Below are 454,066 nucleotides of genomic sequence, written 5' to 3'. Positions count from 1 at the left end.
TACTCGTGCATGACCGATAGCGAACAAGTACCGTGAGGGAAAGGTGAAAAGCACCCCGACAAGGGGAGTGAAATAGAACCTGAAACCGGTTGCCTACAAGCAGTTGGAGGGCGCAAGCCTGACAGCGTACCTTTTGTATAATGGGTCAACGACTTAGTGTAACTAGCAAGCTTAAGCCGGTAGGTGTAGGCGCAGCGAAAGCGAGTGTTAATAGCGCGATCATAGTTAGTTGCATTAGACCCGAAACCGAGTGATCTAGCCATGAGCAGGTTGAAGGTTGGGTAACACCAACTGGAGGACCGAACCCGCATCTGTTGCAATAGATTGGGATGACTTGTGGCTAGGGGTGAAAGGCCAATCAAACTCGGAGATAGCTGGTTCTCCGCGAAATCTATTTAGGTAGAGCGTCGACCGAATACCTCAGGGGGTAGAGCACTGGATGGGCTATGGGGACTCACCGTCTTACTGATCCTAACCAAACTCCGAATACCTGAGAGTACTAGTCGGCAGACACACGGCGGGTGCTAACGTCCGTCGTGAAAAGGGCAACAACCCTGACCTCCAGCTAAGGTCCCCAAGTCATGGCTAAGTGGGAAAGGATGTGAGGATCCCAAAACAACCAGGATGTTGGCTTAGAAGCAGCCATCATTTAAAGAAAGCGTAACAGCTCACTGGTCTAAATAAGGGTCTTTGCGCCGAAAATGTAACGGGGCTAAAGCCATGCACCGAAGCTGAGGATGTATCGCAAGATACGTGGTAGCGGAGCGTTCCGTAAGCCTGCGAAGGAGGACCCGTGAGGGCCTCTGGAGGTATCGGAAGTGCGAATGTTGACATGAGTAACGATAAAGAGGGTGAGAGACCCTCTCGCCGAAAGACCAAGGGTTCCTGCTTAAAGTTAATCTGAGCAGGGTTAGCCGGCCCCTAAGACGAGGCGGACACGCGTAGTCGATGGGAACCACGTTAATATTCGTGGGCCTGGTGGTAGTGACGGATTGCGTAACTTGTTCAGACTTATTGGATTGTCTGGGCGGGGAAGCGGTTCCAGGAAATAGCTCCACCGTATAGACCGTACCCGAAACCGACACAGGTGGTCAGGTAGAGCATACCAAGGCGCTTGAGAGAACTCTGCTGAAGGAACTCGGCAAATTGCACGCGTAACTTCGGAAGAAGCGTGACCCCAAGGTACGCAAGTATTTTGGGGTGGCACAGACCAGGGGGTAGCGACTGTTTATCAAAAACACAGGGCTCTGCGAAGTCGCAAGACGACGTATAGGGTCTGACGCCTGCCCGGTGCTGGAAGGTTAAGAGGAGAGGTGCAAGCTTTGAATCGAAGCCCCAGTAAACGGCGGCCGTAACTATAACGGTCCTAAGGTAGCGAAATTCCTTGTCGGGTAAGTTCCGACCTGCACGAATGGCGTAACGACTTCCCCGCTGTCTCCAGCAGAGACTCAGTGAAATTGAATTCCCCGTGAAGATGCGGGGTTCCTGCGGTTAGACGGAAAGACCCCGTGCACCTTTACTATAGCTTTACACTGGCATTCGTGTCGGCATGTGTAGGATAGGTGGTAGGCTTTGAAGCGCGGACGCCAGTTTGCGTGGAGCCATCCTTGAAATACCACCCTTATCGTCATGGATGTCTAACCGCGGCCCGTCATCCGGGTCCGGGACAGTGTATGGTGGGTAGTTTGACTGGGGCGGTCGCCTCCGAAAGAGTAACGGAGGCGCGCGATGGTGGGCTCAGACCGGTCGGAAATCGGTCGTCGAGTGCAATGGCATAAGCCCGCCTGACTGCGAGACTGACAAGTCGAGCAGAGACGAAAGTCGGTCATAGTGATCCGGTGGTCCCGCGTGGAAGGGCCATCGCTCAACGGATAAAAGGTACGCCGGGGATAACAGGCTGATGACCCCCAAGAGTCCATATCGACGGGGTTGTTTGGCACCTCGATGTCGGCTCATCGCATCCTGGGGCTGGAGCAGGTCCCAAGGGTTTGGCTGTTCGCCAATTAAAGCGGTACGTGAGCTGGGTTCAGAACGTCGTGAGACAGTTCGGTCCCTATCTGCCGTGGGTGTAGGAATATTGACAGGATCTGTCCCTAGTACGAGAGGACCGGGATGGACATATCTCTGGTGGACCTGTTGTCCTGCCAAGGGCATAGCAGGGTAGCTATATATGGAATGGATAACCGCTGAAGGCATCTAAGCGGGAAACCAACCTGAAAACGAGTATTCCCTTGAGAGCCGTGGAAGACGACCACGTTGATAGGCCGGGTGTGGAAGCGCAGCAATGTGTGAAGCTTACCGGTACTAATAGCTCGATTGGCTTGATCGTTCTCATTGTTCATGCTCATCGAATAAATTCGATGAGCCATCTCTTCTGTCCTGACGCACGCAGTGCTCCGGACGGGCCGCGCCATACGGTATTTTGCTTTGCAAAAACCGGGGCGCGACGGCCTCTGGCCTTGCGGAGCGACGCTCCGTTGCCCACAGAAGAAAAAGACGTGTTCACAAAATAAGACAAACAGGCGAAAGCCTACCAGCTTCTCATCACATTGCCCTTAGCCGACCTGGTGGTCATGGCGGGGTGGCCGCACCCGTTCCCATTCCGAACACGGCCGTGAAACGCCCCAGCGCCAATGGTACTTCGTCTTAAGACGCGGGAGAGTAGGTCGCTGCCAGGTCTGCTAAGTGCAATGTGAGCAGGTTTTGTCGAAAGACAAATACCGACAGGTTTTTACCGCAAGGTAAAATACCGACAACGATCTTCTCGACACACATTCGGCCCTGCCGAAACCAAAGGGCCGCTTCAAGCGGCCTTTGTGCGTTCCAAACCTCGGTGCGAGGCCACAGAAATACAACGGTGTTTTGCCTCCGGCAAAAACCGGACCGGGAAAAGCGTTCAGGACGAGACAATCGTCGCGGTATTTTGCCTCCGGCAAAACCGGGTAACGCGGGGTGGAGCAGCCCGGTAGCTCGTCAGGCTCATAACCTGAAGGCCGCAGGTTCAAATCCTGCCCCCGCAACCATCTTTACTTGCGATCCACCCCGCCCACCGGCGGGGTTTTTCGTTTGCGTGGAAATCTCAAGGATTCCAGCAAGATCGCCTTGAACGTCGATCTCCACCTTGCCCTCAACAGGCGTCAGCACGATCTGATCCACCAACGAGCGAATTGTGTCGGCTGCCTCTACCCGCTTGCCCTCTTCTTCATCCTGAAGCGACTCGTAGAGCTGCTGGATGCGCCTGCGATATTGCAGCGCCATGCTCGGGTGGAGCAGGGGCGGCGGCTCCTCCGCTTCGGCGAGGAAGTGCTTCAGTTCCGCCTTACGGGCTTCAAGCTGCTTCATGTCTTCCACGATCGCTTCAATCGGCCCGCCGGATTTAATTGCAGTCAGCAGCTTCGTCAGTTCCCGATCAATCTTCGCGATCTCGGCTTCGGCTGAGGCAATACCGGCGCGGCCTTCCATCCGCAGGCGGTTCATCTCTTGCGTGAATACCTCGCAGAAATGGGTAAACAGCTCAGGGTCAACGAGTCGGGTGCGCAGCGCATTCAGCACGCGCGATTCCAACTCGTCGCGGCGGATATTGACCCGGTTGTCGCAGGTGCCTTTGTTGCGAGCTGTCGAGCATCCGATCAGCGTTGCCGAGATCGCGGAGTACCCGCCACCACAGCATGAACATTTGGTTAGGCCCGAGAAGAGGTATTTGGGACGCCGCCGGTGATTGACGGTGCGGACATCTGTGTTGCCGTTATCGTCGCGGGTGAGCTTGTTCTTCTCCTGCCGTGCCTTCACAGCATTCCAGAGATCGTCGTCGAGGATCCGGAGCTCTGGCGTCTCCTGGATGACCCATTCCGATTCCGGGTTGGGGCGCGCCTGCCGCTTTCCGGTGTTCGGGTCCTTTACGAAGCGCTGGCGGTTCCAGACGATCTTGCCGACATACATCTCATTATTGAGGATGCCGTTGCCACGCTTCGGGTTGCCGTTGATCGTGCTGAAACCCCAGTCGCCGCCCGAAGGGGCCGGAATGCCGTCCTTGTTCAGTGCAAAAGCGATGGTCTTTGCCGACTTACCGGCGGCGTAGTCGCGGAAGATGCGGAGAACGACGGCGGCCTGGTCTTCGTTGATGGTGCGGTCGCCGCGAATGGGTTCGCCATTGGCGTCCAGCTTCTTGACCACATCGTAGCCATAGGAATTGCCGCCACCCGATTTGCCAGCCTCGACACGGCCGCGCTGGCCGCGGCGGGTCTTGTCAGCAAGATCTTTAAGGAAGAGGGCATTCATCGTGCCCTTCAGACCGACATGCAGATGGCTGACCTCGCCTTCAGACAAGGTGAACATCTTCACATCCGCATAGGACATACGTTTGAAGATGCCGGCGATGTCTTCCTGATCACGCGAGAGGCGATCCATCGCCTCAGAGAGGATCACGTCGAACCGGCCGCTCATGGCGTCGGTCATCAGGGCCTGGATGCCCGGACGGATCAGGGATGCTCCTGAAATCGCGTGGTCCGTATATTCTTCGATGACGTGCCAGCCCTGCTTTTCGGCATGGAGGCGGCACATGCGAAGCTGGTCGGCGATGGAAGCGTCGCGTTGATTGTCAGAAGAATAACGGGCGTAGATCGCGACTTTCAAAACATTGCTCCCATCCGCATCAGGAGGTGCGCTTCCTCCTGTGCCTGGACAACTTCACTTCCTCTGCAAAGCATTCCCGTGCCGCCTGCTTTGCCAGGATGCCGACCAGACGCAGAAGGCGAGGGTCGGGACTGCCGCACGGCGTAAACGTCAACTCCGGCGCGTCCAGCAGCAAAGATTCGAGCAGCGCTTCGCGCTCGGCTACTGTCATCTTTGCTGTGTTTTGTGGGGCTCGCAAGGTCATAACTGACAGCATTCGTCCCATGCCCGGCATTAGCAACGAAATTTGCGGGCGAACATTTGGCGGCGTTCAGTGTGCCAATGCGCGTTATGGCGTGCGGCGGCGTAACATGGCGTGCCATGGCAGAGTAAAATGACCTGTCGGAATCGCTCGATGTCGCCGTCATCTTTTGCCTCGTTGCTGGTCCCTCGGAAGCTGTTGCTTGCAAATGAGGCTTTATCGTATTGTAATTAGAGATACAAGGCGCTATCTTCCGACTAAGGAGACTCGCCATGGGCAACACTGCCGAACGCAAGGAATATCCGATCTCGATGCGTCTGCCCGAAGCGGATGTTGCCATGATCGATCGCGCCGCCAGCCTGCGCGGCCGCTCGCGCACCGATTTCGTGCGAGATGCCGCTGTGCGCGCGGCCGAGGAGGTCGTCATGGAGCAGGGCCTGATCCGGATGAGCCCGGAAGGCTTTGCTCAGTTCATGGATGTGCTGTCGCGCCCGGCCGCTCCTGTTCCGGAGATGGTTGAAGTGCTGAAGCGGCCTGCGCCGTGGGAGCCCGGCCACGCGGCGAAGCGGTAATCCCTTGCTGCTTTCAGGACCCGAGCTGCTTTCCGCCGCCCACGATGTTTCCCAGTTTTCCTGTGGCAAGCCGACGCTCGACCACTGGCTGAAGACCCGCGCGCTCTCCAATCAGCAGAAGGGCTTTACCGCCGTTCTCGTCGTGCATGAGGCAGGGCGTGTGGTGGGATATTACGGCCTTGCACCAACAGCCGTTGTGCCATCGGTGCTACCGCGCTCCATTCGGACGGGGCAGCCGCCTAATCCAATTCCCTGCATGCTGCTTGGCCAGCTCGCGACCGATATCGGCTCGGCCAGGTTGGGCATCGGAACTGGCCTTGTGAAGCACGCCCTCCAACGCTGCGTTCAGGCCGCATCGCTGATCGGTGGGCGGGCATTGATGGTCAACGCCGTCGACGGGGAGGCTGCCGAATTCTGGCAGCGCCGAGGATTTGAGCCTGCCAGAGATGATGGGCTGGTCCTGTTTCGCTCGATCAGCGATATTGCTGCGTCGCTCCGTGAGGCTGGAAGGTGAATGGCCCGATGTTTCGTGGACGTCTTCCTTGCTAAATTTGAGGCAAGGACCTGCGCCGGACATTCAAGACGGTCGCTGGCAAGGCGAGGATCCCGAAGGAAATCCGCTTCCGCCTCCAGAACCACGCGTTGCAGGATGCCAACTGCAAGAACCATGACCGCTAAGCACCACATAGTGGAAAAGCGTGCCAACATGACGAAACGGGACAGGTTCGTCTGCGCCACGCTTGCCAAGAAGTGTCGGCAAGCGCCGGAGGGCATGCAATAGCCCGGCCTTCGACGGTACTCAGATCCGGTCTGAAAACCGATCATAGGCATCGATCCGCCGAACCGGGGGATCGACCTCATACCGATAGATTTCCGTTCTCAAGAACCGTAGTTCGGCCTCGCACTGAGCCTCGGGAACGTCAATGTACCAGGCGCGCGGCTGCGGGCCGGGATCGCCGTTCCAGCGGTACCCCCGCGCTTTAAGGACATCCTTGAGGTCAAAGGGCGCGTTCTCCGCCCAGATTCGCCAAGAAACGGTACGAGCGCCGTCCAGGAGACGGCTGAGACCTGTAGCGCCAGATCGGGGCAGCCACATCGCCAACAACTCGACCGTAGCAAGACAGTCGTGCATCGCGCGGTGGCGGTCGTAGAAGAAGCCGGCGGCCTGAGCGAGATAGGCGAGTTTCGTGCCCTCGAACCCCTCTGCTGCCCAATCGATCTGGCTGAGCGAGCATGCCCACGGCTTCGTCGAGAATACGTCGTTGAATCGTTCGAGGAAGCGGCGGTCGAACGCCGCATTGTGCGCGATGACGAGCGAAGCCGGCGCTGCGAATGAGGCTACCGCTGCGGGATCAACAATCTGGCCGGCCACCATCTCGTTGGTGATGCCCGTGATCGCGGTGATTTCCGGGGCGATAGGCTTGCTCGGCTGACGCAGCCCTTGGAAGCTGTCGCCCACGCTGAAAATGGTGCCATCCAAGCCATAGTTGAATGGTGTCATGGCGAGTTCGATGATCTCGTCGCGCTGATGGTCGAGCCCCGTGGTCTCCACATCGACCACCAGGCCAAGGCGCAGCGGCGTGCCTGGCGGAGGAACGATGCGAGGGCGCGGCTTGAGACGCCGGACGACCCGGTAGTCTCCCGTGGCCTCCAGCGTCTCCGCCAGGGTCTCCAGATTGTCAGAAGATGTCATCGTCTGACGCTTCGTTTACTGCCATCGGCTCCCCTCCAGCGGTATCGGCCGGAGAGAATCGAATGTCGGCGGCTCGACCTTCTTCGTGGAACCACAAATCGACCACCGCGGTATCGTCGCTGCGCGGCCGCGGTGATGCCTCCCGCACCTTGAATGTCGTCGGGAGATTGACCGATGTTCCGAACACCAGCGCGTGCTGCCGAGGCAATGACGGCAACCGCTTCAAGACCGAATCCGAGATGAACGGCGTCATCTGCCGAATCTGAGAAAGATCGTCGGGGTTCTGGATGCGGTGAACCAGGAAATTGGAGCACTGGCTGAGAACCGTCTTGGACAGTTCACTCGGGCGTTGCGATGCCAAGAGCACGAACATGCCGTACTTGCGCCCTTCCTTGGCGATGCGCTCGAAAATCTTGGTTGCGTCGATGGAAAACCGGGAGGGCGTTGAGGCAATGTACCTGTGAGCCTCTTCGAGGAGCAGATGTATCGGGAAACGGTTTCTTGGTTCCGCATGGCGAAGGAACCGAAAAAGCATGCGTGCGATGACCGCACTGACCAACTCAACGATTTCATCTTCGACGGAGTTCAGATCAATGATAATGACTTGATTGCGTTTGGTGAACGCTTCGCCAACAACCCTTCCCAGACCGACGATGTTGGTCAAGAATTCCAGATCGCTTACAGCCGCACCAACGTCAGCTCCTTCGTGACGTAAAAAGGCATATTCGGTCCTCTCCTGGAGAGATCTGAGCCGCGTGACCATGGAAGAGCAGTAATCTCGGATTTGGCGGTTGCCGTGAGCCTCCTCATAAAGGATCGCGAAATCCAGACATTCGTGCAGCTCATCGAAAGAGAACGGCGTCCGATTGTAGGCTGGTAAGGGAGCATCCTCCCGGAGCTTCTTCCTTACTTCATCCAGAAATGCCGATTGGTTGTTGCCAGAAAAATTTCCGTATTGAAAATTCGGATTGAAGCGGTTCAACAACGCCATATTCAGATCGTTCGTCGGATACTTCTGAAGAAGAGAAACGACGCGCTGAAACTTCGACACTGGGGAGTCGCCATCCGCACCTCGAAAGCACTCGATGATGCAAGTGGCGACAAAGTGCTCGCGCAGAGCCAGAGCGTCTGGCGTGTTGGCATGAAAGAGACTTGTCAGACCTAACGCCGTCCGAAGGACCGGCAGTTGCGTTCGCTCGCTCGCCTGTAAAAGCAGTTCCCACTCTGCCATTTCCAGGAACCAATGCGGCATCCGAAAGCCAGCGGTCGTCCCATCAAGGATTACGCGATGGACGCCGATGCCGCCGTCTTTTGCCAAAGGAGAAAGCGCCTCGTGATACTCGCCATTCACGTCGAAGACGATAAACGTCGCTCCGCGAGCGTGATGTTCGTCCGGTTTGCTGAAAAGGGACTGCAAGACCGAGGCGACCGTGCAGGATTTACCGCTGCCGGTATTGCCCAGGACCGCGACATGACCGCCGAAGAACTCGTTCAGACGAACTTTGACGTCGTAGTCCTCGAACACTACCGACTTGCCGATCGGCAGAACCCGATAGCGCGTGGCCCCTTCGGGTTGGCAGGCGCCGCCATCCGGGCCGACTGACGGCTCAACGGTGGCCTCGGTCTCAAAGATGCGATCGAGCTCGCCATCCAGCGCATAGAGTGCGTCCGCATACAGAGACGGGAAAACCGACACACCGAAGCGAAACGCGCCGCCGCGCATCGGCAACATGCCGACGGGCACCACGTCCAGATATTTCGAGGAGCCGGCCCGGTCGAAATCGCCCCGCTCGGAAGGCGTGCTCGCATCGCGCTCACGCAGGCCGACAACCTCGACCACGACATATTCCGACTGCGACGGAATCATCAGGAATGATCCCAGTCGCGCCACATAATGCACGTCGTCGAAGCCGACGACCGTGAAGTTGTCGGTGCCGACGTGCATCTCGACGACAAAGCGGTCGGCCGCAACCGAGACCACCTTGCCGATCGCCCGCTTGCGATCGTCGTGGCTCATGCTTCGCCATCCTTCGTCTCGTCGTCCCTTTTCGGTGCCAGCTCCGACAACACCTTGCGGACGGCATCATCAATCCTGTCGCTGGGGCGCTGGGGCATGAAATGCTCGACGATCATGTCGAAGTAGTGCGCCCTCGTCCCGTCGGCAGGGCCATTGCCTCCAATGATCCAAATGCGCGGATCGCGCAGCGCCCGCAGCTTGGCGATCTCTCCCTCCGTGTCGGGCGCCGCAAAGATCACCAAGCGGAAGGTCGGGATCGTCAGAGCTTGATAGATGATGTTGTTTAGGTGCTCGTCGCCGAAGGCGTAGCCGGCCGTGATGAGAACGCTCTGCTCGCGCACGATCCGGGACTGAAATTCCCGGAACAGGTCTGCGTAGGGCGAGCCGAGCGAAGAGTTCTGCTTCGCCGGCGTCGGATAGATCAGCATCTGGTTCGTGGATTCCGGTGGCCAGACTTCCTTGATCGGGAAGAGGCCATGATCGTCCTCGGTCCAAGTGACCGAACCATGCAATTTGCAGAGATAGACGAAGGCGTCGACGGCGGTCCATTTGCGACTGGCGACGTCGAGCTGCTCGGCCAGAGCATAGCGGAAGATCGCCGGGTTGAAGCGACGTTCTACGACGCCGGAAAAGCCGTTGGCATAGGGAATACCCAGCCGATCCATCGCCAATTCGCTGAAATGATCGTAGTTGGTCGTGAACACCCAGGGCCGGGGCAAGGACCGATCGCGTAGGACCAGTTTCTTGTAGAAACGCTCGTAGAGGTCGCGCACGGTCGTGTCGCCCTCCTTGGCGAAGGCCCCCTGGGTGACACGGGTCCATAGGAAGTCTTGGACCTTCTTGATGATGCCGTCGAGAACAGCGCGATAGGGGTGAAGATCGGGATTCTCGCTCTGGCGCAGCACGAACCGTTGCGCGAACAGCACCTCCATCAAGCGTTCCAGGTTACGGCTGTAATCCTTCGCCAGGTCGACCCCGAGCGCGTCGAGATAGTCGAGTTCGTCTTTGGTCAGCCGCCACGGTGCCGGTACAGCGCCGGCTGTTGGCGGATCGCTGTAGAATCCCGCCGCGCGTGCCTCGATGGTTTCGCCGCAAAACTCCTTGGCCAGCGGCGCCATGGTCGCAATGCCGAGTTCCTTTTTGTCCTTCATCAGGGAAGAACATCCGGCGCCGAGCAGAAATGCGATGTTCTTGGCGTTCATGGCCTCGGAAATCGCCTTGCGGGCGCTCTCGATCCCCTTGTTCCAGTCCAGTTCAGATGGCTCGGCATCGCCGTCCCGCAGAAACTGGAATTTTCGCTCTTCTTCGACTTCGCTCATATACCCCCGGTCCTCCCAGTTTCTTACTTGGCTGCTCTGTTCGCGCGCGCGGCTATATCAGCGCACTGCGCCATGAGCGCTTCGAACGGCTCCTCGTCGTCGAAGAGCAGTCCATCCTCAACCATGCGGGCATAGTCATCCTCCAACGCCTTCGCGCCATCGCCGACCGGCACGAGTTGCAAGCCGCCGCTGACAGCCGCTGCATAGTCGATCGGCGTGCGGTCGGCGGCCTTCTCTGCGAAGAACATCGACTTGTGCCGAGCGACAGCGTTGGCCAGGTCGCGATCGGCAAAAGCGGCTTCCGCGAAGCCGGCTTCGTCCAGTCGGACAACATCGTGCCAATGTCGCGCGAAGCGGTCGCCGCGCAGCCGCTCCTGGAGGCAGAAGACGTGGATGGCGGTCGCCTTCTCCCAGAACGTCCGCTCCGCGTGCATGACGCGCGGCCGCGCCGTCGGGAAGAGCAGCCCCTCGATCAGGCCGGCCGCGTCGCAGACGACGTCGCGCAAGCTCGCGGGTTCGCCCGTGGAGCGGGCGCCGAACTCCAGCATGACGCTTGGAGCCACATAGCCGGACCCGGCTGCGGTCGCCTCATAGTCGATGAAGAGCTTCTCATCCTCGACGCGGACGGCCGCCGCCAGACCTTCGACGGCCAGTGCGGTCTCGATCACAGGCTGCACGGTTTCCGCGACCCATGCCGGTAACCGCCGACGGACCTCGCTGGACCAGCGCTTTTCCTCGCTTCGTGTCTTCGGCAGACCCTCGCCATTGTCCCCAACCAGATCGGGCGCGATCGCCCGAATGTCGTAGGTCAGATCCACATCCTCCGAAAAACGGCGAATGACCTGATAGGCCTTCGACAATGACGTGCCGCCCTTGAACACCAGATGCTCGCCGAGCGGCACCGCGTAGAGCGTCGCCAGCGCCCACACCACCCACACATCCTTTTCGAGAAGATGGGTGGGACGACCCGAACGGTCGGCGACGACACCCAACGCGTCACGCCGATCCTCGGCCGAAAGCTGGAGAAAGACGTCAGCCATAGGCCGCCTTTCCGACGCTCTGTGCGAGCCATGTCGGAAACTGCGGCGCGGCGGCGACCAGTTCGCCGAACACGCCGGGCGGCATCTTCCGTTTCAATGTCGTGAGCGCGGCCTCCGCCCTTTCGGGGCCGAGCCAGGCCAGCGCCCGCACGGCCTCCCCCGCCGGGCGGTTGGCCAGGGCCAGTTGCCAGCGCGGCGCGTGCCGCAATTCGACGACCTGCTTGCCGAGGTGCATCTTTCGGCTGCGCCCGGAGGTCAGATAGACCGAGCGGACGGGCACCTGCGTCGTCAAGCCAAGCGCGTTGGCTGCGGCGGCGCCGTTCGAGACGATGATCTCCCCTTTTTGGGTCGCGAGGGCCTCGACAGCCTGCTCGACCGAAGGTGCGCGCGTGCCAAACCGACTGGCGATGGGGCGCAGATAGACGCCACGACCGGCGCGGATGAGCTGCCCGCGCTCGGACAGACGCGACAATGCCTGATCCACGGCCGCCCGGTTTCCGAGGTGGAGCAGGCCCTTGGCGGACACGGGCATCCCTTCGGGAAGTCCCGTCGCATGGGCCAGAATCTGTTCGGTCAGCCGTGTCATCGCCGTTCTCCTGTTGGAAATATACGCAAGTTTCTGACAGTTTTCAAGGAAGTCCGGATAGGGGAAAGCCTTCCCCTGCGGCCGAGCCTTAGTCTCTGCCTACCCCGTCTGCGGGGAGACCCCGCAACGCCCCCTTCAGAGTGAGAGTGCGGACAGGTTTTCCGTGACGGGTTGAGGGCTGGAGAAGAGGTCTCTGGCGCCCGTCGCGGAGATCATCCCGATGGCCAGACATGATCGCCGCCCCGCTGACAGTGGCGCGCGCAGCAACCTTTATGACGACATCACCAACAAGATCATCGCCGAGCTGGAGCAAGGACGGCTACCCTGGGTCCAGCCCTGGGGCGCGTCGCCCGACACTGCCCCGCTGGGCCTGCCGAGAAATGCTTCAACCGGCCGGTCCTATTCAGGCATCAATATTCTCATCCTCTGGGGGGCTGTCATCCAGCATGGTTTCCCCGGTCAGGCGTGGCTGACCTTTCGCCAGGCCCTTTCGCTTGGCGGCAATGTCAGGAAGGGTGAGCATGGCACAACTGTCGTTTATGCCGACCGTTTCACCCCCGAGGACGAAAAGCGCCGTGCCCGCGAGACGGGTGAGGACGCGCATGCCATTCCATTCCTGAAGCGGTTTACCGTCTTCAACGCCGCGCAATGCGATGGCCTGCCCGATGAGATCACGGCAGTCGCGCCGCCACCGCCGCCGGGGTTGATCGAGCCTCGGGTCGAGGCGCTGATCCGGGCCACCGGCATCGACTTCCGTATCGGGGGCAATCGCGCCTTCTATATGCCGTCCCTCGACTATGTGCAGGTGCCGCCTCCGCAAGCCTATTTCGAGCCGATCAACTGGCACCGGACAGCCCTGCATGAGCTGGGTCACGCCAGCGGCCATCAAAGCCGTCTCAACCGCGATCTGACCGGCTCGTTCGGGTCGAAGAAATACGCTTTCGAGGAGATGATTGCGGAACAGACCGCGGCCTTCAGTTGCGCCGCGCTCGGGATCGTACCGACCGTGCGTCATGCCGATTACATCGGGTCGTGGCTGGAGGTCATGCGCGAGGGTTCCCGCGCCATTGTCCGCGCGGCCTCGCAGGCCAGCAAGGCGGCGGACTGGCTGCTGTCGCATATGCTTGCCGAAGACACCGGGGAGCCGGATGCGAGCGAAACCGACCGGAGGGCGGCGGCATGATCCTCCTGACCGGCGCACAGCGAGACCGCCTGCTGGCGAATGGCCGCCAGCGCGATCAGGATCACATCCCGGTCGTGAAGTTCTTCAATCCCATCGGTGAAGGCGTCTGGCTCGCTACCGAACTGGATGAGGATGACGACATCATGTTCGGCCTGGCGGATCTCGGCCATCCCGAACTGGGTTCGTGGAGCCTTGGCGAGATGCAGTCAGTACGGCTGCCCTTCGGCATGGGCATCGAGCGCGATCTGCTGTTCACCGGCGATTTCCCGATCTCGGTCTGGGCCGAGGCCGCCCGTGAGACCGGCAGCATCCGCGCCGCCGAGCGTTTGCTCTACGGCGTCGGCGCGAGCTTTTCCCGTACATCCGCCGATACAGAAAACCGGAGTGCCTGATTTCCGGGTTTCAGGTTCTGCGGCTGGCGTCGCTCTCTTCAGAGGAAGAGGGCGGCGCTTCGCTTCGTGACGGGTTGATAGCCGGAGAGAGAGGCTCACCGGCGTCCGTCATGGAGTAACTGACATGGCCACTGCCGTTCAGAAGATCACCCTGTCGTCCTCGCGCGACATTCCCTTCAACAAGCTGGTGCTCAGCCAGTCCAACGTCCGGCGCGTCAAGGCCGGGATCTCGGTCGAGGAGCTGGCCGAGTCCATCGCCCGTCGCGGCCTGATCCAGTCCCTGCATGTCCGCCCGGTGGTGGATGCCGAGGACAAGGAAACCGGCATGTTCGAGGTGCCCGCCGGCGGTCGCCGCTTCCGGGCACTGGAACTGCTGGTCAAGCAGAAGCGCCTCGCCAAAATCGCGCCGGTCCCCTGCGTCGTGTCGGAGGCCAGCGCCGATGTGCTGATCGATGAGGTATCGCTCGCCGAGAACATCGAGCGCGCACCGCTGCATCCGCTTGACCAGTTCCGCGCCTTTCAGGCCATGCGCGAAAAGGGCATGACCGAGGAAACCATCGCCGCCGCCTTCTTCGTGGATGCCAAGGTGGTCAAGCAGCGCCTGCGTCTGGTTTCCGTCTCACCGGCATTGCTCGACGTCTATGCCGAGGACGGCATGACGCTGGAACAGCTCATGGCTTTCAGCGTCAGTTCTGACCATGGCCGTCAGGAGCAGGTCTGGGACGCGATCAAGGATGGCTGGCAAAAGGAACCTTACCACATCCGGCGCTTGCTGACCGAAGCCACGGTCCGCGCCGCCGACAAGCGAGCGGTGTTCGTTGGCATCGATGCCTATGAAGAGGCTGGTGGCTGCGTGCTGCGTGATCTCTTCCAGCAGGACGATGGTGGGTGGCTGCAAGATCCTGTGCTGCTCGACAGGCTGGTGGGCGAAAAACTGAAGGCCGAGGCCGAAGCCATCGCCGCCGAGGGCTGGAAATGGATCGAGGTCGCCATCACCTTTCCCTACGGTCACGACCATGGCTTGCGCCAGATTGTCGGCACCACGGTCGATCTGACCGAAGATGAACGCGCCACCCGCGAGGCATTGCGCGACGAATATGAGCGGCTTGAAGCGGAATATGGCGAGGCCGACGAACTGCCGGACGAGATCGACGCCCGCCTCAGTGAGATCGAACAGGCGCTGGAAACCTTCGAGCGCCGTCCGATGACCTTCGAGTCGGACCAGATCGGCATGGCGGGTGTCTTCATCAGCATCGACGCCGATGGCGCATTGCTGATCGAGCGCGGCTATGTTCGCGCCGAGGATGAAACGCCTGCGAAACCGGAAGCTGAAATCGTTGACCCGAAAACCGGCGAGGTGATCCAGCGGGCAGAACCGGAGGTAAGCCGCATGGGTGCAGTTGTCACGCTGGGCGGCCAGGCGGTCGAAACTGAGGAGGAAGACGAGGCCGACACCATCAAGCCGCTGCCCGATCGCCTGGTCAGCGAGCTGACCGCGCATCGGACGCTGGCGCTGCGGGATGCGGTGGCAGTAAACCCGCATGTCGCCATGACGGCACTGCTGCACAGGCTGGTCATGGATTGCTTCATGCCGCATTCCAGCCGCGGTTGCCTCGAAGCACAGGTCCGCGAGGTGCATCTGCCCGCGCAGGCCGAGGATCTGCGCGACAGCGCTTCGGCCAAGGCGATCCAGGACCGGCACGAACGCTGGGGCGATCATATCCCGGCAGATGATGCCGCCCTCTGGGATTGGCTGACCGATCTGGACGATGGTTCGCGCATGGATCTGCTCGCCCATTGCGTCAGCTTCGGTGTCAACGCGCTATATGAAAAGCCCAACCCTTACAGCGGCGTGGGCGTCAGCCAGCACGGGCTGGACATCCGCCTGTCGCAGGCTGACCGGCTCGCCCGTTCGACCGGCCTCGACATGGTGGCCGTGGGTTGGCGACCGACTGTTGGCAACTATCTCGGCCGCGTGACCAAGCCGCGTATCCTTGAAGCCGTGCGCGAAGGGGCCGGTGACCGGGCCGCCGATCTGATCGGACACCTCAAGAAGGGCGACATGGCCAAGGAGGCCGAACGCCTGCTTGCCGATTCCGGTTGGTTGCCTGAGCCGCTGCGCATGGTGGACGATGGTATCGAAGTCGATCCGGCATCGGGCGCTGCGGCGGAAGCCGACGATCTGCCCGATTTCCTTTCCGGCGATGGCGAGGACGACCCGGCTGACGACGAGGAAGAACAGCATATGGTCGCTGCTGAATAGCACTCATGCGGGGCGGCTTCGGTCGCCTCGTTCCAACCGCTCCGTTTCCGTAACTCGCCCGGTCCTCGTGATCGGGCTTTTTCTTTGGAGAGCCGCCATGCCGATCAGTATCGACATCGATCAGATTTTTCTGGACGACCGCGAACATCCCCCTTCGGATCGAACCTTACCGTGGACCGAAACCCGCGATGGCATCACTGTTGTCGTGGAGCCAAAGCCTCACTGGTCCGAAGACATGCGGGTGTTCCGGCTCGATGCCCGTGAGTATTGCCGCTACGCCGAGTGGGCAGCTCATGGTGCTCGTGCCCGTTTCTTCGGTCATATCGATACCTCGGGCGATGATCTGATAATGAAGGCGCGCGCGATGATCGCCCGAGAAATTGCCGATGGGCTTTGGAGCTGAAGACCCGATCGCAGGGTGTCTGCCCGTGAGGATGGGAGGTCAGCGCCGGACGGATCCAATCCGGCTTCACCATGCAATCTGCCATTTCTATCAGGACAAGCGGCAGCCATCTCTGGCCTGAAGGGAACACGATCCCGATGCCAGCATGGTGGCAAGGCTGGCGCGGCAGAGCATCTGCGGGCGGGTATCTGGCATCCTGTCAGATGCGAAAACCACCCCCGCTTCCATTCGCAAACCTTGGTCCGATCCGTCTCTTTGACATTCAACCCGTGATATGTGGAACGGCCCGCGGTGCAAGGATGCATTTTCAGTCGATTTCACCACATGAGGACGGTGCGGTCATATGTCCGGCCTACTGGTGCGGTCATGACCGCTGGCCTCGATGAAGTCCGCGAAGCAGGTGGCTGGATCAAGGGGGCGCGCTTTGTGCGCGTCACGGGTTTCGGCCTGTCCTGTTTCGGGATTTCGTCCCGTGGTTCATCGTCTGTTTTGCACCTCACCTGCCGGCGGTCGCCGGGCACTTCGTCTCGGCGGTCCCACGCCTATGCCGCGACAAGTCCTGCCTCAAGTCCTGTTGGTTCGCGGTAGATTCCACCTCGGGTCAGCAATGCCCAGATCATCCGGGCAATCTTATTGGCAAGCGCCACCGCCACTACCTTGAAGGGTCGCCGCGTGAGCATGTTCTTCAGCCACGGCCAAACTCGGTCGCGATACTGCACATGACGTAGCACCGATGCCGCCCCCGTCGTAAGCAGTGATCGCAGCACGGGATTGCCCATCTTCGATATTCGCCCTAACCGTTCTTTGCCGCCGCTGGAATGCGCTTTCGGGGTTAACCCGATCCAGGCTGCAAAGTGGCGAGCGGATTTGAACCCGGCGGGATCGGGAACGAATGCCTTCACTGCCATGGCGATAATAGCGCCAACGCCAGGGATGGTCGCGAGGCGCCGCATCTCATCATCCTGCTTGGCTTGGATGACGATCTCGCGCTCGAGCTTGTCGATCTGTGTGGCTAGCATCCCGATCTGATTGATGATTTCGGTCAGGGCAAACCGCGCAGCCGGAGGCAGTCGGGTGTCTTCCTCATCCCGGATGATTGGCGCCAATGCCTTGACGTTGGCGATGCCGGTCGGAGCGATGATACCCAGCTCTCCCATATGGGCGCGCAATGCATTGATCGCCTGTGTCCTCTGACGCACCAGTAAAGCCCGCGTTTTGAGCACCATCACCGCAGCCTGCTGCTCAGCGGTCTTAATCGGGACGAACCGCATCGTCTTTCGCGTCACCGCCTCAGCGATGGCTTCTGCGTCGGCGGCGTCGGTCTTGCCGCGCTTGACTAATCACGAGGTCGTCGTAATGCGGAGGAGCGCGGCCTGATCGGCGGATTTTCGCCGTTCTTGTCGATGTTCCTCCGCATTATTTCAGAGTGTGTCGAGCCAGGCGAGCACGCTGGCATCGCGCTTCCAGGATGGCTGGCTGCCGGGTGTGGCTGGAACGGCGACCTTTTCCAGGGCTTTCCGCTTCGTTTCCAGATTGGCCCTGGCATAGTGGTTGGTCGTGTCGAGGCTGACATGACCGAGCCAGCTTCGGATGACCGTAATGTCGACGCCGGCCGAGATGAGGTGCACGGCGGTGGCGTGCCGGAAGGCGTGTGGCGTTACGTGCTTGGCACGCAGCGTTGGCATGGTTTCGGCCGCCGCCTTCACGTAGGCGGCGAGCTTGAACCGGACCCCGGAGGCGCTGAGCGGCTCGCCATAGCGGTTGACGAACAGCCGCTGGTCGGGCGCCCGTGGTTGCCGTTCAAGCAGTTTCCGCAGCAACATCACGGTTTCTGGCCAGAGCGGACAGATACGTTCCTTCCGTCCCTTACCGGTCAAACGCACGCAACTCGGGCTTTCGAACCGGATTGCTTCTGGGCAAAGGTCGAGCGCTTCCTGTATTCGTGCGCCGCTGTTGTAGAGGAACGAGAGCAGCGCATGATCCCGCATGCCCTCAATGGTCGAACGATCTGGCTGAGCGAGGATCGCCGTCACTTCCGCCGGATCCAGATAGCTCGGTTCCGACACCGGAGCGCGCTTGATCGGTATGTTGAGGATTTCCACGCATTGCGCGATCGATCCAGGATCCCTTGTGGCCACGAAGTGGAAGAAGCTGCGGATCGCCGCAAGCCGGCAGTTGCGCGTGCCGATCGTACCGCCACGGTCATGTTCGGCGTGACTGAGGAACGCGGCGACCTCGCTGGCGGCCAGATCGGCCAGCGTGATCATAGCCACCTTCTTCCCAGTACGCTGGGCGACGAACCGGAGCAACAACCGCCAGGTATCGCGGTATGATCGGACTGTATGGATGGATGCGTTGCGCTGCTCGACCAGCCATTCGTAGAAGAACGCGCGCAGCAGGGCCGGGAACCGGTCAACCTTGCTCATGGCCGCATCTCCTGCCCCATGCTGAGGCACGGTGCGCCAACTGCCCGGAACCGCTCATTCGCGTAATGCAGCAGCTCCTGCGTGACGGTGATGTAGACCAATGTAGAGTTGATATCCCTATGGCCGAGATAGGTCGCGAGGAACGGCAGGCGATCCTGCGGGTTGACACCCGTCCGGTACCATTCCAGGATTCTGTTCACGACCATCGAGTGGCGCAGGTCATGAACGCGAGGGCCCGCTTTTCCTCGCAATGGCTTCAACCCAGCGCGACGTATGACGTCAGAGAGCAACCACGTGATCATTTCCGGCGTGTAGTGACCGTCGCCTCGCTCGTGCCAGAACAAGCCGGAGCGCGCGTCCTGTGATCCACCGGCACGACGCCGTGCATCGACGTAGGCGCGAAGCTCGACTACAACGCTGTCGGGAAGCGGCAGTATCCGAGTCTTGAAGAACTTGGTCTGCCGGACGGTTACCGTACCGTCCCGCAGGTCAACGTCACCAAGATCGAGCCGGGCAAGCTCGCCGCGCCGCAAGCCTGCGCAATAGGCCAGCAGCAGCATTGTGTACATGCTCAGCGGCCGAAGCGGCACCCGTGGAGACGGATAGGTGCGGGCAACCTCGAGCATCCGCCGCACGTCGGCAGGCGAGTAGATATGAGCCTTTCGCCATTGCCTGGCCGCCTCCTTCCTCGGTCTCGGGTCCGGTCGCCGCACAGGTATCGACGGGTCGCGGTGACGAAGGATTTTCGCAAAGACGCGTTTGAGCTTTTCGCATTCCTCCACTTGGTGACGCGTGACATTCGTTGCCGCCCATCGATCAACCATGGCGCTCAGCGGTTCGGCCTCCGGTCCCGGATGCAGCTGCAGGAACCGGTCGAACCGCAAGAGCAACAGGGGCTGCGAAGTGTATTTGTATCCTCTGCGCCGCATCATCGCGACATGCTCAGCCATCATTTCGCCCAGCACGCTGCCGAACGGCCTGGGCTGGCGCAGTTCGGCGAGAGCCTGTTCCGGATCCCGCGACGCCAATGCCCGCCAGATGGGCATGCACTGCTTGATATTGCACGCATCTCGCAGAGCGGTGACGGGATTGCGTTCGATCGCGCCGATTTCCACCAGGCGTTCGAGGAACCGGTCAATGATGCGGGTGCGGTGTAGCCGCGTCGTCGCTGCCCAGCATTCGGCCGATTTACGCAGCCACGCAATCAGCACTTCCTGACCGAGTGCATCGTAACGTTCGGCCACATCCTGGAAGCCATGCAGGACCTGCCGATAACAGGCTCGGCTTTTCATGCTGTGCAGATCAAGGATCGCGACATGGCGGTCAATGATCGCGCGGTCGGGATCGGGCCAGCGGGCGGTCATGCCAGCACCTCCATTCCCGGCACGTCAAGCGCAATGGCCCTGAGGTCCTCGGTGGCGAGCTTGAGGTAGGGAGCCGTCGATCCCGTCGAACGGTGCCCCAGCACGTCGCCGATGACCTTTTGAGGCACCGCGACCCGCAACATCTCAACAGCGCGCGCATGGCGGAAGATATGGGGTCCACACTTACCAGGCGGTTGGACACCAGCGTCACGGAGCCACCGGCGAACCACGCTGTAAAGCTTGTCGAGCTTGCGATAGGGCGCGCGCGTGCGGAGGAAGATTTCCCTGGCGTCCGTCACGGGCCGCCCGGAACGCAGATAAGCAAGCAACGCTTCACCGACCGGCTCCATCAGGGGCAGCGATGTGCTGGCCCGCGTCTTGTGGTGGCGAACATGGATGGCTTCCGTCCGCCAGTCGATGTCCTCGATCCGCAGATTGCGGATCTCTCCAGACCGTAGCCCATATGTTGCAAGGAGTTGCAGGATTGCATGGTCCCGCAGCCCCGCTGGCGTCTTGTCCGCCCTCGCGGTTTCCAGCACCGCGGCGATCTGGTCTCGCTCCAGGATTGAGGGCACTCCTTCATATGCATAAAGCGTCGGAGCTATCACATGCCCTGACAGGTCCGTTGTGACGCGACCCGTGATGTGGAGATATCGCAGCAGCGAGCGAAGCCGCTCTGCGACAGACTTCAGCGAGCAGCGCGTCAGTTTCGGCGCGCGCAGATCCATGTAACGGTCTACGTCAACGACGCTCAGCCCCGCCAAGCCGCCGCTTCCGTAATCGATCTGCCAGGCAAGAAAGTTCCGGGCTTCCCACATCAGCGCTGCGACGCTGGAGCGAGCCAACCCGCGTTCCTCACGCAGCCAGATTTCGTATTCGTCACAAACTGCAAATCGGGCCACATCGGCCGCGCAGATAGGCTCGATTGCTGGCGGCCATTGACCGTGAGCAAGTCGCAACAGCGCATGAATTCCGGAGCGCGGAACCTCGTGCCAGCGTGCGCCGGGACGTCGACCACGCTCCTTTTCGAACTTTACGATCGCGTGCCGCAGGTATTGCTCTACCTGCACGTCGATCACGTCTGCGACCAGGATGCCCCGCTGTCCCAGATAATCGAGAAATCCAGATGCGTAGGTGCAGTAATTCCTCACCACGACCGGGCTGTATCGCTGACTGATAAGGGAGGAATTGAGTGCGGCAATTAGTTCGTGACGGATATAGGGCATTGGCGAGTCCTCTGTTGGTCGATTGACCCGCAGAGGTTCGGCACCGAATAATGCAAAGCAAGCCGATCGGAAAACAGCGAAAATCCGCCGATCAGGCCGCGCTCCTCCGCATTACGACGACCTCGTGATTAGTGAAGTTATGGCGAGGTGAGCATAACTTTACGAACGGCTTCACGTATTGGGGCGGCAGCAATCTGACGTCATGCCCGCAGGCCGATATCTCCCGCGCCCAGTAGTGCGCACTCGCACATGCTTCCATACCCACCAGGCACGGCGGACGTCTTTCAAAGAAGCGCAATACCTCGGCACGTCGTAGCTTCCGGTTGAATAGCGGAGTGCCCTCGGCGTCCGCGCCAAAAACTTGGAAAACGTGCTTCGCCAAGTCCAGTCCAATAGTGGTAACATCTTTCACGGAACGGTCCCTCCTTGTGGCGTTTGCAACAACGACCACGTTTTAGCACTTCGATGCTGTCGGAGCGGGCCGTTCCACCTCATCAAGGGTCGGCTTGACGCTTCGCGTGCCGCCCTCGGGGATTCGGAAAAAGTCCGAACGCCCTCGGGTGATTGCAGATCCGGTCAGACACTTCGGGCGCCTGTCGCGCGGGGGATGGTCCCCCGCCTCCAAAGACAGGAGCCGGAACCCATGTCCTATGCAGATGCCACCGCCTTCGCCGCCAGCCTCGCCACCACGCTGATGGTTTCGATCGTTGTGTTCCAGGCCGGAGACGGCACCCACGCCGCTTGCCCCGCCGCCGAGTTCGACGGCGACGACGACATGGTGAAGCTGGAGCTGGACCCGTGGGAGTAAGGCGCGAAAGCGCCTCATCCCCGACGGCCCGAGCGCGGAGACCCGCGCTTCGGGCCTTCAGCCTTGCGATGATCCCCATCGCCGGCAGCGGAACCGGGACCAAGCCCGGTCAGAGAGGAAGAGTGCAGGCCGTTCGGCCGTGACGGGTTGAGGGTCGGAGAGAGAGGCTCACCGGCGCCCGTCATGGAGTGATCCCGATGACCTTTGCCCGTTCAGAAACCTTCCGTTCCATCGGTCAGATTCTGGGTTCTGATGTTCTGCCCACGCTTTATCGGTCGCAAAAGCTGCCGCTGCGCATCTCGTGCCTCGGTGTGGCCAGCTATGACGCCAGTGACGCGGCGAACAGCTTTGACCGTATGATCCCGCTTGGGGAATGCCCATCACCGGAAGAGGCTATTCAGTTCGCGGCAGTGCGCCTGTCGCGCGGTGATATTTGCACGGGGCCGGACAGCTTCCCGTATTTTCAGCCGCGCATCATGCTCATTCAGGACCACGATCAGCGTCTGGTCCTCGCCGGAGAAATCCGCGCCGGCATTATCCTCTGGCAACAGCCAGTCGCCTCCGATGCCGAGGCACGCAGGATCGTGACCGAGGCCAGCGGCCTGCGCGGTATGGCATTCCGAGCCTTGGACGCCGGTGATGCGAGACGGCTGCGTTACCGAGCCGCTGCGCTGGAAGCCCGGCTGGTCGATCCCTTCTGGCGCGATGCCGCGGCTGATCTGCTCCGGCTGCCAAAGGCGGCCTGAGCTTCATCATTTTCACCCATTCGGCCCGGTCGCGCATCGGGCCATGTCCTCTCAGGAGACCATCATGGCCGATTATTTCACGCACTTTTCCTGCCTGCTTGACGTGGGCACCCCCGAAAACGCCGCCCGCGCGCTTGATCTCTACAACGCTCTGGCGGATGACAATGCTTCCGAAGATCCGCCATCGGACGGCTTCCTGCTCTCCATCCAGCCAGAACATGGCGGCACTCAGCTCTGGATGCGTGATGACGTCACCGGCGATCCCGCGCATGTCATCCAGTTCGTCAAACGCTGCGCCACCGAATTCGGTCTGACGGGTCTATGGGGCCTTCAATACGCAAACAGCTGTTCTCGGCCGAGAATCGACGGCTTCGGCGGCGGTGCCCATGTCCTCGATCTCGCCACCGGCGAGACGGTGGACTGGATCTATACCGATGGCTGGCTTTCCTCGGTTCTCGAAGGGAGAGATCCCTATGCCTGAGATCATCGAAACCACCGTCTATCGCCTGGGCGAATTGTCCGATGCGGCCAAGGACAAGGCTCGCGCCTGGTATCGTGAGGGCGGCTTCGACTATGACTGGTACGATGCCGTCTATGAGGATTTCCAGCGCATCGCCGAAATCCTCGGGCTGAACCTCAAGACCCGTACCGTCCGGTTGATGGGCGGCGGCACACGGCAGGACCCCTGCATCTGGTTCCGGGGCTTTTCCTCGCAGGGGGACGGCGCGTGCTTTGAAACCTGGTATTCCTACCGGAAACATGCGCCACGCCTGATCCGGGAATACGCCCCACAGGATACCGAACTGCATCGCATTGCCGATGGCCTTCAGGCGATCCAGCGCCGCAACTTCTATCAGCTTCGTGCCGATGCCAGCCATCGGGGCCATTATTATCACGAATACTGCATGTCGATCGTGGTCGAGCGCGACAGCCCGACCTGGCAGGACATGACCGCTGATGCCGAGGAGGTGATTATCGAGGCGCTGCGCGATCTGGCTCGATGGCTCTACCGCCAGCTTGAACGCGAATATGATTATCTGTCCTCGGACGAGGCTGTCGATGAAACCATCGCCGCCAATGAATACACATTCACCGAAGCCGGTCGCCGCTTCGGATGATCCTGAGAAGACACTGCCAAGCGCCCCGCCGTCCGGTCGGGGCGCTTTTTTTATGCTGCGTTTTGAGAGTCAGAGGCGGGCCGGGAGGAGTCAGGTCCGGGTGGTCGAAAGAGAGCGCCGTTCGGGCTTGTCCTTCCCGCTCTCCTGAGGTTCCCGACATGAACATGGTTTTCCCCGTGGCCGATCCGGTCACGCCGCTGGCGGCTGCGCCCGCGATCCTGGCTGCGGCCAATCTCCTGCTCCCCCATCTCGAACGCGGTCAGCGCGTCGATGCCGCTACCTTGCGCGGTGCGATGGAAACGGCCTTCGGTGCGTCCGATGCTACCGGCACCTGGGACTGGAAGCTGGCCTATGAGGCGTGTGAGGTCTCTACCGTTCTCTTCCTGCGCAAATACGGAAAGGCGCTTTTCCGTAAAGCCGCTTCTCCGGCTGCACGGATTTCCGTGCTGGCAAAGATCGCGGGGCTGTTGCCCACGCAGACCCGGCGCTCCGAGGAAAGCCAGAACTTCCAGCAGTTTTCGACGCCGATCCCGCTCGGACTTGCAGCTCTGACGGCCGCCGCGATCATGCCTGATGACAGGGTTCTGGAACCCTCGGCTGGCACCGGCCTTCTGGCGATCCTGGCGCAGACCATAGGCGGCTCGCTGATCCTCAACGAACTCGCTGATACCCGAGCCGATTTACTGTCCTCGCTCTTTCCGGCCTTCGCCGTCACCCGGTTCGACGCCGCCCAGATCGACGATCATCTGGCCGCAGATGCCGTCCCGTCCGTGGTGCTGATGAACCCGCCATTCTCGGTCATGGCCAATGTCAGCGGACGTGTCGCAGATGCGGCCTACCGCCATGTTGCCTCGGCGCTGGCCCGTCTTGCTCCGGGCGGTCGGCTGGTGACGATCACCGGCGCTGGCTTTGGCCCCGAAGCTCCGGCCTGGCGGGAGGCTTTCATCCGCTTGCAGGCGCGTGGCCGTGTGGTGTTCACCGCCGCCGTCGATGGTGCGGTCTATGCAAAGCACGGCACCACGATCGACACGCGGCTGACCGTGATCGACAAGCTGCCCGCCGACGACCCGACCAGTTTTCCGGCCTCACCGGGGATCGCGCCAGATGTTGCCACGCTGATCGGATGGGTCGAGGCGCATGTTCCTCAGCGTTCGCCGGTGTCGTTGCCGAAGGTCGTGGTGCCCGCTTCGACCACTGCGCCGAAGACCGTGCGGGGCTATCTGGCCCGCGCGACAGCTGCGCGGCCTGCCGCTGCTCCCGCTAACGATCCCGAGTGCGTCGAACTCGCCTATAAGACCGTGGACTGGACGCCACCGGAAGGCGCTCGCCTGTCCGACGCGATCTATGAGGAATATGCGCTGCAATCGCTACGCATTGCTGGCGCACAGCCGCATCCGACCAAGCTGGTGCAATCTGCTGCCATGGCCTCGGTCGCACCGCCGAAGCCGTCCTACCGGCCCATGCTGCCCGCCGACATCTGCGCGCGTCTGTCGGACGCCCAGCTTGAAACCGTGATCTATGCCGGGGAAGCCCATGCCGATCATCTCGCCGGCGCATGGACCGTGGATGAGCATTTCGACAATGTGAGCGCCGCGCCCGAGGATGCTGCCGGATCGATCCGCTTCCGCCGCGGCTTCATGCTCGGTGACGGAACCGGCGCTGGCAAGGGCCGCCAGTCCGCCGCCATCATTCTCGACAACTGGCTGCGCGGACGCCGCAAGGCGATCTGGATTTCCAAATCCGACAAGCTGATCGAGGACGCGCAGCGCGACTGGTCGGCGCTTGGCATGGAACGGTTGCTTGTCACGCCTCTGTCACGCTTTCCGCAGGGCGCAAAGATCACGCTGTCGGAAGGCATCCTTTTTACCACCTATGCCACGCTACGCTCCGACGACCGGGGCGAGAAGGTTTCCCGCGTCAAGCAGATCGTCGAATGGTTGGGGTCCGATTTCGATGGAGCCATTATATTCGACGAGAGCCATTCCATGCAGAATGCCGGTGGCGGAAAAGGCGAACGCGGCGATGTCGCCGCCTCGCAGCAGGGACGTGCGGGCCTGCGGCTCCAGCACGCGCTGCCCGATGCCCGCGTGGTTTATGTCTCGGCAACCGGGGCCACCACAGTACACAACCTTGCTTATGCACAGCGCCTCGGTCTCTGGGGCGGTGAGGATTTTCCGTTCCAGACCCGCGGCGAGTTCGTCGAGGCGATTGAGGCCGGTGGCGTCGCGGCGATGGAGGTGCTGGCCCGCGATCTGCGATCTCTCGGCCTCTATACCGCCCGCTCACTCTCCTATGATGGCGTCGAATATGAACTGATCGAGCATCAGCTCACGGACGAACAGCGGCACATCTACGACTCATATGCTGCCGCCTTCGCCGTGATTCACGGGAACCTGGACGCGGCGATGGAAGCCGCCAATATCACCGGCAGCGAGGGCACGCTGAACCGGCAGGCGAAATCCGCCGCCCGTTCGGCCTTTGAAAGCACCAAGCAGCGCTTCTTCGGCCATCTGCTGACCTCCATGAAAACCCCGACCCTGATCCGGTCCATCGAGGCCGATCTGGAAGCGGGCCATGCCGCCGTCATCCAGATCGTCTCGACCGGCGAAGCCCTGATGGAACGGCGGCTGTCCGAAATCCCGACCGAGGAATGGAACGATATTTCCGTCGATGTCACGCCGAGGGAGTATGTCGGCTCGTATTTGCAGCATTCCTTCCCGGTGCAGCTCTATGAGCCGTTTACCGATGGCGAGGGCAACCTGTCGTCACGCCCTGTCTTTCGCGATGGTCAGCCGGTGGAGTGCCGCGAAGCCGTGGCGCGGCGCGACGAGATGCTGGAGCAACTCGGTTCGCTTCCACCCGTGCCGGGGGCGCTCGACCAGATCGTCCAGCGCTTCGGCACGGATATGGTGGCGGAAGTCACAGGCCGTTCGCGCCGGATCGTGCGCAAGGGTGACGGAGCATCGGCACGTCTTGCGGTCGAGAACCGAGCGCCTTCTGCCAATCTTGCCGAGACTTCGGCCTTCATGGATGACCAGAAGCGCATTCTGGTTTTCTCTGATGCCGGTGGCACCGGACGCAGCTATCACGCCGAACTCTCGGCAAAAAACCAGCGGCTGCGCGTGCATTACCTGCTGGAGCCGGGCTGGAAGGCCGATGCCGCCATTCAGGGGCTGGGCCGCACCAACCGGACCAATCAGGCGCAGCCGCCGCTGTTCCGGCCCATCGCCACGGATGTCAAAGCCGAGAAGCGCTTCCTTTCAACTATCGCCCGCCGCCTCGACACGCTGGGCGCGATCACCCGCGGCCAGCGCCAGACCGGCGGTCAGGGGCTGTTCCGTCCCGAGGACAATTTGGAATCCGCCTATGCCCGCGATGCGTTGCGCCAGCTCTATCTGCTGATCGTGCGCGGCAAGGTCGACGGCTGCTCGCTCGAACGGTTTGAATCCGCCACCGGCCTGAAGCTGATGGACAGCAACGGTGTGAAGGATGAACTGCCGCCGATCACCACCTTCCTCAACCGCCTGCTGGCGCTGACCATCGAGTTGCAGGGCATCCTGTTCTCCGCCTTCGAGCAGCTTCTGCAGGCGCGGATCGATGGGGCCATTGCATCGGGCACCTATGACATGGGGCTGGAAACGCTGAAGGCCGAAAGCTTCATCGTCACAGACCGGCAGGTGATCCACACCCATCCGGGCACCGGGGCAGAAACCCGGCTCCTGACCCTCAACGAGCGCAAGCGAAATCAGCCGGTCTCGCTCGATGCAGCCCTGGCGGAACTGGATGATCTGCGTGCAAGATTGCTCATCAACGAGCGATCCGGTCGTGCCGCCGTGCAGATCCCGACCACCAGCGTCATGCTGGATGATGGCGAGATCGAACGGCGCGTGCGGCTGATCCGGCCCATGGAGGCGATGAACATTCCGGTTCGGGCGATGGGCGAAACCCACTGGATCGAGGCCGACCGTTCCGCCTTCACCGTGGCCTGGAAGGCGGAACTGGCCGAGGTGCCGGAGTTCACCGACAGCATCCTGCATATGGTGACGGGGCTACTTCTGCCAATCTGGAAGCGCCTGCCGCAGGACTCCTCCCGCGTCTATCGTCTCCAGACCGACGAGGGCGAACGCATCATCGGTCGCCGGGTATCGCCGGCATGGGCTGCCAATGCTTCGACCAGTGGCGTCACCAGCAGCCTGACACCGGATGCCGCCTATGGCGCGCTGATCGAAGGTCGCACGATCCTCGATCTCGCCGAGGGGCTGCAACTGCGCCGCGTCCGGGTCATGGGCGCCAACCGGATCGAACTGACCGGCTTTACTGACGCGATGCGCGACCGGCTGCGAGCCTATGGCCTCTTCAGCGAGATCATCTCGTGGAAACTGCGCTTCTTCGTGCCTGTCGATGCAACGGGGCCGGCGATCACAGGCAAACTGCTTGACCGCTTCCCGGTTGAACACATCGGTGAGCGGGAGGCCGCATAATGGCGCGTCTCAACGCTTCCGAACTGGCGCAGCGTCTCGGCCGACAGGCCGAGGCGGTGTGCCGTCACTATCTTTCGAATGGTCGCAAACAGGGCAACTACTGGCAGGTTGGCGATGTCCGGAACACGGCTGGCCGTTCCATGTTCGTCCGGCTGCACGACAGCGTGAAAGGCATTGCCGGTAAATGGCAGGACTCGGCCACGGGTGAATATGGCGATCTGCTGGACGTGATCCGGGACTCGCTCGGTCTGATCGACTTCGCAGACGTTGCCGAAGAAGCCCGGCGTTTCCTCAGCCTGCCGCATCCTGAACCGCAGCCGCCATCCCGTCCGTCCCGAACGCCAGCACCATCGGGATCATCCGAGGCCGCACGCCGCCTTTGGCGCATGACACAGCCGCTGATCGGCAGTATCGCAGAAGCGTATTTACGCGGACGCGGCATTGCGGATTTACGCCAGACCGCAAATCTGCGCTTCCATCCCAATTGCTACTGGCGGCCCGAGGACGATGGCCCGACCGAAACATGGCCCGCCATGATCGCTGCCGTCACCGACCTCGATGGCAGGATCACCGGCGCACACCGCACATGGCTGGCCCCGGACGGTTCCGGCAAGGCACCTGTCTATCCGCCGAGGAAGGCAATGGGCGACCTGCTCGGACATGCGGCTCGTTTCGGTGATGCGCAGGAGGTCATGGCAGCAGGGGAAGGTATCGAAACCATCCTGTCGCTGCGTCAGGCTCTGCCCACCATGCCGATGGTTTCCGCGCTCTCGGCCGGACACCTCGCTGCCATCCTGTTCCCGCCGCACCTGCGCAGGCTCTATATCGTCCGCGACAACGATCCGGCAGGTGACAGCGCCCGCGATAGCCTGGTGGACCGGGCGCACGAGGTCGGGATCGAGGCCATCACGCTCTCGCCCATGATGGGGGACTTCAACGAAGATCTCGCAACTTACGGGCTGGATGCCGTTCGGGCAGCGATCCGGGTGCAAATCACTCCCGAGGATGTCAGCCGCTTCATGGCTTCAATCGCATAGCCGGTACGGGGCCGTGATCGGGCCATTCCGATCCTGTCATGCGCATAGGCTGCATCCTGTCATCAGCAGAGGACCGCGCCTTGGCCTTCTAAGAGGGCGATCGGCCCACAAACGCTCCGGTCAGGCAATGGCGGCGCCCGACTGATTTCCGTCGGCGGGCAAGCCCGCCTTTACAGCGCGAAACAAATCAGCCGGGCTTTGCCATCAAGGCCCTCGCCAGAGGCTCGCGCTGCCAGACCGGAGCGCCCGTGAGCTTTCGTCGCCATGCAGGCCGCGACGGTCGCGGTCCAACTGACGGAAGCATCCCATGTACGCGCACGACGATTTCGAACCCGATCACAGCACGTCCCCGACCGGTCACGCCATCGAAGAACTCGAACTCTACGGCTACCGCCCCTCCGAAGACGAGGCCGACCCCCGGATCACACCCGAAGATCACGTCATCCAGGGCGCAGTCTCCGACATCTTCGACGCCCTGATTTCCACCATGGCCGACACCAGCCTCGATTTCGACCTCGACGAGATCCTGTGGTCCACCGTCAACACCTTCCACCGCGCTGTCGAGCGGATCGAGACCAAACTCGACGATAACGAGCAGGCACAGAAGCGCCTTCAGCGTGAACAGGACGGCAGCGAGGTCAAATCCGTCCAACTCGAAACCCTGATCGGCGCGGGCCAAAGCCTGATCGAGCGCCGCGACAGCATGGAAACCTTCCGCGATACCGCCGCCGACATCTATCTGCGCACCACCGGAATGCCCTGGTCGCAACGCTCCGGTTCACGCGTCAACCATCGCCAGATGACCTCGGCCATGATCGACAGCCGCGACTTCATCGCCGCAAAACGCCGGGCCGACAACGAAGTGCTACTACCCGCCGGACCAAAGATCGCCTTCTCGGGCGGTGACACCACCGATCACCGGACAATCTGGGCCAAGCTCGATCAGGTCCACGCCAAGCACCCGGACATGGTGCTGATGCACGGCGGATCGCCCAAGGGCGCGGAACGCATCGCGGCCACCTGGGCCAATAACCGCAAGGTCGCACAGGTCGCCTTCAAACCCGACTGGGCAAAGCACGCCAAGGCAGCACCCTTCAAGCGCAACGACCAGATGCTCGGCATCATGCCGATCGGGGTCATCATCTTCCCCGGCACGGGCATTCAGGACAACCTGGCCGATAAGGCCCGCAAGATGGGCATCCCGGTCTATCGCTTCGAGGCCGGCAGCGCGTGAGCGCTGCCGGCTCGGCATAATGCCATTGCGCACTACTGCAAGAGCGCCAGGTCCTCCCAGCGAATGCGGAGATAGCGGCCTGAGCGCTTTGGCAATTGCTTGCGGCTGACCATTCGCCCGGAGACCTGGAACTCCGCATTTATTTTGACCACGAGCAACTTGCTGAAATGCCTGGATGTATCCACCATCACCACATCCTTACTCTTGAAAGGCGTGATGGTTTTGATCTCGACGTGATCGTTTTCGAGCCTGCCATCCGAGCCCTGCGCGTAGGTCTTGTTCAACTTGATGCCGTAGGTAATGGCACCGAACAATTCACCGATGTCGCCATACACGGACAAATGCAGGCCAGTCTCCAGATGGTAGCTCTCAGCGAGTGAGATCAGGTCCTCAAAATACGGGATCATTGATCGGATGGCGTTTGGATACTTCGCTCCCCACTCCTTGTGACGAAGCTGCTCATCGATGTCTGACCAGCTTACCCATTCGCCATCGTCGTAAAATGCTCGATCTGACCAATCGATTTCTGCCATAGACTTTAACCCGCAGCCTTCCACCCAACAATATAGCCACCGTAGAGGTAGAGCCGATACTGGTCTACCAGACGCATCAGCTTTCTTGTTCAAGCGGCGAGTTTACAGAGAGGCTTGACCTTACAAACTATCTCATCTCGCCCGGTGAGAGAAACGCTGCTATTCTGTGGCTGCGCCGTGGTGGTGGTGGAAGGCGCAACCGTCCAACCTTTTGCACGGAGGCACCACCATGATCGTTCTCGGAATCCTCGTTTCCATCGCAGCCATCGGCACCATGTGCTGGCTGCTGTTCAATCTCGCCGTATTCGCTTTGCCGTTCTTTATTGGCCTGAATGCAGGCGCCTGGGCCTATGATACTGGGGCTGGCTGGCTCGGCGGCATCGTCGTTGGTCTTCTCGCCGCCGGTCTGACGCTGGCTGTTGGTCAGGGCCTGCTCATGCTGATCCGCCCGATCTGGGCGCGTCTGCTGATTGCTCTGGCCTTCGTCGCTCCGGCGGGAATGGCCGGGTTTTACGCCACGCTCGGTATTGTCAAGCACATGATGCCCTCGGAGACATGGCAACTCATCTTCTCGGTGAGCGGAGCGGTTGCGGTGGGCGTGACGGCGTTCCTGCGCGTTGCGGGCATGGCGGCAACCGACCACGCGGACGGCGGCTTTGCACGAACCTGAACCGCAATGATCCGTTGATGGGGACCAGAAGCGGATGCGGATCGTCTTCCGTCTTCGTCAGGAAAATGGTGACAGACAGCGGCCAATCACCGGATCAACCTGGGGCACAGACGCGGCCCATAGGAGCGCAGGACGGTCGGCACCAGCGCGTGCAAACTGACGGGAACCCGCGTGTGGTGGCATGCCGGTGGAACAGGCCGGAAGCAGAGATGCGCATGATCTGAGACGCAGGGTGACAGGAAAGGCCGGTGTTGCCGGTCAGGTCATCCTGATGGAGCCTCAAGGTTGCCACGTCTCCGTTCAGCCCCCGTGTCTCGACCGCTCCAAACGGCCTCTTCAATGGCCTGATCTGGCCGAAGAGCAGCGCGATGCGCTTCGACCGCTTTAGCGCAACAGCGTCGTCACAACTTTCTTCCCCTGCCGGCAAAGCCGACATTCCGCGCGGAACAAGAAAGTTTCTCCTGTGCTGTCCAGCCCCTTTGGGGTGCGCCAGCGTTCGTCTCCGGCCGGTCGATCGCCATAGAGGCCGCAATGGTGCGGGCTCGGAAACGGAAAACGGAGACTTAAAATGGCAACCATCGGCACCTTCAAGAAGACCGGATCGAACGAATTCACCGGCGACATTGTCACCCTCAGCGTCCAGGCCAAGGGCGTGCGCATCATCCCCGACCTGCGCGCCACCGGCGAGAACGCCCCCAGCCACCGGGTCCTGGTCGGCCGCGCCGAAATCGGCGCCGCCTGGTCCAAGCGCTCCAACGAGGGCCGCGACTATCTGGGCCTCAAGCTGGACGATCCGAGCTTCAACGCCCCGATCTACGCCAACCTCTTCGATGACGAAGAAGGCGAAACCTTCTCCCTCATCTGGTCCCGCCCCAACGGTCGCCGCGGCGACTGAGGCGCGGAACAAAGGCTCCGACCGCTAGGTCGGGGCCTTTCCCGTGCCCGCGGGAAAGCCGCCAGGCCCGGTGACCTGTCCGGGCTGGAACTGCTCAGCCGGTCAGGATCGGGATCATGGTTTTCACATGGGCGTCGATCCGTTCCAGCACGAGCGGGGGGACCGCCTCGCGTTCCGGCAGTGTCCACCATTTCGCATCAATCCGCCGCACCGTCTCGACAACGGCCTTGAGCACGGCTGGCTCGGGAAGCCTTGCCCGATTGGCAAACGTCTTCCAGCGGGCCGGAGCCAGGCCCTTGAAGGCTCGCTCGCCGCCCAGAGACAGCGCCAGCCCATCTGCCGGAATATAGGGAACGGTCGAAAGCATGTCGTAGATCGGTGCAAGAGCGGGCGTGTCGCCGTCGCCCGGATAGATCAGTGACCAGTTCTTGAGGTGCATGTCGCCATTGCCCATGACCACCGAGAAGGTCAGCCGCCGGACAAACTCCAGCGCGGTGAACGGCGAGATCGCAACATTCAGCACAGAGGCGATGTCGTGGGAGGCGGCGCCATCATATTTGCGCGCCGGGTACAGGCCGAAAACCTGCGCGAAATCCTCGATATGGATGCGCTGCCCGTCTGCCCCGCGATCAAAACGCCGCACGAGCAGGACCAGCCCCTCGGCAAGTGTTTCGAACTCTTCGGGAATCCCCTCGAACTGGTCCCGGCTGACCAGTTCGCGCTCGGGCACGTCCATGCCGATTGCTTCGGCAAGCGCGAGGTTCGCGAACTCGTTTTCCGAAACGCCCGGAAAGGCGGTCGATGGGAATTTCGCAATATACTGGCCCTCGTCATCCCCAAGCGGCAAGGTCAGTCCACCGCCCTTGCCCGTGTTCTTCATCACCGAGAGCTTCATCTGCACGCCTGCCAGCGAGAAGCGGGCCTTGGGCCGCCCTTGGGATGGCACCGCCCCGATGCCGGGTTGACCGTCACTGGGCAGCACCCGAACGGCACCCGGCAGATCCGCGCCCAGAGCTGCCAGGAGATCGAAATCATTCCCCGGCCGCACATTGCCCGCATGGTGCTTTTCCATCGCCTCGCGTAGCCGGTCTTCGGGCAGCAGGTTGGCAAAGAAGGGCGGCAGGCTACCTGCGACAGGTCGCGGATCCTTGCGCAGGCCCCCTGATGCCGCGCGCAGGGACAGGCTCAGAACCGGAATACCGCCGGTCGCGCGATAAGCCGGATCAAGGCTGAAGGCGTTGAAATCCCCCGGCGTCCTGACGATCGTGCCAACCTTCGCACTGTTTAGGAACACGTCCAGCGAGGTAATCGTCTCAGCGGTACGGGCGGCTGTCATCGTCGCTCTCCGGTTGTGGGCTGAAGGCGGGATGATCGTCCTCGGCATCGGGGCGCAAAAGCGCTTCGATGGCCGGCACCATTGCCTGCGGGACCAGCATCATTTCCAGCCCAAGCGCTCTGGCAATGTTGATCAATGTCGTGGTGCGCGCAGCCGCTGCTCCCGTCTCGATGTCGCGGTAGCGCGGGCGCGAAATGCCGGCAAGATCGGCCACTTGCTCCTGGGTCAGCCCCGCTGCAAGACGCGCGCGGCGAAAATGGTCGCCGATCAGCCCCAGTGTTTCTGCTTCCGCCTTCATGTGATGCCTTTACGGATCATTCCTGATGTATTGATCTGGATAGGTATCACACTCAGTATAGAATGCAACGAAAATGATCTCCAAACGTATCACAATCATTTCCCATGGAGCGTTTGGAGATCATCTTATGCTGGTCGGCACTACGGCCAGCATAAGTGCTGCAATTGCGGCATGCAGGCGAATCAGTCGGGCTGTATGCTCAGCCGTGCAAATAACGCCCTGGCCAGATTCGACGATTTCGTATGGCGTATCGGGCGAAGGCGACTAAAATAGCCGTAGTTCTGGAATGCGCGCCGGTCGCGATGGGAGGTGATCATGCATGATCACCGCTCGACAGTCGCGGGCCGCACGCGCGTTGCTGGGTTGGACGCAGGAGACGCTCGCTGACAAGGCCCGAATATCGCTGACTGCCCTGAAACGCCTTGAGTCCGAGAACCGGCTCGAGGTGTATGAGACAACGCGGGATCAGGTGCGCCGGGCGCTTGAAGCAGCAGGGATTGTTCTCCTGTCCACGGATCGCGGGCAAGGAGTATTGCTGGTTGATGGGGAAGACGAGAAGAGACACCGACAGATCCATGACGCCTGACCGGCGCGGGCAGCATCATCAATCCGCTGCGGCGGCCTGTGCTCTGTGGCGACCCGCGACATGACATCTCCGCTTCCCCCCTTCGACGATATTGCACCTGTTAGCGGCGAGCTGACCGAATATGATCGCGCACATATCAAGCTCTATATGCGGTTGCTCGATGCCGCCGATGATGGGGCGGAATGGGCCGAAGCCGTCAATGTGCTGTTCGGAATTGACCCTGTTCGGGAACCTGAACGCGCCCGGCAGGTCCATGACAGCCATCTGGCACGGGCGCGCTGGATGACACAGAGCGGCTATCGTCAACTGCTGCGTCATCCGACAGATCGGACCTGACCTCGCCGCCGTCGCACCAGTGATGCCCTGAGAGCATCACCCCATGTCTTCGTTCCGGCTTCCATCTCGGTAGAGGCGCCGCAATTCTTTCACGCTCCACCTGTGCAGTTTCAACCAGGAGCGGAGCAATGAAGCCGGATACATCCCGCTGGCGAGACCAAGACCAGTATGAATTCTTCGATGCGCTGCCCGTTGAGGGTGTCGCCTGGGAATGCCTGCGCCGTAACGCCTCCTATCAGGCCAGTTTCGATGATCTTGTAGCGCAAGGCGCCGGGCATCTTCCCTTTGCGGATGACGTCCAAAATCGCTGGGGGTTGCGATTTCCCGGCAGACCCCGGCTTTTCCGCGCTCGACCAACCGGTCATCTGGTCGCCTGTTGCCAATCCGGACATGCTGATGCTCGGGGCAGCGCCCGATTTTCTTCCGCCTTCTCCGTCCGCCTTATCGGTCGATTTTGCTGATGCCATCTGCGGACCAGAGGGGACATATGGTGTCTGTGATGCCAGAGACGGCGTTCAATATCTGATCCTCGCCGACACCGATGCCAATTCGCAGCCGGCGATCATCCTGCCACTTGACGAAAATCTGCCGGATCGGCTCGAAGCCATTCTCAGGCTCTGGCACATCTTGGCCGGGAAACCCGCGCGCCGCGACCCCAGGATGACGCCGTATCAGCGCCGACGGTTCCGCCTGATGATGCAAGCCGCCGACGGAAACGCCAACCACGCGACCTATCGTGAGATTGCCATCGCCATCTACGGAGAGGCGCGCGTTCGGGCCGAACCGTGGAAGACATCGGCTTTGCGCGCCTCTGTCATCGCCCTTGTCCGATCTGCTGCCGCGCTGATCGACGGCGGTTATCAGGATCTTTTGCGCCATCGTCGCAAACCCTGACACTGACGTCTGATCGAGGGTGAGGATTTTATCCCTTCGATCTTCCTCATCCCCCATGCCGCCGCGCCTTCGCCACCGTGCGCATGTCATGCCGTTGATCGTCAGCGGCATCCTGCACAACCACGGAGGCCACCCCATGCGACCTGATCTCGCCGCCTTGCCGCCACGCTACCTGCGCACCAAGGAAGCCGCCGATTTCCTCAGTCTGTCCGCGCGCACGCTGGAAAAGCACAGAACCTACGGAACGGGACCTGCCTATCACAAGCTCGGCGGCCGCGTTGTCTATTCGGTCGAGGATCTCGCAGCCTGGGTTGCGCGCGGATCGGTCACCTCCACGTCGGACCCGCGTGGACAGGTTCTCCCGGCGAAACCTCTGCCGCCGACAGCGTTCACCTCACCCAAGCGCATCACGCGCTGAACGTGGCTGTCAGCCCCTGATGGCACCCCCGCATCCATCCGCCTCGGAACGCGGACAACTCGATCTGTTTCGGGCACTTCCCGGTGAATTCGCTCCACGAGACGCGCAGGATCTCATGGCCTATCCTTTCTTTTCCCTTTCCAAATCGCACCGTATCCGCCCGATTGACTTTGCCCTGGGTGACGTCTCGATCCGTGTCGAAGCTGTTCCCGATCACGGTATGGCGACGATCTGGGATGCCGATATTCTGATCTGGGCGGCCAGTCAGATTGTTGAAGCGCGGGACGCCGGTCTGCGCACTTCGCGCCTGATGGCGGCAACGCCCTATGAGATCCTGACGTTCACGGGGCGCGGAACCTCCCTGAGGGACTATCAGCGTCTGAAAGCGGCGCTGGACCGCTTGCAATCGACCACGGTTGCGACCTCGATCCGCCAGCGCGCGAACGGACGGCGGCATCGCTTTTCGTGGATCAACGAATGGCATGAGCGGACCGATGCCAATGGCCGCCCGGACGGCATCGAGATGATCGTGCCCGACTGGTTCTACAGTGCGGTTCTGGATGACGCCCTGATCCTCACCATCGACCGGGCCTATTTCAATCTGACCGGCGGGCTGGATCGCTGGCTCTATCGCCTGGTGCGCAAGCATGGTGGGCGGCAGAAAAACGGTTGGCGGTTCGACTTCCGTCACCTGCACCAGAAATCGGGAAGTCTGTCGCCGTTCAAGCGCTTCGCCTTCGAGCTGCGCGACATTATCCGCCGCCAGCCACTGCCCGGCTACACCCTGTTCGTCGAGGTCGAAACCGGCGGCCGGATGCTGCTCGCTTTCGAGCCTGTTTCGGCCTGTGGAAAACCTGTGGATAGCCTCGTGCTATCGGGAACCCCGACTATCGTGCCATCAGGAACCGGCGGCTCGTGCTATCGGGAACCCAAACACCGCTTATCCTTCGGTAACAAAAGCGAAAATCGCGCCCTTAACTTAGAGTCTAACACAGAATCTAACTTTGAAGAGCGGCGGCGCGATGTGGAAAAGCTCATCGCGAAGGCTGGCGCGACGCTGAAATCGGGTGTCCGCAAAGGCAAGCTGACACACGCAAACCCAGGAACGATCGCGCCAGCGAACACGCCTGAACTTCCTCGTGGCAAGCCTGGGGGGCGGCGATGATCGTCGCGCTCCTCAATCAGAAAGGCGGCGTGGGCAAGAGCACGCTGGCGCTGCATCTCGCCGGAGTCTGGGCTGCGCAAGGCAAGCGCGTCATCCTGATCGATGCCGATCCGCAAGGCTCCGCACTCGACTGGTCGCAGCGGCGCAGCCATGAGGGGCTGCCGAGGCTATTCACCGTTATTGGCCTTGCCCGCGATACGCTGCACAGGGAAGCGCCGGAGCTGGCGCGTGACGCCGATCATGTTGTCATCGATGGTCCGCCCCGTGTCGCCGGTCTGATGCGCTCTGCGCTGCTGGCAGCCGATCTGGTGCTGATCCCGGTGCAGCCATCGCCCTTCGACGGCTGGGCCTCGGCCGAGATGCTGGCGCTTCTGAACGAAGCACGCATCTATCGTCCCGAGCTTGCCGCCCGCTTTCTGCTGAACCGATGTGGGGCGCGCACCGTGATCGCTCGCGAAACGGCCGAGACACTGGCTGACCATGATCCGCCCTTGCTGGCCACGACGATCGGCCAGCGTGTCGCCTTCGCCGAAACCGCACAGACCGGACGGCTGGTATCGGAGACCGATGGCGGCGATCGGGCCGCACGGGAAGTCACAGCGCTGGTGGCCGAGATCGATGGCCTGGGTATCGGGAGGATCGTGCCATGACCCGTCCGCCCGTCAAATCCGGCTTCGCATCGCGTCCGGGCAATCCCGATAGCTGGGTCAGAGCTGCCGATGCGCCGACAACCGGCAAGTCGGCGACGGAGGCGTTCACCGCCCGCCTGACCATCGACATTACGCCCGAACTGCGCGGGCGCATCAAGGTTGCCGCTTTCCGGCGCGGTGTCACCGTCGCCGTGATGCTGCGCGAGCTGCTGGTCCGCGAGTTTCCACCCATCGAAGGAGATCAGCCATGACCGGCAAAACCGTGCGCGCTGCGCATGAACATCCGCAGGCGGACGGGCCTGCACCGTTCACCACATTGGTCGAACTGACCTTCCAGAAGAAGAAGGTCGAGCGCTGGATACGCTTTGGCCGCAAGAGCTTTGAGCAGCTCATCGACCGCCGCCGCAGTCTGATCGGTTTTGCGCCCGAAAGCATCTTCGCCTTCGTCCGTTGGGCCTCCAACGATTACGGCACCATCGTTTCGCGGCTCGACATCCTGCGCGCTGTCGGGCGTGGCGAACCGTACCAGACCGTGCCCTTCGTTCGTCCTGGCGGCGAGATCCTGCTGCGTATCGACGGCTGGCGACAAGTCCAGCGGGTGCTGGCCCTGATTGATGCCGTGGACGCACTTGGCGTCGATCCGGCGGATGTTGCGCCGGATCATTGGCGGCACGTCCACAACCGTTTGAGTGCCGGCCAGGAACCCAACCCCTACACCCCGGAGCGCCATGCCGCATGGGTCAGCCGCCGGAGGATTGCACCATGAGCCGCCGTCTTATCCTCGCCGTGACAATGATAGCCGTTGGCACGCTTGTCGTCACGACTGTCGCCGATCTGCCAACCCGGCTGATCTGGAATGCGACCGCCAGCGCGCCCATCGGCCTCTACACGGTTGCTCCCGCCGATGCGCTCGAAATTCCCGAACTCGTCGCCATCATGCCGCCTGAACCGCTGGAGCGGTTCATGGTTGAGCGCGGCTATATCGGGCGCGGCGTGCCGCTGCTGAAGCGTGTCCTCGGCCTGCCGGGACAGCGCGTCTGCCGCCACGGTGCGACCATTGCCGTCGATAATGTCGAGATGGGGGACGCGCTGGAGCGCGACCGCATGGGCCGCGATCTGCCGGTCTGGCAGGGCTGCCGCATCATCGGCGACGGTGAACTCTTCCTCATGAATTGGGACATCCGGGACAGCCTCGACGGCCGTTACTTCGGACCTGTTCCCGCCAGTTCCGTCATCGGCCGGGCGCTTCCGCTCTGGACCGATGAGGAAGGCGATGGCCGCTACGAATGGCGGGCGGTCACGCATTGAACTCACGCCAAATCCACCAACACAGGAGACATACCATGCCACAGATCGGTCAATTCGCGCGTGACGCATCCGGCTTCGCCGGTCAGCTCGTCACGCTCACCATGAAGCGCGATCTCGTCATCGTGCCCGCCGAACATTCCGATGCGGAGAATGCGCCGGACTATCGCGTCCATTTCATTGAACATGACGGGCCGGAGGTCGGTGCTGCATGGAAACGCACCGGCGAAAAGGCTGGCGAATATCTCTCGGTACTGCTTGACGATCCCGCCTTGTCGCAGCCGATCCGCGCCAACCTGTTCCGCGATGACGACACCGGCTCGTCATGGTCACTGCACTGGAGCCGCCCGCGACCCCGCGAAGATCGGGACTGAGATCATGCGATCCCGCGCCCTGCTTCTCTTCACGGCCCTTCTGTCGGCTGGCAGCGGCTCGATGCCGGCCATGGCGCAGGTCACGCCGCAACCCGCGCCTGTTACCGCGCATCCCCATGCTGCTTTCATTGCAGAGGCGTCACAGCGTTTCAGCATTCCAGAGCACTGGATTCGGGCCGTGCTGCGTGTGGAAAGCGCGGGCGATGTGCGCGCAATTTCATCGGCGGGCGCGATGGGACTGATGCAGGTCATGCCCGATACCTGGGCGGGCCTGCGCCGCCGCCATGGTCTCGGGCGCGACCCTTACGATCCGCGCGATAACATCCTCGCAGGCACGGCGTATCTGCGCGAGATGTGGAACCGCTACGGAAATGTTGCGGCCATGCTTGCCGCCTACAATGCCGGTCCCGGTCGCTATGACGAGCATCTGGCGACGGGCCGCGTTTTGCCCGCAGAAACGCGCGCCTATGTCGCCACGCTCGCGCCGCTTCTTGGGCATGCGACTGCGCCCGATGTGCCGACAATCGTGCCGCCACCACCACCGGATTGGCGCGAAGCCCCGCTCTTCGTTGCGCAATCCGGCGGCATTTCAGCGGCGGCAAATCAGCCGTCGGGCGACATCCACGCAACCGTTTCTCTGCGCGATCCCGCCGTTCAGGAACCGCAGGACAGCGGCATATTCGTGGCCCTTGCGGGCGATGGCGACAAGCCATGAGCATGGCGTTTTCGCGCTCGTTCGGTCCATTTCCGGTGTGCAGTCAGGCTTGGGGGCGCCTGGCAGCATTCCCGGCGGGAAGGGCAAAAAGGGAAGGAAAGGCGGAGGGCAAGATAAAGGAAACCGGCACCCTGTCGGGGCGGTTTCTGGGCAAGCCCTTGTCTGCACACTGTTTTGGGACGCGGCGCACGGCACCATGCTTTTGGGTTTCGCGTGCCGCGATTTGGCGCAAAGCCTTGGCTTCGCTGGGTTTTGACCGGCACTATAGCCGAATATATGTCGTTTGCGTGCCTACACGGCATGGGATGCGCTCATGAGCGCCGACGACGAGAACCGCTTTCGCCCGAAGCCTGGCCGCATCAGGTCGGACGTGCCGAAGGCGGGCAAGGCGAAGAGCTTTCTGACGCAGGCGAAGAAGCTGGCGCGTCAGCATAGCAACAGCCCCGGCAGATCATCTTCATTCGCATCACGGACATCCTCGTCGTCTTCATCTGGTTCTGCCGGAAAGAGCGGGAAGGCGTCGCAGGCTGGCAAAGGTCCGGGCGTCAAGCGTGGTCGTGGTGCGGCCTTTGTCCGCGCCCGAACCCTGTCGGGCGGCTGGCGTCACAGTACGGCCGGAGCGCGCCGCGTCGTCGTCAAAACCCGTTATGTCCAAGGCGCGGGAAAGAATGGCAAAGGGGCTGCCCATCTGCGCTATATCCAGCGAGACGGGACATCGCGTGATGGCGAGCGCGGCCAGCTTTATTCGGCGAACGAGGACCGCGCCGATGGAGATGCGTTTCTTGACCGCGGCAAGGATGATCGCCACCAGTTCCGCTTCATCGTCTCGCCGGAAGATGCCACCGATCTTTCCGATCTCACCGAGCACACCCGCGATCTGATGAGCCGCATTGAGGGCGATCTTGGCACGAAGCTCGATTGGGTGGCGGTCAATCACCACAATACCGGCCATCCCCATGCCCATATCATCGTTCGGGGCAAGGACGATCTGGGCGAGAACCTGGTCATCAATGGCGACTATCTCGCAAATGGTACTCGTGAGCGGGCCAGCGAACTGGTCACGCTGGAACTTGGACCCGCCACCGAGATCGAGCAGAGCCGCAAGTTGACTGCCGAAATCGACCAGGACCGCTTCACCCGGATCGACCGGGCAATGACCGAAGAGGCCGATGAACGGATCCTCGATCTGCGCCATGAGCCCGACGACACGCGCCGCCAGTTCAACCGCACGCTTCGCCTGCGCCGTCTCGCCAAACTGGAAAAGATGGGGCTGGCAACGGAACATGCACCCGGCGTCTGGGAGCTTGGCGCGAAGATGGAACCAGCGCTGCGTGAACTCGGTGAGCGCGGTGACATCATCCGCAACATGCAAGAGGCGCTGAAGGCCGATGGGCAGGAACGTGATCCGATGACCTTCCAGCTTCACGATGCCGCACCCGCGGCACCCATCACCGGCCGCGTCGTCGACAAATATCTGACCGATGAGATGGGTGAAAAGCTGACCCTCGTGGTCGACGGGATCGACGGGCGCACGCACCATCTTCCCGGCATCGATCCGGCCCGTGTCGAAGACGCCCGGATTGGCAGCATCATCGAGGTCGGTCCCGCCGATACAGCACAGCGCCCATCCGATCGCACCATCGCTGCGATCTCGGAGAATGGCATTTATCGCCCGAGCCGCCACCTCGAACAGGCGAAGTTCGAGGGGCGTGTGCCGGGTGGTGACTATGAGGGCTATGTCGATGCCCATGTCCGGCGATTGGAGTCGCTACGCCGGGCCGGGATTGCCGAGCGGATCGACGCCGACCAGTGGCGCATCCCCGAAGACTTCGAGAGCCGCGCCACCGCCTATGATGCCGGTCGCAACCGGCAGGCCAGCATTCGTGTCGTCTCGACCTTCGACCTGGAAAAGCAGATCGGCGCCGATGGTGCGACCTGGCTGGACCGGCGACTGGTTACGTCGGACGCCTCGGATATTACGCCGGCAGGGTTCGGGCAACAGGTGCGAGAGGCGATGGACCAGCGCCGTGAGCATCATATCGCACAGGGCGACGCAACGCGGCAGCAGAATGGACGCATTCTCTATCGGCGCAACCTGCTCGCCCATCTGCGGGAACGGGAAGTGGCCCGCGTCGGTGCGGAAATGGCCGGGAGCAAGGGATTGCCGTTCCGAGCGGCTGCCGATGGCGAAAATGTCAGCGGCAAGTTTAGCGGAACCGTGCAGCTCACGAGCGGCAAGTTCGCCATTATCGAAAAGAGTCACGAGTTCACCCTTGTACCATGGCGGCCGGTCATCGACCGCCAGCTCGGCCGTGAGGTGATGGGCGTCGTGCAGGGTGGATCGGTATCCTGGCAGTTAGGACGGACACGAGGGCTGGGGATCTGAGCCTTCGCTGCTCTGGTGCCGCGTGAATTGTTCTGGAAATGTCGACATCTGGACGACTCTTGCGCGAACCTGTCCGATGTGCCGCCGATGATATCCGGCAGCGCTGCGGCTCGGCCTTTCCTGTTGCGACTTTCGAAAACGCCTATTCTCTGATCGGCTCCGACTCTTTTGTCGATTGGAGCTTATATGCGTGGAGGCCGAATACTCTGGGGCCAGATCATTGTCGTGTTCACCATTGTCCTGGTGATGGTCTGGACTTCGACACAATGGGTGGCCTTTCGCCTTGGCTTTCAGCCCCAGCTCGGGACTCCATGGTTCGATGTCGCGGGATGGCCGATCTATTATCCTCCGGCCTTCTTCTGGTGGTGGTTTTCCTTCGACGCCTATGCGCCTGGTATTTTCACCGAGGGCGCGTTCATCGCCACGTCCGGGGCGTTGTTCGCTATCGCCGCCGCCTTCTTCATGTCCATCATCCGGGCGCGCGAGGCGCGCAACGTCGCCACCTATGGTTCGGCCCGATGGGCCGAGGACAAGGAAATCCATGCTGCCGGATTGCTCGGCCCCGATGGCGTGGTCCTGGGAAGACACAGCAAGGACTATCTACGACATGACGGACCTGAGCATGTCCTTTGCTTCGCGCCCACCCGATCGGGCAAGGGGGTCGGTCTCGTGGTGCCGACGCTGCTGACCTGGCCGGGAAGCTCCATCGTCCATGACATCAAGGGGGAGAACTGGAATCTGACGGCAGGCTTCCGGTCCTGCCATGGCCGCGTCCTGCTGTTCGATCCGACCAATGTGCATTCCGCAGCTTACAACCCGCTGCTGGAAGTCCGTCAGGGGGAATGGGAAGTCCGCGATGTGCAGAACATCGCGGACATTCTGGTCGATCCCGAAGGCAGCCTCGACAAGCGTAACCATTGGGAAAAGACCAGCCATTCGCTACTGGTCGGCGCCATCCTGCATGTCCTCTATGCCGAGAAGGACAAGACGCTGGCCGGCGTCGCGAGTTTTCTGTCCGATCCCCGCCGACCGGTCGAGGCAACCTTGCGCGCCATGATGGACACGCCGCATCTGGGTGAAGCCGGTGTGCATCCCGTCATCGCCTCGTCGGCACGCGAGCTGCTGAACAAGTCTGAGAACGAACGCTCCGGCGTGCTGTCCACGGCGATGTCCTTTCTCGGCCTCTACCGGGATCCGGTCGTGGCCCGCGTGACGGCCCGCTGCGACTGGCGCATTGCTGACCTGGTCGGAGCAAAAGAACCTGTCAGCCTCTACCTCGTCGTACCGCCCTCGGACATCAATCGCACAAAACCGCTGATCCGCCTTATCCTCAATCAGGTCGGGCGGCGGCTGACCGAGGAACTGGAAACCTCCGGCAAGCGCCATCGCCTGCTGTTGATGCTGGACGAGTTTCCCGCGCTCGGACGGCTTGATTTCTTTGAATCGGCACTGGCCTTCATGGCCGGCTACGGCCTGAAAGCATTCCTGATTGCGCAGTCGCTCAACCAGATCGAACGGGCCTATGGGCAGAACAACGCCATTCTCGACAACTGCCATGTGCGTGTCGCCTTTGCTGCCAATGATGAACGCACCGCCAAGCGGATCAGCGACGCGCTCGGCACGGCGACAGAAATGCGCGATTCCACCAACTATGCCGGTCATCGCCTCGCGCCCTGGCTCGGGCATCTCATGGTTTCACGGCAGGAAACGGCGCGGCCGCTCCTGACACCGGGCGAGATCATGCAGCTTCCGCCAACCGACGAGATCGTCATGGTAGCGGGTGTGCCGCCCATCCGCGCCGCCAAGGCGCGCTACTATGCCGATGCCCGGTTTCAGGAACGGGTGTTGCCGCCGCCCGATCTAAAAAAGCAGTCGGTGAAAATGCCAACATCGGCACCAGACGACTGGGCGAGCCGTGTTGTTGCGCCCGCGGCTGGCCACGAACCCGCGTCGAACACGTCCGACGACGATCCTGCCAATGCTGGTATCCGGCGTGAGCCGGAGCTTCCCGAGCATGAGGAAATCATCCCGCCACCACCGCCGCCATCGCAGGAGTTCGACTTTCTCGATGATGAGCCCGACGTCGATGCCGCCAAGGCCCGTGCCATGCGTCAGCGGATGCGCATGGTCGCGCGGCAGGCGTCACTCGACCCAAATGACGGTATCGACCTTTGAGAAGGAAGACAGGCATGACGAGTCGCACCCGCATGAATGTCTACTTCTCCCCGGATCTGCTGAAGCAGGTCGAGGGTCTGGCGCTGCGTCGCAATGTTTCAAAATCCGCAGTGATCGAGGCTGCGGTAGCATCCTTCCTGTCCGGTGACACGACCGAACGGCTGGAAGCCGCAATGTCGCGACGCCTGGATAAGCTTGGCCGCCAGTTCGATATGCTGGACGAAGATATCGCCATCCTCGGCGAGACGCTTTCGCTGTTCGTACAATTCTGGCTCACCATGACGCCGCCGCTGTCAGATAGCGCGAAACAATCGGCGCGCATCAAGGGCAACGAGCGCTTCGAAGGCTTCATGCAGACGCTGGGCAAGCGCCTGGCTTCCGGCGACAGATTCCTGAAAGAGTTGTCGCGGGATATGGATCCGCTTCACGATCTTTCGTCACAAGGCCAGTCCGAAGCGGATGGAAACCAGCTCTGAACTTTCGATCCATCCGATTTGCCGCCGTCAGCCGCCGATCCCCGCACGCGCGTAAACATCTGTTGAAACAGCCCTAAATCAGGTTCTTTTAATCGACCCCAATCCGGGGTCCGTCTTTTGCGCGTCCCGCCATGAACGGGGCCGCCATGACCGCATCACATCAGAAACCCGAGACGATTGCGCGTGGTGCGCGGATGCTGCGCACCGCACTCGGGGCATCGATTGCCCGCTTTCTGGAAGATCCAGCTGTGGTCGAGGTGATGCTGAATCCCGATGGCCGCATCTGGGTGGATCGGCTCTCCGAAGGTCTGGCCGATACGGGGGAGAGGCTGTCGGCGGCTGATGGCGAGCGGATCGTCAGGCTGGTTGCCCATCATGTTGGCGTCGAAGTTCATACCCGAAGTCCGCGGGTCTCGGCCGAACTGCCTGAGACTGGAGAGCGCTTCGAGGGCCTGCTGCCGCCTGTTGTCACGGCGCCGACCTTTGCCATCCGCAAGCCCGCCGTCGCGGTGTTTACGCTCGACGACTATGTAAACGCCGGGATCATGACCAGCCCTCAGGCCGAGGTGCTGCGCCTGAACGTCGCCACGCGCGCCAATATCCTCGTCGCGGGTGGCACCTCGACTGGCAAGACCACGCTGACCAACGCGCTGCTGGCAGAAGTCGCCAAGACTTCGGACCGCGTTGTGATCATTGAAGACACGCGCGAACTGCAATGCGCCGCGCCCAATCTGGTCGCGATGCGCACCAAGGATGGCGTGGCGACGCTCTCCGACCTGGTCCGTTCGTCGCTACGCCTGCGCCCGGATCGCATCCCGGTCGGCGAGGTGCGCGGCTCCGAAGCCCTCGATCTCCTTAAAGCATGGGGCACAGGCCATCCGGGCGGGATCGGCACCATCCATGCCGGTTCCGGTATTGGCGCGCTGCGACGCCTCGAACAGCTCATCCAGGAAGCCGTCATCACCGTCCCGCGCGCCCTGATCGCCGAAACCATCGACCTTGTCGCCGTTCTTGCCGGACGTGGATCGTCCCGCCGCCTGGTCGAACTCGCCCGCGTCGATGGGCTGGGTCCGGACGGTGACTACGCCATCACGCATCCCATCACTTTGGCCACCACCTCGAAAAGGAACCCTTCATGATCCGCACGATTTCACGTGGCTGCCGCATCATGGCAACCGCCGCTGCCACTGTTTCCATCAGTCTGATGCTGGCGCCTGCCGCACACGCCTCCGGCTCCTCCATGCCCTGGGAGGCACCGCTTCAGTCGATCCTCCAGTCGATAGAAGGTCCTGTCGCCAAGATCATCGCCGTCATCGTCATCATCGCCACCGGCCTGGCGCTGGCCTTTGGCGATACCTCCGGCGGCTTCCGCCGCCTGATCCAGATCGTCTTCGGCCTGTCCATCGCCTTCGCTGCGTCGAGCTTCTTCCTGTCGTTCTTCTCGTTCGGCGGCGGGGCGCTCATCTGATGGCGGGCGGGTTTGAACAGCTCGATGCGGTGCCGGGCTTCTCCATCCCGGTTCACCGGGCGCTGACCGAGCATATCCTGCTCGGCGGCGCACCGCGTTCGATTGCCATCGTCAACGGCACGCTGGCCGGCGCCGTCGGCCTCGGCCTTCGTCTCTGGCTGGTTGGCATCGCCATCTGGGCGGTCGGACATTTCCTCGCGGTATGGGCTGCCAAACGCGATCCGCTTTTTGTCGAGGTGGGCCGCAGGCATCTGCGCATACCCGGTCATCTGTCGGTGTGAGGGCGCGCCCATGATGAACCTCACCGAATATCGCCGTACCGCCACCCGCCTCGCGGATTTCCTGCCCTGGGCCGCGCTGGTCGGCTCGGGCGTCATGCTCAACAAGGATGGCAGCTTCCAGAGGACTGCGAAGTTTCGCGGGCCGGATCTGGATTCCGCTGTTGCCGCCGAACTGGTCGCGGTCGCCGGACGCATCAACAACGCCGTGCGCCGCCTCGGCTCCGGCTGGTCGATCTTTGTTGAGGCACAACGAAGCGAAGCCGCGACCTATCCCGGCAGTCAATTTCCTGATCCGGCCTCCGCTCTGGTCGATGCCGAGCGTAAGGCTGCCTTCGAGGAAGCGGGCACGCATTTCGTGTCAGGTTACTTCCTGACCTTCCTCTGGCTGCCACCCGCCGAAGATGCGGCTCGCGCCGAGACCTGGCTCTACGAGGGCCGTGAGCAATCCGGCGTCAATCCATGGGAGCTGATGCGCGGCTTCATCGACCGCACCGACCGCGTGCTGGCGCTGCTCGACGGCTTCATGCCCGAATGCCACTGGATCGATGACGCGGGCACGCTGACCTATCTCCATTCCACGATTTCCACGAACCGCCATCGTGTCCGCGTGCCCGAAGTGCCCATGCACCTCGATGCGCTGCTGGCCGATCAGCCGCTGACTGGCGGTCTGGAACCGCGCCTTGGTGACAAGCATCTGCGCGTCCTGACCATTATCGGCTTTCCGACAGCGACCACGCCCGGCCTGCTCGACGAGATGAACCGGCTCGCGTTCCCGTATCGCTGGTCCACCCGCGCCATCCTGATGGACAAGACGGACGCGACGAAACTCCTCACCAAAATCCGCCGTCAATGGTTCGCCAAGAGAAAATCCATCGCCGCGATCCTCAAGGAGGTAATGACCAACGAGCAATCGGCGCTGGTGGACACCGATGCGTCCAACAAGGCGCTCGATGCCGACATGGCCTTGCAGGAACTGGGCGCTGACGTCGCCGACATGGCCTATGTCACAGCAACCGTCACCGTCTGGGACGCCGACCCCCGTATCGCCGACGAGAAGCTGCGTCTGGTCGAGAAGATCATTCAGGGCCGTGACTTCACGGCCATGCCGGAAACCGTCAATGCCGTCGATGCCTGGCTAGGCTCGATCCCCGGACATGCCTACGCCAATGTCCGGCAGCCGCCGATCTCGACGCTCAACCTCGCCCACATGATCCCTCTATCGGCCGTGTGGGCGGGGCCGGAACGGAACGAACATCTCGGAGCGCCCCCCTTGCTGTACGGCAAGACCGAAGGTTCGACTCCGTTCCGGCTTTCCCTTCATGTCGGCGACGTGGGCCATACCCTCGTCGTCGGCCCGACCGGCGCGGGCAAGTCCGTGCTGCTGGCGCTGATGGCGTTGCAATTTCGCCGCTATGATCGCAGCCAGATTTTCGCTTTCGATTTCGGGGGATCGATCCGGGCATCCGCGCTCGCCATGGGTGGCGACTGGCATGATCTCGGCGGTGGGTTGACCGAGGGATCGGAGGTTTCCGTTTCCCTGCAACCGCTGGCGCAGATCGATGATGCCTATGAGCGGTCATGGGCCGCTGACTGGATCGCCGCGATCCTGATGCGTGAAGGCATGACCATCACGCCGGAGGTGAAGGAGCACATCTGGACGGCACTGACATCGCTGGCATCCGCCCCGGCGGGGGAACGGACCATCACCGGCCTTGCCGTGCTGCTGCAATCCAACGATCTGAAACAGGCGTTGCGCCCATACTGCATTGGCGGCGCCTATGGCCGGTTGCTCGACGCCGAGGCCGAACATCTCGGATCAGCCGATGTACAGGCCTTCGAGATCGAGGGGCTGGTCGGCACTGGGGCTGCGTCTGCCGTCCTGTCCTATCTGTTTCATCGGATCGGCGACCGGCTCGACGGTCGGCCAACCCTGCTCATCATCGACGAAGGCTGGCTGGCGCTCGATGATGAGGGGTTCGCCAATCAGCTTCGCGAATGGCTGAAGACACTCAGGAAGAAGAACGCTTCCGTCATCTTCGCCACGCAGTCGCTCTCGGACATTGACGGCAGCAATATCGCGCCCGCCATCATCGAAAGCTGCCCGACGCGGCTGCTTCTCCCGAATGAACGCGCCATCGAGCCGCAGATCACGGCAATCTACCGCCGCTTCGGCCTCAATGACCGGCAAATCGAGATCCTCGCGCGGGCCATGCCCAAGCGGGACTATTACTGCCAATCGCGGCGCGGCAATCGCCTGTTCGAGCTTGGCCTCAGCGAAGTCGGTCTCGCGCTCTGCGCCGCATCATCCAAATCCGATCAGACCCGTATCGCCGAACTCGTCGCCGAGCATGGGCAGGACGGTTTTCTCGCGGCCTGGCTGCGCGATCGCGGCGTCGAATGGGCCGTCGATCTGATCCCGAACCTCACCAATCTTGTCGAACGGACAGAGCCCGCTCGGTCGGTCGCGCCAGATCAAATCCATCCAGATGACAGCCAAGAAAAGGAGACCCTGCCATGATCCGTATCCCCGTTTCCCGATATGTCAGCGCATCCGTGCTGGCGCTGACGCTCGCCATGCCTGTTGCACTGTCGCCCATGCTGGCAAGCCCCGCTCACGCTTTTGGCTTCGGCCGCATCGTCTATGATCCGACCAACTATGCGCAGAACCTTCTGACCGCCGCACGCACGCTGGAGCAGATCAACCACCAGATCACCTCGCTTCAGAATGAAGCGCAGATGCTCATCAATCAGGCGAAGAATCTCGCCAGTCTGCCATATTCCTCGCTCCAGACTTTGCAGCAGAACGTGAGCCGCACGCAGCAGCTTCTGGCCCAGGCGCAGAACATTGCCTTCGACGTGCAGAACGTCGATCAGATGTTCCAACAGAAATACGGCAAGGTTTCGCTGTCCGCGACCGACGCCCAGCTCGTCGCCGATGCGCGGTCCCGCTGGCAGAATACGGTCGGCGGCTTGCAGGACGCCATGCGCGTGCAGGCTGGTGTCGTCGGAAATATCGACACCAACCGCGCCGAGATGTCCGCTCTGGTCGGGCAGAGCCAGAACGCGACCGGCGCGTTGCAGGCGACGCAGGCGGGCAATCAGCTTCTCGCGCTCCAGTCGCAGCAGCTTTCCGACCTGATCGCGCTGATGTCCGCCAATGGTCGCTCCGAAGCCCTGATCGAAGCCGAACGCGCCACCGCCGCCGAACAGGGCCGCATCCAGCGCGAGCGCTTTCTGACGCCGGGATCGGGCTACCAGCCCGGCAATGCCCGGATGTTCGGCAACGGCAACAACTGACCGGACAGGAGGGGCGCGACATGGACGGCAAGATGCTGGCCCGGCTGGGCGCGATCATATTCGTGGCCACCGCCATCACCGCGACGGTGATCGAAATGACACGCGAGGACGAACCAGCGCAGCCCCGTCCGGCCCCGGCGCTTCAGGCGCCTGGCGATCCGCTGCGCCAGAGCCTGCGCCACTGCCAGCAGTTAGGCGAGGCCGCCGTGAACGATCCCGGCTGCCTCGCCACCTGGGCCGAGAACCGCGACCGGTTCCTCGGCCGGACGCCGGTGCCCGCCGCTCCGCATCAGAACGGGGGACAGTGAACCATGGGCGGCACCGGCGTCATCGACAACTTTCTGGGTGTTTTCACCAGTTACATCGATAGCGGCTTCGGCCTGCTCAGTGGCGAGGTCGCCTTCATCGCCACCACCCTGATCGTCATCGACGTGACGCTCGCGGCACTGTTCTGGTCCTGGGGTGCGGATGACGACATCATCGCCCGGCTGGTCAAGAAGACGCTCTTCGTCGGTGTCTTCGCATACCTGATCGGCAACTGGAACAATCTCGCCCAGATCATCTTCGACAGCTTCGCAGGTCTTGGCCTGAAAGGTTCGGGCACCAGCTTTTCCGCCGCCGATCTGCTGCGGCCCGGCAAGGTGGCGCAGACCGGCCTCGATGCCGGTCGCCCGCTGCTCGAATCCATCTCGGACATGATGGGCTATTGGTCGTTCTTCGAGAACTTCATCCAGATCGCCTGCCTGATGTTCGCCTGGGCGCTGGTACTGCTCGCCTTCTTCATTCTCGCCGTGCAGCTCTTCGTCACGCTGATCGAGTTCAAGCTGACTACGCTGGCAGGCTTTGTCCTCATTCCCTTCGGCCTCTTCGGCAAGACCGCCTTCATGGCCGAGCGCGTTCTTGGCAATGTCGTTTCCTCCGGCATCAAGGTGCTGGTGCTCGCCGTCATCATCGGCATCGGCTCGACATTGTTCTCGCAGTTTACGGCCGGTTTCGGCGGCGTAACGCCGACCATCGACGACGCCATGGCGATCGTGCTGGCAGCCCTTTCCCTTCTCGGCCTCGGCATCTTCGGTCCTGGCATCGCTTCCGGTCTGGTTTCTGGCGGCCCGCAGCTTGGCGCAGGTGCAGCAGTTGGAACCGGCCTTGCAGCTGGCGGCATGATGCTTGCCGGCGGCGCTGCCGCAGGCATGGCCGCGAAGGGAGGGGCAGCGGCGCTGTCGGGTGGAGCTGCGGCTGTCCGTGGCGGTGCTGCTGCCGCAGGTGCGGCGAGCGCCGCCTATAGTGTCGGATCGCTCGGCCAGTCAGGCGCTGCCGGTGTTGCCTCCGGCCTCGGCGGTGTTGCCCGCGCGGCAGGCTCCGCCGCCGCATCGCCTCTGAAACGGACGGCCTCGAAAGCAGCGGAAAGCGTCAAATCCAGCTTCTCCGATGGCGCGCGCGCCGGGCTCGGCGTCACCGGTGGATCGTCCTCGCAGGGAACCATTGGCGGTGCGAGCGTGGCCGACGCTGCCGGACCCGCCTCCGCGGGGGGCCCGCCTGCATGGGCGCAGCAGATGCACCGCCGCCAGGCGCTCAATCACGGCACGACCATGGCCGCCCATGCCGTCCGCTCCGGTGACAGCCACGGCGGCGGCTCTTCCGTCAACATCTCCGAAAGTGACCGCTCATGAACATCTTCAGACGTCCAGCGACCCATTACGGCAAATCGCCCGAACCCGAGACGCCTTACCAGAAAGCCGCACAAGTCTGGGACGAGCGCATCGGCTCGGCTCGCGTGCAGGCCAAGAACTGGCGCTATATGGCCTTCGGCTCGCTGATCCTCTCGGCGGGCTTCGCTGCCGCGCTCGTTCTGCAATCGGCGCGAGGGACCGTCGTGCCCTGGGTGGTGCAGGTCGATAATCTCGGCCAAGCCCAGACCGTCGCCGCAGCCACCGCCGATTACCGTCCGACCGATCCGCAGATCGCCTTCCATCTTGGCCGTTTCATCGAGCAGACGCGCTCGATCCCGGCGGATGCCATCATCGTGCGCCAGAACTGGCTGCGCGCCTATGAGTTCACCACGGATAGGGGAGCGGCCGCGCTCAACGGCTATGCCCGCGCCAATGATCCGTTCACCCGTGTCGGCCGCCAGCAGATCGCAGTCGAGGTTTCCAGCGTCATCCGCGCCTCGAACGACAGCTTCCGAGTCGCCTGGACCGAGCGCCACTACGAGAACGGGCAGCTTTCCACGACCGAGCGCTGGACCGCGATCCTGACCATCGTGATCCAGACGCCGCGCGATGCCGAGCGTCTGCGCGCCAATCCGCTCGGCATCTACGTCAATGCAATTTCATGGTCGCGGGAGATGAGCCAATGACCATCGCGTCTTCCCGCAATTCCGCCTTGCCGGTTTTCCGTAAACCCGCCTTTGCAGCTTTGTTGCTTTCGGTCACCATGCTGGCAGGCTGCGCCACCAACAAGACGCCGCAGTTCAGCTATGATGCCGATGTGCCGGCGTTGCCCGTCGTGCCGACCGCTGTCACCGATGACCGGCCTCGGCCGCTTCACACGCCGCCGGCCTGGACGGTCGCACGCGGCGGAACCGCTGCCGGAACACCGGCAGGCCGGGTTGAGAACGCCAATGCCGCCGCCCGCGTCGAGCCGCGCCGCGAGGGTTACTATAACGCCATCCAGATCTATCCCTGGTCGGAAGGCGCGCTCTATCAGGTTTATGCCGCACCGGGCCAGATCACCAATATTGCGCTGGAGCCGGGCGAAAGCCTGACCGGCGCGGGACCGATCGCGGCAGGAGACACCGCCCGCTGGATCATTGGCGATACCGAGAGCGGGAGCGGTACGTCGCGCCGGGTCCATATTCTCGTCAAACCATCTCGATCCGACATCTCAACCAATCTCGTAGTGACGACCGATCGGCGCACCTACATGATCGAGTTGCGCGCCCGTGAGGCGCTCTACATGCCGTCCGTATCCTGGTCTTATCCGGCGCTGCCTGCCGGTCAGCGCCAGACGGTTCCCGCAGCACCCATCATCCCGGTCGAGGCGGCACGCAACTATCGTTACGGGCTGACCGGAGATACGCCGCCATGGCGACCGATTTCCGTCTTCGACGATGGCCGCCGTGTCTATGTCGTTTTCCCGCGCGGCATCGTGCAGGGAGAGATGCCACCGATTTTCGTCATCGGTTCCGAGGGCGAGACCCAGATCGTCAATTCCCGTGTTCACCAGAACATCTTGATCGTCGATCGGCTGTTCGGAGCGGCTGAGCTGCGTCTTGGTAGCGGCAAGCAGCAGCAGACGGTCAGGATCGTTCGCATCGAGCAAAGGCAAGCTGCCCAGCCCGCTAAAGCCGGAGAGCAACCGTCATGAGTGAAGAGGCTACCACCAACCCAACGCCGATGCGTCTGCGTGCCGAGCCGCCGCGCGTCACGCGCCTGTCGCGCAAGATGCTGGCCGGTGCCGGGGCTGTTGCGCTCCTCGGCATCGGCGGGGCGCTGATCTATGCGCTCCAGACCCGCGACATGAGCGGAAACGGTGAAGAACTCTATTCGACCGAGAATCGCGCCACGGCAGATGGACTGGCGGGTCTGCCGAAGGATTATACCGGGCCGGTCCTGGGGCCGGCATTGCCGGGCGATCTCGGTGGCCCGATCCTGGATGCCCAGAACCGGGGTCAGCCCGTCACGCCGCCCGCCATGGCGACGCCTGCCCGCGATCCTGCCGAAGAGCGCCGGCTTGCCGAAGAAGAAGCTGCGCGTCTCAGTACAGTGTTCTTCCAGTCCGGGCCAAGAGTGGCGACGACGCCTGGCTCCAATATGCCGGGCCTTGCTGGCCTTGACCTTGGTGGCCAGCCCGCAACACAGGACCGCCACACGGCATTTCTGAATGGGCCGGTGGAACGGCAGACCGTTGCCATGGATCGGATCATGGCGCCAGCCTCGCCCTACATCCTTCAGGCAGGGGCCGTAATCCCGGCGGCGATGATTACCGGCATCCGCTCGGACCTTCCCGGCCAGATCACCGCGCAGGTCACGGAAAATGTCTATGACAGCCCGACCGGCAGCCTGCTCCTAATCCCGCAGGGAACGCGCATCATCGGTCAGTATGACGCCGGTGTGCAGTTCGGTCAGCGCCGCGTGCTGCTGGTCTGGAACCGCCTGATCCTGCCCAATGGCCGCTCCATCGTGCTGGAGCGTCAGCCCGGTGCGGACGCTTCCGGCTATGCCGGGTTGGAAGATGGCGTTGATTACCACTGGTGGGATCTGATGAAGGCGGCGGGGCTGTCCACGGTGCTCGGCATCGGCACGGAACTGGCGACCGACGACGAGGATCGTCTGATCCGCGCCATCCGCGACGGAGCGCAGGATACCATCAATCAGGCCGGGCAACAGATCGTCCAGCGCCAGTTGCAGGTCGCGCCGACCCTGACGATCCGGCCGGGCTACCCGGTCAGGGTCATCGTTACCCGCGATCTCGTACTCGAACCTTATAGGAACTGACCATGACGAAGCTGAAGCTCGGGCCTCTCATCGAAGACAAACCCGTGAAGGTGGCGGTGGAACTGCCGGGGCCGCTGCACCGCGATCTTGCCGCCTATGCCGAAGTGCTGGCTCGCGAAACCGGCCAGCCCGCTGCCGATCCTGTCAGGCTGATTGTGCCGATGCTGGAGCGGTTCATTGCGACAGATCGGGGCTTTGCCAGCGCCCGAAGATCTCGCTCATGAGGTGCCGCGCGTGCCATTGTGCGTCGCGGCGATGATTTCCATCAACGTATCGACGGCCTCTCGTGTCGCGTCCCATTTGGCGGGCTGATCCATTTCCCGGTTCTGAAGGGTGAGGCTTACCGCACCATGTACCGTTGACCAGAACATGAAGCTGTAGCGACTCAGATCCATGCCGCGCAAAAAACCTTCCTCCTGAGAGCAGCGAAGCCCCGTCAGAAACAGATTGAATATCTGGCTCCCGGTTTCGCTCGACCACGGGTCATCGCTGACCCCGAGCCTCGGCGGCGGTGTGAACATCAGCCGATATAGCGTGGGGTTTTCCAGGGCAAAGCGGACATAGGCATAGCTCCCGTCACGCAAATAGCCGAATGGGTTGCCGCGCATCTGTTCGAAGATGGCCAGCTTTTCCCTGTATAGCCGGTTGAACCCTTCTTCCCGAACGGCGCGCAGCAAGGCGCTTTTGTTCCGGAAATGGCCGTAAAGCGCTGGTGCTGTGCAACCGATGGCATGCGCGACCGCAGTCAACGGTACGTCGAGGTCGCCACGCTCTGACAGCAGCCGGATCGTTTCGTCGATCGCACGACGAGCAATATCAAGTTCTTGCTCTTTCCGGGGACGGGCCATTCCGATGCCTGTTGCAACTTGTCGTGAAAACTAAACGACATTTACTTTTTTCGTTGACGGGACGGAAGTCAAGAAGCAGCATTCGGTAACTGAACGTCGTTTAGTTTGAGGATGTGCGGAGAGCTGATGAACGCACACAGATCGATTTTCGCGTTGATGATGGCGGGGTGCCCGTCAGAAGCCGAACGCTGTTTCGGATGATGCACCATGGCTGTGATCGGGAACAATCAGACCTCGCCTGATGATAGCCTCACAAAGGTCGTTGAGGGGAAACCCGGTACATCTGCGGTCCGGCTGAACCAGTTGCGATATTTTGTTGCCGCCGTCGACTATGGGAGTTTTCGCAAGGCTGCTGCCGCGCTTTCTGTGCAGGAATCCTCCATCAGCCGACGAATCCGTGATCTCGAAGATGAACTCGGGGCGTCGCTTTTCATGCGTCATGCTGGCGGGGTGCGGTTGACCGTTGCCGGGCGGGAATTCCTGCGCAACGCTCGCCATGCTCTTCGCCAGATCGACATTGGGGTGACCAAGGTGGCGGCGGTTGGCCGGGCGGAGCAAGGGCTGATCAAGGTCGGGATATTTTCGTCCCTTGCGTCAGGATTTCTGTTCGATCTGTTGCGTGCCTTCGGCACGCGCCACCCGAACGTGCAGGTCGACCTTATTGAAGGCAATCCGCCCGAGCACATCGCGGCTGTCCGGAAACTTTGTCTGGACGTCGCATTCATCACGGGAACCGCGGCATGGGATGGCTGTGAGGCGGAGCATTTATGGTGCGAGAAGGTTTTCGTGGTGCTGCCCGATAACCACCCTTTGACGGGCAAACCGGAACTTGGATGGGGCGATTTGGTCTCCGAGCGGTTCATTGTGAGTGACGTTGCGCCGGGTCAGGAGATCCACGACTATTTGGTTGCTCACCTTGCCAGTCTCGGCCGCCACCTCGATATTCAGTCTCAGCAGGTCGGCCGCGACAATATCCTATCGCTGGTCGCTCTCGGTCGCGGCCTCACTCTGACGAGCGAAGCAACAACCGTGGCCCAGTTTCCAGGGATCACCTACCGGGAACTTGCGGATGAGGTGCTGCCGTTCAGCATGGTCTGGTCCGCGCAAAACGACAATCCGGCGTCTCGGCGGTTGTTGAGCCTGGCACGATCGCTGACAGGGCTGGCCTGGCGAAAATAGGGTTTGACGGCACTGTACGATCACGCCGTAGCATTGGCTGCAATCGACATCGACCGTGTCGGCATCGAAGATGTCGTGGCCCTGCCCACGTCCAGGCTGACCGACTTCGATAGCGCTTTTGCCCCGCCGTGTTTGTGCACGGTGACACGGTGCGCATCCGGCCTTCCTCGGGCTTGACAGTTTGAGGTTTGTTAGAATATAAAATACACGGACATCGCAAGGTGTCCCATATACTTTTTATCCTTTCAAGTGCGGCGGGACGAGCAATGCTGAAATGGGGTGTCGAGAGGCGGTTGGAGTTCATCGAATTCCGCCTGTTCTGGGAGGGGGGTGTCAATCGCTCTGACCTGATCGATACGTTTGGCGTCTCCGTTCCGCAGGCGTCAAAGGACTTGACCCATTATCAGGAGCGTGCGCCGCAGAATGCGGTCTATGACAAAAGCGCTCGCCGCTACGTAGCCGGCCCGGAATTTCAGCCGGTGTTTCTAGACCCGGACCCGGACGCCTATCTCATGCGGCTCCGATCGATGGCGGAAGGTTTCGCCGACGCGGGGGCGAACTGGCTCGCTGCCCCGCCTGACATGGATATCGCTCTGACTTTGCGCCGCAAGGTCGATACTGAAGTTCTGCGTTCAGTTCTGGCGGCAGTGCGGGAGGAAAGATCGCTGGATCTTCACTACCAATCCATGAACCGCGATCGGCCCGATCCGGCATGGCGGCGGATTACCCCGCATGCCTTCGGCTTTGATGGCCTGCGCTGGCATGTGCGGGCCTGGTGCCATGAGACGGAGCGCTTCAAGGATTTCCTGCTCTCGCGTGTCCTTGGATTCGGCGAGTTCGGCGAGCCAGGTGCTGCTGCGGCACAGGACCGGCTGTGGCAGGAAACCTTCGATATCACCCTTGTGCCGCATCCTGATCTGTCGGTCGGTCAGCAGGCGGTGGTCGCAAAGGATTACAACATGGCGGACGGGCGCGCTGTGCTGACAGTTCGCTACGCCATGCTGTTCTATGTGCTCAAGCGGCTAGGACTCCTTGATGGGGCTAGGCTGCGTGATCCCCGGACCCAGCATATCGTTGCCGCTGACGAAGACGAGGTTGCCGCCGCCCTTGAGCGTGCGCAGCATGAGTTCGATGAGGCTGACACAGCAAACGGGGCGGTACCTAAATGATGGTGGCCGCAGCGAAATATCGGATGTCCTTTGACGTGGGCGGGCTGATGCTCAATGAGAGCATCGTGATTGCTCAAGCTTATCAACCCGGTGAGAACTGGGCATCTGCTCGTGAGCGTTTGCTGGCCCAGGGCGCGTCATCCTTACCCAAACTGGCCTCGCAAACCCGCGCGCTTCGTGAAGTGTACGACCGGATAGGCCATCTCTCCGATGCCGAACGTCATTACCTGTCGGTAGAGGCTGACCGCGCCGAGCAGCAGGCGATGATGTGGCTGGCGGTCTGCCGGACCTATCGTTTTGTCCACGAATTCGCAGTCGAGGTGATCAGCGAACGCTACCAATCATGGCGGCTCGACCTGGGCCATGAGGTTTTTGACCGCTTTCTCGCGGAGAAGGCTGAAAGCGATCCCGGCCTCGCCGCTCTTTCAGCTTCAACCTGCGCGAAATTGCGTCAGGTCTTGTTTCGGATACTACGTGAAGTTGGTTTGATAAGCGTCGAGGGTAGAATTCAGCCGATTTGGTTATCGGGGCGCATGAAGCGGCTGATTGAGGAGAGTAATCCGGCGGACTTGCAGGTCTTTCCCGGAAATGGGGGGTAATGGTGGGCACGAAAACTGATCGGCGCGCCCGCGCCGAGCACCTATTCAGGGTAGTTTCCAGCGATCGGTTCTTGCAAAAGCAAGGGCTGGGAAACGAGGTTCCCTTTTTTATCTGCGCTTTTGATGCCGAAGACGGACTGAGCCTGGGCGAGGATCGCGAGGATCTGATCGCCCGGCTGAGCCACGCCGGTGTGCGCGTACTTGATATCGATCTCTATGACCTTTCGATCAGGATGAATAGATGGAGTGGTTGCCGCTCTACCCACCTGATGCATCCTGCTGGATGATGATCGGGTTAAATCCAATAGGTGGAGGATGGCGGCATGACAGACAATACAATGATCGGGGTCGATCTGGCGAAAAGCGTTTTCCAGGTGCATGGAGCTTTGCTGTCTGGAGAAGTCCAGTTCCGGCGGAGGCTCTCCAGGCAGCATTTTCGCAAATTCATGGCCGAGCAGGGTCCTTCGATCGTGGTGATGGAGGCTTGCGGCAGTGCTCACTACTGGGCGCGTGAGATGACCAAGCTGGGCCATCAAGTAAGGCTGATCGCACCACAGTACGTGCGCCCATTCGTCAAGTTATGGCGAGGTGAGCATAACTTTACTAATCACGAGGTCGTCGTAATGCGGAGGAGCGCGGCCTGATCGGCGGATTTTCGCCGTTCTTGTCGATGTTCCTCCGCATTATTTCAGAGTGTGTCGAGCCAGGCGAGCACGCTGGCATCGCGCTTCCAGGATGGCTGGCTGCCGGGTGTGGCTGGAACGGCGACCTTTTCCAGGGCTTTCCGCTTCGTTTCCAGATTGGCCCTGGCATAGTGGTTGGTCGTGTCGAGGCTGACATGACCGAGCCAGCTTCGGATGACCGTAATGTCGACGCCGGCCGAGATGAGGTGCACGGCGGTGGCGTGCCGGAAGGCGTGTGGCGTTACGTGCTTGGCACGCAGCGTTGGCATGGTTTCGGCCGCCGCCTTCACGTAGGCGGCGAGCTTGAACCGGACCCCGGAGGCGCTGAGCGGCTCGCCATAGCGGTTGACGAACAGCCGCTGGTCGGGCGCCCGTGGTTGCCGTTCAAGCAGTTTCCGCAGCAACATCACGGTTTCTGGCCAGAGCGGACAGATACGTTCCTTCCGTCCCTTACCGGTCAAACGCACGCAACTCGGGCTTTCGAACCGGATTGCTTCTGGGCAAAGGTCGAGCGCTTCCTGTATTCGTGCGCCGCTGTTGTAGAGGAACGAGAGCAGCGCATGATCCCGCATGCCCTCAATGGTCGAACGATCTGGCTGAGCGAGGATCGCCGTCACTTCCGCCGGATCCAGATAGCTCGGTTCCGACACCGGAGCGCGCTTGATCGGTATGTTGAGGATTTCCACGCATTGCGCGATCGATCCAGGATCCCTTGTGGCCACGAAGTGGAAGAAGCTGCGGATCGCCGCAAGCCGGCAGTTGCGCGTGCCGATCGTACCGCCACGGTCATGTTCGGCGTGACTGAGGAACGCGGCGACCTCGCTGGCGGCCAGATCGGCCAGCGTGATCATAGCCACCTTCTTCCCAGTACGCTGGGCGACGAACCGGAGCAACAACCGCCAGGTATCGCGGTATGATCGGACTGTATGGATGGATGCGTTGCGCTGCTCGACCAGCCATTCGTAGAAGAACGCGCGCAGCAGGGCCGGGAACCGGTCAACCTTGCTCATGGCCGCATCTCCTGCCCCATGCTGAGGCACGGTGCGCCAACTGCCCGGAACCGCTCATTCGCGTAATGCAGCAGCTCCTGCGTGACGGTGATGTAGACCAATGTAGAGTTGATATCCCTATGGCCGAGATAGGTCGCGAGGAACGGCAGGCGATCCTGCGGGTTGACACCCGTCCGGTACCATTCCAGGATTCTGTTCACGACCATCGAGTGGCGCAGGTCATGAACGCGAGGGCCCGCTTTTCCTCGCAATGGCTTCAACCCAGCGCGACGTATGACGTCAGAGAGCAACCACGTGATCATTTCCGGCGTGTAGTGACCGTCGCCTCGCTCGTGCCAGAACAAGCCGGAGCGCGCGTCCTGTGATCCACCGGCACGACGCCGTGCATCGACGTAGGCGCGAAGCTCGACTACAACGCTGTCGGGAAGCGGCAGTATCCGAGTCTTGAAGAACTTGGTCTGCCGGACGGTTACCGTACCGTCCCGCAGGTCAACGTCACCAAGATCGAGCCGGGCAAGCTCGCCGCGCCGCAAGCCTGCGCAATAGGCCAGCAGCAGCATTGTGTACATGCTCAGCGGCCGAAGCGGCACCCGTGGAGACGGATAGGTGCGGGCAACCTCGAGCATCCGCCGCACGTCGGCAGGCGAGTAGATATGAGCCTTTCGCCATTGCCTGGCCGCCTCCTTCCTCGGTCTCGGGTCCGGTCGCCGCACAGGTATCGACGGGTCGCGGTGACGAAGGATTTTCGCAAAGACGCGTTTGAGCTTTTCGCATTCCTCCACTTGGTGACGCGTGACATTCGTTGCCGCCCATCGATCAACCATGGCGCTCAGCGGTTCGGCCTCCGGTCCCGGATGCAGCTGCAGGAACCGGTCGAACCGCAAGAGCAACAGGGGCTGCGAAGTGTATTTGTATCCTCTGCGCCGCATCATCGCGACATGCTCAGCCATCATTTCGCCCAGCACGCTGCCGAACGGCCTGGGCTGGCGCAGTTCGGCGAGAGCCTGTTCCGGATCCCGCGACGCCAATGCCCGCCAGATGGGCATGCACTGCTTGATATTGCACGCATCTCGCAGAGCGGTGACGGGATTGCGTTCGATCGCGCCGATTTCCACCAGGCGTTCGAGGAACCGGTCAATGATGCGGGTGCGGTGTAGCCGCGTCGTCGCTGCCCAGCATTCGGCCGATTTACGCAGCCACGCAATCAGCACTTCCTGACCGAGTGCATCGTAACGTTCGGCCACATCCTGGAAGCCATGCAGGACCTGCCGATAACAGGCTCGGCTTTTCATGCTGTGCAGATCAAGGATCGCGACATGGCGGTCAATGATCGCGCGGTCGGGATCGGGCCAGCGGGCGGTCATGCCAGCACCTCCATTCCCGGCACGTCAAGCGCAATGGCCCTGAGGTCCTCGGTGGCGAGCTTGAGGTAGGGAGCCGTCGATCCCGTCGAACGGTGCCCCAGCACGTCGCCGATGACCTTTTGAGGCACCGCGACCCGCAACATCTCAACAGCGCGCGCATGGCGGAAGATATGGGGTCCACACTTACCAGGCGGTTGGACACCAGCGTCACGGAGCCACCGGCGAACCACGCTGTAAAGCTTGTCGAGCTTGCGATAGGGCGCGCGCGTGCGGAGGAAGATTTCCCTGGCGTCCGTCACGGGCCGCCCGGAACGCAGATAAGCAAGCAACGCTTCACCGACCGGCTCCATCAGGGGCAGCGATGTGCTGGCCCGCGTCTTGTGGTGGCGAACATGGATGGCTTCCGTCCGCCAGTCGATGTCCTCGATCCGCAGATTGCGGATCTCTCCAGACCGTAGCCCATATGTTGCAAGGAGTTGCAGGATTGCATGGTCCCGCAGCCCCGCTGGCGTCTTGTCCGCCCTCGCGGTTTCCAGCACCGCGGCGATCTGGTCTCGCTCCAGGATTGAGGGCACTCCTTCATATGCATAAAGCGTCGGAGCTATCACATGCCCTGACAGGTCCGTTGTGACGCGACCCGTGATGTGGAGATATCGCAGCAGCGAGCGAAGCCGCTCTGCGACAGACTTCAGCGAGCAGCGCGTCAGTTTCGGCGCGCGCAGATCCATGTAACGGTCTACGTCAACGACGCTCAGCCCCGCCAAGCCGCCGCTTCCGTAATCGATCTGCCAGGCAAGAAAGTTCCGGGCTTCCCACATCAGCGCTGCGACGCTGGAGCGAGCCAACCCGCGTTCCTCACGCAGCCAGATTTCGTATTCGTCACAAACTGCAAATCGGGCCACATCGGCCGCGCAGATAGGCTCGATTGCTGGCGGCCATTGACCGTGAGCAAGTCGCAACAGCGCATGAATTCCGGAGCGCGGAACCTCGTGCCAGCGTGCGCCGGGACGTCGACCACGCTCCTTTTCGAACTTTACGATCGCGTGCCGCAGGTATTGCTCTACCTGCACGTCGATCACGTCTGCGACCAGGATGCCCCGCTGTCCCAGATAATCGAGAAATCCAGATGCGTAGGTGCAGTAATTCCTCACCACGACCGGGCTGTATCGCTGACTGATAAGGGAGGAATTGAGTGCGGCAATTAGTTCGTGACGGATATAGGGCATTGGCGAGTCCTCTGTTGGTCGATTGACCCGCAGAGGTTCGGCACCGAATAATGCAAAGCAAGCCGATCGGAAAACAGCGAAAATCCGCCGATCAGGCCGCGCTCCTCCGCATTACGACGACCTCGTGATTAGTGAAGCGCCAGAAGAACGACGCGGCGGATGCCGAAGCGATTGTCATCGCCGCGCAGCGACCCGAGATGCGCTTCATCACGCCGAAGCTGGAGGAGCAGCAGGCACAGGCGCTTCTCTTCCGCGGAAGAGAACGACTTGTACGTCAGCGTACTGAGCTGGTGAACGCATTGCGATCAGCCCTCTACGAGTTTGGGCATCCAATTCCTCCGGGCATTGGGCACCTAAAGCGGATTGAGGCGATGGTTGAGGCTGAGAACAGCGATCTGCCAGAACTGGTTCGCGACGAGTGCCGCGATCTTCTGCTGCAGATCGCCGAGAAGACACAACGGATCGAGGGGAAGGCAAAACAGATCGGCGCGCTGGCATCACTGACTGACACAGCGCGCCGTTTGCAAACGATGCCGGGCGTTGGACCAATGAGCGCGTTGGCCGTTGAAGCGTTTGCTCCACCCATGGAGAGCTTTCGGCGTGGACGAGACTTCGCGGCTTGGTTAGGCCTGGTGCCGCGGCAGCATTCGTCGGGAGGAAAAGAGCGGCTCGGACGCATATCAAAGGCTGGGCAAGCCGACATACGCCGGCTCTTGATCATGGGAGCGATGTCGCGCTTGAACTGGCTCGGGCGGAGGACGATACCGGAAGGAGCGTGGCTATCGCGGATGTTGGCGAGGAAGCCGCGAATTCTTGTAGCCATCGCGTTGGCCAACAAAATGGCGCGAGCGATTTGGGCTATGCTGACAACAGGCAAGGACTACGAGAATCCGGCACGGACTGCTGCTGCATGACAGAGGTGCAGCGCAAGGCAGTTTGGCGCTGGTGACGGAGGTGTGAGAAAGTCGACGACCCGTATGGGCGCAATGATCGAACAGATCTGGATCAGGAAAACCAGTTAGGGGCATAGAGCCATTCAGCTCGCTGAATAGATTTGGACCTGATCCGCTGATCACCATATCGGCCCGCGGCTTCCAAAGTGCCGCATTTGAAGGCCTGACAGAAGACCGCACTCGATCACGCCCAATGGTTCAGAAACTCCTTGCATTATGAGCGGCAACCACAGAAGATTTGGACCTGATCCGCTGATCACCATATCGGCCCGCGGCTTCCAAAGTGCCGCATTTGAAGGCCTGACAGAAGACCGCACTCGATCACGCCCAATGGTTCAGAAACTCCTTGCATTATGAGCGGCAACCACAGAAGATTTGGACCTGATCCGCTGATCACCATATCGGCCCGCGGCTTCCAAAGTGCCGCATTTGAAGGCCTGACAGAAGACCGCACTCGATCACGCCCAATGGTTCAGAAACTCCTTGCATTATGAGCGGCAACCACAGAAGATTTGGACCTGATCCGCTGATCACCATATCGGCCCGCGGCTTCCAAAGTGCCGCATTTGAAGGCCTGACAGAAGACCGCACTCGATCACGCCCAATGGTTCAGAAACTCCTTGCATTATGAGCGGCAACCACAGAAGATTTGGACCTGATCCGCTGATCACCATATCGGCCCGCGGCTTCCAAAGTGCCGCATTTGAAGGCCTGACAGAAGACCGCACTCGATCACGCCCAATGGTTCAGAAACTCCTTGCATTATGAGCGGCAACCACAGAAGATTTGGACCTGATCCGCTGATCACCATATCGGCCCGCGGCTTCCAAAGTGCCGCATTTGAAGGCCTGACAGAAGACCGCACTCGATCACGCCCAATGGTTCAGAAACTCCTTGCATTATGAGCGGCAACCACAGAAGATTTGGACCTGATCCGCTGATCACCATATCGGCCCGCGGCTTCCAAAGTGCCGCATTTGAAGGCCTGACAGAAGACCGCACTCGATCACGCCCAATGGTTCAGAAACTCCTTGCATTATGAGCGGCAACCACAGAAGCCCCTAGATTTGTAGACGCCTTCTTCCCTAAAACTGAGGCAAGGAGGCCTACATGGTCAAAGGCAATTTCACGGAAGAGTTCAAGCGCGACGCGGTGCGCCAGATCACCGAGCGGGGCTATCCGGTTGCGGAGGTTTCACAGCGGCTCGGGGTCAGCCAGCATTCGCTCTATGAGTGGAAGAAGAAGTTTTCGGCTTCGAACGCCAAGGGCAGCGACGAGGCCGAGGAGATCAGGCGGCTCAAGCGAGAATTGGCTCGCGTCACCGAGGAGCGCGACATCCTAAAAAAAGCGGCCGCGTACTTCGCCAGGGATGCAAAGTGAAGTACGCGTTCATTGCGTTGCATCGCCTGAAGTTCTCGGTGAGGACGATGTGTCGGCTTCTCCATGTTCACCCGAGCGGATTCTACGCCTGGCTGAAGAACCCGTCGAGCAAACGGGCCAGCGAGGACAAACGACAGACCGATCTCCTGTTTCAGGCTTGGCAGGAGAGCGGCAAGGTCTATGGCTATCGCAAGCTTCATGACGACCTTCTCGACCGGGGAGAGATGTGCTGCCCGAACCGCGTCGCACGTCTGACACGGCTTGCCGGGATCAAGGCTGAGATCGGTTACAAGCGCCGTCCCGGCAAATATGGCGGCCGCCCCTCCGTCGTTGTCGACAATACGCTCGACCGGCAGTTCGACGTCGAGGCTGCGGACAAGGCCTGGGTCACGGACATCACCTACATCCGGACCTGCGAGGGGTTTGCCTACCTTGCCGTCGTCATCGATCTCTATTCCCGCCGCGTCATCGGCTGGGCGATGCAGAGCCGTCAAACCACGGATGTCGTGCTGCAGGCTCTGCTCATGGCGGTGTGGCGACGCAAGCCGAAGGATCAGGTTCTGGTCCATTCGGATCAGGGCTCCCAGTTCACCAGTATGGACTGGGCTTCGTTCCTCAAGCACCACAATCTGGTTCACTCGATGAGCCGCCGTGGAAACTGCCACGACAACGCGGTCGCCGAAAGCTTCTTCAATCTTCTGAAACGCGAGCGCATACGCCGCAGGGTCTATCGCTCACGCGACGAAGCCCGCCAGGACGTGTTCGATTACATCGAAATGTTCTACAACCCGAAACGCAAGCATGTCAGAAACGGAATGCTGTCGCCGGTCGAGTTTGAGCGCCTGCAGAAAACGTAACCCGAGGGTGTCTACGAAACTCGGGGCTGTTCACTATTCAGATCGATACTTCCTTCATAGCCAAATCCTCCTGATCCTGCCTGGATCACAGTGGCACAAGTGCCGTCAGGAGGGGCTACCCAACCCATCATCAGAGCTCATCGGCCCAGAAACGGCGCGGTTCAATCTGGAACCACAGACGTCGTCTGCTCAAAAACCCCAAACTCCCTGACGAACTTCATCAGATCCTTCCCTGCAGTTAGGATGTGGTCTCGTACCGCACTTTCAACGAATGCCCCGTCCCCACCCTGCATTGCATCTATCAGTGTCATGTGTTCCGCGCTTTTCATCTCCAGTCGCGCATAGGCTGTGTAATATAAGCGCAAGTACGGCTGAACCCGTAAGTGCAATCGCTCAATTTCGGAGAGAAGTTCAGGATAGTTGGCACGTTCGCACAGGATGCCGTGGAAGTCCGCGTGCAATTGCAACCAAGCGTCTGGTTGACGCTCGGCAAGTTTCATGCGCTGCAATATGAACCGCAGGTTCTCGAGGACCCGACTGTCCATGACACCGGCAGCCCGGCGCGCAGCGAGGCCCTCAAGAACAGCCCGTATTTCGAACAATTCTTCGATTTTCTCTGGACTTAGAACGGTAACAATGATCCGTCGATTTGGAAGCGCTACAAGATAACCCTCTGAAATAAGGCGAAAAAGCGCCTCTCGCACCGGAATGCGGCTTATCCCGAGATGCTTCCCGATTACTAGTGGATCGATCAGCTCTCCCGATTTGAGACGTCCCCCACTGATTTCATTTTTCAAGAACTGGTAGGCACGTTCCTGGGCAGTGTATGTCGGGGCACCGTCCATCCAATGCATATGCTTATCTTCCTCGCGATCCATGCTTTTTAAACCATGCCAAACGACCTTTAGAAAGGCACCAGCAGTGCCAGGTTGTGGGTCGAGTTTTTCTGGTTTACCGGTCTCGCCTGTTGGGAGGCCGATCAATCTCTTCTATTCGGCCTTTACCTTGTTTGAAAGCCTGCCTAGGCCCTCCATCGCGATCTCGATTGTGTCGCCGGCTTTCATCCACCGCGGCGGCTTGCGCGCCATGCCCACTCCAGCAGGGGTTCCGGTGATGATGACATCGCCCGGCTCCAGCGTGACCGCGGCGGAAATCTGTTCGATCGCGGTGGAAACATCGAAGATGAGGTCATCGGTGGTGCCATCCTGCACAACCTCGCCGTTGAGGGTCGCGGTCAATCGCAGACCCTGGCAACCGGCCGGAAGCTCGTCAGCCGTTACCAAGCAGGGTCCGAAGGCCCCTGTCGCATCGAAGTTTTTCCCCAAGACCCACTGCGACGTGCGCAATTGCACGTCGCGCACCGACACATCGTTGAACAGGGAATAACCCGCAACATGACCCAGTGCATGCGCCGCCGAAATGCGCCGACCGCCTTTGCCAATGATCACGGCGAACTCGGCCTCGTAGTCAAACTGTTCGGACTCCTTTGGCAGAATGACCGGCTGCCCTGCCCCCACGAGGCTGGTTGCAAAGCGCGCAAAGACGTTGACATGCGTAGGGATCGACATGTTTGCCTCATATGCATGCTGCCGATAGTTCAGACCGATACAAAGGATCTTGTTGGGCTTGGGTATCGGGGGAAGATAGGTAATATCCGCCTCCGCGAGTTCCTTGCCATGACGTTCGAGAGAGGCCGCCGCCGCAGCGAGCGAGTCGCCACCCTGAGTCAGAAGCGTGTGCAGATCGCCTGGGAAGTGTTCGTCTTCTTGCCAGAAACCCAGTAACTTGTTGTTTTGCGATACAAGTCCAAGCCCACTACCCCGCGTGTCTCTGAACGTAAAGAATTTCATATTGGATGTCCTGACTTGTTCGTGAAGCGGCTCCGCAATGCGGAGCCGCAAGATATGATGGGCGAATTGTGAAGGTTACTGGAGGGCTTTCAGGTTCCAATCATGCGGCGGGATATCGAAGAGATCCGCTGGATGCTGGGCAATCGTGCCCTTCGAGAAGATCTCAGCGGGCACGATATATACTGGATAGCCAAATCCAGCCAGATCGCCGAGATTCGGCAATTCCAGCCCTTCGTTCTGCCGGATCGCGTATTGCACCAACAGGCGACCGATCAGAATCCCCGGTTCGCTCGTAGCTGCTATGAGCGTTTCACCGTTCCGGATCTCGTCAACAACTCGCTCATCAAGGGCGCTGGTCACGACCTTGGCGTTGGAACCGGATGTCGCCACAGCTTGCGCGGCGCCGAGGCCAAGCGATGTCTCAATAGTGAAGACATAGGCCGCGTCAGGATGGGTCTGCAGCATGTCCGAGGTCTGCGCCATCCCGTAGGCAAGGCTGATTTCCTTTCCCACCGGCCCGATAACCAGTTCGAGGCCGGGGCAGTCCCTGGCAGATTCCTGAATGGCATCGACCCGAAGACGCGCCCATTCGGAACCCGCAGGCCCCTGGATAACGAGCGCTTTGGACTCGGTGGCGCCCTTGTGCTGGCACACGGCCTCGACAAGAGCCGTGCCGATGTCGGAGTCGTTTTGCACGATCCCGAAATCAACTGCGCTACTATTGACCGGAACGCCCGCAGCAATGACGTTGATACCCGCGCTCTTGACCTCGTTCAGGACCGTATCAAAACCATCATAAGCTGCAGGAGCGACGATCAACGTATTAACCCCCTTGGAAACCAAGGTGTTGATCTGGCCAAACTGCTGCGCCACATTGCCGTAGCCGCCCGCGACGTCGATCTGTTCGACCTTCACGCCTGACAGGCGGGCCTCGTCTGAAATTCCGTAGGCCATACCCTTCCAGTAATCGTCCTGAAGATGCACGAGCGTCGCGCCAATCGTCAGCGGCTTGTTGGCCTGAATGGGTTCTATTAGCCCCATGAGTCGGTCGGCCTTCTCGGCGTTCGCAGGCGCGGCAAGTGCCAACCCCAGCAGCGCCGACGCGAAAAACATTGACATTTTATGCTTGAAGGCCAAGCCATCTGTGAATGCGTGCATTGGTTTTCTCCTTGTTTTCCGTTTAGTTAGTATGAACTGGTGGTTGATAACTCCACGAAGAGAAACCGTCACGGCTTCCGATATCCGGGCGGCACCACAAAGCCGCCGCGGGTGATCCCTTCGCGGAACCAGCGGCTTCCCGAAAGCATTCGCAGCGCGTCGCCGCGTAGCGAGATCAGGTTCTCGGGCCAGTGGCTCACGACCATCCCATAGACATAAGACCAGGCCTGGACGTGGTCCGCCAACGGCCGTTGCTGGCTTTCCCATCGAGTCAACACCTCGGGAATGTCGTCGGGATCGCTGTTCTCCTCAAGCAGGGCCACCATCGCCATGGCATTGACAAAAGCGGTCATGGCCTGCTGGCCAAGGTTCGGCGGGAGGCCATGCGCCGCGTCACCGATTATCGCCGTGCGCCCCTGCACCCATTGCGAGCAACGCACCGCGCCGATCCGGTCCCAGCGCCCGTCAACCTCGAAACGGCGGGCGTAACTGGCTACCGCCGGAAACAATTCCGCCCAGTAATCGCGATCGATCGGCAGATTGCTAGCCCGTTCGTCGTTTAGCGGGGCGCCGAGGAAAATATAGTTCTTCGTATCACTGCAGGGATTGTAAAGAAGACGATAAGGTCCATTCCAGTATTCGGTCACAACGTCGGTCGGATCTTCGGGGCGCTGGTCGATCAGTAACCGAATGCCGGCTTCCAGCCCGAAATCTCGAATACGTGTCGCGCCCACGCTTTCACGCAGCTTGGAATTGGCGCCATCGGCGGCGATCACCAAGTCGGCTTTGCGCTCTTCGCCATTTGCCATGACCAGCGTTCCATCCGACCGCATCGCCACCGCCTCGGACGAGGTGCGGATATCCACTCCGTGGTGCCGACAGCGCGCGATGAGTGCATCATACAAATCCTCTCTAAGGGGCAGGAAGAGCCTCTCATCTTCATTGAATGGGATTCTTGCGAGAACGCCGCCCCTCTCATCCGCCACCCGCCATTCCCGAATCACGCGCGAGCGCCGCGTGGAATGCTCGAGGGCCCCAAGCATTTCGAGAACCTTCAGCCCGCTCTCCCAGACCCAGATTCCCGCGCCGAACATGCGCAATTCAGAGCTGCGCTCATGCAGCACCACCTTCCAGCCGTTTTGCGCAAGGCCCGCAGCCATCGCCAGGCCGGCAAGCCCTGCACCTCCGATTTCACACGTTCTTTGTTTCACCACGCTTAACTCCTCCCGTTTTAGCGTTTGCCCCGTTTAGCCCCGGCGCACCCTCAATCAGGAACACCGTCCACCGCCCTCCCTTCGCGCGGCCATAACATAACTATATATTTCGCAGCATCGCGTGTCCACAACGGAAAACGACATATTCGACGCCCCGCATCCTGGCGGTCGGCGGCGAGATGTCCGCGCCGTGAGGCGCTGTTAATCCTAGCCCGCCCGCCCGACATGATCGTCAAAGAATCCCGTCATATTGTTGTTTTAACGTATTTTTATTCAACAAACACGCCGATCTCGGTGGCGGCGGCGTGGTGGGAGCCAAAAGCCTCGACGCTGAATGGTCACTGTTCAGGGGCGGGTTGCAGCGCGTTGTTCCCGCAAGATCAGCGCTTGACGAGCTTATCTTTTGTTGTATACAGATTATTGACCACGCATGCAGATCGCTGCACAAAAGGAGAAACATGTCATGCGAACCGAGATAGCTGTCCCTGGTCTTGGCCCTGCGCTTAGCCATTACACCGACGCGGTCAGGTTCGGCGACTTGCTCTTCATCTCGGGAATAGTTGCCCTGGATGCCGATGGAGGCATCTTGCACAAGGGAGATGTCGTCGGCCAGGCGGAGTGCATCTTTCAGTCGATCAGCAAGATTCTCGACGCGGCGGGTGCAAGTTTCTCGGACATCCTCAAGGTTACGGTGTTTCTGACGGATGTCGCCGACCGAGCCAAGATCAACGATATCCGCAAGAAATATTTTGGGGATGCAAAGCCGGCAAGCACGCTGATCGGCATCAAAGAGCTCGCGCTGCCGGATCTGATGGTGGAAGTCGAAGCCGTCGTAGGCTTGCGAACATAGGGGGTGGCCGATGTTTGAAAGCAGCTTCGAGTTTACCGTCCGCGGAGCCAAGGCTGTCTGCCACAGGGCTGGGAATGGGCGCCCGTTGGTGCTCTTGCACGGCTCGGGGCCGGGGGCTTCTGCCGAGGGGACGTGGCGCTTTGTTCTCGAGCGTCTTGCACGCAACTTTTCGATCTACGCGCCTGACCTGATCGGCTTCGGTCAATCGGTCGATCCATCCGTTTCGTGCGCTTTCGATGCCGATATTTGGCTTGATCAGGCGCTGGCCCTGATCGACATGATCTCGGGTAATACGGTTCCGGTGTTTGGTCATTCGATCTCGGGTTTCACGGCGCTTCGCCTGCCTAGCCGCTCGTCTCGCGTGAGCAAAGTACTGACTACCGGCGCAATGGGCGCGAAATATCCGCAAAGCGCCAACACAGGTCTCACCTGGAACCTGCCGCCCGACAGGGATGGTCTGCGTCGCGCGCTCGAAATTCTGGTCCATGACAAGTCGATCATCACTGATGCCTTCGTCGAAGCGCGGTACGACATCCTGTTCAACAAGGGTGCAGCGCGTGACTTCGAAGCGATTTTCCCCGGCGACAAGCAGAAATATATCGACGCCTGCGCGCTGACGGATCAGGAGATCAGGGGCATCCAGTGCCCGGTGCTTCTGGTGCACGGGAAGTGCGATGTTGTCATCCGGCCCGAAGACACCACGCTGAAGCTTGCCGGACTCATTCCGCAGTCCGACGTCTACTTGATGTCTAACTGCGGCCATCTGCCGGCGACGGAACGGCCCGACACCATCGCGGCCCTAACGGAAATTTTCTTCACGTCTGACTGAACCGGTCCCGCCCAGTGTCATTTAAAAGGAGGAAAAATGTCTGAGATCGTAATGGCAGCAAGTCTATCCCACGCCCCAGGGGTCTTGGGGTGGCCTGACGCACCGAACCAAGAGGTTCAGAAAGAGATCGCAGCCGCGCATGCAGCTGTGGCCGAGGCGATTGATCGGACCCGCCCCGATGTTTTCATCGCCTTTCTCGATGATCACTTCGAAAACCAGTTTCGCGACATGTCGCCCCCGTTTGCGATTGGCGTCGCGCCGGAAAATGTCGGCCCTGCAAAGCATTGGCTCGAGGCGCTGAAGATCGACCGGCAGATCACAGTTCCCAACAACGAAAAGCTGGCAAATTACCTGCTCGATGGTCTGCTGAAATCGAATTTCGATATCACCCGCATGGGCGAGCTCGATTACGGGAACAACCTTTTCGTTCCGATGCAGATGGTTCGCCCACAGTTCGATATCCCCTTCGTCCCGGTTTACTCGAACGTTTTCAACCCGCCACTGCCGACAATGTCGCGAGCCTATGACCTCGGGCGGGCGATCCGGAAGCTGATCGAGGCCTATCCTGAGCCGCTGAAGGTCGGCTTGATTGCATCGGGAGGAATTTCGCATTGGCCACCCTTCTGGACGATCGAAGCGGACGAATCCGACGAGTTCATCGCACGGATGAAGCGCTTTCAGCATGAGGGCCCGGAATATCTCAAGACCGACCCGGGCCTGTTCTCGGATCTCGCGCTCTATGAACAGGAGATGTCTAACAAGGCAAAATGGCCATTCAACGGCGGCTTCCGGTTGATCAATGAGGAGTGGGACCGCGAGGTCCTGAAAGCCTTCGAAGAGGGCAACGTGGACTATCTGCGCAACCTCACTTACAACGACATCGAGCGCGACGGTGGCCATGGCGGCCATGAGATGCTCAACTGGATGGCGCTTATGGGGGCGATGAATGGTGCTGGCGGCAAGCTTCTGTGCTACGCGCCCGTCATGGAGTGGATGTGCGGCATGGGATATATGTTGTACGAGGCCAAAGCCTGACCGCAACTGAGGCTGACAAGGCTCGGTGCTGTCCCGCTTTCAAGTTGAGTGGGGCAGCAAGATCAAGTCTCTGGCCCACCCCCAATTTTCGGATGCGGCCCACAAATTGGTAAACGATATCATGAAACGGCCTCACACACCTGACCTCTCCGGGACGGAAACCCTCATTCGCGTGCGGGGCCTGTCGAAACGTTTCGGGGCCACGATAGCGCTGAACGACGTGTCGATCGATCTGATGCCGGGCGAAGTTCTCTGCCTTCTTGGTGAAAACGGTGCCGGCAAATCCACTCTGGGAAAGATCCTTGCCGGGCTCTTTTCCGCCGACAATGGCGAAATTGCCCTGCGGGGAAGGCCTGTGGTATTCTCGTCCATTTCGGATGCCCGCGCGCACGGGGTGGCGATGGTTTTTCAGGAGCTGTCACTCGCGCCGCATCTCACGGTTCTTGAAAACATCCTTCTGGGGACAGAGAAAAAGGGGGCGTTCGACCTGATCCGCTCAAAACGAGAGCGGGAGCAGGTCGCCGCCGTGTTCGAAAAATATGGCGTCTCGATTCCGCTTAATTCACCTGTGGGCGAGCTGCCAGTGGCACAACAGCAACTGGTCGAAACGCTCAAGGCCCTTGCGCAAGACCCCGCCGTGCTTGTTCTCGACGAACCCACCGCCATGCTTGGTATCCACGAAAAGGAATCCCTGTTCAGGATTGTGCGGCAGGCCCGGCAGGACGGCATTGCAATCGTTTTCGTAACCCATCACATCGATGAGGTTGTCGAACTTGGGGATCGTATTTCGCTGCTCAAGGATGGGAAACTCCTTGAAACCTTTTCCTCGCACGATCTTTTGGATTCGGACCAGATCGTTGCGAAGCTCTCGGGAGGCAATCTGGAAACTCAAGCAAAGCGGGAGGTGGCGCGCACCGAGCCCGTGCTCGCACTCTCGGGCCTGCGTGATGTGAACAACGCGTCTTTCGAGATTACAATCCATCGTGGCGAAGTCGTAGGCCTTTACGGCGTTGTGGGGTGCGGGCGCGAAGATATCGCCGAAGCCATTATCGGCTTGAAGCGTACAGGTACATTGCGCATGACCCTCGAAGGCCGGCCCTACCGTCCGACCAGCCCGGCTGCAGCCCTCAAGCGCGGCGTGGCCTATCTGCCCTCTGGACGGGCGGCCAACCTCATCTTGCCGACCCGATCAATCCGCGAAAACCTGACGATATCCGGCCTCAGAAGATTCGTGTCTCGCGGGGTGCTTTCCCTGCGGCGGGAAGTGTCTTGGGCCGTCGAACAATTGCGGGAATTCGCGACAAAGTTCCACCATCATGGCCACGAAATTCTCTCGCTGAGTGGTGGCAACCAGCAAAAGGTGATGTTGGCGCGGGTTCTGTCAAACGATGTGCATCTCGCCGTGCTCGAAGACCCGACCGCGGGGGTGGACATCGAGACCAAGTACCAGATCCACAAGATCCTGAGCGAACGATCCGAGCGCGACGGGCTGAGCATCCTTCTGGTGTCAAGCGACCTGCTCGAGACGATATCGCTGTGCGATACGATTTATGCAGTTTACGGAGGCAGGGTTGCCGGCCGTTGGCAACAACCGACGCGCGCCAACGAGGGCGCGATCGTGAAAGCCATTCTCGGCAGCGGCAGTGGCGAAACCGCCATCGCAGATGCGCCTACTGCCGCGATTTCGTGAAGATTGGGCAAGAGCACCGAGTAGCGGTTTTGCCGCACGAATGGGAAGGAACCTATCGATGAACAAGGTCAACACGAGAATGATCGGTAATGAAATCGCCATGCCGTTCTTTCTTGTCATCTTCGTCGGCGTCGTGAGCTTGATCGAGCCACGGTTTGTCAGTGCTGCGAATCTCCGCAACCTGGCCGCTCAAATCGCGCCCCTGATGATAATAGCGATTGGGCAGGCGTTCACCGTTATCGCCGGCGGGTTGGACTTGTCGATTGCCGCGATCATGGCCTTTTCTGCAGTGATTGGCATCCTTGCCGTGCCGGAATTTGGCCTGGTCGGTGGGCTGGCGTGCATGATGCTTGTTGGCGGTCTTGTCGGGTTGGTCAACGGGGTGATCATCAGCCGACTGAATGCCTCGCCGCTGATCGTGACCTTAGGGATTGCTTCGATCGCCGAAGCCCTCGCCCTGATCCTATCCAACGGTGTGCCGCTTTACGCCGTGCCGAAGGATCTGGTCGCGACCATCGGTTTCGGACGCACGTTCGGCTTCAACAACAGCTTCCTGCTGGCTCTCGCGATGTTGGTCCTGGGAGCGTTCCTGCTGCGCCGAACGGTGTTTGGGCGCTATGTTTACGCGATGGGTTCGAACCGGAGCGCGGCGATGAAATCCGGCATCAACGTTCTGATGGTCACAACGCTGGTTTATACCCTCGCCGGCGTCATGGCCGGTGTGGCCGCAATCGTGATGACGGCATGGATCAGCGCCGCAACGCCGGTGGCGCCTCCTGGTCTTACGCTTCAGTCGATTGCCGCTGTCGTTTTGGGAGGCGTTCTGCTGACCGGCGGCGCGGGCGGCATGCACCACGTGCTGTATGGAGTTCTGGTTCTCGGCACTCTGACGAATGCGCTGAACATGTTAGGGATTTCCTCTTACTTTCAGACGTTGGCGATCGGTGTTGTCATCATCGCGGCCGTAAGTCTCGACGTATTCCGCAAGAAAGGACACAGCTGACCACCGTGGCTCAAATGCGCGCCACTGTGCTCTCGGCGGCATGATCAAGCCCATCTAAAATATCAGCGGGCCTGCTGCAGCTTCTGGACGAGATCGGTGGTGCGGGTGAACATCACCCTGTAGCCGTTCTCGATGAGGTCCAGCCCGATCGCCGAGGCGAGATGGCTCTTGCCCGTGCCGGGCGGATTGGGCTCATAATGCCCGTTATCAGGATGGCGGGGCAAAGAAGTTGGTCCGCTACGCCTTTCATCCGCGTGCGGGCGCGGAGATTTTCGTCACGGGTCGCCAGCGTTATTGCGGCGAGCCGGCTTATGTGGGGCGACAACCGGATGGCAGCCTGGCGCTGATTCCGATCTGGATGACAGAAGAGATCGCCCTGACGATGGCGGTTCGCGAGGCGCCCCGTTTTCCTCTTTCATGCCTGCGCGACCTGCGCCACGAGATCGATGCATGTCTACGCTTCCTGCAGAGCGACTCACGCCAGCCAGGAGACGACCATGCAGCGCAGGCAATGCCGAACCGACCAGCCAGACCTGTTTGCCACGAAGGCTCCGCCATCGAATCTTCCAGGCGAAGTCCGGGGACGCACCCTCCCGCTGATCGAGACCTTGCTGAGGGAAGCGGTGGTGAGCCAGAGGGGACGGGAGGCAGATCATGAAGATCACCGCTGAACATCTCGCGCGTGGCGCCTATGTCTATGTCCGGCAGTCGACGGCCGATCAACTCGTCAACAATCCCGAGAGCTGGCGACGCCAATATGGCCTTGCCGAGCGAGCGCGGTCCCTTGGCTGGAAAGACGCCATCGTCATCGATGAAGATCTCGGTCGTTCAGGGTCTGGCATCAGCCGTCCGGGCTTTGAGAAGCTTCTGGCGGCGATCTGCGAAGGTCGGGTTGGTGCGGTCCTCGCCATTGAAGCCTCCCGGCTGGCCCGCAACGGCCGTGACTGGCATACACTCATCGAGTTTTGCGGCCTTGTCGGAACGCTCATCATCGATGAGGACGGCATCTACGAACCGCGTCATCCCAACGACAGGTTGCTGCTCGGCATGAAGGGCACGATGAGCGAACTGGAACTTTCGATCCTGCGGGCCCGCTCGATCGAAGCCCTGAAGCAGAAGGCACGACGGGGCGAACTTTTCCTGACGGTGGCGATCGGCTACGTCAAGTCGGGCCGGAACCGGATCGAGAAAGACCCGGACCTGCGGATCCGCGAGGCGATCGATCTTGTATTCCGGCGTTTCGACGAACTGCAGAGCATCCGGCAGGTACATCTGTGGCTGCGCAGCGAGGGCATTATGCTCCCTGCCGTAAATTACACGCGCGCGGCGGACAGGGCGATCGTCTGGAAGCTGCCCGTCTACAATACGGTGCACCACATTCTCACCAACCCGATCTACGCCGGCGCCTATGCGTTCGGGCGAACCTGCAGCAAAGTCACCACGGCGCTCAAGCGCAAGATCAATCCGACCCGGGTACCTATCGAGCAGAAGGAGAGCATGCGCTGGCTCGACAATCTGCGCCTGTCCACCGAACTGACGGGCGCGCCGGAGCGCTGCGTGCATGTCGGCGACCGCGAGAGCGACATCTACGAACTCTACTGCCTGGCCGAGGAACTCGGAACCAACTTTCTGGTCCGGAGTTGTGTTGACCGCCTGGCGGAGGATGGCGGCACGACCATCGCCAAGGTCATGGCGCAGGTGCAGTCCAGCGGCACCCACGAGGTGCGGTTCCGGGATTCGCAGGGCAAGGACCATTGCGCCGTGCTGTCGGTCCGGAATGCTACAATGACGGTCCGCCCGCCGATCGGAAAGCAGCGGAAATACCGGCATCAGGAGCTTCAGATCATCCATGCCGAGGAACTCGACCCGCCGGAGGACAGGACGCCTATTCTCTGGAAGCTGATCACAAACCTGCCGGTGGCGACCCACGCAGACGCTGTACACAAGCTCGAATGGTACGCCCTGCGCTGGAAGATTGAGACCTTCTTCCGAACCCTCAAAACCGGGTGTCGGATCGAGGAGTTGCGCTTGGCCACGGCTGATCGCCTGGCCAACTGCATCGCGTTGTGCTGCGTCGTGTCATGGCGCGTGTCATGGCTGGCAATGCTCAGCCGCGATGCACCGGCGGCGGACCCTGCCGCCGTTTTCACGGAGGATGAGCGCCATCTGCTCGACCAGGCGACGCCAGACAGGAAGCGCCAGGCTCCGCGCAACCTCCAATTCTATGTCAGGGCGGTCGCGCGTCTCGGCGGCTATCTCGACCGCGCTTCCGACGCACCGCCGGGGACGACGGTTATATGGCGGGGATTCTCCCGACTCGCCGACCTCGTTGAAGGAGCCCGTCTCGCAAAGCCCCGAGCGGACACTTGTGGGTAACTGCAAGCCGGTGAAGGCCGTCTGCGCCGATTGTGCAAATGGTCGTAAGGCAGTGCCGATCGTGGCCAACTGGAGGCTTTCGTCTATTCCTCGTGCAATCAGCCGTGACGATGTAACTCGGTTGCTCGCCAGCATTGATCGCCAGACATCCATGACGCCGCGACTATGCCATGATCCTCATGCTGGCTCGGCTGTAAGCGGCAAGGGAACCCCGTGGGTTAGAGCGGGTTGCGACTAACCCGATTCAGGATTCCGCCGGAGCGTGATGTATGCTTCCCTACCTGCGTAGCAGATATGGGGGTTTTGTATGGGCAGGCCACATCCCATGGCGCTTCGCGAGCGGGTTGTTGCCTGCGTCGAGGAGGGATACTCGCACCGGGCGACGGCGGCGCGGTTCCAGGTTTCGGTGAAGTTCGTCAATGACATGATCATTCTGAAGCGTGAGACTGGTGGGCTTGCGCCCCGAGCGCAGGGCAACGGTGGCGGCCACGGCAAGCTCGAGGTCGTGAAAGCCGCCATCGGCAAGCGGATGATCGAGAAACCCGACCTTACCCTGAACGACTTGGTTACAGAACTGGCGGAACGCCACGGCATCACCATCCATCGCGTCTCGGTCTGGCGGCTGCTGCGCGGCCTTGGCCTGACACACAAAAAAAGATCTTCAAGCCGTCGAGCAGAAGCGGCCCGAGGTTCGCGAGGCGCGCCGGATATGGGTAACGCGGCGCCAGCCCTTCATGCGTAACCTGTTGCCGCGCTTGGGGTTTATTGACGAAACCGCGCTGAAAACCAACATGGCCAAGACCACCGGCTGGGCGCCGAAGGGGGCACGGCTGATTGACCACGCCCCCTTCGGCCACTGGAACACCCAGACCTTCATCGCCGCCCTGCGCCATGATCGGCTGGATGCGCCTTGGGTGATCGACGGGGCGATGAACCGCGAGATGTTCGATCTCTACGTAAAGACCCAGTTGGTACCGACCCTACAACCTGGTGACGTGATCATCCTCGACAATCTGTCTTCGCACAAAAGCCCAAAGGCGGCCGAGACGATGCGAGAGGTGGGCGCATGGTTCCTGTTCTTGCCCCCATATTCACCCGACCTGAACCCGATTGAAATGGCCTTTGCAAAGCTCAAAGCCTTGATCCGCCGAGCCGCCGCACGGACATACGACGCGCTATGGCAAGCCGTCGGGCATGTCTGCGAACTCTTCTCCGAAGAAGAATGTTACAACTTCTTCAAGGCAGCAGGGTATGAAACCGATTAAGCGCAACCCGCTCTAAAGGCGCTTGGGACCTGGGGTAGGTCTTGGTCATTGAACAGATGACCGGGGTTTCATGTCTACGACTGGTTCTACGCCTATGCCTGCGACTGGTAGCTTGCAGTTGGTCGAGGCGGTGGTCGAGCGTTTTGAGGGTGCGCAATGTCGCCAGTGCCAAGGCTCGCCGGAGACGGCCAACGAAGGTAGTCGGCCTGAGCGGCTTGATCCTGCGCTCGGGGTCGCCGTGAAGCGCCAGATCGAGCATCGCACGCACAGGTTCACCAAACTCAACCCCCAGCGCCTCACGAAACCTCTGCCGCAAGCCAGGTGGCGACATCGCAAACTTCTTCTCGGCCTCCGTAACGGCCCAGTCCCAAGAGAGTCCCGAGATGTCATGCTGCCGCTCTGAAAAGCGCATTGAGTCTTGAAGACAATCGCTTCCGCATCGCTGCATCGCGATCCTGCAAGCTATGATCGACGCCGACACTTGCAACCATCTTTACTTGCTCGAGGCGCAAGTTGTGATCAGATCCTGCCCCCGCAACCAAATTCCCATAAGACTTTCAAGACTTTAATCGGCCTCCTTCGGGAGGCCGTAGTCGTTTTTACACCTAGCACAACGCTAGCACAGAACCGGCCCCCCAGTTTGACGCGTCCTTTCGCGCGTGATTCCCTGTTCCTACATCGAACGCGAAAACAAGTTGGAGGGAGCTTATGGCGAGCCATGAAATCCTCGGGGGAAAGGTCAATGTCTACCGGCGCGGGGGCCTCACTTGGCATTGCTCCGCGTCCGTAAAAGGCCGCCAGTATCGTGCCAGCACCAAGGAAACGGGACTTGAGCAGGCCAAGGCGTTTGCCGAGGACTGGTATCTTGGGCTTCGCGGCAAGTCGGCGGCGGGGATTTTGAAGAACGAGACCATCTTTGCGGAAGCCGCCAAGAGATTCGAGCGGGAATATGCTGCCATCACCGTGGGGGAGCGCAGTCCGAAGTGGGTAGAGGGTCATAGCATTCGCCTACGGCTTCATCTCGTGCCGTTCTTTGGCAAGATGGGGGTATCGGAAATCAATGCCGGTACGGTTCAGGATTACCGCGTGCATCGCATCGCCACATCCACCACGGGACGGGCTCCGGCGCGCAGCACGCTTCACGATGAAGTCGGCACGTTGCGGCAGGTCTTGAAAACGGCCATCCGGCACAAGTGGCTCCAGCATCTTCCCGACCTCTCGCCGCCGTACAAGACGCAGGGGAAGATTGTTCACCGGCCTTGGTTCAGCCCTGCCGAATACAAGCAGCTTTATGAGGCCACGCGTCAGAATGCGAAGGAGCCGAAGAACCCGCACTTCCGTTGGGAAGCGGAGCAGTTGCATGACTTCGTGCTGTTCATGGCGAATACCGGCCTGCGGCCCGACGAGGCCAAGCAGTTGCAGCATCGGGACGTGTCGATCGTCGTGGACGCCGACACGCGCGAGCGCATTCTTGAGATTGAGGTATGGGGTAAGCGGGGTATCGGCTGGTGCAAGTCAATGGTCGGTGCGGTGAAGCCTTATGAACGGCTGCGTGACCGACTGAGGCCGGTTCGTGGTGATAAGGACAAGGAAGGGGAGGGCGTGAAGCCCAAACCCACAGACCCTGTGTTCCCGTCCAGCTATCTCAAGATGTTCAACAACCTGCTGGACGACCAGAACCTCAAGCTGGATCGGGACGGGAAGCCTCGCACAGCATACAGCCTACGTCATACCTATATCTGCTTGCGGCTCATGGAGGGGGCGGACGTTTATGCCATTGCCAAGAACTGCCGCACCAGCGTCGAAATGATTGAGAAGTTTTATGCCGCGCACATCAAGACGACCCTTGATGCGTCGGCCATCAATTCCCGCAAGCCGAAAATGGCCAGTCGCGGGCGAAGGGTTCCGAAGGGGGCGGGAGCGCCGTCTTATCGTGAACATCGAGGCCCTACGGCCCGATAAGACGCCCGAAGGGGCGTCAGCACGAACCGCTTGCCGGTTCGCAAGCACCCGCTTGGCGGGTGCTCAAGAAGGGTTTAGCCCTTCTCTATCCGGCTACGGGGTTCGCCCCGTTGCCGGAGTTCATTGACCAACAGAAAGTCCCCGCTCATGGAGCGAACCTTGACGAACCAGAGTGGTTCACCCATAATTATAGTGAACCAAGGAAAGTTAGACCTTATGGCCGCATTCACCGTGCGCGTTTCGGAAGAGACCGCAAATAAGCTGGAGCAGATTGCTGAAAAGCTCGACCGCTCCCGTTCCTACATGGCCGCACAGGCCATCGAGGACTTCGTTGAGCAGCAGGAGTGGCAGCTTGCCGAAATCGAAGCGGGATTGGCCGAGGCTGACCGTGGCGAGTTCGCCAGCGACGAGGACGTTGCCAAGGTTGTCGGCAAATACGTCAAGTCCGCCCGCCAGTCATGAGCCGCAAGCGCATTCGCTGGACGCTTCGGGCGCTGCGGCGGCTCGACGATATCGGCGCGTATATCGAGCAGGATAATCCCGATGCGGCGGCGCGCGTCGTTGCGCGCATCGTAACTGCCGTGGACATGCTCGCAGAGCTGCCGGCGACGGGGCGTGCAGGCCGTATCAAAGGCACCCGTGAAGTGGTGTTGGCGGATATCCCTTACATCATTCCGTACCGCGTTGGGCGCGACATCGAAATCATTACCGTTATGCATGCCCACCAGAAATGGCCGAAGGCCCTATAACCGCGCGAAGCGCGGTTCGCGGCGATTTTTTTAAAGCGGTATCGTGATCCGGGCGCGGCTCTCGATCGTGATGCTGAACTCGCGGCACGCGTTCATGGCAGGCTGGAAGCGGCACTCGACCGGGCCGCCGCGATCCTCAGGAGGCGCAGGCCGGCCTTCTATGCCCTCGCCAAGGCGCTGTTCGATGCACAGGCGATGGATGAAAAGGCGGTGATGCATATACTGAAAGACGATGATCTGCCGCCCTGAAGCTGATAGTCATGCGGCCGATGAGGAGAAGCCGAGTGCAGGATGAGTGTCGCAGTCGTAGCTCATCGCGATTGGAGCATGGACCACAAGAAGCGCAGGATGACCGTCGCCGACACTGATAGCGTATTCAGTCTCCAGTGGGTCGGACGTGCAATCCATAAAGAAGTTCACCCATAAGAGATGTCGGTGCAGGCGATCATACCGTTCACGCACGAGCGACCATCGGCGATTGACGGCTGGAGTAGAGTTTGGTTCTCCAACGCTGCTCGAGACTTTGCCATTGACGAAGAGACACGCCTCGCCAGGGCCATTTATCGCGTTTGCCCACGCGATGCTGAACACGATGTCGAAACCAACGTGGGCGGCGCGCGAGCCTCTTCACCTGTCAAGCAGCGCGCTAAGTGGCTCTGGCAGCGTTGCTACCGGCGCTGACACGCTCCTTGATATCGCTATCGGGATTCAACGGCTAGAACCCACCCAAAAGCTGGAAATTCGACTGCCCCGGAGGGTCCAATACGGATGCACCGGGGCAATGATTTGCTCTTTATACCGCGACCGCTAAGCGCTTGACGTCGCGTCACGCAGCCTGTTTTGCCTTGAGCGTACCGGCCTCGACCACGGCCGAGACGAGGACGCCGGCGACCAGGGCCCAGAAAGGCGCGCTGATACCGAGAAGCGAAACGTTTGACATTGCGACTGCAAGCGCCACGAAAGCGCCGGTCTGATTGCCGAGCGACTTGCCGAAAGCGTTCTGGAAGGCGGACAGGAGCACGCCGATCATCGCAAGGCCGGCGACGGTTCCGATGAGGGCCGACGGTAGGCTGAGCACGATCGGAACAGCGGCGCCGGCGAGGAGGCCGAAGGCGGCGAAGAGTACGCCGTTGACGACCGTTGCGACATAGCGCCCCTCCTTGTTCTCGCCGGCCTGTTCGGACGAGCATATGGCTGTCATCGGGCCGGCGATATTGGCATTGTGGCCGCCGAGGAAGCCGGCCGCAACGCCGCCGATGCCGGAAATGATCGTCATCGCATTGACTGGCGGCCGGTAGCCCTCGGCCATGAGCACACCGGTCGCCTGCGCGTTTTCGGCGCCGATCACGAGAAGGGCGAGCGGGATGGCGATCGCGAAGAAGGCATCGATGGAGAACACCGGCATCGTGAATTCAGGCGCGGCGAAGGCGATGTTTGCTGCTCCGCCTCCGACCGCACCGGTCGCGAGCGCCGCGACAAGACCGGCGACGAGAGCGGCCAGCACTGGCGGGATGGTCCTCGTCAGCCGCATAGAGACGAAGAAGGCGAGGATCGCGGCGCCGGCGATCAGAGGTGCCGTGCCGAGCGCAGTCACAGCGCCTGTCGCAAACCGGATCAAGGCGCCGGCGATCATAGCCATGACAATCGGCATCGGCAGCCAACGCATCACCTTGCCGATGAGCCCGGTGACGCCAAGCAGCAGGACAAGCAGGCCCGCCAGGATGAATGCGCCGACGGCTTCGTTGAACGGAATGGTCGCAAGCGAGCCGGCGACGAGGGCAGCACCCGGGATCGAATAGGCGCCGTTGATCGGCTGCTTGTAGTAGAGCGCAAGCAGCAGGCTGATGAGCCCGCCGAGCACGTAGATCGCAAAGAGCCAGGCCACAGTCTGCCCGTTGGTCAGATGGCCCGCCTCGGCCGCGCCGATAACGATGAGAGCCGGGCCGGAGCAGCCGAAGATAGCGGCGACGAGACCGGCGCTCATCGTCTTGATGCCGAGGTGTTTCGGCAGGTCGCGCAGACCCGACGCAAGGCCGGGTCCCCGTTCGACAAGGCGTTTTTGCTGTGTCGTCTGCTGTATGGTGTCCATTCTCTATCCTCCCAAAGCGAATCCGAGGCCGCTCCCTCCTCGTGGAAAATGAAGCCGGGTTCCCGCCCGACCGATGGTTTAGCGTCCGACGAAGGCCGGCGGGCGCTTTTCGTGGAAAGCGAGCACACCTTCGCGGAAATCCTCCGATGTCCGAAGCCGGCTGTAGCAGTGGCCCTCGAGTTCGATAGCCGTCGAAAGCAGCGCGTCCTCCGTGTCGTTCAGGAGCTTCTTCGCAGTGCGCTGGGCAAGCGGCGAAAGGCCGATCAGTTCCTCGACGAGCGCATCGACGGCCTTTTCAAGATCGGCATCCCCGACGATCTCTGAGGCGATGCCCCAGTTGTAGGCCTCCTGGCCGGTGATCCGCTTCGAACGCATCACGATGTTCTTGGTGCGGGTGACGCCCACCATCTTCTGCAGGCGGGCCGATCCGCCGGAGCCGGGGATCTGGCCGAGTTTCTGCTCGGGCAGCGCGTAGCGCGTTGTATCCGTCGCGATGCGGAAGTCGCAGGCGAGCGACAGTTCGAAGCCGACGCCGAAGCAATAGCCGCGGTTGGCAGCGATCACCGGCTTGGAGCAACGGGCCGGTGCGGCGATGTTCCAGGCGAGGTGCGAGACGTGCTCCGGGCTCGCCTCCAGGAAGCCCTTGATGTTGCCGCCGGACGAGAAGTGCTCGCCCTTGCCGGCAACGACGATGATGCGCACGCGATCGTCCTCGTCGAGGGCCTCGAAGACGAGGCGCAACTGGTCGCGCGCCAGCATGGAGACGACGTTGTAGGGCGGACGATCGAGCGTAATGTCGGCGCGCTGGCAGGTCGTATCGATCGTGACGGTGAATCCGTCGAGTTCGACGAGGCGCGGGTCCTGGAATGCGGCTTGTTCGGTCATGGATTTTCCTTTCGTTGGTCTGGCGGCGTTCTGGCCGCTCACTGATGTTCGGGAATGCGTTCTTCGGTGTACTCACCGGCCACCAGAAGGCGGCGCAGCAGCTTGCCGACAGGAGATTTCGGGATAGCCTCGACGAAGACGAAGCGGCGCGGCCGGCGGAAATTGGCAAGGCCGGAATCGCGGCAATGGTGGTCGAGCTCCTCAGCCGTAACAGTGCCGCGCCGCTTGACGAAGGCGACGACGATCTTGCCCCAACGCTCGTCTGGCAGGCCGACGACGGCGACTTCGGCGACGCCCTCATGCAGCGACAGACAGCTTTCGACCTCGACCGGCGAAACGTTCTCGCCGCCGGTGATGATCATGTCGTCAGCCCGCCCGGTGACGAAGAGATCGCCATCCTGGTCGACGAAGCCGGTGTCGCCGGTGAAGTACCAGCCGCGGTGCAGCGCCTTGGCATCCGCGTCGGGCCGGTTCCAGTAGCCCTCGAAGGCCTCGTCGCTCTTCATCAGCGCGATGATCTCGCCTTCCTCGCCGACGGCCGCTCCCTCGCCCGGGTTGCGGCTGCCCAGTTTGACGACACGGATCATCTGGTTGATGCCGGCGCGGCCGGCGGAGCCGGGCTTGCCCGCCGCCTTCTGCTCGATCGTGAAGGTGTAGATTTCCGACGAGCCGTAATGATTGACGAAGAGTTCGGGCTCGAAAGTCTGATCAAGTCTTTTCAGCAGCCCGTCGGTCATCGAAGCGCCGGCATAACCGAGCTTGCGGACGGAAGCGACGCGCTCGGGCGAAAAGGCCTCGTGATGCACGAGATCGTGGTAGAGCGTCGGCACCAGATAGAGGTTGGTGATCTTCTCGCGCTCGATGAGATCGAGCGCCTTTGCCACTTCGAAGCGCGGCAGGCAGACGAAGGTCCCGCCGATCAGCGCGGAAGCGATCAGCGAACGCACGCCCATCGTGTGATACAGAGGCATGACGCCAAGTGTGCGCTCGCCATGCCGGTAGAGGTTCTGCGCGACGTGGGCCAGGGCGCCGGCGCGCTCGGCCCGATGCCGTCGAGGTACGCCCTTCGGCTTCGACGTCGTGCCAGATGTATAGAGCATCAGCGACCAGTCCGCAGCGTCCGCCAGGGGCACCGCATCGCGGGCGCTGCTATCCATTATGCCGGCGAGCGCATCGGCGGAGAATTGCGGCAGGTCGCGCGCGAGGCGCGACAGGCGCACGGTCTCTTCCGTTGCGACCTCGTAGAACACGGCCCTTGCGCCGGCATCCGCGATGCCGAAGTCGATTTCGTCGGTCTTGGCCCGCCAGTTGAGCGGCGTGACGATCAGGCCGAGGAATTGGCAGGCCCAATGCAGCGACGCGTTCTCCCAGCGGTTCTGCATGGCGGTGAGCACATGGTCGCCCCGCTTCAGGCCGGTCTCGTCGAGAGCTGCGGCAAGCGCCGAAACCTTGCCGTACCAGTCGCGATAGCTCAATCGCACCTCCCCGTCGACGATCGCGAGCCGGTCCGGGTCGCGCTCGACGCTTGCGAGGAAACTCGTTCCAAGATCAAACATTCGGTTTCTCCTCCTTCCGTTGTTCCTCAGCGGCGGCGAGCGCCGCCTCGACGATGGTCGCGTAGCCCGTGCACCGGCAGAGATGGCCGGAGAGCTGCTCGCGAATCTCTTCCCGGCCCGCGTCGGGACGCTCACGCAAAAGGACGTCGAGCGACATCAGGATGCCGGGCGTGCAGAAGCCGCATTGCAGGCCGTGGTGGCGGCGAAAGGCCGCCTGAAGCGGGGAGAGCTCGGCCGGGTCGGGCGAAAGCGCTTCCACGGTCCTCACATCGCTGCCGCGCACCTGCTGGGCGAGTGTCAGGCAGGCGCGGGCCGGCTTTCCGTCGATCTGCACGGTACAGGCCCCGCAGACGCCGTGCTCGCAGCCGACATGGGTCCCGGTCAGTCCGATCTCGTGGCGAAGCAGGTCCGAGAGCAGCATGCGATTTTCGGCCTCTGCGCGGACCGTTCGGCCATTGAGGGTGAAGTCGACCGGGTGCTTCCGGGCAGCATTCATGCGCGGCATCGGCTTGCCTCCTTCAGGGTCTCGCGGCCAAGGCTGCGGACCAGTTCGCGCCGGTAGCGCGCGCTTGCGTGAATGTCGTCGCGGGCGTTAAGCGACCAGGCGATGTCGTTGATGGCATCGTCGAACTGGTCGTCGTCGAGCGCCGGCAGCGGGAAGACGCGGGGCCGGTCGTCGACGCCGGCAATGCCGAGGCGCAAGCCCCTGTCATCGGCGACGGCGGCGCAGGCGACGATGGCGAAATCGCCATGCCGGCGGCCGACCTCTCGAAAGGCATAACCGCTGCCGTGCCGGGCCTTCGGGAAATGCACGGCTTCGATCATCTCGCCCTCGGTGAGGTCGGTGGCCATCATGCCGATGAAGAAGTCGTCTGCCTTGACCACACGCTTCTGCTTGCGGCTGCGCAGGCTGACCGCGCTGCCGAGCGTCACCAGGGACAGCGGCAGCTCCGCGCTCGGGTCAGCATGGGCGATCGAGCCGCAGACTGTGCCGCGAGCCCGCGTCTGCACATGCCCGAGCCACGGGAAGGCGGCGGCCAGAAGCGGCAGGTCGCGCAAAAGGCTGGGCCAAGCTTCCAATTCCGCCTGCCGCACGCCCGCCCCGACGACGATTTCGTCGCCGGATGTCTCGATCCGGCGCAGCGCTTCAAGCCGCATGATGTCGACGAGCAGGGCAGGGCGGGCGAGCCGCATGTTCAGCATCGGTACCAGCGACTGTCCGCCGGCGATCACGCGCGCTTCGCCGCCGCCCTCGGCGAGCGCGGCCAGCGCTTCCTCGATCGTTTCCGGACAGAGGAAATCGAAGGATGCGGGTTTCATCGGCGCCCCCCGAAGAGTTTGAAAAGCCGCTGGATGAAGCCGGTGGCGGCGCTGGGAGGCGCGCCGCCGCCGGCATGACGGGCGAGCGCCTGGAAGAACTGGCCGATCACCACGCGCGCCGCGCCGTCGAGTAGGCGTCCGCCGACCGAGGCGACCTTGCCGCCGATCGCCGCCTCGTAGCGATAGTCGATGCGGGTGCCGGTGGCGGTTTCGGTCAGCGTGACGCGGCCCGTGCCGCGGCCGGAGCCGAGTGCGCCTTCCGTGCCGCCGGAGAGCGTAACGGCCTCCGGCTCGACCATGTCGGACAGACGGATGTCGGCGCGGTAGCGGCCCTTGACCGGCCCGATGCCGAGTGTGACCTCGGCGCGGAAATGCGTGTCGGAGACCTTCCGGACCTCGTGCGCACCGGGGATGATCGCCTTCAGCGTGTTCGGGTCGAGCAGCATCGCCCACACCGAAGCGCGGGTGGCGGTGACCTCAGCCGAGCCTGAACCGGTCAGCATCCGCTCACCCGAGGCCCCGGTGGCGACCGGGGTCGGATCTCGCGGCTTCGACGGCGGTCGCTCCTCGCCATAGAGCCATTCGCTGACCCGGCTTGGCGACAGTGGCAGCCGGATGTCCTCGACGCCGAGCGCATCGGCGACGGCGTTGGCGATACAGACGGGCGTCGACATGCAATTGCCCTCGCCGACGCCCTTGGCGCCGAGCGGTGTGAAAGGGGACGGCGTCTCGTGATGGAGGATCAGCGGCTCCGGTGTCTCCATGACGGTCGGGATCAGGTAGTCGGCGAGCGTTCCAGTCAGGAAGCTACCGTCGCCGCCATAGGCATACTCCTCGTAAAGCGTAGCGCCGACTGCCTGGGCGAAGCCGCCGCGCACCTGGCCATCGACCATGCCGGGATGCAGGATGCGGCCGCAGTCGTGCATCGTCACGTAGCGGTCGATACGCACCTGGCCGGTCTTCCGGTCAATTTCCACGCCGCAGAAGTCAAAGATGAAGCCGTGACAGAGTGACGAGTTGATGCCGTCCGCCGCTGTCGGCGCCTGCAGCTCGTCCGGCGTCCAGAAGACCGTCTCGCGGATCGTCTGGCCTGTACCCTCCGGCAGGGTGCCTGGTGCCCAGTGGCTTGCCGCCGCGACGCGCCCGAAGGAGACGGCATTGTCTGGATTGTCGCGATCGAGGAGCTTGCCGGCCCTGAAGTCCACGCGGTCAGGCGTGATGTTGAGCTGGCGAGCGGCGATCGTTGCAAGTCGGGCCCGGATGCGGTCGGTCGCAAGTGCTGCAGCGCCCGCGACGGCGGGAGCGAAGCGGCTTGCATAATTGCCGGACGCGATCGACCAGGCGTCGCGCGCCGTGTCGAGTTCCGTGTTGACGCGCACCGTCTCCATGGCAAGCCCGAGCCGCTCGGCAACCACCTGTGCCAGGACGGTGCGGTGACCCTGGCCCTGTGGCACGGAAGCCACCTTTACGCTGACGGAACCGAGCGGATCGATGGCCACCGTCGCGACGGCCTGGGCGCCGTTCTTCGGCCCCGCCTTTGCCCGCTCCTCCGGCGTCAGCACGGTCGTGATGTAACCCATGTTGGACACGCTCGGCTCGACCACCGCCGCATAGCCGATGCCGTAGAGCCGGCCTTCGGCGCGGGCTGCGTCCCGTTGCCGCAGCAGCGCCTTAAGGCCGCCTTCCGTTACGGCGCGATCAAGCGCGGTCCTGTAGTCGCCGGAATCGAGCAGCCCACCGGTCGCCGTACGGTAGGGAAAGGCGTCCACCGGTACGAGGTTGCGGCGAATGACGTCGAGCGGGTCAAGAAGTAGTTCGTCGGCGATCTTGTGCACTAGCCGTTCAAGCGCGAAATAGATCTGCGGTCCGCCGAAGCCACGGTTCAGCCCGGTCGGCGTCTTGTTGGTGAGCACGACACGGTTTCGAATGGCGACGTTTTCGATCGCATAGGCGCCGGTCATGTTGCCGTGCATTCGGTAGAGTGTCGCCGGCTCCGGAGCGCGCAGATGGGCGCCGCAGTCTTCCAGTTGATCCCAGCAAAGCGCGGTGATGCGGCCGTCGGCGGCAACGGCGGCTTCCAGCGTCGTGACGCGGTTGGTCGCCGAGACGGATGCCGTCAGGTGTTCGAGCCGGTCCTCGATCCATTTTACCGGCCGTGCGGAGACGCGGGCGGCGACGGCGGCGAGAATGACATAGGGAAACACGCCCTGCTTGATGCCGAAGGAGCCGCCGGAATCGGGCGGCGTGCGCAGCCGCATACGGTTGCCGGGCACGTTCAGGGCGCGGGAAATCACCGCATGGATCGAGAACGGACCCTGAAAATTTGCCGTGACGTCATAGGCGTCCTCGCCTGGATCGTATTCCGCGATGACGCCGTAGGTTTCGATCGGCGTGCAGGAATTGCGCGGATAGGCGATGCGGATGGAAACGCGGTGGGCGGCCGCCGCGAGCGCTGCTTCCGGGTCGCCATAGCGAAAACCGCGCTCGTTGATAAGGTTGGTGCCGAGCGACGGATGCAGCACTGGTGCGTCCGCCGCTACTGCCTTCTCAGGATCGACGACGGCGGCCAGCGTCTCATAGTCGACCTCGATCAGGTCGAGCGCGTCTTCGGCGACATAGCGGTTTTCGGCGACGACAAGCGCAACGGGCTCCCCGACATAGCGCACCCGATCGCGGGCAATCGGCCAGCATTCGACATTGGCCTTTACTCCCACCGTCATGCTGCGGGTGAGCCTCGCCACGTCCGCGCCGGTCATGACGGCAAAGACGCCGGGCAGCGCGCGGGCGGCATTCGTATCGATCGCCCTGATCTCGGCATGGCCATGCGGCGAGCGCAGGATCGCCAGATGCGCGGTGTCGCGCCGGACGGGCAGGTCGTCGATGTAGCGGCCGCGGCCGGTCAAAAGTCCGGCATCCTCGACACGTTCGACGGTCCGGCCGATCAGGCCTCCCGTCGTTTCCAATCTCGTCATTCGCTCCTCCCGCACCCGTTGGTGAAGGGTGCCGTGGAACCAAGAGTGGAGAAGGGGTCGCGATCGGGCGATACCGATGCGTATCAGACCTTACCGAGGAGTCTCAAAATCTTGATCCGAGAGCCGAGTGACGCTGCGAAAGATACTCGGCGACGACCCGGCATGATCGTGGAAGAAGCGTGAAAAATGCGCCGGCACGGAAAAGCCGAGTTGGTCGCCGATCGCGGCGAAGCTCTCCGTCCCGTCGGCGACGGCCGCAACCGCCCGTTCGAGCCGCTGCACGTTGAGGAAGACGCGCGGCGTCACCCCCATCGAGGTTTCGAATAGCCGGAAGAAATGTGCCCTTGAGAGGCCGACATCGATCGCCAGCCGGTTGAGGTCGGAGATCTCGCCCGGTGCCGCCTTCATGCGCTCGACGGCCTTGCGGATGCGGAAGTCGAGCATGGGGCGCGATGTGAGGTCGCGAATTGAATTCGGCACCGCGCGCCAGTCGGCGAAACGCTCGATGACGGCAATCATCAGTTCGCCGAGAAGCACCTCGTGGACTTCGGTGCTGTTCGGCTCCTGCACCATGGCCTCCGCAAGCGTGCGCGTGCGCGAACGGATGTCGGGGGTGATCGAGCCCACATTGCAGGCGAAGAAGTCGGGCGCGTGGCTCGTCGCCCAGTTCGGCCGGAAATGACCGAGCCATTGCGGTTCGATATAGAGCGCGAGGATCACCGTCTTCGGACGCGTCTGGTCGTGCGCATAGGCATGCGGTTCCCACGTGTTGATGAGAACGGCGCTTTCGTCGGTGAGGGGCACCAGCCGATCGCGCACCGAAAACTGCGTATCGGCCCCCTCGACCTTCAGCAGGACATGGCAATGCGGGTGCGCGTGCCGCACCAGGGGCCGATCCATATCCAGCAGCGCCACCCTCCCAAAGCGGCCACGTGCGATGCGCAGAGCATTCGACATCGCTTAAATATTGTCCATTTCGTAGAAACCGCAAGCCCGGCAGTGTTTAAGCCCTCAGGGCAGATGCCGGTCCGATCTCTTCAGGCCGACGAGGCTGAGCTTGCGCAGAACTTCATGTGGCGCAGGCATGCGCCACACGGTTTGAAAGCACTCCACGACATTGCGTGCCGTCACGGCAAGGCCTGGAAGGGCGACCCAGGCCGGGGCGAGGCGACCGAGCAGGGCGGTGACGGTGATGGAAGCTGCGGTTTCGCCCTGGCGGAACGGCTGTTGGGCCGCAATTGCCATAAGCGGTTCGTTGGCCGCAAGGCCGATTGCGGCCTCCTGGCCAAGATCCACCGTCGTCATCGGAATCTTGCGTCCCATTGTTGCGAGAACCCGCGCGGCGGTCATTGCCGGCGTGTCCCAGACGACAAAGAGGCCGGCTAGTTCGGGATGGGCTTCGGCAAGCGTCCGCGTGGTTGCTGCGACCGCCGACAGCGCCGGAAAACGCTGTACGCGGAGCGAAACGTCCGGGCGGTTGACCTGCATCCATTTCACGAACGCGATCTCGCGTTCATTGGTCGCGAAGAAATCGGCGTCATAGCCGAGCACGCCGACCTCGGCACCCTCGCGCAGATGCGGCGACAATCCTTCGGCCGCGATCTTTCCGAGCCCGAAATTGTCCGCTGAGACAAGCGAGATATAGTCCTTGCCCGGAAGCAGGCCGGTCGGCACGTTGTCGAGCAGGACGAGCTTGATGCCGGCCGCTGAAACGCGCGCATGCGGTGCTGCGACTTTCGAGTTGGCGACGGGCAGCGATATGATCGCATCCGGCGCCTCGAGAGTCAGGCGCTCCAGTGCTTCGATCTGCGCCTCCGGGTTGAAGGCGCAATCGACCACATCGATGACCGCGACCCCGCAATTGCCAAGCGTGCCGACGATGCCCGAAAGCTGCTGCTTGGCCCAGTCGCTCTCAAGCGTGTGCAGCACGATCGCGACGCGGAAGCCGCTTGCCCGCGCCCGCTCCATGTCCTCGGGCAGCAGCAGAACCCGTTCGGGAGCCGACGCGCGCTCGCCGTGAGGGCCAAGACCAGTAATCGCCATTCAATCCTCCTCACATGTCCGGTGGCCGGACAATGTCTCCCTCGATGACTTTCCGCTGGGCGATCTCGTTTTGCATCTGCTGGAAAAGAGGATGCGCCTGGGGCTGGCCCGACATGATCCAGTCTCGCAGCATGGGTGCTGCGAACAGACCTTCGGTCGCGACGATGGCGGCCCCGACAAGCCCCGACGAACTGCCCATCTGGGAGCGGATGATCTGCAGATCGCGGCTGACGAGCGGATGGCAGGCGCCGTAAATTGCCTCCCGCGCGGAGGCGAGAAGAATGTCATTGGTTTGGGCGATCGAGCCGCACAGGACGATGAGCGCCGGGTTCAGCATGTTGGCGAGCGTCGCGACCACCTGGCCGATCAGCCGGCCACTCTGCGACAGGATCTCGATTGCCGCCGCATCGCCCATCTGGGCGGCCTGGGCGACTTCCAGCGCCGTGATGTCGCCGCCGCGCCGCACAAGCTCGGCGAGGACAGGGCTCGCTCCGTTCTCCGCCGCAAGCCTGCCGTCCTGGGCGATGTGGTCCGATCCCGCCATCGCTTCGAGCGTGCCGGTCCTGTCGCCCATCGTCACCGGTACGGAACCGATGAGGCCGACGGTACCCTGCGCGCCGCGAAACAGCGTCCCGTCGCTTGCCAGCCCGGCACCGATGCGTTTGCCGACCTTGACCAGCAGCATCGTACGTTGATTGCGTCCGGCGCCGGCGTGGAGTTCACCCATCGTCATCGTTTCGACGCTGGAGCGAAGCCAGACCGGAGCATTGAAGGTGGCCACCAGTGTCTCGACCAGCGGAAAGCTCTCCCAGCCCGGGAGGACAGCCGGTGTGGCGCGCTGGAAAAGCGCCTCGCCGCCGTCGGACACGGCGCCAGGTACGGAAATAGAAATGCCGTAGAGTTGAGGATTTGACTGCCGCTCGAGAATCCAGCGGAAGAGCGTCACCAGCCGTTCGGCAAGGGCGGAGACCGGCTGGGTGAGTTCGGTCGCCTCGTGATGTTCCATGAGCAGCGAGCCGGCAAGATCGGCAACGCCGACGCCAAGTGCAGTCTGATCGAGCGTGGCGACGAGAATGCGTCCGCGATCCGCCGAAAACCGCACGAGGCGCGGCGCCCGGCCACCGGTGGCGGTGCCGAGCTCACTTTCATCGACGAGGCCGAGTTCGCAGAGCGTCCCGAGCCGATCAGCGACGACGGCGCGCCCAAGCTCGCTGTGCCGCTCGATTTCCTGGCGGGTGGTGGCCTGTTCGGTGCGGACAAGGTTGAGGATATCGACGAGGCTGGGTGCAGCGGTTTCGGAGACGCGGGGGCGGCCTTTGCGGCGCGGATGCCCATCAGTTTGCACGCTCGCCGTCGTCGGCATGGTTCTTCCTTTCTGGCAGCTTCGCCTTCCTTCCCTTGATAAGGCCGCTTGTTTCGACTGGCAACACCATACTTTTGTATTAAATAAGCAAAAGATCGAAATGATATGCGTTTAAATATTTGACATCGATTTTTCTTCGGCGTAAGACTCGCTAGAGATTACGACGGTCACTGGGAGGAGGCGCCGATGTCGAATTTCAAGCTCGCTTATCATGCGAATTGCTGGGGCAGCCTTGGCGGGGATGCGGTCGGCGTCACGTCGATCACCAATCTCGCCTATCGGACGTTTGGCGACATGCGCCGCGCCTTTGCCGACATTGCGGCGGCGGGATACGAGGGGGTCGAGCTTTTCGACGGCAACCTTCTCGATTTCAGCATCGAGGACATGCGTTCCCTGCTCGCCGACAACGGCCTTGCGCTCGTTGCGACCTATGCCGGCGGCAATTTCATCTTCGACGATATCCTGCCGGAGGAGCTTGCCCGGGTCGTCCGTGCTGCCGATCGCGCCGCCGAACTCGGCGCGCCGCATCTCGTCGTCGGTGGCGGTGCGAAGCGCTTCGATGGCATCCGCGAGGCGGATTATCACAAGCTCGCGGCAGCGCTTGACCGGGTGAAGGAGATCGCCGAAGCGCGGGGCCTTACCGCCCACTACCACCCGCATCTTTCGACGATTGTCGAGGGACCGGCGGAAGTGCGCAAGATTTTTGCACTCACCGGTATCGATTTCTGCCCGGACACGGCCCATCTCGCGGCTGCCGGCGGCGATCCGGCTGCGCTTGTCCGCGAGCATGCGGCGCGCATCTCCTATGTGCATCTGAAGGGTTTCCAGAAGGAGCCCTTCGCATTCACGCCGATCGACCGTGGTGACGTGCCAACGGACGGGATCATCGCGGCCCTTCGGGAGACCGGCTTTGCCGGCTGGGTCTGTACTGAACTCGATTCCTGGCCTGATCCGCTTGAGGGAGCAAAGGCGAGCATGGCCTATCTTAAATCGGCCTGACGGCCGCGACCGGGGCGGGAGCCCCACTTTCGGGAGGAGAAAGTGATGATGAAAAGACGAACTCTGTTGGGCACCGCCGCCGTTTTGGCGCTCGCTCTTGGTTATGCCGCGCCGGCCTCGGCCGATCCGGACACCGCGCTGGCGGAGCTTCAGAAGACGGTTCTTTCCAAGGGGCCTTCAGGCGAGGATCCGTCGCCGGCCGCTGATGTGACGCTGACCGATGAGGAACTGGCGAAGATCAAGGCGATGAACGCGACGGCGGCGATCGTCATGCATTACGGCGGCAACGACTGGTCGCGCGCCCAGATCAACGGCCTGCAAACACAGTTCGCCGCCATGGGCATCAAGGTCCTTGCTGTGACCGACGCCGGATTCAAGCCGGAAAAGCAGGTCTCCGACATCGAGACGATCATGGCGCAGAAGCCGAGCATAATCGTTTCGATCCCGACCGACCCGACAGCGACCGCCGGGGCCTACAGGGCGGCGGCGGAGGCTGGCACCAAGCTCGTCTTCATGGATAACGTGCCGACCGGTTTTGTTTCCGGCAAGGACTACGTGTCAGTCGTGTCGGCAGACAACTATGGTAACGGCGTCGCCGCGGCACATCTAATGGCGAAGGCGCTGAACGGGGAGGGCGATATAGGACTGGTCTTCCATGCTGCCGACTTCTTCGTCACCAAGCAGCGCTACGATGGCTTCAAGGCAACGATCGCGTCCGACTATCCCAATATCAAGATCGTGGCCGAGCAGGGCATCGGCGGACCGGACTTCTCGGGTGACGCGGAAAAGGCGGCGTCTGCGATCCTCACCTCCAACCCGAACATCAAGGGCATCTGGGCGGTATGGGATGTTCCGGCCGAAGGCGTGATCTCGGCAGCGCGCGTTGCCGGCCGCGACAATCTCGCCATCACCACGATCGACCTCGGCGAGAACGTAGCGATATCGATGGCCCAGGGCGGTTTCGTCAAGGGGCTCGGCGCGCAGCGGCCCTACGACGCCGGTGTGGTCGAAGCCAAGCTTGCCGGTTATGCGCTGCTCGGTAAGCAAGCGCCCGCCTTCGTCGCGCTGCCGGCTCTACCGGTGACGCGGGAGACGCTGCTCGACGGCTGGAAGGCGGTTTACTCGACCGAGGCGACGGACAACATCAAGTCAAGCCTCGGACAGTGACCGACCAGGCACGGGGCGACCACCGTGCCCCGTGCCGAATGACATGATCCGGCTTCGGCCGGCAGATGGAACGCGGCTCGCTGCAGCCGACCTCTTTCAGGAGAAAACTGATGACCAAAGTGATGAACGTCGCCATGATCGGCGGCGGCTTCATGGGCAAGGCGCATGCCATGGCCTATGCCTCCATGCCGATGTTCTTCTGGCCCGCACCGGCCATTCCCCATCGTAAGGTCGTCGTCGACGTGACAGACGGTATGGCGGAGGAAGCGCGCCGGCGTTACGGCTTCGAGGAGGCGTCCTCGGACTGGCGGGCCGTCGTCAATCGGCCGGATATCGATGTCGTCGATATCTGCACGCCGAACAACGTGCATGCCGAGATCGCCATCGAGGCGGCGAAGGCTGGAAAGCACATCATCTGCGAGAAGCCGCTCGCCCGCACCGTCGAGGAGGCGAAGGCGATGCTCGACGCGGTGAAGGCCGCGGGCGTCATCCACATGGTCGCCTTCAACTATCGCCGCACGCCGGCCGTGGCGCTTGCCAAGAAATATATCGAGGAGGGCCGCATCGGCCGCATCCTGAACTTCCGCGGCACCTATCTGCAGGATTGGTCGGCTGACCCGGATTCGCCGCTTTCCTGGCGCTTCCAGAAGAAGATTGCCGGCTCCGGCTCGGTCGGTGATATCGCCACCCATGTCGTCGACCTCGCCCACTATCTCGTCGGCCCGATCGCCGAGGTCAATGCGATCACCACCACCTACAACAAGACGCGACCGCTGCAACAGGGCGGCGTCGACAAGCTCGGCGCGGCGGAGAAGGCGGCGGACGCCGAACGCGGCGTGGTGGATGTCGATGACGAGGTCGTCTCGATGTTGAAATTCGAGGGTGGTGCGATCGGCAGTCTCGAAGCGACCCGTAACGCCTATGGCCGCAACAACTTCATCACGCTGGAAATTCACGGCACCAAAGGCTCGATCCACTTCAACTACGAGCGCCGCGACGAGCTTCAGGTGATGTTTGCCGACGACCCGGCGGATGCGCGCGGCTTCCGCACCGTCTATAGCGGCCCGGCGCACCCCTATGGCAACGGTCTCTGGCCGATCCCCGGTCTCGGCATTGGCTATTCGGAAACGAAGATCGTCGAGTGCTACGATTTCTTCTCGGCCATTGCGAAGAACCGGCAACCCAGCCCGAACTTCGAGGACGGTCTCAAGACGGAACTCGTCGCCGACGCCCTCATCCGTTCCGGCGAAACCGGCCTGTGGGAGAAGGTGGGATGAGTGCGACCGCCGCTGCCGTCCGCATGACCGGCATATCCAAGACCTTCGGAGGGGTACATGCGCTGGATGACGTGTCCTTCGAGGTCATGCCCGGCGAGGTCCATGCGCTGCTGGGCGGCAACGGCGCGGGCAAGTCGACGATCCTCAAGGTGCTGAATGGGGTGCATCGCCCCGACAAGGGCGCAATCGAAGTCGGCGGCGTGCCCCTGACGACACATACGCCGGAGGCGTCTCGCGCCGCCGGCATCGCCATGAATTACCAGGAAATGAGCCTGGTCCCGACGTTGACGGTCGCGCAGAACATCTTCCTGACACGCGAATGGCGCGACGGCACGGGGTTTATCGACGACCGGGAAGCCGAGCGGCGCGCGGCGGACATTTTCGCGCTGCTCGATGTCTTCGTCGATCCGAAGGCCGTGGTCGGCGATCTCGGCGCCGGCCAGAAACAGTTGACGGAAATCGCCAAGGCAATCTCGCAGGATGCCAGGGTGCTGGTGCTGGACGAGCCGTCGACGGCGCTCGCCGTTTCCGATGTCGAGCGGCTCTTCGTCTTTCTGCGTAAGCTGAAGGCAAAGGGGGTGGCGATCATCTATGTCAGCCACCGCATGGACGAAATCGCCCGCATTGCCGACCGGGCAACGATCCTGCGCGACGGCCGTCACGTCATCACCGCGCCGCTCAGCGAATTGCCGATCGATACGATGATCGAGCATATCGTCGGCCGGCGCTCGAAAGGGCTGTCGGACGTCGAGCGCGGCGCGGCCGTAAAGGGCGAACGTCTGCTGGAGCTTCAGAACGTCAGCGGCCGCCACAAGCCGGAAGACGTTTCCCTGACGCTGCATTGTGGTGAAGTGCTGGGGCTCGCTGGCCTTCTCGGTTCCGGCCGCTCGTCGCTCGCGCGGGTGATCGCCGGCATCGACCCGGTCCTCAAGGGCGAAATCCGCATCAAGGGCCGCGCGGTCGCGATCAGCAAGCCGGGGGACGCGATCGGCGCGGGTGTCGCACTGGTTCCGGAAGCACGCGCGACCCAGGGCATCATCCCCGCCCATTCGGTTGCCTCCAACATGATCCTCGCCGTCATCGACCGGCTTTCCGCGGGCGGTCTCGTCGATACGAAGGCGGCGAACGACCTGACCGACGCGCAAATCGAGCGCCTGCGCGTAAAGACGGCGAGCCGCGATCATGCCGTCTCGACGCTTTCGGGCGGCAACCAGCAGAAGGTGGTCATCGGCAAATGGCTCGCCACCAATCCGGACATCCTCATCCTCGACGAGCCGACGGCAGGCATCGATATCGGTTCGAAGTCCGAGATCATCCGTCTGGTTCGCGAGCTTGCCGCCGCCGGCAAGGGCATCATCATGATCTCGTCCGAACTCTCCGAGCTTTTGACCGCCTGCGATCGCATTCTCGTCATGTCCGAGGGACGCGTGCACCAGGATCTGGCGCGCGAGGCGCTGGAAGACCCGTCGGTGCCCGCTGATGACCTTGCCCACCGTCTCCAGGCGGCCGAACAGCGGCTGCAAATCGAAATCCAGAAAGCCCTTGCGGTTCAAGAGGTATCCAATGGCTAACGCCTTCTTCGCCAACTGGCGCCAGAACATCATCTATATCGGCTTCGTCGCAGTCTTCCTCGTCTTCGCAGTCACTTTGGCCGACAAGGGGTTTCTCAATCCCAACAACCTGCTCAACATCGTGCGGCAGACGGCGATGATCGCCGTCATGGCGATCGCCATGACCTTCGTGCTGTCGGCGGGTGAGATCGACCTTTCGGTCGGCGCGGTCGCGGGCCTTTCGACCGTCACCGTGGCCATGGCAATCGCGGCAGGCGGGCCGATCGTCGGCGTCGGGGCCGGCATCGCCACGGGCCTTGCGGTCGGCATGTTCAACGGATGGCTGACCACCCGCATTGGCATTCCCTCGTTCCTCACCACGCTTGCCATGATGGGTATCGCCAAGGGCGTCGCCATGTGGATATCCGCGACGGCGGCGGTACCGATCCTGTCGCCCGGCTATTCCTGGCTCTTCGGCGGTGGCAATCTCGGGCCGGTGCCGGTGCTGCTTCTCTGGATGGCGGTGCTCGGCGGCATCGGCCATATCGCGCTGCGGCGCTCGGGCTTCGGCCGGCGGGTGCTGGCGACCGGCGGCGGCGAGACGGCGGCGCACTATTCCGGCATCGACACGAAGGCGATCAAGTTCAAGGTGCTGGTCATCTCTTCGCTCGCGGCAGCGCTCGCCGGCATGCTCTATGCGGGGCGTCTGCAATCTGGCCGCTTCCAGCTTGGCGAGGGCGACGAACTCTCCGTCATCGCGGCTGCGGTGCTCGGCGGGACGAGCCTCTTCGGCGGCAAGGGAACGGTGATCGGCACCATCGTCGGCGCCCTGATGATCGGCCTCATCAACAACGGTCTCATTCTGATGGGGCTCGAATTCAGCCAGCAACTGATCGCCCGCGGCGGCATCATCATTCTTGCCGTCGCGCTCAGCCAGAAGCGGAGCTGATGCCATGATCGTTTCGCTCATTGCAACGCTGACAGCCCGACCGGAAACGCGAGAAGAGCTTTTCCGCCTTCTCGTCGATCAGGTCGAGCCAACCCGGGCCGAAAATGGCTGCATTGACTACAACCTTCACGTCGATGCCATGGATCCCCACGTCTTCATGTTCTACGAGAATTGGAAGAGCCAGGCGGATTTCGACGCGCACATGGAAATGCAGCACCTGAAGCCGCTGCTAAGCCAGATCGACCGCCTGCTGGCAAGACCGATCGACATATGGCGGCTGCGGCCGGCGGAGCCCACGGGCAACGGGTGATCGGCCTGCGCCTGACAAGGGCGGCTATCAGCGTTGCCGGCGAAACGGCTTGGTCGGTCCCCATTCGACTAATCTCCGACAAAGGCGCTCATCGATTGTCTTGCGATGCGTCGATAGCCCTCCGCAAGGTCTCCGCAAGCTGTCGTCGGCTATAGGGTTTTGCAAGCGGCCGGAATCGCGACGTGGTGCCGATGCGTTCGACATCCGCGTAGCCGGTGGTCAGGACAACCGGGACGTTCGGATACAGCGTCATGATCTTGGCTGCCATAGCGTCGCCGTCAATTGGGCCGGGCATGACCACATCGGAGAAAACTAAATCGAACGGTCCGTCTGTCTTGAGTAGCTGCAATGCTTCCGTTGCGTCGTCCGCGCATGTGACGGAATAGCCAAGCGAAACGAGTGTGCCCGCGGCGAATTCACGGACCATTGGATCATCCTCCACGACGAGAATGCGCTCACTGCCACCTTCCAGCACTCCGTTCGAGATGGGCTCCGCGGTTATTTCCGTAGACGCCAGTCGAGGAAAGGACAGGAAAATGGTTGTTCCCTTGCCCGGTTCTGATTCAATTTCGATCCGGCCCCCTGATTGCCGCACGAACCCATACACCATGCTGAGACCCAATCCGCTGCCTTTGCCGAAGGGCTTCGTCGTGAAGAACGGCTCGAAGGCCTTTGCCCGCGTCTCCGCTTCCATTCCGAAGCCGTTGTCGGAGATTCGGATCACCGCGTCGTCATCGCTTAGCGTCGTCGAGACTGTCACCCTGCCGCCATCCGGCATTGCATCGCGTGCGTTGATGCAGAGGTTCATTATGGACGCTTCCAGTTGTGCAGCATCCGCTCTGACGTGACCTGCCACCGGATCAAGTGCGAGGTGCAGGATGATGGTTTCGCCGAGAGCCGTAGACAGCAATCCCTCCATGGCCCGGATTGTCCTGTTGATGTTCAGGGACGCCGGCTCTAGGGGTTGCCGTCCCGCGAAGGTGAGTAGCTGGCGTGTGAGGGCGGCGCCTTGCCGCGAGGCCTTGTGGTTCAACTGTGCGATTGCAGAAAGTCGCGGATCGGCAACTTCGTCGGCCAGCGTCTCGGCTGTCCCGATGATGACCGTCAACAGGTTGTTGAAGTCATGGGCGACGCCGCCCGTCAGTTGGCCTATGGCTTCAAGCCGCTGTGCCTGCAGCCGTTTTGCCTCGTTCAGCCGTGTCTCAGTGACATCGCGGACACCACCGACCATGCGGGTTGCCATGCCTGCGGCGTTGCGGATGATGTGCCCCTGATCGAGAACCTCGGCATAGGTCCCCGTTCCCCGACGGAAGCGGTATTCTTCCAGCCACGTGTCGACCTCATCTTCGATCGCGGCAAGCACGGTGGACACGACACGTTCGCGGTCGTCCGGGTGGATCTTGGATGCCCATTCCCGAAAACCATCCTCGATCGGTACGTCGTCGTGCCCGAAGACGGATTTGATGTTACTGTTCCATTGCACACGGCCGGTCGCAATGTCCCAGTCCCAGACCGCGTCCGTCGTCATCATGGCAACAATTGCGAAGCGTTCCTCGCTTTCCGTCAGCCGTTCCGCCGCTCGCTTTTTTTCGGTGATGTCGCGACCGGTTGCGACGAAATGGCTCGCGCGTCCATCGGAACCGACAATGGGTGCGATGCTCATGTCCACCCAGTATTCGCGGCCGTCCTTGGCGTAGTTCAGAAGTTCGGCCCGAATCGCCCTTGACCGCGTGATCGCGCGGTCAATCGCTTCAATGGTGGCGAGTTCGGTGCCGTGACCCTGCAGAAAGCCGGGAGATCGGCCGAGTGCGTCAGGCCGTGAATAGCCGGTGATCCTGATGAAGGCGTCGTTGACGTAGACGATCGTTTGCCTGCCTCCGGGCTGCGATGCTGCCTTTGTGACTATGACGAAGTCGTCGATTCTCGAGATCGCCATTTCCAGCAGATGCAAGTGCTGGTCGGCAGCATGCCGCTTCGTCACATCCCGGAAATAGACGGTCAGCCCTCCCGGCCCCGGATAGGCGGTGACCGAGAACCATGCGTTCAGGGACTCGTAAAATACTTCGAAATCGGCTGTCTCGCTTTCGCGGACGGCACGCTCGTAGTGCTGCCGGATGATCCCCGAGGATGCCTCCGGGAACTCCTGCCAGATCAGGCGGCCCATAAGCGCCGATCGCGGGCGCGCGAGCAGACGTTCGGCCTGACGGTTGAGGTAGGTGAAGCGCCAATCGGTATTAAGCTGGAAAAACGCATCGCTTATGTTCTCCATCGATTCGGCCAAGCGCCGCTCAAGATCCCTGGCGGTATTCTCCAGCCGCTTGCGCTCATCGATATCCTGGAGGGCGCCCTGTATTCGGAAGATTTGGCCCATGTCGTCGCGGATCGCCACGCCGATTGCGCGAACCCATTTCCGCCGACCTGTGCCATCAATGATCTTCACCTCGATATCGTAGGGCAGACCGGTGGCAACGCAGGCTTCGAAATGCCGAGTGATCGCATCTCGCCACTCCGGCGCAAAATAGCCGATCCCCTCCTCGAAGGCGATTGTCTTGCCCCTTGGTCTCTCGTGGATCGACCAGGTTTCATCCGCCAATTCGATTCTCCGATCGGGCAGGTGCACCACCCATCCACCGAGCTTCGCGGCCTTGCCGGCGATCTCGATAAGAGCCTGGTTTCCATAGAGATCTTGCGACTGTCGGCGAGCGTCGCGAGGTACGACCCGATCTTGATGGAGTCGCCAAGCGATGATCAGCGTTGCGCCGACGACCCAGAGCCATGCAGTTGTCGGGAGCCAGGCGACGATGAAAGCGGAGATGCCGCCGACCAGAACCCCAGCGGAAAACCGATCCGTCGCACATTGCCTGAGACCGGTCCCCAGGATGCGAAAGCCATTGCCAGCATTTGCGTTTTCCCGTCGCATGATTTGCGTCGTCCTCAGCCGCCGTTGATTTCAACCTCGATAGTCTCAAGCGATGCCGCAATCCATGAGAGATCGCTTAATTTTACCTTATTTAAATTTGGCGCCGCGGTCGCTTAACGGTGCGCCGGTTTAATCGATGCATCCAACTGCCGCGTTCCTGCCCTACCGATGGGGTGGGACCTCGGCAAGCATCGAGGTCAACCTGTGAAAACCACAAAGAGAACGACCTATCTGAGCCGTGTCGAATCCGACTACTTCAGCCGTCAATGGTGCCGCCGAAGCGTCACGCTTTTCTGCAATCTGCTCTTCACCGGGAAATGGATGCGCAAGACGCAGATCGTACGCTGTCTCGTTGTGGAGATCAGCGAAGGTGAGGCGACCGTGCGCATAGGAAAGTCGTTGATTCCAGATCACGCTTACCTTGTTTTCGGTAAGTTTGACGTCGTGGTCGGCAGCATCGTCGTTCAGCGCGATCCGGGGCACCTGCATCTTTGCTTTGTAAAACCGTTGAGACCGGACTTCGTCAATCGGCTGGCACACATGAGCTCCCCGTTTGCCACCTTGGAAAGTCTCAATCCGAGAACCATATAAGTTGGCGAAAATGTGCAGCCAATGCTGCGCCCAATGCCATCCCCGCTCTATGGCGCGCAGGAAAGGGGCTTGGGCCACCGCACCAAACAATCGAAGAGACTATGAACATAATGATCATCGAAGATCAGCGCGACGTCGTTGATATGTTGCGGCTGAACTGGTCGGATTCTCGGGACCGGCTGGATTGCCTTGCATCCGTGAGGCAAGCGAACCGCTTCATTCATTCAAACGAGCTCGCTGCCTATGACTGCATCCTCATCGACATCAACCTGACAGACGGTAGCGGGCTGGAAGTGCTTCGTGAGGCGCGCTCACGCTCCGACGTCCCTATCATCATGATCTCGGGTGCTGGAGACGCCGATAGCCGGGCGGACGCCATCAGTGTCGGTGCAGACGACTATGTGATGAAGCCGTTCAGCGTGAAGGAACTGCGCGCCCGGGTCCATCGCCTGCACGAGGCGCGGATGGGCCGCAACGCCTTGCGGCAGAGCGTCGCTTTCAAGATTGGCAATATCGATTGCGACATCGGACGCCTGTCGATGGATTTCGACGGCACCAGTCAGCCACTGACCGCACTCGAAGGAAGGATACTGCAGGTCCTTTTCAACAGTGTGGGAGAAGACTGCCCAAAGTCGTGCATTGCACGCCAGGCGCTCTTTCGTGAACACGACCCGCGCGACAAGACGATCGACGTCTACATCAACAGGCTGCGCGGCAAACTTGCGGAACTGGATGCTGCGAGCGGTGACGTCATTAAGACGATCCGCGGCGTGGGCTATCGCCTGAGCGAAATCCAACAACGGTCAGAGTAGAAGAGCCCTATGCTTGAGTGTGTTGATCGTCATGTGCTCTCCGCGGAAGCGGTTGGTCCCGAAGGAACTCCGCCAGACGAAGCGGCTCGCCTCAAACGTCTGAGAGAACTGTCCAGTGTGTCCTCCGGCCCGGATCCGGTGCTCGATGCACTGGTCGATGCCGCCTGCCTTGCGGCCGATACGCCGATCGGCCTCATCACCTTGCTTGATGGCGAACGCCAATGGTTCAAGTCGAAGCGGGGCATCGAAGGGGACGGGTCCTGCAGAGCCGACGCCTTCTGCGACCACACAATCCGGTCGTCGAGGCCCTTCGTGGTGCCGGATGCCGTTCGCGATGTCCGCTTTGCCGACAACCCTTTCGTTACCGGTAGCGACAGGATCCGTTTCTATGCCGGCGTGCCGCTGGAGATCGAGCCGGGGCTTCGGCTCGGCTCGCTCAGCGTGCTCGACCGGGTGCCGCGACGTCTAGGCGCCGACGTGCGCGGTTTGCTGGATCGGCTGGCGCGTTGCGCCGTGGAACGTCTCCTGCAATCCGAAGACCGCTATTTGTTGTCTCGGATCGACTCTGGCCGGCTGGGTCGCGCAAATGCCGACAAGGCGGCGCTGGTGCTTGCCGAAGAAGCGCTCCTGCATGGTTCTTTTCTGCTCCACTACCAGCCGAAGATAGCGCTCGATACGGGAAGGCGCATTGGTTTTGAGGCTCTGTTGCGGCTCAAGAAGCCTGATGGATCAGTAATCGGTCCTATGGCGTTTTCCGCGGCTTTCGACGAGCCGATATTATCCAGACGTATTGGCAGCCACGTTCTGCGGTGCGCCGTCGCTCAAGCCAAGGCGTGGGCGACGGCCGGTGTCGATTTCGGGCACATTGCGATCAACGTTTCGTCGTCACAGTTTATCGGGTTGCCCGGCAGCCCTTGCCTTGTGGATGAAATCCTTGGCGCAACCCGCTCAGCAGGGCTGTCACCTCGTCATATCCAGGTCGAGGTCACGGAAGGGGTCATGCTGTCGGAGCAGGGTGGCGATATTGGCGCACAGCTTGAGGCGCTGCGTACGGCCGGCTTTATCGTGGCTTTCGACGATTTCGGTACCGGCTTTGCTTCACTCGTGCATCTGAAGGACTTTGCCTATGACCAGATCAAGATCGACGGTTCCTTCGTACGTGCGATGACCGGCTCGAGCGCCGATCATGCCATTGTGAAGGCCATCATCGATATGGCGAAGGCACTGGGAAAGCAGGTCGTCGCCGAGGGGGTTGAAACGGTGACTGAACTCCACGCACTACGAGAGCTTGGCTGTAACTTTGGCCAAGGGTTCCTTTTCGGCCGACCCGCCAGCGCATCTGATTTACGAGTTTTGCCCGACTAACGGACAGGAACAAGGGTCGCCTCACCACGCATTTTTGATGCGAGGTGCGGATGTTCATCTATGCATAGCCGGCGTCGTGTTCGTCGGATAGCCACTCGATATCGGCTTGTTCGTCTGCTGTTGCGTAACCGGTCCTGTCTGATTCCGTCGTCAGGATCTCGTGATGAAGAAGCAGCGCTCCAAGCTTCGGCTTATGTTGCCCGCCGGCTTCGTCAGCATGTGGCCCGAAGGCAGCGATAACGGGCATTCTTCGAAACCGCCGCGCGGCTCAAACGAAGATCCCAGACGCCGCGCGCCGGCCCGAACCTCAACGAAAATAGACGACGACCCGCTGCGTAACTCTCCACAATAACCACCCCGGCAGACCTCACATAGCAGGAAAGCCTCACATTGCGTGTGTGTTACTCCGCCACATCAGGCAATGCGGCGTTCATGTGGTAGACTTTGCCGACGCCCGCCCGTTCCGCCGAGGCATACGATGACCGACCACCTGCTGGTTCAAAGTCTGTCTATGATAATGGTTTCGGCCGTTGCTGTCGGACTTCTCGCCGCGCTGCGAATGCCTGCCGCCATGGGCTACCTCCTGGCGGGACTTGCGATTGGTCCTTATGGTCTGAATCTCGTGGCACTCGGTGACGATACGCTCTTCCTCGCCGAACTCGGCCTGATCTTCCTGATGTTCATGGTCGGGCTGGAGTTCTCGCTGAGCACCCTGCTTGCAGCGCGCACCGACGTCCTCTTGGCAGGCAGCCTGCAGGTGGGCGGGACGCTTACGACGATTGCCGCCGCGCTCTGGTTGCTCGGGCTTGATCCTCGCATCGCCATTCTGCTTGGTGGCGCTGTGGCGATGTCATCGACCGCCGTTGCCATGAAACAACTCGCCGAACAGGGCGAGATTTCGAGCCAGCATGGACGCTTTGCCCTCGGCATCCTATTGTTTCAGGATATCGCGACGATCCCCCTTCTCGTCGCCGTGGATAGCTGGTCGAGGCAGGCATCTGTCGATCCGTTCGATCTCGTGGGGCGTCTCGGGCTTGCGGCGATTGCACTCATCGCGGTCTCCATCATCGCGCGCCCGCTCGTCCGTACTGTTTTTGCCGGTGCTTCCAGGTCCCGCTCGAACGACCTGTTTCTCCTGGCGGCGCTTTTCGTTGCTCTCGGGGCCGCCTATCTCGCTCATCTCGCTGATCTGGCTTTGCCGATTGGCGCCTTCATTGCCGGCATGGTGATCGGCGGGAGCGACTTTCAGCACCGCGTCGAGGACGATGTACGACCATTCCGCGACGTCCTTGTCGGCCTGTTCTTCGTCACAGTGGGCATGCAGATAGATCTCCGGCTGATGGTGGTATTTCCATACGCGATCCTTGCGTGGTGTGTGGTCTTTCTGTTCGGCAAAGCGCTCGTTACCTTCGTTGTCGGGCTCATGCTGCGCAGGTCCGCCGCGATCGCCCTTCACGTCGCAGTCATCCTTGCCCACGGCGGAGAATTCGGCCTGCTATTGTTGACCATGGCCATGAACAGCGGTCTGCTGCCCTCCGAGGTCGGTCAACCGGTCCTCATTGCCCTTGCACTCACCATGGGCCTGGCCCCAGTGCTGATTCAGCAAACCGCGTTTGTCGAGCATCTCGTTGGGAACCGGCGGACCCGCGTGGCCGCAACCGAGAATGCGATTCGCGCAACATGCGCGTCGCTCGACCGACATGTTGTGCTGTGTGGATGCGGACGTGTCGGACGCCTCGTTGCGACTGCGTTTGAGGCGGCGAAGATACCGCACATCGCCATTGAGTCCGATCTCGCGCGCTTTAAGGAAGCCCAACGAGAGAGCCACATGATCGTCCACGGCGATGCCGCGCTTCGTAACTGCCGATTGGGGCGGGGTGGTCGAGAACAGCAAGGCGTTCCAAGAAATCCAATGCTACGTGAAATCGATCGTCAAAGAAGGGCTTAGGGAGAGCCACTCTCGCGATATGAGCCTTCAGCTAGCTCGATTGAAGAAGGAGCTGGACGCTAGGCTGAAAGACCTCCCAGAACACCGCCGACGCTACGCTGAGGAAGCCCTCCACCGGATCCTGCAGCGATTCTATCGGGAAAGCGAAGACCGCATTGCGACGATAGCAGAGGTCGCGCTCGACGCCATGGAGCATGACGCCTACTGGGCCGTCTTCGAGCGGATAAATGCCACCGACCGCACAGATGTCAGTTCCTTTGCAGCGGCGCTCGAAAATTTTGGTATGGTTGAGCTCTCTGGGATCGCTGCTCAAGCGACCAGACGGATGAGATTTCTGGACTACCTCCAGGAGCTTATCGACAACGAAGCGACTCTCGAAAAAGACGTCCATAAGGCCTTCGAGACGAATTTGTGGCTTCTTGGCCGCCAATACGCTCTGATGTCATCGAACATCACACTGAAACGGGTCATCGCGAACTATAGTGATAAGAAATTTACGGGCGAGCGGGCCTCGAAACGGCCTGATCTTCTGTTGTCGCAGGATCTTGCTGACAGCTATCTGCTCATTGAGTTTAAGCGCCCCAACCATCCGATTTCTCGGGAAGACATCGCTCAAGCTCAGCAATATCGTGATGACTTGTCAGGGACCATCACTTCAAGCAGCCCGTTGAGGATCTTGATGATCGGCAAGGGTTCCGCAGCCTCTATGGACAAAAGATATGGGACTGACATGACGACCGTCAATTCCTACGCGAGCCTACTCTCGTCCGCTCGCACGGAACTTGACTGGCTGGTTTCATCGCTAACCCGTCCGTAGATCGCCCGTTCGTTGAAGGTTTGGACGGTCATCGGGCCCATTTCCGCGAATTCTGCTTCGCCCGAAGCAGCTTCGCATTAGAACATACAAGTCTCGGTGTGCTCAGGCTTCCGCAGCCAAATCTAAAAGCCTTCCCAGCGGGGAGGGCTTTCTGCGTTTGACGCCGCCAAAACAAACCGCCTTTTCCACGCCGCCAGCCACATCCGTAGAATGCCAACGAAATCGGTAACGGAGACGGAAACCCAGTGACCTGCCACTGAATCTCATCCAGCTGCGACTAGAGCCTCGGCGATTCTGATCAATTCTGACTACGCCAAGTGGCACGGCGGGAGCAACCGACGGAAACGCGAAGCTTTCATCTTGCGCAGCGTTGGAGCCGGTTGCGGCGATGGACCCGGCATAGTCTGCCGGGGCCTGGTATCCGAGCGATGAGTGTGGCCGGAAATGGTGGACGTCATCTGCCCACTCGGCCATGGCACTGCTGGCATGATCGAGGCCGAAGAACAGGCTCTCGTTCAGCAGTTCGTCGCGCATCCGGCCATTGAAACTCTCTCTATATAGCCGTTCTGCATGGGCTTTCCTGGCGCGACGCAATGCCACTGGACTTTGTGATTGATGATCACGCCGGTGGTTTGACGATATGCCGTAGGGGCAAGGCGAAAAACGTGGTAAGCGCCACCTAAATTACAAACAGGAGTGTCTCTGTGAGCGAACCGACCGTAGCTGAAGCAAGAAACCGCATTTATGAATCGATCCAAGCGGACAATGCGGATATTGATGCGCATATCGCGATTCTCAAGTCAGCGTTGGCGCGGGAAGGTCTAAAAGAGGCGATATTTGACCCGGCCAGGCTCGCGCACAGCAACCGTTCCGGTAGAAAGCTGATGCAAGCTTACTTTCGGCAGCGCGGCGTGACGGTAAAATTCTCGGATTCGTGAAGCCTCTGACGAATCTCCCAGGAGGGCAGGGGTTACGCTAGCTCTCCTATGTCTATCTACGGACATTGGGATTATCCGCCATTCAAGACCCATCGATATCGATATGGGAAGTCCGCAGATGTGCTGACCGGCATCCGGGGGCAGCCTCCTGTGCCGCCCCCCCGGAACAGGAGCAACCCGACGTGCCGGCCATCGGGTGCCCTCCCGCTCAGTGGCCGATCATCCACTTCTTGCGGGTCGGCGTCGGCTTGTTGCCGATCTTGCACAAGGCACAACCGCAACCGGCGAGATGTGCCTTCTTCACCACCTTCGGCTCGCTGCCGCTTGCTTCCGAACGTGTAAGGGCACCGCGCAGTTTGCCGTTCATCAGGCTGAGGCGTGGTGCAGCCATGTCCCGGTTGCTCTGTTCTTCGCATTGCGGGCATGCGCAGGCTTTGAGCGCATCCTGCATCGACACCCATTCTTCAAACGGTCCACAATCGTTGCAAACGTAGTTGTAGAGCGGCATTGCCAGTCTCCCCAAAAGTCATGAATCTAGAAAATGGGCGGGCACGCCAGTCCTTGCCGCCCGTCCGCGATCAATCGTGTTGCCGCGCGGTGCGCCGACCCGGCATCACAGCTTGCCGTCCAGCAGCAGGAAACCTGGTAACCAGCCGGTGACGATGCCGGCCAGCAGCGTGACGATCGCTGTCAGGCGCAGGATCGGCCGCTGCATTGCGAGCAACAGGAAATACAGGAACCACAGGATCCCCCAGATCACCCAGTTGGACGCCAGCCAGAAATCGGTCGATGTCTGGGCGGAGGAAAGCCCCTGCACAGACACCGGAATGGTGGTGATGGCGACAAACAGGCTGAACCAGCCGAGGCCGCGTCCGTCCACCTTCACCACCCTGTTGTAGGCCACCCAGAAATAGGTTGCCGAAAACAGGATCGTCAGCGCGGCACCCTTGATGGAGGCCGCGTCGGCATTGGGACCGAACGCCCAGGCCAGCGACGCGGACAGCGTCACGAAACCGGAGACGACATTGATGACGATGATTTCTCGGTCCTCGATTTTTCCGAGAAGCCAAAGCCCGTTGAGAAACAGGACTGCGCCGACATAAAGCAAGGCAAATCCGAGCAGCATGAAACCCCCTCCCAGGAGAGCAACGGCCAGGGCGGGGCCTGACCGTCGCTTCATTGTTGTTGTGCGGTCCAATCAACTCGTCTTGGCGACGTCTGCCTTGAAGTTCTGCTTCTTCGGCCCGAGCGCATTGGGGTTTATGTCGAAGTCGAAGATCGCCGTCGGTATGGCCAGCGTGGCGCAGACGTTGGGGATGTCGACGATGCCGGCAATGCGCCCCTCCACCGGCGCCGTTCCCAGGATCATGTAGGCCTGCTCGCCGGAATAGCCGAATTTCTTGAGATACTCGATCGCGTTGAGGCAGGCCCGGCGATAGGCGACATGGGCGTCGAGGTAATATTGTTCGCCGGTGTGCTCATCGACCGAGATGCCTTCGAAGATGAGATAGTCATCGAAATGCGGGTCGATCGGACTCGGTTTGAAGATCGGGTTGATGACACCGTATTTCGCCATGCCGCCCTTGATGACATCGACGCTGATGTCGACCCAGCCGGCCATCTCAATGGCGCCGCAGAAGGTGATCTCGCCATCGCCCTGCGAGAAATGGATGTCGCCCATCGAGAGGCCGCCACCCTTCACATAAACAGGGAAATAGACTTTCGAGCCGCGCGACAGGTTCTTGATGTCGCAGTTGCCGCCATGTTCGCGCGGCGGAACCGTGCGCCATGCCTCGGCGGCGGCCTTCTTGGCAGCGTCGCCCTTCAGTTGCCCCATCAATGCGGTGTCGGCATAGGGCAGTGCTGCCAGTGGCGGAACGCGGCCGGGATCGGTCGCCACCAGTTCGGCTTCGCGCCGGTTGGCTTCGGCGAGCAGCTTGTGGTCCGGCAGGCAGCCGATCAGGCCGGGATGGATGATGCCGGGATAACGCACGCCCGGAATGTGGCGCGACGTCGTGTAGATCCCGTGAAAATCCCAGCAGGACTTGCTGGCTTCGGGGTAATGCTCGGTCAGGAAGCCGCCGCCGTTTTCCTTGGCGAACAGGCCGTTGAAGCCCCATTCCGAGTCGGGTTTCGCACCGAGGTCGAGAATGTCGACGACCAGCAGGTCGCCGGGTTCCGCGCCATCGACGCCGAACGGGCCGCTGAGATAGTGGACGCGGGTCAGATCGACGTCGCGGACATCGTTGGCGCTGTCGTTGTTGCCAATCTGGCCTCCCGTCCAGTCATGGCACTCCACCCGGTAGGTATGTCCGGGCTTGAGGTGATCGACCATCGGAATATCCGGATGCCACCGATTGTGTGTCTTGATGGCATGATCTTCGGGCGCTTTGTTCAGATCGACTGAGAATACTGTCTGTGGCATGCGGCTGTTCCTCCTCAATGCCGGTGTGCAAGAGGTGGCGTACGCCTCCCTCGTTCTTGCGCTGGGCAGTGCCGCCCGGCATCACCGTGCGTGACCACGATAGGAACCGCATGTAATCGCCATGCATCGGAATGCAGGCTGCTTTGTAATTTTTTGTAACCAGAATGGGTGCGGGCAGTGCGCGCTGCGTGCTGCGATCGTCTCGTTTTAGATAGTATTTTCAATTGATTATGAAATCCCTCCCGTATTTGGAAGGTGCAGGTCCGCCTTCGCCTGTTCTTGCGCGATGCAGGTCGCGACCAAATGCCATCTTCCCTTCTCGACCGCGCCCCCGAATTGCGACTATCGTAGCGGCATGTCCGTTGCCGAACTGAGATCACGCATCCTTATTGTCGACGACGATCGCCGGCTGTGCAGCTTTCTGGAAAAATTCCTGACGAGCGAAAGCTATGCGACTGTCAGCGCCCATGACGGGCGCTCGATGCGGCGTGCATTAGCCGATGAGGCGTTCGATCTCGTTATCCTCGATCTCGGCTTTCCGGTCGGGGAGGATGGGGTAACGCTCGCGCGCAGCATGCGCTCGCAATATGATCTGCCGCTTATCATGCTATCGGGCAAGAACAGCACGATTGACAAGGTCGTCTGTCTCGAACTGGGTGCCGACGACTATATCACCAAACCCTTCGAACCGCGCGAGCTTCTGGCGCGTGTCCGCACGGTGATGCGGCGCTTTGCCAAGCGGATCGTCCTTCCCGAGGCGATGGAGGCCGATCCCTCGGAGGCCGTTTGTTTCGATGGATGGCGGCTCGATCCGGCGCGTTACAAACTGGCGTCGCCGAACGGCGAGAATGTTCGGCTCACCAGCCAGGAGTTCCAGATACTCTCGGCGCTTGTCGAGCGGCGCGGCCGCATTCTGTCGCGTGAACAGATCCTCGATATCGTCGCCAACCGCAACTGGTCTCCCTATGACCGCAGCATCGACGTGCTGATCGGCAAGATACGTCGCAAGCTCAGAGACAATCCGCGCGATCCGCAGCTCATCAAGACCATTCGCGGCGTTGGCTACATGTTTACCCCTCAGGTGAGGGACTGAGGCGCGCGAGGCAGGTAGAGATTGATCCGGGTCCCCTCGTCGGGCTTGCTGGAAATGCCGAGGCGCCCACCGGACTGGCGGGCGAAGCCATCCACCATCGACAGGCCGAGGCCGCTGCCCTTTCCAGCAGGCTTGGTACTGAAGAGCGGTTCGAGCGCCCGGCGTTGCACCGCCGCGGGCATCCCGTGCCCGGTGTCGATGACCGAAATGACCACATATTGACCAGGCGGCAGGCCTGACGCCACGCGGGCATCGTCTGGCCGGAGGGCAAGATTGCAGGCCTCGAACCGAAGCGTGCCGCCGTCCGGCATCGCATCGCGCGCGTTGAGCGCCAGGTTGAGCAAGCTGGTTTCGAGCTGCGCCGGATGAACCTCGACAGCGTGCAGGCCATCAGCCAGTTGGAGCGACAAATCGATCTTGCCATCCAGCGTACGGCGCAACACGCGCATCAGGTCCGGCAGCGCTTCATCTAGGCGAATGCAGACGGTATCGCCTCCTTCACGGCGGCCGAAATTGAGCAGCCGGGAGGTCAGGTCCGTCCCGGCCTTCACGGCCTCGAGCGCGTCGTCGACCATCTCGGCTAGGTGGGGCTCAGCCTGCACATGCTCCTGCAGCCAGCGCAAATTGGCCAGCAGGACGGCCAGGATGTTGTTGAAGTCATGTGCGATACCACCGGTCAGCTGGCCCATCGCCTCGATGCGCTGCATCTGGCCGAGCCGCTCGGCGGCCAGGCGCCTTTCCTCCATCAGCCGGGTCCGCTCGAAACAGCGCTCGAGGGTCGCCAGCAGGTCGGCGCTGTGGAATGGCTTGCACAAGTAGTCGTAGGCGCCGGCCTGCAACGCCTCAACTGCCGTCTCGACCGAGGCATAGGCCGTCACCATCAGGCAGATAAGGTCGGGGCTCTGCTGCCGGAACGCCCGGACCAGCTCGACACCGTTGCCGATACCCAACCGCACATCGACCAGGGCAACGGCCGGCCGGCACGAGGCCAGAGCGCTTTGGGCGGTCGGTGGATCGTGGGCCGTGATCGTCTGGTAACCCTCGAGTTCGAGCAATCCGGCGAGGCTTGCGGCGAAGTCCTCGTCGTCGTCGACGATGAGGACACGCTTCCTTTCCGCCGGGTCCGTCCCATGCGGGATGACATCGTCGCCAACAAGATCGCTCTGCAGGTCGGTCAGGTCCGTCATGATGAGGCCGCACCCGCCCGCGGGAGAACGATCGATACGCGCGTGCCCGCGCCCTGTTCGCTTTCAATCAGCACCGAGCCGCCATGCTGCTCGACGATACGCTTGACCAGGGGCATGCCCAGCCCCACGCCAAATGCCTTGGTGCTGAACAGCGGCTCGAACACCCGTGCCGCCGTTTCGCGCGACATGCCGGCGCCGTTGTCGGCGACGCAGATGATAGCGCTGTCGGCCTCGCAGCGGGTCGAAACGGTGATCACCGCGTTATCCGCGTTCCCCTCGCAAGCCTGGACGGCATTGGCCAGGACATTGCAAAAGGCCTGCCGCAGCCGCTCGCCATCGGCGGATATCCTGCATCCGGCGGCAAGTTCCAGCTGGATCGGCCGCGCATTATCCTGCTCGGCGACCTGCTGGGCGACCCACCGGTCGATCAGGATTGGTGTCAGCGTCAGTGCGTGCCGGCGCGAGAAGTCGAGCAGGTCTTCGATGATTCGGACACAGCGCCAGGCGTTTCGTTGCAGACGCTGCAATTCGGAGAGCACAGGTTCGTCGGCACTCTTCAACGAGCGGCGCAAGACATCGGCTGACGTCACCAAGGTGCCCAGGGGGTTGCGCAGTTCGTGGCTGACGGTTGCGGTGATCTGGCCGATGGCTGCGAGGCGTTCGTTGCTCGCAAGGTCCCTCTGTGTCTGGCGCAGCTTTTCCAGGGAGGCGACGAGATCGCGTTCGGCGAGCTCACGGCTCTCCTGCGACAGGACGATCCACCAGGCGCCGATACCGAGCAGCGGCAACAGCGCGAGAAAGACCCTGAGAAGCAGTTGGCCGTTTGCCAGATGCGGCTGTTCCGACCCCGGCTCGATCAACCGGTAGGTCAGCAGGAACACGCCGCCGGCAATCACCGCCAGGGCAAACAGCACGCCTGCCACCTTGAGCAGACGCTGCCCCATGCGGGGCGCGATCTTGTCGCGCATGTGCGGCAGCGTCTGGCCGAAATAGCGCGAACTTTCGAGGCCGCCGCCTGGCGACTTGCAGACGTCATGGCAATGCGAATCCAGGCTGCAGCACAGCGAGCATATCGGCTGCTCGTAGAAGGTGCAGTGTACCATGTCGGAGCGTTCGTATGTGACGCCGCAGATGGCGCAGAGATTGGCATCCAACTTCGCCGCCGGTAGATCGACGGGCGGGCGTGCGAGATAGTAGCGCCCCTTGGTGGCGGTGCCGATCGCCACGGCGCTGACAAGGGCCGTCGCAAAAGCGATCGGCGCGGCATAGGCCTGCATCATGACGCCGAGAACGCCGGAAAAACAGACAAGCGCAACGAACGATGCCAGCGCCATCGAGCCGCAGCCGACAGGATTGAAGTTGTAGAGATAGGCGCGCCGGAACTCCGGGTATGCCGGGCTGATCCCCAGCGGCTTCAGGATGGCGAGATCAGCGAAGATCGAGCCGATCCACGCTGCCGCAATGATCGAATAGACTGCCAGCACCAATTCCAGCGTCTGGAAGATACCGAGCAGCATCAACAGCAGCGAGATCAGGATGTTGAACACCAGCCAGACGACCCGGCCCGGGTGGTAGTGGGTGACGCGCGAGAAGAAATTGGACCATGCCAGCGAGCCGGCATAGGCGTTGGTGACGTTGATCTTCACCTGCGAGATCAGCACGAAAACTGCGGCAAGGGCGAGCACGATGCGCGGGTCCGTGCTCACATACTGGTAGGCGATGATGTACATGTGGATGGGTTCAAGCGCTGTCGACCGCGACAGGCCGGCCTGGATCGCGAGCACCGCCAGCAGGCTGCCGCACAGGATCTTGAAGCCGCCGACGACAATCCAGCCCGGACCTGCGGCGACCACCGCCGCCCACCAGCGAAAACGGTTCTCGCGTGTCTTGTCGGGCAGGAAGCGCAAGTAGTCGACCTGTTCGCCGATCTGGATGGACAGGGCGCACAGAACGCCGATGGCCGAGCCGAAAGCAAGGAAATTGAACCCTTCGCTGCCCATGTCGCTGCCGACGAAGGCGGCCCATTCGTCGAGCGTGTCGGGATGCGCGAGCAGGATGTAGGCAAACGGCGTCAAATGCAGGGCGATCCAGATCGGCTGCGACAGAAGCTGCAGTTTGCTGATCAGCGTCACGCCCATGAAGGTGATCGGGATGATGACGACCGAGGAGATGACATAGCCCAGAACGAGCGGCACATCGGCGAACAGATTGAGCGCCTGCGCCATGATCACGCCTTCGAGCGCGAAGAATATGAAGGTGAAGGTTGCGTAGATCAGCGAGGTGATCGTGGACCCGATGTAGCCAAAGCCCGCGCCGCGCGTCAACAGATCCATATCGATGTTGTAGCGGCTGGAATAGTAGGCGATCGGCAGGCTTGTCACGAAAACGAACAGGCAGGTTACCAGGATTGCCGGAAAGGCGTTGGCGAAGCCGTAGCTGAGCGTGATCGCACCGCCGATAGCCTCAAGGGCGAGGAACGAAATACCGCCGAGCGCGGTGTTGGCGATGACAAATGGCGACCAGCGGCGAAACGACGTGGCCGCGTATCGGAGAGAATAGTCTTCCAGTGTCTCGTTCGCGATCCAGGAATGGTATGATCGCAAGGCTGGCAGCTGTGGCGTTTCCATCAAGCGCCACACAGATGCGTCGTGGCCCGACCCTGTAATCGGCACATGAAACGGCTCCTCCCAAAGCGTGTTCCTGCGGTGTGGCCGCGCTCAGCCGAGAACGATCTATCATCTCTCATGGGGGTCCATCAAACGGAAGAGAGAACATACCTGGATTTTGGGGGCGGGTTGCCGGGCGCGATTCCGGCCGGCCCTTTCTCGTCATCACGGGCATTGCCATGAACGGTCATATCTTTTTGGAGAGAAACGAACCGACAGGATGGCTGCAACGGCGATCGTACCCATGTGCCACTTCCAGCCCGCTTCAAAGCCGCCCGTCAGGTCGTGCAGGCTTGAAACGATCAGGGGCGGGAGCGCCGTCAGGAGGAACCCGCCGCCCTGCACCAATGCCGACAGGGCGCCGGCGCGGGCCGGGTCGGAAAAATGATCGAGCGTCACAACAAGGGACAGGGCGAAGCAGCCGCCGAAGCCCATGCCGGTCAGCACCACGAACAGGAAGGGAGCGGCGTCCGGGGCCAAAGCGAAGCCGGAAAAGCCGATGAACTGGCAGGCAAGAGTGAGCCACAGCCAGGGGCGGTGGTCACGTCCGGTCCGGCTGGCGAGCATCGGAACCGCCAATGCGGCGAACGCTTGGCAGATCGCCATGATCGCAAGGAGGCTGCCGCTGGCCGATGCGGTCCAGTCGTGCTCCCTGTAGTAGGAGGCGAGCCAGGCGACCACCGAGGAGTAGCCGCCGTTCGCCAACCCGAAGAAGACCATCAGCAACCAGGTTCGCGGACGGCCAAGGAGAGTCCCGACGATGTTCCGCTCCGGCGCCGGGACGTTCCCCCCGGCAGAGCAAACCAGACAAGCGACACCGCCAGAACCCCCAGAATGGCGAGAGACCCGAGCCCGATGCGCCAATCCCCGGTCCATTCGGCAATCATTGGCGGGATCTGGGCACCGACAGCGCCGCCACCGAGCAGCATGGCGGAGTAGAGGCCCATCACGAAGGCCGCGCGCCCGGGAAACAGCTGCTTGATGACGCCGGGAAAGATCGCCTGGACGATGGCGACGCCAAGCCCGGTCACCGCGGCGCTTGCCACAATCACCCAGGCGCTGGTGACAAACAGCCGCGACAACGTGCCGATGCAGACGATGACAAGCGCGGTGATCAGCACCCGTCGCGCGCCGGCAAGGCGTTGCAGGGCAGGGCCCAGAAACGCAAGGAAACCCATCAGGGCCATCGGAACGAATGTCAGCGAGGCGATGCCGTAGGAGCCAAGACCGGTTGCGACACTGATATCCTCGACAAGCGGTCCGATGCTCGTCAGGAAAGGGCGCAGATTGAGGCCGATGGCCGCGACGGTGATCAAGAGGATCCAGTTCGTCCTGTCGTCGCGCCTTGCCGGCATGGCGCGCAGCCCGCCGCAATGGCGGTGGGATGGAGAGCCGGTTTCGGGGTTTGGCCGGCGGCTCTTGCCGCCGCCGCACCGATCAGGCCAGACGCGCGTAGTGTCCGACGCCGACCGCTGTCATTGGCACCGCTTCGTGCCGGTATCCCACCGGACGGATCGGGCTCTTGAGCTCCCGTGCCGCAAGCATACGCTCGCGGCGGTGATCGGGGTGCACGATCGGCACGGCGTCCAGAAGCCGCCGCGTGTAGGGATGGGCCGGTGAGCCGAGCACAGCATCGCGCGGCCCGATCTCGATGATCTCTCCCAGATACATGACGGCGATACGGTCGCTGACGCGTTCGACCACTGCCATGTCATGGGAGATGAACAGGATGGAGATGGAAAACTCCTCCTGAAGCTCCGCAAGAAGGTCGAGGATCTGCCCCTGGATCGACACGTCGAGCGCAGAGACTGGCTCGTCGGCGATGATCACCTTGGGGTTCAGTGCGAGGGCCCGGGCAATGCAGATGCGCTGCCGCTGGCCGCCGGAGAACTGGTGGGGATAAAGTTCTGCCTGCGCCCGCGTGAGACCCACCCTTTCGAGCAGGGTAAAGACCCGGTCCCGGATTTCAGCCGCGCTTCCCACCCGGTGGATGTGCAGCGGTTCGGCGACGATCTGTTCGACGGACATGCGGGGATTGAGCGATGCATAGGGATCCTGGAAGATCATCTGGATACGCTTGCGCATGTCCACCATCTCCGATGCTCTGATTTCCTGCAGGTTCTTGCCCTGCAGCAGGATTTCGCCGCTGTCGGGCTGTATCAGCCGCATGATGCTTCTGCGGGTAGTCGACTTGCCGCAACCGCTTTCTCCCACCAGCGAGAGCGTTTCCTTTTCCTTGAGGTCGAAGGAGACGCCTTCCACCGCGTGGACATTCGCCACCACGCGGTGGAACATGCCCTGGCGCACGGCAAAACGTGTCACGAGGTTGCGAACGCTCAGAACTGCGCTCGGCTCGCGCGGTATTTCGGGCGCCGGCTGCGCTGCCGGGCTCGATACCGGTTCGACGCCGGTTTCCAGGCGCAGGCTGAGCTTGGGCGCCGCGTCGAGCAGCCGGCGGGTATACTCATGCCGGGGCGCGTTGAAGATGGCGGCGACATCGCCGCTCTCGACCACGTTGCCGTGCAGCATAACCACGACCCTGTCTGCGATCTCGGCAACGATACCCATGTCGTGGGTGATGAGCAGGATGGCCATGCCAGTCTTGCGCTGGATCGTCTTCAGCAATGCGAGGATCTCGGCCTGCACGGTCACGTCGAGCGCCGTGGTCGGCTCGTCCGCGATCAGGAGGTCGGGTTTGCAGAGGATCGCCATGGCGATCATGACGCGCTGGCGCATGCCGCCGGACATTTCGTGCGGATATCCGAAGGAGGGTACGCCGATGTTCCGCGACAATTTCGCGGTGCCGGCAAACGCGCCTCATCCTGAAAACGCGAAGATTTTCATCAACTGGATGATGGCCCCGCAAAACGCCGCTGCCGTCTCCAACGCCATCGCCTATGCCAATGCCACCCAGGCCGACCAGTTCCTCAGCGAACAATGGCGCAAGATGGACGCGATCAACATGCCGGAGGAATTCGCCTCGCGCCTCGTGCCGACGCAGGACTGCACCGGCAAGGCGCGCGAACTGCGCGACCGTATCTGGACCCGCCTGAAAGGCTGAGTTCGGGATCGAAGAGACGGGCACGGCTTTCGTCGTGCCCGACACTGTGAAAAGTAGACACAATGCGTATCACCTTCTTCCAGCCGCGCGGCACCGGTGGCATGTCCACCCATGAACGTCCCGATCGACAGTCCTAAAATCGTTGTGGGACAAGGACAGGCAGCGCTTCGCTGTACCTTCCGGCAAAGGCTGGAAAGTCCATGCTCTCGATGCCCTGCTGGCACCTTTGAACAGGTGAAAAGGCTTTGGTGCCGCCCGTCTTCATCCGGTCAAGAGCACGCACCTGGTCAGGTGGAAACCGCTTTGCGTCCAAACGAGAGCAGTTCACGGGTATAGGCCGCGGTGGGCGCGCGGATCACGTCCTCGGTCCTGCCGAACTCGATGACGTCGCCGCGGCGCATGACGAGCAGGGTGTCGGAAACATGCGCGACGACCTTCAGGTTGTGGGTGACGAAGAGCATTGAGAGACCGCGGCTGGCCTTGAGATCGGAGAGCAGGTTCAGGATCTGTGCCTGTACGGAGACATCGAGCGCCGATGTCGGCTCGTCGAGGACAAGCAGGTGAGGTTCCAATGCCAGTGCCCGCGCAATGGCGACGCGCTGTGCCTGGCCGCCCGACAGTTCGCGGGCGCGCCGGCCAAGGAAGTCGGCGGGAAGGCCGCAGTCGGAGAGAAGCCCGGCGATCCTTTCGCGCATTGCAGGGCCATTGCGCCTGCCTGCCGCCAGCATGGGTTCGGCAAGGATTTCTTCGATGGTCAGCCGCGGGCTCAACGACAGGAAGGGATTCTGCGAGACGACGCCGATCTTCTGCCGCGCCTGGCGGAGCGCATCGCCCTTCAGGGCCAGCCAGTCCTGACCTTCCAGGCGGATCGTACCGCTTTCGACCGGTAGCAGCCGGAGAATGGCACGCAGCAGGCTCGTTTTGCCCGAACCGCTTTCTCCAACGATGCCCAGCGTCTCCCCCTGTTCAAGGCGGAAGCTCGCGCCGTTGACCGCCGGTTTCGGATGTGCGGCGAAGAGGCCGGTGCGGTAGCGGATGATAAGCGTGTCGATGTCGAGAATGGGGGCCGAAGTCACGCCGCATCCTCCGGTAGATGGCAGAGCCAGTGGTGGGTATCACGACGGCGTCCCGGCGGCGCCGTGGCAGAACAGACGGGCATCGCCTGCGGACAGCGTGGGGCGAAGGCGCAGCCGACAATTACAGACCGCGGCGGTGGGATGGAGCCGTCGATGGCGGCGAGGCGCGCGCCATGCGGCGCGGCATCGGGAAGGGCCGAAAGCAGGGCACGCGTATAGGGATGGGCGGGGTGCCGGAGCATCGCACCGACCGGCCCCGTTTCGACGGAACGCCCAGCGTAGAGCACGGTGGCGCGGTCGCAGGCCTCCGCAATGACGTCCATGTCATGGGTAATCATCAGTACCGTGAGGCCGCGCTCGTTGACGAGTTTGCGCAGAAGCGCCAGCACCTGCGCGCCGACCGAAACGTCAAGTGCCGTCGTCGGCTCGTCGGCAATCAGGAAATCTGCACCGGTCGCCAGTGCCTGGGCGATGACCACGCGCTGCTGCATGCCGCCTGAGAGCTGGTGCGGGTAGCTCTTCAGCACCTTTTCCGGGTCTGGAAGGCCGGTTGCGGCCAGCAGCGCCGTTGCTTCTGCTTGGCGGACCGGCCGGGGCAGGTCGCGATGGGCGCGGATCACGTCGTCGAGCTGGCGGGCGATGCTGAGCACGGGATTGAGCGCGGCCGCCGGATCCTGCGAGATGAGGCCGATCCGTCGGCCGCGCAACCCCCGGGCATTTTCCCGGAGGTCTTCGCCGTCGAAATGGAATCGGTCGGCAGCGATGCGGGCGCCCTTCGGCACAAGGCCGAGCGCTGCCATGCCAGTCATGGTCTTGCCGCAGCCGGATTCGCCGATCACGCCATGGATTTGGCCGCGCTCGATTTGGAGATCGACCGAGCGTACGGCATGGACGTCGCCGTCGGGTGTTGGGATGCTGACGGAGAGGTTGCGGACATCAAGCAGAGCCACGGGCAGCACCTCCCTTGCGGTCGCGTAACGCATCACCGAGCACGCTGAAGGCGAGTGCGATGATGAAGATGGTCATGCCGGGCATGGCCGAGTACCACCAGCGCGCCGGGAAGAACTTCCGGCCGGCATCGACCATCTGGCCCCAGTCGGCAGTCGGCGGCAGCACACCGAGGCCGAGGAAGGAGAGTGCGGCGGCCGTCAGCAGCGCCGGCCCGACGTCAAGCGCAGCCTGCACGGTCAGCGGGCGCCCGGTCGCCGGCAGGATATGGCGGATGATGATGCGCGGATGGGAGACGCCGGCAAGCCGTGCGGCCTCGACATAGGGCTGGCCACGCAACACCAGCACTTCCGCCCGGGCGAGACGTGCATACCAGGGCCACCAGGTTACGGCGACGGCAATGACGCTGTTAAGGAAGCCCGGGCCAAGCGCTGCGGCCATCAGCACCGCCAGTAGCAGTGCTGGGAAGGCAAGGAAGACGTCCGTGCCGCGCATCAGCGCCTCGTCGATCCAGCCGCCGAAATAGCCGGCTGCGAGGCCGACCGGCAGACCGATGAGCAGCGAGAAGGCGACGATCAGCACGCCGTTTGTGAGGGATATGCGGGTGGCGTAGATGATGCGGCTCAGGATGTCGCGGCCGAGATGGTCCGTACCGAGCCAGTAGTCCGCGGATGGCGGGGAGAGCTTTGCTGCCACATTGGGTGCGCCGGCGCCCTGCGCCGGGTACGGCGCGATCCAGGGCGCCAGAATGGCGACGGCGAAGAAAAGGACGACGACCGCAAGCGCGATGGTGCCAGGCCAGCCGAGGCGTTGAACGAGCTTCTTCATGAGAGCGCCACCCGTGGATCGACCAGAGCCTGGGCGATGTCGATCAAGAGGTTCATCACGACATAGCAGATCGTCACCACCATGGTGACGGCAGCGATGACGGGGAAATCCTTGGCGAGGATCGCTTCGGAGACATAGCGGCCGAGGCCTGGCCAGGCGAAGATGATCTCCACCAGGACCGCGCCCGTCAGAGCGTAGGCGAAGGAAAGGCCGATCACCGTCAATGCCGGCCCCATGGCGTTGGGCAATGCATGGCCGAACAGGATGCGCGGTTCGGAAAGACCGAGCGCGCGAGCGGCGACAACATGACGGCGTTCGAGGATTTCGATCATCGCCGAGCGCGTCAGCCGCATGGCAACGCCGGCCGGATAGGAGGCCAGTGTCAGGGCCGGGAGGATCAGATGGGTCAGCGCACTTCCGAAGGCGTCCAGCCGGCCGGCGAGCAGCGCATCGATCATATTGAAGCCGGTCACCATCGGCAGCGGTGCGGAGATCGATATCTCGCGCGATAGGCGCCCGGAAAGCGGCAGAATACCCAGCCATTGAGCAAAAATGAGCTGGAGGATCATCGCGAGGAAGAAGGTCGGCATGGCGACGGCCGCGATGGAGCCGAAGCTGCCGATCCTGTCCGGCCATCGGCCCTGCCGTGCTGCTGCGACGACGCCGAGCGGAATGCCGATCAGCAGCGCAAGGCCGGTGGAGAAGATCGCAAGCTCAAGGGTCGCCGGTAGATAGGCCCGCAGATCCTCGGCAATGAGGCGCCGCGACTTGTAGGAGATGCCGAAGTCGCCGGATGCCATGGCTGTGGCAAACGTTGCGAAGCGGGCGGGAAGGGACGCGCCGAGGTTCAGTTCCTGACGCGCCTTCTCGATCTGCTCGGCCGTAGGGCGGGGCCCTGCATAGAGTGCTGCGGGATCCGAAGGAACCACCTGTGCCACCACGAAGACCAGAAAGGTCACGCCCACCACCACGAAGGCGGAAAGGACCGTGCGGCGCAGGATATAGCGTAGAAGTTCCATCAGACCCCCACGCGCCCTACCGGCTCAGTTCGTTGACGAAGGTGATGTGCCCGTAGGCCGGGTTGTCCGCATAGCCCTTGATGTCCGAGCGGATGACATGGACGTTGGGCTGATCCAGCATGAAGATCGCTGCCGCATCCTCGATCACCTTGCGCTGCGCTTCGATGAACAGGGCCTCTGCGCGCGGGCGGTCGGTGCCCGAGAGCTTGGCCGCCTCTTCGATCTTGGCATCCACCTCGGGGTTGGAGTAGTAGCCGAGGTTGAAGTTCGGCTTTTCCTCGCTGTGAAACAGGTTGAAGAGATAATCGTAAGGCGTAACGAAGGTTGGCCACCAGAACATGACGAAAATGTCCTGCGCGGCTTCCGGGCTCGACTTGCCGAGTTGCCACTGGGCCTCCCAGGCCATCGGCTGCAGTTTCAGCGTGATGCCGAGCGTTTCCAGGTTGGCCTTCCAGAGTTCGCCCGCAACGGCCTCGATCGCTTGCGCGGAGGAATAGGTCATCGTCAGTTCCAGGCCGGGCTCGATGCCTTCCTCCGCAAGCAGCGCCTTGGCAGCTTCGAGGTCGGTTTTCGGGATGGGCGCTTGGGCGTCGTGGCCCCAGATGCCGGCGGGAACGACACCCTTGGCACGCGTACCGAAACCGCTCGTGCCAGCGGTGATCACGTCGTCATAGGGGAAGGCGAGCGACAGGGCCTGGCGCACCTTGACCTTGTCGAGCGGCGCGCGCTTGACGTTGTAGAGGCCAAACAGCGTTTCGAAGGATGGATTGATGACGACGTTGAGGTCCGGATTGGACTTCAGCGCCTCGAGGTTCTCGTAAGGCAGGCTGTAGGTCCAGTCGGCCTGTCCGCTCTCGATCATGTTCTGGGCGAGCGTTGCATCCTCGGTGATCTCGAACGACACGGTCTTGAAGCCGTTTTCCGGCACTTTGCCCCAGTAGCCGTCTGCGCGGTCGAGTACGGCGCGCTGGCCCGGCTCGTAGCGGCTGATCTTGAACGGGCCGGTGCCGCCATCGTTGCCGGCGTTGAACCAGGCGTTGTCCTTGTCCTGGACCGAGGGGGCGTAGATCCAGGCGGCAAAGCCTGCCGAGGCGATGAGGTCGAGTGGCTGCGGTTCGGAAAGCTGGAAGACGACCTTCAACGGCTCGGGCGTTTCGATGGAGGTCACCGGTCCCCAGATGAAGGATGCGCCGCCACCGATTTTCTTGGTGCGCTCGATCGAGCCCTTGACGGCTTCGGAGGTGAGCGGGCTACCGTCGTGGAATTTCACGCCGTCCCGGAGGGTGAAGGTCCAGGTCTTGCCGTCGGTGCTCACGTCCCAGCCGGTGGCAAGCAGGGGCTCTATCTTCGCCTCCTCGGTGTCGGTCGCCGGAATGTAGCGGGCAAGGCCCTCATAGACATTGGCGAGCACCGCACCGTCGTTGGAGAACGAGGTGGCGGGGTCGAGATCCGGGAAACTGGTCGGGCAGGCAAGCGTGAAGATGCTGCCAGCGCCTTCCGCCATGGCGAAGTTCCAGCGCGCGCCGGCGGCAGCGAGGGTTGCGAGGGCCGTTGTCTTCAGAAAATTGCGGCGATTCATTTTCGTTCTCCCATGGAGGTTGGCCGGGGTGGACGCTCAGGCGCCTTCTTCGATGTATTGGGGGACGGCGAGGGCATCGGTGCTGATGCCCTGTGGCACGAAATCAAAATCATAACCGAATGCACGAGGACCGACGGATTCAAGCGCGATCGCGCTGCGCAGCAGCACCGGGGCCGGCATGGAGAGCACGTCGATACGCAGGCCGTAGCGCAATTCCTCCGTGCCGATGGCGCGGCCGGTCTCGGAATCGACGATGCAGATCAGGTCCGGCACCATGGTGATGATGTCCTCGCCTTCGCGGGCGATCAGATATTCGTTCTGGATCTCGATGGCGATCGAGCGGCCGGCATCGTCGTCAAGCCCGGCGACGGTGAGTGTGCCGCGGTTGAAACCGGCTGCGATGCGACGGGCGATATCGGTGACCTTGCCACGCATCAGGCGCACGCCGCCCGATTGCCTGAGGATCGCTTCCACCGGATCTTCCTTGGCGGCGCGGGCATTCAGCACGGCATCGCCGAGGCTCCAGGCCTGGCTCGTCGTGTGCGGCACGCCGTAGCGGCGCACGAAGTCGCCGGACATGGGCGCCGTCGTCATCAATGCCGTGCAGCCCATGGCGATCGTGCTGGCGCGCAGCAACTTCTCCAGCATCTTCGGCGTGGTCGCCTCGGTGACGATGAGGACGTTGCCGTCCGCATCGGCCAGCGCCGCTGGCTGGACGGGCTGGCCGTGAATGAAGAATGTGGTCATCTGCACTTCGGGGAAGGCGCGGCCCATGCCGTCGGCATCCACCACAGGCAGGTCGACCATGGCGGCGGTCAGCATGGGTGAAAGGCCGTTGCCGCCGCCCACCTCGTCGCCGAGCAGCGCATCGACCTTGCGGCCCATGTGGTGTTCGAGGGCATGGAGCAGCCGCACACCCTCAGCGCCTTCGGCGATCTTCTCGATGCCGACGGTCGGCGCGCCGATACCGCCGATGCCGATGATCTGTGCGTCGGGCGTCATGTCGGCCGGGCGCACCATGCGGATGCGCTTGCCCTCGCGCAGCAGTGCCTTGGCACGCAGCGACGCATGATAGGTGCTGCCGCCGCCGCCGGTGCCCAGAATGCCGCAGCCGATGGCGATGCGGTCGATATCCGCCTCGGTGAGCGTCCAGTACTTCATGCCCTGAGTTCTCCAATGACTTTCGCCGCGATGCGCACGGCGTTGCCGGGCAGGTAGGCCAGCGGCGTTTCCTCGATTTCGGCAAGGCTCACCGTTTCGTGCGCTGCACCCGCTTCGACAGCGCGTGCGCGCGCTTCGGCAACGATGGAGTCCAGCGCCTTCTCCCGTGTCGTGCCTTCCAGGGAGACGACGCTGTCCACTTCGCCGGAGACCTGCGCGATGGCTGCACCGATCGCATTGGCGGAGCCGAAATGATCCGGCTTCAGCGACACCGAGGTGCCCTCCAGCAGCCCTTCCACGAGCACCGAGCCGCCACCGACGAGGATAGCCGGGATCGGCTCGGCGCTCGGTTTCATGCGGTCGAGAACCGTCTCGATGCTGGCTTTCATCTGCGCCAGCATCTGTCGGGCGAATTCGGGTGTGATATGGCTGAGCCGGTCGCGGTCCCCGAGATCGACGAGGCCGGCGGCCACTGCGATGTCCGTCGCCGTCAGCGTGTCGCCACCGAAGCAGAGTGCTTTTTCCGGCAGGCGGAAGCCGACCGAATCCGGGCCGACTGTCGAGGGCGGTCCGGACCGCACGATGCTGCCACCGCCAAGGCCGAAGGAATAGACGTCCGGCACGCGGAAATTGGTCGGCACACCGCCGATCATCGCCCCTTCGCTGCGGGTGCGCGGGAAGCCGGCGACCAGCATGCCGATATCGGTGGTGGTGCCGCCGATATCGATCACCGCGGCGTCGGACAGTCCGGTCAGAAAGGCCGCTCCGCGCATGGAGTTGGTCGGGCCGGAGGCGATGGTGAAGACCGGATAGCGCTCGGCGAAGTCCGCCGCCATCAACGTGCCGTCGTTCTGGGTGAGGTAGAGCGGGCAATCGAGGCCGAGTGCGACGAAGGCCGAGCGGAAGGCGCCGATGGTCTCGTGGCCGAGCTTGTGCAGGCTTGCGTTGAGGATCGTGGCGTTCTCGCGGGGCAGAAGGCCGGTACGGCCGACACGGTGCGACAGGCTGATCGCGGCGTCCGGCATTTCCTCGGCAACGATTTCGGCCGCCTCGTTTTCCATGCGAGGATCCACCAGGGCGAAGACGGAGCAGATCGCGACGGCGGAGATGCCTTTGGCACGCCAGTCGCGACAGGCGGCACGGACTGCGGCCACATCAAGTGGGGCGATTTCGGAGCCGTCATAGTTCACGCCGCCGCCCACCATGGCTGCGCCGCCTTCGACGATGGGACGCAGGGTGTCGGGCCAGTCGATCATCGGCGGCAGAGAGCGCGTCGCTGCGCCGCAAAGCCTGAGAACACCGACCTTTTCAAGATGGCGCCCTTCGACGACGGCGTTGAGGAAATGCGTCGTGCCGATCATGACAGCGTTGACGGCGGCGGCGGTGATGCCCGCTTCGGCGAGCACCGTGCGGATTGCCGCGCCGACGCCAGAGGTCACGTCCGCCGTGGTCGAGGCCTTCACCGTTGCCAGAACATCGGTGCCGCGCAGCAGTGCCGCATCCGTATTGGTCCCGCCCACATCCACCCCAATGCGCAACATGGGTTATCCTTTCTTCTTGCCGCCGAGGTCCGTGCCGCGGCCGATCGCGGTGGTTCTCGTGCCGAATACCTTGTAGAGCCGCAGGACCGCCGAACTCGTCACGCGTTTGACGCCGGGCAGCTTGCCCAGTTCCTGATCCATGAATTCGAGAAGCGCCGCGTGATCGGCGACGAAGAGCGAGGCGCTGAGATTGGCTGTGCCGCTGGTCGCGGCCAGGTAGCCGATCTCCTCGTACTCCGCGAGCTGGATGGCAACGTCTTCTATCTTGCCGGCTTCGACCTCGATCAGAAGCTCGACCTGCACGTCACGTCCGAGCGCCACGGGATCGGGAATGGCGCCGATCACGATCATCTTCGCCTGGAGCAGGGCGGCGATGCGATTACGGATCGTGCGTTCGGAGACGCTGCCGATCCGGCCAGCGATTTCTGCCGCCGAGAGGCGCCCGTCCTCGGAGAGATAACGGATGATCTCGCGGTCCAGATCGTCAACGACATAACGCTGTGTCATGGGGCGTTTCCATTTCGGCCTGTTTTGAGCAGTAAATTTCCGAAACGGAATTGTGTCAAGAATATTTCAGCCGCATAGGGTGAATTTTTCCGAAAATGACCCGGATATGGTCCTTGGCATACGATTTGTTGCCGAATCGGAAATCAGCGGAGTGCCATGACGTGTCGTCTGGGTGGCGCGCTAGGGTTTGCTGATCCTTTTGAGGGGATCTCTGTCAAGGCAGGCGAGCGCACCAGGCGGCGCTGAGGTGGGGCGACCCCGGCACGGCTGCCTTCCGCGCTTGGTGCTTGTCACCACTCGTCGGGTGCCTGATCCTGACGCAGTTGCCCGGTGGATGCCATGTCGGTGACGAGATGGGTGGCATGGCCGCCCTTGAGCACGGCACGGATAGCATCCGTCTTGTTGGCGTCGCCGGCCACGCACAGCCGCCGCGGGAAGCTGAGCAGATCGTCGAGTTCGATGCCGATGACGCGGTTGTCGAAATCGTCGGCAATCTGCCGTCCTCGCCATCGATGAAGCGGCAAATCAAGACCGCGGCGGCGCCGAGATTGCACCATGATGGCCGCGCAGAAATCCGCGGAAAGTTCCCGGTTTCCCGCAGATGCGCCGGTGACCTGCACCACGCTCAGGCCCTCGAGGGGGCGGGGGTAGTTCCAGGATGATGAAAAATACATAAAGACATAAGTATTTCTTTATGTCTATTGACAATCTGGCCCGGATACCATGAAGTCCTGATGTCGTGGTTCCCTGGAGCGGTTCTGCCTCTCCAGGGCTAAGAGGGAATCCGGTGCGCCGATCATTCGGCAATGCCGGGGCTGCCCCCGCAACTGTAAGCGGTGAGCCGCTGTCCAGGATGTCACTGAGGCGCCTGCCTTGGGAAGACGGACAGCAGTGACGACCCGTGAGCCAGGAGACCTGCCAAGACGAAACAACGTCCACGGGCGGGGTGTCCCGGTGGTTGCTGCGGTCCGTCTTTGACGGGGATGGCCGCACGCGTCCGCTTACCCATGCCCCCACCAACCAATGGGGTATGACAATGTCCAACAAAACTCTCTCGGTCGGCTCTCTCGGCTTTCCGCGCATCGGTCGCCACCGCGAATTGAAGTTCGCGCTCGAAGGTTTCTGGTCCGGCAGGATCACCGAAGACGATCTTCTTGAAACTGCGAAGACGCTGCGGGCGGAAGCCTGGATGCTCCAGCGCGATCGCGGGATCACCAAAATCCCCTCGAACGACTTCTCCTTCTACGACCATGTGCTCGATACCGCGGTCATGGTGGGCGCAATCCCGGCGGATTATGGCTGGGAGGGCGGCGACGTGCCGCTGTCCGTCTCTTTCGCCATGGCGCGCGGCAGCCAGGAGGGGGGGCACGCCGGTTGCGGCCATGCCCATCACGGCCACGGCGTTCCCGCGCTCGAAATGACCAAGTGGTTCGATACCAACTACCACTACATGGTGCCGGAGGTTTGCGAGGATCAGGTCTTCACGCTGACCGGGCAGAAGCCGGTCGATCATTTCCTGGAGGCCAAGACGCTTGGCATCCATACGCGTCCGGTCGTGCTTGGACCGGTCACGTTCCTGAAACTTGCCAAGGCTCGTCCCGCGACCTTCAAGCCGCTCGATCTTCTGACAAGGCTGCTGCCGGTCTATGAAGCGTTGTTCCGCCGGTTGCACGCCGCCGGTGCGGACTGGGTGCAGGTGGACGAACCGGTCCTCGCCCTTGACCTGACCGAAGGCGAGCGCCATGCCTTCAAGGTGGCCTACGCGGCCTTCGCGGCGGCCGTTCCTGAGCTGAAGATCATGCTCACCACCTATTTCGGGTCGTTGGGCGACAATCTCGATGCCGCAGCCGCACTTCCGGTCGCCGGCCTCCATGTCGATCTGGTGCGCGCTCCGGAACAGCTTGATGCGGTTGCAGCGGCTATGCGTCCCGATCGGACCCTCTCGCTCGGCGTCGTCGACGGCCGCAACATATGGCGTGCAGACCTTGCCGCCCTTCTGGAGCGGTTGGCACCGGTCGTTGCCGTGCGCGGGGTCGATGCCATCGAGGTCGCCGCGTCGTGCGCATTGCTGCATGTCCCTGTCGACCTCTCCCTGGAGACGGCACTCGACGAGGATCTGAAAGCCTGGTTGTCCTTCGCGACCCAGAAGCTGGATGAACTCGCGATCCTCGGCAGGGGCCTGGCCGCGGGCAAGGATGCCGTCCGGCAAGCCGTCGACGATGCCACGCAGGCGATCACCGCCCGGGCTTCCTCGCCGAAGGTGACCGATCCCCTCGTCCAGGGCCGCATGGCCGGTATCGACGGGGGGATGAAGAAGCGCTTGAATACCTTCGAGGACCGGCGGCGCCTGCAGGCGGCGGCGATCGGGCTGCCGCTGTTTCCGACGACGACGATCGGTTCGTTCCCGCAGACCGGCGAGGTTCGCAAGGCGCGGTCGGCGCATGCCAAAGGTGCCCTCAGCTATAAGGACTACGAGGCATTCCTGCAGAAGCAGACCGAGGACGCCATCCGCTGGCAGGAGGAGATCGGCCTCGATGTGCTCGTTCACGGCGAGTTCGAGCGCAACGACATGGTGCAATATTTCGGCGAGCAGCTCTCCGGTTTCGCCTTCACGCAGTGCGCCTGGGTACAGAGCTACGGATCGCGCTATGTGCGCCCGCCGATCATTTTCGGCGACGTCTCCCGCCCCAACCCGATGACGGTACGGTCGTGGCGGCACGCCCAGTCGCTCACCGAAAAGCCGGTGAAGGGCATGCTGACGGGGCCGGTGACGATCCTCAACTGGTCCTTCGTGCGGGACGACGTTGCGCGCAGCACGGTTTGCCGGCAGATTGCGCTCGCCATCCGCGACGAGGTTCTGGATCTCGAAAGGGCTGGTGCGAAGCTGATCCAGATCGACGAGGCTGCGCTTCGTGAGGGCCTGCCGTTGCGCCACAGGGACTGGCGGCACTATCTGGACTGGGCGATCGAATCCTTCCGCCTTTCTTCGGCGGGCGTCGCGGACGAAACCCAGATCCATACCCATATGTGCTATTCGGAGTTCAACGACATCATCGCGGCCATTGCGGCGATGGATGCCGACGTTATCTCCATCGAGACGTCCCGTTCCAGGATGGAGCTGCTCGATGCCTTCCGGAGCTTCAAGTATCCGAACGAGATCGGCCCCGGTGTCTACGACATCCATTCGCCGCGCGTGCCCGACGTCAAGGAGATGGCAGACCTCATCACACTGGCGCGGGAGCGTCTTGAGGATCGCCAGATCTGGGTCAATCCCGATTGCGGCCTCAAGACCCGCAAATGGGAAGAGGTAAAGCCGGCGCTCCTGAACATGGTGGAAGCGGCGCGGCAGCTGCGCGGGTCGCGCGCTGCGGCGGCCTCGGGGCGGTGAGCACCACGCGCCGATCGACGATGCCGGGAGCAATCCCGGCGTCTGCGGGGCCGCGTGGTCGCACTGGCCGCTGCCGGCGAATTGTATTGCTGGCCGGAGCAACGAGCACGACGGCTTGCGCGCAGTTTCGGTGGCTCAGGAGGATGCTTGCCTTCCTGTCACAAGAGGAAACGCCGGGCAATCGCCGTCACCTCCCGGGTGAGACCGGCCAGCCGATCCGCGGCGAGGCGGTTTATCTGCCAGGAGAGCGGAATGTCGAGGGGGGTCTGTGGGCGCAGTGCCACCAGCCGCCCCGTCTTCAGATGCGCTTCAGCGAGCGGTTCGGGGTTCATACCCCACCCCAGGCCGGCAAGGCTCGCATCAATGAAGCCCTGCGTTGAAGGCAGCCAATGCGCCGGGCAGGCGAGGTCCTGCCCGAAGACCTGGCGGACCCAGCGGTTCTGCAGGCGGTCCTTCTGGTTGAAGACGAGCGACGGCGCGCGCATCAGCGCCTCGACCGTGACGCCTGCCGGGAAGTGCCGCTCCATGAAGTCCGGGCTCGCCGTCGCATGGTAGCGCAGCGTGCCAAGCGACAGGCGGCGACAGCCCTGCACCGGTTTCTCAAGGCTGGTGACCGCTGCCAGAACGCGGCCGCGCTGCAGCCATTCGGCGGTGTGATCTTCGTCGTCGATCGCGACATTCAGCAGATAGGGCGCATCCTTCGAGAAGTTCGCTATGGCTGTGAGGAACCACGTCGCGAGGCTGTCGGCATTGGTTGCAATGTGCAGTGTGACGGCCTTGCGGGTTTCGTCGGGCGGGGCGAGGGCCGGCAACTGGTGCAGCAGCTCGCTTTCCAGCATGCCGACATTCTCCATGTGCCGGCAGAGCCATTCGCCCGTATCCGTCGCGGTGCACGGGTTGCCGCGCGCGATCAGCACGGTGCCGAGCCGTTCTTCCAGCTGCTTGACGCGCTGGGAGACGGCGGAGGGTGTCACGCCCAGAAGGCCGGCCGCCTTTTCGAAGCTACCCGACTGCACCACGGCAGCGACGGCGCGGAGAGCGGAATAGTCGAACACGAGTTAGTTTTCCTTAATTGGAGTAAGAAGCATTAATTATACTAAATAATCTTGCGGCGCTATGGGGGACATAGCGAAGAGGGGGCACCGCCGCGCATGAGCTTTTCCGTCTATGTCACCGGCCTTTCCATGGGCCTCAGCCTGATCCTCGCCATCGGCGCGCAGAACGCCTTCGTGTTGCGGCAGGGGCTGCGCAACGAGCATGTCTTCGCCATCTGCCTTACCTGCGCCCTGTCCGACGCGATACTGATCCTCATCGGCATCACCAGCTTCCGGCAGATCGCCGCGGTGCTTCCCTGGCTCGAGCCGGTGATGCGCTATGGCGGCGCTGCGTTCCTCGTCTGGTATGGCGCAAAAAACCTCTGTTCCGCTTTTCGCTCCTCCGGCGCGCTCTCGGCGGGGGAGGGGAAGGCTGCCGGCCTCGGCAAGGCGCTTCTCACCTGCCTTGCGCTCACCTGGCTCAATCCGCATGTCTACCTCGACACGGTCGTATTGTTGGGCACGATCTCGACGCGCTTTCCCGGCCTGGAATCCTCTTTCGCCGCTGGCGCAGTGACGGCCTCGTTTCTGTTCTTCTTCTCGCTTGGCTATGGTGCGACGAAGCTGCGGCCGGTCTTTGCCAATCCAGCCGCCTGGCGGGTGCTGGAGGGGATTGTCGCGGTGACAATGTGGCTGATCGCCTTCAAGCTCGCCAGCGGTCTATGATCGGCAGCACAGAGGGGGAGCCATGACTATTTTTCGCGGCCTTTCGGCCTTTTCCATCACGCCGACAGATACGGCCGGCCGTGTTGATACGGTCGCGCTTGCCGGTCTGCTCCAGCGCATCCAGGCTGCGGGTGCTGATTCCGTTGGCCTTCTCGGCAGCACCGGCGGCTATGCCTTCCTGTCGCGCGACGAGCGGCGCCGGGCTGTCGATGCGGCGATGAAGAGCGTCGGCGGGAGGATCCCGCTCATCGTCGGCGTCGGCGCGCTGCGCACCGACGAGGCCGAGGCGCTCGCCCGTGACGCAAAGTCGGCCGGGGCCGATGGCCTGCTGCTCGCCCCCATGTCCTACACGCCCCTGACGGAGGAGGAGGTTTTCCAGCACATGGCCGCGGTTGCGACGGCGGGTGGCCTGCCGCTCTGCATTTACAACAATCCCGGCACCACCCGCTTCGTCTTCGGCGAAGGCCTGATCGCACGACTTGCACGATTGCCTGATATTGTTGCCGTCAAGATGCCGCTGCCGGCGGACGGTGATTTCTGCGCGGAACTCGCCCGGCTGCGCGTCCTGACGCCGAAGGATTTCTCCATCGGCTACAGTGGGGATTGGGGCGCGGCGCAATCGCTGCTTTCCGGCGGCGATGCCTGGTACAGCGTCTCGGCCGGCCTGCTTCCCGCCGAAGCCCTTGCGCTCACCCGCGCCGCGATGGCCGGTGACCGGGCCGACACGGAGCACCGTGACGGTTTTTTCCAGCCGCTCTGGGTGCTTTTCAGGGAGTTCGGCAGCTTCCGTGTCATGTATGCCATCGCCGATCTTCTCGGCCTTTGCTGCGTCACGCCGCCGCGCCCGATCCTGCCACTCGGTCCCGATGACATGCCGCGGGTGAAAGCGGCGCTTGAAAGCCTCGGTCTCAGGATCTGACACCCTTCGATCGGCGCTGAACCATGTGCCAGACGGCATGCCTTGGCTTCGTTCGCGTCATCGCCAGCGTGATCGTCCTGATACGGCCCGCGAAGACGAGACCCGTTGCGGCAAGCCCGTAGCGGCACGCATTCCCCCCTGTGCTGGCTGTCGGGCATGCGCGCCCGGCTTGCGCCATACGCTTTGGCAATCCGCGTGGCCTGAGCGGCGACCGTGTTCTCACACCGTCAGGTGGCGGCGGGCTTCTTGCGTGTCGAGCGTCTCGGCCGCGCCCTGGTGCACGATCTCGCCGCGGTCCATGATGTAGACGTGGTCGGCAAGCTCGCGGCAGAAATCGAGGTATTGCTCGACCAGCAGGATGGCCATGCCGGTGGAATCGCGCAGATATTTGATCGCCCGGCCGATATCCTTGATGATCGACGGCTGGATGCCCTCGGTCGGCTCGTCCAGCACGAGGATTTTTGGGCGCGTCACCAGCGCCCGGCCGATGGCGAGCTGCTGCTGTTGGCCGCCCGAGAGATCGCCGCCGCGCCGGCCGAGCATGGATTGCAGCACCGGGAACAGGCTGAAGATCTCGTTCGGGATGAAACGCTCCGAGCGCTTCACGGGAGCATAGCCGGATTCGAGGTTTTCCTTGACTGACAGCAGCGGGAAGATTTCTCGCCCCTGCGGCACATAGCCGATGCCGTGCTTGGCGCGGTTGTAGGGCGCCATGCCGTCGAGCTTCACGTCGTTGAACGTGACGGTGCCGGCGGAGAGCGGGTGCTGGCCGGTGATGGCACGCAAGAGGCTGGATTTGCCGACACCGTTGCGGCCGAGCACGCAGGTGATCTTGCCCATCTCGGCGGCGAGCGAGATGCCGCGCAGTGCCTGGGCGGCACCGTAGTGGAGGTTGGCTTTTTCGACGGTCAGCATGCGTCGGCTCCTTTTGTGGTGGAGGCCGTGTCACCTCCCTCTGCCTTGCCGGTCTCCCCCGCAAGGGGAAGGCTGTCGCATATGGAATTCGACGTAGCCGTTTTCCCCTTCTCCCCAGCGGGGAGAAGGTGGTCCGAAGGGTCGGATGAGAGGTTGATACGGAAGGAGTCTTCCGCTTTTTTGCCTTCGGCATCCCCCTCATCCGCCTGCCGGCACCTTTTCCCCGCTGGGGAGAAGGGGATGTAGCAACGGTTTCTCGCCATAGGCGATCGCCCTCCTCTTGCGGGGGAGACCGGCAGGGCAGAGGGGGGTGCCCAAGCAACCTGCTCCAGCGAAAGAAACACCGAATACATCCTCACCTCCCCAGATAGTTCTCGATGACCTTCTGGTCGGCGCTGACGAAATCGATCGAGCCTTCCGCCAGAACCGAGCCTTCCGCAAGGCAGGTCACCTTCACGCCGAGATCGCGGATGAAGCCCATGTCGTGCTCGACGACGACGACCGAGCGCGTCTTGGCGATTTCCTTCAGCAGGATCGCCGTCTCCGCCGTCTCGGCGTCCGTCATGCCGGCGACGGGTTCGTCGACCAGCAGCAGTTCCGGCTCCTGCGCCAGCAGCATGCCGATCTCCAGCCATTGTTTCTGGCCGTGGCTGAGGTTGGCCGCAAAGTCGTCCTTGCGGTTCATCAGGCGCACGGTCGAGAGGATTTCCTCGATGCGTGCCTTGTCCTCGGCGGTCAGGCGATAGAACAGCGTGGAGAAGACGCCACGCTTGCGGTTCAGCGCCAGTTCCAGATTGTCCCAGACGGTGTGGCTCTCGAAGACCGTCGGCTTCTGGAATTTTCGGCCGATGCCGAGCTGGGTGATCTCGGCCTCGTCCTTCTGGGTGAGGTCGATTACGCCCTTGAAGAAGACTTCGCCGGAATCCGGCCGCGTCTTGCCGGTGATGATGTCCATCATGGTGGTCTTGCCCGCACCGTTCGGGCCGATGATGGCGCGTAGCTCGCCGGGCTCGATGACGAAGGACAGCGAGTTCAGCGCCCTGAAGCCGTCGAAGGAGACGGAGACGCCGTCGAGATAGAGGATGCTGGTGGGCTTTGCATTGCTTGCGAGCGTGTTCATGCCGATTACTCCGCCGCCTGGGGTTCTGCCGCCGCAAAGGTGCGCGCCTCTTCGACGGCTTTCGCCTTGCGATAGTCCCTGCGCCGCTCGACAAACTGCCGCGCGGTGCCGACGATGCCCTTGGGCAGGAACAGCGTGACGAGCACGAAGAGCCCGCCGAGCGCAAACAGCCAGAATTCCGGGAAGGCGGCGGTGAAGATGCTTTTTCCCCCATTGACGAGGATGGCGCCGACGATCGGGCCGATCAGCGTGCCGCGCCCGCCGACCGCCGTCCAGATGACGACCTCGATGGAATTGGCCGGGTCGAACTCACCCGGATTGATGATGCCGACCTGCGGCACATAGAGCGCACCCGCGACGCCCGCCATCATGGCGGAGACCACGAAGGCGAAGAGCTTCATGTGCTCGACGCGGTAGCCGAGAAAGCGCGTGCGGCTTTCTGCATCGCGCACGCCGACGAGGATTTTTCCATATTTCGAGCGCACGATGCCCGAGGTGATGATGAGCGAGAGGGCGAGCGCGATGGCGGAGGCGGCGAAGAGCGCCGAGCGCGTGCCGTTCGACTGGATGTTGAAGCCTAAAATGTCCTTGAAGTCGGTGAGGCCGTTGTTGCCGCCGAAACCCATGTCGTTGCGGAAGAATGCGAGCAGCAAGGCGAAGGTCATCGCCTGGGTGATGATCGACAGGTAGACGCCATTGACGCGCGAGCGGAAGGCGAACCAGCCGAAGACGAAGGCGAGCAGGCCGGGCACGAGGATCGCCATCAGCGCGGCGAACCAGAACATGTCGAAACCGTACCAGAACCAGGGCAGTTCCTTCCAGTTGAGGAAGACCATGAAATCCGGCAGCAGCGGATTGCCGTAGGAGCCGCGCGCGCCGATCTGGCGCATCAGGTACATGCCCATGGCATAGCCGCCGAGCGCGAAGAAGGCGGCGTGTCCGAGTGAGAGGATGCCGCAGAAACCCCAGACGAGATCGAGCGCCAGCGCCAAGAGGGCGTAGGTGAGGTATTTGCCGAACAGCGAGACGATGTAGGTCGGGACGTGCAGCGGGTGGTCCGGCGCGGTCAGCAGGTTCAGCGCTGGCACGAGGGCGGCGAGGACCAGCAGGATCGCGACCGTGATGACGATGTTGCGCCCGAGGGCTTTTGCGAGAAACGAGGTGATCATGCTTCCACCGCCCTGCCTTTGAGTGCGAAGAGCCCGCGCGGCCGCTTCTGGATGAAGAGGATGATCAGCACGAGCACGAGGATTTTACCCAGCACCGCGCCGGCATAGGGTTCCAGGAACTTGTTGAGGATGCCGAGCGTGAAGGCGCCGACCAGCGTGCCCCAGAGATTGCCGACGCCGCCGAACACCACGACCATGAAGCTGTCGATGATGTAGCCCTGGCCGAGGTTCGGCGAGACGTTGTCGATCTGCGAGAGCGCGACGCCGGCAATGCCGGCAATGCCCGACCCCAGGGCAAAGGTCAGCGCATCGACCCAGGGCGTGCGGATGCCCATGGACGAGGCCATGCGGCGGTTCTGCGTGACGGCGCGCATCTGAAGGCCCATCGGCGTCTTCTTCAGGAGGAAGAGCAGGAAGGCGAAGACGGCGAGCGCAAAGAGGATGATCCACATGCGGTTCCAGGTGACCGTGAGGCCGCCGAGCTCGAAGGCGCCGGACATCCAGGACGGGTTGCCGACCTCCTGGTTGGTCGGGCCGAAGATCGAGCGCACGGCCTGTTGCAGGATCAGCGAGACGCCCCAGGTGGCGAGCAGCGTTTCGAGCGGCCTTCCATAGAGGAAGCGGATGATGCCGCGCTCCATGACGAGGCCGACGGCGCCGGTGACGAGGAAGGCGAGCGGCAGCGCGATGGCCAGCGACCATTCGAACAGGCCCGGCCAGGCGGCGCGGATATAGGCCTGCACCACGAAGGTGGTGTAGGCGCCGAGCATGACCATCTCGCCATGCGCCATGTTGATGATGCCCATCACGCCGAAGGTGATGGCAAGGCCGATCGCCGCGAGCAGCAGCACCGAGCCGAGCGACAGGCCGTACCAGATGTTTTGCGCGCCGGCCCAGAGCTCAAGCTGGTCCTCGATCTCTCGGATGCCGGCCTCGATATCGGGGCGCAGGCTTTCATCGGCGGAGGCGAGCGCCCCGGAGAGCAGCGACAGCGAGTCCCGCCCGCCGGTCTGGACGACCGTCGCGACGGCGGCCTTCTTCTCCTCCACCGGGCGATCTGACACCAGGATGGCGGCGGCGCGGGCCTTTTCGAGCACGGCCTTGACCGCACCGTCGGTTTCCGCGGCAAGCGCCGCGTCCAGCCCTTCGAGCGCATCGGCGGATGGCGTGCGCAGAATGGTGCTGGCCGCCTGAAGGCGCACGGACGTGTCGGGGCTCATCAGCGTCAGGCCGCCGAGCGCGGCACGGATCACCCGGCGCAGCCCGTTGTTGACCTTGACCTTTTCGAGCGCGGCCTTGGCTTCCTCGCCCGCCGCATCGCCCGTCAGGGCGTCGATCAGCGCGAAATTGGCGCCGGCCGGCTTGACGATGAAGACGGTGCCGTCGGCCTTGCGCTGATAGAGATCACCTTCGGCGAGCGCTTCGAGGGCGGGCACGATCTTGGGATCGCCGGTCTTCGCCAGCGCTTCGACCTGTTTCCGGTTTTCCTGGAAATTGCCGCCGCCGAGCGCATTGACCATGCTGCGCAGGTCGTCTGCCGCGCGAAGGTCGGTGGCGAGCAGCGTCACCATCACGCAGACGGCGATGAGCAGGCATTGCAGGAAACGATGGATGAGCCGCGTGTGCATCTCATGGCCTCGAAGCGTTGGGTTATGTGGCCATTCCGAGTGGCGGGATGGCGGTTGGTCGGCAGGCCCCTCATCCGCCTGCCGGCACCTTCTCCCCGCAAGCGGGGAGAAGGGAGTATGCCGTACCGCTTCCCCAATCCGCGCCCATTTTCGGGGCACGTCCCCTCTCCCCGCTTGCGGGGAGAGGGTTAGGGTGAGGGGCAAACCACGCACCGGCTGGAAGGTGACCTGAAGGGTTTAGCAAAGGGGCTTCATGCACTCCCCTCAAGCCATCAGATCAGGAGCCCTTGCCGCCGCACTTGCCGGTGGCGACGTTGAAGTTGCCGCATTCCATGGGCTTGCGCCAATCGGCGATCAGGTCCTTGGAGTCGGGCAGGAAGTCCGACCATTCGTCGCCGACGACGAGGCCGGAGGTCTGCCAGACGGTCTCGAACTGGCCGTCGGCCTGGATTTCGCCGATCAGCACGGGCTTGGTGATGTGGTGGTTCGGCATCATGGTGGAGTAGCCGCCCGAGAGGTTCGGCACGGAGACGCCGATCATCGCGTCGAGCACGGCGTCCGTATCGGTCGTGCCGGCCTTTTCCACCGCCTTCAGCCACATGGCAAAGCCGATATAGTGGGCTTCCATCGGGTCGTTGGTGACGCGCTTCTCGTTCTTGGTGAACGCCTTCCAGGTCTTGATAAACTCGGCATTGGCCGGATTGTCGACGGACTGGAAATAGTTCCAGGCGGCGAGATGCCCGACGAGCGGGCCGGTATCGAGGCCGGCAAGCTCTTCTTCACCCACCGAGAAGGCGACGACCGGGATATCCTCGGCCTTGACGCCCTGGTTGCCGAGTTCCTTGTAGAAGGGAACGTTGGCGTCGCCGTTGATCGTCGAGACGACGGCGGTCTTCTTGCCGGCCGAGCCGAACTTCTTGATGTCGGAGACGATCGTCTGCCAGTCCGAATGGCCGAAGGGCGTGTAATTGACCATGATGTCCTCGGGCTTCACGCCCTTGGAGATCAGGTAGGCTTCGAGGATCTTGTTCGTCGTGCGCGGATAGACATAGTCCGTGCCGGCCAGAACCCAGCGCTCGACGCCTTCGTTCTCGGCGAGGTAATCGACGGCCGGGATTGCCTGCTGGTTCGGCGCGGCACCCGTGTAGAAGACGTTGCGCTGGCTTTCTTCACCCTCGTACTGGACGGGGTAGAAGAGGATGGAGTTCAGCTCCTCGAAGACCGGCAGGACCGACTTGCGCGATACCGAGGTCCAGCAGCCGAAGACGGCCGAGACCTTGTTGACCGAGACCAGCTCGCGCGCCTTTTCGGCAAAGAGCGGCCAGTCGGAGGCCGGATCGACCACGACGGCTTCGAGCTTCTTGCCGAGAAGGCCGCCCTTCTTGTTCTGCTCCTCGATGAGCATCAACATGGCGTCCTTGAGGGTGGTCTCGGAAATCGCCATGGTGCCGGAAAGCGAATGCAGGATGCCGACCTTGATCGTGTCGTCGGCCGCGAACGCGCCGTGGAAGGCCGTCGTCGAGAGAATGGCTGCGAGCAGTGCGCCGGTGGCGCGCGCCTTGATGGACATGGTCTGAACCCCTCTGTTCTTTTGACCGCAACGGGGCGGATTGGTTTTTTACCGTTGCTTAAGAAACTATCGGACGGGGATGCTGCGCTGCACATACGTCATATTGCGTAGACGGGAGGGGGAAGCGGGAAGTTTTTGCAGCGCAGCAGGAATTTCGGGGGCGCGGCATCCGTGCTAGAAGGCTTCATGTTTGGGAGCCCACTCCCTTCCCTCCGTCATCCTCGGGCTTGACCCGAGGATCCAAGCCGCGGGTGCCGTGTGGATCCTCGGGTCAAGCCCGAGGATGACGAAGAGGGTGGGGGAAAGACCCAAAAACAACCGAGGGGAACGACAGCAGCCCATGGCCGCACGCCAGCGCATCATCCCGATCCGTCGCGAATACAATCGCTGGGTCGCCAACCAGACGCTGGAAGACTATGCGCTGCGTTTCACCGCCAAGAGCGCGCGGCGGTTCTCGTCCGACCGCATCTCGCAGACCGCCATCGGCGCCATTTCCTTCCTCGCGCTGGAAGCCATCGGTGGCGCGATCACCATGTCCTACGGCACGACGAACGCGCTTGTCGCCATTCTCGTCGCCAGCCTGATGATCCTTCTCGTCGGCCTGCCGATCAGCCGCTACGCCATCCGCCACGGCGTCGATATCGACCTTCTGACGCGCGGCGCGAGTTTTGGCTATATCGGCTCGACGCTGACCTCACTGATCTATGCGAGCTTCACCTTCATCCTCTTCGCCATCGAGGCGTCGATCATGTCCGGCGCGCTGGAGCTGGCGCTCGGCATCCCCTTGTGGATCGGCTACATCATCTCGTCCGTCGTGGTGATCCCGCTGGTCACGCACGGCGTCCAGCTCATTTCGCGTTTCCAGCTCGTCACCCAGCCGTTCTGGATCGTGCTCAACATCCTGCCTTTCGTCTTCATCGCCTTTGCGGATTTCGAGAAGGTCGGCGAATGGCTTGCCTATTCGGGCCTGCATCACCCCTCCGGCCCGCCCGGCACCTATGCACCGTTCAACCTCGTGGAATTCGGCGCGGCCTCGGCCGTCATCTTCGCGCTGATGGCGCAGATCGGCGAACAGGTCGACTTCCTGCGTTTCCTGCCGCCGGACGGGCAGAGGAAGCTGCACCACCGCATCGCCGTGTTCCTCGCCGGCTCGGGCTGGGTCATCGTCGGCGCGCCAAAACTGGTCGCCGGTTCCTTCCTCGTCGTTCTGGCACTGTCATCGGGCGTGCCCTCCACGCGGGCGGGCGATCCGGCGCAGATGTACTACACCGCCTTCGGCTACATGCTGCCGTGGGACATGGCGGCGCTGCTATTGATGGTCGCCTTCGTGGTGGTCTCGCAGCTCAAGATCAACGTGATGAACGCCTATGCCGGCTCGCTCGCCTGGTCGAACTTCTTCTCGCGCCTGACGCACAGCCATCCCGGCCGCGTCGTCTGGCTGGTTTTCAACGTGGCGATCGCGCTGCTTTTGATGGAGCTCGGCATCTACCGGCTGCTGGAGGAAACGCTGGGCGTCTTCTCCATCGTCGCCATGGCCTGGCTCTGCACCATCTCGGCCGACCTCTTCGTCAACAAGCCGCTCGGCCTTTCGCCTGATGGCATCGAGTTCAAGCGCGCCCATCTCTACGACATCAACCCGGTCGGCCTCGGCGCGATGAGCTTTTCCGCCGTCATCGCGCTTATCGCGCATTTCGGCACGTTCGGCGAAATCCCCGCCTCGCTCGCCCCCTATATCGCAGCGCTCGCCGCCTTCGTCGCCTCGCCGCTGATCGCCTGGGGAACGCGCGGCAAATATTACCTCGCGCGAAAGCCGCGCAGGAGCTGGGCGCTCCGGCAGACCATCACCTGCTCGATCTGCGAACACCCCTTCGAGCCCGAGGACATGGCCTGGTGCCCGGCCTATGCAGCGCCGATCTGCTCGCTCTGCTGTTCACTCGACAGCCGCTGCCACGACCTCTGCAAGCCGAAGGCGCGCTTCAACGCGCAGGTGGCTAGCGTTGCGAAAACCATCCTGCCGGAACCCGTGACATCGGCGCTCGCCACCCGGCTTGGCCGCTACGGCATCGCGACCGCGCTTTCGATCACGGGGATGGGGGTCATCCTTGCCATGATCGCCTACCAGGTCGGCACCCATTCGCCCGAGACGGCGGCGGTGGTGGAGCGCACCATCGCCGTGGTCTTCTTCGTCTTCGCCGTCGTGGCCGGCGTCGTCTGCTGGTTCTATGTGCTGGCGCATGACAGCCGGGTGGTGGCGGAGGAGGAATCCTCGCGCCAGACGACGCTGCTCCTCAAAGAAATCGCCGCGCACAAGAAGACGGACGCGGCGCTCCAGCGGGCGAAGGAGACGGCGGAAGCTGCGAACCGCGCCAAGAGCCGCTATGTTGTCGGCCTCAGCCACGAACTGCGCACGCCGCTCAACGCTGTGCTCGGCTATGCCCAGGTGCTGGAGCGAGACGAGAGCATTCCGCCGCAGCGCCAGGGCGCGATCCGCGTCATCAAGCGCAGCGCCGACCACCTCTCCGGCCTCATCGACGGCCTGCTCGACATTTCCAAGATCGAGGCCGGCAAGCTGCAAGTCTATTCCAACGAGATCAACATTCACGATTTCCTCGACCAGATTTTTGAAATGTTCCGCCCGCAGGCACAGGTGAAGGGCGTCGCCTTCACGCATGAGCGCGCAAAAAACCTGCCAGCCTATGTGCGGACGGACGAAAAGCGCCTGCGCCAGATCCTCGTCAACCTCATCTCCAACGCGTTGAAATTCACCGACGCCGGCGAAATCCGTCTCGATGTCGCCTATCGCAGTCAGGTCGCCACCTTCACCGTCGCCGACAGCGGCCGCGGCATCCTCGAAAGGGACCTTTCCCGCATCTTCGAACCCTTCCAGCGCGGCGATGCCGAACATGGCCGTATGCCGGGCCTCGGCCTCGGCCTCACCATCACACGGCTTTTGACGCAGACGCTTGGCGGCGAGATTTCGGTGACGAGCGAGCGCGGCAAGGGCACAGAGTTTCGCGTACGGCTGATGCTGTCGGCCGTCGATCGCCCCACGGCGCCGAAGGTGCGCCACATCAAGGGCTATGCCGGCGCGCGCCGCACCATCCTCGTCGTTGACGACAATGCCGATCACCGCAACCTGATGGAAGAGGTGCTGCGGCCGCTCGATTTCACCGTGCTGACGGCGAAGGGCGGGGTGGAATGCCTTGATCTGGTCGAGGGGTTGAAACCGGACCTCTTTCTCATCGACATCTCCATGCCCGGCATGAACGGCTGGGAACTGGTGGAGCGGCTGCGCGCGCGCGGCCAGGCCGCGCCGATCGTCATGCTCTCGGCCAATATCGGCGACGGCTCGGCCTCCCGGACGGGCCACAACGACACCCTCGCCAAACCCTTCGACCTGCGCCAGCTCACCGACACGCTCGCCCTCCATCTCGGCCTTGCCTGGACCTATCACGGCGAGGCGAAGGCGCAGGAACCGGCGGAGGCCAGCATCGTCATGCCCGAAAAGGACCATGTGGACGAGCTGATCCGGCTCGGCGAGATCGGCTATATCAGGGGCATCGAGGCGAAACTGGCCGAAATCGCCCGCGTGGCCGAACACCAGCCCTTTGCCGAGGCGGTGCGCGCCTATGTGCAGGTGTTCGACCTTGCCGGCTACGACGCCTTCCTCAAAACCATGGACCCGGAGAAAGGACGCCGCCCGTGACCGAGGCCGCCACCCCGCGCGACATCGTGCTCCTCGTCGACGATTCCCCCGAAGCGCTCGGTTTCCTGACGGAGGCGCTGGAACAATCGGGCTTTTCCGTGCTGATCGCGACCTCGGGCATGGCGGCGCTCAACATCGTCGATCGCATCACGCCCGACATCATCCTGCTCGACGCCGTCATGCCCGGCCTCGACGGGTTCGACACCTGCCTGAAGCTGAAGGCGAACCCCGCCGTCAGCCCCGTGCCCGTCGTCTTCATGACCGGCCTTACCGAGACCGAGCATGTGGTGCGGGCGCTGGAGGCCGGCGGCGTCGACTATCTGACGAAGCCGATCAACATCGACGAACTGCGCGCCCGCATCCGTGTGCATCTTTCCAACGCCCGCTCAGCCCAGAGCGCCCGGGTGGCGCTGGATGCCGCGGGCCGGCATCTGCTCGCCGTCAGCGGCGAGGGAAAGATCCGCTGGTCGACGCCGCAGGCAACCCGCCTCGTCAACGCCGCGACCGGCAGCGACGACGGCCTCGACGCCGTCTCCGGCCATATAAACGCCTGGATGAAGACCCGTGGCGCCGCGCGCGAAAACACGTTCGCCATCCGCCAGACGGGCCAGGCGAGCCTGCAACTCGCCTTCCTCGGCGCGATCGGCGCGGACGAATATCTCTTCCGCCTGACGGCCGAGAACCGACTCTCCGAGGACGAGGTGCTGCGCCAGCATTTCGGGGTGACGCAGCGCGAATCCGAGGTGCTGCTATGGATCGCAAAGGGCAAGTCGAACCGCGACATCGGCGAGATTCTCGGTCTCAGCGCCCGCACGGTAACGAAACATCTCGAACAGATCTATGTGAAACTCGGCGTCGAAAACCGCGCCTCGGCGGCGGTGAAGGCCGCACATGTGCTGCACGAGGTCTGACGCGTGCGGAAATATCCAAATTTCTAACGTGGTGGCGGAGATCGACGGCCGGACGATCGTGATGGCCGGTGGCGATGCGGTGGAGAGCGGTGCCGCCGCCGCTTTGGGGCATTGCGAACATGAGCCTCCCGCAAAGGCAGATTGCAGCCGTGATGCCGCGCGCCGCGCAGGTGTGTCCCCAAGCCAGCGCCGACCATATGGGAGGAACATCCCAGCGCAGACGGGCGATGACGGTGGGCGCAATCCAGCCCAGCAGAAACAGGATTGTGGCCAGCGTCACAGCTTTCGTCGGCGCTTCGGGGACTGTGTCCGTCATTGACGAAGACACCGGCGATCGACCGACCGGCCATTCCGTCCATGCCCAACAGAGAGCGCCATGCCGCTCCATTGTCGTTCGTCCGTAGCCTGCGGAAGAATACGATCGCCGGAAAGCCCCGTGCCAGTAGTGCGAGGAGGCGAGAGAGAGATCGGCAGGATCCATGGGCTGTGTGCTTCCATTTCATTGGGGTGCCACGCCACGATCTGCGCGCCGTGGCTGATTTTCAGCAAGGCCTTCTTTGGGTTCGCCGTAAAATCCGTATTGGTCTGGGCCTTTCTCCGTGCGGCTTGTCGGGCTTTTCAGCTGCTGCATCGGCCTTGCCATGCCGTCCTCTAAACACACCGGACGCTCGAGATGGGGATTGACAGGTACGTTACCCTCTAATAAGTTCGGTGACAGAACGAACTAAATAGGGTTGCAATGACCGACGCGCCTCGTATCTCCCGACAGTTCTCCCAACGCGCCGTCATGGAAGCGATCGTTCAGGGCGGTCCGATCTCGCGAGCGTCCATCGCGAAGCTGACGAGTCTGTCGAAACAGACGATCTCCGAGATCGTCCGGGACCTTGAGGATGGCGGTTGGGTCCGCGAAACCGGCCGGACCAGCGGGCATGTCGGTCGCACGGCCGTCACCTACGAATTGGTGGTCGATGCCGCCTTCATTGTCGCGGTTGATCTCGGCGGCACGAAGGTTCGCGTCGCCGTTACGGATCTTGCCGGGCAGATCGTGGCCGAGGATGCGGCGCCGACCGATCCGCGCGGCGGCGGCCATCTCGTGAGCCAGATTGCCGATATGGCCCTTTCTGCCGCGGCGAAGGCGGCGGTGCCGCGGGCGAAGCTGCGGCTTGCCGTCGTCGGCGTTCCCGGCGCACCTGACAACCGGACCGGCCGCGTGCTGCTTGCGCCCAATATCCGCGATTTCGACAGCATGGACGTGCTGGAGGCTTTCCGGCGGGCGCTCGGCTTCGATGTCGTTCTGGAGAACGATGTCAATCTCGCGGCGCTCGGCGAAAGCTGGCAGGGGCAGGGGCAGGGCATCGACAATCTAGCCTATGTCGCACTCGGCACCGGTATCGGTAGCGGTCTCATCCTTGGCGGTCATCTCGTGCGTGGGGCGGCGAGCGCCGCTGGCGAAATGGGCTTCCTGCCGATCGGCACCGATCCCTTCGATCCGGAGTCCCTGCGCGTCGGGGCTTATGAGCGCGCGGTCGCCACCCACGGCATCATCGAACGGTATGAGGCTGCCGCGGGTCGGAAGATCGATGTCCCCGCCATCTTCGAGCGTGCGGCGGCGGGCGAGGCCGCGGCCGTTGCCGCCATCGACGAAACCGGCCGCCAGGTGGCCTGCGGCATCGCCGCCATCTGCGCCATCGCCAATCCGCAGCTCGTGATCCTCGGAGGCTCCATCGGCCTGCGCCCCGAAATCCTGGAGCGCGCCCGGCACTTTCTGCCGCAATGTTTCCCCTATCCCGTCGATCTCGTCTCCAGCGACCTCGGAGCTCGGGCAGCGCTTGTCGGGGCTACGGCTATCGGTCTCAGCCAGTTGCACAACACGTTGTTCGGTGTGGCGACACCGAATGCCAGCCTTTCCCTTCCGCCCGCCGGAACGGACTCGCCTCAGGAGGCCGCAGAATGACGGCAGAGAACGATCTCTTCGCCCGCCTTCGGGCAGCCCTCGACCGTGACGCGGCGATCGACCTGTTCCGTGGCGCGATCCGGCATGACAGCATTACCGGCAACGAGGCGAATGTCGCCGCCTATCTCGCTGGGGCGATGCGCACGCTGAACCTTTCCGCCTTGCAGACGGCGGATTTCCTGCCCGGTCGCCCGAATGTCTGGGGCAAGCGCGTCGGCGCGGGGCGTGGCCCGCACCTGCTTTTTATCGGCCATACGGATGTCGTGCATGTCGATGGCTGGCGCGAGAACTGGGCCGGCACGGAGCGCGAGGATCCCTTCGGCGCCGCTATCGTCGACGGCGCTGTGTGGGGACGCGGCGCGGGAGACCTCAAGGCCGGCATCACGTCTTCGCTCGCCGCCCTCGCTCTCCTCGATGCGGCGGGCATTAAACTTGCCGGCGATGTTTCCTTCGCCTTCGTCGGCGATGAGGAGAGCGGCCAGCCGGGCACCGGCGTTTCGGCCGGCATCAAGGATTATGTCACGCGGATCGAAACCGGGGAGGTCGAGCGGCCCGATTTCGTCGTCTATGTCGAGCCGACACAGCTTGCCGTCTATCCCGCACAAATCGGCTTCTTCATCGCGGATATCACGATCACCGGGCGCTCGGCCTATTTCGGTGTGCCGGAACTGGGCAAGGATGCGCTGCGCGCGAGCCATGCTGCCATGAGCGCGCTCTGGAAACATTCAGACGAGATCTCCGCCCGGGCTGAGCACGCGCTTGTCGGCCGCTCGTTCCTGCTGATCACCGGCCTCAGTGGCGGCGGCTACATCGCCGTGCCGGAAAAATGCGAACTCTCGCTCATCCGCAAGCTCCTGCCGGGCGAATCGCTCGATCAGGCGGCGGCCGAGATCGAGGCGACCGTGCGCGGTGCTATCGACGATCCCGAAATCACGGTGGCGTTTTCCTATCCGGCCGGCCGCGACCATGCGCTCGGCGGTACGGCGGCGGAGATCGATGCTGATAGGCCGGAGGTTGCGATGCTGTCGGAGGCGATCAGCGGGGCGCTTGCGGGCCGCGGCAACATTGCGGGCGCACCATTCTGGTCGGAATCGCCGTTCTTCGTGAACCGGCTGGGCATTCCCGCGGTCTACTGCGCGCCGGGCGATATCCGCAACTGCCACACCTACAACGAACATGTCGAGATCGAGGAATTTCTCGCGGGAGTCGTCGGCTTCGCGGCCTTCATGGCGCGCTTCTGCGGAACGGTGGAATGAACAACTCAAGCAAAAGAGGGAACAGGACCATGCAGATGACGAAATGGCTGGCCGGGGCATTGGCCGCCGGTCTTATCATGAGCGCCGCAACCGCCATTGCCCAGACCGTCGGCCCAGCCGGCGAGGTGGCAACACCCAGCGCCGACATGGCGCTGTCGGATGCCGATATCGCGGCGCTGAAGGACAAGGGCTACAAGGCGGCGCTTCTCTGGCACACCTCGTCGGATTTCACCAACGCGGTCGGGCAGGGCGCGACGGATGAATTCAAGCGCGCAGGCATCGATATCGCCGTGACGACCGACGCCCAGTTCGATGCCGCGCGCCAGCGCAGCGACATCGAGACGGCGCTTGCCGCCAAGCCGAACGTCATTCTCGCTCTGCCGCTCGATCCGGTTACGTCGGCCGAAGCGTTCCGCCAGGCCGTCGCCGACGGTGCCAAGCTGGTCTTCCTGTCGAATGTACCGAAGGACTACAAACACGGTGCGGATTATGCGTCCATCGTGACCGACGACCTCTTCCAGATGGGCAAGCAGGCGGCTGATGCGCTCGCCAAGTCGATAGGCGGCAAGGGCACGGTCGGCTACATCTTCCACGACGCGACCTACTACGTCACCAATCAGCGCGACCAGGCTTTCAAGTCGACCATCGAGAAGGATTATCCGGATATCAAGATCGTCGCGGAACAGGGCATTTCCGACCCGGCGCGCGCCGAGGAACTCGCCAATGCCATGCTGTTGCAGAACCCGGATCTCGACGGCATCTATGTCACCTGGGCCGAGCCCGCGGACGGTGTGCTGGCGGCGCTGCGTGGCGCGGGCAACACGAAGACGAAGATCGTCACGCTCGATCTCGCCGAGCCGGTGGCACTCGACATGGTCAAGGGCGGCAATGTGACGGCACTTGTCGCCGACAAGGCCTATGAGCTTGGCCGCGCCATGGCTGCTGCCGGCATGAAATCGCTGCTCGGCCAGGAAGCGCCGGCCTTCGTCGTCGCCCCGGCGCTCACCGTCACCAAGGAGAACGTCTCCCAAGGCTGGAAAGACTCGCTGAACCGAGACGCGCCGCAGTCGGTGCTCGACGCAGCGAAGTGACCGCCTGACTGCGGCGGCCCGAGCCGCCGCTGTCCCATCACCCAAGTATTGCAGTTTCATGGGAGGAAACCATGCGTATCGCAACCACGCTCGCTTTGATGACCGGCCTTTTCGGCGCGCACGCCTTTGCCGCTGACGGCGCGACGACAGGCCCGCGCGGCGAGAAACCGACGGCTGCCAGCACCGTCACGCTCACCGCCGAGGAAGAGCAGAAGATCAAGGACGGAAAATTCACCGCCGCCCTCGTCTGGCACGAGATGAGCGAATACACCAATGCGGTGAATGCGGGTGCTCAGGATGAGTTCAAGCGCCTCGGCATCGAGGTCGTCGCACAGACCGATGCCGGCTTCGACGGCGCGCGCCAGAAAGCGGATGTCGAGACGGTGCTGGCGAAGAAGCCGTCGATCATCGTGTCCCTGCCTGTCGATCCGGCCAGCGCCGCTTCCGTCTATGACCCGGCCCGTGCGGCTGGCGTCAAGCTCGCCTTCGTCGACAACTCGCCGGCCGGCTACGAACACGGCAAGGACTATGTGACCATTGTTTCCGACGACCTCTTCCAGATGGGCAACAAGGCCGGCGTCGCCATGGCCGAGGCCTTGGGCAAGAAGGGCAAGGTCGGCTACATCTTCCACGATGCCGATTTCTACGTGACCAACCAGCGCGACCAGGCCTTCAAGAAGACCATCGAGCAGGATTACCCTGATATGAAGATCGTCGCCGAGCAAGGCATGGCCGATCCCGCCCGCAGCGAGGAGATCGCCCAGGCGATGGTGACGCAGCATCCCGATCTCGACGGCATCTATGTCACCTGGGCCGAGCCGGCGCTGAGCGTGCTTTCGGCGCTGCGTTCGGCCGGCAACAGCCACACCAGGATCGTCACGCTCGACCTCAACGAGCCGGCCGCGCTCGACATGGTCAAGGGCGGCAGCGTCGCCGCGCTGATTGCCGACGAGGCCTACAATATCGGCGTCACGGCGGCCCGGTCCGCGGCGGGCGCGATGCTCGGCAAGGAGGCCGCGCCGTTCCTCGTCGTCGATTCCCTCGCCGTCACCAAGGACACGGTGAAGGAGGGCTGGAAGACGTCGCTGAACAAGGACGTTCCGCAGTCCATCGCCGACGCCCTGAAATAAGCGAAGCCCGGTCGGCTCTCATTCACGGAGGTAAATCATGTCCAGTACCAACCAGGGTGCCGCGGTCCGTGCGGCGGGGCTGGCCGGCCGCGTCAACCTGCAGCAATATGTCGTCTATTTCGGCTTCCTCGCGATCTTCCTGTTCTTCGCCATCGTGCTGAAGGACAGCGGGTTCCTGACGGTCCGCAACCTCTCGAACATCGTGCTGCAGACGGCGCCGGCGACGATCATGGCGATCGGTCTCGTCTTCGTCATGTCGGCGGGTGAGATCGACCTTTCCATCGGCTCGACGGTCGCCGTCGCGGCGCTCGCCGCGGCCGTCACCATGCAGAGTTACGGCATGGTGCCCGGCATCGCCGCCGGTCTCGGCTGCGGCCTGCTGATCGGTCTCGTCAACGGTGTGCTGGTCGCCTATGTGCGGCTGCCGTCCTTCCTCGTCACGCTGGCGACCCTCGGCCTCTTTGCCGGCGTCTCGCGCTCGATGACGGATCTGCGCAGCATTCCCGTCACCAACGAGACCTTCACCGGCTTCTTCGGCTCCGGCGCGCTCCTGGGCATTCCCTCGCTCATCTGGTGGACGGCCATCGCCGTCGCCTTCGGCCATATCCTCTACCGCGAGACCCGCTTCGGCGCCCATGTGCTGGCGGTCGGTGACAATGCGCGGGCGGCAAGCGTCTCCGGCATTTCCGTACCGAAGATGCGCCTTGCCGTGCTGATGATATCAGGTGCGCTCGCCGGGCTTGCCGGCCTGCTCTATGCCGGCCGTCTCCAGGCTGCGAAGTATACGCTCGGCGAGACCGACCTGATGACGGTCATCGCCGCCGTCATCGTCGGCGGCACGCTGCTCAACGGCGGCAAGGGGTCGATCATCGGCGCGCTCGTCGGTTCGCTGATGATGGGCATGCTCAACAACGGCCTCATCCTGATGGGCCTTTCCGTTTCCGACCAGATGATCGTTCGCGGTCTCATCATCCTTGCCGCAGTCGCCGTGTCGCTGCGTGAAAAATCCCGCTGAGGAGAACCTGAATGTTTCTCGACGTTCTGCGCCGGCGCAATCCCGGTTTCATCGAAGCTGCCCAGAAACTTCACCGCGAGGGCAAAATCCCGGCCAATGCCTATGTGATCGATCTCGATGCGATCGAGCGCAACGCCCGCATCCTCAAGGAGGAAGCGACGCGGCTCGGCCTGAAAACCTTCGCCATGACAAAGCAGTTCGGCCGCTCGAGTTCGGCCTGCAAGGCAATCCTCGCCGGCGGCATCGATCGCGCCGTCGCCGTCGACATGGCCTGCGCCAAGGCGACCCACCGGGCGGGCCTGAAGGTCGGCCATCTCGGCCATCTCCAGCAGGTTGCCCGTCATGAGGCGAACGGCGCCGCCGGTGTGCTCCAGCCGGATTACTGGACGGTCTTCAACGAGGCCAAGGCGCGCGAGGCTGCCGCCGGCGCCAAGGCGGCCGGCCGCACGCAGAACCTGCTCGCCCGTATCCACGCGGAAGGCGATACCTTCTATCGCGGCCATGAGGGCGGCTTCGACGCCAGCGATGTGGTCGCCGTTGCTGAGATGTTTGATGGCCTCGAAGGTGGCCGCTTCGCCGGCATTACGACCTTCCCGGCGCTGCTCTTCGATCATCAGGCCCGCAAGGTGTTGCCCACCCCGAACCTTGCGACGCTGACGCAGACCGCCGAGGCGCTGGCGAAGGCCGGACGCCGCGACATCGAGGTCAACGCCCCCGGCACCACCTCCAGCGTGCTGCTTGCCGCGCTGGCGGAAGCCGGCGCCACGCAATGCGAACCCGGTAACGGTCTGCACGGCACGACGGCCCTGCATGTGGTGGAAGACCTGCCGGAGCTGCCCGCCATGCTCTACCTCACCGAGGTCTCGCACCTCTCGGGCGGCAAGGCCTATTGCTTCGGCGGCGGCTTCTACATCGATCCGATCTTCCCGGACTATGACGTGAAGGCCATCGTCTCCGACGAGCCGACTGTCGCCGCAAATGCCTTGCGCAGCGTCGAAATCCCGCCGCCCTCGGCCATCGATTATTACGCGATGATCGATGCAACCGGCCCGGGCGCACCAAAGCCGGGTGACACCGCTATCTTCGGTTTTCGCGGCCAGGCCTTCGTCACCCGTGCCTATGTCGTTGGCGTTTCCGGCATCTCCTCCGGTGCGCCGAAGGTCGAGACCATCGAGAATACGGCTGGCGAAACCGCCGCCTGGCCGATCTGGGAGCAAAGGGCATGAATGCGAACGCTGCCACTACGACCGGCCAGCCCATCCTGGCGCTGAAGGACATCCGCAAGACCTTCGGCGGCGTCGTTGCCATCGAGAACTTTTCGCTGGATGTCCATCCCGGCGAAATCGTCGCCCTTGTCGGCGACAACGGTGCCGGTAAGTCGACGCTGATCAAGATCATCTCCGGCGTGCACCCGCCGACCTCGGGTTCGATCGCCATCGAGGGCGAGCCCGTCGCCATGTCGAACGCGACGATGGCGCGTGCGCACGGCATCGAGGTCGTCTACCAGGACCTCGCGCTCGCCGACCAGCAGACGGTCTACATGAACATGTTTCTGGGCCGCGAGCCGACCAGGGCTTTCGGTCTGCTCGACCGTCGCCGCATGATTGACGAGACGGAAAAGCTGGTGAAGGAACTGGACGTGCGCATCCCCTCCGCGCATGCGACGATCCGTGACCTCTCCGGCGGTCAGCGCCAGGGTGTCGCTATCGCCCGCGCGACCCATTGGGCCAGCAAGCTGATCCTGCTCGACGAACCGACCGCCGCGCTCGGCGTTGCCGAAACCGCCAAGGTGGAGGAGATCGTCGCCTCGCTGAAGACACGCAATATCGGCGTGCTGATCATCAGCCACAGCCTCGACCAGGTCTTCAAACTCTCAGACCGCATCTGCGTTTTGCGCCGCGGCAGGCAGATCGGTATCCGCGAGACGAAGAAGACCGACAAGAACGAGATCATCGCGATGATCACTGGCTTGCAGCAGAGCTGATTGCCGCTTTCAGGGTAACGGTATCTCGCCTGTGACATGCGGGACCGCGTAGCCGCGTTTCACGGGTGCGCGGCCTGCCATTGCGAGATACCAGCGCTGTACCTCGGGAAAGTCGCCAAGATCGATCACGTGGCGCTGGAAGCGCGAGACCCATGGCCAGATCGCGATGTCGGCGATCGAATAGTCGCCGGCGATATGCTCGCGACCGGCCAACCGTGCCTCGAGGGTGCCGTAGAGTCGGCGTGTTTCGCCCGCGAACAGGGCCTCGGCGAAGGGTGCCTTTCCGGGATTGTAGGTGAGGAAGGTATGCGCGTGCCCCAGTGTCGGGCCGAAGCCTCCTGCCTGCCAGAAGAGCCATTCGACGGCCTCGATCCGGGCGGGGCCGCTCGCCGGCAGCAAGCGGCCGGTCTTTTCCGCAAGGTAGAGAAGGATCGCGCTTGAATCGGAAAGCGTGACGCCCGTGTCATGGTCGATGATCGCCGGGATCTTCGAACCGGGATTGATTTTTCGGTATTCCGGCGAGAACTGGTCGCCCCGGGTGATATCGATCGTGTGGGGGCGATAGTCGAGGCCGAACTCTTCGAGCGCGATCGAGACCTTCAGACCGTTCGGAGTGATCCAGGTGTAGAGGTCGATCATCGTCAGTCGAACATCCTGTCCTCGACCGGCAGCGCCCGCATGGCGAAGCGCCCGGTCACGTCGTCGAGGCCTGCATAGAGCTGGCGCAGGGTATGCACGATCGCCTCGGCCCTTGGATCGCCGACACGATAGACGATCGCCTTGCCCTCCCTGCGCGCCATGACGATGCCGGCTTCACGCAGTTCGGCGAGCTGCTGCGACAGCGTTGGCTGGCGGATGCCGAGCTCCTCTTCGAGGGCAGAAACGGAGGCCTCCGTCTCCATGAGATAACAGATGATCGCGAGGCGATTGGCATTGCCAACCAGTTTCAGGAGCTCGCTGGCCTCGCCGACGCTGCGGCAAATTCGATTGGAGACCGGCTTGGTCAAGGACACACTCCCTATTGCTCTATAAAAAAGTAAAATGTCTCTCGCTCAAATTCAACGGCCGGGACAGCGCTTCGTCGACGGAAGCAGAAACATTTCTTATTCTATTGATTTAGTAGAATTAGCATTGCGATTGCGCCCGCAGGCCGGGACAGCCTTCCTCGCTTTCAATCTATAAAAAAGTAAATTGTCTCGCAGAATTGACATGCGGGAGTGAAGATGCGGATCGGCGTCCATCCGAACAATCTACATTTGCGGCTCGCCCGGCTCTGGCCGGGCAGCTTCGCGAAACTTGACCCGGAATTCGTGCCTTATGGCGAAGGGCGCAATACCGCCCGCTTGCTTGAAAGCGGCAGGATCCATTTTGGCGGCACGGGCTCGACACCGCCGATCGAGGCCGATGCGCTCGGGCTCGGCGTGCAGTACATCGCGGCTTCGGCGCCGCGCCCGGCCAATGGCGCGATTTTCGTGCGGGTGGACAGCGATATCCAGTCCATGGCCGGCCTTGCCGGCAAGCGGGTTTCCCTCGTCGATGGCTCCTTTCACACGTATCTGCTGGCGCGCAGCCTGGAAGGCGAGGGGCTCGGCCTGGCAGATGTGACGAGGGTCGAGAGCGCCCACCACGATTCCCTGGAGGAACTTCTGGAGGGTCGGGTCGATGCCTGGGTCGCCATGTCGCCACGCCTCGAAAGGGTCTCGGGCAGGCCGGACCTGCGACTGCTCGTCCGCTGCGGCGGGACCATTCCCAACCGCTCCCTCTTCTGGACGCTCGAACGGCACGCGCTGCCGGCCGAAACGATCCGGACCATCACGGACGAACTCGATCGTGTCGGCCGGGAAGTGACGGCGGATCTCCGCAAGGCGGCGGAGCTGCTGGCTGCGGAAGAGAACAGCGATGGCGATGCGGATGCCTGGGAGCGTGTCCTTCGCTCTCGGGATTTCTCCGTCGGTCCGGCGGGCGCGGAGATTATCGCCGAACAGCAAGCCGAGGCCGACACCCTTCACCGGCACGGTCATTTTTCCACCGGGGTCGCATTGAAGCTATCGATCCTGTCCGCTTGAGGAGCCTTCGATGAACGTTCTCTGGTATATGTGCGCTCCGGATGGGGCCTATCCCTGGCAGCCGGAAGGCTCCCGCAAGGTCGATCTCGGATATTACAAGCAGCTCGCCCAGGCCTATGACCATCTCGGTTTTACCGGTGCGCTGTTTGCGACCGGTGCGCACGACGTCTGGGTGCTGGCAAGCGCGCTGCTGTCTTCCACGGAACGGATGAAATTCCTCGTCGCGATCCATCCCGGCCTCGTCGCGCCGACGCTGCTCGCTAAGATGGCGGCGACGCTGCGGGAGTTCTCGCGCGGGCGGCTGTTGATCAACATCGTCTCCGGCGACGCGAAGATGCTCGGCGCCTATGGCATGACCATGCCGCATGACGAGCGCTACGATATGGCGGATGAATATCTGCAGATCTGGCATCGTCTGTTTGCCGGCGAAAGCGTCACGCACCAGGGCAGGTATTTCAAGACGGACGGTGCTCGGCTGGCGTTACCGGTCGGCGAGACCATCGCGCCGCCACCGCTCTGGTTCGGCGGATCCTCCGACAAGGCACTCGACGTCGCCGCCAGGCATGTCGACACGTATCTGTCGTGGGGCGAGACGCCGGAGCAGATCAAGGAAAAGGTCGACGCGGTGAAGGCGAGGGCGGACCGCTATGGCCGCAAGCTTGAATATGGCATCCGGCTCTACGTGATCGTGCGCGACACGGATGCCAAGGCCTGGGAGGCTGCTGCGGATCTCTACGACCGCATGGACGACACTGCAATTGCAGCCAATCAGCGCTTTGTCGGCCGGAGCGACTCCGTCGGCCAGCAGCGCATGACCGCGATGCACGGCGGCCTGAAGCCCACCAACCTGCGGGACCTGGAAGTCGCTCCGGATCTCTGGGCTGGCATCGGGCTTGTCCGGCCGGGACCGGGTACGGCGATCGTCGGCTCGCCCGATACCGTTATCCGGACGCTGGAGGCCTACAGGAAAGCCGGCGTCGAAACCTTCATCCTCTCCGGCATGCCCCTGCTTGAGGAAGCCTATCGTTTTGGCGAGACGGTTCTGCCGCGGCTCGATGTTTCCCGGGAGGTGTCGCAGGCGCGGCAATTCACCTGGTCGACACTCTTCGACCGCGACCTCTCGACGGTCAAGAGCGCCTGAGAGCGGAAAGGTAAACGCGTGGCCATCAACCAGTCCTCCATCCTCGACGCGCCGGCCGCGCCCGCGCGCAATCTTGCCGAACATGCATTGAAGCGGATCGAAGATGCGCTCGGCGCCTTCGCGGCCTTTATTCTTACCGTGCTGCTTGCGGTTGTGCTGGTGAGCGTCGGATTGCGCTATTTCTTCTCGACCGGCTTCGTCGGCTCCGAAGATCTTGCAATCTGGCTGCATGTCGCGCTGATCGCGCTTGGCGCGCCGCTCAGCCTCGGCAGCGCGCTGGCCATGCGGCTCGATGTTTTCATTCGGTTGCTGCCGGCGCGTTTGCTGCCCCTGGCTCAGATGCTCGCGGATGTGTTCACGGTCCTTGCCGCGTCGATCCTGCTTTTTGGCGGCAGCGAGATTATGGCCATGCTGGGCGGCGTATCGCCGACGCTTGGCATCCCGGAATGGATCCGCTTCGGTTTTCTTGGTGCGGGAGGCGGCCTCGTCCTTGTCGTGCTTGTCCTGCGACGGATCGGAGAGGGCAGGATCGGCGGCGTATCCGCATCGCTCGTGCTCGGTGCGGCGGTCTATTTCGGTGTCCCGGAGACCGGATTTGGCACGGACCTGCCGCCAAGCCTCTTTCTGGCGGTCGTGGCGGGGCTTGGCCTGCTTCTGGCCGCGCCGCTGGCGCATGCCTTCCTTGCCGCGGCCTATGTCGCGATCGCCTTCGGCAGCAGCCTGCCGGAACCGGCGATCGTTTCGACGACCGTTACCGGCATGTCGAAGTTCCTGCTGCTCGCCATTCCCTTCTTTCTCCTGGTCGGCGGGCTCTTGACGGCATCCGGGGTCGCCAACCAGCTCGTGCGTTTCGCCGCCTCCATGGTCGGCCACCGGCGGGCTGGGTTGGCGCAGACGACGCTTCTGACGAGCGTGCTGTTTTCCGGCGCTTCCGGCTCGTCTGTCGCCAATGCTGCCTTTGGTGCATCGACCTTCCAGCCCGAACTTGTCCGCCACGGTTATCCGCCGGCGCGGGCCGGTGCGATCATCGCCGCGACCTCGGTACTGGACAACGTCATTCCGCCCTCGATCACCTTCCTGATCCTTGCTGCGGCGACCAACCTGTCCGTGGGTTCGCTTCTGGTTGGGGGTTTCTTTGCCGGCGGGCTGATGGCCGTTTGCCTTGCGGTGGCCATTCACCTGACGGTCCGGGAGCAGGTAGGGCAGGTCCGTGCGACGGGCGCCGAACGTGGAAGGGCCGCCATAGCGGCCATTCCGGCCTTCGGCCTTGGTATCATTGTCGTGGTGGGCATCCGCGTCGGCGTCGTCACGACGACGGAAGCTGCCGCCCTCGCTGCGCTCTACACGCTCGGCCTTGCGGCCTGGTCGAAACTCGGGTTCGGTTCCGTCTTTCTTTCCTTCCGCCAGGCAGCGACGGAAGCGGCTGCGATCGGTTTGCTGATCGGCACCGCCGGTCCCTTCGCGTTCCTGCTCGCCGTGGATGACGTCTCGGGCCTCGTCACCCAATTCGTGACAGTTTTGGGCGGAAGTGCGCTTGCGGTCCTCATCCTTTCGAACATCATCCTTCTCGTCGTCGGCCTCGTGCTCGATATCGGCGCGGCGATCCTGCTGTTCGGCCCGATCCTGCTGCCGGCCGCGGTGGCCGCCGGCATCGATCCGATCCATTTCGGGGTCATTCTGGTGGTCAATCTGATGATCCACGGTCTGACGCCGCCGCTCGGCATGCTCATCTTCGTGGTGAGCGGCGTGACCCGCATTCCCGCCACAGCGCTCTTTCGGGCCGTCGTGCCCTATCTCGCCGCGCTTCTCGTTTCCCTGGCGATCCTTTGCGCCTGGGCGATTCTTTTCTAACGCATCTTGTCATGGGGACATCAGACATGGGCAATCTCAACCGCCGTACTCTTTTGAAGACCGCTGCCGCCACCGGGCTCGCTTTTGCGGCGCCGGCCTATATTCGCGCGGCATCCGCCAGCGCGACGACGATCACGGTCGCCTCGCTCTTGGGTGACGACAAGCCGGAAACCAGGGTGTGGGTGAAGATCAGCGAACTGGTGGAGGCGCAGCTTCCGGGCCAGTTCCGCTTCAATATCGTCAAGAACGGCGCACTGGGCGGCGAGAAGGAAGTGGCCGAAGGCGCCCGCCTCGGTTCCGTTCACGCCAGCCTTTCGACAGTCTCCTCGCTTTCGGGCTGGGTACCGGACCTGCAGATACTCGACCTGCCCTTCCTCTTCCGGGATGCCGCCCATGTGCGCAAGACGGTCGATGGCGACGTCGGCGCCGACCTCCGGCAGAAGCTTGCCGCGCAGAATTTCGTGGTCGGCGACTTCATCAACTACGGAGCGCGCCATCTCCTCACCAAGGAGCCGGTCACGCGCCCGGACCAGCTGAAGGGCAAGAAGATCCGGGTTATCCAGAGCCCGCTGCACACGAGGTTGTGGAGCGCTTTCGACACCACGCCGTGGGTATTCCGATCACCGAGACCTACAATGCGTTGTCGACCGGCGTTGCCGATGCCATGGACCTTACCAAATCCGCCTATGCCGGTTTCAAGCTCTACGAAGTCGTGCCCTACATGACGGAAACGGGCCATATCTGGGCATCGGGCGTCATCTACTACGCCGCCGGCTTCTGGGGCCAGCTTAACGATGAGCAGAAGGCCGTCTTCCAGGATGCATCGCGGCAGGGGGCGGCCTATTTCAACCAGCTCATTGTCGAGGACGAAGCGAAGTCCGTCGAGCAATCGCTGAAGAACGGCGGCAAGGTGCTGAAACCGGACGCGTTTGACGAATGGCAGAAGGGCGCGCAGGGCGTCTGGCAGGATTTCTCAGCCGTCGTTGGCGGCGTCGAGCGTATCAGGGCCGTCCAGTCGGCATAGCCCTTGCCCCGTACAGGCGTTCAACACGGCTCTGCCGCCCGGCGTATTTTTGCGCCGGGCGGTTCAACGACGGTCAGAACTCGATCACGACCTTCCCGAATGGTCCACGATCGAGATGTGCAAAGGCCTGATCCGCCTCCTCGAAGCGATAGCGCCTGTCGATCACCGGCTTGAGGCCGATGCTGTCCACGGCCCGTACGAAATCCTCCAGTGCCCGGCGATGACCGACCGAAATGCCCTGCACGACCGGTGACTTGAGAAGAAGCGCGGAGGCGGGACCGGAGATTTCGAACCCTTCGAACACGCCGATCAAGGAGACCCGCCCGCCGACAGCCACCGCTTTCAGCGCCTCTCCAAAACCCGCGCCGCCGGCGATATCGAGCACGTGGTCGGCGCCATGGCCGTCCGTCAGGTCGATGAGCCGCTCGACCCAGCCGTCACGCGGGAGCAGATGGTCGGCTTTGAGCGCGCGCAGCCTTTCGCGCTTTTCTGCGCTCGACGACGTGACGAAGGTCTGCGCGCCGTGCGCCCGTGCGATCTGCAAGGCGAAGAGAGCGACCCCGCCTGTTCCCTGGATCAGCACCTTCTCACCGGCCTTCAGGCTTCCGCTCTCGATGAGTGCCATCCATGCTGTAAGGCCGGCGCAGGGCAGCGTGCTCGCTTCCCCGGCATCCAGCGTCTTCGGTGCGGCAACGAACCAGTCGGCCGGGAACGTCACATATTCCGAGAGCACGCCGGGATGCGCACCGCCGAGCGTCCTGTAGGGCGGATTGCGCGCATCGCCCAGGCCCTTGCCCTCGATCCGGCCGGGCATGAAGGTGGAGATCACCTTGTCGCCCGCCTTGAAGCGGCTGACGCCGGGACCGACGGCCTCGACCACGCCGGCCATGTCGGAGGCGGGCACGAAAGGATAGTCCAGCGGCAGGCCCATGCCGCTCTCCAGAACGAGCTTATCGCGGTAGTTGAGGGAAACGGCTTCGGTGCGCACGCGAACCTCGCCATGCCCGGGTTCCGCGATTGCCGCAGTGCGGATCGCGAAGTCCTTCGGACCGATCGCCGCCATGCTCCACTGCCTTGCCATTGTCATCGCTATTCTCCTTCTCGATGCGTTGAAGGAAGCCTATCGTTGAAAACTCATCGGCAGTTGCGGTATTAATTCGCCACACTGGTTCCTGAATGGATACAATATGGAGCACCTGAAGGACGTCTCGGTTTTCGTGGAAGCGGTCGATGCCGGTGGGTTCTCGGCAGCGGCGAAGCGGCTCAACCTGACACGCTCGGCCGTCGCCAAGACGATCGCACGCATGGAGACGCGGCTGAAGGTCAGGCTCTTTCATCGAACGACGCGCAGCCAGGGCATGACGGAAGAAGGCCGCTATTTCTATGAACGGTGCCTGAGGGCGATCGAGGAGATCCGGGCCGGCGAGGCCGAACTGGAATCGGGCCGGCGCGATGTCCGCGGCAAGCTGCGGGTCACGATGCCTGTCATCTTCGGCCGCCAATGCGTCGCGCCGCTGCTGATCGGCCTGCTGGACCACCATCCGGGGCTCGAACTCGATCTGTCCTTCAGCGACCGTGTCGCGGACCTGCGGGCCGACGGGTTCGATCTTGCGGTGCGCAATGGCCGTCTCAAGGACGATGCCGACACCGTCGTCCGGCGGGTCGCCTTTCAGCGCCTGACGGTCTGTGCCTCGCCGGCCTATATCGAGATGCATGGCGAACCACAGCGACTGGAGGATTTGCCGAACCACGAGGGCATCATCTATGGCAAGAGAGAGAGCCACGATACCTGGGTGTTTCCATCGCCCGATGACCCCTGGCGCGTCGTCCTGCCCCGCTCCCGCCTAAGGCTGGACGATCTCGAATCGATCCGGGATGCAGCCTGCCGCGGGTTGGGGCTCGCTTGGTTGCCCTGCTGGATGATCCGGAACGATGTTGCTGCGGGGCGGCTTCGACAGGTCCTGAAGGCTGTGCCGTCGGTCACCTTCGAAACCCACGCTGTCTGGCCGCGCTCCCCCGTCATGCTGCCGCGCGTCCGGCTGGCGATTGATACCCTGGCGGCTGGGCTGCCCGGCATGATGGAGTAGAGGGGAGATGTGGGGGCCGGGTGGACATCCTTCCGGCGTCCCGGCAATATCCGGGCTTCGTCATTGTCACATTCGCATCTTCACCGGAGGCACGCCCGTTTTGAACCGGCCGGGACACCATCGCGGCGCGGGCTGGCGTCTGTTGCTCGCTTTCATGCTGCTTTTTTCCGCGCATGAAGCACGGGCGGCAGACCTGTCGATCATCACCTCCTATCCGCCTTCCTTCTACGAGCCGTTCCAGCGTGCCTTCGAGGCGCGCAATCCGGATATCCGCGTTACGGTCGTGCAGCGCAACACCGGCAGTGCAAGCCGTTTCATCCTCGAAAAGCCCGAGGTCGCAGCGGATATCTTCTGGGCATCGGCGACGGACGCGTTCGAACTCCTGAAGCGCAAGGGTGCCCTGCGAGCGATCCAGCCGCGGCAGACCGGAGCGCCGGAGCGCATTCTCGGCTATCCCGTCAACGATCCGGAGGGCTTCTATCTGGGCTTCGCGCTGTCCGGTTATGGGCTCGTCTACAACGCCGCCTACCTGGCACAGTACGACCTGCCGGTGCCACAGAACTGGCAGGACCTGCTGATGCCCGTCTATGCCGGCCATATCGGCATCACGTCGCCCTCCCGTTCCGGTACCACGCATCTGATCGTCGAGGCGCTGTTGCAGACCTACGGCTGGGAGCGAGGCTGGGCGTTGCTGTCGGAGCTCGGTGGCAACCTCTCGACTGTGACGGCGCGCAGCTTCGGCGTCGCCTCGGGCGTTGCGCAGCGCCGCTTCGGCATCGGCGTGACGATCGACTTCCTTGCCAAGGCGCCTGATGTCTCGGGCGCGGAAAACGTCTTCGTGCTGACGCCGGATCCCCTCTACGTGCCGGCCAACATCGCCATCCTCTCGCGAGCAAGAAACGCGGAGGCTGCCGAGCGGTTCGTCGACTTCCTGTTCTCGCAGGAAGGGCAGGACATCCTCCTGCGCCCGGCGATCGGACGCATTCCGGTGCGGGCGGCGCTGAATGCCGGGTTGCTGCCCGCAGAAAATACTGGTGGGCTGCTGGCGGCGAACGGTTTCAACGCGCGCCTTTCGGCTGAGCGCTACGGCATCGTCAACCTGATCTTCGACGACTACATCGTCCGTCGCCGGGCGATGCTCGCCCGTCTCTGGGCACGGCTGCGGGCGCTTGAGGGCGAGGCTGCGGGGGATGCCGGCAGGCGCAGCACTTTGGCGAGTGTGCGCCGGCTGCTCGGCACACCCCCGCTCTCTTCCGAGGATGTCGAGAGATTGGCCGAAGGCCTGAAGGGGGAATGGCCGCGGGGCATTGCCCGCACGACCGAACAGCAGGCCTTTGCACGCGACATCCGCGGCGCCGTCGAGCGGAATCTTGCCCGGGCGGAAAGCCTGCTTGTTGGCATCTCGACCGCGGCCGGGCGGCGATGATAGAAGCCGCCGCCATGGAGACGAGCAAGAAATCACGATGGAACGGGCAGAGCCGCTGGCGTTTCGGTATCGGTGCGCGTCTTGGCGCGGCCTTCGTCGCCATCGTCGGCCTCGCCGTCTGCGCCAGCCTTGTCGGCTGGCTCTCCTACCGGGAATTGTCGGGCGAGCTTTCGCGCATCGCTGAAGTGCAGATGCCGCAGCTCGCTTTCGCCTCCCGGCTTTCCAAGGCGGGTGCCGATATCGGCTCGGTCACCGCCGCGCTGACCGGCGCGGAGACACGGGCGGAATATGACGAGACGAGGCGTGTCTATGCCGAACGGTTGGCGGCGCTGCAGGCGCTCCTGGAAAACCACGAGCCGGAGCCGTCGGTGCAATCCCTGCTGCCATTGGCGGCGTCGATCAACGGCAATCTCGCCCGGATCGACCTTGCCGCCGGCAAGCGCTTCACGCTGGCCGAGGCGATGCGCGCGGATGTGGAGGAGCTGCGCTGGGTTCAGGCCGATCTTATCGAAGAGGCCGATCCGTTGGTCGACGATATCCGCTTCAACATCGAGGCGGAGACACGCAACGGCCGCAGTGCCGCAGCGCTCGGAGAACAGCGGCGCAGCGAGGCGCTGCTCACCGTGGTGTCGCAGGCCAATCTTGCCACAGGGTTGATCGCACGGCTGGTCAGCAGTGCGACGGCGGAGGAGGTTCAGGAGGCCAATGCCTTTCTCGGTGACAGCGCGGACGAGCTTGCCGCGCGCCTTGCGACGCTGGAGGGCTGGCCGGACAGCCTGACGGTGCGCCAGCTCGCCCGGCGCATCCTGCAGCAATCCGATCCCGCGACCGGCACGCCCAACCGGAAGCGCTCCGAAATGCGCGAGGCGGGCCGGCTCGGAGAACTGGCAAAGGAGAACAGCCGGCTCGTCGCGGAACTCGGCCAGCGCATCGAGGCGGAGGTGGTGGCGATCGAGGCACGGGCGGGTACGGCGGCACAGCGGGCTGCCGCGGCCATCGATCTCGGGCGAAAGCTGCTTGCGGCCATCGCCGTGCTGGCGGTGGTGCTTGCCATCGGCATCGGCGTCTTCTACGTGCATCGCAGTCTGCTGGCGCGCATCGATCAGCTCGCCCATGCCGCGATGGCGATCAGTGCGGGCAATCCGGCGGTGCGGATTCCCGCCGGTGGTGACGACGAGTTGGCGGACCTCGCCCGGGCTCTCACCCTGTTTCGCCAGACGCGTGACGAGCTGGTGCAGTCGGCCAAGCTGGCGGCGCTGGGTCAGATGGCGGCGGGCATCGGGCACGAACTGAACCAGCCGCTCGCGGCGATCCGCGCGCATATTCACAGTGGGTCGACGCTGATTGCGCGCGGCAACAGCGAGCAGGCGCTGAACAATTTGGAAAAGATCCGCGCTCTGACAGCCCGCATGGCCGGCCAGATCAGCCATATCCGTCGCTTCGCGCGCCGGCCGGATGCGGAGCTGCACCCCGTCGATCTTCCGGCCGTCGTACATGAAGCCCTGAGCCTTCTAGAGCACCGCTTCGAGGAGGAGCGGGTGACACTGAAGCTCGCCCTGCCGCCCGATATGCCGCGCGTGATGGCCGAACCGGTGCGGCTGGAGCAGGTCGTGGTGAACCTCATCGCCAATGCGCTCGATGCCGTCGCCGGTCGGCCTGAACGGATGGTGACGGTGACGGCCGAGAAAAGCGATGCGGGGGCGAGCCTGATCGTCGGTGATACTGGCGCGGGTATCGCCGCGAAGGATCGCGGCGCAGTCTTCGACCCCTTCTTCACCACCAAGCCGGTCGGCGCCGGGCTCGGGCTCGGCCTTTCCATTTCCTACAACATTATCAAAGACTTCGGCGCCGATATCAGCGTGCTGGAGACCGGGCCCGGCGGCACGCGCTTCATCGTGTCCCTGAAAGGAGCGGCATGACCGCATCGACCGACATCATTCTCGTCGACGACGACGCCAATGTGCTAGACGCCTGCCGCGAACTGCTCGAGATCGAGGGATTTCGCGTCAGCGCGCATGGCTCCGTCGCCGCTGCGCTTTCCGGCCTGCAGGCGGACAGCGAGGCGGTGATCGTGTCGGATGTGCGCATGCCCCAGCAGGACGGCTTCGACCTTCTCGCCGCCGTGCGGGCCATCGACCGGGAGATTCCCATCGTGCTGATGACAGGCCATGGCGATATCCCGATGGCACTGCGCGCCATGCGGGATGGTGCCTGGGACTTCCTCGAAAAGCCGGCCGACCCGGTCCATCTCATCGAGACCGTACGTCGTGCGCTCGCCCATCGCCGGTTGCTCGTCGAAAACCGACGTCTGCGCCTTTCCGTTGCCATGGATGGTTGGGAGGCGCGGCTGATCGGCCATTCGGCGCCGATGGTGCTGCTGCGTGAGCGACTGCAGCGCATCGCCGGGGCCGCGACCGACATCCTCGTTCTGGGGGAAACCGGCACCGGCAAGGAGGTGACGGCGCGGGCGCTGCACGATTTCAGTGGGCGCAAGGGCCGCTTCGTCGCGGTCAATTGTGGCGCGATCCCGGAGACCATGCTGGAATCGGAACTGTTCGGCCATGAGGCCGGCGCCTTCACCGGGGCGAAGGACAAGCGCATCGGCAAGATCGAACATGCCGACGGCGGCACGCTCTTCCTCGACGAGATCGAATCCATGCCGCTGTCCGCGCAGGTCCGCCTGCTGCGTGTGCTTCAGGAGCGCGTCATCGAGCGGCTCGGCTCGAACGACGAGGTTGCGGTCGATCTCCAGGTCGTTGCCGCGACGAAGGCGGACCTGCATCAGCTCGCCCGGCAGGGCAGGTTTCGCGAGGACCTTGCCTACCGGCTCGACATCGCCCGCGTGGAGCTTCCCGCGCTTTCGGCGCGTCGGGGCGACGTGGCGCTGCTCTTCCGTCACTTCCTCGATCTTGCCGCCCGCCGCCAGGGCCGCGCGGCGCCGCATGTGGATGCGACCTTCCTTGCCGATCTCGACCGCCGCAGCTGGCCGGGCAATGTGCGGGAGCTGCGCAATGTTGCCGAGCGCTATGTGCTCGGCCTGGAAGACCTGCCGGTCGGCGGGAGCGGGTCATCCGGGGAAACACTGGAGGCGCGCATGGATCGGGTGGAGCGGGCGATCCTCGTCGACAGCCTCGCCGAGCAAGACGGCCGTATCGGCACGACGGCCGATGCACTCGGCATCTCGCGCAAGACGCTCTATCTCAAGATGCGCAAGCACGGCCTCGGGGGCGAGGAGGAGGCGTGAGGTTACCGTTCTGACCCCGAGAATTGGGGGCGATGTTACCTTTCTTTCCCATTCTTCGGGCGGAAACACCGGTTTTCCGGGATTTTCGAAACTGGCACGGGCCTTGCTGACATCCTGATGACCGCCGGAGAGCCGGCGGTGCCATTGGGAGGAAAACCATATGCTCAAGACCATTGCCGCGGCGATGCTGATGTCGGCTGCCGCTCTTTCGACTGTTCATGCTGAGGACGGCGGAAAGGTCACCGTCATCACGTCCTTCTCCAAGGACGTCACCGATCCCTTCAAGGCCGGCTTCGAGGCCGCCAATCCCGGCTATACGCTCGACGTGCAGAACAAGAGCACGAGTTCCGGCGTCAAGTTCGTCGACGAGACGAAGGCCAACAACCAGGTCGACCTGTTCTGGGCTTCCGCGCCTGATGCTTTCGAGAATCTGAAGGGCCGCAACCTGCTCGCCAAGTTTGCTCCGTCCGTCACGGGCCTGCCGGAGAAGGTCGGCTCTTATCCCGTCAACGATCCGGATGGCTACTATTTCGGCTTTGCCGCGTCCGGCTACGGCATCATGTCGAACGACCGCTATCTGGAGGCCAATAACCTGCCGCAGCCCACGGAATGGAGCGATCTGCTGAAGCCGGAGTATCATGATCACATCGCGATCGCTGCGCCTTCGCGTTCCGGCACGACGCATCTCACCATCGAGACCATCCTCCAGGGTGAGGGCTGGGAAAAGGGCTGGGCGACGCTGACGGGCATCGGCGGCAACCTCCAGCAGGTGACGGAACGCTCCTTTGGCGTGCCGGATGCGGTGAACTCCGGCCAGACGGGTATCGGCATCGTCATCGACTTCTTCGCCTTCTCCGCCAAGGCGAGTGGTTTCCCCGTCAGCTTCAGCTATCCCTCGATCACCACCGTCGTGCCGGCCAATGTCGGCATCATTGCCAATGCACCGAACCCGAAGGGCGCCGAAGCCTTCGTGAACTACCTGCTGTCGGAAAAGGGGCAGGCCGTTCTGCTCGAACCGGCAATCCGCCGCCTGCCGATCAATCCGGCGCTCTACAAGGACGCACCCGAAGGCTTCCCGAATCCCTTCGAGGATCCGCGCTTCCAGTCGATGATCACCTTCGATTCGGATGTTTCCAAGAAGCGCACGGATGTCGTCGATGCCCTCTATGACCAGCTGATCACCTTCCAGCTCGACAGCCTGCGCGATGCGACCAAGGCGATCCATGCTGCTGAGAAGGCATTGGCGAGCAACGACCAGGCCGAAGCGCGGGCGCTGATCGCCGAAGCGCACGGCCTGATCTCCAAGATGCCGGTCACGGCGGAGGAAGCTGCGAGCGACGAAATGCGCGCCGCCTTCACCGGCGGCGAGGAGAAGACGGCCCGCCAGGCCGAGCTGGAACAGGCGTGGGCGGCATTCGCCGGCGAGAAATACGCTGCCGCCAAGACCAAGGCCGAGCAGGCGCTCGACCTCATCGACTGACGCCCCGAGGGTTTCCGCGTCTCCTTGAGAGCGGAAACCCTCTCCCTCCTGTTTTCCCGTCCTGTCTTCGTTCCCCCGGTGCCCATCGGCCGCCGGGCCGGCCGATCTCATTCCGGAGACTGCCTCATGGCTTTCGCACTTTCATCCCTTCCTGCCCGGCGCATTATGGCGCGGCCCGGCCAGGTTCTGGCGGTGACGCTGATTGCGCTGTTTCTCGCGATCTTCCTCGTCATTCCCGCCGGAACGGTGATCTACACCGCCTTCACGGAGAAGGGCACCGGCGCGCTCACCGCCGTCAACTTCGTCGACTTCTTCAGGACCGACCTCTTCCGTCGCTCCTTCTTCAATTCCGTCTATGTATCGGCCATGTCCGTCGTCTGGGCGAGCGCCATCGCGTTGCCGCTCGCGGTCCTGACGACGCGCTTCGACTTTCGCGGATCGCTGGTCATCCAGACGCTCGGCTTCGTGCCGCTCATCATGCCGCCCTTCGTCGGCGCGGTTGCCATGCAGCTGCTGTTCGGCCGCAATGGCACCGTCAACCTTCTGCTCAACGACTGGTTCGGCGTCCGCATTCCTTTCATGGAAGGCCTGAACGGCGTCATCTTCGTGCAGTCGCTGCACTATTTCCCCTTCATCCTGATCAACCTCTCCACCAGCCTGCGCAACATCGACCGGTCGATGGAGGAGGCGGCGCAGAACCTCGGCTCGTCCGGCATGCGCCTCTTCCGCCGCATCGTCTTCCCGCTCGCCATGCCCGGCTACCTCGCCGGCGCATCGCTCGTCTTCGTCAAGGTCTTCGACGATCTCGCGACGCCGCTTCTCCTCAACGTCAAGGACATGCTGGCACCGCAGGCCTATCTGCGCGTGACCTCGGTCGGCCTGACCGACCCGATGGGCTACGTCATCTCCGTCATCCTCATCGTCGTTTCGATTTTCGCCATGTGGCTGTCGGCGGTCGCCATGCGCGGCAAGGACTATGCCACCACCCAGCGCGGCGGCGGTGGCCTGTCGCGGCGCAAGCTTGGCCTCGGCGAAAGCATCCTTGCCTACGGTGTCGTCGGCCTCATCCTCCTGCTCGTGCTCTCACCGCATATCGGCCTGCTCATGCTGTCCTTCGCCACGGTCTGGTCCTTCAGCCCGTTGCCGGATGCGGTGACGCTGGCACATTACGGCCGCGTCTTCGGTGAAAGCTCGATCTACATCAAGAACACGCTGATCTACGCGACGCTTGCCGGCCTCATCGACGTGGTCGTCGGCGGTGCCATCGCTTATCTCGTGCTGCGCACCAAGATCGTCGGCCGCCGCTGGCTCGACTGGGCGGCGACCTCGGCGCTTGCCATTCCCGGTGTCGTGCTCGGGATCGGCTATCTGCGCACCTTCTACGGCGTGACGCTGCCGGATGGTACGCCGCTCGCCACGCTTTGGGTCATGGTCGTGCTGGCGCTCGCCATCCGACGCCTACCCTATGCACTGCGGGCCTGCTATGCCGCCCTGCAACAGGTGTCGGAATCGCTGGAAGAGGCGGCGGAAAACCTCGGGGCGACCAAGCAGCGGACCATCCGCCGCATCGTGCTGCCGCTGATGACGGGCGGGCTTCTTGCTGGCTTCGTCACCAGTTTCTCGACAGCTGCCGTCGAGCTCTCCGCGACGCTGATGCTCATCCAGAGCAATTCCGACGCCCCGCTCGCCTACGGCCTCTACGTCTTCATGCAATCGCCGGCCGGCCGCGGCCCCGGCGCTGCGCTCGGCGTCATCGCGGTCGTCATGGTCGCGCTCTGCACGCTGTTGTCCCACTACGTCATCGAGCGCCGCCAGAAGGCGCTCGGCATCGGCAAATGATCCGGGAGGAACGGACTATGACCATCAATATCGACAAGGCGACCCTTGCGGACAGCCCCGCCAAGGCGATCAGCATCCGCGACGTGAACCTCTACTACGGTTCGCTGCATGTGCTGAAGGACATCAACCTCGATATCCAGCCCGGCGAGTTCTTCGCCTTCCTCGGCCCGTCCGGTTGCGGGAAGACGACGCTGCTGCGCCTCATCGCCGGCTTCAACCAGGCCCAAAACGGTGCGGTCGTCGTCGGCGGCGAGGATGTGCTCGACATGCCGCCGTGGAAGCGCGACATCGGCATGGTGTTCCAGTCCTACGCGCTCTGGCCGCACATGACCGTCGCGCGCAACGTCGCCTTCGGCCTCGAGGAACGGCGCCTGCCGCGCGCCGAGGTGGACAAGCGGGTGGCTGCGGCCCTCGCGCTGGTCGGGCTCTCGCATCTTGCCGACCGGCGGCCCTCGCAGCTTTCCGGCGGCCAGCAGCAGCGCGTGGCGCTTGCCCGCACCATCGCTATCGAGCCGAAGGTGCTGCTGCTCGACGAGCCGCTGTCGAACCTGGACGCGAAGATGCGCGTGGAGGTGCGGCGGGAGCTGCGTGAGCTCCAGCAGCGACTGAAGCTCACCACCATCTTCGTCACCCACGACCAGGAGGAGGCGAACACGGTCTGCGACCGCATCGCCGTCTTCAACGAGGGCCGTATCCAGCAGGTCGGCACGCCGATGCATCTCTACGAGAAGCCGGCCAATCTCTTCGTCGCCAACTTCCTCGGCACGGCCAATATCCTGGAGGGCAGTGTGAAGGGCGAGGGCGCGACGCGCAGCTTCGAGGTTGCCGGTGGCGGCAGCATCCCGGTCCCGGCCGGTGTCGAGGTTCCGGCCGGTGCCAAGCTCGTTTTCCGGCCGCAATATGCGACGATCGGCACGGTCGAAACCGATGCCGTCCCGCTTTCCGGCACCATCGCGCACCGGGAGTTCCTCGGTGCCACGGTGCGCTACGGCGTGGAGGTGGGCAAGGCGACGGTGCTGGTCGATGCCCCCTTCCATTCCGGCGACGGCCTGCTTGCTCCGGGCAGCCAGACAATGCTCGGCATCAAGCCGGCCTCCGTTCTGTGGCTTGCCGATTGACCCTCCTTGCCTTCGCCGCCCCGGCGGCGAAGGTTTCTCCATGCAAAGGCCTCATGACATGACCGATACTCTGCCCACCCTCCTCGTCATTCGCCACGGGGAGACCCAATGGAACGTCGCCGGGCGCCTGCAAGGAAGCCGCGATACGCCGCTCACCGCCAATGGCGTGCGACAGGCGCAGGCCGTAGCTGTACGGCTTTCGGAAACCGTGGCCGGCCTGCAGGATGCGGCCCTCTGGGTGAGCCCTCTTGGCCGTGCCCGGCAGACCGCCTCCATCCTCGCCGATATCTGGGCGGTGCCCTTCGACCGCTTTGCCGAGGAGCCACGGCTTGCCGAGCGCAGCTACGGCGTTTGGGAAGGGCGCCTGCACGATGAGATCGAACGGGATCTGCCGGAGCAATATGGCGCAAACGCATCCGACCCCTGGGAGTACGCGATGCCGAGCGGCGAGAGCCGGACGGGGCTGACCGGGCGGTTGCAGGCATGGCTCCAGACCCTCGATCCGGCCCGCCCGCATATCGCCGTCACCCATAGCGGTTGCCTGCGCGCCTTGCGTGGTCTCTATACGCGCGCCTCACGCGCCGAGATCCTTGCCTATCGCGAGCCGCAGACGGCGGCGTTTCTCCTGACCGACCGGGCCGAGAGGCTGCTCGACGTCGCCCCTAACCTGCTGAAAGCATTCGGATGCGAAGGCGAAGGGAGGACCGTCTGGATATAGGGTACGATGGCGCTTGCCGCGTGCTTTTGGGTGCCCTGTTGGAAACAGACGGCAACCATCCAGGCGCGGCGCCTGCACGCGACAATCCTCATCTCTCGCGCTTCGACGGTAGGAGAAAAAACTACGCTATCCCGGGCAAGTTGGAATGCACGCTCTCGATTAGATTAAATTCTATAGATTATATAATTTATCGAACTGTCGGAGGAGAACATCGTGACGATTGCAGGCTGCCGGCCAAGATAGTCCTGGCATCGCAATCAGATCCGAAATCCGCGACCTGCATCAGCGCTCCGCGACGCCCCTCTCTGGCAATGTCGACCGCGCGTTGCCGGTCCGTTTCCCTGAAGGTCTTTTGCCATTTCTGCAAAGATGCGACCGGATGGAGCGCATCCTCGAGGCTGGGACACCTTGATTTGGCTAGACATTGCCGGGCACGCCGCTGCGTCCTGCCAATAGGGGGGCGCTCGTTTGCGTCCTCGGTGATCAGCGCTGGCGCTTGACAGGCTCGGCTAAAAGAATGCAGGATTTGTAACAGTGCAGGTTTAGGCCTCACATGAAATGCCCCGCTCAACGCAAGTTGATGACGATCCGGAGCTCGCACCTCCTGGAACAGGGTCCTGGCGAAACCGGTCAACCGACCGGTCCAACTGTGGAAACTGGTGGGGCATGCAGAGAAATACTCTCTTTCCAGATGACTGTTGTTTGGGCCGCGCCTGGGGCCGCGCTTCGGCGCCTTGTTGCCGTCCGCTCAGCGCCTGCTTGGCAATGTGCCATCGGGTTTTTCGCGCGCGCCAGTACTGCAACCGGCAGGGAGCGCCGGCGAGAGGTGAGGTTCCGGTATGCGCCAGCGCCCCGGCGCCATGCCGAAGCAATCGACCGAAACGGGGAAAATCGCAGAATTCAACGCAAGCAAAGGTAGGGAGGAGTTTACCTTGGCACATGCAGACGAAGAAAGTGCAACCGTCGCACGCCCGGAAGACGAAAAACTCAGCGTCGGCGCCAACATCGCCTATGGGCTTCAACATGTCCTGACGATGTATGGCGGTATCGTCGCCGTACCGCTGATCGTCGGCCAGGCCGCGGGACTGAGCCCGAGCGATGTCGGCCTGCTGGTCACGGCATCGCTGTTTGCCGGCGGCCTTGCCACCATCCTGCAGACCCTCGGACTGCCATTCTTCGGCAGCCGCCTGCCGCTGGTGCAGGGTGTTTCGTTCTCCGGCGTTGCGACGATGGTGGCGATATCGGGCAATGGCGGCATTCCGTCCATCCTGGGCGCCGTTATCGCCGCTTCGCTGATCGGGTTGCTGATCACGCCGGTCTTCTCGCGCATCACCCGCTTTTTCCCGCCGCTCGTCACGGGCATCGTCATCACCACGATCGGGTTGACGCTGATGCCGGTCGCCGCCTTCTGGGCCATGGGCGGTAACAGCAGCTCGCCTGATTTCGGTAGCCCGGCCAACATCCAGCTCGCCGCTGTGACACTGGCCATCGTTCTCCTGCTCAGCAAGGTCGGCAGCGCTTCGATCTCGCGGCTGTCCATCCTGCTCGCGCTTGTGATCGGGACAGGCATTGCCTATGCCGTCGGCATGACCGATTTCTCGCAGGTGTCGAACGGTCCCTTCTTCGCGCTGCCGACCATCTTCCACTTCGGCTACCCGACCTTCGAGATCGCCGCCATCATCTCCATGCTTATCGTCATCATCGTCACGCTGGTGGAGACATCGGCCGATATTCTCGCCGTAGGCGAGATCGTCGAGACGAAGGTGGATTCGCGCCGTCTGGGCGATGGCCTGCGCGCCGATATGCTGTCGAGCATTCTCGCACCGATCTTCGGCTCGTTCACGCAAAGCGCCTTTGCGCAAAATGTCGGGCTTGTCGCCGTCACCGGCGTCAAGAGCCGCTATGTGGTGGCGACCGGAGGCCTTTTCCTCGTGATCCTCGGCTTGCTGCCGGTCATGGGGCGTGTCGTGGCGGCAGTGCCGAGTTCGGTTCTCGGTGGCGCCGGCATCGTGTTGTTCGGCACGGTCGCGGCCAGCGGCATCCGAACCCTCTCCAAGGTCGACTACCAGAACAACATGAACCTGGTGATTGTCGCGACCTCAATCGGCTTCGGTATGATCCCCATCGCCTCGCCCGGCTTCTACGAGCACTTTCCGGCCTGGGTCGCGACGATTTTCCATTCCGGCATCAGTTCTGCTGCCCTGATGGCGATCGTCCTCAACCTGCTGTTCAACCATGTCAAGGCCGGCAATTCGGACCAGCAGTCCGTCTTCGTGGCGGCCACCGAGCGAACGATCCGCTACACCGATATCGCCCGGCTTCATGACGGCGACTACTTCCTCAATGGCAAGCTCTATGACGCCAAGGGCGTCGAGATCCCGATGATCCCGGAGGCTGCGCACTGAGGGCGCCCGACACCCCCCTGGCTCCGGATCGTGCCCTGTCCCTGATCCGGACCACCTTTTCCCACGACACCAACGGAGACACAATGTCAGAAGAAACCGAAACCCGAAGCCTGCTCGATGCCCTGTTCGGCACGATGGAGGACGGCATCATCCCCACCACGGAGGTCGGCGTTGCTGCCGGCAACAAGGTCTTCGGCGCGGCGCTGCTGCGCAAGTCGGACCTGTCCACGGTGCTCGTCGAGACCAACAACGAGACGGAAAATCCGCTGTGGCACGGGGAGGTCCACACCCTGAAGCGGTTCTACGAGATGCCGCAATGCGATCGGCCGGACTCCAAGGACCTCATCTTCCTGTCGACGCACGAGCCTTGCTCGATGTGTCTGTCGGCGATCACCTGGGCCGGGTTCGACAATTTCTTCTACTTCTTCAGTCACGAGGATTCCCGCGACGCGTTCTCCATCCCGCACGACCTGAAGATACTGAAGGAGGTCTTCACGCTCGACGCCGGCGGCTACAACAGAACGAATGCCTTCTGGAAGGGACAGTCGATCCACGCACTGATCGACCGTCTTCCCGAGCCGCAGCGGTCGCAGTTCAAGGAACGCGCCGAGGCCATCCGGCTGAAATATGACGATCTCTCGGTCGTCTACCAGACAAGCAAGGACGGCAACGCCATTCCCCTCAACTGATACCTCCCCCGGATGCGCCGCCGGCGGCTTGTCCCGCCGGTGGTGCGTTTGGCGTTGGGGCACCGACATCCGGTCGGAGCGACGAGCCGGCGAGGCACATGCGCTGCGGCTCGCCGGAAGCAGTCTCTACCGGCTTGCCACGAAGTCCGCCATGTGGCGGATGAGGAAAGCCCCCACTGTCGCGCCCGCATCCTGCAGGCCGATGGTCTTTTCCTGGAAGGCCGCGGCCTTGCCATGCTGGGCAAGCAGGGACTTGGTGGCTTCGAGCGCCTGCTCGGCGGCGTCTGCCGCGGCGTTGAGCGCATCGGCAAGCGAAGCGCCGGCAACGGCCTGTGCTTCCAGTGTCACCGCAATCGGGTCGAGCACGTCAAGCAAGGTCTTGTCGCCGACCTTCGCCTTGCCGCGTTCGGCAACGCCATCGCGATAGGCGCGCCAGAAGGCGGCCATGTCCGCCGTTTCCAGCACATTCTTGCCCTCAACGGCCTTGCTGGCCCGCAGGAATCCGGTCGCCGTCAACGTACCCATGGTGGAAGGAGCGGTGCGGGCCATTGTTGCCCCGGCTGTACGCAGGAGCTTGGCGATACCTGCCGCTTCGCCCTCTGCCTCCAATGCATCGGCAGCGGCGGCGAAGGACTTGCTCATGGTGATGCCGAGGTCGCTGTCGCCTACCTTGCCGTCGAGCGCGATGAGGAATTCACGCTGTTCGGAAAAGAGATCCTTCCAGCTCTTGAAAAGGTCGATCAGGCCTGCGGCATTCAATGTCTCGATCGTCATCGTTTCACCCTGCAATGTGCTGGAAGAACGGCGTGTTGGCCGGAGCGGCGACAAGGCGGTCGAGCTCGTCGTCGAGATGCAGGATCGAGATCGACGCGCCGGCCATCTCCATCGAAGTGGCGAATTCGCCGATCCAGACATGTTTCGCGGTAACGCCGCGCGCTTCCAGAAGCTGCGCGACGCGGCGGAAGAGGATGTAGAGCTCCTCCAGCGGCGTGCCGCCGAGGCCGTTGACAAGCACGGCGACGTTGTCGCCGGACTTGTAGTCCGTTTCCGCGAAGATGCGCTCCATCATCTCGTCGACGACCGCATCGGCCGGCGCCAGCGTCTTGCGGCTGATGCCGGGTTCGCCATGGATGCCCATGCCGATTTCCATCTCGTCTTCACCGATGGAGAACGTGGCGTGGCCGATTTCCGGAACGACGCAGCTGGAGAGTGCGACACCCATGGTGCGGGTATGCAGCCGCGCCTTGTCGGCAAGGCGCGCGACCTCATCGAGCGGGAGGCCTTCGGCGGCCGCTGCACCGGCGGTCTTGTAGATGAAGAAGATGCCGGCGACGCCACGGCGCTTGTGTTCCTCCCCGACCACCGAGGAGGCGACGTCGTCATTGCCGACGACCTGCTTGACCACGATACCGTCAAGATCGGCAAGTTCGGCAGCCATGTCGAAGTTGATGATGTCACCGGTGTAGTTGCCGTAGATATAGAGGACGCCGGCACCTTGATCGATATGCTTCGTTACCTGGTACATCTGCTCGGCGCTGGGCGACTGGAAGACGCCGCCAACCGCCGCTCCGTCGAGCATGCCCTCGCCAACGAAGCCGAGGAAGGTCGGCAGGTGGCCCGAGCCACCGCCGGTCGCGATGCCGACCTTGCCGGGTTTGGTCCTTGCGCTGACCAGGCAGCGCAGGTCGTTGGCCGCATAGGTGACGGCGGGATGCGCCTTGTAGATGCCTTCCAGCATCTCGTCGACGAAATTGACGGGGTCGTTCAAAAACTTCTTCATGCTCTTGCTCCGGGAATTGGGGATTATTTCTTGCGCTGGCGCGTGACGAAGAAGGCGGCGGCCAGCAGGATGAAGCTGCCGACGACGAGCCGCTGCCAGGTGCTGGGAATGCCGACCATGACGAGCACGCTGTTGATGACAACGATCAGGAGCACGCCGAGTAGGGTGCCGAGGACCGTGCCGGTGCCGCCGGTGATGCGCGCGCCGCCGAGTACGACGGCCGCGATGACGTTGATCTCGGTGCCAACGAGATCGAAGGGATTTGCCTGCCGGTTGGCGCAGACATGGATGATGCCGGCAAGGCCCGCGAGCGCGCCCGCATAGCCGAACAGGAAAACATGCACGGTGCGCAGGTTGTACCCGAGGCGGTTTGCGATGTCGGCATTGCCGCCGACGGCGAAGATGGCGCGACCCATCAGGGTACGGTTGAGGATCCACCAGGTCACGAAGGCGGCAATGGGCAGGACGAGGAAGTAGAACGGCAGCGTGATCAATGCGCCATTGGCGGATTCGAGCTGCAGGAGCGGCATGCGCCCGAAGCTGCCCATCTGCGGGGGCAGCGACATGATCCAGACCGTACCGATGAAGGAGAGCAGGAAGCCGCGGAAGAGATACTGCGTGCCGATGGTGACGATCAGCAATGGCACCTTCAGGTGATGAACGAGCAGGCCGTTGACAATGCCGAGCGCCGCGCCGCCGACCGTCGCCATGAGAATGATGAGGGCGATGGGCAGGTTCGGCAGATAGGTCTGCACCAGCACGGTCATCGAATACATGGTGAAGGCCGCGATCGCCGTGAAGGACACGTCGATGCCGCCTGCCGCCAGGATGATGAAGACGCCGAGCGCGAAAAGCCCCATGACCACGCTGGCGCGGCCGATGTCGATAAGCGTCGAGGGTTGCAGGAAGGCCGGGTTGGCGATGGTGACGCCGACACAGATCGCCACCAGAAGCAGGAACGTGATGGTTTCCGGTCGGCGGCGCACGAGTTCGCTGAAGCTGAAGGAACGCGACGGGCCGGTGGTGCCGTGGAGTTCATCGGTTCGTGAGGCACTCATTGCATGGTCTCCGTCGTGGTCGCCAGCATTGCTTTGTAGAGCTGGTCTTCGGTTGCCTCTCCGGCGCCCATTTCCGCGACCACCCGGCCGCCGTTCATGACGAGGATGCGGTCGGCGTTCTGAAGGAGTTCGGGCAGGTCGTCGCTGACGATGACGAGCCCCATGCCCGCTTCGGCAAGGGCCTGGATGACGCGATAGATCGTGTCCTTGGAGCCGACATCGACGCCGACGGTGGGCCCGTGCAGCACCAGCAGTTTCGGTGCGATGCTCAGCCACCGGCCGATCAGCACGCGCTGCTGGTTGCCGCCCGAGAGCGCCCCGACAGGCAGGTCGAGATTTTTCGTGTTGAGCCGCATCTCCTCGGAAAGACGGGCGGCGATCCGGCGTCCTTCTTCCCGGTCGACAACGCCAAGCGAATTGGCAAGGCGCGAAACGATGAGGGCGATTTCGTTCTCGAAGATCGACTTGTCCAGGAAGAGACCTTCGGCAAGCCGGTCCTCCGGGACATAGCCGATACCATGCGCGATGGCTTCCGCAGGCGAGCGGACGGAAACGACCTTGCCATCGAGTGTCACTGTGCCGCCCGTGGCAGGGGCAACGCCGGTCAGGGCCAGGGCAAGCTCGTTGCGGCCGGAATCGGCAAGACCCGTAATGCCGAGAATTTCGCCCTTTTTCAGGGAGAAGCTCATCTCCCGCACGCCATCGACAACGAGCCGCTCCACTTTGAGCAGCTCCTTGTCTGACAGTTTGCCCGTGCGGTAGCGCTGGGCATCGATGGAACGACCGGTCATCAGTTCGGCGAGTTCCTTCTTGCTGTAGGTTTCGATAGGCCCCTGAGCGACGCACTGGCCGTCCCGGAAAACGACGGCGTGGCCGCCGATGCGATAGCATTCGTCCAGCTTGTGCGTGACGAAGAGTACGGCGACGTTTTCAGTGCGCAGGCGCTCGACGACCTGGATGAGGTTGTCCACTTCCTTGCGTGTCAGTGACGTGGTCGGCTCGTCCATGATGACGAGTTTGGCGCGGGTCGCTATGGCCCGGGCGATTGCGACAAGCTGGCGGGAGGCGAGCGGCAGGTCGGAAACGATGGTGTTGAGGAAGGTCCGGTCGCTCGGCAGGCCTACGGCGGCCAGCGCCCGCTCCGCGGTTTCCTTCAACCGCTTGCGATCGAAGAGACGTGCGAGACGGCCGCTGGCGTTCACCAGCTGCTCGTTCATCGCGACGTTCTCGGCGACCGTCAGATTGGGCAGCAGCGACAGATCCTGGTAGACGGTCTCGATGCCAGCGGCGAGCGACTGGATCGGTGTCAGCGACGCAAAGGTCTCGCCACCCAGCACGATCTCGCCTGACGTCGGGGCATGCGCACCCGACATGATCTTGATGACGGTGCTCTTGCCGCACCCGTTCTCGCCGAGAAGGTGGTAGGCCTCGCCCGGATGGAGCGTCAGATCGATGCCGCGCAGGGCATGGACGCCGCCGAACCACTTCTGGATGTTCCTGAGTTCAAGGAGCGCTGCCGGTTGCTGCGCTGTTTGTGCTTGTGCCGCCACGGAAATTGTCCTCATGCTGACCGGCGTTTTGCCACGCCGGACGATCCCGGCCGGAAGGGGAACCTTCCGGCCGGCTGACGGTTTGTCGATTAGAACAGGTGTTCCTTGTAGGTCGCCTTGTCGGCGAGGACCATGCCGTTGCCGAGGATCAGCAGGCCCTTGCCCGGGCCCTGCTTGACCGAGACCTTGTTGTAACCTTCGACGCCGAGGTCCATGCCGTCGGTGACTTCCTTCTTCTCCAGCAGCAGGCGTGCGACGGCGTTCATCGCCATGCCGGCCTTCTGCGGGTCCCAGAAGCCAATCGCCGTGATGGCACCGGATTCCAGCAGGTCGGCCGAGGGGTTCGGCAGGCCGGTGCCGACGAGGCAGACTTTGCCGCTCAGACCCGCTTCGTCGATGGCGCGGCCGACGCCGAGCACGTCGTTGCCCGCCGAGGTCTGGAAGCCCTTGATGTCAGGGTGCTTGCGCAGGATTTCCTTGGCTTTCTCATAGGTGCCGTTGGCATCGTCGAAGGATTCGTTGTTCGGATCGACGAGTTCCATGCCGGCATGTTTCTTGGCATTCTCCTCACCGGCGCCGACCCACTGCATGTGCGTGCGGCTGCCGAGCGAGCCGACGAAGGTCGTCCACTTGCCTTCCTTGCCCATGCATTCGGCGAGGCGTTCGTTCAGGGCCGAGCCATAGTCTGCATTGTCGAAGGCCTCGACGTCGGCATGGGTGTTCACCTGGTTATCGGCTTCATGGGTGACGACGACGATGCCGCGCTCCATGGCGCGCTGGAAGGTGCCTTCCAGAACGGCCGGGTCCATCGGCACGACGGCAAGGGCGTTGACACCCTTGGCAACGAGGTCGTTGACGATCTGCAGCTGCTGGGCCGAGTCCGCTGTTGCCGGGCCACTCTGGCTTGCAACGACGTCCGGATTGGCTTCCTGATAAGCCACGACGCCGGTGTTCATGCGGTCGAACCACGGAATGCCGCTGATCTTGACCACGGTGGCGATGACCGGCTTTTCCTGTGCGACCAGCGTGCCGATCGAGCCGGCAAGCGCAACGGCCGCAACTGTGGTTCCAGCCAGTACCTTCTTCGAAAACGATTTCATGTTTTCCTCCACGAATTTTCCCTCCTGTTTCACTTCGGCGTTTGAGGGACAGGCACCGAAGGGGTTGGCGAGCGGCGTCCCGGGGACAGGAAGCCAGCGATGTCGTAGCGGCCGACGGCCAGGAAGGTGAGCAACAGCAGCCCCCAGGCGAAATCACGCACGAAATTGGAAAGGCCGCTGAAATTGAGCAGGCTCGACATGAGCTGTAGGGCGATGGCGCTGAGGACGACGCAGACGACGCGCCCATAGCCGCCCTCCGGCTTCACCCCGGCCATCACGGCAATGAGGATGGCGATGAGCAGGTACGAGCTGCCGTAGTCGAACTTCACATTGACGTTGCGTGCCGCGATGATGATGCCGACAAGGCCCGACAGCAGGCCGGATATCGCGTAGGTGGCGACGATCACGCCGTTCCTGGGAAAGCCTGCATAGACGGCGGCCTTGGGATTGGTGCCCATCAGCATCAGCCACAGGCCATAGGGCGTGAACTTCAGCAATGCGGCGATGGCGGCCGCGACCAGAACGAAGACGAGGAAGCTGATCGGAACCCCGGCGATCATGTCGTTGCCGATACCCGACAGCAGCGCTGGGCTGCCGACCGTCACGGCCTTGCCGCCGGAGACGACCACGGCGAGCCCCATGAAGGCCATCTGCGTCCCGAGTGTGCAGAGGATGGGCGTGATGTTCAGCCGAGAGATGAGGACACCGTTGATGATGCCGCCGGCAAGACCGACGAGGAGGGCGCCCAGGATGAAGGCGAGACTGAAGGCCGTGCCGCTTTCCGCCGCCGAGACAAACGACGATACGATGACGGCCGACAGGACGCCGGAAAGATTGGCGAGCGCAATGCCCGAAAGATCGATACCGCCATTGCCGGCGCACATGGCAAGCATCACGCCGATGGCCAGGAGACCGATTTCTGGAACCTGGCTCGCCATGGACTGGAGATTGAAGAGGGAAAGGAACGAGCCGCCGGAAATCAGGGCGCCCGTCACCAGCAAAAGGCCGTTTATGACAGCAAGCATCGCCAGCTGTCTGCCGGTTTTTTGCATGATTCCCTCCCATTTGTTTACTAAACAAAATCTAGCTTCACTAAAACGCTAGCAAAGGACTTTTGGCCTGACAAGCCCCGCCGGAGCGGAAAATTGGTTGCGAACGGGGTCGATTTGCCCTAGGTCTCGCAAAGTTCATCTAAATCGTTTAGTAAACTTGTTCGCAGTCGCAGCATGAAAAGGCCCGCATCTCCGCATGAAGAAACCGGGAAAACCGACCATCAGGGATATTGCCGAGACGGCAGGCGTATCGCCCGCGACGGTTTCGCTCGTGTTGAACGGCAAGGGAGAGATTTCCGGCGTGACGCGGGCGCGGGTGCTGGAGGCGGTGGCAAACCTCAACTACGTACCCCGGGCAACGCGAAGCAGCGCGGAGCCCGGCGAAACACTGCGTTTCCTGAAGATCGCCAAGCATGGCCATACCGTCAACCGCGACCATAGCGTCTTCATCTCCGACTATATTGACGGCATGTCCGCCGAGGCGACACGGCGCAACTACACGCTGGAGGTCGTGAGCTTCGAGGGCCAGCCGATCAGCACGGTGGCGGAATCGCTGGCCGGCGCGCCGATATCAGGCGTCGTCGCGCTCGGTACGGAGCTGACGGAAGCCGATATCAGGCTTATCCAGGGCCTGGGTTTCCCGACCGTCTTCATCGATACGTTCTATGACGTGCTCGAAGCGAATTTCGTCGATATGAACAACGAGGATGCGGTCTACAAGGTTCTCTCGCGTTTCCGCATGCAGGGGTTCCAGCGTATCGGCTTTGTCGCTTCTCACGTCGACACGACCAACTTCCGCCTGCGCCGCGAAGCGTTCTTCAAGAACATGGAGCGGCTGGGCCTGCCGGTGAACGGGGCTGACATCCTCTCGGTGGAATCGACCTATGACGGCGCCTATCTCGATACGCGCGCGCTGCTGTCGGCCGGGCTCGATCTTGCGGAATGTTATTTCTGCACGAACGACATCATCGCCTACGGCTTCATCCGCGCGCTTCGCGAACATGGCATTTCGATTCCGCAGGACGTCTCGATCATCGGCTTCGACAACCTGCCGCAGAGTGCGACGATGGAACCGGGGTTGACGACGATCGACGTGTCGAAGCGCAAGATCGGCTATCTCGCCGTCACCGTGCTCGATGACCTCATCGCCGCCGCCGAGCCTCAGCCGCCGGTCAAGATCCTCGTTGGCGCGGAGCTCGTTCTGCGCGCCAGCCACGAGCACGGTGTCTCGAAGACGGTGCCGGAGCGCCCGAAGCGCAAAACCCGGCAGCCGGCGCAATAGAATCTGGGAGATGCATCATGGAATACAGGACGCTCGGCCGCACGGGCCTCAAGGTTTCGGCGATCGCCATGGGCACCTTCTCCTTCGGCGGGGTCGGCGCCTTTGCCCGGGTCGCCAACCAGGGTGTCACCGAAGCGCGCCGTCTCATCGACTGCTGCATCGACGGCGGTGTGAACCTCTTCGACACGGCCAACATGTATTCGCTCGGTCGCTCGGAGGAAATTCTCGGCGAAGCGCTCGGTGACAAGCGCGAAAAGGTGCTGATCTCGTCCAAGGCCCGCATGCGTATCGGCGATGGGCCGAACGACGAAGGCACGTCGCGCTACCATCTCATCCGCGAATGCGAGCGCAGCCTCAAGCGGCTGAAGACCGACCACATCGACATCTACTTCATGCATGAATGGGACGGTGTGACACCGGTCGAAGAAATGCTGTCGGCACTCGATACACTGCGCCAGCAGGGCAAGATCCGCTATGTCGGCTGCTCCAACTATTCGGGCTGGCACATCATGAAGGCGCTCGGCTTGGCGGAGGCGAAGAACCTGCCGCGCTTCGTGACCCAGCAGATCCACTACACGCTTGAGGCACGCGAAGCCGAATACGAGCTTCTGCCGATTTCTGTCGATCAGGGCCTCGGCGTCATGGTTTGGAGCCCGCTCGCCGCCGGTCTGCTTTCCGGTGCCTTCGGACGCGAAAGGGCGCCTGCCGATTCCCGCCAGGCCGTCGGTTGGAGCGAACCACCGATCCGGGACCGGGAGCGCCTGTGGTCGATCATCGACGCGCTCGAGGTCATCGCCAAAACCCGTGGTGTCTCGGTGGCACAGGTCTCACTGGCCTGGACCCTCTCGCGCCCTGCCGTTGCAAGTCTCGTGGTCGGCGGCCTCAGCGAGGATCAGTTCCGTGACAACATCGCCGCTGTGGATCTGAAGCTGAGCGAGGAGGAGCTGGACGCGCTGAACAAGGTCAGCCGCCCACCTTACATCTACCCTTACTGGCACCAGCACAACTTCGCCGCCGCGCGTTTCAGTGCTGGCGACCAGGCCCTGCACGACAGCTATGCAGATCTCGGCATGATCTAGGCTCAGGGCTCATTGATCAGATCCAGAATATGACGGCGGCTGCGATGCAGATGGCGGATAAGAATGTTTGTGCGCACCGGTCGTAGCGTGTTGCGATGCGTCGCCAATCCTTGAGTTTGGCGAACAGGTTCTCGACCTTGTGGCGCTGACGGTAGAGCGTCTTGTTGTAGGCGAATGGGACTTTGCGGCTGCGGCTGGATGGGATGCAGGGCTAGATGCCTCTGACTTCGAGCTCCTGGCGGAACCAGGCGCTGTCAAAACCGCGATCGGCGATGAGGTGTTCGGCCGGTGGCAGGGCATCAAGCATGAGGCGCGCGCCTTTGTGGTCGCTCATCTGGCCTTGCGACAGGAGCAAGATGATCGGCCGGCCGTCACCGTCGCAGACGGTGTGGAGCTTGGAGTTCAGCCCGCCCTTGGTTCGCCCGATACGACGGGGAACATCCCCTTTTTTAGCAGGCTCGCCGCGGTGCGATGAGCCTTCAGTTGCGTCCCGTCGATCATGATGCGTTCGGGTTTTGGCCCTTCACCCGCAAGGCCAGCGAAGATGCGGTCGAACACGCCCATCAGGCTCCAGCGGACGAAGCGGTTGTAGAGCGTCTTGTGCGGGCCATACCCTACCGGCGCGTCCTTCCACTGCAAGCCGTTCCTGATGACGTAGACGATGCCGCTGATCACTCGCCGGTCGTCAACTCTCGGAACACCGTGCGACAGCGGGAGGAACGGCGATATCAGCGCCATCTGGCGCTCGCTCAGCACAAAAGATCACCCACAACGGCCTCCTTCAACAGAGATCCTGAATCACATCTCAATCCAAATTAATAGGTCCTGAGCCTAGGCGATATGTAAGGATTCGGTTGCGGCAAGTTATGGCGCTTCTCTCGCATGCGGAGATGATCCTGCATGTGAGGGAGGCGCCATAAATTATTGATTATGCTCGGGAGGATAGCAAAGTCAGTGTCTGCTGGCAGTCTTGCAGGCGCGGGATCGCGCGTGCGGTGCCTTTGGCCGTCATCCTACCTGCTGCGCGAGGTCCGGGTCCACTCGGTCTTCGGATTCGTGATCGAGACCGTGCCGAGCCGCTCGTTCGTCCGTTCGACCTTGCCATTGTCGAGTACGCGGAACGTGACGTCGGGGTCGGAAAGCGAGCGGGCGGTATCGCCCGGCTTGCCGTGTCCCTGGACGATGCTGCCCAGCACGCTGCTTGTCGCGTTCATCCCGCTGTTGGCCGATGCCGAAGCCGAGGCGGCGGCGAAGAGGAGGAGGGTGATGGTGGCGATCTTGATGGTCATGGTGTTGTCCTCGTCATAGCGCTGCTTCGTTGCAGCAGGAGGACAGTACGAAGCGGATTTCACGCCCCCATCGCGTGAAGCTTACAAATTTGTCAAAGCATAGTGCGGGAAAGCGGGACTTGTTTTGTCTGGATATGCGCTCATGGATGCTTCTTTCTGTCCAGGCGCAAGGCGAACCCTGCCGGTTGTCTTGAGTGATCCATTCTCTTTCAAGAGGACAGAGGAAATGTATCAAAAATACAACAATCTCTCGCCGAGCGCCCGGCTTACAGTGCTGTAAACTTCAGGAAAATCTGCCGAAAACTTGGGCGCGCCAAGTGGAACGGCCCCGACATTGGGGTAGTTGCTCTTCTTGAGGTGAAAGATGAAATCCATTCGCACCGTCCTGTTGGCCGCCGCTGCTGCGTCAACCTCTTCCTTTGCCTACTCGGCCGATGCCGTGGTCGCCGCCGACCCGGAACCCATGGAATATGTCCGCGTCTGTGATGCCTTCGGCAACGGCTATTTCTACATTCCCGGAACGGAAACCTGCCTGAAGTTCAGCGGCTATGTCCGCTTCGACGTTCAGGGCGGCGAGGCGCTCGGCCGTGACACCGATCTTGACGGCGATGGCGATGCCTTCGATGCCCGTTCCCGTTCGTTGCTCCGCATCGATACTGCGTCCGATACGGAGTATGGCCCGCTGAAAACGCATACCGAGATTCGATTCAACTATCACGGCGGCTATGCAGGCCCGAACTACGCCTCGTCGGGTTATGATGCCGGTACAGACATCTTCCTCTACCAGGCCTTTATCGATTTCTATGGCTTCCGTGTCGGTAAGGGCGAGTCCGCATTCACGACATACACGAACTATGCCGGCAATGTCATTCAGGACTGGGTGACGAAGTACGGACCGTTCGAGACCAACTTCATCGCCTACAACTATGACAATGGCAACGGCCTTACCGGCGTGCTCAGCCTCGAAGACGACCGCGGCGAGGGTAAGGGCTACATGCCCGATTTCGTGGTCGGTATCGGTTACTCGGCGGGCGCCTATGGCGTCAAGCTCGTCGCGGGTTACGACGAATCGATGAAGGAAGGCGGGATCAAGGCCCGTGTTGACGGATCCTTCGGCGGTTTTTCTGCCTTTTTCATGGCCGGCTGGAACACTGATGGCGACCGCGGGCCGAATCGTTTCGCTGCCTGGTCCGGCGACTACGCGCTCTGGGCTGGCGTTTCCGCCCCCTTGGCTGAAAAATTCGTGCTGAACACCCAGCTTTCCTATGACGAAGCCGACAACTTCGCTGCGGTCGCCAATGTGGACTTCAAAGTCGTGGACGGCTTCACCGTCACGCCGGAGGTTCTCTACATCGACAATTTCGACCGCAAGGACGCCGACGCCTGGGGTGGCATGCTCCGCTTCCAGCGCAAGTTCTGACCATGAAGACCGGGCGCCCTTGGCGCCCGGTCCCGAAGCCTTTCGCATATATCACAAATTTGTAAACAAGCTTGTCTCAGTTTCGTCCAAACAACCCGCAATCGATCTGGCGGGCGGCGCTGCTTCCATCTGCGCTTCGCCCGGTGGAAGCATGAGGGCCTGAATGAAGATTCTTTTACTCGAGGACGACAGCAAGACGGCCTCGTATCTGGTCAGGGGCCTCTCCTCGGAGGGGCATGTCGTGGATCATGTTACGGATGGGCGGGATGCGCTGGCACTTGGTCTCGATTGCACCTACGAGGTGATGATCGTCGATCGCATGGTCCTCGGCCTCGATGGCCTGAGCCTCGTCAAGGCGCTGCGCTCGGCCCATGTCCAGACACCCGTCCTGTTCCTGACCGCGATGAGCGGTATCGACGACAAGGTCGAAGGTCTGCAGGCCGGCGCTGACGACTACCTTGCCAAACCCTTCGTGTTTTCCGAACTGATGGCGCGGATCGGCGCCCTGACACGCCGGCCCCCACTCTCCCAGGAAAAGACGCGCCTCAAGGTGGGAGACCTGGAGGTCGATCTGATGCGCCGGACCGCCGAGCGCGCCGGTACACCGATCGAGCTGTTACCGCGCGAATTCGCTCTGCTGGAGCTCCTGATGCGCAATGAAGGCCGGGTTCTGACGAAGACGATGCTGCTCGAGCGGATCTGGAACTTCAACTTCGATCCGCAGAGCACCGTTGTCGAGACCCATATCAGCCGGCTGCGGGCCAAGATCGACAAGCCCTATGGCCGCTCCCTTCTGCATACGGTGCGCGGCAACGGATATTCCCTGCATGCGCGGCAGTAGCTTCCTGCGCAGTACGGCGCTGAAGCATGCTGCCGCCTACATGATGCTGTTTGCGGTTGCCAATCTCAGTGCCAATCTTATCGCCCATCGCATGGTGCTGAATTTCCTCGACGATCGCCTCAATGCCAGTGTCCTGGAGCGGTTTCGCGAAATCTCCTCCGCCTTTGATGTGGGGGGCGTTGCCGCGGCGGTCACGATGATCAAGAGCCACGGGCCGGCGATCCGGGGGGAGGAATCCGTCTACAATCTGCGGGATCCAGGCGGCCGGCTTCTCGCTGGAAATGTCAAGCTGCCGCAGGCGGCCAAGGGGTTCTCGAGCCTCAATCCGGCGCGTTCGGACGATGGTGCACTCGCCTACAAGCTCTATCGCGGCGACCTTGGTGACTATGCCCTGACGGTGGGGGTGAGCTACAAAGATACCGACAGGCTGACGCGGATCGTGACGACCAGCTTCGGCTGGGCGACGGCGATCTCCTTCGGCCTCGGGACCGGGGGCGCCATCCTCGTTGCCGGGCGGCTGCGCCGGCGCGTCCGAAGGTTGGTCAGGGTCGCCCATGCGATTGGCAATGGCGAACTTGCCCTCAGGCTTCCAGTCTCCCGGCAGGATGATGAAGTCGATCATTTGGCCAAGGAACTGAACGGGGCCATCGGGCAGCTGGAATCGAGCGTCACCGCGCTGAAGCAGGTGACGACCGACATCGCGCATGACCTGAAGACGCCGCTCGGCCGGGTCTTTCTGATGCTGGACGAGTCCCTGCAGGCGCAGGATGCAGAAAGCGGCCGCGCCTTCACAAGTGCCGCGCTCTCGGAGCTCGCCGGCATTTCGACCACCTTCGATGCTCTCTTGCGGATCGCCCAGATCGAGGCGCGCGACCGCCGCACGAATTTCCGGTTCTTCGACCTGCAAACCCTTCTTGCCGATATCCACGATGCGTTCCGGCCGATTGCGGAGGATGACGGCTACATCCTGCATCTTGAATGCGACGGCGCGGCCATCGTCTTTGGCGATGCCGATCTCATCCGCCAACTGTGCGTGAACCTTCTCACCAACGCGCTGCGCCACACGCCGCCAGGCACGACGATCGAAATCGCATCGCATCTCACGTCCAGCCATGTGCATCTTGTCATATCCGACAACGGTCCGGGCATTCCCGATCGCGAGCGCGGGAAGGTCTTCGACCGCTTCTACAGGCTGGACAAGAGCCGGAATTCGCCGGGAACCGGCCTCGGGTTGAGCCTCGTCAAGGCGATCGGTGAATTGCACGGCGGCACAGTGGCCCTGTCCGACAATGCGCCCGGGCTTGTCTGCACCGTGCGCCTGCCGTCTGCCGGCTGATCCGGACGGTCCACCCTTCGCCAGTTTGAATTTTTGTAAGCTTCCCGCCGAACTGCCACAAAGTCCGCGCACTATCATTGGCGCGGATACGGAGGAGACCTGCCCATACCGTTTCCACTGCCGCCTGCTCGAGACTGACCTCCTCGGGCAGGCGGCATGCGTTTGTCCGGGGTGGATCGCCGTCCTCACGTCGAAGCGAGTTGGGAAAGCCTCCCGACGATGTTCTCGTCTTCGGCTACCCGGCAGATTTCGCCGCGTCCACGCCCTCCGCATCCGCAAGTGCGCGAAGGAAATGGTCGTTCTCCTCCCGCGAGCCGATGCTGACACGGATGAATGTCTCGAAGCCGGGTTGCTTCCAAGGTTTGACGATGACGCCACGCTTCAGCAGCGCTACGGCCAGATCCGAAGCGTTCTTTCCGGCATCGACGAACAGGAAGTTCCCTTTCGACGGCGCGATCCGGTAGCCGGCGGCAGCGAGGGCCGTCTTCAGCCGTTCCCGTTCCGCAAGGGCGCTCTTGACCGATTGCGCGAGGTGATCCAGGTCTTCGAGGGCGGCGACCGCCGAGGCTTGGGCAATTGCGTTGGTGTTGAACGGGGTGCGGGCGCGGTTGAAAAAATCGCAGAGGCCGGTGTCGCTGACGACGCCGTAGCCGATACGCAGGCCCGCGAGGCCGTAGGCCTTGGAGAAGGTGCGCAGCACCACCCAGGGGATATCCTTGCCCTTGAGCATGTCGATCGCCGACGGATAGTCGTCGCCGGCGGCATATTCCGCATAGGCCTCGTCGATGACCAGCAGCGTCTCTGCGTCGAGCGCGGCGATGACTGCCGCCAGCTCGTCCGGTGTCAGCCAGCAGCCGACCGGGTTCATCGGGTTGGAGAACATCAGCATGCGCGGCTTGCGGGCTGCGGCGGCAAGGAGCGCCGCCATGTCGATGGTCAGGTTCTCGGTCACCGGCACGCGCTCGATCAAGCCACCCATCAGCGCCGTATAGTCTTCATGCAACGGGAAGGAGGGGTAGAGCGTCGCGACTGTGTCGCCGGGGCGCACGACCGAGCGGCAGATGACGCCGATCAGGTCTTCCGAGCCGTTGCCGAGGATGACCTGCCGGCTATCGACGCCGAAGCTGGCGGCGAGCCGGGTGCAGAGGGCGCGGCCCTGCGGATCGGGATAGAGGCGGGCGAGTTCGCCGATGTCGGAAAACAGCCGTCGCAAGGCCGGCGAGGGGCCAAGGGGGTTCTCGTTGGAGCCGAGCTTGGCGATGGTATCCACCTGATACGTGGCCCGCACTTCTTCGAGCGTCAGTCCGGCATTGTAGGGCGGGATAGAGCGGATTTCTCCGCGGATCAGGCTTGAAGGGTCTGCCATTTTGCGGCTCCATGCGATCGGTTTGCCATGCCGCATTCATACGCCCGGAATTTTGATCTGTATATATGTATAGACATTTTCTTGCGGAAGTGCTGTCCTCTGGCAGGAAGTCAATCGAGGTGCCGCCATGAACCGTCCGATCTTCGATCTCTCCAGCCGCCGCGCGCTTGTCACCGGGGCCAGCCGCGGGATCGGCCAGGCCATTGCGGTGGCGCTTGCCGAAGCCGGGGCCGATGTCGCCGTCACGGCGCGTGCGCTTGAGGGGCTGGCGGAGACCCGGGCGCTGGTGGAAAAAGCCGGACGGCGCTGCGTGGCGCTCGTGCAGGATGTCCGCGACGTGGAGGCCAGTGCGGCCGTGACGGCCGTGGCGGCCGATGCGCTGGGCGGCCTCGACATCCTCATCAACAATGCCGGCTTCGAAAATGTCCGCCCCTCCTTCGATGTCGATGAGGCCCTGTGGGAATCGATCCTCTCGACGAATCTGAAGGGCGCCTTCTTCTGTGCGCAGGCGGCGGGCCGCATCATGGCCAGGTCCGGTGGCGGCGCGATCGTCAATCTCTGCTCGCTGACCTCCTATGTCGGCATTCCGACGGCGGTGCCCTATGGAGCGTCGAAATCGGGTCTTCTCGGCGTGACGCGGGCGCTTGCCACGGAGTGGGCGCCGCACAATATTCGCGTCAACGCCATTGCCCCCGGCTACTTCCGCACGGCCATGACGGAGGCGTTCTACGAGAACGAGGAGTGGCAGACGCGGATGCTGGACAAGATCCCGCAACGCCGCTTTGGTGGTGAAGGCGATATCGGCGGTGTGGCGGTTTTCCTGTGCAGTGATGCGGCCGCCTATGTCACCGGCCATTGCATTCCGGTCGATGGCGGCTACCTTGCCTCGATCTGACAGCGCCAGCGCCTTGTATCGCTCGTGCCGTCTTTAGAGGCAGGCGTGAGAGGCGATTTTTCGCTATTGCACAAAATTTAGGCGGATAGTTTTGCAGTGCAAAAAATGCGCATATTTGGTTGACGGAGCTTGTATGCATATGTATAGACAACCTTACGAGATGCTCGGTCGCCCGCCCGCGGCCGTAGTGGCAAGAGGAAGCCTTCCAGCGCCCCTGCGTCGCCGGTAGGGCAGCACAGGGGAATGTCATGGGCGTTGTCGATGTCGAACAGCGTGCGGCCGAGCCGCTCGACCGGATTGCGGTCTCCGTCAAAGATGTCAGCATGGTCTTCGGCAATGTCCATGCCGTAAAGAGCGCATCCTTCGATCTGCCGAAAGGCCGGTTTCTCACCATCCTCGGGCCTTCGGGATCCGGCAAGACGACCTTGCTGCGCATGATCGCCGGCTTCGATCGCCCGACCGGCGGCGAGATCTTCATCAATGGCCAGCCTGTCAGCGCCGTGCCGCCGCATGGCCGGGCTATCGGCATGGTGTTCCAGAAACTGGCGCTTTTCCCGCACATGACAGCGGGGGAGAATGTCGCCTTCCCGTTGAAGATGCGCCGCCACGATGCCCGCCGCATACCGGAGAAGGTGGAGCGCTATCTCGATCTCGTCCGCCTTGGCGGCTACGGAAACCGGCGTATCAACGAGCTTTCCGGCGGCCAGCAGCAACGCGTGGCCATTGCCCGTGCCCTGGTGTTCGAGCCGGATCTCCTGCTGCTCGACGAGCCGCTTGCCGCGCTCGACCGCAAGCTGCGCGAGGAAATGCAGCTGGAGTTCCGCCGCATCCAGAAGGAGCTCGGCGTCACGACGATCAACGTCACACACGACCAGCGCGAGGCACTTGTCGTTTCCGATGAGATCGTCGTCATGGACGGTGGCTCGATCCAGCAGAAGGCGCGCCCGGTGGATGCCTATCGTGCGCCCTCGAACGCTTTCGTCGCCAACTTCATCGGCGTCACCAACTTCATCGAGGGCAGGGTGGTCGAGCTTGCCGGAGCGCGCGCGACGATCGAAGCCAGCGGTCTTCGCCTTGCCGGTCTTGCGGCGGACGCAACGCTTGCGACCGGAAAGGCCGGCACCGGCGCGGTGCGGGCCGAGCAGATCCGCGTCGCGCCCAGGAACGGTCGGCTGGATGGCCTCGAAACCGTTGTCGATGGCCGCGTGGACGACTGCATCTTCGAGGGCGAGCGCGTCGTCTATGAAATCCGGGTTCCACAGCTCGGCGACGTCATGATGCGCGTCTTCGATCACGACCCCGAATCCCATTTGCAGTTCGGCCCGGGCGACGCGGTACGCCTCGGCTGGAATGCGAGGGACATGCATGTCTTTGCAAGATAACCAACGAAGGCTGAGCCAGAGGAGAACGCGTAATGTCGCATGATAAATTTTCTTCCATGCAGATCCGTCGCCGCACGCTGCTGGCGTCGATGGCCGCGGCCGGTGCGTCCGCAGGTCTTTCGACGCTCGGCGTCAGCCGCGCCTTTGCCCAGGAGCCTGAAAAGCCGGCCGAGATCATCGTCCGCGCCTGGGGCGGAAGCTGGGTCGAGGCGCTGAAGGCCGGTGTTTCCGACAGCTTCACCAAGGCGACGGGGATTGCCGTCCGTCATGACCTGACGGAAGACAACGAGATCCAGCCGAAGGTCTGGGCTGCCGTCGCCCAGAAGCGTGTGCCGCCGATCCACATCAACTGGGACACGACCACCAACGCTACCAAGTCGGCGCTGCGCGGTGTGACGGAAGACCTGTCGGACTTGCCGAACCTCAAGAACACCACCGATCTTGCCAAGCCCGTCGGGCTCGATGGCTATCCGATCGTCAACACCTATGGTTATGTCTACGTGCTGGCCTACCGCCCGTCGGCCTTCCCGAACGGTGCACCGAAGTCCTGGAAGGATCTTCTTGATCCGAAGCTGAAGGGCCGCATCGCGCTCTACAACGACGGCATCGGCTTCCACTTTCCGGCGCAGGTCGCCGGCGGCGGCAAGCTGGAGGACATTCCCGGCAACATGCAGCCGGCCTGGGACTTCATCTCGAAGATCAAGGAGCAGCAGCCACTGCTCGGCGAGGATCCGGACTTCACCACGTGGTTCCAGAAGGGTGAGATCGACGCCGCCTGCACCATTTCGACCAATGTGCGCGAAGCCAAGAAGAACGGCATCGAGCTTGCCTGGGTGGTGCCGGAAGAGGGCGCCAAGTTCGATACGGACGGCCTGTGGATCCCGAAGGGCCTGCCGGAAAACGAACTCTACTGGGCCAAGCAGTACATCAACCATGCGCTGACCAAGGAAGCCCAGCAGGTCTGGCTCGACGGTCTCGGCCTGCCCGGCGTCGTGCCCGGCCTTACCCCGCCGGCCGATCTCGTCAACGACCCGTCCTACCCGACCACGGAAGAGGCCTTCAAGCACCTCATCCGCATCTCGTCCAAGGTGCAGGTCGAGAACGAGAGCCAGTGGTTCGCCAAGTTCAAGGAAATCATGCAGGGCTGATGCCCTGTCTGCCCGCCGCACACCATCGGCGGCGGGCACTCTCCTTTCGTTAAGAGGATCGGTTCATGCGCACTCCCCGTGCCGCATATCCCGTGACATGGCGTGTCATGGATATGCTCGAACGCCTTGCGGCCGCCGTCTGGCCATCGAGTTTCCAGCGGGGCTTGCCCTATCTCATGCTCATGCCGGCGATCGTTCTGGTGGGGCTGCTGGTGCTCGGCCTCCTGCAAATCGGCGATACGAGCCTCAGGACGCTCGATACCAGCACGTTTCTGATGTCGGAGACCTACACGCTCGCCAACTACCAGCGTGCGTTGACGGAGAGTTTCTTTGCGACGGTGGCCGGCCGCAGCCTGATGGGCTCGCTGATCGTCACCGCGGTTACGCTGCTCTTTGCCTTCCCCTATGCCTACCTGATGGTGCGCACGCCCTCCTCGGCGCTGCGCAAGTTCCTGCTGGTCGCTCTCTTCCTGCCGTTCTTCATCGGCCAGGTCGTGCGCGCCTATGGTTGGCTCATCATCCTCGGCAACCAGGGCATGGTCAACGAGGCGCTGGGGCTCGTCGGTGTACCGCCGATGCGGCTGCTCTACAATTATCCGGCCGTGCTGTTCGGCCTCGTGCAATACATGCTGCCCTTCGCGGTGCTGATGCTGGCTCCGGCGCTGACGGCCATCCCGAACGAGCTGGAGGCTGCTGCCGCCTCGCTTGGCGCCGGTTGGGTGCGCACCTTCCGCCATGTCGTGCTGCCTTTGTCCCGTCCGGGCCTTGTCGGCGCCGGCCTCGTCGTCGTCACGCTGTCGCTGACGGACTTCGCCATCCCCGCCATCCTTGGCGGCGGCACCCAGGATTTCATCGCCAATGCGATCTACGACCAGTTCTTCCGCACCTCCGATCAGGGGCTCGGCGCGACGCTGTCGCTGATGCTCGTCGCCGTCGGATCCATCCTCGTCGGGGTCGTCTTCATGCTCTTCGGCGCCGGCACGCTTGCCATGGGGGAGACGCGTAAATGACCGGCAGCCGCAGCAAATCCGTCGTCTTGTGGACCTTCGTCGTCGCCGCGCTTCTCATGCTCTCCGCGCCCACCATCGTGGTGCTTGGCGCCTCGTTCACGGCCGGCAACATCATCACCTTCCCGCCGGACGGCCTCTCTCTCAAATGGTATGGCGCGATTTTGCAGGCAAGCGATCTCCGGCAGGCATTCCTGCGCTCGCTGATCGTCGCCACCATCTGCACCATCGTCGCCATCCCCGTCGGCACGCTTGCCGGCATCGCCCTTGCCAAGTACCGCGTGCGCTTCGCCCGCTCCATCCAGATCTATCTGCTGCTGCCCTTCACCATCCCGTTGATCGGCTCCGGTATCGGCCTGATGCTGGTCTTCGGCAATGCCGGCGTGCTCGGCAAGCTGTGGCCCGTCGGCATTGCCTGCTGCGTCATCAACCTGCCCTTCATGATCTGGGCCGTAACTGCGAGTGCCAGCAACCTCTCGCCCGACCTGGAGCTGGCGGCGGCCAATTGCGGGGCGCCGCCCGTGCAGCGTTTCCTCTACATCACGCTTCCGGCGGTGCTGCCGGGCGTCATCACCGGCTCGCTCCTGATGTTCATCCTCGCGCTCAACGAGTTCCTGGTCAGCCTGCTCCTGGTGGATGCCCGAAGCGTTACGCTGCCGGTGCAGATCTACAATTCCATCCGGTCGATCATCACGCCGGATCTGGCCGCCATCTCGGTGGTCTTCATCGCCTGCGCCGCCGTGGCGATCGCCCTGCTCGATCGCTTGGTCGGTCTCGACATCTTCCTCAAATCGAAGTGACCCTTCGGCCCTTAGGGGCCAGCCATAAGGACAAGACGATGACATCAGTGTCTTTCTACGAGTATTCCAGGCTCAACGCCGAGGAGAAGGCGGCCCTCCTGCGCCGGTCGGAGAGCGATATTTCGAGCTTCATCGAGAAGGTCGCGCCGATCCTGGAGGCCGTGCGCACCGAAGGCGACAAGGCGCTGGCGCGTTTCGGGCGCGAGCTCGACAAGGCCGCCGTGACCGAAGCCAACCTCAAGGTCACCGAGGCGGAGTTCGACGCGGCCTTCAAGCTGGTCGATGCGAGCGTCGTGGAATCCATCCAGTTCGGTATCGACAACATCCGCACCTTCCATGAGGAGCAGAAGCCGGAGGCCATGTGGCTGAAGGAGATCCGGCCCGGCGCCTTTGCCGGTGACCGTTTTACGCCCATCCAGTCGGTCGCCCTCTATGTGCCGCGCGGTAAGGGCTCCTTCCCCTCGGTGACGATGATGACCTCGGTCCCCGCTGTCGTGGCCGGCGTGCCGAACCTTGCCATCGTCACGCCGCCGGCGCCGGACGGCTCTGTCGATGCCGCGACGCTGGTCGCCGCGCGCCTTGCCGGCGTGGAGACGGTCTACAAGGTCGGCGGGGCCCAGGCCGTGGCCGCGGTCGCCTACGGTACCGAAACCGTCAAACCGGCGCTGAAGATCGTCGGGCCGGGCAGCCCCTGGGTGGTCGCCGCCAAGCGCTCGCTGTCCGGTGTCATCGATACCGGCCTTCCAGCCGGCCCTTCGGAGGTGATGATCCTTGCCGATGAAACGGTGCATGGCGGGCTTGCCGCGCTCGATCTCTTGATCGAGGCCGAACACGGCCCGGATTCGTCTGCCTACCTCGTCACCCACAGTCGCCGGGTCGCGGAGGAGGCGCTTGCCGCCCTGCCGGACCACTGGGCGCGCATGTCGGAGCAGCGCGTCGCCTTCTCCAAGGCTGTGCTGACCGGCAAGACGGGCGGCATCGTGCTTACGAGCTCGATCGAGGAAAGCTACGCCTTCGTCAACGCCTATGCGCCGGAGCATCTCGAGCTCCTCTCGGAAGAGCCCTTCATCCATCTCGGCCACATCACCGAGGCGTCGGAGATTTTGATGGGCACGTATACCCCGGTCAGCATCGCCAACTTCTCGCTCGGGCCGAACGCGGTCCTGCCGACGAGCCGCTGGGCCCGCACTTTCGGTCCGCTCTCCGTTACCGATTTCGTCAAGCGCAGCTCGATCGGCTATGTCACCGCGCCAGCCTATCCGGAGTTCGCGCGGCATTCGCACAATCTGGCGGTCTACGAGGGCTTTTCGTCCCATGCGCTGGCCGTGTCGCCGTTGCGCCAGACCTATCTGAAGAAGGGCGGCTGAGGCCATGAAGGCGGTGCGGCTCCACGATGCGAAGGACCTGCGGGTGGAGGCGGTGGCCCCGCTTTCCGCACCGTCTGCCGGCTTCGTCAATCTCGCGGTCCGGGCCGCCGGCATCTGCGGCTCCGACCTGCACAACTACCGCACCGGCCAGTGGATCACACGCCGGCCTTCGACGGCGGGGCATGAGTTCTGTGGCCGCGTGACGGCGGTCGGAGAGGGCGTCGGCCATGTCGCCGTCGGCGATATGGTCTGTGCGGATTCCCGCGTTGGATGCGGCACCTGCCCGGCCTGCCGCAGCGGGCGCGTCAATGTCTGCGAAAGCCTCGGCTTTGTCGGCGAAGCCTGCGATGGAGGCTTTGCCGAGGCGGTGCAACTGCCTGCCCATCTCGTGCTGCGCCATGATGCGGCGCTTTCGCCGCGTGTCGCCGCGATGGCCGAACCGCTGGCGGTGGCGCTCCATGCCGTACGCCGGCTGGCCGCTCCGGCGGGGGAGCCGGTGCTCGTCGTCGGCTGCGGCACGATCGGCGGGCTGAGTGCGCTGCTGCTCTCGCGTCTACACGACGGCCCGCTTCTTCTCGCAGACCTCAATCCTGAAAAGGCGGCGCTGGTAAAGGTGGTGGCGGGCGGTACGGTGGTTGCCCTGGAGCGGGATGCCCTCGACACGGCGCTTTCCGGCCGGCGGCTGCGCTATGCGCTTGATGCGACGGGCAGTGTCCGGGCCATTGCCGGTGTGCTGGACCTTCTCTCCGGCGGCGGCGCGCTGGCCCTCGTGGGCATCGGCCACGGCAAGCTTGATCTCGACCCCAACACCCTCGTTGAGCGGGAAATTGCGCTCGTCGGCTGTCACGCTTTCGCGGGCGAACTTTCTGAGGCTGTCGGCCTGCTTGCCGAGCTTTCCCCGGCGCTTGAGCGCTTGATCGAGGTCCTGCCGGGGCTCGATGCGGTACCGGCGGCCTATGAGCGGCTTTTGCGGGGAGAAAGCCGGGCGCTGAAGACAATCGTCGCGGTGGCCGACTAACCGCTGCGTCATTCCGGTTGCCGGCCCTTCATGCCGGTGGAGACAGTGAACCATGAACACGCTTTCGGATTCGGCATCGCCGCTCTACGAGAAGGTCAAGGATTTCGTCCTCGGCAATATCGGCAGCGGCAAATGGAGCCGCAACAGCCGGCTCCCGTCGGAGAACGAGCTCGTCTCCGCGCTCGGCGTCTCGCGCATGACTGTACACCGGGCCTTAAGGGAACTGACCTCGGAGGGGCACCTGCGCCGCATCCAGGGCGTCGGCACCTTCGTTGCGCCGCCCAAGCCGCAATCGACGCTGATCGAGATCAGCAACATCATCACCGAGATCAAGGCGCGCGGCAGCCGCCACCGGGCCGAGGTGGTCGTGCTGGAACGCATCAAGCGGCCGGATCCGGAGCTGCTGCTCGCCTTCGAGTTCGAAGCCGTCCGGCCCGTCGACCATTCGGTCTTGATTCATTTCGAGAACGACCTGCCCGTCCAGCTCGAGGAGCGCTACGTCAATCCGGACCTCGTTTCCGGCTATGTCGAGCAGGATTTCAGCATTGCTGCGACCTACGACTATCTGCAGACCGCTACGCCGCTGACCGAGGTCGAGCACCTGATCAGCGCTTTGCCGGCCGGCGAGGAGAATGCGCGGCTCCTGCAAATCCGCCCCGGTGACAGCTGCCTCGTCCTGCACCGCAAGACCTGGACGGGGCCGGTCGTCGCCACCGTCAACACGCTGACCTATGTCGGCAGCCGCTATTCGCTTGGCAGCCGATACCTGCACGGCAGCAAGTAAACCCCGTCCACCCGGAAAGAATGCCATGACCCAGCCCAAGAGCCGCACGGCGGAAATCAGGAAGCTCGCCAAGACCGGAAGCGGGGAGGCGGAGCGGCTTTTGGCCGACCTCTTGCGCGATCTCTTTGCGATCGACGCGCGCAATGTGGCGATCAATCACGACCAGTACAGCCTCAACTCGCTGAACGGCTTTTTCGAGACAGACGAGGGTGCCTTCTTCTTCAAGTTCCACCAGGAAGAGGGGGAGGAGGCGATGAGCGGCGAGTATTATCGCGCCGACATTCTGGCGAAAGCCGGCCTGCCGGTGGACCAGCCGTTGTTGATGTCGGTGCTGCCCGGCGAGCAGATCCTCGTCTATCGCCGCCGTACCGATCCGCGCTTCTCCGACGTCTTGCGGGCGCTGGACATGAAGGACGATGTCGCGGCACGCGAAAAAGCCGTCGAGGCCGAGCGCGGGCTGAGCGAGGCCGTGCTGAAGGTCTATCTCGACACGCTGCATCCGGTGAGTGCCGCCGAGGTTGCCGCCGAGCCGATCCACCGGCTGTTCTACGAGCGCCTGATCGATGCGCCGGCCGGCAGCTATCCCGGCGGGCGGCTTTCGCGCTTCTATGTCGGCGGGGATTTTGCCTTCCCCGGGCTCACGCTTGGCTGGGACCAGCTTTCGCGCTGCCGTTTCATCATCAACGGCATCGAATACGAGGAGGGGATCGGCGCACTTTTCGACGCCGCACATCAACGGCTCGCCCCGGCGTGTCTCGCAGATGCCGGCGGTGTCGTCGCCCATGGCGATGCCCACAATGCCAATGTCTGGTACGAGGAGCACGATGGCTCCGCGCGCCTTGCCTTCTTCGATCCGGCCTTTGCCGGTGAGGACATCCCGACGCTGCTCGCCGAGGTGAAGACAACCTTCCACAACATCCTTGCCCATCCCTTTTGGCTGTACGATCCTGCCGAAGCGGCAGCACGGTACAAGGCCAGCGCCGTCCTTGCGGGTGACCGGCTGCACGTCACCATGGACTTCACGCCGAGCCCGGTCCGGCTGGCGCTGCTGGACGTCAAGGCCGAAGCTCTGTGGCGTCCTTTGCTGGCGACCCTGAAGGCGCGCGGCCTGCTGCCCGCCGATTGGCGCCGGGTCGTCAGGCTCGGGCTCTTCCTCTGCCCGACGCTGGTGATGAACCTTCGCGCCGGTGCCACGAGCCACAATCCCGTATCCTCGCTCATCGGCCTTTCCGTTGCTGTGATGGCTGGCAGCGAGCCGGTGGCGGGGGAGGATGTGGTCACCCGCTTCCTCGACGCGATCGACCCTGGCAGAGGCTGATATGGCCCCGGTCAACATCCACGACTTCCGCGACCTCGCCCGGCGTCGCCTGCCGAAGATCTTCTTCGATTACATCGATGGCGGGTCGTTCGAGGAGGAGACCATGCGGGCGAACCGGTCGGATTTCGCCCGCTACGGCCTGCGCCAGACCGTGCTGGTGGAGCCGCGCCCACAGGATCTTTCGACCGCCTACCTCGGGCGCCGCCATCCCCTGCCGTTTATGCTGGGGCCGGTCGGTTTCCTCGGCCTCTATTCCGGCGATGGTGAGGCAAGGACCGTGCGTGCCGCCCATGCCGTCGGTATCCCCTTCTGCCTGTCGACCTTCTCGATCGCCTCGCTTGCCGATCTTCGCGCGGTGACGAACGGGCCGCTGCATTTCCAGCTCTATGTGCTGGAGGATCGCTCGCTTTGCGAGGAGTTCTTGCAGGCGGCAGAAGGGGCCGGCGTCGATACACTGTTCGTCACGGTCGACACGGCCATTACCGGTATTCGCGAACGGGACGTGCGCAACGGTTTCCGCTCGCTGACGCGGGTGACGCCGGGGCTTCTCGCCCGGCTGGCGTTGAAGCCGCGCTGGCTTGCCGATGTCGCACTCCGCGGTATGCCTTCCGTCCGGGCGATCGAGCATCGGCCGGACTTTGGCCGTGGCGCCCTGGAACAGGCGGCCAATCTGTCGCGACGCATCGACAAGACGCTGTCCTGGAAGGACATCGCCTGGCTGCGGGAGCGCTGGACTGGAAAATTGGTCGTCAAGGGGGTCCTCGCGCCACAGGATGCCGTCACCGCCCGCGACCTCGGCTGCGATGGCGTGGTGATCTCCAATCACGGCGGCCGCCAGCTCGATGGTGCGGCGAGCACCATCGGTGCGCTTCCGGCGATCCGCGCCGCCGTCGGCCAGGATTTCTGCCTCATGCTGGACGGCGGTATCCGCCGCGGTTCCGATATTCTCAAGGCAGTGGGGCTCGGCGCCGATGGTGTGATGCTCGGCCGTGCCTATGCCTATGGCCTTGCCGCGCAAGGAGAGGCCGGTGTCGCCGAGGTCATCGCGATCCTGACCCGTGAAATCTCGATCAGTCTCGCTTTGATGGGCATCGCCTCGATCGATGAGCTCAAGGCCGCGGGCAGTGCAGCCGTACAGTATAAGGGCGGTGGGGGCTGACCCAACGGTCTTCACGCGAAAACGCTTCCGAGGGGAGTGGGACTGAAAACCCTTTCCATCCCCCGGCAGGGTGGCCCGGGTTGCGTCTTGACGAACCTTGTAATCATGGATAAAAAATATCCGTGATTAGCGAGGTGCAAGATGAAACTCAGCGATGGCGTGGAGCAGGCCATTCACAGCGTGACGATGCTCTCGGGGCTTTCCGCGGATGGCGTTCTGTCGGCAGCTGCCCTCGCGGAATTCCACGGGGTTTCGCCGAGCTATCTTTTGAAGCACCTGCAAGCGCTGTCGGGGGCCGGCATTGTCCAGACTCTTCCGGGTCCGAAGGGCGGATACCGGCTCGCGCGGCCCCCCGAAAAGATCACGCTGCTCGACATCGTGCTCGCTGTGGAGGGGGCAGGCCCGGCATTCCGCTGCAACGAGATCAGGCGGCGCGGGCCAAACCCTCTGCCCGCCCATCTGCTCACCAAGCCCTGCGGGATCAATGCGGCGATGTTGCGCGCGGAGCAGGCCTACCGCGCTGAACTGCGCCGGGTGAGCATTGCCGACATTCTCGCCGATGTCGGTGCGATGGACGATGGCACTATCGTCGCAAGAGGTTGTGCCTTCCTGGACATCCACGAACGAAAGTCAGGCAGCAAGGCCTGATCCGGACATTCCAAACCCTCAAAAGGAGAACACCATGCAGGCCCGTTTCGATTTTCCGAAGGCCGCACCTGACGCCTACAAGGCCGTCGCCGCGCTGGAAAAGTATGTGAGGGAGGATTCCGGTATCGACCACCGCCTCCTGCATCTCATCAAGCTGCGGGCCTCGCAGATCAACGGCTGCGCTTACTGTGTCGACATGCATGTCAAGGAAGCGCGTCGTGACGGACTGAGTGAGCAATGGATCAACATGGTCAGCGTTTGGCAGGAATCCCCGGTCTTCGATGCGCGTGAGCGAGCTGTCCTCGGCTGGACCGAAGCCCTCACCAATGTGGCCCAGACACGCGCGCCCGATGCGGATTTCGAGCCGTTGCGCGCCTTCTTCTCCGAACCGGACATAACGAGGCTGACGGTCGCGATCGGCACGATCAATGTGTGGAACCGTCTTTGCGTCGGCTTCCGGTCGCAGCACCCGCTGGACGCGGCATAGGGTTGTCCAGCCTCTGTCATGGCGCGCCTCTCCCATAGGGAGGCGCGTCGAAAGCAAGGCTCCACGGCTTGTGGTCGAGGACCTCAAGGGGAATTGCCATCCTGCCGTCACGGAACGGTGCCTGATCGGCGGCCACAAGGTGACGCCGATCCGCACTGCCTGCATGGGCATGGGTTTGTTGGGCTCCCGGAGGACTGTATCCGAGAGGAACCGGGGCCGGAAAGCTGAAACCGTTGCCGCCCCAGGAAGGGGCGGAACGATAGCCCGCGATTTGTCTTGTCTATCTCGATCCCGATGATGCGGGGCCTGGTGCCGTGAGGCTTGGCCAGATCATCCAGGACGAGGCGCACAAGCGCGAATGGCACTTGCACGACGACTGGTGCGCGCCCGCGCCGTCTCATGGAATCCGAGGGCCTCCGCCGCCGCTGCCAGTTTCTCCAACCGTCACCGGCGTCGTTGGAGGCGTGGCTCTCGATCGACATATCCCACCTGTTCTGCCGGATGTGGTTGCAAAACACGCCGTTTTGTATCGGTGCGCGTGGTTTTCGCGGGAAGCCTATTGACAAGCGGCCGCTCATCAAGCTTCATGCGTTCGTCCGATAAAGCAGACATATGTACATTATATCGGACATGTGAATTTCTTTTGGGGGAGCACCATGACCATTTCCTTTCGCGCCGGCGCGCTGACGCTGGCTGTTTCCGCTGCGCTGTTTTCCACGCCGGTTCTCGCCGACGGCAGCAAGCTCGATGAAGTCATTGCCCGCGGCCACCTGGTCCTCGGTACCGGCAGCACGAATGCGCCCTGGCATTTCAAGAGCGCGGAAGACAAGCTGCAGGGCTTTGACGTCGATATGGGCCGCATCATCGCCAAGGCGCTGTTCGGCGACCCGGACAAGATCGAGTATGTCAACCAGTCGTCCGACGCGCGCATCCCGAACATCACCACGGACAAGGTGGACATCACCTGCCAGTTCATGACGGTGACGGGCGAGCGCGCCCAGCAGATCGCCTTCACCATTCCCTATTATCGCGAAGGCGTCGGCCTGATGCTGAAGGCGGACGGCAAGCATGCCGACTATGCGGCGCTGAAGGCGGCGGGTTCCTCCGTCACCATCTCGGTTCTGCAGAACGTCTATGCCGAGGCGATGGTGCATGCCGCACTGCCCGAGGCGACGGTCGACCAGTACGAGTCCGTCGATCTGATCTACCAGGCGCTGGAATCCGGACGTTCCGATGCGGTCGCCACCGACCAGTCGTCGCTTGCCTGGTACATGACGCAGAATCCCGGCCGCTACAAGGATGCCGGCTACGGCTGGAACCCGCAGACCTATGCCTGCGGCGTCAAGCGTGGCGACCAGGACTGGCTGAACTTCGTCAACACGGCCCTGCATGAGGCCATGACCGGCGTCGAGTTCGATTTCTACGCCACGTCCTACAAGACCTGGTTCGGCAAGGAACTGACGCCTCCGCAGATCGGCTTCCCGGTCGAATTCAAGTGATTGTCAGGGGAGCGGGGCCTGCCCCGCTCCCCGAATCGGGATAGCCTGCCATGGGTTACACGCTGAACTTTGCCGCCGTCTGGCGCAGCTTCGATCTCCTGCTCAGCGGCCTTGCCCTGAGCCTCGGCCTTGCCGTCATCTCCATCCTCATCGGTGCGGCCATCGGCCTTGCCGTCGCCTTCGCGCTGACGTCGAAGAACCGGCTCGTCGGTGCGCCGGCGCGGCTCTACGTCACGATCATCCGCAACCTGCCGATCCTCGTGCTGGTGCTCTTCGCCTATTTCGCGCTGCCGCAGATGGGCTTCCGGCTGGGCAAGATCGAAAGCTTCGTGCTGGTGCTTTCGCTCTATTCCGGCGCCTATCTTGCCGAAGTCTTTCGTGCCGGGCTCCTGTCCATTCCGCGCGGGCTGACAGAGGCGGGGCTTGCCATCGGCCTCACGCCCATGCAGATCCGCAGCTCGATCATCGCGCCGCTGATGCTGCGCAACGTGCTGCCCTCACTCTCCTCCACGGTCATCTCGCTCTTCAAGGATACTTCGCTTGCCGCGGCGATCGCCGTGCCGGAGCTGACCTTCGCGGCGCGCAAGATCAATGTCGAGAGCTTCCGCGTTATCGAAACCTGGATGGTGACCTCGGCCCTCTATGTCGCCACCTGTTTCCTCATTGCCGCATTGCTCCGCCTGGTCGAGCGCCGGCTGGCCCTGCCGAGGTAGACCCGGATGACCTCCTTTGCCTTTCTCGAACAGCTCTGGATCGCGCGCTACGTCATCATGACGGGCCTTGCCACCACGGTCTCCATTTCCCTGCTCGCCATCGTTGCCGGCTCCCTGTTCGGCGTGCTCGTCGGCCTTGCGCTCGTCTATGGAGGGCGCGTGTTGCGCTCCATCGTGCGCGCCTATACGGATATCATCCGCGGCACGCCGGTGCTGGTGCTCGTTCTGGCGAGCTACTACGTCTCCGCTGCCGCCGGCGTGGATCTCGGTCCCTTCTCGGCCGGCGTCTTGGCCCTTGCCGTCTTCTGCTCGTCCCATATCGGCGAGATCGTGCGCGGCGCGCTTCAGGCCATTCCGAAGGGGCAGACCGAGGCGGCCAAGGCGATCGGCCTCACCTTCGGCCAGACCTTCACCTCGGTGCTCTGGCCGCAGGCCCTGCGCCAGTGCCTGCCGGCCTGGGTCAACACGGCGGCCGAGATGGTGAAGGCCTCGACGCTCCTGTCCGTCATCGGCGTTGCGGAGCTTCTCCTGCGCACGCAGGAGATCATCTCGCGCAACTTCATGAGCCTCCAGTTCTATTTCCTGGCCGGCGCCCTCTATTTCATCGTCAATTTCGGCATCGAGCGCCTCGGCAAATATGTCGAGCGCAAGACCGCCCTGCCGTCCTGAGGAGACCCCGATGGCCAAGACCATTCTCGACATCAAGGGCCTGCGCAAGACCTACGGCCAGAACGAAGTGCTGAAGAGCGTCGACTGTGCCGTGGAGGAGGGCGAGGTCATTTCCATCATCGGCTCGTCCGGCTCCGGCAAGACGACCATGCTGCGCTGTATCAACATGCTGGAGGAATTCCAGGGCGGTACGATCCGCCTCGACGGCGAGGAGATCGGCTATCACGCCGAGGGCGCCAAGCGTCGGCGCAAGAGCGAGAAGGAGATCGCCCGCCAGCGCGCGCTGACCGGCATGGCCTTCCAGCAGTTCAATCTCTTTCCCCACATGACTGCTGCCGAAAACGTCATGCTCGGTCTCGTCAAGGTGAAGAAGATGGCCAAGCCCGAGGCTCGCGCCATCGCCGAGAAATGGCTCGACCGGGTCGGCCTTGCCGCCCGCACGAACCACTATCCCGGGCAGCTTTCCGGCGGCCAGCAGCAGCGCGTCGCCATCGCCCGCGCTATCGCCATGTCGCCGCGCCTGATGCTGTTCGACGAGGTGACCTCGGCGCTCGACCCGGAACTGGTCGGCGAGGTGCTGCAGGTCATCAAGGGTCTTGCGGCCGACGGCATGACCATGCTGCTCGTCACCCATGAGATGCGCTTTGCCTTCGAGGTCTCCTCGCGGGTCATCTTCATGAACCAGGGCGTCATCTGCGAAGAGGGCGACCCGAGGGAGATGTTCGTGCGACCGAAGACCGAGCGGCTCGCCGAATTCCTGAAAACCTCCAGCTTCAACTGACAAGGAAACACATCCCATGACGATCAAACGTTACGGTGCCGGGGAAACCGGTGCTGGCGGCCAGCCGCTGCCCTTCGCCCGCGCCACCGAAGCTGCCGGCTGGCTCTATGTCTCCGGCCAGGTGCCGATGGAGAAGGGGGAGATCGTCTCCGGCGGCATCGTCGCAGAAAGCCGCAAGGCCATTGAGAACATGATCGCCATTCTCGACGAGGCCGGCTACGGCCTGGAGGATATCGTGCGCATCGGTGTCTGGCTCGACGATCCGCGCGATTTCTGGAGCTTCAATGGCGTCTATGCCGAATATTTCGGCAAGAACCCGCCGGCGCGCGCCTGCGTCCAGTCGCGCATGATGGTCGATTGCCGGGTCGAGATCGACTGCGTCGCCTATCGCGCCGATCGCGCCTGACGGCTGAACACCAGCCCGGGCGGGTCAGCCGGTCTGCGGCGACCCGTCCGGCAGCTCCGCGCCGAAGCTTCTGAGCGCCCAGCGTCTTCCATCGCTGGTCAGAGCCAGCAGTCCGAGCGGCTCGACGTCGATGCGCCAGATCGAGGTCAGCGGGGCGCCGACCACATGCAGGAAGAGCAGTTTCAGGACAATGGCATGGGTCACGGCGAGCATGTGCCCACCTTCTGCAGGAAGCTGGTCCAGCCAGGCCACGGCCCGGTCCTGCACCGCCTGCAGGGTTTCACCGCCATGCGGAGTGGAGGATGGATCAGACATCCAGCACTGGAGATCCTGCGATGATTCTTCCGCTACCTCCGCCACCGTCCGGCCGTTCCACCGTCCGTAATCGACATCCCGGAGCGCGAGGCATGCTGCTGCGCCTGGAGAGAAGGCGGCGGCTGTTTCGGCCGCAGAATACTCGGGTGCATGCAGCACGGAGGTGAACCGGCCGAGGTTTTGGGCCCGGTTGCCCAATCGAACCCGCTCCTTGGGCAAGAGCGGAGCATCGGAGAAAAAGCGGGATTGCTGGTTGGCCGCGGTCGCACCACGGCAGAGGATCGTCAGGCGCGTTGCCCTGACGGCCGTCGGCTTCGGCTCTTCCGCGGGTGTGTTCATGGTTCCCCAGCCTCCTGAAATCGGCTTCACGCTGTCGATGGATGCAGTCTCGTGTCGAGGGCAAAGCCTTCCTGGAATTTCAGGGTGTATGCGCCGGGGGCAGCACCGGCGAGAAAGATCAGGTTCCAGCTGTGCGGCGAGACCGCGCTTGGAATGGCAACGAAGCGGTGCCGCCGGAGGAGATCATCGCCGAAGGCCTGTTGACCCGCGCCGGGAATGCCGGGGCGTAGCCAGTTGGGGTTGGGCACCGTTTCCGGGTCGACGATGTGGACATCGCCGATATCGGCGATGACGGCGGCCGTCATGCGGTGCGCGACGGTGTCGAGTGCCCGAAACCCCTTGTGGACCGCCACTTCGAGAATGGCCGTGGCAGGATCGAGCGAGCAATAGACAGCGCGTGTGCCCTTGCTGTTCCAGCGGCCGCCGACGCGGTAGGCGCCTTCGCCGCTGTCCCAGGTCGGCGCATGGATGGCCTGATCGAGCCGCCAGGCGACCAGCTCGCTCCCGCCGAGCGCAATGGGCAGAAAGGTCATGCGTAGACGCCGTATTCCAGACGGTCGAGATGGTCCTCGACGAGCTCCACGCCGGCAGGCGTGCCGAGAAGGTCGATGGGACGACGCTGGTCAAGCCCGATGGCCGGCCGCTCCAGCCATTGCTCGGCTTCCGCCTGCGATCCGAAGATATCGGTCGCCTTTGCCAGGATCTCGGCGAATTTCCACGTCCGTCCGCTCTGTTCCAGGCTGAGTGGCTTGGAGGGCGTGTCCTTCCGCCGCTGCCAGGTGCGCAGGCTCATGCCCACGGCCTTTTCGAGCGACTCGTTCTTGCCGATGAAGACGAGGCTGCCGACAAGGTGATCGAGTGCCGAGGCGGGCAAGCCGTGCAGCAGCAGTTCATGGGCGTCGAGCGCATTGGTCAGGCGGCGCGACAGGATGCGCGAGCCGCCGAGCAGGGCTTCGATTTTCTGCAACTCGCCACCGGCTGCTGCCGGGATTGCCTTTGCCGCGACGGCCATACCTCTTCTCCACGTCATATGTCGCTTGAAATATGCCATCTGTCGCAGGCGATTTCAAGCTCCGGACCGTGCCCGCCGCTAGCTGCCGTATCCGTAGGGGCCTTTACGCCGGCGGCATCCGGTCGAATTTGGGCAAAGCCGGGTCGAGATGGTCCCAGGCATGGCCTGCAGCGGTCCAGGAGACGAGTTGCGGCCGGTAGCGGCCGGGGTCGTCGAGGCTCGCCGGTGTGACGATGAAGACATCGGGCATGTCGGGAAAGCGCAGGTAGACGGGCGCGCCGCAGGTGGGACAGAAGCCGCGGCGCTTGACGGTTCCGCCATCCCCGACCGTCTGCCAGTGGGAGGCCTCGCCCGTGACCTTCACCTCGGCCGCGACAAAGGTCAGGTGCGATTGATGGCCGGTGCCGCTGTCGCGCTGGCACTGTCGGCACTGGCAATCGACCATGGCAGCCGGTTCGCCCGAGATTTCATAGCGGACCGCACCGCAAGCGCAGCCGCCCGTGTAGGACATGGGCATGGCGTTCTCCCGTTCTCTCAATGCTGTTGCTCTGCGGTGGCGACTTCGGTGACGACAGCGTCGAGTTTTCTCACCACCTTCTTCCAGCCTTCGCTCATGTTGCGATAGGCGGTGTCGTTTTTCGGAAGCTGGAAGCCGGAATGGGTGAGGCGAAGGCGTGTGCCCGCCTCGGCTGCGATCAGGCTGAAGGTGACGACGGTTTCCAGTTTCGAGCCATAGCCCTCGTTGCGCTCGTCGCCGCCCCGCCAGGCATAGGAGAGCTGCTCATTCGGCACGATCTCCAGGATTTCGCAATGGATGGTGCCGTCCCAGGCACCGGCGGCGACCGTCTGAAAGGTGAAACGGTTGCCGATCACGGGTGCAAAACCCTGCGGGGCCATCAGCCAGCGGCCGATCAGGTCGCCGCTGGTCAGCGCTTTCCAGATGACATCGGGCGCATGCGGGAAGACTTCGTCGAGCACGATGGCCTGCATGTCCGGATTGGCGGTCTGGTTCATGGGTCGATTTCCTTCAGCAGGGTTCTCAGATTGGTGAAGCGTTCGCGCCAGAAGACGCCGTAGTGGCTCATCCAGTCCGCCAAGGGCTCCAGTCCGCCGGGCTCGGCGCGGTAATAGACATTTCGGCCCTCCGGGCGCTCGCTGACGAGGCCGGCCTTTTTCAGCGCCTTGAGATGCTGGGAAATGGCACCCTGCGTGACAGTGCTGCTGCGCGTCAGTTCGACGACCGTAATCTCATCGGAATGGACGATGCGCTCGAACACGGCCCTGCGGGTGGGGTCGGCAAGGGCGCGCATGACGGTGGTGATGGTTTCTGCCTGGATCATGCGAATCAAATAGCCGATACTAATCAATTAGTCAACGCTATTAAATTATGCTGCCTACCGTCTGTCTTCCCGGTGGATTTCTGCCCGCAAGCAATTTCGCAGATCCGGGCGTGCGACTAAGGTGCCGCTACCATCGCAAGGGGACTGCACATGCGGAGAGCGGCCGAATGACCACCATCACCGTGGACGACGTACTCGACCGCGCCGGCGCCGGCGCCTACCAGCGGCGGCTTCTGGCGATCTTCGGGCTGGTCTGGACTGCCGATGCGATGCAGGTCCTTGCAGTCGGCTTCACGGCCGCCTCCATTGCCGCCACCTTCGATCTCACCGTTCCGCAGGCCTTGCAGACCGGCACGCTTTTCTTCTTCGGCATGCTTCTCGGCGCCGCCGGTTTCGGCCGGCTTGCGGACCGCATCGGCCGTCGGCGGGTCCTGATCGTCACGGTCGCCTGCGATGCTCTCTTCGGCACGCTCTCCGTCTTCGCGCCCGATTTCACCATCCTGCTCGTTCTGCGTTTCCTCACCGGGGTTGCTGTGGGTGGCACGCTGCCGGTCGATTATGCGATGATGGCGGAGTTCCTGCCGGCGCGAAACCGCGGCCGCTGGCTGGTCATGCTCGAGGGGTTCTGGGCCGTCGGCACGCTCCTTGTCGCGCTTGTCGCCTGGGCCGTCAGCCTTGCGGGCATGGCTGACGGCTGGCGCTACATCTTCGCAGCGACGGCAATCCCGGCGCTGCTGGGTATCGGCCTGCGCTTTCTGGTGCCGGAATCACCGCTCTATCTCCTGCGCCTCGGGAAGATACGGGAGGCGAAGGCCGTTCTCGACGGGATCCTCGTTGCCAACGGCAAGACGCCACTGGCGGCGGATGCGTCGCTGGTATCGCTTCCCAGCACCGGGCGGTCCGGCATCTTCGGTGCGGATCTGCGCCAGCGCAGCCTGATGATCCTGATAATCTGGTTCCTGGTCTCCGTCTCCTATTACGGCGTCTTCACCTGGCTGCCGCCGAGGCTTGCAGGCGAGGGCTTCGGCTTCGTCCGCGGTTACGGCTTCCTCGTCTTTCTCGCGCTGGCGCAGATCCCCGGTTATGCGCTGGCCGCCTATGGTGTGGAAAAATGGGGCCGGCGGCCGACGCTGACGGGCTTCTGCCTGCTCTCGGCGCTGGGATGCCTGCTGTTCGTCGTGGCCGGCACGGGCACGCTGATCGGCGCCTCCCTGCTGCTCATGAGCTTTGCCTTGCTCGGCACCTGGGGTGCACTCTATGCCTTTACCCCTGAACTCTACCCGACAGCCTCGCGGGCGACAGGCATGGGCACGGCGGGTGCGGTGGCCCGTCTCGGCGGCCTTCTGGCGCCGTCCCTGACGGGACTGGTCGTGGAACAAAGCTTCGGTCTTGCCATTGGCATTTTCGCCGGCCTTCTGGTCGCTGCCGCGGTTGCCGCCCTGCTGATCGATGCGGAGACGCGCCAGGCATCGCTGGCCTGAACCGGGCCCGCCAGCTATTCATGCATCGTGGCGGGCAGCCTTGGCAGGCGCCCGCCATTGACGTCGCACGACAGGCCGGTGCCGCCCGGCACAGAGCCAGACGGCGCCAGCGGAGACTTTGCCGCGTCAACCCGCAGCGAAGGGGACGGTGACGAAGCTTTGCTCGTCCTGGCGCTGCACCAGCAGTAGAACGGCCTTGCGGCCCGCCTTGCCGGCTTCGGCGACGGCGGCCTTCGCCTCGCGTGCCGAGGTGACGGGCTTCTGGTTCACCGAGAGGATGACGTCGCCGGGCTGGAGGCCCATCTCGGCGGCAGGCTTGTCGGGGTTCACGCCTTCCACAACCGCGCCGCTTTCGCCCTTCGGCAGGCCGAGCGACTGGCGCATGTCGGCGGTGAGGTCGCCGAGCTGGACACCGATCGTCGGCACGCGCTGGGCGGCTTCGCCCGATTTGCCGCCGGCATCGGCGAGGACCTGGCGATCGCCGTCGTCATTATTGCCGATGGTGATAGACAGGTTTTTGTCGCTGCCGTCGCGCCAGACGGTGACGCCTTCCTTCGTGCCCGGTGCAAGGTCGGCAACGATGCGCGAGAGTTCGCGTGGCGAGTTCACCGCCTTGCCGTCGAGCATAGTGATGACGTCGCCGGACCGGATGCCGGCTGCGGCAGCCGGGGTGCCTTCATCGACCTTCGCCACCAGCGCGCCTGCGGGTTTTGCAAGGCCAATCGCATCGGCGACATCCGAAGTCACCGGCTGGATCTGCACGCCGATGAAACCGTGCTCGATCGAACCGTCCTTCATCAGCCTTGCGACCACCCGCTGCGCCTGATCGGACGGAATGGCGAAGCCGACGCCGACGCTGCCGCCGTTCGGCGAATAGATCGCCGTGTTGATGCCGACGACCGTGCCGTCGGCGCCGACGAGCGGGCCGCCGGAGTTGCCGTGGTTGATCGGCGCGTCGATCTGGATGAAGTCGTCATAGGGCCCGCTGTGCAGGTCGCGGCCACGGGCCGAGACGATGCCGGCCGTCACGGTCGTGCCGATGCCGAAAGGATTGCCGATGGCAAGGATCGGGTCGCCGGCGCGCAGCTTGTCCGATTCTCCCCAGGCGATCGTGGCGAGCGACTTGCCGCTGTCGATCTTCAGCACGGCAAGGTCGGATTTCGGGTCGGCGCCGACAAGTTTTGCGGGCAGTTCCGTGCCATCGTCCAGCGTCACCCTGATCGTGCTCGCCTTGTCGATGACGTGATTGTTGGTGACGATGTAGCCGTCGCCCGTCAGGATGAAGCCGGAGCCGAGTGCCTCGGCCTTGCCGCTCGGCCGCTGCTCCGGCATCGGCATTTGCCGTTCACCGAAGAAGTCGCGGAACTGCTGATCGAAGGGCGAAGTGCCGCCGAAGGGGGAGATGCCGTCGGCGGAGGCGTTCTCCGCCTTCAATGTCGTGGTGATGGTGACGACGGCGGGCTTGTCGGCTGAAACGATCGCGGCGAAGGAGCCTTGCGCAAGGGCCGTGCCAGAGCCTTGGGCGGCGGCGGCCTGGGCCGGCCGGGTGCCAACGAGGCTGGAAGCGGCGATCGGCAGCACGAGAAGAGCAACGCCGAGAAGCGCTGCAACGCGGTGTCTTTCGATGATCCTGGTCATGATTGTCGTCCTTTGTTCAGCGCTCCGGTGCCCGCAGGGCCGGCGCCGGAGCGCACGAAACCGGGCCGCAGGTGCAGGGCGGCCGGTCTCGTCTTCGTGGTCCGGGTGTCTTTCCGATCAGGCTGTCCGGTGCCGTCGCGTCGCGGCTTTTCATCCGCCGGCGGCATCCAGCCTGGCATCATCTATAGGCCCGGCAGGCGGGGAGGGTCATGTTACAATTAAATAAAGTTCCGGGCGGCGATTTTGCCAAACTATCGCCCGGATCGAGGCGTGCGCGTTGCGGATTTCCGTAAAGAGTTGTTTCTGCTCAAATGCTTATGATTTTTCATGCGGCATCGAGGTGGTCCGCAGATCATGACCGGATTGTAATCTTTCCCTCCGCCTCGCAGGAGGCCCGCCACCCACCGGCGGTATAGCGGCCACACGGTTCTCGGCAGGCCATGCGAAAACCTTGAGCCCCCTGCGCGGTTTCGCGCCGCTGCAAACCCTTGTCTTTCCGGTCTGCATCATGGCATTAGGGCGTCTTCCTGCGGAGACTGGTACATGATCAAGAACACAATGACCGGACGACCATGGAAGAGCCTGGTGCTTGCTGCGTCGCTTTTCATGGGGGTGGCGGCAAACGCAACGCCGGTGCTCGTCGTGGATGCCGACAATCATCAGGTCCTGCATGAGGAGGATGCCGGGGTACCCTGGTATCCTGCCTCGACGACCAAGCTCATGTCCGCGCTCGTGGTGTTCGAAGCCATCCGCGCCGGTGAGGTGAACCTGACGACGCCGGTCGTCATGTCCCGCAACGCGACGAAACAGGCTTTCCTGGAATCCGGCCTGGTCCTTGGGCGCACGATGACCCTGGAAGACGCGCTCTTCGCCATGATCACCGCATCGGCGAACGACGTCGCCGTCGCCCTGGCGGAAGCGGTGGCCTCCGACGAAGCCTCCTTCGTGCAGCGCATGAATGAGACGGCCGCTCGTATCGGGCTCACAGGTACGCATTTTTCCAACCCGAACGGCCTGTTCGACCGGAAGAACTATACGACCGCCCGCGACCTTGCGCTGCTGGGCATGGAAGTGGACCGGCTGTTTCCGGAGTATCGCCGCTTCTTCCTGGCGTCCGCCGTTTCGATCGACGGCAAGGAGATCAAGTCCAACAATCTGCTTTTGACCCGCTTCAACGGTACGGTCGGGATGAAGACTGGCTTCCTCTGCGCCTCCGGGCGCAATTTCGTGGGCTTGGCGACGCGCAACGGACGGCGCGTGATGGTGGTCATTCTCGGTGCGACGACCGAGCGGGAACGCAACGAGCGATCCGCTCAATATCTGACGCAGGCCTTTGACGGTCGCCTGTCTTCCAATGCGGGGCTTCTGGAAAACCTGCAGAACCGGGCCGATGTCGCACCGGAGGACATGCGCATCCGCCTCTGCACCGACAAGAGCGCGGCCTATGAAGCGAGCCGGGATGCGCTGTATCCGATGGGCCTGCCAGGCCACGAGACCTATCTGCAGGACCAGATACCGGCCCAGATCCGTGCGATCAGCACCTGGGCTACCGACATCGCGGATGACGTGCCGGTCCCGACACGCCGTCCTTCCTGAACGGCGCGATCGGGGTCCGCAAGGGCCTCAGGCGTAGCGCGCGACGGCAAGGTCGGTGGCATCGATCTCGGGCTTCCTGCCCGAAACGAGGTCTGCGACAACGCGGGCCGAGCCGGAGCTCATCGTCCAGCCGAGCGTGCCGTGGCCGGTGTTGAGGTAGAGGCCGGCGACCTTCGTCGGGCCGATGACGGGCGTGCCGTCCGGTGTCATTGGGCGAAGACCTGACCAGAAGCTTGCCTTCGACACGTCGCCACCGGGGAAAAGATCGGTCACGGAGTGCTGCAGCGTCAGGCGGCGAGGCTCGCCAAGATCGTTGGTGTAGCCGGAGATTTCCGCCATGCCGCCGACGCGGATGCGGTCGCCGAGCCGTGTGATGGCGATCTTGTAGGTTTCGTCCATCACGGTCGATTCCGGCGCGCGCGTGGCGTCGGTGATCGGGATCGTCAGCGAATAGCCCTTGACCGGATAGACCGGCAGGCGGATGCCGTGCGGACGGACGAGCAGTGGCGAGAAGCTGCCGAGGGCGACGACAACGGCATCGGCCGTGAGCACTCCATGGGCGGTAACAACGCCGCGCACACGGCCCCCTTCCACGTCGAGCCCCCGGATGATGCTGCCGTAGTTGAAGCGCACGCCGAGCGCCTCGGCCTTTGCGGCCAGCGCATTGGCGAACTTGAAGCAGTCGCCGGTCTCGTCCTTCGGGGTCAAAAGGCCGCCAACGATCTTTTCGCGCACATGCTTCAGCGCCGGTTCGACGCGGATGCAGCCTTCGGGATCCAGCACTTCGTAGGGAATGCCGTCGGCGGCGAGCGCCTTGACGTCCTTGGCCGAGGCGTCGAGCTGGGCTTCGGTGCGGAAGAGCTGCAACGTGCCCTGCATGCGTTCGTCGTAGGCGATACCCGTCTCCTCGCGCAACGCGGCGAGCGAGATGCGGCTGTAGTCGGCAAGGCGCAGCATGCGGCTCTTGTTGAGGGCATAGCGCGCCGAGGTGCAGTTGCGCAGCATCTGCGTCATCCAGGAAAGCATGGCCATATCGACCTTGGGGCGCAGGATCAGCGGCGCATGCTGCATGAACAGCCACTTCATCGCCTTCATCGGAATGCCGGGGGCGGCCCAGGGCGAGCAATAGCCGAAGGAGACCTCGCCGGCATTGGCAAAGCTCGTCTCCAGTGCGGGGCCGGGCTGGCGATCGACGACCGTGACCTCGTGGCCGGCACGGGCAAGCTGGTAGGCCGAGGTGACGCCGACGATGCCGGCGCCGAGAACGATGACTTTCATGATGTCCTCATTGGGGAAGAAACAGGCTCAGCGGTATTGCCGCTGGTAACGGTGACCGAGGCCGGTCAGGATTTCATAGGCGATGGTGCCGGCATCGCGCGCCACGTCCTCCAGGCTCTGGTGCGGGCCGAGGATTTCGACGCGGCTGCCCAGGGCAAGGCGCCCCTCCGGCAGGGCGGAGATGTCGATGGTGATGCTGTCCATTGATACGCGGCCGACTATGGGCAGGCGCACGCCGTCGCAATAGGCGGCGCCGCGGCCCGAGAGGCTGCGCGGCAGGCCGTCGGCATAGCCGGCGGCGATGGTGGCAAGGCGTGTCGGGCCGGCCGTGACATGGGTGGCGCTGTAGCCGACGCGTGTGCCCGGGGGCACGCTGCGGGTCTGCACCACGGCAACGTCGAGACTGACGACCGGTTCCATCGGGTTCGCCCACCCGCCGGTCGGCGCGCCACCATAGAGCGCGATACCGGGACGGGCGAGCACGCCGTGATAGTCTTTGCCGAGGAAGATGCCGCCCGAATTGGCAAAGCAGACGTCGTAGGCGGGAAATTCCGCCGCCACGCGATCCATCTCGGCGCGCTGGTCGCCGTTCTGCCCGCTGGCGGGGTCGTCGGCGGAGGCAAGGTGGCTCATCAGGAACAGGACGTCGATGCCGCCACCGGCAGTGACGAGGCTGGCGAGCGCCGCGCGCTCCTCCGGTGGCACGCCGAGGCGGGACATGCCGGTGTCGAACTGCAGCACCGCCGGCAGCGTGCGGCCGAAGGCTTTCGCGGTGCCGCTCCACGCATGCCACTGCTCCAGCGAATTGACGACCGGCACGATGTTTTCGCGGGCGCAGGCACTTTCGTTGCCGGGCTGCAGGCCGTTCAGCACGAAGACCGTGGCATCGGCCGCCAGAAGCGGGCGCAGGCGACGCGCTTCGACGAACTGGGCAACGAAGAAATGCCGGCAGCCGTGGGCGTAGAGTTTTGCTGCTACCTCGCCGGCGCCGAGCCCGTAGGCATCTGCCTTGACGACGGCCGCAGCGCGTGCCGGGGCGACCTCTGCGGCAAGCTTTTCGTAGTTGCGGGCGAGGGCGCCGAGATCGATGCTCAGATAGCCTGATGCACCGTCGATCACCGCCGTAGCGCCGCTTCTGTTGCTTTGCAATCCACCGTCCATCCCAAGCCCCCTCAAGTGTGCGAAGCCTAGTGAAACGATCATGAAATTACCGAGGAAACAGCGATTGATTGTTGTGCCAAAGCATGATTTTTGAACGAAACGATGACGATTTGGAATGATCTGCCATGGCTGCCCTCGATGCGATCGACCGCAACATCCTCCGGCTCCTGCGGCTCGATGCGCGCATGAGCAATGCCAGCCTTGCGGCCGATGTCGGCCTGTCGCCGTCTGCCTGCCTCCGCCGGATCAAGCTGATGGAAAAGGCGGGTGTCATTCGCGGCTATACCGCGCTGGTGGACACATCGAATGTCGAGGCGACGATCGCCGTCATCATCAACATCACGCTGGAACGACAGACGGAGGACCACCTCGACCGCTTCGAGGCGGCGGTGCGCAAGCACCCGGAAATCCGCGAATGTTTCCTGATGACGGGCGGTTCGGATTACCTGCTGCGTGTCGAGGTGGCCAATGCCGGCGAGTTCGAGCGCATCCACAAGGAAATCCTCTCGGCCATGCCGGGCGTCTCACGCATCCATTCGAGCTTCGCGATCCGCAATGTGCTGGCGACGCGGCCACGCGGGCGGCGATAGACGGCCTGTCGTCTGTCAGGTCCGGTTGCCATAATATTTCTCCGCAATGCCGCGGGCGGCGGTGGCGACCTTCCGGCCGATCTCCTGCATGCGGGCAAGGTCGGCGCGCGCGGTCGGCGCTGCCACGGCGAGCGCGCCCACTGGCCGCCCGCCGGGTGTCAGGATCGGTGCTGCGGCGCTGATGACGCCGATCTCGAACCCCTGCTGGCTGATCGAATAGCCACGCTCCAGCGTTTCACGCAGGAGCGTGCGCACGGCTCCGGCGTCGGTGACGGTCTCGGCTGAAAAGCGTTCCAGCGGCCGCGCCAGCGCGCGGTCGATCTCGTCGGGCGGAAGGAAGGCGAGATAGGCGAGACCCGAGGCGGTGGCATGGAGGGGCAACACAGCCCCGGGTTCGACGATCACACGGTGGGCCTGCGACGAATCCTCAACATGAATGGTGGAGAGCCGCCCGCCGGAAAACTCCGAGAAGTGCACCGTCTCGCCGGCCTGTTCCGCCAGCGCCTTGGCGAAAGGGGCAGCCACGGCGACGAAGGGGAAACGCGCCCGGCGAAGGCGCGCCAGCCGGATGGGCGCCGCGCCGAGGCGATAACGGCGCGTATCTTCGTCCTGTTCCACGAAGCCGTGCTTTTCGAGTTCCACGAGAAAGCGTCGCGCGGTCGCCTTGTCGAGTGCGGAAAGCCGCGCGAGGTCGCTGAGGCCGATATCCTTGTCGAGCTCGGAAATCAGATCGAGGAGGGAAAGGGCCTTTCCGATGGTGCTCATGCATGCGCTCCGCAGTGTAATGCCAGTCTCCTGCGAACGTTCGTCCTCTCCGTTACCGCTCCTGTTTCGCACGCCCGACAAGTCGAGATACTTAACATGAGAAATAACTTGACGCCGGAACTGGCTTTTGCAAATCTATAATTAAAATAACGGTTCAAATAATGAACCACAAGGAAAATGTTTCGTGGGAACCGCCGTCGCTTTTGGCGCGGCATCGGACACGCGGCCGCCGGATGCATGAGGGCAGCCGCCAGGATGGGAGCAAGATCATGACAGAACACAGCGTGCCGTCTGGCGGCGCGAACCAGTTGCGCAAGAACAGCCTCGGTGTCGGGGCTGTCACATTCCTCGTCGTCTCCGCGGCTGCGCCGCTGACGGCGGTTGCTGGCGGCGTGCCGCTGTCGATGATGCTGGGCAACGGCCCAGGCATTCCGCTGACCTTCGCCTTCGTAACGACGGTGCTGCTGCTCTTTGCCATCGGCTATGTCGCCATGGCCCGGCATATCAGCAATGCCGGCGCCTTCTATGCTTATACGGCGCAGGGCCTCGGCGGTCTCGCCGGCGGCGCTGCCGCACTGATTGCCATCCTCGCCTACAATGCCATGCAGATCGGCGTCTTCGGCCTGTTTGGGGCGGCAACGGCCGGCTTTTTCGCCGGCTATGGCCTCGACCTGCCCTGGTGGGTCTGGACCTATATCGGCATCGCCCTCGTTGCGGTCTTCGGCTACCGGCGGGTGGACTTTTCCGCCCGCGTGCTCGCCGTGCTCGTCGTGCTCGAATATCTGGTCGTGCTGGTCATCGATGCGGCCATCCTCGTAAAGGGCGGCGACAGTGGCCTTTCCGCTGCGCCCTTTACGCCGTCAGCCTTCTTCTCGGGGACGCCGGCCATTGGCATCCTGTTCTGCTTTGCCGCCTTCATCGGCTTCGAGGCGACGACCATCTACAGCGAGGAGGCCCGCGAGCCAGAAAAGACCGTGCCGCGCGCCACCTACATCTCCGTGCTGATCATCGGCCTCTTCTACATGCTGACCTCCTGGCTGATGGTCAACGGCGCGGGCGTCGACAAGCTGGTGCCGGAAATCCAGGGCCTTGCCGATCCGACCACCTTCCTCTTCGGCCTCGCGGATCGCTATGTCGGCGGCGGCATCACCACCATCATGAGCATTCTCTTCATCACCAGCCTCTTTGCCGGCGTCGTCGCCTTCCACAATGGCGTTGCCCGCTATCTCTATGTCGCCGGCCGCGAAGGTCTGCTGCCCAAGGCGCTCGGCGTCACCCATCCGGTGTTCCAGAGCCCGCATGCCGGCTCGGTCGTGCAAACGATCATCGCCGTCCTCGTCGTGGCGCTCTTCGCCTTCACGGGGCAGGATCCGGTGCTGGCGCTGTTCTCCTGGCTCACCAATGTCGGCACGCTGGCGATCATTCTCCTGATGGCGCTGACTGCCTTCGCCATCGTCGCCTTCTTCGGCCGCAATCCGGGCCTCGAAGGCAACCGGATCGTCACGACCGTGCTGCCGGTATTGACGGGCCTCATCCTGCTGGCGCTGGTGTTCTATATCGCAACGAACTTCGGCGCCCTGGCCGGTGCGGAGGGACCGCTTGCCGTGTTCCTGCCGGGCCTTGTGCTGATTGCCGCGATCATCGGCCTCCTTTGCGCCCTGCGCCTGAAGGCGGGCGATGCCGGCGCCTTTGCCCGGCTCGGCGTCCGCCGGGAAGTGTGAGACCAGGGGTGGCGCTTCGGCGCCACCTGCCCTTTGAGGAAAGACCATGCAGGAAAAGATCAACGCACTCCGCAATCTGGCGGTCGCTCCGCAGGCGCTGTTTATAAACGGCATTTGGCAGGACCCGGCGGATGGCGCGGTGCTGGATGTCGTCTCGCCCATCGACGGGTGCACGCTGACGACGATTGCCGACGCCGGTGTGGCAGATGTGGACCGGGCGGTAAAGGCCGCCCGTACCGCTTTCGAAAGGGGGCGCTGGGCAAAGGCGGCGCCGGCCGAGCGCAAGCGGGTGCTGCTGAAGATCGCCGACCTGATCGAGCAACACGCGCTGGAGCTTGCCGTGCTCGGCGTGCGGGACAACGGCACCGAGATTTCCATGGCACTGAAGGCCGAGCCCGGCAGCGCCGCCGGCACGTTCCGTTACTATGGCGAGGCGATCGACAAGATCTATGGCGAGATCGCACCGACGGCCGGCGACATCCTCGGCCTCGTCCACCGCGAGCCGGTCGGTGTCGTCGGTGCCATCGTGCCGTGGAACTTTCCGCTGATGATCGGCGCCTGGAAGATCGCCCCGGCGCTCGCTGCCGGCAACTCCATCGTGCTGAAGCCGGCGGAGGCCGCCTCGTTGACGCTGCTGCGCCTCGCTGCCCTTTGCGCCGAGGCGGGGCTGCCGGAAGGCGTGCTGAACGTCTTGACCGGTCGTGGTGCGGTTACGGGTGAGGCGATGGGGCTGCATCCGGACATCGACGTGCTGGTCTTTACCGGTTCCGGCCCCGTTGGCCGGCGCCTCCTGGAATATTCCGCCCGCTCCAACCTGAAGCGCGTCTATCTTGAACTCGGTGGTAAATCGCCGAACGTCGTCTTCGCCGATGCGCCGGACCTCGACCGCGCGGCCAAGGTCTCGGCCTATGGCATCTTCCGCAATTCGGGGCAGGTCTGCGTGGCCGGTTCGCGGCTGCTCGTCGAGCGTTCCATTGCGGAGGCGTTTTCGCAGAAGGTGGCGGAGGTTGCCGCGGCGATGGCGGTCGGCGATCCGCTGTTGCTGACCACCGAGGCCGGTGCCATTTCCAGCGAGGCGCAACTTGGCAAGAATCTCGGCTTTGCCGAACAGGCGCTATCCGAGGGCGCCCGGCTGCGCACTGGTGGAAAGCGTATCCTTGCCGAGACCGGCGGCTTCTACATGCAGCCGACCGTCTTCGACGTTGCGCCGGGTATGACGCTTGCCCGCGAGGAGGTGTTCGGACCGATCCTCTCCATCATCCCCTTCGACGGCGAGGATGAGGCCTTGCGCATCGCCAATGGCACGGACTTCGGCCTAGCCTCGGCCGTCTGGACAGCCAATCTGTCACGGGCGCATCGCATGGTGCGCGGCATCCGTGCTGGTGTCGTGCATGTCAACACCTATGGCGGGGCGGACAACGCGGTGCCGCTCGGCGGCGTGCGCCAGTCCGGCAACGGGCACGACAAATCCCTGCACGCGCTGGACAAGTATCTCGACCTGAAGACGGCCTGGATCCAGCTTTAAGTCCCCACGATTTTGCGTAGGAGCCCGGCTGTCCGTAAGGACACGCCGGGCTCCTACGCATGTCATGTCAGCGAGCGGGCGATTTCCGTAATGACCGCGAAGGCGGTGTCCGCGTCGTCGCGGGTCATCTCGAACTGGCCAGCCTGGAAACGGATGGCGATGCGTCCATCGACGCGGGTCTGTGTCAGATAGATACGTCCGTCGTCGTTGATGGCGTTGACGAGGGCGATATTGTGCTGGTCGGCCTCTGCGCCGCCCGTGTGGCGGAAGGAGAAGAGCGAGAGCACAGGTTCGCTGACGATCTCGAAATCCGGCTCCCCGGCAAGCCGCTCCGCCAGTTCCCTCGACCAGGCGACGTGGTTGCGGATCATCGTGCGCAGGCCTTCAAGGCCATGATAGCGCATCAGGAACCACAGTTTCAGCGCGCGAAAGCGCCGTCCGAGCGGTACGGACCATTCGGAATAGTTGATGATGCCGTCATGGCCGTGCGTCTTCAGGTATTCCGGCTGGATGGCGAGCGTGCGCACCTGGTCCTCGGGACTGCGGATGAACTGCACCGAGCAGTCGAAGTTGGCGCCGAGCCATTTGTGCGGATTGAAGACGATGGAATCGGCGGCCTCGATGCCCTCCCAGAGGCTGCGGAATTCCGGGCAGATCATGGCCGAACCCGCCCAGGCGGCATCGACATGCAGGTAGAGGCCATGTGCCTTTGCCACTGTTGCCACATCGCCGATCGGATCGCAGGCGCCGATGGAGGTGCCGCCGGTGCAGGCGATGATGCCGGCCGGGACGTGGCCGGCGGCAAGGTCCGCGCGGATCGCGGCGTCGAGCGCCTCGGGGTCCATGCCGTTGAGCGGCCCCTTGGTCGGAATGCGCACGAGGTTCGCCTCGCCGATGCCGGCAATCCAGATCGCCCGGTCGATCGAGGTGTGCACCTGTTTCGAGGCATAGACGCGCACCGCGCCGTGCGCCGCCAGTCCCTCGCTGTTGCCCTTCCAGCCGAGTGCCTTCTCGCGCATGACCAGCACGGCGGCGAGCGTCGCGGTGGAGGCGGAATCCTGGATCACACCGGAAAAGCCATCCGGCAGACCGAGCGCCTGGCGCAGCCAGTCGACCACCCGCGTTTCAAGCTCGGTGGCGGCGGGCGACGTCTGCCAGAGCATGCATTGGGCCGCGACGGAGGTGACGAGATAATCGGCGATCACCGAAACGGGCGCGGCATTGGCAGGAAAGTAGGCGAAGAAGCGCGGGTGCTGCCAATGGGTGAGGCCATCGGGGATGATGCGCTCGAAATCCGCGAAAATCGCCTCCATCGCCTCGCCCCCTTCCGGGGCCGTATCGGCGATCTGCCTGGCGATGTCGCCAGGCTTCGTCTGCGCCCGCACCGGCCGGTCGCGCAGGCCCGCCCGGTAGTCGGCGCCCCAATCGGCTACCGTGCGCGACCACCGGCGGAATTCTTCGCTATCCATGTCTTGCTCCCTGTTTGCGTTGCGCATTTCTCGATGCTTGCCCTGCGATTTGCAATGTCTTGTCGGTATGTTGTGCCGATAGGCGCGCGTATGCGCCGGGGCAGATGTGCCGGATTGCAGTTAATTAACACGTTAATCAAGAGGTGATTTCTGTCAAGGGTGCCCCGGTTATCGGCCGCGTCCCTTTGGTCGCTTCCGCTTGAAGGAGCCTGGATCGGAAAAGCAGAACGGATTCCAACGGTTCAATATACAAACCACAGCTTCAAATATAGACTTGCAAACGATCAAACTTCCTGCCAGATTAATTCGCATGTTAAGTATCTGTCGTGACACCGCGCGACAGCGCCTGAGGGGAGCCAGGCTTGACGGGGAGCGAACGGGAATGAGTGCCATAGCCAGCATGGGTCGGGACGCCATGTCCGTGAAGGACGTGGGGAGGGGGCTGACGCGGATAGCGGGCGCCGGGTATCTTCTCGTGCAGGGGCGCCGGGCGCCGGGCCACGCATCGGTTGGTTCCAATGCATTCTATCAGGTCGGCCGGAAGGTCGGTTCCGCCATTCAATCGAGGAGGAATGGTCGATGAGCGCCAGCGCCCGTCTGCCCCATATTCTGGTGATCGGCACCGGAGACACCAAGAGCGAGGAGTTGCTGTTCATGGCCGAGGTCATCGGCAAGGCCGGTGGCGTTCCCGTTCTGGTCGATGTCAGCGTGCTCGGCGACCCGCCCTATGTGCCGGGCCATTCCAAGCATGACATCGCCGCCGCTGCCGACACCACCATGGAGGCGATCACCAGCAGCGGCGACGAGAACACCGCTATGGCGCTGATGGCCAGGGGCGCGGCGGCGCTGGTGCGCCGGCTTTCTGATGCAGGAGAGGTGGACGGCATGATCGCGCTTGGCGGCTCGCTCGGCACCGACCTTGCGCTCGATGTCGCAGCCGTGCTGCCGCTCGGTGTGCCCAAGTTCATCGTCTCCACCATTGCCTATTCCCATCTCCTGCCGCCGGAGCGCATCGCGCCCGACCTGATGATGATCCTGTGGGCGGGTGGGCTCTATGGTCTCAATCCGATCTGCCGGGCGGTGCTGTCGCAGGCGTCGGGCGCGGTCGTCGGCGCTGCCAAGGCTGGTGAGCGACCCGGCCGCCAGCGCCCGCTGGTCGGCATGACCTCGCTCGGCTCCTCCTGCCTCAGCTATATGAAGGTGCTGAAGCCGGAGCTGGAGCGGCGCGGCTACGACGTTGCCGTCTTCCATTCCACAGGCATGGGCGGGCGTGCCTATGAGGCGGTCGCGGCGCAGGGAGGCTTTGCCGCCGTCTTCGATTTTTGCATCCAGGAAGTGACCAATGCGCAGAACGGCTCGGTCGCCGTCTCCGGGCCCGACCGTATGGAAAATGCAGGCCGCGCCGGCATTCCGCAGATTGTCGCGCCCGGCGCGGTCGACATGGTGGATATGCCCGCCTGGCAGGAGACGCCGGATCGCTTCGCCGGCCGGCCCTATCATGCACACAACCGGTTGATCGCCTCCGTCACCGTCTCGCCCGATGAGCGCCGCGCAGTTGCCCGCGTGGTCGCCGCCAAGCTGGGAGGCGCGAGTGCGCCGGTCGCCTTCCTGCTGCCGACGCAAGGCATCCAGGAATGGGACCGAGAGGGCGAGCCGCTGCATGAACCGGATGCGCTGGATGCCTTCCTCGACGAGATGCGCCGTGCCATGCCGGCCTCGGTCGCCTTCGAAGAGGTTGATGCGCACATCAATGCTCCTGACTTCGCCGTAAGGGCGCTGGAAGTTTTCGACCGCTGGGTCACCGAAGGCATCGTCGAGAAGGGGCAGGCGGCATGACGGAAGCGCAGCGGGCATTGATCCTCGATTTCGGCGGTGTCGTCACCCGCACGCTGTTCGAAACGCACGACGTTACCGAGCGTGCGCTCGGCCTGCCGGCCGGTACGCTGACCTGGCGCGGCCCGTTCGACCCCGCTACCGACCCTCTGTGGGTATCGCTGCAGGCGCGAGAAATCACCGAGCGCGACTACTGGATGACGCGCACGCAGGAGGTCGGCGCGCTGCTCGGCGAGGACTGGACGGACATGAAGACCTTCGTGCAGCGGGCGCGCGGGGCGGATCCCGAGCTTGTCCTACGCCCCGAGGCGCGCGATGCGATCCTGAAAGCCAAGGCGGCCGGGCTGAAGCTCGCCATCCTCTCCAACGAACTCGACCTTTTCTACGGCGAAAGCTTTCGCAAGCGCTTTCCGCTGATCGACCTTTTCGATGTCATCGTCGATGCGACATACACGAAGATCCTGAAGCCCGATCCACGCGCCTACGAACAGGTGCTGGCGGAACTGGGGCTTGCCCGCGCCGACTGTGTCTTCGTCGATGACCAGAAGAAGAACATAGAGGGTGCGGTGGCCATCGGCCTTCCCCATGTGCATTTCGACGTGACCCGGCCTGCCGAAAGCTACGCGCAGGCGCTGAACATGCTTGGACTTTGAAAGGATATCCCATGCGCGATTCCAACTTCCTGATCGAGAACAACGCCCGCCATCTCTGGCACCCCATGGCGCATCCGGCCGAAATGCAGGCCAAGCCCCCGCGCATCATCAATGCAGGCGAGGGCGTTTCGGTGGTGGATATCCACGGCAAGACGGTGCTGGATGCCGTCGGTGGCCTGTGGAACGTCAACCTCGGCTATTCCTGCGAGCCGGTGAAGAAGGCGATCCGCGACCAGCTCGACGAACTGCCCTATTATTCCACCTTCCGCGGCACCACCAATTCGCCGCTGATCGAACTGTCCTATGAGCTGGCGGCGTTCTTCAAGGAGGACGGCCTTACCCGCGCCTTCTTCACCTCGGGCGGCTCGGATTCCGTCGAGACGGCACTCAGGCTCGCGCGCCAGTTCCACAAGATCAACGGTCAGCCGGAGCGCACCAAGTTCGTGGCGCTGAAGAAAGGCTATCACGGTACGCATTTCGGCGGCGCCTCGGTCAACGGCAACGCCAATTTCCGCCGCAACTACGAGCCGCTGCTGCCCGGCGTCTTCCATCTTGCCGCGCCCTATCCCTACCGCAACCCCTTCAACACCAGCGACCCGGATGAAATCGCCCAGGCGATCGCCCGCCAGTTCGAGGACGAGATTGCCTTCCAGGGCGCCGACACCATCGCCGCCTTCATCATGGAGCCGGTGCTGGGCGCCGGCGGTGTCATCGTGCCGCACGAGACTTTCATGCCGCTGATGCGCGCCATCTGCGACAGGCACGGCATTCTCCTCATCGCTGACGAGGTCATTACCGCCTTCGGCCGCACCGGGGCCTGGACCGGCTCGCGCGGCTGGGGCGTCAAGCCCGACATGATGACCACCGCCAAGGCGATCACCAACGGCTACTTCCCCTTCGGTGCGGTGATGATCGCCGACAAGGTTGTCAATGCCTTCGAAGCCAACAAGGATTCCTTCGGCGCCATCGGTCACGGCTATACCTATTCCGGCCATCCGGTCGGCGCGGCGGCGGCACTGGCGACGCTGAAGGAAACCGCCCGCGTCGACACCGCCGCCAATGCAGCCGCACGCGGTGTCGAGCTGATCGCCGGTCTTGAGGGGCTGAAGGCCAAACACGAACTGGTCGGCGATGTGCGCGGCAAGGGGCTGATGGCGGCGCTGGAGCTCGTCTCCGACGGCCAGAAGAAGAGTGCAGCCGCCAAGGATGTGGTGCAGAAGGTCTACGATGTTGCCTATGATGAAGGCGTGATGGTCCGCACGTCGGGCAGCAATGTCATCATCTCGCCGCCGCTCGTCATCACGGCCGCTGATCTAGAGAAGATCGTCTCGGCGCTGGATGCCAGCCTCAGTGCGGCGGAAGGGCGCTAGAATGACCGGCGCACAAGCCCTGCGCGCCCGCCGCGAGCAGCTGCTCGGCCGCAACATGTCGCTCTTCTATGACGACCCGGTGCATCTGGTCAGAGGCGAGGGCGTCTTTCTGTGGGATGCGGACGGGCGCAAATATCTCGATTGCTACAACAACGTGCCGCATGTCGGCCATTGCCATCCGCGGGTGGTCGAGGCGATCTGCCAGCAGGCCTCGACGCTCAATACCCACACACGCTACCTGCATGAAGGGATTCTTGACTATGTCGAGCGGCTGACGGCGACCTTCGACAGGAGCCTCGACACGGCCATCCTTACCTGCACCGGCAGCGAGGCCAACGACGTGGCCTTGCGCATGGCGCAGGCGGTGACCGGCAGGACGGGCGTCATCGCCACCGATTTCACCTATCATGGCAACACGACTGCGGTCTCGCAGCTGTCGACGCGCATGCCGCCGGTCGGCGGCTACGGTGGCCATGTCCGCCATGTGCCGGCGCCGGATGCCTATCGTCCGCTCGGCGGGGAGGGCGGCAAGGCCTTTGCCGAGGCCTGGGCCGCTGCGGTGGAGGCGGCAATCGCCTCGCTGCAGGAAAGTCCCTTCGGCTTTTCCGCGCTGATCATCGATCCGTTCTTCGCCAATGAGGGTTTTCCGGACCTGCCGGAAGACTTCCTGGCGCCCGCCGTCGCGGCGGCAAGGAAGGCCGGGGGCCTTGTCATCTGCGACGAGGTGCAGCCCGGTTTCGGCCGCACCGGCACCCATCTTTGGGGGCACCAGAAGGCCGGCATTCTCCCTGATATCGTCACCCTCGGCAAGCCGATGGGCAATGGCCATCCGGTCGGTGGTGTCATCGCCGCATCCGAAACGCTGAATGCGTTTCGAAAGGCGTTTCGTTACTTCAACACCTTTGGCGGCAATCCGGTATCCTGCGCTGCGGCGATGGCCGTGCTCGACGTGCTGGAGGAGGAGAAGCTGCAGGAGAACGCGCTTCATGTCGGCGCCTATGCCTGCGCGGGGTTGCAGAAGCTGGCGGACAAACACCCGCTGATCGGCAATGTGCGCGGCAGCGGCCTGTTCTTCGGGGCCGAACTGGTGCTCGACCGGCAGGAAAAGACGCCCGCCTCGGACATCGCCACGCGGGTCGTCAACGGCATGCGCGAGCGTGGTGTGCTGATGGGCAAGCTCGGCATCCACCAGAACGCCACCAAGATCCGCCCGCCCATGCCCTTCTCCCGGGAGAATGCCGATTTGATGCTGGCGGCGCTCGACGACGTGCTGGGTGGGCTGTGACGCGATGGACGACATGATCGCAACCCTGACGGCACGGGCGGCGAGCGCCATTGCGCATTGGGACCTGCCGGACCAGGTGCCTGAATTGTTGAAATACCGCGAGAACGCGGTCTTCAAGGTCCGCCTGCGGGATGGCCGTCCGGCGGCCTTGCGGCTGCACCGCCCTGCTTATCATTCGCCCGTGGCGCTTGCCTCCGAACTCGCCTTCATGGCGGTGCTGCGTGAGAGAGGCATCGCCGTGCCGCTGCCGATCGCCGCGGCGGATGGCAGCCTGCTCGCCGTCCTGCCTTCTCCGGAGAGCTCTGCTCCGCACTATGCCGATCTGATTGGCTGGATGGAGGGCGAGCCGCTCGGCGATACCGGAGCTCCGCTTCCGCGTACCGGCCGCGACCTGCCGGCGCTCTTTCGCGTCATCGGGCAGGAAATGGCGCGCCTTCATGACGTAGCCGATGGTTTCGTGCGGGCGGCGGGATTTGAGCGCCCGGCCTGGGATGTCGAAGGGTTGCTGGGGGAATCGCCCTTCTGGGGCCGGTTCTGGGATTGCCCGCTGCTTGCGCCGACGCAGCGGGATGACCTTGCGCGCCTGCGGGACCGTCTGCTGCCGCGGCTTTCGGCGCTGGCGCCAGGTCTGGACTACGGCCTGATCCATGCCGACCTCGTGCGCGAAAACGTCCTCGTGGCGGATGGCGCAGTCGCCTTCATCGACTTCGACGACTGCGGCTTCGGTTTCCGGCTGTTCGATCTGGCAACCGCGCTGCTGCGCAACCGGCACGAGCCGGACTACCCGCAGCTGCGCGGGGCCTTGCTGGAAGGCTACACTGCCGTCCGGCCGCAGGCGGAACCGGATTTCCAGCACCTGCCGCTGTTCCTGCTGCTGCGCGCGCTCACCTATATCGGCTGGGCGGCCGCGCGACCGGAGCTTCCCGACAATCCCGCCCGTTTGCGGCGGTATCTCGGCGACATCGAAACGCTCGCGAACGATCTTCGCGTTTGAAGAGCGCGTGCCCTCGCCGATCGATGCGATCAGCGGGATTGCCGTGAATGGAAAGGTCGCTGGCTTCAGTCGGCCTGCGGATTCGTGCGACAGCAAAGGCCTTGCTCCAACGTCCAGCCTCCTGTCCTTCTGGCACCACGAGCACCCGCGAGGTGAAATATGCCTGGGGGCGAATTCGGAATGGCCACCCTGCCTGGCGGATGTTTGCCGGGGTGCAGCTGCGACGTGCTCCTCCAAGACAGGCCAGAAACCCTGTTTCCCCGCGAATAGTTTTTCCTCTGAAATGACAAATTTCTAATATTTGTCTCGGATCGTGAGATTTAATTCTGTATTTTTCATTCATTTTATAAGAAATTCTTTGAATCGTTATATCTGTACGAATATATCGACAATTGATATTGCGCAAAAGTATTCTTGAGTAAAATAGAAATGTTTATTTCACTTTATTTTTAGGGGGGCAATGCTAGTATTGCGGCACTGAATGGTATCGGAGGACATGTTCCTTGTCTGAGGTCGCCCCGGAACAACTGACGCCGCAACAACCCGTATCTCGACGGCGACGGGAGCTTGTTACGTTCTTTGTTCTTGCTTTCGGCATCTGGCCGATCGTCGCTGTCGGTGTGGTCGGCGGTTATGGTTTCCTCGTCTGGATGTTTCAGATCCTCTACGGCCCGCCGGGTCCGCCCGGTCATTGAGGGACGGTCATGACGCAGCAAGTCCTTTCCAGGCGGATGTTTCTGAGCGGTGGCAGGCGCGCCGCGGTCGCCGGTATTCGCCCGCCCGGGATTGCGGAAGGCGGGCTTGCAGCCTGCACGGGCTGCGGGCAATGCGTCGAACACTGTCCGACCGGCATTGTCGGTCTTGTCGATGGGGTGCCTCTTCTCGATTTTTCCGTGGCGGAATGCACTTTCTGCGGCGCCTGCGCGCAAAGCTGTCCCGAGCCGGTGTTCACCGATGGGCTTGCCGCCCGCTTCGATCATGCCGTTGCCATCGGGCCTTCCTGCCTGCCGTTCCAGGGGGTTGATTGCCAGGCCTGCCGTGACGCCTGTCCCACCGGCGCCATTCGCTTTCGGCCGGTGCGTGGCGGGCCGTTCGTGCCGGAGCTGACGGCCGAGGCCTGCACGGGCTGTGGCGCCTGCATTTCCGTCTGTCCCGTCGGCGCGGTTGCGACCGCGCCGCGAGGCGCGGAGGCCGCCCATGTCTGAACAGCGGCGCCATCATATCTCCAGCGCTGTGGTCGCCACGAAGCCGGGCGCGCTTGACAGCGTGTTGGCGACACTTGCGACCATCGACAATGTCGAGGTGCACGGTGCGGACAAAGGCAAGATCGTCGTCGTCATAGAGGGGCCGAACACCGGTGTGCTCGGGGATACGCTGATGCGCATCTCCGTCCTCGACGGCGTGATCGCGGCGAACATGGTTTTCGAGCATGTCGAATTGGAAGAGGACGAGGTGCATGGGCAGCGAACTGACGCGGCGTGACATCCTGAAGGCCCAGGCGGCGGGCGTTGCGGCGGCGGCGGCAGGCATCGTGCTGCCTGCTGCCGCCCAGCCGGTTCCGGGCGGGGTGAGCGCGCTGGAGATCAAATGGGACAAGGCGCCCTGCCGCTTCTGCGGCACCGGCTGCGGCGTCATGGTGGGCGTCAAGGAGGGCAAGGTCGTCGCCACGCACGGTGACATGCAGGCTGAGGTCAATCGCGGTCTCAACTGCATCAAGGGCTATTTCCTGTCGAAGATCATGTACGGTACGGACCGCCTGACAGCGCCGCTTCTGCGCAAGCGAAACGGCGTCTATGCCAAGGACGGCGAGTTCGAGCCGGTGACCTGGGAAGAGGCCTTCGACGTGATGGCCGACCAGGCCAAGAAGGTGCTGAAGGAAAAGGGGCCAACCGCTGTCGGCATGTTCGGTTCCGGTCAGTGGACGATCTTCGAGGGTTATGCCGCGACCAAGCTGATGCGCGCCGGCTTCCGCTCGAACAATCTCGACCCGAACGCCCGCCACTGCATGGCCTCTGCCGCCGTCGCCTTCATGCGCACCTTCGGCATGGACGAGCCGATGGGCTGCTACGACGACTTCGAGCATGCCGATGCCTTCGTGCTCTGGGGCTCGAATATGGCGGAGATGCACCCGATCCTGTGGACGCGCATCGCCGACCGGCGGCTTGGCAACGAGCATGTGCGCGTGGCCGTTTTGTCCACCTTCACCCATCGCAGCATGGACCTTGCCGACATCCCGATGGTCTTCAAGCCGGGCACGGACCTGGTGATCCTCAACTATATCGCCAACCACATCATCCAGTCCGGCCGGGTAAACGAGGATTTCGTACGCAACCACACGAAGTTCGTGCGCGGCGTCACCAATATCGGCTATGGCCTCAGGCCGGACGACCCGGTGGAGGTCAAGGCGGCCAATTCCGCCGATCCGGGCAAGACGGAACCGATGGACTATGAGGCCTTCAAGGCCTTCGTTGCCGAATACACGCTGGAAAAGGCGGTCGAGATGACCGGCGTCGAGGCCGGCTTCCTCAAGCAACTCGCCGAGCTCTATGCCGACCCGGGCCGCAAGGTCATGTCGCTCTGGACCATGGGCTTCAACCAGCATGTGCGCGGCGTCTGGGCGAACCAGATGGTCTATAACCTCCATCTTCTGACGGGCAAGATCTCCGAGCCCGGCAACAGCCCGTTCTCGCTGACCGGCCAGCCGTCGGCCTGCGGCACGGCGCGCGAGGTCGGAACCTTCGCCCACCGCCTGCCGGCCGACATGGTGGTGACAAACCCGGAACACCGCAAGCATGCAGAAGAAATCTGGCGCGTGCCGCACGGGCTCATCCCGGAAAAGCCTGGTTACCACGCCGTCCAGCAGGACCGCATGCTTCGTGACGGCAAGCTCAATTTCTACTGGGTGCAGGTCAACAACAACGTCCAGGCCGGTCCGAACACCTCGAACGAGACCTACAAGGGTTATCGCAACCCGGAGAACTTCATTGTCGTGTCGGATGCCTATCCGACGATCACGGCGATGAGCGCGGACCTCATCCTCCCAGCCGCCATGTGGGTGGAGAAGGAGGGCGCTTACGGGAATGCCGAGCGACGAACCCATGTCTGGCATCAGCTTGTGCAAGCGCCGGGCGAGGCGCGGTCCGATCTCTGGCAGATGGTCGAGTTCTCCAAGCGCTTCACCACGGACGAGGTCTGGCCGGCGGAGATCCTGGCGGCCAACCCCGCCTACAAGGGCAAGACGCTCTACCAGGTGCTGTTTTCCGAGAGCGATGTGGCGAAGTTTCCCGTCAGCGAGATCAGTCCCGACCACGCCAACAACGAGGCGCAGCAGTTCGGCTTCTACCTGCAGAAGGGGCTGTTCGAGGAGTATGCTGCCTTCGGCCGCGGCCATGGCCACGATCTTGCGCCTTACGACACCTATCATGAGGTGCGCGGTCTGCGCTGGCCGGTGGTCGACGGCAAGGAGACGCTGTGGCGTTACCGTGAGGGTTACGATCCCTATGTGAAGGCCGGCGAAGGGGTGAAATTCTACGGCAACAAGGACGGCAAGGCGGCGATCATCGCCGTACCCTACGAGCCGCCGGCCGAATCCCCCGACAACGAGTACGACACCTGGCTCGTCACGGGACGCGTGCTGGAGCATTGGCATTCCGGCTCGATGACCATGCGCGTGCCAGAGCTCTACAAGGCCTTCCCCGGCGCGCGCTGCTTCATGAATGCCGACGATGCGCGCAAGCGCGGCCTCAACCAGGGATCGGAAATCCGCATCATCTCCCGGCGCGGCGAGATCCGCTCGCGCGTCGAGACGCGCGGGCGCAACCGCATGCCGCCGGGCGTGATCTTCGTGCCGTGGTTCGATGCCAGCCAGCTCATCAACAAGGTTACGCTCGACGCCACCGACCCCATCTCGAAACAGACGGATTTCAAGAAATGCGCAGTCAAGATCGAACCCGTCGCCTGACCCCGAGCCCCGGATGGATTTTCGCCGCGATCGGCGTCGCGGTGCTTGCCACCGGGGCCATGGCGCAGATGGTGCCGCAGCTTTCCGGCCCGCAGGGGGACGCGATGCAGACCCTGCCGGCCGATCCCCTGCCGAAATGGATCGTCGACGATATCAGGCGCATGCGCGCCTACCCGGAACAGCCGCCGGTCATCCCGCACTCGATCGACGGCTACCAGTTGTCGGTCAATGCCAACCGCTGTCTTTCCTGCCACAAGCGTGAATTCTCGCAGGATGCCGGCGCGCCCATGATCAGCATCACCCACTACATGACGCGCGAGGGCCAGATGCTCGCGGACGTCTCGCCGCGGCGCTATTTCTGCACCGCCTGCCATGTGCCGCAGGCCGACAGGAAGCCGCTCGTCGAGAACACGTTCAAGGACATGAGCGAGATGGGTGTCACAAAGGCGGGAAGCGAGTGATGGTGGCGCGCATCAAGGCACTGATCGCCTGGGTCTGGACCATGCTGACCACGCCCGCGGCAACGCTCAGCCTCGCCTTCCTGACGCTTGGCGGCTTTGTCGGCGGGGTCATGTTCTGGGGTGCCTTCAACACGGCGCTGGAGCTGACGAACACGGAGACATTCTGCACCTCGTGCCATGAGATGCGGGACAACGTCTATCAGGAACTAACCAATACGGTGCATTTCACCAACCGCTCCGGCGTGCGTGCCTCCTGTCCGGATTGCCATGTGCCGCATGAGTGGACCGACAAGATCGCCCGCAAGATGCAGGCATCGAAGGAGGTCTGGGGCAAGATCTTCGGCACGATCAACACGCGCGAGAAATTCCTCGACAAGCGACTGGAGCTTGCCCAGCACGAATGGGCGCGGCTGAAGGCGAATGACAGTCTGGAATGCCGCAACTGCCATTCCTCCGTGGCGATGGATTTCACCAAGCAGACCCAGCGTGCGGCGGACATCCATGCCAAGTTCCTCCTGCCCGGCAAGGCGACCTGCATCGACTGCCACAAGGGTATCGCTCACGAACTGCCCAACATGGAAGGCGTCGATCCCGGCTGGAAGATGCCGCACGAGCTGGAGGGCAAGGAGCGTCCCACGGCATCCAACGGCGCGATCGAGGACTTGCGCAAGGCGGTGGCAAGCGCGCATGGGGCAATGACGTTCTAATGGCGGGACTTGAGCGCTACGGCTGCTTCCGCGCCAGCGTGTCCGTCAGGCGGTTGCGGCCGACGCGGATAACCGTTTCCATGGCACGCCGGGCGCCGTCTTCGTCGCGCCGGCGAATTTCCTCGACGATACGCATATGGCTCGCGGCGACGTCGCCGATCTTGATCTGGTCGGCGGCGGGCGAAGAGAGCTTGAAGATGCCGGCCAGCGCTGCCTCGATGAGGCTGCCCACCGTACGCATGAAAGGATTGCGCGCGGCGTCGATCACGCTGAGGTGGAAACGAAGATCGGCGAGCGCCAGGGTTTCCGGTGTGTGGGCCGGATCGCCCATGGCGACGGCAAGTAGCATCATCTGGTTGATGTCGGTCTCGCTCGCGTGGCGGGCGGCGAGGGCGGCGGCCTGTGGCTCGAAACCGAGGCGGATCTCGCTGAGGTGAACGAGGAACTGCTCGTCCACACCGACGGCGAAGTGCCAGGTAAGAATGTCGCTGTCGAAGAGGTTCCACTGGGTCTTTGCCGTGACGCGCGTGCCGATGCGGGCGCGGGGAACGACGAGCCCCTTGGCTGCCAGCGTCTTCATCGCTTCGCGCAGCACCGTGCGCGAGACGCCGAAGCGGGCCTCGAGTTCCGCGTCGCCAGGCAGCGTGGCGCCAACCGCGAATTCGCCGGCGACGATCGCCCTGCCGAGTTCGCCCACGACCTGCGAGTGGCTGGTGCTGGCCACGGGTCCGTTCATCATCGTTTCGAGCAGGCCCTTCTTGCGCACCGGTTCGTCCCCGCCTAGCCGTCGGGGTTTCGGATACGGGCGAAGGCGGCAGGATGCGTTTCAGGCATGTCGCCTCCGCCGATCCGCCACGAGGATCAGGCCCTTCTGGAGCAGGATGAAGGCGAACAGCAACAGGCCGATCAAGATCTTCGTCCACCAGCTCGACAGCGATCCATCGAAGGTAATGTAGGTTTGGATGAGGCCCTGAATGAGGATGCCGACCAATGTGCCGGCGACGAAGCCGGAGCCGCCGGTCAGCAGTGTGCCGCCGATCACGACCGCGGCGATCGCGTCGAGCTCCACGCCGACGGTGGCAAGCGAATAACCGGCAGAGGTGTAGAGCGAGAAGACGATGCCGGAAAGCCCTGCAAGAAAACCGGAAAGGGCATAGATCATCACTGTCGTGCGCCCGATCGGCACGCCCATCAGCCGTGCCGTCGCCGTGCCGCCGCCGAGCGCGTAGATGTTGGCGCCGAAGCGGGTGCGGTGGGCGATCAGAATGCCGGCAGCGAAGACGAGGAGCATCAGCCCGCCGATGAGGGTGATGCGCCCGCCGCCGGGCAGCTTGTAGTAGGCGCTCTTCAGGGTGGCGTAGAAGGGGTGCTTGATCGGGATGGAATCGATCGACAGCACGAAGGCCATGCCGCGCGCCAGGAACATGCCGGCGAGCGTGACGATGAAGGGCGGCATTTCGAGGTGATGGATGATCGCGCCCATCGAAGCGCCAAAGGCGGTGGTGATGAGAAGCGCCAGCACGAAGGCGGCAAGCGGATGGATCGCCGTCGATTGCAACAGCACGGCGAGAAGCACGCCCGTGAAGGCGATGACCGCACCGATCGATAGATCGATGCCGCCCGACAGGATCACGAAGGTCATTCCGACCGCCGCGATTCCGAGGAAGGCATTGTCGGTCAGGAGGTTGCCGATCACCCGCGTCGACAGCATGTTGGGGTACTGCGCGAAGCAGACGGCATAGGCGATGAGGAAGATCGCAATCGTAGCGGTGAGGGGAAGATAACGCGGGTTCATTTCGTCTCCTCGCCGGTCTTGCTTACCGCCGCCTGCGCGCGGGAGAGGAAGACGAAGGCCGACTGTGCGCGCGGCGACTGGATGACGAGGATCAGAACGATGATCGCCGCTTTGATGATCAGGTTGAACTCGGGCGGGAAGCCGGACAAGAGGATGCCGGTGTTGATCGACTGGATGATGAGGGCGCCGAGCAGCGAGGCGGCGATGGAGAAGCGCCCGCCGAGCAGCGAGGTGCCGCCGACGACGACCGCGAGGATCGCGTCGAGCTCCAGCCAGAGGCCGGCATTGTTGGCATCCGCGCCACGGATATCGGCGGCGGCGATGATGCCGGCGAGGGCGGCGCAGAGGCCCGAGAGCACATAGGCGGCGATCAGCAGCACGCCGGTGGAGACGCCCGAGAGCGTGGAGGCGCGCCGGTTGACGCCGAGCGCCTCGATGAGCATGCCGAGCGCCGTGCGGCGCACGAGCATGGCCACGGCAAGGCCGAAGACGAGCCAGATGACGATCGGCATGGGCAGGCCGAGAAACGAGCCGCTGCCGATGAAGATGAGACCGGCATCGTTGAAGGTGAGGATCGCCCCTTCGGTGATGAGCTGGGCGATGCCGCGTCCGGCGACCATCAGCACCAGGGTCGCGATGATCGGCTGAATATCGAGCACGGCAACGAGGACGCCGTTCCACAGGCCGCAGAGAAGTCCTGTGCCGATGGTGATGGTGAGCGTCGCCACCAGCCCGTAACCTTCCGTGATACAGGCGGCGGCCACTGCCCCGCAGATCGCCATGATGGCGCCGACCGACAGGTCGATGCCCTTGGTGGCGATGACAATAGTCATGCCGATCGCCAGCAGCGCCACCGGCGCGCCGCGGTTGAGGATGTCGATGACGCTGCCATAGAGACGGCCGTTCTGCATTTCGAGGCGAAAGAAGTCCGGAAAGGCGATCGACACCATCAGGAGGATGATGGCGAGCGCCGCGATCTGCGGAAAGAGCCTGATGGCGTAGGTTTTCACGGTCGTGTTCATGCGTCGATCCTCCCGGTGGAGGTAGCGATCGCCTCGACGATGCCGTCCGTGGTGACCGCGCTGCCGGTGAGTTCGGCGACATGCGCCCGGTCGCGCAGCACGATGACGCGGCTGGAATAGGCGACCAGCTCTTCGAGTTCGGAAGAGATGACGATCAGCGACATGCCTTTCTCGCAGAGGGATTCGATGAGCCGGATGATCTCCGCATGCGCGCCGACATCGATGCCGCGCGTCGGCTCGTCGAGGATGAGGAAGTCCGGGTTGGTGGCGAGCCAGCGGGCGAGGATCGCCTTCTGCTGGTTGCCGCCGGAAAGCAGCTTGATCGGCTTCTCCCGATCGCTCGTGCGGATGTCGAGCGCCTTGATGTAGTGGTCCGCCAGCCGGTCCTGTTCGCCACGGCTGATCGGCCGCGCCCAGCCGCGGCGGGCCTGGAGGGCGAGTGCGATGTTTTCGCGCACGGAGAGGTCGCCGATGATGCCGTCGATCTTGCGGTCTTCCGGGCAGAAGCCGAATTTCTCGCGGATGGCGGCGCGGGGGGATGAGAGGTCGAGTGCCCGGCCGTCGCCCTCCGCCGTGCCGCTGTCGGCGCGCTCGGCGCCGAAGAGGATCTCGGCGGTTTCCGTGCGGCCGGAGCCGAGCAGGCCGGCAATGCCGACGACCTCGCCGGCGCCGACATCGAGGTCGAACGGCTGGATATGGCCCTTGCGGCCGAAATTGCGAAAGCGGAAGCGGACCGCGCGGGCCTCGGCCTTTGCGTCATGTTCAGCCGAAACTTCCTGCACCAGTTCGCGGCCGAGCATCATGGCGATCAGGTCGCGGCGCGGCAGGTCTGCCGTCTCGCGTGTGCCGACGCGTTGGCCGTTGCGCAGCACGGTAATGCGGTCGGAAATCTCGTAGACCTGCTCGAGGAAGTGGGTGATGAAGACGATGCCGAGACCGCGCGCCTTCAACCGACGCACAATGCCAAACAGCATCGCCACTTCGTGCGTGTCGAGGCTGGCGGTTGGCTCGTCGAGGATCAGCACCTTGCCCGACAGGTCGACCGCGCGGGCGATGGCGACGACCTGCTGTACCGCGACGGAATAGGCAGCAAGCTCGGCGGTGACGTCGATGTCGAGATCGTATTCGGCAAGCAGCGCTCTCGCCCGGCGGTTCATCTCGCGGGTGTCGATAAGACCGAAACGTCTTGGCTGACGACCGAGGAAAAGGTTCTCGGCGACTGTCAGGTTCGAAAGCAGGTTCACTTCCTGGTAGACGGTGCCGATGCCGAGATTCTGGGCCTCCAGCGTGCTTTGCGGATCGACGTCGGCGCCATCGACGAGGATGTGTCCGCCATCCCGGCGATAGGCGCCGGTGAGGCACTTGACGAGCGTCGACTTGCCGGCGCCGTTTTCGCCGAGCAGCGCATGCACCTCGCCGCGCTGCAGAGAGAAATCGACGCGGCTCAGTGCCTTGGCGCCTGGAAAGATCTTGTCGATCCCCGTCGCCGAGAGAATGTAGGAACTGGCAGGCTGCATGATCCCGACCCGGATGTGGATGGCCGCCCGCCGCCTCCAGGAGAGGCGGCGGGCCTGGCAGTGCGCCGCGCCGGCCGGTGGCCGGATGCGGGGCTCCAGAGAGATCAGTAGCCGAGGCCCTTCTTCTCCTCGTAGACCTTCGCCGGATCATCAGCCTGCGTATAGAGCTTCGATTCCGTCTGGATCCACTTCGGCGGTGCCTTGCCGTCCTTGCGGAAGGCATCAAGCGCGTCGAAGGCGGGGCCTGCCATGTTCGGCGTCAGCTCGACCGTGGCATTGGCTTCGCCGGCGGCCATCGCCTGGAAGATGTCGGGTACGGCGTCGATCGAGACGACGAGGATGTCCGTGCCCGGCTTCAGGCCGGCTTCCTTGATCGCCTGGATCGCGCCGACGGCCATGTCGTCGTTGTGGGCGTAGAGCGCGCAGATGTTCTTGCCGCCGTCTTCCGCCTTCAGGAAGCTTTCCATGACTTCCTTGCCCTTGGTGCGGGTGAAGTCGCCGGTCTGACTGCGAATGATCTTCAGGTTGTCCTTGCCGGCCAGCGCCTCCTCAAAGCCCTTCTTGCGGTCGATGGCCGGCGAGGAACCGGTCGTGCCCTGGAGTTCGACGACATTGCACGGCTTGCCGGCGACGGTGTCGACCAGCCATTTGCCCGCGACATTGCCCTCGTGCACGAGGTCGGAGGTGACGGCTGTCAGGTACAGGTCCTCAGAGGCATCGACCGTGCGATCGAGCAGGATGACCGGGATTTCCGCATCCTTGGCTTCCTGCAGCACCTCGTCCCAGCCGGTTGCCACGACCGGGGCGACGAGAATGGCATCGACACCCTGCGCAATGAAGGAGCGCAGCGCCTTGATCTGGTTTTCCTGCTTCTGCTGCGCATCGGCGAATTTCAGGTCGATGCCGCGCTGCTCGGCCTGCTGCTTGGTGAGCGTCGTCTCGGCGGCGCGCCAGCCGGACTCGGACCCGATCTGCGAAAAGCCCACGGTCAGCTCGGCGGCGGATGCGGCGCTGAACATCGAGGCAGCAAGGATCGTGGCACTCGCGAGTGCGATTTTGAATTTCATGATGTCCTCCCAAAGAAAGCTGCTCCTCAGCAGCGCGGGTAAAACATCATATTGTATTACTATTGTAAACCATCAAATTTGCGGGGCCGCGATTTTCCTTGCCCGGAAGGGCCAGTGGGTGGCAACCGCGGGGTGGCTTTGGTGAGGTGTTTCAAGGCGTTGCCGGCTGATGCGAGAAATCGCCGGCCCAGCCGTAAAATCGCTGCGCGTATGGGGCTCGAACGTCGAGGCCGCTTGTGGATCCGTCTTGTCGAGCAAGAGGGAGGGGAGGGCAGGGCTGCAGATTGGCGATAGCCGTGCCGTGGAGGTCCGATCCGCAATTGGAACCTGCTGTCGGCGTTGCGCGTGCCGCAAGAAAAATTCGACGCGGATTTGCCTCGCATGGGCGCAGCGGCAAGGGAGGCGCCGCCGTCAGGGTAGGGCGAAACACCGGGGCCGTTAAGGTGGTGACGGCTCCTACCGGCTGGAGCCTTCCAGCGTTTCGCTGACGCGCTCCCAGGCCTTCTTCAGGTGGCGTCCGAGAACTTCGGACAAACGGCCGGCATCGCGCGCTTCCAGCGCTGCCACCATTTCCTCGTGTTCGCCGACCGCGGCAGCCCACTTCTCCGGACCTTCATGGCCGACGAAGCGGATGCGCTTCAGCCGGGTCTGCAGCATGCCGTGCACCTCCGCGAGGGCGGCATTGCCGGAACTGGCAACGATGCGCGTGTGGATCGCCTGGTTGAGCTTGTAGTATTCCAGGCGGTCTCCTGCCTTGTAATGCCGGACCATGTCATCGTGCAGACGGCGGATTCCCGCGATCTCCTCGTCGCGCGCGCTCGCGCAGGCAAGCCTGCCGGCCAGTTCCTCCAGCGTGGCGAGGACCGACAGCATGTCCTTGACGTCCTTTGCCCCGAAACGCTTCACGACCGCGCCGCGGCTGGGAACGAGTTCGACCAGACCTTCGCTCGCAAGATATTTGATGGCCTCGCGCAAGGGCGTCCGCGAGACGCCGAGCATCTGGCCGAGCTGACCTTCGTTGAGGCGCGTTCCGGGGGAGAGGTGCCCTTCGATGATCATGTCGCGCAGACGGCTGACGAGCGTGTCGTGCAGGGCCGTGCGGCGGATCGGTTCCGGCAGGTTGCCTTCCGGGAGCCCCAAGCTTCTGATCTCATCCATGTCTTTGATCTTGCGTCTTTCAAGTCCAGCCCGAGGGCGCCGGCCGCGTTGGCGATTTGGTGCGAGCATGAAGAGCCCGGGCGGTGGCGTCAACAAAAAATGCTGCATACAGAATACAAAAGACTTGATGCGGCATTTTTGATGCCGTATGAAAGCTGCATACAGAATGCAGCGGAGGAGTTTCATCATGACCGAGAGCGCAAAAGACGCGCGCCCCGTTATCGCGCTCGCCATGGGCGATCCGGCCGGTATCAGCCCGGAGCTGACTGCCCGCATCATCGCGCTCGACGATGTCAAGGCCGCGGCCCATCTCGTGGTCATTGGCGATCGCCGTATTCTCGATGAGGGCGCCAAGGCGGCTGGCATCGATCTCGACCTGGAAACCGCAACGCTCGAGACCTTCGGTGCAGCGAGCGGCGAGCGCCATGTCTTCATCGATCTTGCTCATCTCGACCCGGCGGATGTGGTGCGCGGCGAGGCGACGCTTGCCGGCGGCACCTTTGCCACCGCCAATTTCCGCACAGCGTTGCAGCTTGCCGACCAGGGCAAGGCTGGTGCCGTCTGCTTCACGCCCTTCAACAAGAAGGCCATGCGCTACGCCTATCCGGGTTATGACGACGAGATCCGCTTCGTCGCCGACGTCATCGGCTTCACCGGAAAGGTCCGCGAATTCAACGTGCTGGAAAAGGTCTGGAATGCGCGTGTCACCTCGCACATTCCGCTGAAGGACGTGGCGGCGGCGCTTTCGCTCGAGGCGATCCTCGCCGAGATCGAGCTGACCAGCAATTGCTTGAAGAATGCGGGCTACGACAATCCGAAGATCGCGGTCGCCGGCCTCAATCCGCATGCGGGCGACGGCGGTTCCTTCGGCATGGAGGAGATCGACATCATCGAGCCCGCGGTCGCCGCGGCGAAGGCGCGGGGCTTCGATGTCGAGGGTCCGTTCCCGGCCGATACCGTCTTCCTGCGCGCCCTGAAGGACGGCTTCCAGGCGGTCATGACCATGTATCACGACCAGGGCCAGATCGCGATGAAGCTCATGGGCTTCGACAAGGGCGTCACCATGATGGGTGGCCTGCCGTTCCCGCTCTGCACGCCGGCCCACGGCACGGCCTACGACATCGCCGGAAGGGGCATTGCCGATGTCGGGGCGAGCCGCGAGGCGCTGCTTCTGGCCGCGCGCATGGCGAGAAAGGCTGCCGCGCTTTCGGCGGCCGCCTGATCGATCGAAATTTTGAGGTATACCGGTACGGAGGAGGTTCGTGCCGGGATCATCCCAACGGAGGAGCAAGATGAAAAAGTCCCTTACCATTGCCTGCATCGTCGCGGCTGCATCGGGGGTCGCGCTGCCGGCCTTTGCCTTTGAGCCGGAGCGCCCCGTCGAATTCGTCGTCACGGCCGGCCCCGGCGGCGGCACCGATATCTTCGCCCGCACCATCCAGTCGATCATTGCCAAGTACGAGCTGATGAAGGCGCCGGTGGTGGTGACGAACAAGGGCAGTGCCGGTGGTGCTGAAGGCTTCGTCTATGCCGCGACGGCAAAGGGCGACGCCCACAAGCTGACCTTCGGCACGAACAATGCCTATCTGCTGCCCGTGCGCGCCAAGGTGCCCTACACCGCAGCCGACCTGACGCCGGTCGCCGCGCTCGCTTCCGACGAATTCGTGCTCTGGGTTAACGGCAAGTCCGACATCAAGACGGCTGCCGACTTCGTCGAGAAAGCCAAGGCGGCGCCGGGCGCGCTCAAGGTTGCCGGCAGCCAGTCCAAGGATGTCGACCAGATTCTTACCTCCATGATCAACGAGGCGACCGGTTCCGATATCGGCTACGTTCCCTTCAAGAGCGGCGGGGAGGCGGCCGTCCAGCTCGCCGGCGATCACGTCGCGGCGAATGTCAACAATCCGAGCGAGAATCTCGGCCAGTGGCAGGCCGGCATGGTCAAGCCGGTCTGCGTCTTCAAATCGGAAAAGCTGAAGAGCGATGCGAAGGTGGCCGGCGACCAGGGCTGGGCCGACATCCCGACCTGCAAGGACAGCGGCATCGCCATCGACAACTACGCCATGCCCCGCACCGTGTGGCTTGCCGCCGGCGTCGAGTCCGATATCGTCAGCTTTTATGCGGATGTCCTGAAGAAGGTGTCCGAGACGCCGGAATGGCAGAAATATCTTGCCGACACCTCGCAGTCCGGCACCTATATGAGCGGCGCGGAGTTTGCGGACTTCATCAAGAAGGACGAGGCCACCGTCAGCGCCGTTCTGAAACGCGAAGGCTGGCTTGCGAACTGAACCTCCCAAGGTTCCGCGCGGATGCCGACACGGCATCCGCAACCCCTTTCGGAAAGGTCTGATCCATGCGTGAGAACAGCGCGAATGGGCTTTCCCGTTTCGCCATGGAAACGGGCGTCGCACTCCTGACAGGCGCCTTCGGCATCGCCGTCGCCTACGGCTCGATCGAGGCCGGCGCGGGCTGGACGGAGATGGGGCCGGATGCCGGCTATTTCCCCTTCTATATCGGTCTCCTGATCGTCTTCGGCAGCGCGATGAACCTTGCCTACGCTGTCGTCAAGCATCGCGGCAGCGGCGAGATCTTCGTCGACATGGCGCGCTTCAAGGTCGTGCTCGGTTTCCTGCTGCCGCTCGTCGCCTTCGCCGCGGTCGCCACCTTCCTCGGCCTCTATGTCGGCACGGCGCTCTACATTGCCGGCACGATGACCTTCCAGGGCAGATACAAGTGGTGGGCGAGCCTTGCCGCGGGCGTCGGCGTCGCCCTCTTCTTTTTCGTCATTTTCGAGATCGGCTTCAAGGTTCCGCTCCTGAAGGGTCCGGTCGAGGCCTTCTTCAGGATCTACTGATCCGCGCGAAGGCGCCGGTCTTCGGAGGAAAGACATGGAAAATATCGGTCTTCTCATGGATGGCTTCGGCCATATCCTGAGCTTCAACCACATCCTGCTCATGATGCTTGGCGTTACGCTCGGCATTCTGGTTGGTGTGCTGCCCGGCCTCGGCGCGCCGAACGGCGTGTCGCTGCTCCTGCCGCTCACCTTCTCGATGGATCCCATCTCGGCCATCATCCTGCTCTCGTGCATGTATTGGGGGGCGCTCTTCGGCGGTTCCACCACCTCCATCCTCTTCAACATTCCCGGCGAACCCTCCTCCGTCGCCACCACCTTCGACGGCTATCCGATGGCCAAGAAGGGCGAGGCAAGCCGCGCGCTGACGCTTGCCTTCGTTTCGGCCGGCCTCGGCGCGCTTGCCGGCGTCGTGATGATCACGCTGCTCTCCGGCTGGGTCGCCAATTTCGCGCTGCGTTTCTCATCGCCGGAATATTTCGCCGTCTATTTCCTCGCCTTTGCGAGCTTCATCTCGATGGGCGCCCAGTCGCCGTTCAAGACGCTCGTCTCCATGATGATCGGCTTCGCGCTCGCCTCCGTCGGCATGGATACGATTTCGGGCAACCTGCGCCTGACCTTCGACATTCCGGAACTCATCAAGGGCGTCTCGTTCCTGATCGCCGTCATGGGCCTCTTCGGCATCGGCGAGCTGCTGCTGACGACGGAGGAGGGGCTGCGCTTCGAAGGTATCAAGGCCCGCGTCAAGCTCGGCGAGATCGGCCGCACGCTGGTCGAGATGCCGCGCTACTGGTTCACCATCGCCCGCTCCACGCTGATCGGCATCTGGATGGGCATCACGCCCGCCGGGCCGACGGCCGCCTCCTTCATGAGCTACGGCGTCGCCCGCCGTTCGGCCCGCGACAAGTCGCAGTTCGGCAAGGGGGATCCGCATGGCATCGTGGCGCCGGAGACGGCCGACCATTCCGCCGGCACCTCCGCCCTCCTGCCGATGCTGGCGCTCGGCGTGCCGGGCTCGGCCACCGCGGCCGTCATGATGGGCGGCCTGATGATCTGGGGCCTCACGCCCGGCCCGACGCTCTTCACCGACCGGCCGGATTTCGTCTGGGGCCTGATCGCCTCCATGTATCTTGGCAACATCGTCGCCGTGGTGCTGGTGATCGCCACCGTGCCGCTCTATGCGTCGATCCTGCGCGTGCCCTTCGCCATCATCGGGCCGATCATCGTCGCGATCATCCTGTCCGGCGCCTACCAGGTCGGCAACGCCGTCAGCGACATGTGGCTGGTGCTTCTCTTCGGCCTCGTCGGCTATGTCTTCAAGAAGCTCGACTACCCGCTGGCCCCGCTGGTTCTTGCCATGGTGCTCGGCGACAAGGCGGAGGATGCCTTCCGGCAGTCCATGCTCCTGTCCGGCGGCCAGCTTTCGGTCTTCTGGTCGAACGGGCTGGTGACGACGCTGATGCTGATCGGTCTTGCGCTGCTCTTCTCGCCGCTCGTCTTCTGGCTCCTCGGCGTCTCGCGCCGGCGGCGGTTCGGCGTTCCCAAATCCTCGCAGGGCGGCACGCCGACGGTCTGATCCGCCGGTGCCCCACTCATTCCCCATCAGGAGTTTGCCATGACCGTTCCTGCGCCCGCATGGACCCGTGAAACCTGGCCGATCGCGGCCGCGATGATCCAGTATCCGAACCTCCTGGCGGACGGCCGCTCGGTGCAGGACCAGTCCGTCGAGGAATGGGCCGAAACGCTCGATGACGTCGTCGATGCCGGCTTCACCGAGCTCGACCCGACAGACAGCTGGCTGCGCCTTGCCGACCTTTCGCCGGCACGGCTCGACACGTTCATGACGCTGGTGGGTTCGCTCGGCCTGACGATCCCGGCAATTTCCACCTCCCGCCGCAGCGTCATCGATCCGATCCACGGCGATGCCCATCTCGCCTATGGTCACCGTGTCATCGACACGGCAAAGGCGATCGGCGCGTCCGCTGTCTCCTTCGGCCTCTTCGAGCCGCTGACGGCCGAGCAGAAGAAGGCGCTCTGGTTCTGGACGGTCGACGGCCCGCGCAATCCCGATGATCCGGCCGTCTGGCAGAAGGCCTTCGAGCGCATCCGCGCACTCGGCCGCCATGCCGAGGAACTCGGCATCGAGGTGGCGCTGGAAATGTACGAGGACACCTATCTCGGAACCGCCGAGAGCAGCGTGCGCTTCGTCGAGACGGTTGGCCTGCCGAATGTCGGGATCAACGCGGATCTCGGCAACCTCATCCGCCTGCACCGCCCCGTCGAGCACTGGCAGGAGATGATGGCGAAGGTCGCGCCCTTCGCGAAGTACTGGCACGTCAAGAACTATACGCGCACGGAGGATCCGGGAACGGGGGCGATCATCACCCACCCTGCACCGCTGGAGACCGGCATCATCAACTACCGCGCTGCCATCCGTATGGCGCTTGCGCACGGTTTCCGCAGCGCCTTCCTCTGCGAGCACTACGGCGGCGACGGCCTTTCGGTCTCGGCTGCCAACCGCGACTACCTGCGGCGCATCCTGCCGCGCCGCTGACAAGACGATCCAGCAAGACGAGGACGATCACCATGACCACCATCTTCGATGCACCGGAGGATTTCGCGGCCACCGCGCTCGCCGGTTTTGCCGATCTCTACAGCCGTCATGTGCGCCTCGTGCGCGGCGGCGTGGTACGTGCGACGCAGGTATCGCAGGGCAAGGTTTCGGTCGTTGTTGGCGGCGGCTCGGGGCACTATCCGGCCTTTGCCGGCTATGTCGGCCCGGGTTTGGCGGACGCGGCGGTTGCCGGCGACGTCTTCGCCTCGCCCTCGACGGCGGCGGTCGCGCGAGTCTGCCGGCAGGCCCATCACGGTGGCGGCATCCTGCTCGGCTTCGGCAACTATGCCGGCGACGTGCTGAACTTCGGCGTTGCTGCCGAACGCCTCAGGTCCGAGGGCATCGACGTGCGCATCGTTCCCGTCACCGATGATGTGGCGAGCGCGCCGTCCGAGGCGCATGAGAAGCGCCGTGGCATTGCGGGCGATCTTGCCGTGTTCAAGGTCGCGGGCGCGGCGGCGGAAGCCGGGCTTTCTCTCGACGAGGTGGAGCGCATCACGCGCCATGCCAACGATCGAACCGTCTCCTTCGGCGTCGCTTTCGATGGTTGTACCTTGCCCGGTGCGGGCGGTCCGCTCTTCACCGTGCCGAAGGGCCGCATGGCGCTCGGCCTCGGCATTCACGGCGAGCCTGGCATCCGCGAAGAGGCCATCGTGCCGGCCGGGGATATCGCGGCGTTGCTCGTCGAAAGGCTTCTTGCCGAACGCCCGCAGGGCGTTACGCGCGTCGCCACGGTGCTGAACGGTCTCGGCGCCACGAAATACGAGGAGCTCTTCGTCCTCTGGACCCGGATTTCCAAGCTGTTGAAGGAGGCGGGGCTGGAGATCGTGGCGCCCGAGACGGGTGAATACGTTACCAGTCTCGACATGCAGGGATGTTCGCTGACGCTGATGTGGCTGGACGCGGAGTTGGAAACCTACTGGACTGCGGCCTGCGATGCACCGGTCCTCCGGCGCGGCAACGGTATTCGCACGGAGCCCGCCACCGACGCTATCGTCAATGACGATGCCGTGCCGACTTTCGGCCCGTCCTCGGCCGCTTCGCGCGAGGCTGCGGCCTGTGTCGCAAGGCTTCTCGGCCTCGCCGCGAAAGGCTTGAAGGATGCGGAAGAGGAGTTGGGTCGCATCGATGCGCAGGCCGGTGACGGCGACCATGGGCAAGGCATGCGCCGCGGCTCCGCTGCCGCCGAGGACGCCGTCGGACAGGCGCTTGCTGCCGGTGCGGGTGCTGCGAGCACACTTGCTGTTGCCGGTGACGCCTGGGCGGACCGGGCGGGCGGCACGTCGGGCGCCATATGGGGCCTTTTGCTTCGCGCCTGGAGCAATGCGCTTTCCGACGATGCTGCTCTCGACGATGCTGCCGTGGTAAAAGGGGCGCGCCTTGCGCTTGATGCCGTGACGCGGCTTGGCCGTGCTCGTGTCGGCGACAAGACCCTCGTCGATGCCCTAGTGCCTTTCGTCGAGACGCTGGAAGCGTCGTTTGCTGCCGGAAAGTCGCTGAAAACCGCCTGGATCGACGCGGCATCTGCGGCGACGGCAGCGGCCGGCGCCACCGCCGCGCTGACGCCCAAACTCGGTCGTGCTCGCCCGCTCGCTGAACGCAGCATCGGTCATCCGGATGCCGGCGCGGTCTCGCTGGCACTGGTCGCACGGATCATCGGCGAGGCTATCTGACCGGCCGGCAGAGCCATCCCGAAGGGGCGGGGTCATTTCACCGCTCTGCCCCTTCGGACTCCCTTGCTGCCGATGGCGTCAGGCCCTCAAGGCGGCTGCCGGGCTGAGGCGGAGCGCGGAGAGTGCCGGCACGATCGAGACCAGCACGGCGACGACCATGAACCAGATTGCCAGTGAAAGATCCGCCCTGGCGAATTCCACGGGCATGTGGACGGCTGTTGCGGCGGCGAGGGTGGCGGAAACGGCCTGCGCGGCGCCGTAGCCGATGGCGATGCCGAGGGCACAACCGGAGAGGAGCAGCAGGAACAGTTCCCCCCAGACGATCGCGAAGACCGCCTGTCGTGGCGCGCCGAAGGCCCTCAGCGCGCCGATCTGCCGCCGGCGGGCGCCGACATGCATGATCGTGACGAGCAGGATGGCGGCGACGACGATGGCCTGCGTGCCGATGGCGATCGCAAGCAGCAGGCTGCGCGCATCGCCCAGCGTCGCATAGAGGCGGGTCAATACCTCGGCGGGGAACACGGCGAGCGTCGTCTCGCTGCGATATTCCTGGCGCAGGCGATAGGCATCGCCCATGGTCTTCGGCTTGACGAGGACGGCTGGAATGGCGCGCGTCCCGGCGCCGAACTCCTCGTCAAGCGCCGCGTCGGCCTCGACGTGGATTTCGTGGTCGTGATCCTCTGCAGCAGAACCTTCCGCTTCCTCGCCCGTGTGGCCGTGGTCGTTCTCCCTTCCCATACCGTGCAGCTGCCAGACGGCTTGGATCGGCACGAGGATCGCGCGGTCCCAGGCAGTGCCGGTTGGCGCCATGCGGCCCCGTATCTTGTAGGCGATCTCGACATGGGTATGGCCGCCGGTATCGGCGGCCCCATGCATCGGCTTGATCTCTGCGCCGAGTCGCATCGGTACGTCGGCGCCGACCACCGCCTCGCCAAGGCGGGTGAAGACCGTGCCCTCTGCAAGTGTCGGCGACAGGGCGGCAACCAGCGCCGTCGTCGTACCGACGACCGGCCGGCCATCCGCGGAATCGCCGAAGCCGACGGGGGCGGCGAAGGAGACGCGCGGATCACGCGCGAGTTTCTCCAGCACGGCGCCAGACATCAGCGGCAAGGGGGATGGCTGGAGAAAGACGGCCGACAAGGCAAGCTGCGTCTCGCTGCCGGCGGCGCCGACGACGAGGTCGAACTTTTCCGCCGCCCGCGCGCTGCCCAGCCGCACGGCCCGTTCCTGGAGGGTGACGGCAACGCTGAGGGCGACGGAAAGGGCGACCAGCATGATGACGGCGAACGCGCCGCCCTTGAACCGGCGAAGGTCGGCGAGGATGAAGCCGATCATGCCGCTTCCGCCTTGCCGGCAGCTTCGAGGATACGGCCACCGTCAAGGACGATGTGCTGGCCGATGCGCTCCACCAGGGCCGGGTCATGGGTCACGACGAGCAGCGTGGCGCTTTCCGTGCGAGCGAGCTGGACAATGAGGTCGGCCACCTCGCCGCCGGTGCGCCGGTCGAGGCTGGCCGTCGGCTCGTCGGCCACGATGACGCCGGGCTTCGACAGCAGTGCTCGTGCCACGGCCACGCGCTGCATCTCGCCGCGCGACAGCGTTTCGATAGGTTGACCCGGGCGGGCGATGCCGGTCATTTCGAGGAGATGAAGGGCCCGCTCGCGATCGGTCGGCTTCAGGCGCCGGGCAAGCCGTATCGGCAGCACGACATTCTCGTAGGCCGAAAGGCCGGGAAAAAGGTGGAAATCCTGCATCACGAGGCCGATATTGGCAGCGCGGAAGGCATCACACCGACCTGTGGACAGGCGGCTGATCTCCATCTCTCCCCAGCGGACACAGCCCTTCGTCGCGGGTTCCAGCCCGGTGACAACATTGACCAGCGTGCTCTTGCCCGACCCTGAAGCGCCGGTGATCGCGAGCCCGCCGCCGGCGGGAAGGTGCAGCTTTTCGATGGTGAGTACCGGCGTAGCCAGGCCGGGAAAGCGCATCTCCAGGTCGGCAATATCGAGCGCGAGCATCGTCAGACCGTATCGAATGCGGCACCGCGCAGGCGGAGCTGGCTGACGAAGCCGGTTTCGGGATCGACCCACGACCCGTATTCCAGCATACCCTGTGCCTCGATCGGCGCATTGTACTGCACGAAGGTCTGCCGCTCGGCGAGATAGACGACGAGGATATTGTCCGGCCAGTCGGCATCGGAGGAGCAGAAGGGGCAGAGCGACATTGGAATTTCGGTAAGCACGAAGAAGTTCGCCTCGGCCTTCAGCGGCGGCGCCATGAAGCCCTTCACGGCCACCTGCTGCCCGGAGAGCCGTTTGACCTTGTCCGAGAATTCGAGACCGAGGACGCCGAAACGCTTGTAGAGCTCGCCAAAGCCGAGCGTTTCGCCGGCCATGGCGATGCGGGGGAGGGCAAGCATGGGCAAGGCCGCGAGCGTCAAGAGCAGGCCCCGCCTTTCGAGCGACACAGGGTCTGTCTTCGTCATGACCAGGCTTCCTTCTTTCATCTGTAAGGTTGTGGACAGGCGGCGCGGGCCGCCTGTCCACAAGACGCCACTCAATCCTTCGGCACGCCGAGGGCAAAGGCGTCGGCCAGCACGCGATAGACGTCGCTCTGTTCCATGTAGCCGCGGAACCCTTCGGAGCCCGGACCGGCGGCCTGCAGCACGACGTCATCGACCGCATGCACGCCCGTGTCGTCTTCCTTCGGGATGTTGCCCGGGACGAAGACCGCGCCGGGCACGTCCTTGTAGGCTTCGTTGGCGACATATTCCTTCGCCTCGTTCTGCACGGCCGGGACGAAGGGGCCGTCGAGCTTCGGGCGGAAGGTCTCGTAGTGATCCGGCCCGTTGTTGGCGGCCAGGAACAGGCGGCGCGAGACGTCGATGCGATCAGGATAGCCGTCGCCGTCCTTGTCCTCGTAGTTCGGGAAGCCGGCGCTGTCATAGGTGCCGACCTTTTCGCGCATCTCTTCGCCGGGCTTCTCGTCGTCGACCGTGCCGATGATGGCGACTCCATGCGTGTGGTCACCGGTCACGATGATCAGCGTGTCCGGGTTCTTCTCGGCGAACTCGCGGGCGATACCCACGGCCTTGTCGAACTCGATCGTTTCGACGAGAGCGCGATCCCAGTCGAGTGGATGGCTCATCTTGTCGACGGAGGCGGCCTCCACCATCAGGAAGAAGCCCTCCGGGTTCTTCGAGAGCTTGTCGAGTGCGGTCTTGGTCATGTCGACGAGGCCGGGCTGGTTCGGGAACTTGTCGACCGTGCCCTTCTTGAGGAATTCGCGATCGAGCGTCACGTCCAGATTGCCCGTGTGGAACAGGCCAAGCAGGCGCTCCTGGTTCGAACCGGCGGCCGCGTCAAGCTCGGCCTTGTCGGTTGCGATTGCATAATCGGCATTACGGAACTCAGCGATGTAGTCCTTGTCGTCCTTGCGCTTGGAGCCCGGCACGTCCTTCGAGAGGAAATAGGCCGAGCCGCCGCCGAGCAGCACGTCCGGCTTGACGTCGAGCATCATGCCGACGATATCGGCCTTGTCGGCCCGCTTGCGGGTATGCGCGACGAGTGCAGCGGGTGTCGCGTCCTCTACCTCCGAAGTGGTGACGATGCCGATGGATTTCTTGGTGTTCCGACGCAGGGCCTCGGCAATGGTCTCGACCTTCGGATCGTCGAGGCTGGCCGGCGTGCGGTCGGCGTAGACGCCGAGCGCGTTGACGCGCGACTTGTGGCCGGTCATGTAGGCCGACATGGTGTTGGCGCTGTCGGTGGCGATCGAATGGGTGGAAGACGTGCCGATGAAGGCGACGGGCGGGATGTCGTCCATTGCCAGGCGGCCGTTCGCCTTGCCCTCGGTCATGCCCTTGGACATGATGCGTGCACCGGTCCGATGCGCGACGGAGAGGCCGTCGGCGATCAGGAAGATGATGTTCTTCGCCTTCGGCTGGGCGACAGTCTCATAGACATCCCAGTTGACCGACTGCGTTTCGCTGCCGGCGGAAACCTCGACCTTGTACGCGCCGGCCGTGCCGATTGCGAGATCGCGCAGGATGAGCGCCGACCCCAGCACCTTGTCCTCAGCGCCCTTCTCTTCCGCGACGAATTCGGCGGCCTTGCCGAAAATCTCCGCATAATCCTTGCCGTTGACCGTGACCTTGACGTCTTCCGGCTTCACCACGGCATCGAATTCGACCTTGAAATCGAACGGCGAGCCGATGAGGATCGTCGCCCGGTCGATGGGATAGACGGTTGCAGCGTTTGCGGCGCCGGCCAGGAACGTTGCCGATGCCAGGGCGAGGATGAGTTTGCGCATGGGAGAACCTCTCTTGAGCGGTGCGTTGCCTCCCAGCGCATAGAAAGCGAGCATGACAGGCGTATTACACCGCGGTGACCATGCTGTGACCAAAGTGCCTGCATCGGGCTTTCAGCCAATCGACGGATGGAAGACGGGCCGATAGCCGGCACCAAGCGCCAGGACCGTCGATGGCGGGGTCAGCAGGGCGTCCGCCTTGCCGAGGTGTTGCGGCGGCGCGTAGCCTTCGACTGTCCAGCGATGGGCAAGACCGCCACGAAGCGTGTAGGCGTGCCCGGCTGCCGCAAGGACGACCCCATCGGGAAGCTTTGCCAGCGGCCCGGCGATCGGATGCAGGCGCTTGCGTCGGCGGTCCAGGCGCTCACCGTGCAGGACCGCGTCCATCGTGCCCGCGGAGGGCAGCGTCTCGCCTTTCGCGGTTGCCCAGCATGCCTGGAAGTGCAATGCGGATCCCCGCCGGCAGAAAAAGCAGGGCCGATGGCCGGCGGCAAGTGCGACCGCCTCGTCGAGGAAGAACAGTTCGGTCCAGCTCCGTCCCCCCATGACCGGCCGCCGGCGATCCTGAAAATCACAGAGGCAGATGAGCCAGGCCTTCGACGTCCAGCGCTTCGAAAGCAGTGTCTTCGTCGCCGGATCGTGAAGGATGCCCCGATTGCCGGTAAAGAGGCCCCGCTGCGGCAGCGCGACGATCTCGCCAAAGGGCGTGACGCGGTTTTGAAGAGGCATGGCGCTCCATCTCGCTCGAATGACGGTGCCCTACCCTATCCTCAAGCGCAATGCCGCGTCTCCCTTCCTCTCGCCGAGGGCGAATCTGGTGTGGGCGAAGTATCGTCCGGTGAAGTGGCCGTCTTCGAGTGCCCGCATCGGCGGGTTTAGGATGGACCAGGAAGACGGGAGTTCCGCCGGGTTCACAACAGGTCGAGATAAGTCGCAAGCGCCCGGGCCGCCGCCGCGCCTGCGCGGTTGGCGCCGATGGTCGAGGCGGAGGGGCCATAGCCGACGAGATGGATGCGCGGGTCCTTCTCCACCTGCGTGGCGAGGCGCCCGGTCATGACGATCCCGCCGTTCTCCCCGCGCAGCTGCAGGGGCGCGAGATGGTCGAGTGCACTGCGAAAGCCGGTTGCCCAGAGGATGACATCGGCCTTCTGCTCCGCGCCATCCGGCCAGCGCACCCCCTGCGCGGTGATCTCGCTGAACATGGGCAGGCGTTCCAGAGCGCCCCGCGCGGCGGCGGCCCGCAGCGCGGGTGTCCAGGGAATGCCGGTGACGGAGACGACGGAGCCCGGGACCAGGCCGTTGCGCACCTTGTCCTCGACGATGGCGACGGCTGCGCGGCCGTCTTCCGGCGTGAACGGCGTCTCGCGAAACTGCGGTTCACGGCGCGTGACCCAGCTTGTCGTCGTGACCTTGGAGATTTCGTCGAGATGCTGGAGTGCGGAAATGCCGCTGCCGACGATGATGACATGCTGGCCCGCAAATTCCTCGGCTGTGTGGTAGTCACGCGAATGAAGCTGTCTGCCCTGGAACAACGCGGCACCGGGATAGTCGGGGATTTGCGGGTTCTCCCAGGTTCCGGTGGCGTTGATGAGGCCACGCGCGGAGAAGGCTTCGCGATCCGTCTCCACCCGCAGCCTTTCGAAACGGTCGCAGGCCACCTTGACCGTGACCGGGCGGTAGATGGGCAACCGGAAGCGTTCTTCGTAGGCGGCGAAATAGTCGGGCACTGCGACGGACGCCTTGGCCTCGGTCTCCCCCGCCGGCACCACTTCGGTAAAGCCCATGCCCGGCAGGTCGTGCACGCGGTTGACGGTGCTCAGCGTCAGCGAGGGCCAGCGGTGTTGCCAGGCGCCGCCCGGCTTCTCGTTCCTGTCGAGCACGATGAAGTTGCGGCCCGGTTTGAGGCCGAGCTGCAGCAAGTGGTAGGCCGAGGACAATCCGGCCTGGCCAGCGCCGATCACAACGATGTCGATCTTGATGGCGGCGCGCAGGCTCGCCTCGTTTGCTGGTGTTGTGGATGGCGATGGCAAATCGATCCCCGTTGCTTCGGCTGCTCGCACCCTTCGGTATCCCATTGCTGCCCTGGAGGAAACCGGGCGCAGCCAGGACAGTCAAGCCGTCCGCGCGTGGTGCTGCCCAGACCTTGCCGCATATTGCGTGCGATGAGCCTGTCGATGCCCTCAATCGTCGGCCCCGGCGCCCTGCCAGGTCCCGACCAGCATGCGCCGGAAATGCTCAGCGGCGGGCGAGAGTGTGGCGGAGCGGCGGCGCACGATGCCGATGGTTCGGGAAATTCGTGGAGCACCCAGTGGCCGCGTGACGATGATGGGATGGTCGGGGCCCGGGGTTGCCGTGCGCGGCAGGACCGAGATGCCGAGGCCGGCCTCCACCAGGCCGAGGGATGTCGACAAATGCGTCACCTCGTAGGACCAGCGCAGTTCGATATTGGCCCTTGCCAGCGCCGCGTCCAGCATGGTGCGGTTGCCGCTGGAGCGGTGCACGGTGATCAGCCTGTAGGGGGCAAGGTCGGTCCAGGCGACCTCATGCCTTTTCGCCAGCGGATGGTCGCGCCGCGCCGCCAGCACGAACGGGTCCTCTGCAATCCGGTCGAACAGGAGGTCGGGATCCGAGGTTCCCATGAAGTTGATGCCGAATTCCACCTCCCCGCGCGAAACGGCCTGCAGCCCCTCGGTCGCCGTGAGGTCGAGGATGCGGAAGCGGATATCGGGATATTCCTGATTGAACTGCTTGATCACGGTCGGCAGGAAATAGAATGCCGCCGTCGGCAGGCAGGCGATCGTCACCAGTTCGCTGCGCCTTAGCCCCCGGTCGCGGGCGGCGAAGAGTGACCCATCGAACTCCTCCAGCATACGCTGCACAAGCGGCATCAGTTCGAGGCCGAGCGCCGTCGGGGAAACGTGCCGGGTCGTGCGCTCGAGAAGCGGTGCGCCGATGGAGGCTTCCAGCTTCTGGATGCGTCGGCTGAGCGCCGGCTGTGACAGGTTGAGCGCTTCTGCCGCCCGGTGGAAACTCTCAAGCTCCACCACAGCGAGGAAAGCCCGAAGGTCGAGGATTTCGCAATTAATGCGCATTGTGCATCACTGATCCAAAATTTTGCACTTAACTTAATAATCCATGTGGCGCATACCCCTCAAGGGAGAAAGAAGGGATGATGTCTGCCCGGGGCGATCATGGGCTTGGCGTTTCCGACTTTCATGTGTACCTTTGTATACATTTGAACGCATTGCCATTGTGGGAGGAAAAAACATGGCTGATTTTACGCGTCGTCAACTGCTTGCCGCCGGCTCGGCCGCCGCGGCTGTGGGGCTTATGGGAGTGCGCCCCGCCTTTTCGCAGGCATCGGTCGATTTTGCCGGCAAGACGGTTGAATGGTGGATGCCGTTCTCCGAAGGCGGCGGCTCGGATGTGTGGGCCCGCTTCTTCGCACCGTACCTGTCGAAATATCTACCGGGCAACCCCAATGTCGTCGTGCGCAACGTGCCGGGCGGTGGCTCGATTACCGGCTCGAACGAGTTCGTCGCCCGCGCGCGGCCGGACGGGCTTGCCATTCTCGGCACCTCAGGCTCCACGCAGTTCCCTTTCCTGCTCGGCGATCCGCGCGTGCGCTACGATTATGCCAAGCTGATCCCCGTGCTCGTTTCGCCGACCGGCGGCGTCTGTTATCTGCCCGCCAAGTTCGAGGTGAAGTCGCCGGCCGACCTTGGCAAGATCAAGGATCAGGAGCTGGTCTATGGCAGCCAGGGTGCCACCTCTCTCGACCTCGTGCCGATGCTCGCCTACCGTCTGCTCGGCCTCAACGTCCGCCATGTCTTCGGCATGCAGGGGCGCGGCGACGGGCGGCTCGCCTTCGAGCGCGGCGAGGCGACGATCGACTACCAGACCTCCTCGGCCTATCTGACCAACGTCACCCCGCTCGTCGAGGCCGGCACGGCAGTGCCGATGTTCTCCTGGGGCGTTCTCGATGCAGACGGCAATGTCGCGCGCGATCCGACCTTCCCCGACCTGCCGCATTTCGTCGAAGCCTACGAGATGATGCACGGCAAGAAGCCGTCGGGCGTGGAGTACGACGCCTATCTCGCCTTCTTCGGTTCCGGTTTTGCGGCGCAGAAGCCGTGCATGCTGCCGGAAGGCACGTCGGACGATATCGTTGCGACCTACCGCAAGGCCTTTGCTGATGCGGTGGCCGACCCCGAATTGCAGAAGGCCAAGGCTGAGGTTCTCGGCGACTACAAGCAGGCCGTCGGCGGCGATATCGAAAAGCTCTATGCCGTGGCGACGTCGATCAAGCCTGAAGCGCGCGACTGGGTGCGCAACTTCCTGACGACGGAATACCAGGTCAAGCTCTGACCGGAAGCGATCCCGCCGCTGAAAGGGCGGCGGGCACGCCCGCCCGAAGCCATCGGGCTTGAACAGCCATCTGCCGACACTGACGAGGCCGGAGCACCCGCGCCGTCTCGCACCTGTTGCTATCGAAAGGACAGCCACAGTGATCGATGTCTTCGTCACTTCGCTCCACAACCTGCTGACCCTCCACCATCTCGGTTACATGATGATCGGTGTCGCGGTGGGCCTCATCGTCGGCATCCTGCCGGCCCTCGGCGGCATTGCCGGCATGTCGCTGCTGCTGCCCTTCGTCTACGGCATGGAGCCGACCGCGGCAATCGCCATGATGGTCGGCCTGCTGGCGGTCATCCCGACCTCGGATACCTTTTCCTGCATCCTCATGGGCATTCCCGGCTCGTCCGCCTCGCAGGCGACCGTGCTGGACGGCTTCCCGCTTGCCCGTAAGGGCGAAGCGGCCCGCGCACTCAGCGCCTCCTTTTCAGCCTCGATGATCGGCGGCCTCTTCGGCGCGCTCTGTCTCACCGGCATCGTCATCGTCGCCCGGCCGCTCATCCTGAGCTTCACGTCGGCGGAGCTCTTCATGCTGGCGATCTTCGGCCTCTCCATGGTGGGCGTGCTCTCGGGCAGCAGCCTGGCGAAGGGCATCGCCGCCTGTACGCTCGGCCTTGCCTTCGGTGCGATCGGCACGGCACCGGCCAATGGCGGCGAGCGCATGACCTTCGGCTCGCTCTACCTGATGAGCGGCCTCGAGATCACCATCATCGGCCTCGGTATCTTCGCCCTGCCGGAGGTGCTTGACCTGCTGCGCGGTAACTCGAGCATTTCGAGTACCGGCAAGCTCGGCCGCGGCTGGCTGGACGGCGTGCGCGACACCTGGCGGGAGAAGTGGCTGACGCTGCGTTGTTCGACGATCGGCGCCTGCGTGGGTCTGATGCCCGGCCTCGGCGGCAGCGTTTCCGACTGGATCTCCTACGGTCACACCGTGCAGAGCGCCAAGGACAAGTCGCAGTTCGGCAAGGGCGATATCCGCGGCGTGATCGGCCCGGAAGCGGCCAACAACTCCTGCGCCGGCGGCAACCTCATTCCGACCCTGCTCTTCGGCATCCCTGGCTCCGGCTCGATGGCGATCTTCCTCGCGGCGATGATCCTGATCGGGCTTCAGCCCGGCCCCGGCATGGCCGACCCGAACCGTGACCTCAACCTCACCTATACGGTCGTCTGGACGCTGGCGCTCGCCAATGTCATCGGCACGGCGGCCTGCATCGCCCTGTCGCCGAGCATTGCGCGGCTGACGACCATTCGCTTCGTGCTCTTCGCGCCCTTCATGATCCTCATCATCGTGTTCGGCGCCTTCCAGTCGACCCGGTCGTTCGAGGACATCGTGGCGCTGCTGATCGTTGCGCTGACGGGCATTTTCCTGAAGCGCTTCGGCTGGCCCCGCCCCGCCTTCCTCATCGGCTTCGTGCTCGCCGGCCAGGTCGAGACCTACTTCTACCAGGCGGTGCAATTCTACGGATACGGCTTCCCGCTGCGCCCGATCGCCATCGTCATCGCGCTCGTCACCGTTGCCTCGCTCTGGTTCACCAGCTGCTCGCGCATGCGCCAGAAGGAGGAAACCGTGCCCGGTGGCATCACCACCGATATCGATTTCGAGCGCGAGGAGGACGAGACGGCGGCCGCCAGGAACCTCTGGCCTCAGGTCATCTTCAGCGCCATCGCTGTCGCCTTCTTCGTCTTTACCATCGTCGAAGGCGCGGAGAACTCGTTCCTCGACGCGGTGTTCCCGATCACCGTCGGCACGGTCGGCCTGTTGACCGCCGCCACCGTATTGTTCTGGCAGGTCCGGGGTGCCACGGGACGCGGTACGGCCGGTACCATGAACTTCGATCTCGATGACGGCGCGACCAGCGGCAGCCTCTGGCGCTTCGTCGGCTGGCTGGTTGGCTTCGTCGCGGCCATCGGCCTCGTCGGCTTCACGCTGGCGCTGATCGGCTTCTTCGTCGCCTTCCTGAGGATCGTCGGAAAGTCGAGCTGGCTGCAGACGCTGGTGCTGACTGGCGCTGCCGTCGGCCTCGTGCTGCTGCTGACCTCAATCCTGCACATGAACCTGCCGGGCGGTCTCCTGCAGAACCAGTTCTACGACCAGCTGGTCTGGCCGCTGCGCTGACCCTCAGCCCCGGCGACAACGCCGGGGTTTCGCACGCCGATTTGCAAGGTGTGCAATTGCATTCAATTGTCTACATCAATCAGCGAGGGCATCATGCCAGCACAACATCCCATCCCCTGCATTCTCATGCGCGGCGGAACGTCGAAGGGACCCTACTTCAAGATGCAGGACATTCCGCAGGATCCCGATATCCGCGCACGTGTGCTGCTGGCGGCGATGGGCTCGCCGGATATCCGCCAGATCGATGGCCTCGGCGGCGCCGACACGCTGACGAGCAAAGTCGCGATGGTCGGTCCGTCGAGCCGCGAGGGTGTCGATGTTGACTATCTCTTCGCCCAGGTCTCCGTCGACAAGGCGATCGTCGACACCTCGCCCTCCTGCGGCAACATGCTGTCCGGCGTCGGCCCCTTCGCCATCGAGACGGGTATGGTGTCGGTCAGCGGGGAGAGGACCAGCGTCGTCATCTACGACATCAACACCCAGAGCCGCATCGAGGCGATCGTCGAGACGCCCGATGGAGCCGTCAACTATGAGGGCGACGCCCGCATTGACGGCGTGCCCGGCACCGCCGCGGAGATCCGGCTCAATTTCATGGATATCGTCGGCTCGAAGACCGGCGCCTTGCTGCCGACCGGCAAGCCGATCGAGGAGATCGACGGGGTCAACGCGACACTTATCGACGTGGCAGTGCCGATGATGATCGTGCGGGCGGCCGATGTCGGCAAGACCGGCTATGAGAGCGCCGCCGAACTCGATGTCGACAAGGCGTTTTTTGCACGCATGGAGGCGATGCGCATGGAGGCGGGCCGCCGGATGGGCCTTGGCGACGTCACCGGCAAGGTGGTGCCGAAAATGGCCATGCTGGCCGCCCCGCGAGATGGCGGCAACGTCGCCGCGCGCTATTTCGTGCCGCACAAGACCCATGCGGCCTTCGCGGTGACGGGCGGCCTCTGCGTCTCCTCCTGCGTGCTGGTGCCGGGCACCGTGGCGGATGGCCTTGCGGAACGGCCGGAGGGGGACGATTGTACCGTGATCATAGAGCATCCGACGGGTATCATCGACGTTGCGATGACGAGCAAGCCGGATGGCAATGCCGTCGAGATCATCAGTGGCGGCGTGGTGCGCACCGCGCGCAAGCTGATGCAGGGCAACATCTTCGTGCCGGCGGCGGCCCTGCTGTCGGTGCCTCCTGCGGCCTGAGCCACCGGTATCGCAGGGTAACCCCGCTTTCTGTTTCTGGAGTTTATGGAATCATGAAACTGCTTGTTCTCCCGGGCGATGGCATCGGCCCGGAAATCGTTGGCGCTACCGTCGCGGTGCTGGATGCCGTCGACCGGCGCTTTGCCTTCGGTTTCCGCTACACGACGCGTGACATCGGCTTTGCGTCACTGGAGAAAGCCGACACGACGCTGCCTGCGGATCTGCTCGATCAGGCCCGCGGGATGGACGGAACTCTGCTCGGCCCGATCTCGCATCTCGACTATCCGCCGCGCGACAAGGGCGGCATCAACGTCTCGGCGGCCTTCCGCACCCAGCTCGATCTCTTCGCCAACATCCGCCCGGCCCGCACCCGCAAGGGCGTCTTCCACCGGGGCACGGATATGGACCTCGTCATCATGCGCGAGGCGACGGAGGGCATGTATCCGGATCGGAACATGTTTGCCGGGACCGGCGAATACATGCCGACGGAGGATGTGGCGATCTCCATGCGCAAGGTGACGGCAAGGGCGATCGAACGCATTGCCAGGGCCTCCTTCGAGCTCGCGCGCCTGCGCCGGCGGAAAGTGACCGCGGTGCACAAGGCCAATGCCTTCGTGCTGACCGACGGGCTCTTCCTGAAGGAGGTGCGCAAGGTCGCCGCCGGCTATCCCGACGTGGAGCTCGAGGAGGTGTTGATCGACGCGATGGCGGCGCTGCTCGTGCGCGATGCGAGCCGCTACGACGTTATCTGCACCACCAACTTCTATGGCGACACGCTGTCCGATCTCGCTTCCGAACTGTCAGGCAGCCTCGGTCTTGCCGGGTCGCTGAATGCCGGTGCCGACCATGCCGCCGCGCAGGCACAGCACGGTTCCGCTCCCGACATTGCCGGGCAGGACAAGGCGAACCCGACATCGATGATCCTGTCGGCCGCGATGCTGCTGCGCTGGCACGGCGAGCGCACCGGCGATGCGCGCTATGGCGAAGCTGCGACCCTCATCGAAGGCACCATCGACCGGGTGCTTTCCGATGCTGCCACCCGCACCCGAGATCTTGGCGGACCACTCGGCACGGCGCAGTTCACCGAGACGGTCGTTGCGGCCCTTGGCTGAGCCGGCAAAGAAAACGGCACCGGGGTGTGAACCCCGGTGCCGCTGCAACATGATCGTTTCGCCCGGCTCCGCTCAGTTGGCGGAATGGACCGGTCCGTCCGCCACCAGCACGCCATCGGCATCCGCATAGAGATAGGCCCCCGTGCGGAATTCGACATTGCCGAAGACGAGCGGCACGTCGCGGGCGCCATGGCCGGTCTTGCCGCTCTTCTTCGGCGCCTGGCCGAGCGCCATCACGCAGAAATCCATCGTGTTGATATCGGCGCTGTCGCGGATCGCGCCGTTGATCAGCAGGCCCCGCCAGCCGTTCACCTGGCCAAGGGCGGCGATCTGGTCGCCCACCAGCGCGCAGCGCAGCGAGCCGGCGCCATCGACGACGAGCACTTTGCCCGTGCCGTTTTCCTCAAGCGTGGCGCGCAGCAGGCGGTTGTCCTCGAAGGTCTTCAGTGTGACGATCTCGCCATGGAATCCCTTGCGCCGGCCGTAGGATTTCCACTGCTTCTCGCAGAAGCGCACCTCGGCATCGTGGCTGTCGACCAGATCCGCCGTCTTGATGATGTCTGTCACGGTCTTCCCTCCGTTTTCGGTGCGGCGAGCACCCGCACGGGCGCACCGTCGCGCCAGGCCCTGATATTGTCCACCGTGTCGCGGTAGAAGGCGGCATAGGCGCCTTCGGTGACATAGCCGAGATGCGGCGTCAGCACGGTATTCGGCAGGGTGCGCAGCGGGTGATCGGCCGGCAGCGGCTCGATGTCGAAGACGTCGAGCCCGGCCTTGATGCGGCCCTGCCGCAGTGCTTCGATCAGCGCCGCCTCGTCAACCAGCGGGCCGCGCGCGGTGTTGATCAGCCATGCGCCCCGTTTCATCAGGCCGAGTTCAGCGGCGGAGACGGTGTGCCGGCTGCGTTCGCCAAGGATGAGATGCAGCGAGACCACGTCGGCCTCGCGAAACAGGATCTCCTTGTCGACGCGGCGGGTGCCGGCCTCGGCGGCGCGTTCGTCCGTCAGGTTCTGGCTCCAGGCGATCACCTCCATGCCGAAGGCTTTGGCGATCGGCACCATGCGGCCACCGAGTTTGCCGAGTCCGACGAGCCCCAGCGTCTTGCCGCCGAGTACGGCTCCCACCGTGCGCTGCCAGCCGCCAGCGCGGATGCGGGCGTCCTCTTCGGGGATCGACCGGGCGAGCGAGAGAATCAGCCCCCAGGCGATTTCCGGTGTCGCATGGGCGGATTCGCCGGCATGGGTGTGGCAGACGGTGATGCCGCGGGCGACAGCGGCCTCCATGTCGATGGTGCGCACGGGCGCACCGGTGACGACGATCAGCTTTAGGGCCGGCAGCCGCTCGATCAGCCCGGAGGAAAGTGGCATGCGCTCGCGCATGAGGCAGAGCACGTCGAATCCGGCGAGCGATGCTGCGGCCTCATCCTCGCTCGCAAGGTTGCGGTCGAAACGGACGATCTCGCAGTCGTCGCCGAGCAAGGTCCAGTCCGCAAGGGAAAGTGCCACATCCTGATAGTCGTCGAGGATCGCGATCCGCAGCATGGTTCAAACCTTTCCGATCGTGTCGAGGTCAACGGTGAGGCCGGCGAGACCCGCCTGTTCGCGCAGCATGGCAAGGTCGGCTGCGGTAAGCGGGATCCCTTCGGCAAGCCGCGTTTTCATGCGATTCGCCTCCGGTTCTCCCGGCATCAGGATCGGCTGATCGTCGTCGACCCGCGGACAGGCGCGGGCGCGGGTGACGAGGTCGCCCATGCGCGTGCCATAGACCGCTTCGCCGAGGAAAAGCGAGGGCCGGAAGGCGATGAAGCTGTGGCCGACATTCTGCGGCCGGTCGAGATCGCGATACTGGTCGCCGACCGTGCCGCCATAGGCCGCGCCGCTCATCACGCCGGCCAGGACCTCCATCATCAGCGACAGTCCCGATCCCTTCGGGCCGCCAAGCGGCAGCACGATGCCTTCATAGGCCCGGCGGGCGTCCGTCGTTTCCCGGCCTTCCGCGTCGAGCGCCCAGCCAGCCGGGATCGGTTCGCCTTGCTGCATCGCGCGGCGGATTTTTCCGCGCGCGACGACGGAGGTCGCCATGTCGAGCACGATCGGCGGCGAGCCCTCGCCACCCGGCGCGCCGAAGGCGAAGGGGCTGGTGCCGAGGAAGGGCGTGCGTCCGCCCCAGACCGGCATGGTGGGTGAAGCGTTGGTGAAAACGAAGGCGGCATAACCGGCGTCGATCGCTTCCAGCAGATAGGCCGCGGCCATGCCGAAATGGGCGCTGTTGCGGACGCTCGCCATGCCGATGCCGCATCGCTCTGCGGCAGTGATCGCCTCCTGCATGGCCCGACGGGCAACCACAAAGCCGAGACCATCATCGCCATCGACATGCGCGGCAGCGGGCATCGGATGCGTGACGCGGATATCAGGTCGGGCGCGCACCAGGCCGCGGCGCAGGCGGTCCGCATAAACGGGAATACGTGAAACGCCGTGGGTGCCGACACCGCGTAGATCGGCAAGCACGAGATAGCGCGCGACGGAGGCAGCATCCTGTTCGGGGACGTCGAGGCCGGCGAAAATCGTGGCGACCAGCGTCTCCAGTCGTTGCGCGTCCACATGCGCGATCGTGTCGTCCTTTCCCGGCATGCACCGATCCTCCTGCAGGAAGTCCAAGGGTATGAGAGCAAGATCTACCAGTGAAGGATGCGAATGTATACTATTGTATCCAGAGAATCTGGATGACATGCCGCCCTCGATCTTGACTCTAGCGTGTGCGGGCCAATGCCAGGAACTCCCGGATCGGTCGGGAGAGCGGGCTCGATCCGCGCCGCACGGAAAGCAGCTTTCGGCTGGCCCATTCGTCCGACAGGCGCACGCTGATGACATCCGTTCCCGCAAGCAGATGCAGGCTTGTCGAGCGAAGGAAGCCGATGCCGAAACCTGCCTCGACCATGCGCACCAGCGACGGGAAGGTTTCGACGCGCACCCGCTCGCCGAGCGCCCGGCCGCTGCGCGCGGCAGCCTCATTCAGCAGCCGGTCGAGCGCCCCGCTCTGGTGGATGCCCACCATTTCGTATTCGGCCACCGTGTCGAAGCTGACCGGTTTTCCCGATTGCAGGCATGCCGCCAGCGGATGATCCGGCGAACACAGGACGAGCACGTTGTCATCCTCGAAGATCTCCGTTTCGAAGCGTGCGACATCATTGTTGTCTGCGACAAACGCGATGTCCGCCTGCCCATCGTCCATCGCGGCAAGCGCAAGGGCCGCCGACATCTCTTGTATGTCGAGGCTGATGCCGGGATGGCTCTGTGCATAGATTGCCAGAAGCTCCGGCAGCCGGCCCGACAGGGAGGAGCTGGTGCAGGCAAGCCGCAACGAACCGCGCGTGCCCGTCGAGAAATCGACCATCTGCGTGTTGAGGTCGGCGACCTGCCGCAGAATTTCCCGGCAGCCGGAGACATAGACCTCACCCGCCGGCGTCAGGCGTGCGCCCTGCAGGGAGCGGTCGAACAGCGCAACGCCAAGTCTCGCCTCCAGCTCGCTGATGCGCCGGCTGACGGCGGACGGCGCAATGTTCTCATGCTCCGCCGCCCGCCCGATGGACCCGTACCGGGAGACCGCGACGACGAGGCGTGCCGTTACCGGGTCGAAGGGCTGCATGCTGCGCCTCCGTTGCTGTCGGCGGCAGGGATGGATCGGCAAGGCCGAAGTCGCGCCGCACCCGCGCCACGAGGCTCGCGTCGAAACGGTGCAGCGAGTAATCCCCGCAGCGTCGGACGAAGGCGAGATAGCGTTCGATGGCGGAGGCGAGGTTGGAAAGGATGATCAGGATCATGGCACGTTCCACCGATTGGGGGTTGCTCGATATCCATGGCCTATCGGTTCCTGTTGCTGGCGGGTAGCGACGGTTGGCGAGGAGGGCATCGCGCCTCGGCAACACCTGTCTCCTGCCTTCAGCCCTTACCCTCCCCGCCCGACAACCGCAACCAGAGCGGCAGGATCGACGGCGCGGCCAGAACGACGATGATCACGCGACACAGGTGATGCAGACTCACGAAGGCTGGATCGGCATCGAGCGAGATGGCGATCAGGCTCATCTCCGGCAAGCCGCCCGGAACCAGGGCGAGCAGGCCGAGCGCGAAGGGAATATCGAGATAGCGGTCGAAGGCGATCGCGAAGAGTGCGGCCAGGGTGAGGCTGAAGCAGGTGAGAACGAGGCCGAGCACCACGCCGGTCAGCATCGTGCGCCGTGCAACGCCGGCAAAGTGCTGGCCGATCGTCGCACCGATCACCACCTGAGCGACGGCGATGACGAGATCGGGTACCGCCGCATCCGTCAGGCCTGTCATATGGGCACCGGCGCTCAGCGCCAGCGGACCGGTCAGGTTCGCCGCCGGCAGGCGGAGGCGGCGACCGAGGATGATGCCGAGCGCGGCGCATCCGGCTAGAATGGCCGCATCCAGCGGCGAGATCGTCAGCGCCCAGTGCATCGTCCTGTCGACCGTGCGCCCGGTGAGCGCGGCAAGCGCGCCGGAAAGGGTGAGCGACAGCGGCACGATCGTGATCAGGAGAACGAGGCGCGTCGCATGCACCATGCTGACACTGCGTACATCCGCCTTGAAGGCGGGCGCCATGGAGATCAGTTCGCTGAGGCCGCCGGGCATGCCGCTCAAGGCGGCCGTTGCCGGATCGAGCCGGCCGAGCCGGCGGCATACGACGATGCCGAACGCTGCGACGATGACGGTGTAAACGGCGACGGCGGCAAGGCTCACCGGCCATTCGGCCGCCTGGCGCAGCACTTCAGGCTTGAAGGCGCTGCCGACCATCAGTCCCACAACCGCGATCATCGCCGCACGCGGCTTCGGCGAGGCGCTCACGCGTATACCGGCAATCGCCAGCGCCATGGTCAACACCATCGCACCCAGCAGCCAGCCGAGCGGCAGGTCGAGCATGTAGCCGCACCAGCCGCCGACCGTACCGATGGCCAGTGTGCGGAGGGTCTGATGCAACGGAACGGTCTTGCCGTGCCCGGCCGCCTTCAGGGGTGGGGTCTCATGCTTCGACAAAGGTCGTACCATTTCGCTTTTGCTTTGCATCCAATGGCATGCAATTAAACAAGCCCGTGGACAACGCCTTTTTCCTTCTGTAGCCGGAAAGTCCACACGGACGGGAGAGCCAGCCATGACCGCATCCAAGGACCTGCTTTCCAAGACGCGCGGCCAGAGCACCTATCAGGCCATTCTGACGGCCATCCGCGACGGCATCTATCGGCCGGGCGATCCGTTGCGCGAGGAGGAGGTGGCGACCCGCCTCGGGGTCAGCCGCACGCCGGTGCGCGAGGCACTGGGTCGCTTGCAGGAGAAGGGCCTTCTCGAGGCGGCCCCTGGCCGCGGGGTCGCCGTTTCGATCCTCTCCATGCAGCAGATTTTTGAACTCTATGCCATGCGCGAGGAGCTGGAGGGTGTCGTCGCCCGCTTTGCCGCCCGCCATGCGACCGAGGCCGAGATCGCCAATCTGGAGCGGCTCAATGCCCGTTTTGCCGCCTCTGAGGATCCGAAGGTTGCCGCCCAGTGGAACCGGCAGTTCCATGCGCGCCTCTACGATGCCGCCCGCAACCGCTACCTTCGCCAGGCGGTGGAGGACCTGCAGGAGACGATCGCGCTTTTGCCTGACACGACCTTCATCCAGCCGGGCCGCACGACGACGGCGACCGACGAGCATGTCGCAATCATCGAGGCTATCCGTCGGCGCGACTCGGAGGGGGCGGAAAAGGCGGCGGTCGGCCATATCAAGGCGGCGCTCGAGGTTCGTCTCGTCATCACCAGGACCGAGAGCTGAAGCATTCCTGTGCCTTGTCGCCTGCGCCGCCGTCATGGCTGTGGCCAACAGGCGGGATTGCTGCCGAGCGGCACGGGCATGCGGCTCCAGACGGCGCGCACACCATCGAAACGAAGCGCCGGCCGCAGGGCGGTGACGCGGCCGAAGGCGGTGTCATGTGTCTCCAGCAGATCGGCCACGGCGGCAAAGTCCGGGTTGGCGGACGGGTGCGCGGCATCCTCACCCAGCGTGTCGCGCATGCGCCACATCCAATGCGCCGTCGCGGCAAGTGACAGCGTCGCCTGCCAGCGCCCACCCTTTTCATGGCGCCGGATGAGGGCGAGCATGGCGGCGAAGGCGGCGAGATAACCGGTGAGATAGTCGAGCGGCTGGCACGGCAGCAGCGCTGGTCCCCTGCCCTCGCGTCCCTCCATCGCCATGCCGGTCGTTGCCTGCACGAGGCTGTCATAGCCCCTGCGCCCCTGCCAGGGACCTTGCAGCGAGAAGGCGGACAGCGAGAGATGGACGAGATGGGGATTGAGACGGTAGAAATCTTCGCGCCCGAAGCCGCGTTCGCGGAGCGATGATGGCCGGTAGGCGTCGAGAACGATATCGGCATCGGCGGCGAGCGCCCGCAAGGACGCGATCCCCTCCGCGGTATCCAATTCGCAGAAGGCCGCGTGTTTCCCGAAGCCGGTATCGATCACCAGGGAGGGGATCGACGGAAGGCGGGGGCTGGAGACGCGCATGACCGTCGCGCCGTGCTCGGCCATCGTGCGGCCGGCCATGGGGCCGGCGATGACGCGGGAGAGATCCAGCATGCGCAGGCCGGAAAGCGGCCGTTTGCCGCCCGGCGGCAGCGGTATGGCCGTGGCCCCGCCTTGTTCGAGACACACGAGAGGCTGCGCCGCGATGGCTGCGGCCTGCGGTTCGCGCAGCCAGTCGACCCGCCCCCGCACCCGGGCGGCGCATAGGCCGCGCCGGATTGCCTCCGTCTCGATGTCTTCTGCCCGGCGCTTGGCCACCGCCGCCCGCACCGCAGCGCCATCGTTGGCAACGCCCAGGAGAGCGAGCAGGCCGTCCCGCAGATGGGGAAAATTGCCGTGCAGATAGACCCATTCCCCTTCCGCCGCTGCATAGAAGCCAGTGAACGGATCGCGGAATTTGGCGGGCTTTGCGTCGACCAGCAGGTAGCTGGAACTTGCCATGGCAAGCTCCGCCTCTCGCGTGTCCAGCGAAACGTGTGGGCACTTGCCGGTTTTCAGTTCGCGGATGCGCGACGCCGCCAGCCCCACCGCGCCGAGCACCGCGGTGGCAAGCGGCGCGATGGGCCAGGACGTGGCGAGCGCCTTGGGCCGCTCCTCGATAGTGAGGCGCTCGAGGGGCGCGTCGTCCCACCTGGCAGCCTTGAGGAGGTCCTGAAGCGGCCTTTCCGCGGCGCCGAGGCTCATCGGTCCCCCTCCCCTTCAAACGGGGCGATGGCCACCTCGCCCTGCATCAGGCGCCGTGCCGTGCGGTAGACCCGGCCGCTCTCGACATGCCAGCCGTTGCCACGTTGAAACACGGTCGCACCGGCCTCGACGATGCCGGAGGGATGGGCAACCCGGATGGCTTGCATGTCCGCGTGTCCGGAGCATAGCCGATGCGGCAGCGAGCCCTCGATCCGGCAGGCGACGGCAAGGCACATGGCGCCGGTCAGCGTCACCGCCCGGTGCGCGCGTTCCATGGAGAGCATGCGGATCGCGATGTCCTGTGCCGCGCCCTCGACGGTCCGGCCGTCGAGCGTTACGAAGGTGGCAGACGCCGAGATGACGGCGATCTTGGGATTGGCCAGGCCAACACTGTCGGGTGTCTGCCCAAGCCCCATCCGCACAGCGGCGGCGCGGCGTAGCCGGTCGAGCAGTGCCATGACGGCGCGGTCCGCCTCGATGGTGTCGGGATGCTCCGATCCGGCAAGGCCGACATCGTTCGCCGCAACGAAGGCGACGGGGTTGCTGGCATCGACCAGCGACATGTCGAAGGCGCGGCCATCGATCTCGATCGTCTCGATAACCTGCCCCGTCGGCAGGAGGCCGGATGTCACCGTGCCGCCGGGATCGAGGAAGTCGAGGGCGATGGGCGCTCCTGTTCCCGCAACGCCGTCCACGGTGGCATTGCCCGTCGTTACGGCCTTGCCGTTGCGAACCGGAAAGCGGGCATGGATGATCTTCTTCGTGTTGACCTGATGGATGCGCACCAGCGCCTCGCCGTCCGCCGCGCACACCAGCCCTTCGTCCACCGCGAAGGGGCCGACGGCTGAGGAGAGGTTGCCGCAATTGGCGCCCCAGTCGACGACCGGGCGGTCGACGGCGACCTGCGCGAACGTATAGTCGACATCGGCATCCGGATGCGTCGGCGGGCCGATGATGACGGCCTTCGACAGCGACGAGGTACCGCCGCCCATGCCGTCGAGCTGGCGGCCGTAGGGATCGGGGCTGCCGAGAGCTGAGAGCAGCATCCGTTCGAGCACTGCATGATCCGGCGGACAGTGCCGGGCATGGAAGAAGAGGCCCTTGCTGCTGCCGCCGCGATAGAAGACGGCCGGTATGAACGTCTGTGTCATCGTCCCTCCTTCCTGCTCGGACCTTGCCTCAGGCGAGCTGCATGATCCCCGAAACGAAATAGACAGCGCCGATCCCGGTCACGATCCAGCGCGTCCAGGCGCGGAAATTGGCATCCGTCATGCGGTGCAGGATGATGTTGCCCGAGCGTGTGCCCAGCACGGCGATGGGCACGGCCGCGGCGACCGCCAGCCAGCCCTCCGATGAAAGCGTCATGGCTGCATCCCAGTAGAAGATCACCTTGGTCGCATGGGTGAAGAACTGGATGGCGGATTTGGTGGCGATGACCGTGCGGCGGTCCATGTTGGTACGGATGAAGAAGACGTCGATGCTCGGCCCGGAAACGCCGACGCCAATCGCCAGCCCGCCGGACACGAAACCGCAGACAAAGGCGTGCAGCGGTTTCGACGCGTCGAGTTCCAGCTTGCCGAGCGGCAGCCAGACGAGGATCGGTAGCAGGCCGACGACGATCGAGACGACGATGAGGCTCGGACGGTAGGCGACGAGCAGGAGCAGGATCGCGGCGCTGAACAGGCCGGCGGTGAGGACGGCGAGGATGCGGTAGTCGAGGTAGTCGCGGGAAAACCAGGCCCGTGACCCGTTCGATACCATCTGTACCAGGCCGTGCACGGCGATGGCGGTGGCGACAGGCACAAGGAACAGGAGGACCCAGAGCAGGATCATCCCGCCGGCCATGCCGAAAATGCCTGACAACAGCGATGTCAGGAACACCGTGACGGTCATGCCGGCGAAGAGTACAACGGTCATGGAGAGCTCGGAATTGTCCGGGCGAACGGCCGGCGCGGCATCGTTCGGCAGCGGCGGCGCCGCCTTTCAGGGTTGGGCACCGGATCGATCACGACCCGGTGCCCTTTATGTCGTCAAGCTGCGAGGTCTCTTAGGACGGTTTGCAGGATACCTCCGTTGTTCATGTATGTGACCTCGTCGAGGGTATCGATGCGGCAGAGGAGGGGGACGTTTTTCACGGTGCCGTCGGCATAGGTGATGGTTGCGATCTTCTTCTCGCGCGGCTTGATGTCGCCTTCCAGGCCCTCGATGGTGACGGTCTCGTCGCCTTTGAGGTCGAGGGAGGCCCAGGTCGTGCCGTCCTCGAAGACGAAGGGCACGATGCCCATGCCGACGAGGTTGGAGCGGTGGATGCGCTCGAAGGACTGGGCGATCACGGCCTTGACGCCGAGAAGGTTGGTGCCCTTGGCCGCCCAGTCGCGCGAGGAACCGTTGCCGTATTCCACGCCCGCGAAGATGACGAGCGGAACGCCCTCCTGCTTGTATTTCATCGCCGCGTCGTAGATCGACATCTCTTCCTTGGAGGGATAGTGGATCGTGTAGCCACCCTCCTTGCCGTTCGGGCCGAGCATGTGGTTGCGGATGCGGATATTGGCGAAGGTGCCGCGCATCATCACCTCGTGATTGCCGCGCCGCGTGCCGTACTGGTTGAAGTCGGCAACGCCGACGCCATGGCCGATCAGGTAGCTGCCGGCGGGCGAGGCCGCCTTGATCGAACCGGCCGGCGAGATGTGGTCGGTGGTGATCTTGTCGCCGAAGAGGCCGAGCACGCGCGCGCCCTTGATGTCGGACAGGCCCGAGCCGGTCTTGCCCATGCCGACGAAGTAGGGCGGGTTCTGCACATAGGTCGACTGGTCGTCCCAGGCATAGGTCTGGCCCGCCGGCACCTGCACGGCCTGCCAGTTGGCATCGCCCTTGAAGACGTCGGCATATTTGGCGGCGTAGAGCGCGCGGGTGACGTATTTCAGGATGAAGGCCTGGATCTCCTGCGAGGAGGGCCAGATGTCCTTGAGATAGACCGGCTTGCCGTCCCTGTCCTCGCCGAGCGGTTCGCTCGTCAGGTCCTTCTGCACGGAACCGGCCAGCGCATAGGCGACGACGAGCGGCGGGGAGGCGAGGTAGTTCGCCTGGACATCCGGCGAGATGCGGCCCTCGAAGTTGCGGTTGCCCGACAGGACGCCCGCGGCGATCAGCCCCTTGTCGTTGATCGTCCTGGAGATCGGCGCCGGCAGCGGGCCGGAATTGCCGATGCAGGTCGTACAGCCGAAGCCGACGAGGTTGAAGCCGAGCGCGTCGAGATCGGCCTGCAGGCCGGACCTGGCAAGGTATTCGCCGACGACCTGCGATCCCGGCGCCAGCGACGTCTTCACCCACGGCTTGGTCTTCAGGCCCCTGGCGACCGCGTTGCGGGCGAGCAGCCCGGCGGCGATCAGCACCGACGGGTTCGACGTGTTGGTGCAGGAGGTGATGGCGGCGATCGCCACGTCGCCATGGCCGAGGTCGTAATCCGTGCCCTCGACCGGGTAGCGGTTCTCAAGCTGGCCCGGCTTCTTGTAGTCGTTGTCCATGGCGCTCGCAAAGCCCGCGGCGATGCTTTCCAGCGGGACGCGGCCCTCCGGGCGCTTCGGGCCGGCCATCGCCGGAACCACGGCGCCAAGGTCGAGCTCCAGCGTGTCGGTGAAGACGAGGTCGGAACCGTCGCCGTCACGCCACATGCCTTGAGCCTTCGAATAGGCCTCGACCAGCGCGATGCGCTGCTCGTCGCGGCCGGACATGGTGAGATAGTTGACCGTCTCGGCATCGACCGGGAAGAAGCCGCAGGTCGCGCCGTATTCCGGACCCATATTGCCGATCGTCGCGCGGTCGGCCAGCGTCATGTTGTCAAGGCCGGGGCCGAAGAACTCGACGAACTTCGACACCACGCCCTTCTTGCGCAGCATCTGCACGACCATCAGCACCAGGTCGGTCGCCGTCACGCCTTCCTTCAGCTTGCCCGTCAGCTTGAAGCCGATGACCTCGGGCAGCAGCATGGAGACCGGCTGGCCGAGCATGGCCGCCTCCGCCTCGATGCCGCCGACGCCCCAGCCGAGAACGCCAAGCCCGTTGATCATCGTCGTGTGGCTGTCCGTGCCCACACAGGTATCCGGATAGGCGATGGTCTCGCCGTCTTCCTCTTTGGTCCAGACCGTCTGGCCCAGATATTCCAGATTGACCTGATGACAGATACCCGTGCCCGGCGGCACCACGCGAAAGTTCTTGAAGGCCTGCTGGCCCCATTTCAGGAAGCGGTAGCGCTCGCCGTTGCGTTCGTATTCGAGCTCCACATTGCGGGCAAAGGCGGTCGGCGTGCCGAACTCGTCGACGATGACCGAATGGTCGATGACAAGATCGACGGGAACGAGCGGGTTGATCTTCTCCGGGTCGCCCCCGAGCGAGACCATCGCATCGCGCATCGCCGCAAGGTCGACGACCGCGGGAACGCCGGTAAAATCCTGCATCAGCACGCGCGCCGGGCGATAGGCGATCTCGTTCTCCACCGTGCCCTTGTTGCTCAGCCATGCGGCGACCGACAGGATGTGCTCCTTGGTGACCGAACGGCCGTCCTCGAAGCGCAGGAGGTTCTCAAGCAGAACCTTCATCGAATAGGGCAGCCTCGAAACCCCGGAAAGCCCGTTCGCCTCGGCCTTCGGCAGGCTGTAATACACATAGTCGATGCCGTTCACCGTCAAGGTCGTACGACATTGGAAACTGTCTAGGGATCTGGACACGTTATACCCCGTTCCGTCTGGTCGCCAGAAACTGACGTACGAACGCCCGCGCGCAAAAAGCCCTTCGGGATGCGGGTGCGGCCATTTCCGCTGTCCGTACCCGGAAATCACTCCCGCGTTCGGCGCTGATCATCAAATTCACGCCGACCGCTGGCGTGATAAGCGCCTTATAGATAATTTCCTATTCCTCCGCTACATCGATGTATCCATTTGCATACTGCCCTTCGGCGAATGGGGGCTTCTCCAATTGCGAGGCCCTGTTTTCATTTCCGATTTACCGTTCGATGCAGCGCGAACGTTGCGCCCTTCCGGCACATGCTTGACTGTATACAAATGTGTGCAGTATGAACGGTGCAAGTGCAGCAAAAGCGGAACGGCTCCAGCATGCTTGACGGCTCGACAGACTATGACGTGCTCATCGCCGGTGGCGGCAATGCCGCTCTCTGTGCGGCGATCAGCGCCCGGCGTGACGGCGCGCGCGTGCTCGTCGTCGAAGGCGCGCCGCATTTCTACAGGGGCGGCAATACGCGCCACACACGCAACATGCGCTGCGCGCACGATGCGGCGACCGAAACACTCTCCGGCCCCTATACCGAGGAGGAATTCTTCGAGGATCTTCTGCGGGTGACCGGCGGACGGACGGACGAGGTCCTGGCGCGCATGATGATCGCCGAATCCAAGGAGATGCTGACCTGGATCGTCGAGCAGGGCGTGCGTTTCCAGCCTTCCCTTGGCGGCACGCTCAGCCTCGGGCGTACCAATTCCTTCTTCCTCGGTGGTGGACGGGCGATGCTCAATGCGCTTTACCGCACGGCCGAAGGCCTCGGTGTCGAGGTCGTCTATGACGCTGAGGTCGTGGACCTTTCGATCGAAGGCATGCACTTTCGTTCCGCCACCGTGCGACATGCAGGCAAGGACGTCGTCCTCCGCGCGAAAACCTTCATCGCGGCCAGCGGGGGGTTCGAGGCGAATATCGACTGGCTGAAGGAAGGTTGGGGCGAGATAGCCGAAAACTTCCTGATCCGGGGTACGCCCTACAATCGCGGCACCGTGCTGCGGATGCTCATCGACAGGGGCGTGATGCAAATCGGCGACCCCACCCAGTGCCATGCCGTCGCGATCGATGCGCGCGCCCCGAAATTCGACGGTGGTATCATCACGCGCCTCGACTGCGTCGTCTTCGGCATTGTCGTCAACAGGCATGCCGAACGCTTCTACGATGAAGGCGAGGACGTCTGGCCGAAACGCTATGCCATATGGGGGCGGCTCGTTGCCGCCCAGCCGGACCAGATCGCCTACATCGTCTTCGACGCGCCCTCGCTCGAACTCTTCATGCCGTCGCTCTTTCCGCCGGTAAAGGCTGATACGATCGGCGAGCTTGCGGAGAGGCTGGGTCTGGAGCCGGAGGCGCTGGAGCGCACGGTTGCCGGTTTCAATGCCGCCGTCCGGCCGGGTACTTTCGATCACACGACCCTCGACAACTGTCGGACCGAGGGCATCGAGCCGGCCAAGACCCACTGGGCACGGCGCATCGAGACGGCGCCTTTCTATGCCTATCCGGTCCGGCCGGGTATCACCTTCACCTATCTCGGCGTCAAGGTTGACCGGGCGGCGCGCATGGCGATGAGGGATGGGCAACCTGCCGCCAACATGTTCGCCGCCGGAGAGATCATGGCCGGCAACGTGCTTGGCCAGGGTTATGCCGCCGGCATCGGCATGACGATCGGCAGCGTTTTCGGCCGTATTGCCGGCCGGGAGGCTGCCCGTCTCGTTTCGTCCGCCAGCCAGTCCCCGGAGGCCGCATGAACATCCATACCCAGCTCAAGCCGACCCATGCGACGGCCAGCCTTGCCGAGGCGGACCGTCTGATGACGGTTTGCAATTCCTGCCGGTACTGCGAGGGGCTTTGCGCCGTTTTCCCGGCCATGGAGATGCGGCGTGCCTTTTCGGACGGCGATCTCAACTATCTTGCCAATCTCTGTCACAGCTGCGGCGCCTGCTTCCACGATTGCCAGTTCTCGCCGCCGCACGAATTCGATGTGAATGTACCGAAGACGCTGGCGATCGTGCGCAACGATTCCTACCGGGCCTATGCCTGGCCGCGGGCCCTTTCCGGCCTTTTTCATCGCAACGGGCTGGCGATCAGCCTGATTGCGGCGCTGAGCGTGGCGCTCTTCATTGCCGGCTTTGCCGCCTGGCACGATCCTGCCGTGCTCTTCGGCGTGCATACCGGCCCCGGTGCCTTCTACAAGCTGATGCCGCACAATGCGATGGCGCTGCTTTTCGGCGCTGCCTTCGCCTATGCCATGGTGGCGATGGCAATGGGCATCCGCAATTTCTGGAAGGATATCGGCGAGCCCGCCGGCACGCTCGGGGAGTCCGCCTCGATCTGGCAGGCGGTCCGCGATGCCGGAAGCTTGCGCTACCTCGACGGTGCCGGGGTCGGCTGCATGAACGAGGACGACAGGCCGACCGATCGGCGGCGCCTCTATCACCACATGACGTTCTACGGCTTTCTTCTGTGTTTTGCCGCAACCTCGACGGCGACGCTCTACCACTACCTTCTCGGTCTCGAAGCCCCCTACCCGGTGTATGATCTCCCCGTCGTGCTCGGCACACTCGGCGGTATCGGGTTGCTCGTCGGGCCGGTTGGCCTGCTCCATGCAAAATGGCGGCGCGATCCCGTCCTCAAGGACGGTTCGCGCACGGGCATGGACGTCGCCTTCCTCGTCATGCTGTTCCTGACGAGCCTGACCGGTCTTCTGTTGCTTGTCCTGCGCGCCACCCCGGCCATGGGCCTGCTGCTCGCCCTGCATCTCGGCGTCGTCTTCAGCCTGTTCGTCACCATGCCCTATGGCAAGTTCGTGCACGGCATCTACCGGTTCTTGGCGCTGGTGCGCTATGCCAAGGAGAAGCGGCAGCTCGATGGGGCCTGAGGATCACGGGGCTGGAGGCGGGGCATTGCCGAAGAAGTCGCCGAGAGCGCCCCAGACATCGGCACCATCGAGCATGGCGGACGCGCGCGCATAGGCGTCGTCGCCGGCAGCATCTTCCGCCCATGCCATGCAGTCGATGAACTTCGCCCCTCGTTCATCCACGCCAAGCGAGCCTTCGGCTGCGCCCCGCGCATGCAGGCGGGACGCGGTAAACCCCGCCGCGCCGCCACCGGTGCCTCGCCCTTCCGGCCTGATCACCCCTCCCCGTCGTCCGCCGGGGCGGGAAGAGTTTCGTCCAGCATTTCCTTGCGGCTGAGCAATCCGGCGTCTTCGAGGGCCTCGATATCCGGCAAGTCGCGCAGCGTTTCCATGCCGAAAGCCGAGAGGAATTGTTTGGTCGTCACATAGGTGTAGGGGGCGCCCGGCGTCGGGCTGCGCGGGCCGGAACCGATGAAACCTATGTTGCGCAGGGCGCCGATCGTGTCGCGGCTGACCTCCTTGCCGAAGATCTTCGACAGCTCGCCTCGTGTGACCGGCTGGAAGTATCCCACGGCCATCAGCACCATCGCCTCGAATTCTGACAGCAATGATCCGCCCCCGCGCGTGGGTGTGGAGGATGCACGGATCGCATTGGTATAGCGCAGGCGGGTCCGGTGCTGCCAGCCGCCGGCAACGGCGACGATCTCGTAGGGCCGCCCGTGCAAATCTTCCTTGAGGTCGTCGATCAGAAGATCGATGCTGCAATCCTTACCAACGATGCGGGCCAGGGTCTCACGGGTTACCGGTTCGGCCGAAGCGAAGATGACGGCCTCGATGCGCAGCATCCATTCCCGCCAGCGCAGGTCCGGCGGCAGATCCTCCAGTTCGCGATCGAAGAGGACTTCCTTCTCCGTCTTCGCCTTGCCGGCGCGCGGTGCCCTGGGAGCGGTCGATCCGGTCATCGTCACAACCCGAAGATCCTGAAGGAGGTGCGGCCGGACAGTTCGCGCACGGCGCCGAACCCTTGCAACCGCTCGAACAGCCGGGTGCTGGCCCAGCGGGAGAGGTTGGTGCCGCGCGCGGAGGCCGAGATGGCATCCTCGTCGAGCAGTTTGCGGATAACGGCGCTTGCGCCCTTGGTCCGCACCTTCGGTGCGGCGGCAAGAAGCTGCTCGGCACGGCGCGCGACTTCGTTGGCCGACCTTAGTGCTGCACCGGCACCTTCGACCAGCGCGAGGCAGACGGCGCGCTCGAAGCCTGGTTCGCCGGGGCGCACCCGTCCCCTCCCCCCGATCGTCCGGAAGGCGGGGCCGTGGCGCTCGGCCATCAGCAGCGGTACGGGGTGCTGCCATTTGAGTTTTTCCGCGATCATCGCATCGCCGAGCGCCCAGGCGAGGGCTTCGGCATCCGGCCGTTCGGCATGGATGGCGGCCACGAGTTCGGCTGCGGCGAAGGGCGCAGGGCGGCCCGACTGCAGGACCGCATCGGCGTGATTGACGGCTGCCTCGAGCCGCGTGTCCCAGGCGAGGCCGAAGAGATCGGCCATCTCGGCGACGAATTTCGACGAGATGGCACCCTTGCGGCTTGCGAGCTTGCCGAAGGCGAGGAAGAGCTTTCCGGCCGGCCCCGGATCATCGCCAGGCGCCGTCAGCAGCGCGGCATCGCGCAGGGCCGCCTCGTCCTCTCCCCTGCCCGCCAGCCGGACGGCAGCGACGGCGCAGGCAAGCGCCTGGCGCGCGCGCCAGCAGCCGATCCACACGGGTTCGCTGCGAACGAGGTCGTCCAGGGTTTTCAGGGCTGTGCCGGCGGCAAAGGCGGCATCGAGGTCATCCGGCGTCCGGCTGCGCGGCAGGGTCCAGCCGGGCAGGTGCGTGGGCGGCAGGACGACGGGAGCGGGCGGGCGGGTGCGCGAATCCATGTCGGCGAGTTTACATGGTGCGTGCGGTTTGTGCTGCTTTTTCCAGCGGACTCGCACAGCTTTTCGATTTCCCGCAATGCCCTCCTGCCCGGGGAACCCTAAAGGATCGTTAAGCAGGTCAATACGACTTTAAATGTATATTAATGCAAATTTAATCGTGCGCCGGTGATCACCTACTCTTTCCTTGGTTTTCCGGCTTTCTGCATGCAGGCTCCCTCCAGTCAGCGCGCAGGGATCCGCCCTTCGTTTGCGGCGACAGGGCCTGGATTGCTGTGGAATGATCTCGTTCGTCATTCGGTTGAAGAGCCGAGCACATTTCGTCCTCGACCGGGATGGGCACGCCAACGGCGAGGCCTTCGTCGGCACCAATATGCGTCGCCGCAAGCAGGCCCGGCAGCGTGTAGCGATCATGATCGCGATCTTTTCGGCGGTTTATCTGGTGATCGGCGGCCGTCTCCTGCAGTACGGCCTGTCCGAGCCCGTCGTTTCCGCATCGATCGGCGGCAATGTGAATGCGGTCGCCTCGCGCCCCAACATCGTCGACCGCAACGGTGAGCTGCTGGCGACCGACCTCCACATGGTCTCGCTCTATGCCGATCCCCGCCGCATCGTTGATGCCGATGAGGTGGTCGAAAAACTCGCCCTCGTCATTCCCAATCTCGACTGGGGCGATGTTCACAGGAAGCTGCGCTCCTCCACGGCGTTCCAATGGCTGCGGCGGCAGCTGACGCCCAAGCAGCAGGCGGATATTCTGGCGCTCGGGATTCCGGGGATCGGCTTTCGGCCGGAAAAGCGACGGTTCTATCCGGGGGGTGCCACCGCCTCCCATATTGTCGGCCACGTCAATGTCGACAACCAGGGTCTTGCCGGCATGGAGCGTTATCTCGACCAGCAGGGGCTGGCGGACTTGAGAGCTGCCGGGCTGACCGACAATGCACGCCTTGCGCCGGTCCGGCTGTCGATCGATCTTCGCGTCCAGAACATCGTGCGCGACGTCGTTGCCAAGGCGATGGCCGACTATCAGGCGGAAGCGGCAGGCGCCGTCATCCTTGACGTGGAGACCGGCGAGGTGCTGGCCATGGCCTCGGTGCCGGACTATGATCCGAATGCGCCGTCCCGCACCCTGGCGGACGGAAGCATCGACAAGGAATATGAGAAGGGCTGGTTCAACCGGATCAGCAATGCGACCTTCGAGATGGGCTCGACCTTCAAGAGCTTCACCCTGGCGATGGGGCTCGATGCAGACAAGATCACGCTGAACTCCGTTGTCGACGCCTCCCGCCCGATCCGCATGGGTGGCTTCACCATCCGCGATTTCAGGGGCAAGAACCGTCCCCTCTCCATCCCGGAGGTGTTCCAGTACTCCTCCAACATCGGCACGGCCGCGGTGGCGGACATGGTCGGCATCGAGGGCCACCAGCAGTTCCTCACCCGGCTTGGCCTGCTGTCGAAGCTTGCAACGGAAATGCCGGGTGTCGCGACACCGACCCAGCCGCGGACGTGGAAGAAGATCAACTCCGTCACGATCTCCTTTGGTCACGGTATTGCCACCACGCCCCTGCAGACCGCCGTCGCGGCGGCGGCGCTCATGAATGGCGGCTTCCTTATCCCTCCGACCTTCCTGCCACGTACGAAGGAGGAGGCGCAGGCGCTCGCAACGCGCGTCCTGAAGGACAAGACGAGCGCCGACATGCGCTTCCTCTATGATTGGAACGGGCAGCGGGGATCGGGCAGGAACGCGCAGGTCGAGGGCTTCCATGTCGGCGGCAAGACCGGGACGGCCGACAAGGTCATCAACGGGCGTTATGCCAAGAATATCAATTTCAATGCCTTCGTTGCCGCCTTCCCGATGGACAAGCCGCGCTACATCGTCCTTTCCATCATCGATGCACCCAAGACGGGCGAGCGCGGCGGGCGGACCGCGGCGTCCACCGCGGCCCCGATGATCAAGGCCATCCTCCAGCGTGTCGCACCGCTCCTCGGCGTCCAGCCGCGCTTCGGTACACCCGAGGCGGAGATGCGATTGACCGACTACTAGGCTTCCATTCGCTCGAAACGCGAATAGACGCGCAAACCGGCACGTCTTGATCCTGTGGCCTTCAGCGACATGTCTGCTCTGCGGGTCGTACGATCAACGATTGCCGGGGGCCAGATGTCCGTCGTCCAGTTTTCCACGCGAGAGACCGCCGAGTGCCTGCGCAAGGAACTGGTCGAAGCCGTCTATAACGGCCATGTCCGCACCACGATCGATTTTCTTGGCGACGTGCCCGTGGATATCGACATGCGGCTGCGCGGGGTTGGCGGCGTGCATATTGCCGGCGCCAACACGACACCTGTCACACTGGTTACCCCCTCGGACGAGGAGGACCTGCTCTATCTCAGCATTGCCGGCGGCAATGGTGTGCACGATGCCCGCGGCGAGGACCTCTTCATCCGGCCGGGCGACGTCAACGTGATGCGGCGCGACCGCAAGACGGTGACAACGGTTGCCGAGAAGAGCTCCTGCCTCAGCATCGCCATTCCGCGTGCGCTGATCATCGATCGTATCGCATCCTCCGACAACCTGTTGAAGACCTGGTCGCTGCGCGATCCAACAGCCCATTTGTTGCACAGCTATGCCATTTCGCTGCTCGCCAGCGACGCCGAAATTGGCGAGGGCGACCAGACGGTCTTTGCCGCCCATATCGTCGACTTAGCCGTTCTGATGTTCGGCGCAAAGCGCGACGCGGCCCACCAGGCGCGCGGGAACGGCGCGCGTGCGGCACGCCGCCAGGCGCTCAAGGTCGATATCGCGACCCATCTCAGCGATCCACGCCTCTCCCTCGAATGGCTCGCCAAGCGCCACGGTATCAGCGTGCCCTATGTGCGTGCGCTGTTCTACGAGGAGGGGACCAGCTTTACGGATCATGTGACCGCCGAGCGGCTCGACCATGTGCACGGGCTTCTGCGCGATCCCGGCCTGAAAGACCACACGATCGCCACCATTGCCCTGATGGCGGGCTTCGGCGATATTTCCTGGTTCAACCAGCTCTTCCGCCGCCGCTTCCAGGCAACGCCGTCCGATATTCGCCAGCACTTCCTGTCGAACTGACGCGCCGCAGTATCTCAAAACCCTGACTCCCTCCCCAAGCCACCACGGCCGGCCGCGGTGTAGGCTTGTCATCCTGTCGGCGTTCGGCTCACCGGGCAGCGATGGGAAAGTCGGCGTCTTGTTGCAGCAAAACCGATGGTGCGCTGCCGCGAGCGCCGGAACCGGCGGTACAAGCCGCCATGGCAAACGAGGGCGACATGGCACGCGATCCAAACGGCAGCAACAACGGCACGGATGGCAACGACATCCTCTGGGGCAAGGCCCTGGTGCTGAGTGACGGCACCTATGACAACTACAGCGACTTCGCTTCCGACGCGTTGCGTGGCTTCGGCGGCGACGACCTCATCTTCGGCGATATCTACAACGACGGCGATGACCATACCGAAGGCGATACCGCCTATGGCGGCGACGGCAACGACGTCATCTACGGCGACTGCGGCGCCGATGAGCCGAACTGGGAGACGAGCCAGAATGGTGCGAGCGACGTGCTCTACGGCGATGCCGGCGACGACCGCATCTATGGACAGGCCGGCAATGACAGGATGGAGGGCGGCACGGGCAACGATCTCCTGGTCGGCGGCAGCGGCGGGGATGCCCTGCGGGGCGGCGACGGCAACGACGTGCTCTGGGCCGGCCTTCAGAACGACCTGACATACGAGACGACTCGTAACACGCTGTTTGGCGACGGCGGCAATGACAAGCTTTACGGCAGCGCCGGCGCGGATGAGATGGATGGCGGCGACGGCCGCGACATCCTCAACTGCGCGGCGGGCGACGACGATGTCGCCGGCGGCAATGGCTCGGATGTCATCTATGGCGGCGATGGCAACGACTACATCGAAGGCGGTGGGTACTACGCGACCGAGATGGGCGATGGGGCCGACGTGCTCTATGGCGGCAACGGAAACGACAACATCTTTGGTCATTCCGGCAATGACAGGCTCTTTGGCGGGGCCGGCGAGGATGTGCTGAACGGCGGAACGGGCAGCGACATATACGATGGCGGTGCGGGTGCCGATATCTATCGCTGTGCCAGCGGCGGCAACGATACCTACATCTTCGGGGCCGGAGACAAGTTCGAGTGGGACTATGCGGACGATGGGGTCGATCTCGTTCTCTCCTCCATTTCCCACACGCTTGGTCGCTACCATGAAAAGCTGACGCTGACCGGCACGGCCGCCTTGATGGGGGTCGGCAACGGTTCTGCCAATGTCATCATCGGCAACGGTGCCGCAAACACGTTACGTGGCCTCGGCGGTGCTGACGTCATCAGTGGCGGTGGTGGCAACGACCGCATGGAAGGCGGTGCCGGCAACGATGGGCTCAGTGGCGGTGCGAGCCATGATGTCCTGTTCGGCGGCGCGGGGGCCGACCGCCTCAACGGCGGCGTTGGCAATGACAGGCTCAATGGCGGCGCAGGTAAGGACATCCTGACCGGCGGAACCGGAAACGACACCTTCATTTTCGTGCACAAGCCGACGGCCGCCAATCGTGACGTGATCACCGATTTCAACCGGGCGGCCGATACGATCGGCCTCGAGAAGGATATCTTCGACGACCTCGGTCAGCTCGGCAGGCTCGGTTCGGCGCTGTTCAAGACGATCGGTGTTGGCAATGCCGCCGTCGACGCCAGCGACCGGGTGATCTACGACAACAAGAGCGGCGCTCTCTACTATGACTTCGACGGTTCCGGCAGTGCTGCACGCCAGCAGATTGCCACGCTGGACTCCGGCCTGCGGCTGACATTCGCGGATATTCTGGTTCTCTAGGAGCTGTCGATGTTCCGGGGCGGGCCGGAAAGCTGATCCGTTCCGCGCCCTGCTTCAAGCAAGGCAATTGCCACCTCCCTGGCCGCAACATTCCCGTTGCGGCCAGGCACCCTTTACCACCGGGCAAGGCCGAGGAGCTTTTCACCGAGTGGCGTCAATGTCGCAGTCTCCGCATTGTGCTTCTCCCATTCGCGCGGGTCGCCGGGGAAGGCGTCGCGTTTCGGGTGGTCGCGGTCCTGCCACAGGCGGATACGCTCCTGCCGTTCGGCCGCGTTGTCGAATTCCGCCGGATGCATGGAGATATATTGCGCCATGCGCACCCGGGTGTCCGAATGGTTCGGCCGTACCCCGTGGGCAAGCAGCGAGTTGAAGATCATCAGGTCGCCTGGATCCATCTCGATATTGACGACGCCGAGCCCGGCCATGTCGGGATGCATGGGATCGCGATCTTCCGGTTGCGCCTTCACCCATTCCTCAAAATGCTCGAAGAGCCAGGGCACGCACTGGAAGCCGCCGACGTCGCCGTCCTGCTTTTGCAGACTGAGCACGCCCTGCACGCCGATCGGCAGCGGGCGGATCGAGGTGTCCACGTCCCAGTGGATGAAGCCGTTGGGATTGCCCTTGATCTTCTTCGGCGGGTTGAGATTGGCCCGGTCGATGGTGACCCACAGGTCTTCCCGGTCCCAGATATCGACGAAAGCGTCGTAGACGCGGGGTTCCATGCGGTTGTCCCACAGATGCTGGTGATTGTAGATTTCCAGCATGCCGGTGTTGTTGAGCTCCTTCATCTTGTGTTCGCGTCGCTGCGGTGCGTACCAGGTGGACGGGTCTGCGGGGTTCTTTTCATCGAACCGCCAGAGAAGGTCGACGAGCCGCTCCACATTGGCCGCCGGCACTGCCTGGCGAATGATGACGTAGCCCTTCCTTGTCCAGTGTTCCCAGTCCGCCTTCGACAGGACGCGCAGCGGTAGCGCCTTGTCGATCTCTTTGAGCTGCGTTGTGGCTGCGCTTGTCGGGTGGCTGTCGCGTTTGTCTGCGGTGGCCGGATGCATCTTGTTCTCCCGTGGTTGCCGTCCCGGATGTCGGGTTTGGAAGGAGAGTATGCTTTTCTGGGCTGACGTGTTGTCGGTAGCTGGCCGGTTCTGATACTATTCCGGCGTTTCAGGCAATGTAGACGCTTCATGAGGCCCTATCTCGAACATCGCGTACCTAGCCCGGATTCGTCCTGGCACAGGCTCAACCGGCGTCTCGACGAGACCATCCCGTTCGAATGGCACCATCATCCCGAGTTCGAACTGACGTTGACGCTCAACTCCCGCGGCCAGCGTTTCGTAGGCAACCATGTGGCGGCCTATGACCACGGTGACCTTGTTCTGATTGGCCCGAATCTGCCGCATACCTGGGCATCGCGTGAAAAGCTCGATGCCACGCAGCCGCATATCGCCCTCGTCTTCTGGTTCAGCAGGGAGTGGATCGAAGGGCTGGCCGGCGGTTCGGTGGAGTTTGCGCCGATCCGGCGGCTGATCGACGAGGCGGCGACCGGTCTTGCCTTTGGCAGTGCGCTCGGTGGGGCGCTCGCCGTTGATTTCGAGACGATCTTCACACAGGCGCCGGCGGAGCGGTTGATCGGCTTGCTGCAGATCCTGGTACGGCTGGCGGGTGCGGAAGGCCGCCAACCCCTTTCCTCCGTCGTCCCGCAGGAAATGGAGGGTGACAGATCCCGGCTGGACCGGGTGCTCATGCATCTTCACCAGCATTATCACGAGCCCTTGCTCATGGCGCAGCTGGCCGACATCGCGGCACTCAGCGAGAGCGGCCTGCACCGGTTGTTCAGGAAGCACACTCAATCGACCGTCTCGGACTATCTGGCGGGATTGCGAATCGGCGAGGCTTGTGCCCGGCTATCGGCAACGCGCCAGCCCATCCAGCATATCGCAGCCGATGTCGGTTATGGCTCGCTTGCCAATTTCAACCGCCAGTTCCTGCGCCTTCGCGGCATGACCCCGCGGGCCTACCGCGCCTCGTTTCAACGGTGACGGAAAGGTCTCCCCACCTCGCTTCCCATTTGATCGCCTCGGAACGGTGCAGCGGCGATCTTGCCCGGTGCCATCGTTGCTGCTGATCTCGGCGCATCACGCGGGTTTGGAGACGTGTTCGGGCTTGCCCTTGCGCTTCGTCGACGCCAGCTCCTTCAATGCGCTCTCGGACATGGATTTCTCCATGCTGCGCGAGGCGCCTTTCAGCTCGCTCTTCTTGATGTCGCCGCGCTTGGCTGCAAGCGCGGCTCCGGCGGCCTTCTGCTGTGCTTTCGATTTTGCAGGCATGGAATGGTCTCCTTGCTAGGAATGTTTCCGCCAAACCCGAAAAGGTCTTCCAATGTTCCCGCGGCGCCCGGGCACCAGGCAAAGCATCTCAGCCAACCGCTGCCGCGAGGGCGGCGGCGATCTCGCGGCCGTCATAGGGCTTCAGCAGCAGGATGGCCGCGCGATCGCCGGGAATGGCAGGCAGGCGGTCGTGGCCGGTGGCGAAGACGACACCGATCCCTTCGTTTTCCGTTCGGGCATGGACGGCAAGCTCGGCACCTGACATGGCGGGCAGGCCGATGTCCGTGAGGAGGACGTCGAAGCGCCTCTCCTTCAGCAACGGCAATGCCTGTTCCGCCGTTGCCGCTTCCACCACCTCATGGCCGAGTTCCTGTACGAGATCGACGGCATTGAGCCGGATCAGGAAGTCATCCTCCACCAGCAGGATCGTCAGCCGCCTGGCTTCCGTCACTTCGGCTCCCGTGCCGTCTTCCGGCGTCCCTGCTTGTGGCGACAAGTGCTGACGGCCCGCAAGGCTGGCACGGATTTTCCGGGCCAGAGCCTCCCGACTGTAGGGTTTGGAGAGGAGGTCGACACCAGCATCGAGCCGGCCCTCATGCACGATCGAGTTTTCCGTGTAGCCGGAGGTGAAGAGCACGGCGAGGTTCGGCAGGCGCTCACGCGCCTTGCGGGCAAGATCGGGGCTGCGCAAAGGCCCGGGCATGACGACATCGGTGAAAAGAAGGTCGATGGCAACGCCACTTTCGATGACCGACAGGGCGCTGGCCGCATCGCGCGCCTTCAGCACCGAATAGCCGAGGTCGCCCAGCATCTCGACGACGGTTGCGCGTACCTCGTCGTCGTCCTCGGCCACAAGGATGGTCTCCGTGCCGCCGGTGACCGGACCGAAATCGACCTCGGCAAGTCGGTCCTCCTCTTCCAGTGAGCGCGGCAGGTAGATGCGCACCGTCGTACCCTCCCCCGGCTCGCTGTAGATCTTCACATGCCCGCCCGATTGCTTGACGAAGCCATAGACCATGGACAGGCCGAGGCCACTGCCCTTGCCGGCGGGCTTGGTGGAAAAGAAGGGTTCGAAAACGCGCGCCAGCACGTCCGGCTGCATGCCCTCCCCCGTATCGGTGACGGCGATGAGGACATACTGGCCTGTCTTGATATCTGGATGGTGGCGGGCATAGGCATCGTCGATATGCGCGTTGCCGACCTCGATTGTCAGTTTCCCCATGCCGTTCATGGCATCGCGGGCATTGATCGCCAGGTTGAGGATGGCGTTCTCGATCTGTGAGGGGTCGATGAACGTGTTCCACAAACCGCCGGAGCGGATGGTCTCGATCTCGATCGCCTCACCGATCGTGCGATGCAGAAGATCCTCCAGGGCCATGACGAAGCGGCCGATATTGATGACCTTCGGCTCGAGGGCCTGGCGACGACCGAAGGCCAGCAACTGGTTGGCGAGCTTGGAGCCACGGCTGACGCCGGCAATGGCATTGGCGACGCGCTGCTCGGCACGGCCATTGCCCGCCACGTCCTTGCCGAGCAGCTGGAGGTTGCCGGAGATGACCTGCAGGAGATTGTTGAAGTCGTGGGCGACGCCGCCCGTCAGCTGGCCGATCGATTCCATCTTCTGGGCCTGGCGAAGCTGATCTTCAGCCTCCACGAGCGCCTGGGCCTGCTCCCGTTGCGCGGTGATATCCCGGCCGTAGGCGAAGGTCAGCCCCTCTTCTGCAAAGATGCGCCAGGAAATCCAGCGCACCGAGCCGTCGAAATGGCGGAAGCGCATGTCGAGGTCCGGAGCGCCGGAGCGCCTGTTGGTGGTGGGGAAGGTTGCGGCGTCCTCCGGCCAGACGAAGCTGCCGAGGTGTCGGCCGATACTTTCACGCGCGGGAAAGCCGAGGACCACCGACCATGCGGGATTGACCGAGCGGATCGTGCCGTCTTCGCCGGTCACGACAAGGAGGTCGCGTGCATTGCGCCAAAGGCGGTTGACCTCGGCGGTGCGTTCGCTGACCTGTCGTTCGAGCGAGTTCGCGAGCTGCTCCAGCTTCTGTTCGACCCGCCTTCGTTCGACGGCGATGCGCGTACGCGCCGCGACGTCGCGCACGAAATCGAGCTCGCTTTCCGACCATTGGCGTACCTCGGCATGATTGAGGTAGAGCAATGCGACGAGGCCGGAGGCCTCCGTCACCGGCATGTTGATGAAGGCCCGTGCCTTGATCGCCTTCAAGGCGTCGGCGGTTGCCTTCGTGCGGGGGTCCTGTTCGGCGTCCGCCACCACGACGGTCTCGCCGCGCTTCAGATCGTCGATATAGGTGCCGTACTCCCGGAAATTGAGCACGCCGGCGATGGTCTCGACGCCGGGGGCATTCCAGTCGCGCTCGATGGTGATCGTCTCAGCGACGAGGTCGATGGTGCCATAACCGGCGCGGCTGACATTGTGCGCCTTGGCCAGTGTCTCGGCGGCGGCGAAAGCGATGTCGGCCGGATCGGTGAGCTGGCTGAAGCGATCGGTCAGCTCGATCAGGGCGTTGCGGCGAATTTGCTCTGCTCGCTCCTCGGTAATGTCGACATTGACGCCGATCATGCCGAGGAACTCACCGCCGGCGCCGAAGCGTGGCTGGGCCTGTGTATGCAACAACCGGTAGCACCCGAGCTTGCGGCGATAACGCGCCTCGGCTGTGAAAGGTACCTGCCGGCGCATGGCGTCTTGCATCGTCGCGGCCAAAGCCTGCCGGTCGTCGGGATGTACGGTGCCGGCCCAGTCGAAGCTTGAGACGTCCTCGGGGGCGACGCCCCAGAAGGCGCGTTTAGCCGCATTCAGGTAAAGGCATCTACTGTTCTGGTCGCCCATCCAGAGCATGACGGGCGCGGTATCGGCTGCCAGGCGAAACCGTGCTTCACTTTCCCGCAGCGCCTCTTCGGCCGCCCGCTGTTCGGTCACGTCATGCCCCTGCACGAAGACGCCGGTCGCCTTGCCGTCGTCGCCGAAGACAGGCTGATAGATGAAATCGAGATAGCGCTCCGCCGGCGCCTCGTCATGCCGGCGTCGCAGGAGGACGCGCGCGCCCTTGCCGACATAAGGCCGGCGGGTTGACAGCACGCGGTCGAGCAGATCGACAAAACCCTGTTCGACAACCTCTGGTAATGCCTCGCGGATCGGTTTTCCCAGAATGTCCCGGTGATCGACCAGCTGGAGATAGGCGTTGTTGGCGATCTCGAAGACATGATCCGGTCCGGTGAGCGTTGCCACGAAGCCCGGCGCCTGTTCGAACATCTGGCGCAGCCGCTCTCCTTCCGTCTTCGATCGTTCCTCGGCCTTCACCTTGGCGGTCGTCTCGACCACGATGGCGATGACGCCGGCCGGGCGGCCATCTTCGCCGAGCACCGGAGAGTAGTCGAGGTTCATCCAGACCTGTTCCGGCTCACCCCGGTGCCGGTAGAGCGTCAGTTCCTGGTCCTTGTAGGCGAGCGTTCCGCCGGCAAGGCCGACCTTCATGATATTGTCGTTGAAGTCGGCGACTTCGGGCCATCCCTCGCGCACCTTGCTGCCAAAAATGGCCGGATGCCGGCCGCCGGCAAAGATGGAATAGGCGTCGTTGTAGATCATGATGCCGTCTTCGCCCCAGAGCAGGACGATGGGGACCGGTGAACGCAGCAGTAGGCCCGCTGCCGTCTTGAGGCTCTGCGGCCAGGCATCCAGACAGCCAACCGGCGTGCGGGACCAATCGAAAGCGGCAATCAGCAGGGCGGCATCCCCGCCCCCGCTCAGGAACGGATAGCGGCTGTCCACCGCTCCGTCCGGACCTTCACCCAAACCCATCCACCACCTCTTTCACGCGTCCCACGGCCGGTCACGCCCGTGAAAGGCGCTTTCCCGGGAAAAGCAGGCCCCGTCCTGTCTCGATCAGTTCCGTCCATGCAAGGAGGATGGAGCCGCGACAGGAGATAGGGCGCTACCCCGCTGCGTCAAATGACGGATTTGGGACATTCGGCGTGCCGGCTCGATGCAAACGGGAGTGTGCGGACGGCAAGGCCGTTGCGGTTTTTGGGGAACCAAGCCGGAGTGCGTGCGTTTGTCCAAAAGATGAAGCCCGTTCGCAGGAGTTCGATGTGCGCCAGAAAAAGAAGCCGCTTGCCCGCAAACCAGCCGTCGCCACCGATGCCGAGCTTCGGAACGCCCGCAAGCGCCGCAATTCCTGGGAGCCGCAGGTAATCGTGCCGCAGCAGGTCGATCTGCCGCTCAGCCGGCAGGAACACGAAGAGGTGGTCGTGCCTACGGCGCCAAATGGCCGCAGCCTCGTCAACGGGCGGTTCTGAAAGGGCGCGGGACATGCTTGTGAAGGACGTGATGTCCGCCCAGATGGTGACCGTGTCGCCCAATGATACTGCACAGTCGGCCGCACGGCTGATGCTTGAGGCCGAGGTCGGCGCCCTGCCGGTCGAGGTGCCCGGCGTCGGCGCCATTGTTGGCATCATCACGGACCGCGACATCGTGGTCTCGGTCCTCGGGCGGGGGCATTCGACGTCCATGGCGATTGCGGAATTCATGACCGTGTCGCCTGAAGTGTGCGACGAGAGCGATGACACCGCCACGGTGGCGCTCCGCATGCGCGGGCTGGGCGTGCGCCGTCTCGTGGTGGTAAACGGGGGGCGGCGGGTCGTCGGCATCGTCAGCCTTGTCGATATTCCTACCGAGGGCCCCGCAGCGGAGGAATCGCAATGACGATCTTTGCGACCGATCGGCTGTGGGATGAGGCTGTCGTGCTCGAGGGCAATTTGCAGGTGCTTCGCGTGCAAAGCACGCGGGACGCCCTCCTTTGCCTGAAGAACCACTGGCCGATTGAAGACGGGCCTGCAGGGCTGATGGCCAGAAACGTCTGCGAGCAGGGACTGGCGAGTGACGACGATCCGGGCTTTGCGCGACGCGCGTTTATCGAGGCGGCAAAGGAGGCCGGCTTCAGGGTGAATTCTTGGACGGCGGCATAGGTTGTCTGCGACGAGGCCGCCAGGCACCCATGCACATTGGACGAGGCGATGACAGAAGGCCCCTTTGGGCTGATACAGCCAACGGCAACGGAACGGTCTTCAGGCAGGTCGGCCCCCGTCGATGGCGACGCGCAGGCCATGCTGGGAGCCGATACGGGAACCAAGGTCTGGGGCGTCTGTTCCTGGCGCAGCGCTGGTGGGATCCGGTTCGCCGGCCCTGCTTCAGGGGCTTTTTTATCGCATTTTCCGACGTTGACGTGGTCGGAGATGCACCAGTCAAAGCGCACAGCAAGAGGTCCTCATGCCCATCGGTGACATCATGACCCGCAATGTCCATCTTGTCCGGCCCGAGGAGACCCTGCAATACGCTGCAAGCCTGATGGCGGAATGGGACATTGCCTTCCTGCCGGTGGTCGATGCCAACGGTCTCGTCGGCACGCTTACGGATCGTGATATTATCCTGCGGGCTGTGGCGCCGGGGCTCGACGCGGAAACGACGAAGGTCGGCGATGTCATGACGACCAACATCACCTATTGCTTCGACGACGAAGCACCGGAAAGTGTGCTGGCCAATATGCAGTCGCTGCACCTGCGCCGTCTCGCCGTGCTCGACCGGCAGAACCGGCTGACCGGTGTCGTTTCGCAATCGGATTTCAAGCGCCGCCGGCCCTGACGGCGGCGTGCCTTCGGCCAGCGAGGCGATGTCTCTATCCCGATCCATTCGGCATTCGCCGTGCCTCCATGCCGCATGCGTCACGATCACGGTTGTTGGCTGCAGGTACTCGCTAATTTGGGAGGCAACGGGTTCTTGCTGGGCAGGATCTGTGTCTCATCATGCGCATTAAGTGTCTGTTAACAACCCCGATCAGGCAGGGCACTGGCGGCCCAGAGGTCGAGTGCCACCCTGCGGAGCTCAAGCGCTTCCGCCCACCGGTCCGTCGTGTCGTTGCCGTCCCGGCCGGTGATCGCGTAGGGCTTGGGGCCGAGCTCGCAAGTGAAGACCAGCGTGGCGTCCACGGCTGCGCGGGAGCGCCAGTCGCAGAAGCCATAGCTCCACCACTGGCGGAAGAGATCGACCCAGGGACGATGGTGCGGAAAGGAAAGTTCGATCTGCACCTGCTCGCGCGAGGCGATGCGGCCGTGGAAAGCCTGGGCGTTCTTGAGGATGCGGCGGATCAGCGCGTGGTTTTCTTCCGAGACCGGGAAGGCGAATTCACGCCCGACCAGAAAATGCGAGAGGTCGGCGAGGAGCGGCAGGTCGGGCCGCCGGTCGAGGAGATCGAGCGTGAAGTAGAGATCCGTGGTCATCCGGTCTCGATGCGTCTCGATATAGACGGGAATGGCGGCCTCTTCGGCGAGCCGTATCCATCCATCGAGAAGCGGCAGACAGTCCTCGATCCGGCGCGGCCGGATATCGGGTTGCAGGTTGATATGGCTGACCGGATACTCTGCGGCCAGCTCCAGCGCCAGGCGCAGATCATCGACGGTGCGCGGAAAGCAGACCCCTTCGATCCTCAGGCCGGTGCCGCGTAGTGTCTCGTTAAGGCGGGCGACATCCGAGCGGTTTGTATAGTGCGCACTGACACCGTCGAACCCTGCCTTTGCGATCATCGCGATGTTTTCCGCAAGGCTACGCTCATGGCCATCCGTATGGCGGCGCTCCATGGCCCAGAGCGACTGGAAGACGAGCAGCGTCTGCATCAGGCGGCCCGGGCGCTCTTGAGAAGACCTTTGAGGTTCACAGCCGGATCGGCAAGCGCCGACCGGTCAGGTGTAATCCCGGCCGCAATCAGCATCTCCACCAGCTTGATGTCTCTTGCCACTCCGTTGCCGGTTCCGAGACCGGCCGCCGCCACGAGACGTCCGTCCTCAAGGTAGAATTCCAGTTCACCTTCCGCTATGGAGCGGAGAATGCTCTGGTGCCCGGATTGGGGCAGGCCTGTAACCTGCAGGCTGAGATCATACTGGTCGGACCAGAACCACTGTGGGGCGCAGAAGGCTTCGTGGGCGCCGGTCATGTTGCGGGCGGCCGTCTCGGCCTGGCTGCGTGCATTGCGCCAGCTCTCGAACCGCGTGGTGCCGCCCTCCGGCTGGGAGACGGCGGCGCAGTCGCCGGCGGCGAAGATATGCGGATCGCTCGTGCGCAGGAAGGCGTCGGTGACGATGCCATTCGCCGTTGCGAGCCCTGCTCTCTCGGCAAGCGCGACATCGGGCAGAACGCCGATGGCTGAAACCACGGTTTCAGCGGGAACGCGGATACCATCGGCAAGCATGACGGCATCGGAGGTGATTTCGGTAAGCCCGAGGCCGAGATGAAAACGCACCCCCTCCCCCCGGTGCCGCGCATGCAGCCTTTCGGCGAAGCGTGGCGGAACGGCCCGCCCGAGCGGTCTGGGTGCGGCCTCGATGATGCTGACAGGAATACCCCTGCTCCGCAGCACCGCGGCAAGCTCCATGCCGATCAGCCCGCCGCCGATGATGGCGACAGGCCCGCCAGTTTCTGCACGGGAAAAGAGGGTTGCGGCGTCGCCATAGGTGCGGAAATCGAGCGCTCGCTCGGCACCGGGGCATGCCAGCCGTCGTACTCGTGCGCCGGTGGCGAGGAGCAGTTTGCCGTAGGGCAGTGCCCGGCCGTCGCTGAGGGCTATGGTGCGGCTGGCGGCGTCGATGCGGGTGGCGGTGCGGCCCGGGCGATAGGTAATGCCGGCGGCTTCCAGTGCCTCAGTCGTGCAGATCGCCTTCATCTGCACAGCTCCTTCCAGTGGTTTGGAGAGCGGAGGGCGCTCATAAGGCAGGTGTGGTTCCGTGCCAATCAGCGTGACGGCGCCGGAAAAACCGGCTTCACGGGTGGCGAAGGCGGCGCGGGTCCCGGCTTCGCCCGCCCCGATAATGACGATGTCGTCCATGCTGGTCTCCGTGGAAAGGGACCGGCGCGTGGCGCCGGTCGGGGGGGATCAGTTCCGGCTGGCGTAGTCGGCCATGTTCTTCGGGGTGACGAGCTCGAAGGGCACCCAGACCTGCTTTTCGATCGCCTCGCCGCGCACCAGCGCCACCGCGGCATCCACCGCGCTTGCCGATTGGCCCTTGGCGTTCTGGAACACGGTCGCGTCGAGATCGCCTGCCGCCATGGCTGCGAGGCCGTCCTGCGTCGCGTCGATGCCGATGATGATGACGTCGTCCATGGAGACGCTTGCCGCCTTGAGAGCCTGAATCGCGCCGATCGCCATTTCGTCATTGTTGGCGAAGACCACGTCGATGGGCTGGCCAGCAGTGATCCAGTTGGTTGTCAGGTCCATGGCATTGGTGCGTGTCCAGGCGCCGGACTGTTCGTCGGCGATGGTGACACCCTTGCAGTCGCTCGCTGCCAGCGCATCCTTGAATGAGGACGTACGGTCGCGCGAGGCCTGGTGGGCAAGGTCGCCCATCAGGATGTAGACCTGTGCATCGCTTGCCTTGCCCTTCTCCTTCAGCAGCGAACAGGCGGCCTGTGCGCCAAGTTCGCCGGAATCCGTCTCCTTTGATCCGACATAGGCCTGCTTTTGCGGGAGCTTGGCGATGTTGTCCGGCTCGAGGTTGAGATAGACGAGCGGAATGCCGGCCTTCTCGGCAGCCTCGCTGATGCCCGGGGCGGCGGAGGTGTCCGTCAACGTCATGATAATCGCATCCACCCCGGCAGCGATGAAATTGTTCACCTGATTGAGCTGCTTGGAGATGTCGGTCTGGGCGTCCTCGACCTGGACATTGAAGCCTTTGACCTCTGCGGCTCGCGCGCCAATCCCTTCGCGCAAGAGGGTCTGGAAATTGTTGTCGAAACTCTGCATCGAGACGCCGATCGTCTCCGCTGCGGCAGCACTTCCCATCAAGGCGGCCAGAATGGCCGCCAGGCACATGGATTTCATGGTATCCTCCCAGTTTGGGTGCCGGTCCACCCGCTCGCACTCCGGAGACCCGGCGGGCCTGCTTGTCGGCGCCGCCCTAGCCGAGGGCGACGCGAACCTCTCCGTCGATCACCTCGGCGGGATAGGTTTTCAGGTTCTCGCAGGCCGGCAGGCGCAGGGCCTCGCCGGTGCGATAGTCGAAAGCGCCGGAATGCTTGGGACACTCCACCTCGAAATCCATCACCAATCCTTCGGCAAGATGGATCGCCTCATGAGTGCACAGGCCGGCGGTACAATAGACGCTGTCATCCGGCGCGCGGTAGATGGCGTAGGTGCGGCCGCCATGGTCGAAACGGACAGCGCCTTCCTGTTCGATGTCGGCGAGCTTGCAGGCGGGAACCCAGGTCATTCGGCAGCTCCTTGAACTTCGGTACGAGCCTTGCGGGCGGCGAGCTTTTCCTTGCGCTTGCGGTAGCGCTCCTGCATGCGGGCTTCGCCTTCCGTGGAGCCGTCGTGCCAGGTGCCGAACCACTTATCGAGCGGGATCAGGGCATCGCCGTAATTCACCTCGAAATACTTGTGGTGCAGGTAATGCGCATAGGCGTGGCTATCGACCAGCGTCTCTTCGCCCACTTCCACCTTGTCGAAGCCGACATGGCCGGGAATGGCGCCGAAGCCGGCATAGTGAAGCTGATAGAGCATCAGGATGGGGTTTGACGGCAGGACCAGGTGATAGAAGGCGGTGCCGAGATAGAGCAGGTGCTCGACCGGGTGCATCGACAGCGACGACCAAGGCGACGGGTTCACCGAATTGTGGTGGACCGAGTGCACCCATTTGTAGAGAAACGGGGTGTGGATGAGCCGGTGAATGCAGAAGAAGTGGAACTCGTGGATGATCGGCACGGCGAGGGCGACGAGTGCCAGTGTCCACGGGTTTTCGGCAAAGCTCAGCCAGGGGGCGTAGCCATTGGCATAGGCCCAGAGCATGGCGACCTCGATCGCCGTCCAGATGGTGACGCCCGAAAGAAACGTGCGCAGGATGTTGTCGAGGTTCTGGCTCTCGAACCAGAAGGCCTTGTTCTTCTGATCGGCAGGGAATTTTCCGTTGTATTTGAAGCGGTTTTCCTGCCTCTTCAACACATAGAGATGCACCTCGAAGGCGCCGTAGAAGAGAAGGACACAGACCGCATTCACCGCGTAGAGCCAGGCGACCCAGCTGATGCCGAGGCTCTGCAGCGTTTCGATTGGCGGGATTATCCAGGCCCAGTAGGCGATAGCGGAAGCCGCGAAGATGGCGTTCCACGGAAAGAAATAGTGCGGCAGCCACTTGAGGATCGCCAGGAGGCGAGGCGGAAAGACGAACAGCGGTGCGGTCTCCACCGGCTGGTTCGGTGCCCAGTCCCCACGCTTATTGCGCGTTCCGTATTTCAGATCGTCCATTGCGCTCTCCCTCGGACGTGCGAGCGGTTTCACACTCGCTGAATTTCCTTGTTGGAAGGGGCGCATGTCGCGCCGCTGGCCCTGTTGCGCCTTGCGCAACCGGCTCTCCTCCCGACCTGGAAATTATCAAGAGCGAGCCGGAATGCCGAACGGTTCCTTGATCAAATCAGATCAGAGGCCTTCGGCCGTGATGGTGATGAAGCGGATGGGGCTTGGGTCCGGTTCGACATCCGTCAGGCCGATGCGGCGGAGGACGAGGTCGAGCGCGCGCTGGGCCTGTGCTTCCGGCGCCTGGTCCAGCACCACATCCATGATGCCATCGCTGAGCGCCGCGCGGGTGTAATCAGTCAACTCGTGTCCGATGAACAGGATCTCCCTGCCCCGCGGATGGCGGCGCAGCACGCTGATCAGGGCGGAGTTGGCACCGCCGGCATTGTAGAGGCCGACGAGATCAGGATATTTCTCCAGCGCGATTGCGAGTGTCTCCGCGCTGAAATGCTCTTCGTCCCGCGTGAAACCCAGCCATTCGAAGGCGATGGGACCGGGATGGGCGGCGAAGTAACTGGAGAAACCGCGGATGCGATCGCGGTGGACCTGATAGATCGGATGACAAAGCGCGACGACAGGGCCTTTCGTGCGGGCCATGCGGGCGATGAACCAGGCGGCCGTCCGCCCGGCGGCCTCGTTGTCTATGCCGACGAAGGCCCCGGTCTTCTCCAGGGCACGGGTGACGACATGCACGATGGGCACGCCCTGGGCCGCCACGGCTTCCACTGCCGCCTTGATGAGCGGGCTGTTCGGGACGGCAAGGATCAGGCCAGCACGCGGCAAATCGGTCGAACGGATGTGGCGGGCGATCTGCTCCGGGTTCATTTCCTCGGTAAAGCTGCGATGCACGACAACCAACGGATCCAGCGTGGCTGCGATGCGCTCGAATGCCTTGGAAAGGCGCCGGTAGAATGTCGTTTCGGGGCGGACCATCAGGACTTCGATGCGCAGCAAGCCACGGTGCGCATCGGGCAGCGTGCGGGGATAGTTCAGGCTGCGGGCGGCGATCACCACCTTTTCGGCGAGCTCGGGGCGCACGCCGCCACGCCCGTTCAGCACCCGCTCCACGGTCGCTGTACCGACACCGGCAAGGCGGGCAATGTCCCTGTAGCTGGACTTGCTCATCGTATCGTGGGCTCCTTGAACCGATCCCTGCATGCCGCGGAAGCGTGTGCCCGCCGCCGACTACCGTATGACTGCACCACCAAATAGCTGTCTTCAACAAGATCCAGTCGCGACAAATCTGTCGATGAGGCATCCGGCAACAAGCCATGGGCGCGATGCGGGATGAGAGGCAGAATGCTGCGCGATTCGATGCTCTTGCGCTACGGATCGTCTGAGGGCCGTACTTCGACAGCGCCACGAAGGATCGGGCGGCATGCGGCGGATGCTTGCGGGAAGGTGGAAAAGTGGCAGTGTAGCAAGGAATTAGCCCTTTTGCACCAACCCACGGTGACCTGCTGGAAGGTTAGTAACCTTAAAAACCTCGCGCCCCTAGAGAATCGCACATTATCCCGCTTACGTGATCATTGGCTGTCGTGGCTATTTAGTAATGCGACAGTCTCGCCTCTCGATGCGCTGGTCAACGCCAACGTTGGGAGCAAGGCTCGCGTGCCCGTCAATCCGTGATCGATCGGATCAAGCACGGCTGATCGCCGCAACAGATTGCCGGAAGGAGGCGTCTGGAGCTGCATCCAATCTCGGTCAGCCACGAAACGACCTACAAGTTCGAATGCTTAACCGACGGCCAGGCGATCAAGCTATGGCAACATGTGCCGGAGCATCGTGCCAGACATCGACCCCTTCACGCCAGACGCAAGCATGGTCAGAGGTTTAGCCCAGATCTCAATATTCTACGTCACCCGGATGTCGTGGCCGATCGCAAGCAGTTCGAGCATTGGGAAAGCGATCTTATCCAGTTTTGGAAGACGTTCGGAAAAGCCAATGTGATATCACTGGTCGAACCGGTCAGCCGGGTCGCGATTTTCCCGCGCAACAACGATCGGCAGTCCCGACCGGTCAAGAACAGCCTTGGGAAGGGACTACAAGCCCTGTCCCACCTCGCCCGCCGTTCCATCACCTTCGACGGTGGACCGGAGTTCACCGACTGGCCATACCTCCAGGTGAGCATCGGCAACCAGACGTGGTTCTGGGATCCGCAGTTGCCGTGGCAAAAGGAACTGCCGAAAACACCAACGGTCGCGTGCGGAAATGGCTTTCGAGAGGGAGCCGATCCTTTATCCGTTACCGACGCAGACCTCATCGAGATCTGCAACCGGCTAAACATGCGGCACGGAGCTTAGCATGAGACGCTCCCGCAAGCCGCGCTTCGCGCGTGAACGCCACCATCCAAATGCACGACGCTCATCAGAACTCTTCCCAACTATCCTTGCCGGTATCGAGAGCGGCATTGCCCGAGAAGGCCGACGCGATCCTGCGGCTGAGCGCCCGAACCGGCAAGGCAGCTGCGGTGTCATAGGCTCCGGTCTCGCGAGGCGGAAAAGATGCGGAGATCGTGGTCCGCAATTGCGGATGCGAGAGCCTGAACTGTGCCAGCAACTGTCTCAGCGATGCCACTTCCCGCGCCAGACCGTGGCTGGCGGCGGTCGATTCCTCGACCATTGCGGCATTTTTCTGCGTGTCGTGATCCATCTGGTTGACGGCCGTGTTGATCTGCTGAAGGCCTGAAGCCTGCTCCTGCGCCGATTCCACGATCGCTGCCACGTGCCGGTTGATTTCCTGAACCTCGGATACGATCGTTTCCAGCGCCCTCCCCGTATCGCCGACGAGTTGCACCCCTTCACGCACCTGATTGTTCGACGTGGTGATCAGCCCCTTGATATCCTTGGCGGCGCTGGCGGAACGCTGGGCCAGTTCCCGCACTTCCTGTGCAACGACAGCAAAGCCCTTGCCCGCTTCACCGGCGCGTGCGGCCTCGACACCTGCATTCAGCGCCAGCAAGTTCGTTTGGAACGCAATCTCGTCGATAACGCCGATGATGTTGCTGATCTCGTTGGCTGACTTCTCGATCTGCTCCATCGCATGCACGGCGCGGCGTACGACATCACCGGACTGCTCAGCGCCAACCTTTGCGCGGACGACAAGCTGACCCGCATCCTGAGCGCGAGCCGTGGAATTTTTGACCGTTCTCGTGATTTCTTCGAGAGCTGCGGCCGTTTCTTCCACGGCTGCCGCCTGCTGTTCCGTGCGCTTGGCCAGGTCGTCGGCCGCCGATTTGATCTCGTTCGCGCCGGCGTCAATGCCAAGGGCGTTCTGCGCGACCCTGTTTAGAGCGTCCTGAAGCTTTTCGGCCGAGTTGTTGAAGTCGTTGCGCACGGAATCCAGCGAGGCCGTAAATGGCCGCTCGATCCTGTGTGACACGTCGCCGTCCGACAGCTTCGCAAGACCGGCAGCCAGATTGTCGACCGCGAACTGAACATCGGCAGCTTCTTTCGCTTTCAGTTTCTCTCGCGCGACCCGCTCCTCCTCCGACAATGAACGGCTGGCTTCCGTTTCCTGTTCAAGACGAATACGCGCCAAAGCGTTCTCACGGAAAACCGCGACCGTTTTTGCCATTCGGCCTATCTCGTCCCTGCGCTCCTCGCCATAGATGGCAATGTCGAGCTTGCCGCCAGCCAGGGAGGCCATCGTATCTGTCATGATATCGATCGGTCTGATGACACCCTTGATGACGGTCCAGATCGAAAATACTGCGATAGCCGCAGCAAACGCGCCGATGAGGGCCATGATCGCCAACAACAGGAACTTCAGGGCTTCCCCTTCCGCCATGCCGTCTTCAGCAGCGGTGAGCTGAAGGGCAATGAGCTTGTTGATATCCTCGCTTAGAGGATCGACAAGCGGATAGAGCGCGTTGGTAGCAAACTCTGCGAGAGCCCTATCGTCATTCGTCGCGACCAGGTCCGCCAGCCCACCGAGCTGCGTTGCTGCATTTTCAAGGTTTTGCCCAAACTGGTTGGCCAGCCGCTCCTCCTCGGCCGTCAGTTTGGTCGAAAGATATATGGCCCACTGTCCGTCGATGTTCTTGAGAGCCGACCGGATATCCTGTTCGCCCTTTTCATTTGTTACCGTGCCCGCTGCGACCTTGTGAACGGTATCAACGATCTTCACGGCATATTCGTCGGCTATCGTCTTCAACTGGCTCATGGGTATGACGCGGTCGGCCACGATCGACCGTACGAGCTTTGCTTCCTCGTTCAGAGCATAGAGGGCGAAAGCTGCTATGGCGACCAGAGTGGCAACAAGCAAAGATATGCAGGAAAGGAGTTTCAGGCGAATGGACATTGCAACTACTCCAAATCTGATAAGTGACGAAATATGTTTTTCGGGGCTAAAATCACTACCATGGAGTGTCTGCGTGGACACTTGTTATCGAAGATTGCATATATGTGAATAAAAATTGGTTAAACTATAGGCATTTGCCTCGTGTTTTAGCATTCCGAGTATTGAGCAGGGCGGCATAAGAGTGATCCGCCTTTGCTGAGCGAACCCAGATAGTGCGGACCGCGCCGTATTCTCCGTTGGCGCACAGGGTTCTCCGCATCGCCGGTCGCAGAGCGATCGGCGTGGTTGTCTATGATAGTCTTAAGAAAAACAGCCGAGGCAAGGATTGGCGCACGCCCATTGCGCCAAGGCAGAAGTCAAGCGCCTCGCGATCGATGGTCGCTCCGCTTCACACTGACGAGCCGACGCGTGACAACTCCAGGGAAATGTCCCTTGCAAAGATCACGGCGATTTCCGGTGGCGTCGGGCGGGCGCGCAGCGCAACATAGAACTGCGACTGCCATTCCAGTTCCAGCCCCCTGATCTGCCGCATCTCGTTCTGTTGCACCCAGGGCCGCGCGAAATGCGTCGGGAGGAATCCAAGAAAACAGCCACTCCGTACCAACATGGCCTGCGCCTCCATGTTGGAAACCGACGCCGTCACGATAGGTGAGCGGAATTTGGCCAGTTCACTCTTGTGCAGGTAAGGCCTTACCGTGACCGGGTGACGTGACACCTCGGCCAGCGTGATGTCCTCATTGGGACGATGGAACAGAGGATGATTTTCGCCGCAGAAAAGGGCGTGCTCCTCGACATAGACCGGGGTGTACTCGACGTTGAGATGACGCTGCGGAAAGGGTCCGACGGCAACGTGGAGTTCACCTGTCTGCAGCCCTTTTGCGAGCGTTTCGGGTGTACCGACTTCGAGTGACAGGCGAACCTTCTGCTCGCGCAGGAAGAACCGCCGAATGGCGAGGTGGACAGGGAGCTCCGGATTGCTGGCTTCGCTGTCCACGATTCCGACGCGCAAGTGGCCTGTCAGGACACGGCGCAGCTGGCCAAGGCTTGTCTCGCAGGTTTCGATCGACCCCAGCAGCTGCTTGGCCTCGTCGTAGACGGCCTCCCCCTTCTCCGTCAGGGCAAAACCCGCACGCCCCCGATGACAGAGCGTGAAGCCCAGCGTCAGCTCAAGGTCTTTCAAATGGGTCGAGATGGCCGAGATGCTACCGCCAAGCACGGCCTGTGCACCGCCAAAGCCGCTGTGCTCGACGACGGCACAGAAGGTGCGCAGGTTGCGAAGGGTATAGTCGCTGATCCGCATGGCGCCGAGCCTCCTCGTTTGGCCCAGCGTAACTTCAATTATTCTGAAGTAAATGTGCAAAGATTGCGATTTAATGAATTATCGCACGCCTGAATACTCCTGCCATCGGCCGTGGCTGTCGCGCCCGCCGACCAGAGGGAGGAAAACATGAAAAATTTTGCCAGGGCCGCAGCCGTCGCTGCCGTCGTGGCCTTCGCCGGCAATGTCGCGAAGGCTGAGGAGTGGAAATTCGCAATTGAGGAAATTCCCGGCTCGATCATGGACAGCTATGCGCAGGAGTTCAAGAAGCGCATCGAGACGGCGACCGCCGGAGAGGTCAAGGTCACGGTCTATCCGCTGGGTTCGCTCGGCACGCCGACCGAAGTGGCCGAACAGACGGCGGACGGGGTCATCCAGCTTTCAAACCTTTCGGTCGGTAATCTCGGCACGATCGTTCCGGAGAGTCAGATCTTTCTCTCAACCTATGTTCTACCCAGCGATCCCAAGCGCATGAACGACATGCTGGCGACCAGTCCCGTGATCCATCAGGAGCTGGCAGGGCATTTCGAGACCAAGGGATTGAAGCTTGGCGCTCTCTACAGCGAGGGGCCGCAGGTCTGGACCACCCGGAAGGAAATCCGCAAGCCGGAGGATCTGGCCAATTTCAAGATGCGCGTGATGGTTTCGCCCATGCTGTTGAAGGCCTATGAGGATCTCGGTGCCTCGCCGACGCCGGTTCCGTTCGGCGAAGTCTACGGCGCCCTGCAACTTGGCCAGGTCGATGGCCAGATCAATCCCATTCCGACGATCGAGGAGATGAAGTTCTACGAGGTCACGGATTACCTGATCTGGGCCGGCGAGCAGGAACTTATCACCGCGGTTCTTGCGAGCGACGATTGGTACAAGGATTTGCCCGAAGACCGTCGCCAACTTCTCGACAAGACGTTCGCCGAACTCAACGGTTTTATTCCCCCGGTCGTGCAGCGCTTCAATCAGGAGCGGCTGCAGAAGATCCAGGCGGCCAAACCCACGATCAAGCTGGTCGAGCTGACGGAGGCCGAGCGGGCAGTCTTTCGTGAGCGCGCAAAGGTGACAGCCGATGCCGTTGCGGATGTCGCTGGCCCCGATGCCGGCGCTCTCCTGAAGAAGCTTCAGGCCGAGTCCGTTCAATAGGGCGCGCGGCCCGGCAATCTGCCGGGCGCATCCCGGATCAGGAAACAGAATCATGGAACAAGCACCGCGCTCGCGCCGGAACGCCCTTTTGCGGCTGGATGATGGAATCGCCTCCCTCGAGGCGGCGGTTCTCAGCCTGACGATGATCGTCATGGCGCTGAACACGATTGCCAATGTCTTCGGCCGGTACGTCCTGGCACACAGTCTGTATTTTTCCGAAGAGCTGAACGAGATCCTGATGGTGACCGCCACCTTCATGGGCCTTGGATATGTGACGCGCAAAGGCCGCCATATCCGCATGTCTGCGGTCTACGATCTGGTTCCGGAAACCGCCCGGCGGTGGCTGATGGCCGCCATCGCGCTGACCACGGCTGCCGCCATGTTCCTGCTTGCATGGCACGCCTGGGAATATGTCGCCAAGGTTGCCGCCCGCGGGCGGCTTACACCAGCGATGCAACTGCCGCTCTGGACAACCTATGTCGTCGTCGTCGTCGGCCTCGCGCTGACCGGCATCCAATACCTCCTTGCCGTCGTCGCCAATGTCACACGCCGGGAGGGGGTCTGGGTCTCCTTTGAAGAGACCGACGCCTTCGAGGATCCCGAAGTGACGAAACTTCTCGAATTGCAGGTCGGCGAAGAGGCCGGTCCTGCCCGCGCCACGGGAGGCTGAACCATGACACTCATGATGATCGCCGTCATGTGCCTGCTGCTCCTGGCAGGTTATCCGATGATGATGCCGCTTCTCGCCGCGACGGTTCTGGCCTTCTGGCTGTACCTGCCTGATCTTGCCATGCAGCAGATCGTCCAGCAGATGATCGGTGGGGTAAAGCCTTCCGCGCTCGTTGCCGTCCCCATGTTCATTCTTGCCGCCGACATCATCACGCGCGGCCAGTCGGCCGACCGGCTGGTCGACCTCGTGATGCGCTTCATGGGGCACCTGCGCGGGGGCCTGGCGATTTCGGTGACATCCGCCTGCGCCTTGTTTGGCGCGGTGTGCGGCTCGACCCAGGCAACCGTCGTCGCCGTTGGCGGGGCCATGCGGCCTCGCATGCTGCGGGCGGGCTACCGCGATGATTTCACTATCGGGCTGATCGTCAACGCGGCCGACCTTGCCTATCTCATTCCACCGTCGATCGGCATGATCGTTTACGGGGTCCTTTCGGGCACGTCGATTTCGGAACTGTTCATCGCCGGCATCGGGCCGGGGCTGCTCGTGGTCGTGCTGTTTTCCGTATGGTGCTGGTATGTCGCCCGGAAGGAAGGGCTTCCCGTCGAACGCCGGGCCACCTGGGCGGAGCGGTTTCATGCGGCGCGGCGCGCGCTCTGGCCGCTCGGCTTTCCGGCTCTTGTTGTCGGCGGCATCTATGGCGGCATCTTCAGCCCCACCGAAGCGGCCGCGATCTGCGTGCTCTATGCCACGCTGCTCGAGCTCCTGATCTTCCGCTCGATCGGTTTGAAGGATCTCTGGAACATTGCCCTTTCGACAGGAATGATGACCTCCGTCGTCTTCATCCTGATCGCCACGGGCGCGGCCTTCTCCTGGACGATTTCCTATGCCCAGGTGCCCCAGCAGATTCTGGCTGCCATAGGGCTGGAAGGTGCCGGTCCGATGAAGGTGCTGCTGGTGATAAACCTCGCCTTCTTCATCGGCTGCATGTTCGTCGATTCACTGGTGGTGATGCTGATCCTCGTGCCGATCTTCGCACCATTGGTGGCCGCGACCGGGCTCGATCCGGTGCTGGTCGGCATCCTGGTCACGCTGCAGGTTGCCATCGGAGCGGCGACGCCGCCTTTCGGATGCAATCTGTTCACGGCCGTCGCCGTGTTCCGCCGACCCTTCGTCGATGTGGTGCGTGGCGTACCGCCCTTCCTTCTCATCCTGCTGCTGGTCGCCGTGCTGCTGAGCCTGTTCCCGTGGATCTCGCTCGGGCTGCGTGACCTCGCGTTCCGCTGACCAAATTCAATCACAAGGAGACTTTTCATGACGGATACAAAATCCGGCAATGCGCACGGCTACGAGAACGGCAGGCTCAATCTACCCTTCGTCGGCATCTCGACCTTCGGCAAGCGCCCCTATGTCGAAGACTGGACGAAGATCGATGCGGATGTGGCGGTGCTCGGCGCGCCCTTCGACTTCGGCACCCAGTTCCGCGCGGGTTCGCGCTTCGGGCCCCGCGCGGTGCGCGAAGCCTCGACGCTGTTCAGCTTCGGCCACGCCGGAGCCTATGACCACGAAGACGACCGCATGTACCTCGGCGAGGGCGTGCGTATCGTGGATATCGGTGACGCGGACATCGTGCATACGAACACGGAAAAGAGCCATGCAAACATCCGCAGGGGCGTCAATGCGATCCTGGACGCTGGTGCGCTGCCTGTGGTGATCGGCGGCGATCATTCCGTCAACATTCCCTGCATCGAGGCTTTCGAAGGCCGCGGCCCGATCCACATCCTGCAGATCGACGCCCATCTGGATTTCGTCGACGAGCGCCATGGCGTGCGCAACGGCCACGGCAATCCGATGCGCCGGGCAGCGGAAAAATCGTGGGTGAGCGGGTTGACGCAGGTCGGCATCCGCAACGTTTCGTCAACGGCGAAGGATGGCTACGACGCAGCCCGCAGCATGGGATCCGACATCCTCTCCGTCCGGCAGGCGCGGGGGCTTGGCGCACGCGGCGTGATCGACCGTATTCCCGAAAACGCACGCGTCTACGTCACGCTCGATATCGACGGTTTCTGCCCCTCGATCGCTCCGGGTACCGGCACACCCAGCCACGGTGGCTTCCTCTACTATGAGGTGCTTGAGATGCTCCAAGGCCTGGCGCGTCGCAACGAAGTGGTCGGCATGGATCTTGTCGAGGTTGCACCGGATTATGACCATACTGGCGGGACCGCCATTCTCGCCGCGCAGGTTCTGCTTAACTTCCTCGGTTTCGTCTTCGACGCCCGCGCACAACACGCGCGCTGAAACAACCGCTGAACGCACGGCGGCAGCCTTGGACAGCGGCTGCCGCCGTGACATCAGGTGAAGCCAAGCGTGGCACCTGCGATGAAGGGTGCCCCTCCTCTCCTTGAGAGCCCTTCATCGGCCTCGCCTGGAAGCCTGCCGTGCCAGCACGCGGATGGTGCAAACACAGGCACCTGCCGTTGGCGTGCGGGCAGCGGCAGGCCCACTGATGGGCTTAGCCGTCCGCCATATCCTTGAGTACACCCTGGGCGGCCTTCACCAGGAGGCCGAGATCGACCGCACCGGCAATGAAGCGGTAGCCCCAATGCCTGTAGCGGACGGCGTCGGCCGCGTTGGTGGCGAGGATGCCCGGGGCCTTGCCGGTGGCGACGATGCGGCGTGCCGCATCTTCAAGCACGGCCTGGACCTCCGGCGCTCCGGCGCGACCGAGAAAACCCATGGAGGCGGAGAGATCGGAGGGACCAATGAAGACGCCGTCGACGCCCGGAACAGCCGCGATTTCCTCCAGCCTGGCAAGGGCATTGGTGGTTTCGATCTGCACGAGCACGGCGATCTCGTCGTCGGAGACGGCAAAATAGTCCGATGTCAGGCCGTAACGGCTTGCCCTGGTCGCGCCAGCGACGCCACGAAGTCCCTTGGGCGGGTAGCGTGTGGCGGCTACGGCTGCCGCCGCCTCCTCGGGAGTTTCAACAAAGGGAACGAGCAGGGTCTGCGCACCCATATCGAGTACACGCTTGATCAGCACCTTGTCGTTCCAGGCGGGGCGGACGACGGCTTGGGCCGTGCCCACGGCCGCCGCCTGCAACAGGGGCTGGACGCTGGCAAGGTCGATCGGGGAATGCTCGGTGTCGAACAGCAGCCAGTCGAAGCCAACAAGCGAGAGAGCCTCGGAGGAAATCGGGCTGCCGAGGGACAGCCAGAGCCCGTTCTGCGTATCGCCGGCAAGGAGCCGGCGCTTGAACGTGTTGCGGGGAGCCTGCATCATCGCCTCACACGAACTGCACGGCGACCGAGCCGAGCGGGCCGAAATCGGCGTGAAGGGTATCGCCCTTCTTGGCCCAGACGGGGCGTGTGAAGCTGCCGGACAGCAGCATGTGGCCCGGCTCCAGCGTCACGTCGAATGGGGCGAGCTTGTTGGCAAGCCAGGCGACCGCCATCGCCGGATGGCCGAGGACGCCGGCGGCCAGTCCCGTCTCCTCGATTTCCGAATTGCGATAGAAGATCGCGCCGACCCAGCGCAGGTCCACATCCGTCGGTCGAACGGGCCGCCCGCCGAGCACCAGTCCGGCGGCCGCGCCGTTGTCGGCGACCGTGTCGAAAATCCTCCGCGGTTCGGTAACACGTGCGTCGATGATCTCGATGGACGGGATGATCCATTCCGTTGCACGCAAAACATCGACGAGGCCGACATTCGGTCCCTTCAGCGGCTCCTTGAGCACGAAGGTCAGTTCCGGCTCGACACGCGGCACGCAGAAGTCCTCGAACCGCACCTTCGCGCCATCTGCCAGCACGAGGTCGTCGAACATATAGCCGTAGTCGGGCTCATCGATCTTCGAGGCGGCCTGCATGGCCTTTGACGTCAGGCCGATCTTGTGGCCGATGATCTTCACGCCGGCCTTGACCTTGGCCTCTGCCACGGCGGAGGAGATCGCATAGGAATCTGCGATCTCGATCTCGGGATACATCTCCGAGGGACGCGGCCCCTGCACCTTGGTACGGTGGCTTTCCAGCAGGCTCGCGACACAGCGCGCGCGTTGTTCTTCGTTCAGCATGATCAAGGGGCCTTTCAGAGTTTGATGCAGACGTTGCGCAGCTCGGTGTAGAATTCGAGCGAATGGATGCCCCCTTCCCGGCCGATGCCGGAGGCTTTCGATCCGCCGAAGGGTGTTCTGAGGTCGCGAAGGAACCAGCAGTTGACCCAGGCGATGCCGACCTCGATCTGCCGCGATACACGGTGCGCGCGCGACAGGTTCGTGGTCCAGATCGAGGTTGCCAGCCCGTAGGGGCTGTCATTTGCCAGCGCGACGGCCTCCTCTTCCGTGTCAAAGGGCGTGATGTGCGTGCAGGGCCCAAAAATCTCGTCAGTGATGACGGGTGCGTGCTGTGGAAGGCCGGTCCAGACGGTTGGCTCCACCCAATAGCCGTTCTCATAGCCGGCAAGCTGCGGCACCCCGCCACCGGCAAGGATCGTCGCGCCTTCGGCCCGCGCCTTGTCATAGTAGGACAGGACTTTTTGCCGATGTTCGGCGCTGATGAGCGGGCCCATCGTCGTCGCCGGATCAAAAGGATCGCCGAACCGGTAGCTGTTTGCCTTGCGCGCAAGGCCCTCGGCCAGCCGCTCGAAGATGCCGCGCTGCACATAGAGGCGCTCCGTACCGAGACATACCTGCCCCGTATTGGCGAAGCAGGCGCGTCCGATCCCTTCCAGCGTGGCGTCGAGATCGGCGTCGTCGAAGATGATGCCGGCATTCTTGCCGCCGAGCTCCAGCGAGACGGGGCGAATGCCGCCGGCCGCTGCGCGCATGATCGCCTCGCCGGTCCGCGTCTCGCCGGTGAAGGTGATACCATCGACATCCGGATGGCTTGTCAGGAACTCGCCGGCAGCACCCGGCCCCTTGCCATGCACCACATTGTAGACGCCCGGCGGGATTCCGGCTGCATTCATCACCTCGCCGAGGAGCGTTGCCGTTGCCGGCGTTTCCTCGGATGGCTTGACGACGACCGTATTGCCGCAGGCGAGCGCTGGTGCGACCTTCCACGTCATCAGGAGAAGTGGCAGGTTCCAGGGGCAGACGACGGCTATGACACCACGGGGCAGCCTCAGCGCATAATTGAGCGCGCCGGCGCCGTCGGGCGTCGCCATCTCGAACGTCTCCGTCGAGGCCGTGAGGATCTGGTCTGCGAAGACATTGAAGTTCGCGGCGCCGCGAGGGATGTCGATATGTGACGCGATGGAGCGGGGCTTGCCCGTATCGTGGATTTCAGCCGCCAGGAACTCGTCGAAACGTACATTGATGCCATCGGCGACCTTGCGCAGCAGTGCGACGCGCTCTGCGAGCGGCATGCGGCCCCACGGCCCCTTCAAGGCCGCCCTCGCCGCGCCAACCGCGGCATCGACTTCGGTCCGGCCGGCGGCGGAAACCTCGCCGATCACCTCGCCGGTGCTCGGGAAATGATTGGCGAAGGTCTCGGCGCTGCCGCGGACGAACTTGCCGTCGATGAAATTGAGATAGGTCTTCACATCTTGTCCTTTCGCATGACCACTTCCGTCAGGCCGCCCGCTCGGGGTCGCCGGCCGTCAGGTAGTCCCACATCCGTTCCACAATGCCGCCGCCGAGTGTCGCGCGCTGCGCGGCATCCGCCGCCGTTATGACCGGCGCTTCGTTGGCCAATCCCGCAGCAAGGGCGGCAAGCTCGACGCGGCACATGTCTTCCAGATACCAGGCGAGCATCAGCGCCTCCTCGATCGTTCCGCCGCGAACGACCGCGCCGTTGCCGCGCATCAAGACGCCCGCGCTGTCGCCCATGGCCGTGACGACGCCTTCCGCCCGCCCGTCATCACGGATCAGCTGGATGTCGTCCCAGAAACCGACCCCGGGCGCAAAGTAGGTGCCGAAGCCGTGCCGCATCTGCGGCCGACGGCCGAGTGCTGCGAGTGCCATGACACACGGGGACATGAAGCGGATGACTCCACCGACGGATGGCTGTGCCGCATAAATCTGCTGGTGGATGCGCACCTCACCCAGAACACCGGCCGGCAGATCACCCGTCACCGGTACCAGGGTGCAAGGTTCGCCCGGCTCGACCAGGGCCATCGGCCGGGGTGGGCAAGTCAGGAAGTGCTGCTGGTCGATACGGGCAGAGCAATGACCGTAGGCGTGCACGAGACCGGCACGACCAAGGGCGCGGGCGGCCACCCGCACTGCGATTGCGATTTCGTTTGTCATGCCGTCAGTCCTTGAAGGCGGCAATGTTCGGCTTCGCCCCCCAGTGGCAGAAGCCCTTGGGTTCGAAGTGGAATTGCCGGTCGCGCCACAGCGGCTCGTCGTGGATCTCGCAAACGCCCGTCGAATATTCGAACGTCATGCCCTCGGGCCCGGTGAAGTAGAGGAACTGGGCCGAGGAGGTCGGATGCCGGCCCGGCCCGAAGGTGATGTTGACCTGATTGTCCCGCACGTGGCTGAAGGAACGCTGGATATCGTCTGTGCTTTCAACCTGGTGGTTGATGTGCTGGATCCCGGCCTTGTGAAAAGGAAACAGCGCGATCGAATGGTGGATCGTGCCGAGCCGCATCAGTGGCGCATCGCCTATCCGATCGGAAACGCGGGCGTTGCAGACTTGCGTCCAGAAGGACTCGTCACGCTCGGCATCCGTCGTGCAGAGGCCCACATGGGAAAAACCGGTAATGCCGGCATCGCGGGTACCATGGTAGCGTTTGCCCGACATTTCGGGGCGCACGACGAATTCGATGCCGTTGCCGGTCGGATCGTTGAACCGGATGAACTCGCGAACATGGCGTGCGTCGCATTCCTGTGCCGAGCCGTAGTGCACGCGATGGCCGAGACCTTCGAGCGTGGCGGCGGCGCGCTGAAGATCGTCGGAAGAACCGATCTCGAAGGCCGTTACCTGATCCTGTGGATCGCCCTCGAAGTAGCACAGCGTGTGCTCGCGGGCATCCGATTTGAAATAGGTCGCATTCCGGCGGCGCTCCGAGACCTCGAGGCCGAGGATGTTCACTGCGAACCATTCCGCGCCGGCAAGGTCGGTCGTGCCCAAGCGGCAGTAGACAACGTCTTTGAGCTCGATCATCGTTCTTCTCCTCCAAGGAATTCCGGCGCGAGGCAGGGCGAACCCCAGGTGCAATGCGACCGGGCGGTGTCGGAAAACTGGCGTGGACCCCGGATGGCGATCTGGGGGCCGGTATCGGTATCGGCTGCATAGGAATAGTAGATGTCGCCCGGCCCCTTGGCCGTGACGAAAACCGCTTCGGACGCGGCATGACGCCCCGGTCCGTGAACGACAGGAACCTGGCGCGATTGCATGAAATACCAGCCCTGCATCACGTTGTTGACACCCTCGACGGACCAGCTCGCCCCCAGCACCCCATCGCGCTCGGAAGGATAGAGAGCCACACGGTGATGCGCCTCATCGATGCGGAGGAAAGTTGCATCGCCGATCCAGTCGGAAACCTCCAGCCCGACGCCGCGTGTCCAGAAATCCTCATTGGCGGAGATATCGGTGCAGGCGAGCTGTACTGCCTGGAACCCGGTAATGCCTGCATCGCGCGGCCCATGATAGCGCCAGCCCGACGTCAGCGGCCGCCAGACGAGCTCCACCGTTACACCGTTCGGTGCCTTGACCGCGATGCCCTTCTTGATCTGGCGGATCTTGCATGCATCTGTGTCGAGACGGACGGGAGACCACTTCGCCAGGCGGCTTTCAGCCGTATCGAGGTCTTCCGCCCGCGCGACCGTCAGCGCGACCGCGGTGTCGCCCGTCTTGCTGTAGCAAAGCGCGTAGTTTCGCGCATCGGATCGAAAGCGGGCATGATCCTCGTCGCGGTCACCCGCCTGAAGGCCAAAGATCTCCGTGGCAAAGGCAGCGGCGGCAGCAAGATCGGGCACCGGCAGGCGCAGGTATCGAAGGTCTCGGTAGATTGCAGTCATTTTCATCTCCTCAAGGGTGCGCCGGATGACGCACCCTTCCGTCAATGCCGGTAGCGCTCAAAGCGCGCCGGCTTCTGCTTCCAATTCGATCAGAAGTGGCGTCTTCTTGCGCCATTCGGCGTACCAGGCATCGACTGCTGCACTGAAAAACGCCCGGTCCGCAACCACGACGGGTACATCCGTCGACTTGAGTTTTTCGAGATAGTCATTGTCGATGGAGGAATAGGCGCCGACGACTGCGTCGAGTTCTTCCGCCATCAGCTTTTCCACCACCGCGCGATCCGCTTCGGAAATGCCCTGCCATTTGCGCGCCGAACCGACAGCGATCATCGGGAACATCATGTGGTTGGACGCAAGGATTGTACCCGCATGCTCGTAATATTTCGAGTTCCAGGTGCCTTCGAAGTCGATCTGCATGCCATCGACCTGACCATTGGCAAAGGCGTCATAGAGCGCGGGCAGCGGCATCGGCGTGGGGGCGGCGCCCAGCTGCTGCCAGAAGAACAGCTCCTGCGCAAAAGGCACCGTACGTACCTTCTTGCCGGAGAGGTCGGCGGCCGAAGCGACCTTGCCGCGCATGACGATCTCGCGCATGCCGGCCATGCCCCAGCCGAAGCCCTTGAGAGCGAATTTGTCGAGGCCGGCGACGAGCTTTTCCGCCACTTTTCCCTTCAGCAGCTTCTGCGCGCCGGCGGCATCCTTAACAATATAGGGCGCCAGGAAGACACCATAGTTCGGATCCCGATTTGCAAATTCACCGAGCGTCAGGAAGGCGAAGTCGATGGCGCCAGTCTGCAGCTGCTGCAGCATCTGTGCCTCGCTGCCGAGCTGGCCGGACGGAAAGATCGAGATGTCGACACGCCCTTCGGTCGCATCCTTGATCTTCTTTGCAAGGCTTTCAGCGCTCTTGCTCCATTGATGCGGCGGCGGCGTGATCAGGCCGAGCCGGTATTGCTCGGCGAGGGCCGGCGCTGAATGAAGGCCCGCCACGATGGTTGCCACCGCGGCCAGGAATTTTGCAGCTTTCATCCGTTGTTTCCTCCCGTTTGGATGTGTTTGGAACCGGCGGTTTCCTCCGCCAGAAATGTCATCAGGCTGGCCAGCTTGTCGTCGCGGTCAGCGGCAATCGCCTCCACCGGCCGTCGGTCGTGCGCTTCCATGCCGCTTGCGAGCAGACGGCGTGCCTTCTCGTCCAGCGCAGGGGCCCCGAGGCTTTCCCACCAGCGCTCGATCTGCGGACCGAGCTGGTCGATGCACCGCGCAATGCCGCCTTCGGCGCCCGCGAGATGAAAAACCCCGGTCGGACCGACGAAGCACCAGCGCGGTGCAAGCCCGGCCGTCACCGCCCGTTCGATATCGCCGACGCTCGCAACGCCCTCGCGCGCGAGGTAAACTGCCTCCCGCCACAGGGCCGTCTGCAGGCGATTGACGAGGTGGCCGGGCATCGGCCGCGACAGTTTCAACACCGTCTTGCCCATCGCCTCATAGAATCGCTGGGCCCATTCGATCGTGGTCGCAGAAGTTTCCGCACCACCGCAGAGCTCCACCACCGGCATCAGGTAGGGGGGATTGCAGGGATGGGCGATCAGCAAGCGCTCCGGCCGGGCCAATCCTTCGGCCATCTGGTCCGGATCAAGCCCGGACGATGAAGAGGCGATGATCGTATCGGGGTGCAAAAAGGGTTCGAGTGCTTGCAGGGCTTCAATCTTCAACGCCATCCGCTCCGGCAGGCATTCCTGCACCAGCTCCGGTTTCGCCCCCGCCGTTGCGGCCGTTGTGCTCCATCGTGGGGGTACGCCGGCAGGAGAGAGCTGCCCGAGCCGTTCCACAACGGGTCGGCCCGTGCTCCAGGTGGCCGCGAGGCGATCTTCAGTCGCCGGATCGGGATCGATCACCACGGTCTTGTGGCCTGCCCCCGCAAAGGCGACTGCCCATCCGCAGCCGATGAGACCGCCACCCAGGATCCAGACATTCGCCATCACAGCAGCTCCTTCAGGCCGATGGAGAGCACCGGGAAGAACACCAGAAGAGCGAGAACGACGAGCACTGCGGCGAAGAACGGCAGAAGGAGAACGGAAAGGCGCTCCGCCCGCACATTGCCCATCAGCGAGGCGACGAACAGCCCGGTTCCCACCGGAGGTGTCAGGAGACCCAGCGTCAGGTTGAGGCAGACGATGATGCCGAAATGGAACGGGTCGATGCCATAGACATTGGTCGCGACCGGCAGGAAGACGGGCACGATCAGGATGATCGCCGGAATGGGATCCGTGATCATGCCGACCACCAGAAGCAGGGCGCAGAGCAGCAGGAGGAAGATCGTCGGCGAGGAGGTCATCGCCTGCATGGATTCGGCGACCATCGCCGGCAGGTTTTCAAAGGTGATGACCCAGCTGAAGACCTGTGCGGCGGCGATGAGGAAGAGAACGCTCGCCGCCCCTTTCGCGGCATTGGCGAAGGCAGGCAGGATGTCTTTGGCGTCGAGCTCGCGATAGACGAACATGCCGATGGCAATTGCCGCGAGGCTGGCAACGGCGGCCGATTCCGTCGGCGTTGCGATACCCCCCAGGATCGAACCCACGATGATGATCGGGATCAGCGCGGCCGGAAGCGCGTCCTTCACCGCGGCAAGACGGGCCCTCATCGGCATGGGTGGCGTCATCGGGAACCGATGCCGGTGACCAAGCCACGCTATGACGGCGATGAAGGCAAAGAAGATAAGGAAGCCGGGCACGATGCCTGCGATGAACAGGTCGCCGATCGGGATCTGCGCAATGACGCCGAAGATGATGAAGAGCATGGAGGGCGGGATGATCGGCGCAAGCAGGCCGCCGGCCGCCGTGATCGCCATCGACACATCCCGCGGGTACCCATTGCGCTCCATTTCCGGGACCGCGAGGCGCGACATGATGGTGATTTGCGCGACAGTGGAACCGAGGATGGAGGCCATCATCATGTTCGCGACGAGATTGACATAGGCAAGGCCGCCACGCAGCGGACGAAGCAGCGCAAGTGCCAGCCCCATCAGGCGCCGGCCGATGCCGCCGGCATTCATGAACTCGCCGAGCAGGATGAAAAGCGGAAGCGCAAGCAACCCGTAGTTCTCCAGGCCGCCGAACATCTGCTGGCCATAGGACTGGAGGAGCACCGTGTTGCCACTGGTGAAGATATAGATCATCGCAAGTGCGGCCAGCGCGAAAGCGATTGGCATGCCGACGGCGATCAGGCCGACAAAGGAAGCAGTAGCAATCATTGTGCGGTCTCCGCCGGAGCGTTGTAGCGGGCCAGAAGTGATGCGACGACGTGCAGAACCGAAGTCAGGCAGAAGATCGGGAGAACCAGCCAGAACCAGAATTTCGGAACGCCAAGCGTAATTGTCGGCTCCTGGTAGATGAAATTGAAAGCGGAGGAGGAGAAGGCATCGACTGATCCAGCGCGCCAAAGGCCGATCGGATCGAACCAGTTCCACAACTGGACGATCAGCACCGCAAGAAAGACGAGCAGCAGGCCATCGACCAGAAGCGCGAGGCGTCGGCGTGCGGCAGCTGGCATTGCATCGGGAAGCAGCGTCACCGCGATATGCTGGCGGTGGGCCAGCCCCATGGACGCGCCGACAAAGGCGACCCAGGCCATCAGCAGCACCGCCAGCTCGTCTGCCCAGATAAGGGGCAGACCGAGGGTCCGGCAAACGACATTGGCGAGCAGCAGCAGGAAGATCAGGAAGATCAACGCGCCCGCCAGCCAAGCTTCACAGGCAGCGATTTTACGGCTGGCAACCATGAGCATGCCGGCGCCGAAGGCCTTTGGCTGCGCCTCGAGATGGTTGACGGATGGATTGTTTTGTGACGATAGCATCGATATTCCTCCCGCGACGGATAAAATATCGATATTATTTGAAAGTCAATTTCTAAATTGATGTTTTTTAGAAAATGGAATAAATATCGAAAATCAAAAAAAGGGGAGCTCGCATCTTTGTCGAAAACGCAGCAGGACGTTCTGGAAACCGGGGACGAAAAGACCCAGGCGGAAAAGGCATACAGGCTCATGCGGGAGGACATCGTGTCGGGCGCGCTTGCGCCGGACATGAAGCTGAAGATTGATGTCCTGCGGGACCGCTATGATATCGGCGCGGGGCCGCTGCGTGAGGCGCTTGCGCGTCTTTCCGGGGAGTATCTGGTGACCCTGCTTGGCCAGCGCGGTTTCGTCGTCGCGCCGATGTCCGTATCGGATGCGCGGGAAATCGGGCACCTGCGCAAGATCTTCGAGGCGGACGCCCTCTCCCAGTCCATTCCCAAGGGGGACCGGCTGTGGGAGGAGAAGGTCATTACCACCTACCACCGCCTCGAACGGATCGAACTTTCCGACAATCAGGGTGCAGACCGCCTGAAGGACTGGGAGCGACTGAACAACGACTTTCACGAAGCGCTGGTGGCAGCCTGTCCCTCGACCTGGGTGCTGCGCATGCGCGAAATGATGTTCCGCCACCACGAACGGTATCGACGTCTTTCACGCATCAAGACGGTGTTCACACGCGACATCCATCTGGAGCACCGTGCCCTCCTCGATGCTGCGCTCGACCGGGATACAGCCCGTGCCATAGATGTTATCCGCAGCCATATCGAACGCACGACCAATGCGGTGGCAGAAGCGCTGGAGCGAATGGTCGCCTGATTTCGATGTATGAACCTGGGCTTGGCGAAGCCGAGTTTTGAGGTTTCGGGACATAGTGGATCGGTCTGCCCTATCCGCGGCAGCATTTCTCCTCTGCTTGAAACAAGGAGCTACTGCGAACGGAATACGAGCGCTAGGCGGACTGCAAGGTCCGGAAAATGCGATCCGATTCCCCTTCGACGGACCATGGCCTGGCCATGCCGCCAAGGCTCTCAGCAACCGCAAGCCCAGCCTGTATTGCATCCTCATGAAAGCCGGAGCCGAAGTAGGAGCCGCAGAACCAGGTATTGTCTTCACCCTGAAGTGACCAGAGTTGCTTCTGTGCCGCGAGCGTTTGGGCATTGAACAAGGGATGCTGGTACACTCCACGCCAAATGATTTTGTCTTCCGCCACGGCGTGCAGCGGGCTCAGCGTCACGAAGAACGGACGCGGATCCTCGATCCCCTGCAATCGGTTCATCCAGTAGGTCACGCAAGGTTTGCGGGGTGCTGTGCCGTCGCGCCCGGACCGCGCCAGATAGTTCCAGCTCGCCCATACGCGCCGCCGGTTTGGCATCAGGCGTTCATCCCTGTGCAGGACCGTTTCATTGTCGCCATAGGAAAAAACGCTCAAGAGCGCGGCCTCCTTTTTCGATCGGTCGGCAAGCATGCCAAGCGCCTGATCGGCATGAGCGCCAATCACGACGTGATCAAACCATTCGGGCTCCGCTCCCAGCACGGAAATTTCCACGGCACCGTTTACACGACGGATCGACTTGACCGGCGCATTGACACGGATACGCTCGCGCAAGGGCGCGGTCAGCCGCTCGAGATAGGCGCGGCTACCGCCATCCACCGTGCGCCAGACCGGCCGGCGCACGAATTTCAGAAGACCGTGGTTTTCACAGAAGCGCACGAAGGAAAGCGCCGGATAATTGCCGATCTCGAGCGCCGGCGTCGACCAGATTGCCGCCGCCATGGGATAAAGGTGATCTTCCCGAAAGGCCCGGCCGAAACCCGCGCTGTCGAGATAGTCGTTGAGACTTGCGGCTGGATCAAGATTTCTCACGCCGCTCGGTGCATGTCGATAAAAGCGCACGAGGTCGCGCAGCATCGACCAGAAACGCGGGCTTGCGAGATTGCTGCGCTGGGCAAACAGACCTGCAAGGTTTGTTGCCGCATATTCCAGCTGACCGTCATCCATCGAAACGGAAAAGGACATGTCCGACGCCTTGGTCGGGACGCCGAGATGCGCAAACAACGCTGTCAGGTTGGGATAGGTCGCCTCGTTATAGACAATAAATCCCGTATCGACAGGAGCGCCGCCCGCTTGCACGGTGTGAGAATGCCCCCCGATGCGGTTGTCCGCCTCGAAAACGGTCACGTCATGACGTTGTGCTAGAAGCCATCCAGCCGAAAGGCCGGCGATACCCGTGCCGACGACGGCGATTTTCAGGGGCCGGTCCGATGTGGGAAAATGGCGCATATCGATCCTTTTGCGGCACTCGAAATCACAGGAAGCAATTAGTACCCTTTACGGGCGCGGGCCTCTGGCGGATCACTTTGGAAGGCCTATTTCGATGCATGTGATCCATCTCGGAGAACGCCGCGTAGAAGGAGGCATGAATGAAGCTTCAAGCCCTATCGAGATTGAGCACAAACCAAGCGTGCCGACAGGCCGGCGGCTTGCCGTCGTGAGGTCAAAGGAAGCACAAGACACACCTTCGCCCGATGCTCTCGCCGAGATGGTTGGGCAGGTCGCTCACGGCCGTGACCGTCAGGCCTTCGCGCTGCTTTTTGGCTATTTCGGGCCGAAGCTTAAGACCTTCTTTCTTCGCTGGTCTCTCTCGTCCGTCGTTGCGGAAGACCTCGTGCAGGAGACGATGCTGAATGTCTGGCGCAAGGCCTCCTATTTCGACCCTGAGCGAGCGGGTGTCGCGACATGGGTCTTCACCATCGCACGCAACATCCGCATCGATCACTTGCGCAGGCAGCGGGATCCCTCGATCTTGCCGCCCGACCCGGAGGGTGGGCGGCAAACGCTCGAGGACGACCTGCTCGGGGCGGAACGGGACGAGCGCGTGCGCCATGCGCTCACCGCGCTCTCGATGGAACAGCAGACGATCATCCGCCTCTCCTATTTCAGCGAGAAATCGCAAACCGAAATCGCCGATGAGCTGGGTATTCCCCTGGGGACCGTGAAATCTAGAACACGTCTGGCCATGAACCGCTTGCGCGCGCTGCTGGAAGACCAAACATGACCATCACACATCACGCAAAAGATAAAACATTGATGCGTTTTGCCGCCGGCACGCTTGCTGCAGGCCCCGCCATCGTCGTCGAAGCGCATCTGGCAAGCTGCCTTGTCTGCCGCACCCGGGTCGGCGAATACGAGGCGCTCGGTGGCGCTCTTTTGGAAACGGCTGAATCCACGCCGCTTTCGGCAACGGCACTGAACGATGTGCTTGCAATGCTCGACGAAGAGGAGGGCGTGTCGCCCGTCGCCACGGCGCCTCTGGTGCCTGTGGAGATAGAGGGCGTTCCCTTGCCGGAGGCCTTGCGCGGCTGCGATATCGGGCACTGGTGCTGGATCGGCCCGGGCATGAAGATGAGTCGTGTCGGTGTGCCGCAAGATCCGGATGCCAATCTCATTCTGCTCAAGGTGGCGCCTGGCCGGGCGTTGCCCGATCACGGACATGTCGGCACCGAATTGACCTATGTCGTCTCAGGCTCGTTCTCCGACCGGTTCGGGACGTTTCGCCCCGGAGATCTGGCGGAAATGGACGAGGAGGCCGAACACCAGCCTGTTGTCGACAAGGACGGCTATTGCATTTGCCTTGCCGCCATGGAGGGCAAGATGCGCTTCAAGAACGTCATCGGCCGCATGCTGCAGCCGCTCTTCGGCATCTGAGCCATGACGGCGGCGGCGCTTTCCATCCTCCTGGCGGCCGCTGTCTCCCTCGCAATGACCGCGGTGTGGCTCACCGTGGTCAAGGGTGCGGTATCCGGCTGGGTCGACGCGGTTTGGTCCTTTCTTGTCGGTGCTGCCGGTATGGTCGCGGCGCTCACGCATGTCGACGGCTGGGATGGCGATTACCGGCGGCGCCTCCTCGTCGCAACCATCGCGGGGGTCTGGTCCTGTCGCCTCGGCATTCATATCCTGCGACGCACGCTGCACGGCGGGGAGGACCCGCGCTATGCCAGCCTACGCGAGCAATGGGAGGAAAGCTGGCGTTCGCGCCTCTTCCTGTTCCTTCAAGTCCAGGCAGCGGCTGCGCTCCTCCTGACTGCGACGATTTTCATTGCCGCTCGAAACCCTGCCAACGGTCTTCACTGGAGCGATGCTGCCGGTATTGCAATTCTCGTCATAGCCGTGATCGGAGAAGGTGTCGCCGATACGCAGCTGGCGCAGTTCCGCAGTAAAGCTGCAAACACGGGAAAGGTCTGCGATCATGGCCTCTGGAGCCTTTCGCGTCATCCGAACTACTTTTTCCAGTGGCTTGGATGGGCAGGCTACGCGGTCATCGCCATCGGTCCCGCGGGCGTCTGGGGCTGGGGCTGGACGGCACTTGCGGGGCCCGCCTTCATGTACTGGCTGCTCGTCCATGTCTCGGGGATTCCGCCGCTTGAGGCCCATATGATGCGCTCGCGTGGCGTCGCTTTTGCTGCCTATGTCGAACGTGTCAATGCCTTCTGGCCTGGCCCCCAAAAGAAGGGAAGGATGACATGAACCTTGCCGTTGCCGCTATCACTGCCGCCGAGCGCCTGCCACTGCCCGATCACGCAGTGCGCTTTGGCATCAACCGACTTGTAAGCCGCACGCGCCGCCTGCTGGCGCAGGACGGAGGCCCGACCGACCGCGAATTTGCGCGATCAATGACCGAATGGCCGATTGCCGTTCACACCGATGAAGTGAACGCCCAGCACTACGAGCTTCCGGCGGCGTTCTTTTCGCTGACGCTCGGTCCGCGCCGCAAGTATTCCTCCTGTCTTTATGCCTCACCCGGCACCACGCTTGCGGAGGCCGAGATTGCGGCGCTGGACGAATCCTGCGCCCATGCAGACCTTGCGGATGGCCAGGACATTCTGGAGCTCGGTTGCGGCTGGGGCTCCCTCTCCCTGTTCATGGCCGAGCGCTACCCGGCTGCACGTATCGTCAGCGTGTCGAATTCATCGTCGCAGCGCGCCTTTATCGAGAGAGAAGCTGAGCGGTGCGGCCTGCGAAATCTGACCGTCATCACCGCCGACATGAACAGTTTTTCCCCTGGCAGCAGGTTTGACCGGATCGTCTCGGTGGAGATGTTCGAACATATGTCCAACTGGCAGATGCTTCTCGAGCGGGCAAGCAGCTGGATCCGCCCGGACGGGCGGCTCTTCCTGCACGTCTTCTCCCATCGCAAAACCGCCTACCGCTTCGACCACGCCGACAAGGCGGACTGGATCGCCCAGTATTTCTTCACAGGCGGCGTCATGCCGAGCCACGGTCTGCTGTGGGAGTTCAGCGACAGCTTCACCGTCGAAAGGGACTGGCGCTGGAACGGCAAGCACTACGAACGCACGGCGCTTGACTGGCTCGACAATTTCGACCGCAACCGAGAGGCCATCCGCACCATCTTCAATGCGACTTATGGACAGGAGGCGGCGCTCTGGATACGCCGATGGCGGATGTTCTTTCTCGCAACCGCCGGGCTTTTCGGCCATGCCGGCGGCGAAGAATGGGGCGTCAGTCACTACCGCCTCCGACCCGCCGGCGCGGGGCCATGATCTCCCTGTTCCCTGCTCTGATCAAGACGGTACAGGCTTACGCCCGCCATCCGGATCCGCGTGTCGCTGCGGCAAATGTGATCGCACTGCTCGTCGCCTCGAACCAGCCTTTCTATCCGTTCTATCTTTTCTGGCTTGTAAGCCCCGACATCACCCCCGCCTGGTTCACGTTCCTGTCGACACCGTTCTTTCTCGCCGTACCGGCCATCGCCCGATGGAACACCGTCGCCGGCCGAGGACTTCTGCCTCTGGCGGGTATCGGTAACACCGTGCTTTCGACATGGCTGTTCGGCGCAGCATCGGCGGTCGAGATCTTTCTTGTTCCCTGCGGGGTGCTTGCCCTCTTGCTGTTCCGCCCGGGCGAGCGCTGGGCAGGCCTGATGCTCACCGCCCTCGCCTTTGGCGTCTTCCTGGGGTTACCCGACGCTTATGGACCGCCCCTTGCACGGTACGACGCCGCCGAATATGCCGCACTGGCGCGGCTCAACGTCATCAGCGCAGGCGCACTTACCGCTTTCGTCGCCCTCATGTTCTCCGGCCTCCTGGCGCAGGCCGAACAATCAACCGACGCGGCTGGCGACAAAAAAGCCCGCTGATGCGCCGACAGCGGTCACGAAGGCACCCCAGGGGATGTCGGCGAGGGTGATGGAAAGCGGCCAGTCTTTCAAGGTCGCCTGGTTGGTAAGGTCATAGGTCGCATAGGCCACGAGCCCAAGCACTGCACCGTTCAGCGCAGCCCTGCCGAGGCCACCGCTCTCGAGAGCCGGCAAGACGGCGAAGAACACAATGCCGGCGACATAGATCAGGTAGAAGGCGATCGCCGGGATCAGAAGAAACTGCGGTACGAGCTTGTCGCCCAGAAGCGGCCGATAGAGCACGTCTGCCATCGTCGAAAGCCAGATGGCATCGACGATCAGAAAGGCGATGCCGGTTGCCAGATAGGCTGCGATGGCGGTTTTCATGCCGATGTCTCCGATGATGTACCCGGCATTTTCTACGATTTTCTCGCCATGACGGATCACCTTGAGTGAACCGATCGGCCCGCCGGTGCGTATTTCACCAAAAGCGACGAGGATGGACCGATGAGGCTAGCCATTCTGGCTGCATACGCTGCGGTGATATCGACTGCCACCGCCTCCTACGCACAGCAATCCGCCGATCCGAGCGGTGTCTGGCTACGGGACGACGGGAACGCGCGCGTGCGCATCGCACCTTGCGGCAGCAACATCTGCGCCACCAATCTTTGGATCCGTGATACCAGCAAGGGAGAGGAAGCCGGCGACCGCCTGGTCATGTCGCTTGAGCCCAAATCGCCCGACACGCTGTCCGGCACCGCCTACGACGCCAAACGCGACCGCACCTATTCGATCACCGTTCAGGTTTCGGACAGGGCCCTTCTTACGCGCGGCTGCATTCTAGGCGGTGTGTTGTGCAGGAATGTCCACTGGCAGCTGGCGCGGTGAGGGTTTCGGCAAGGGATAAGGCATGAGGGAAGCCCGCATCACCAGCATGGCAGAAAACGGCCCGCCGCCTCCAGCTGCCGGCACGCTCTATCTCGGGAAGGTCATGCACCAGAGGCTCAATCCCTTTGGCCACCGTTTCAGCTACAGCGTTTTCTCCTTGCTGGTGGATATCGACCGCCTTGGCGAGCTTGCCGAACTCACCCGCCTGCTCTCGGTCAACCGGGCCGGTATCCTGTCGGTCCACGAGCGAGATCATGGCGAAGAGGAGGACGAAACGCTGCGCCGGTTCGCTGACCGTCTGCTGGCGCATGCCGGGCTTGAAAGGCCTGCGGCGCGCATCCTTCTGCTCGCCTATCCGCGCATGTTCGGCTACGTTTTCAACCCGCTCTCGACCTACTTCGCCTATGATGAAGAAGATCGGCTGGTCGCGCTCATCTACGCGGTGCGCAACACCTTCGGCGAGCGGCACAGCTATGTGGCGCCGGTACTTGCGGGGGAAGGGAGCGCTGCCGGCATCCGCCAGACACGGACGAAGATCTTTCACGTCTCGCCCTTCATGGACATGGGGTTGCGTTACCATTTCCGCATCCTGCCGCCGGGCAAAACGGTTCGCGTGCGCATCCATGAGACCGCCGGCAAGGAGCCCGTGCTGGCCGCCACGTTCAACGCGGATGCTGCGCCGTTGACCGACGCCAACCTCGCCAGCTGCCTCCTGCGTTTTCCTTTCATGACTCTGAAGGTGATCGCCGGCATCCATTGGGAGGCGCTCAAGCTCTGGCTGAAGGGCGCGCGATTCCGCTCCAGCCCACCTGCACCCGAAGCCGCAAGCTATCGGGACACTGCCTGACCTGTCTTCGGCCTGCCGGCGCTCGCGGCCCGCGACATCCGCTGCAGCAGGCAGACACCATATCGCCACGAGAAAGCGCTCTATAGACGATGTCGCAAGGTGGGGGACCTGTTGTCCAGCTCAGCGACTGGCGGCGCATTGCAACGCGATACGGCCGATGTGTCCATATATTTCTCTCGGCAATCTGCACCGCAGCACCGGTCATCTTATGGTGTCAATCAATGAGACCTGCGTCTGGCCGGCGCGGGGAACCGCATACAGAGGCGATGACCTAGCGGGCGACACGTGTCATTCAGGCTTCATGCGAGAATTTCGCAGACTTTTATCTTGAAAAAAACAATGCCTGCATTGCATCTCCTCAGGAATCTTCAGCGGGCACAACAACCATTTTCCGCGGAGTCCGATACCGAGGGCGCAAGAAACCCGACGACCGCCGCGTTGGTGGCCTGGATGTCTGATCGACGGCTTACGGATTGCCGGACGTGGTGGCGGAGAAAGCGCCAGGCTTGAAATGGACGACGTCGAGGATGTGCTTCTCCATGAGGATCGCAGCCTCTTCCATCCGGCCCTCCAGCACGAGGTCGATCATGGCGACGTGCTCCCGGTAGAAGCTGCGAACGCGCTCGAGGTCCTGGTAGCTGCGATAATCGACGAGGCGCCGCGTGCGGCTTTGCTGCTGGATAGCCTGCAGGATGAAGCGGTTGCCCGAGAGTTCGGCGAGCAGTTCGTGAAAGCGCACGCTGGCGGCAAAGATATCCGAGGGGCGTGTCCTGTCGCTGAGGTTTTGCAGGAGATGCGTCTGCTCCTTCTTGCACGCCAGAAGCCGCTTGCGATCAATGCGAAAGGTCGGTTGCCGCAATCCCGCGGGCTCCAGGATCAGGCGAAAGTGCTGGCTCTCGTCGCTGGCGCCAAGCGTACGCAGCAGATCCTCGAACTGCCAGCCATAGCCCGGATTGGCGCGAATGATGCCTTCAGCCTGCAGGCGCGCCAGCGCTTCCACCAGTGCAGGGCGGTCGGCATTGTACCGCCGCAGGAGATGGGCTTCGCTCACCTTCCCCTCCAGCCGGCCTCCGAGATAATCGCCGATCATGCCTTCGTAGATGAGGTCGCTTTGTCGCTCCTGCCTGATTTCCGGTGCTTGCATCCTGGAAACATCGGCGGTGAGGAAGTAGCCGCGATTGGCGATGCGTTCGACATGGCCGCGGCGCTTCAAGAGGTTGAGTGCCCCGCGAACCGGCGTGCGCGATACGCCGAATTCCGCAGACAAGGCCGCCTCGGTCAGATGCGCCCCGACAGGCAGTCTTGAGCCATGGGCGAAGGCGAGAATCCTGTCGGCGATATCCAGTTCGAGTGCGGTCGCGGTTTCGGTAACATCGGGTTCATCGGGCATGTGCTGTTTTATGCGCACCTGCCCGTCTGTTTCAAGCGTTGCGCCGCCGGGCGGCCACGGCAATCGGTCTGCATCAACTACGAATCGGGCCGGTGGCGCCCGGGGCGCAAGGTTATGCGCTCCATGGTTTCTGCCACGGCACGGGCCTGTTTATCGTCGGAGGTGGCCAAACCTTCGATGACGGCAACGACATCGGTCCGGCGCTTGTCCTGGCTCATCTTGTGGGCGGCCTCGATCGACGTTACGGCAATCGAAAACGAGGCCGTCCCCTTCGAATACATCTTCACCGTTTCGGGACTGATATCGCCGAGGCGCCAGCCTTGGCCAAGCCGCGCCTCGAAATGCTCGACGGTTCGCAGAAGTACACGGTCGTTTTCCGCCGCGTCCGGAGCGTGGCGCAAATGGCCACGCAGCTGCACGGCGGAGTAGTTCCAGGTCGGAACATCCTCCTCCGCCCGGTAGTGACCCGGCGATACATAGGCGTCCGGCCCTCGGAACAGGAGCAGCACCGCATCCCCGTCCATGATGCTGCGCCAATGGGGGTTGGCCCTCGCCATATGGCCGATAAGGGTATGCCCTGACGGATCGTCGGGATCGAAGAGCGCAGGAAGAGCCGTCGCCTGCAAGCCCGCCGAAGGACTGTGCGACACAAGAGTGGCCAATCCGTATCGGCCGATCAGGTCTCGGATTTCCCGCTCGTCGGCCTCGCCGAAGCTGGTGGAAGTGAACATCGCAGCCCTTGCATAAATTGTATTGGTAGATAAGAAATACAATTTATGGAGGGCAATGCAATTGTTTTCTGACTACGCCAACTACGATGGACTGGGTCTTGCCGAGCTGGTTCGGACCAGGCAGGTCCATCCAAGCGAAGTGCTGGACGCGGCCTGGGACACGATCGAGAAACTGAACCCGCGCATCAACGCCATCGTTGCATCGATGCGCGGCATTGCCGAAAGGGACATCCGCCTGGGGCTCCCGGACGGACCGTTCAAAGGCGTGCCCATCGCGCTGAAGGACGAGTACCTCTTCTATTCCGGCTTTCCCTGTGATTTTGCCAGCCGGCTCGGCGAGGGTACGACGGCCCCCTATGACTCCACCCTGATCCAGCGCTACCGGGCGGCCGGCCTCCTTATCACCGCGAAATCAAACCTGCCGGAATTCGGGGCAAGTGTGACCACCGAGCCCGTCGCCAAGGGCGCCTGCAACAACCCCTGGGATCTTGGCCACACCAGCGGCGGCTCCTCCGGCGGTTCGGCCGCGGCCGTTGCGAGCGGTATGGTGCCCGTCGCCTATGCCAATGACGGCGCCGGCTCGATCCGCATACCGGCCTCCTGCACCGGCTGCTTCGGCCTCAAGCCGACACGCGGCCGTACGCCGACAGGCCCCGTCGACGGAGAATACTGGAACGGGCTTGTTGTCCAGCATGCGATTGCCCGCACCGTACGCGACAGTGCCGCCCTCCTCGACGCATCGGACGGATGGGAGCCCGGTTCGAGCCATGCCGCACCCGGTAAAACCGGTCCCTACCTCAAGGACGTCTCGACACCGCCCGGGCGGCTGCGAATTGCCGTGTCCACCATTTCACCTGCCGGTACGATGGTCGATCCATCCTGCATCGAGGCGGCGCAAAAAGCGGCCCGGCTCTGCCGGGACCTCGGACACGAGGTGGAGGAGGACGCCCCGAACTACAGCGGGCAGGAACTGGCAAGCCACATCGCAAATCTCCTCGCCATCCATCTGGCCCACGGCATCGATCAGCTTGCAGCCGCAACAGGGCGTACGGCATCGGCAAGCATCATCGAAAGCGCCCATTTCAATCTCAGCGAATACGGTCGCAGCCTGTCCGCGACGACGCTGCTCGCGGCATTGGAGTATTTCGGCTCCCTTGCCCGGCAGGTCGCGCCGTTCTTCCAGCGCTACGACCTGTGGCTGACGCCCACCCTCGGCGCACCGCCGGTAAAGCATGGGGTCATCACCGCCAACGACCCCGACTGGCGCCGCTACATTGAGCGATACTTCGCGTTTATCCCGTTCACCCCACTCGCCAACGCGGCCGGCCTGCCTTCGATGACGCTCCCGCTTCATCACGATTCGAGCGGCCTGCCCATCGGCATCATGTTTACCGGTCGCTTCGGGGCGGAGGACACCCTCTTTCGTCTGGCCGGTCAAATCGAGCAGGCAACGCCCTGGATCGGTCGCAAGCCGCCGGTCAGCGCCTGGAACCCTTGAAGAAAGTCCGCCAATGAGCAAATCATCTTTTCATCGCCTTCACCAGCACGGCGACATCGTGAAGGGCATGCAGGACATCGGCCTGTCCTTTCCCGACCTCGTGCTCGAGGGAAACCCGCAGGAGAAAGCCCACATCTTCTACGACCGACCGCTTTCGCAGGCCACGATCGGCATCTGGGAATCCGAGTCCGGCACCCTGCGCTTCGACCCCTACCCGTTCGACGAACTGTGCATCATCGTCGAAGGCGAGGTGAGCCTCGTCGACGAAAGCGGCCAACAGGACGCTTTTAAGGCCGGAGACCTGTTCATCATAGAAAAGCAGTTCCGCGGCCTGTGGGTGATGCCGCGGCGGCTGCGCAAATTTTTTGTTGAGCTCAAGACCGCATAGATCAGGCCCCACCCATTGCCGAGCGAGCGCCATGGCGCCGCTCGGCCAATTCCTGTGCCAGTCGGATGCGTTTCAGAATGGTCAGAGGTTCCGCCTGAAGAATGCGACGACTGCGGCATTCAGGCGCCTGTGAAAGACCGCGCGATCGAAGCCCGGACCGTCGGCGCAGATGTCGTGTGCAGCATCTTTTTGCGCTTCCGTGCACGGCGCCAGGAACGAATAATGCCCCGCACCCGGTTCGATATGACGGGCGGGCGGGACAGGCAGCCCGTCCCTGACGATGAGAATATCGGGATCTAAGGGCACCAGCTCGTCCAGTTCTGCCGCCCACAACTCCACCGGCTTGTGCAGGTCACGCAGGCCATCCGGCAGGAACAGGGCCGGCAGGGCCGGTGCTGCAACGAATGCCGCCTTCAGCCGCGGATCGGGCACGACGCCAAGTGCGGCTTGTCCGAATTTCCGGCGGACGTCCTGCGCGCCGCCCAGTGCCAGGCAGGCCGCCTTGCGGGGCATCGCCTTGCATTGCGCCACGAGGCCGGACGTCTCCGGCCGTCCCCCGAGGCTGGCGAGTGCGGTGAATCCTCCCATCGAGAACCCGAAAATCCCGATCCGGCCCTGATCGACCGCCCGGCGGTCCGGCCAGGCGCCCAGCATGTAGTCGATCACACGGGAGACCTGCCGAGGCCGTTCCGTCAGTTGCTCGCGTCTGGCGTAGTGGCGTGTGTCAGCATAATTGTCACCGGGATGCGTCAAGGCAACGACGACAAAGCCCGCATCGGCCAATGCCCATGCGCACTGCCGCCCGTGCCGTGCGATATGACCACCAGGGGCAACGGACCACCGTCAATCCTGCCGCTTTGCGCAATCCGTTGCTCATAGGCCGCAAGCTTTTGCAGTCGTGGCTCGCCCGTCGAGGGATACCAGATAAGTATCTGCATCGTGCCACGGGACGGATCGGGGATTTCCATCTCCTGGAAACCGACGCCAGCAAGGGTCGGGGAGGACGCGAAGAGCAGGTACTGGAGGAGAAGCCAAAGCGGAAGTCTAGGTATGGTCATCAAGGTTGCCCCGGTTGGAATGTCGCGGGGCACCGTGGTGTACTCCGGGCACAATCGAGACCTTGATCATGTTCGAGGTCGTCTTGGATCACGATCCGGTCAATACTCGCGTCAAACAGGATCGACCCGATGCTTTTTATCCCGCTGCCGTTTGTCGCCGCACTCCTGCTGCTTGTCCTTCTGGCGCAAATGAGTGTGCGAGAGCCCACCGCGAACCGCTCCTTTCGATCTCTCGTCATTCTGCTTGCAGCCTTGTCTGTCTTGATCGGCATACGATGGGGCTACAGCACTGAACGACTATTTACCGGTTCAGGCCTTGTTCGCTTCCGCTGTCGGCCCCCTCGCCTGGATCGGTTTTGCGGCTTTTGTCTCGCGGCAGGAAAGCCAAAACGTCCGCCGCCTTTGGCCTCATGCCTTGCCAACGGCGCTGATTGGCGTGCTCGCGATCGCCAGGCCCCAGTGGCTCGACGTGACCCTGATCGTCATCTTCGCGTTGTATGCCGTCCTTCTGGCGCGTCTTGCCTGGCGCGGTTCGGATGCGCTCGATCTGGCCCGCATCGAGGAGGCTCCTCTGGTTCACCGGGCACTGCAGGCAATGGCCGCGACGCTTCTTCTGGCGGCGATTGCGGACAGCCTGATATCGGTGAGCATTCGGTGGTTCGAGGGCGCATTTGCCGCCGTCATCGTCAGTGCCGCGACGGTCCCGCTTATCCTGCTTCTCGGGATAGGGGCGGCCATTGCCTCACGAAACACGACACCTTCTGAAAAGGGCGAGACACCGCGGCTGGTGCTCGATTCGGATAGTGCCGTCGTCGCGACGCTCATCGCTCTGATCGAGGAGCAGCAACTCTATCGCGATCACAACCTGACGCTCCAAAGGCTTGCCCGCAAAGCCGGGATCCCTGCCCGTCTGCTGTCCAAGGCCGTGAACGGGGTTTGCGGGCACAACCTGTCGCAATTCATAAATGATTTCCGTGTGGCCGAGGCCTGCCGGCTGCTGGAGAATGCCGACATTCCCATCACCACCCTCACCTACGATGTCGGCTTTCTCACGAAATCGAACTTCAATCGTGAGTTCCGTCGCGTAACGGGCGTGAGCCCAACCGATTGGCGAGCCCGGAGGGCATCCAGGCAGGAGCCGACACTAAAGTTTGCGAGACGGTCTTCATAGGCCGCGTCACGCGACCCTACGCCCCGTCCTCTGTTCACATGTTTGCTTGTATGGCACACCGGGGCATGGGTTTGCCGCGGGCAACGGACCGTTGACCTTGCCGATCGATCTCCGAGATTGGACGGCGGGATTTGACCGGTTCAACACATCCGCCTTTTTCGTACCGCCTCAAGGCGCAGAAGCCGTGCCCGCAGCTCCCCGCGATTTTTTACGCCGCTCCCCGAAATTGAAGAAGCGCTCAGGAGCGTGTTTCCGTCAACGCGACAAGGGCTGCGACGATGGCCTTTCCGCTGTAGGGTTTGCGCACGATCAGGGTGTTGGCCAGGCCTTCCGGCAATTCGGCGCCCTCCCCGTATCCAGTCGCGAAGACGAAGGGTATGCCCCTGCGGCGAAGCTCGTCGGCGACAGGAAAGGAATTGCCAGAGCCGAGGTTGATATCGAGTATCGCAAGGTCCGGAGCGCCCGCTTCGATCGCGGCCATGGCCTGACGCACCGAGCTTGCGGTCGAAACCCTGGACAGGCCTTCCTCGGAGAGCATTGCCTCAAGATCAAGGGCGATCAGGATCTGGTCTTCGACGATGAGGACTGCCGGATCCAACCCGCGAAGCGTACCTGTCTGCGCCCCCTCATTGTCCGCCATCGCCACCGCCGCTTTCGTGCTGGACACGGTGAGCTTCACATGTGGCAAGGGAATCCGGAAGCTGGCTTCAAGACCGGATGTCTCGAAGCGGACCATGCTCTCGCCGCCAAGATCGTATGGTACGCTGCGCTCGATGAGCGCACTACCGAACCCCCTGCGCAAAGGCACATCAACGAGCGGGCCGCCGCTTTCGCGCCACAGGATCTCGCAGCCTCGTCCCTCGGTCATCGTCCAGGAAATTGTCACCATACCCGTCGATACGGAAAGTGCGCCATACTTCGCAGCATTGGTCGCAAGCTCATGGAAAACCAGTGCCAGCACGGAAAATGCGCGGCTATCCAGCCAGACATCCGGTCCGGCAAGGCTGATTGTTGATGCCCGCGACCGGTACGGCTGAAGTTCGGCTTCCAGGAGATCGACGAGGATGCCGCCGCCGTCGCCACGCACCACCTGGTCGTGGGCGATCGACAGTGCCTCGATACGGCCCTGAAGGGTTGCGACATAGTCCTCCAGCGTGTTCTTGTGGTGCTGCGGGCTTGTCACCAGCGACTTGATGACTGCGAGAATGTTCTTCACGCGGTGGCTGAGTTCCTGGTTCAGCATGCGCTGACGAACCTCGGACTTGCGTCGCTCGCCGGCCATCAGTTCGTTATGACGGAGCACGACTTCTACGATCGCCATCCGTGCGATCTCGGCGATCTCGCGCTCAGTGTCCGCCCAGGCCTGTGCTTGCCCCTTGACGGTCTCCTTCCAGATCGCAAAGCTCTTGCGCGGCGTCAACCGGTCGCCAAGGGGGCCTGTTTCGTAGGTTTTCTCCGGGTTTCCCGCCCAGTTCAGTGTTTGTACAAGCTCTTTACGGAAAAACACCAGGCAATCCGAACCGGTCTGAGACAGGGGAATGGCAAGGACGCCCGATACGCGGTCGCTATAGGCGGCGGCTTCAGGCAGCTTCTGTGACAGGGCGTGCGTTGCCCAGATACGGCCGTCGCTGACCGTTCGGATGAAATCCAGGACGTCGGGCACGGCTGCGTCCGGCGGGGTCGCGCCGAGGCCGGCCCACTTGCCGTCGAACATTATGCCGATGCCGTCGTTTGGCAAAAGCCGCGAGAACTCATCCAGGCTCTGGCGCAGCAGTTCGCCGACATCCTCGTGGTGGGATGACAGGATGAGGAAGCGATCGAGTGCCTCACGTGTTCCAGCGACCGCTGCCACGCGGCGGCGCTCCTTCAGCGACTTCAGGTGCAGGGAGAAGAACTCGCCGAACACCTCCATTGCGACACGCTGTGCCATGGGCAGAGCGCGCGGTGAATAATGGTGGCATGCGATGAGCCCCCAGAGCATGCCATCGAGGATGATCGAAATCGACATGGACGCGCCGACCCCCATGTTGCGGAGATACTCGCAATGGATGGGAGAGACACTGCGCAGATGCGCGAAGCTGAGGTCGAGCGGTTCCCCGGACGCATCGAGCACCGGTTCGATCGGCACGCGCGCGCCGTCTGCATCCGAAATGACGCGGATCGTGTTCTGGAGGTAGAGCGCGCGTGCCTGCTGGGGGATATCGCTCGCAGGGAAGTATTGCCCGAGGAAGCTCTCGAGATCCGCGCGCTTCGTTTCGCTCACCACCTTGCCCGAGCCGTCCTGCTCGAAGCGGTAGATCATCACGCGATCATAACCCGTCGCACCAGAAACGATACGTCCGGCGCGCTGCACGAGACGATCGACATCCGTGATATCGCTGATGCGGCCGATCATCTCGCGCGCGATATGCAGGGGCTGACCGACCGAGGGGGCAGGCTCGAACTCTATGATGACCGCGGATTTGTGATGATGGATCGCGATGTCGAACACGCGGTCGCCGCAGGCGACGTCCAGCAACAGCGCCGGCCGCGACGCCGTGTTGGTCGTCGCCAGCGCGTTGCGAAGGTCATGCAGCAGCCTATGCCCCAACACGTCCACGACACTTCGGCCTGGAAGGCTTGCCTCGCACTCAAGAATGGCAGCGGCATTTGCAGAGGCACGCTCGATGGTCGTGAGGCCGATGTCGCACGCGATGAGGCACCCGTGCGGCTGGATGCTTCCGGGAATGTGGATCGGCTCGCGATCACAGGTGTCGAGCGTAACGGGTTCAGACGGCGGCAACACGATCACTTTCAAAGCAACGCAACGCGAATGCGAAAACGGCATTGGCCGACGCAGCGGCCCGCTCGGCTTCAAAGTCCGAAACGCCATCCAACAATAGAAGGAAGGACTGCCATTGCGCTATGTCCTTTGACATAAGAGCAAGGTGCCGGGCACCGAACGTCTCGTCAAATCCGAGCGCGGCCGCGCGCTGGCGGAGCACCCGCGCGCCGAGCGTGGACCCCTCGAGCACGTAGAGGGCGCCAAGGAGAACGCTTGTGTCACATAGGTCGAAATCCGCTCCCCTCGGTAATGCCGGTGGCAGGTCTAGGTCTGCCGCGTCAGCGGCAAGGGCGCCGGCAATGACCGTGGGTTGCCAGAGCCAGCCCGACGGCCAGACGATCCCCCCGAGTGCTGTATCCATGGCGGACCGGAATGCGCCGAGCCGTGCAATATAGCGGCGATAGTCCTGCTGCGTATGAAAATCGCCAACGGCAGCGTCGAGCCGTTCATGCGCTTGCTGTGTCCGCCTTCTAAGATCGAACCGTCGTTCACTGTGACCCAAACCGTCCTCCACGATCGGAAACGCCTACGTTCCCAATGTTCTGACCCACAGCGCTCTCATCGGAAGGGGCGAGCCCGGGCCGATACAGGCCAAGCGCGCTGAAATCGCCAGGGAAGCTAGGGCGTGCGCCCATCAGGGACAAGGGGTTACGGAAAGTTTGGAATGGGGCTCATCGCCTTTCTGTGGATTAGGCAAAGCAGAGTGCACACCGTAAATGTGGTTCGAATCCAACGTGCCGGGCGTGACGCAGCGCCTGCAGCCTCCTGCCCCTCAGATGTTGTCCGGTTTTTCCAGCGGCCGTGAATGACGCGGGCGGATCACGCGACAGCCTGCGCCCCGGTGATCTCGACGAGTGAGCCGCACATGAACGCGGCCTCGTTGGATGCAAGGAACGCAACGAGGGCGGCGACCTCCTCGGGCCTGCCGATCCGGCCGAAGGGTACGAGCCTGTCGAGATCGGCGATGGTGCGCCCGGAGCGCTTCACCCCGGCCTCCAGCATGGGCGTGTGGATCTCGCCCGGGCAGACGGCGTTGACGCGGATCTTGTCCGGCGCATAGTCGCGGGCAAGGTTCTGGGTGAAGCTCGCCACGGCCGCCTTCGTCACATTGTAGGCGATATGGTTCGGAGCCGGGTGAAGCCCCCATTGAGAAGCGGTGTTGATGATGGCACCGCCACCGGCCCCAATCATGTGGGGCAGCGCCGCCTGGCACAGGTGGAACATCGCATCGATGTTGACGGCGAAGCTTAGCCGCCAGTCCTCGGGCGTCAGCGCGAGAAGATTGCCGCGCCTGTTGAGACCGGCATTGTTGCAGAGCACGTCGATGCGGCCTTCCACGGCGATGACATCGTCGACGATTGCCCTGCACCCCTCTGCGGCCGAGATGTCGCTGGCAAATGCCCGCGCCCTGCCGCCTTCGGCAGCGATCTGCGCGACCGTCGCCTTCGCACCATCGCCGTTCATGTCCGTGACGATGACCTGCGCGCCCTCTGCCGCGAACCGGGCGCTAATCGCGCCTCCGATGCCCCCGGCAGCGCCGGTGACGATGACGACTTTGTCCTTGAAACGCATCGAAATTACCTCATGTAGCTGCCGCCATTCATATCCAGCACGGCGCCGTTCAGAGAGGCCTGCGAAGGACGGAAGGCAAAGGCGGTGATCTCGCCGATTTCCTGCGGGTCGGCCATCCTGGCGATGGGAATGCCGGCCAGGGCCGCTGCCTCGCCATGCTCGGCGATGTAGGCTTCGGCCATTTCGGTACGCACCCAGCCGGGTGCCAGTGCCACCGCCGTCACCCCCTCGTGCCCATGGCTCTGCGCGATGGACTTTGTCAGGTTGATCAGGGCGGCTTTGGAAGCGCCATAGGCCATGGCGCTGGAAGAGTAGCCGCGCTGGCCGGCCCGGCTCGCCATGTTGACGATCCGCCCGCCGCCATGGGTCCGGAAATGCTGGATGGCGAGTTTCGACAGGTCGACGGCCGACAGGAAATTGACCCGCATTTCGCGCGCCCAGACCTGCTGCCATTCCTCCATCGGCGCGTCGACCGCTACTTCCGAGCGAATGCCGGCATTGTTGACGAGACCGGTCAACCGGCCGGCAACGGCCAGTGCCTGGTCCCACAGGACTTGTGGGCCGGCGGGATCCGACAGGTCGGCCGACACGCACCAACCTCTGCCATCCAGCGCTTTCACAAGCGTTTCGGCGGTATCGCGGTTGCGGCTGCAATGCACGACGACATTTGCGCCGTCCGCCACGAGAGCGTGGCAGACCGCCTGCCCGATGGCGCCTGTCGCGCCGGTGACGAGGATGTTTTGCCCGGAAAGTTTCATAGATCCCCCACCTGCAATCCCCAGGTGTCCGACAGGGCGAACCCCTGCAGGAACGGATCCTGCGGATCGAGCCGCAATTGCTGGCGGCCAAAGACATAGCCCCGGCCCGTGATGCGCGGCAGCACCGCCGGGCCGCCGCCAACGGTAACCTCACCGAGGATTTCAGCGGTGAACGTGCCGCCGATGATGCTGTGCGAAATGCGCCTGTCCCCGGTTCTCGCCAGGCCCCGCGCATGAAGGATCGCAAGGTGGGCCGAGGATCCCGTGCCGCAGGGCGAACGGTCCACCCGGCCGGGCTTCAGCGTCGTGCAGGTGACGAGCGAACCGTCCGGCTGATGGTCGCGGAACATCACATAGGCAATCTCGTCGAAGCCGGGTATTTCCGGATGCGCCGGGGAAACCTCGTCGGCCAGCAGCGCCTTGATCTCCGTACCTGCCTCGGCGAGCGCGCGGGCCGCTTCGGGTACGATGCGCAATCCGACACGGTCGACATCGATCTGGGCATAGAAAACGCCACCAAAGGCGATATCCCCCATGATCCGGCCCCATTTCGGCGTGTCGATTGTGACATCGAGTGCGTGTACGAAGGCCGGCACGTTGTCGAGGCTGACCGACAGGCAGCGGCCGTTCTCGCAGCGCGCACGGGCAACGATCAGCCCGGCTGCCGTGTCCAGCCGCACGATCGTCTCAGGCTCCACCATCGCGATGCGCCCTGTCTCCAGCAGTGCGGTCACCACGCAAATGCAGTTGGAGCCGGACATCGGATGGGCACGGTCCGGCTGCAGCACGATAAAAGCCGCGTCGGCATCCGGCCGGGTGGGCGGCAGGACGAGGTTCGTCGTGTGTACGACCTGCGCCCGCGGTTCGCGCGTCAGGAACAGGCGCAACGACGGATCGACGACGTTCAGATGGTTCATCTTGTCGAGAATGGTGGCCCCCGGGATTTCGGGAGCGCCACCGATGAGGACGTTGCCGCTCTCGCCCTCGCAATGGACGAGCAGGATATCGAGCGTCTTGTCGAAGGTCATTTCAGATACCATGCCCAGGGTTCGTCGCTGACAAGGCGCGTGATCTGCTTTGTCTCCAGATAGTTGTCGAGGCCCCAGCGCCCGAGCTCACGGCCTATGCCGGATTGCTTGTAGCCACCCCAGGGTGCTTCGGTGAAGGTCGGCTGCGAGCAGTTGATCCAGACGATGCCAGCCCGGAAGGCACTGGCGACGCGCTCGCACCGTGCGTCGTCCGCCGACATGACGGCGGCGGCGAGGCCGAAGCGGGAATCGTTGGCAAGCTGGATCGCTTCCGCCTCGGTTTCGAAAGGCCGGATGCAGACGACCGGACCGAAGATCTCCTCCACCCAGGCGTCGCTGTCGAGCGCCATGCCGGTAAGGATGGTCGGAGCGACCCAGAAACCCTTGTCGAAACCATCGTACCGGCCGCCGCAGGCGATGGTCGCGCCCTGCTCGACGGCGCGGTCGATATGGCGCAGGACATCTGCATACTGCCCCTCGTTGACAAGTGGGCCGAGCAGCGTGCCCGCATCAAGGCCGTTGCCGATCGTGATCTTCTTTGCCTCTTCGACCAGCCGCTCCAGCAGCGACAGATATAGCGGGGCTTCAACGAGGACGCGCGAGGTCGCCGAGCACACCTGGCCCTGGTTCCAGAAGATGCCGAACATGATCCATTCGACGGCTTTCTCGATATCGCTGTCGGCGAAGACGATGAAGGGCGACTTGCCGCCAAGCTCCAGGCTGATGCGTTTGATGTCCCTGGCGCTGGCAGCCATGATGCGCGAGCCGACCGGCCCTGAACCGGTGAAGGCGACCTTGTCGACCGCGGGATGATCGACCAGCGCCTGTCCGACGACGGAACCCTTGCCGGAAAGGATGTTCAGCACGCCCGCCGGAAGACCCGCAGCCTCCGCGATGACGCCGAGCTCGAGCGCCGTCAGCGAGGTGGTTTCGGCGGGTTTCAGGATCATGGTGCAGCCGGCCGCGAGCGCCGGGGCGACCTTCCACGAGGCCATCAAAAGCGGATAGTTCCAGGGAACGATGGCGACCGCGACGCCGAGCGGCTCGCGTACGGCCTTTGAGACGAAGCGTGCATCTGCCCGCTTGATCGTCTCGATCTCGCCATCCAGTTCCTCAGCAAGATCGGCGTAGAAATCAAAGCAGCCCGCAGCATCCGCGAGATCCCATTCGGACTCGGGCAGAGGCTTGCCGTTGTCCCGGGTCTCCATTCGCGCGAGTTCCGGCAGACGGTCGCGGATGCCCTGCGCGATGGCGCGAAGATAGCCGGCACGCTCCTTGCCGGAAAGACGTGGCCAGGGTCCGTTGTCGAAGGCTTCCCGGGCCGCCTTCACGGCCGCATCGGCTTCGGCAACGCCGGCGGCGGCGATGTGATGGAAGATTTCCTCTGTTGCCGGATCGATCACGGGAAGCGTGTTTCCCTCAATCGGAGCAATCCACTGTCCGTCGATGAAAAGCTTGTTCTGCATAGTGTCCTCAAAAGGAATGGGTTTGCCGACCGCGCGTTAGAAGCGGTCGACGCGATAGGGACGCATGTCGATGGGCGGCGCCACGCCCATGATGAGGTCACCCATCAGGCGCGCGGTCGTTGCGGCATGGGTGACGCCGAGATGGCCGTGTCCGGTGGCGTAGAAGACGCCTGGCGTCTTCGCCGAAGCCGACATGACTGGAAGCGTATCGGGAAGGGCCGGTCGATGGCCCATCCATTCGGAAAAATCCTCACAGCGTAGATCCGGCAGGGCCGTTTGCGCCCGTCGCACGGTTGTCTTCGCGCGACGGTAGTCGGGTGCGGCGTCGAGGCCCGCCATTTCAACCGTGCCGCCCACGCGGATGCCGCCGGCCGTCGGTGTGACCATGAAGGCCTTAGCGGGCCAGATGATCGAATGACGCATGGCAATGCCGGGGGACATGATCTGCGTGTGATAGCCGCGCTCTGTTTCCAGCGGCATCGGCTCATCCAGCATTTTCGAGAGCAGGCCGCTATAGGCGCCTGCGGAGATCACCACGTCGCCGGCAGCAATGCGATCGCCGTCCGTGAGGCGCACAGCGGTGATGCGGCCCGACCGCTCGAAGCCAGCAACATCACCACGACGGATTTCGCCACCCTGTGCAAGGAAGCGCTGCGCAAGGCGCGTCACAAGACGGAACGGGTCGCGCAAGCTACGGTTCTGAGGAAATAGCACCGCGATACCGATGCTTTCGGACAGCACGGGCTCCAGCTCGCGTGCCTGCGCACCCGTCAGCCGCCGGTGCGGAAAACCGAAGCGCTCCAGGATTTCGATGTGCTCACGGTCGGCACGGAACTCCGCCTCATCACGGTAGAGCGAGAGGCACCCCTCCTCCGTCAATTCGCCCTCCAGGCCCGTTTCCCGCAAGAGGGGCAGGAGGTCGTCGTAGACGCGCCCGCAAAGGGCTGCACCGTCCGCCTCCAGCTGGCGCAGCTTGTTCGGCCGCGATGCGGCGACGAAGCGGGCGAACCAGGGAAGAAGTTTCGGCATGTAGCCAGGGCGAACACGCACCGGCCCCTCGGGATCGAGCATCCAGCCCGGAATCTGCTTCCAGATGGAGGGGCGCGAGGCTGGCATGAATTCGGTCACGGCAATCGATGCCATGTTCCCATAGGACGCGCCACGCCCGACCTCGCCCTTGTCGAGAAGCACGACCTGCCGGCCTCGTTTCTGCAAGTCGTAGGCGATGGTCGTGCCGATAATGCCCGCGCCGACAACGACGGTGGTCATGCTCTTCTCTCCCGCTGCTGGTTGCGGCCGGGCGGCCTTCCGCCGGTCGACACCGGCTTACCAGTTGAGGATGGGCTGCATGGCAGCGCGGAATTCGGCCTTTTCCTCTTCCGCCAGCGGGCCGAGCGGGGCACGGCATTCCCCGACGGGCAATCCCTGCAATTCGCAGCCATACTTGATCTTCTGAACGAATTTGCCGGATTCGAGGATGTTCATTGCCCGGTAGAGCGTCTTCATCATCTCGCGCGCCTTGCGGAGGTCGCCTGACCTATATGTCCTGTCGAGATCGCAGCAGGCCCTCGCCATGCAGTTCGACGGGCCGCAGATCCAGCTGTCTGCGCCCCAGAACATGAAATCGAGCGCGATGTCGTCCGAACCCGAAACGAGCTGGATCCGGCCCTCATAGCGGCTGGCGATGTCGATCGCGCGTTGCAGCACTCCCGAGCTTTCCTTGATGGCGATGACGCGCGGATTGGCGGCGAAGTGATCCATCAGCTCGAAGCCGATGTCCGATCCATCCTTCGCGGGATAGCTGTAGAGCACGAGATCGATATCAACGGCGGCAAGCACGGCCTCGTAGTGCTTGACGAGTTCGGCCTGGGTCGGGCGGGTATAGAAGGGCGGCGCGAGCAGGACCGTGTCGTAACCGATGTCTTTCGCCATGGCGGTCTGTTCGATGACCTCGCGCGTTGCAGGCGCATTCGTACCGGCGATCAAGGCTTCGCCGGGCTTTGCGAAATCCTTGACGAACTGGAGGACATCGCGGCGTTCTTCCGTCGATTGACTGAAGTATTCCCCGGTCGAACCGTTCGGCACCCAACCGGTCACGCCGGCGTCGCGCAGATGCGCGAGCAGCTTTTCGAAGGCCTTGAAATCGATGTGGCCATTGGCATCGAAGGGGGTAACGAGGGCGGGCATGACGCCTGACAGTTTCATGGAAGTCTCCATTCGAGGATCGGGCGGGCGCGTCACACGGCCAGCCGCTTGAGGATACGTTGTTCGATGACCGTGACGGCGCGCGTCAGCGGGAAGGCAATAGCGAAATAAATGAGGGCGACGACGCTCAGCACCTCGATGGGGCGGGCCGTGTTGTTGGAAATGTTCTGGCCGACGAACATGAGATCCGCCATGCCGACCGCCGAGACGAGTGCGCTTTCCTTGAAAAGGCTGACGCAGTTGGACAAGAGTGTCGGCGCAGCGCGCAATATCGCCTGCGGGAGGATGACGCTTGTCGTGCGCACGAAGGGGGAAAGCCCCAGCGCCACGCAGGCGTCCAGCTGCTCACGGCCGACAGCCTTCAGCGACGCACGAAACGTCTCGCTGCTGATCGCGCCCATATAAAGCGTGAGGGCGATAATGCCGGATGCAAGATTGGAGAGCTCGACCCCCAGAACCAGCGGCAGGCAGAAGAAGATCCAGAACAGTTGCACCAGCACGGGCGTGCCGCGGAAGAATTCCACATAGACGCTCGATGCGCCCCGCAGGATCGCGCTCTTCGAGGTGCGGGCGAGCGCAAGCAGGAACCCAAGGGCGCAGCCGAGCAGGATGCAGATCAAGGTCAGCTTAAGCGTCATCCAGAGGCCGAGAAGAAGCGCCTCCTGGTATTTGAGCACGATGGCGAAGTTGAAGGTCATCGCTCGTCTCCTCAGCTCGCCAGCGCTTCGCGGCGGCGTTCAAGATAGCCAACGACCTGGGAGACCGGGAACGACACGGCGAAATAGACGATGGCGACAACCGTGAAGGTCTCGATAGGACGATAGGTCTGCGTGGCAAGCGTCTTGCCCTGGTACATAAGGTCCTGGACGGCAACGATCGCCACCAGCGCGCTCTGTTGGAAGGTGCCGATGCCATTGGTCAGGAGCACAGGAATGGAGTTTCGCACCGCCGCCGGCAGGGTAATGTGGAGGATGCGCTGGAAGGGGCTGAGGCCGAGTGCGATGCCCGCATCGAGCTGCTCGCGTGGCACCGCCTGGATCGAGGCGCGATAGGCCTCCGCATTGAAGGCTGCAAGATTGAGCCCGAGCGCCAGGATGCCCATGGTGACCGAGCCGAGGAACACATTGAACAACATCGGCACGCAATAGAAGAACCAGACGATCTGAATGATCGCCGGCGTGCAGCGGAAGAATTCGATGAAGAGCATCACCGGCAGGCGGATCATCGCCCACCGGCTCATGACGAGCAGCGCCAGGGCAAAGCCGAGCGTCAGGCCGATAACGTTCGCCGCGATGGTGAGCTGGATCGTGACGATGAGGCCATCCCAGAGGGGGCCAAGATTGCGGAAGACGGATGCAAAGTCGAAACTGTAGGTCATGACCCCTTCCCTCAATGCTTGATGTGGAACACCCGCTCGATGAATTCACGCGTGCGCTCCTCCTTCGGGGAGCCGAGCACCTGTTCCGGTGGCCCGTCCTCGACCACGATGCCGCCCGCACAGAAGATCACGCGGGAGGCGATGTTTCTGGCAAACCACATGTCATGGGTCACAATGACCATCGGCATCTGCTGCTGGGCAAGCTGCAGGATCACCTGCTCGACCTCGGCCACGAGCTCCGGATCGAGCGCAGATGTCACCTCGTCGAAGAGCATGAGCTTTGGATCAAGCATCAACGCCCGGGCGATCGCCACACGCTGCTTCTGGCCTCCGGAAAGCTGGGCGGGATAGGCGTTCGCCTTCTGTGCAAGGCCGAAGCGCGTGAGGAGCCCCATGGCACGCGCTGCTGCATCGGCCTTCCCTTCGCCCCGCACCTTCATCGGGGCCAGGACCAGGTTTCCGATCACGTCGAGATGTGGGAACAGCGTATAGTGCTGGAACACCATGCCGATCGAGCGGCGGACCTTGGGATCGATCGTGGTCTTGCCGCTGCCGTCGGCGGAAATGTAAGGCTTGCCGCCAAAGACGACGGAGCCTCTGTCGATCTGCTCAAGCCCCATCAGCACCCGCAGGAGGGTGGACTTCCCGCCGCCGGACGGACCGATGACGACAACGCGATCGCCGGCCTTCATCTCGATATCGAGACCCTGCAGCACCTTGACGACGCCGCCGTAACTCTTGTGCAGTCCTTCGATCCGAACCAGCGGTGCAGTAGCCGACATCATGCGAACTCTCCTCCTTCAGACAGGCAAGCGGAGCCGCCGTGGAGCGGCTCCGGCTCGGCTCAGTTGCTGGCTTTGAGGACTTCGTCGACCGCCTTCCTGATCAGGCCCTCGACATGTCCGGTGGCGACCCGCTCCTCAAGGAAGATATCGACCACTTCGACATCGGCCGCGGAAAGCTGGTGTGGCAGACCGAAGGAAACGCCCTGTTTGGCAAGTGCCGGCGTCGGGTTCAGCGCAACTGCCCAATCCGGGTTCGACTGGGTGAAAAGCTGGTTGGTGTCGGAGGCATCGACAAGGATATCCGCACGGCGGGAGACGAGCGCGAGGCGCGTCTCGTCATTGGTCGGCAGGCGCAGGATCGTCGCGGTTTTGACCGCGGCGGAGATCGCCTTGTCCTGCGCTGTGCCGGACATGACGGCGAGCGTCACATCGGCCTTGTCGATATCGGTGACAGACGTGGCTCCTGCGGGGACCTTCGGGTTGTCCTTGTTGTAGGCGAGCGAGATCTGGTACTCCATCGCCGGAATGGAGAACTGAACCGCCATGGCCCGGGCGGGCGTTCGGTTCAGCGCCAGCGAGACATCCCATTTGCCGGCCTGAAGGCCTGCCACGATGTTGTCCCAGGTCGTATCGACGAATTCAGGCTTTACCTGCAGCACCTCGGCAAACTCACGGCAGAGGTCTGCATAGAAGCCGGAATACTCGCCACTTGCCGGATCGCGCATCACATAGGGCGGTGCAACCGCGGCGCCGCACCGCAACGTTCCGCTCTTTTGAACACCTTGCCAATAGCCCTCTGCCGTCTCCGCCACCGCCGCGGTCGAAAGCCCGGCCATCAGCGTGAGCGCCGCCGTCGCCCGCAGAGCGGACGTCATCACATTCGAAAGCATGTGCATTTCCCCATTTTTGAGCGCTGAAAGCGCGGTTCCACCCGTCGGCTTTGGCCGTTTCTTGCGTCTTCTTTTGTCGGCTCCGTGTCGACTGGAGAATTTATGTCGTTTCCATGTCGACAAAGTCAAGCGGAAAATTTACGATTGCTGCATGCCGGTTTTTCTGGCCCAATGGCCGCGAAATGCGGAAAGGGATGTAAGTGTCTGAGGAAATTGAATCGAAACGCGTGCGCGGCACGGGCTCGAAAAGCGTCTACGACACGCTGCGCAATGAAATCCTGGCACTCACCCTGCCGCCCGGCCAGTTGCTCGACGAAACCACGTTGGCCGAGCGCTTCGACATGTCGCGCTCACCGATCCGCGAGGCGCTGATCCGGTTGGCCGGGGAGGAGCTGGTGGTAACACTCTCCAACCGCAGCACCATCGTCGCGCCGATCGAGGTCGCGAGTTTTCCGAAATATGTCGAGGCGCTCGACGTCGCCCAGCGCATGAACACGCGCCTGGCCGCGGCGCTGCGTACGGAGGCGGACCTCAAGATCATCGCCAAGCGCCAGAAGGAATTCGAAGCGGCGGTGAGGACCGGCCAGCACCTGAAGATGTCGGAAGCCAACAAACAGTTTCACATGGCCGTCGCCTATGCCGGCAAGAATGCCTATCTCGCGTCCTTCTACGAGCGGCTTCTCAATCAGGGCCAGCGTATGCTGCACCTGCATTTCGAGTATCTGGAGCGTACCGGTGACGGATATCTGCTGACGGACGAGCACGAGTTGATGCTGGAGGCGATCCGTACAAAGAACGTCGAACTTGCCGACGAGCTGGCTCATGCTCACACCCGGCAGTTTCAGGACAATTTCATCGCGTTCCTGCGCGAGAATTATACGACCGACGTCTCCTTCGGTCCTCTTGCTGCTGCGGAATGATCATGCCCCTGTCCCAGAAAATTGGATTCATCGGAACCGGCGCCATCACCGACGCCATGGTGCGTGGATTGCTCAGCGACCCCGCGGCGGTGCCGCATGTCGTGGTCTCCCAGCGCAGTGCCGAGATTTCGGCGAAACTTGCAGTCGACTTCCCGCAGGTATCTGTTTCCATTGACAATCAGGCGATTGTCGATGCGTGCGACACCGTGGTGCTCGCCATCCGCCCGCAAATCGCCGAGGAAGTTGTCCGTCCGCTGAAATTCCGGGATGGCCAAGCCGTAGTCAGCGTCGTCGCTGCAACCAGCCGCTCCGCTCTCCTTAGCTGGATCGGCGGCGATGTGAAGCTCTCGCAGGCAATCCCCCTGCCTTTCGTCGCCCGCCGCAAGGGCGTCACCGCCATCTATCCACCGGATGCAGGCACCGCTGCCCTCTTCAATGTGCTCGGCAATGCCGCGGAATGCGAGACGAAGGAGGAATACGACCTCCTCGCTGCCGCCAGCGCCCTCATGGCTACCTATTTCGGCATCATGCACCGCACGACGGAATGGCTTGCGCGGAACGGCCTGCCGGAAGAAAAAGGGCGAGCCTATCTCGCTCCGCTTTTTGCCGGCCTGTCCGATACGGCCCTCCTTGCCGGCAAGGACATTGCCTTCATCGAGATGAGCCACGAGTTTGCCACCAAGGGCGGCCTGAACGAGCAGGTCTTCCGCGATTTCGAAGCGAACGGCGGCAGTCGGGCGACACTGGGGGCGCTCGATCGTGTCCTTGCCCGCATTCGCGGATAGGTCGGCACGCCGCCGGGACGGCTGCCAGCATCAGGTGCTGAGAAAATCCGCCATCTCGACCTCATAAAACGTCTTGGTGCGCGGGCCGGCGAGGATCGGGTCGATCCGGCGCACGCATTCCTGATAATGCGGGGTCTTGCGGTGCTCGTCGAGCGCTTCGGAGGACGTGAAGACCTCATAGATCGTGAAGCTGTGGTCGTCTTCCGGGTTGCGCAGCACGTCGAAGCGCAAGTTGCCGGGCTCCCGGCGGGTTCCTTCGTAGTTGATGCGGAATGCCTCCAGAAATTCTGCGGCATGGCCCTGCTTGACGTTGATGCTGACCATCTGGATGAGCATGTCTTAATCCCTGCTGTGTTGAATCTTCGGTTAGTCGATCAGAGGCCCGGCGCCTTCCACATGGCCGTGGTGACACCTTCATCGACGAGCTGGCGCTGCAGCGCATAGGCTCGCGCCCAGCGTTCCCCCGCCTCGTCGTAGATGGCCTTGTGCGCAAAATCCGGCTCGAAGCGCTTGTCCCAGCGCACCCAGCCCTCTGCCGCCTCGACGAAATCCCGGCGCAGGCCGATGCCGATCGCTGCCGCCGCCGCACAGCCGAGCGCAGTCGCTTCTTTGACGACGGGCGTGACGACCGGAAGCCCGGTGGCGCTCGACAGGATCTGCGACCAGTGGGCAGATTTCGATGCACCTGCAGCGAAGACGATCTTGTCGGGCGTCTTGCCGGAGAGCTTGAAGATGGCCGAAAGGTTGCGGGCCGCCACGATGGCTGCATTCTCCTGCAATGCGCGGAAAATCGCGGCCTTGCCCGACTTTTGCGGATCGATGGAAAGGTTCAGCAGCGACGGCGCGGCATGGTACCAGTTGCCGTAGCGCATGACGTCGGAGAAGACCGGAATGATGCCATAGGCGCCGACGGGTACACTGGCCGCCTTTTCTTCCAGCAACCGGTAGGCATCGCCGCCTGGGCCAGCCGCGGCCACCTCCTCCGCGCCAAAACTGTCACGGAACCAGCGCATGACGATGCCGACGAAGAAGCTGATCGCTTCGGCCTGGTTGAGACCGGTCACAACATGCGGATTGATGCGCAAATCCATCGACGGGTCGGAGACGGACGGGCCGACATTCACGACCTGCTGCCAGAAAGTGCCGCCGAGCACGGCGCAATCGCCTTCATTGACGACGCCGATCGCCGCCGCGCCGCTTTGGCAGTCGCCGCCTCCCATGACAACAGGCGTGCCGGCTGTGAGGCCGGTCTCATCCGCCGCCCTTTCCGTCACCCGGCCGATAACCGTGCCGGGTTCGACGCTCTCGGGGAAGATGTCGTCACGCATGCCGGCCTTTGCCATCGCCTCTGGCAGCCAGCCACGCTTTGTCAGGCTGTAGAGGCCGGTGGTGCCGGCATTGGAGGGATCGCTGGCGATGACCCCGGAAAGCCGCGCGAGCACCCAGTCGGAGAGCATGCTGATCCGGTCGATACGCGCATAGACATCCGGAAGGTTGCGTTTGAGCCAGAGAAGGCGCGGCAGCGCGCCAAGTGCGAAGGTCTGGCCGGTCTCAACGTAGAGGTCGCGCTCGAGGCCGGGAAAATCGCGCTTGAGGTCGCGCACTTCGCTGACGGCACGGCTGTCGACGTTGGCACAGGCCCAGATCTCACGACCGTTGCGATCATAGGCGACGAAGGCCTCGCGCATGCTGGTGGCACTGACAGCGCGGATATCGGCGGTCGAAATGCCTGCCTCGGCGATCGCCTGCCGGATGGCGCGCGACAGGAGCGACCAGTTGCCCTCTACATCGAAGTCCATCGAGCCGGAAAAACGCGGATCGGTCTTGTGCCACCATTCGTGTTGGGCGCTGGCGATCTGGTTGCCGTTTTCGTCGAAGATCACGGCACGGCCGCTGCCGGTGCCGGCATCGACGGCCAGCAGATAGGAAGTCGTCATGGTTCAGTCCTTGATCTCGATGAGGCCGGCGGCCGTTGTCTCGTCGGTGATGAGGATGCCGACGAACTTTCCACGCAGCGCCGCGTGGATGGCCTGCACCTTCTGGACGCCGCCTGCCGCCGCCACGACCTTTTCCGCGCGCGACAGCGCCGCAAGCTTCACGCCGATCACCCGGTCGTGCAGAGGCAGGTCAAGCGGCTCGCCGCGCTCGTTGTAGAACTGGCAGAGAATGTCGCCAACCGCACCCTTGCGGCGCAGCGGCTCCACCTCGTCGGGGCTGACATAGCCGGATCGGACCACCGTCGAAGCGGAGGAAAGTTCGCCGATGCCGACGAGCTGGTAGGTGGCGTTTAGCGCCATGTCGAGGAGGTTTGCGACCGCCGGCTCGGAAGAAAGATTACGCGCCACATCCGGGTCGCGCACGACAAGCGGCGCGGGCACGAGATGCACGCCGCTGCCCCAATTGGCCGTGCGCATGCCGTCGACGTAGGTGCCGACACCGCCGGTAAGGCTGACGAGGCCGATATTACGCTCGTTGGCGAGATGACCCAGCCGCTGAATGGTGTTCGAGACCGTCGCGCCCCAGCCGACAGCAAGAAGATCGTTCGTCTGCAACCGCTGCATGAGGAATTGCGCGGCCGCCTGGCCGAGCCGGTCGCTCGGGTCCTGATCGGGGAGCTGGGGCACCACATAGGCTTCGAGCAGCCCGTAGCGCTCCTTGATCTGCCGCTCCAGCGCAAGGCATCCCTGATAGCGCGAATTGATGCGCACCTGAATGATGCCCGAGCGACGGCCACTCTCCAGCAGGCGCGACACCTTGATGCGAGACATGTTGAGCTTCTCGCCGATCTCGTTCTGCGTGAGGCCGTCGTTGTAATAATACCAGGCGATGCGGGTGAGGATCTCCTCGTCCGTATCGGCGTAGCTCCATTCCCCGTTGTCCGACGCCATGCAAGCGGCTCCCTCGGTCCATTTGTGATCATTTGAATAGCAAAAAAACTTTTGATACGTCAACGCGTCACCGCGGTGAAAAATTCTTATTGGCTGCAATTCATTGATTTCCGCTGATAAATCATATTTTGCAGCGCAATATCGGCGTCCCATTGCCGCAGTTTATGTTCTGAGCATATTGACGGCTACCAATCACTATGATCACATGATTGTAGTGAATTACATATGAACAGGTGCAGAATGACTGGGAGCCCGACGACCGGGAGGGTCGCGAAGCTGACGGACATCTGGAAGTCCTACGGCGCCGTTCCGGTGCTGAAGGGCGTTTCCCTTGCCTTGCAGGCTGGAGAGGTGCATGCGCTTCTCGGCGGCAACGGTGCCGGCAAGTCGAGCCTCATGAAGATCATGTCCGGCGTGATTCCAGCCAATTCCGGTGCGATCGAGATCAATGGCCGGCCGCTTTCCCATGCATCGCCAGCCCATGCCCAGGAACTTGGCCTCTACCTCGTGCCGCAGGAAGCGCATATCCTGCCCAATCAGAGCGTTCTGGAAAACATCTGCCTTGGCCTTGCCGCCTCGCCTCGGGCGCTGCGTCCGCGCGTCGAACAGCTGGTCGCCGAACTTTCGGTATCGCTCGATCTGGATGCGCAGGCCGCCGCCTTGGAAATTGCCGAGCGGCAGATCGTCGAGATCCTGCGCGGCCTCGTGCGTGATGCGTGCGTGCTGATCCTCGATGAGCCCACCTCCGCCCTCACCCCGTTCGAAACGAGCGCCCTCTTCCAGCGCGTGCGCAAATTGCAGGCGCAGGGCGTCGGCATCTTCTTCATCTCGCATAAGCTGCGCGAGATCCGCGAGATTTGCGGAACAATCAGTGTGCTGCGCGACGGCGTCATCGTGCTTTCCGGCCCGCTCGATGGCTACACCGACGCGGAGGTCATCGACGCGATGAGCCGTGTGCAGATTACTGACGCTTCCGGGAAGGACCGCGCCGACCGCAAGGTCGCGCAAATTGGCAAGCCGCGCCTCAGCGTGCGCCGGCTCAGCGGCGAAGGGTTTCGCGATATCAGCCTTGACGTGCGGGCCGGTGAGATCCTTGGTCTTGCCGGCGTTGTGGGCGCCGGGCGCACGGAGTTCGCCGAGACGCTCTTTGGCCTGCGCCCCCAGACGGCCGGCAGCGTCGTTTACGACGGCGCGGAGCTGAAGAAGCGGTCGCCGCGACTGTGCATCGACCGCGGCCTCGTCTATCTGCCGGAGGACCGCCAGCAGCACGGGCTGTTCCTGGAGGCACCGCTCTTCTGGAACGTCTCATCCTATCTCGTTCACCGCCTGCCCTTCTTCCTGAGACCCGGCGCGGAGCGGAAAGTGTTCGACGAATTCCGCAGCCGCATGGGCATCAAATGCAGCGGCGCCAGCCAGGAGGCCCGCGGCCTTTCCGGCGGCAACCAGCAGAAGGTGCTGCTGGCGAAGTGCCTCTCGGCCCGGCCGAAGGTGCTGATCCTCGACGAGCCGACGCGCGGTGTCGACGTTGCGGCCCGCAACGACATCTACGCCCTCATTCGCCAGCTCGCCGCCGACGGTGTGGCCATCATTCTCATTTCATCCGATTTCGATGAGATCGAGCAGCTCGCCGACCGCGTCGAGGTCATGGCGTTTGGCCAATCCGGCGGGGAGCTCACGGAAAATATCTCGGTCGATGCCATCGCCCGCCTCGCCTTCGGCGCCTCGGAGGCCCGCCATGCTTGACCTTTTCGCGCGCAACCGCGTCGCAACGCTCATCGTCGTCCTTGCCATTGCCTATGTCGCCATCGGCGCTGCGGCACCCGGCTACCTCTCCGGCGCCACCGCCTCGGTCGTCCTCTCCAACAGCCTCGTCCTTATGCTGATCTCCCTCGGCACGATGATCGTCATCCTGACACGGAACATTGACGTGTCGAGCGGCTCGGTGCTCGGCCTCAGCGCCGCCGTGCTCGGCCTCTCGCTCAATGCGGGCATCGGCCTGCCACTCGCCATCGCCTTCTGCCTTGCGACCGGCGCGCTCGCCGGTGCCTTCAACGGGTTGATGGTCGCCTATCTCGGCATCCCCTCCATCGTCGCCACCCTCGGCACGCTCGGCCTCTATCGCGGCATCATGCTGGTCCTGACCGGTGGTCGCTGGATCGAGGATTTGCCGCAAGACCTGAAGGGGCTCGCTGCCAATCTCGGCCCCGGCTTTTCGGCGCTGACGATCGTCGTTCTCGTTCTCGTCGTGCTTGCCTGGCTGGTGCTGCGCAAGACGCGCTTTGGTCGCTACTTCTATGCCGTCGGCGACAATCGTGCGGCCGCGCACCATCTTGGCGTACCCGTCAAGCGCGTGCAGTTTACCGCCTTCATTGCGACGGGCCTCTGCGCGGCGCTCGCCGGCCTCGTCTTCGCCGCCCAGATCGGCTTCATTCCCAATCAGGCCGGCAGTGGTATCGAACTGAAGGCGATCGCCGTCAACGTGCTCGGCGGGGTAAGTCTGCTCGGCGGCACGGGCTCTGTCGCCGGTGTCTTTTCCGCCGTCATCTTCATCACCTCGATCGACAGCGCCCTCGTTTTCCTGAAGATTCCCGCCTACTGGAACGACTTCATCGCCGGCGCGATCCTGCTGTCGGTGCTGCTGCTCGACGGGCGCATCCGCCAGATCATCGACCGCCGCATCCGCGCCCGCCGCTACGCCGTGCACGAGCGCAGCCCTGTCCCATCCACCGAAACGACGACGGCGCGCACTGTGGAGGCAGGCCGATGAAGAAGCTGATCTTCCGCTGGGAAACCGCCCTCCTCGCCATGCTTGTCGCCGAGCTCGTCATCTTCGGCCTCGTCAATCCGCGCTTCCTCAATGTCGCGAACCTCATCTACGGCACGTCGGATTTCGTGCAGATCGGCCTCGTCGCCCTGCCGCTGACCCTCGTCATCATCGCCGGCGGCATCGACGTCTCCTTCGCCTCCGTGATTGGTCTTGCCGCCATCGTCTTCGGCGTTGCCACTTTCTATGGCGTGCCCCTGCCGCTCTCGATTGCGCTTGCGCTCGTCTCCGGCGCGCTCTGCGGCCTTCTCAACGCCACCGTCATCCATCTGTCGAAGATCCAGCCGCTCGTCGTCACGCTCGGCAGCCTCTATCTCTTCCAGGGCACGGCGACGGTCGCCTCCGGCCTCGTGGGTGCGGGCGGCTATGAGGGCATCGGCAACTTCCCGGAGGCCTTCAATGCCTTCGGTTATGCCGAAATTCTCGGCCTGCCGGCACCTCTCGCCCTCTTCCTTGCCCTTTCCCTCGTGCTGGTCGTGCTGCTGCACTTCACGCGCTTCGGCCGTGCCATCTTCCTCTCGGGCCAGTCGGAAAGCGCGGCGCGCTTCGCCGGCATCCCGGTCGGCCGCGTGCAGACGATCACCTATGTCATCACGGGTGTCTCTGCCGCCATCGCCGGCCTCGTCATGTCAGCCTATTTCGGCTCCGCGCGTGTCGATCTTGGCTCGGCAACGCTCCTGCCGGCCGTTACCGCGGCCGTGCTCGGCGGTGCCTCCATCTATGGCGGCCAGGGATCCATCCTCGGCACGCTCATCGCCACCTTCGTCATCGGCTACCTGCAGCAAGGCCTGCAGGCAGCCGGCGTGCCCAGCCAGATTTCCAGCGCACTTTCGGGAGGGTTGCTGGTTGTCGCGGTCGCATTGCGCCACGGAAGCGCAATGTTGACCGATTTCATCGCCGTCGCCCGGCAAAAAAAACAAGCCCGGGCGGCAGTCACTTCAGGAGGAGAATGAAAATGATCAAGACTGTACTGAAATCCGGCGCCCTCGCCGCGGCCCTTGTTGCCGGCACCATGCTCGCTTCGGGCACGGCACATGCCGAAAACCAGATCGCCTTCATCCCCAAGCTGGTGGGTGTCGGCTTCTTCACGTCCGGCGGCGCCGGCGCCGTGAAGGCCGGCGAGGAAGTCGGCGCGAAGGTCACCTATGACGGCCCGACCGAGCCCAGCGTTTCCGGCCAGGTTCAGTTCATCAACAACTTCGTCAACCAGGGCTACAACGCGCTCATCGTCTCCTCCGTCTCTCCGGACGGCCTGTGCCCGGCACTGAAGCGCGCCATGGACCGCGGCGTGCTCGTCATGACCTGGGACAGCGACGTCAACCCGGATTGCCGGAGCTATTACATCAACCAGGGTACGCCCGAGCAGCTCGGCGGCCTTCTGGTCGACATGGCGGCGGAGGGCGTGACGAAGGAAAAGGCTAAGGTCGCCTTCTTCTATTCGAGCCCCACCGTGACCGACCAGAACGCCTGGGCGGAAGCAGCCAAGGCGAAAATCGCCAAGGAACACCCGGGCTGGGAAATTGTCACCACCCAGTACGGGTACAATGATGCGCAGAAGTCGCTGCAGACGGCAGAAAGCATCCTCCAGACCTATCCGGATCTCGACGCGATCATCGCGCCCGACGCCAATGCCCTGCCGGCCGCCGCCCAGGCTGCGGAAAACCTGAAGCGCGCAGAAGGCGTCACCATCGTCGGCTTCTCCACGCCGAACGTCATGCGCCCCTATATCGAACGCGGCACGATCCAGCGCTTCGGCCTGTGGGACGTCACCCAGCAGGGCAAGATTTCGGTCTTCGTTGCCGATCACGTCCTGAAGAACGGCCCGATGAAGGTCGGCGACAAGCTGGAAGTGCCCGGCATCGGCACCGTTGAGGTCTCGGCCAACAAGGTGCAGGGCTACGACTACGAAGCCGACGGCAACGGAATCATCCTCCTGCCGGAGCGCACCGTCTTCACGAAGGACAACATCGCAAACTTCGACTTCTGATCACGCATGGACGGCGGGCGGCTCCGGCTGCCCGCCGAATTCTTTTTTCAAGGACAGGACGATACGCATGAAAAGCCGCTGGAACGACGGGGATGCAGCCCGCTACGTAGAGGCCGCGCGCGCGGCGGGACAAAGCGAGGCCCTTGGCCTTCGCATCTACACCTCCCGCATCATCGGTGGCGATCCCGACCTCGTGCTGCATGGCGGCGGCAATACGTCCGTCAAGGTGACGTCCGCTGGCGGCGAAACGCTCATGCACATCAAGGGCAGCGGCTGGGATCTCGACACGATCGAAGCGCCGGGCCTGCCAGCGGTGCGCCTTGTGCCGCTTCTGGAGACCCGCGACGGCCCGAAGCTCTCGGATCCGGACATGGTCTCGCTGCTGCGCGCCAGCCTGATCGAAGCGGACGCGCCCAATCCCTCCGTCGAGGCGCTGTTGCACGCCTTCCTGCCGTTCGCCTTCGTGGACCACACACATGCCACGGCGATCCTGGCGCTTGCCGACCAGCCTGACATGCGCGAGACCGTCAGGCGTATCTATGGAGATCGCCTCGCCTACGTGCCCTATGTCATGCCCGGTTTCGATCTTTCCATCGTTGCCGACCGCATTTACCGTGAGCATCCAGACTGCCAGGGTCTCTGGCTGGAAAATCACGGCCTCTTCACCTTCGCCGATGATGCCCGCCTTTCCTACGAGCTGATGATCGAATTCGTCAGCATGGCCGAGGGCGAGCTTGCCCGTAAGGGCGTTGCGCTCTCCGGCCCGCAGCTAAGTGATGGCACCGAGGACATGGCGCTGCGGGCGCGGCTGGAGAAAGCCCTCGTCCGTGAAGGATCGCCCTTCGCCAAAGGTGCGTTCCTCGACTACCGCTCCACCGCTGCGATCCGCGAACATGCCGCCAAAGACAATGTGGAGGCAATCAGCCTGCGCGGGACCGTCACGCCGGATCACGTCATCCGCATCAAACCTTGGCCGCTCATCATCGAGCCGGATGCGGGCGAAGCCGCGATCGAGGCGGCGCTTGCCGCCTATGCCGACCGCTACCGGGTCTACTTCGCACGAAATGCGACGCGCTCCAGCGAGCCGAAGCAGATGCTCGACGTCTATCCCCGCGTCGTGCTGGTGCGTGGACAGGGAATCTACGCCCTCGGCGCCAGCAACAAGGCCGCCAAGATCGGCGGAGATCTCTGCGAGCAGGCAACCCGGGCAATCAATGCCGCAGAAGCCTACGGTCGCTTCACACCCATCGGCGAGGCGGATCTCTTCGACATGGAATACTGGTCGCTCGAACAGGCCAAGCTGAAGGTCAACGCACACTAACATCCGCCCGACAAGCCCTGTCGCACGTGCAGAGGGCCTTTCCGGCATATCAACCCGGTTCGATACCGATCAGCAGCAAGGCAGACAGGTTTTCGATGGCCGCGGCCTGGCTCATCCGGCCGCGCGTCATCGCGAGAGACAGCGCCTCCGCAGCGCCGACAATGCCGATACAGCGCTGCTGGAGCGCCTCGTGGGAAAGTCGCGAGAACGGGGCCAGAGCGTCTGCAAAAATGCCGACGCAGTTGTCCATCAGTTCCTGCTGGACTGCCCCCATCTGCGGGTCCCCCATCAAGGCCGCCGAAATCGCATGGCCTTCCGACCCCGAAGCCGAATGGCAGGTCATGTAAGCGTTCGCGATAAGGCGTACAGTTTCGGTTAGCTGCCCGCCCGCCCTCGACAGACTTTCCTGCAGCACCTTGACCTGTTGCTGGTCGATCCGCCGGTACAACGCGACAAGCAGACCTGACCGGGTCTCGAAATGCTCGTAGGTTATCGGCTTGCTGACCCCCGCCCTCTCGGCAAGAACGCTCAGTGTCAGGGCATCAGCTCCCAATTCGCGCACGATATCGAACGCGTTTTCAATCAGTTGCTCGCGGCGCGCTTCCTTCGTGAGGCGGCGCTTCGCCTCGCTCTTCTCGTTTGCTGTCACGCCGATCATCTTTTTCAGAACGCCCCCTTGACGGACCCAATGGCGCATACCCAACTTACCAATCGTAAGTTACGAGTAGTAGCTTATCAGGTGCAGCATCCACCTGCAAGATATCGTCAAAGAGGATAGGAAACATGCCACAGACACAACGACCCGTGCTTCTGATCGGAGGATCCGGCATCGTCGGCCTCGAGGCTGCCAGAGAACTGCGCCGCCGATATCCGGACCTGCCCATCACCATCGGTGGCCGCGATATCGGCCGGGCGCAGAAGGCCGCCGCCGAGATCGGCAACGCCACCGCGACGGCTGTAGATCTTTCGCGTTCAGACCTCGGCCTTGCCCATCCCACCTTCGGCGCGATCGCGATCTTCGTGAAGGACCAAACCCTCAACTCCCTGCGATACGCTCTCGACCACAAGATCCCGTATATCGATATTTCCACCGGCGCCTTCGAGATCGGCCCTGAAGCGGCTCTCTTCATCCATCATCCCGACCGTGCACCCGTCCTTCTGGCAAGCCAGTGGCTGGCCGGCGCCGCTGTCTTTCCGACCTTGCAGGCCGCATCCCGATACGAAAGCATCACCTCGATCCGCATCGGCGCAGTCTTCGACGAACAGGATATGGGCGGCCCGGCGGCAGCAGCCGACTACGATCGTCTGACCTCGGCCGCTCCGGCCTCGTTGACCGTTCACCAGGGCAAGGATCTCTGGCTGACAGCAGAGCAGGGACGAACCACGGTGACGAGCGTCGACGGCGTGCCCCTCGACGCTCGGGCCTATTCTCCGTTCGACGTCCTGAGCCTGCGGGCCGCTACGAACGCCGGTTCGATCCGTTTCGACTTCGCCTACGGCCAGTCGGCCAGCCGCCGTCGCGGAGAGAGTTACTCGACCGAAATCATCATCGACATTGCCGGGCGCGCCAAGGACGGCACGGAAACATCCTCGCACATCGAGATCGTGCATCCACGCGGCCAGGCACCGCTGACCGCGCTGGGTGTCGTTCTGGGCCTCGAGGCCTTGCTCGGCCTGCGCGCGAATGCACCGGCTGCGGGGCTGTACCTGCCGGAACTGCTGATCGATCCGAGCTACTTCGTCGGTGAAATGATGGCAATCGGCGCCCGCTTCGACGTGGCCCGCTAAGGAGGATCGACATGACCGATACAATCAATTCCTCCGTCCTGATCCTCGGCGCGACGGGAAGCCTCGGCTCCCGCACCACCAGGATGCTGCGCAAGCTCCATCCGGATCTATCCATCACGATTGGCGCTCGCGACATGGAAAAGGCGGCAGCGCTCGCTTCCGAGGTCGGGAACGCCACGATCGCCAGACTGGACATCACCGCATCCGATCTCGGTCTTGATCCCAGCGCCCGCTACAGCATCGTCGTGACAGCGCTGAGGGACCACTCGCTCAACACATTGCGCTACGCTCAGGCCCGAGGCATTCCCTATATCGCCCTTTCGGACGGCGTGTTCGAGCTCGGCTCGATCGTCGCCCACCACGCCCACCATCCGCAGGCCTCCCCCATCCTCCTGCTCGGACACAGCAACGGCGGCTCTCCAACCCTGGCGGCGCTGCATTTCGCTCGTGATTTCGAAACCGTCGAGGCCGTGGAAATCGCGATCCTCTTCGACCCCGGCGATCCCTTCGGTGCGGTATCGGGCAAGGATCTGGAGCGGATCGAGAAGATCGGTCCGCTGCCGCTGGTCAAGGAAGACGGGCAGTGGCAATGGGCGCGTGCACCGCTGTCCGGGCGGTTCATCACAAGCGTCGATGGTTCTCCGCACGCTGCGCAGGCCGCGGGCCTGCAGGATGTTCTCAGCCTTGGCACTGCGACGCGCGCAGCCCGTGTCCGGATCGACCTTGCGATGGGACTGGTCGCGTCGAGCAAGGAGGGCCGCGGACCGTCCAACGAGGTGATCATCGAGATTACGGGCACGCAGAAGAACGGCACATCCGGCCGCTTCCGCTATGAACTGATCGATCCCGAAGGCTACGCGGCCATGAGTGCACGCGGCGCGGCCGTCGCAATCGAAACCCTGCTTGGTCTTGCAGGCCGGGATCGCCCTGAAAAGGGCCTGTTCCTGCCCGAGACGCTCGTGGATCCGGCTCATCTCGTCAAGCGTCTGGAAGGCTACGGCGTCACAGTCCGCGCCGCATGAACCATGGATCGGTCGCGGCATGCTTGTGTGCCGCGGCCCTCCTCCCCGCTCTGTCGTCCGGCACGGGGAAAAGCCATGGTTCACAGCTTGATCGCCCGCAGCCGCAGCGCGTTGCCGATGACCGATACCGAGGACAGGCTCATCGCAGCGGCTGCGAGCATCGGCGAGAGAAGTGTGCCCAGCACGGGGTAGAGGACGCCAGCGGCAACAGGAACGCCCAGCACATTGTAGACGAAGGCGAAGAACAGGTTTTCCTTGATGTTGCGAATGGTACCCTGGGCGAGCTTGCGGGCGCGCACGATCCCGCCAAGGTCCCCTTTGACCAGCGTGATGCCGGCGCTTTCCATGGCAACATCGGCGCCGGTGCCCATGGCGATACCGACATCGGCCGCGGCAAGGGCCGGCGCATCGTTGACACCGTCGCCGGCCATGGCGACACCCTGCCCCTTGGCGCAAAGCTCGTCGACCAGCGCCTTCTTGCTTTCGGGGAGCATGTCGGCCCGGACCTCATCGATGCCAAGCTTTTGAGCAACGGCCCTGGCGGTGCGGACATTGTCGCCCGTGGCCATGATGATGCGCAGGCCAAGGGCGTGCAGCTCGCGGATGGCGGCGGCAGCCGAGGCCTTGATGGGGTCGGCAACGGCGACCAGACCAGCCGGCCGGCCATCGAGAGCAACGAACATCGCTGTCTTTCCCTCCTCACGCAACGCATCGGCACGGGCAGTAAGATCGCCGAAATCGATGCCGAGGTCGGCCATGAGGGCCGCGTTGCCGAGCGCAACCCTGCGGTCGCTGACGGCACCTGTAACACCCTTGCCGGTAATCGATTGGAAATGATGGACGCCAGGGGCTGGAACGCCGCGCGCTGCCGCGCCCTCGACAATGGCCTCGGCCAGCGGGTGCTCGGAGCCTTTTTCAAGCCCGGCGGCGAGCGACAGCAGGTCGGCTTCCTCGACGCCTACAGCCGTGATCACGTCGGTGAGCGTCGGCCGCCCTTCCGTCAGCGTACCGGTCTTGTCGACGATGAGCGTATCGACGCGGGCGAAGCGCTCCAGCGCCTCGGCGTCCTTGATGAGCACCCCAGCCTGGGCACCGCGCCCGGTGGCGGTCATCACCGACATGGGTGTGGCGAGGCCGAGGGCGCAGGGGCAGGCGATAATGAGCACAGAGACCGCCGAGACGATGGCGAACACCATGCTCGGCTCGGGTCCGACAAGCGCCCAGACGATGAAGGCAGCGACGGCGATGAGCACCACGGCCGGGACGAAATAGAAAGAGACCCGGTCAGCCAGCCCCTGGATGGGCGCACGGCTGCGCTGGGCCTTTGCGACCATGTCGACGATCTGCGACAGAACGGTCTCGCTGCCGACGCGCTCCGCGCGCATGACAAGCGATCCGTTCTTGTTGAGTGTGCCGCCCGTGAGCCTGTCACCCTCGGTCTTCTCGACAGGAACGGGCTCGCCGGTGATCATCGATTCATCGACGGAGGAACGTCCCTCCAGCACCAGACCGTCAACCGGAATGCTGTCGCCCGGACGGATGCGCAGGCGGTCGCCACCGACAACGGCATCAAGTGGCACTTCGCTTTCGGAACCGTCATCGGCAATGCGACGGGCAGTCTTTGGCGCAAGGTCGAGCAGCGCGCGGATCGCCGAGCCGGTGCGCTCGCGTGCCCGAAGTTCGAGCACCTGGCCGAGGAAGACCAGAGCGACGATGACGCTGGCCGCCTCGAAATAGACCGGTACCGAACCGCCATGGCCGCGGAACTGGTGGGGGAACAGGTCGGGAAAGAGGGTTGCGACCACAGAATAGAGATAGGCCGCGCCGACGCCCAGCGCGATCAGCGTCCACATATTGGGGCTGCGGTTGCGGAACGAATCCAGCCCCCTGTGGAAGAACGGCAATGCCGCCCACAGTACGACCGGTGTCGCCAGGGCAAGCTCAAGCCAGGCGGCCAGCGGCTCGCCGATCCAGTCGCGAACCGGCAGGCCGACCATCGGCCCCATGGCGATAACAAGAAGCGGGATGGAGAGGATTGCACTGACGCGAAAGCGGCGGGTGAAGTCGATCAGCTCGGGATTAGGACCGTCATCGGCGCCCGGCATAACCGGTTCGAGTGCCATGCCGCAGATCGGGCAGGAACCAGGCGTGTCCCTGACGATCTCGGGATGCATCGGGCAGGTATATTGCGTGCCCTTTGGCATGGCCTGCGCCGCGGGCGTACCGGACAGATATCGTGCCGGCTCGGCAGTGAACTTGCCCTCACAGGCTGGCGAACAGAAGTAATAGCCACGCCCCTCATGTTTGAGGAAATGTCGGGCCGTGTCGCGGGCGACGTCCATGCCGCAAACGGGATCCTTGGCACTGACATAGATGTCGGGCGCCGCCTTGAACTTGTCGCGGCAGGCGCTGCTGCAGAAATGATAGCGGTGGCCGGCATGGTCGAGCATCGGCTTGCCCGCAGCGGGATCGACGATCATGCCGCAGACCGGGTCGCGCAGAGCCGTCCCGCTGTCCGCATGCGCCTCGGCTGCCGGCACGAGCGGTGTGTGGCGCTCGTGATCGTGGTGGATATGATCGTTGCTCATGTCGCAGGCTCCGCACTTCACGTCACCCGATTCTAAAGGTTCCCGCAAGGGGAAGGTCAACACCCCGGTCCCGCAGAGCGCATCGATGAAACCGTCTGACAGCGCTGGCAGACGGTTTCATCTGGACTGAGAGGTCTGTATTTCTACTTATACGCAGAAACCACGATTTCGATCATCGTATCGCCGCCAAGGTCAGCGACACCGACCGTTGCGCGGGTCGGCAAGGTTTCCGGCGACAGCCATTCCTTCCAGACTGCATCCATTTCCGGCTTCTTGCCGAGATCGGTGACGAAGATGCTGGCTGAGAGCAGCCTTGTCTTGTCGGTACCCGCCTCGGCCAGGTAGCGGTCCAGCTTCGCGAGGATCTCACGGGTCTGGCCGGCCATATCAAGGCTCTCGTCGTCGCAGGTCGTGCCGCCGACGTGGACGATACCGTTGTGCTCGACTACTCTGTGCATGATCGGCGTTCGCAGAAATCGTTGGACCATTTTCGATACCTTTCGTGGTTCAGTGTCCGGAATGACCACCCGTCACGGCGTAAACCGCTTCGGATGTATGGGGGAGTGCGGCGATCTCGCAGAGCGGCACGGGCTTGACCGGCGGGCGAAGGCGATAGGTGCCGACATCGGCAGGGGGGCGCTGCTGTGCATCGGCGAGCAGCTCCGTGACGGTCGCAGCACACATGCGGCCCTGACACGGCCCCATGCCACAGCGCAGCATCGTCTTCAGCTGGTTCGGCCCTGCGACGCCGCGCGCAGCGGCCTCTCTGACGGCCCCGACGGAAACCTCTTCACATCGGCAGGCGACGATGTCGTCGGCTTGCGGCGCCCGAAATGCCAGGGCCGGTTGATAGGCAAGGTCGATAAAGTCCCGTCCGCGCAGCGCCTTTTTTCGCGACCGAACAATGTGGCGCAACGCCTCGGACGATTGCCTGCCCAGAATCTCCTGTGCTGCTGCGATCCCAGCGATCCGGCCGTCAAGCGCCGCAACGACGGCGCCTCCGATGCCGCTGCCGTCGCCCGCGATGAAAATCGCAGATTTACTGCTGCGCCCTTCCTCGTCCACGACCGGCGCAAAACACATCTGCCGATCCTTCCAGACCAGCGCACAGCCCGCGGCATTCGCCAGATTGGTATGGGGAATGACGCCCTGATGGAGAAAAATGCTCCCTGCCCGCAGCGACACCGTCTTGCCGCCGGTCACGAAGGTCACGCCGTCTGCCCGGTCGGTACCGTTGATTTCCAGCGCCGTCACGGCACGGAACACCTGGAGCGCCCGTCTTACCCGAAGCATCAGACCAAGGCCCTTCCACGCATAGGGGGATGCAAAAAAGGAGAGAACATGCGGGGCGGCGCGAAGCCAGTTGCGGCGCGGCGTGGTTTCGAGGATCGCATCGATTGCGCCGCCGGCCGCAAGCACCTGGTCCGCATAGAGATAAAGCAGCGGGCCGCTGCCGGCGAGAACGACCGGCCCTTGCGGCAGAAGAGCGGAGGCTTTGAGGGCGATCTGCGCGGCGCCGACGGACATGACGCCCGGCAATGTCCAGCCCCGGACCGGCATAGGCCGTTCCGTTGCGCCCGTTGCAAGGATCACACGCCTTGCGAAAACGATCCGGCTGCGGCCGGCCACGGAAACCCGCAGCTCGGCCATCGCTTCACCACCCTCTTCCTGTTGCTCCAGGCTCCAGACCATGGCGGAAGGCACATAGGTGGCTGTCGCCGTGGAAAAGGCCTCCCAAAGGGCGGCCCCGTGCGCATAATCAATTCCGAGATACGGGCGCTTGGTACGCGTGTTTCTTTCGATGGCGCGATAGATCTGCCCACCCGCCTCGGCATTCTCGTCGAACACCACAACCGCAAGGCCCAGCCTTGCGCATTCGCTCGCCGCCGCCATACCAGCGGGGCCGGCGCCGACGATCGCGATGTCGTAGCGGACGGCAAGGGCGTCGGCATTGCGGAGTGTCGTCAGCGTCATCGATCGCTTCCTTCTGTCGTCCGCGCACCGCGTTGCAAGGCAACCGTCATTCCATCACGGACGGGAACCATGCAGGCTTGGCGGTTCTGCACGCCATCGATCGTCACCAGGCATTCGAAGCAGACGCCCATCAGGCAATAGGGCGCACGCGGCTGGTCGTTGACCACGCTACGCCGCAGCGTGGTCATGCCTGCGCCAAGAAGCGCGGCCGCGACGCTTGCCGTGGCATCGACCTCGATTTTGCTGCCATCGATGACGATGGTCACGTGGTCCTTCGGGGGTTCAATGCGCCGGAACATGAAACCTCCCGCCGGGAAAGAGGCCATCGGCCAGCACGGGGTTTCGGGAAGCGATCGCATCGGCGATAAGATGGGCGTGGTTCGGGGCCAGCGTCACGCCGGAATGGCACATGACCAGACAGGCCCCAGGATGGGTGGGCGAGCACTCGTAGATCGGCAATCCGTCAGGCGTCTTCACCCGGAAGCCGGACCAACTGCGCAGAACATTCACCGCCGCCAGCTGCGGAAAGGTGCGGATCGCCCTGTCGGCAAGCACGCTGCTGATATCCTGGTCGGTGGCGATCGAGCGGGTGTCGGCCTCCTGGCTGTCGCCGATCATCACCCCACCCTCATCGGCCTGTCGCAGGGTGGTTGACGTATAAGGAAAGAAGGGTGCGCATTTCTCGGTCACCAGGATCTGCCCCTTGCTCTGGAGGGTTGGGGCCGAAAGCCCTACCATCGGCGCAAGCCGCGTGTTGCCGTTTCCGGCCGCGAGCACAACCCGGCCGGCACGGACCTCGCCCCAGGTTCCCTTGAGGAGGAACCCGCCTGCATCAGGAGCGATCTCGGTCACATCGCAGTGCGCTCGGTAACCTGCGCCGAGATTGAGCATGCCGACATGCAGCGCTTGCAGGAGGCGAAGGGAGTTCACATCCCCGTCGAGCGGCGAGTAGATGGCACCGATGACATCCCTGCCGATCGCAGGCAGCATGCGCGCGGTCTCGACATGGTCGAGCACGGCGTGGTCGGGTGCATCCGTGCCTAGCGCTTCGGCCACGCAACGGACCTCCTCCGTCCACGTCGCCATCTCGCTTTCGGTAAGCGCGAAAGTGAAGCCGCCCCTTTGCCGAAGGCTGACATCGATCCCTGACGTCTCCATCAGATCGGCCGAGAACGCCGACCATCGGCGGGCGGCCGCAATCGTCCAGCGAGCATAGTGCGGAGCGCCCACACCCTTGCCCTGAACCCAGACCAGCGCGAAATTCGCTCGTGACGCACGGTGCGACAGATCCTCTCCGTCGAGAACAAGCGGCGCCAGCCCTCTGCGCGCCAGCCCCCATGCGATGGCCGCGCCGACAAGACCGCCTCCGACGACGACGATTTCCTGATCCGGTAAGGTCCGCATACCCGCAGTCTGTGCTGTTGAAAGGGAAAGGAGAGCGCCCGCCCGCAAGGCGGGATGGGCGCCAGAACATTTTCGCTCTTTTTCGATTTGCGAAAATGCGCCTGTTTTTTCACAGCAAAACCGCTTCGCGCTTTTGCTGGAATTGCGCTGCGACGTCAGTCCTGCGGGCTGACGTCGAGCTTGAACCACTTTTCGGACAGGGTCTTGATCGTACCGTCTGCGCGGGCGGCCATGATCGCAGCGTCGAAATCCGCCTTCAGCGCAGTATCTTCCTTGCGCAGGCCAATCCCGATCATGCCGAAGACCTTGCCGGAGAGCAGCGGGCCGGCGAGCTTCGTGCCTGCCATGTCTTCCTTCTCCATCGCCGCAGCGAGCACCGTCGCATTGGCGACCACGGCATCGAGGCGGCTGCTGACGAGGTCGAAATTGTGCTCTTCCGTCGTCTTGTATTCCCGGACATCGGCGCCCTTGAAGTATTGTTCCATGAAGGAGGAGGCGGTCGTCGAGCCTTGCACGCCGACCGTCTTGCCCTCGATCAGCTTGGCGATCTCCTCGAGAACGGGCTTGGCGGCGTCCGAATCCACCGAAAGCGGCTTGCCGGCCATCGGCAGGTTGGCGAGATCACTGTCACCGAGCACGGCGAAGGAGTTGATCGCTGCCGCATAGGGGGTCGAAAACGCAATAACCTCCTCGCGCTTCGGCGTGACGCTCATGCCGGCCATGATCGCATCGTACTTGCCGGCGGTCAGCGAAGGGATGATCCCGTCCCAGTTCTGGGCGACGATCTCGCATTCACGGTTCATCCGCTTGCACAGGTCATTGGCCAGGTCGATCTCGAAACCTTCCAGCGTGCCGTTCGGGCCGGAGAAGTTCCAGGGCGCGTAGGCCCCCTCGGTCGCAATGCGGATCTTGTCCGCCGCATGGACGGGCTGCAGCGACACGGCGAAGGCCACCGCCGAGAGAAGAAGGGTCAGTTTCATGGGTTCACCTCTTGTTGTTCTCCGGTCTCAATGGGCGTGCGTCGAAATGAACTGCCGGAAACGTTCACTCCGAGGATGGGTGAAGACGTCCGCAGGCGTGCCGTCCTCCTCGATGTAACCCTTGTGAAGAAAGACGACCCGGCTGGAGACGTCGCGGGCAAAGCCCATCTCATGGGTGACGACGAGCATCGTGCGGCCCTCTGCGGCCAGGTCCCGCATGACCTTGAGGACCTCTGCGACCAATTCGGGATCGAGCGCGGAGGTCGGCTCGTCGAACAGCATGATTTTCGGGTGCATCGCGAGTGCCCGGCCGATGGCCGCCCGCTGCTGCTGGCCACCGGAAAGATGGGCCGGATAGGCATGGCGCTTGTCCGCGATGCCGACGCGCTCCAGAAGCGCCTCTGCCTCGGCGATGCATGCCTTGCGATCTCGCCCCTGGACGTGGACGGGAGCTTCGATCAGGTTTTCAAGGATTGTCAGGTGGGACCAGAGATTGAAGGACTGGAACACCATCGTCGCCTGGGAGCGGAGCCTTTGAAGCTGGCGCCGGTCGACTACGCGTGCCGACTGGTTGGGGCGCTGATCCAGTCTGTAGGCCTCGCCAAAGATCGAGACCGTGCCGGCATTCGGCACTTCCAGCATGTTGACGCAGCGCAGCAGCGTCGATTTTCCGGAACCGGACGCACCGAGGATGGAAACGACCTCCCCGGGCTGCGCCGTGAGGGAAATGTCATGCAGGACCTTGAGCGGGCCGTAGCACTTCTCCAGGCGTGCGATTTCCACGGCCGGGATGCGGGTCTGATCTGTCATGCCTGTTCTCCGGTCGCGACGACAAAGGGACGCTGGTCACGGGAAAGCCGGTGCTCGACAAACCGGAGCAACCGCGTGATGGAAAAGTTCAGAAGAAGGTAGATCGCGCCGGCGCAGACGAAGATCTCGACCGGCCGGTAGCTGGCCGAGATCAGCTTGGCGGCGATGCCGGTGACTTCCATCATCGTGATGGTCGAGGCGAGCGCCGTCGACTTCACGACGAGGATCAGTTCGTTCGAATAGGCTGGCAGCATCAGGCGAAGAGCCTGCGGCGCGATGATCCGGCGCAAAAGCGTGAGCCGGCCCATGCCATAGGCCTTCGCGGCCTCGATCTGCCCGAGCGGCACGGCGATGACGCCCCCGCGAATGATCTCGGCGCTATAGGCGGCCGTATTCAGACAGAGTGCCAGCGCGGCACACCAGTAGGGTTCGCGCAGGAACGGCCAGGCGAAACTCTTGCGCAGCTCCGGAAATTGGCTGAGCCCGTAATAGATGATGTAGAGCTGTACGAGGAGTGGCGTGCCGCGGAAGACGAAGATGTAGCCCCGCGCGAGACCATCGAGCACCCGGTTGCCGGAGAGGCGGAAGCCCGCCAGAAGCATGGCAAGAAGCGCGCCCGAGGCGACCGAGAGCGCGGTCAGTTGCAGCGTGAGCGGAATGCCGTGGCACAGGGCAAGGAAACTCTCGACGAGGAAGGGAATATCAAAGAGGTTCATGATGCCCTCCGGATGCCGCGCATCGCACGGGCTTCGGCGCGCCGGAAGACAGCGCCGGAAACAAGGCTGATCAGCAGGTAGAGCACGCCGGCCGTCAGGAAGAAGGTGAACGGCTTGCGGGTCGAGCCGGCGCCGATCTGCGCCTGACGCATGAGCTCGACCAGACCGACGACGGAAATAAGGGCCGATTCCTTCAAAACCAGCTGCCAGACATTGCCAAGTCCGGGGATCGCAAACCGAGCTGCCTGCGGCAGGATGATGCGCTGGAAGCGGAGGAATGCACCCATCCCATAGGCCTTGGCCGCCTCGATCTCGCCGCGCGACAGCGCGAGCACCGCACCGCGAAAGACTTCCGCCTGATAGGCGCCGGACACGACGCCGATCGCCACGGCCCCCGTCAGGAACACCGGCGCGCTTACGAAGCCTTCCGCACCGAACAGGTGGCCAAGCTGCGTTATGACGGCGCTGCCGCCGAAATAGAACAGGTAGATGACGAGAAGATCGGGCACGCCGCGCAGCACGGTCGTATACCCGTCGGCAAGATAACGTAGCGAGGAAACCGGCGAGAGCGACGCGGCCGCCGAGAGCATGCCGAAAAGCGCTCCCAGCCCAAAACCGCAAAGGGCCACGGCAAGCGTGATAGCGGTGGCGCGAAGCATATCGAAGCCCCAGCCACCATCGGCAAATCCCATCAAATCGAAGTAAGCGCCCACGCGTCCACCTGGTCCGTTCCCTTGCGCCGATAGCGTGTCGGCGCGTTATGGGCTTGACTTTGGCAGGTGACGCTCCATACCGTCAAATTCGAAATTACGGGTAGAGAATAACCAAATATTATGGAGAAGCTCATGAATCTGCGGCAGGTCGAGGCGTTTCGCCTGGTCATGCTCACCGGCAAAATGACCGCGGCGGCGGAGCTCATGGCGATTACCCAGCCCGCGGTGAGCCGGCTGATCCGCGACTTCGAGCTCGACCTGAAGCTGCGGCTGTTCGAGCGGCGCGGCAACCAACTCGTCCCGACGCCCGAGGCCACCACGCTTCTGAGGGAGGTGGAGCGTGCCTATGTCGGGCTCAACCGCATCAAGGCCTTCGCCGAGGAGATCGGCCGCCAGAATGCCGGCATGCTGCGCATCGCCGTGATGCCCGCGCTCGCCAATGGCATCATGCCGCGCTACCTCGCACGCTTCCTGCGCGAGCGCCCGAACATCCATGTCTCCCTGAGCGGCATCCCCTCGACCATGGTCATCGAAGCCGTCGCTTCCGGCCAGGCCGATATCGGCTTCGCCGACGGCCCGCTCGACCGCCCCGGTTTCCTGACGGAATCCCGCCCCGTCGCGGCCGTGGTCGCCATGCCGCAGGGCCACAGACTGACCGCCCGATCCCGGATCGGGCCGGCAGACCTCGAAGGCGAGCACATGATCACGCTGGAACCGGGGACGTTGTTTGCCATGCGCGTGGAGGTCGCGCTGGCGGGCATTCCGAGGGCTTCAACGATCGAGACACGCCTCTCCCACACCGCGCTGACGCTGGTGTCGGAAGGCGTCGGCATCACCATCATCGACCCCTCCTCCGCCACGGACTATCGAGGCAGAGGCGTCGTGGTTCGCCCCTTCACCGACTTCATCGATGCCGGCTTCCTGGCGATTCGCCGCAGCGACGCAACAGACAACCAGCTTGCGGAGCGCTTTATCGCAGGGTTCTGGGAATACCACGGAGCCCTGCTCGAGCAACTGAACGTCGAACCGGGGAGATAGCCTGAGAGGTCTGGGTGTCGGGGCCTTGAGCAGCTTGGCGGGAAAACCCTGCCGGATCCTCCTTTAGAAATCCCAGTCCTCATCTTCGGTGGCGACCGCCTTGCCGATGACGTAGGACGATCCGGAGCCGGAAAAGAAGTCGTGGTTCTCATCGGCATTCGGTGACAGCGCTGAGAGGATGGCCGGGTTCACCTTGCAGGCTTCCGGCGGAAAAAGTGCCTCGTATCCGAGGTTCATCAGGGCCTTGTTGGCGTTGTAGTGCAGGAACTTCTTCACATCCTCGGTGAGGCCGACGTCGTCATAGAGATCCTCGGTATATCGCGCCTCGTTGTCATAAAGTTCCAGGAGAAGATCAAAGGCGAAATCCTTGATCTCCTGCCGCTTTTCCATGCTCAGGCGCTCCAGTTCGCGCTGGAATTTGTAGCCGATGTAGTAACCGTGTACGGCCTCGTCACGGATGATGAGGCGGATCATGTCCGCCGTGTTGGTGAGCTTGGCGCGGCTCGACCAGTACATCGGAAGATAGAAGCCGGAATAGAACAGGAAACTTTCGAGCAAGACGCTGGCGACCTTCTTCTTCAAGGGGTCGCTCGTCGTATATTGTTCCATGATCAATGCGGATTTGCGTTGCAGGAACTCGTTTTCCTCCGACCAGCGATAGGCGTCATCGACGTCGGGCGTCAGGCAGAGCGTGGAGAAGATGGAGGAATAGGAGCGGGCATGCACAGCCTCCATGAAGGAAATGTTGGAAAGCACCGCCTCCTCATGCGGCGTGGCAGCATCCTCCATGAGCTTTACCGAACCGACACCGTTCTGGATTGTGTCGAGCAGCGTCAGACCGGTAAAAACGCGGATGGTGAGTTTCTGCTCTTGCGGCTTCAGCGTCGCCCAGGAGGGAATGTCGTTGGAGAGCGGCACCTTTTCCGGCAGCCAGAAATTACCGGTCAGGCGGTTCCAGACCTCGAGGTCCTTGTCGTCCTCGATGCGGTTCCAGTTGATGGCGCGGATGGCGGCGGCGGCCTTCGGCGCCTTGGTCTTCACTTGGATGTTCATTTGCTTCCCCGATCTCACAGCGCGCAGGAAACGCAGCCCTGCACTTCCGTGCCGGACAGCGCCATCTGGCGAAGGCGGATGTAGTAGATGGTCTTGATGCCCTTCTTCCAGGCGTAGATCTGCGCCCTGTTGATATCGCGGGTCGTCGCCGTGTCGCGGAAGAACAGCGTCAGCGATAGGCCCTGGTCGACATGCTGGGTGGCCGCCGCATAGGTGTCGATGATCTTCTCCGGGCCGATCTCGTAGGCGTCCTGGTAATAGTCGAGATTGTCGTTGGTCATGAAGGCGGCCGGGTAATAGACGCGGCCGATCTTGCCTTCCTTGCGGATCTCTATCTTCGAGATGATCGGGTGGATCGAGGACGTCGAGTGATTGATGTAGGAGATCGAGCCCGTCGGCGGCACGGCCTGGAGGTTCTGGTTGTAGAGGCCGCCGTCCATGACGGCCGCCTTCAGCTCAAGCCAGTCCTGCTGCGTGGGGATATGAATGCCCGCCTCTTCGAAAATGCCCCGCACCTTCTCCGTCACCGGCAACCATTCGGCTTCGGTATATTTGTCAAAGTATTCGCCCGAAGCGTATTTCGAGTTCTCGAATCCCTTGAAGCTAACGCCCTTTTCGACCGCCAGCCGGTTGGAGGCGCGGACGGCGTGATAGGTCACCGTGTAGAAATAGATGTTGGTGAAGTCGATGCCTTCCTCCGAGCCGTAGAAGATACGCTCGCGGGCGAGATAGCCGTGCAGGTTCATCTGGCCGAGGCCGATGGCGTGGCTATCGTCGTTGCCCTTCTCGACCGAGGGGACCGAGGAGATGTGGCTCATCTCGGAGACGGCGGTCAGCGCACGGATCGAGGTTTCGATCGTTCGTCCGAAATCCGGCGAGTCCATCGCAGCAGCAATGTTGAGCGAGCCGAGATTGCACGAAATGTCCTTGCCCATCCTGGCATAGGAAAGGTCGTCGTTAAATTCGCTCGCCTCACTTACCTGCAGGATCTCCGAGCAAAGATTGCTCATGGTGATGCGGCCGGCGATGGGGTTCGCGCGGTTCACCGTGTCCTCGAACATGATGTAGGGATAGCCGCTCTCGAACTGGATCTCGGCAAGGATCTGGAAAAAGTCGCGGGCCTTGATCTTCTTCTTGCGGATGCGGCCGTCCTCGACCATCTCGCGGTACTTCTCCGTCACCGAAATCTCGGTGAAGGCCACGCCGTAAACGCGTTCGATGTCATGCGGCGAGAACAGATACATGTCATCGTTGTTGCGAGCGAGCTCGAAGGTGATGTCGGGGATAACGACGCCGAGCGACAGGGTCTTGATGCGGATCTTCTCATCGGCATTCTCGCGCTTGGTGTCGAGGAAACGCAGGATGTCGGGATGATGGGCATGGAGATAGACCGCCCCCGCCCCCTGCCGCGCACCGAGCTGGTTGGCATAGGAGAAACTGTCCTCCAGCAGCTTCATGACAGGGATGACGCCCGACGACTGGTTCTCGATCTGCTTGATCGGCGCGCCCATCTCGCGAAGGTTGGTGAGGGAGAGCGCGACACCGCCGCCCCGCTTGGAAAGCTGGAGCGCCGAATTGATCGAGCGGCCAATGCTCTCCATGTTGTCCTCGATGCGCAACAGGAAGCACGAGACGAGCTCGCCGCGCTGTTTCTTGCCGGCATTGAGGAAGGTCGGCGTTGCCGGCTGGAAACGGCCGGAAATGATCTCATCGACGAGATCGCGGGCAAGCTGCTCGCTGCCGCGCGCCAGCGTCATCGCCACCATGCAGACGCGGTCCTCGTAGCGCTCAAGGTAGCGCTTTCCGTCGAAGGTCTTCAGCGTATAGGACGTGTAGTACTTGAACGCGCCGAGGAAGGTCGGGAATCGGAACTTCTTGTCATAGGCGTGGTCGAAGAGATCGCGTACGAAGTTGAAGGAATACTGGTCGAGCACTTCCTGCTCGTAGTACCCTTCGGTCACCAGATAATCGAGCTTTTCCCTGAGATTGTGGAAGAAGACCGTGTTCTGGTTGACGTGCTGGAGGAAGTATTGCTTTGCCGCCTGCCGGTCCTTGTCGAGCTGGATTTTTCCATCCTCATCGTAAAGGTTCAGCATCGCGTTCAGCGCATGATAGTCCAGCGCGGTGATTTCCGGCGTCTTCGTCGGTTTCTCGAGCGTCATCGTGTCCAAAATCGTTCCAGTCCCTGTCTGACGTTGTCGACGTCCTCATCCATGCCGAGAAGCTCGAAGCGGTAGAGATACGGCACACCGCACTTGGCGGAGATGACGTCGCCGGCGAGCCCGAAGGTCGCCCCGAAATTGCTGTTGCCCGCGGCAATCACGCCGCGAAGGTTCGCGCGGTTTTCCGCATCATTGAGGAAGCGGATCACCTGCTTGGGAACGGCGCCTTTGCCATCCTGGCCGCAATAGGTCGGCACGACGAGGACGAAGGGCGCGCGCGCCCTCAGCGCCTCGTCGGCGCGAAGGGGAATGCGGGAGGCCGGAAGGCCGAGCTTTTGCACGAAGCAATGGGTGTTTTCCGACCGGGAGGAGAAATAGACGAGCTCACCCATCGCCCCGCCCTCAGGCCAGTGCGCTGATCATATCAGGGCGGAAACCGGCCCAATGCTGCTCACCGGCAACGACGACGGGAACCTGACGGTAGCCGAGGCCCTGCACGAGCGCGAAGGCATCTGCATTCTCGGAGATATCGACGACACGGTAATCGATGCCGTGGCGGTCGAGCGCGCGGGTGGTCGCTGAGCATTGAACGCAAGCTGGCTTGGAGTAAACGGTGATCGGCATGGTTTCCTCATATTCTGGCGATTGGGCATGGAGGGGCGTTCGGTCATCCGCCGATGACCGTTCGTGAACTGAAAATAGATAGACGGCGGCCCTCAAGGACGGCCGGAGCGGGGCGCCGCTTACTCGCGCGGAGGCACTGGAAACAAATTCGACATGACTTCACCCCGAAGCTATTCATACGGAGCATCTGGGGAGACGGCGGGGCGGCATCATTCCACAACCCATCGCTCGCCTGCCGGACACCCCGCCCGTGGACGTTCATGAACAAGGCAGGTCTCCTGGCTTGCGGGTCGCGGCATCCGTCCGCCTTCCCAAGGCATTTGCGCCTCAGTGGCTTTGTCGAACGTATGCTCGCCGCTTACAGTTGCGGGGGCAGCTCCGGATTGACGCAGCCATCATGGCCACACCGGATTCCCGTCTTAGCCTCCGACTCTCTCGAATCGGAGGAACCTTGAACACTAGATATGGTATAGGACGCAATTCCGCCGTCAACAGTTAGCTCGATCGCTCGGTTGCGAAACGCAAGTTATCCCCATGACGGATGGCGAAAGCCCTTCGTCGCGAGCACTTTTCCAAGCCTAGATTTCCACAGACACCATTCCAGCGTGAATAAGCGGTTGCCGGACCAGCGTACGACGAATAAGCTCCTGCTGCGGCAAGGTGCCGCTCGATCACTGAGGATACCATGGCTACCGGAACGGTTAAGTTTTTCAATCAGGACAAGGGCTTCGGCTTCATCACCCCCGACAATGGCGGAGCAGACGTGTTTGTTCACATATCTGCGGTACAGTCCGGCGGCCCGCTGCGGGATGGCGCAAAGGTCAGCTACGACATCGGCCAGGATCGCAAGACCGGCAAATCGAAGGCTGAAAACGTTCAAACGCTCTAAGAGCGCGCGCTATTCGATGACGACCTCGGATGCGTATGGTTCATGGACGTCGCCACGGCGTTCGACCACCGCATCCGAACGGTCTCGAATGCAGATATGACCGTCGCCATCCGCACGCCCACGACGCAGCCGAGGACGCACCTCGCAGTTCTTGTGGTTTTGGGGCTAACCCATCTCCTCAACGATCTGATGCAGTCGCTGATTCCGGCTGCCTACCCAATCCTGAAGGATGCGTACGCGCTCGATTTCGTGCAAATCGGCCTGATCACCATGACCTTCCAGATTGCCGGATCGCTGCTGCAGCCGGTCATCGGCATGGTGACCGACAAGCACCCCGCACCCTATTCGCCTGTCGTGGGCATGATGTTCACCCTTTCCGGACTCGTGAGTCTCGCATTCGCCCACAGCTATGCGATAATTCTTGTCTCGGTGGCGCTGATCGGCATCGGATCATCCATATTCCACCCTGAGGCGACCCGTATGGCGCGCTATGCGGCCGGCGGCCGGCAGGGGTTGGCCCAGGGTCTCTTCCAGGTTGGCGGTCAGGCCGGAGGCGCGCTCGGCCCGGTCTTTGCAGCATTGATCATCGTGCCGTTGGGGCAGCCGAGCCTCGCCTGGTTCGCTGCCCTTGCCTTGCTCGCCATGACGCTTCTGGCCTGGATCGGCAGCAAACAGCGCCAGATCAGTGCCGAGTTCGCGGCAATGCGGATAGGTGTAAAGAAGGCGGGCGGAGCGGCACGCCATGCGCCCGCGACGATCGCCATCGGCCTCGTCGTCCTCACGGCACTCATGTTCACCAAGAACGCCTACGGCGAGAGCTTCAAGTCGTTCTACATCTTCTATCTCATGGAGAGGTTCGGCCTTTCCATCCCGGCGGCGCAGATGATGCTGTTCATCTTCCTGCTCGCCTCGGCCGTCGGCGCGCTTGTCGGCGGCATCGTCGGCGACCGCATCGGGCGCTACCGCATCATCTGGATTTCTGTCCTCGGGCCGCTTCCTCTGACACTGATGCTGCCTTATGCTGATCTGTTCTGGACGGGCGTGCTGACAGTGATGATCAACCTGATCATGGCCAGTGCCTTCGCATCGATCCTGATCTATGCAATCGAGCTGCTGCCACATCGCATCGGGTTGATCGGAGGACTGTTTTACGGCCTGAACTTCGGACTTGGCGGTATCGCCGCTGCCCTCCTCGGGATTTTGGCCGACCGCTATGGCGTCGAAACGGTCTATGCCATCTGCTCGTTCCTGCCGCTCGCAGGGCTCCTCGCCTGGTTCCTGCCGAAGATCGAGGAAGGCGGGGCCTAGCGACCTGAAGCGCTTGTCACAACCGCTCCGGAAACCGGAGGACGGCAATACCGCCGAAAGGGCGACGAGACACACATCTCCACCGAGGCTATAAAACGGGTCCGACGATGGCGAGGCCGTTGTTCCTCAGGCGCTTCCAGACAGACCAGCGTCCCACCTCCTCCGGCAGGATCTGCCGGCATCGCGCGAGATAGGCTTCCTGCCGGGCACGCAAGGTTGTTGTCAGGTCGACATCTTCGAGAAGGATGTTGTTCTCGTAGTTGAGATCGAAGCTGCGCCGGTCCATATTCGCCGAGCCGATCAGCGAGATGGCGCCATCCATGGTCAGGGTCTTGGCATGGAGCAGCCCGGCCTCGTACTCGAAAATCGTCACGCCTGCTTGGAGAAGGTCGAGATAATAGCTGCGGCTTGCCGCCGCGACGGCGAAGTCATCATTGCGCGCGGGAAAGATGATGGTCGTCTCGACACCCCGGTTGGCGCAGGCGCAAAGTGCGGCCTGCATGGCAGCATCCGGTACGTAGTAGGGTGTCGTTACGAAGAGCGAACGCTTTGCGGCATAGATCAAAGTCTCGAACATTTCCGGCATCGCGGAATTTCGGAATGTGGGGCCGGTGGCGACCACCTGGGCGGTAAAACCAGGTTTCGTATCCACCATCTGCTTGCGTAGGAGGTGCCCGATGTCGCCGCCGCCATTGCCCATCCAGTCGCTGGCGAAAAGATGCTGGTTCTGCCGTACCACCGGCCCTTCGAAACGCATCAGCACATCGACCCAGGGCGCGAATCTTGCTTTGGGCAGGAATTCGGGATCAGCGCAGTTCTGACTGCCGCAATAGGTGATGCGGTTGTCGATGACGGCGATCTTGCGGTGGTTGCGCAAGTCGATGCGGCCAGTGAGGGCGCGCAAAAGCGGATTGCCGATCACCAACGCCCGGCGGACCTCTACACCCGCTCCCGCCATATCGCGCCAGAGCGGGCCACGCACAAGCGCACGTGAGCCAAGATCATCGACGAGAACGCGACAGGCGACCCCGCGACGCGCCGCCCTTTGCACCGCCTCAGCGACCGCCGTGCCGTTACGGTCGGCGAGCCAGATGTAGAAGAGAAGGTGGACATGGTCGACCGCCGCATCGATATCCGCGACCAACGCTCTGATGGCGGCATCCGAGTCCTCCATCAGCCGGGCGCTGTTGCCTCCGGTTGGCGCATAGCCGCTGATCGAGCGCCCGACGGCAAAGAGCGCGGCGTGCTGGTTCTGCACCTGTGACGCCGACGGCCAGCCCGGCGCCGTCTCCGGAGGCGGCAGCTTACGGAAGGCGGCCTTCAGTCGCTCCACCCGCCTGCGACCGACATTCGTCTGCCCGACGAGAAGATAGACCAGCGCGCCGACATACGGGAGCAGCAGCACAAGGACGAGCCAGGCAGCACGCGATTCCGGTTGCCGATGCGGTCGCAAGAGGATGTGAACGGCCGCCGCCGCCACAACCACGATGTGCAAGACCATGAACATCATGCGGCGGAACCATAAAGGAGATCAAGCGCGGCGAGCACGATCAGAAGATAGGTCCCGTTGCCGTCGACATCCTCCTCCTCGGAAAGATCGAACCGCGCCCAGAGGTCGTCACGGTTCCCGGCTTTGTATTCGCTGATCACCATTTCAGCGATGGCACGAATTTTCGGAAACTGCGCCGGATCGAAATGCAGGCCCTCTCCATCGACGAACAGGCCCTGCTCCTGCAGAAAACCTGCCATCGGCATCGATGTTTCACTGAGATAGAAGAGAAGATCGTTCGCATTCAACGGCTGGTCTTGCGATTGGGGAACGAGCCCAACCTGTTCGACGAGCCTGCGCGCCCAGGATTGCATGTCGCGACTGAGGCGTTCGGATGTCACAACTGTCATTGAGATTCTCTCTCGCAAACGGCGCGGCAAGGGGTTGGTACCAGGGACTGGCCGCTCCGAATCGCACCGGGCTGCTTCAAAAATCGACGGCGCCGATCCGACGCAGTTCGGCAAGCAAGGGCAGCATCGGAACCCCGGCTGCGGTGAGGAAGTCGCCCTCGATCCTGTCGACGAGCTGGATCCCCTCTCCGTCGACCCGGCAGAGATTGGCGCTTTGCAGCCCATCCGCGCCGACTTGCGCCATGTAACGGCCGATAAAGCCGGGATCGAGCTTCAACAGTGTGATGCTCGCGACACCAGCATGGCGCCACAGCACCTGGCCATCCCGGGCCAACACGACGGCCACATGGATCTGGTGCGTCTTGCCGGAAAGCAGAAGAAGACGGCGTCGTGCTTCCTCCATGTTCGCAGGCACATGCAGGATCTCGTCATCCAGCGAGAAGACTTGTTCGCAACCGAGGAAGAGGAGGCCTGGTTGCCGTCCGCTTGCCTCCGTCGCCTTGGCCTCCGCCAGAACGAGGGCGACATCTTCGGCTGATGCGCCTGTTTCTTCCAGTGGTGCCTGCAGTGCACGATCATCGAGATCGGCTGCCATGACATCAACGGTGATCCCCGCATTGCCGAGCAACCGTCTGGCGAAAGTGTTTTCCGATGCCAGGAAAAGGGGCTTGTTCATTTCCAGGTCTCCCGTTTGTTGTCGTATTCCTGCCCGCCAGCGGGACGCTTATCGTTGCGTTACTCCGGCGAGAGCACCACGGCGGCCTCTGTTGTCAGCGTGCGGAAGGTAAAGCTCTCCTGGACGTAGAGATCGACGGTGATGGCGGAGTGGTTGAGATAGCCGATCGAGAAGTCCTGCCCGACGGTCAATTCGAAATCGCCGCCGCGCAGCGACAGGATAAGCCCACCTTCGATGGCCGGTGCCCAGATGATCCCTCCGTCGGCGATCCGCTCGATATGGTGGAAGACCGGGTAGCCGTCGTCGCTGCCACCGCTTGCGGCCATATAGGCATCACCACCGAGAACGAGCGCGTAAGGGCCTTCCACACCGGCAAGGCGAAGCTGGCCGACCGCCCGCGCCACCGCATCGGAATAGCGCTTCACGTTCGTGGGAAGTGGCTCGGCGGGATTGCTTGCGGCGGCGCGAATCCCCTCGATATCGGCGGCAGCGTAGCCGTCGAACACGGCCCGGTCCTCGGCATGGGCGATTTTGCGCATGGCTTCCTTGACGGGCGACCAGTCGCTGTCGAGCGCGCCGCGCTCCACATCGTCGATGGCGCTGCGCGAGAGCTGAAAGGGGACACGAAGCTCGACCAGCGCCTTGACCTCGCGCTTCACCGACTGCACGCCTTCGGCCGGTGGCGTGACCGGCTCGACATGACCCGTGCCGACCGCCGAGAGGCCAAGCCCGGAAGGTCCAACCATGTCGACAACCCGGCGGGCGGCGAGATGGCGCTTCAGCGTACGTGTCGCCTCTTCCTCGATTGCGGCCCAGGCGGCCTCGGAAACCGGCGCAAGTTCACGGTGCAGGTTATTCATGGGAAGCCCCTTTCCTGAGAGAGCCGATGCCGAGCGATCCATCGCCGCGGGACGGTGATTGATCCGCTTCCAGCTGTACCTCAGCAGCAGGCACGGGTGCGGCATCTGGTGTCACCGCATCGAGGAACGAAGTGGAGGGAATGAAGAACAGCGTGCCCGTGACGGCACGGCTGAAATCGAGCAGCCTGTCGTAGTTGCCGGGTGGACGGCCGATGAACATGTTCTCCAGCATCATCTCGACCCGGCGCGGCGAGCGCGCATACCCGATGAAGTAGGTGCCGAACTCGCCCTTGCCGACATCACCGAAGGGCATGTTGTCGCGCAGGATTTCCAAGGGCTCGCCGTTCTCCTCGATCGACGTGAGAACATTGTGGGCATAGCTCGGCTTGGCGTCATCATCGAGCTCGATATCGGAGAGCTTCTCGCGGCCGATGATCCTTTCCTGATCGGCCACCGGCACGCGGTTCCACGCGGCGAGATCATGCAGATACTTCTGCACGATCACGTAGCTTCCACCGGCAAAATCCGGGTCTTCCGCACCAATGATGGTGGCGGCGACGGCAGCCGCGTCAACAGGATTTTCCGTGCCGTCGACGAATCCTATAAGGTCGCGGTCGTCGAAATAGCGGAAGCCGTGAACCTCGTCCTCCGGGACGACGAAGCCCTTCAGCCGGTTCATCACTTGGGTTGCCAGTTCAAAACAGAGATCCATGCGTGCGGCGCGGATATGAAAGAGCAGGTCGCCGGGCGTGGCTACGGCATGATGCCGTCCACGGATTTCACGAAAGGGATGCAGATCTTTCGGACGAGGTGCACCGAACAGCCGGCCCCAGGCATCCGAGCCGATGCCGAGCACACAGGAAAGCCCGCCTTCAAGGTCACGAAAGCCAACGGTGCGCAGAAGGCCCGAGAGATCGGCGCAGAGCTGGCGCACGGCGCTTTCGGCCTCACGGCCCGGTTCGAGGGTCACGACAAGAAAGATTGCCGCCTTTGTCAGGCGTGTGGCGACCGGTTGCGGGACGACGGAGGAAAGGGCTGCATCCATGCGAAATCCATTCGGCAAGGGCTGAAGACGGGCGTGACCGGAGAAAAAGGCCGCCCTTGAACTGGTCAGAGGTCGACTGGGCGGCCGGATTTCTCCTCTTCCAATGTCACCGCGATATCGGCATTGGCCGCCAGCCGCACCTTGTCGCCCTCGACACCCGCCACGAAACCCATCTCGATAAAGTGGTGGTGGCCCTCGTGGCGACCAAAGCTATCGCTCTTCTTGAGCTTGATACGGTTGCCTTCCACACGGTCGACAGTCCCGACGTGCACGCCGTCCGCGCCGATCACTTCCATGTCTTCCTTGACCTTGTCGCTCATGTCCTTCTCCTTTGCTTTGACGCCAATCAGACCACGACGAACTCATCCTGAAGGTAAGGCCGCTCCCGATAGCAAAGATACGCACGGTAGAGCGTGCCACCGAGAAGCATCAATTCTGCCAGTGGATCTGGTACATAGCGCTGGATCGCCTGTTTCAAAGGGGCACCCCTGACGGAATCCCATCCCTCTCCACCAGCCCGTCGCAGCTGGCGCCCAGGCCCAATCGCGCGCTCCTCCAGCACTTCGGGGCAAGGCATGCAAACTGGATATCGGCGACACCATTCCGGCCGAAAAAGCACCCGCGCCATCCTTGCCGGCGATGAAGATTGCCGCCTGCGCCGACATGGCCAGACCTGCGCGCTTCACCGTCAGACGTCCGGCTTGCCCATTTCGCGCCGCAGCTCATCGAGGGCCCGGCGCATGCCGTGCAGCTGGTCCATGAGATGCAGGATCACGTCGATGCCCGCATCGTTCGCACCGATGCCCGACTGTAGTTCGCCGATCAGCCGTGCGCGAGCGACATCGATTTCCCGGAAGCACGGGCCTGATGGTGTCTTCTCCGGCACCAGCCACTCCTGCTCGATCCAAAGTTCCAGAACCGTCACCTGGAGGCCGGAGGTTTTCAGGAATTCCTCTCTGGTCATGACCATGGTCAGCCCTCCTCACGCGGATTGAACGACTTGCCCTTTTCCCAGTTGGCAATGAAGGCTTCGAGCTCGGGATCAGGCGGGTTCGGCAGGACAACCTTCAGCTTGACGAACTGGTCGCCGAAGCCGCCGCCGCGTTTCGGTGCACCCTTGCCCTTCAGCCGGAGCCGCGAGCCGGTATTGGATCCTTTCGGCACGGCCATGACGACGGCGCCGGTGGCGGTCGGAACGCGTACGCGCCCACCAAGCACCGCTTCGCTCAGCGAGATGGGCAGTTCGATCGTGATATCGTCGCCATCGCGGGTAAAGCGGGGATCGGACAGGACCTCGACCTCGATCAAGGCATCGCCCGGACCGCCCGTGCCGAAACCCGGCGCACCCTTGCCCTTGAGCCGGATCGTCTGGCCGCTGACGAGGCCTGGCGAGATCTTCACGTCAAGCGTACTGCCGTCCGGCAGGGTGATGCGCCGGGTGGCGCCGGCGATGGAATCGGCGAACCCGATCTCAAGATGGTAGTGCCTGTCCTCGCCGGGGCGGTTCGCCCGAGCCTTCTGGCCACGGCGAAGAAGATCGGCAAAGATGTCGTCGCCGTCCATAAAGTCGGCATAGCCGGAAGCATCCGCGTAGGGATGCTCAGCCTGGGCGCCGGCGTAATCACGGTAGTAGCTCTGGCGCGGAGGTCGCTCGGCGCCGGAGGCATCGATCTCGCCGGCATCGAAGCGCTTGCGCTTGTCGGTGTCGCCGAGGAGATCGTAGGCGCCGGCGACCTCCTTGAATTTTTCCTCCGCCGCCTTGTCACCCGGATTAAGGTCCGGGTGCAGCTTCTTGGCAAGCTTGCGGTAGGTACTCTGTATCTCGGCCGCCGTCGCAGTGGACGACACACCGAGAACCTCATACGGATTTTTCACGACTGGCTCCGGACATCATTGAACGACACTACCTATATTAGGCCTGTGTTGGATTCCGGCAACGCGGCAACGTAACCATGCTGCCGGATTTCTTAGAGCGCTCTGGCTTGCCGTCGTCATCGGGATTTTTACGAACGCGGCGCCTACCGTGCCACCCTTGGTTCCCGCAGAGGCAGCCGCACTTGGCAATTGCAGTGTATTGTCGTCCGCCGTGGTGCTTCGAACGGCGATTGGGATCTCGGCTGAGCCGTTCTTCGGGCATCCATGATTTCAATATTCGCTGGCGTAGGGTTCAAGCCGAAAAAGCCTGTGGGCCCACCGCTCCTTGCAGCCTTTTCTTCCAGGAGCTTCCGCTACAAACCGTTGCGGATCCCGTAGGCGACCCCGCCCGCCACCCACGGCAAAGGCAAATCACCTGGCAAGATCTCCAGCGAAGAACCCAACTCTCAGGTCGTGCAAACGCGCAGGATCCGCCTCTCGGAACTTGCTACCAAGCCACGATCTTGTTGTTGAAATCGACAAAATGTACCCCGCCCGTGCCTGCGCGAGCGACCAGGGTCTCGACGATACCAGCCGAACTGGTTTCGATGTCCAAAGGCGCAGCGTCGCCACCCATATCGGTGCGCACCCAGCCGGGCGAAACGGCAAGATAGGTCCGGCCATCGGCGTGGCGGGCGGCAAAGCTCTTCATCAACTGATTGAGGGCCGCCTTGCTGGCGCGGTAGATCTCCCAGGCGCCACCGGCATTGCCGCTGACGCTGCCCATGCTGGACGACATGGCGGCCACCACGCCTGCCGGTTTCACCTGATCGTGCAGTGCGGCGATGACGCGCAGCGGCGCGAGTGCATTGGTGAGCATCACGTCGACGAAGTCCTCGACGGGCGCATCCTCGACGGCTGCAGCCGGATCCCGGGCAATACCGGCATTCATGAAAAGCGCGTCCAGCACTCGCCCGTCGAGTTCGCGTCGCACCCGCGCGATATCGTCGGCGACCATGATATCGAGCATCAGGATCGACAACCGATCCCCGGCCGCCAACGCATCGAGCGCCAAGCGACCGCGAGCGTCGCGCACGGTCGCAACGACGTCCCAGCCCTTGGCAAGAAAGGCTTTCGCCAAGCCCAACCCAAGGCCGCGCGAGGCTCCGACGATCAATGCGACCTTGCGATCCGCTACTTCCGACATCTGGCTATGCCCTCTTCAGCCCGCCAAAGCAGGCATATTTCAGCTCCACATATTCCTCGATACCATATTTGGAGCCTTCGCGACCAAAACCGCTTTCCTTGATACCGCCGAAGGGAGCGAGTTCGGTGGAGATCAGGCCTTCGTTGATGCCGACCATGCCGAATTGCAGCTCTTCGAGCACATGCCAGATGCGGTTGACGTCGCGCGCGTAGAAATACGCCATCAGGCCGTAGCGCGTGTCGTTGGCGAGGCGGATGACTTCGGCTTCGTCCTTGAAGCGGAAGACCGGGGCGACCGGGCCGAAAGCTTCTTCCTGCGCGAGCCGCATCGAGGCCTGCATGCCGCTCAGCACCGTCGGCTCGAACCAGGTGCCGCCGAGTGCATGCGGCTTGCCGCCGGTTTCGACATGGGCGCCATGGCCAACGGCGTCACCGATCAGTTCCGCCACCTTCGTGACGGCCTTGGTATTGATCAGCGGGCCCTGCACCACCTCCGGCGCAGCACCGTCTCCGACCTTCAGCTTCGCGACTTCTTCCGTCAGCTTCGCCACGAAGGCATCATGGATACCGTCCTGCACATAGATGCGGTTGGTGCAGACGCAAGTCTGGCCGGAATTGCGGAACTTTGACGCGATGGCGCCGGCAACGGCGAGGTCAAGGTCGGCGTCGTCGAAGACGATGAAGGGCGCATTGCCGCCGAGCTCCAGCGACAGCTTTTTCAGCGTGTCAGAGCACTGCCGCATCAACAACTTGCCGACGGCGGTTGAACCGGTGAAGGAGAGTTTTCGGATGACCGGATGCTCGCAGAGCAGGCGGCCGATGCCGGCGGCGTCCTTCGACGGCACGATGTTGAGCACGCCGGCGGGAATGCCGGCCTGCCGGGCAAGCTCGACTATCGCGAGCGCTGTCAGCGGCGTTTCCTCGGAGGGTTTGACGACCATGGTGCAGCCGGCGGCAAGCGCTGCCGCCGCCTTGCGGGTGATCATCGCCAGCGGAAAATTCCAGGGCGTAATGGCGGCGCAGACACCGATCGGCTGTTTCAGCACGACAAAACGCCGGTCGCGCCCGGCCGACGGGATGACGTCGCCATAGACGCGTTTCGCCTCTTCGGAAAACCAGTCGACGAAGGAGGCGCCGAAAGCCACCTCGCCCCGCGCCTCATAGAGCGGCTTGCCCTGCTCGGCGGTGATCAGCCGGGCAAGGTCTTCCGTATGGACGGTGATCAGGTCGAACCAGGCGCGCAGCAGCTTGGCCCGTTCTTTGGCCGGGCGCTCACGCCAGTCCACCTGCGCGCGTTCGGCGGCAAGGATCGCGCGCTCGACGTCGGCAGCAGCGAGATCGGCGACGCGGGCGAGAACCTCCCCCGTCGCCGGATTGCGCACTTCGAAGGTCGCGCCCCCATCCGCACCCACCCACTCACCATCGATGAAGGCGCGGTCATGCAGCAGCGCGAGCGTCATTGCCCGGCCTCCACCTTTTCCAGCGCCGCCCGCAGGCTGTCCTTCAGGATGGCGATGCCTTCGTCGAGATGGTCGAAGGGGATCGTCAGCGGTGTCAGCACGCGCACGACATTGCCGTGTACCCCACAGGAAAGCAGCAGCAGGCCCTTTTCGGCGGCGGTATGCGTGATGGCCTTCACCAGCTCCGGCCAGGGCTGGCGCGTCTCGCGATCGCGCACGAACTCGATCGCCACCATGGCGCCAAGGGCGCGCACCTCGCCGATGCAGGCAAACTCGTTGCCCTCCTGCCAGTCTTCGAAGACCGCCTTCAGCCGGCTGCCGACCTCGTTGGCGCGGTCGATTAGTTTCTCCTCCTCGATGATCTCCATCACGGCGAGCGAGGCCGCGCAGGAGAGCGGATTGCCGGCGAAGGTGGAGCCGACACCGCCCATCGGGATCTTGTCCATGATGTCGGCGCGGCCGGTGACGGCGGCGATCGGAAACCCGCCGCCGAGCCCCTTCGCCATGGTGACGATATCGGCGGCAACGCCGGCATGTTCCATCGCGAACATTTTGCCGGTGCGGGCAAAACCCGTCTGGATTTCATCGGCGATCAGCAGGATGCCGTGTTTGTCGCAGATTTCGCGCAGCGTGCGCAGGAAGGTGACGGGCGCCGGATAGAAACCGCCCTCGCCCTGCACCGGCTCAACGAAAATGCCGGCAACGCGGGTCGGATCGACCTCGGAGCGGAAGAAGCGATCAAGGGCCGTCAGCGATTCCTGCTCGGAAATGCCGTGATAGGGAATCGGGAACGGCAGGTGGAAGACGTCAGGCACCAGCGGACCGAAGCCGGCCTTGTAGGGCGTGGTCTTGCCGGTCAGCGTCATCGCCATCAGCGTGCGGCCGTGGAAGGCGCCGGAAAAGGCCACGAAGGCCGAGCGGCCGGTCGCGGCGCGGGCGATCTTGGCAGCGTTCTCGATGGCTTCAGCGCCGGTGGAGACGAGAAACGTCTTCTTCGGGAAATCGCCCGGCACCAGGTCGTTCAGCTTCTCGCAGACCGCGACATAATCGATATAGGGCGTGGTCTGGAACGAGGTGTGCGTGACCTTGTCGAGCTGGTTGCGCACACGCTCGACCACCTTCGGATGGCGGTGGCCGGTGTTGTTGACGGCGATGCCGGCGGCAAAGTCTATGTAGCGCTTGCCCTCGACGTCCCACAGTTCGGCGTTCTCCGCCTTCTCGATATAGACGTCGAGATGTTTCGACAGGCCAGCCGGAATAGCGGCAGCGCGCCGCGCCGTGAAGGCAGCGTTCGTGGACATGGATGTCTCCTTGGACAGTTTGTTATGGCGCGGCGCTATCGCGGCGCTTCAAGTTGGCCGGCCCCATTCTCTCGGACGGGGCCGGCGCATCAATTCCTAGACGGCCGCCTTGGCGCGGCGGGCGTCCCGGGCAAGCTTCCAGTCGACGCATTCCTCGGAGCAATAAATGCTCCCGTCATGCACCTTCTTGCGGGCGGAATCCTCGGCCGAGGCCTCGTAGATCAGCACGCCGCAATTGGCGCATTTCGTGTAGCTTTCGATGTAAAGTCCGTTCAGCGAAAACTTCATGGTCTCAGGCCTCCTGGTAACCGTAGTGTTTCTGGGCGGCCGCCTTGGAGACGTAGCCCTCGCGGACATCCTCTGCGACCGCTGCTAGATCGCGCTTTGCCGGTTCGCCGTAGCCGCCGCCGCCGGGGGTGACGAGCCGCACGCGGTCGCCGCGGCGGATCGAGACGTTGGAATAGCGGCTGGTCGAGGCCTTGCCGTAGGCCTCGCGCATCGTCTGCCAGTCCTCGCGACCGTTCTTCATGACCAGCGTCGCGCCGACGCCGCCTTCCGTGCCGCCGTTCAGGCCCCAGGGGGCGAGCAGGTGGCGGTCGGTCATCTGCGAGCAGATGATCTCGTCGTTGAGGCACAGCATCTGCTTGGAATAACCGACGCCGCCGCGGTATTCGCCGGCACCGCCGGCATCGACGTTGAAGGCGAGGCTTTCGATGCGCCAGGGGAAGCGCGTCTCGTAGACTTCGACCGGCGTGATGCGGCAATTGCCGTTGATCGAGTCGACGCCGTCATTGCCATCCGCAAAGGCACGCCCGCCCCATCCGACCGCTTCGAGATCGTAGCAGGCGAAATACTCGCCCGTATCGGCATCGACGCCGCCGAAGACGAAGTTGCAGTGCGTCGCCCCTTCCGCCGCCATCACCCGGTTGGGCACGGCCGGCGCCATGGCGCCGAGGATCGTGCCGACGATGCGCGGATGCGTTTCGGTGTTGCCACCGACTTCCGGTGCCGGGAAATCGACATTGACGATGGTGCCGGGCGGCGCCATCACGCGGATCGGCCGGAAGCAGCCGGAGTTGCGCGGGATGGTCGGGTCGGTCATGTGCAGCACGGCGTTGTAGGCAGCCGAGGTGGCGACGCCGAGCGTGGCGTTGATCGGGCCGGAGGCCTGCGGCGAGGAGCCGTGATAGTCGACGATGATCTCGCCGCCGCGCTTGTGCACTTCCACGGCGACCGTGTAGGTGCGGTCGGCATCGATGCCGTCGCTCTCGATCGTATCCGAGAAGGCGTAGATGCCGTCGGGGATCGCCTCCAGCTCTGCGCGCATGCGGCGTTCCGAATAGAGCAGCAGATCGTTGACGGTCTCCTTGATCTTCTCCTTGCCGTACTTCTTGTAGATTTGCGTCATCTGCTTTTCGCCAAGATCGACGGCGGCGATGAGGGCGCGCAGATCCCCGTAGTTGACGCGCGGCGTGCGCACGTTGGCGAGCAGCAGCTTCCAGACCTCGATATTGTCCTTGCCGCGCTTCTTGATCTTTACCGGGGGAATGCGAAGTCCTTCCTGGAAGATTTCCGTCGCCTCGCCGCAAAAGCCGCCGGGCGCCATGCCACCGACCTCGGCGATATGGCCGATCGCCACTGCAAAGCCCATGATCTCGCCATCGACGAAGATCGGCTTGAAGAAGGTGTGCTCCGGCGTGTGCAGGCCGCCGCGATAGGGGTCGTTGTGCAGGATGACGTCGCCCTCCTCGATCTCGCCGATCGGGATTTCCTTGAGGCACGACTTGACGAGCAGCGGCATGCCGCCGATCTGCGCCGGGCAATAGTCGGCGACGGCGATCATGTCGCCGTTCATGTCCGCAAGGCCGCAGGTGAAATCGAGCGCCTCGTTGAAGATCGTCGAATAGGACGTCTTCATCAGCACGATCCCCATCTCCTTGCAGAGCGAGACCATGCTGGATTCCAGGATGTTCATCGTAACGAAGTCCATAACGGTACTCCTCAGGCCGAAATGATCAGATTGCCGAGCCGGTCAACGCGGAGCGTCTGTTTCGGCTGCAGGATGGTGACGGAGGCGTTTTCCTCGACAATGGCGGGACCGGTGACAGTCTGGCCCTGCTTGAAGGTGCCGCGGTCGTAGGTCTTCACCTCGTGCCAGCCGTCCTCGAAGCGCACCTTGCGGCTGCCGGAAGAGGCAGGCGAGCCCTCGCCCTTTTCGAGCTCCCGCATCTGCGGCTTTTCGGAAACGGCAACGGCCACGACCTTGAGATTGACCGTCTCGATGGTTTCACCGGGGATGGAGAAGCCGAAGCGGTTCTGGTGCTCCTCGTGGAAGCGTTCCCAAAGGCTTGCAATGGTTTCTTCGGTGAACTGGTTGGCCGGAAAACTCAGTTCCAGCTCGTGGTTCTGGCCGAAATAGCGGGCCTCGATGGAACGGTAGATCTCCACCTTCTGCTGGTAGCCCTGGGAAACCAGCTCGGCGATCGCGCCATCCACCAGCTCCGTCATTGCCGCCGTGGCGCGGGCACCGTCGAAATATTTCGAGATCTGCTGCACGGTGCGATGCCGGTCGACGCGGGCATCGGTCATGATGAAACCGAAGGCCGAGAACTGGCCGGGATAGTTCGGCACGATGCCCTGCGGAATGCCGGAAATATCCATCAGGTCGCAGATATGCACCGGACCCGCGCCGCCCGAGGCGACGAGCGAGAAGTCGCGCGGATCGAGACCGCGCTGGAGGAGGACGGCACGCAGCGCGCCCAGCATGTTGTTGTTGGCGATCTGCACCATGGCGAAGGCCGCCGCATCGACCTCGAGGCCGAGCTGGTCGGCGATCTTCTTGACCGCGCGATGTGCCGCCTCGGCATCGAGCTTCATCTTGCCGCCGAGGAAGTAGTCCGGGTTGATGCGGCCGAGCACGACGTTCGCATCGGTCACGGTGGCATTCTCGCCGCCGCGGCCGTAGCAGGCGGGTCCCGGTGCGGCGCCGGCCGATTGCGGGCCCATGCGCAGCATGCCGCCCTTGTCGATCCAGGCAATCGAGCCGCCGCCGGCGCCGATCGTGTGGATGTCGATCATCGGGATCTGGATCGGCAGGCCCCATTCGATCTCGAAATTGGTCGTCACATGCTCCATGCCGTCGACGACGGTCGAGCAATCGGTCGAAGTGCCGCCCATGTCGAAGGTGACGAGGTTCTTGATGCCTGTCAGTTCGGAGAGAACGCGGGTGGCGACGACCGCGCCGGTCGGGCCGGACAGCGTCATCTGCACCGGCGCTTCGGCGGCACCCTTCAGAGTGGACTCACCGCCGTTCGACTTGATCACGCCGATCCTGTCGCCGATGCCGATGGCGTCGAGGCGTTTCTGCATGCGGTGGAAATTGTCGGAGACGATGGGCTTCAGGTAGGCGTCGGCGATGGTGGTGGAGGCGCGGTCGTACTCCTTCCACTTCGGCAGCACGTCATAGGAGATCGAGATCGGCATGCCCGGCAGGTCTTCGGCAAGGATATCGCGGATGCGCTGCTCGTGGCTCGGGTCGATATAGGAGAACAGCGTGCAGATGGCGATGGCTTCGATCGTGCCGTCCGCCTTGATCGTCGCGGCGAGTTCGCGGACAGCGGCTTCATCGAGCGGCGTGACCAGCTCGCCCTTGGCGCTGAAACGCCCGCCGATCTCGTAGGTGTCGGCGCGCTTCATCAGCGGCTTGGTCTTGATCCAGGTAATGTCGTAGTGGCTGCGGCGGTCGCCGCGCTGGATGAAGGGAACATCGCGAAAACCTGTCGTGGTGACATAGGCGACCTTGGCGCCGCGGCGCGTCAGGAGTGCGTTGGTGGCGATCGTCGTGCCGAGGCGGATCTTGTCGACACTGGCGACGTCTTCCACCTGCCCGAGGCCCTGGAGCACGCCTTCGATCGGTTCGGAGGGCGTCGTCAGGTTCTTCCAGTTTTCGATTGTGCCCGTCGCCGCATCGTAGGAGACGAAGTCGGTGAACGTCCCCCCGATGTCGATGCCGATGATTTTGTTGTCAGGCATTGTTCCCTCTTTTCTCATGGATGGATCAGGACGAGCGGGGTTTTTCCCGCTCGTAAGCTTCAAGCAGATGGCGCCAGGAATCGCGGATGTGATCGCGGATGGCGTCCATCGCCTTTTCGGGATTGCGGCTGCGCAGCGCCTCGACGACCGGCCAGTGATCGACCGCCGCCGCCATCTGGCTCTCGAACTGGCGCTCGGCGATGGTGATCAGCATCTGCACTTCGGCCTGGATGTTGGTAAAGGCGTGCAGCGTCTGGCGGTTCTTCGAGAGCTTGCAGATCTCGAGATGGAAGGCGAGGTCGTTTTCGACGAGGGCGATTTCGTCATTCGTGTTGGCCGCCGCAATCATGGCGTCGACGAAGCCGGCGATGCGGTTGATGTCGGCATCCGTCATCTGCGGCAGCGCCTGCTCCACGGCAAAACGCTCGACCACGACGCGGAAGGAAAAGATCTCGTCGATATCGTTGCGCAGGAAGGTGCGCACGAAGGTACCCTTGCGGGGGACCGCGACGAGCAGGCCGCGCTCTTCCAGCCGGCGGATCGCCTCGCGGATGGGATTGCGGCTGATACCGAGCTGGCGGGCCAGCTCCGCCTCGTTGATGCGTTGGCCGGGCTGAAGACGACCGAAGATCAGTTCGCGCACGAGAAAGGTCGAAACCTGGTCGGAGAGCATGCGGTTGTCGATGATGCCGACCGGTTCGTCCGTATTGAAGAGGAGGTTGTTAGCCATTGATGAGCCCTTTCTCGCGTTTTTCCTGCCCCGGCAGGGTCATTTCTCGCCCTGCCATGATTCCGTCTTTGCGGAAGACCAGTATCAACAGCATAAAGGCCGCGATGATAAGCTCCTGCGTGCCCGCCGGCAGCGACCACTGCTCGCCGCCGATCGAAATCCCGCCTTCAAGCCGACGAAAGATATCGACCATCGCCGTGATGACGACGACGCCGACCACTGCGCCGGCCAGGCTACCCATGCCGCCGACGATGAGCATGGCGAGCGCCAGGAAGGTGAAGCTCAGGAAGAAACTGTTGATCGAGACAGTTCCGAGATAGTGGGCCTGCAACACCCCGCCGAGGCCGACGAGGAAGCCGGACAGCGTGAAGGCGATCAGCCGCGACCAGTAGAGCGATATGCCGGCGGCGGCGGCCGCGACCTCATCTTCGCGCGTCGCCCGGATGGCGAGGCCAAAGGCGGAGACCTGGTAGAGGTAGGCGATGACGATGGCGACGACGGCGCAGCCGAGCGCCAGCCAGGCCGTGACATAGGTCGGCAGGCCGACGATCGAAGCAGACCCCATCGTGACGCTGTCCCAGTTGGAATAGACGACGTTCAGGATGAACAGCACGGCGAGCGTGGAGATCGAGGCGGCGAGGCCGGTGAGCCGCATGATGACGAGGCCGGTGAGGAAGGCGGCACCGCCGGCAAGCAGCACCGAGACCACGGCGGACGGCAGGAGCGGAATGCTCTGGTCGCGCAGGAACGGCGGCAGACCGGACATGGTGATGGGCTTCAGCATCTCGCAGCACGTCTGCCACGCCGAGGCATAGGCGGCGATCGCCATGAAGGTGGCGTGGCCGAAGGAGATGATGCCGGAATTGCCGACGAAGACGTAGAGCCCGACGACGATGACAATGCTGATCAGCATTTCGATGACGGTGCGCTGGATGGAGAGGCCCCCGAACTGGCCTGTCACCACCACGATGATCGCAAGCGGTAAGACGAGGGCAAGCACCGGAAACCAGAAGCGGCCGATCGTTGCGAAGGACATGGTATCGCTCTTCATTACACGCGCTCCTTCGCGGCGCTGGTGACGATCAGGCCCTGCGGGCGCACGAGGAGGATCAGGATGACCATCATGAACACGCCTGCATCACGGAAGGGGCGCAGATCGGCCGGGAGATAGGTTTGCAGGAGCACGCTGGCGACGCCGACAAGGAACCCGCCGAGTGCCGCGCCCGGCAAGGAGCCCATGCCGCCGATGACGGTGGCGAAGAAGGCGTAGACGACGGGCATCAGGCCCATGCGCAAGTCGAGCGTGCCCGTCTGGATCGTCAGGAGCAGCGAGACGGCGCCGCCGAGCAGGCCGGAAATGGCGAAGGCAAGTGCGATCACCCGGTTTGCCGGCATGCCGAGCAGGCGGGCCATCTGGAAATTTTCCGCCGCCGCCCGCATCTGGATGCCGAGCGGCGTCTTCTTGAGGAAGAGCACGAGCGCGACGAGCAGGCCGGCGGTGACGACCATGGTGAGGAGCTGGATGCCAGGAACGCGCACGCCGCCAATCTCCACCGCATTGGCCAAGCCCTGCCCGATGCCGACCGATTTCGGCCGGCCGGTGTGGATGAGCATGACGAGGTTCTGCAGGAAATAGCTGACGGCGAAGGAGGAGATCAGCAGCGTCGACGGATTGGAATTGCGCAACGGCCGGAAGGCGACGCGCTCGGTGAGGAGCGCCAGCACGACGACCACGAACAGCACACCTCCGATCATCAGCGCTGCGGGCAGCGCACCAAGCAGCAGCGGCGGTGTGACGCTCGCCGTCGGCACGACCAGCGCATAGGCGCCGATGGTGATGTAGTCGGCCTGGGCGAAATTGACGAGCCGCATGACGCCGAAGACGAGGCCGATCGCCAGGGCGACGAGGGCATAGAGGCTGCCCAGCGCGATGGCATCGACGAGAACCTGAACGATATTGGCCATGGCGTCCTGTTCCTAGATCGCAAGCGTGCTGTCTGTCGCCTTCTCGCCCAGATAGGCGCGGCGGACGGCGGGGTTTTTCTGGATGTCCTGGGGCGAGCCCTCGGCGAGGCTCTGGCCGCCGTCGAGCACATGGATGCGCTGGCACACGCCCATGATCACCTTCATATTGTGTTCGATCAGCAGCACGCCGCAGCCGAAGCGCGCCGGCAGCTCGGCAATCACCTCCATCAGCGCCTCGCATTCCGCGTCGTTCATGCCGGAGGCCGGCTCGTCGAGCAGCGCGAAGGACGGCTGCAAGGCGAGCGCCCGGGCGATGCTGACACGGCGCTCATCGCCATAGGAAAGGCTGTCGCAGCGGTGCTCGGCCTTTTTCGCAAGGCCCATCCAGTCGAGGATTTCGCGCGCCCGCTCTAGGGCCGCCTTGCGTGAAAGCCCGCTGCCGATCGCGGCGACCGAAAGGTTCTGCTCCACCGTCATCGCCCGAAAGAGACGCGCCGCCTGGAAACTGCGGCCGACGCCGGCCTGGGCGATCTTGCGGGCGGTGAGCTTGGAAACGTCGATGCCGTCGAGGCTGATGCTGCCGCTGGTCGGGCGCTGGAAGCCGCTCAGGACATTGACCATGGTCGTCTTGCCGGCGCCGTTCGGGCCGATCAGGCCGAGCACTTCGCCGCGCCGGATCTCCAGGTCGACCCCGCTCAAGGCCCGGATGCCGCCAAAGGCGACGGCAACGCCGCGGGCTTCCAGCCGTTCTTTCGATGGACGTGACATATCGGGCGAGACCTATTCGTAAGCTCGGCTATGAATTTGCTTGGAGATTTTGGTGCCGTCGGCTGCACCGCCATGCAGCCGACGGATCGCTGCCGGTTACTGACCGACGCGGAACAGGAGCTTCATGTCCGGCTTGAACGAGTTCCGGTAGACTTCCACGGCGCGGAAGGAGTCATTCTCGACCTTCATGATCAGCCAGGGACGGTCGACCTGGATATGAAGCTGATCGGTGAAGGATGTCGGGCCGGCGGTGAACGGCTGGTCCTTGAAGGTGTTCATGACGCCGACGACAGCTTCGGAATCCGTCGTCTTCGCCTCACCCACCGCAAAGGCCCACTGCTCGATCAGGCTGTAGCCGAGCACCGAATAGGAGGAGACCGGCGGCTCGCCGTAACGCGCCTTGTGGCTTTCGAGGAACGTGTTCATTTCCGGCCGCGGGTCGTCGCCGTAGAGCGACATGAAGGCGGGCAGGTAGAAGTCCTTGAGGCCCGGCACGGCGTTCAGCCAGTAGTTGTCGACCATCGCCGTGTTGGCGAGGATCGGCAGATCGATGCCGGCAGCGCGAAGCTGGCGCACGGCCGAAGCCCCGCCCGGCGTGAACGAGCAGACGAAGACCGCATCTGGCTGCGTTGCCAGGCCCTTGAGACGGGTGATCTGCGAGGCAATCGACGGGTCGTCGTTCTTGAACGTGTCGTTGCCGAGGATCGTTTCCTCGCCGCCGCCGGCCGCCCAGGCCGCGCGGAAACCGGCACAGGCCGACTTGTTGTATTCGATCGTCAGGTCTTCCAGCACATAGACCGACTTCAGGTTCATCTTCTTCTGGCCGTATTCGGCAATGGCGATGCCTTCCGACTGCGCCGCGCTGTTGGCGGTGAAGGCGAGCGGGCCAACGCCCTGCACGCCCATCTTCGGATCGGCCGCGCACAGGCTAAAGGCGATCTTGCCCGCCTGTTTGGCCGCGAGCGCCGCCGGTGCGCCGAAATCGTAGTCGCAGGAGACGACCAGCATATCGATGCCGCCATCGACGAGCTGTGCGCCGACGGTTGCGGCGCGGGCCTGCTCCGTCTTGGTGTCCATGACGGAATATTCGATCTGGCGACCCAGCAGGCCGCCGGCCTTGTTGATTTCCTCGATCTTCATGACGGCGGCCTTGAAAGGCGCGCTGTCGTAGTTCGAAAGCCAGCCGGATTCCGCGATGGCAAAGCCGATCTTGATCGGTTCTTCGGCCTGAACGCTGGTCACCGGCAACAGGAGGGCGATTGCGGCCGAGGCGGCCACAGCAACAGATTTCATCGTCGTTCCCCTTCAGCCGTGGCGTTGCCCGGCCTGATTTTTTGCACATAGTCCTCTGTGGACAGAAGACAGAATGCGGGTTAGATTTTTTTTGTCAACGGCAAAAAACGGTGTGGTCCTGCGATTTCCATCCGAGATCACAACCGCGCCAAAGGGGAACGACATGCTTGAAATCCGCGGCCTCACCGCCGGCTACGGCCGGCTTGCTGCCTTGAAATCCGTCGATCTTGAGGTTCGAAAGGACGAGATCGTCTTCGTCGTCGGCCCCAACGGGGCCGGCAAGTCCACGCTTCTGAAAACGATTTCTGGACTCATGTCGCCGACCGGCGGCACGCTTACCTTCAGGGGCGAAAGCGTATCCGGCCAACCGCCGGAAAAACTGTGCCGCAAGGGGCTCGCACTCGTGCCAGAGGGTCGGAGCATTTTCCGCACTTTGACGGTGCAGGAGAACCTCTTGCTCGGTGGTATGATCCGCAAGGACAAGGCAGAAGCGGCGGTCGACCTGGAACGTGTGCTCACCATTTTCCCGATTCTGAGGAACCGCTATCGCGGCATTGCCGGCCATCTGTCTGGCGGTGAACAGCAGCAGCTCGCCATTGCACGCGCCATTCTGCAACGGCCCTCACTGATGATGATCGACGAGCCATCGCTTGGCCTCGCCCCCCTCGTCATCGATCAGGTCTACGACAGCCTGCGCCAGCTCAATGCCGACGGCTTGACGCTTCTCGTCGTCGAACAATCCACCGCCCGCATTCTCGACCTTGCTTCGCGCATCTATGTGCTGCGCAATGGGCATGTGGCGCTGGAGGGGACGGCAAGCGATCTTGCAGACGGCCACGCGTTGGAAGAAGCTTACTTCGGCTACAGCAATCACGAAGCAGCACGCGGATAGGCAGGCGGACGCTTCGTTTACACCCAATTCCAGGCAGGAAATTGCGACGCGCTTTCGCGAAAAACTGCCTCAAGGACACGACATATGATCTTCGACTACTGCATTGTCGGCGGCGGCATCGTTGGATTGGCAACGGCAATGCGCCTTATCGAAAACAAGCCGGGCAGCAGCCTCATCCTCATCGAAAAGGAGGACGCGCTCGGCAAGCATCAGACCGGCCACAACAGCGGCGTCATCCACGCCGGCATCTACTATCCGCCCGGCAGTCTCAAGGCGGAACTTTGCCGCAAGGGCGCTGAAGCCACCAAGGCCTTCTGCAGCGAAAACGGCATCCGGTTTGAGGTCTGCGGAAAGCTGCTCGTCGCCACCTCCGATCTTGAGATACAGCGCATGGACGCTCTTTATGAGCGATCAAAGCAGAACACGATCGAGGTGCATCGCGTCAGCGAAGGCGAATTGCGGGAGCGCGAACCGCATATTCGCGGTCGCGGGGCGCTCTTCGTCCCTTCGACCGGGATCGTCAGCTATGCCGAGGTCTGCCAGGCGATGGGACGGCGCATCAAGGCACTCGGCGGCAATATCCGCCTTTCGACACGCATCACGGGCATCCGCGAGACGATCGATGTCGTTGATATCACCTCCGACGGGCAGACATGGCAGGCGAAGAAACTGGTCGCCTGCGCCGGCCTGCAATCAGATCGGCTTGCGGTGCTTGCCGGCCTTCCGATCGAGCACCGCATCGTGCCGTTTCGGGGGGAATACTTTCGCCTGCCTGCCGACAAGAACGACATCGTCCGCCACCTCATTTACCCCGTCCCGGATCCCGATTTGCCCTTCCTCGGCGTGCATCTCACACGCATGATCGACGGCAGCGTGACGGTCGGGCCCAATGCCGTCATCGGTTTCGCGCGCGAGGGCTATCCGCGCCTTTCCATCAACCTTGCCGACATGGCCGACTACGCCTTGTTCCCCGGCTTCTGGAAAACCGTGTTCGCCAACCGGAAATCGGCCGTGACGGAACTGCGCAACTCGCTCTGGAAACCGGGCTATCTGGCGGAGTGCAGAAAATACTGCCCGAGCCTGACGCTTTCGGACCTTCTGCCCTACGAAGCCGGCATACGTGCCCAGGCCGTGCGCAAGGACGGCACGCTCATTCACGACTTCCTCTTCGCGGAAACGGACCGCATGCTGCACGTCTGCAATGCTCCCTCACCCGCAGCCACCTCGGCCATCCCGATTGCGGAGATGATCGTGGGCCGGCTTGGAAACTAGGCAAGGCCTGGTCGATGCGGCCTTGAAAAGGCCGGAACGGCAGGCTGCCGAACGGGAACGAGCAAAGGAGTGCCCTCGCTCCGACAACGGGACGGGGGCACATTGAACACGTCGCATTTTCCGGGCGGCCATGGGAATCACTCGCAAATTGCGGACCGGAAGCGGACTTCGGGGGAATGCCCGTCAGTTGCACCATTTTTGAACGGCAAGGGCGATCGCCTTGGTGCAGTCGACAAGGTCGTGCACGGAGACACGTTCATTCGGCTGGTGCGCCTGCGCCGGGTCGCCAGGACCGAAATTTACCGTCGGCGTGTTGCCGAGCCCTGTCGGAAGACCGATGTCGCTGTGGGCGCCGAAACCTGACAGAACCGGTGACAGATCGGCAGTCGCGACCGCCTCCTGGAAGATCGAGACGAATGGGCTGTCGGCCGGGATTTCCGCACAATCGGCATCGAGGATCCACTCGACACGGGCGGGATGCTCCCGCAGATAGGGGTCGGCCTGGCAGACATGGCGGACGTGCTCCTCGATCTCGCGCTTCACGTGACCGCCGAGACCGAATTCGTCCTTCTCGCTCGGCAGGTATTGCGCGTCGATGATGATCTCGGCACGGCCGGCCATCGAGGACGGGTGTTCGCCAGCACTCATCTGCGTGACGATGATCTGGTTCGGCAGGTCCATCAGCGGGTGGTTCTTCTTCGGGTCGAACATCCAACGACGGTTCAGGATATCGATACCGTCGAGCATTTGGCGGCAGAGTTGCACGGCATCGACCGGTCCGCTCGTATACCAGGCATTCGGCGTCAGCTCGGCATGGCCACCGATCCCATCGATGATGATCCTGCCCCAGAGAATACCATGGCAAAGCGGCGCGATGCGGTTTGCCGTCGGCTCGGTCATGATGCCGGCATCAGCCTTGAAACCACGATCGACCATCGCAAGTGAGCCCATGCCGCCGATCTCCTCGTCCACCACCGTGGTGAAGACGACATCGCCTTTCAGCTCAAGTCCCATTTCCTTGAGAATTTCGACCGCCATCAGCATGCAGGCGACGCCGCCCTTCATGTCGACGGTGCCGCGGCCGTGCAGGAAGCCATCCTTCAAGACGGGCGTGAACGGATCGGTTGTCCAATGCTCGGCCGCACCCGGCGGCACAACGTCGATATGCCCGGTCAGCATGATCGAGCGACCACCACCGGTTCCCTTCAGAACGCCGCCGAGATTCGGACGCCCCTCGAAGGTACGGCCCTTGTTGGCGCCGGGGCGCCCCTGGTACTTGGCATAGAGCGCCGGGCCGTCCGGGTCCCAGAGGTCGGTCGCAAAGCCGAGTGCCTCCAGCCGCTTCTGCAGATAGAGCTGGCAGTCGCGCTCACCAGGTCCCGCCTCCTTTGGGTTCGACTTCACGATCGACGCGAAGGAGACGAGATCGCTCAGTGTCCTGACGATGCGCTCTTCGGCGGCCTCGACGCGATCGGCGATCTGCTGTTCGATGGATGACATGCTTAACTCCAGCGTTTTGAAAGGCGGTCGACCAGCAGCACGGCGATCAGGAGTGCCCCGACGATGCCGACCTGCCAGACGGTGTTGACGTTGAGTTGCAGAAGCCCGGTCTTCAGCGTGACAAGCAGGATCACCGCGGCGATAACCCCGCCGACCCCGCCCACGCCACCGGTGATGGCGACACCGCCCAGCATGACGGCCGTCAGCGATTCAAGCTCCAGGTTCTGCCCAATATTGGGTCGCGCACTTCCGAGCCAGGCGAGAGAAACCAACCCCGCCACCCCCCCGAGGAAGCCGCTCAGGCCGTAGACGAGGAGACGGGCGCGATCGACGGGAATGCCGACGAGGCGCGCCGATCGCTCGTTGAAGCCCATGGCGAACAGCCACCGCCCCCAGGCGCTGTAGAGCAGCAGCACCGCGGCGATTGCGAAGACGGGCAAGACCAGCGTGACGAAGGGCATCGGCAGCGTGAACACCATGCCGCGGCCCCAGGGAAGCAGCCAGGCAGGTACGCCGGCTTGCGCCGCCCCTCCGGTCAGCGCAAGCGCGAGGCCGGAATAGACAAAGAGTGTGCCGAGCGTCGCAATCAGCGGCAGGATCCTCAGGCGGGTGACGAGAAAGCCGTTCACCAGGCCAAGCAGCAGGCCGGTGACGACGCAGGCGACCGGCAGAAACACCGGTGGCAGCCCCGCCTTGACCGCGAGCATGGCGAGCACGACCGACAGTGAGACGATACCGCCGACCGACAAGTCGATACCGGCACCGCCAGCAAGGATGACAAGGCACTGGCCGAGCGAAACGAGCGCCAGGATGGTGGAGAACTGCAGGACCGTCGTTACCGTGGACGCGCTGAACATCGTCGGCTTGAGGGCCGCAAAAAACACGATGACGATGACCCAAAGAACGGTGAGCAGAAGGAGGATACGGCTGGAGGCGGCCGGTTTGAGAAGGCTCTTCATCGCGGCATCCACTTCGTCTTCATCTCGCCGAGGCGCGACACCGGCACCTCAAGCGCAAGCACACCGATCAGCAGCGCGCCGGTCACAACCGGTTGCCAGAGCGAAGGCACGCCGACCAGCAGAAGGCCGTTCTGCAGGACACGCAGCAGGATGACACCGAGCGCCGTGCCAAGAAGACTGCAGCGCCCACCCAGGATGCTCGTACCGCCGAGTACGACGGCCGCGATGGCGTCGAGCGCCAGTGTGCTGCCGATAGCCATTTCGACGTTCCGGTAATTGGCCACGTAGAAACTGGCGGCAAGGCCCGTCAGCACGCCACTGACCACGAAGGTGGCGACCCTGACCTTGTTCACCGGCACGCCCGACAGACGCGCCTTCTCTTCGGCATTGCCGATCGAGAGCAGATGGGGCCCATAGGCGGTGCGCCGCAGTGCCAGCCAGACCGCAAGATAGGCGAGCCCGATGACGAAGACAGAGAGTGGGATGCCGAAAAACGCCCTCGACAGCAGCTCCGTCAGGCCCGCAGGCAGGCCGGACAACCACTGGCCACCGAGAAGTACGAAGACCCCCATGCGGTAAACGCCGAGCAAGCCGAGTGTGCCGACGATGGCCGGCACACGGCCGAGGACGACGACGAGCGCCGTCACCATGCCGAGGCCTGCGCCTGTCACCGGGCCGACCAGCAAGGCCAGCGCCGGCGCCACCGACGCCAGCAGGGCATGGGAGACAGCGATGGCGGCAAGCCCCATGAGGATGCCGATCGACACGTCGATACTTCCCATCGCGAGCAGCAGGGTCATGCCAAGACCAGCCAGCATCAGCTCTGTGCTGTTGCGGACGATGGTCGCTGCATTGCCTGCCGTCGCGAAGTAGGGCGAGGCGACAGAAAAGACGATCGAGGCGAGAATGACGGCACTGAGCAGCGCCCATTCACGTCCGCCGATGGCGAAAAGACGGAGACTTGACGGTCGCATCGCAGAAACGACCCGGCCTTAGAAGTCGAACTTGTCGACGTTGTCAGCGGTAAAGACGGCCGGCGGGCCAAGCAGCAGTACACCGCTGTCGGCATTGTAGGTGACCGGCGAGGCAAAACCCGGCACGGTGTTCTCAGCCTCAAAGGCCTTGCCATCGATCAGCTGCTTGCCGGCCCAGACTGTCAGGTAGCCGAGCTGGGCGGGATCCCAAAGCACAGAGAAGCCGAAGGAACCGCTCTTGATGTAGGCGCGCGCGGTGTTCGGGCTGCAGTAGCCGGTCCCCACGACAGCACCGATCTTGCCGGCCGTTTCGATCGCCTGGGCGACGCCCGGGCAAGTCGAGGAGGCAACCGCGATGATGCCCTTCAGATCGGGATTGGCGGTCATCAGATCACCGGCGATCTGTGCCGCACGCTGGGCCGTGCCGCCGGCATATTGCGGCTCGAGCAGCGTCAACTTCGGATACTTCTCCTTCGCCTGTTTCTGCATGAAGCCGATCCAGGCATTGAGGTTGGAGGCCGTCGCCTCGCCCGAGACGATGCCGATCTTGGCATCGTCGCCCACGCGCTTGACCAGTTCGTCGATGATCGTGGCACCCAGCCCCTCATCTGTGGCCTGTGCGACATAGACCGCGCGACCGCTGTCCGGCGCATCGCTGTCGCTGGTGAAGAGCTTGACGCCCTTTGCATTCGCCGCCTCGACCACTGGTGCGATGGCGGAGGCATCGAGAACGCTGACGGAAACGGCATTGACGCCCTGGTCAATCAGATTCTGCACGATCTGCAGCTGATCGACCGGGTTGGTATCGACGGGACCCGAATAGATGAATTCGACCCCCAGCTCTTCCGCCGCGCGCTTGCCGCCGGCCTCCATGGCATTGAAATACGGAATGCCGATCAGCTGCGGCACGAAGGCGACCTTCGGCTTGTCTTGCGCAAAAGCGGTGGCGCCGATGGCAAGCGTCAATGCGGAAGCGGCGAGAACCTGCTTGAATTTCGGGAACATCTGGAACCTCTCTGGAACGGTTGGACGCGCTTTATCGATTGTTTTGTTCAAGCGCCCGCACGTCGGGATGGGCGCCTGTGATGAGGGAAACGATCTCTTCGGGGGTGGTTTCCTCTTTCCTCCGCTCGGCGACCTTTCGGCCCCGGCGGAAGACGACCATGCGGTCGGCAACCTCGAAGACATCGGCTATGTTGTGGCTGATCAAGACCACGGCGCAGCCGCGACCGGCGAGCCGGCGGGTGAGCTGCAGCACCTTGCGCGTTTCGGCGACGGCAAGCGCCGCGGTCGGCTCATCCATGATGACGAGCCTGGCATTGAGATTGAGCGCCCGGCAGATGGCAACCGCCTGGCGCTGGCCGCCCGAGAGACTGCCGACAGGCGCCTCCGGGTCGGAAATATGAGCGTCGAGCTCGTGGAGCAGGCCGTCCACCCGGTCCCGCATTGCCTTGCGCCGCAGGAACGGAATGCCGAGAACCGAGTGTTTGAGTTCTCGCCCGAGAAAGACGTTCTCGGAGATCGACAGGTTTTCTGACAGGGCGAGCTCCTGAAAGATCGTCGCAATACCAGAGTTCGCAGCGTCTTTCGGCGAGGCGAACTGGACCGACTGGCCTTCGACCAGCAAATCCCCGTCACTTTGCGGATGTGCGCCGGCGAGAATCTTGATGAAGGTTGATTTGCCGGCGCCGTTGTCACCGAGAAGCGCCAGGACCTCGCCGCCGTTGATGTCGAGATCGACATCCTTCAGCGCGGTGAGCGCGCCGAAGCGTTTGGTAATTCCCGTTGCGCGGAGAAATGGAACGGTCATCGAACTATCCCCTGCGATGGATCACTTGGCGCCACTGGCCCAGCGAAGAATGTTCTTCCAGATCGCCGCGTACCCGGGCCAGGCGACAAACTCGTTCGGCACCCAGTGCGGTCCGATGTCCGAGGTCCAGGCGACGGTGCGGCCCCTGCCATAGTTGCCGGTCACGAGAAGCGGGTGACCGCCCTCCTCTTCAGGCAGTCGGGCGAGTACTTCGACGCCGTCGTCGTCCTTGGCGGCCACCTCGTTCGCACCGAGGAGCAGCGGCCATTCACCCTCGATACCGTCGAGGATCGGATGGTTCTTCGGGCCTGTGACGACAGCCTTGAACCCGTCCGGGATTTCCAACCGGTCGTCATAGGGAAGGCAGGTGACAGGCAGTGCCTCCTCTACCGGCGTGTGGCGCCAGCGGGCCTTGCCGTCGATGCCCTGGAACGAGAAGTAACCACCCGCCATCACCAGGCCACCGCCGGCCGCAGTCCACTCGCGAATGATCTTCAGCCGATTGGGAACTGCCTTGCCATGCAGCCAGACGGACGGGGGAAGGAGCAGCGAATTGGCGCCGATATCGGACAAAAGGATGACCTGATAGGCGGAAAGCCCTTCCAGCGTGAAGGGGAACTTTTCGACGCAGTCATGCGCCGTCATATAGGTGACGTCGAATTCCTCACCTTGAAGCGCGGCGACCAGCGGTTCGGCACCCAGATGGAAGGTCACGCTGCCGAACTGGTCGAACCCCTTGTAGTGGGTCGCCGAGCTGACCCAGCTCTCCCCCACCAGCAAAACCTTCGTCACCATGTCGCTCTCCTTATCTTTGCGTTCCGTATTGTCTTGAAAATCAAACAGCCTTCGCCTCCACGGCGGAAAGCAACGCCTCAAGTTCGCCTGCGCTCGCCGGGTGTCCCTGCGCCCCTTCCGCCGTCGTCGTCAGGCTGGCACCGACAGCGGCGTGGCGCGCTGCGTCCACCAGAGGGCGGCCATGCAGCCAAAGGCTCAGGAATATTCCGGCAAAAGCGTCGCCTGCGCCCGTCGCATCGACCCGGCTGACCGGCAGGGCAGGAACTTCGATCGGCGGACCACCGCTTTTGCGGAAGACGACGGCACCGAATTCACCGAGCGTCAGCACGACGTCGCCTCGCGGCTTTACCCGTGCGATCGTGCGTCCGGCTTCCTCGATCATCGAGGCGAGCGGCGTGCGGATGGCGAAAACCTCGCGCAGCGTATCGTCGTTGATGAAGGTCAGGTCCACCTGGCTGATCATGCGGGCAAAAGCGTCCGGATTGCGCGATCCCTCCGGCAGGCCCGCCGTATGCAGGCTGACATTCCAGCCCGCATCGTGAAACCGGCTGATCGACGGCATCATCCGCTCGTAATGAAACCCTTCGATATGCAGGCAAGAACGCACCGCACCGGGCGTGATGTCGAGATTGGCGGTGAGGTCGACCTCGCTGAGCTCAAAGGTCTCGTGAATGATCGTCCGGCCGCCATTGGCTTCGATGATCACCATAGCGCGTGGCAAGCGCCCACTGACCGGCCGACGGATCGGCAACACGTTCACGCCTCGCGCCAGAAGCTCAGCCATCGCCCACTCGCTGTCGGCGTCGTCGCCAACAGCGGTGGCGAGATCGATCTGCAATCCATAGGGATCACCGACGGCAGCAGCGGCGACGGCGAGGTTTGCGGCCGGGCCGCCGAGCGCCTTGTCGATATGGCTTGCCGCGACCCGGTCATCGCGGTGCGGCAATACCGGCACCCGGCAGAGATAATCGACGCAGATATGACCGACGACCAGGAGGCGCGGATGCCCCTCGGCCTTCTGCACCGCCCGCGCGGACATCATCGGCAACGAGCGGGCAAACACACTCGGACGGTAGGCAAGCTTCTGAACCGCCTCCTGGATCTTTTCGGCGGTCTCCGCTTTGACGGGAACCGTTCCATTCAGAAAATTGGACACCGTGCCGACGGAAACCCCGGCAGCGCGAGCAACATCCGTAATGGTGGGACGCCCTTTTTTCATCACTTCCCCGCCAATTGAAACGCTTCAAAGCGTATGAGCGGTTCAAGCAAGCGTCAAAGCAATTTTATTCCAAGTTTTTGTGTATAAATTCACCATCGCGCAGGAATTTTTATATATCTAAGTATTTCATACTCAGAACCACGCGGATTGAATTTATTTCAATCCATTTTTCGTTGCCGACGTATGATGCTCCCAGCAGGCACACAGGTCCAGCAGACCACGCATCCCGTTGAACTGGTCCTGAGTGGCGCGCCAGCGGCTTCGGGTACCCGCATGTTCCACTGGAGAAGACCAATACTCGGCCGGACCAAGGCAGATACCACCTGCCACAACCCAAAATAGGTAACGTAACGTTAACCTTCAGAAATGTACGGTATCGTACGTACGGAATCGTTCATTGAACCTGAGGGGAGGACAATGGCCAAAGACGATGCAGCGGGTGGGGAATTGCAGGAAAGGCTTGATTTCATCGGGCTTGGACCGCATGAGCGGCAGTTGCTCAAAGCGGTTGCCGACCGCGTCATGAAGGAAACACGGCCAGCACTGGATATCTTCTACGACAAGGTTCGCGCGACGCCGCAGACACTTCGGTTTTTCGCCGGCAACGAGAAGATGGCAGAGGCGGGTAAGCGCCAGGAAGGCCACTGGGCCCTTATCCTGAGCGGCGGTTACACGCCCGAATATCTCGATGCCGTCCGGGCGATCGGCTCGGTCCACGCTCGTATCGGCCTTGCGCCCCAATGGTATATAGGCGGCTACGCACTGGTTCTCGACCATCTCGTCAAGGCGCTTCTCGCCCCGACGGCCCTTCCCAGCAAGCGCAAGCTCTTCTCGCGTCGGCCGGGCGCTGTGACGACCGGCCTTGGCGAAGAAGTCGCCGCCGTGGTGAAGGCGGCCCTCCTCGACATGGAACTGGCCATCTCTGTGTATCTCGACAAGCTGGAGGAGCGCCGGCAGGCGGCCGAGCAACAGGAAGAGGAAACGCTGGGCCGGGTTGCCGCTGCCTTGCAGCAGCTCGCCCAAGGAGATCTGGGCGTTTCCATCGATGTCGCCGCTTCGGCGCGGTCAGGGCATCTGGTCGAAAACTTCAACGACATGGTGGACGATCTTCGCGCGATCATCCTTTCGGTGCGGGACGCCTCCGGAAACATCAGAAACGGCACGACCGAGATCGCCAGCGCCTCGGAAACGGCAAGCCGTCAGTGCGAGCGGCAGGCAGCCGCGCTGGAGCAGATTGCGACGGCAATTGCCGAACTGGCCACCGGCAGCCAGATGACGACGGACAGCGCCGCAGGAGCCTCGCGCGCCGTCGCCGAAATTCGCGGCCAATCGGAAGCCAGCACCGTGTTGGCCGGCAAGACCGTCGCAGCCATCGGGGAGATCGACGCGTCGTCGCGCAAGGTGTCCCAGATCGTCAAGGTCATCGACGAAATCGCGTTCCAGACCAATCTTCTTGCGCTCAATGCCGGTGTTGAAGCGGCGCGTGCCGGCGAAGCCGGAAAGGGCTTTGCCGTCGTCGCGCAGGAGGTACGCGCCCTTGCCCAGCGGTCGGCGGATGCCGCCAGGGAAATAGCCGCGCTGATCAAATCGAGCTCCGATCAGGTCGCCGAGGGCGTGAAACTTGTCGGCGAAACACGGGAATGGCTGACCGGCATCACCAACGCCGTCCAGAAGATGGACGAACTCGTTGGCGGTATCGCCACCTCAACGCAGACACAGACCAACGGAATCCGCGAGATTTCCACGGCGATCGCACAGATCGACGAGGCAACACAGCAAAATGCGGCGATGATCGAGGAAAACAGTTCTGCCAGTCGCGCCCTCGCGCGCGAGGCAGAAGGGCTCGCAAGCGTTGTCGACCGGTTCCGCACCTCTCGCGAGGCCATCATTCCGCCGCTGGCGATGACGGCATGACAATCCGCGCGACCGTCACCCCCACGCGCCGAAAAGGCGCTTTCCACACAGCCTTACAGCGATGCAAGACGGATGCGCTCGTAGCACTCGCAGGCTCGCTCGTGCAGGACCGCCCGGTTAGTCACCCGCAGCGATCCGCGATGGTAGGAGATCGCGCCGGCATTCATGAGGTCGGTACAGATGGCATTGACCGTCGCCCGACGCAGCGCAAGCAACATGGCGATCGCCTCCTGGGTCACGCTATAGGTATCGCCCTCGACCCTGTCATGCGCATGCAGCAACCAGCGGGCAACGCGCTGTTCGGCGGTGTGCAGGCTGTTGCAGGCAACGGACTCCATCAGTTGCACCGTGTGCGACTTGGCGTATCGCAGCATGATTTCGCGGACGCACTGGAATTCTTCGAGCGCAACGTCGAGATCGGCAATCGTCACCCAGGAGGCCTGGCCGGGCACCTGCACGACCGAGCGGCCGAGCGAGCTGCCGCCGCCCATGATCAGGCTGAAGCCAAGGAACCCCTCAGGGCCGATCGAGGATTTCTCGACGCTTCGGCCGTTGCTCATCTCTGCGATGATCGACACGACGCCTTCATGGGGGAAGACGACATGCGTGACAGGCGCGCCATCTTCGAAAATGACGTCGCCGGTGTTCATCGGCTTGATGTCTGCATGCGTTCGAAAGAATTCCTGCGCCTGCGGCCTGATGGAGTCGAGGATCCTGTTACGCAGTGGGCCCATAGAATTGTCTTTTTCTTTCAATGGGTCAGCCCCGAATTTACCTGTCAAAATTCCTTAATAACCCAATAACCTAAATCAATCCCTAATATAACATGGTGCCCGCACCGGCATGATGTGCGGCCTGTTCCCTGCTGGAGCCGTCAATGGAAGATCTGCCATTGCATGAATTGTCAGAATACATGCAGCCATCCGACACATTCGAGCACCAATCCGAGCGCGACGAGATTTTGAAGGGGAGCGGAATCATCGGCATGCTACAGCAAAACGCCAGCGCCCGCACAGATGACAAGGGAAGCGGCCTGACGAAGCTGCTGGGTGCCTATCAGGCGGCGCTTGATCGGCACGCCATCGTCGCCGTCACGGACCGGCGCAGCAGGATCCTCTCCGCCAACAGGCAATTCTGCGCAGTAAGCGGCTACCGGGAAGACGAGCTTATCGGGCAACCGCACCGTCTCGTCAATTCCGGGCACCACCCGAAGGCGTTTTTCGAGGGTATTTGGAGAACGATCGCCTATGGTCAGGTCTGGCACGGAGAGATCTGCAACCGTGCCAAGGACGGCAATCTTTATTGGGTGGATACAACCATCGTGCCACTGGTCGGTTCCGATGGACGGGTAGAGGCCTATATCTCGATCCGCTACGATATCACCAAGCGCAAAGCCGCCGAACAGGCCTTGCACGAGGAGGTCGAACGGCGACGCGGTACCGAGGCGTTGCTTGTCGATGTCATGGAAACGGTGCCAGACGGGATTGCCGCCTTTGATGCGAACGACCGCCTCGTGCTCTTCAATCGCTCCTATGCAAACCTTCACATGCATCCTGCAGAAGCGATCCGGATCGGCGCGAGCTTTGAATCGATCCTGCAGCACGGCCTGGCGAAGGGACAGTACGTTCTGCCGCGCAATACGGGCGAGTCCCATCAGGCCTGGCTTCGCGCGCGGCTGCGCGCGCATCGCAATCCCGGCCGAAGCACGGTACAGGAGCTTGCCGACGGCCGGTGGATACAGATCCGTGAGCGCCGCTCCACCTCAGGCCACATCGTCGGAACACGTACCGACATTACCGAATTGAAGCGGTCGGAATCGGCCATCAAGTTCCTGGCCGAACACGATCCGCTTACCGGGCTCCTGAACAGATCGGTACTCTCCCAGAGGCTCGAAGAGGCGGTCACGGCCTGTCGGCGCAATCAAACCAGCGGCCTGCTCGTGGTCATGGACCTCGACGGTTTCAAGCAGATCAACGATTCCATGGGTCACGCAGCCGGCGACGCGTTGCTCAAGACCATTGCACAGCGGTTGACGGAAGCCTTCCGCCGCTCGGACACGGTCGTGCGACTCGGTGGTGACGAGTTCGCCGTCGTCGTGCCGCAGCTCGGCAGGCGTGACAGTATCGACGCCCTCGCGCAGCGGCTGCTGGCCGCGGTCCAGCGCCCGGCAATGGTCCAGCGCCGTAGCCTTGCCCCGCGGCTCAGTCTCGGCATCGCACGGTTCCCCCAAGACGGCCACGCGCTGGAGGTTTTGCTGCGCAAGGCCGACATGGCCCTCTATCGTGCCAAGGCCGAGGGTCGCGGGACCTATCGCATCTTCACCCGTGCCATGCGCGCCCATGTCGAGCAGCGCCGCCGCCTTACCGCAGCGCTGACCAGCGCGGTGGCGCGCGGCGCGATTGACGTCGCGCTGCAGCCGCAATTTACGCTCTCCGATCACAGGCTCACCGGCTTCGAGGCGTTGGCGCGCTGGACGAACGAAGGGCGCGCGGTCAGCCCTTCCGACTTCATCGCCATCGCCGAGGAAAGCGGCCTGATCGGCGATCTCGGCAATCTGGTCCTGAACAAGGCCCTGGAGGCGATCGGCAGCCTACGGCAAAACGGCATGCAGACAGGTCCGGTCGCCATCAACATCGCCTCCGCACAGATACGGCAGCTCGGCTTTGTGCCTATGCTGCAGGCCGCCGTTCATCGCCATGGCCTGACACCGGGCGACGTCGAAATCGAGTTGACCGAGAACATCCTGCTCGATGAAGCCGGTGATGAGATCGCCCGGAGGCTGAAGACCCTGCGCACCGCCGGTTTCTCCATTGCCCTTGACGACTTTGGAACCGGCTATGCCTCGCTCTCCCACCTCGGCCGCTTTCCCATCGACCGCATCAAGATCGACCGCGGCTTTGTGTCCCGCATGAGCAGCGCGCAGGATACCTGTACGATCGTTCGCGCAATCATCGGTCTTGCCCACGCGCTTGGCATGACGGTGGTCGCCGAAGGTATCGAAACGCAGGCGCAGCTGGAACAGTTGCTGGCCTATGGCTGCAATTTTGGCCAGGGCTACCTGTTTTCTCCGCCTCTTGCACCAGAGCAGCTGATGGCCCGCTTCGGCGACGGGCTGGATTTCAAACTGGCGCGCGGCCTTTGCGAACCTGACCAACCGCCCCGATAGACCGCCACAGGCTCCTTTGGCTAACCGTACTGGCCGCCGGAAACGGTGGCACTTCAAAACTTGTTCGTCGGCACGAGGCAAGCATCGCCGTCGCCGTCCCAACGATCTGGTACTGCTGCCATCACGGCGTAGGCTGCTGATTGGGTGAGGCTTCAGACGATCGAGAGCCCGGCCTTTCCCTGCACGGCTTCGCCGATGGCCACCGCGCTAAAGCCGTGCCGGGCAAAGATATCGAGAACCGCCGCGGTCCCAGCCGCGTCACAGGCAACGAGCAGGCCGCCGCTCGTCTGGGGGTCGCAGAGAAGAGCCTGATCAATGGTGGTCATGTCACGAACGAAGGCCACATCCGCGGCGTAGCTTGCCCAGTTGCGCCCGGACGCGCCGGTGACAAACCCCTTGCCGGCAAGTTCACGAGCGCCTTCAAGAAGCGGCACGCTGGACCATTCTATCCGCAACTGGCAACCCGCCCCGCGCGCCATTTCGAGAGCATGGCCGGCAAGACCGAACCCGGTCACATCGGTCATCGCGTGCACGCCGTCGAGCAGCGCAAGGTCCGGCCCCGGCGTGTTGAGACGCGTCGTCGTCTCCATCATGCGTGCATAACCGGCCGCGTCGAGCGCGCCCTTCTTCAATGCCGCCGAGAAAATGCCGACACCGAGCGGTTTACCGAGGATCAGCACATCACCCGGCCGCGCACCGGCATTGCCTTTCACCCGGGCCGGGTCAACAAGGCCAAGCGCGACAAGACCGTAGATCGGCTCGACGGAATCGATCGTATGCCCCCCCGCAATGGGAATACCCGCCGCCCGGCAGGCGGCGGCACCCCCGTCGAGGATGGCACCGATCGTTGCAGTGGACAACGTGTTGACCGGCATACCGACCAGCGCCAGCGCGAAGAGTGGCCTGGCGCCCATGGCATAGACATCGCTGATTGCATTGGTCGCAGCGATCCGGCCGAAATCATGCGGATCATCGACGATCGGCATGAAAAAATCGGTCGTCGCGACGATAGCCTGGCTGTCGTTAAGGCGGTAGACGGCCGCATCGTCAGACGTTTCTATCCCCACCAGCAGATCTGGCGGTACTGGCAGAGCCGCCCGGCCGCGCAGAATCTCCGAGAGCACGCCAGGCGCAATCTTGCAGCCGCACCCCCCGCCATGGGCGAGCGACGTGAGGCGGGGCTCGTCAGGAACGACCGTGTCGGACATCAGCAGGAACTCCTTCTCCGCGCAGGCAGCAGCAGGCGTCGTCACCGCGATCATGGCCCATCGTTGCTCCCAAGACCATGGCTTTCATCCGAAGTCCCACCTTGACAGGTCCGGCAGCAAGGCAGACGATCAAGCTTCGACCGATCCGCAAGGCAGGTACGAGGACAGCGAATGAACATCGATCTTTCCCGCCGCAGCTTCCTGAAGCTCGCCGGCGCGGGAGCGGCGGCAACCTCGCTCGGAGCCATGGGCTTCGGGGCCGCGGAGGCCGCGACAGCCGCTCATGTCCGCGCGTTCAAACTGGCGACGACCACTGAAACCCGCAATGTGTGCACCTACTGTTCGGTCGCCTGCGGGATTCTGATGTACTCCAAGGGCGACCTCAGTGCCGGAGAGACGGCCGAGCTGATCCACATCGAGGGTGACGCCGACCATCCGACCAACCGTGGAACGCTCTGTCCGAAGGGCGCGGCGCTCAAGGACTTCGTGAAGTCCGAGACTCGCGCCACGAAGCCGCGCCGCCGGGCACCCGGCGCTGACCGCTGGGAGGACATCTCCTGGGAGGAAGCCTTCGACAAGATCGCCCGGGCGATCAAGGATGACCGCGACGCGAACTTCATCGAGAAGAACGCGGCCGGCGTTACGGTCAACCGCTGGACGACCATGGGCTTCCTCGCCGCCTCGGGCGGCACCAACGAGACCGGATGGCTGACCTACAAGACCGTCCGGTCCATGGGTGTCGTCGGCTTCGACAACCAGGCACGCGTCTGACACGGCCCCACGGTAGCCAGTTTGGCTCCAACTTTTGGCCGCGGCGCAATGACGAACGCCTGGACCGACATCAAGAACACTGACCTTGTCATCGTCATGGGTGGCAATGCGGCGGAAGCGCATCCTTGCGGCTTCAAATGGGTGACGGAGGCAAAACACCATCGCGGCGCCCGGCTGATCGTCGTCGATCCGCGCTTTAACCGCACGGCCTCGGTCGCTGACGTCTATGCGCCGATCCGTCCCGGTTCCGACATCGCATTCCTGATGGGCGCCATCCGCTACTGTATCGAGAAGGACAAGGTGCAGTGGGACTATGTGAAGGCCTATACCAACGCCACCTACCTGGTGCGCGAGGATTTCGCCTGGGCTGACGGCCTCTTCACCGGCTATGATGCGGAAAAACGCGACTACGACCGCGCCGCCTGGGAATATCAGATGAACGCGGACGGGACGGTGAAGGCCGACCCGACACTCTCCGACCCACGCTGCGTCTGGAACTTGTTGAAGCAGCATGTCGCCGTCTATACGCCTGAATTTGTGGAGAACATCTGCGGCACGCCGAAGGATCGCTATCTGAAGATCTGCGAGATGATCGGCGCGACCGCGGCGCGCGACAAGGTGATGACCTCGCTCTACGCGCTCGGCTGGACCCAGCATTCCAAAGGGGCGCAGAACATCCGCGGCATGGCGATGCTGCAACTGATCCTCGGCAATGTCGGCCTGCCGGGCGGCGGGGTGAACGCACTGCGCGGCCACTCCAACATCCAGGGCCTCACCGATATCGGCCTGCTCTCCAACACCCTGCCGGGTTACATGAACCTGGCAACGGAGAAGGAGCCGGACTACGCAACCTACATGTCGACGCGCGGCAACAAGCCGCTCGTTCCCGGCCAGACGAGCTATTGGCAAAACACGCCGAAATTCATGGTCAGCTTCCTGAAGGCCATGTGGGGCGAGGCCGCGACGAAGGAGAACGACTGGGGCTTCGACTGGCTGCCGAAGCTCGACGTACCCTACTACGACATCCTGCGCATGTTCGACATGATGAGCCGCGGCGAGGTGAACCTCTACTTTTGCCAGGGCTTCAACCCGCTGCTCTCCTTCCCCAATCGGGCGAAGCTGACGGAGGGCCTGTCGAAACTGAAGCTGCTCGTCACCATCGACCCGTTGGAGACCGAGACAGCGCATTTCTGGGAAAACCACGGCATCTACAACGACGTGGACTCCTCGAAGATCATGACCGAGGTGTTGCAGCTACCCGCCACCTGCTTTGCCGAGGACGAGGGGGCGACGGTCAATTCGGGCCGCTGGCTGCAATGGCACTGGCCGGGCGCGACACCTCCGGGCGAGGCCAAGCACGACACCTGGATTCTGGCGAACATCTTCCTCAGGGTGCGTGAACTCTACCGCAGAGAGGGCGGGGTCTGTCCCGAACCGATCCTGAACCTTTCCTGGGACTACCAGGATCCCTACGACCCTGAGCCCGCGGAGCTGGCGCAGGAGATGAACGGGCGGGCGCTCCAGACCCTCACTGATCCCGCCGATCCGGAAAAGGTGCTGGTCGAGGCTGGCAAGCTCCTGCCGAATTTTGCCGTGATGCGCGACGACGGCTCCACCATGTCCGGTTGCTGGATCTATGCCGGCTCCTGGACGGAGGAGGGCAACATGATGGCGCGGCGCGACAACAGCGATCCGGGCGATATTGGTACTTTTCTCAACTGGACCTTCGCCTGGCCGGCAAACCGCCGCATCCTCTACAACCGCGCCTCCTGCGATCTTGCAGGCAAGCCGTGGGACGAGAGCCGCAAGCTGATTGAATGGACCGGTGAGAAATGGGCCGGCTTCGACGTGCCGGATATCGCGGTGACGGCCAAACCCGAAACGGTGATGCCGTTCATCATGACGCCGGAAGGCACCGCCCGGCTGTTTGCGCGCAAGCTGATGCGCGACGGCCCCTTCCCCATCCACATGGAGCCCTTCGAAAGCCCGGTCGAGAACCCGTTCAACGCGAAGCTGCGTGGCAACCCGGTCGCCCGCATCTTCCCGAACGACGTGGAGCAGCTCGGCACCAGTGCCGACTATCCCTTCGTCGCTACCTCCTACCGCCTGACCGAGCACTTCCATTACTGGACGAAGCACAACCGCATGAACGCCGTGCTGCAGCCGGAATTCTTCGTGGAGATCAGCGAGGAGCTGGCGGCCGAGCGCGGCATCGTCAAGGGCGGGCGCGTACGGGTCTGGAGCAAGCGCGGCGAGGTCTGGGCGAAAGCCGTGGTCACGAAGCGCATCCGCCCACTGATGTGCGGCGGCAAGACGGTGCATGTGGTCGGCATTCCCTTGCATTGGGGTTTCATGGGCGCAGCGCGCAAGGGGTTCGGGCCGAACAGCCTCACCCCCTTCGTCGGCGATGCCAACATAGACACGCCGGAGTTCAAGGCCTTCCTTGTCAATATCGAGCCGGCGGCAGAGGAGGCCTCGTCATGAGCGAACGCGCACCGGAACCTCTGACGGCAGCGGCCAACCCGCCACTCCAGCCCTTGCCGTCGAACCTCCTGCCTGGAGACGTCATCAAAGCTTCGGCGACGAGCGACCTGCCTGCGCCCGAACGACAGCTCACCCAAGTCGCCAAGCTGATCGACGTGTCGAAGTGCATCGGCTGCAAGGCCTGCCAGTCGGCCTGCATCGAGTGGAACGACACTCATCCGGACGTGGAGGAGAATGTCGGGGTTTACGAGAACCCGCATGATCTGACGCCCGACATGTTCACCCTCATGCGGTTTACGGAATACGAGAACCCGAAGACCAACGAGCTGGAATGGCTGATCCGCAAGGATGGCTGCATGCATTGCGCCGATCCGGGTTGCCTCAAGGCGTGCCCTGCCCCTGGCGCGATCGTGCAGTACTCCAACGGCATCGTCGATTTCATCTCCGACAACTGCATCGGCTGCGGATATTGCGTGGCGGGCTGTCCCTTCAACATCCCGCGCATCTCCAAGACGGCACACGTCTCGAAGAAATGCACACTCTGTTCGGATCGCGTCGCCGTCGGTCAGGGCCCGGCCTGTGCCAAGGCGTGCCCCACAAAGGCGATCACCTTCGGCACCAAGGAGAGCATGATCGAGCTTGCCGAGGAGCGCGTCGAGGATCTGAAATCGCGCGGTTACGACAATGCCGGCCTCTACGATCCGCAAGGCGTCGGCGGCACCCATGTCATGTATGTGCTGCACCACGCCGACCAGCCCTCGCTCTATGCTGGTCTGCCCGACGATCCGCAGATATCACCCGTGGTGCGCGGCTGGAAGGGGCCGGCCAAGACGGTTGGCCTTGCCGTGGCGGGCATTGCCGCAGCCGGCGCGCTGCTGCACGGCCTTTTCGCCCGGGCGAACGAGGTGACGGAGCACGAGGAGGAGGAGGCAGAGGACCTCGTCGACGATGCCGGCCAGATGCCTGGCGGCAGGGAGGTTTGATGACCGAGAAACGGATCTATTCGGCCCCCGGCGACAAGATCGAAACGAAGCACCCGGTCCTGGTGAGCCGCTATCGCGGCATTACGCGGCTCAATCACTGGGTCACCGCGCTCTGCATGATCCTGCTCCTCCTTTCCGGCTTCTCCTTCTTCCACCCATCCCTGTTCTGGCTGACCGGCCTCTTTGGCGGCGGGCAGACAACGCGCTGGCTGCATCCCATCGTCGGCCTGGTGCTGGTGGCAAGTTTCCTCCTGCTCTTCGTGCAGATGTGGAAGCTCAACCTGCCGCGACGCGAGGACGTGGAATGGAGCCTGAAGATCGGCGACATGCTCAAGGGCGACGAAGACAAGTTGCCCGAGCTCGGCAAGTACAATGCGGGACAGAAGCTGGTATTTTGGGGCATGTCCGCGCTGATCATCGTGCTCGTCACGACGGGCATCATGATCTGGGAGCAGTATTTCCCGCACCTCGTTTCCATCCCTGTGCGCCGCGTCGCCGTCGCCGTGCATGCGCTGGCCGCGGTCGGAGCGATCCTTATCTTCATCGTTCATGTCTATGCGGCGATCTGGACGCGCGGCACGATCCGCGCGATGACGCGCGGTACCGTCACCGGCGGCTGGGCCTTCCGCCACCATCGCAAATGGCTGCGCGAACTGGCTGGACGCCAGCACACCGACCCGTCAAAATAGCCTGCCAAGACAAAGCATCGCCGGAGGCTTCATGGCGCAGAACCTAGAGCCCGATCCCACGCTCATCGGCGGCGTGCCCAAACCTCCGCTCGCCTTCCTGCCCGAGCCGGTGAAGCTCTTCCAGACACGCGCTCGCCGCTTCGCCTTCCTCGCTGAAAGCAATCCTTTGGCGCCTTACCTTGCGTTCCTCGCCGAACTCTCGCGTCTGCAGGCCCGGCTTGCCGCAACACTGCCGCCGGTGACCGCCATCGCGCCGATGCGCATCACCGAGGCCTCCCGCAGCGCCATGCCACCCATCGACCGGCTGAGGATCTCCGCCGATCCCGCCCTCGGGGTCACGCTGGACGCCTTTGTCGAAGGGGCCGCCGGGCTCTCCATGCCCGACCCCGCCCGCCTGGCGCTTGATGCCGTGCGCGCAACCGAGCCGGCGGACCGCATCTGGCTCCTGTCAAACATCCTGTCGGACCGGATTCCTGACGACAGCGCCGCTCCGCATCTCTTCGCCGCCGCTGCGGTGCAGGTTCACCTGGCAAGGCTCGCCGCTACGCTTGATGCCGGCGCACTGGTCCCTGTCGGAACCGGTCTCTGTCCCGCCTGCGGCGGACGCCCCGCCACCACATCGGTCATGGGCACACAGGGCATCGAGAATGTGCGCTACGCCGCCTGCGCCTGCTGCGCCACCTGCTGGAATGAAGTCAGGGTGAAATGCCTTTGCTGCGGTTCGACAAAGGGGATCAGCTATCGTTCGGTCGAGACCACGGAGGCCACGGTGAAGGCCGAGACCTGCAAGGAATGCCATTCCTGGATCAAGATCTTCTATACGACGAAGAACCCCAGCCTCGATCCCGTTGCCGATGATGTCGGCAGTCTGGGCCTCGATATCCTGATGAAGGAGACCGATTTCCGCCGCGGCGGCTTCAACCCCTATCTGGCAGGCTATTGATGCAGGGATTTCGCGCGCTTCCCTCCGTAGACCAGATACTCACGTCGACAGAGGGACTGGCACTGGCCGAAGCGTACGGTCGGCTTGCCGTTGTCACCGCGATCCGCGCGCGGCTTGAAATCGCCAGGGAGAAGATCCGCGGCGGCGCGGATGGCGCGACCCTTGCTGCCGATCTGCCGGGTCGGGTCGCCGGGGATCTCGTGGCTGCAGCGCGCTCCACCCTGCGCCCGGTGCTGAACCTCACGGGCACGGTGCTGAACACCAATCTCGGCCGCGCAATCCTCGCCGATGACGCGATCCGGGCTGCGACGACTGCCATGGCCCACCCGCTGGCGCTGGAGTTCGACCTTACCGGCGGTGGGCGCGGACAGCGTGATGATCATCTGCGCGGACTTCTCAGGGAGCTTTCCGGCGCGGAAGACGCCACTATCGTCAACAACAATGCCGCCGCGGTGCTGATCACGCTCAACACCTTCGCAGCCGGGCGCGAGGCCATCGTTTCACGCGGCGAGCTGATCGAGATCGGCGGCGCCTTCCGCATGCCCGACATTATGGCCCGCGCCGGAGCCCGACTGGTCGAGATCGGCACCACCAACCGCACCCACCCGCGCGACTACGAAGAGGCGATCCGCCCTGAAACCGGCATCATCCTGAAGGTCCACACCTCAAACTACCGTATTGAGGGCTTCACGGCCGAAGTGCCCGCACCGAAACTGGCGGGCATTGCCGGAAAGGCTGGCGTGCCGCTGCTGAACGACCTTGGCTCGGGCTCGCTCGTCGACCTCTCTGCGTTCGGTCTGCGGCGCGAGCCGACGGTCGCAGAAGCAGTCGCCGAGGGTGCAGACCTCGTCACCTTCTCCGGCGACAAGCTGCTCGGGGGGCCGCAGGCCGGCTTCATTGTCGGCAGGCGCGATCTCGTCGCCGCGATCAACCGCAACCCGTTGAAGCGCGCCGTACGGCTGGACAAAATCCGTATCGCCGCACTTGAGGCAACGCTGAAACTCTACCGCGACCCCGACCGCCTCGGCGAGCGCCTGCCGACCCTTCGCTTCCTCGCCCGCCCGGAGGCTGAGATTGCAGCGCAGGCCAACCGCCTCGCGCCTGCGGTCGCTACGCTGCTTGCCCCGTACGGTTTTTCCGCGACCCACTGTTCCTGCAGAAGCCAGGTCGGGTCCGGTGCCCTGCCGGTCGACACGATCGCAAGCGCCGGTCTCCGGCTGACGGGTGCCGGTGGCGATGCGCCCGACCGTCTTTCCGCCCGGTTGCGCGTCCTCCCTACCCCTATCATCGGCCATATCCGCGACGGTGCGCTGATCCTCGATCTGCGCTGCCTTGAGCGCGACGACGATCTGCTGGAGGCGCTTGCAGCCCTATGATTGTCGGGACGGCAGGGCATATCGACCATGGCAAGACCGCGCTCATCAAGGCGCTGACCGGCACGGACCCCGATCGCCTTGCCGAGGAGAAAGCCCGTGGCATCACCATCGACCTCGGCTTTGCGTATGCCGATCTCGGCGGCGGCACGATTACCGGCTTCGTTGACGTTCCCGGCCATGAACGCTTGCTCCACACCATGCTTGCCGGCGCCGGTGGTATCGACTTCGCACTGTTGGTCGTCGCCGCAAACGACGGCATCATGCCACAGACGTGCGAGCATCTCGCGGTCCTCGACCTGCTCGGGATAACCAGGGGTGTCGTTGCCCTCACCAAGATCGACCTTGTTGACCCGCAGCGCCGAACCGAGGTGACGGCGAGGATCCGCACGACCCTTGCGGGCACCGGACTTGGCACAGCCCCGATCATCCCGGTTTCCGCGCAGAGCGGCGAAGGCATCCCAGCCCTGCGCAGCGCGCTCGCCGAAGCCGAATCGGAAAGCACGGCACGCGACCACGCCGGCCTTCTGCGTTTTTCCGTCGATCGAAGTTTCACACTGCCAGGCGCAGGAACAGTGGTCACGGGGATGATGCTGTCCGGGCAGGTGAGACTGGACGACGTCGTTACCGTCAGCCCCTCCGGCCTGACGGCCCGCGTGCGCGGCATCCACGCGCAGAACCGCAAGGCTACCGAAGGGCTTGCCGGCCAGCGCTGCGCACTGAACCTTGCCGGTGATCGGGTGACAAAGGATGCTCTCCGACGTGGTGACATCGTGCTTTCCCCGCCTCTTCATGCACCCTCGGACCGGATCGATGCAGTGCTTTGCGTGCTGGCATCGGAGACCAAGGCCATCGGAACATGGTTTCCAGCCCGGCTGCACAGCCACGCAGCGGAGGTCGGCGCGCGGGTCGTGCCGCTCGACGGCCCGGTTTCGCCCGGCGGCGAGGGCTTTGTGCAACTGGTTCTCGATCGCCCGGTCGCGGCAGCCATCGGCGACCGATTCATCCTGCGCGACACCTCCGCCAGCCGCACGATCGGCGGCGGCCGATTCCTCGACCTCCGCCCACCGGCCCGCAAGCGCGGCACGCCGGAGCGATTGGCTTGCCTCTCCGCCGCCCGCAGCACCGAACCTGCCGTGGCTCTTTCCGGGCTCGCCGCCATAGCTCCGGTCGATCTTGCCGTCTTTCTCCGCGACCGCGGCCTTGCGGAAAGCGCCCAGCCCGGCATCCTCGACGCCGCGAACGCCGAAACGGTCGGAGCCTTTGCCCTTTCCTCGAAAGCCCTCGGCCGCCTGCAGGCCGATCTTGTCGAACATCTGGCGGCGTTCCATGCGGACAATCCCGACCTCGCCGGGATCGGCCGCGAGAGATTGCGCCTCGCCCTTCCTCTCCGCCTGCCCAAGGACACGTTCCTCACCTTTCTGAAAACGGAGGCAGCGGCGGGTTGCGTGGTTCTCGATGGCGCGTTCCTGCGCCTGCCCGGGCACGCGGCGCGGCTCTCAGCCGCAGATGAAGGTCTCTGGGACCGTGTCAAACCGCATCTGTTGGGTGAAGGCCGCTTCCGGCCGCCGCGTGTACGCGATTTCGCAGAAAGCTTCGGCATGGACGAGCGTGCGGTGCGGCGCATGTTGAAACTCACGCAGAAGCTTGGACGGACAGACCAGATTGCCCATGACCATTTCTTCGCCCGTGAGGTTGTAAAGGAGATGGCAGCGATCGTGCATGGTGTCGCCGCACAGGCTGAGGACGGCTGGTTCACCGCGCCCGCCTTTCGCGACAGGGTTCATAACGGCCGCAAGGTCGCCATCGAGATCCTCGACTTCTTCGACCGTCTCGGCCTGACCTTGCGCAAAGGCGACTTGCGCCGCATAAATCCTCATCGCAGCGACCTGTTCGATCTCTAGGTTCTGCAATCCGTCGGTCCGGCAAAGCCGCTTTGCCCTTGCAGGCACGGCTTCAGGAAGGGAATCGTCTCCGGTGGGACGGCCGGACTTCAAATCCGGTTGGGGCAGCGAGCCTGTCCCGGGTGGGTTCGACCCCCACTCCCCTCCGCCATCACATGGGGAAGGACTTGGCCGCTTGTGAAGAAGAGAGTTGCCTGTCATTTTGCATGTCTGCCGCAAGGAATGCCAGGGCGGCCGCGCCGATAAGCCCGGAATTCTGGCCGAGGGCAGCGCACACCACGCGCACATCCTTGAAGGCGGGCATAGCCCATTCGGCGATGTAGCGCTGGATGCCGGGATGCAAACGCTCGAATTCGTGCGAGAGACCGCCGCCCATGATGATGACATCAGGGCTGAAGATGTGCAGGAGGCTCGTGAAACCCCGGCCGAGGATTTCCGCCTCCTCGTCGATCAATGTATTTGCCAGGGCGTCCCCGGATCTGGCGGCGGCGAACACGGCGCGACTGTCGATGGCGGCGCCCTCAGCCCCCAAACGGGTTTCCGTGCACGCAAAAGCCCGGTCCCGCGCGCGCCGCGTGAAGGCCGTACCGGATCCGTAGGCCTCGAAGCATCCCCGGTTGCCGCAAAGGCAGAGCGCGCCATCCGGCATGACGGACATGTGACCGATATGCCCTGCCATCCCCTTGCGGCCGCGCAGCACGCGCCCATCAGCAATCACGCCGCCGCCAAGGCCCGTGCTGACCGTAACATAGACAAGGTTTTCCAGCCCCCTGCCTGCGCCGAACTGCCATTCACCAATGGCGGCGGCAATGCCGTCGTTTTCGAGGCTGACGCGAACGCCGAACCGCTTCTGCAACTCAGCCTTCAGAGGAAAATCGGCAAATCCGGCAAGCGTCGGGATATCCCGCGCTATGCCCGAGATCGTGTCGATCGGCCCCGGCGTCGAGATACCGATGCCAACCACCCTGGCGGTCCCCACATCAGCGGTCAGACCATCGGCAAGCGCTCCGATCTGGTCAAGCACACGATCCGGCCCGGCCATTGCATCCGTCCGCTCCTCGGCGCGCGCGATGACCTCTCCCCGCGCGCCGACGAGCGCGGCGCGAACCTGCGTGCCTCCAAGATCGATGCCGATGGCGATCTCATGCATGGTCGGATGCACCTTCAGAGGGAATGAAGCCACGCCATGCGCTCCTCGAGCGAAGGCGCATTAAAGGCAAGCGAACCGAGTACGACCGTCTGCGCACCTGCCCCACGCAAAATCGGCACGGTGTGCTCTCGGATACCGCCATCGGCCGCAAGCACGATGCGATGCTCCGCCCCGCACGCGGCGATGATGCCTTTTGCCTCCTGCAGGCGTGCGCCCGCACGCTCATCAAGGCCCTGCCCTTTCACACCGATTGCAGTTCCAAGCAGTGTGATGAACTGCAGCCGAGCAGCGTAGCGGCGGATGCGCTCGACGGGAGTTTCCACCCGCAGCACCATACCGGCAGCGATGCCGCGGCGTTCAAGCAGGTCGAGGGCTGCGTCTGCGACACGTTCGTTTTCGACGTGAAGGCTGATGAGATCACTGCCTGCATCGGCGAATTGCTCGATCTGCGAGAGGAGGATGTCGTCGGAGACCATGAGATGAACGTGGATCGGCCGCCCGGAAACCTTGCGAACACCCGCCACCAGATCGGGAAAGAACAGCATCGCCGGCGCAAAATGGCCGTCGGCGACGTCGATGTGCAGGATATCGACATGGGGCTCGACGCGGGCGAGATCATCGGCCAGCCGCATAAGATCGGCTGACCAGACGGAGAATTCGGCAATCAGACGATCCTTGGGAAGGTCGGCGATCCAGTTTCTGGCGGTGATGTTCATACGTCAGAGATCCTTCAGGAAGACAGCCATGGCACGGCGGAAATCGGCGACGTACTGCACCTTGTCCTCCGCCTTTGGCGTGATTTGAATGAAGCGTGCCGTGCGGATTTGTTCCGCCAGCGCACGCGCATAGGCAATGGGATGAATGAGATCCCGTTCATGACCGATGACGAGGGTCGGCGCGGCAATGCCGCCAAGATCTGCCTCCGTCACGCCTGGGCCGTCCTTCGCAATGGCGGTCAGAAGCGCGCCGGTGACCTCCACAGGTTCGCGCGAGAAGAAACCGGTGAGGGAGGCCAGGTTGTCCGGCGCTTCAGCGGCAAGACGCCGGCCGGTCGATCCTGCCAAGAAAGCAGCTTTTGCGGCCGGGGACGGTAAATGCGCGAGCAGATGGCCAACTTCGGCATTCGGCGCCATGTTCTCCGGCGCCGCGGCCGTTCGCCAGGCAGGTCGGGCAAGGACAAGCGCACGGACGAGTTCCGGCCGTCGCACCGCAAGGCGAAGAGAAATCGCAGCTCCCATAGAGATGCCGCTGACGACAACCGGCGCCTCCAGGGCGGACTCGATATAGTCGGCGACATCATCTGCGAAGGTCGAGATCGAAAGCTTGCCGAAGGCTCCGGCTTGCGAGCGGCCATGGCCGCGGGCCTCGATGGTGATGCGGCGAAATCCGGTATCAGTCGGAAACACCTCCGCGGTCTGGCCCGAATCGCCGCAGAGACCGTGCAGGAAGACGACCGGTATGCCCTCTCCTGCCGTATCGACATTCAGCCGCGTGCCATCGCTTGCCTCGAATGCAGCACTCATCGCCGCGCCCCGGAGAGCTTTTCCGACAGGAAACGGGCAACACCCTCGGCTTCGGCCGCGGTTAGCCCGTGGGTGATCAGGCCGCCGGCAAAACCAATCGCCTTCAGTCCATCGAGATAGTGCGTATAGTCGAGCACACCCTTGCCGGCCGTCGCAAAGCTGCCGTCCGCGTTCCTGTCCTTGGCATGGGCCATGACGATGCGGTCGGCGAGAAGATCGATGGCGGCTGAGATGGTCGCGCGCTGCGCATCGAGCGCTGCTCGTTCGAAGAGATTGGCGGGATCGAGCACGATCTTGAGGCGCGGGCTCTGCATCTCGTCGATCAGCCGGCGGGCCTTTTCCGCCGAATTGATCACATTGGCCAGTTCCGGCTCGATGCCGAGATCGATGTCATGGCGGTCGGCGATATCGATTGCCGTTTCCATGGCCTCCACCAGGTCCCGCCAGGCTTCCGGTGTGTCGTTGTCCGGGTGTGCCTTCCATTGGTCGAGCGGATCGCGCGTGCCGGTGCAGAGCGTGATCAGGCGCGTGGACATCGCACGGCTGCACGCCGCCAGCACGGCAAGCCGGCGGTGGCCCGCCTCACGTACGACCCGGTCTGGATGGATCATGTTGTAGGTGCCGGAGACGGCGGCGATTTCGATGCCGGCGTCTTTCGCCGCAGCGGCGACCGCACCCGCCTCTCCCTCATCGATCGAATCCGGCATGGAGGCGAGACCCGAGCAGGCCATGTTGTATTGCGCCGAGGCAAAGCCGGCCGCAGCTGCCGCATCGAGCACCGCCCTGGGCTGCGCGCCTTCAAACGTCTTGGCAAAGATCCCAAGTTTCATCAGACACCACCCGTCACATCGGAGAGCCTGACCGCCCTGCCGCTTTCGACTGAGCGGGCGATGGCGACCATGGCGCGGACGGAGGCAAGACCGTCATCGATATCGGCACCTTCCATCGGAGAGCCATCGAGGATGGTGCGGGCAAAACCTTCGACCTGACGACGATAGAAATGGCCATCCGCACCAAGGACGCGATGGGTTGCGCCGTCAGCCTCGCGGAAGATGTCGACCTCGCTCGTCTTGTAGTACCAGGGGTTATAGGTTTTGCCGAGGACGCTCCCGTTCCTGCCATAGATCTGGAAGCCCTCATGCCAGTCCATGCGGACCTGGACCGTCAGATCAAGGTGGCCAAGCGTGCCGGAAGCGAATTCCACATCCACGAACCAGCACCAGATGCCTGCCCGCTCGGAAAGCCGCGCCTGGACCGAAACGATGTCGCCGGCGAAATAGCGCGCTGTGTCGATCAGATGGCAGCCGTGTGCCAGCATGTAGTAGCGGCGCAAGTCGGCCTTCGGGTTGGCCGAAGGCCTCTTCGCATTGGCGCTGGTGACGATCAGCGGCTGCACGGCATCGGTCATCGGATAGCGGTGGGTGCTGTCGCAGTACCAGGCCTTGAGCGCAACCATCTCGCCCATCTCATCGGCAATGAAGGACTTTGCCGCCTGCAGGCCGGCATCGAAACGCTTCATGTGCCCGACCTGAAACACCCTGCCGTATTTTTCGACGGCCGCCTTGAGCGTGAGGCATTCCTCGACCGTCACACCGACCGGCTTCTCGCAGAGCACATGCTTGCCGGCTTCGAGCGCACGCAGCGACGCCGGAACGTGGAATGCATCGGCGGTCGCGATGATCACGGCATCGAGATCCGGATCCGCAAGCATCGCATCATAGTCGTTGTAGGTCTTCTCAGCGCCGTGGGTGATCGCCATGCGCTCGCGAAGATCATCGGCGACATCGCAGATCGCATAGAGATCGGCGTTGGCCGCCTTGGTGCAGCTTTCGAAGTGGGCGGCCTGGGCGATCTGCCCCGCGCCGAGTACGCCCACGCGAAGGCGCCGTTCCTGTTTTGCTGGCATTGCTGCCCCCTTCAAGTTTCATCGTTCGCCGCGGACGTCGAGCCTGGTGTCCCGGAGATCACGGCAGCCAAGCCCGGATCTGGCACCTAGAGAGCCGCATGGGTCTGCACATCGAAGAAGTGCAGCTTTGCCGGGTCGATAGCGAGATCGATCTGCTCTCCGGCCTTGACCATGCTGGTGGCCGCAAACCGTGCCACCGTGTTGGCCGCGCCGCTCAGATCCTCGACGGCATCCGGATCACCGGAATCGACACGGGCCGCCTCGACTTTCAGGTGCACGATCAGCTCGGAACCAAGCTCCTCGGTCGTTCTGACCAATGCCGGGATGGTCGGATAGGCCGCGCCCGACGGCAGGCGGCTGTCATGGAGATCTTCAGGACGGATTCCAAAAACGACAGGCTTGCCGTCGAAAGCCGCAAGACCGGGAACACGCTCGCGGACACTTGCCGGCAACGGGATCGAAAAGCCCGGGAGCCGGATCGATCCACCTTCCAGGCGCCCCTCGAACAGGTTCATTGAAGGCGAGCCGATGAACCCCGCAACGAACGCGTTGACCGGCTTGTGATAGAGTGCCCTTGGCGTATCCACCTGCTGCAACACGCCACTCTTCAACACCGCGACGCGGTCGCCCATGGTCATCGCCTCCGTCTGGTCGTGGGTGACATAGATGGTCGTCACGCCCAGCTGGCGCTGCAGGCTGGCGATCTCGGCGCGCATCTGGACACGCAGCTTTGCATCGAGATTGGACAGGGGCTCATCCATCAGGAAGGCCGCAGGTTCGCGCACCATCGCCCGACCCATCGCCACGCGCTGGCGTTGACCGCCGGAGAGCTGCGCCGGCTTGTTCTGCAGCAGCGTTTCGAGCTGCAGGATTTTGGCGATCTCGTTTACCCGTTTGGCGCGCTCCGCCTTGCTCTTCCCCGCCAGCTTCATCGAAAAGGCGATGTTGTCGAAAACGGTCATGTGCGGATAGAGAGCGTAGCTCTGGAACACCATGGCAATGTCGCGGTCTTTCGGCGGCAGGTCTGCCACGTCCTGGTCACCGATGCTCAGCGTGCCGCTCGTGATTTCCTCAAGGCCGGCGATCATCCGCAGGGCCGTCGATTTTCCGCAACCCGATGGCCCCACGAGGATCAGAAACTCACCATCGTGGATCGTCAGGCTCAAATCCTTGATCGCATGATAGTTGTTTCCATAGGTCTTGCAGATCCTGTCCAGCACAACCTCAGCCACGTCGCATCCTCCCTGCACTGTCCCGAACACCGACCGGCAGCCTCCACCGCTGCTATCGATTTTCGACAGAAGGCTCAGGAGTGACCAACAAAGTCAAGGTGAAAAAATACACCTGAAAGCCACGACAAGAATAAGAAACAAGCTCATCACATTGATAACAAACATGTTTTTTAGTTCGAAAAATGATATGCGTGATATTTTATTTTTTAACGCGCGTAATTTTTTATCTAAGGCATGCACTTGATGCCGAGCGCGCAGCATCATGCATATGCCGGCGCGCTTCAGCGCACCGGCGGCTGGGATATCACGTTGAGGACGGGAGGGGTCTAACTGCGTAGGGGAACAGGGACGGGCGCGTGTGCCCCGGCCATCCAGGATAGACATGCGGCCCTATCCGGCAGCCCCAGGCGACCGCCATGCGCCGTCACCGATATGGCCGCTGCGGCGGCCGCAAAAGCCGCGCAATCAAGTGGGCGGCCGCCCTCGGCCAGCGCCAGCGCGTAGGCGCCATGGAAACAATCTCCTGCGCCGGTCGTATCCACGGCCCGGACCATATAGGCCGGGAGGTGCCAAGAGACCGGATCGCCCCGCTGCCGGACATAGCTGCCACGGTCGCCATCGGTGAGAACCACCGCCGCTCGATCCGGCGACCAAAGCGCCTCCAGGAGTGCCCGCGGATCATCCTGTTCCAGATGGGACCTGGCAAAGGCGATCGGCAGCACGAGATGATCGGCAAGCGACAGGATTCGGTCGCTTGCAGAGCCGGCGGTCCACTCGATATCGGCGACGATGGAAAGGCCAAGCGCGTGCGCCCGCACGACAGCGGCCTCCGAATGGATGGCGTAGCCATCGATGAGGAGAACCGGTGCCTTGCTGAACACGACGTCCGGCAAATCTGGTGCCGTGCCGTGCAACACATCGTCATCATAGGCGATGAAGCGATCACCATCCGGCCCGACGGTGATGATGGACCGGATGGGAGCCGCATCGGCATGGCGAGGCGCGCAAGCGGTGTCGACGCCCTCGCGCTCCAGTTCGCGCCCGCCAATATCCTGCGCGGGTTCGCCCAGCCATCCGACGAAAGCAGCCCGCCCCCCGAGGCGGGCGACGGCGACGAGCGCAGTGGCGACATTGCCGCCATGGTCGCGGACACGTTTCGTCACCTTTCCCTTGCCGGCAGAAAGGGGACGGTCGACATAAACGATGTCGTCGACCGCCAGGGCGCCAAAGCCGATGACGTCAAAGGCGCGGGCCATGGTTCACGCGCCGGCCGCAGCGAGCGCCTCTTCCGGCGCCAAGCCATCGTGAATGACCAGTTTGAAGGCACGGGCGGCCTTTGTCGTATCGCCGTGTCCCCAGAGGTTGCGCCCCACGACCGCACCCCGCGCGCCAGCGCGCAGGGCATCCGAAGTCTGCTGCAGCGCGCCGAGCAGCGTTTCCGTCTTCGGGCCGCCGGCAATAACGATCGGGATCGGGCAGGTGGCGACGGTCTCACGGAAGGAATCGAAATCGCCGGTGTAGCCAACCTTGACCACATCGACGCCCGTTTCGTAGCCGATCCGGACCGCGTAGGCGATTTCATCCGGCGTGAAAACGATCTTGCCGCCATCGGAAAAATCGCGTGGATAGACATGGGCAATGACCGGCATTTCAAAGCGCGCGGCAGCGTTCACCGTATCGGTCAACCAGCGAATGTATTCGCCTTCCGTGTTGCCGCGCACGGGAATGGCAACGGCCAGCGCATCCGCTCCGTAACGCACAGCATCTTCCGGGGTGGCGATGAGCTGGCGGATCCGGTCGTCGGCCGTGAAGCAGCCGGCCTGGATGACAAGAGCCGCCTTGCCCGCATAGTCGGACCAAAGATGCCGCGCGGCACCAGGCTGGATGCTGACATAGTCAGGCCCGCCGGCCATGACCCGGCTCAATGCGCCTGGCAGGTCTGCTAGGCCACCTTCACGCACATTGCCGTAGCCAACGAAGTGGTCAACCGCGCCGCCAAAAAGATTGCCCGAAGCGTTCGAGAAGAGGCGTGACAGTCGAATTTTGGTACCGAGACCCATGAAAAACTCCTCCGTGTTTTCTGGCCTGACCCTAACTCGAAAGAAAAAGAACATTCAATCTTTCGATTCCTTTCATTTAACGCTTCTCATACGATTTCTTCCCGTGCTATCCTCAATGGGGCACGAGGTGCGCGACGCTTTACAGCGAAGGATGAGAAATTCCTTTCGAAATTCGAAACCCGGTGAGTAGGCAGCGAAGCCCTATGCTTGCAGAACAAAGACGCCAGCAGATCCTGATCGAACTTCAGCGGATTGGTCAGGCTCGCACGCGCCAGCTCGCGGACCTGTTCGATGTTTCAGAAGTGACGATCCGCTCCGACCTCGACATTATGGACGGGAAGAAGCTGCTCATCAAAACCCACGGCGGCGCCATAGCCCTGCCCGCGGATTCACCGGCAGCTGCCTTCGAGGAGCGCATGCAGCGCAACTTCGACGCCAAGAGACGCATCGCCCAGATGGCCGCGCGCCAGATCATCGACAATCAATCGATCGTCTTCGACAGCGGCTCTACGCTGCTCCAACTCGCCATGCAGATGCCGCCAGTAAAGAATGTCGTTGTGGCGACCACCGCCATGAACATCGCCCAGCACCTCATGTATCGCCCAGGCCTTGATGTTCACATGATCGGCGGCCGCGTGTTTCCGAGCACGGTCAGCACGATCGTTTCCGATTCCGACAAGGCTCTCGGCGGCCTCGTCGCGCATCAGGCCTTCGTCAGCGCGCACGCGATCGACTCGTCCTTCGACGTGGTCGATGTCTCCGAGGACATCGCCCGGACCAAACGCAATCTTGTGCGCATGGCGCGCCGCGTCGTTCTGGTCGCCGATTCCAGCAAATGGGACATCGGTGCGTCCTCGAAGGCATTCTCCCTCTCGCGCGTCGATCTCATCATCACCGACAGCAACATGCCGCACGGTATCCGGCACCGCCTGGAAAAGCTCGGCGTCGAAGTCCGCTACGCCTGAAAGCGTTCACGGCCGGGGTGCCTGCAGCCGAAGCGGCATCGCCCGGCGCGGGCCTGCGGCTAGTATCCGAGTTTGCGCAACGTCTGACGGTTGATGCGGACTGCGGAAGCAGGGTCTTCGCCCGCCACGGTGGACTCTTCCTCGACGACGATCCAGCCATTGAAGAGGGGCGCGGCACGAACGGCTTCGATCACCGCCGGCACATCGCACACGCCCGCCCCCAGCATGGCCCAGTCGCCCTCGGCATCAACGTCCTTAAGGTGCACATAGCGGATGCGCGGGTGGAACGCCGCAAGCGTGTCACCCATGACCTGTCCGCCACGCAGGATATGGCCCGTATCCGGCACCCAACCCACCTGCGGATCGAGAAGCGCGAAGAGCGCATCATAGTCCTCCCGGGTAAACAGCAGCGTGTTGTGATGCGAGGACGGATGAACCGCGACGGCCACCCCTGCGGATCTGCCGATCTCGCTTGCGCGGTTGTAGCACTCGGCTGCAACCGAGAATTTATCCGCGCGTGCACCCTCGGACACCACCGTTGCCGAGCCCATGGAAACGAGAGCACCAGGGAAATGCGCTGCAAAATCCACCCAGCGCCGCGCCGCTTCGAGGTCGGACGCGATCCCATCCGGCAGCGTAAAGCCGCTGGACGAACCGAAGGCAAAAGAAACGAGGCGCAGCCCGGCATCCGCGAGTGTGCGGGCGAAGGCATCAGGCTTGCCGGCATAGCCGCCGATCATGGTGTCGGTGATCTCGATCCCCGAATAGCCGCCGGCCGCAATGGCCCGAACCAGATCGTCAGGGCCGCCGGCCCAGGCTTTCCCCAGCATCTCCCAGGTAAATGTCTGGCAGCCGATTTGCAGTTCTGCAGTCTTCATAGGCTAAGTCCCGAGCTGTCGGTTGATCGTCACATCGACACACGGAGGCAATCTCAGCTCCAGGCGGACAACCACGAATCCGCATGCAGAAGCGACCGTGAAAATCCCCGATGAAGGCGACTGGTGACGCCTCCCAGGCATCTTGTCATTACGTAAGATAAAATGTTACCGTGCGTCAACTTAATTTGTTCTTTAAGTGCTTAATGTGGCACGGAAAGACGAAGATTTTATCAACGATGACAGATAGATAAGGCTTACAAGATGACACAGAAGAGCGACAAGAAACTCAGGATCGGTGTTGTCGGCTGCGGCAACATCTCGCTCACCTACATGCGCAACGCTCCGCTTTTTCGCGATGTCGAGATCGTCGCATGCGCAGACCTCAACAGCCAGGCCGCCCAACACCGTGCCGAGGAATTCGGGCTGCGCGTCACCGACGTCGACACGCTTCTTGAAGCCAGCGACATCGACCTGATCCTCAACCTGACCATCCCCGCAGCGCATTTCGACATTTCAATGCGCGCACTCTCCGCGGGCAAGCATGTCTTTACCGAAAAGCCGCTGGGCGTGACGGCCGATGAAGGTCGCCGACTGGTCGATACCGCAGATACCCAGGGGCTTGTCATCGGTTCAGCACCGGACACCTTCCTTGGAGCTGCCGGGCGGCATGCACGCCGCCTGATGGAAGCAGGCATCATCGGCAAGCCCGTCACCGGCACCGCCTTCATGATGGGGCGCGGCATGGAGCATTGGCATCCGGATCCGAGCTTCTACTACCAGCCTGGCGCAGGCCCGCTCATGGACATGGGCCCGTACTACCTCACCATGATGGTCAACCTACTGGGGCCGGTGCGCCGCGTCCAGGCAATCGCAACCAGCGGGCAGGAAGAGCGCCTCATCACAGCCGACGGCCCCAAGAAGGGCACGACTTTCAAGGTCGGCACACCGACCAGCGTGCTCTCACTGCTGGAATTTGCCTGCGGTGCGACCATCACCTTCGGCACCTCCTGGGATGTTTTCCGCCACTCCAACCATCCGATCGAGCTGCACGGCACCCAGGGCTCGCTGCGCCTGCCCGATCCGGACAATTTCGGTGGGGTGATCGCCGTGTCACGACAGGGCGCACCCTGGGAGGAAACGGATACGGCCAACGCCCTGTTCGGGGCCGTCAACTGGCCGATCACCGCGCCGGACCGCGCCAATTACCGCATGCTGGGCCTTGCGGATCTTGCCCGTTCGATAACTGAGGGGCGCAAGCCTCGCGCCTCCGGGAGCCTGGCGCTGCACGTCCTCGAAATCATGGAGGCGATCCTGCGGGCCGGCGAAATCGGCGCAGCACAGATTGTGGCCGACAAGACGGAGCAGCCGAAAGCGCTACACGAGGACGAAGCGCGGAGCCTGCTCGCATGACCAAGCTCGACCCATCCGCCGAACGGGCCCTCGCCTGGCCGGGCGAACCGGAAAAGCCCGTCGAAGAATGCACACCAGCAGAGGCCCGCAGACAGTATCTCGACGGTTTTGCCAGCAAACAATGGCCGCTGGAGCCAGTCGAAAGCGTGGAAGAGCTCGACATTCAGGGCATCCGTATCAAGGTCTGGCGTGGCCTTGGCGCAGCGCCTTGCGATGCCCCCGCCCTGCTCTATCTGCATGGCGGCGGCTGGGTGATCGGCGCGCCGGAAACCCATGAGGATATCTGCCGCACTCTCGCCAACGACGCCGGCGCCGTTGTTGTCGCTCCAGACTACCGGCTCGCACCGGAGCATCCCTTCCCGGCAGCCATCGAGGATTGCGCCGCCACCCTCGCCTGGATGGAGGAGCAGGCTACCGCTCTTGGCATCAATGCGAACCGCATCCTCGTCGCAGGCGACAGTGCCGGCGGCAACCTCGCCGCGGTCATCGCCCTCCTTGCCAGGGACGGCCAAGCTCCAGCCATCCTCGGCCAGGTGCTGATCTATCCCGTAACGGATCAGCAGCAAACCTCCGGCAGTTATCGCCGCTATGCAACCGATTTCGGCCTCACCACGCAGGCCATGCACTGGTTTCGCGATCACTATCTGCCGGACGAAACCAGCCGCCTGGACTGGCGCGCCTCACCGCTCCATGCATCCTCGCTGAAGGGCACCGCAGCGGCCGTCGTCATCCTTGCCGGCCACGACGTTCTCTTTGATGAAGGGCGCGCCTATGCGGAACGCCTGGAAGCGGAAGCAGACGTCCGGTGCCACACCTGGCCGGGACAGATCCACGGCTTTCTCTCGATGGGCCGTGCCATTCCCGAGGCCCGTGAAGCGCTCGACACGATCCTCGCGGCTTGGCGCAGCCTGGACCCTCGCGTCAGGACGTAGAGCGGGAGCCTCAGGCGGACTCGCGCATGACGAGGGTCGCCTCGAGGATCACGCGGGACGGTGCCACCTTGCGGTCGGCCTCCTCGTCCTCGATGCTTTTCAGCAGAAGCTCGACGGCCCTGGCCGCGATTTCGGATGCGTTCTGAGCCATCGTCGTCAGCGAAGGGCATGTGTACCGACTGAGCGGATGGTCGTCGTGGCCGGCAATGCGGATATCGCACCCATCCGCCCGCCCGATCTTCAGCCCCGAGGCGAAGGCGGCCGCCATGGCGCCAAAGGCGAAGCGATCGTTGGCGCACAACAGCGTCTTTCCCGGCAGGCCGCCTCTTGCCAGCATTCGCTCCACCTGCTCGTAGCCAAGTCGCTCGAACTCCCACGAGGGGAGCGATTCGCACGCGATCACGAGCGGTTCGTGGCCTTCGCGCTGCATCGTGACGCGGTAGCTGTCCGTCCGCTCGTTGGTATTGGCCATCATATGCGGCACGTCGAGGAAAATCGGCGGTTCGCCGGAGCGACACAGATACTGCACGATCGCCGCAATGCTCTGCGTGTTGTCGTTACCCACAAAGGGAAGATCGAAGGCCGAGGGGCTGTCGAAACAGACGACCGGAATCGCATCGGTGAGGCGCCCAAGTGCCGAACGCCGGGAGCCCGTGCCCAGCGGGGCCACGATCGCCCCCGCAACCTTGAGCGAAAGGAGCGTGCGGACCGCTTCCTCCTCGAGTTCGGGCCGGGTATGCGAAGAAAGCTGCACGGGCCAGAACCCCTTGGCGCGCAGCTCCAGCTCGATCAGCGAAACCACCTGCACGTAGAACGGGTCGGACATGCTCGGAACGAGGATGCCGATGTTCTTCGTCCGCTTGCGGTTCAGATGCCTGGCGAAGAGGTTCGGCTCGAAGTTCGATTTCTTCAGCGCCGCCTCGATACGCTTACGCGTCACCTCCTTGACCTGTGTCGGATCGTCAAAATATTTCGACAATGTCGGCCGCGACACGCCGCAGGCGGCGGCAAAGTCGTCCATGGATCTGTAAGTCTTTTTAGCCATTCCAATCCTCATCGCGGGGGCGACACTCTACAATCTCACATCGCAGGCTGAAAGGGCTGCCAGCACTGGGAATGGGGATGCAGCGACGAACTTTCGTTTGTTTACGAAAGTAAAGAAAAAACACATCACAAGCAACAGAAACCTCACCAAAAAATTCACGCGCGCAAATTTTTTTTATTACTTTAAATCAAATACTTGATGTGACATTCGACAATAAAATCATTCAACTTGCAATCGTCCCAGTTGACAGTCGGATCGTTCCGGCAGCTACTCATGTCACGATCTTGGGAGAGGATCGCTCACCTGAAAGTCCAATGGGAGGCAGATATGGATTTCAAAAAACTCAGCCACACTCTGAAGACCGCCGCAGCGGTCTGGGCCCTCTGCGCCACGTCGGCCTTTGCCGACACCACCATCGAGTTCATCCAGTGGTGGGAACCGGAAATGCCCGCCGGCGCGCTGCGCGGCATCATGGATGATTTCGAGGCCAAGAATCCCGGCATCAAGGTGACGCTCGTCAGCGGCCCCTATGCCACGACCCGTGACCAGATCGTCGTCGGCGCGGCCTCCGGCACGCTCAGCGATGTTGTCGGCCTTGACGGGGCATGGGTCAACGGCCTCTCGAAGCAGGGCGCCATCGCATCGATGGACGAACTGATGGAGAAGGCCAACTACGACAAGAGCCAGATCGCCGACATCGTCAAGGTCGATGGCAAGAGCGTCATGTTCCCGCTGGCGTCCTTTGTCTATCCCGTCTTCGTCAATCTGGATATCGCCAAGGCATCGGGCGTCGAAACGATGCCCTCGACCCGTAGCGAATTCGCCGAAGCCGCCAAGAAGATGACGGACGCCGCGAAGAACCAGTACGGCTGGGTTCTGCCGCTTTCGCTGCAGTCGCCGAGCGGCATTCAGAACGACGTCATGTCCTGGGTCTGGTCGTCCGGCGCCTCGATGATGAAGGACGGCAAGCCGGACCTCGAAAACGAGGCTGTCGTCGGCACGCTGGAATACATCGAGCAGCTGAACAAGGACGGTGTGATTTCGCCCGGCATCTTTGCCAAGAAGGAACAGGACAAAGTCGAGGAGTTCGTCAACGGCCGCGTCGGCATGATGGTCGATACGCTCGCCCATGTGAACCTGATCCGCGAGCGCAATCCGAAGCTGAACTTCGGCATATCCGCCCTGCCCGCCGCCGACGGCTATACCGGCAAGCGCGGCATGCCCTATGCATCCTGGGGCATCGGCATCAGCGAAGGCAGCGCCCACAAGGAAGAAGCCTGGAAGCTCGTGGAATTCCTGATGAGCCCTGAGATCAACGGGCGGCTTGTCTCCATCGCCAACGCCTTCCCGGGCAACGTTCATGCCAAGCCCGATTTCGTGACCTCCGATCCGATCTTCGCGGAAGCCTTCAAGATCTACCAGAGTGGCTACCCGGCCAACGAATTCGTTGGCCTGCCGGTCGCCGAGGAACTGATGCGCAACATGAACGTCGAGGTGCAGAAGATGTTCGATGGCGGCCAAAGTGCCAAGGATGCCGCTGCAAACACACAGAAGGCCTGGCTCGCCAAGTTCTAAGCCGGCACACTCAACAGCACCGGCAGCGTCGATCATGGCCTGCCGGTGTCGTCGTCAATCCCGGCAAATCGGACAGTCCCGCGATGAACCACTCCATGACGGCCCAGGCCGCAGCACCGCCGAAGGCACACAAGAAGGGCAAGCTTAGCTACAAGACGCTGCGCAAGCTGGTGCCATATCTCTACGTGACGCCGGCCACGCTCCTGCTGGTCCTCCTGATGCTCTTTCCGATGGTAATGGTTCTGCGCTACTCGCTGATGGACGGCGCCATCATGAAGCCGGACGCCGCCTTCGCGGGGCTCCAGAACTACATCGCCATCTTCCAGAACCCGGTCTTCTGGCAGTCCTTGTACCAGACGATCTACTTCACCGTGATGAGCGTGGTCTTCCACTTCATCCTCGGCCTTGCTTTCGCACTGCTGCTCAACACCGATCGTGTCGATCCGCTGATCCGCAGCATCCTGCGCGTGCTCTTCATTCTTCCCTGGCTGTTCACCGCCGTGATCATCGCCATCATCTGGCGCCTGCTGCTCGATCCGAACGGTGTCGTCAACAACGTGCTGATGGCGCTGCGGATCATCGACTTCAAGGTGGAGTGGTTTTCCTCGACCAGCACGGCCATTCACGCGCTGACATTCGCAAACATCTGGGCAGGATACCCGCTCTTCATGGTCAGCCTGCTCGCCGGCCTCCAGGGCATTCCAAAGGAACTTTACGAGGCGGCCGGCATCGATGGCGCCAATGAATTGCAGAAGTTCTGGTACATCACCATTCCGCAGCTGATGCCCATCATCATCAGCATCTCGTTGCTCGATTTCATCTGGACCATGCAGGTCTTCCCGCTTGTCTGGATGACCACCGGCGGCGGCCCGATCTATGCGACGGAAATGCTGTCCACCTTCACCTACAAGCTGGCCTTCGCCCAATATGAATTCTCACTGGCCTCGGCGAGTGCCATCGTCATCCTCCTCATCTCGATGAGCGTGACGTATTTTTACATCAAGCACCAGCAGCGCAGGTAGTCGGTCATGGCAAAGCGTTCCTTCAAAAACTCGATCCTGCCGACGGCCCTCACCTATCTCGGCCTTGCGGTCGGCCTGGTCTTCGCCGCCTTCCCGATCGTCTGGATGTTCTTCAGTTCGCTGAAATCCAACACGGAGATTTTCGCCCTGCCGCCACGGTTGCTGCCGGACGACTTCACGATTTCGGCCTACCTGACGATCTTCAATGATCCGACGAAGGTGCGCTTCTTCATCAACAGCTACTTCGTTGCCGGTGTCGTGACGGCTCTGACGCTCTTCATCGCGATCCTTACCGCCTACGCCTTCAGCCGCTACTCGTTCCGTTTCAAGAGCACCCTGAACATCTTCATCATCAGCACGCAGACCGTGCCGCCGATTACCCTCCTCATCCCCTATTTCGGCATGGTAGTCGCCTTCCGGATCTTCGACACCTATCTTGCACTGATCCTGACCTATCTGGTCTTCACGCTTCCCTATGCGGTCCTGCTCATGACAGGCTATCTGAACACCTTGCCCAAGGAACTCGACGAAGCCGTTCTGGTTGACGGCGGCTCCAGTTGGACGGCGCTGTGGCGGGTGATCGTTCCTGTGTCGATCCCCGGTATCGTGGCGACGGCAGTCTATACGTTCCTGCTTGCATGGAACGAGTTTCTCTTCGCGCTCACCCTGACCAAGTCCATGGATTTGCGCACCGTACCGATCGGGATCCAACTCCTCATGGGGCAGCACGCCTTCGAGTGGAACGAGATGATGGCCATGAGCGTGCTCGGATCACTCCCGCTGCTCGTGCTGTATCTGGTTGCCCAGCGCTACTTCCTCGCGGGCATGACGGCAGGCTCCGTCAAGAGCTGAGGCCTGCGCAAACAACGGGAAGACCGGAGCTTCAACGCGGCGCAGAAATCGCGCGTCACGATGCTGCTCCCGGCCGCCGCAGGAAAATGGCGAGAACGATGAGAGCGGCGGCCGACACAAGCGCAACGATATAGATCTGCTGGAACGAGCCGCTTTCGTCCTTGAGGACGCCGCCGAGAAAATTCCCGGTCATGGCACCCAGCCCGAGCATGACATTTCCCATGCCAAAAATCAGGGCTGTGGCCCTGGTCGGATAGGCCAGGCTCACATAGGCGGGAATGAGGCCGAAAATCGCGTTGAAGGCCAGCCCGAACAGGGCGGCCCCCAGATAGATCACCACAAGGCTCCGGTGATCGGCAAAGGCTGCGAAAGAGACGCCCAGCAGAAGATAGGCAAGGACCAGGGCTTTCTTCACCGTTATCTTGTCCGCAAGGATACCCATGAGGAATCCGCCGAACATGCCGATGAAACCGATCACCTTCCAGACGTCTCCTGCCGCGTCGATGCCATGGCCAAGCTCATCGCGAACGAAGGCGACAAGATAGTTCTGCGCCGGCATGCAAGAAAAGCCGTTCAGAAACATCATGGCGGGAACCGTGAGATAGGCAGGCTGCGCCAGCGTGCGCAAATCCATGCGCTCCATGGCGCTTCCGGCGGCGCCACGCATCCCGGCAGTCTTTTCCAACCCTGCCAGACGATACCAGCCCCACACGAACAGCAGGCCTGTGAGGGCTGCGACAAAAAACCAGACCGACTGCCAGCCATAGGCCGGCAGCAGGACTGGGATGGCAGACCCGTTGACGAAGACACCGTAGGCCGTACCCGACGACATGAGACCGAGGGCTTTTCCCTGATGTGCTTCCGGAATGAGGGCCTTGGCGACCACGACCATCGGCACCCAGACCGAAGCCGACGCCGCACCGGTAAAGAACAAAGCGACCGCCAGGGCGGTAAAGCCTTCCGTGAGCGGCACGAGCAGCAGGCACAGCGTGCAACAGGCCATCGAGAGAAGAATGAGGCGAGAGGCGCCGATCCTGTTCGTCAGAATTCCGCTGATGAGCGCAGCAATCAGAAAGCCGGCCTGCGATGCCGCCATGATGGTACCGGCGTGCCCGTAATTCAGAGAGAGCGCCGCCAGCATGTCCGGCATGACGGCCGGGAAAAGATAGACCCCGAAGCCGTAGGCCGCCGCAATAAAACCGGTGAACAGGAAGGTCAGGCCAACGGCCCCTGATTTGCGCGCTGGCGGAACGGCTTGATCTGTTGTGGTCACACCACGGCTCCCGGAGGTGCAAAGGGAAGGACAATGGGTCTTGCGGGCCGGCCCGCAATCCATCGGCGGCGGGATCGAGGGACCTGCAGTCCCTTCATTCCGCCCGCGACGCCTATTATCCACATCGCCAAACGGATGGGTATCGCGCGCGCGACGAGCCTCGATCTTATCGCGAATGACCTCTCTTTCACTCAAGCCTCTCTCGCCTGGTCCTTTCCCACAATCCGATCCGTATCAATGGCCGTCGTGGAACCCTGCGCCGATCTCGACCCGAGTCAGCCTCAGGAAGCGTGCCACAATCAATGTCGCCAGAGTGTCCCAAATCGACGGATATATGACATTTGAGACGCCTGAATTTCGTCCTACCATCAGGCAATACATTCCAACCTGATGGAGATTGTCATGACCGAGAATTCGAAAGGCACCGCGCTGATCACCGGCGCATCCTCCGGCATAGGCGCGGTTTATGCCGACCGCCTGTCGCGCCGAGGCTACGACCTCATCCTTGTGGCCCGCAACAGGGCGCGCCTCATGGATCTGGCCAAGCACCTTGCCGATGAAACCGGCCGCGCAGTCGAGGTTATCGCTGCGGATCTCGGTCAAAAGGGTGGCCTTGCTGAAGTCGAGACCCTGCTGCGCGCCGACGCCGGCATAACGATGCTGGTCAACAATGCCGGTGTCGGTGCAACGGCCCCGCTGCTGGCATCGGATATCGACAAGATGGAAGAAATGCTGACGCTGAACGTTAACGCGCTGACGCGGTTGACCTATGCTGCCGCACCCGGCTTCGTGGCCCGCGGCGCGGGGACCGTCATCAACATTGCCTCGATCGCCGGCGTCGCGCCGGAACGGTTGAACGGTGTGTATGGCGCCAGCAAGGCCTTCGTGCTTGCCTTCAGCCTGTCGCTCCAGAGCGAGTTGGCCGGCAAGGGTATCCGTGTGCAGGCCGTTCTGCCGGGGGCGACAGCAACCGACTTCTGGGGCATCGCCGGGACGCCATTGGAACATGTGCCGAGCGAGATCGTCATGTCGGCGGAGGATATGGTCGATGCTGCGCTGGCCGGTCTGGAGATAGGCGAACAGGTCACCATTCCATCGCTTCCCGACATCGGTGACTGGGCAGCCTACGAGGCCGCCCGGCAGAAGCTCATGCCCAACCTGTCGCGCAGCGTGCCAGCCTCCCGCTACGGCGTCGAGCGCAACAAGAGGCTATTGTCGGCATAGTCTCGGCCCTGGATGCATATCAGATTTCTCGCTATGGCATAAATCTGCTACATACGTCCTTATCAGACAGACGCGGTTCGCCATGCACACAGTCGGCTATGTCATTTTCCCCGGGTTCCAGCTCATGGGCTTTGCCGCGGTGACCGCCTTCGAGATGGCTAACCTCCATCTTGGGGAAGCCGCCTACGGCATCGAACTCCTTTCCGAAGCCGGTGGCGAGGTCAGGTCGTCCGCCGGTTTCGGGGTCAATTCGAAAGCCTTCGCTCCCCAGGCAAGCTACGACACGGTCATGCTGGGCGCCGGCACGGCAATCGAGCCGGTGACGCCGGCGCTGATCAATTTTGCGCAGCACGCCCACCAGACCGCACGGCGGCTGGCCGCGCCCTGCACGGGAGCGTTCATCCTTGCTGAGGCCGGTTTGCTGGACGGCCGCCGTGCGACGACGCACTGGGCCTTCGCCCGACAGCTCAGGGAGCGGTTCCCGGCCGTCAGGGTCGAGGAAGATCGAATCTTCATCGTCGACGGTACGGTTTGGACCTCGGCGGGGATGACGGCCGGCATCGATCTGGCACTTGCCATGATCGAGAAGGACCATGGCCAGGCCGTGGCGCGCGCCGTCGCGCGCAAGCTCGTGGTCTACCACCGGAGAGCAGGTGGCCAGTCCCAGTTTTCCGCCCTCCTCGAACTGGACGCGAAATCGGACCGGATCCAGAAATCCATCGGCTATGCCAAGGCCAACCTGCGCAGCCTCCTGTCGGTGGATGAGCTTGCCGATGCAGCAGGTCTGAGTCCGCGCCAGTTCAGCCGAGCCTTCCGCTCGGAGACAGGGCAGTCGCCTGCCAAGGCTGTCGAGACCTTACGCGTGGAGGCGGCACGGCTGATGATGGAACAGGGGCGCCATTCCATGGACGTGATTGCCACGGAGACCGGCTTTGCAGACAGCGACCGGATGCGCCGGGCCTTCTTGCGAACGCTTGGACAACCACCTCAGACAATCCGGCGCAATGCGCGGGAAAGCGCTTTGTCCCTATAACCAGCAAACAGGCGATATTCTATCCGCACACTACAGCGCTGCTGAGGGTTGATGGGCGCAGGCCGCCGGTTCAATGAACCCTCACAAACCACATCCCGAGCGTCCCGCTTCATGCCGGCAATCATACCCCTTGGGGCTGGCAGTCCATGCAGGGCCGCAGGGTAAGGCTGCCAAACAGCAGGTGGCGAGGAGCAACAACGCCTCTGGATGGCAGCACCGCTCCAACGGACATTGCGTGGCTATGCAAGGCGCACAGCATTCGGAGCCTTGCCGAGCCGTGCCGCGGCCAGCGCCATAGCGTCCTCCCCCGCCGGGAAATGGAGCTGCCCGGAGGTATCGTGCACCGCGGCCCAGACAGCCCTTGCGACGTCAGTCTCCCGGGTGGTCGCCCCGGGATTGGCGAAGGCGGCAAAGATCGGGGCTGCGAAGGGTGTATATTCCGGTGGCACCAGATCCTCCACCTTCACATCCGCGTTCTGCGCGAAACGCGTGGTCGGGCCGTAGCCCGGCTCGACGAGCCGGGTGCGAACTCCGAAGAAAGCAAGTTCGTGCGCCAGCGAGCCTGTAAAACCTTCGATCGCCTGCTTGCTCGCGGTATAGGCCGCCGCGAGCGGCATTGCAGCGAGCGTGACCGTCGACGTGACATTGACGATGACACCCGTGCGCCGTGCGCGCATTTGTGGAATGACCGCCTGGGTCATCGCCATGACACCAAAGGTGTTGGTGTCGAATATCTTGCGGACGTGAGACATCGACATCGCCTCGAACGCGCCAACGACACCGATGCCGGCATTGTTGACGAGGGCGTCGATAGGCCCGGCTGCGGTGACGGCGGCCGCGATGCTCTCTTCGTTCGTGACATCGAGCGGCAGGATCCTCAACCGCTCGGAACGGGGGAGAATATCTGCGTTCGGGCGGCGCATCGTTGCGATGACAGTCCACCCGTTGGCGAGGAAATGGCATGCGGTCTCAAGACCGTAGCCGGATGAACTGCCGGTAATCAGGATCGTCTTCACGAGAACCTCCATATGTTGGGGAGGCCCTTCGATAGCGCACGCCGTTTGGATGATATATAATCAGACGTCTAGAATGATTGCTCAATCGTCCAAAACCGCTTGTTCGTATGTCTTGGCGAACCGACCGGGAGGGCAGCCGACGCGCTTTCGGAACGCGGTGCTGAAGGCGCTCGCGGATTCATAGCCGATCTCGTCGGCGATCCGGTCAAGGGGCTTGGTGGCGTTGATCAGTGCATCCTTCGCAAGTGCCATGCGCCAGCGCGCGAGATACTCGATGGGACCGCATCCGAGCACGTCACAAAAGCGGGCGGCAAATGCCGAACGCGACAGGCCCGCGGTCTTTGCCAGATCCGCAACCGTCCAGCGCGCCCTGACATCGGCGTGGATGGCGCGCAATACCCGCGCCAGAACCGGATCCCGCAGCCCCCGGAGCAAGCCGGTCCGGTCCTCGTCATCGTCGATGCCGCGCCACCGCAGGGCTTCGACCAGGAGGATCTCCAGCAATCTCTGCAGCAGCATTTCCTTTCCGGGCTCGTCGCGGACGCATTCTTCCGTGATGAGCTGGATCATCCGGTGAAGCCTGCCGCCGCGCCCCTCCGCCGCCGGGATACGGATGATCGATGGCAACAGCGCCAGCAGCAGCGGAGCATTCGCCTGCTCGATACGAAAGGTGCCGCCCAGCGCGATGAAGTCCGGGTCCCCGTCCTGTTCACCATGCCTGACGGGCCCTTCGCGCGGATCCGTCAAATCCCCTTTGACGTCGGGATGGCTCGCCATCGTGAAAGGTGGCGTCGTCGGGAGGAGGAGGAAGTCGCCCGTCTGGAATCGCACCGGCAACGCTCCCTCGAAGGAGAGCCAGCATTCGCCCTGCAGGACGACCGCAAATCCGGGCGCTTTGTGAGCGGCATAGCGCACGCCCCATGTACTGCGCCCACTGATCGGTTTGGCTATTGCAGTGCTCGGCCGGAGCAATGCAATGACGTCGCTGAAGGGGTCCATGCGGACGATCCGTAATCAATTTAAGACTTCGGATTGTAATCTGTCCGGCAATCTCCGTCGAGATGTCGAACCGCTCGAGGGCGACGACAGGGGAAAGGGGCGAGACTGCCCTGCCTATCCCACCCACCCCGAGCAGGAGCCCGGAGATCATCAAAGATCGCCAGTCGCGCGGAACAAGGGGGCCGTGCAATGGCGGGCGCCCCCGGGGGCGAAAAACTCCCGGAGACATGCGCATGAAGATCGGTGGTGGATGCAGCCTACGTCTTCCGGGTCAGGAAAGTCGTGACGGCCTCGATCTCCGGCTGCCGCACCTCGTGGCCGCCATCGTGCAGCAAGAGCTCGACATTCGCTCCCTTCGCTTCGAAATGGGCAACGAGCGTTTCGGTGAAGGGCAACGGGCAGATCGGGTCGCGCCTTCCGGCTGTCACCAGAATGTCCCGGCCTAGAAGGGTCGGATCCGGCGCCGGCGCCCAGGGGATCAGCGGATGCATCAGCACCGCACGATCGAAAAGGTCGGGCGCCTCGAACAGCACCGAGGCGAGGATGTTCGCACCGTTCGAATAGCCAAGGCCGTAAAGCAGCACGCCTGGATTGGCCTGCTTATGCGCACGGACGAAATCCGCCATCTTGCGCGTGCGAACGGCAAGGTCCTCCATGTCGTAGACCCCTTCGGCCTTACGGCGGAAGAAGCGGTTCGCGCCATGTTCGGAAACATCGCCGCGGGGCGAAACGATGCCGGCCGCAGGCAGGATCTGGCCGACGAGGCCTGTGAACTGATGCTCGTCACCACCCGTTCCATGGAAGGTGAAAACGAGCGGCGCGCCAGGTGCCGGCGCTTTGGAGACGTGTTGGTACGCGTCGCGGGACATGCGAATCTCCTTTGCAACGAATCCGCAAGCAACCGTGGACGGCTGGCGGAAGTGTTTGAATGAAGGGGCCGCCGAAGATGGCCGGCGGCCGGGGTCGGCCTAATCGACGATGGGCGGCAGGATCTCTTCGATCCGTTCGCGCAGATGGGCGTGCTGACGCGGAAGTTTCAGCGCCTCTCCGAGATGCGCGGTGTCCTCGTCCCGGTTGAAGCCGGGCTCGTTCGTTGCCACCTCGAACAGCACGCCGCCGGGCGTGCGGAAATAGATGGCGAAGAAATAGTCGCGGTCGATGACCGGCGTAACCTGGTAGCCGGTATCCATCAGCGCCTTGCGCACCTCGGCCTGGGCGGCACGATCTTCGACGGCGAAGGCGACATGGTGAACGGAGCCCGCTCCCTGCCGCGCTGCCGGCGCGCCAGGCAACACTTCGAGATCGATGAAATCGGCGCCGTTGCCGTCCTTGACGGCATATCGTGTCAGGTCGCCGCGACGATCGATTTCCTCGTAACCCATGAACGTCAGCAGTTCGCCGGTGGCCCCGCCGTCGCGCAACCGCATGGTCACGCCATGAAAGCCGTGCACGCCATCGTCACCGGGCACCGGTCCGCCGGCAAAAGGCAGCCGCCGATCACCATCGACCTCAGCAAGAGCAAAGCCGTCACCGTCGGGGCCGAGGAACCGCAGGCGCCTCTCGCCGAAGGCTTCATCTCCGGCGAGGCCAACAAGACCCTTTCCGGCAAATCGTTCCTTCCAATAGCCGAGCGAGCCCTTCGGCACAGAGAACACGGTTTCGGAAACTTCGCCCGCCCCGCGGTTGCCCTTGGCGATGTGCGGGAAGGGAAAATAGGTCATGACCGTGCCGGCCGAGCCGTTTTCGTCGCCATAGTAGAGGTGGTAGACGTCCGGCGCATCGAAATTCACGGTTTTCTTGACCCGACGCAGACCGAGCGTCTTGGTGAAGAAATCGTTGTTTTCCTGGGCGTCGGCAGCCATGGAGGTGACGTGATGCAAGCCTTTGATCTGGGTAAGCATGGTGTTGTCCTCACTCGTGGATATCTTCGTTGAGCAACAGATAAATCCGCAGGCGCCAAATAAAAATAGACATAATAATTCATTTATTATTGACTTAATCGCAATTGTTTGCGGCTGCCGCCGAGCGTTGCATGCAGCACCGGGCTGGCCTAAAGTCGCGCAACATCCGGTCTCGCCTTGATGATATCGCTCAGCCGGAGGGATTGAGAGTTTGCCGTTGACGTTTCCAGAAAAAGAACTCAGCTGCGTAGGCCTCTGCTTCGGGACACCTGAAGCGCCCAGCCTCACCACCGTCCCCATCAAATCCGCCACCTTCTCCGTCACCAGCATCCGCAAGGATCTCGGCATGGGAGAACCGTGCGACATCCATCTTCCCGCCTGCAGCGCCTATTTTCTCATGCTCTATCTCGATGATGTGGATCATGCGGATATTCGGCCGGACGGAACATGCACGCCAGTTCGCTGCTACGAGCGCGGATCGATCTGCTTGGTCGATCTCGACGAAGGGGCCGCCATTCGCCTGCACAGCCGGCTGAACGCCTTGGCCTTCGTCCTGCCGAAGTCGCTTTTCGAGGAGGCCGCAACCCTTTCCAAAAGCACGGAAAAGCGCCGGCTGGCCTGCCGGCGCGGCAGGCCGGACAGCGTGCTGAGCAATCTCGGGACGGCCCTCCTCGTCTTGCTCGGAGGCGGCCGACAACCCTCGCCGCCGGCGCTGTTGCGTCACATGGCGGTCGCCATCTGCGCCCATCTCCTGCATCAGTATGGCGAAACGCCCGACGATGCCTCGGCAGCCACGCCGCAGTCATCCCGCCCGGGAGCAGCAGTGCCGGAAAGTGGCCACACCGTGCAGCACGGTGAGCCACCGCTTTCCCTTCTCGCCACGGCCGCGGGCCTTGCCGAGGATGAATTCCTGAAAGAATTCAAGGACGCGACGGGCCTGACACCCGCACAATGGCTGATATGGATCCGCGCAGAGCGCGCCAGAGAAACTGACGACGGTTTTACACGAACCTTCCGCCAGCACGCATATACGGACCGCCTTCACTAAGGAAAATCCTTTGCCTCGGCAGGGGGAAAACACGCACTCTTTATCCGTCCATCAACCAATTGCAGGAGGACACGGTGAACGACGCAGACCCGATCGACCCGACCGCCGCCCTGCACCGATCGACCCTGCATGCCGCGCCACTCGTCATCACGCGGCTGAGCTGTGACCGGGACGATCTTGCTCCTGATCCACCGAGCGTGCGGGAGGAAGCCTTCCACATCATCACGCAGCTGCGCGACTTCCGGCTGCACCGGCTGTGGCGGGGCGAGGCGCTGGTCTTCGAAGGCGGGCACCCCAAGGGAGCGCTTGCCATCACCGATCTTCGCGAGGAATGGCGCTGCCATCATCTTTCGCCCTTCGACAATGTCCGCTTTCAGGTTCCCTTCTGGCATGTTCGTGCCTTCGCCGACGAGCTGGGCCGACCCGAACTGTCGGGCTTCAAATGCCCGCCCGGCACGGTCGATGCCGTCGTGCTCGGCCTCGCCCAGGCACTGCTGCCGGCGCTGGAACGGCCGCGGGAGGCCAGCCGCCTGTTCGTGGACCAGGTCAGCCTGGCCATCCTGACGCACCTCACTCAAACCTATGGCGGCGTCTACTTCCCCGCCGAGCGCAAGGGCACGCTGGCGTCCTGGCAGGAAAAACGCGCGCTGGAGTTCCTTTCCACACGCCTCGACGGCCGGTTCTCGATTGCCGAGCTGGCGGAAAGCTGTGAACTGTCACAAAGCTATTTCATAAAGGCCTTCAAGGCGAGCTTCGGGCGCACGCCCGCGCGCTGGCTTATGGAATATCGTATTGCCCACGCCAAGGACCTGCTGCGCACCGACATCTCCATCGCCGAGATCGCTATCAGCTGCGGCTTTGCCGACCAGAGCCATCTGACGAAGACCTTCTCCGCGGTGACGGGTGAGACGCCGGCGCGCTTCCGCCGCGACAACCGACCCTAAAATTTCTGGATTGGCGAACCCGGCCCGCACGGCGTAAATTGCCTCAAGGGGAGACAAGGTTCAGAGGAATGAAGGCGTGAGCAATGCCTCTTCGATGACGGCTGTCTCCTTGCCCCGGGACACCCTGGGGTGCAGCCTCTCCCGGCTTGCGGAGGACCGCCGCATCGATGCCGGCGGCATGACGTTCTATCGCAAGAAGGCGGAGAAGGCGCCGCCCGAACCCGTAGCGACGCCTGCCACCAGCCGCGGCTACCTGCTGGGGCTCTCGCTTGCGGGCGGCCACCGGCGACGAATTTTCCAACCGTACCATTCGACCCTGCACGACTTCGCCGAGAACACCGTCTATCTGCGCTCCTTCCAGGATGCCTATCGCGCCGAGCTGACCGGGTCATTTGACTTCGCGCTCATCGAGATCGGCCCCTGCGCGATCGAGCGCATGGCCGACAGTGCAGACCTCGAAGGCGTCAGCGGGCTACGGGCTTGCAATGCGCAACCCGATCCCGTGCTGGGTGGACTGATGGGCGCGCTTTTTGCCCCGACGAACGATCAACTGAAACGCAGTGCCTTGTTCGTCGACCAACTCTCGGTGGCGATCGGCATTCACGTCACACACCGCTACGGCGATGCCGGCCGCACAACGGCGGCCGCACGGGTTGCCGGCCGCCGCCTTTCGCCGCGCCATATGGCCATGATCCGGGAATGGATGCGCAACCGTCTCGGCGGCGACCTTTCCATCCGAGAACTGGCGCATGCCTGCAACCTTTCCGAGGGGGCTTTCCTGAGAGCTTTTCGCGCGACGGCCGGCAAGACGCCACACCAGTTCCTGATGCAGGAACGCATGGACCAGGCGCGCGACCTGCTTGCTCGCTCCGTGCTCTCGATCAACGAGATCGCAGCGGCCTGCGGCTTTGCGGACCAGAGCCATTTCACGCGGATTTTCTCCCGTATCGTCGGAGTTTCGCCGGGGGCCTGGCGGCGCAGCCGGAGGTTCTGACCAGAGGTACCGTCAGCGTGCAAAGGCACGAAAATTCAACTCAGAAACCTGACAAAATGTTCAAAAGACAGACATAGGCGACAAGAACGACAGAAGGCGGAAAGGCATAGTTCGGGTTCCGGAGACCTCCAACCGGCATCCAGAAAGGGAGAAGTCCATGACCCCGAACGCCACGCCCACCCCAGGCAGCCTCCTGATATCCCCCGCCGACCACACGCTGATCATGATCGACTTCCAGTCGCAGATGTCCTTTGCGACCAAATCGATCGACGCGGTGAACCTGCGCAACAATGCGGCTCTCGTCGCCCATGGCGCAAAGGGGTTCGGCGTCTCGACGATCCTGACGACGGTTGCCGAGAAGTCCTTTTCAGGGCCGATGTTCAGCGAGATCACCGACGCCTTTCCCGGCCAGCCGCTGCTTGACCGCACCTCGATGAACACCTGGGAAGACGCCGCTGTGATTGCCGAGGTCAACCGCATCGGCAAGAAGCGGCTGGTCATGTGCGGCCTGTGGACCTCGGTCTGTATCGTCGGTCCGTCCCTATCGGCGCTCGACCAGGGCTTCGAGGTCTATGTTATCGCCGATGCCTGCGGTGACATCTCCACAGAAGCTCATGACCGCGCCATGGACCGCATGGTGCAGGCGGGCGTGCGCCCGATGACTGCCCTGCAATACCTGCTCGAGCTGCAGCGCGACTGGGCCCGGGCCGAAACCTACGAGTTGACGACAGGCATCGCAAAAAAATTCGGCGGCGCTTACGGCCTCGGCATCATCTACGCCAAAACCATGTTCGGTGCGTCCGAGGGCCATTGAGCCGTTTGCCTTACCCCTCTGCAGGCTCTGCTCCTGCTGTGAGGCGCTCGATCCGTGATGGAGGACGCAGCGATGAAACTGTATCTGCTCTCGCTCGGCGCCGGCCTGCTCGTCGGCGTGATCTACAGCCTTCTCAATGTGCGCTCCCCAGCGCCGCCGGTGGTCGCACTGGTCAGTCTCCTCGGCATGCTTGCCGGAGAGCAGCTCGTGCCGCTCGCCAGATCGCTCTGGAGCCGGGAGATGGCAGGCCAATCCTGGCTGCACCATCACGTCAAACCGCACGTCTTCGGTGAACTGCCGAAGGGAGGCGAACCGCCAGACAGGAAACAGACATGATGCCGACACGCCGCAATTTTCTGGGTGCAACGGCCGCCGCCCTTGCTTTGGGCAGTGGCGTTTCCGCGCGTGCCCAACAGGAGCCCGAAGCGATGACCGCTGACCTCATCCTCCGCAATGGCCGTTTTACGACCCTCGACCGCAGCAAGCCGAAGGCGAGCGCCGTGGCGATTGCCGCCGGCACCTTCCTTGCCGTCGGCGAGGAGCAGGAGGTGATGGCGTTTGCCGGGCCTGCCACGCGGGTTATCGACCTCAAGGGCCGAAGCGCACTGCCCGGCCTTTGCGACAACCATACCCACGTCGTGCGCGGTGGCCTCAACTTCAACATGGAACTGCGCTGGGACGGCGTGCGCTCGCTGGCCGACGCCATGGATATGCTGAAGCGGCAGGTGGCAAACACGCCGCCACCACAATGGGTGCGCGTCGTCGGCGGTTTCACCGAACACCAGTTCGCCGAAAGGCGGCTGCCGACGCTCGATGAGATCAATGCCGTGGCACCCGACACCCCGGTCTTCCTGCTTCATCTCTATGACCGGGCGCTGCTCAACGGCGCCGCGCTCCGGGCCGTCGGCTACACCCGGGACACGCCGAACCCGCCCGGCGGCGAGATCAGCCGCGATGAGAAGGGCAATCCGACAGGCCTGCTTCTGGCAAAACCCAATGCCGGCATCCTCTATTCGACGCTCGCCAAGGGACCGAAGCTCCCCCTCGACTACCAGGTCAATTCTACCCGGCATTTCATGCGCGAACTGAACCGGCTCGGCGTCACCTCCGTCATCGATGCCGGCGGCGGCTTCCAGAACTATCCGGATGACTATGCCGTCATCCAGAAGCTCTCCGACGAGAACCAAATGACCGTGCGGCTGGCCTACAACCTCTTCACCCAGAAGCCGAAGGAGGAGAAGGAAGATTTCCTCAACTGGACGAAATCCGTCAAATACAAGCAGGGCAACGACTACTTCCGGCACAACGGCGCAGGCGAGATGCTCGTCTTCTCCGCCGCTGACTTCGAGGACTTCCGCGAGCCCCGGCCGGACATGCCGCCGGAAATGGAAGGAGACCTCGAGGCGGTCGTGCGGATCCTTGCAGAAAATCGCTGGCCCTGGCGCTTGCACGCCACCTACGATGAAACGATTTCCCGCGCTCTCGACGTGTTCGAGACGGTGAACCGCGACATCCCCCTCGCCGGTCTCAACTGGTTCTTCGACCATGCCGAGACAATTTCGGAACGCTCGATCGATCGTGTCGCCGCGCTCGGCGGCGGTATCGCCGTACAGCATCGCATGGCCTTCCAGGGCGAATATTTCGTCGAGCGCTATGGGCATGCGGCCGCGGAAGCGACGCCACCAATCGCCCGCATGCTGGAAAAGGGCGTCAAGGTCTCCGCCGGCACGGACGCGACCCGCGTCGCCTCCTACAATCCCTGGATCTCGCTCGCCTGGATGATCACCGGAAAGACGGTGGGCGGCACCGCGCTCTATCCACGCCGCAACTGCCTTGATCGCGAAACGGCGCTTCGGATGTGGACGGAAAATGTCACCTGGTTCTCCAACGAGGAGGGCAGGAAGGGTCGCATCGAAGTGGGCCAGTTCGCCGATCTCGTCATCCCCGACAAGGACTTCTTCACCTGCGCAGAAGACGAAATCTCCTTCCTGACCTCCGACTTGACGATGGTCGGTGGAAGGGTTGTCTATGGCGCAGGCGACTTCGACAACCTCGACGAAAACTCTGTGCCGCCGCCCATGCCCGACTGGTCCCCGGTCAGGACCTTCGGCGGCTACGCGGCCTGGGCGGAGCCGGAAGGCGCGGGCAGACGATCATTGCGCCGGGCGGCGATCTCGGCATGCGGCTGCGCCAGCGCCTGCGGCGTGCACGGCCACGACCATGCCGCCGCCTGGACATCGAAACTGCCGGTCGGCGATCTCAAGGGATTCTTCGGCGCGCTCGGCTGCGCCTGCTGGGCGGTATGAGGAGAATGCGTCCGGCGCACCCATGGGGCAATTGATATTCGAATAGTGGAAAACAGAGAGATAGGCATCATGTCCGCAACCATGGAACAGCGCGCCGCCAGGGTCTGCGCGCGCTTCGTCATCAACCATCCGGTGCGCTGGATCGCGCTGCTGGGCCTGTGCGCCGCCTACATCCAGGGCAGCGTGATGAAACTCTTCGACTTCAACGGCGCGATCGCCGAGATGGAGCATTTCGGCCTTACCCCCGCTGCCCCCATCGCCGCGACCATCATCCTCGTCGAGCTTGCATGCTCGGCCATGGTGCTCTCCGGCTTCTGGCGCTGGATCGGCGCGCTGGCGCTTGCCGGCTTCACGCTGATGGCGACCTTCATTGCGTTGCGCTTCTGGGAAATGCCATCCGGCATGCCACGCATGATGGCCACCAACTCCTTCTTCGAGCATCTCGGACTTGCGGGTGCGTTCATGCTGGTCGCCTGGTATGATCTGCACCGCTGGAAGAACGGCGCGAAAGAGGACTGGAGCTGATGGCCGAAGCCCCCAACACCCCTCGCGCGGGCGCGTTCGCCCCGCTACGCGAGAAGGTCTTCGCCGTGCTGTGGGTGGCGACGATCATCGGCAATATCGGTACCTTCGTGCGCGATGTTGCCAGCTCCTGGCTGGTGACGGACCTATCGGCGGCACCGGCGGCGGTGGCGCTCATCCAGGCCGCATCCACCTTTCCGATCTTCCTGCTGGCTATTCCTGCGGGCGTGCTCTCCGACATCCTCGACCGCCGAAAATTCCTGATCGCCATCCAGCTCATCCTCGCCTCGGCGAGCCTCTGCCTGCTGGCCCTGTCAGCGACGGGCCTGCAGACGGTCACCTCGCTCGTCGCCTTCACCTTCGTCGGTGGCATCGGCGCGGCGCTGATGGCTCCCACCTGGCAGGCGATCGTTCCGGAACTGGTGACAAAGGGGGACGTCAAGGGCGCCATCGCTCTCAACTCGTTGGGCATCAACATTTCGCGGGCGATCGGTCCAGCGCTTGGCGGTGTCCTGCTCGCCTCCTTCGGGGCTGCCGTCACCTATGGCGTCGATGTCATCAGCTACGTGTTCGTCGTTTCCGCCCTCCTGTGGTGGCGGCGAAAAACGGAAGGCGAGGACGCGCTTTCCGAACGGTTCTTCGGTGCCTTCCGCGCCGGCCTGCGCTATGCCCGATCGAGCCGGGACCTGCATGTCGTCCTGGTGCGCGCAGCGGTCTTCTTCGCCTTCTCCAGCGCAGTCTGGGCGCTGTTGCCGCTGGTGGCGCGCAATCTTCTCGGCGGCACGGCGGGATTTTACGGCGTGCTGCTCGGCGCGGTCGGGGCCGGCGCAATCGGCGGCGCCTTCCTGATGCCGCTGCTGCGCACCCGGCTCGATGTGGACGGGCTGATGCTGCTGGCGGCCCTCGCTGCAGCACTGGTGATGGCGGCGCTCTCCCTTGCCCCACCGCAATGGGTGGCCATCCTGTTGCTGCTTCTCCTCGGTGCCGGCTGGATCACCGCGCTCACCACGCTCAACGGCACGGCCCAGTCCGTGCTGCCCAACTGGGTGCGCGGCCGCTCGCTCGCCATCTATCTCACCGTGTTCAACGGGGCGATGACAGCGGGGAGCCTCGCCTGGGGCACGATCGCCGAAGCGCTCGGCATCGCCACGACGCTCCTCGTCGCGGCTGCCGGCCTCGTCATAACCGGCCTTGTCTTCCACCGGCTGCACCTGCCCAGGGGCGAGGCGGATCTGGTGCCTTCCAACCATTGGCCCGAACCCTTGACCGCCGAACCCGTCGACCATGACCGTGGCCCCGTGCTGATCACCGTGGAGTACCGCATCGACGACGCCGACCGCACGGCATTCCTTCAGGCCCTCCATCGCTTCTCTACTGAACGACGGCGTGACGGCGCCTATGGCTGGGGCGTGACCGAGGATGCAGCCGATCCGAACATCGTCCTCGAATGGTTCTTCGTCGAATCCTGGGCCGAGCACCTGCGCCAGCATCGCCGCGTTTCCAAGGCGGATGCCGATCTCCAGGAGGATGTGCGCCGGTTCCATCGTGGCGGAGAACCACCCCGCGTCCGACACCTGCTGGCCGCCGGAAAGCACTGAACGCCATCGCAGGCCAATGCATTCCCGCCGGTAAGCCAGCCTCTTCACAGGGCTCCCGGCAGACGCCGGAGCCACCACCGTTGCCGCCCAAGCCATAACCAAGCAAGGAGCATACTGATGAGCACCATCACGACGAAAGACGGGACCCGGATTTTCTACAAGGATTGGGGCAAGGGCCAGCCGATCCTGTTTTCCCACGGCTGGCCGCTTTCGGCAGACGCCTGGGATGCGCAGATGCTGTTCTTTGGCCGGAACGGTTTTCGTGTCATCGCCCATGACCGGCGCGGCCATGGGCGGTCTGACCAGCCCTGGAACGGCAATAACATGGATCAATATGCCGACGACCTTGCGGAGCTGATCGAAAAGCTCGACCTGAAAGACCTCGTCATGATCGGCCACTCCACCGGTGGCGGCGAGGTCGTCCACTATATCGGCCGCCACGGCACTGCCCGCGTAGCGAAGGTCGTGCTGGTCGGCGCCGTGCCACCCCTGATGCTGAAGACCGATGCCAATCCCGAGGGCACGCCGCTGGAGGTTTTCGACGGCATTCGCGCGGGAACAGCGAACAACCGTTCGCAATTCTTCAAGGACCTGACCATGCCCTTCTATGGCTTCAACCGTGACGGCGCGAAGGCCAGCGAGGGCCGGCGTCAATCCTTCTGGCTGCAGGGCATGATGGGCTCTATCAAGGGTCACTACGACTGCATCCACGAGTTCTCCGAGATCGACTACACCGAAGACCTGAAGAAGATAGATCGCCCAACATTGATCGTGCACGGCGATGACGACCAGATCGTGCCGGTTGCCGCCTCCGCGGAAAAATCTGCAAAGATCGTCAAAGATGCGAAACTGCTCGTCTACAAGGGCGGTTCGCACGGCCTTGCCGAAATCGACGCCGAAAAATTCAACGCCGACGCGCTCGCCTTTATCAACGGCTGAGCGTTTGGAACACCAGCGCCGGGCAAGGCCCGGCGCTCCTCCTCAAACACCCCAGACGATCGCCTCTTCATGCCGCTTGATGAGGTGCTTCAGCGTATCGAACCCAGCCTGCACATGGCGGGCGAAGTGATCGACCGCCGGCATGCGTGGCGCATCGCCGCGCTTCAGAAGGCCAAGTGCACGCTCGGGATGCGGCACGTTGATGGGCAACGCCGTGATCGATTTCTCATTCCGCTGGGCAAAGACCACGCCGTGCGGCAGCACGGTAAGTGCATCGGTGCCCTTCAGGTAGTTGACGACGCTGAACAACGAGCCGCCGGTATAGCGGATGCGCAGCTCCGTCGCGCCGAAGGAGAGCAGCATGCTGCGCAGGTCTGCCAGCAGCGGGCTGCCCGGCGGCGGGGCGACCCAGGGGTAATCCAGCAGATGCGACGGCTGCGGCCGGCGCTTGAGGAGCAGCGGATGCGTGACGCGGCAGGCGACGACGTTGCGGCCGGGCAGGATCTGCTGGAATTCGAGGCCCGAGCCTTCGTCGAGGATATCGATGGGGCAGATGGCAAGGTCGATCTGGTCGGCCTTGAGGGCTGCGCGCAGGTCCGGGAAATAGCCGTAGATCTGGTCGATGCGCACATCCGGATGCTGGGTCTGGAAGGTCGCGATCATGTTTGAGATCAGCGCATCCATGAAGAAGGGCGTGCCGCCGATGCGCACCGTGCCGCCCTTGCCGACGCGAAAACTCTCGATCGTATCGGAAGCCTTGCGCGAGGCGGCGAGCATGACCTGGCCGTGATCGGCGAGCGCCCGGCCGAGCGGTGTCGGCTGAAGGGGGCGGCGGCCCTTGAGGAACAAGGGTTCACCGAGGCGCTTTTCCAGCATGGAGAGCGTGCGCGAGACGGCGGGCTGGGCAAGGCCGAGCAGCGCCGCGCCCTCGGTGACGCCGCCCGTCCTGACGACGGCGGCAAGCTGGATCAGGTGGCGCTCGTCTATCTTCATAACGATCCGTTATATTCCTGCCGAACAAAATCATCAATGCCCATGCCGCGCCTTGCTACAGTCTCCTCAAGGTTGGAGGAAACAGCATGGCCGTCCCTGTCGATACCCTCGCCTCCTCGGAGGTGTTTTCCCGGCGGCTTACAGCCGTTGGAGAGGGGCCGTTGCGGCAGGCGCTGATCGGCACGGTGACGCATCTCCACGCCCTCATCCGCGAATTGAAGCCGACGCCCGCCGAGTGGCGCAGCCTGATCGCCTTCCTCACCGATGTCGGCCACGCCTCGGATGACCGGCGGCAGGAATGGGTGCTTTTGTCGGACCTGCTCGGCGCGACGGCGCTGGTCGAGGAGGTGAACGCCCATCGCCCGAAACAGGCGACACCGGGCACGCTGCGCGGTCCGTTCTTCCGTGCCGATGCGCCGGCCCGGGCGCTGGGCAGCGATATCTCGCTCGACGGCGTCGGCGAGCGCCTCGCCGTCTTCGGTCGTGTGGTCGATCTCGACGGCGAACCCGTCGCGGGGGCGGAGATCATCACGTGGCAGGCCAACGCCGCCGGGCTCTACGAGAACCAGCAGCCCGATCTCCAGCCGGAGTTCAACTTGCGCGGCCTTTTCCGCACGGATGGCGAGGGGCGCTTCCATTATCTCACCGTCCGGCCCGCCGGCTATGGCGTGCCCGACGACGGGCCGGTCGGCGCGCTGCTGCTGAAGGCCGGCCTGCCGCTGCGCCGCCCGGCGCATCTGCAATTCCTGATCAAGGCATCGGGTTTCGAAACGCTTGTCACCCACCTCTACGACGGCAGCGATCCACATCTCGCCGAAGACCCGCTCTTCGCCGTCAAGCCGGAACTCGTCTGCCGTTTCGAGCGGATGGGGGAAAAACCCTGCTGGCGGCTCGATTTCACCTTCGTGCTGGCGCGCGCAAAACAGGGAGCAAGGGCATGAGCCGCGATTTCGTCTATTCCACCAGCCCGGCCCATATCGTCTTCGGCGCCGGCAAGGCCGCAACGGTCGGCGACTGGATCGACCGCATCGGCGCCCGCCGCGCCCTCGTGCTGGCAACGCCGCACCAGAAGGCGGATGCGGAGAGGCTGGCGGAAACGCTGGGCGCCCGTGCGGCCGGGGTTTTCGCCGGGGCGGTCATGCACACGCCCGTCGATGTGACGGAACAGGCGATGGATGTGGTGCGCCGGACCGCGGCGGACGCGGTCGTCTCGCTCGGCGGCGGCTCGACGACGGGGCTCGGCAAGGCGATCGCTTATCGCACCGACCTGCCGCAGATCGTCATCCCCACCACCTATGCCGGTTCGGAGGTGACGCCGATCCTCGGCCAGACCGAGGGCGGGCGCAAGACGACGGTGCGCAGCGTCAGCATCCTGCCGGAGGTGGTGATCTACGATCCCCAGCTCACCCTCGGCCTGCCGGTCGGCATGAGCGTGACGAGCGGCCTCAACGCCATGGCCCATGCGGTGGAAGCGCTTTACGCCGAGGATCGCAACCCCGTTTCCTCGCTGATGGCTGTCGAGGGCCTGCGTGCCTTCCGCAAAAGCCTGCCCGGCATCATCGAAAAACCCGGCGACGGCGAGGCGCGGGCGGAGGCGCTTTACGGCGCCTGGCTCTGCGGCACGGTGCTCGGTACGGTCGGCATGGCGCTGCACCACAAGATCTGCCACACGCTCGGCGGCACCTTCGATACGCCCCATGCCGAGACCCATGCGATCATGCTGCCGCACACCGCGGCCTTCAACGCCGTCGCCGTGCCCGATCTGCTCGCCCCCGTGGCGGAGATTTTTGGCGGTTCGGTCGGCGGCGGGCTCTGGGATTTCGCCAGGGCGGCGGGAGCGCCGCTGGCGTTGAGGGATCTCGGCCTTTCGGAAGGCGATCTCGACCTTGCCGCCGATATCGCCACGCAAAACCCCTATCGCAATCCGCGCGCAATCGACCGGCCGTCGATCCGCGCGTTGCTGCAGGCGGCCTGGGAGGGCCGGCGGCCGGACTGACAACACCCTTCGGGAGGAAGGGAACGGGAGGAGGAACCCATCATGTTTACGAGACGCGATTTCCTGAAGACGACGGCCGCCGGCGGCGCCGCGGCCCTGACATCCGGCCTCTCCATGCCGGCGCTGGCGCAGAATGCGGCCATCAAGCTCGGCTATGTGAGCCCGCAGACCGGCCCGCTCGCCGCCTTCGGCGAAGCCGACAGTTTTGTCATTGACGCCTTCCTTTCGGTCGCCAAGGCCAAGGGGCTGAACTACGAGATTGTTGTCAAGGACAGCCAGTCGAACCCCAACCGGGCGGCGGAGGTGGCAAAACAGCTCATCGTCGACGACGAGGTGAACCTGGTGCTCGTCGCCTCGACGCCGGAGACGACCAATCCGGTTGCGACGACCTGCGAGGCGGAGGGCATGCCCTGCATCTCCACCGTCGCGCCCTGGCAGCCCTGGTTCATCGGCCAGCAGGGCAATCCCGGCGATCCCGCCTCGTGGAAACCCTTCGACTACGCCTACCACTTCTTCTGGGGGCTGGAGGACGTCATCGCCGTCTTCACCAACATGTGGGCGCAGGTCGAGACCAACCGCAAGGTCGGCGGCCTCTTCCCAAATGATGGTGACGGCAATGCCTGGGGCGACAAGGTGGTCGGCTTCCCGCCCGTGCTCGAAAAGATGGGCTATTCGCTGAACGATCCCGGCCGCTACCAGAACATGACCGACGATTTTTCCGCGCAGATCAATGCCTTCAAGGCGGGCCAGTGCGAGATCATCACCGGCGTCGTCATCCCGCCCGATTTCACCACCTTCTGGAACCAGGCCAAGCAGCAGGGTTTCGTGCCGAAAGTGGCCTCGATCGGCAAGGCGCTGCTCTTCCCGCAGGCGGTGGAGGCGCTGGGCACGGCCGGGCACAATCTGTCCTCGGAAGTCTGGTGGTCGCCGAGCCATCCGTTCACATCCTCGCTGACGGGCGAAAGCTCGGCCGAGGTCGCGGCCGCCTTCACCAAGGCGACCGGCCGGCCCTGGACGCAGCCGATCGGCTTTGCCCATGCCCTCTTCGAACTCGCGGTCGATGCGCTCTCCCGCGCCGAGGACCCGACGGACGGCGACGCGGTCGCCGCGGCCATCGCCGCGACGAAGCTCGATACGCTGGTGGGCAATGTCGCCTGGGGCGGCGCGGGCCTGCCGCCCTTTGCGGCGAAGAACGTGGCGAAGACGCCGCTCGTCGGCGGCCAGTGGCGGCTGAAGGAGGGCGGTGGCTACGACCTCGTCATCACCGACAACAAGACCGCGCCGGCCATTCCCGTCGGCGGCACGATGGAAGCGATCGCCTGAGCGTGAGGAAGGCCTGCGGGTGAGAAAATCCGCAGGCTTGGAGGATACCCATGACATTGCTTGAACTCGACAAGGTCTCGAAGAAATTCGGCGCGCTGACCGTCGCTGACAGCATCAGCTTTTCCGTGGCGGAGGGCGAGGCGCTCGGCATCATCGGCCCGAACGGCGCCGGCAAGTCGACGCTGTTCAACCTGATCAACGGCACGATCGCCGCCGACAGCGGCACGATCCGTTTTTCCGGCGCCGACGTCACCCGCACGCCGCCGATGGCGCGCTGTCTTTCGGGCATGGGGCGCACCTTCCAGATCCCCCAGCCCTTCGAAAAGCTGACCGTGTTCGAAA

General features: G+C 63.0%; 415 protein-coding genes, 2 tRNA genes, 2 rRNA genes, 10 pseudogenes and 2 riboswitches (2 of these 431 cut by a window edge). Of the genes and pseudogenes, 223 read left to right on the top strand and 206 right to left on the bottom strand.

The window, feature by feature from the left end:
• From K0P03_RS25750 to K0P03_RS25735, 4 genes are all read left to right on the top strand, one after another.
• Positions 1-2,329 (top strand): 23S ribosomal RNA (locus tag K0P03_RS25750); it begins 470 nt to the left of the window's first position.
• 234 nt (positions 2,330-2,563) lie between these two features.
• Positions 2,564-2,678, top strand: a 5S ribosomal RNA gene (gene rrf / locus K0P03_RS25745).
• A 268-nt stretch (positions 2,679-2,946) separates the two neighbouring features.
• Positions 2,947-3,023 (top strand) — tRNA-Met (locus K0P03_RS25740).
• 79 nt (positions 3,024-3,102) lie between these two features.
• Positions 3,103-3,438, top strand: a complete 336-nt coding sequence (locus K0P03_RS25735) for a hypothetical protein (RefSeq protein WP_272791009.1) — start codon at positions 3,103-3,105, stop codon at positions 3,436-3,438.
• A 108-nt stretch (positions 3,439-3,546) separates the two neighbouring features.
• Here the strand turns inward: K0P03_RS25735 and K0P03_RS25730 are convergent.
• Positions 3,547-4,632, bottom strand: a pseudogene (locus tag K0P03_RS25730) (recombinase family protein); the annotation flags it as partial.
• A gap of 513 nt (positions 4,633-5,145) precedes the next feature.
• On the opposite strand from K0P03_RS25730, the gene K0P03_RS25725 reads away from it, so the two are divergent.
• Complete coding sequence (locus K0P03_RS25725; RefSeq protein WP_272791008.1) at positions 5,146-5,445, top strand: type II toxin-antitoxin system TacA family antitoxin; 300 nt, start codon at positions 5,146-5,148, stop codon at positions 5,443-5,445.
• A 4-nt stretch (positions 5,446-5,449) separates the two neighbouring features.
• On the top strand, positions 5,450-5,959 hold the full coding sequence (locus K0P03_RS25720) for a GNAT family N-acetyltransferase (protein ID WP_272791007.1): 510 nt from the start codon (positions 5,450-5,452) through the stop codon (positions 5,957-5,959).
• 285 nt (positions 5,960-6,244) lie between these two features.
• Here the strand turns inward: K0P03_RS25720 and K0P03_RS25715 are convergent, their stop codons facing one another.
• From K0P03_RS25715 to K0P03_RS25695, 5 genes are all read right to left on the bottom strand, one after another.
• On the bottom strand, positions 6,245-7,138 hold the full coding sequence (locus tag K0P03_RS25715) for a 3'-5' exonuclease (protein ID WP_272791006.1): 894 nt from the start codon (positions 7,136-7,138) through the stop codon (positions 6,245-6,247).
• Entirely contained in the window at positions 7,125-9,155 is a 2,031-nt protein-coding gene (locus K0P03_RS25710; RefSeq protein ID WP_272791005.1) for an ATP-binding protein, read from the bottom strand. The genes K0P03_RS25715 and K0P03_RS25710 overlap by 14 nt, the downstream gene beginning before the upstream one ends.
• Positions 9,152-10,357, bottom strand: coding sequence for an SIR2 family protein (locus K0P03_RS25705; RefSeq protein ID WP_272791004.1), 1,206 nt, complete (start codon positions 10,355-10,357; stop codon positions 9,152-9,154). Before K0P03_RS25705 ends, K0P03_RS25710 begins: the two co-directional genes overlap by 4 nt.
• Positions 10,358-10,497: 140 nt before the next feature.
• Positions 10,498-11,514: a nucleotidyl transferase AbiEii/AbiGii toxin family protein gene (locus K0P03_RS25700; protein ID WP_272791003.1), complete on the bottom strand. Its 1,017-nt coding sequence runs from the start codon at positions 11,512-11,514 to the stop codon at positions 10,498-10,500.
• The gene (locus K0P03_RS25695) at positions 11,507-12,100 is read right to left on the bottom strand and encodes a DUF6088 family protein (protein WP_024898646.1); all 594 of its coding nucleotides are present in this window, start codon (positions 12,098-12,100) and stop codon (positions 11,507-11,509) included. The genes K0P03_RS25700 and K0P03_RS25695 overlap by 8 nt, the downstream gene beginning before the upstream one ends.
• 220 nt (positions 12,101-12,320) lie before the next feature.
• On the opposite strand from K0P03_RS25695, the gene K0P03_RS25690 reads away from it, so the two are divergent.
• The 4 genes from K0P03_RS25690 (at position 12,321) to K0P03_RS25675 (ending at position 16,341) form a co-directional block, all read left to right on the top strand.
• Positions 12,321-13,283: an ArdC family protein gene (locus K0P03_RS25690; RefSeq protein ID WP_272791002.1), complete on the top strand. Its 963-nt coding sequence runs from the start codon at positions 12,321-12,323 to the stop codon at positions 13,281-13,283.
• Positions 13,280-13,675 carry a DUF2958 domain-containing protein gene (locus K0P03_RS25685; protein WP_272791001.1) on the top strand — a complete coding sequence of 132 codons (396 nt, stop codon included), beginning with the start codon at positions 13,280-13,282 and terminating at the stop codon, positions 13,673-13,675. Before K0P03_RS25690 ends, K0P03_RS25685 begins: the two co-directional genes overlap by 4 nt.
• A gap of 124 nt (positions 13,676-13,799) precedes the next feature.
• Complete coding sequence (locus K0P03_RS25680; protein WP_272791000.1) at positions 13,800-15,938, top strand: Spo0J and enkurin domain-containing protein; 2,139 nt, start codon at positions 13,800-13,802, stop codon at positions 15,936-15,938.
• A 97-nt stretch (positions 15,939-16,035) separates the two neighbouring features.
• The gene (locus K0P03_RS25675) at positions 16,036-16,341 is read left to right on the top strand and encodes a hypothetical protein (RefSeq protein WP_272790999.1); all 306 of its coding nucleotides are present in this window, start codon (positions 16,036-16,038) and stop codon (positions 16,339-16,341) included.
• Between the two features lie 542 nt (positions 16,342-16,883).
• Here K0P03_RS25675 and K0P03_RS25670 read toward each other — a convergent pair.
• The 5 genes and pseudogenes from K0P03_RS25670 to K0P03_RS25650 all read right to left on the bottom strand — a co-directional run.
• Positions 16,884-17,678: pseudogene (locus K0P03_RS25670) on the bottom strand (IS110 family transposase); the annotation flags it as partial.
• A gap of 84 nt (positions 17,679-17,762) precedes the next feature.
• Positions 17,763-18,767, bottom strand: coding sequence for a site-specific integrase (locus tag K0P03_RS25665; RefSeq protein ID WP_269704331.1), 1,005 nt, complete (start codon positions 18,765-18,767; stop codon positions 17,763-17,765).
• Positions 18,764-20,131, bottom strand: coding sequence for a tyrosine-type recombinase/integrase (locus K0P03_RS25660; RefSeq protein ID WP_272790526.1), 1,368 nt, complete (start codon positions 20,129-20,131; stop codon positions 18,764-18,766). The genes K0P03_RS25665 and K0P03_RS25660 overlap by 4 nt, the downstream gene beginning before the upstream one ends.
• Positions 20,128-21,357: a site-specific integrase gene (locus K0P03_RS25655; RefSeq protein WP_269704327.1), complete on the bottom strand. Its 1,230-nt coding sequence runs from the start codon at positions 21,355-21,357 to the stop codon at positions 20,128-20,130. The genes K0P03_RS25660 and K0P03_RS25655 overlap by 4 nt, the downstream gene beginning before the upstream one ends.
• 157 nt (positions 21,358-21,514) lie before the next feature.
• A pseudogene (locus K0P03_RS25650) lies at positions 21,515-21,769 on the bottom strand (IS110 family transposase); the annotation flags it as partial.
• 231 nt (positions 21,770-22,000) lie between these two features.
• Here K0P03_RS25650 and K0P03_RS25645 point away from each other — a divergent pair.
• The 7 genes from K0P03_RS25645 (at position 22,001) to K0P03_RS25615 (ending at position 30,781) form a co-directional block, all read left to right on the top strand.
• Complete coding sequence (locus K0P03_RS25645; protein WP_010335706.1) at positions 22,001-22,165, top strand: hypothetical protein; 165 nt, start codon at positions 22,001-22,003, stop codon at positions 22,163-22,165.
• 197 nt (positions 22,166-22,362) lie between these two features.
• Positions 22,363-22,911, top strand: a complete 549-nt coding sequence (locus K0P03_RS25640) for a hypothetical protein (RefSeq protein ID WP_272790998.1) — start codon at positions 22,363-22,365, stop codon at positions 22,909-22,911.
• 64 nt (positions 22,912-22,975) lie between these two features.
• Positions 22,976-23,392 carry a hypothetical protein gene (locus K0P03_RS25635; protein ID WP_272790997.1) on the top strand — a complete coding sequence of 139 codons (417 nt, stop codon included), beginning with the start codon at positions 22,976-22,978 and terminating at the stop codon, positions 23,390-23,392.
• Positions 23,385-24,029, top strand: a complete 645-nt coding sequence (locus tag K0P03_RS25630) for an antitoxin of toxin-antitoxin stability system (RefSeq protein ID WP_272790996.1) — start codon at positions 23,385-23,387, stop codon at positions 24,027-24,029. The genes K0P03_RS25635 and K0P03_RS25630 overlap by 8 nt, the downstream gene beginning before the upstream one ends.
• A 158-nt stretch (positions 24,030-24,187) precedes the next feature.
• Positions 24,188-28,510 carry a strawberry notch family protein gene (locus K0P03_RS25625; RefSeq protein ID WP_272790995.1) on the top strand — a complete coding sequence of 1,441 codons (4,323 nt, stop codon included), beginning with the start codon at positions 24,188-24,190 and terminating at the stop codon, positions 28,508-28,510.
• On the top strand, positions 28,510-29,547 hold the full coding sequence (locus K0P03_RS25620) for a DUF7146 domain-containing protein (protein ID WP_272790994.1): 1,038 nt from the start codon (positions 28,510-28,512) through the stop codon (positions 29,545-29,547). The genes K0P03_RS25625 and K0P03_RS25620 overlap by 1 nt, the downstream gene beginning before the upstream one ends.
• Positions 29,548-29,854: 307 nt before the next feature.
• The gene (locus tag K0P03_RS25615) at positions 29,855-30,781 is read left to right on the top strand and encodes a DUF2493 domain-containing protein (RefSeq protein ID WP_272790993.1); all 927 of its coding nucleotides are present in this window, start codon (positions 29,855-29,857) and stop codon (positions 30,779-30,781) included.
• Positions 30,782-30,813: 32 nt separating this feature from the next.
• On the opposite strand, the gene K0P03_RS25610 is transcribed toward K0P03_RS25615, so the two are convergent.
• Positions 30,814-31,314 (bottom strand): hypothetical protein, encoded by a 501-nt coding sequence (locus tag K0P03_RS25610; protein WP_272790992.1) that lies wholly within the window; start codon positions 31,312-31,314, stop codon positions 30,814-30,816.
• Between the two features lie 229 nt (positions 31,315-31,543).
• Here K0P03_RS25610 and K0P03_RS25605 point away from each other — a divergent pair, with 229 nt between their 5' ends.
• Positions 31,544-31,984: a hypothetical protein gene (locus tag K0P03_RS25605; protein WP_272790991.1), complete on the top strand. Its 441-nt coding sequence runs from the start codon at positions 31,544-31,546 to the stop codon at positions 31,982-31,984.
• A 568-nt stretch (positions 31,985-32,552) separates the two neighbouring features.
• Positions 32,553-32,879, top strand: a complete 327-nt coding sequence (locus K0P03_RS25600; protein ID WP_038146388.1) for a DUF736 domain-containing protein — start codon at positions 32,553-32,555, stop codon at positions 32,877-32,879.
• A gap of 94 nt (positions 32,880-32,973) precedes the next feature.
• Here the strand turns inward: K0P03_RS25600 and K0P03_RS25595 are convergent, their stop codons facing one another.
• The gene (locus tag K0P03_RS25595) at positions 32,974-34,215 is read right to left on the bottom strand and encodes a type II toxin-antitoxin system HipA family toxin (RefSeq protein ID WP_272790990.1); all 1,242 of its coding nucleotides are present in this window, start codon (positions 34,213-34,215) and stop codon (positions 32,974-32,976) included.
• Positions 34,193-34,513, bottom strand: coding sequence for a helix-turn-helix domain-containing protein (locus K0P03_RS25590; protein ID WP_272790989.1), 321 nt, complete (start codon positions 34,511-34,513; stop codon positions 34,193-34,195). The genes K0P03_RS25595 and K0P03_RS25590 overlap by 23 nt, the downstream gene beginning before the upstream one ends.
• Before the next feature lie 319 nt (positions 34,514-34,832).
• On the opposite strand from K0P03_RS25590, the gene K0P03_RS25585 reads away from it, so the two are divergent.
• From K0P03_RS25585 to K0P03_RS25460, 26 genes are all read left to right on the top strand, one after another.
• The gene (locus K0P03_RS25585; RefSeq protein WP_272790988.1) at positions 34,833-35,099 is read left to right on the top strand and encodes a helix-turn-helix domain-containing protein; all 267 of its coding nucleotides are present in this window, start codon (positions 34,833-34,835) and stop codon (positions 35,097-35,099) included.
• 60 nt (positions 35,100-35,159) lie between these two features.
• On the top strand, positions 35,160-35,435 hold the full coding sequence (locus K0P03_RS25580) for a DNA -binding domain-containing protein (RefSeq protein WP_272790987.1): 276 nt from the start codon (positions 35,160-35,162) through the stop codon (positions 35,433-35,435).
• Between the two features lie 128 nt (positions 35,436-35,563).
• Positions 35,564-35,896: a transcriptional regulator domain-containing protein gene (locus K0P03_RS25575; protein WP_272790986.1), complete on the top strand. Its 333-nt coding sequence runs from the start codon at positions 35,564-35,566 to the stop codon at positions 35,894-35,896.
• Positions 35,826-36,329 (top strand): DUF2285 domain-containing protein, encoded by a 504-nt coding sequence (locus tag K0P03_RS25570; RefSeq protein ID WP_272790985.1) that lies wholly within the window; start codon positions 35,826-35,828, stop codon positions 36,327-36,329. Before K0P03_RS25575 ends, K0P03_RS25570 begins: the two co-directional genes overlap by 71 nt.
• A gap of 136 nt (positions 36,330-36,465) precedes the next feature.
• Positions 36,466-36,747 carry a helix-turn-helix transcriptional regulator gene (locus tag K0P03_RS25565; protein ID WP_010336149.1) on the top strand — a complete coding sequence of 94 codons (282 nt, stop codon included), beginning with the start codon at positions 36,466-36,468 and terminating at the stop codon, positions 36,745-36,747.
• Between the two features lie 19 nt (positions 36,748-36,766).
• Complete coding sequence (locus K0P03_RS25560) at positions 36,767-37,912, top strand: replication initiator protein A (protein ID WP_272790984.1); 1,146 nt, start codon at positions 36,767-36,769, stop codon at positions 37,910-37,912.
• Positions 37,909-38,562 carry a ParA family partition ATPase gene (parA, locus tag K0P03_RS25555; RefSeq protein ID WP_272790983.1) on the top strand — a complete coding sequence of 218 codons (654 nt, stop codon included), beginning with the start codon at positions 37,909-37,911 and terminating at the stop codon, positions 38,560-38,562. Before K0P03_RS25560 ends, parA begins: the two co-directional genes overlap by 4 nt.
• Positions 38,559-38,813, top strand: coding sequence for a hypothetical protein (locus K0P03_RS25550; protein WP_272790982.1), 255 nt, complete (start codon positions 38,559-38,561; stop codon positions 38,811-38,813). Before parA ends, K0P03_RS25550 begins: the two co-directional genes overlap by 4 nt.
• On the top strand, positions 38,810-39,328 hold the full coding sequence (locus K0P03_RS25545; RefSeq protein WP_272790981.1) for a DUF2840 domain-containing protein: 519 nt from the start codon (positions 38,810-38,812) through the stop codon (positions 39,326-39,328). The genes K0P03_RS25550 and K0P03_RS25545 overlap by 4 nt, the downstream gene beginning before the upstream one ends.
• The gene (locus K0P03_RS25540) at positions 39,325-39,870 is read left to right on the top strand and encodes a S26 family signal peptidase (protein WP_272790980.1); all 546 of its coding nucleotides are present in this window, start codon (positions 39,325-39,327) and stop codon (positions 39,868-39,870) included. Before K0P03_RS25545 ends, K0P03_RS25540 begins: the two co-directional genes overlap by 4 nt.
• A gap of 35 nt (positions 39,871-39,905) precedes the next feature.
• Positions 39,906-40,241 (top strand): DUF736 domain-containing protein, encoded by a 336-nt coding sequence (locus K0P03_RS25535; protein ID WP_272790979.1) that lies wholly within the window; start codon positions 39,906-39,908, stop codon positions 40,239-40,241.
• A 4-nt stretch (positions 40,242-40,245) separates the two neighbouring features.
• On the top strand, positions 40,246-40,956 hold the full coding sequence (locus tag K0P03_RS25530) for a lytic transglycosylase domain-containing protein (protein WP_443020601.1): 711 nt from the start codon (positions 40,246-40,248) through the stop codon (positions 40,954-40,956).
• Between the two features lie 313 nt (positions 40,957-41,269).
• Positions 41,270-43,342, top strand: a complete 2,073-nt coding sequence (locus K0P03_RS35635) for a relaxase/mobilization nuclease domain-containing protein (RefSeq protein WP_336314300.1) — start codon at positions 41,270-41,272, stop codon at positions 43,340-43,342.
• 186 nt (positions 43,343-43,528) lie between these two features.
• A complete protein-coding gene (locus K0P03_RS25520) occupies positions 43,529-45,517 on the top strand; it encodes a conjugal transfer protein TraG (RefSeq protein WP_272790978.1) in 1,989 nt (662 codons plus the stop codon).
• A 14-nt stretch (positions 45,518-45,531) separates the two neighbouring features.
• Entirely contained in the window at positions 45,532-45,993 is a 462-nt protein-coding gene (locus tag K0P03_RS25515) for a CopG family transcriptional regulator (protein ID WP_272790977.1), read from the top strand.
• Positions 45,994-46,139: 146 nt separating this feature from the next.
• On the top strand, positions 46,140-47,132 hold the full coding sequence (gene trbB / locus K0P03_RS25510; protein ID WP_272790976.1) for a P-type conjugative transfer ATPase TrbB: 993 nt from the start codon (positions 46,140-46,142) through the stop codon (positions 47,130-47,132).
• Positions 47,129-47,461, top strand: coding sequence for a TrbC/VirB2 family protein (locus tag K0P03_RS25505; protein WP_009450539.1), 333 nt, complete (start codon positions 47,129-47,131; stop codon positions 47,459-47,461). The genes trbB and K0P03_RS25505 overlap by 4 nt, the downstream gene beginning before the upstream one ends.
• On the top strand, positions 47,461-47,742 hold the full coding sequence (locus tag K0P03_RS25500; protein WP_009450537.1) for a VirB3 family type IV secretion system protein: 282 nt from the start codon (positions 47,461-47,463) through the stop codon (positions 47,740-47,742). The genes K0P03_RS25505 and K0P03_RS25500 overlap by 1 nt, the downstream gene beginning before the upstream one ends.
• Positions 47,743-47,752: 10 nt before the next feature.
• Positions 47,753-50,260 carry a conjugal transfer protein TrbE gene (trbE, locus tag K0P03_RS25495; protein WP_272790975.1) on the top strand — a complete coding sequence of 836 codons (2,508 nt, stop codon included), beginning with the start codon at positions 47,753-47,755 and terminating at the stop codon, positions 50,258-50,260.
• Entirely contained in the window at positions 50,257-51,039 is a 783-nt protein-coding gene (gene trbJ, locus K0P03_RS25490) for a P-type conjugative transfer protein TrbJ (RefSeq protein ID WP_272790974.1), read from the top strand. Before trbE ends, trbJ begins: the two co-directional genes overlap by 4 nt.
• Before the next feature lie 20 nt (positions 51,040-51,059).
• Entirely contained in the window at positions 51,060-51,347 is a 288-nt protein-coding gene (gene trbK-alt, locus K0P03_RS25485; RefSeq protein ID WP_272790973.1) for a putative entry exclusion protein TrbK-alt, read from the top strand.
• 3 nt (positions 51,348-51,350) lie between these two features.
• Positions 51,351-52,709, top strand: a complete 1,359-nt coding sequence (gene trbL / locus K0P03_RS25480; protein ID WP_272790972.1) for a P-type conjugative transfer protein TrbL — start codon at positions 51,351-51,353, stop codon at positions 52,707-52,709.
• The gene (gene trbF, locus K0P03_RS25475) at positions 52,706-53,395 is read left to right on the top strand and encodes a conjugal transfer protein TrbF (RefSeq protein WP_272790971.1); all 690 of its coding nucleotides are present in this window, start codon (positions 52,706-52,708) and stop codon (positions 53,393-53,395) included. Before trbL ends, trbF begins: the two co-directional genes overlap by 4 nt.
• Entirely contained in the window at positions 53,392-54,405 is a 1,014-nt protein-coding gene (gene trbG, locus K0P03_RS25470) for a P-type conjugative transfer protein TrbG (protein WP_272790970.1), read from the top strand. Before trbF ends, trbG begins: the two co-directional genes overlap by 4 nt.
• Positions 54,406-54,434: 29 nt before the next feature.
• On the top strand, positions 54,435-55,535 hold the full coding sequence (locus K0P03_RS25465; RefSeq protein WP_443020608.1) for a TrbI/VirB10 family protein: 1,101 nt from the start codon (positions 54,435-54,437) through the stop codon (positions 55,533-55,535).
• 2 nt (positions 55,536-55,537) lie between these two features.
• A complete protein-coding gene (locus tag K0P03_RS25460; RefSeq protein WP_015740172.1) occupies positions 55,538-55,759 on the top strand; it encodes a DUF2274 domain-containing protein in 222 nt (73 codons plus the stop codon).
• Here K0P03_RS25460 and K0P03_RS25455 read toward each other — a convergent pair.
• Positions 55,754-56,383 (bottom strand): TetR/AcrR family transcriptional regulator, encoded by a 630-nt coding sequence (locus K0P03_RS25455; RefSeq protein WP_142174177.1) that lies wholly within the window; start codon positions 56,381-56,383, stop codon positions 55,754-55,756. The two genes, K0P03_RS25460 and K0P03_RS25455, sit on opposite strands and share 6 nt — an antisense overlap.
• Positions 56,384-56,590: 207 nt before the next feature.
• On the opposite strand from K0P03_RS25455, the gene K0P03_RS25450 reads away from it, so the two are divergent.
• From K0P03_RS25450 to K0P03_RS25430, 5 genes and pseudogenes are all read left to right on the top strand, one after another.
• Positions 56,591-57,562 carry a LysR family transcriptional regulator gene (locus tag K0P03_RS25450; RefSeq protein ID WP_272790968.1) on the top strand — a complete coding sequence of 324 codons (972 nt, stop codon included), beginning with the start codon at positions 56,591-56,593 and terminating at the stop codon, positions 57,560-57,562.
• Positions 57,563-57,828: 266 nt separating this feature from the next.
• Positions 57,829-58,731, top strand: a complete 903-nt coding sequence (locus K0P03_RS25445; RefSeq protein ID WP_069709525.1) for a WYL domain-containing protein — start codon at positions 57,829-57,831, stop codon at positions 58,729-58,731.
• Complete coding sequence (locus K0P03_RS25440) at positions 58,728-59,330, top strand: DUF1819 family protein (RefSeq protein ID WP_272790967.1); 603 nt, start codon at positions 58,728-58,730, stop codon at positions 59,328-59,330. Before K0P03_RS25445 ends, K0P03_RS25440 begins: the two co-directional genes overlap by 4 nt.
• Positions 59,330-59,617 (top strand): hypothetical protein, encoded by a 288-nt coding sequence (locus K0P03_RS25435; protein ID WP_272790966.1) that lies wholly within the window; start codon positions 59,330-59,332, stop codon positions 59,615-59,617. Before K0P03_RS25440 ends, K0P03_RS25435 begins: the two co-directional genes overlap by 1 nt.
• A gap of 36 nt (positions 59,618-59,653) precedes the next feature.
• Positions 59,654-59,908, top strand: a pseudogene (locus K0P03_RS25430) (IS110 family transposase); the annotation flags it as partial.
• Positions 59,909-60,018: 110 nt separating this feature from the next.
• Here K0P03_RS25430 and K0P03_RS25425 read toward each other — a convergent pair.
• The 3 genes from K0P03_RS25425 to K0P03_RS25415 are packed head-to-tail and all read right to left on the bottom strand — an operon-like array spanning position 60,019 to position 63,613.
• Entirely contained in the window at positions 60,019-61,023 is a 1,005-nt protein-coding gene (locus K0P03_RS25425) for a site-specific integrase (RefSeq protein WP_269704331.1), read from the bottom strand.
• On the bottom strand, positions 61,020-62,387 hold the full coding sequence (locus tag K0P03_RS25420) for a tyrosine-type recombinase/integrase (RefSeq protein ID WP_272790526.1): 1,368 nt from the start codon (positions 62,385-62,387) through the stop codon (positions 61,020-61,022). Before K0P03_RS25420 ends, K0P03_RS25425 begins: the two co-directional genes overlap by 4 nt.
• Complete coding sequence (locus tag K0P03_RS25415; protein ID WP_269704327.1) at positions 62,384-63,613, bottom strand: site-specific integrase; 1,230 nt, start codon at positions 63,611-63,613, stop codon at positions 62,384-62,386. Before K0P03_RS25415 ends, K0P03_RS25420 begins: the two co-directional genes overlap by 4 nt.
• A gap of 131 nt (positions 63,614-63,744) precedes the next feature.
• On the opposite strand from K0P03_RS25415, the gene K0P03_RS25410 reads away from it, so the two are divergent.
• Both K0P03_RS25410 and K0P03_RS25405 read left to right on the top strand, forming a co-directional pair.
• Positions 63,745-64,527 (top strand): IS110 family transposase, encoded by a 783-nt coding sequence (locus K0P03_RS25410; RefSeq protein ID WP_272790965.1) that lies wholly within the window; start codon positions 63,745-63,747, stop codon positions 64,525-64,527.
• 1,149 nt (positions 64,528-65,676) lie between these two features.
• Positions 65,677-66,803 (top strand): IS3 family transposase gene (locus K0P03_RS25405; RefSeq protein WP_272790964.1). Its coding sequence is split into 2 segments (ribosomal slippage): positions 65,677-65,905 and positions 65,905-66,803, totalling 1,128 coding nucleotides; the frame shifts between segments, so codons are not numbered across the junction.
• A gap of 161 nt (positions 66,804-66,964) precedes the next feature.
• On the opposite strand, the gene K0P03_RS25400 is transcribed toward K0P03_RS25405, so the two are convergent.
• From K0P03_RS25400 to K0P03_RS25385, 4 genes are all read right to left on the bottom strand, one after another.
• The gene (locus tag K0P03_RS25400) at positions 66,965-67,786 is read right to left on the bottom strand and encodes a GntR family transcriptional regulator (RefSeq protein WP_272790963.1); all 822 of its coding nucleotides are present in this window, start codon (positions 67,784-67,786) and stop codon (positions 66,965-66,967) included.
• A gap of 6 nt (positions 67,787-67,792) precedes the next feature.
• The gene (locus K0P03_RS25395; protein ID WP_272790962.1) at positions 67,793-68,653 is read right to left on the bottom strand and encodes a fumarylacetoacetate hydrolase family protein; all 861 of its coding nucleotides are present in this window, start codon (positions 68,651-68,653) and stop codon (positions 67,793-67,795) included.
• Between the two features lie 75 nt (positions 68,654-68,728).
• Positions 68,729-69,811 (bottom strand): substrate-binding domain-containing protein, encoded by a 1,083-nt coding sequence (locus tag K0P03_RS25390; protein WP_272790961.1) that lies wholly within the window; start codon positions 69,809-69,811, stop codon positions 68,729-68,731.
• Between the two features lie 68 nt (positions 69,812-69,879).
• Positions 69,880-71,025, bottom strand: coding sequence for an FAD-dependent oxidoreductase (locus K0P03_RS25385; protein WP_272790960.1), 1,146 nt, complete (start codon positions 71,023-71,025; stop codon positions 69,880-69,882).
• Positions 71,026-71,455: 430 nt separating this feature from the next.
• Between K0P03_RS25385 and K0P03_RS25380 the strand changes: the two genes are divergently transcribed.
• From K0P03_RS25380 to K0P03_RS25360, 5 genes are read left to right on the top strand one after another with little or no spacing between them, the layout of a single operon-like run.
• Positions 71,456-71,875 carry a RidA family protein gene (locus K0P03_RS25380; RefSeq protein WP_272790959.1) on the top strand — a complete coding sequence of 140 codons (420 nt, stop codon included), beginning with the start codon at positions 71,456-71,458 and terminating at the stop codon, positions 71,873-71,875.
• Positions 71,876-71,885: 10 nt separating this feature from the next.
• Positions 71,886-72,704 (top strand): alpha/beta fold hydrolase, encoded by an 819-nt coding sequence (locus tag K0P03_RS25375; RefSeq protein WP_272790958.1) that lies wholly within the window; start codon positions 71,886-71,888, stop codon positions 72,702-72,704.
• A 36-nt stretch (positions 72,705-72,740) separates the two neighbouring features.
• The gene (locus tag K0P03_RS25370) at positions 72,741-73,739 is read left to right on the top strand and encodes an extradiol dioxygenase (protein WP_272790957.1); all 999 of its coding nucleotides are present in this window, start codon (positions 72,741-72,743) and stop codon (positions 73,737-73,739) included.
• Between the two features lie 25 nt (positions 73,740-73,764).
• Complete coding sequence (locus K0P03_RS25365; protein WP_272790956.1) at positions 73,765-75,429, top strand: sugar ABC transporter ATP-binding protein; 1,665 nt, start codon at positions 73,765-73,767, stop codon at positions 75,427-75,429.
• Positions 75,430-75,487: 58 nt separating this feature from the next.
• Positions 75,488-76,432, top strand: coding sequence for an ABC transporter permease (locus K0P03_RS25360; RefSeq protein WP_272790955.1), 945 nt, complete (start codon positions 75,488-75,490; stop codon positions 76,430-76,432).
• A 65-nt stretch (positions 76,433-76,497) separates the two neighbouring features.
• On the opposite strand, the pseudogene K0P03_RS25355 reads toward K0P03_RS25360, so the two are convergent.
• A pseudogene (locus K0P03_RS25355) lies at positions 76,498-76,617 on the bottom strand (ATP-binding protein); the annotation flags it as partial.
• A 469-nt stretch (positions 76,618-77,086) separates the two neighbouring features.
• Here K0P03_RS25355 and K0P03_RS25350 point away from each other — a divergent pair.
• From K0P03_RS25350 to K0P03_RS25325, 6 genes are all read left to right on the top strand, one after another.
• A complete protein-coding gene (locus tag K0P03_RS25350; protein WP_272790954.1) occupies positions 77,087-78,808 on the top strand; it encodes an IS4 family transposase in 1,722 nt (573 codons plus the stop codon).
• A gap of 325 nt (positions 78,809-79,133) precedes the next feature.
• A complete protein-coding gene (locus K0P03_RS25345) occupies positions 79,134-79,550 on the top strand; it encodes a helix-turn-helix domain-containing protein (RefSeq protein WP_272790953.1) in 417 nt (138 codons plus the stop codon).
• Positions 79,543-80,073, top strand: a complete 531-nt coding sequence (locus K0P03_RS25340) for an IS630 family transposase (protein ID WP_272790952.1) — start codon at positions 79,543-79,545, stop codon at positions 80,071-80,073. The genes K0P03_RS25345 and K0P03_RS25340 overlap by 8 nt, the downstream gene beginning before the upstream one ends.
• Before the next feature lie 708 nt (positions 80,074-80,781).
• On the top strand, positions 80,782-82,035 hold the full coding sequence (locus K0P03_RS25335; RefSeq protein WP_272790951.1) for a tyrosine-type recombinase/integrase: 1,254 nt from the start codon (positions 80,782-80,784) through the stop codon (positions 82,033-82,035).
• A gap of 216 nt (positions 82,036-82,251) precedes the next feature.
• Complete coding sequence (locus K0P03_RS25330; RefSeq protein ID WP_272790950.1) at positions 82,252-82,497, top strand: CopG family ribbon-helix-helix protein; 246 nt, start codon at positions 82,252-82,254, stop codon at positions 82,495-82,497.
• Positions 82,494-82,784, top strand: coding sequence for a type II toxin-antitoxin system RelE/ParE family toxin (locus K0P03_RS25325; protein ID WP_272790949.1), 291 nt, complete (start codon positions 82,494-82,496; stop codon positions 82,782-82,784). Before K0P03_RS25330 ends, K0P03_RS25325 begins: the two co-directional genes overlap by 4 nt.
• Positions 82,785-83,610: 826 nt before the next feature.
• Here K0P03_RS25325 and K0P03_RS25320 read toward each other — a convergent pair.
• The 9 genes from K0P03_RS25320 to K0P03_RS25280 all read right to left on the bottom strand — a co-directional run bounded on the left by K0P03_RS25320 (position 83,611) and on the right by K0P03_RS25280 (position 95,012).
• Complete coding sequence (locus K0P03_RS25320) at positions 83,611-84,873, bottom strand: benzoate/H(+) symporter BenE family transporter (RefSeq protein ID WP_272790948.1); 1,263 nt, start codon at positions 84,871-84,873, stop codon at positions 83,611-83,613.
• Between the two features lie 78 nt (positions 84,874-84,951).
• Positions 84,952-85,758, bottom strand: a complete 807-nt coding sequence (locus K0P03_RS25315) for an enoyl-CoA hydratase/isomerase family protein (protein WP_272790947.1) — start codon at positions 85,756-85,758, stop codon at positions 84,952-84,954.
• 38 nt (positions 85,759-85,796) lie between these two features.
• Positions 85,797-87,314: an AMP-binding protein gene (locus K0P03_RS25310; RefSeq protein WP_272790946.1), complete on the bottom strand. Its 1,518-nt coding sequence runs from the start codon at positions 87,312-87,314 to the stop codon at positions 85,797-85,799.
• Positions 87,307-87,819, bottom strand: a complete 513-nt coding sequence (locus K0P03_RS25305) for a (2Fe-2S)-binding protein (RefSeq protein ID WP_272790945.1) — start codon at positions 87,817-87,819, stop codon at positions 87,307-87,309. Before K0P03_RS25305 ends, K0P03_RS25310 begins: the two co-directional genes overlap by 8 nt.
• Entirely contained in the window at positions 87,807-88,634 is an 828-nt protein-coding gene (locus tag K0P03_RS25300) for an FAD binding domain-containing protein (RefSeq protein ID WP_272790944.1), read from the bottom strand. Before K0P03_RS25300 ends, K0P03_RS25305 begins: the two co-directional genes overlap by 13 nt.
• Positions 88,631-91,606, bottom strand: coding sequence for a xanthine dehydrogenase family protein molybdopterin-binding subunit (locus K0P03_RS25295; RefSeq protein ID WP_272790943.1), 2,976 nt, complete (start codon positions 91,604-91,606; stop codon positions 88,631-88,633). Before K0P03_RS25295 ends, K0P03_RS25300 begins: the two co-directional genes overlap by 4 nt.
• Before the next feature lie 90 nt (positions 91,607-91,696).
• The gene (locus K0P03_RS25290; RefSeq protein WP_272790942.1) at positions 91,697-92,563 is read right to left on the bottom strand and encodes a helix-turn-helix transcriptional regulator; all 867 of its coding nucleotides are present in this window, start codon (positions 92,561-92,563) and stop codon (positions 91,697-91,699) included.
• 54 nt (positions 92,564-92,617) lie between these two features.
• Positions 92,618-93,649 carry a substrate-binding domain-containing protein gene (locus tag K0P03_RS25285; protein WP_272790941.1) on the bottom strand — a complete coding sequence of 344 codons (1,032 nt, stop codon included), beginning with the start codon at positions 93,647-93,649 and terminating at the stop codon, positions 92,618-92,620.
• Between the two features lie 10 nt (positions 93,650-93,659).
• Positions 93,660-95,012 (bottom strand): ROK family protein, encoded by a 1,353-nt coding sequence (locus tag K0P03_RS25280; RefSeq protein ID WP_272790940.1) that lies wholly within the window; start codon positions 95,010-95,012, stop codon positions 93,660-93,662.
• Positions 95,013-95,198: 186 nt separating this feature from the next.
• On the opposite strand from K0P03_RS25280, the gene K0P03_RS25275 reads away from it, so the two are divergent.
• From K0P03_RS25275 to K0P03_RS25250, 6 genes are all read left to right on the top strand, one after another.
• Positions 95,199-96,011, top strand: a complete 813-nt coding sequence (locus K0P03_RS25275) for a sugar phosphate isomerase/epimerase family protein (RefSeq protein WP_272790939.1) — start codon at positions 95,199-95,201, stop codon at positions 96,009-96,011.
• Positions 96,012-96,059: 48 nt separating this feature from the next.
• Positions 96,060-97,178, top strand: a complete 1,119-nt coding sequence (locus K0P03_RS25270) for a substrate-binding domain-containing protein (RefSeq protein WP_443020607.1) — start codon at positions 96,060-96,062, stop codon at positions 97,176-97,178.
• A 110-nt stretch (positions 97,179-97,288) separates the two neighbouring features.
• Positions 97,289-98,455 (top strand): Gfo/Idh/MocA family protein, encoded by a 1,167-nt coding sequence (locus K0P03_RS25265; protein ID WP_272790937.1) that lies wholly within the window; start codon positions 97,289-97,291, stop codon positions 98,453-98,455.
• Positions 98,452-100,026: a sugar ABC transporter ATP-binding protein gene (locus tag K0P03_RS25260; protein ID WP_272790936.1), complete on the top strand. Its 1,575-nt coding sequence runs from the start codon at positions 98,452-98,454 to the stop codon at positions 100,024-100,026. The genes K0P03_RS25265 and K0P03_RS25260 overlap by 4 nt, the downstream gene beginning before the upstream one ends.
• The gene (locus tag K0P03_RS25255) at positions 100,019-100,954 is read left to right on the top strand and encodes an ABC transporter permease (RefSeq protein ID WP_272790935.1); all 936 of its coding nucleotides are present in this window, start codon (positions 100,019-100,021) and stop codon (positions 100,952-100,954) included. Before K0P03_RS25260 ends, K0P03_RS25255 begins: the two co-directional genes overlap by 8 nt.
• 4 nt (positions 100,955-100,958) lie before the next feature.
• Positions 100,959-101,264 (top strand): putative quinol monooxygenase, encoded by a 306-nt coding sequence (locus tag K0P03_RS25250; protein WP_272790934.1) that lies wholly within the window; start codon positions 100,959-100,961, stop codon positions 101,262-101,264.
• Positions 101,265-101,352: 88 nt separating this feature from the next.
• On the opposite strand, the gene K0P03_RS25245 is transcribed toward K0P03_RS25250, so the two are convergent.
• Positions 101,353-104,184 carry a hybrid sensor histidine kinase/response regulator gene (locus K0P03_RS25245; protein WP_272790933.1) on the bottom strand — a complete coding sequence of 944 codons (2,832 nt, stop codon included), beginning with the start codon at positions 104,182-104,184 and terminating at the stop codon, positions 101,353-101,355.
• A 204-nt stretch (positions 104,185-104,388) separates the two neighbouring features.
• Here K0P03_RS25245 and K0P03_RS25240 point away from each other — a divergent pair, with 204 nt between their 5' ends.
• From K0P03_RS25240 to K0P03_RS25220, 5 genes are all read left to right on the top strand, one after another.
• The gene (locus tag K0P03_RS25240; protein ID WP_272790932.1) at positions 104,389-104,775 is read left to right on the top strand and encodes a hypothetical protein; all 387 of its coding nucleotides are present in this window, start codon (positions 104,389-104,391) and stop codon (positions 104,773-104,775) included.
• A 110-nt stretch (positions 104,776-104,885) separates the two neighbouring features.
• Positions 104,886-105,587 (top strand): response regulator transcription factor, encoded by a 702-nt coding sequence (locus tag K0P03_RS25235; protein WP_272790931.1) that lies wholly within the window; start codon positions 104,886-104,888, stop codon positions 105,585-105,587.
• A 9-nt stretch (positions 105,588-105,596) separates the two neighbouring features.
• Entirely contained in the window at positions 105,597-106,952 is a 1,356-nt protein-coding gene (locus K0P03_RS25230; RefSeq protein WP_272790930.1) for a sensor domain-containing phosphodiesterase, read from the top strand.
• Between the two features lie 478 nt (positions 106,953-107,430).
• Positions 107,431-108,900 (top strand): cation:proton antiporter domain-containing protein, encoded by a 1,470-nt coding sequence (locus tag K0P03_RS25225; RefSeq protein ID WP_272790929.1) that lies wholly within the window; start codon positions 107,431-107,433, stop codon positions 108,898-108,900.
• Positions 108,872-109,717 (top strand): Shedu anti-phage system protein SduA domain-containing protein, encoded by an 846-nt coding sequence (locus tag K0P03_RS25220; RefSeq protein ID WP_272790928.1) that lies wholly within the window; start codon positions 108,872-108,874, stop codon positions 109,715-109,717. Before K0P03_RS25225 ends, K0P03_RS25220 begins: the two co-directional genes overlap by 29 nt.
• A 308-nt stretch (positions 109,718-110,025) precedes the next feature.
• Here the strand turns inward: K0P03_RS25220 and K0P03_RS25215 are convergent.
• A pseudogene (locus tag K0P03_RS25215) lies at positions 110,026-110,328 on the bottom strand (integrase core domain-containing protein); the annotation flags it as partial.
• A 93-nt stretch (positions 110,329-110,421) separates the two neighbouring features.
• Between K0P03_RS25215 and K0P03_RS25210 the strand changes: the two are divergent.
• Complete coding sequence (locus K0P03_RS25210) at positions 110,422-110,655, top strand: hypothetical protein (protein ID WP_272790927.1); 234 nt, start codon at positions 110,422-110,424, stop codon at positions 110,653-110,655.
• Positions 110,656-110,863: 208 nt separating this feature from the next.
• Here the strand turns inward: K0P03_RS25210 and K0P03_RS25205 are convergent, their stop codons facing one another.
• From K0P03_RS25205 to fmdA, 3 genes are all read right to left on the bottom strand, one after another.
• Positions 110,864-111,163, bottom strand: coding sequence for an FmdB family zinc ribbon protein (locus K0P03_RS25205; protein ID WP_023515595.1), 300 nt, complete (start codon positions 111,161-111,163; stop codon positions 110,864-110,866).
• Between the two features lie 105 nt (positions 111,164-111,268).
• A complete protein-coding gene (locus K0P03_RS25200; protein ID WP_272790926.1) occupies positions 111,269-111,781 on the bottom strand; it encodes an AmiS/UreI family transporter in 513 nt (170 codons plus the stop codon).
• Positions 111,782-111,853: 72 nt separating this feature from the next.
• Positions 111,854-113,080: a formamidase gene (fmdA, locus tag K0P03_RS25195; protein WP_024271341.1), complete on the bottom strand. Its 1,227-nt coding sequence runs from the start codon at positions 113,078-113,080 to the stop codon at positions 111,854-111,856.
• 355 nt (positions 113,081-113,435) lie between these two features.
• On the opposite strand from fmdA, the gene K0P03_RS25190 reads away from it, so the two are divergent.
• Positions 113,436-114,173, top strand: a complete 738-nt coding sequence (locus tag K0P03_RS25190; protein ID WP_037408894.1) for a winged helix-turn-helix domain-containing protein — start codon at positions 113,436-113,438, stop codon at positions 114,171-114,173.
• Here the strand turns inward: K0P03_RS25190 and K0P03_RS25185 are convergent.
• The 4 genes and pseudogenes from K0P03_RS25185 to K0P03_RS25170 form a co-directional block, all read right to left on the bottom strand.
• Entirely contained in the window at positions 114,158-115,360 is a 1,203-nt protein-coding gene (locus tag K0P03_RS25185; protein WP_130517659.1) for a sensor histidine kinase, read from the bottom strand. The genes K0P03_RS25190 and K0P03_RS25185 overlap by 16 nt on opposite strands.
• The gene (locus K0P03_RS25180; protein WP_272790925.1) at positions 115,357-117,987 is read right to left on the bottom strand and encodes an ATP-binding protein; all 2,631 of its coding nucleotides are present in this window, start codon (positions 117,985-117,987) and stop codon (positions 115,357-115,359) included. The genes K0P03_RS25185 and K0P03_RS25180 overlap by 4 nt, the downstream gene beginning before the upstream one ends.
• Before the next feature lie 204 nt (positions 117,988-118,191).
• Positions 118,192-119,381 (bottom strand): annotated as a pseudogene (locus K0P03_RS25175) (cyanate transporter).
• 82 nt (positions 119,382-119,463) lie between these two features.
• Positions 119,464-120,762: a dipeptide ABC transporter ATP-binding protein gene (locus tag K0P03_RS25170; RefSeq protein WP_272790924.1), complete on the bottom strand. Its 1,299-nt coding sequence runs from the start codon at positions 120,760-120,762 to the stop codon at positions 119,464-119,466.
• On the opposite strand from K0P03_RS25170, the gene K0P03_RS25165 reads away from it, so the two are divergent.
• Positions 120,737-121,087 (top strand): extracellular solute-binding protein, encoded by a 351-nt coding sequence (locus K0P03_RS25165; RefSeq protein ID WP_272790922.1) that lies wholly within the window; start codon positions 120,737-120,739, stop codon positions 121,085-121,087. The two genes, K0P03_RS25170 and K0P03_RS25165, sit on opposite strands and share 26 nt — an antisense overlap.
• Positions 121,088-121,374: 287 nt before the next feature.
• On the opposite strand, the gene K0P03_RS25160 is transcribed toward K0P03_RS25165, so the two are convergent.
• The 9 genes from K0P03_RS25160 to K0P03_RS25120 form a co-directional block, all read right to left on the bottom strand.
• The gene (locus K0P03_RS25160; protein ID WP_272790921.1) at positions 121,375-122,163 is read right to left on the bottom strand and encodes an ABC transporter ATP-binding protein; all 789 of its coding nucleotides are present in this window, start codon (positions 122,161-122,163) and stop codon (positions 121,375-121,377) included.
• Positions 122,160-123,113, bottom strand: coding sequence for an ABC transporter ATP-binding protein (locus K0P03_RS25155; protein WP_272790919.1), 954 nt, complete (start codon positions 123,111-123,113; stop codon positions 122,160-122,162). The genes K0P03_RS25160 and K0P03_RS25155 overlap by 4 nt, the downstream gene beginning before the upstream one ends.
• Positions 123,100-123,939: an ABC transporter permease gene (locus tag K0P03_RS25150; protein WP_023515761.1), complete on the bottom strand. Its 840-nt coding sequence runs from the start codon at positions 123,937-123,939 to the stop codon at positions 123,100-123,102. The genes K0P03_RS25155 and K0P03_RS25150 overlap by 14 nt, the downstream gene beginning before the upstream one ends.
• Positions 123,936-124,958, bottom strand: coding sequence for an ABC transporter permease (locus tag K0P03_RS25145; RefSeq protein WP_272790918.1), 1,023 nt, complete (start codon positions 124,956-124,958; stop codon positions 123,936-123,938). The genes K0P03_RS25150 and K0P03_RS25145 overlap by 4 nt, the downstream gene beginning before the upstream one ends.
• 16 nt (positions 124,959-124,974) lie before the next feature.
• Positions 124,975-126,537 carry an ABC transporter substrate-binding protein gene (locus K0P03_RS25140; protein WP_272790917.1) on the bottom strand — a complete coding sequence of 521 codons (1,563 nt, stop codon included), beginning with the start codon at positions 126,535-126,537 and terminating at the stop codon, positions 124,975-124,977.
• Positions 126,538-126,573: 36 nt separating this feature from the next.
• Positions 126,574-127,698, bottom strand: coding sequence for a DUF917 domain-containing protein (locus K0P03_RS25135; protein WP_272790916.1), 1,125 nt, complete (start codon positions 127,696-127,698; stop codon positions 126,574-126,576).
• Positions 127,695-129,239, bottom strand: coding sequence for a hydantoinase/oxoprolinase family protein (locus K0P03_RS25130; RefSeq protein WP_272790914.1), 1,545 nt, complete (start codon positions 129,237-129,239; stop codon positions 127,695-127,697). Before K0P03_RS25130 ends, K0P03_RS25135 begins: the two co-directional genes overlap by 4 nt.
• Positions 129,240-129,242: 3 nt before the next feature.
• Entirely contained in the window at positions 129,243-129,746 is a 504-nt protein-coding gene (locus K0P03_RS25125; protein WP_023515766.1) for an Lrp/AsnC family transcriptional regulator, read from the bottom strand.
• 290 nt (positions 129,747-130,036) lie between these two features.
• Positions 130,037-130,369 (bottom strand): sugar-binding domain-containing protein, encoded by a 333-nt coding sequence (locus tag K0P03_RS25120; protein ID WP_272790913.1) that lies wholly within the window; start codon positions 130,367-130,369, stop codon positions 130,037-130,039.
• Between the two features lie 100 nt (positions 130,370-130,469).
• Positions 130,470-130,683, top strand: a riboswitch (cobalamin riboswitch).
• A 99-nt stretch (positions 130,684-130,782) separates the two neighbouring features.
• Between K0P03_RS25120 and metE the strand changes: the two genes are divergently transcribed.
• Positions 130,783-133,134: a 5-methyltetrahydropteroyltriglutamate--homocysteine S-methyltransferase gene (gene metE, locus K0P03_RS25115; RefSeq protein ID WP_272790912.1), complete on the top strand. Its 2,352-nt coding sequence runs from the start codon at positions 130,783-130,785 to the stop codon at positions 133,132-133,134.
• A 158-nt stretch (positions 133,135-133,292) separates the two neighbouring features.
• Here metE and K0P03_RS25110 read toward each other — a convergent pair whose 3' ends face one another.
• Positions 133,293-134,189: a LysR family transcriptional regulator ArgP gene (locus K0P03_RS25110; RefSeq protein WP_050746688.1), complete on the bottom strand. Its 897-nt coding sequence runs from the start codon at positions 134,187-134,189 to the stop codon at positions 133,293-133,295.
• A 96-nt stretch (positions 134,190-134,285) separates the two neighbouring features.
• On the opposite strand from K0P03_RS25110, the gene K0P03_RS25105 reads away from it, so the two are divergent.
• Positions 134,286-134,894, top strand: coding sequence for a LysE/ArgO family amino acid transporter (locus K0P03_RS25105; protein ID WP_023512952.1), 609 nt, complete (start codon positions 134,286-134,288; stop codon positions 134,892-134,894).
• 22 nt (positions 134,895-134,916) lie between these two features.
• The gene (locus K0P03_RS25100) at positions 134,917-135,813 is read left to right on the top strand and encodes a dihydrodipicolinate synthase family protein (RefSeq protein WP_050745719.1); all 897 of its coding nucleotides are present in this window, start codon (positions 134,917-134,919) and stop codon (positions 135,811-135,813) included.
• 219 nt (positions 135,814-136,032) lie between these two features.
• Here K0P03_RS25100 and urtE read toward each other — a convergent pair whose 3' ends face one another.
• From urtE to urtA, 5 genes are all read right to left on the bottom strand, one after another.
• On the bottom strand, positions 136,033-136,728 hold the full coding sequence (urtE, locus tag K0P03_RS25095; protein WP_050745718.1) for an urea ABC transporter ATP-binding subunit UrtE: 696 nt from the start codon (positions 136,726-136,728) through the stop codon (positions 136,033-136,035).
• 355 nt (positions 136,729-137,083) lie between these two features.
• Positions 137,084-137,848 (bottom strand): urea ABC transporter ATP-binding protein UrtD, encoded by a 765-nt coding sequence (urtD, locus tag K0P03_RS25090; RefSeq protein ID WP_272790911.1) that lies wholly within the window; start codon positions 137,846-137,848, stop codon positions 137,084-137,086.
• Between the two features lie 5 nt (positions 137,849-137,853).
• On the bottom strand, positions 137,854-139,017 hold the full coding sequence (gene urtC / locus K0P03_RS25085) for an urea ABC transporter permease subunit UrtC (protein WP_272790910.1): 1,164 nt from the start codon (positions 139,015-139,017) through the stop codon (positions 137,854-137,856).
• Entirely contained in the window at positions 139,014-140,645 is a 1,632-nt protein-coding gene (urtB, locus tag K0P03_RS25080) for an urea ABC transporter permease subunit UrtB (protein ID WP_272790909.1), read from the bottom strand. The genes urtC and urtB overlap by 4 nt, the downstream gene beginning before the upstream one ends.
• 277 nt (positions 140,646-140,922) lie before the next feature.
• Entirely contained in the window at positions 140,923-142,215 is a 1,293-nt protein-coding gene (gene urtA, locus K0P03_RS25075; RefSeq protein WP_272790908.1) for an urea ABC transporter substrate-binding protein, read from the bottom strand.
• A 340-nt stretch (positions 142,216-142,555) separates the two neighbouring features.
• Between urtA and K0P03_RS25070 the strand changes: the two genes are divergently transcribed.
• From K0P03_RS25070 to K0P03_RS25030, 9 genes are all read left to right on the top strand, one after another.
• Entirely contained in the window at positions 142,556-145,921 is a 3,366-nt protein-coding gene (locus K0P03_RS25070; RefSeq protein ID WP_272790907.1) for a hybrid sensor histidine kinase/response regulator, read from the top strand.
• Positions 145,918-146,832 (top strand): response regulator transcription factor, encoded by a 915-nt coding sequence (locus tag K0P03_RS25065; protein WP_272790906.1) that lies wholly within the window; start codon positions 145,918-145,920, stop codon positions 146,830-146,832. The genes K0P03_RS25070 and K0P03_RS25065 overlap by 4 nt, the downstream gene beginning before the upstream one ends.
• A gap of 739 nt (positions 146,833-147,571) precedes the next feature.
• Complete coding sequence (locus tag K0P03_RS25060) at positions 147,572-148,786, top strand: ROK family transcriptional regulator (RefSeq protein WP_272790905.1); 1,215 nt, start codon at positions 147,572-147,574, stop codon at positions 148,784-148,786.
• Positions 148,783-150,042: a M20 family metallopeptidase gene (locus K0P03_RS25055; RefSeq protein WP_272790904.1), complete on the top strand. Its 1,260-nt coding sequence runs from the start codon at positions 148,783-148,785 to the stop codon at positions 150,040-150,042. The genes K0P03_RS25060 and K0P03_RS25055 overlap by 4 nt, the downstream gene beginning before the upstream one ends.
• Positions 150,043-150,071: 29 nt before the next feature.
• Positions 150,072-151,133 (top strand): substrate-binding domain-containing protein, encoded by a 1,062-nt coding sequence (locus K0P03_RS25050; RefSeq protein WP_272790903.1) that lies wholly within the window; start codon positions 150,072-150,074, stop codon positions 151,131-151,133.
• A gap of 71 nt (positions 151,134-151,204) precedes the next feature.
• On the top strand, positions 151,205-152,263 hold the full coding sequence (locus K0P03_RS25045) for a substrate-binding domain-containing protein (RefSeq protein ID WP_272790902.1): 1,059 nt from the start codon (positions 151,205-151,207) through the stop codon (positions 152,261-152,263).
• 37 nt (positions 152,264-152,300) lie between these two features.
• Complete coding sequence (locus tag K0P03_RS25040; RefSeq protein WP_023512572.1) at positions 152,301-153,278, top strand: ABC transporter permease; 978 nt, start codon at positions 152,301-152,303, stop codon at positions 153,276-153,278.
• Between the two features lie 11 nt (positions 153,279-153,289).
• Complete coding sequence (locus K0P03_RS25035; protein ID WP_272790901.1) at positions 153,290-154,504, top strand: alanine racemase; 1,215 nt, start codon at positions 153,290-153,292, stop codon at positions 154,502-154,504.
• Entirely contained in the window at positions 154,501-155,262 is a 762-nt protein-coding gene (locus tag K0P03_RS25030) for an ATP-binding cassette domain-containing protein (RefSeq protein ID WP_023512574.1), read from the top strand. The genes K0P03_RS25035 and K0P03_RS25030 overlap by 4 nt, the downstream gene beginning before the upstream one ends.
• Positions 155,263-155,271: 9 nt before the next feature.
• Here K0P03_RS25030 and K0P03_RS25025 read toward each other — a convergent pair whose 3' ends face one another.
• Both K0P03_RS25025 and K0P03_RS25020 read right to left on the bottom strand, forming a co-directional pair.
• Positions 155,272-155,901, bottom strand: coding sequence for a glutathione S-transferase family protein (locus tag K0P03_RS25025; RefSeq protein WP_272790900.1), 630 nt, complete (start codon positions 155,899-155,901; stop codon positions 155,272-155,274).
• A 2-nt stretch (positions 155,902-155,903) separates the two neighbouring features.
• Positions 155,904-156,269, bottom strand: coding sequence for an ArsR/SmtB family transcription factor (locus tag K0P03_RS25020; protein WP_023512576.1), 366 nt, complete (start codon positions 156,267-156,269; stop codon positions 155,904-155,906).
• 216 nt (positions 156,270-156,485) lie between these two features.
• Here K0P03_RS25020 and K0P03_RS25015 point away from each other — a divergent pair, with 216 nt between their 5' ends.
• The 4 genes and pseudogenes from K0P03_RS25015 (at position 156,486) to K0P03_RS25000 (ending at position 161,344) form a co-directional block, all read left to right on the top strand.
• Positions 156,486-157,328, top strand: a complete 843-nt coding sequence (locus tag K0P03_RS25015; RefSeq protein WP_272790899.1) for an ABC transporter substrate-binding protein — start codon at positions 156,486-156,488, stop codon at positions 157,326-157,328.
• Between the two features lie 10 nt (positions 157,329-157,338).
• Positions 157,339-158,469, top strand: a complete 1,131-nt coding sequence (locus K0P03_RS25010) for an LLM class flavin-dependent oxidoreductase (RefSeq protein WP_272790898.1) — start codon at positions 157,339-157,341, stop codon at positions 158,467-158,469.
• 39 nt (positions 158,470-158,508) lie between these two features.
• Positions 158,509-160,320, top strand: a complete 1,812-nt coding sequence (locus K0P03_RS25005; protein WP_272791107.1) for a TRAP transporter large permease — start codon at positions 158,509-158,511, stop codon at positions 160,318-160,320.
• 26 nt (positions 160,321-160,346) lie between these two features.
• Positions 160,347-161,344 (top strand): annotated as a pseudogene (locus K0P03_RS25000) (TRAP transporter substrate-binding protein).
• Between the two features lie 73 nt (positions 161,345-161,417).
• Here K0P03_RS25000 and K0P03_RS24995 read toward each other — a convergent pair.
• Positions 161,418-162,431, bottom strand: a complete 1,014-nt coding sequence (locus tag K0P03_RS24995) for a zinc-dependent alcohol dehydrogenase family protein (protein WP_272790897.1) — start codon at positions 162,429-162,431, stop codon at positions 161,418-161,420.
• A 100-nt stretch (positions 162,432-162,531) separates the two neighbouring features.
• Between K0P03_RS24995 and K0P03_RS24990 the strand changes: the two genes are divergently transcribed.
• The 10 genes from K0P03_RS24990 to K0P03_RS24945 all read left to right on the top strand — a co-directional run bounded on the left by K0P03_RS24990 (position 162,532) and on the right by K0P03_RS24945 (position 176,350).
• Positions 162,532-163,431 (top strand): LysR family transcriptional regulator, encoded by a 900-nt coding sequence (locus tag K0P03_RS24990; protein WP_272790896.1) that lies wholly within the window; start codon positions 162,532-162,534, stop codon positions 163,429-163,431.
• A gap of 154 nt (positions 163,432-163,585) precedes the next feature.
• A complete protein-coding gene (locus K0P03_RS24985; protein ID WP_157255829.1) occupies positions 163,586-164,857 on the top strand; it encodes an ABC transporter substrate-binding protein in 1,272 nt (423 codons plus the stop codon).
• A 14-nt stretch (positions 164,858-164,871) separates the two neighbouring features.
• Positions 164,872-166,776 carry an ATP-binding protein gene (locus K0P03_RS24980; protein ID WP_272790895.1) on the top strand — a complete coding sequence of 635 codons (1,905 nt, stop codon included), beginning with the start codon at positions 164,872-164,874 and terminating at the stop codon, positions 166,774-166,776.
• A complete protein-coding gene (locus tag K0P03_RS24975; protein WP_272790893.1) occupies positions 166,773-168,101 on the top strand; it encodes a sigma-54-dependent transcriptional regulator in 1,329 nt (442 codons plus the stop codon). The genes K0P03_RS24980 and K0P03_RS24975 overlap by 4 nt, the downstream gene beginning before the upstream one ends.
• 160 nt (positions 168,102-168,261) lie before the next feature.
• On the top strand, positions 168,262-169,581 hold the full coding sequence (locus K0P03_RS24970) for an extracellular solute-binding protein (protein WP_023512693.1): 1,320 nt from the start codon (positions 168,262-168,264) through the stop codon (positions 169,579-169,581).
• Between the two features lie 126 nt (positions 169,582-169,707).
• Positions 169,708-171,420, top strand: coding sequence for an ABC transporter permease (locus K0P03_RS24965; RefSeq protein ID WP_272790892.1), 1,713 nt, complete (start codon positions 169,708-169,710; stop codon positions 171,418-171,420).
• A gap of 17 nt (positions 171,421-171,437) precedes the next feature.
• Complete coding sequence (locus K0P03_RS24960; RefSeq protein WP_272790891.1) at positions 171,438-172,538, top strand: ABC transporter ATP-binding protein; 1,101 nt, start codon at positions 171,438-171,440, stop codon at positions 172,536-172,538.
• A 58-nt stretch (positions 172,539-172,596) separates the two neighbouring features.
• A complete protein-coding gene (locus K0P03_RS24955) occupies positions 172,597-173,256 on the top strand; it encodes a histidine phosphatase family protein (protein WP_272790890.1) in 660 nt (219 codons plus the stop codon).
• An 860-nt stretch (positions 173,257-174,116) separates the two neighbouring features.
• The gene (locus K0P03_RS24950) at positions 174,117-175,661 is read left to right on the top strand and encodes a nucleobase:cation symporter-2 family protein (protein WP_443020606.1); all 1,545 of its coding nucleotides are present in this window, start codon (positions 174,117-174,119) and stop codon (positions 175,659-175,661) included.
• Positions 175,662-175,744: 83 nt separating this feature from the next.
• On the top strand, positions 175,745-176,350 hold the full coding sequence (locus K0P03_RS24945; RefSeq protein ID WP_024270398.1) for a nucleoside deaminase: 606 nt from the start codon (positions 175,745-175,747) through the stop codon (positions 176,348-176,350).
• Between the two features lie 126 nt (positions 176,351-176,476).
• On the opposite strand, the gene K0P03_RS24940 is transcribed toward K0P03_RS24945, so the two are convergent.
• The 6 genes from K0P03_RS24940 to K0P03_RS24915 form a co-directional block, all read right to left on the bottom strand.
• Positions 176,477-177,124 (bottom strand): dihydroxyacetone kinase family protein, encoded by a 648-nt coding sequence (locus K0P03_RS24940; protein WP_272790889.1) that lies wholly within the window; start codon positions 177,122-177,124, stop codon positions 176,477-176,479.
• Between the two features lie 4 nt (positions 177,125-177,128).
• Positions 177,129-178,130 carry a dihydroxyacetone kinase subunit DhaK gene (locus K0P03_RS24935; protein WP_272790888.1) on the bottom strand — a complete coding sequence of 334 codons (1,002 nt, stop codon included), beginning with the start codon at positions 178,128-178,130 and terminating at the stop codon, positions 177,129-177,131.
• Positions 178,131-178,153: 23 nt separating this feature from the next.
• Positions 178,154-179,188 carry an ABC transporter permease gene (locus K0P03_RS24930; RefSeq protein WP_272790887.1) on the bottom strand — a complete coding sequence of 345 codons (1,035 nt, stop codon included), beginning with the start codon at positions 179,186-179,188 and terminating at the stop codon, positions 178,154-178,156.
• Positions 179,185-180,753: a sugar ABC transporter ATP-binding protein gene (locus K0P03_RS24925; protein ID WP_443020599.1), complete on the bottom strand. Its 1,569-nt coding sequence runs from the start codon at positions 180,751-180,753 to the stop codon at positions 179,185-179,187. Before K0P03_RS24925 ends, K0P03_RS24930 begins: the two co-directional genes overlap by 4 nt.
• Positions 180,754-180,827: 74 nt before the next feature.
• A complete protein-coding gene (locus tag K0P03_RS24920) occupies positions 180,828-181,838 on the bottom strand; it encodes a substrate-binding domain-containing protein (protein WP_023512499.1) in 1,011 nt (336 codons plus the stop codon).
• 29 nt (positions 181,839-181,867) lie between these two features.
• On the bottom strand, positions 181,868-182,890 hold the full coding sequence (locus K0P03_RS24915) for an ABC transporter permease (RefSeq protein ID WP_272790885.1): 1,023 nt from the start codon (positions 182,888-182,890) through the stop codon (positions 181,868-181,870).
• 196 nt (positions 182,891-183,086) lie between these two features.
• Here K0P03_RS24915 and K0P03_RS24910 point away from each other — a divergent pair, with 196 nt between their 5' ends.
• Together K0P03_RS24910 and K0P03_RS24905 are read left to right on the top strand one after the other, a co-directional pair.
• Positions 183,087-184,172, top strand: a complete 1,086-nt coding sequence (locus tag K0P03_RS24910) for a LacI family DNA-binding transcriptional regulator (RefSeq protein ID WP_272790884.1) — start codon at positions 183,087-183,089, stop codon at positions 184,170-184,172.
• Positions 184,173-184,189: 17 nt separating this feature from the next.
• Positions 184,190-185,251 carry an aldo/keto reductase gene (locus K0P03_RS24905; protein ID WP_272790883.1) on the top strand — a complete coding sequence of 354 codons (1,062 nt, stop codon included), beginning with the start codon at positions 184,190-184,192 and terminating at the stop codon, positions 185,249-185,251.
• A 16-nt stretch (positions 185,252-185,267) separates the two neighbouring features.
• On the opposite strand, the pseudogene K0P03_RS24900 reads toward K0P03_RS24905, so the two are convergent.
• The 3 genes and pseudogenes from K0P03_RS24900 to K0P03_RS24890 form a co-directional block, all read right to left on the bottom strand.
• Positions 185,268-185,989, bottom strand: a pseudogene (locus tag K0P03_RS24900) (IS5 family transposase).
• Between the two features lie 275 nt (positions 185,990-186,264).
• The gene (locus K0P03_RS24895; RefSeq protein WP_024270403.1) at positions 186,265-186,540 is read right to left on the bottom strand and encodes a hypothetical protein; all 276 of its coding nucleotides are present in this window, start codon (positions 186,538-186,540) and stop codon (positions 186,265-186,267) included.
• 231 nt (positions 186,541-186,771) lie between these two features.
• The gene (locus tag K0P03_RS24890; RefSeq protein WP_272790882.1) at positions 186,772-186,915 is read right to left on the bottom strand and encodes a hypothetical protein; all 144 of its coding nucleotides are present in this window, start codon (positions 186,913-186,915) and stop codon (positions 186,772-186,774) included.
• On the opposite strand from K0P03_RS24890, the gene K0P03_RS24885 reads away from it, so the two are divergent.
• The 3 genes from K0P03_RS24885 (at position 186,905) to K0P03_RS24875 (ending at position 190,137) form a co-directional block, all read left to right on the top strand.
• Positions 186,905-187,960: a porin gene (locus tag K0P03_RS24885; RefSeq protein WP_272790881.1), complete on the top strand. Its 1,056-nt coding sequence runs from the start codon at positions 186,905-186,907 to the stop codon at positions 187,958-187,960. The genes K0P03_RS24890 and K0P03_RS24885 overlap by 11 nt on opposite strands.
• Before the next feature lie 163 nt (positions 187,961-188,123).
• Entirely contained in the window at positions 188,124-188,801 is a 678-nt protein-coding gene (locus tag K0P03_RS24880) for a winged helix-turn-helix domain-containing protein (protein ID WP_023512658.1), read from the top strand.
• Complete coding sequence (locus K0P03_RS24875; protein WP_272790880.1) at positions 188,788-190,137, top strand: sensor histidine kinase; 1,350 nt, start codon at positions 188,788-188,790, stop codon at positions 190,135-190,137. The genes K0P03_RS24880 and K0P03_RS24875 overlap by 14 nt, the downstream gene beginning before the upstream one ends.
• A gap of 235 nt (positions 190,138-190,372) precedes the next feature.
• Here K0P03_RS24875 and K0P03_RS24870 read toward each other — a convergent pair whose 3' ends face one another.
• Positions 190,373-191,503 (bottom strand): histidinol-phosphate transaminase, encoded by a 1,131-nt coding sequence (locus K0P03_RS24870; protein ID WP_272790879.1) that lies wholly within the window; start codon positions 191,501-191,503, stop codon positions 190,373-190,375.
• Positions 191,504-191,630: 127 nt separating this feature from the next.
• On the opposite strand from K0P03_RS24870, the gene K0P03_RS24865 reads away from it, so the two are divergent.
• The 17 genes from K0P03_RS24865 (at position 191,631) to K0P03_RS24785 (ending at position 207,584) form a co-directional block, all read left to right on the top strand.
• Positions 191,631-192,398 carry an SDR family NAD(P)-dependent oxidoreductase gene (locus K0P03_RS24865; protein WP_023517073.1) on the top strand — a complete coding sequence of 256 codons (768 nt, stop codon included), beginning with the start codon at positions 191,631-191,633 and terminating at the stop codon, positions 192,396-192,398.
• A 248-nt stretch (positions 192,399-192,646) separates the two neighbouring features.
• A complete protein-coding gene (locus K0P03_RS24860) occupies positions 192,647-193,780 on the top strand; it encodes an ABC transporter ATP-binding protein (RefSeq protein ID WP_272790878.1) in 1,134 nt (377 codons plus the stop codon).
• 32 nt (positions 193,781-193,812) lie between these two features.
• Complete coding sequence (locus K0P03_RS24855) at positions 193,813-194,928, top strand: ABC transporter substrate-binding protein (RefSeq protein WP_023513490.1); 1,116 nt, start codon at positions 193,813-193,815, stop codon at positions 194,926-194,928.
• Between the two features lie 65 nt (positions 194,929-194,993).
• The gene (locus K0P03_RS24850; protein ID WP_023513489.1) at positions 194,994-195,938 is read left to right on the top strand and encodes an ABC transporter permease; all 945 of its coding nucleotides are present in this window, start codon (positions 194,994-194,996) and stop codon (positions 195,936-195,938) included.
• Positions 195,935-196,735 (top strand): ABC transporter permease, encoded by an 801-nt coding sequence (locus K0P03_RS24845; protein ID WP_023513488.1) that lies wholly within the window; start codon positions 195,935-195,937, stop codon positions 196,733-196,735. Before K0P03_RS24850 ends, K0P03_RS24845 begins: the two co-directional genes overlap by 4 nt.
• Before the next feature lie 38 nt (positions 196,736-196,773).
• Positions 196,774-198,102 (top strand): histidinol dehydrogenase, encoded by a 1,329-nt coding sequence (hisD, locus tag K0P03_RS24840; protein WP_272790877.1) that lies wholly within the window; start codon positions 196,774-196,776, stop codon positions 198,100-198,102.
• Positions 198,103-198,106: 4 nt separating this feature from the next.
• Positions 198,107-199,120: a zinc-dependent alcohol dehydrogenase gene (locus tag K0P03_RS24835; protein ID WP_272790876.1), complete on the top strand. Its 1,014-nt coding sequence runs from the start codon at positions 198,107-198,109 to the stop codon at positions 199,118-199,120.
• A 52-nt stretch (positions 199,121-199,172) separates the two neighbouring features.
• Entirely contained in the window at positions 199,173-199,904 is a 732-nt protein-coding gene (gene hutC / locus K0P03_RS24830) for a histidine utilization repressor (protein ID WP_023513485.1), read from the top strand.
• Between the two features lie 25 nt (positions 199,905-199,929).
• Positions 199,930-201,222, top strand: coding sequence for a hypothetical protein (locus tag K0P03_RS24825; RefSeq protein ID WP_272790875.1), 1,293 nt, complete (start codon positions 199,930-199,932; stop codon positions 201,220-201,222).
• A 1-nt stretch (position 201,223) separates the two neighbouring features.
• Positions 201,224-202,381 (top strand): alpha-hydroxy acid oxidase, encoded by a 1,158-nt coding sequence (locus K0P03_RS24820; RefSeq protein WP_272790874.1) that lies wholly within the window; start codon positions 201,224-201,226, stop codon positions 202,379-202,381.
• A gap of 141 nt (positions 202,382-202,522) precedes the next feature.
• Positions 202,523-203,029, top strand: coding sequence for an RrF2 family transcriptional regulator (locus K0P03_RS24815; RefSeq protein ID WP_050745655.1), 507 nt, complete (start codon positions 202,523-202,525; stop codon positions 203,027-203,029).
• Between the two features lie 34 nt (positions 203,030-203,063).
• Complete coding sequence (locus tag K0P03_RS24810; RefSeq protein ID WP_023513481.1) at positions 203,064-203,516, top strand: carboxymuconolactone decarboxylase family protein; 453 nt, start codon at positions 203,064-203,066, stop codon at positions 203,514-203,516.
• A gap of 656 nt (positions 203,517-204,172) precedes the next feature.
• Positions 204,173-205,015 (top strand): transporter substrate-binding domain-containing protein, encoded by an 843-nt coding sequence (locus tag K0P03_RS24805; RefSeq protein ID WP_023512893.1) that lies wholly within the window; start codon positions 204,173-204,175, stop codon positions 205,013-205,015.
• A gap of 50 nt (positions 205,016-205,065) precedes the next feature.
• Positions 205,066-205,728, top strand: coding sequence for an amino acid ABC transporter permease (locus tag K0P03_RS24800; RefSeq protein ID WP_023512892.1), 663 nt, complete (start codon positions 205,066-205,068; stop codon positions 205,726-205,728).
• A 6-nt stretch (positions 205,729-205,734) separates the two neighbouring features.
• Positions 205,735-206,397, top strand: a complete 663-nt coding sequence (locus tag K0P03_RS24795; protein WP_272790873.1) for an amino acid ABC transporter permease — start codon at positions 205,735-205,737, stop codon at positions 206,395-206,397.
• Between the two features lie 10 nt (positions 206,398-206,407).
• Positions 206,408-207,178, top strand: a complete 771-nt coding sequence (locus K0P03_RS24790; RefSeq protein WP_023512890.1) for an amino acid ABC transporter ATP-binding protein — start codon at positions 206,408-206,410, stop codon at positions 207,176-207,178.
• Between the two features lie 16 nt (positions 207,179-207,194).
• On the top strand, positions 207,195-207,584 hold the full coding sequence (locus K0P03_RS24785; RefSeq protein ID WP_023512889.1) for a RidA family protein: 390 nt from the start codon (positions 207,195-207,197) through the stop codon (positions 207,582-207,584).
• 24 nt (positions 207,585-207,608) lie between these two features.
• Here K0P03_RS24785 and K0P03_RS24780 read toward each other — a convergent pair whose 3' ends face one another.
• The 6 genes from K0P03_RS24780 to K0P03_RS24755 form a co-directional block, all read right to left on the bottom strand.
• Positions 207,609-208,238 (bottom strand): histidine phosphatase family protein, encoded by a 630-nt coding sequence (locus tag K0P03_RS24780; RefSeq protein WP_272790872.1) that lies wholly within the window; start codon positions 208,236-208,238, stop codon positions 207,609-207,611.
• 26 nt (positions 208,239-208,264) lie between these two features.
• Positions 208,265-208,771, bottom strand: a complete 507-nt coding sequence (locus tag K0P03_RS24775; protein WP_023512887.1) for an RES family NAD+ phosphorylase — start codon at positions 208,769-208,771, stop codon at positions 208,265-208,267.
• On the bottom strand, positions 208,768-209,250 hold the full coding sequence (parS, locus tag K0P03_RS24770; RefSeq protein ID WP_023512886.1) for a type II RES/Xre toxin-antitoxin system antitoxin: 483 nt from the start codon (positions 209,248-209,250) through the stop codon (positions 208,768-208,770). The genes K0P03_RS24775 and parS overlap by 4 nt, the downstream gene beginning before the upstream one ends.
• A 103-nt stretch (positions 209,251-209,353) precedes the next feature.
• Positions 209,354-209,767: a GFA family protein gene (locus K0P03_RS24765; RefSeq protein ID WP_272790871.1), complete on the bottom strand. Its 414-nt coding sequence runs from the start codon at positions 209,765-209,767 to the stop codon at positions 209,354-209,356.
• Positions 209,768-209,784: 17 nt separating this feature from the next.
• Entirely contained in the window at positions 209,785-210,264 is a 480-nt protein-coding gene (locus K0P03_RS24760) for an SRPBCC family protein (protein ID WP_272790870.1), read from the bottom strand.
• Entirely contained in the window at positions 210,261-210,590 is a 330-nt protein-coding gene (locus tag K0P03_RS24755) for an ArsR/SmtB family transcription factor (RefSeq protein WP_050745645.1), read from the bottom strand. The genes K0P03_RS24760 and K0P03_RS24755 overlap by 4 nt, the downstream gene beginning before the upstream one ends.
• Positions 210,591-210,757: 167 nt before the next feature.
• Here K0P03_RS24755 and K0P03_RS24750 point away from each other — a divergent pair, with 167 nt between their 5' ends.
• Positions 210,758-212,071 (top strand): MFS transporter, encoded by a 1,314-nt coding sequence (locus tag K0P03_RS24750; protein ID WP_272790869.1) that lies wholly within the window; start codon positions 210,758-210,760, stop codon positions 212,069-212,071.
• 126 nt (positions 212,072-212,197) lie between these two features.
• Here K0P03_RS24750 and K0P03_RS24745 read toward each other — a convergent pair whose 3' ends face one another.
• On the bottom strand, positions 212,198-213,709 hold the full coding sequence (locus K0P03_RS24745) for a DegQ family serine endoprotease (RefSeq protein ID WP_272790868.1): 1,512 nt from the start codon (positions 213,707-213,709) through the stop codon (positions 212,198-212,200).
• A gap of 543 nt (positions 213,710-214,252) precedes the next feature.
• On the opposite strand from K0P03_RS24745, the gene K0P03_RS24740 reads away from it, so the two are divergent.
• The gene (locus tag K0P03_RS24740) at positions 214,253-215,305 is read left to right on the top strand and encodes a D-alanyl-D-alanine carboxypeptidase family protein (protein WP_245462219.1); all 1,053 of its coding nucleotides are present in this window, start codon (positions 214,253-214,255) and stop codon (positions 215,303-215,305) included.
• A gap of 27 nt (positions 215,306-215,332) precedes the next feature.
• On the opposite strand, the gene K0P03_RS24735 is transcribed toward K0P03_RS24740, so the two are convergent.
• Together K0P03_RS24735 and alr are read right to left on the bottom strand one after the other, a co-directional pair.
• A complete protein-coding gene (locus K0P03_RS24735; protein WP_130517737.1) occupies positions 215,333-216,583 on the bottom strand; it encodes a D-amino acid dehydrogenase in 1,251 nt (416 codons plus the stop codon).
• A gap of 27 nt (positions 216,584-216,610) precedes the next feature.
• On the bottom strand, positions 216,611-217,744 hold the full coding sequence (alr, locus tag K0P03_RS24730; RefSeq protein WP_272790867.1) for an alanine racemase: 1,134 nt from the start codon (positions 217,742-217,744) through the stop codon (positions 216,611-216,613).
• A gap of 125 nt (positions 217,745-217,869) precedes the next feature.
• Here alr and K0P03_RS24725 point away from each other — a divergent pair, with 125 nt between their 5' ends.
• Entirely contained in the window at positions 217,870-218,334 is a 465-nt protein-coding gene (locus K0P03_RS24725; protein ID WP_023512977.1) for an Lrp/AsnC family transcriptional regulator, read from the top strand.
• Between the two features lie 15 nt (positions 218,335-218,349).
• On the opposite strand, the gene K0P03_RS24720 is transcribed toward K0P03_RS24725, so the two are convergent.
• Entirely contained in the window at positions 218,350-219,099 is a 750-nt protein-coding gene (locus K0P03_RS24720) for an IclR family transcriptional regulator (protein ID WP_272790866.1), read from the bottom strand.
• A 269-nt stretch (positions 219,100-219,368) separates the two neighbouring features.
• Between K0P03_RS24720 and K0P03_RS24715 the strand changes: the two genes are divergently transcribed.
• Complete coding sequence (locus tag K0P03_RS24715) at positions 219,369-220,820, top strand: APC family permease (RefSeq protein ID WP_272790865.1); 1,452 nt, start codon at positions 219,369-219,371, stop codon at positions 220,818-220,820.
• Between the two features lie 46 nt (positions 220,821-220,866).
• Positions 220,867-222,345, top strand: coding sequence for an aldehyde dehydrogenase (locus K0P03_RS24710; protein WP_272790864.1), 1,479 nt, complete (start codon positions 220,867-220,869; stop codon positions 222,343-222,345).
• A gap of 62 nt (positions 222,346-222,407) precedes the next feature.
• Here the strand turns inward: K0P03_RS24710 and K0P03_RS24705 are convergent, their stop codons facing one another.
• Complete coding sequence (locus tag K0P03_RS24705; RefSeq protein ID WP_272790863.1) at positions 222,408-223,814, bottom strand: pyridoxal phosphate-dependent decarboxylase family protein; 1,407 nt, start codon at positions 223,812-223,814, stop codon at positions 222,408-222,410.
• Between the two features lie 579 nt (positions 223,815-224,393).
• Here K0P03_RS24705 and K0P03_RS24700 point away from each other — a divergent pair.
• The 11 genes from K0P03_RS24700 to K0P03_RS24650 all read left to right on the top strand — a co-directional run bounded on the left by K0P03_RS24700 (position 224,394) and on the right by K0P03_RS24650 (position 235,078).
• A complete protein-coding gene (locus tag K0P03_RS24700) occupies positions 224,394-225,650 on the top strand; it encodes a Tm-1-like ATP-binding domain-containing protein (protein WP_272790862.1) in 1,257 nt (418 codons plus the stop codon).
• On the top strand, positions 225,647-226,300 hold the full coding sequence (locus K0P03_RS24695) for an HAD family hydrolase (protein ID WP_272790861.1): 654 nt from the start codon (positions 225,647-225,649) through the stop codon (positions 226,298-226,300). The genes K0P03_RS24700 and K0P03_RS24695 overlap by 4 nt, the downstream gene beginning before the upstream one ends.
• Positions 226,301-226,311: 11 nt before the next feature.
• Positions 226,312-227,670, top strand: a complete 1,359-nt coding sequence (locus K0P03_RS24690; protein WP_272790860.1) for an aspartate aminotransferase family protein — start codon at positions 226,312-226,314, stop codon at positions 227,668-227,670.
• A gap of 1 nt (position 227,671) precedes the next feature.
• Positions 227,672-228,955: an aspartate aminotransferase family protein gene (locus K0P03_RS24685; RefSeq protein WP_272790859.1), complete on the top strand. Its 1,284-nt coding sequence runs from the start codon at positions 227,672-227,674 to the stop codon at positions 228,953-228,955.
• 4 nt (positions 228,956-228,959) lie between these two features.
• Positions 228,960-229,949, top strand: a complete 990-nt coding sequence (locus tag K0P03_RS24680; protein ID WP_272790858.1) for a phosphotransferase enzyme family protein — start codon at positions 228,960-228,962, stop codon at positions 229,947-229,949.
• 503 nt (positions 229,950-230,452) lie between these two features.
• Positions 230,453-230,644 carry a periplasmic nitrate reductase, NapE protein gene (gene napE, locus K0P03_RS24675; protein WP_023514115.1) on the top strand — a complete coding sequence of 64 codons (192 nt, stop codon included), beginning with the start codon at positions 230,453-230,455 and terminating at the stop codon, positions 230,642-230,644.
• A 9-nt stretch (positions 230,645-230,653) separates the two neighbouring features.
• The gene (gene napF / locus K0P03_RS24670; RefSeq protein ID WP_272790857.1) at positions 230,654-231,154 is read left to right on the top strand and encodes a ferredoxin-type protein NapF; all 501 of its coding nucleotides are present in this window, start codon (positions 230,654-230,656) and stop codon (positions 231,152-231,154) included.
• Positions 231,147-231,431: a chaperone NapD gene (locus tag K0P03_RS24665; RefSeq protein ID WP_272790856.1), complete on the top strand. Its 285-nt coding sequence runs from the start codon at positions 231,147-231,149 to the stop codon at positions 231,429-231,431. Before napF ends, K0P03_RS24665 begins: the two co-directional genes overlap by 8 nt.
• On the top strand, positions 231,406-233,910 hold the full coding sequence (gene napA, locus K0P03_RS24660) for a periplasmic nitrate reductase subunit alpha (protein ID WP_272790855.1): 2,505 nt from the start codon (positions 231,406-231,408) through the stop codon (positions 233,908-233,910). Before K0P03_RS24665 ends, napA begins: the two co-directional genes overlap by 26 nt.
• Positions 233,880-234,371: a nitrate reductase cytochrome c-type subunit gene (locus tag K0P03_RS24655; RefSeq protein WP_023514111.1), complete on the top strand. Its 492-nt coding sequence runs from the start codon at positions 233,880-233,882 to the stop codon at positions 234,369-234,371. Before napA ends, K0P03_RS24655 begins: the two co-directional genes overlap by 31 nt.
• Before the next feature lie 2 nt (positions 234,372-234,373).
• The gene (locus K0P03_RS24650; RefSeq protein WP_272791106.1) at positions 234,374-235,078 is read left to right on the top strand and encodes a NapC/NirT family cytochrome c; all 705 of its coding nucleotides are present in this window, start codon (positions 234,374-234,376) and stop codon (positions 235,076-235,078) included.
• A 16-nt stretch (positions 235,079-235,094) separates the two neighbouring features.
• Here the strand turns inward: K0P03_RS24650 and K0P03_RS24645 are convergent, their stop codons facing one another.
• The 6 genes from K0P03_RS24645 to K0P03_RS24620 form a co-directional block, all read right to left on the bottom strand.
• Positions 235,095-235,817, bottom strand: a complete 723-nt coding sequence (locus K0P03_RS24645) for a FadR/GntR family transcriptional regulator (protein WP_037406640.1) — start codon at positions 235,815-235,817, stop codon at positions 235,095-235,097.
• An 87-nt stretch (positions 235,818-235,904) separates the two neighbouring features.
• Positions 235,905-236,873 (bottom strand): galactofuranose ABC transporter, permease protein YjfF, encoded by a 969-nt coding sequence (gene yjfF / locus K0P03_RS24640; protein ID WP_023517099.1) that lies wholly within the window; start codon positions 236,871-236,873, stop codon positions 235,905-235,907.
• On the bottom strand, positions 236,870-237,895 hold the full coding sequence (locus K0P03_RS24635; RefSeq protein ID WP_272790854.1) for an ABC transporter permease: 1,026 nt from the start codon (positions 237,893-237,895) through the stop codon (positions 236,870-236,872). The genes yjfF and K0P03_RS24635 overlap by 4 nt, the downstream gene beginning before the upstream one ends.
• Positions 237,892-239,412 (bottom strand): galactofuranose ABC transporter, ATP-binding protein YtfR, encoded by a 1,521-nt coding sequence (gene ytfR / locus K0P03_RS24630; protein ID WP_272790853.1) that lies wholly within the window; start codon positions 239,410-239,412, stop codon positions 237,892-237,894. Before ytfR ends, K0P03_RS24635 begins: the two co-directional genes overlap by 4 nt.
• A 104-nt stretch (positions 239,413-239,516) precedes the next feature.
• Complete coding sequence (ytfQ, locus tag K0P03_RS24625; RefSeq protein ID WP_050745625.1) at positions 239,517-240,479, bottom strand: galactofuranose ABC transporter, galactofuranose-binding protein YtfQ; 963 nt, start codon at positions 240,477-240,479, stop codon at positions 239,517-239,519.
• A gap of 456 nt (positions 240,480-240,935) precedes the next feature.
• Positions 240,936-241,637, bottom strand: coding sequence for a GntR family transcriptional regulator (locus tag K0P03_RS24620; RefSeq protein ID WP_272790852.1), 702 nt, complete (start codon positions 241,635-241,637; stop codon positions 240,936-240,938).
• Positions 241,638-241,824: 187 nt separating this feature from the next.
• On the opposite strand from K0P03_RS24620, the gene K0P03_RS24615 reads away from it, so the two are divergent.
• From K0P03_RS24615 to K0P03_RS24590, 6 genes are all read left to right on the top strand, one after another.
• The gene (locus tag K0P03_RS24615) at positions 241,825-242,859 is read left to right on the top strand and encodes a 4-hydroxythreonine-4-phosphate dehydrogenase PdxA (RefSeq protein ID WP_050745623.1); all 1,035 of its coding nucleotides are present in this window, start codon (positions 241,825-241,827) and stop codon (positions 242,857-242,859) included.
• Between the two features lie 70 nt (positions 242,860-242,929).
• On the top strand, positions 242,930-243,922 hold the full coding sequence (locus tag K0P03_RS24610; protein WP_272790851.1) for a Bug family tripartite tricarboxylate transporter substrate binding protein: 993 nt from the start codon (positions 242,930-242,932) through the stop codon (positions 243,920-243,922).
• A 65-nt stretch (positions 243,923-243,987) separates the two neighbouring features.
• Positions 243,988-244,488: a tripartite tricarboxylate transporter TctB family protein gene (locus K0P03_RS24605; protein WP_023515994.1), complete on the top strand. Its 501-nt coding sequence runs from the start codon at positions 243,988-243,990 to the stop codon at positions 244,486-244,488.
• A 34-nt stretch (positions 244,489-244,522) separates the two neighbouring features.
• Complete coding sequence (locus tag K0P03_RS24600; protein ID WP_024270410.1) at positions 244,523-246,061, top strand: tripartite tricarboxylate transporter permease; 1,539 nt, start codon at positions 244,523-244,525, stop codon at positions 246,059-246,061.
• Between the two features lie 39 nt (positions 246,062-246,100).
• Positions 246,101-247,039 carry a sugar phosphate isomerase/epimerase family protein gene (locus K0P03_RS24595; RefSeq protein ID WP_272790850.1) on the top strand — a complete coding sequence of 313 codons (939 nt, stop codon included), beginning with the start codon at positions 246,101-246,103 and terminating at the stop codon, positions 247,037-247,039.
• 32 nt (positions 247,040-247,071) lie between these two features.
• Positions 247,072-248,772: a dihydroxyacetone kinase family protein gene (locus K0P03_RS24590; RefSeq protein WP_023515991.1), complete on the top strand. Its 1,701-nt coding sequence runs from the start codon at positions 247,072-247,074 to the stop codon at positions 248,770-248,772.
• 78 nt (positions 248,773-248,850) lie between these two features.
• Here K0P03_RS24590 and K0P03_RS24585 read toward each other — a convergent pair whose 3' ends face one another.
• From K0P03_RS24585 to K0P03_RS24555, 7 genes are all read right to left on the bottom strand, one after another.
• On the bottom strand, positions 248,851-250,107 hold the full coding sequence (locus tag K0P03_RS24585) for an ABC transporter permease (RefSeq protein WP_023515990.1): 1,257 nt from the start codon (positions 250,105-250,107) through the stop codon (positions 248,851-248,853).
• The gene (locus K0P03_RS24580) at positions 250,104-250,790 is read right to left on the bottom strand and encodes an ABC transporter ATP-binding protein (RefSeq protein ID WP_023515989.1); all 687 of its coding nucleotides are present in this window, start codon (positions 250,788-250,790) and stop codon (positions 250,104-250,106) included. The genes K0P03_RS24585 and K0P03_RS24580 overlap by 4 nt, the downstream gene beginning before the upstream one ends.
• Before the next feature lie 2 nt (positions 250,791-250,792).
• On the bottom strand, positions 250,793-251,257 hold the full coding sequence (locus tag K0P03_RS24575; protein WP_023515988.1) for a hypothetical protein: 465 nt from the start codon (positions 251,255-251,257) through the stop codon (positions 250,793-250,795).
• 71 nt (positions 251,258-251,328) lie between these two features.
• The gene (locus tag K0P03_RS24570) at positions 251,329-253,083 is read right to left on the bottom strand and encodes an alkaline phosphatase (protein ID WP_272790849.1); all 1,755 of its coding nucleotides are present in this window, start codon (positions 253,081-253,083) and stop codon (positions 251,329-251,331) included.
• 111 nt (positions 253,084-253,194) lie between these two features.
• On the bottom strand, positions 253,195-253,809 hold the full coding sequence (locus K0P03_RS24565) for a hypothetical protein (protein ID WP_050745614.1): 615 nt from the start codon (positions 253,807-253,809) through the stop codon (positions 253,195-253,197).
• 182 nt (positions 253,810-253,991) lie between these two features.
• Entirely contained in the window at positions 253,992-255,110 is a 1,119-nt protein-coding gene (locus K0P03_RS24560; RefSeq protein ID WP_272790848.1) for an FAD-dependent oxidoreductase, read from the bottom strand.
• A gap of 150 nt (positions 255,111-255,260) precedes the next feature.
• Positions 255,261-256,172: a LysR family transcriptional regulator gene (locus K0P03_RS24555; RefSeq protein WP_023516247.1), complete on the bottom strand. Its 912-nt coding sequence runs from the start codon at positions 256,170-256,172 to the stop codon at positions 255,261-255,263.
• 175 nt (positions 256,173-256,347) lie between these two features.
• Between K0P03_RS24555 and K0P03_RS24550 the strand changes: the two genes are divergently transcribed.
• The 4 genes from K0P03_RS24550 to K0P03_RS24535 all read left to right on the top strand — a co-directional run bounded on the left by K0P03_RS24550 (position 256,348) and on the right by K0P03_RS24535 (position 261,924).
• Positions 256,348-257,448 (top strand): Bug family tripartite tricarboxylate transporter substrate binding protein, encoded by a 1,101-nt coding sequence (locus K0P03_RS24550; protein WP_023515254.1) that lies wholly within the window; start codon positions 256,348-256,350, stop codon positions 257,446-257,448.
• 139 nt (positions 257,449-257,587) lie between these two features.
• Positions 257,588-259,612 (top strand): tripartite tricarboxylate transporter permease, encoded by a 2,025-nt coding sequence (locus K0P03_RS24545; protein WP_023515255.1) that lies wholly within the window; start codon positions 257,588-257,590, stop codon positions 259,610-259,612.
• Positions 259,613-259,705: 93 nt separating this feature from the next.
• Positions 259,706-260,812 carry a 4-oxalomesaconate tautomerase gene (locus tag K0P03_RS24540; protein WP_272790847.1) on the top strand — a complete coding sequence of 369 codons (1,107 nt, stop codon included), beginning with the start codon at positions 259,706-259,708 and terminating at the stop codon, positions 260,810-260,812.
• A gap of 53 nt (positions 260,813-260,865) precedes the next feature.
• Positions 260,866-261,924: an isocitrate/isopropylmalate dehydrogenase family protein gene (locus tag K0P03_RS24535; protein ID WP_272790846.1), complete on the top strand. Its 1,059-nt coding sequence runs from the start codon at positions 260,866-260,868 to the stop codon at positions 261,922-261,924.
• Positions 261,925-261,996: 72 nt separating this feature from the next.
• Here K0P03_RS24535 and rraA read toward each other — a convergent pair whose 3' ends face one another.
• The 6 genes from rraA to K0P03_RS24505 all read right to left on the bottom strand — a co-directional run bounded on the left by rraA (position 261,997) and on the right by K0P03_RS24505 (position 266,918).
• Positions 261,997-262,491 (bottom strand): ribonuclease E activity regulator RraA, encoded by a 495-nt coding sequence (rraA, locus tag K0P03_RS24530; protein WP_272790845.1) that lies wholly within the window; start codon positions 262,489-262,491, stop codon positions 261,997-261,999.
• Complete coding sequence (locus K0P03_RS24525) at positions 262,488-263,465, bottom strand: D-2-hydroxyacid dehydrogenase family protein (protein ID WP_272790844.1); 978 nt, start codon at positions 263,463-263,465, stop codon at positions 262,488-262,490. The genes rraA and K0P03_RS24525 overlap by 4 nt, the downstream gene beginning before the upstream one ends.
• 3 nt (positions 263,466-263,468) lie before the next feature.
• Positions 263,469-264,554: an Ldh family oxidoreductase gene (locus K0P03_RS24520; protein WP_272790843.1), complete on the bottom strand. Its 1,086-nt coding sequence runs from the start codon at positions 264,552-264,554 to the stop codon at positions 263,469-263,471.
• Between the two features lie 118 nt (positions 264,555-264,672).
• A complete protein-coding gene (locus tag K0P03_RS24515) occupies positions 264,673-265,569 on the bottom strand; it encodes a LysR family transcriptional regulator (RefSeq protein ID WP_272790842.1) in 897 nt (298 codons plus the stop codon).
• Positions 265,487-265,744, bottom strand: coding sequence for a hypothetical protein (locus K0P03_RS24510; protein WP_197032866.1), 258 nt, complete (start codon positions 265,742-265,744; stop codon positions 265,487-265,489). Before K0P03_RS24510 ends, K0P03_RS24515 begins: the two co-directional genes overlap by 83 nt.
• Before the next feature lie 118 nt (positions 265,745-265,862).
• Positions 265,863-266,918 (bottom strand): AbrB family transcriptional regulator, encoded by a 1,056-nt coding sequence (locus K0P03_RS24505; RefSeq protein ID WP_272790841.1) that lies wholly within the window; start codon positions 266,916-266,918, stop codon positions 265,863-265,865.
• 172 nt (positions 266,919-267,090) lie between these two features.
• Between K0P03_RS24505 and K0P03_RS24500 the strand changes: the two genes are divergently transcribed.
• Complete coding sequence (locus K0P03_RS24500; protein ID WP_272790839.1) at positions 267,091-267,747, top strand: GntR family transcriptional regulator; 657 nt, start codon at positions 267,091-267,093, stop codon at positions 267,745-267,747.
• A 32-nt stretch (positions 267,748-267,779) separates the two neighbouring features.
• Here the strand turns inward: K0P03_RS24500 and K0P03_RS24495 are convergent, their stop codons facing one another.
• The 4 genes from K0P03_RS24495 to acnA all read right to left on the bottom strand — a co-directional run bounded on the left by K0P03_RS24495 (position 267,780) and on the right by acnA (position 273,901).
• Entirely contained in the window at positions 267,780-269,177 is a 1,398-nt protein-coding gene (locus tag K0P03_RS24495) for a CoA transferase (protein WP_272790838.1), read from the bottom strand.
• Positions 269,174-270,328, bottom strand: coding sequence for a 2-methylaconitate cis-trans isomerase PrpF family protein (locus K0P03_RS24490; protein ID WP_272790837.1), 1,155 nt, complete (start codon positions 270,326-270,328; stop codon positions 269,174-269,176). Before K0P03_RS24490 ends, K0P03_RS24495 begins: the two co-directional genes overlap by 4 nt.
• Before the next feature lie 28 nt (positions 270,329-270,356).
• A complete protein-coding gene (locus tag K0P03_RS24485; protein ID WP_023515505.1) occupies positions 270,357-271,094 on the bottom strand; it encodes a sulfite exporter TauE/SafE family protein in 738 nt (245 codons plus the stop codon).
• A 113-nt stretch (positions 271,095-271,207) separates the two neighbouring features.
• On the bottom strand, positions 271,208-273,901 hold the full coding sequence (gene acnA / locus K0P03_RS24480; protein WP_272790836.1) for an aconitate hydratase AcnA: 2,694 nt from the start codon (positions 273,899-273,901) through the stop codon (positions 271,208-271,210).
• 384 nt (positions 273,902-274,285) lie between these two features.
• Between acnA and tcuA the strand changes: the two genes are divergently transcribed.
• Together tcuA and tcuB are read left to right on the top strand one after the other, a co-directional pair.
• Complete coding sequence (gene tcuA / locus K0P03_RS24475) at positions 274,286-275,707, top strand: FAD-dependent tricarballylate dehydrogenase TcuA (protein ID WP_272790835.1); 1,422 nt, start codon at positions 274,286-274,288, stop codon at positions 275,705-275,707.
• Complete coding sequence (tcuB, locus tag K0P03_RS24470) at positions 275,704-276,837, top strand: tricarballylate utilization 4Fe-4S protein TcuB (protein WP_272816003.1); 1,134 nt, start codon at positions 275,704-275,706, stop codon at positions 276,835-276,837. Before tcuA ends, tcuB begins: the two co-directional genes overlap by 4 nt.
• A 3-nt stretch (positions 276,838-276,840) precedes the next feature.
• Here tcuB and K0P03_RS24465 read toward each other — a convergent pair whose 3' ends face one another.
• The 3 genes from K0P03_RS24465 to K0P03_RS24455 are packed head-to-tail and all read right to left on the bottom strand — an operon-like array spanning position 276,841 to position 278,734.
• On the bottom strand, positions 276,841-277,095 hold the full coding sequence (locus tag K0P03_RS24465) for a hypothetical protein (protein ID WP_272790833.1): 255 nt from the start codon (positions 277,093-277,095) through the stop codon (positions 276,841-276,843).
• Positions 277,092-277,778 (bottom strand): SMC-Scp complex subunit ScpB, encoded by a 687-nt coding sequence (gene scpB / locus K0P03_RS24460; RefSeq protein WP_272790832.1) that lies wholly within the window; start codon positions 277,776-277,778, stop codon positions 277,092-277,094. The genes K0P03_RS24465 and scpB overlap by 4 nt, the downstream gene beginning before the upstream one ends.
• A gap of 2 nt (positions 277,779-277,780) precedes the next feature.
• Positions 277,781-278,734 (bottom strand): DUF1403 family protein, encoded by a 954-nt coding sequence (locus K0P03_RS24455; RefSeq protein WP_272790831.1) that lies wholly within the window; start codon positions 278,732-278,734, stop codon positions 277,781-277,783.
• Positions 278,735-279,011: 277 nt separating this feature from the next.
• On the opposite strand from K0P03_RS24455, the gene K0P03_RS24450 reads away from it, so the two are divergent.
• The 3 genes from K0P03_RS24450 (at position 279,012) to K0P03_RS24440 (ending at position 283,594) form a co-directional block, all read left to right on the top strand.
• On the top strand, positions 279,012-280,772 hold the full coding sequence (locus K0P03_RS24450) for a peptidoglycan D,D-transpeptidase FtsI family protein (RefSeq protein ID WP_272790830.1): 1,761 nt from the start codon (positions 279,012-279,014) through the stop codon (positions 280,770-280,772).
• Positions 280,773-280,886: 114 nt separating this feature from the next.
• Positions 280,887-281,825 (top strand): AraC family transcriptional regulator, encoded by a 939-nt coding sequence (locus K0P03_RS24445; protein ID WP_024269936.1) that lies wholly within the window; start codon positions 280,887-280,889, stop codon positions 281,823-281,825.
• 197 nt (positions 281,826-282,022) lie between these two features.
• Positions 282,023-283,594, top strand: a complete 1,572-nt coding sequence (locus K0P03_RS24440) for a calcium-binding protein (protein ID WP_272790829.1) — start codon at positions 282,023-282,025, stop codon at positions 283,592-283,594.
• A gap of 113 nt (positions 283,595-283,707) precedes the next feature.
• Here K0P03_RS24440 and K0P03_RS24435 read toward each other — a convergent pair whose 3' ends face one another.
• Complete coding sequence (locus K0P03_RS24435) at positions 283,708-284,646, bottom strand: phytanoyl-CoA dioxygenase family protein (protein WP_272790828.1); 939 nt, start codon at positions 284,644-284,646, stop codon at positions 283,708-283,710.
• A 129-nt stretch (positions 284,647-284,775) separates the two neighbouring features.
• Here K0P03_RS24435 and K0P03_RS24430 point away from each other — a divergent pair, with 129 nt between their 5' ends.
• Positions 284,776-285,630, top strand: a complete 855-nt coding sequence (locus K0P03_RS24430; protein ID WP_272790827.1) for an AraC family transcriptional regulator — start codon at positions 284,776-284,778, stop codon at positions 285,628-285,630.
• A 96-nt stretch (positions 285,631-285,726) separates the two neighbouring features.
• On the opposite strand, the gene K0P03_RS24425 is transcribed toward K0P03_RS24430, so the two are convergent.
• Positions 285,727-285,918, bottom strand: a complete 192-nt coding sequence (locus K0P03_RS24425) for a DUF3008 family protein (RefSeq protein WP_023515187.1) — start codon at positions 285,916-285,918, stop codon at positions 285,727-285,729.
• A gap of 88 nt (positions 285,919-286,006) precedes the next feature.
• Positions 286,007-289,732, bottom strand: coding sequence for a PAS domain S-box protein (locus K0P03_RS24420; RefSeq protein WP_272790826.1), 3,726 nt, complete (start codon positions 289,730-289,732; stop codon positions 286,007-286,009).
• 290 nt (positions 289,733-290,022) lie between these two features.
• Here K0P03_RS24420 and K0P03_RS24415 point away from each other — a divergent pair, with 290 nt between their 5' ends.
• From K0P03_RS24415 to K0P03_RS24400, 4 genes are all read left to right on the top strand, one after another.
• Positions 290,023-290,229, top strand: coding sequence for a hypothetical protein (locus tag K0P03_RS24415; RefSeq protein ID WP_023515189.1), 207 nt, complete (start codon positions 290,023-290,025; stop codon positions 290,227-290,229).
• A gap of 13 nt (positions 290,230-290,242) precedes the next feature.
• Positions 290,243-290,635: a CBS domain-containing protein gene (locus K0P03_RS24410; RefSeq protein WP_272790825.1), complete on the top strand. Its 393-nt coding sequence runs from the start codon at positions 290,243-290,245 to the stop codon at positions 290,633-290,635.
• 2 nt (positions 290,636-290,637) lie between these two features.
• Positions 290,638-290,898, top strand: a complete 261-nt coding sequence (locus K0P03_RS24405) for a DUF982 domain-containing protein (RefSeq protein ID WP_272791105.1) — start codon at positions 290,638-290,640, stop codon at positions 290,896-290,898.
• A gap of 301 nt (positions 290,899-291,199) precedes the next feature.
• Positions 291,200-291,571 carry a CBS domain-containing protein gene (locus K0P03_RS24400; protein ID WP_272790824.1) on the top strand — a complete coding sequence of 124 codons (372 nt, stop codon included), beginning with the start codon at positions 291,200-291,202 and terminating at the stop codon, positions 291,569-291,571.
• 179 nt (positions 291,572-291,750) lie between these two features.
• Here the strand turns inward: K0P03_RS24400 and K0P03_RS24395 are convergent, their stop codons facing one another.
• The 6 genes from K0P03_RS24395 to K0P03_RS24370 all read right to left on the bottom strand — a co-directional run bounded on the left by K0P03_RS24395 (position 291,751) and on the right by K0P03_RS24370 (position 297,389).
• Positions 291,751-292,599 carry a sugar phosphate isomerase/epimerase family protein gene (locus K0P03_RS24395; protein WP_272790823.1) on the bottom strand — a complete coding sequence of 283 codons (849 nt, stop codon included), beginning with the start codon at positions 292,597-292,599 and terminating at the stop codon, positions 291,751-291,753.
• The gene (locus tag K0P03_RS24390; protein ID WP_272790822.1) at positions 292,599-293,804 is read right to left on the bottom strand and encodes an NAD(P)/FAD-dependent oxidoreductase; all 1,206 of its coding nucleotides are present in this window, start codon (positions 293,802-293,804) and stop codon (positions 292,599-292,601) included. Before K0P03_RS24390 ends, K0P03_RS24395 begins: the two co-directional genes overlap by 1 nt.
• Positions 293,805-293,852: 48 nt before the next feature.
• The gene (locus K0P03_RS24385; RefSeq protein ID WP_272790821.1) at positions 293,853-294,797 is read right to left on the bottom strand and encodes a substrate-binding domain-containing protein; all 945 of its coding nucleotides are present in this window, start codon (positions 294,795-294,797) and stop codon (positions 293,853-293,855) included.
• Between the two features lie 76 nt (positions 294,798-294,873).
• A complete protein-coding gene (locus K0P03_RS24380) occupies positions 294,874-295,185 on the bottom strand; it encodes a MocE family 2Fe-2S type ferredoxin (RefSeq protein WP_023514290.1) in 312 nt (103 codons plus the stop codon).
• Positions 295,182-296,216 carry a sterol desaturase family protein gene (locus K0P03_RS24375; RefSeq protein ID WP_272790820.1) on the bottom strand — a complete coding sequence of 345 codons (1,035 nt, stop codon included), beginning with the start codon at positions 296,214-296,216 and terminating at the stop codon, positions 295,182-295,184. The genes K0P03_RS24380 and K0P03_RS24375 overlap by 4 nt, the downstream gene beginning before the upstream one ends.
• A 171-nt stretch (positions 296,217-296,387) precedes the next feature.
• On the bottom strand, positions 296,388-297,389 hold the full coding sequence (locus K0P03_RS24370) for a LacI family DNA-binding transcriptional regulator (protein ID WP_023516851.1): 1,002 nt from the start codon (positions 297,387-297,389) through the stop codon (positions 296,388-296,390).
• Between the two features lie 539 nt (positions 297,390-297,928).
• Here K0P03_RS24370 and K0P03_RS24365 point away from each other — a divergent pair.
• Positions 297,929-298,567, top strand: a complete 639-nt coding sequence (locus K0P03_RS24365; RefSeq protein ID WP_272791104.1) for an IS30 family transposase — start codon at positions 297,929-297,931, stop codon at positions 298,565-298,567.
• A gap of 64 nt (positions 298,568-298,631) precedes the next feature.
• Here K0P03_RS24365 and K0P03_RS24360 read toward each other — a convergent pair whose 3' ends face one another.
• Together K0P03_RS24360 and K0P03_RS24355 are read right to left on the bottom strand one after the other, a co-directional pair.
• Positions 298,632-300,566 (bottom strand): methyl-accepting chemotaxis protein, encoded by a 1,935-nt coding sequence (locus tag K0P03_RS24360; protein ID WP_272790819.1) that lies wholly within the window; start codon positions 300,564-300,566, stop codon positions 298,632-298,634.
• Between the two features lie 388 nt (positions 300,567-300,954).
• Positions 300,955-301,866: a LysR family transcriptional regulator gene (locus K0P03_RS24355; RefSeq protein ID WP_050746032.1), complete on the bottom strand. Its 912-nt coding sequence runs from the start codon at positions 301,864-301,866 to the stop codon at positions 300,955-300,957.
• A gap of 147 nt (positions 301,867-302,013) precedes the next feature.
• Between K0P03_RS24355 and dctP the strand changes: the two genes are divergently transcribed.
• The 4 genes from dctP to speB are packed head-to-tail and all read left to right on the top strand — an operon-like array spanning position 302,014 to position 305,983.
• Entirely contained in the window at positions 302,014-303,018 is a 1,005-nt protein-coding gene (gene dctP / locus K0P03_RS24350; RefSeq protein WP_024269930.1) for a TRAP transporter substrate-binding protein DctP, read from the top strand.
• Between the two features lie 52 nt (positions 303,019-303,070).
• A complete protein-coding gene (locus K0P03_RS24345; RefSeq protein ID WP_024269929.1) occupies positions 303,071-303,688 on the top strand; it encodes a TRAP transporter small permease in 618 nt (205 codons plus the stop codon).
• Positions 303,689-303,691: 3 nt separating this feature from the next.
• Entirely contained in the window at positions 303,692-304,972 is a 1,281-nt protein-coding gene (locus K0P03_RS24340; RefSeq protein WP_024269928.1) for a TRAP transporter large permease, read from the top strand.
• A 27-nt stretch (positions 304,973-304,999) separates the two neighbouring features.
• Entirely contained in the window at positions 305,000-305,983 is a 984-nt protein-coding gene (gene speB, locus K0P03_RS24335; RefSeq protein ID WP_272790818.1) for an agmatinase, read from the top strand.
• A gap of 214 nt (positions 305,984-306,197) precedes the next feature.
• Here speB and K0P03_RS24330 read toward each other — a convergent pair whose 3' ends face one another.
• The 10 genes from K0P03_RS24330 to K0P03_RS24285 are packed head-to-tail and all read right to left on the bottom strand — an operon-like array spanning position 306,198 to position 315,501.
• The gene (locus K0P03_RS24330; RefSeq protein WP_443020605.1) at positions 306,198-306,965 is read right to left on the bottom strand and encodes an HpcH/HpaI aldolase family protein; all 768 of its coding nucleotides are present in this window, start codon (positions 306,963-306,965) and stop codon (positions 306,198-306,200) included.
• Positions 306,966-306,972: 7 nt separating this feature from the next.
• A complete protein-coding gene (locus K0P03_RS24325; RefSeq protein ID WP_023513513.1) occupies positions 306,973-307,755 on the bottom strand; it encodes a fumarylacetoacetate hydrolase family protein in 783 nt (260 codons plus the stop codon).
• 14 nt (positions 307,756-307,769) lie between these two features.
• Positions 307,770-309,224, bottom strand: a complete 1,455-nt coding sequence (locus K0P03_RS24320; protein WP_272790816.1) for a 2-hydroxymuconic semialdehyde dehydrogenase — start codon at positions 309,222-309,224, stop codon at positions 307,770-307,772.
• A gap of 28 nt (positions 309,225-309,252) precedes the next feature.
• Positions 309,253-309,930 carry a class II aldolase/adducin family protein gene (locus tag K0P03_RS24315; protein ID WP_272790815.1) on the bottom strand — a complete coding sequence of 226 codons (678 nt, stop codon included), beginning with the start codon at positions 309,928-309,930 and terminating at the stop codon, positions 309,253-309,255.
• Between the two features lie 4 nt (positions 309,931-309,934).
• A complete protein-coding gene (locus K0P03_RS24310) occupies positions 309,935-310,792 on the bottom strand; it encodes a VOC family protein (protein WP_272790814.1) in 858 nt (285 codons plus the stop codon).
• On the bottom strand, positions 310,789-311,649 hold the full coding sequence (locus K0P03_RS24305; protein ID WP_272790813.1) for a VOC family protein: 861 nt from the start codon (positions 311,647-311,649) through the stop codon (positions 310,789-310,791). The genes K0P03_RS24310 and K0P03_RS24305 overlap by 4 nt, the downstream gene beginning before the upstream one ends.
• A gap of 57 nt (positions 311,650-311,706) precedes the next feature.
• Positions 311,707-312,678 carry a TRAP transporter substrate-binding protein gene (locus K0P03_RS24300; protein WP_272790812.1) on the bottom strand — a complete coding sequence of 324 codons (972 nt, stop codon included), beginning with the start codon at positions 312,676-312,678 and terminating at the stop codon, positions 311,707-311,709.
• Positions 312,675-313,628, bottom strand: a complete 954-nt coding sequence (locus K0P03_RS24295; protein ID WP_272790811.1) for a 3-hydroxyacyl-CoA dehydrogenase NAD-binding domain-containing protein — start codon at positions 313,626-313,628, stop codon at positions 312,675-312,677. The genes K0P03_RS24300 and K0P03_RS24295 overlap by 4 nt, the downstream gene beginning before the upstream one ends.
• Entirely contained in the window at positions 313,628-314,899 is a 1,272-nt protein-coding gene (locus K0P03_RS24290) for a TRAP transporter large permease (RefSeq protein ID WP_272790810.1), read from the bottom strand. The genes K0P03_RS24295 and K0P03_RS24290 overlap by 1 nt, the downstream gene beginning before the upstream one ends.
• Positions 314,896-315,501 carry a TRAP transporter small permease gene (locus tag K0P03_RS24285; protein WP_024269925.1) on the bottom strand — a complete coding sequence of 202 codons (606 nt, stop codon included), beginning with the start codon at positions 315,499-315,501 and terminating at the stop codon, positions 314,896-314,898. The genes K0P03_RS24290 and K0P03_RS24285 overlap by 4 nt, the downstream gene beginning before the upstream one ends.
• Before the next feature lie 117 nt (positions 315,502-315,618).
• Here K0P03_RS24285 and K0P03_RS24280 point away from each other — a divergent pair, with 117 nt between their 5' ends.
• Positions 315,619-316,317: an FCD domain-containing protein gene (locus K0P03_RS24280; RefSeq protein ID WP_050746025.1), complete on the top strand. Its 699-nt coding sequence runs from the start codon at positions 315,619-315,621 to the stop codon at positions 316,315-316,317.
• 133 nt (positions 316,318-316,450) lie between these two features.
• Here the strand turns inward: K0P03_RS24280 and K0P03_RS24275 are convergent, their stop codons facing one another.
• On the bottom strand, positions 316,451-317,782 hold the full coding sequence (locus K0P03_RS24275; RefSeq protein WP_272790809.1) for an NAD(P)/FAD-dependent oxidoreductase: 1,332 nt from the start codon (positions 317,780-317,782) through the stop codon (positions 316,451-316,453).
• A gap of 94 nt (positions 317,783-317,876) precedes the next feature.
• On the opposite strand from K0P03_RS24275, the gene K0P03_RS24270 reads away from it, so the two are divergent.
• From K0P03_RS24270 to K0P03_RS24250, 5 genes are read left to right on the top strand one after another with little or no spacing between them, the layout of a single operon-like run.
• Positions 317,877-318,557 carry a sigma-70 family RNA polymerase sigma factor gene (locus K0P03_RS24270; RefSeq protein WP_245290322.1) on the top strand — a complete coding sequence of 227 codons (681 nt, stop codon included), beginning with the start codon at positions 317,877-317,879 and terminating at the stop codon, positions 318,555-318,557.
• Positions 318,554-319,207: a ChrR family anti-sigma-E factor gene (locus K0P03_RS24265; RefSeq protein WP_024269922.1), complete on the top strand. Its 654-nt coding sequence runs from the start codon at positions 318,554-318,556 to the stop codon at positions 319,205-319,207. Before K0P03_RS24270 ends, K0P03_RS24265 begins: the two co-directional genes overlap by 4 nt.
• 3 nt (positions 319,208-319,210) lie before the next feature.
• Positions 319,211-320,026, top strand: a complete 816-nt coding sequence (locus tag K0P03_RS24260) for a DUF1295 domain-containing protein (protein ID WP_023512069.1) — start codon at positions 319,211-319,213, stop codon at positions 320,024-320,026.
• Complete coding sequence (locus tag K0P03_RS24255) at positions 320,023-321,060, top strand: SAM-dependent methyltransferase (protein WP_023512068.1); 1,038 nt, start codon at positions 320,023-320,025, stop codon at positions 321,058-321,060. Before K0P03_RS24260 ends, K0P03_RS24255 begins: the two co-directional genes overlap by 4 nt.
• Positions 321,057-321,656, top strand: a complete 600-nt coding sequence (locus K0P03_RS24250) for a hypothetical protein (protein ID WP_023512067.1) — start codon at positions 321,057-321,059, stop codon at positions 321,654-321,656. Before K0P03_RS24255 ends, K0P03_RS24250 begins: the two co-directional genes overlap by 4 nt.
• On the opposite strand, the gene K0P03_RS24245 is transcribed toward K0P03_RS24250, so the two are convergent.
• Positions 321,621-322,022 (bottom strand): DUF2177 family protein, encoded by a 402-nt coding sequence (locus K0P03_RS24245; RefSeq protein ID WP_023512066.1) that lies wholly within the window; start codon positions 322,020-322,022, stop codon positions 321,621-321,623. The two genes, K0P03_RS24250 and K0P03_RS24245, sit on opposite strands and share 36 nt — an antisense overlap.
• Before the next feature lie 120 nt (positions 322,023-322,142).
• Between K0P03_RS24245 and K0P03_RS24240 the strand changes: the two genes are divergently transcribed.
• From K0P03_RS24240 to K0P03_RS35710, 3 genes and pseudogenes are all read left to right on the top strand, one after another.
• Complete coding sequence (locus tag K0P03_RS24240; protein WP_023512065.1) at positions 322,143-322,523, top strand: DUF2147 domain-containing protein; 381 nt, start codon at positions 322,143-322,145, stop codon at positions 322,521-322,523.
• A 22-nt stretch (positions 322,524-322,545) separates the two neighbouring features.
• Positions 322,546-323,370, top strand: coding sequence for a DUF1365 domain-containing protein (locus K0P03_RS24235; RefSeq protein WP_023512064.1), 825 nt, complete (start codon positions 322,546-322,548; stop codon positions 323,368-323,370).
• A 119-nt stretch (positions 323,371-323,489) separates the two neighbouring features.
• Positions 323,490-323,582 (top strand): annotated as a pseudogene (locus tag K0P03_RS35710) (IS5/IS1182 family transposase); the annotation flags it as partial.
• A 254-nt stretch (positions 323,583-323,836) separates the two neighbouring features.
• Here the strand turns inward: K0P03_RS35710 and K0P03_RS24230 are convergent.
• Both K0P03_RS24230 and K0P03_RS24225 read right to left on the bottom strand, forming a co-directional pair.
• Positions 323,837-324,760 carry a GntR family transcriptional regulator gene (locus tag K0P03_RS24230; RefSeq protein ID WP_272790808.1) on the bottom strand — a complete coding sequence of 308 codons (924 nt, stop codon included), beginning with the start codon at positions 324,758-324,760 and terminating at the stop codon, positions 323,837-323,839.
• A 77-nt stretch (positions 324,761-324,837) separates the two neighbouring features.
• Positions 324,838-325,491, bottom strand: a complete 654-nt coding sequence (locus K0P03_RS24225) for an FMN-binding negative transcriptional regulator (RefSeq protein ID WP_272790807.1) — start codon at positions 325,489-325,491, stop codon at positions 324,838-324,840.
• A gap of 55 nt (positions 325,492-325,546) precedes the next feature.
• Here K0P03_RS24225 and K0P03_RS24220 point away from each other — a divergent pair, with 55 nt between their 5' ends.
• Both K0P03_RS24220 and K0P03_RS24215 read left to right on the top strand, forming a co-directional pair.
• The gene (locus K0P03_RS24220; protein ID WP_272790806.1) at positions 325,547-326,989 is read left to right on the top strand and encodes an amidase; all 1,443 of its coding nucleotides are present in this window, start codon (positions 325,547-325,549) and stop codon (positions 326,987-326,989) included.
• Between the two features lie 13 nt (positions 326,990-327,002).
• Entirely contained in the window at positions 327,003-327,377 is a 375-nt protein-coding gene (locus K0P03_RS24215; protein ID WP_023512060.1) for a cupin domain-containing protein, read from the top strand.
• Positions 327,378-327,458: 81 nt separating this feature from the next.
• On the opposite strand, the gene K0P03_RS24210 is transcribed toward K0P03_RS24215, so the two are convergent.
• Positions 327,459-328,043: an alpha/beta hydrolase family protein gene (locus tag K0P03_RS24210; RefSeq protein ID WP_272790805.1), complete on the bottom strand. Its 585-nt coding sequence runs from the start codon at positions 328,041-328,043 to the stop codon at positions 327,459-327,461.
• Positions 328,044-328,751: 708 nt separating this feature from the next.
• On the opposite strand from K0P03_RS24210, the gene K0P03_RS24205 reads away from it, so the two are divergent.
• Positions 328,752-329,606, top strand: coding sequence for a helix-turn-helix domain-containing protein (locus K0P03_RS24205; protein WP_272790804.1), 855 nt, complete (start codon positions 328,752-328,754; stop codon positions 329,604-329,606).
• Between the two features lie 238 nt (positions 329,607-329,844).
• Here the strand turns inward: K0P03_RS24205 and K0P03_RS24200 are convergent, their stop codons facing one another.
• The 12 genes from K0P03_RS24200 to K0P03_RS24145 all read right to left on the bottom strand — a co-directional run bounded on the left by K0P03_RS24200 (position 329,845) and on the right by K0P03_RS24145 (position 342,512).
• The gene (locus tag K0P03_RS24200) at positions 329,845-332,433 is read right to left on the bottom strand and encodes an HWE histidine kinase domain-containing protein (protein ID WP_443020596.1); all 2,589 of its coding nucleotides are present in this window, start codon (positions 332,431-332,433) and stop codon (positions 329,845-329,847) included.
• Positions 332,375-332,932, bottom strand: coding sequence for a biliverdin-producing heme oxygenase (locus tag K0P03_RS24195; RefSeq protein WP_272790802.1), 558 nt, complete (start codon positions 332,930-332,932; stop codon positions 332,375-332,377). The genes K0P03_RS24200 and K0P03_RS24195 overlap by 59 nt, the downstream gene beginning before the upstream one ends.
• Before the next feature lie 317 nt (positions 332,933-333,249).
• Complete coding sequence (locus K0P03_RS24190) at positions 333,250-334,002, bottom strand: SDR family NAD(P)-dependent oxidoreductase (protein WP_272790801.1); 753 nt, start codon at positions 334,000-334,002, stop codon at positions 333,250-333,252.
• Between the two features lie 5 nt (positions 334,003-334,007).
• Positions 334,008-334,760 carry an SDR family NAD(P)-dependent oxidoreductase gene (locus K0P03_RS24185; protein ID WP_272790800.1) on the bottom strand — a complete coding sequence of 251 codons (753 nt, stop codon included), beginning with the start codon at positions 334,758-334,760 and terminating at the stop codon, positions 334,008-334,010.
• Positions 334,757-335,788, bottom strand: coding sequence for a proline racemase family protein (locus K0P03_RS24180; protein WP_272791103.1), 1,032 nt, complete (start codon positions 335,786-335,788; stop codon positions 334,757-334,759). Before K0P03_RS24180 ends, K0P03_RS24185 begins: the two co-directional genes overlap by 4 nt.
• Positions 335,785-337,254, bottom strand: coding sequence for an aldehyde dehydrogenase family protein (locus K0P03_RS24175; RefSeq protein WP_272790799.1), 1,470 nt, complete (start codon positions 337,252-337,254; stop codon positions 335,785-335,787). Before K0P03_RS24175 ends, K0P03_RS24180 begins: the two co-directional genes overlap by 4 nt.
• A gap of 36 nt (positions 337,255-337,290) precedes the next feature.
• Positions 337,291-338,523: an NAD(P)/FAD-dependent oxidoreductase gene (locus K0P03_RS24170; RefSeq protein ID WP_272790798.1), complete on the bottom strand. Its 1,233-nt coding sequence runs from the start codon at positions 338,521-338,523 to the stop codon at positions 337,291-337,293.
• A 57-nt stretch (positions 338,524-338,580) separates the two neighbouring features.
• Positions 338,581-339,459, bottom strand: coding sequence for a 4-hydroxy-tetrahydrodipicolinate synthase (gene dapA / locus K0P03_RS24165; protein WP_272790797.1), 879 nt, complete (start codon positions 339,457-339,459; stop codon positions 338,581-338,583).
• 32 nt (positions 339,460-339,491) lie between these two features.
• Entirely contained in the window at positions 339,492-340,157 is a 666-nt protein-coding gene (locus K0P03_RS24160) for an amino acid ABC transporter permease (protein ID WP_024269919.1), read from the bottom strand.
• An 11-nt stretch (positions 340,158-340,168) separates the two neighbouring features.
• Positions 340,169-340,837, bottom strand: coding sequence for an amino acid ABC transporter permease (locus tag K0P03_RS24155; RefSeq protein ID WP_024269918.1), 669 nt, complete (start codon positions 340,835-340,837; stop codon positions 340,169-340,171).
• Between the two features lie 11 nt (positions 340,838-340,848).
• Positions 340,849-341,619, bottom strand: coding sequence for an amino acid ABC transporter ATP-binding protein (locus K0P03_RS24150; RefSeq protein ID WP_272791102.1), 771 nt, complete (start codon positions 341,617-341,619; stop codon positions 340,849-340,851).
• Between the two features lie 62 nt (positions 341,620-341,681).
• Positions 341,682-342,512 carry a substrate-binding periplasmic protein gene (locus tag K0P03_RS24145; protein ID WP_023515791.1) on the bottom strand — a complete coding sequence of 277 codons (831 nt, stop codon included), beginning with the start codon at positions 342,510-342,512 and terminating at the stop codon, positions 341,682-341,684.
• 200 nt (positions 342,513-342,712) lie between these two features.
• On the opposite strand from K0P03_RS24145, the gene K0P03_RS24140 reads away from it, so the two are divergent.
• Both K0P03_RS24140 and K0P03_RS24135 read left to right on the top strand, forming a co-directional pair.
• Complete coding sequence (locus K0P03_RS24140) at positions 342,713-343,432, top strand: GntR family transcriptional regulator (protein ID WP_024269917.1); 720 nt, start codon at positions 342,713-342,715, stop codon at positions 343,430-343,432.
• Positions 343,433-343,434: 2 nt separating this feature from the next.
• Positions 343,435-344,217, top strand: coding sequence for a pyrroline-5-carboxylate reductase (locus K0P03_RS24135; RefSeq protein ID WP_272790795.1), 783 nt, complete (start codon positions 343,435-343,437; stop codon positions 344,215-344,217).
• A gap of 30 nt (positions 344,218-344,247) precedes the next feature.
• Here the strand turns inward: K0P03_RS24135 and K0P03_RS24130 are convergent, their stop codons facing one another.
• Genes K0P03_RS24130 through K0P03_RS24120 form a run of 3 tightly spaced genes read right to left on the bottom strand, consistent with a single transcriptional unit; the run spans position 344,248 to position 347,105 of the window.
• The gene (locus K0P03_RS24130; protein ID WP_023514172.1) at positions 344,248-344,553 is read right to left on the bottom strand and encodes an antibiotic biosynthesis monooxygenase; all 306 of its coding nucleotides are present in this window, start codon (positions 344,551-344,553) and stop codon (positions 344,248-344,250) included.
• 38 nt (positions 344,554-344,591) lie between these two features.
• Positions 344,592-346,154: an autoinducer-2 kinase gene (gene lsrK, locus K0P03_RS24125; protein ID WP_272790794.1), complete on the bottom strand. Its 1,563-nt coding sequence runs from the start codon at positions 346,152-346,154 to the stop codon at positions 344,592-344,594.
• A 3-nt stretch (positions 346,155-346,157) separates the two neighbouring features.
• Complete coding sequence (locus tag K0P03_RS24120) at positions 346,158-347,105, bottom strand: sugar-binding transcriptional regulator (protein ID WP_024269916.1); 948 nt, start codon at positions 347,103-347,105, stop codon at positions 346,158-346,160.
• A 240-nt stretch (positions 347,106-347,345) separates the two neighbouring features.
• On the opposite strand from K0P03_RS24120, the gene lsrA reads away from it, so the two are divergent.
• The 5 genes from lsrA (at position 347,346) to K0P03_RS24095 (ending at position 353,237) form a co-directional block, all read left to right on the top strand.
• The gene (gene lsrA / locus K0P03_RS24115; protein WP_272790793.1) at positions 347,346-348,848 is read left to right on the top strand and encodes an autoinducer 2 ABC transporter ATP-binding protein LsrA; all 1,503 of its coding nucleotides are present in this window, start codon (positions 347,346-347,348) and stop codon (positions 348,846-348,848) included.
• Entirely contained in the window at positions 348,841-349,872 is a 1,032-nt protein-coding gene (locus K0P03_RS24110; RefSeq protein WP_272790792.1) for an ABC transporter permease subunit, read from the top strand. Before lsrA ends, K0P03_RS24110 begins: the two co-directional genes overlap by 8 nt.
• Positions 349,869-350,882 (top strand): ABC transporter permease subunit, encoded by a 1,014-nt coding sequence (locus tag K0P03_RS24105; protein ID WP_050746001.1) that lies wholly within the window; start codon positions 349,869-349,871, stop codon positions 350,880-350,882. Before K0P03_RS24110 ends, K0P03_RS24105 begins: the two co-directional genes overlap by 4 nt.
• 2 nt (positions 350,883-350,884) lie before the next feature.
• A complete protein-coding gene (gene lsrB, locus K0P03_RS24100; protein ID WP_272790791.1) occupies positions 350,885-351,916 on the top strand; it encodes an autoinducer 2 ABC transporter substrate-binding protein LsrB in 1,032 nt (343 codons plus the stop codon).
• A 67-nt stretch (positions 351,917-351,983) separates the two neighbouring features.
• Complete coding sequence (locus K0P03_RS24095) at positions 351,984-353,237, top strand: class II aldolase (protein ID WP_272790790.1); 1,254 nt, start codon at positions 351,984-351,986, stop codon at positions 353,235-353,237.
• A gap of 49 nt (positions 353,238-353,286) precedes the next feature.
• Here K0P03_RS24095 and K0P03_RS24090 read toward each other — a convergent pair whose 3' ends face one another.
• The gene (locus K0P03_RS24090) at positions 353,287-353,895 is read right to left on the bottom strand and encodes a TetR/AcrR family transcriptional regulator (protein WP_023516673.1); all 609 of its coding nucleotides are present in this window, start codon (positions 353,893-353,895) and stop codon (positions 353,287-353,289) included.
• Between the two features lie 125 nt (positions 353,896-354,020).
• Between K0P03_RS24090 and K0P03_RS24085 the strand changes: the two genes are divergently transcribed.
• Both K0P03_RS24085 and K0P03_RS24080 read left to right on the top strand, forming a co-directional pair.
• Entirely contained in the window at positions 354,021-355,025 is a 1,005-nt protein-coding gene (locus K0P03_RS24085) for an NAD(P)-dependent oxidoreductase (RefSeq protein ID WP_272790789.1), read from the top strand.
• 11 nt (positions 355,026-355,036) lie between these two features.
• Positions 355,037-356,047, top strand: coding sequence for a hypothetical protein (locus K0P03_RS24080; protein WP_130517443.1), 1,011 nt, complete (start codon positions 355,037-355,039; stop codon positions 356,045-356,047).
• Between the two features lie 80 nt (positions 356,048-356,127).
• On the opposite strand, the gene K0P03_RS24075 is transcribed toward K0P03_RS24080, so the two are convergent.
• From K0P03_RS24075 to K0P03_RS24035, 9 genes are all read right to left on the bottom strand, one after another.
• A complete protein-coding gene (locus tag K0P03_RS24075) occupies positions 356,128-358,635 on the bottom strand; it encodes a heavy metal translocating P-type ATPase (RefSeq protein WP_130517445.1) in 2,508 nt (835 codons plus the stop codon).
• Positions 358,636-358,778: 143 nt separating this feature from the next.
• On the bottom strand, positions 358,779-359,123 hold the full coding sequence (locus K0P03_RS24070; RefSeq protein WP_023511828.1) for a RidA family protein: 345 nt from the start codon (positions 359,121-359,123) through the stop codon (positions 358,779-358,781).
• Positions 359,124-359,142: 19 nt separating this feature from the next.
• Positions 359,143-360,609 (bottom strand): FAD/NAD(P)-dependent oxidoreductase, encoded by a 1,467-nt coding sequence (locus K0P03_RS24065; protein ID WP_130517447.1) that lies wholly within the window; start codon positions 360,607-360,609, stop codon positions 359,143-359,145.
• Entirely contained in the window at positions 360,606-360,908 is a 303-nt protein-coding gene (locus K0P03_RS24060) for a (2Fe-2S)-binding protein (protein ID WP_130517449.1), read from the bottom strand. The genes K0P03_RS24065 and K0P03_RS24060 overlap by 4 nt, the downstream gene beginning before the upstream one ends.
• Positions 360,892-362,013, bottom strand: a complete 1,122-nt coding sequence (locus K0P03_RS24055) for an NAD(P)/FAD-dependent oxidoreductase (protein ID WP_130517451.1) — start codon at positions 362,011-362,013, stop codon at positions 360,892-360,894. The genes K0P03_RS24060 and K0P03_RS24055 overlap by 17 nt, the downstream gene beginning before the upstream one ends.
• A gap of 155 nt (positions 362,014-362,168) precedes the next feature.
• Positions 362,169-362,993: a lysine/arginine/ornithine ABC transporter substrate-binding protein gene (locus K0P03_RS24050; protein WP_130517453.1), complete on the bottom strand. Its 825-nt coding sequence runs from the start codon at positions 362,991-362,993 to the stop codon at positions 362,169-362,171.
• A gap of 27 nt (positions 362,994-363,020) precedes the next feature.
• The gene (locus K0P03_RS24045) at positions 363,021-363,803 is read right to left on the bottom strand and encodes an ABC transporter ATP-binding protein (RefSeq protein ID WP_130517455.1); all 783 of its coding nucleotides are present in this window, start codon (positions 363,801-363,803) and stop codon (positions 363,021-363,023) included.
• Positions 363,800-364,519: an ABC transporter permease gene (locus K0P03_RS24040; protein WP_130517457.1), complete on the bottom strand. Its 720-nt coding sequence runs from the start codon at positions 364,517-364,519 to the stop codon at positions 363,800-363,802. Before K0P03_RS24040 ends, K0P03_RS24045 begins: the two co-directional genes overlap by 4 nt.
• Complete coding sequence (locus K0P03_RS24035) at positions 364,516-365,211, bottom strand: ABC transporter permease (protein WP_272791101.1); 696 nt, start codon at positions 365,209-365,211, stop codon at positions 364,516-364,518. The genes K0P03_RS24040 and K0P03_RS24035 overlap by 4 nt, the downstream gene beginning before the upstream one ends.
• A gap of 153 nt (positions 365,212-365,364) precedes the next feature.
• On the opposite strand from K0P03_RS24035, the gene K0P03_RS24030 reads away from it, so the two are divergent.
• Complete coding sequence (locus K0P03_RS24030; protein WP_130517459.1) at positions 365,365-366,270, top strand: LysR substrate-binding domain-containing protein; 906 nt, start codon at positions 365,365-365,367, stop codon at positions 366,268-366,270.
• Positions 366,271-366,333: 63 nt separating this feature from the next.
• Here the strand turns inward: K0P03_RS24030 and nrdF are convergent, their stop codons facing one another.
• Genes nrdF through nrdH form a run of 4 tightly spaced genes read right to left on the bottom strand, consistent with a single transcriptional unit; the run spans position 366,334 to position 370,109 of the window.
• Positions 366,334-367,323, bottom strand: a complete 990-nt coding sequence (gene nrdF / locus K0P03_RS24025) for a class 1b ribonucleoside-diphosphate reductase subunit beta (RefSeq protein ID WP_130517461.1) — start codon at positions 367,321-367,323, stop codon at positions 366,334-366,336.
• Positions 367,324-367,337: 14 nt separating this feature from the next.
• Entirely contained in the window at positions 367,338-369,494 is a 2,157-nt protein-coding gene (gene nrdE, locus K0P03_RS24020) for a class 1b ribonucleoside-diphosphate reductase subunit alpha (RefSeq protein ID WP_443020593.1), read from the bottom strand.
• The gene (gene nrdI / locus K0P03_RS24015; protein WP_050745987.1) at positions 369,482-369,877 is read right to left on the bottom strand and encodes a class Ib ribonucleoside-diphosphate reductase assembly flavoprotein NrdI; all 396 of its coding nucleotides are present in this window, start codon (positions 369,875-369,877) and stop codon (positions 369,482-369,484) included. The genes nrdE and nrdI overlap by 13 nt, the downstream gene beginning before the upstream one ends.
• A gap of 10 nt (positions 369,878-369,887) precedes the next feature.
• Positions 369,888-370,109 (bottom strand): glutaredoxin-like protein NrdH, encoded by a 222-nt coding sequence (gene nrdH / locus K0P03_RS24010; protein ID WP_130517465.1) that lies wholly within the window; start codon positions 370,107-370,109, stop codon positions 369,888-369,890.
• A 251-nt stretch (positions 370,110-370,360) separates the two neighbouring features.
• A riboswitch (cobalamin riboswitch) is annotated at positions 370,361-370,578 on the bottom strand.
• Between the two features lie 216 nt (positions 370,579-370,794).
• Between nrdH and K0P03_RS24005 the strand changes: the two genes are divergently transcribed.
• Together K0P03_RS24005 and K0P03_RS24000 are read left to right on the top strand one after the other, a co-directional pair.
• A complete protein-coding gene (locus K0P03_RS24005) occupies positions 370,795-370,998 on the top strand; it encodes a cold-shock protein (RefSeq protein WP_024269913.1) in 204 nt (67 codons plus the stop codon).
• Between the two features lie 96 nt (positions 370,999-371,094).
• Positions 371,095-372,306 carry an MFS transporter gene (locus K0P03_RS24000; RefSeq protein ID WP_050746051.1) on the top strand — a complete coding sequence of 404 codons (1,212 nt, stop codon included), beginning with the start codon at positions 371,095-371,097 and terminating at the stop codon, positions 372,304-372,306.
• An 88-nt stretch (positions 372,307-372,394) separates the two neighbouring features.
• On the opposite strand, the gene cls is transcribed toward K0P03_RS24000, so the two are convergent.
• From cls to K0P03_RS23900, 20 genes are all read right to left on the bottom strand, one after another.
• The gene (gene cls, locus K0P03_RS23995; RefSeq protein WP_272790787.1) at positions 372,395-373,807 is read right to left on the bottom strand and encodes a cardiolipin synthase; all 1,413 of its coding nucleotides are present in this window, start codon (positions 373,805-373,807) and stop codon (positions 372,395-372,397) included.
• A 5-nt stretch (positions 373,808-373,812) separates the two neighbouring features.
• Positions 373,813-374,235: a hypothetical protein gene (locus K0P03_RS23990; protein ID WP_130517469.1), complete on the bottom strand. Its 423-nt coding sequence runs from the start codon at positions 374,233-374,235 to the stop codon at positions 373,813-373,815.
• Between the two features lie 46 nt (positions 374,236-374,281).
• A complete protein-coding gene (locus K0P03_RS23985; protein ID WP_130517471.1) occupies positions 374,282-374,881 on the bottom strand; it encodes a Maf family protein in 600 nt (199 codons plus the stop codon).
• 59 nt (positions 374,882-374,940) lie between these two features.
• Positions 374,941-375,741 carry a family 1 encapsulin nanocompartment shell protein gene (locus tag K0P03_RS23980; protein ID WP_130517473.1) on the bottom strand — a complete coding sequence of 267 codons (801 nt, stop codon included), beginning with the start codon at positions 375,739-375,741 and terminating at the stop codon, positions 374,941-374,943.
• The gene (locus tag K0P03_RS23975) at positions 375,734-376,786 is read right to left on the bottom strand and encodes a Dyp-type peroxidase (protein ID WP_130517475.1); all 1,053 of its coding nucleotides are present in this window, start codon (positions 376,784-376,786) and stop codon (positions 375,734-375,736) included. The genes K0P03_RS23980 and K0P03_RS23975 overlap by 8 nt, the downstream gene beginning before the upstream one ends.
• Before the next feature lie 65 nt (positions 376,787-376,851).
• Positions 376,852-377,106, bottom strand: a complete 255-nt coding sequence (locus K0P03_RS23970; protein WP_024269910.1) for a DUF2171 domain-containing protein — start codon at positions 377,104-377,106, stop codon at positions 376,852-376,854.
• A 26-nt stretch (positions 377,107-377,132) separates the two neighbouring features.
• Positions 377,133-377,264, bottom strand: a complete 132-nt coding sequence (locus tag K0P03_RS23965; protein WP_256363695.1) for a hypothetical protein — start codon at positions 377,262-377,264, stop codon at positions 377,133-377,135.
• 210 nt (positions 377,265-377,474) lie between these two features.
• Positions 377,475-377,756 (bottom strand): chaperone modulator CbpM, encoded by a 282-nt coding sequence (locus tag K0P03_RS23960; protein ID WP_023516772.1) that lies wholly within the window; start codon positions 377,754-377,756, stop codon positions 377,475-377,477.
• Between the two features lie 2 nt (positions 377,757-377,758).
• On the bottom strand, positions 377,759-378,661 hold the full coding sequence (locus K0P03_RS23955) for a DnaJ C-terminal domain-containing protein (protein WP_130517477.1): 903 nt from the start codon (positions 378,659-378,661) through the stop codon (positions 377,759-377,761).
• Between the two features lie 487 nt (positions 378,662-379,148).
• Complete coding sequence (locus K0P03_RS23950) at positions 379,149-379,847, bottom strand: SDR family NAD(P)-dependent oxidoreductase (protein WP_050745979.1); 699 nt, start codon at positions 379,845-379,847, stop codon at positions 379,149-379,151.
• 4 nt (positions 379,848-379,851) lie between these two features.
• Positions 379,852-381,306, bottom strand: coding sequence for an NAD-dependent succinate-semialdehyde dehydrogenase (locus tag K0P03_RS23945; protein WP_050745978.1), 1,455 nt, complete (start codon positions 381,304-381,306; stop codon positions 379,852-379,854).
• Positions 381,303-382,607, bottom strand: coding sequence for a 4-aminobutyrate--2-oxoglutarate transaminase (gabT, locus tag K0P03_RS23940; RefSeq protein WP_050745977.1), 1,305 nt, complete (start codon positions 382,605-382,607; stop codon positions 381,303-381,305). Before gabT ends, K0P03_RS23945 begins: the two co-directional genes overlap by 4 nt.
• A 96-nt stretch (positions 382,608-382,703) precedes the next feature.
• Positions 382,704-382,895 (bottom strand): hypothetical protein, encoded by a 192-nt coding sequence (locus K0P03_RS23935; protein WP_023513745.1) that lies wholly within the window; start codon positions 382,893-382,895, stop codon positions 382,704-382,706.
• Between the two features lie 4 nt (positions 382,896-382,899).
• Positions 382,900-384,597: a hydantoinase B/oxoprolinase family protein gene (locus K0P03_RS23930; protein ID WP_130517479.1), complete on the bottom strand. Its 1,698-nt coding sequence runs from the start codon at positions 384,595-384,597 to the stop codon at positions 382,900-382,902.
• An 11-nt stretch (positions 384,598-384,608) separates the two neighbouring features.
• Complete coding sequence (locus K0P03_RS23925; RefSeq protein WP_130517481.1) at positions 384,609-386,639, bottom strand: hydantoinase/oxoprolinase family protein; 2,031 nt, start codon at positions 386,637-386,639, stop codon at positions 384,609-384,611.
• A gap of 25 nt (positions 386,640-386,664) precedes the next feature.
• A complete protein-coding gene (locus K0P03_RS23920; RefSeq protein WP_050745974.1) occupies positions 386,665-387,369 on the bottom strand; it encodes a GntR family transcriptional regulator in 705 nt (234 codons plus the stop codon).
• Positions 387,362-388,420: a branched-chain amino acid ABC transporter permease gene (locus K0P03_RS23915; RefSeq protein WP_245290214.1), complete on the bottom strand. Its 1,059-nt coding sequence runs from the start codon at positions 388,418-388,420 to the stop codon at positions 387,362-387,364. Before K0P03_RS23915 ends, K0P03_RS23920 begins: the two co-directional genes overlap by 8 nt.
• Entirely contained in the window at positions 388,420-389,334 is a 915-nt protein-coding gene (locus K0P03_RS23910) for a branched-chain amino acid ABC transporter permease (RefSeq protein ID WP_023514949.1), read from the bottom strand. Before K0P03_RS23910 ends, K0P03_RS23915 begins: the two co-directional genes overlap by 1 nt.
• A 12-nt stretch (positions 389,335-389,346) precedes the next feature.
• On the bottom strand, positions 389,347-390,102 hold the full coding sequence (locus tag K0P03_RS23905) for an ABC transporter ATP-binding protein (RefSeq protein WP_050745973.1): 756 nt from the start codon (positions 390,100-390,102) through the stop codon (positions 389,347-389,349).
• A gap of 96 nt (positions 390,103-390,198) precedes the next feature.
• Positions 390,199-391,395, bottom strand: a complete 1,197-nt coding sequence (locus tag K0P03_RS23900) for an ABC transporter substrate-binding protein (protein ID WP_130517483.1) — start codon at positions 391,393-391,395, stop codon at positions 390,199-390,201.
• A gap of 163 nt (positions 391,396-391,558) precedes the next feature.
• Here K0P03_RS23900 and K0P03_RS23895 point away from each other — a divergent pair, with 163 nt between their 5' ends.
• Together K0P03_RS23895 and lhgO are read left to right on the top strand one after the other, a co-directional pair.
• The gene (locus K0P03_RS23895; protein ID WP_130517486.1) at positions 391,559-392,287 is read left to right on the top strand and encodes an ABC transporter ATP-binding protein; all 729 of its coding nucleotides are present in this window, start codon (positions 391,559-391,561) and stop codon (positions 392,285-392,287) included.
• Positions 392,288-392,374: 87 nt separating this feature from the next.
• Positions 392,375-393,559, top strand: a complete 1,185-nt coding sequence (lhgO, locus tag K0P03_RS23890; RefSeq protein ID WP_207900444.1) for an L-2-hydroxyglutarate oxidase — start codon at positions 392,375-392,377, stop codon at positions 393,557-393,559.
• A 183-nt stretch (positions 393,560-393,742) separates the two neighbouring features.
• Here lhgO and K0P03_RS23885 read toward each other — a convergent pair whose 3' ends face one another.
• Genes K0P03_RS23885 through K0P03_RS23855 form a run of 7 tightly spaced genes read right to left on the bottom strand, consistent with a single transcriptional unit; the run spans position 393,743 to position 400,816 of the window.
• Positions 393,743-395,059: a M20 family metallopeptidase gene (locus K0P03_RS23885; protein WP_272790786.1), complete on the bottom strand. Its 1,317-nt coding sequence runs from the start codon at positions 395,057-395,059 to the stop codon at positions 393,743-393,745.
• A 2-nt stretch (positions 395,060-395,061) separates the two neighbouring features.
• A complete protein-coding gene (locus K0P03_RS23880) occupies positions 395,062-396,018 on the bottom strand; it encodes an ABC transporter permease (protein ID WP_130517489.1) in 957 nt (318 codons plus the stop codon).
• On the bottom strand, positions 396,015-396,992 hold the full coding sequence (locus tag K0P03_RS23875; RefSeq protein ID WP_272790785.1) for an ABC transporter permease: 978 nt from the start codon (positions 396,990-396,992) through the stop codon (positions 396,015-396,017). The genes K0P03_RS23880 and K0P03_RS23875 overlap by 4 nt, the downstream gene beginning before the upstream one ends.
• An 18-nt stretch (positions 396,993-397,010) precedes the next feature.
• Positions 397,011-397,997, bottom strand: coding sequence for an autoinducer 2 ABC transporter substrate-binding protein (locus K0P03_RS23870; RefSeq protein WP_023514397.1), 987 nt, complete (start codon positions 397,995-397,997; stop codon positions 397,011-397,013).
• A gap of 31 nt (positions 397,998-398,028) precedes the next feature.
• Positions 398,029-398,802, bottom strand: a complete 774-nt coding sequence (locus tag K0P03_RS23865; protein WP_023514398.1) for an ATP-binding cassette domain-containing protein — start codon at positions 398,800-398,802, stop codon at positions 398,029-398,031.
• A 21-nt stretch (positions 398,803-398,823) separates the two neighbouring features.
• Entirely contained in the window at positions 398,824-399,597 is a 774-nt protein-coding gene (locus tag K0P03_RS23860; protein ID WP_272790784.1) for a glutamine amidotransferase, read from the bottom strand.
• Between the two features lie 40 nt (positions 399,598-399,637).
• Entirely contained in the window at positions 399,638-400,816 is a 1,179-nt protein-coding gene (locus tag K0P03_RS23855; protein ID WP_272790783.1) for a carbohydrate kinase family protein, read from the bottom strand.
• 417 nt (positions 400,817-401,233) lie between these two features.
• Between K0P03_RS23855 and K0P03_RS23850 the strand changes: the two genes are divergently transcribed.
• Positions 401,234-402,730, top strand: coding sequence for a methyl-accepting chemotaxis protein (locus K0P03_RS23850; protein WP_272790782.1), 1,497 nt, complete (start codon positions 401,234-401,236; stop codon positions 402,728-402,730).
• Between the two features lie 53 nt (positions 402,731-402,783).
• Here the strand turns inward: K0P03_RS23850 and K0P03_RS23845 are convergent, their stop codons facing one another.
• Entirely contained in the window at positions 402,784-403,464 is a 681-nt protein-coding gene (locus K0P03_RS23845; RefSeq protein WP_024269905.1) for a Crp/Fnr family transcriptional regulator, read from the bottom strand.
• A 143-nt stretch (positions 403,465-403,607) separates the two neighbouring features.
• On the opposite strand from K0P03_RS23845, the gene K0P03_RS23835 reads away from it, so the two are divergent.
• A complete protein-coding gene (locus tag K0P03_RS23835) occupies positions 403,608-405,896 on the top strand; it encodes a putative bifunctional diguanylate cyclase/phosphodiesterase (RefSeq protein ID WP_367182427.1) in 2,289 nt (762 codons plus the stop codon).
• A gap of 152 nt (positions 405,897-406,048) precedes the next feature.
• Here K0P03_RS23835 and selD read toward each other — a convergent pair whose 3' ends face one another.
• Positions 406,049-407,104, bottom strand: a complete 1,056-nt coding sequence (gene selD, locus K0P03_RS23830; RefSeq protein ID WP_272791099.1) for a selenide, water dikinase SelD — start codon at positions 407,102-407,104, stop codon at positions 406,049-406,051.
• 171 nt (positions 407,105-407,275) lie between these two features.
• On the opposite strand from selD, the gene fdnG reads away from it, so the two are divergent.
• From fdnG to K0P03_RS23795, 7 genes are all read left to right on the top strand, one after another.
• Entirely contained in the window at positions 407,276-410,359 is a 3,084-nt protein-coding gene (fdnG, locus tag K0P03_RS23825; protein ID WP_272790781.1) for a formate dehydrogenase-N subunit alpha, read from the top strand.
• Entirely contained in the window at positions 410,356-411,342 is a 987-nt protein-coding gene (fdxH, locus tag K0P03_RS23820; protein ID WP_050745964.1) for a formate dehydrogenase subunit beta, read from the top strand. The genes fdnG and fdxH overlap by 4 nt, the downstream gene beginning before the upstream one ends.
• A complete protein-coding gene (locus K0P03_RS23815; RefSeq protein WP_023512732.1) occupies positions 411,342-412,031 on the top strand; it encodes a formate dehydrogenase subunit gamma in 690 nt (229 codons plus the stop codon). The genes fdxH and K0P03_RS23815 overlap by 1 nt, the downstream gene beginning before the upstream one ends.
• A gap of 31 nt (positions 412,032-412,062) precedes the next feature.
• Entirely contained in the window at positions 412,063-412,974 is a 912-nt protein-coding gene (fdhE, locus tag K0P03_RS23810) for a formate dehydrogenase accessory protein FdhE (protein WP_272790780.1), read from the top strand.
• On the top strand, positions 412,974-414,350 hold the full coding sequence (gene selA / locus K0P03_RS23805) for an L-seryl-tRNA(Sec) selenium transferase (RefSeq protein WP_272790779.1): 1,377 nt from the start codon (positions 412,974-412,976) through the stop codon (positions 414,348-414,350). The genes fdhE and selA overlap by 1 nt, the downstream gene beginning before the upstream one ends.
• Positions 414,347-416,251 carry a selenocysteine-specific translation elongation factor gene (gene selB, locus K0P03_RS23800; protein WP_023512735.1) on the top strand — a complete coding sequence of 635 codons (1,905 nt, stop codon included), beginning with the start codon at positions 414,347-414,349 and terminating at the stop codon, positions 416,249-416,251. Before selA ends, selB begins: the two co-directional genes overlap by 4 nt.
• A gap of 55 nt (positions 416,252-416,306) precedes the next feature.
• Positions 416,307-416,402: transfer RNA gene (locus K0P03_RS23795), tRNA-Sec, on the top strand.
• Here the strand turns inward: K0P03_RS23795 and K0P03_RS23790 are convergent.
• The 8 genes from K0P03_RS23790 to K0P03_RS23755 all read right to left on the bottom strand — a co-directional run bounded on the left by K0P03_RS23790 (position 416,403) and on the right by K0P03_RS23755 (position 424,122).
• Positions 416,403-417,401 carry an ROK family protein gene (locus tag K0P03_RS23790; RefSeq protein ID WP_050746047.1) on the bottom strand — a complete coding sequence of 333 codons (999 nt, stop codon included), beginning with the start codon at positions 417,399-417,401 and terminating at the stop codon, positions 416,403-416,405.
• A gap of 14 nt (positions 417,402-417,415) precedes the next feature.
• Positions 417,416-418,117 carry a ribulose-phosphate 3-epimerase gene (locus tag K0P03_RS23785; RefSeq protein ID WP_023512737.1) on the bottom strand — a complete coding sequence of 234 codons (702 nt, stop codon included), beginning with the start codon at positions 418,115-418,117 and terminating at the stop codon, positions 417,416-417,418.
• Between the two features lie 3 nt (positions 418,118-418,120).
• On the bottom strand, positions 418,121-418,924 hold the full coding sequence (locus K0P03_RS23780) for an alpha/beta fold hydrolase (protein WP_023512738.1): 804 nt from the start codon (positions 418,922-418,924) through the stop codon (positions 418,121-418,123).
• A complete protein-coding gene (locus K0P03_RS23775; RefSeq protein ID WP_023512739.1) occupies positions 418,921-419,754 on the bottom strand; it encodes a sugar phosphate isomerase/epimerase family protein in 834 nt (277 codons plus the stop codon). The genes K0P03_RS23780 and K0P03_RS23775 overlap by 4 nt, the downstream gene beginning before the upstream one ends.
• Positions 419,754-420,830 (bottom strand): Gfo/Idh/MocA family protein, encoded by a 1,077-nt coding sequence (locus K0P03_RS23770; protein ID WP_023512740.1) that lies wholly within the window; start codon positions 420,828-420,830, stop codon positions 419,754-419,756. Before K0P03_RS23770 ends, K0P03_RS23775 begins: the two co-directional genes overlap by 1 nt.
• Before the next feature lie 86 nt (positions 420,831-420,916).
• On the bottom strand, positions 420,917-422,062 hold the full coding sequence (locus K0P03_RS23765; RefSeq protein WP_037404728.1) for an ABC transporter ATP-binding protein: 1,146 nt from the start codon (positions 422,060-422,062) through the stop codon (positions 420,917-420,919).
• Between the two features lie 326 nt (positions 422,063-422,388).
• The gene (locus K0P03_RS23760; protein WP_023514339.1) at positions 422,389-423,318 is read right to left on the bottom strand and encodes a PfkB family carbohydrate kinase; all 930 of its coding nucleotides are present in this window, start codon (positions 423,316-423,318) and stop codon (positions 422,389-422,391) included.
• Between the two features lie 3 nt (positions 423,319-423,321).
• Positions 423,322-424,122, bottom strand: coding sequence for a class I fructose-bisphosphate aldolase (locus tag K0P03_RS23755; protein ID WP_023514338.1), 801 nt, complete (start codon positions 424,120-424,122; stop codon positions 423,322-423,324).
• Positions 424,123-424,325: 203 nt separating this feature from the next.
• Here K0P03_RS23755 and K0P03_RS23750 point away from each other — a divergent pair, with 203 nt between their 5' ends.
• Positions 424,326-425,087 (top strand): DeoR/GlpR family DNA-binding transcription regulator, encoded by a 762-nt coding sequence (locus K0P03_RS23750; RefSeq protein ID WP_024269900.1) that lies wholly within the window; start codon positions 424,326-424,328, stop codon positions 425,085-425,087.
• A 59-nt stretch (positions 425,088-425,146) separates the two neighbouring features.
• On the opposite strand, the gene K0P03_RS23745 is transcribed toward K0P03_RS23750, so the two are convergent.
• Positions 425,147-425,965: a sugar phosphate isomerase/epimerase family protein gene (locus K0P03_RS23745; protein WP_023515645.1), complete on the bottom strand. Its 819-nt coding sequence runs from the start codon at positions 425,963-425,965 to the stop codon at positions 425,147-425,149.
• Between the two features lie 261 nt (positions 425,966-426,226).
• On the opposite strand from K0P03_RS23745, the gene K0P03_RS23740 reads away from it, so the two are divergent.
• The gene (locus K0P03_RS23740; protein WP_024269899.1) at positions 426,227-427,375 is read left to right on the top strand and encodes a Gfo/Idh/MocA family protein; all 1,149 of its coding nucleotides are present in this window, start codon (positions 426,227-426,229) and stop codon (positions 427,373-427,375) included.
• The gene (locus tag K0P03_RS23735) at positions 427,372-428,307 is read left to right on the top strand and encodes an alpha/beta hydrolase (RefSeq protein WP_023511987.1); all 936 of its coding nucleotides are present in this window, start codon (positions 427,372-427,374) and stop codon (positions 428,305-428,307) included. Before K0P03_RS23740 ends, K0P03_RS23735 begins: the two co-directional genes overlap by 4 nt.
• A 10-nt stretch (positions 428,308-428,317) precedes the next feature.
• On the opposite strand, the gene K0P03_RS23730 is transcribed toward K0P03_RS23735, so the two are convergent.
• Positions 428,318-429,352 carry a LacI family DNA-binding transcriptional regulator gene (locus K0P03_RS23730; RefSeq protein WP_024269898.1) on the bottom strand — a complete coding sequence of 345 codons (1,035 nt, stop codon included), beginning with the start codon at positions 429,350-429,352 and terminating at the stop codon, positions 428,318-428,320.
• Positions 429,353-429,679: 327 nt separating this feature from the next.
• Between K0P03_RS23730 and K0P03_RS23725 the strand changes: the two genes are divergently transcribed.
• The 3 genes from K0P03_RS23725 to K0P03_RS23715 all read left to right on the top strand — a co-directional run bounded on the left by K0P03_RS23725 (position 429,680) and on the right by K0P03_RS23715 (position 432,801).
• A complete protein-coding gene (locus tag K0P03_RS23725) occupies positions 429,680-430,927 on the top strand; it encodes an ABC transporter substrate-binding protein (RefSeq protein WP_023517359.1) in 1,248 nt (415 codons plus the stop codon).
• Between the two features lie 83 nt (positions 430,928-431,010).
• A complete protein-coding gene (locus K0P03_RS23720; RefSeq protein WP_272790778.1) occupies positions 431,011-431,949 on the top strand; it encodes a carbohydrate ABC transporter permease in 939 nt (312 codons plus the stop codon).
• Between the two features lie 6 nt (positions 431,950-431,955).
• Positions 431,956-432,801, top strand: a complete 846-nt coding sequence (locus K0P03_RS23715; protein WP_024269896.1) for a carbohydrate ABC transporter permease — start codon at positions 431,956-431,958, stop codon at positions 432,799-432,801.
• Between the two features lie 55 nt (positions 432,802-432,856).
• Here the strand turns inward: K0P03_RS23715 and K0P03_RS23710 are convergent, their stop codons facing one another.
• Positions 432,857-434,269 carry an MFS transporter gene (locus K0P03_RS23710; RefSeq protein ID WP_156031754.1) on the bottom strand — a complete coding sequence of 471 codons (1,413 nt, stop codon included), beginning with the start codon at positions 434,267-434,269 and terminating at the stop codon, positions 432,857-432,859.
• Positions 434,270-434,476: 207 nt separating this feature from the next.
• Between K0P03_RS23710 and K0P03_RS23705 the strand changes: the two genes are divergently transcribed.
• Together K0P03_RS23705 and K0P03_RS23700 are read left to right on the top strand one after the other, a co-directional pair.
• Complete coding sequence (locus tag K0P03_RS23705; protein WP_272790777.1) at positions 434,477-435,298, top strand: SDR family NAD(P)-dependent oxidoreductase; 822 nt, start codon at positions 434,477-434,479, stop codon at positions 435,296-435,298.
• An 82-nt stretch (positions 435,299-435,380) separates the two neighbouring features.
• Positions 435,381-436,331 (top strand): GlxA family transcriptional regulator, encoded by a 951-nt coding sequence (locus K0P03_RS23700; protein ID WP_272790776.1) that lies wholly within the window; start codon positions 435,381-435,383, stop codon positions 436,329-436,331.
• A 239-nt stretch (positions 436,332-436,570) separates the two neighbouring features.
• Here the strand turns inward: K0P03_RS23700 and K0P03_RS23695 are convergent, their stop codons facing one another.
• From K0P03_RS23695 to K0P03_RS23680, 4 genes are all read right to left on the bottom strand, one after another.
• Positions 436,571-437,347: an SDR family oxidoreductase gene (locus K0P03_RS23695; protein ID WP_272790775.1), complete on the bottom strand. Its 777-nt coding sequence runs from the start codon at positions 437,345-437,347 to the stop codon at positions 436,571-436,573.
• An 81-nt stretch (positions 437,348-437,428) separates the two neighbouring features.
• On the bottom strand, positions 437,429-438,346 hold the full coding sequence (locus K0P03_RS23690) for an AraC family transcriptional regulator (RefSeq protein WP_023514673.1): 918 nt from the start codon (positions 438,344-438,346) through the stop codon (positions 437,429-437,431).
• Between the two features lie 257 nt (positions 438,347-438,603).
• Positions 438,604-439,215, bottom strand: coding sequence for an alpha/beta hydrolase (locus tag K0P03_RS23685; protein ID WP_023514672.1), 612 nt, complete (start codon positions 439,213-439,215; stop codon positions 438,604-438,606).
• A gap of 99 nt (positions 439,216-439,314) precedes the next feature.
• A complete protein-coding gene (locus K0P03_RS23680) occupies positions 439,315-440,247 on the bottom strand; it encodes a ring-cleaving dioxygenase (RefSeq protein ID WP_023514671.1) in 933 nt (310 codons plus the stop codon).
• Positions 440,248-440,464: 217 nt separating this feature from the next.
• Here K0P03_RS23680 and K0P03_RS23675 point away from each other — a divergent pair, with 217 nt between their 5' ends.
• The 9 genes from K0P03_RS23675 (at position 440,465) to K0P03_RS23635 (ending at position 449,412) form a co-directional block, all read left to right on the top strand.
• The gene (locus K0P03_RS23675) at positions 440,465-441,295 is read left to right on the top strand and encodes an AraC family transcriptional regulator (RefSeq protein WP_272790774.1); all 831 of its coding nucleotides are present in this window, start codon (positions 440,465-440,467) and stop codon (positions 441,293-441,295) included.
• Positions 441,296-441,369: 74 nt separating this feature from the next.
• Complete coding sequence (locus tag K0P03_RS23670; protein ID WP_023512492.1) at positions 441,370-442,239, top strand: helix-turn-helix transcriptional regulator; 870 nt, start codon at positions 441,370-441,372, stop codon at positions 442,237-442,239.
• A 76-nt stretch (positions 442,240-442,315) separates the two neighbouring features.
• Positions 442,316-443,233 (top strand): helix-turn-helix domain-containing protein, encoded by a 918-nt coding sequence (locus tag K0P03_RS23665; protein ID WP_272790773.1) that lies wholly within the window; start codon positions 442,316-442,318, stop codon positions 443,231-443,233.
• A 157-nt stretch (positions 443,234-443,390) separates the two neighbouring features.
• The gene (locus tag K0P03_RS23660) at positions 443,391-444,047 is read left to right on the top strand and encodes a hydrolase (RefSeq protein ID WP_272790772.1); all 657 of its coding nucleotides are present in this window, start codon (positions 443,391-443,393) and stop codon (positions 444,045-444,047) included.
• Positions 444,048-444,119: 72 nt separating this feature from the next.
• Complete coding sequence (locus K0P03_RS23655; protein WP_272790771.1) at positions 444,120-444,383, top strand: XapX domain-containing protein; 264 nt, start codon at positions 444,120-444,122, stop codon at positions 444,381-444,383.
• Positions 444,383-446,353, top strand: a complete 1,971-nt coding sequence (locus tag K0P03_RS23650) for an amidohydrolase (protein ID WP_272791098.1) — start codon at positions 444,383-444,385, stop codon at positions 446,351-446,353. The genes K0P03_RS23655 and K0P03_RS23650 overlap by 1 nt, the downstream gene beginning before the upstream one ends.
• Before the next feature lie 69 nt (positions 446,354-446,422).
• Positions 446,423-446,878 (top strand): DoxX family protein, encoded by a 456-nt coding sequence (locus tag K0P03_RS23645; protein WP_023515326.1) that lies wholly within the window; start codon positions 446,423-446,425, stop codon positions 446,876-446,878.
• Complete coding sequence (locus K0P03_RS23640) at positions 446,878-448,473, top strand: MFS transporter (protein WP_272790770.1); 1,596 nt, start codon at positions 446,878-446,880, stop codon at positions 448,471-448,473. Before K0P03_RS23645 ends, K0P03_RS23640 begins: the two co-directional genes overlap by 1 nt.
• A gap of 117 nt (positions 448,474-448,590) precedes the next feature.
• On the top strand, positions 448,591-449,412 hold the full coding sequence (locus K0P03_RS23635; RefSeq protein WP_024269890.1) for an alpha/beta fold hydrolase: 822 nt from the start codon (positions 448,591-448,593) through the stop codon (positions 449,410-449,412).
• A 42-nt stretch (positions 449,413-449,454) separates the two neighbouring features.
• Here the strand turns inward: K0P03_RS23635 and K0P03_RS23630 are convergent, their stop codons facing one another.
• Positions 449,455-450,405 carry a LysR family transcriptional regulator gene (locus tag K0P03_RS23630; RefSeq protein ID WP_023517211.1) on the bottom strand — a complete coding sequence of 317 codons (951 nt, stop codon included), beginning with the start codon at positions 450,403-450,405 and terminating at the stop codon, positions 449,455-449,457.
• An 86-nt stretch (positions 450,406-450,491) separates the two neighbouring features.
• Here K0P03_RS23630 and K0P03_RS23625 point away from each other — a divergent pair, with 86 nt between their 5' ends.
• The 4 genes in view from K0P03_RS23625 to K0P03_RS23610 are tightly spaced (at most 50 nt apart) and all read left to right on the top strand, a layout consistent with a single transcriptional unit that may run on beyond the window.
• On the top strand, positions 450,492-451,346 hold the full coding sequence (locus K0P03_RS23625) for a dioxygenase family protein (RefSeq protein WP_023517212.1): 855 nt from the start codon (positions 450,492-450,494) through the stop codon (positions 451,344-451,346).
• A complete protein-coding gene (locus K0P03_RS23620) occupies positions 451,343-452,401 on the top strand; it encodes a maleylacetate reductase (RefSeq protein ID WP_272790769.1) in 1,059 nt (352 codons plus the stop codon). Before K0P03_RS23625 ends, K0P03_RS23620 begins: the two co-directional genes overlap by 4 nt.
• A gap of 42 nt (positions 452,402-452,443) precedes the next feature.
• Positions 452,444-453,724, top strand: coding sequence for an ABC transporter substrate-binding protein (locus K0P03_RS23615; protein WP_272790768.1), 1,281 nt, complete (start codon positions 452,444-452,446; stop codon positions 453,722-453,724).
• A 50-nt stretch (positions 453,725-453,774) separates the two neighbouring features.
• Positions 453,775-454,066, top strand: partial view of an ABC transporter ATP-binding protein gene (locus tag K0P03_RS23610; protein ID WP_023516973.1) — the 5' end (the start) only. Its footprint extends 428 nt past the window's final position; 292 of the gene's 720 nt are visible here — the first part of the coding sequence; it begins with the start codon at positions 453,775-453,777; the stop codon falls past the right edge of the window.

The sequence above is a fragment of the Shinella sp. HY16 genome, from assembly GCF_028534175.1.
Classification (GTDB): Bacteria; Pseudomonadota; Alphaproteobacteria; order Rhizobiales; family Rhizobiaceae; genus Shinella.
This window is presented reverse-complemented; position numbering and strand designations above follow the sequence as displayed.

Coding starts and splice junctions, on each gene's coding strand:
- K0P03_RS25725 (WP_272791008.1), top strand. CDS start 5,146: ATGGGCAACACTGCCGAACGCAAGGAATATCCGATCTCGATGCGTCTG.
- K0P03_RS25715 (WP_272791006.1), bottom strand. CDS start 7,138: ATGACATCTTCTGACAATCTGGAGACCCTGGCGGAGACGCTGGAGGCC.
- K0P03_RS25710 (WP_272791005.1), bottom strand. CDS start 9,155: ATGAGCCACGACGATCGCAAGCGGGCGATCGGCAAGGTGGTCTCGGTT.
- K0P03_RS25705 (WP_272791004.1), bottom strand. CDS start 10,357: ATGAACGCCAAGAACATCGCATTTCTGCTCGGCGCCGGATGTTCTTCC.
- K0P03_RS25700 (WP_272791003.1), bottom strand. CDS start 11,514: ATGGCTGACGTCTTTCTCCAGCTTTCGGCCGAGGATCGGCGTGACGCG.
- K0P03_RS25695 (WP_024898646.1), bottom strand. CDS start 12,100: ATGACACGGCTGACCGAACAGATTCTGGCCCATGCGACGGGACTTCCC.
- K0P03_RS25690 (WP_272791002.1), top strand. CDS start 12,321: ATGGCCAGACATGATCGCCGCCCCGCTGACAGTGGCGCGCGCAGCAAC.
- K0P03_RS25685 (WP_272791001.1), top strand. CDS start 13,280: ATGATCCTCCTGACCGGCGCACAGCGAGACCGCCTGCTGGCGAATGGC.
- K0P03_RS25680 (WP_272791000.1), top strand. CDS start 13,800: ATGGCCACTGCCGTTCAGAAGATCACCCTGTCGTCCTCGCGCGACATT.
- K0P03_RS25675 (WP_272790999.1), top strand. CDS start 16,036: ATGCCGATCAGTATCGACATCGATCAGATTTTTCTGGACGACCGCGAA.
- K0P03_RS25665 (WP_269704331.1), bottom strand. CDS start 18,767: ATGAGCAAGGTTGACCGGTTCCCGGCCCTGCTGCGCGCGTTCTTCTAC.
- K0P03_RS25660 (WP_272790526.1), bottom strand. CDS start 20,131: ATGACCGCCCGCTGGCCCGATCCCGACCGCGCGATCATTGACCGCCAT.
- K0P03_RS25655 (WP_269704327.1), bottom strand. CDS start 21,357: ATGCCCTATATCCGTCACGAACTAATTGCCGCACTCAATTCCTCCCTT.
- K0P03_RS25645 (WP_010335706.1), top strand. CDS start 22,001: ATGTCCTATGCAGATGCCACCGCCTTCGCCGCCAGCCTCGCCACCACG.
- K0P03_RS25640 (WP_272790998.1), top strand. CDS start 22,363: ATGACCTTTGCCCGTTCAGAAACCTTCCGTTCCATCGGTCAGATTCTG.
- K0P03_RS25635 (WP_272790997.1), top strand. CDS start 22,976: ATGGCCGATTATTTCACGCACTTTTCCTGCCTGCTTGACGTGGGCACC.
- K0P03_RS25630 (WP_272790996.1), top strand. CDS start 23,385: ATGCCTGAGATCATCGAAACCACCGTCTATCGCCTGGGCGAATTGTCC.
- K0P03_RS25625 (WP_272790995.1), top strand. CDS start 24,188: ATGAACATGGTTTTCCCCGTGGCCGATCCGGTCACGCCGCTGGCGGCT.
- K0P03_RS25620 (WP_272790994.1), top strand. CDS start 28,510: ATGGCGCGTCTCAACGCTTCCGAACTGGCGCAGCGTCTCGGCCGACAG.
- K0P03_RS25615 (WP_272790993.1), top strand. CDS start 29,855: ATGTACGCGCACGACGATTTCGAACCCGATCACAGCACGTCCCCGACC.
- K0P03_RS25610 (WP_272790992.1), bottom strand. CDS start 31,314: ATGGCAGAAATCGATTGGTCAGATCGAGCATTTTACGACGATGGCGAA.
- K0P03_RS25605 (WP_272790991.1), top strand. CDS start 31,544: ATGATCGTTCTCGGAATCCTCGTTTCCATCGCAGCCATCGGCACCATG.
- K0P03_RS25600 (WP_038146388.1), top strand. CDS start 32,553: ATGGCAACCATCGGCACCTTCAAGAAGACCGGATCGAACGAATTCACC.
- K0P03_RS25595 (WP_272790990.1), bottom strand. CDS start 34,215: ATGACAGCCGCCCGTACCGCTGAGACGATTACCTCGCTGGACGTGTTC.
- K0P03_RS25590 (WP_272790989.1), bottom strand. CDS start 34,513: ATGAAGGCGGAAGCAGAAACACTGGGGCTGATCGGCGACCATTTTCGC.
- K0P03_RS25585 (WP_272790988.1), top strand. CDS start 34,833: ATGATCACCGCTCGACAGTCGCGGGCCGCACGCGCGTTGCTGGGTTGG.
- K0P03_RS25580 (WP_272790987.1), top strand. CDS start 35,160: ATGACATCTCCGCTTCCCCCCTTCGACGATATTGCACCTGTTAGCGGC.
- K0P03_RS25575 (WP_272790986.1), top strand. CDS start 35,564: ATGAAGCCGGATACATCCCGCTGGCGAGACCAAGACCAGTATGAATTC.
- K0P03_RS25570 (WP_272790985.1), top strand. CDS start 35,826: ATGCTGATGCTCGGGGCAGCGCCCGATTTTCTTCCGCCTTCTCCGTCC.
- K0P03_RS25565 (WP_010336149.1), top strand. CDS start 36,466: ATGCGACCTGATCTCGCCGCCTTGCCGCCACGCTACCTGCGCACCAAG.
- K0P03_RS25560 (WP_272790984.1), top strand. CDS start 36,767: ATGGCACCCCCGCATCCATCCGCCTCGGAACGCGGACAACTCGATCTG.
- parA (WP_272790983.1), top strand. CDS start 37,909: ATGATCGTCGCGCTCCTCAATCAGAAAGGCGGCGTGGGCAAGAGCACG.
- K0P03_RS25550 (WP_272790982.1), top strand. CDS start 38,559: ATGACCCGTCCGCCCGTCAAATCCGGCTTCGCATCGCGTCCGGGCAAT.
- K0P03_RS25545 (WP_272790981.1), top strand. CDS start 38,810: ATGACCGGCAAAACCGTGCGCGCTGCGCATGAACATCCGCAGGCGGAC.
- K0P03_RS25540 (WP_272790980.1), top strand. CDS start 39,325: ATGAGCCGCCGTCTTATCCTCGCCGTGACAATGATAGCCGTTGGCACG.
- K0P03_RS25535 (WP_272790979.1), top strand. CDS start 39,906: ATGCCACAGATCGGTCAATTCGCGCGTGACGCATCCGGCTTCGCCGGT.
- K0P03_RS25530 (WP_443020601.1), top strand. CDS start 40,246: ATGCGATCCCGCGCCCTGCTTCTCTTCACGGCCCTTCTGTCGGCTGGC.
- K0P03_RS35635 (WP_336314300.1), top strand. CDS start 41,270: ATGAGCGCCGACGACGAGAACCGCTTTCGCCCGAAGCCTGGCCGCATC.
- K0P03_RS25520 (WP_272790978.1), top strand. CDS start 43,529: ATGCGTGGAGGCCGAATACTCTGGGGCCAGATCATTGTCGTGTTCACC.
- K0P03_RS25515 (WP_272790977.1), top strand. CDS start 45,532: ATGACGAGTCGCACCCGCATGAATGTCTACTTCTCCCCGGATCTGCTG.
- trbB (WP_272790976.1), top strand. CDS start 46,140: ATGACCGCATCACATCAGAAACCCGAGACGATTGCGCGTGGTGCGCGG.
- K0P03_RS25505 (WP_009450539.1), top strand. CDS start 47,129: ATGATCCGCACGATTTCACGTGGCTGCCGCATCATGGCAACCGCCGCT.
- K0P03_RS25500 (WP_009450537.1), top strand. CDS start 47,461: ATGGCGGGCGGGTTTGAACAGCTCGATGCGGTGCCGGGCTTCTCCATC.
- trbE (WP_272790975.1), top strand. CDS start 47,753: ATGATGAACCTCACCGAATATCGCCGTACCGCCACCCGCCTCGCGGAT.
- trbJ (WP_272790974.1), top strand. CDS start 50,257: ATGATCCGTATCCCCGTTTCCCGATATGTCAGCGCATCCGTGCTGGCG.
- trbK-alt (WP_272790973.1), top strand. CDS start 51,060: ATGGACGGCAAGATGCTGGCCCGGCTGGGCGCGATCATATTCGTGGCC.
- trbL (WP_272790972.1), top strand. CDS start 51,351: ATGGGCGGCACCGGCGTCATCGACAACTTTCTGGGTGTTTTCACCAGT.
- trbF (WP_272790971.1), top strand. CDS start 52,706: ATGAACATCTTCAGACGTCCAGCGACCCATTACGGCAAATCGCCCGAA.
- trbG (WP_272790970.1), top strand. CDS start 53,392: ATGACCATCGCGTCTTCCCGCAATTCCGCCTTGCCGGTTTTCCGTAAA.
- K0P03_RS25465 (WP_443020608.1), top strand. CDS start 54,435: ATGCGTCTGCGTGCCGAGCCGCCGCGCGTCACGCGCCTGTCGCGCAAG.
- K0P03_RS25460 (WP_015740172.1), top strand. CDS start 55,538: ATGACGAAGCTGAAGCTCGGGCCTCTCATCGAAGACAAACCCGTGAAG.
- K0P03_RS25455 (WP_142174177.1), bottom strand. CDS start 56,383: ATGGCCCGTCCCCGGAAAGAGCAAGAACTTGATATTGCTCGTCGTGCG.
- K0P03_RS25450 (WP_272790968.1), top strand. CDS start 56,591: ATGGCTGTGATCGGGAACAATCAGACCTCGCCTGATGATAGCCTCACA.
- K0P03_RS25445 (WP_069709525.1), top strand. CDS start 57,829: ATGCTGAAATGGGGTGTCGAGAGGCGGTTGGAGTTCATCGAATTCCGC.
- K0P03_RS25440 (WP_272790967.1), top strand. CDS start 58,728: ATGATGGTGGCCGCAGCGAAATATCGGATGTCCTTTGACGTGGGCGGG.
- K0P03_RS25435 (WP_272790966.1), top strand. CDS start 59,330: ATGGTGGGCACGAAAACTGATCGGCGCGCCCGCGCCGAGCACCTATTC.
- K0P03_RS25425 (WP_269704331.1), bottom strand. CDS start 61,023: ATGAGCAAGGTTGACCGGTTCCCGGCCCTGCTGCGCGCGTTCTTCTAC.
- K0P03_RS25420 (WP_272790526.1), bottom strand. CDS start 62,387: ATGACCGCCCGCTGGCCCGATCCCGACCGCGCGATCATTGACCGCCAT.
- K0P03_RS25415 (WP_269704327.1), bottom strand. CDS start 63,613: ATGCCCTATATCCGTCACGAACTAATTGCCGCACTCAATTCCTCCCTT.
- K0P03_RS25395 (WP_272790962.1), bottom strand. CDS start 68,653: ATGAAATTCTTTACGTTCAGAGACACGCGGGGTAGTGGGCTTGGACTT.
- K0P03_RS25390 (WP_272790961.1), bottom strand. CDS start 69,811: ATGCACGCATTCACAGATGGCTTGGCCTTCAAGCATAAAATGTCAATG.
- K0P03_RS25380 (WP_272790959.1), top strand. CDS start 71,456: ATGCAGATCGCTGCACAAAAGGAGAAACATGTCATGCGAACCGAGATA.
- K0P03_RS25375 (WP_272790958.1), top strand. CDS start 71,886: ATGTTTGAAAGCAGCTTCGAGTTTACCGTCCGCGGAGCCAAGGCTGTC.
- K0P03_RS25370 (WP_272790957.1), top strand. CDS start 72,741: ATGTCTGAGATCGTAATGGCAGCAAGTCTATCCCACGCCCCAGGGGTC.
- K0P03_RS25360 (WP_272790955.1), top strand. CDS start 75,488: ATGAACAAGGTCAACACGAGAATGATCGGTAATGAAATCGCCATGCCG.
- K0P03_RS25350 (WP_272790954.1), top strand. CDS start 77,087: ATGAAGATCACCGCTGAACATCTCGCGCGTGGCGCCTATGTCTATGTC.
- K0P03_RS25345 (WP_272790953.1), top strand. CDS start 79,134: ATGGCGCTTCGCGAGCGGGTTGTTGCCTGCGTCGAGGAGGGATACTCG.
- K0P03_RS25340 (WP_272790952.1), top strand. CDS start 79,543: ATGCGTAACCTGTTGCCGCGCTTGGGGTTTATTGACGAAACCGCGCTG.
- K0P03_RS25335 (WP_272790951.1), top strand. CDS start 80,782: ATGGCGAGCCATGAAATCCTCGGGGGAAAGGTCAATGTCTACCGGCGC.
- K0P03_RS25330 (WP_272790950.1), top strand. CDS start 82,252: ATGGCCGCATTCACCGTGCGCGTTTCGGAAGAGACCGCAAATAAGCTG.
- K0P03_RS25325 (WP_272790949.1), top strand. CDS start 82,494: ATGAGCCGCAAGCGCATTCGCTGGACGCTTCGGGCGCTGCGGCGGCTC.
- K0P03_RS25320 (WP_272790948.1), bottom strand. CDS start 84,873: ATGGACACCATACAGCAGACGACACAGCAAAAACGCCTTGTCGAACGG.
- K0P03_RS25315 (WP_272790947.1), bottom strand. CDS start 85,758: ATGACCGAACAAGCCGCATTCCAGGACCCGCGCCTCGTCGAACTCGAC.
- K0P03_RS25310 (WP_272790946.1), bottom strand. CDS start 87,314: ATGTTTGATCTTGGAACGAGTTTCCTCGCAAGCGTCGAGCGCGACCCG.
- K0P03_RS25305 (WP_272790945.1), bottom strand. CDS start 87,819: ATGCCGCGCATGAATGCTGCCCGGAAGCACCCGGTCGACTTCACCCTC.
- K0P03_RS25300 (WP_272790944.1), bottom strand. CDS start 88,634: ATGAAACCCGCATCCTTCGATTTCCTCTGTCCGGAAACGATCGAGGAA.
- K0P03_RS25295 (WP_272790943.1), bottom strand. CDS start 91,606: ATGACGAGATTGGAAACGACGGGAGGCCTGATCGGCCGGACCGTCGAA.
- K0P03_RS25290 (WP_272790942.1), bottom strand. CDS start 92,563: ATGTCGAATGCTCTGCGCATCGCACGTGGCCGCTTTGGGAGGGTGGCG.
- K0P03_RS25285 (WP_272790941.1), bottom strand. CDS start 93,649: ATGGCGATTACTGGTCTTGGCCCTCACGGCGAGCGCGCGTCGGCTCCC.
- K0P03_RS25280 (WP_272790940.1), bottom strand. CDS start 95,012: ATGCCGACGACGGCGAGCGTGCAAACTGATGGGCATCCGCGCCGCAAA.
- K0P03_RS25275 (WP_272790939.1), top strand. CDS start 95,199: ATGTCGAATTTCAAGCTCGCTTATCATGCGAATTGCTGGGGCAGCCTT.
- K0P03_RS25270 (WP_443020607.1), top strand. CDS start 96,060: ATGAAAAGACGAACTCTGTTGGGCACCGCCGCCGTTTTGGCGCTCGCT.
- K0P03_RS25265 (WP_272790937.1), top strand. CDS start 97,289: ATGACCAAAGTGATGAACGTCGCCATGATCGGCGGCGGCTTCATGGGC.
- K0P03_RS25260 (WP_272790936.1), top strand. CDS start 98,452: ATGAGTGCGACCGCCGCTGCCGTCCGCATGACCGGCATATCCAAGACC.
- K0P03_RS25255 (WP_272790935.1), top strand. CDS start 100,019: ATGGCTAACGCCTTCTTCGCCAACTGGCGCCAGAACATCATCTATATC.
- K0P03_RS25250 (WP_272790934.1), top strand. CDS start 100,959: ATGATCGTTTCGCTCATTGCAACGCTGACAGCCCGACCGGAAACGCGA.
- K0P03_RS25245 (WP_272790933.1), bottom strand. CDS start 104,184: ATGCGACGGGAAAACGCAAATGCTGGCAATGGCTTTCGCATCCTGGGG.
- K0P03_RS25235 (WP_272790931.1), top strand. CDS start 104,886: ATGATCATCGAAGATCAGCGCGACGTCGTTGATATGTTGCGGCTGAAC.
- K0P03_RS25230 (WP_272790930.1), top strand. CDS start 105,597: ATGCTTGAGTGTGTTGATCGTCATGTGCTCTCCGCGGAAGCGGTTGGT.
- K0P03_RS25225 (WP_272790929.1), top strand. CDS start 107,431: ATGACCGACCACCTGCTGGTTCAAAGTCTGTCTATGATAATGGTTTCG.
- K0P03_RS25205 (WP_023515595.1), bottom strand. CDS start 111,163: ATGCCGCTCTACAACTACGTTTGCAACGATTGTGGACCGTTTGAAGAA.
- K0P03_RS25200 (WP_272790926.1), bottom strand. CDS start 111,781: ATGCTGCTCGGATTTGCCTTGCTTTATGTCGGCGCAGTCCTGTTTCTC.
- fmdA (WP_024271341.1), bottom strand. CDS start 113,080: ATGCCACAGACAGTATTCTCAGTCGATCTGAACAAAGCGCCCGAAGAT.
- K0P03_RS25190 (WP_037408894.1), top strand. CDS start 113,436: ATGTCCGTTGCCGAACTGAGATCACGCATCCTTATTGTCGACGACGAT.
- K0P03_RS25185 (WP_130517659.1), bottom strand. CDS start 115,360: ATGACGGACCTGACCGACCTGCAGAGCGATCTTGTTGGCGACGATGTC.
- K0P03_RS25180 (WP_272790925.1), bottom strand. CDS start 117,987: ATGGAAACGCCACAGCTGCCAGCCTTGCGATCATACCATTCCTGGATC.
- K0P03_RS25165 (WP_272790922.1), top strand. CDS start 120,737: ATGGCGATCATGACGCGCTGGCGCATGCCGCCGGACATTTCGTGCGGA.
- K0P03_RS25170 (WP_272790924.1), bottom strand. CDS start 120,762: ATGCGCCAGCGCGTCATGATCGCCATGGCGATCCTCTGCAAACCCGAC.
- K0P03_RS25150 (WP_023515761.1), bottom strand. CDS start 123,939: ATGAAGAAGCTCGTTCAACGCCTCGGCTGGCCTGGCACCATCGCGCTT.
- K0P03_RS25145 (WP_272790918.1), bottom strand. CDS start 124,958: ATGGAACTTCTACGCTATATCCTGCGCCGCACGGTCCTTTCCGCCTTC.
- K0P03_RS25140 (WP_272790917.1), bottom strand. CDS start 126,537: ATGAATCGCCGCAATTTTCTGAAGACAACGGCCCTCGCAACCCTCGCT.
- K0P03_RS25135 (WP_272790916.1), bottom strand. CDS start 127,698: ATGAAGTACTGGACGCTCACCGAGGCGGATATCGACCGCATCGCCATC.
- K0P03_RS25130 (WP_272790914.1), bottom strand. CDS start 129,239: ATGTTGCGCATTGGGGTGGATGTGGGCGGGACCAATACGGATGCGGCA.
- K0P03_RS25125 (WP_023515766.1), bottom strand. CDS start 129,746: ATGACACAGCGTTATGTCGTTGACGATCTGGACCGCGAGATCATCCGT.
- metE (WP_272790912.1), top strand. CDS start 130,783: ATGTCCAACAAAACTCTCTCGGTCGGCTCTCTCGGCTTTCCGCGCATC.
- K0P03_RS25105 (WP_023512952.1), top strand. CDS start 134,286: ATGAGCTTTTCCGTCTATGTCACCGGCCTTTCCATGGGCCTCAGCCTG.
- K0P03_RS25100 (WP_050745719.1), top strand. CDS start 134,917: ATGACTATTTTTCGCGGCCTTTCGGCCTTTTCCATCACGCCGACAGAT.
- urtE (WP_050745718.1), bottom strand. CDS start 136,728: ATGCTGACCGTCGAAAAAGCCAACCTCCACTACGGTGCCGCCCAGGCA.
- urtD (WP_272790911.1), bottom strand. CDS start 137,848: ATGAACACGCTCGCAAGCAATGCAAAGCCCACCAGCATCCTCTATCTC.
- urtC (WP_272790910.1), bottom strand. CDS start 139,017: ATGATCACCTCGTTTCTCGCAAAAGCCCTCGGGCGCAACATCGTCATC.
- urtB (WP_272790909.1), bottom strand. CDS start 140,645: ATGCACACGCGGCTCATCCATCGTTTCCTGCAATGCCTGCTCATCGCC.
- urtA (WP_272790908.1), bottom strand. CDS start 142,215: ATGTCCATCAAGGCGCGCGCCACCGGCGCACTGCTCGCAGCCATTCTC.
- K0P03_RS25070 (WP_272790907.1), top strand. CDS start 142,556: ATGGCCGCACGCCAGCGCATCATCCCGATCCGTCGCGAATACAATCGC.
- K0P03_RS25060 (WP_272790905.1), top strand. CDS start 147,572: ATGACCGACGCGCCTCGTATCTCCCGACAGTTCTCCCAACGCGCCGTC.
- K0P03_RS25055 (WP_272790904.1), top strand. CDS start 148,783: ATGACGGCAGAGAACGATCTCTTCGCCCGCCTTCGGGCAGCCCTCGAC.
- K0P03_RS25050 (WP_272790903.1), top strand. CDS start 150,072: ATGCAGATGACGAAATGGCTGGCCGGGGCATTGGCCGCCGGTCTTATC.
- K0P03_RS25045 (WP_272790902.1), top strand. CDS start 151,205: ATGCGTATCGCAACCACGCTCGCTTTGATGACCGGCCTTTTCGGCGCG.
- K0P03_RS25040 (WP_023512572.1), top strand. CDS start 152,301: ATGTCCAGTACCAACCAGGGTGCCGCGGTCCGTGCGGCGGGGCTGGCC.
- K0P03_RS25035 (WP_272790901.1), top strand. CDS start 153,290: ATGTTTCTCGACGTTCTGCGCCGGCGCAATCCCGGTTTCATCGAAGCT.
- K0P03_RS25030 (WP_023512574.1), top strand. CDS start 154,501: ATGAATGCGAACGCTGCCACTACGACCGGCCAGCCCATCCTGGCGCTG.
- K0P03_RS25025 (WP_272790900.1), bottom strand. CDS start 155,901: ATGATCGACCTCTACACCTGGATCACTCCGAACGGTCTGAAGGTCTCG.
- K0P03_RS25015 (WP_272790899.1), top strand. CDS start 156,486: ATGCGGATCGGCGTCCATCCGAACAATCTACATTTGCGGCTCGCCCGG.
- K0P03_RS25010 (WP_272790898.1), top strand. CDS start 157,339: ATGAACGTTCTCTGGTATATGTGCGCTCCGGATGGGGCCTATCCCTGG.
- K0P03_RS24995 (WP_272790897.1), bottom strand. CDS start 162,431: ATGACAATGGCAAGGCAGTGGAGCATGGCGGCGATCGGTCCGAAGGAC.
- K0P03_RS24990 (WP_272790896.1), top strand. CDS start 162,532: ATGGAGCACCTGAAGGACGTCTCGGTTTTCGTGGAAGCGGTCGATGCC.
- K0P03_RS24985 (WP_157255829.1), top strand. CDS start 163,586: ATGCTGCTTTTTTCCGCGCATGAAGCACGGGCGGCAGACCTGTCGATC.
- K0P03_RS24980 (WP_272790895.1), top strand. CDS start 164,872: ATGGAGACGAGCAAGAAATCACGATGGAACGGGCAGAGCCGCTGGCGT.
- K0P03_RS24975 (WP_272790893.1), top strand. CDS start 166,773: ATGACCGCATCGACCGACATCATTCTCGTCGACGACGACGCCAATGTG.
- K0P03_RS24970 (WP_023512693.1), top strand. CDS start 168,262: ATGCTCAAGACCATTGCCGCGGCGATGCTGATGTCGGCTGCCGCTCTT.
- K0P03_RS24965 (WP_272790892.1), top strand. CDS start 169,708: ATGGCTTTCGCACTTTCATCCCTTCCTGCCCGGCGCATTATGGCGCGG.
- K0P03_RS24960 (WP_272790891.1), top strand. CDS start 171,438: ATGACCATCAATATCGACAAGGCGACCCTTGCGGACAGCCCCGCCAAG.
- K0P03_RS24955 (WP_272790890.1), top strand. CDS start 172,597: ATGACCGATACTCTGCCCACCCTCCTCGTCATTCGCCACGGGGAGACC.
- K0P03_RS24950 (WP_443020606.1), top strand. CDS start 174,117: ATGCCGAAGCAATCGACCGAAACGGGGAAAATCGCAGAATTCAACGCA.
- K0P03_RS24945 (WP_024270398.1), top strand. CDS start 175,745: ATGTCAGAAGAAACCGAAACCCGAAGCCTGCTCGATGCCCTGTTCGGC.
- K0P03_RS24940 (WP_272790889.1), bottom strand. CDS start 177,124: ATGACGATCGAGACATTGAATGCCGCAGGCCTGATCGACCTTTTCAAG.
- K0P03_RS24935 (WP_272790888.1), bottom strand. CDS start 178,130: ATGAAGAAGTTTTTGAACGACCCCGTCAATTTCGTCGACGAGATGCTG.
- K0P03_RS24930 (WP_272790887.1), bottom strand. CDS start 179,188: ATGAGTGCCTCACGAACCGATGAACTCCACGGCACCACCGGCCCGTCG.
- K0P03_RS24925 (WP_443020599.1), bottom strand. CDS start 180,753: ATGAGGACAATTTCCGTGGCGGCACAAGCACAAACAGCGCAGCAACCG.
- K0P03_RS24920 (WP_023512499.1), bottom strand. CDS start 181,838: ATGAAATCGTTTTCGAAGAAGGTACTGGCTGGAACCACAGTTGCGGCC.
- K0P03_RS24915 (WP_272790885.1), bottom strand. CDS start 182,890: ATGCAAAAAACCGGCAGACAGCTGGCGATGCTTGCTGTCATAAACGGC.
- K0P03_RS24910 (WP_272790884.1), top strand. CDS start 183,087: ATGAAGAAACCGGGAAAACCGACCATCAGGGATATTGCCGAGACGGCA.
- K0P03_RS24905 (WP_272790883.1), top strand. CDS start 184,190: ATGGAATACAGGACGCTCGGCCGCACGGGCCTCAAGGTTTCGGCGATC.
- K0P03_RS24895 (WP_024270403.1), bottom strand. CDS start 186,540: ATGACCATCAAGATCGCCACCATCACCCTCCTCCTCTTCGCCGCCGCC.
- K0P03_RS24885 (WP_272790881.1), top strand. CDS start 186,905: ATGAAATCCATTCGCACCGTCCTGTTGGCCGCCGCTGCTGCGTCAACC.
- K0P03_RS24890 (WP_272790882.1), bottom strand. CDS start 186,915: ATGGATTTCATCTTTCACCTCAAGAAGAGCAACTACCCCAATGTCGGG.
- K0P03_RS24880 (WP_023512658.1), top strand. CDS start 188,124: ATGAAGATTCTTTTACTCGAGGACGACAGCAAGACGGCCTCGTATCTG.
- K0P03_RS24875 (WP_272790880.1), top strand. CDS start 188,788: ATGCGCGGCAGTAGCTTCCTGCGCAGTACGGCGCTGAAGCATGCTGCC.
- K0P03_RS24870 (WP_272790879.1), bottom strand. CDS start 191,503: ATGGCAGACCCTTCAAGCCTGATCCGCGGAGAAATCCGCTCTATCCCG.
- K0P03_RS24865 (WP_023517073.1), top strand. CDS start 191,631: ATGAACCGTCCGATCTTCGATCTCTCCAGCCGCCGCGCGCTTGTCACC.
- K0P03_RS24860 (WP_272790878.1), top strand. CDS start 192,647: ATGGGCGTTGTCGATGTCGAACAGCGTGCGGCCGAGCCGCTCGACCGG.
- K0P03_RS24855 (WP_023513490.1), top strand. CDS start 193,813: ATGTCGCATGATAAATTTTCTTCCATGCAGATCCGTCGCCGCACGCTG.
- K0P03_RS24850 (WP_023513489.1), top strand. CDS start 194,994: ATGCGCACTCCCCGTGCCGCATATCCCGTGACATGGCGTGTCATGGAT.
- K0P03_RS24845 (WP_023513488.1), top strand. CDS start 195,935: ATGACCGGCAGCCGCAGCAAATCCGTCGTCTTGTGGACCTTCGTCGTC.
- hisD (WP_272790877.1), top strand. CDS start 196,774: ATGACATCAGTGTCTTTCTACGAGTATTCCAGGCTCAACGCCGAGGAG.
- K0P03_RS24835 (WP_272790876.1), top strand. CDS start 198,107: ATGAAGGCGGTGCGGCTCCACGATGCGAAGGACCTGCGGGTGGAGGCG.
- hutC (WP_023513485.1), top strand. CDS start 199,173: ATGAACACGCTTTCGGATTCGGCATCGCCGCTCTACGAGAAGGTCAAG.
- K0P03_RS24825 (WP_272790875.1), top strand. CDS start 199,930: ATGACCCAGCCCAAGAGCCGCACGGCGGAAATCAGGAAGCTCGCCAAG.
- K0P03_RS24820 (WP_272790874.1), top strand. CDS start 201,224: ATGGCCCCGGTCAACATCCACGACTTCCGCGACCTCGCCCGGCGTCGC.
- K0P03_RS24815 (WP_050745655.1), top strand. CDS start 202,523: ATGAAACTCAGCGATGGCGTGGAGCAGGCCATTCACAGCGTGACGATG.
- K0P03_RS24810 (WP_023513481.1), top strand. CDS start 203,064: ATGCAGGCCCGTTTCGATTTTCCGAAGGCCGCACCTGACGCCTACAAG.
- K0P03_RS24805 (WP_023512893.1), top strand. CDS start 204,173: ATGACCATTTCCTTTCGCGCCGGCGCGCTGACGCTGGCTGTTTCCGCT.
- K0P03_RS24800 (WP_023512892.1), top strand. CDS start 205,066: ATGGGTTACACGCTGAACTTTGCCGCCGTCTGGCGCAGCTTCGATCTC.
- K0P03_RS24795 (WP_272790873.1), top strand. CDS start 205,735: ATGACCTCCTTTGCCTTTCTCGAACAGCTCTGGATCGCGCGCTACGTC.
- K0P03_RS24790 (WP_023512890.1), top strand. CDS start 206,408: ATGGCCAAGACCATTCTCGACATCAAGGGCCTGCGCAAGACCTACGGC.
- K0P03_RS24785 (WP_023512889.1), top strand. CDS start 207,195: ATGACGATCAAACGTTACGGTGCCGGGGAAACCGGTGCTGGCGGCCAG.
- K0P03_RS24780 (WP_272790872.1), bottom strand. CDS start 208,238: ATGAACACACCCGCGGAAGAGCCGAAGCCGACGGCCGTCAGGGCAACG.
- K0P03_RS24775 (WP_023512887.1), bottom strand. CDS start 208,771: ATGACCTTTCTGCCCATTGCGCTCGGCGGGAGCGAGCTGGTCGCCTGG.
- parS (WP_023512886.1), bottom strand. CDS start 209,250: ATGGCCGTCGCGGCAAAGGCAATCCCGGCAGCAGCCGGTGGCGAGTTG.
- K0P03_RS24765 (WP_272790871.1), bottom strand. CDS start 209,767: ATGCCCATGTCCTACACGGGCGGCTGCGCTTGCGGTGCGGTCCGCTAT.
- K0P03_RS24760 (WP_272790870.1), bottom strand. CDS start 210,264: ATGAACCAGACCGCCAATCCGGACATGCAGGCCATCGTGCTCGACGAA.
- K0P03_RS24755 (WP_050745645.1), bottom strand. CDS start 210,590: ATGATCCAGGCAGAAACCATCACCACCGTCATGCGCGCCCTTGCCGAC.
- K0P03_RS24750 (WP_272790869.1), top strand. CDS start 210,758: ATGACCACCATCACCGTGGACGACGTACTCGACCGCGCCGGCGCCGGC.
- K0P03_RS24745 (WP_272790868.1), bottom strand. CDS start 213,709: ATGACCAGGATCATCGAAAGACACCGCGTTGCAGCGCTTCTCGGCGTT.
- K0P03_RS24740 (WP_245462219.1), top strand. CDS start 214,253: ATGATCAAGAACACAATGACCGGACGACCATGGAAGAGCCTGGTGCTT.
- K0P03_RS24735 (WP_130517737.1), bottom strand. CDS start 216,583: ATGAAAGTCATCGTTCTCGGCGCCGGCATCGTCGGCGTCACCTCGGCC.
- alr (WP_272790867.1), bottom strand. CDS start 217,744: ATGGACGGTGGATTGCAAAGCAACAGAAGCGGCGCTACGGCGGTGATC.
- K0P03_RS24725 (WP_023512977.1), top strand. CDS start 217,870: ATGGCTGCCCTCGATGCGATCGACCGCAACATCCTCCGGCTCCTGCGG.
- K0P03_RS24720 (WP_272790866.1), bottom strand. CDS start 219,099: ATGAGCACCATCGGAAAGGCCCTTTCCCTCCTCGATCTGATTTCCGAG.
- K0P03_RS24715 (WP_272790865.1), top strand. CDS start 219,369: ATGACAGAACACAGCGTGCCGTCTGGCGGCGCGAACCAGTTGCGCAAG.
- K0P03_RS24710 (WP_272790864.1), top strand. CDS start 220,867: ATGCAGGAAAAGATCAACGCACTCCGCAATCTGGCGGTCGCTCCGCAG.
- K0P03_RS24705 (WP_272790863.1), bottom strand. CDS start 223,814: ATGGATAGCGAAGAATTCCGCCGGTGGTCGCGCACGGTAGCCGATTGG.
- K0P03_RS24700 (WP_272790862.1), top strand. CDS start 224,394: ATGAGCGCCAGCGCCCGTCTGCCCCATATTCTGGTGATCGGCACCGGA.
- K0P03_RS24695 (WP_272790861.1), top strand. CDS start 225,647: ATGACGGAAGCGCAGCGGGCATTGATCCTCGATTTCGGCGGTGTCGTC.
- K0P03_RS24690 (WP_272790860.1), top strand. CDS start 226,312: ATGCGCGATTCCAACTTCCTGATCGAGAACAACGCCCGCCATCTCTGG.
- K0P03_RS24685 (WP_272790859.1), top strand. CDS start 227,672: ATGACCGGCGCACAAGCCCTGCGCGCCCGCCGCGAGCAGCTGCTCGGC.
- K0P03_RS24680 (WP_272790858.1), top strand. CDS start 228,960: ATGGACGACATGATCGCAACCCTGACGGCACGGGCGGCGAGCGCCATT.
- napF (WP_272790857.1), top strand. CDS start 230,654: ATGACGCAGCAAGTCCTTTCCAGGCGGATGTTTCTGAGCGGTGGCAGG.
- K0P03_RS24665 (WP_272790856.1), top strand. CDS start 231,147: ATGTCTGAACAGCGGCGCCATCATATCTCCAGCGCTGTGGTCGCCACG.
- napA (WP_272790855.1), top strand. CDS start 231,406: ATGGGCAGCGAACTGACGCGGCGTGACATCCTGAAGGCCCAGGCGGCG.
- K0P03_RS24655 (WP_023514111.1), top strand. CDS start 233,880: ATGCGCAGTCAAGATCGAACCCGTCGCCTGACCCCGAGCCCCGGATGG.
- K0P03_RS24645 (WP_037406640.1), bottom strand. CDS start 235,817: ATGATGAACGGACCCGTGGCCAGCACCAGCCACTCGCAGGTCGTGGGC.
- yjfF (WP_023517099.1), bottom strand. CDS start 236,873: ATGAACCCGCGTTATCTTCCCCTCACCGCTACGATTGCGATCTTCCTC.
- K0P03_RS24635 (WP_272790854.1), bottom strand. CDS start 237,895: ATGAACACGACCGTGAAAACCTACGCCATCAGGCTCTTTCCGCAGATC.
- ytfR (WP_272790853.1), bottom strand. CDS start 239,412: ATGCAGCCTGCCAGTTCCTACATTCTCTCGGCGACGGGGATCGACAAG.
- ytfQ (WP_050745625.1), bottom strand. CDS start 240,479: ATGAAATTCAAAATCGCACTCGCGAGTGCCACGATCCTTGCTGCCTCG.
- K0P03_RS24620 (WP_272790852.1), bottom strand. CDS start 241,637: ATGGATGAGATCAGAAGCTTGGGGCTCCCGGAAGGCAACCTGCCGGAA.
- K0P03_RS24615 (WP_050745623.1), top strand. CDS start 241,825: ATGACCGAGAGCGCAAAAGACGCGCGCCCCGTTATCGCGCTCGCCATG.
- K0P03_RS24610 (WP_272790851.1), top strand. CDS start 242,930: ATGAAAAAGTCCCTTACCATTGCCTGCATCGTCGCGGCTGCATCGGGG.
- K0P03_RS24605 (WP_023515994.1), top strand. CDS start 243,988: ATGCGTGAGAACAGCGCGAATGGGCTTTCCCGTTTCGCCATGGAAACG.
- K0P03_RS24600 (WP_024270410.1), top strand. CDS start 244,523: ATGGAAAATATCGGTCTTCTCATGGATGGCTTCGGCCATATCCTGAGC.
- K0P03_RS24595 (WP_272790850.1), top strand. CDS start 246,101: ATGACCGTTCCTGCGCCCGCATGGACCCGTGAAACCTGGCCGATCGCG.
- K0P03_RS24590 (WP_023515991.1), top strand. CDS start 247,072: ATGACCACCATCTTCGATGCACCGGAGGATTTCGCGGCCACCGCGCTC.
- K0P03_RS24585 (WP_023515990.1), bottom strand. CDS start 250,107: ATGATCGGCTTCATCCTCGCCGACCTTCGCCGGTTCAAGGGCGGCGCG.
- K0P03_RS24580 (WP_023515989.1), bottom strand. CDS start 250,790: ATGCTCGCGCTCGATATTGCCGACCTGGAGATGCGCTTTCCCGGCCTG.
- K0P03_RS24575 (WP_023515988.1), bottom strand. CDS start 251,257: ATGACGAAGACAGACCCTGTGTCGCTCGAAAGGCGGGGCCTGCTCTTG.
- K0P03_RS24570 (WP_272790849.1), bottom strand. CDS start 253,083: ATGCGCAAACTCATCCTCGCCCTGGCATCGGCAACGTTCCTGGCCGGC.
- K0P03_RS24565 (WP_050745614.1), bottom strand. CDS start 253,809: ATGCCTCTTCAAAACCGCGTCACGCCCTTTGGCGAGATCGTCGCGCTG.
- K0P03_RS24555 (WP_023516247.1), bottom strand. CDS start 256,172: ATGCGCATTAATTGCGAAATCCTCGACCTTCGGGCTTTCCTCGCTGTG.
- K0P03_RS24550 (WP_023515254.1), top strand. CDS start 256,348: ATGGCTGATTTTACGCGTCGTCAACTGCTTGCCGCCGGCTCGGCCGCC.
- K0P03_RS24540 (WP_272790847.1), top strand. CDS start 259,706: ATGCCAGCACAACATCCCATCCCCTGCATTCTCATGCGCGGCGGAACG.
- K0P03_RS24535 (WP_272790846.1), top strand. CDS start 260,866: ATGAAACTGCTTGTTCTCCCGGGCGATGGCATCGGCCCGGAAATCGTT.
- K0P03_RS24525 (WP_272790844.1), bottom strand. CDS start 263,465: ATGCTGCGGATCGCGATCCTCGACGACTATCAGGATGTGGCACTTTCC.
- K0P03_RS24520 (WP_272790843.1), bottom strand. CDS start 264,554: ATGCCGGGAAAGGACGACACGATCGCGCATGTGGACGCGCAACGACTG.
- K0P03_RS24515 (WP_272790842.1), bottom strand. CDS start 265,569: ATGCAGCCCTTCGACCCGGTAACGGCACGCCTCGTCGTCGCGGTCTCC.
- K0P03_RS24510 (WP_197032866.1), bottom strand. CDS start 265,744: ATGATCCTGATCATCCTTTCCAACCTCGCCTCCGCCATCGAACGCTAT.
- K0P03_RS24500 (WP_272790839.1), top strand. CDS start 267,091: ATGACCGCATCCAAGGACCTGCTTTCCAAGACGCGCGGCCAGAGCACC.
- K0P03_RS24495 (WP_272790838.1), bottom strand. CDS start 269,177: ATGAGCCTCGGCGCCGCGGAAAGGCCGCTTCAGGACCTCCTCAAGGCT.
- K0P03_RS24490 (WP_272790837.1), bottom strand. CDS start 270,328: ATGACACAGACGTTCATACCGGCCGTCTTCTATCGCGGCGGCAGCAGC.
- K0P03_RS24485 (WP_023515505.1), bottom strand. CDS start 271,094: ATGACCGTTGTACTCTTCGCCGGCATGACCGTCACGGTGTTCCTGACA.
- tcuA (WP_272790835.1), top strand. CDS start 274,286: ATGCTTGACGGCTCGACAGACTATGACGTGCTCATCGCCGGTGGCGGC.
- tcuB (WP_272816003.1), top strand. CDS start 275,704: ATGAACATCCATACCCAGCTCAAGCCGACCCATGCGACGGCCAGCCTT.
- scpB (WP_272790832.1), bottom strand. CDS start 277,778: ATGACCGGATCGACCGCTCCCAGGGCACCGCGCGCCGGCAAGGCGAAG.
- K0P03_RS24455 (WP_272790831.1), bottom strand. CDS start 278,734: ATGGATTCGCGCACCCGCCCGCCCGCTCCCGTCGTCCTGCCGCCCACG.
- K0P03_RS24450 (WP_272790830.1), top strand. CDS start 279,012: ATGATCTCGTTCGTCATTCGGTTGAAGAGCCGAGCACATTTCGTCCTC.
- K0P03_RS24445 (WP_024269936.1), top strand. CDS start 280,887: ATGTCCGTCGTCCAGTTTTCCACGCGAGAGACCGCCGAGTGCCTGCGC.
- K0P03_RS24440 (WP_272790829.1), top strand. CDS start 282,023: ATGGCACGCGATCCAAACGGCAGCAACAACGGCACGGATGGCAACGAC.
- K0P03_RS24435 (WP_272790828.1), bottom strand. CDS start 284,646: ATGCATCCGGCCACCGCAGACAAACGCGACAGCCACCCGACAAGCGCA.
- K0P03_RS24430 (WP_272790827.1), top strand. CDS start 284,776: ATGAGGCCCTATCTCGAACATCGCGTACCTAGCCCGGATTCGTCCTGG.
- K0P03_RS24425 (WP_023515187.1), bottom strand. CDS start 285,918: ATGCCTGCAAAATCGAAAGCACAGCAGAAGGCCGCCGGAGCCGCGCTT.
- K0P03_RS24420 (WP_272790826.1), bottom strand. CDS start 289,732: ATGGGTTTGGGTGAAGGTCCGGACGGAGCGGTGGACAGCCGCTATCCG.
- K0P03_RS24410 (WP_272790825.1), top strand. CDS start 290,243: ATGCTTGTGAAGGACGTGATGTCCGCCCAGATGGTGACCGTGTCGCCC.
- K0P03_RS24400 (WP_272790824.1), top strand. CDS start 291,200: ATGCCCATCGGTGACATCATGACCCGCAATGTCCATCTTGTCCGGCCC.
- K0P03_RS24395 (WP_272790823.1), bottom strand. CDS start 292,599: ATGCAGACGCTGCTCGTCTTCCAGTCGCTCTGGGCCATGGAGCGCCGC.
- K0P03_RS24390 (WP_272790822.1), bottom strand. CDS start 293,804: ATGGACGACATCGTCATTATCGGGGCGGGCGAAGCCGGGACCCGCGCC.
- K0P03_RS24385 (WP_272790821.1), bottom strand. CDS start 294,797: ATGAAATCCATGTGCCTGGCGGCCATTCTGGCCGCCTTGATGGGAAGT.
- K0P03_RS24380 (WP_023514290.1), bottom strand. CDS start 295,185: ATGACCTGGGTTCCCGCCTGCAAGCTCGCCGACATCGAACAGGAAGGC.
- K0P03_RS24375 (WP_272790820.1), bottom strand. CDS start 296,216: ATGGACGATCTGAAATACGGAACGCGCAATAAGCGTGGGGACTGGGCA.
- K0P03_RS24370 (WP_023516851.1), bottom strand. CDS start 297,389: ATGAGCAAGTCCAGCTACAGGGACATTGCCCGCCTTGCCGGTGTCGGT.
- K0P03_RS24360 (WP_272790819.1), bottom strand. CDS start 300,566: ATGTCCATTCGCCTGAAACTCCTTTCCTGCATATCTTTGCTTGTTGCC.
- K0P03_RS24355 (WP_050746032.1), bottom strand. CDS start 301,866: ATGCGGATCAGCGACTATACCCTTCGCAACCTGCGCACCTTCTGTGCC.
- dctP (WP_024269930.1), top strand. CDS start 302,014: ATGAAAAATTTTGCCAGGGCCGCAGCCGTCGCTGCCGTCGTGGCCTTC.
- K0P03_RS24345 (WP_024269929.1), top strand. CDS start 303,071: ATGGAACAAGCACCGCGCTCGCGCCGGAACGCCCTTTTGCGGCTGGAT.
- K0P03_RS24340 (WP_024269928.1), top strand. CDS start 303,692: ATGACACTCATGATGATCGCCGTCATGTGCCTGCTGCTCCTGGCAGGT.
- speB (WP_272790818.1), top strand. CDS start 305,000: ATGACGGATACAAAATCCGGCAATGCGCACGGCTACGAGAACGGCAGG.
- K0P03_RS24330 (WP_443020605.1), bottom strand. CDS start 306,965: ATGCAGGCTCCCCGCAACACGTTCAAGCGCCGGCTCCTTGCCGGCGAT.
- K0P03_RS24325 (WP_023513513.1), bottom strand. CDS start 307,755: ATGCTGAACGAAGAACAACGCGCGCGCTGTGTCGCGAGCCTGCTGGAA.
- K0P03_RS24315 (WP_272790815.1), bottom strand. CDS start 309,930: ATGACAAACGAAATCGCAATCGCAGTGCGGGTGGCCGCCCGCGCCCTT.
- K0P03_RS24310 (WP_272790814.1), bottom strand. CDS start 310,792: ATGATCGAGCTCAAAGACGTTGTCTACTGCCGCTTGGGCACGACCGAC.
- K0P03_RS24305 (WP_272790813.1), bottom strand. CDS start 311,649: ATGACTGCAATCTACCGAGACCTTCGATACCTGCGCCTGCCGGTGCCC.
- K0P03_RS24300 (WP_272790812.1), bottom strand. CDS start 312,678: ATGAAAGCTGCAAAATTCCTGGCCGCGGTGGCAACCATCGTGGCGGGC.
- K0P03_RS24295 (WP_272790811.1), bottom strand. CDS start 313,628: ATGGCGAATGTCTGGATCCTGGGTGGCGGTCTCATCGGCTGCGGATGG.
- K0P03_RS24290 (WP_272790810.1), bottom strand. CDS start 314,899: ATGATTGCTACTGCTTCCTTTGTCGGCCTGATCGCCGTCGGCATGCCA.
- K0P03_RS24285 (WP_024269925.1), bottom strand. CDS start 315,501: ATGCTATCGTCACAAAACAATCCATCCGTCAACCATCTCGAGGCGCAG.
- K0P03_RS24275 (WP_272790809.1), bottom strand. CDS start 317,782: ATGCGCCATTTTCCCACATCGGACCGGCCCCTGAAAATCGCCGTCGTC.
- K0P03_RS24270 (WP_245290322.1), top strand. CDS start 317,877: ATGCATGTGATCCATCTCGGAGAACGCCGCGTAGAAGGAGGCATGAAT.
- K0P03_RS24265 (WP_024269922.1), top strand. CDS start 318,554: ATGACCATCACACATCACGCAAAAGATAAAACATTGATGCGTTTTGCC.
- K0P03_RS24260 (WP_023512069.1), top strand. CDS start 319,211: ATGACGGCGGCGGCGCTTTCCATCCTCCTGGCGGCCGCTGTCTCCCTC.
- K0P03_RS24255 (WP_023512068.1), top strand. CDS start 320,023: ATGAACCTTGCCGTTGCCGCTATCACTGCCGCCGAGCGCCTGCCACTG.
- K0P03_RS24250 (WP_023512067.1), top strand. CDS start 321,057: ATGATCTCCCTGTTCCCTGCTCTGATCAAGACGGTACAGGCTTACGCC.
- K0P03_RS24245 (WP_023512066.1), bottom strand. CDS start 322,022: ATGAAAACCGCCATCGCAGCCTATCTGGCAACCGGCATCGCCTTTCTG.
- K0P03_RS24240 (WP_023512065.1), top strand. CDS start 322,143: ATGAGGCTAGCCATTCTGGCTGCATACGCTGCGGTGATATCGACTGCC.
- K0P03_RS24235 (WP_023512064.1), top strand. CDS start 322,546: ATGAGGGAAGCCCGCATCACCAGCATGGCAGAAAACGGCCCGCCGCCT.
- K0P03_RS24230 (WP_272790808.1), bottom strand. CDS start 324,760: ATGCCCGATGAACCCGATGTTACCGAAACCGCGACCGCACTCGAACTG.
- K0P03_RS24225 (WP_272790807.1), bottom strand. CDS start 325,491: ATGTTCACTTCCACCAGCTTCGGCGAGGCCGACGAGCGGGAAATCCGA.
- K0P03_RS24220 (WP_272790806.1), top strand. CDS start 325,547: ATGCAATTGTTTTCTGACTACGCCAACTACGATGGACTGGGTCTTGCC.
- K0P03_RS24215 (WP_023512060.1), top strand. CDS start 327,003: ATGAGCAAATCATCTTTTCATCGCCTTCACCAGCACGGCGACATCGTG.
- K0P03_RS24200 (WP_443020596.1), bottom strand. CDS start 332,433: ATGCCGTTTTCGCATTCGCGTTGCGTTGCTTTGAAAGTGATCGTGTTG.
- K0P03_RS24190 (WP_272790801.1), bottom strand. CDS start 334,002: ATGCGTTTCAAGGACAAAGTCGTCATCGTCACCGGCGCTGCCGGGGGC.
- K0P03_RS24185 (WP_272790800.1), bottom strand. CDS start 334,760: ATGAAACTTTCCGGGCAAAACATCCTCGTCACCGGCGCGACAGGCGCC.
- K0P03_RS24180 (WP_272791103.1), bottom strand. CDS start 335,788: ATGACCTTCGACAAGACGCTCGATATCCTGCTCGTCCATTGCGAGGGC.
- K0P03_RS24175 (WP_272790799.1), bottom strand. CDS start 337,254: ATGCAGAACAAGCTTTTCATCGACGGACAGTGGATTGCTCCGATTGAG.
- K0P03_RS24170 (WP_272790798.1), bottom strand. CDS start 338,523: ATGACCACCGTCGTTGTCGGCGCGGGCATTATCGGCACGACCATCGCC.
- dapA (WP_272790797.1), bottom strand. CDS start 339,459: ATGAAACTGTCAGGCGTCATGCCCGCCCTCGTTACCCCCTTCGATGCC.
- K0P03_RS24160 (WP_024269919.1), bottom strand. CDS start 340,157: ATGACCTTCAACTTCGCCATCGTGCTCAAATACCAGGAGGCGCTTCTT.
- K0P03_RS24155 (WP_024269918.1), bottom strand. CDS start 340,837: ATGACCTACAGTTTCGACTTTGCATCCGTCTTCCGCAATCTTGGCCCC.
- K0P03_RS24150 (WP_272791102.1), bottom strand. CDS start 341,619: ATGTCGGCTACTGCACCGCTGGTTCGGATCGAAGGACTGCACAAGAGT.
- K0P03_RS24145 (WP_023515791.1), bottom strand. CDS start 342,512: ATGCTTTCGAATGTGATGACGTCCGCTCTGCGGGCGACGGCGGCGCTC.
- K0P03_RS24135 (WP_272790795.1), top strand. CDS start 343,435: ATGCCCCTGTCCCAGAAAATTGGATTCATCGGAACCGGCGCCATCACC.
- K0P03_RS24130 (WP_023514172.1), bottom strand. CDS start 344,553: ATGCTCATCCAGATGGTCAGCATCAACGTCAAGCAGGGCCATGCCGCA.
- lsrK (WP_272790794.1), bottom strand. CDS start 346,154: ATGACGACTTCCTATCTGCTGGCCGTCGATGCCGGCACCGGCAGCGGC.
- K0P03_RS24120 (WP_024269916.1), bottom strand. CDS start 347,105: ATGGCGTCGGACAACGGGGAATGGAGCTACGCCGATACGGACGAGGAG.
- lsrA (WP_272790793.1), top strand. CDS start 347,346: ATGACTGGGAGCCCGACGACCGGGAGGGTCGCGAAGCTGACGGACATC.
- K0P03_RS24110 (WP_272790792.1), top strand. CDS start 348,841: ATGCTTGACCTTTTCGCGCGCAACCGCGTCGCAACGCTCATCGTCGTC.
- K0P03_RS24105 (WP_050746001.1), top strand. CDS start 349,869: ATGAAGAAGCTGATCTTCCGCTGGGAAACCGCCCTCCTCGCCATGCTT.
- lsrB (WP_272790791.1), top strand. CDS start 350,885: ATGATCAAGACTGTACTGAAATCCGGCGCCCTCGCCGCGGCCCTTGTT.
- K0P03_RS24095 (WP_272790790.1), top strand. CDS start 351,984: ATGAAAAGCCGCTGGAACGACGGGGATGCAGCCCGCTACGTAGAGGCC.
- K0P03_RS24090 (WP_023516673.1), bottom strand. CDS start 353,895: ATGATCGGCGTGACAGCAAACGAGAAGAGCGAGGCGAAGCGCCGCCTC.
- K0P03_RS24085 (WP_272790789.1), top strand. CDS start 354,021: ATGCCACAGACACAACGACCCGTGCTTCTGATCGGAGGATCCGGCATC.
- K0P03_RS24080 (WP_130517443.1), top strand. CDS start 355,037: ATGACCGATACAATCAATTCCTCCGTCCTGATCCTCGGCGCGACGGGA.
- K0P03_RS24075 (WP_130517445.1), bottom strand. CDS start 358,635: ATGAGCAACGATCATATCCACCACGATCACGAGCGCCACACACCGCTC.
- K0P03_RS24070 (WP_023511828.1), bottom strand. CDS start 359,123: ATGGTCCAACGATTTCTGCGAACGCCGATCATGCACAGAGTAGTCGAG.
- K0P03_RS24065 (WP_130517447.1), bottom strand. CDS start 360,609: ATGACGCTGACGACACTCCGCAATGCCGACGCCCTTGCCGTCCGCTAC.
- K0P03_RS24060 (WP_130517449.1), bottom strand. CDS start 360,908: ATGTTCCGGCGCATTGAACCCCCGAAGGACCACGTGACCATCGTCATC.
- K0P03_RS24055 (WP_130517451.1), bottom strand. CDS start 362,013: ATGCGGACCTTACCGGATCAGGAAATCGTCGTCGTCGGAGGCGGTCTT.
- K0P03_RS24050 (WP_130517453.1), bottom strand. CDS start 362,993: ATGAAACTGACCCTTCTTCTCTCGGCGGTGGCCTTCGCCGTGTCGCTG.
- K0P03_RS24045 (WP_130517455.1), bottom strand. CDS start 363,803: ATGACAGATCAGACCCGCATCCCGGCCGTGGAAATCGCACGCCTGGAG.
- K0P03_RS24040 (WP_130517457.1), bottom strand. CDS start 364,519: ATGAACCTCTTTGATATTCCCTTCCTCGTCGAGAGTTTCCTTGCCCTG.
- K0P03_RS24035 (WP_272791101.1), bottom strand. CDS start 365,211: ATGGGATTTGCCGATGGTGGCTGGGGCTTCGATATGCTTCGCGCCACC.
- K0P03_RS24030 (WP_130517459.1), top strand. CDS start 365,365: ATGAATCTGCGGCAGGTCGAGGCGTTTCGCCTGGTCATGCTCACCGGC.
- nrdF (WP_130517461.1), bottom strand. CDS start 367,323: ATGAACATCCAAGTGAAGACCAAGGCGCCGAAGGCCGCCGCCGCCATC.
- nrdI (WP_050745987.1), bottom strand. CDS start 369,877: ATGGGTGAGCTCGTCTATTTCTCCTCCCGGTCGGAAAACACCCATTGC.
- nrdH (WP_130517465.1), bottom strand. CDS start 370,109: ATGCCGATCACCGTTTACTCCAAGCCAGCTTGCGTTCAATGCTCAGCG.
- K0P03_RS24005 (WP_024269913.1), top strand. CDS start 370,795: ATGGCTACCGGAACGGTTAAGTTTTTCAATCAGGACAAGGGCTTCGGC.
- K0P03_RS24000 (WP_050746051.1), top strand. CDS start 371,095: ATGACCGTCGCCATCCGCACGCCCACGACGCAGCCGAGGACGCACCTC.
- cls (WP_272790787.1), bottom strand. CDS start 373,807: ATGGTCTTGCACATCGTGGTTGTGGCGGCGGCGGCCGTTCACATCCTC.
- K0P03_RS23985 (WP_130517471.1), bottom strand. CDS start 374,881: ATGAACAAGCCCCTTTTCCTGGCATCGGAAAACACTTTCGCCAGACGG.
- K0P03_RS23980 (WP_130517473.1), bottom strand. CDS start 375,741: ATGAATAACCTGCACCGTGAACTTGCGCCGGTTTCCGAGGCCGCCTGG.
- K0P03_RS23975 (WP_130517475.1), bottom strand. CDS start 376,786: ATGGATGCAGCCCTTTCCTCCGTCGTCCCGCAACCGGTCGCCACACGC.
- K0P03_RS23970 (WP_024269910.1), bottom strand. CDS start 377,106: ATGAGCGACAAGGTCAAGGAAGACATGGAAGTGATCGGCGCGGACGGC.
- K0P03_RS23960 (WP_023516772.1), bottom strand. CDS start 377,756: ATGGTCATGACCAGAGAGGAATTCCTGAAAACCTCCGGCCTCCAGGTG.
- K0P03_RS23950 (WP_050745979.1), bottom strand. CDS start 379,847: ATGTCGGAAGTAGCGGATCGCAAGGTCGCATTGATCGTCGGAGCCTCG.
- K0P03_RS23945 (WP_050745978.1), bottom strand. CDS start 381,306: ATGACGCTCGCGCTGCTGCATGACCGCGCCTTCATCGATGGTGAGTGG.
- gabT (WP_050745977.1), bottom strand. CDS start 382,607: ATGTCCACGAACGCTGCCTTCACGGCGCGGCGCGCTGCCGCTATTCCG.
- K0P03_RS23935 (WP_023513745.1), bottom strand. CDS start 382,895: ATGAAGTTTTCGCTGAACGGACTTTACATCGAAAGCTACACGAAATGC.
- K0P03_RS23930 (WP_130517479.1), bottom strand. CDS start 384,597: ATGGACTTCGTTACGATGAACATCCTGGAATCCAGCATGGTCTCGCTC.
- K0P03_RS23925 (WP_130517481.1), bottom strand. CDS start 386,639: ATGCCTGACAACAAAATCATCGGCATCGACATCGGGGGGACGTTCACC.
- K0P03_RS23920 (WP_050745974.1), bottom strand. CDS start 387,369: ATGGCTAACAACCTCCTCTTCAATACGGACGAACCGGTCGGCATCATC.
- K0P03_RS23915 (WP_245290214.1), bottom strand. CDS start 388,420: ATGAAGAGCGATACCATGTCCTTCGCAACGATCGGCCGCTTCTGGTTT.
- K0P03_RS23910 (WP_023514949.1), bottom strand. CDS start 389,334: ATGGCCAATATCGTTCAGGTTCTCGTCGATGCCATCGCGCTGGGCAGC.
- K0P03_RS23905 (WP_050745973.1), bottom strand. CDS start 390,102: ATGTCACGTCCATCGAAAGAACGGCTGGAAGCCCGCGGCGTTGCCGTC.
- K0P03_RS23900 (WP_130517483.1), bottom strand. CDS start 391,395: ATGAAATCTGTTGCTGTGGCCGCCTCGGCCGCAATCGCCCTCCTGTTG.
- K0P03_RS23895 (WP_130517486.1), top strand. CDS start 391,559: ATGCTTGAAATCCGCGGCCTCACCGCCGGCTACGGCCGGCTTGCTGCC.
- K0P03_RS23885 (WP_272790786.1), bottom strand. CDS start 395,059: ATGTCATCCATCGAACAGCAGATCGCCGATCGCGTCGAGGCCGCCGAA.
- K0P03_RS23880 (WP_130517489.1), bottom strand. CDS start 396,018: ATGAAGAGCCTTCTCAAACCGGCCGCCTCCAGCCGTATCCTCCTTCTG.
- K0P03_RS23875 (WP_272790785.1), bottom strand. CDS start 396,992: ATGCGACCGTCAAGTCTCCGTCTTTTCGCCATCGGCGGACGTGAATGG.
- K0P03_RS23870 (WP_023514397.1), bottom strand. CDS start 397,997: ATGTTCCCGAAATTCAAGCAGGTTCTCGCCGCTTCCGCATTGACGCTT.
- K0P03_RS23865 (WP_023514398.1), bottom strand. CDS start 398,802: ATGACCGTTCCATTTCTCCGCGCAACGGGAATTACCAAACGCTTCGGC.
- K0P03_RS23860 (WP_272790784.1), bottom strand. CDS start 399,597: ATGGTGACGAAGGTTTTGCTGGTGGGGGAGAGCTGGGTCAGCTCGGCG.
- K0P03_RS23855 (WP_272790783.1), bottom strand. CDS start 400,816: ATGAAAAAAGGGCGTCCCACCATTACGGATGTTGCTCGCGCTGCCGGG.
- K0P03_RS23850 (WP_272790782.1), top strand. CDS start 401,234: ATGGCCAAAGACGATGCAGCGGGTGGGGAATTGCAGGAAAGGCTTGAT.
- K0P03_RS23845 (WP_024269905.1), bottom strand. CDS start 403,464: ATGGGCCCACTGCGTAACAGGATCCTCGACTCCATCAGGCCGCAGGCG.
- K0P03_RS23835 (WP_367182427.1), top strand. CDS start 403,608: ATGGAAGATCTGCCATTGCATGAATTGTCAGAATACATGCAGCCATCC.
- selD (WP_272791099.1), bottom strand. CDS start 407,104: ATGTCCGACACGGTCGTTCCTGACGAGCCCCGCCTCACGTCGCTCGCC.
- fdxH (WP_050745964.1), top strand. CDS start 410,356: ATGAGCGAACGCGCACCGGAACCTCTGACGGCAGCGGCCAACCCGCCA.
- K0P03_RS23815 (WP_023512732.1), top strand. CDS start 411,342: ATGACCGAGAAACGGATCTATTCGGCCCCCGGCGACAAGATCGAAACG.
- fdhE (WP_272790780.1), top strand. CDS start 412,063: ATGGCGCAGAACCTAGAGCCCGATCCCACGCTCATCGGCGGCGTGCCC.
- selA (WP_272790779.1), top strand. CDS start 412,974: ATGCAGGGATTTCGCGCGCTTCCCTCCGTAGACCAGATACTCACGTCG.
- selB (WP_023512735.1), top strand. CDS start 414,347: ATGATTGTCGGGACGGCAGGGCATATCGACCATGGCAAGACCGCGCTC.
- K0P03_RS23790 (WP_050746047.1), bottom strand. CDS start 417,401: ATGCATGAGATCGCCATCGGCATCGATCTTGGAGGCACGCAGGTTCGC.
- K0P03_RS23785 (WP_023512737.1), bottom strand. CDS start 418,117: ATGAACATCACCGCCAGAAACTGGATCGCCGACCTTCCCAAGGATCGT.
- K0P03_RS23780 (WP_023512738.1), bottom strand. CDS start 418,924: ATGAGTGCTGCATTCGAGGCAAGCGATGGCACGCGGCTGAATGTCGAT.
- K0P03_RS23775 (WP_023512739.1), bottom strand. CDS start 419,754: ATGAAACTTGGGATCTTTGCCAAGACGTTTGAAGGCGCGCAGCCCAGG.
- K0P03_RS23770 (WP_023512740.1), bottom strand. CDS start 420,830: ATGCCAGCAAAACAGGAACGGCGCCTTCGCGTGGGCGTACTCGGCGCG.
- K0P03_RS23760 (WP_023514339.1), bottom strand. CDS start 423,318: ATGGCCCGCGCCTTTGACGTCATCGGCTTTGGCGCCCTGGCGGTCGAC.
- K0P03_RS23755 (WP_023514338.1), bottom strand. CDS start 424,122: ATGGGTCTCGGTACCAAAATTCGACTGTCACGCCTCTTCTCGAACGCT.
- K0P03_RS23750 (WP_024269900.1), top strand. CDS start 424,326: ATGCTTGCAGAACAAAGACGCCAGCAGATCCTGATCGAACTTCAGCGG.
- K0P03_RS23745 (WP_023515645.1), bottom strand. CDS start 425,965: ATGAAGACTGCAGAACTGCAAATCGGCTGCCAGACATTTACCTGGGAG.
- K0P03_RS23740 (WP_024269899.1), top strand. CDS start 426,227: ATGACACAGAAGAGCGACAAGAAACTCAGGATCGGTGTTGTCGGCTGC.
- K0P03_RS23735 (WP_023511987.1), top strand. CDS start 427,372: ATGACCAAGCTCGACCCATCCGCCGAACGGGCCCTCGCCTGGCCGGGC.
- K0P03_RS23730 (WP_024269898.1), bottom strand. CDS start 429,352: ATGGCTAAAAAGACTTACAGATCCATGGACGACTTTGCCGCCGCCTGC.
- K0P03_RS23725 (WP_023517359.1), top strand. CDS start 429,680: ATGGATTTCAAAAAACTCAGCCACACTCTGAAGACCGCCGCAGCGGTC.
- K0P03_RS23720 (WP_272790778.1), top strand. CDS start 431,011: ATGAACCACTCCATGACGGCCCAGGCCGCAGCACCGCCGAAGGCACAC.
- K0P03_RS23715 (WP_024269896.1), top strand. CDS start 431,956: ATGGCAAAGCGTTCCTTCAAAAACTCGATCCTGCCGACGGCCCTCACC.
- K0P03_RS23705 (WP_272790777.1), top strand. CDS start 434,477: ATGACCGAGAATTCGAAAGGCACCGCGCTGATCACCGGCGCATCCTCC.
- K0P03_RS23700 (WP_272790776.1), top strand. CDS start 435,381: ATGCACACAGTCGGCTATGTCATTTTCCCCGGGTTCCAGCTCATGGGC.
- K0P03_RS23690 (WP_023514673.1), bottom strand. CDS start 438,346: ATGGACCCCTTCAGCGACGTCATTGCATTGCTCCGGCCGAGCACTGCA.
- K0P03_RS23685 (WP_023514672.1), bottom strand. CDS start 439,215: ATGTCCCGCGACGCGTACCAACACGTCTCCAAAGCGCCGGCACCTGGC.
- K0P03_RS23680 (WP_023514671.1), bottom strand. CDS start 440,247: ATGCTTACCCAGATCAAAGGCTTGCATCACGTCACCTCCATGGCTGCC.
- K0P03_RS23660 (WP_272790772.1), top strand. CDS start 443,391: ATGACCCCGAACGCCACGCCCACCCCAGGCAGCCTCCTGATATCCCCC.
- K0P03_RS23655 (WP_272790771.1), top strand. CDS start 444,120: ATGAAACTGTATCTGCTCTCGCTCGGCGCCGGCCTGCTCGTCGGCGTG.
- K0P03_RS23650 (WP_272791098.1), top strand. CDS start 444,383: ATGCCGACACGCCGCAATTTTCTGGGTGCAACGGCCGCCGCCCTTGCT.
- K0P03_RS23645 (WP_023515326.1), top strand. CDS start 446,423: ATGTCCGCAACCATGGAACAGCGCGCCGCCAGGGTCTGCGCGCGCTTC.
- K0P03_RS23640 (WP_272790770.1), top strand. CDS start 446,878: ATGGCCGAAGCCCCCAACACCCCTCGCGCGGGCGCGTTCGCCCCGCTA.
- K0P03_RS23635 (WP_024269890.1), top strand. CDS start 448,591: ATGAGCACCATCACGACGAAAGACGGGACCCGGATTTTCTACAAGGAT.
- K0P03_RS23630 (WP_023517211.1), bottom strand. CDS start 450,405: ATGAAGATAGACGAGCGCCACCTGATCCAGCTTGCCGCCGTCGTCAGG.
- K0P03_RS23625 (WP_023517212.1), top strand. CDS start 450,492: ATGGCCGTCCCTGTCGATACCCTCGCCTCCTCGGAGGTGTTTTCCCGG.
- K0P03_RS23620 (WP_272790769.1), top strand. CDS start 451,343: ATGAGCCGCGATTTCGTCTATTCCACCAGCCCGGCCCATATCGTCTTC.
- K0P03_RS23615 (WP_272790768.1), top strand. CDS start 452,444: ATGTTTACGAGACGCGATTTCCTGAAGACGACGGCCGCCGGCGGCGCC.